This is a genomic window from Paraburkholderia sediminicola, from assembly GCF_046026675.1.
GTDB classification, from domain to species: Bacteria; Pseudomonadota; Gammaproteobacteria; order Burkholderiales; family Burkholderiaceae; genus Paraburkholderia; species Paraburkholderia sediminicola_F.
In genome coordinates this window covers 3,902,398-4,354,798 of sequence record NZ_JAQQEY010000001.1, presented here as the reverse complement: position 1 = coordinate 4,354,798, position 452,401 = coordinate 3,902,398, and the positions used below count along the sequence as shown (strand labels likewise).

Annotated in this window: 419 protein-coding genes, 11 tRNA genes, 6 rRNA genes, 2 pseudogenes and 5 riboswitches (2 of these 443 running past the window's edge); of the genes and pseudogenes, 281 read left to right on the top strand and 157 right to left on the bottom strand. The window is 61.8% G+C overall.

Annotated features, from left to right (window positions below; genetic code table 11):
* The 7 genes from PQQ86_RS19215 to PQQ86_RS19185 all read right to left on the bottom strand — a co-directional run.
* Nucleotides 1-208, bottom strand: partial view of an L-serine ammonia-lyase gene (locus PQQ86_RS19215; RefSeq protein ID WP_408269742.1) — the 5' end (the start) only. The gene continues 1,181 nt to the left of window position 1, outside the view; only the first 208 of its 1,389 coding nucleotides appear in the window; it begins with the start codon at nt 206-208; the stop codon falls past the left edge of the window.
* 28 nt (nt 209-236) lie between these two features.
* Nucleotides 237-1,367 carry an alginate lyase family protein gene (locus tag PQQ86_RS19210; RefSeq protein ID WP_408269739.1) on the bottom strand — a complete coding sequence of 377 codons (1,131 nt, stop codon included), beginning with the start codon at nt 1,365-1,367 and terminating at the stop codon, nt 237-239.
* A 117-nt stretch (nt 1,368-1,484) separates the two neighbouring features.
* Nucleotides 1,485-4,415, bottom strand: coding sequence for an aminomethyl-transferring glycine dehydrogenase (gene gcvP / locus PQQ86_RS19205; protein ID WP_408269737.1), 2,931 nt, complete (start codon nt 4,413-4,415; stop codon nt 1,485-1,487).
* A gap of 94 nt (nt 4,416-4,509) precedes the next feature.
* Nucleotides 4,510-4,890, bottom strand: coding sequence for a glycine cleavage system protein GcvH (gcvH, locus tag PQQ86_RS19200; protein WP_408269734.1), 381 nt, complete (start codon nt 4,888-4,890; stop codon nt 4,510-4,512).
* A gap of 63 nt (nt 4,891-4,953) precedes the next feature.
* Nucleotides 4,954-6,072: a glycine cleavage system aminomethyltransferase GcvT gene (gcvT, locus tag PQQ86_RS19195; RefSeq protein WP_408269731.1), complete on the bottom strand. Its 1,119-nt coding sequence runs from the start codon at nt 6,070-6,072 to the stop codon at nt 4,954-4,956.
* A gap of 80 nt (nt 6,073-6,152) precedes the next feature.
* Nucleotides 6,153-6,312: riboswitch (glycine riboswitch) on the bottom strand.
* Nucleotides 6,313-6,346: 34 nt separating this feature from the next.
* Nucleotides 6,347-6,447: riboswitch (glycine riboswitch) on the bottom strand.
* A 166-nt stretch (nt 6,448-6,613) separates the two neighbouring features.
* Complete coding sequence (locus PQQ86_RS19190) at nt 6,614-6,967, bottom strand: hypothetical protein (RefSeq protein WP_175054049.1); 354 nt, start codon at nt 6,965-6,967, stop codon at nt 6,614-6,616.
* Nucleotides 6,968-7,168: 201 nt separating this feature from the next.
* Nucleotides 7,169-8,218, bottom strand: a complete 1,050-nt coding sequence (locus PQQ86_RS19185; RefSeq protein ID WP_408269728.1) for an oxidoreductase — start codon at nt 8,216-8,218, stop codon at nt 7,169-7,171.
* Between the two features lie 420 nt (nt 8,219-8,638).
* Between PQQ86_RS19185 and PQQ86_RS19180 the strand changes: the two genes are divergently transcribed.
* Nucleotides 8,639-10,729 carry a UvrD-helicase domain-containing protein gene (locus PQQ86_RS19180; protein WP_408269725.1) on the top strand — a complete coding sequence of 697 codons (2,091 nt, stop codon included), beginning with the start codon at nt 8,639-8,641 and terminating at the stop codon, nt 10,727-10,729.
* Between the two features lie 124 nt (nt 10,730-10,853).
* Entirely contained in the window at nt 10,854-11,432 is a 579-nt protein-coding gene (locus tag PQQ86_RS19175; RefSeq protein ID WP_408269722.1) for a hypothetical protein, read from the top strand.
* 96 nt (nt 11,433-11,528) lie between these two features.
* Here PQQ86_RS19175 and PQQ86_RS19170 read toward each other — a convergent pair whose 3' ends face one another.
* Nucleotides 11,529-12,428, bottom strand: a complete 900-nt coding sequence (locus PQQ86_RS19170; RefSeq protein ID WP_408199788.1) for a c-type cytochrome — start codon at nt 12,426-12,428, stop codon at nt 11,529-11,531.
* A gap of 296 nt (nt 12,429-12,724) precedes the next feature.
* Here PQQ86_RS19170 and PQQ86_RS19165 point away from each other — a divergent pair.
* A tRNA-Arg gene (locus tag PQQ86_RS19165) sits at nt 12,725-12,800 on the top strand.
* Nucleotides 12,801-12,982: 182 nt separating this feature from the next.
* On the opposite strand, the gene PQQ86_RS19160 is transcribed toward PQQ86_RS19165, so the two are convergent.
* The gene (locus PQQ86_RS19160) at nt 12,983-13,258 is read right to left on the bottom strand and encodes a BrnA antitoxin family protein (RefSeq protein ID WP_408269718.1); all 276 of its coding nucleotides are present in this window, start codon (nt 13,256-13,258) and stop codon (nt 12,983-12,985) included.
* A pseudogene (locus tag PQQ86_RS19155) lies at nt 13,230-13,391 on the bottom strand (BrnT family toxin); the annotation flags it as partial. The pseudogene PQQ86_RS19155 and the gene PQQ86_RS19160, both read right to left, overlap by 29 nt.
* Nucleotides 13,392-13,873: 482 nt before the next feature.
* Here PQQ86_RS19155 and PQQ86_RS19150 point away from each other — a divergent pair.
* On the top strand, nt 13,874-14,230 hold the full coding sequence (locus tag PQQ86_RS19150) for a helix-turn-helix domain-containing protein (protein ID WP_408269715.1): 357 nt from the start codon (nt 13,874-13,876) through the stop codon (nt 14,228-14,230).
* A 95-nt stretch (nt 14,231-14,325) separates the two neighbouring features.
* On the top strand, nt 14,326-14,628 hold the full coding sequence (locus PQQ86_RS19145; RefSeq protein ID WP_408199806.1) for a hypothetical protein: 303 nt from the start codon (nt 14,326-14,328) through the stop codon (nt 14,626-14,628).
* Nucleotides 14,629-14,671: 43 nt separating this feature from the next.
* On the opposite strand, the gene PQQ86_RS19140 is transcribed toward PQQ86_RS19145, so the two are convergent.
* A complete protein-coding gene (locus tag PQQ86_RS19140; protein WP_408269712.1) occupies nt 14,672-15,691 on the bottom strand; it encodes an NADP-dependent oxidoreductase in 1,020 nt (339 codons plus the stop codon).
* A gap of 160 nt (nt 15,692-15,851) precedes the next feature.
* A riboswitch (yybP-ykoY riboswitch) is annotated at nt 15,852-16,023 on the top strand.
* Between the two features lie 100 nt (nt 16,024-16,123).
* Between PQQ86_RS19140 and PQQ86_RS19135 the strand changes: the two genes are divergently transcribed.
* The gene (locus PQQ86_RS19135) at nt 16,124-17,134 is read left to right on the top strand and encodes a sodium:calcium antiporter (RefSeq protein WP_408269709.1); all 1,011 of its coding nucleotides are present in this window, start codon (nt 16,124-16,126) and stop codon (nt 17,132-17,134) included.
* Between the two features lie 69 nt (nt 17,135-17,203).
* Here the strand turns inward: PQQ86_RS19135 and PQQ86_RS19130 are convergent, their stop codons facing one another.
* Nucleotides 17,204-18,262, bottom strand: coding sequence for an HAD family hydrolase (locus tag PQQ86_RS19130; RefSeq protein WP_408269706.1), 1,059 nt, complete (start codon nt 18,260-18,262; stop codon nt 17,204-17,206).
* A gap of 626 nt (nt 18,263-18,888) precedes the next feature.
* On the opposite strand from PQQ86_RS19130, the gene PQQ86_RS19125 reads away from it, so the two are divergent.
* From PQQ86_RS19125 to PQQ86_RS19090, 8 genes and pseudogenes are all read left to right on the top strand, one after another.
* A complete protein-coding gene (locus PQQ86_RS19125; protein WP_408269703.1) occupies nt 18,889-19,683 on the top strand; it encodes a hypothetical protein in 795 nt (264 codons plus the stop codon).
* 24 nt (nt 19,684-19,707) lie between these two features.
* Entirely contained in the window at nt 19,708-21,123 is a 1,416-nt protein-coding gene (locus PQQ86_RS19120; protein WP_408269698.1) for a DUF1254 domain-containing protein, read from the top strand.
* A gap of 28 nt (nt 21,124-21,151) precedes the next feature.
* Complete coding sequence (locus PQQ86_RS19115; RefSeq protein WP_408269694.1) at nt 21,152-22,639, top strand: DUF1254 domain-containing protein; 1,488 nt, start codon at nt 21,152-21,154, stop codon at nt 22,637-22,639.
* Between the two features lie 101 nt (nt 22,640-22,740).
* On the top strand, nt 22,741-23,712 hold the full coding sequence (locus PQQ86_RS19110) for a SphA family protein (protein WP_408269691.1): 972 nt from the start codon (nt 22,741-22,743) through the stop codon (nt 23,710-23,712).
* Between the two features lie 15 nt (nt 23,713-23,727).
* Entirely contained in the window at nt 23,728-24,909 is a 1,182-nt protein-coding gene (locus tag PQQ86_RS19105; protein WP_408269688.1) for a BamA/TamA family outer membrane protein, read from the top strand.
* 153 nt (nt 24,910-25,062) lie between these two features.
* Complete coding sequence (locus PQQ86_RS19100) at nt 25,063-27,045, top strand: alkyl/aryl-sulfatase (protein WP_408269684.1); 1,983 nt, start codon at nt 25,063-25,065, stop codon at nt 27,043-27,045.
* Nucleotides 27,046-27,272: 227 nt separating this feature from the next.
* Nucleotides 27,273-27,968 carry an LbetaH domain-containing protein gene (locus PQQ86_RS19095; RefSeq protein WP_408270362.1) on the top strand — a complete coding sequence of 232 codons (696 nt, stop codon included), beginning with the start codon at nt 27,273-27,275 and terminating at the stop codon, nt 27,966-27,968.
* A 205-nt stretch (nt 27,969-28,173) separates the two neighbouring features.
* Nucleotides 28,174-30,622: pseudogene (locus PQQ86_RS19090) on the top strand (carbohydrate-binding family V/XII).
* Here the strand turns inward: PQQ86_RS19090 and PQQ86_RS19085 are convergent.
* The 6 genes from PQQ86_RS19085 to PQQ86_RS19060 all read right to left on the bottom strand — a co-directional run bounded on the left by PQQ86_RS19085 (nt 30,557) and on the right by PQQ86_RS19060 (nt 38,235).
* Nucleotides 30,557-31,219, bottom strand: coding sequence for an acetyltransferase (locus PQQ86_RS19085; protein WP_408269682.1), 663 nt, complete (start codon nt 31,217-31,219; stop codon nt 30,557-30,559). The pseudogene PQQ86_RS19090 and the gene PQQ86_RS19085 sit on opposite strands and share 66 nt — an antisense overlap.
* A gap of 32 nt (nt 31,220-31,251) precedes the next feature.
* Nucleotides 31,252-32,400, bottom strand: a complete 1,149-nt coding sequence (vioA, locus tag PQQ86_RS19080) for a dTDP-4-amino-4,6-dideoxy-D-glucose aminotransferase VioA (RefSeq protein WP_408269679.1) — start codon at nt 32,398-32,400, stop codon at nt 31,252-31,254.
* Between the two features lie 30 nt (nt 32,401-32,430).
* Nucleotides 32,431-34,791 carry a tetratricopeptide repeat protein gene (locus PQQ86_RS19075; protein ID WP_408270359.1) on the bottom strand — a complete coding sequence of 787 codons (2,361 nt, stop codon included), beginning with the start codon at nt 34,789-34,791 and terminating at the stop codon, nt 32,431-32,433.
* Nucleotides 34,792-35,097: 306 nt separating this feature from the next.
* Nucleotides 35,098-35,412 (bottom strand): flagellar protein FliT, encoded by a 315-nt coding sequence (locus tag PQQ86_RS19070; RefSeq protein WP_408269676.1) that lies wholly within the window; start codon nt 35,410-35,412, stop codon nt 35,098-35,100.
* Nucleotides 35,413-35,415: 3 nt separating this feature from the next.
* Nucleotides 35,416-36,930 carry a flagellar filament capping protein FliD gene (gene fliD / locus PQQ86_RS19065; protein WP_408269674.1) on the bottom strand — a complete coding sequence of 505 codons (1,515 nt, stop codon included), beginning with the start codon at nt 36,928-36,930 and terminating at the stop codon, nt 35,416-35,418.
* 156 nt (nt 36,931-37,086) lie between these two features.
* Nucleotides 37,087-38,235, bottom strand: a complete 1,149-nt coding sequence (locus PQQ86_RS19060) for a flagellin (protein WP_408269671.1) — start codon at nt 38,233-38,235, stop codon at nt 37,087-37,089.
* A gap of 267 nt (nt 38,236-38,502) precedes the next feature.
* Between PQQ86_RS19060 and PQQ86_RS19055 the strand changes: the two genes are divergently transcribed.
* Both PQQ86_RS19055 and rpsU read left to right on the top strand, forming a co-directional pair.
* Nucleotides 38,503-39,444 (top strand): aldo/keto reductase, encoded by a 942-nt coding sequence (locus tag PQQ86_RS19055; RefSeq protein WP_408269668.1) that lies wholly within the window; start codon nt 38,503-38,505, stop codon nt 39,442-39,444.
* A gap of 362 nt (nt 39,445-39,806) precedes the next feature.
* Entirely contained in the window at nt 39,807-40,019 is a 213-nt protein-coding gene (rpsU, locus tag PQQ86_RS19050) for a 30S ribosomal protein S21 (RefSeq protein ID WP_006050883.1), read from the top strand.
* 131 nt (nt 40,020-40,150) lie between these two features.
* Here rpsU and PQQ86_RS19045 read toward each other — a convergent pair whose 3' ends face one another.
* Together PQQ86_RS19045 and PQQ86_RS19040 are read right to left on the bottom strand one after the other, a co-directional pair.
* Nucleotides 40,151-40,576 (bottom strand): hypothetical protein, encoded by a 426-nt coding sequence (locus PQQ86_RS19045; protein WP_408269665.1) that lies wholly within the window; start codon nt 40,574-40,576, stop codon nt 40,151-40,153.
* Between the two features lie 330 nt (nt 40,577-40,906).
* Nucleotides 40,907-41,503: a DNA-3-methyladenine glycosylase I gene (locus PQQ86_RS19040; RefSeq protein ID WP_408269662.1), complete on the bottom strand. Its 597-nt coding sequence runs from the start codon at nt 41,501-41,503 to the stop codon at nt 40,907-40,909.
* A gap of 140 nt (nt 41,504-41,643) precedes the next feature.
* On the opposite strand from PQQ86_RS19040, the gene PQQ86_RS19035 reads away from it, so the two are divergent.
* Together PQQ86_RS19035 and PQQ86_RS19030 are read left to right on the top strand one after the other, a co-directional pair.
* On the top strand, nt 41,644-42,525 hold the full coding sequence (locus PQQ86_RS19035) for a glucosamine kinase nucleotide-binding domain-containing protein (protein WP_408269659.1): 882 nt from the start codon (nt 41,644-41,646) through the stop codon (nt 42,523-42,525).
* 87 nt (nt 42,526-42,612) lie between these two features.
* Entirely contained in the window at nt 42,613-43,434 is an 822-nt protein-coding gene (locus PQQ86_RS19030) for a Cof-type HAD-IIB family hydrolase (RefSeq protein ID WP_408269656.1), read from the top strand.
* Nucleotides 43,435-43,516: 82 nt separating this feature from the next.
* Here the strand turns inward: PQQ86_RS19030 and PQQ86_RS19025 are convergent, their stop codons facing one another.
* The 3 genes from PQQ86_RS19025 to aqpZ all read right to left on the bottom strand — a co-directional run bounded on the left by PQQ86_RS19025 (nt 43,517) and on the right by aqpZ (nt 45,713).
* Complete coding sequence (locus tag PQQ86_RS19025) at nt 43,517-43,819, bottom strand: PXPV repeat protein (RefSeq protein ID WP_408269654.1); 303 nt, start codon at nt 43,817-43,819, stop codon at nt 43,517-43,519.
* Nucleotides 43,820-44,104: 285 nt separating this feature from the next.
* A complete protein-coding gene (locus PQQ86_RS19020; protein WP_408269651.1) occupies nt 44,105-44,800 on the bottom strand; it encodes a histidine phosphatase family protein in 696 nt (231 codons plus the stop codon).
* Nucleotides 44,801-44,972: 172 nt separating this feature from the next.
* Nucleotides 44,973-45,713 carry an aquaporin Z gene (gene aqpZ, locus PQQ86_RS19015; RefSeq protein WP_408199856.1) on the bottom strand — a complete coding sequence of 247 codons (741 nt, stop codon included), beginning with the start codon at nt 45,711-45,713 and terminating at the stop codon, nt 44,973-44,975.
* 290 nt (nt 45,714-46,003) lie between these two features.
* On the opposite strand from aqpZ, the gene PQQ86_RS19010 reads away from it, so the two are divergent.
* Entirely contained in the window at nt 46,004-46,306 is a 303-nt protein-coding gene (locus tag PQQ86_RS19010; protein WP_093640787.1) for an H-NS histone family protein, read from the top strand.
* Between the two features lie 290 nt (nt 46,307-46,596).
* Here the strand turns inward: PQQ86_RS19010 and PQQ86_RS19005 are convergent, their stop codons facing one another.
* The gene (locus PQQ86_RS19005) at nt 46,597-47,661 is read right to left on the bottom strand and encodes a glycosyltransferase family 4 protein (protein ID WP_408269647.1); all 1,065 of its coding nucleotides are present in this window, start codon (nt 47,659-47,661) and stop codon (nt 46,597-46,599) included.
* A 691-nt stretch (nt 47,662-48,352) separates the two neighbouring features.
* Here PQQ86_RS19005 and flhD point away from each other — a divergent pair.
* The 20 genes from flhD (at nt 48,353) to PQQ86_RS18905 (ending at nt 70,805) form a co-directional block, all read left to right on the top strand.
* Nucleotides 48,353-48,673, top strand: coding sequence for a flagellar transcriptional regulator FlhD (gene flhD, locus PQQ86_RS19000; protein WP_093640793.1), 321 nt, complete (start codon nt 48,353-48,355; stop codon nt 48,671-48,673).
* A gap of 51 nt (nt 48,674-48,724) precedes the next feature.
* Complete coding sequence (gene flhC, locus PQQ86_RS18995; RefSeq protein WP_408269643.1) at nt 48,725-49,285, top strand: flagellar transcriptional regulator FlhC; 561 nt, start codon at nt 48,725-48,727, stop codon at nt 49,283-49,285.
* A 239-nt stretch (nt 49,286-49,524) separates the two neighbouring features.
* Complete coding sequence (gene motA / locus PQQ86_RS18990) at nt 49,525-50,385, top strand: flagellar motor stator protein MotA (protein WP_006050895.1); 861 nt, start codon at nt 49,525-49,527, stop codon at nt 50,383-50,385.
* A 21-nt stretch (nt 50,386-50,406) separates the two neighbouring features.
* Nucleotides 50,407-51,414, top strand: a complete 1,008-nt coding sequence (gene motB / locus PQQ86_RS18985) for a flagellar motor protein MotB (RefSeq protein ID WP_408269641.1) — start codon at nt 50,407-50,409, stop codon at nt 51,412-51,414.
* A gap of 84 nt (nt 51,415-51,498) precedes the next feature.
* Nucleotides 51,499-51,876, top strand: a complete 378-nt coding sequence (locus PQQ86_RS18980; protein WP_097390706.1) for a response regulator — start codon at nt 51,499-51,501, stop codon at nt 51,874-51,876.
* 98 nt (nt 51,877-51,974) lie between these two features.
* Nucleotides 51,975-54,278, top strand: coding sequence for a chemotaxis protein CheA (gene cheA, locus PQQ86_RS18975; RefSeq protein ID WP_408269639.1), 2,304 nt, complete (start codon nt 51,975-51,977; stop codon nt 54,276-54,278).
* Nucleotides 54,279-54,329: 51 nt separating this feature from the next.
* Complete coding sequence (gene cheW / locus PQQ86_RS18970; protein ID WP_408199867.1) at nt 54,330-54,866, top strand: chemotaxis protein CheW; 537 nt, start codon at nt 54,330-54,332, stop codon at nt 54,864-54,866.
* Nucleotides 54,867-54,915: 49 nt separating this feature from the next.
* Nucleotides 54,916-56,820, top strand: coding sequence for a methyl-accepting chemotaxis protein (locus tag PQQ86_RS18965; RefSeq protein ID WP_408269636.1), 1,905 nt, complete (start codon nt 54,916-54,918; stop codon nt 56,818-56,820).
* 204 nt (nt 56,821-57,024) lie between these two features.
* Nucleotides 57,025-57,990 carry a CheR family methyltransferase gene (locus PQQ86_RS18960; RefSeq protein WP_408270357.1) on the top strand — a complete coding sequence of 322 codons (966 nt, stop codon included), beginning with the start codon at nt 57,025-57,027 and terminating at the stop codon, nt 57,988-57,990.
* Nucleotides 57,987-58,757 (top strand): chemoreceptor glutamine deamidase CheD, encoded by a 771-nt coding sequence (gene cheD, locus PQQ86_RS18955; RefSeq protein ID WP_408269633.1) that lies wholly within the window; start codon nt 57,987-57,989, stop codon nt 58,755-58,757. The genes PQQ86_RS18960 and cheD overlap by 4 nt, the downstream gene beginning before the upstream one ends.
* Nucleotides 58,758-58,762: 5 nt before the next feature.
* Complete coding sequence (locus PQQ86_RS18950; protein WP_408269630.1) at nt 58,763-59,851, top strand: protein-glutamate methylesterase/protein-glutamine glutaminase; 1,089 nt, start codon at nt 58,763-58,765, stop codon at nt 59,849-59,851.
* Between the two features lie 151 nt (nt 59,852-60,002).
* On the top strand, nt 60,003-60,398 hold the full coding sequence (cheY, locus tag PQQ86_RS18945; protein WP_054038493.1) for a chemotaxis response regulator CheY: 396 nt from the start codon (nt 60,003-60,005) through the stop codon (nt 60,396-60,398).
* A 1-nt stretch (nt 60,399) separates the two neighbouring features.
* Nucleotides 60,400-61,110, top strand: coding sequence for a protein phosphatase CheZ (cheZ, locus tag PQQ86_RS18940; RefSeq protein ID WP_097390699.1), 711 nt, complete (start codon nt 60,400-60,402; stop codon nt 61,108-61,110).
* Between the two features lie 284 nt (nt 61,111-61,394).
* Nucleotides 61,395-61,940, top strand: coding sequence for a DUF2844 domain-containing protein (locus PQQ86_RS18935; RefSeq protein ID WP_408269626.1), 546 nt, complete (start codon nt 61,395-61,397; stop codon nt 61,938-61,940).
* A gap of 15 nt (nt 61,941-61,955) precedes the next feature.
* A complete protein-coding gene (locus PQQ86_RS18930) occupies nt 61,956-63,266 on the top strand; it encodes a DUF3443 domain-containing protein (protein WP_408269624.1) in 1,311 nt (436 codons plus the stop codon).
* 342 nt (nt 63,267-63,608) lie between these two features.
* Nucleotides 63,609-64,820: a flagellar biosynthesis protein FlhB gene (gene flhB, locus PQQ86_RS18925; RefSeq protein ID WP_408269621.1), complete on the top strand. Its 1,212-nt coding sequence runs from the start codon at nt 63,609-63,611 to the stop codon at nt 64,818-64,820.
* Nucleotides 64,817-66,919 (top strand): flagellar biosynthesis protein FlhA, encoded by a 2,103-nt coding sequence (gene flhA / locus PQQ86_RS18920; RefSeq protein WP_408269618.1) that lies wholly within the window; start codon nt 64,817-64,819, stop codon nt 66,917-66,919. Before flhB ends, flhA begins: the two co-directional genes overlap by 4 nt.
* Nucleotides 66,920-67,269: 350 nt before the next feature.
* Complete coding sequence (flhF, locus tag PQQ86_RS18915) at nt 67,270-69,180, top strand: flagellar biosynthesis GTPase FlhF (RefSeq protein WP_408269615.1); 1,911 nt, start codon at nt 67,270-67,272, stop codon at nt 69,178-69,180.
* Complete coding sequence (locus PQQ86_RS18910) at nt 69,173-70,042, top strand: MinD/ParA family ATP-binding protein (protein WP_408269612.1); 870 nt, start codon at nt 69,173-69,175, stop codon at nt 70,040-70,042. Before flhF ends, PQQ86_RS18910 begins: the two co-directional genes overlap by 8 nt.
* A gap of 28 nt (nt 70,043-70,070) precedes the next feature.
* Nucleotides 70,071-70,805 carry an RNA polymerase sigma factor FliA gene (locus PQQ86_RS18905; RefSeq protein ID WP_408199886.1) on the top strand — a complete coding sequence of 245 codons (735 nt, stop codon included), beginning with the start codon at nt 70,071-70,073 and terminating at the stop codon, nt 70,803-70,805.
* A gap of 58 nt (nt 70,806-70,863) precedes the next feature.
* Here PQQ86_RS18905 and PQQ86_RS18900 read toward each other — a convergent pair whose 3' ends face one another.
* The 5 genes from PQQ86_RS18900 to flgA form a co-directional block, all read right to left on the bottom strand.
* On the bottom strand, nt 70,864-71,274 hold the full coding sequence (locus PQQ86_RS18900; RefSeq protein ID WP_408269609.1) for a type II toxin-antitoxin system HicB family antitoxin: 411 nt from the start codon (nt 71,272-71,274) through the stop codon (nt 70,864-70,866).
* Nucleotides 71,271-71,453: a type II toxin-antitoxin system HicA family toxin gene (locus PQQ86_RS18895; protein ID WP_408269607.1), complete on the bottom strand. Its 183-nt coding sequence runs from the start codon at nt 71,451-71,453 to the stop codon at nt 71,271-71,273. Before PQQ86_RS18895 ends, PQQ86_RS18900 begins: the two co-directional genes overlap by 4 nt.
* A gap of 308 nt (nt 71,454-71,761) precedes the next feature.
* Nucleotides 71,762-72,208, bottom strand: coding sequence for a flagella synthesis protein FlgN (locus PQQ86_RS18890; protein ID WP_408269604.1), 447 nt, complete (start codon nt 72,206-72,208; stop codon nt 71,762-71,764).
* Between the two features lie 94 nt (nt 72,209-72,302).
* Nucleotides 72,303-72,656 (bottom strand): flagellar biosynthesis anti-sigma factor FlgM, encoded by a 354-nt coding sequence (gene flgM / locus PQQ86_RS18885; protein ID WP_408269602.1) that lies wholly within the window; start codon nt 72,654-72,656, stop codon nt 72,303-72,305.
* 198 nt (nt 72,657-72,854) lie between these two features.
* Nucleotides 72,855-74,396 (bottom strand): flagellar basal body P-ring formation chaperone FlgA, encoded by a 1,542-nt coding sequence (gene flgA, locus PQQ86_RS18880; RefSeq protein ID WP_408269599.1) that lies wholly within the window; start codon nt 74,394-74,396, stop codon nt 72,855-72,857.
* A gap of 227 nt (nt 74,397-74,623) precedes the next feature.
* Here flgA and flgB point away from each other — a divergent pair, with 227 nt between their 5' ends.
* The 12 genes from flgB (at nt 74,624) to flgL (ending at nt 87,168) form a co-directional block, all read left to right on the top strand.
* A complete protein-coding gene (flgB, locus tag PQQ86_RS18875) occupies nt 74,624-75,118 on the top strand; it encodes a flagellar basal body rod protein FlgB (protein WP_097390687.1) in 495 nt (164 codons plus the stop codon).
* A gap of 162 nt (nt 75,119-75,280) precedes the next feature.
* Nucleotides 75,281-75,706, top strand: coding sequence for a flagellar basal body rod protein FlgC (gene flgC / locus PQQ86_RS18870; RefSeq protein WP_054038463.1), 426 nt, complete (start codon nt 75,281-75,283; stop codon nt 75,704-75,706).
* Nucleotides 75,707-75,716: 10 nt separating this feature from the next.
* The gene (gene flgD, locus PQQ86_RS18865) at nt 75,717-76,439 is read left to right on the top strand and encodes a flagellar hook assembly protein FlgD (protein ID WP_408269595.1); all 723 of its coding nucleotides are present in this window, start codon (nt 75,717-75,719) and stop codon (nt 76,437-76,439) included.
* A gap of 43 nt (nt 76,440-76,482) precedes the next feature.
* Complete coding sequence (locus PQQ86_RS18860) at nt 76,483-77,994, top strand: flagellar hook-basal body complex protein (protein ID WP_408269593.1); 1,512 nt, start codon at nt 76,483-76,485, stop codon at nt 77,992-77,994.
* 20 nt (nt 77,995-78,014) lie between these two features.
* Nucleotides 78,015-78,773, top strand: a complete 759-nt coding sequence (gene flgF, locus PQQ86_RS18855; RefSeq protein WP_408269590.1) for a flagellar basal-body rod protein FlgF — start codon at nt 78,015-78,017, stop codon at nt 78,771-78,773.
* A 108-nt stretch (nt 78,774-78,881) separates the two neighbouring features.
* Nucleotides 78,882-79,670, top strand: a complete 789-nt coding sequence (gene flgG, locus PQQ86_RS18850; RefSeq protein ID WP_408199899.1) for a flagellar basal-body rod protein FlgG — start codon at nt 78,882-78,884, stop codon at nt 79,668-79,670.
* Between the two features lie 35 nt (nt 79,671-79,705).
* Nucleotides 79,706-80,404 (top strand): flagellar basal body L-ring protein FlgH, encoded by a 699-nt coding sequence (gene flgH, locus PQQ86_RS18845; protein WP_408269587.1) that lies wholly within the window; start codon nt 79,706-79,708, stop codon nt 80,402-80,404.
* 2 nt (nt 80,405-80,406) lie between these two features.
* Nucleotides 80,407-81,603 carry a flagellar basal body P-ring protein FlgI gene (locus tag PQQ86_RS18840; RefSeq protein WP_408269585.1) on the top strand — a complete coding sequence of 399 codons (1,197 nt, stop codon included), beginning with the start codon at nt 80,407-80,409 and terminating at the stop codon, nt 81,601-81,603.
* A gap of 12 nt (nt 81,604-81,615) precedes the next feature.
* The gene (flgJ, locus tag PQQ86_RS18835) at nt 81,616-82,614 is read left to right on the top strand and encodes a flagellar assembly peptidoglycan hydrolase FlgJ (protein ID WP_408269582.1); all 999 of its coding nucleotides are present in this window, start codon (nt 81,616-81,618) and stop codon (nt 82,612-82,614) included.
* A 410-nt stretch (nt 82,615-83,024) separates the two neighbouring features.
* Nucleotides 83,025-83,798, top strand: coding sequence for a flagellar brake protein (locus PQQ86_RS18830; RefSeq protein WP_408269579.1), 774 nt, complete (start codon nt 83,025-83,027; stop codon nt 83,796-83,798).
* 156 nt (nt 83,799-83,954) lie between these two features.
* Entirely contained in the window at nt 83,955-85,937 is a 1,983-nt protein-coding gene (flgK, locus tag PQQ86_RS18825; RefSeq protein ID WP_408269576.1) for a flagellar hook-associated protein FlgK, read from the top strand.
* 10 nt (nt 85,938-85,947) lie between these two features.
* Nucleotides 85,948-87,168: a flagellar hook-associated protein FlgL gene (flgL, locus tag PQQ86_RS18820; protein WP_408269573.1), complete on the top strand. Its 1,221-nt coding sequence runs from the start codon at nt 85,948-85,950 to the stop codon at nt 87,166-87,168.
* 81 nt (nt 87,169-87,249) lie between these two features.
* Here the strand turns inward: flgL and fliR are convergent, their stop codons facing one another.
* The 7 genes from fliR to fliL form a co-directional block, all read right to left on the bottom strand.
* On the bottom strand, nt 87,250-88,032 hold the full coding sequence (fliR, locus tag PQQ86_RS18815; RefSeq protein WP_408269571.1) for a flagellar biosynthetic protein FliR: 783 nt from the start codon (nt 88,030-88,032) through the stop codon (nt 87,250-87,252).
* Nucleotides 88,033-88,072: 40 nt separating this feature from the next.
* The gene (fliQ, locus tag PQQ86_RS18810; protein ID WP_093640874.1) at nt 88,073-88,342 is read right to left on the bottom strand and encodes a flagellar biosynthesis protein FliQ; all 270 of its coding nucleotides are present in this window, start codon (nt 88,340-88,342) and stop codon (nt 88,073-88,075) included.
* A gap of 51 nt (nt 88,343-88,393) precedes the next feature.
* On the bottom strand, nt 88,394-89,236 hold the full coding sequence (fliP, locus tag PQQ86_RS18805) for a flagellar type III secretion system pore protein FliP (RefSeq protein WP_408269565.1): 843 nt from the start codon (nt 89,234-89,236) through the stop codon (nt 88,394-88,396).
* Entirely contained in the window at nt 89,236-89,871 is a 636-nt protein-coding gene (fliO, locus tag PQQ86_RS18800; protein ID WP_408269562.1) for a flagellar biosynthetic protein FliO, read from the bottom strand. Before fliO ends, fliP begins: the two co-directional genes overlap by 1 nt.
* Nucleotides 89,868-90,332, bottom strand: a complete 465-nt coding sequence (gene fliN, locus PQQ86_RS18795) for a flagellar motor switch protein FliN (RefSeq protein ID WP_097390673.1) — start codon at nt 90,330-90,332, stop codon at nt 89,868-89,870. Before fliN ends, fliO begins: the two co-directional genes overlap by 4 nt.
* On the bottom strand, nt 90,325-91,323 hold the full coding sequence (gene fliM, locus PQQ86_RS18790; protein WP_408269558.1) for a flagellar motor switch protein FliM: 999 nt from the start codon (nt 91,321-91,323) through the stop codon (nt 90,325-90,327). Before fliM ends, fliN begins: the two co-directional genes overlap by 8 nt.
* A gap of 65 nt (nt 91,324-91,388) precedes the next feature.
* Complete coding sequence (gene fliL, locus PQQ86_RS18785; RefSeq protein WP_408199920.1) at nt 91,389-91,895, bottom strand: flagellar basal body-associated protein FliL; 507 nt, start codon at nt 91,893-91,895, stop codon at nt 91,389-91,391.
* Between the two features lie 820 nt (nt 91,896-92,715).
* Here fliL and PQQ86_RS18780 point away from each other — a divergent pair.
* A protein-coding gene (locus PQQ86_RS18780; protein ID WP_408265283.1) for an IS3 family transposase occupies nt 92,716-94,265 on the top strand; the annotation gives its coding sequence in 2 pieces (ribosomal slippage) (nt 92,716-93,190 and nt 93,190-94,265; 1,551 coding nt in all).
* Between the two features lie 202 nt (nt 94,266-94,467).
* On the opposite strand, the gene PQQ86_RS18775 is transcribed toward PQQ86_RS18780, so the two are convergent.
* From PQQ86_RS18775 to fliF, 6 genes are all read right to left on the bottom strand, one after another.
* Nucleotides 94,468-96,012, bottom strand: coding sequence for a flagellar hook-length control protein FliK (locus PQQ86_RS18775; protein WP_408269554.1), 1,545 nt, complete (start codon nt 96,010-96,012; stop codon nt 94,468-94,470).
* Nucleotides 96,013-96,073: 61 nt separating this feature from the next.
* Entirely contained in the window at nt 96,074-96,523 is a 450-nt protein-coding gene (gene fliJ / locus PQQ86_RS18770) for a flagellar export protein FliJ (protein WP_097390669.1), read from the bottom strand.
* A 2-nt stretch (nt 96,524-96,525) separates the two neighbouring features.
* Nucleotides 96,526-98,214 (bottom strand): flagellar protein export ATPase FliI, encoded by a 1,689-nt coding sequence (gene fliI, locus PQQ86_RS18765; protein ID WP_408269551.1) that lies wholly within the window; start codon nt 98,212-98,214, stop codon nt 96,526-96,528.
* Nucleotides 98,208-98,891, bottom strand: a complete 684-nt coding sequence (gene fliH / locus PQQ86_RS18760; protein WP_408269547.1) for a flagellar assembly protein FliH — start codon at nt 98,889-98,891, stop codon at nt 98,208-98,210. Before fliH ends, fliI begins: the two co-directional genes overlap by 7 nt.
* The gene (gene fliG, locus PQQ86_RS18755; protein ID WP_097390666.1) at nt 98,878-99,873 is read right to left on the bottom strand and encodes a flagellar motor switch protein FliG; all 996 of its coding nucleotides are present in this window, start codon (nt 99,871-99,873) and stop codon (nt 98,878-98,880) included. The genes fliH and fliG overlap by 14 nt, the downstream gene beginning before the upstream one ends.
* A complete protein-coding gene (gene fliF, locus PQQ86_RS18750; RefSeq protein WP_408269545.1) occupies nt 99,863-101,662 on the bottom strand; it encodes a flagellar basal-body MS-ring/collar protein FliF in 1,800 nt (599 codons plus the stop codon). Before fliF ends, fliG begins: the two co-directional genes overlap by 11 nt.
* Nucleotides 101,663-101,899: 237 nt before the next feature.
* Between fliF and fliE the strand changes: the two genes are divergently transcribed.
* The 5 genes from fliE (at nt 101,900) to PQQ86_RS18725 (ending at nt 105,150) form a co-directional block, all read left to right on the top strand.
* Nucleotides 101,900-102,235, top strand: a complete 336-nt coding sequence (gene fliE, locus PQQ86_RS18745) for a flagellar hook-basal body complex protein FliE (protein ID WP_408203121.1) — start codon at nt 101,900-101,902, stop codon at nt 102,233-102,235.
* Between the two features lie 295 nt (nt 102,236-102,530).
* Nucleotides 102,531-102,965 (top strand): flagellar export chaperone FliS, encoded by a 435-nt coding sequence (gene fliS / locus PQQ86_RS18740; RefSeq protein WP_093640913.1) that lies wholly within the window; start codon nt 102,531-102,533, stop codon nt 102,963-102,965.
* Complete coding sequence (locus PQQ86_RS18735; RefSeq protein ID WP_408269542.1) at nt 102,962-103,288, top strand: flagellar protein FliT; 327 nt, start codon at nt 102,962-102,964, stop codon at nt 103,286-103,288. Before fliS ends, PQQ86_RS18735 begins: the two co-directional genes overlap by 4 nt.
* An 81-nt stretch (nt 103,289-103,369) precedes the next feature.
* Nucleotides 103,370-104,785: a flagellar hook-length control protein FliK gene (fliK, locus tag PQQ86_RS18730; protein WP_408269539.1), complete on the top strand. Its 1,416-nt coding sequence runs from the start codon at nt 103,370-103,372 to the stop codon at nt 104,783-104,785.
* Nucleotides 104,785-105,150 carry an EscU/YscU/HrcU family type III secretion system export apparatus switch protein gene (locus PQQ86_RS18725; RefSeq protein WP_408269536.1) on the top strand — a complete coding sequence of 122 codons (366 nt, stop codon included), beginning with the start codon at nt 104,785-104,787 and terminating at the stop codon, nt 105,148-105,150. The genes fliK and PQQ86_RS18725 overlap by 1 nt, the downstream gene beginning before the upstream one ends.
* A 102-nt stretch (nt 105,151-105,252) precedes the next feature.
* Here the strand turns inward: PQQ86_RS18725 and PQQ86_RS18720 are convergent, their stop codons facing one another.
* On the bottom strand, nt 105,253-106,671 hold the full coding sequence (locus PQQ86_RS18720; protein WP_408269534.1) for a coniferyl aldehyde dehydrogenase: 1,419 nt from the start codon (nt 106,669-106,671) through the stop codon (nt 105,253-105,255).
* A gap of 160 nt (nt 106,672-106,831) precedes the next feature.
* Nucleotides 106,832-108,517, bottom strand: a complete 1,686-nt coding sequence (locus PQQ86_RS18715; protein ID WP_408269531.1) for an isovaleryl-CoA dehydrogenase — start codon at nt 108,515-108,517, stop codon at nt 106,832-106,834.
* Between the two features lie 362 nt (nt 108,518-108,879).
* On the opposite strand from PQQ86_RS18715, the gene PQQ86_RS18710 reads away from it, so the two are divergent.
* Nucleotides 108,880-110,529 carry a GMC family oxidoreductase gene (locus PQQ86_RS18710; RefSeq protein WP_408269528.1) on the top strand — a complete coding sequence of 550 codons (1,650 nt, stop codon included), beginning with the start codon at nt 108,880-108,882 and terminating at the stop codon, nt 110,527-110,529.
* Nucleotides 110,530-110,701: 172 nt separating this feature from the next.
* The gene (locus PQQ86_RS18705; protein ID WP_408269525.1) at nt 110,702-112,420 is read left to right on the top strand and encodes an OmpA family protein; all 1,719 of its coding nucleotides are present in this window, start codon (nt 110,702-110,704) and stop codon (nt 112,418-112,420) included.
* A 139-nt stretch (nt 112,421-112,559) separates the two neighbouring features.
* Here the strand turns inward: PQQ86_RS18705 and PQQ86_RS18700 are convergent, their stop codons facing one another.
* Complete coding sequence (locus PQQ86_RS18700) at nt 112,560-113,537, bottom strand: LysR family transcriptional regulator (RefSeq protein ID WP_408269522.1); 978 nt, start codon at nt 113,535-113,537, stop codon at nt 112,560-112,562.
* 222 nt (nt 113,538-113,759) lie between these two features.
* On the opposite strand from PQQ86_RS18700, the gene PQQ86_RS18695 reads away from it, so the two are divergent.
* From PQQ86_RS18695 to PQQ86_RS18635, 13 genes are all read left to right on the top strand, one after another.
* On the top strand, nt 113,760-114,557 hold the full coding sequence (locus PQQ86_RS18695) for a glycosyltransferase family 2 protein (protein ID WP_408270354.1): 798 nt from the start codon (nt 113,760-113,762) through the stop codon (nt 114,555-114,557).
* 53 nt (nt 114,558-114,610) lie between these two features.
* A riboswitch (S-adenosyl-L-homocysteine riboswitch) is annotated at nt 114,611-114,745 on the top strand.
* Between the two features lie 33 nt (nt 114,746-114,778).
* Nucleotides 114,779-116,194 (top strand): adenosylhomocysteinase, encoded by a 1,416-nt coding sequence (ahcY, locus tag PQQ86_RS18690; RefSeq protein ID WP_093640940.1) that lies wholly within the window; start codon nt 114,779-114,781, stop codon nt 116,192-116,194.
* A gap of 151 nt (nt 116,195-116,345) precedes the next feature.
* Nucleotides 116,346-116,699, top strand: a complete 354-nt coding sequence (locus tag PQQ86_RS18685) for a phage holin family protein (RefSeq protein WP_408269518.1) — start codon at nt 116,346-116,348, stop codon at nt 116,697-116,699.
* Nucleotides 116,700-116,710: 11 nt separating this feature from the next.
* Entirely contained in the window at nt 116,711-117,541 is an 831-nt protein-coding gene (gene metF / locus PQQ86_RS18680; protein ID WP_408269515.1) for a methylenetetrahydrofolate reductase [NAD(P)H], read from the top strand.
* Nucleotides 117,542-117,857: 316 nt separating this feature from the next.
* Nucleotides 117,858-119,501 carry an ABC transporter substrate-binding protein gene (locus tag PQQ86_RS18675; protein WP_200653124.1) on the top strand — a complete coding sequence of 548 codons (1,644 nt, stop codon included), beginning with the start codon at nt 117,858-117,860 and terminating at the stop codon, nt 119,499-119,501.
* Nucleotides 119,502-119,705: 204 nt separating this feature from the next.
* Nucleotides 119,706-121,334, top strand: a complete 1,629-nt coding sequence (locus PQQ86_RS18670; RefSeq protein WP_408269511.1) for an ABC transporter substrate-binding protein — start codon at nt 119,706-119,708, stop codon at nt 121,332-121,334.
* Nucleotides 121,335-121,466: 132 nt separating this feature from the next.
* On the top strand, nt 121,467-122,477 hold the full coding sequence (locus PQQ86_RS18665) for an ABC transporter permease subunit (RefSeq protein ID WP_408269508.1): 1,011 nt from the start codon (nt 121,467-121,469) through the stop codon (nt 122,475-122,477).
* A gap of 8 nt (nt 122,478-122,485) precedes the next feature.
* A complete protein-coding gene (locus PQQ86_RS18660; RefSeq protein WP_408269505.1) occupies nt 122,486-123,403 on the top strand; it encodes an ABC transporter permease subunit in 918 nt (305 codons plus the stop codon).
* A gap of 1 nt (nt 123,404) precedes the next feature.
* On the top strand, nt 123,405-124,409 hold the full coding sequence (locus PQQ86_RS18655) for an ABC transporter ATP-binding protein (RefSeq protein WP_408269502.1): 1,005 nt from the start codon (nt 123,405-123,407) through the stop codon (nt 124,407-124,409).
* The gene (locus PQQ86_RS18650) at nt 124,406-125,425 is read left to right on the top strand and encodes a peptide ABC transporter ATP-binding protein (RefSeq protein WP_154559817.1); all 1,020 of its coding nucleotides are present in this window, start codon (nt 124,406-124,408) and stop codon (nt 125,423-125,425) included. The genes PQQ86_RS18655 and PQQ86_RS18650 overlap by 4 nt, the downstream gene beginning before the upstream one ends.
* Complete coding sequence (locus PQQ86_RS18645; RefSeq protein WP_408269498.1) at nt 125,418-126,569, top strand: TraB/GumN family protein; 1,152 nt, start codon at nt 125,418-125,420, stop codon at nt 126,567-126,569. Before PQQ86_RS18650 ends, PQQ86_RS18645 begins: the two co-directional genes overlap by 8 nt.
* A gap of 199 nt (nt 126,570-126,768) precedes the next feature.
* Nucleotides 126,769-127,047, top strand: a complete 279-nt coding sequence (locus tag PQQ86_RS18640) for a BrnT family toxin (protein WP_408269495.1) — start codon at nt 126,769-126,771, stop codon at nt 127,045-127,047.
* 51 nt (nt 127,048-127,098) lie between these two features.
* Nucleotides 127,099-127,356 (top strand): BrnA antitoxin family protein, encoded by a 258-nt coding sequence (locus PQQ86_RS18635; protein WP_408269492.1) that lies wholly within the window; start codon nt 127,099-127,101, stop codon nt 127,354-127,356.
* 98 nt (nt 127,357-127,454) lie between these two features.
* On the opposite strand, the gene PQQ86_RS18630 is transcribed toward PQQ86_RS18635, so the two are convergent.
* The 6 genes from PQQ86_RS18630 to pxpB form a co-directional block, all read right to left on the bottom strand.
* Nucleotides 127,455-129,260, bottom strand: a complete 1,806-nt coding sequence (locus PQQ86_RS18630; protein ID WP_408269489.1) for a tetratricopeptide repeat protein — start codon at nt 129,258-129,260, stop codon at nt 127,455-127,457.
* A gap of 218 nt (nt 129,261-129,478) precedes the next feature.
* Entirely contained in the window at nt 129,479-130,435 is a 957-nt protein-coding gene (locus tag PQQ86_RS18625; RefSeq protein ID WP_408269486.1) for a DUF979 domain-containing protein, read from the bottom strand.
* Complete coding sequence (locus PQQ86_RS18620; RefSeq protein ID WP_408269483.1) at nt 130,432-131,181, bottom strand: DUF969 domain-containing protein; 750 nt, start codon at nt 131,179-131,181, stop codon at nt 130,432-130,434. Before PQQ86_RS18620 ends, PQQ86_RS18625 begins: the two co-directional genes overlap by 4 nt.
* 285 nt (nt 131,182-131,466) lie before the next feature.
* Nucleotides 131,467-132,219, bottom strand: coding sequence for a 5-oxoprolinase subunit PxpA (gene pxpA, locus PQQ86_RS18615; protein WP_408269480.1), 753 nt, complete (start codon nt 132,217-132,219; stop codon nt 131,467-131,469).
* A gap of 19 nt (nt 132,220-132,238) precedes the next feature.
* Entirely contained in the window at nt 132,239-133,291 is a 1,053-nt protein-coding gene (locus tag PQQ86_RS18610; protein ID WP_408269477.1) for a 5-oxoprolinase subunit C family protein, read from the bottom strand.
* Complete coding sequence (gene pxpB, locus PQQ86_RS18605; protein WP_408269475.1) at nt 133,288-133,941, bottom strand: 5-oxoprolinase subunit PxpB; 654 nt, start codon at nt 133,939-133,941, stop codon at nt 133,288-133,290. The genes PQQ86_RS18610 and pxpB overlap by 4 nt, the downstream gene beginning before the upstream one ends.
* Nucleotides 133,942-134,148: 207 nt before the next feature.
* On the opposite strand from pxpB, the gene PQQ86_RS18600 reads away from it, so the two are divergent.
* A complete protein-coding gene (locus PQQ86_RS18600; RefSeq protein ID WP_408269472.1) occupies nt 134,149-134,661 on the top strand; it encodes a winged helix DNA-binding protein in 513 nt (170 codons plus the stop codon).
* Nucleotides 134,662-134,719: 58 nt separating this feature from the next.
* Here PQQ86_RS18600 and PQQ86_RS18595 read toward each other — a convergent pair whose 3' ends face one another.
* Nucleotides 134,720-135,262 (bottom strand): 5-formyltetrahydrofolate cyclo-ligase, encoded by a 543-nt coding sequence (locus PQQ86_RS18595; RefSeq protein ID WP_408269469.1) that lies wholly within the window; start codon nt 135,260-135,262, stop codon nt 134,720-134,722.
* A gap of 77 nt (nt 135,263-135,339) precedes the next feature.
* On the opposite strand from PQQ86_RS18595, the gene PQQ86_RS18590 reads away from it, so the two are divergent.
* The 4 genes from PQQ86_RS18590 (at nt 135,340) to PQQ86_RS18575 (ending at nt 140,259) form a co-directional block, all read left to right on the top strand.
* On the top strand, nt 135,340-137,307 hold the full coding sequence (locus PQQ86_RS18590) for a lytic transglycosylase domain-containing protein (protein WP_408269466.1): 1,968 nt from the start codon (nt 135,340-135,342) through the stop codon (nt 137,305-137,307).
* A gap of 85 nt (nt 137,308-137,392) precedes the next feature.
* A complete protein-coding gene (locus PQQ86_RS18585; RefSeq protein WP_408269463.1) occupies nt 137,393-138,346 on the top strand; it encodes a complex I NDUFA9 subunit family protein in 954 nt (317 codons plus the stop codon).
* Between the two features lie 30 nt (nt 138,347-138,376).
* Entirely contained in the window at nt 138,377-139,030 is a 654-nt protein-coding gene (locus PQQ86_RS18580) for a glutathione S-transferase family protein (protein ID WP_408269460.1), read from the top strand.
* Complete coding sequence (locus tag PQQ86_RS18575) at nt 139,027-140,259, top strand: multifunctional CCA addition/repair protein (protein ID WP_408269457.1); 1,233 nt, start codon at nt 139,027-139,029, stop codon at nt 140,257-140,259. Before PQQ86_RS18580 ends, PQQ86_RS18575 begins: the two co-directional genes overlap by 4 nt.
* Before the next feature lie 772 nt (nt 140,260-141,031).
* On the opposite strand, the gene PQQ86_RS18570 is transcribed toward PQQ86_RS18575, so the two are convergent.
* Together PQQ86_RS18570 and PQQ86_RS18565 are read right to left on the bottom strand one after the other, a co-directional pair.
* Nucleotides 141,032-141,226, bottom strand: coding sequence for a DUF2905 domain-containing protein (locus tag PQQ86_RS18570; RefSeq protein ID WP_097390635.1), 195 nt, complete (start codon nt 141,224-141,226; stop codon nt 141,032-141,034).
* Nucleotides 141,227-141,248: 22 nt separating this feature from the next.
* Nucleotides 141,249-142,439, bottom strand: coding sequence for a class I SAM-dependent methyltransferase (locus PQQ86_RS18565; protein WP_408269453.1), 1,191 nt, complete (start codon nt 142,437-142,439; stop codon nt 141,249-141,251).
* Nucleotides 142,440-142,452: 13 nt separating this feature from the next.
* On the opposite strand from PQQ86_RS18565, the gene PQQ86_RS18560 reads away from it, so the two are divergent.
* From PQQ86_RS18560 to glmS, 5 genes are all read left to right on the top strand, one after another.
* On the top strand, nt 142,453-143,271 hold the full coding sequence (locus tag PQQ86_RS18560) for an SDR family oxidoreductase (protein WP_408269450.1): 819 nt from the start codon (nt 142,453-142,455) through the stop codon (nt 143,269-143,271).
* Between the two features lie 97 nt (nt 143,272-143,368).
* Nucleotides 143,369-143,764 carry a dihydroneopterin aldolase gene (locus PQQ86_RS18555; RefSeq protein ID WP_063497570.1) on the top strand — a complete coding sequence of 132 codons (396 nt, stop codon included), beginning with the start codon at nt 143,369-143,371 and terminating at the stop codon, nt 143,762-143,764.
* A gap of 3 nt (nt 143,765-143,767) precedes the next feature.
* Nucleotides 143,768-144,757 carry a tRNA 2-thiocytidine(32) synthetase TtcA gene (gene ttcA / locus PQQ86_RS18550; RefSeq protein WP_408269447.1) on the top strand — a complete coding sequence of 330 codons (990 nt, stop codon included), beginning with the start codon at nt 143,768-143,770 and terminating at the stop codon, nt 144,755-144,757.
* A 134-nt stretch (nt 144,758-144,891) separates the two neighbouring features.
* Nucleotides 144,892-146,253 carry a bifunctional UDP-N-acetylglucosamine diphosphorylase/glucosamine-1-phosphate N-acetyltransferase GlmU gene (glmU, locus tag PQQ86_RS18545; protein WP_408269444.1) on the top strand — a complete coding sequence of 454 codons (1,362 nt, stop codon included), beginning with the start codon at nt 144,892-144,894 and terminating at the stop codon, nt 146,251-146,253.
* 60 nt (nt 146,254-146,313) lie between these two features.
* Nucleotides 146,314-148,131, top strand: a complete 1,818-nt coding sequence (gene glmS, locus PQQ86_RS18540) for a glutamine--fructose-6-phosphate transaminase (isomerizing) (RefSeq protein WP_408269441.1) — start codon at nt 146,314-146,316, stop codon at nt 148,129-148,131.
* Between the two features lie 35 nt (nt 148,132-148,166).
* Here the strand turns inward: glmS and PQQ86_RS18535 are convergent, their stop codons facing one another.
* From PQQ86_RS18535 to PQQ86_RS18510, 6 genes are all read right to left on the bottom strand, one after another.
* Nucleotides 148,167-148,877 carry a lysophospholipid acyltransferase family protein gene (locus PQQ86_RS18535; RefSeq protein ID WP_408269438.1) on the bottom strand — a complete coding sequence of 237 codons (711 nt, stop codon included), beginning with the start codon at nt 148,875-148,877 and terminating at the stop codon, nt 148,167-148,169.
* 307 nt (nt 148,878-149,184) lie between these two features.
* Nucleotides 149,185-149,523 (bottom strand): hypothetical protein, encoded by a 339-nt coding sequence (locus PQQ86_RS18530; RefSeq protein ID WP_408269435.1) that lies wholly within the window; start codon nt 149,521-149,523, stop codon nt 149,185-149,187.
* A gap of 271 nt (nt 149,524-149,794) precedes the next feature.
* Nucleotides 149,795-151,570 carry an SWIM zinc finger family protein gene (locus PQQ86_RS18525; RefSeq protein ID WP_408270349.1) on the bottom strand — a complete coding sequence of 592 codons (1,776 nt, stop codon included), beginning with the start codon at nt 151,568-151,570 and terminating at the stop codon, nt 149,795-149,797.
* Nucleotides 151,571-151,690: 120 nt separating this feature from the next.
* Complete coding sequence (locus tag PQQ86_RS18520) at nt 151,691-152,281, bottom strand: hypothetical protein (protein ID WP_408269432.1); 591 nt, start codon at nt 152,279-152,281, stop codon at nt 151,691-151,693.
* Between the two features lie 98 nt (nt 152,282-152,379).
* On the bottom strand, nt 152,380-152,640 hold the full coding sequence (locus PQQ86_RS18515; protein WP_408269429.1) for a DUF6723 family protein: 261 nt from the start codon (nt 152,638-152,640) through the stop codon (nt 152,380-152,382).
* A gap of 213 nt (nt 152,641-152,853) precedes the next feature.
* Nucleotides 152,854-153,501, bottom strand: a complete 648-nt coding sequence (locus PQQ86_RS18510; protein ID WP_408269427.1) for a glutathione S-transferase family protein — start codon at nt 153,499-153,501, stop codon at nt 152,854-152,856.
* Nucleotides 153,502-153,620: 119 nt separating this feature from the next.
* Between PQQ86_RS18510 and PQQ86_RS18505 the strand changes: the two genes are divergently transcribed.
* The 4 genes from PQQ86_RS18505 to PQQ86_RS18490 all read left to right on the top strand — a co-directional run bounded on the left by PQQ86_RS18505 (nt 153,621) and on the right by PQQ86_RS18490 (nt 157,295).
* A complete protein-coding gene (locus PQQ86_RS18505; RefSeq protein ID WP_408269424.1) occupies nt 153,621-154,586 on the top strand; it encodes a helix-turn-helix transcriptional regulator in 966 nt (321 codons plus the stop codon).
* A gap of 193 nt (nt 154,587-154,779) precedes the next feature.
* A complete protein-coding gene (locus PQQ86_RS18500) occupies nt 154,780-155,406 on the top strand; it encodes a lytic transglycosylase domain-containing protein (RefSeq protein WP_408269421.1) in 627 nt (208 codons plus the stop codon).
* A 173-nt stretch (nt 155,407-155,579) separates the two neighbouring features.
* The gene (locus PQQ86_RS18495; protein ID WP_408269418.1) at nt 155,580-156,266 is read left to right on the top strand and encodes a DUF2242 domain-containing protein; all 687 of its coding nucleotides are present in this window, start codon (nt 155,580-155,582) and stop codon (nt 156,264-156,266) included.
* Nucleotides 156,267-157,043: 777 nt separating this feature from the next.
* Entirely contained in the window at nt 157,044-157,295 is a 252-nt protein-coding gene (locus PQQ86_RS18490; RefSeq protein WP_408269415.1) for a hypothetical protein, read from the top strand.
* 36 nt (nt 157,296-157,331) lie between these two features.
* On the opposite strand, the gene PQQ86_RS18485 is transcribed toward PQQ86_RS18490, so the two are convergent.
* Entirely contained in the window at nt 157,332-158,267 is a 936-nt protein-coding gene (locus tag PQQ86_RS18485; RefSeq protein WP_408269412.1) for a DMT family transporter, read from the bottom strand.
* A gap of 256 nt (nt 158,268-158,523) precedes the next feature.
* Here PQQ86_RS18485 and PQQ86_RS18480 point away from each other — a divergent pair, with 256 nt between their 5' ends.
* The 4 genes from PQQ86_RS18480 (at nt 158,524) to PQQ86_RS18465 (ending at nt 161,802) form a co-directional block, all read left to right on the top strand.
* Complete coding sequence (locus PQQ86_RS18480) at nt 158,524-159,240, top strand: MipA/OmpV family protein (protein ID WP_408270346.1); 717 nt, start codon at nt 158,524-158,526, stop codon at nt 159,238-159,240.
* Between the two features lie 84 nt (nt 159,241-159,324).
* Nucleotides 159,325-160,503: an SDR family oxidoreductase gene (locus PQQ86_RS18475; protein ID WP_408269409.1), complete on the top strand. Its 1,179-nt coding sequence runs from the start codon at nt 159,325-159,327 to the stop codon at nt 160,501-160,503.
* A 107-nt stretch (nt 160,504-160,610) separates the two neighbouring features.
* A complete protein-coding gene (locus tag PQQ86_RS18470) occupies nt 160,611-161,363 on the top strand; it encodes an IclR family transcriptional regulator domain-containing protein (protein ID WP_097390619.1) in 753 nt (250 codons plus the stop codon).
* Between the two features lie 226 nt (nt 161,364-161,589).
* Nucleotides 161,590-161,802 (top strand): hypothetical protein, encoded by a 213-nt coding sequence (locus PQQ86_RS18465; protein WP_054040885.1) that lies wholly within the window; start codon nt 161,590-161,592, stop codon nt 161,800-161,802.
* Between the two features lie 153 nt (nt 161,803-161,955).
* Here PQQ86_RS18465 and PQQ86_RS18460 read toward each other — a convergent pair whose 3' ends face one another.
* A complete protein-coding gene (locus tag PQQ86_RS18460; protein WP_408269405.1) occupies nt 161,956-162,234 on the bottom strand; it encodes a hypothetical protein in 279 nt (92 codons plus the stop codon).
* Nucleotides 162,235-162,371: 137 nt separating this feature from the next.
* Nucleotides 162,372-163,127 carry a Mut7-C RNAse domain-containing protein gene (locus PQQ86_RS18455; protein ID WP_408269403.1) on the bottom strand — a complete coding sequence of 252 codons (756 nt, stop codon included), beginning with the start codon at nt 163,125-163,127 and terminating at the stop codon, nt 162,372-162,374.
* 94 nt (nt 163,128-163,221) lie between these two features.
* On the opposite strand from PQQ86_RS18455, the gene PQQ86_RS18450 reads away from it, so the two are divergent.
* Together PQQ86_RS18450 and PQQ86_RS18445 are read left to right on the top strand one after the other, a co-directional pair.
* Nucleotides 163,222-164,091 carry an NAD(P)-dependent oxidoreductase gene (locus PQQ86_RS18450; RefSeq protein WP_408269400.1) on the top strand — a complete coding sequence of 290 codons (870 nt, stop codon included), beginning with the start codon at nt 163,222-163,224 and terminating at the stop codon, nt 164,089-164,091.
* Between the two features lie 191 nt (nt 164,092-164,282).
* A complete protein-coding gene (locus PQQ86_RS18445) occupies nt 164,283-164,918 on the top strand; it encodes a LysE family translocator (RefSeq protein WP_408269397.1) in 636 nt (211 codons plus the stop codon).
* Between the two features lie 288 nt (nt 164,919-165,206).
* On the opposite strand, the gene PQQ86_RS18440 is transcribed toward PQQ86_RS18445, so the two are convergent.
* The 6 genes from PQQ86_RS18440 to PQQ86_RS18415 form a co-directional block, all read right to left on the bottom strand.
* Nucleotides 165,207-166,031 (bottom strand): OmpW/AlkL family protein, encoded by an 825-nt coding sequence (locus PQQ86_RS18440; RefSeq protein WP_093641061.1) that lies wholly within the window; start codon nt 166,029-166,031, stop codon nt 165,207-165,209.
* Between the two features lie 172 nt (nt 166,032-166,203).
* On the bottom strand, nt 166,204-167,454 hold the full coding sequence (locus tag PQQ86_RS18435; protein WP_408269393.1) for a DUF2957 domain-containing protein: 1,251 nt from the start codon (nt 167,452-167,454) through the stop codon (nt 166,204-166,206).
* 100 nt (nt 167,455-167,554) lie between these two features.
* A complete protein-coding gene (locus PQQ86_RS18430; RefSeq protein WP_408269390.1) occupies nt 167,555-168,979 on the bottom strand; it encodes a DUF2957 domain-containing protein in 1,425 nt (474 codons plus the stop codon).
* A 490-nt stretch (nt 168,980-169,469) separates the two neighbouring features.
* Nucleotides 169,470-170,417: an N-acetyl-gamma-glutamyl-phosphate reductase gene (gene argC / locus PQQ86_RS18425; protein WP_408269388.1), complete on the bottom strand. Its 948-nt coding sequence runs from the start codon at nt 170,415-170,417 to the stop codon at nt 169,470-169,472.
* Between the two features lie 280 nt (nt 170,418-170,697).
* A complete protein-coding gene (locus PQQ86_RS18420) occupies nt 170,698-171,270 on the bottom strand; it encodes a flavodoxin family protein (RefSeq protein WP_171928499.1) in 573 nt (190 codons plus the stop codon).
* 275 nt (nt 171,271-171,545) lie between these two features.
* Complete coding sequence (locus PQQ86_RS18415) at nt 171,546-172,148, bottom strand: YbhB/YbcL family Raf kinase inhibitor-like protein (protein WP_408269384.1); 603 nt, start codon at nt 172,146-172,148, stop codon at nt 171,546-171,548.
* 264 nt (nt 172,149-172,412) lie between these two features.
* On the opposite strand from PQQ86_RS18415, the gene PQQ86_RS18410 reads away from it, so the two are divergent.
* Entirely contained in the window at nt 172,413-173,102 is a 690-nt protein-coding gene (locus PQQ86_RS18410) for a response regulator (protein ID WP_408269381.1), read from the top strand.
* A gap of 103 nt (nt 173,103-173,205) precedes the next feature.
* Here the strand turns inward: PQQ86_RS18410 and PQQ86_RS18405 are convergent, their stop codons facing one another.
* Nucleotides 173,206-173,892: an orotate phosphoribosyltransferase gene (locus tag PQQ86_RS18405; RefSeq protein WP_408269378.1), complete on the bottom strand. Its 687-nt coding sequence runs from the start codon at nt 173,890-173,892 to the stop codon at nt 173,206-173,208.
* Nucleotides 173,893-174,306: 414 nt separating this feature from the next.
* On the opposite strand from PQQ86_RS18405, the gene PQQ86_RS18400 reads away from it, so the two are divergent.
* The 3 genes from PQQ86_RS18400 (at nt 174,307) to PQQ86_RS18390 (ending at nt 178,358) form a co-directional block, all read left to right on the top strand.
* Entirely contained in the window at nt 174,307-175,539 is a 1,233-nt protein-coding gene (locus PQQ86_RS18400; protein ID WP_408269375.1) for an MFS transporter, read from the top strand.
* Nucleotides 175,540-175,874: 335 nt separating this feature from the next.
* Complete coding sequence (locus tag PQQ86_RS18395; protein WP_175053929.1) at nt 175,875-178,145, top strand: NADP-dependent malic enzyme; 2,271 nt, start codon at nt 175,875-175,877, stop codon at nt 178,143-178,145.
* A 24-nt stretch (nt 178,146-178,169) separates the two neighbouring features.
* A complete protein-coding gene (locus PQQ86_RS18390) occupies nt 178,170-178,358 on the top strand; it encodes a hypothetical protein (RefSeq protein ID WP_408269371.1) in 189 nt (62 codons plus the stop codon).
* 457 nt (nt 178,359-178,815) lie between these two features.
* On the opposite strand, the gene PQQ86_RS18385 is transcribed toward PQQ86_RS18390, so the two are convergent.
* Nucleotides 178,816-182,415 carry an indolepyruvate ferredoxin oxidoreductase family protein gene (locus PQQ86_RS18385; protein WP_408269368.1) on the bottom strand — a complete coding sequence of 1,200 codons (3,600 nt, stop codon included), beginning with the start codon at nt 182,413-182,415 and terminating at the stop codon, nt 178,816-178,818.
* 349 nt (nt 182,416-182,764) lie between these two features.
* Between PQQ86_RS18385 and PQQ86_RS18380 the strand changes: the two genes are divergently transcribed.
* Nucleotides 182,765-182,971 carry a hypothetical protein gene (locus PQQ86_RS18380; protein WP_408202636.1) on the top strand — a complete coding sequence of 69 codons (207 nt, stop codon included), beginning with the start codon at nt 182,765-182,767 and terminating at the stop codon, nt 182,969-182,971.
* A 146-nt stretch (nt 182,972-183,117) separates the two neighbouring features.
* Here the strand turns inward: PQQ86_RS18380 and hppD are convergent, their stop codons facing one another.
* Nucleotides 183,118-184,215 (bottom strand): 4-hydroxyphenylpyruvate dioxygenase, encoded by a 1,098-nt coding sequence (gene hppD / locus PQQ86_RS18375; RefSeq protein WP_408202637.1) that lies wholly within the window; start codon nt 184,213-184,215, stop codon nt 183,118-183,120.
* A 158-nt stretch (nt 184,216-184,373) separates the two neighbouring features.
* Here hppD and PQQ86_RS18370 point away from each other — a divergent pair, with 158 nt between their 5' ends.
* A complete protein-coding gene (locus tag PQQ86_RS18370; RefSeq protein ID WP_408202638.1) occupies nt 184,374-184,871 on the top strand; it encodes an Lrp/AsnC family transcriptional regulator in 498 nt (165 codons plus the stop codon).
* Nucleotides 184,872-184,951: 80 nt separating this feature from the next.
* On the opposite strand, the gene PQQ86_RS18365 is transcribed toward PQQ86_RS18370, so the two are convergent.
* From PQQ86_RS18365 to paaA, 8 genes are all read right to left on the bottom strand, one after another.
* Complete coding sequence (locus PQQ86_RS18365; protein ID WP_211706195.1) at nt 184,952-185,620, bottom strand: GNAT family N-acetyltransferase; 669 nt, start codon at nt 185,618-185,620, stop codon at nt 184,952-184,954.
* 242 nt (nt 185,621-185,862) lie between these two features.
* On the bottom strand, nt 185,863-186,471 hold the full coding sequence (locus PQQ86_RS18360) for a TetR/AcrR family transcriptional regulator (protein ID WP_408269361.1): 609 nt from the start codon (nt 186,469-186,471) through the stop codon (nt 185,863-185,865).
* Between the two features lie 14 nt (nt 186,472-186,485).
* Entirely contained in the window at nt 186,486-187,295 is an 810-nt protein-coding gene (locus PQQ86_RS18355; protein WP_408269358.1) for a DUF1835 domain-containing protein, read from the bottom strand.
* Between the two features lie 153 nt (nt 187,296-187,448).
* Complete coding sequence (gene paaE / locus PQQ86_RS18350; RefSeq protein ID WP_408269355.1) at nt 187,449-188,537, bottom strand: 1,2-phenylacetyl-CoA epoxidase subunit PaaE; 1,089 nt, start codon at nt 188,535-188,537, stop codon at nt 187,449-187,451.
* A gap of 1 nt (nt 188,538) precedes the next feature.
* Nucleotides 188,539-189,081, bottom strand: a complete 543-nt coding sequence (gene paaD, locus PQQ86_RS18345; RefSeq protein ID WP_408269351.1) for a 1,2-phenylacetyl-CoA epoxidase subunit PaaD — start codon at nt 189,079-189,081, stop codon at nt 188,539-188,541.
* Nucleotides 189,082-189,112: 31 nt separating this feature from the next.
* Complete coding sequence (gene paaC, locus PQQ86_RS18340; protein ID WP_408269348.1) at nt 189,113-189,916, bottom strand: 1,2-phenylacetyl-CoA epoxidase subunit PaaC; 804 nt, start codon at nt 189,914-189,916, stop codon at nt 189,113-189,115.
* A gap of 8 nt (nt 189,917-189,924) precedes the next feature.
* Complete coding sequence (gene paaB / locus PQQ86_RS18335; RefSeq protein WP_007179854.1) at nt 189,925-190,209, bottom strand: 1,2-phenylacetyl-CoA epoxidase subunit PaaB; 285 nt, start codon at nt 190,207-190,209, stop codon at nt 189,925-189,927.
* A gap of 39 nt (nt 190,210-190,248) precedes the next feature.
* A complete protein-coding gene (gene paaA, locus PQQ86_RS18330; RefSeq protein ID WP_408269345.1) occupies nt 190,249-191,247 on the bottom strand; it encodes a 1,2-phenylacetyl-CoA epoxidase subunit PaaA in 999 nt (332 codons plus the stop codon).
* Between the two features lie 217 nt (nt 191,248-191,464).
* Between paaA and PQQ86_RS18325 the strand changes: the two genes are divergently transcribed.
* The 56 genes from PQQ86_RS18325 (at nt 191,465) to dsbD (ending at nt 238,629) form a co-directional block, all read left to right on the top strand.
* On the top strand, nt 191,465-193,090 hold the full coding sequence (locus PQQ86_RS18325; RefSeq protein WP_408269341.1) for an NAD(P)/FAD-dependent oxidoreductase: 1,626 nt from the start codon (nt 191,465-191,467) through the stop codon (nt 193,088-193,090).
* Between the two features lie 321 nt (nt 193,091-193,411).
* Entirely contained in the window at nt 193,412-194,680 is a 1,269-nt protein-coding gene (locus PQQ86_RS18320) for an SGNH/GDSL hydrolase family protein (protein WP_408269338.1), read from the top strand.
* Nucleotides 194,681-195,176: 496 nt separating this feature from the next.
* Nucleotides 195,177-196,707, top strand: a 16S ribosomal RNA gene (locus tag PQQ86_RS18315).
* A 63-nt stretch (nt 196,708-196,770) separates the two neighbouring features.
* Nucleotides 196,771-196,847, top strand: a tRNA-Ile gene (locus tag PQQ86_RS18310).
* 78 nt (nt 196,848-196,925) lie between these two features.
* Nucleotides 196,926-197,001, top strand: a tRNA-Ala gene (locus tag PQQ86_RS18305).
* Between the two features lie 342 nt (nt 197,002-197,343).
* A 23S ribosomal RNA gene (locus tag PQQ86_RS18300) occupies nt 197,344-200,224 on the top strand.
* Nucleotides 200,225-200,432: 208 nt separating this feature from the next.
* Nucleotides 200,433-200,545: ribosomal RNA gene (gene rrf, locus PQQ86_RS18295) — 5S ribosomal RNA — on the top strand.
* Together the 16S, 23S and 5S rRNA genes with 5 tRNA genes alongside form the textbook arrangement of a ribosomal RNA operon.
* Nucleotides 200,546-200,701: 156 nt before the next feature.
* A tRNA-Tyr gene (locus PQQ86_RS18290) sits at nt 200,702-200,787 on the top strand.
* A gap of 41 nt (nt 200,788-200,828) precedes the next feature.
* A tRNA-Gly gene (locus PQQ86_RS18285) sits at nt 200,829-200,902 on the top strand.
* 16 nt (nt 200,903-200,918) lie between these two features.
* Nucleotides 200,919-200,993 (top strand) — tRNA-Thr (locus PQQ86_RS18280).
* Between the two features lie 63 nt (nt 200,994-201,056).
* A complete protein-coding gene (gene tuf, locus PQQ86_RS18275) occupies nt 201,057-202,247 on the top strand; it encodes an elongation factor Tu (RefSeq protein ID WP_063497539.1) in 1,191 nt (396 codons plus the stop codon).
* Between the two features lie 65 nt (nt 202,248-202,312).
* Nucleotides 202,313-202,388: transfer RNA gene (locus PQQ86_RS18270), tRNA-Trp, on the top strand.
* A 36-nt stretch (nt 202,389-202,424) separates the two neighbouring features.
* A complete protein-coding gene (gene secE / locus PQQ86_RS18265) occupies nt 202,425-202,805 on the top strand; it encodes a preprotein translocase subunit SecE (RefSeq protein WP_046567533.1) in 381 nt (126 codons plus the stop codon).
* Between the two features lies 1 nt (nt 202,806).
* Complete coding sequence (nusG, locus tag PQQ86_RS18260; protein WP_007180147.1) at nt 202,807-203,364, top strand: transcription termination/antitermination protein NusG; 558 nt, start codon at nt 202,807-202,809, stop codon at nt 203,362-203,364.
* A gap of 165 nt (nt 203,365-203,529) precedes the next feature.
* Nucleotides 203,530-203,961 (top strand): 50S ribosomal protein L11, encoded by a 432-nt coding sequence (gene rplK, locus PQQ86_RS18255; RefSeq protein ID WP_025496715.1) that lies wholly within the window; start codon nt 203,530-203,532, stop codon nt 203,959-203,961.
* Nucleotides 203,962-204,660 carry a 50S ribosomal protein L1 gene (gene rplA, locus PQQ86_RS18250; RefSeq protein WP_408269334.1) on the top strand — a complete coding sequence of 233 codons (699 nt, stop codon included), beginning with the start codon at nt 203,962-203,964 and terminating at the stop codon, nt 204,658-204,660.
* A 302-nt stretch (nt 204,661-204,962) separates the two neighbouring features.
* Nucleotides 204,963-205,466, top strand: a complete 504-nt coding sequence (rplJ, locus tag PQQ86_RS18245; RefSeq protein ID WP_054043370.1) for a 50S ribosomal protein L10 — start codon at nt 204,963-204,965, stop codon at nt 205,464-205,466.
* 63 nt (nt 205,467-205,529) lie between these two features.
* Nucleotides 205,530-205,901 (top strand): 50S ribosomal protein L7/L12, encoded by a 372-nt coding sequence (gene rplL, locus PQQ86_RS18240; RefSeq protein WP_074281984.1) that lies wholly within the window; start codon nt 205,530-205,532, stop codon nt 205,899-205,901.
* Nucleotides 205,902-206,270: 369 nt separating this feature from the next.
* A complete protein-coding gene (gene rpoB / locus PQQ86_RS18235; RefSeq protein ID WP_054043374.1) occupies nt 206,271-210,377 on the top strand; it encodes a DNA-directed RNA polymerase subunit beta in 4,107 nt (1,368 codons plus the stop codon).
* 21 nt (nt 210,378-210,398) lie between these two features.
* Complete coding sequence (rpoC, locus tag PQQ86_RS18230; protein WP_408269328.1) at nt 210,399-214,637, top strand: DNA-directed RNA polymerase subunit beta'; 4,239 nt, start codon at nt 210,399-210,401, stop codon at nt 214,635-214,637.
* A 204-nt stretch (nt 214,638-214,841) separates the two neighbouring features.
* Complete coding sequence (recQ, locus tag PQQ86_RS18225; protein ID WP_408269325.1) at nt 214,842-216,689, top strand: DNA helicase RecQ; 1,848 nt, start codon at nt 214,842-214,844, stop codon at nt 216,687-216,689.
* A gap of 221 nt (nt 216,690-216,910) precedes the next feature.
* Nucleotides 216,911-217,291 carry a 30S ribosomal protein S12 gene (gene rpsL / locus PQQ86_RS18220; RefSeq protein ID WP_006998493.1) on the top strand — a complete coding sequence of 127 codons (381 nt, stop codon included), beginning with the start codon at nt 216,911-216,913 and terminating at the stop codon, nt 217,289-217,291.
* Between the two features lie 180 nt (nt 217,292-217,471).
* A complete protein-coding gene (gene rpsG / locus PQQ86_RS18215; RefSeq protein ID WP_006053291.1) occupies nt 217,472-217,942 on the top strand; it encodes a 30S ribosomal protein S7 in 471 nt (156 codons plus the stop codon).
* Nucleotides 217,943-218,076: 134 nt separating this feature from the next.
* The gene (gene fusA / locus PQQ86_RS18210) at nt 218,077-220,179 is read left to right on the top strand and encodes an elongation factor G (protein WP_408216899.1); all 2,103 of its coding nucleotides are present in this window, start codon (nt 218,077-218,079) and stop codon (nt 220,177-220,179) included.
* 47 nt (nt 220,180-220,226) lie between these two features.
* A complete protein-coding gene (gene tuf / locus PQQ86_RS18205; RefSeq protein WP_063497539.1) occupies nt 220,227-221,417 on the top strand; it encodes an elongation factor Tu in 1,191 nt (396 codons plus the stop codon).
* Between the two features lie 126 nt (nt 221,418-221,543).
* Nucleotides 221,544-221,855: a 30S ribosomal protein S10 gene (gene rpsJ, locus PQQ86_RS18200; protein ID WP_091019600.1), complete on the top strand. Its 312-nt coding sequence runs from the start codon at nt 221,544-221,546 to the stop codon at nt 221,853-221,855.
* 201 nt (nt 221,856-222,056) lie between these two features.
* Nucleotides 222,057-222,716, top strand: a complete 660-nt coding sequence (gene rplC, locus PQQ86_RS18195) for a 50S ribosomal protein L3 (protein WP_007180137.1) — start codon at nt 222,057-222,059, stop codon at nt 222,714-222,716.
* The gene (rplD, locus tag PQQ86_RS18190; RefSeq protein WP_007180136.1) at nt 222,716-223,336 is read left to right on the top strand and encodes a 50S ribosomal protein L4; all 621 of its coding nucleotides are present in this window, start codon (nt 222,716-222,718) and stop codon (nt 223,334-223,336) included. The genes rplC and rplD overlap by 1 nt, the downstream gene beginning before the upstream one ends.
* The gene (gene rplW / locus PQQ86_RS18185; RefSeq protein ID WP_007180135.1) at nt 223,333-223,647 is read left to right on the top strand and encodes a 50S ribosomal protein L23; all 315 of its coding nucleotides are present in this window, start codon (nt 223,333-223,335) and stop codon (nt 223,645-223,647) included. The genes rplD and rplW overlap by 4 nt, the downstream gene beginning before the upstream one ends.
* 2 nt (nt 223,648-223,649) lie before the next feature.
* Nucleotides 223,650-224,477: a 50S ribosomal protein L2 gene (gene rplB, locus PQQ86_RS18180; protein ID WP_063497538.1), complete on the top strand. Its 828-nt coding sequence runs from the start codon at nt 223,650-223,652 to the stop codon at nt 224,475-224,477.
* Between the two features lie 10 nt (nt 224,478-224,487).
* Complete coding sequence (rpsS, locus tag PQQ86_RS18175; protein ID WP_054036552.1) at nt 224,488-224,763, top strand: 30S ribosomal protein S19; 276 nt, start codon at nt 224,488-224,490, stop codon at nt 224,761-224,763.
* A gap of 7 nt (nt 224,764-224,770) precedes the next feature.
* Nucleotides 224,771-225,103 carry a 50S ribosomal protein L22 gene (rplV, locus tag PQQ86_RS18170; RefSeq protein ID WP_197070230.1) on the top strand — a complete coding sequence of 111 codons (333 nt, stop codon included), beginning with the start codon at nt 224,771-224,773 and terminating at the stop codon, nt 225,101-225,103.
* An 11-nt stretch (nt 225,104-225,114) separates the two neighbouring features.
* Nucleotides 225,115-225,921 (top strand): 30S ribosomal protein S3, encoded by an 807-nt coding sequence (rpsC, locus tag PQQ86_RS18165; RefSeq protein ID WP_011490053.1) that lies wholly within the window; start codon nt 225,115-225,117, stop codon nt 225,919-225,921.
* A gap of 2 nt (nt 225,922-225,923) precedes the next feature.
* On the top strand, nt 225,924-226,340 hold the full coding sequence (rplP, locus tag PQQ86_RS18160; RefSeq protein ID WP_007180131.1) for a 50S ribosomal protein L16: 417 nt from the start codon (nt 225,924-225,926) through the stop codon (nt 226,338-226,340).
* A gap of 10 nt (nt 226,341-226,350) precedes the next feature.
* Nucleotides 226,351-226,545, top strand: coding sequence for a 50S ribosomal protein L29 (gene rpmC / locus PQQ86_RS18155; protein ID WP_007180130.1), 195 nt, complete (start codon nt 226,351-226,353; stop codon nt 226,543-226,545).
* Nucleotides 226,542-226,814 (top strand): 30S ribosomal protein S17, encoded by a 273-nt coding sequence (gene rpsQ, locus PQQ86_RS18150; protein WP_007180129.1) that lies wholly within the window; start codon nt 226,542-226,544, stop codon nt 226,812-226,814. Before rpmC ends, rpsQ begins: the two co-directional genes overlap by 4 nt.
* Nucleotides 226,815-227,103: 289 nt before the next feature.
* On the top strand, nt 227,104-227,472 hold the full coding sequence (gene rplN, locus PQQ86_RS18145) for a 50S ribosomal protein L14 (protein WP_006052212.1): 369 nt from the start codon (nt 227,104-227,106) through the stop codon (nt 227,470-227,472).
* A gap of 9 nt (nt 227,473-227,481) precedes the next feature.
* A complete protein-coding gene (rplX, locus tag PQQ86_RS18140; RefSeq protein ID WP_028199569.1) occupies nt 227,482-227,790 on the top strand; it encodes a 50S ribosomal protein L24 in 309 nt (102 codons plus the stop codon).
* Nucleotides 227,791-227,807: 17 nt separating this feature from the next.
* Nucleotides 227,808-228,347 (top strand): 50S ribosomal protein L5, encoded by a 540-nt coding sequence (gene rplE, locus PQQ86_RS18135; RefSeq protein WP_006052214.1) that lies wholly within the window; start codon nt 227,808-227,810, stop codon nt 228,345-228,347.
* Nucleotides 228,348-228,354: 7 nt separating this feature from the next.
* On the top strand, nt 228,355-228,660 hold the full coding sequence (gene rpsN / locus PQQ86_RS18130; protein WP_097390586.1) for a 30S ribosomal protein S14: 306 nt from the start codon (nt 228,355-228,357) through the stop codon (nt 228,658-228,660).
* Nucleotides 228,661-228,674: 14 nt separating this feature from the next.
* Nucleotides 228,675-229,070, top strand: coding sequence for a 30S ribosomal protein S8 (gene rpsH / locus PQQ86_RS18125; RefSeq protein WP_006052216.1), 396 nt, complete (start codon nt 228,675-228,677; stop codon nt 229,068-229,070).
* A gap of 18 nt (nt 229,071-229,088) precedes the next feature.
* Nucleotides 229,089-229,619, top strand: coding sequence for a 50S ribosomal protein L6 (rplF, locus tag PQQ86_RS18120; protein ID WP_028199570.1), 531 nt, complete (start codon nt 229,089-229,091; stop codon nt 229,617-229,619).
* 12 nt (nt 229,620-229,631) lie between these two features.
* Nucleotides 229,632-229,997, top strand: a complete 366-nt coding sequence (rplR, locus tag PQQ86_RS18115; protein ID WP_006052218.1) for a 50S ribosomal protein L18 — start codon at nt 229,632-229,634, stop codon at nt 229,995-229,997.
* 13 nt (nt 229,998-230,010) lie between these two features.
* Nucleotides 230,011-230,529 carry a 30S ribosomal protein S5 gene (gene rpsE, locus PQQ86_RS18110; RefSeq protein WP_006052219.1) on the top strand — a complete coding sequence of 173 codons (519 nt, stop codon included), beginning with the start codon at nt 230,011-230,013 and terminating at the stop codon, nt 230,527-230,529.
* A gap of 10 nt (nt 230,530-230,539) precedes the next feature.
* Complete coding sequence (gene rpmD, locus PQQ86_RS18105; protein ID WP_007180126.1) at nt 230,540-230,722, top strand: 50S ribosomal protein L30; 183 nt, start codon at nt 230,540-230,542, stop codon at nt 230,720-230,722.
* Between the two features lie 29 nt (nt 230,723-230,751).
* Complete coding sequence (gene rplO / locus PQQ86_RS18100) at nt 230,752-231,186, top strand: 50S ribosomal protein L15 (RefSeq protein ID WP_408269314.1); 435 nt, start codon at nt 230,752-230,754, stop codon at nt 231,184-231,186.
* 46 nt (nt 231,187-231,232) lie between these two features.
* A complete protein-coding gene (gene secY / locus PQQ86_RS18095; protein ID WP_063497536.1) occupies nt 231,233-232,579 on the top strand; it encodes a preprotein translocase subunit SecY in 1,347 nt (448 codons plus the stop codon).
* 8 nt (nt 232,580-232,587) lie between these two features.
* The gene (gene infA / locus PQQ86_RS18090) at nt 232,588-232,806 is read left to right on the top strand and encodes a translation initiation factor IF-1 (protein WP_004521905.1); all 219 of its coding nucleotides are present in this window, start codon (nt 232,588-232,590) and stop codon (nt 232,804-232,806) included.
* 20 nt (nt 232,807-232,826) lie between these two features.
* Nucleotides 232,827-232,943, top strand: a complete 117-nt coding sequence (gene rpmJ / locus PQQ86_RS18085; protein ID WP_004199844.1) for a 50S ribosomal protein L36 — start codon at nt 232,827-232,829, stop codon at nt 232,941-232,943.
* Between the two features lie 41 nt (nt 232,944-232,984).
* The gene (gene rpsM / locus PQQ86_RS18080; RefSeq protein WP_012434566.1) at nt 232,985-233,350 is read left to right on the top strand and encodes a 30S ribosomal protein S13; all 366 of its coding nucleotides are present in this window, start codon (nt 232,985-232,987) and stop codon (nt 233,348-233,350) included.
* Nucleotides 233,351-233,378: 28 nt separating this feature from the next.
* Entirely contained in the window at nt 233,379-233,783 is a 405-nt protein-coding gene (rpsK, locus tag PQQ86_RS18075; protein ID WP_006052224.1) for a 30S ribosomal protein S11, read from the top strand.
* Between the two features lie 156 nt (nt 233,784-233,939).
* The gene (rpsD, locus tag PQQ86_RS18070) at nt 233,940-234,563 is read left to right on the top strand and encodes a 30S ribosomal protein S4 (protein ID WP_007180123.1); all 624 of its coding nucleotides are present in this window, start codon (nt 233,940-233,942) and stop codon (nt 234,561-234,563) included.
* A 124-nt stretch (nt 234,564-234,687) separates the two neighbouring features.
* Nucleotides 234,688-235,665, top strand: coding sequence for a DNA-directed RNA polymerase subunit alpha (locus PQQ86_RS18065; RefSeq protein WP_006052226.1), 978 nt, complete (start codon nt 234,688-234,690; stop codon nt 235,663-235,665).
* A gap of 181 nt (nt 235,666-235,846) precedes the next feature.
* A complete protein-coding gene (gene rplQ / locus PQQ86_RS18060; protein WP_006052227.1) occupies nt 235,847-236,239 on the top strand; it encodes a 50S ribosomal protein L17 in 393 nt (130 codons plus the stop codon).
* 190 nt (nt 236,240-236,429) lie between these two features.
* The gene (gene cutA / locus PQQ86_RS18055) at nt 236,430-236,762 is read left to right on the top strand and encodes a divalent-cation tolerance protein CutA (RefSeq protein WP_408270344.1); all 333 of its coding nucleotides are present in this window, start codon (nt 236,430-236,432) and stop codon (nt 236,760-236,762) included.
* Complete coding sequence (gene dsbD, locus PQQ86_RS18050; protein WP_408269310.1) at nt 236,755-238,629, top strand: protein-disulfide reductase DsbD; 1,875 nt, start codon at nt 236,755-236,757, stop codon at nt 238,627-238,629. The genes cutA and dsbD overlap by 8 nt, the downstream gene beginning before the upstream one ends.
* Nucleotides 238,630-238,801: 172 nt before the next feature.
* Here the strand turns inward: dsbD and hemB are convergent, their stop codons facing one another.
* Both hemB and yihA read right to left on the bottom strand, forming a co-directional pair.
* Nucleotides 238,802-239,800 carry a porphobilinogen synthase gene (hemB, locus tag PQQ86_RS18045; protein WP_408269307.1) on the bottom strand — a complete coding sequence of 333 codons (999 nt, stop codon included), beginning with the start codon at nt 239,798-239,800 and terminating at the stop codon, nt 238,802-238,804.
* 252 nt (nt 239,801-240,052) lie between these two features.
* Nucleotides 240,053-240,706, bottom strand: a complete 654-nt coding sequence (gene yihA / locus PQQ86_RS18040; protein ID WP_171926348.1) for a ribosome biogenesis GTP-binding protein YihA/YsxC — start codon at nt 240,704-240,706, stop codon at nt 240,053-240,055.
* A gap of 216 nt (nt 240,707-240,922) precedes the next feature.
* Here yihA and PQQ86_RS18035 point away from each other — a divergent pair, with 216 nt between their 5' ends.
* From PQQ86_RS18035 to msrQ, 5 genes are all read left to right on the top strand, one after another.
* On the top strand, nt 240,923-241,576 hold the full coding sequence (locus PQQ86_RS18035) for a c-type cytochrome (RefSeq protein WP_408269303.1): 654 nt from the start codon (nt 240,923-240,925) through the stop codon (nt 241,574-241,576).
* A gap of 114 nt (nt 241,577-241,690) precedes the next feature.
* A complete protein-coding gene (locus PQQ86_RS18030; protein WP_408269300.1) occupies nt 241,691-243,913 on the top strand; it encodes a cytochrome c biogenesis protein ResB in 2,223 nt (740 codons plus the stop codon).
* 4 nt (nt 243,914-243,917) lie between these two features.
* Nucleotides 243,918-245,129 (top strand): c-type cytochrome biogenesis protein CcsB, encoded by a 1,212-nt coding sequence (ccsB, locus tag PQQ86_RS18025; protein ID WP_054036565.1) that lies wholly within the window; start codon nt 243,918-243,920, stop codon nt 245,127-245,129.
* A gap of 200 nt (nt 245,130-245,329) precedes the next feature.
* Nucleotides 245,330-246,325 carry a protein-methionine-sulfoxide reductase catalytic subunit MsrP gene (gene msrP, locus PQQ86_RS18020; RefSeq protein ID WP_408269295.1) on the top strand — a complete coding sequence of 332 codons (996 nt, stop codon included), beginning with the start codon at nt 245,330-245,332 and terminating at the stop codon, nt 246,323-246,325.
* Nucleotides 246,326-246,336: 11 nt separating this feature from the next.
* Nucleotides 246,337-247,035, top strand: coding sequence for a protein-methionine-sulfoxide reductase heme-binding subunit MsrQ (gene msrQ, locus PQQ86_RS18015; RefSeq protein ID WP_408269292.1), 699 nt, complete (start codon nt 246,337-246,339; stop codon nt 247,033-247,035).
* Nucleotides 247,036-247,116: 81 nt separating this feature from the next.
* Here msrQ and lysA read toward each other — a convergent pair whose 3' ends face one another.
* Together lysA and lptM are read right to left on the bottom strand one after the other, a co-directional pair.
* Nucleotides 247,117-248,379 (bottom strand): diaminopimelate decarboxylase, encoded by a 1,263-nt coding sequence (gene lysA / locus PQQ86_RS18010; protein ID WP_408269289.1) that lies wholly within the window; start codon nt 248,377-248,379, stop codon nt 247,117-247,119.
* A 9-nt stretch (nt 248,380-248,388) separates the two neighbouring features.
* Nucleotides 248,389-248,733: an LPS translocon maturation chaperone LptM gene (lptM, locus tag PQQ86_RS18005; protein ID WP_408269286.1), complete on the bottom strand. Its 345-nt coding sequence runs from the start codon at nt 248,731-248,733 to the stop codon at nt 248,389-248,391.
* Between the two features lie 35 nt (nt 248,734-248,768).
* Between lptM and cyaY the strand changes: the two genes are divergently transcribed.
* A complete protein-coding gene (gene cyaY / locus PQQ86_RS18000) occupies nt 248,769-249,086 on the top strand; it encodes an iron donor protein CyaY (RefSeq protein WP_054036574.1) in 318 nt (105 codons plus the stop codon).
* A gap of 194 nt (nt 249,087-249,280) precedes the next feature.
* On the opposite strand, the gene PQQ86_RS17995 is transcribed toward cyaY, so the two are convergent.
* Nucleotides 249,281-251,680 (bottom strand): penicillin-binding protein 1A, encoded by a 2,400-nt coding sequence (locus PQQ86_RS17995; protein WP_408269282.1) that lies wholly within the window; start codon nt 251,678-251,680, stop codon nt 249,281-249,283.
* A 254-nt stretch (nt 251,681-251,934) separates the two neighbouring features.
* Here PQQ86_RS17995 and pilM point away from each other — a divergent pair, with 254 nt between their 5' ends.
* The 7 genes from pilM (at nt 251,935) to PQQ86_RS17960 (ending at nt 259,377) form a co-directional block, all read left to right on the top strand.
* Entirely contained in the window at nt 251,935-252,927 is a 993-nt protein-coding gene (gene pilM / locus PQQ86_RS17990; RefSeq protein WP_408269279.1) for a type IV pilus biogenesis protein PilM, read from the top strand.
* The gene (locus PQQ86_RS17985) at nt 252,924-253,652 is read left to right on the top strand and encodes a fimbrial assembly protein (protein WP_408269276.1); all 729 of its coding nucleotides are present in this window, start codon (nt 252,924-252,926) and stop codon (nt 253,650-253,652) included. Before pilM ends, PQQ86_RS17985 begins: the two co-directional genes overlap by 4 nt.
* Nucleotides 253,649-254,572: a hypothetical protein gene (locus tag PQQ86_RS17980; protein WP_408269273.1), complete on the top strand. Its 924-nt coding sequence runs from the start codon at nt 253,649-253,651 to the stop codon at nt 254,570-254,572. Before PQQ86_RS17985 ends, PQQ86_RS17980 begins: the two co-directional genes overlap by 4 nt.
* On the top strand, nt 254,572-256,353 hold the full coding sequence (locus PQQ86_RS17975; RefSeq protein WP_408269270.1) for a type IV pilus secretin PilQ: 1,782 nt from the start codon (nt 254,572-254,574) through the stop codon (nt 256,351-256,353). The genes PQQ86_RS17980 and PQQ86_RS17975 overlap by 1 nt, the downstream gene beginning before the upstream one ends.
* A 107-nt stretch (nt 256,354-256,460) precedes the next feature.
* A complete protein-coding gene (locus PQQ86_RS17970; RefSeq protein WP_370711609.1) occupies nt 256,461-257,012 on the top strand; it encodes a shikimate kinase in 552 nt (183 codons plus the stop codon).
* Nucleotides 257,013-257,020: 8 nt separating this feature from the next.
* Complete coding sequence (gene aroB / locus PQQ86_RS17965) at nt 257,021-258,097, top strand: 3-dehydroquinate synthase (protein ID WP_459252430.1); 1,077 nt, start codon at nt 257,021-257,023, stop codon at nt 258,095-258,097.
* A gap of 77 nt (nt 258,098-258,174) precedes the next feature.
* The gene (locus tag PQQ86_RS17960) at nt 258,175-259,377 is read left to right on the top strand and encodes a deoxyguanosinetriphosphate triphosphohydrolase (RefSeq protein WP_408269263.1); all 1,203 of its coding nucleotides are present in this window, start codon (nt 258,175-258,177) and stop codon (nt 259,375-259,377) included.
* 80 nt (nt 259,378-259,457) lie between these two features.
* Here PQQ86_RS17960 and PQQ86_RS17955 read toward each other — a convergent pair whose 3' ends face one another.
* Together PQQ86_RS17955 and PQQ86_RS17950 are read right to left on the bottom strand one after the other, a co-directional pair.
* Nucleotides 259,458-259,838 (bottom strand): ElaB/YgaM/YqjD family protein, encoded by a 381-nt coding sequence (locus PQQ86_RS17955; RefSeq protein ID WP_408269260.1) that lies wholly within the window; start codon nt 259,836-259,838, stop codon nt 259,458-259,460.
* Nucleotides 259,839-260,179: 341 nt separating this feature from the next.
* Entirely contained in the window at nt 260,180-260,905 is a 726-nt protein-coding gene (locus PQQ86_RS17950; RefSeq protein ID WP_408269257.1) for an OmpW/AlkL family protein, read from the bottom strand.
* 186 nt (nt 260,906-261,091) lie between these two features.
* Here PQQ86_RS17950 and PQQ86_RS17945 point away from each other — a divergent pair, with 186 nt between their 5' ends.
* From PQQ86_RS17945 to PQQ86_RS17935, 3 genes are all read left to right on the top strand, one after another.
* Complete coding sequence (locus PQQ86_RS17945) at nt 261,092-261,799, top strand: transposase (protein WP_054036587.1); 708 nt, start codon at nt 261,092-261,094, stop codon at nt 261,797-261,799.
* A gap of 298 nt (nt 261,800-262,097) precedes the next feature.
* Nucleotides 262,098-266,801 carry a glutamate synthase-related protein gene (locus tag PQQ86_RS17940; RefSeq protein WP_408269253.1) on the top strand — a complete coding sequence of 1,568 codons (4,704 nt, stop codon included), beginning with the start codon at nt 262,098-262,100 and terminating at the stop codon, nt 266,799-266,801.
* A 127-nt stretch (nt 266,802-266,928) separates the two neighbouring features.
* Complete coding sequence (locus PQQ86_RS17935; RefSeq protein WP_408269250.1) at nt 266,929-268,398, top strand: glutamate synthase subunit beta; 1,470 nt, start codon at nt 266,929-266,931, stop codon at nt 268,396-268,398.
* 123 nt (nt 268,399-268,521) lie between these two features.
* Here PQQ86_RS17935 and PQQ86_RS17930 read toward each other — a convergent pair whose 3' ends face one another.
* The gene (locus PQQ86_RS17930; protein ID WP_408269248.1) at nt 268,522-269,787 is read right to left on the bottom strand and encodes a D-amino acid dehydrogenase; all 1,266 of its coding nucleotides are present in this window, start codon (nt 269,785-269,787) and stop codon (nt 268,522-268,524) included.
* 17 nt (nt 269,788-269,804) lie between these two features.
* Nucleotides 269,805-271,064 (bottom strand): MFS transporter, encoded by a 1,260-nt coding sequence (locus PQQ86_RS17925; RefSeq protein WP_408269245.1) that lies wholly within the window; start codon nt 271,062-271,064, stop codon nt 269,805-269,807.
* A gap of 242 nt (nt 271,065-271,306) precedes the next feature.
* Here PQQ86_RS17925 and PQQ86_RS17920 point away from each other — a divergent pair, with 242 nt between their 5' ends.
* Entirely contained in the window at nt 271,307-272,233 is a 927-nt protein-coding gene (locus PQQ86_RS17920) for a tyrosine-protein phosphatase (RefSeq protein WP_408269242.1), read from the top strand.
* A 205-nt stretch (nt 272,234-272,438) separates the two neighbouring features.
* Here PQQ86_RS17920 and PQQ86_RS17915 read toward each other — a convergent pair whose 3' ends face one another.
* A complete protein-coding gene (locus PQQ86_RS17915) occupies nt 272,439-273,710 on the bottom strand; it encodes an ATP-binding protein (protein WP_408269240.1) in 1,272 nt (423 codons plus the stop codon).
* The gene (locus PQQ86_RS17910) at nt 273,707-274,447 is read right to left on the bottom strand and encodes a response regulator (RefSeq protein ID WP_093643412.1); all 741 of its coding nucleotides are present in this window, start codon (nt 274,445-274,447) and stop codon (nt 273,707-273,709) included. Before PQQ86_RS17910 ends, PQQ86_RS17915 begins: the two co-directional genes overlap by 4 nt.
* A gap of 440 nt (nt 274,448-274,887) precedes the next feature.
* Here PQQ86_RS17910 and PQQ86_RS17905 point away from each other — a divergent pair, with 440 nt between their 5' ends.
* The 4 genes from PQQ86_RS17905 (at nt 274,888) to PQQ86_RS17890 (ending at nt 276,803) form a co-directional block, all read left to right on the top strand.
* Complete coding sequence (locus tag PQQ86_RS17905; protein WP_408269237.1) at nt 274,888-275,070, top strand: hypothetical protein; 183 nt, start codon at nt 274,888-274,890, stop codon at nt 275,068-275,070.
* A 45-nt stretch (nt 275,071-275,115) separates the two neighbouring features.
* Complete coding sequence (locus PQQ86_RS17900; RefSeq protein WP_323135781.1) at nt 275,116-275,283, top strand: DUF6726 family protein; 168 nt, start codon at nt 275,116-275,118, stop codon at nt 275,281-275,283.
* Between the two features lie 3 nt (nt 275,284-275,286).
* The gene (locus PQQ86_RS17895; protein WP_408269235.1) at nt 275,287-276,000 is read left to right on the top strand and encodes a hypothetical protein; all 714 of its coding nucleotides are present in this window, start codon (nt 275,287-275,289) and stop codon (nt 275,998-276,000) included.
* Between the two features lie 131 nt (nt 276,001-276,131).
* Complete coding sequence (locus tag PQQ86_RS17890; RefSeq protein WP_097390556.1) at nt 276,132-276,803, top strand: flagellar basal body L-ring protein FlgH; 672 nt, start codon at nt 276,132-276,134, stop codon at nt 276,801-276,803.
* Between the two features lie 90 nt (nt 276,804-276,893).
* Here the strand turns inward: PQQ86_RS17890 and PQQ86_RS17885 are convergent, their stop codons facing one another.
* From PQQ86_RS17885 to PQQ86_RS17865, 5 genes are all read right to left on the bottom strand, one after another.
* Nucleotides 276,894-277,634 carry a response regulator gene (locus PQQ86_RS17885; protein ID WP_408270341.1) on the bottom strand — a complete coding sequence of 247 codons (741 nt, stop codon included), beginning with the start codon at nt 277,632-277,634 and terminating at the stop codon, nt 276,894-276,896.
* A 92-nt stretch (nt 277,635-277,726) separates the two neighbouring features.
* The gene (locus PQQ86_RS17880; protein ID WP_408269233.1) at nt 277,727-278,368 is read right to left on the bottom strand and encodes a hypothetical protein; all 642 of its coding nucleotides are present in this window, start codon (nt 278,366-278,368) and stop codon (nt 277,727-277,729) included.
* Nucleotides 278,369-278,460: 92 nt separating this feature from the next.
* Nucleotides 278,461-278,922 carry a hypothetical protein gene (locus PQQ86_RS17875; RefSeq protein WP_408269230.1) on the bottom strand — a complete coding sequence of 154 codons (462 nt, stop codon included), beginning with the start codon at nt 278,920-278,922 and terminating at the stop codon, nt 278,461-278,463.
* Nucleotides 278,923-279,088: 166 nt separating this feature from the next.
* Nucleotides 279,089-279,862: an SDR family NAD(P)-dependent oxidoreductase gene (locus PQQ86_RS17870; RefSeq protein ID WP_408270338.1), complete on the bottom strand. Its 774-nt coding sequence runs from the start codon at nt 279,860-279,862 to the stop codon at nt 279,089-279,091.
* 59 nt (nt 279,863-279,921) lie between these two features.
* Nucleotides 279,922-281,673, bottom strand: coding sequence for an ABC transporter ATP-binding protein/permease (locus PQQ86_RS17865; protein WP_408269228.1), 1,752 nt, complete (start codon nt 281,671-281,673; stop codon nt 279,922-279,924).
* 360 nt (nt 281,674-282,033) lie between these two features.
* A riboswitch (TPP riboswitch) is annotated at nt 282,034-282,157 on the top strand.
* Nucleotides 282,158-282,386: 229 nt separating this feature from the next.
* On the opposite strand from PQQ86_RS17865, the gene PQQ86_RS17860 reads away from it, so the two are divergent.
* From PQQ86_RS17860 to tatC, 29 genes are all read left to right on the top strand, one after another.
* Nucleotides 282,387-283,517, top strand: coding sequence for an FAD-dependent oxidoreductase (locus PQQ86_RS17860; RefSeq protein ID WP_408269225.1), 1,131 nt, complete (start codon nt 282,387-282,389; stop codon nt 283,515-283,517).
* An 84-nt stretch (nt 283,518-283,601) separates the two neighbouring features.
* Nucleotides 283,602-283,799 carry a sulfur carrier protein ThiS gene (thiS, locus tag PQQ86_RS17855; RefSeq protein ID WP_028199627.1) on the top strand — a complete coding sequence of 66 codons (198 nt, stop codon included), beginning with the start codon at nt 283,602-283,604 and terminating at the stop codon, nt 283,797-283,799.
* A 39-nt stretch (nt 283,800-283,838) separates the two neighbouring features.
* The gene (locus PQQ86_RS17850; RefSeq protein ID WP_408269221.1) at nt 283,839-284,654 is read left to right on the top strand and encodes a thiazole synthase; all 816 of its coding nucleotides are present in this window, start codon (nt 283,839-283,841) and stop codon (nt 284,652-284,654) included.
* Complete coding sequence (gene thiE, locus PQQ86_RS17845; RefSeq protein WP_408269218.1) at nt 284,651-285,754, top strand: thiamine phosphate synthase; 1,104 nt, start codon at nt 284,651-284,653, stop codon at nt 285,752-285,754. The genes PQQ86_RS17850 and thiE overlap by 4 nt, the downstream gene beginning before the upstream one ends.
* 94 nt (nt 285,755-285,848) lie before the next feature.
* Nucleotides 285,849-286,670, top strand: a complete 822-nt coding sequence (locus PQQ86_RS17840; RefSeq protein ID WP_408269215.1) for an ABC transporter ATP-binding protein — start codon at nt 285,849-285,851, stop codon at nt 286,668-286,670.
* Nucleotides 286,667-287,434: a lipid asymmetry maintenance ABC transporter permease subunit MlaE gene (gene mlaE, locus PQQ86_RS17835; protein ID WP_120289236.1), complete on the top strand. Its 768-nt coding sequence runs from the start codon at nt 286,667-286,669 to the stop codon at nt 287,432-287,434. The genes PQQ86_RS17840 and mlaE overlap by 4 nt, the downstream gene beginning before the upstream one ends.
* Nucleotides 287,435-287,525: 91 nt before the next feature.
* The gene (gene mlaD / locus PQQ86_RS17830; RefSeq protein WP_097393455.1) at nt 287,526-288,083 is read left to right on the top strand and encodes an outer membrane lipid asymmetry maintenance protein MlaD; all 558 of its coding nucleotides are present in this window, start codon (nt 287,526-287,528) and stop codon (nt 288,081-288,083) included.
* Between the two features lie 11 nt (nt 288,084-288,094).
* Complete coding sequence (locus tag PQQ86_RS17825; protein WP_408269210.1) at nt 288,095-289,132, top strand: MlaA family lipoprotein; 1,038 nt, start codon at nt 288,095-288,097, stop codon at nt 289,130-289,132.
* Between the two features lie 118 nt (nt 289,133-289,250).
* The gene (locus tag PQQ86_RS17820) at nt 289,251-289,883 is read left to right on the top strand and encodes an MlaC/ttg2D family ABC transporter substrate-binding protein (protein ID WP_408269207.1); all 633 of its coding nucleotides are present in this window, start codon (nt 289,251-289,253) and stop codon (nt 289,881-289,883) included.
* Nucleotides 289,880-290,173 (top strand): STAS domain-containing protein, encoded by a 294-nt coding sequence (locus PQQ86_RS17815; RefSeq protein ID WP_408269205.1) that lies wholly within the window; start codon nt 289,880-289,882, stop codon nt 290,171-290,173. Before PQQ86_RS17820 ends, PQQ86_RS17815 begins: the two co-directional genes overlap by 4 nt.
* Nucleotides 290,174-290,343: 170 nt before the next feature.
* Nucleotides 290,344-291,276 carry an ABC transporter ATP-binding protein gene (locus PQQ86_RS17810; protein ID WP_408269202.1) on the top strand — a complete coding sequence of 311 codons (933 nt, stop codon included), beginning with the start codon at nt 290,344-290,346 and terminating at the stop codon, nt 291,274-291,276.
* Nucleotides 291,273-292,028, top strand: coding sequence for an ABC transporter permease (locus tag PQQ86_RS17805; RefSeq protein ID WP_093643443.1), 756 nt, complete (start codon nt 291,273-291,275; stop codon nt 292,026-292,028). Before PQQ86_RS17810 ends, PQQ86_RS17805 begins: the two co-directional genes overlap by 4 nt.
* A gap of 15 nt (nt 292,029-292,043) precedes the next feature.
* Nucleotides 292,044-292,283 carry a BolA family protein gene (locus PQQ86_RS17800; RefSeq protein ID WP_054036615.1) on the top strand — a complete coding sequence of 80 codons (240 nt, stop codon included), beginning with the start codon at nt 292,044-292,046 and terminating at the stop codon, nt 292,281-292,283.
* 111 nt (nt 292,284-292,394) lie between these two features.
* Nucleotides 292,395-293,657: a UDP-N-acetylglucosamine 1-carboxyvinyltransferase gene (gene murA, locus PQQ86_RS17795; RefSeq protein ID WP_494478230.1), complete on the top strand. Its 1,263-nt coding sequence runs from the start codon at nt 292,395-292,397 to the stop codon at nt 293,655-293,657.
* Entirely contained in the window at nt 293,654-294,352 is a 699-nt protein-coding gene (hisG, locus tag PQQ86_RS17790) for an ATP phosphoribosyltransferase (protein ID WP_408269197.1), read from the top strand. Before murA ends, hisG begins: the two co-directional genes overlap by 4 nt.
* Before the next feature lie 59 nt (nt 294,353-294,411).
* Nucleotides 294,412-295,734, top strand: coding sequence for a histidinol dehydrogenase (gene hisD / locus PQQ86_RS17785; protein ID WP_408269193.1), 1,323 nt, complete (start codon nt 294,412-294,414; stop codon nt 295,732-295,734).
* A 182-nt stretch (nt 295,735-295,916) separates the two neighbouring features.
* Nucleotides 295,917-296,987 (top strand): histidinol-phosphate transaminase, encoded by a 1,071-nt coding sequence (gene hisC / locus PQQ86_RS17780; RefSeq protein WP_408269190.1) that lies wholly within the window; start codon nt 295,917-295,919, stop codon nt 296,985-296,987.
* 114 nt (nt 296,988-297,101) lie between these two features.
* Entirely contained in the window at nt 297,102-297,689 is a 588-nt protein-coding gene (gene hisB / locus PQQ86_RS17775; RefSeq protein WP_408269187.1) for an imidazoleglycerol-phosphate dehydratase HisB, read from the top strand.
* Between the two features lie 59 nt (nt 297,690-297,748).
* Nucleotides 297,749-298,369, top strand: coding sequence for a YchE family NAAT transporter (locus PQQ86_RS17770; protein WP_097390541.1), 621 nt, complete (start codon nt 297,749-297,751; stop codon nt 298,367-298,369).
* Nucleotides 298,366-299,007, top strand: coding sequence for an imidazole glycerol phosphate synthase subunit HisH (hisH, locus tag PQQ86_RS17765; protein WP_408269184.1), 642 nt, complete (start codon nt 298,366-298,368; stop codon nt 299,005-299,007). Before PQQ86_RS17770 ends, hisH begins: the two co-directional genes overlap by 4 nt.
* Before the next feature lie 223 nt (nt 299,008-299,230).
* On the top strand, nt 299,231-299,983 hold the full coding sequence (gene hisA / locus PQQ86_RS17760) for a 1-(5-phosphoribosyl)-5-[(5-phosphoribosylamino)methylideneamino]imidazole-4-carboxamide isomerase (RefSeq protein WP_408200025.1): 753 nt from the start codon (nt 299,231-299,233) through the stop codon (nt 299,981-299,983).
* A 232-nt stretch (nt 299,984-300,215) separates the two neighbouring features.
* Nucleotides 300,216-300,989, top strand: coding sequence for an imidazole glycerol phosphate synthase subunit HisF (gene hisF, locus PQQ86_RS17755; protein ID WP_054036627.1), 774 nt, complete (start codon nt 300,216-300,218; stop codon nt 300,987-300,989).
* A gap of 1 nt (nt 300,990) precedes the next feature.
* Entirely contained in the window at nt 300,991-301,401 is a 411-nt protein-coding gene (gene hisI / locus PQQ86_RS17750) for a phosphoribosyl-AMP cyclohydrolase (protein ID WP_408269179.1), read from the top strand.
* Nucleotides 301,398-301,790, top strand: a complete 393-nt coding sequence (locus PQQ86_RS17745; RefSeq protein WP_408269176.1) for a phosphoribosyl-ATP diphosphatase — start codon at nt 301,398-301,400, stop codon at nt 301,788-301,790. The genes hisI and PQQ86_RS17745 overlap by 4 nt, the downstream gene beginning before the upstream one ends.
* 94 nt (nt 301,791-301,884) lie before the next feature.
* Nucleotides 301,885-302,280 (top strand): DUF4870 family protein, encoded by a 396-nt coding sequence (locus PQQ86_RS17740; RefSeq protein ID WP_063497496.1) that lies wholly within the window; start codon nt 301,885-301,887, stop codon nt 302,278-302,280.
* Nucleotides 302,281-302,362: 82 nt separating this feature from the next.
* Nucleotides 302,363-302,728 carry a histidine triad nucleotide-binding protein gene (locus PQQ86_RS17735; RefSeq protein ID WP_408269173.1) on the top strand — a complete coding sequence of 122 codons (366 nt, stop codon included), beginning with the start codon at nt 302,363-302,365 and terminating at the stop codon, nt 302,726-302,728.
* 268 nt (nt 302,729-302,996) lie between these two features.
* Nucleotides 302,997-303,236 carry a Sec-independent protein translocase subunit TatA gene (gene tatA / locus PQQ86_RS17730; protein ID WP_093643459.1) on the top strand — a complete coding sequence of 80 codons (240 nt, stop codon included), beginning with the start codon at nt 302,997-302,999 and terminating at the stop codon, nt 303,234-303,236.
* A gap of 39 nt (nt 303,237-303,275) precedes the next feature.
* The gene (gene tatB, locus PQQ86_RS17725) at nt 303,276-303,794 is read left to right on the top strand and encodes a Sec-independent protein translocase protein TatB (RefSeq protein WP_408269169.1); all 519 of its coding nucleotides are present in this window, start codon (nt 303,276-303,278) and stop codon (nt 303,792-303,794) included.
* Nucleotides 303,795-303,828: 34 nt separating this feature from the next.
* Entirely contained in the window at nt 303,829-304,608 is a 780-nt protein-coding gene (gene tatC / locus PQQ86_RS17720) for a twin-arginine translocase subunit TatC (RefSeq protein ID WP_408200015.1), read from the top strand.
* 93 nt (nt 304,609-304,701) lie between these two features.
* Here tatC and PQQ86_RS17715 read toward each other — a convergent pair whose 3' ends face one another.
* Entirely contained in the window at nt 304,702-305,925 is a 1,224-nt protein-coding gene (locus tag PQQ86_RS17715) for a Do family serine endopeptidase (protein WP_054036636.1), read from the bottom strand.
* Between the two features lie 19 nt (nt 305,926-305,944).
* Here PQQ86_RS17715 and PQQ86_RS17710 point away from each other — a divergent pair, with 19 nt between their 5' ends.
* The 8 genes from PQQ86_RS17710 to PQQ86_RS17675 all read left to right on the top strand — a co-directional run bounded on the left by PQQ86_RS17710 (nt 305,945) and on the right by PQQ86_RS17675 (nt 312,562).
* Entirely contained in the window at nt 305,945-306,691 is a 747-nt protein-coding gene (locus PQQ86_RS17710) for a Nif3-like dinuclear metal center hexameric protein (RefSeq protein WP_054036638.1), read from the top strand.
* Nucleotides 306,692-306,912: 221 nt separating this feature from the next.
* A complete protein-coding gene (petA, locus tag PQQ86_RS17705) occupies nt 306,913-307,533 on the top strand; it encodes a ubiquinol-cytochrome c reductase iron-sulfur subunit (protein WP_408270333.1) in 621 nt (206 codons plus the stop codon).
* Nucleotides 307,533-308,912 carry a cytochrome b gene (locus tag PQQ86_RS17700; protein ID WP_408269164.1) on the top strand — a complete coding sequence of 460 codons (1,380 nt, stop codon included), beginning with the start codon at nt 307,533-307,535 and terminating at the stop codon, nt 308,910-308,912. Before petA ends, PQQ86_RS17700 begins: the two co-directional genes overlap by 1 nt.
* Before the next feature lie 22 nt (nt 308,913-308,934).
* On the top strand, nt 308,935-309,690 hold the full coding sequence (locus PQQ86_RS17695) for a cytochrome c1 (protein ID WP_408269161.1): 756 nt from the start codon (nt 308,935-308,937) through the stop codon (nt 309,688-309,690).
* A 95-nt stretch (nt 309,691-309,785) separates the two neighbouring features.
* Nucleotides 309,786-310,397: a glutathione S-transferase N-terminal domain-containing protein gene (locus PQQ86_RS17690; RefSeq protein WP_006052302.1), complete on the top strand. Its 612-nt coding sequence runs from the start codon at nt 309,786-309,788 to the stop codon at nt 310,395-310,397.
* A gap of 74 nt (nt 310,398-310,471) precedes the next feature.
* Nucleotides 310,472-310,996: a ClpXP protease specificity-enhancing factor gene (locus PQQ86_RS17685; RefSeq protein WP_408269157.1), complete on the top strand. Its 525-nt coding sequence runs from the start codon at nt 310,472-310,474 to the stop codon at nt 310,994-310,996.
* Nucleotides 310,997-311,015: 19 nt separating this feature from the next.
* Nucleotides 311,016-311,091: transfer RNA gene (locus PQQ86_RS17680), tRNA-Thr, on the top strand.
* A 346-nt stretch (nt 311,092-311,437) separates the two neighbouring features.
* Complete coding sequence (locus PQQ86_RS17675) at nt 311,438-312,562, top strand: methyltransferase (protein ID WP_408269154.1); 1,125 nt, start codon at nt 311,438-311,440, stop codon at nt 312,560-312,562.
* A gap of 60 nt (nt 312,563-312,622) precedes the next feature.
* On the opposite strand, the gene PQQ86_RS17670 is transcribed toward PQQ86_RS17675, so the two are convergent.
* The gene (locus tag PQQ86_RS17670) at nt 312,623-313,894 is read right to left on the bottom strand and encodes a TIGR03862 family flavoprotein (RefSeq protein ID WP_408269151.1); all 1,272 of its coding nucleotides are present in this window, start codon (nt 313,892-313,894) and stop codon (nt 312,623-312,625) included.
* Nucleotides 313,895-314,295: 401 nt separating this feature from the next.
* Between PQQ86_RS17670 and PQQ86_RS17665 the strand changes: the two genes are divergently transcribed.
* Nucleotides 314,296-314,505 carry a DUF1059 domain-containing protein gene (locus tag PQQ86_RS17665; protein ID WP_201079526.1) on the top strand — a complete coding sequence of 70 codons (210 nt, stop codon included), beginning with the start codon at nt 314,296-314,298 and terminating at the stop codon, nt 314,503-314,505.
* 91 nt (nt 314,506-314,596) lie between these two features.
* Here PQQ86_RS17665 and PQQ86_RS17660 read toward each other — a convergent pair whose 3' ends face one another.
* Nucleotides 314,597-314,917 (bottom strand): type II toxin-antitoxin system HicA family toxin, encoded by a 321-nt coding sequence (locus PQQ86_RS17660; protein WP_074282059.1) that lies wholly within the window; start codon nt 314,915-314,917, stop codon nt 314,597-314,599.
* Nucleotides 314,918-315,303: 386 nt separating this feature from the next.
* On the opposite strand from PQQ86_RS17660, the gene PQQ86_RS17655 reads away from it, so the two are divergent.
* A complete protein-coding gene (locus PQQ86_RS17655) occupies nt 315,304-316,146 on the top strand; it encodes a class I SAM-dependent methyltransferase (RefSeq protein ID WP_097390525.1) in 843 nt (280 codons plus the stop codon).
* Nucleotides 316,147-316,187: 41 nt separating this feature from the next.
* Here PQQ86_RS17655 and PQQ86_RS17650 read toward each other — a convergent pair whose 3' ends face one another.
* Both PQQ86_RS17650 and PQQ86_RS17645 read right to left on the bottom strand, forming a co-directional pair.
* Nucleotides 316,188-316,742, bottom strand: a complete 555-nt coding sequence (locus PQQ86_RS17650; RefSeq protein ID WP_408269145.1) for a DUF1415 domain-containing protein — start codon at nt 316,740-316,742, stop codon at nt 316,188-316,190.
* Nucleotides 316,743-316,827: 85 nt separating this feature from the next.
* Nucleotides 316,828-317,469, bottom strand: coding sequence for a TetR/AcrR family transcriptional regulator (locus PQQ86_RS17645; protein ID WP_408269142.1), 642 nt, complete (start codon nt 317,467-317,469; stop codon nt 316,828-316,830).
* Nucleotides 317,470-317,623: 154 nt separating this feature from the next.
* Between PQQ86_RS17645 and PQQ86_RS17640 the strand changes: the two genes are divergently transcribed.
* Nucleotides 317,624-318,907, top strand: a complete 1,284-nt coding sequence (locus PQQ86_RS17640; RefSeq protein ID WP_408269139.1) for an MFS transporter — start codon at nt 317,624-317,626, stop codon at nt 318,905-318,907.
* Between the two features lie 186 nt (nt 318,908-319,093).
* Complete coding sequence (locus PQQ86_RS17635; protein WP_408269136.1) at nt 319,094-319,687, top strand: nitroreductase family protein; 594 nt, start codon at nt 319,094-319,096, stop codon at nt 319,685-319,687.
* Between the two features lie 91 nt (nt 319,688-319,778).
* Here the strand turns inward: PQQ86_RS17635 and PQQ86_RS17630 are convergent, their stop codons facing one another.
* Nucleotides 319,779-321,254: an MFS transporter gene (locus PQQ86_RS17630; RefSeq protein WP_408269134.1), complete on the bottom strand. Its 1,476-nt coding sequence runs from the start codon at nt 321,252-321,254 to the stop codon at nt 319,779-319,781.
* Nucleotides 321,255-321,444: 190 nt separating this feature from the next.
* On the opposite strand from PQQ86_RS17630, the gene PQQ86_RS17625 reads away from it, so the two are divergent.
* Nucleotides 321,445-322,695, top strand: coding sequence for an Hsp70 family protein (locus PQQ86_RS17625; protein ID WP_408269131.1), 1,251 nt, complete (start codon nt 321,445-321,447; stop codon nt 322,693-322,695).
* A gap of 111 nt (nt 322,696-322,806) precedes the next feature.
* On the opposite strand, the gene PQQ86_RS17620 is transcribed toward PQQ86_RS17625, so the two are convergent.
* Complete coding sequence (locus PQQ86_RS17620; protein ID WP_060858913.1) at nt 322,807-323,010, bottom strand: cold-shock protein; 204 nt, start codon at nt 323,008-323,010, stop codon at nt 322,807-322,809.
* 579 nt (nt 323,011-323,589) lie between these two features.
* Here PQQ86_RS17620 and PQQ86_RS17615 point away from each other — a divergent pair.
* Nucleotides 323,590-325,185, top strand: a complete 1,596-nt coding sequence (locus PQQ86_RS17615; RefSeq protein ID WP_408269128.1) for an APC family permease — start codon at nt 323,590-323,592, stop codon at nt 325,183-325,185.
* 130 nt (nt 325,186-325,315) lie between these two features.
* Here PQQ86_RS17615 and PQQ86_RS17610 read toward each other — a convergent pair whose 3' ends face one another.
* The 7 genes from PQQ86_RS17610 to PQQ86_RS17580 form a co-directional block, all read right to left on the bottom strand.
* Entirely contained in the window at nt 325,316-326,101 is a 786-nt protein-coding gene (locus tag PQQ86_RS17610; RefSeq protein WP_408269125.1) for a DODA-type extradiol aromatic ring-opening family dioxygenase, read from the bottom strand.
* 213 nt (nt 326,102-326,314) lie between these two features.
* On the bottom strand, nt 326,315-326,914 hold the full coding sequence (locus tag PQQ86_RS17605) for a UbiX family flavin prenyltransferase (protein ID WP_408269122.1): 600 nt from the start codon (nt 326,912-326,914) through the stop codon (nt 326,315-326,317).
* 49 nt (nt 326,915-326,963) lie between these two features.
* Complete coding sequence (grxD, locus tag PQQ86_RS17600) at nt 326,964-327,275, bottom strand: Grx4 family monothiol glutaredoxin (RefSeq protein ID WP_012434475.1); 312 nt, start codon at nt 327,273-327,275, stop codon at nt 326,964-326,966.
* A 114-nt stretch (nt 327,276-327,389) separates the two neighbouring features.
* Complete coding sequence (gene prmC / locus PQQ86_RS17595; RefSeq protein ID WP_408269119.1) at nt 327,390-328,232, bottom strand: peptide chain release factor N(5)-glutamine methyltransferase; 843 nt, start codon at nt 328,230-328,232, stop codon at nt 327,390-327,392.
* Nucleotides 328,233-328,238: 6 nt separating this feature from the next.
* Nucleotides 328,239-329,321 carry a peptide chain release factor 1 gene (gene prfA / locus PQQ86_RS17590; RefSeq protein WP_408269117.1) on the bottom strand — a complete coding sequence of 361 codons (1,083 nt, stop codon included), beginning with the start codon at nt 329,319-329,321 and terminating at the stop codon, nt 328,239-328,241.
* Between the two features lie 122 nt (nt 329,322-329,443).
* Complete coding sequence (gene hemA / locus PQQ86_RS17585; protein WP_408269114.1) at nt 329,444-330,730, bottom strand: glutamyl-tRNA reductase; 1,287 nt, start codon at nt 330,728-330,730, stop codon at nt 329,444-329,446.
* Between the two features lie 62 nt (nt 330,731-330,792).
* Entirely contained in the window at nt 330,793-331,503 is a 711-nt protein-coding gene (locus tag PQQ86_RS17580) for a response regulator transcription factor (RefSeq protein WP_408199977.1), read from the bottom strand.
* A 203-nt stretch (nt 331,504-331,706) separates the two neighbouring features.
* Between PQQ86_RS17580 and PQQ86_RS17575 the strand changes: the two genes are divergently transcribed.
* The 3 genes from PQQ86_RS17575 to PQQ86_RS17565 are packed head-to-tail and all read left to right on the top strand — an operon-like array spanning nt 331,707 to nt 334,452.
* Nucleotides 331,707-331,961, top strand: a complete 255-nt coding sequence (locus PQQ86_RS17575; protein ID WP_408269111.1) for a hypothetical protein — start codon at nt 331,707-331,709, stop codon at nt 331,959-331,961.
* A 19-nt stretch (nt 331,962-331,980) separates the two neighbouring features.
* On the top strand, nt 331,981-333,795 hold the full coding sequence (locus PQQ86_RS17570; protein ID WP_408269109.1) for an aminopeptidase P family protein: 1,815 nt from the start codon (nt 331,981-331,983) through the stop codon (nt 333,793-333,795).
* A gap of 33 nt (nt 333,796-333,828) precedes the next feature.
* Nucleotides 333,829-334,452 carry an HAD family hydrolase gene (locus PQQ86_RS17565; protein WP_408269106.1) on the top strand — a complete coding sequence of 208 codons (624 nt, stop codon included), beginning with the start codon at nt 333,829-333,831 and terminating at the stop codon, nt 334,450-334,452.
* A 94-nt stretch (nt 334,453-334,546) separates the two neighbouring features.
* On the opposite strand, the gene PQQ86_RS17560 is transcribed toward PQQ86_RS17565, so the two are convergent.
* The 6 genes from PQQ86_RS17560 to ugpB all read right to left on the bottom strand — a co-directional run bounded on the left by PQQ86_RS17560 (nt 334,547) and on the right by ugpB (nt 342,205).
* Entirely contained in the window at nt 334,547-335,671 is a 1,125-nt protein-coding gene (locus PQQ86_RS17560) for a DUF748 domain-containing protein (protein ID WP_408269103.1), read from the bottom strand.
* A gap of 342 nt (nt 335,672-336,013) precedes the next feature.
* Nucleotides 336,014-337,678, bottom strand: a complete 1,665-nt coding sequence (gene ettA, locus PQQ86_RS17555) for an energy-dependent translational throttle protein EttA (protein ID WP_093643520.1) — start codon at nt 337,676-337,678, stop codon at nt 336,014-336,016.
* Nucleotides 337,679-337,896: 218 nt separating this feature from the next.
* Entirely contained in the window at nt 337,897-338,985 is a 1,089-nt protein-coding gene (locus tag PQQ86_RS17550) for a sn-glycerol-3-phosphate import ATP-binding protein UgpC (RefSeq protein ID WP_408269100.1), read from the bottom strand.
* A 97-nt stretch (nt 338,986-339,082) separates the two neighbouring features.
* Nucleotides 339,083-339,928, bottom strand: a complete 846-nt coding sequence (ugpE, locus tag PQQ86_RS17545; protein ID WP_408269098.1) for a sn-glycerol-3-phosphate ABC transporter permease UgpE — start codon at nt 339,926-339,928, stop codon at nt 339,083-339,085.
* A complete protein-coding gene (gene ugpA, locus PQQ86_RS17540) occupies nt 339,925-340,809 on the bottom strand; it encodes a sn-glycerol-3-phosphate ABC transporter permease UgpA (protein WP_097390505.1) in 885 nt (294 codons plus the stop codon). Before ugpA ends, ugpE begins: the two co-directional genes overlap by 4 nt.
* A 70-nt stretch (nt 340,810-340,879) precedes the next feature.
* Complete coding sequence (gene ugpB / locus PQQ86_RS17535) at nt 340,880-342,205, bottom strand: sn-glycerol-3-phosphate ABC transporter substrate-binding protein UgpB (RefSeq protein ID WP_408269096.1); 1,326 nt, start codon at nt 342,203-342,205, stop codon at nt 340,880-340,882.
* Between the two features lie 192 nt (nt 342,206-342,397).
* Between ugpB and PQQ86_RS17530 the strand changes: the two genes are divergently transcribed.
* A complete protein-coding gene (locus PQQ86_RS17530; RefSeq protein WP_408269093.1) occupies nt 342,398-343,378 on the top strand; it encodes a glycerophosphodiester phosphodiesterase family protein in 981 nt (326 codons plus the stop codon).
* An 86-nt stretch (nt 343,379-343,464) separates the two neighbouring features.
* Here the strand turns inward: PQQ86_RS17530 and ychF are convergent, their stop codons facing one another.
* Complete coding sequence (gene ychF, locus PQQ86_RS17525) at nt 343,465-344,559, bottom strand: redox-regulated ATPase YchF (RefSeq protein ID WP_408269090.1); 1,095 nt, start codon at nt 344,557-344,559, stop codon at nt 343,465-343,467.
* A gap of 262 nt (nt 344,560-344,821) precedes the next feature.
* Between ychF and PQQ86_RS17520 the strand changes: the two genes are divergently transcribed.
* The 4 genes from PQQ86_RS17520 (at nt 344,822) to PQQ86_RS17505 (ending at nt 349,480) form a co-directional block, all read left to right on the top strand.
* Nucleotides 344,822-345,994, top strand: a complete 1,173-nt coding sequence (locus PQQ86_RS17520) for a UbiH/UbiF family hydroxylase (protein WP_408269087.1) — start codon at nt 344,822-344,824, stop codon at nt 345,992-345,994.
* 124 nt (nt 345,995-346,118) lie between these two features.
* Nucleotides 346,119-346,844, top strand: a complete 726-nt coding sequence (locus PQQ86_RS17515; RefSeq protein ID WP_093643533.1) for a DsbC family protein — start codon at nt 346,119-346,121, stop codon at nt 346,842-346,844.
* A 94-nt stretch (nt 346,845-346,938) separates the two neighbouring features.
* Nucleotides 346,939-348,729 carry a M61 family metallopeptidase gene (locus PQQ86_RS17510; RefSeq protein ID WP_408269084.1) on the top strand — a complete coding sequence of 597 codons (1,791 nt, stop codon included), beginning with the start codon at nt 346,939-346,941 and terminating at the stop codon, nt 348,727-348,729.
* A 154-nt stretch (nt 348,730-348,883) separates the two neighbouring features.
* Nucleotides 348,884-349,480 (top strand): FMN-dependent NADH-azoreductase, encoded by a 597-nt coding sequence (locus PQQ86_RS17505; protein ID WP_097390498.1) that lies wholly within the window; start codon nt 348,884-348,886, stop codon nt 349,478-349,480.
* A 137-nt stretch (nt 349,481-349,617) separates the two neighbouring features.
* On the opposite strand, the gene PQQ86_RS17500 is transcribed toward PQQ86_RS17505, so the two are convergent.
* The 8 genes from PQQ86_RS17500 to rpe all read right to left on the bottom strand — a co-directional run bounded on the left by PQQ86_RS17500 (nt 349,618) and on the right by rpe (nt 356,893).
* A complete protein-coding gene (locus PQQ86_RS17500; RefSeq protein WP_408269081.1) occupies nt 349,618-350,460 on the bottom strand; it encodes a uracil-DNA glycosylase in 843 nt (280 codons plus the stop codon).
* A 33-nt stretch (nt 350,461-350,493) separates the two neighbouring features.
* Nucleotides 350,494-351,120, bottom strand: coding sequence for a CYTH domain-containing protein (locus PQQ86_RS17495; RefSeq protein WP_408269079.1), 627 nt, complete (start codon nt 351,118-351,120; stop codon nt 350,494-350,496).
* 39 nt (nt 351,121-351,159) lie between these two features.
* Nucleotides 351,160-351,945 (bottom strand): indole-3-glycerol phosphate synthase TrpC, encoded by a 786-nt coding sequence (gene trpC / locus PQQ86_RS17490; protein WP_408269076.1) that lies wholly within the window; start codon nt 351,943-351,945, stop codon nt 351,160-351,162.
* Nucleotides 351,946-351,963: 18 nt separating this feature from the next.
* A complete protein-coding gene (trpD, locus tag PQQ86_RS17485; RefSeq protein WP_408269073.1) occupies nt 351,964-352,995 on the bottom strand; it encodes an anthranilate phosphoribosyltransferase in 1,032 nt (343 codons plus the stop codon).
* A 17-nt stretch (nt 352,996-353,012) separates the two neighbouring features.
* Nucleotides 353,013-353,600, bottom strand: coding sequence for an aminodeoxychorismate/anthranilate synthase component II (locus tag PQQ86_RS17480; protein WP_054036698.1), 588 nt, complete (start codon nt 353,598-353,600; stop codon nt 353,013-353,015).
* 13 nt (nt 353,601-353,613) lie between these two features.
* On the bottom strand, nt 353,614-355,107 hold the full coding sequence (trpE, locus tag PQQ86_RS17475; protein ID WP_054036746.1) for an anthranilate synthase component I: 1,494 nt from the start codon (nt 355,105-355,107) through the stop codon (nt 353,614-353,616).
* 370 nt (nt 355,108-355,477) lie between these two features.
* Complete coding sequence (locus PQQ86_RS17470; RefSeq protein ID WP_408269068.1) at nt 355,478-356,194, bottom strand: phosphoglycolate phosphatase; 717 nt, start codon at nt 356,192-356,194, stop codon at nt 355,478-355,480.
* Nucleotides 356,195-356,209: 15 nt separating this feature from the next.
* A complete protein-coding gene (gene rpe, locus PQQ86_RS17465; RefSeq protein WP_028199698.1) occupies nt 356,210-356,893 on the bottom strand; it encodes a ribulose-phosphate 3-epimerase in 684 nt (227 codons plus the stop codon).
* A gap of 278 nt (nt 356,894-357,171) precedes the next feature.
* On the opposite strand from rpe, the gene apaG reads away from it, so the two are divergent.
* Entirely contained in the window at nt 357,172-357,546 is a 375-nt protein-coding gene (gene apaG / locus PQQ86_RS17460; RefSeq protein ID WP_054036748.1) for a Co2+/Mg2+ efflux facilitator ApaG/CorD, read from the top strand.
* A 54-nt stretch (nt 357,547-357,600) separates the two neighbouring features.
* Here apaG and PQQ86_RS17455 read toward each other — a convergent pair whose 3' ends face one another.
* The gene (locus PQQ86_RS17455) at nt 357,601-357,762 is read right to left on the bottom strand and encodes a hypothetical protein (RefSeq protein ID WP_408269066.1); all 162 of its coding nucleotides are present in this window, start codon (nt 357,760-357,762) and stop codon (nt 357,601-357,603) included.
* A 28-nt stretch (nt 357,763-357,790) separates the two neighbouring features.
* Between PQQ86_RS17455 and mltA the strand changes: the two genes are divergently transcribed.
* The gene (mltA, locus tag PQQ86_RS17450) at nt 357,791-358,915 is read left to right on the top strand and encodes a murein transglycosylase A (protein ID WP_408269064.1); all 1,125 of its coding nucleotides are present in this window, start codon (nt 357,791-357,793) and stop codon (nt 358,913-358,915) included.
* A gap of 110 nt (nt 358,916-359,025) precedes the next feature.
* On the opposite strand, the gene paaK is transcribed toward mltA, so the two are convergent.
* The 5 genes from paaK to paaN all read right to left on the bottom strand — a co-directional run bounded on the left by paaK (nt 359,026) and on the right by paaN (nt 364,817).
* Nucleotides 359,026-360,330, bottom strand: coding sequence for a phenylacetate--CoA ligase PaaK (paaK, locus tag PQQ86_RS17445; protein WP_408269061.1), 1,305 nt, complete (start codon nt 360,328-360,330; stop codon nt 359,026-359,028).
* 146 nt (nt 360,331-360,476) lie between these two features.
* Nucleotides 360,477-360,938 carry a hydroxyphenylacetyl-CoA thioesterase PaaI gene (gene paaI, locus PQQ86_RS17440; protein WP_408269058.1) on the bottom strand — a complete coding sequence of 154 codons (462 nt, stop codon included), beginning with the start codon at nt 360,936-360,938 and terminating at the stop codon, nt 360,477-360,479.
* Nucleotide 360,939: 1 nt separating this feature from the next.
* Nucleotides 360,940-361,731 carry a 2-(1,2-epoxy-1,2-dihydrophenyl)acetyl-CoA isomerase PaaG gene (gene paaG / locus PQQ86_RS17435; protein WP_093643555.1) on the bottom strand — a complete coding sequence of 264 codons (792 nt, stop codon included), beginning with the start codon at nt 361,729-361,731 and terminating at the stop codon, nt 360,940-360,942.
* A 56-nt stretch (nt 361,732-361,787) separates the two neighbouring features.
* Nucleotides 361,788-362,990, bottom strand: coding sequence for a 3-oxoadipyl-CoA thiolase (pcaF, locus tag PQQ86_RS17430; protein ID WP_408269055.1), 1,203 nt, complete (start codon nt 362,988-362,990; stop codon nt 361,788-361,790).
* Nucleotides 362,991-363,116: 126 nt separating this feature from the next.
* On the bottom strand, nt 363,117-364,817 hold the full coding sequence (gene paaN / locus PQQ86_RS17425) for a phenylacetic acid degradation protein PaaN (protein ID WP_408269053.1): 1,701 nt from the start codon (nt 364,815-364,817) through the stop codon (nt 363,117-363,119).
* 133 nt (nt 364,818-364,950) lie between these two features.
* On the opposite strand from paaN, the gene PQQ86_RS17420 reads away from it, so the two are divergent.
* From PQQ86_RS17420 to rrf (PQQ86_RS17395), 6 genes are all read left to right on the top strand, one after another.
* The gene (locus PQQ86_RS17420; RefSeq protein WP_408269050.1) at nt 364,951-365,727 is read left to right on the top strand and encodes an enoyl-CoA hydratase; all 777 of its coding nucleotides are present in this window, start codon (nt 364,951-364,953) and stop codon (nt 365,725-365,727) included.
* Between the two features lie 497 nt (nt 365,728-366,224).
* A 16S ribosomal RNA gene (locus PQQ86_RS17415) occupies nt 366,225-367,754 on the top strand.
* Between the two features lie 63 nt (nt 367,755-367,817).
* Nucleotides 367,818-367,894, top strand: a tRNA-Ile gene (locus tag PQQ86_RS17410).
* 78 nt (nt 367,895-367,972) lie between these two features.
* A tRNA-Ala gene (locus PQQ86_RS17405) sits at nt 367,973-368,048 on the top strand.
* Between the two features lie 342 nt (nt 368,049-368,390).
* A 23S ribosomal RNA gene (locus tag PQQ86_RS17400) occupies nt 368,391-371,268 on the top strand.
* 210 nt (nt 371,269-371,478) lie between these two features.
* Nucleotides 371,479-371,591: ribosomal RNA gene (gene rrf / locus PQQ86_RS17395) — 5S ribosomal RNA — on the top strand.
* 271 nt (nt 371,592-371,862) lie between these two features.
* Here the strand turns inward: rrf (PQQ86_RS17395) and PQQ86_RS17390 are convergent.
* Nucleotides 371,863-373,059 carry a M20 aminoacylase family protein gene (locus PQQ86_RS17390; RefSeq protein WP_408269048.1) on the bottom strand — a complete coding sequence of 399 codons (1,197 nt, stop codon included), beginning with the start codon at nt 373,057-373,059 and terminating at the stop codon, nt 371,863-371,865.
* 176 nt (nt 373,060-373,235) lie between these two features.
* On the opposite strand from PQQ86_RS17390, the gene PQQ86_RS17385 reads away from it, so the two are divergent.
* Both PQQ86_RS17385 and PQQ86_RS17380 read left to right on the top strand, forming a co-directional pair.
* Nucleotides 373,236-375,314, top strand: a complete 2,079-nt coding sequence (locus PQQ86_RS17385; RefSeq protein ID WP_408269046.1) for a molybdopterin-containing oxidoreductase family protein — start codon at nt 373,236-373,238, stop codon at nt 375,312-375,314.
* A gap of 147 nt (nt 375,315-375,461) precedes the next feature.
* Complete coding sequence (locus PQQ86_RS17380) at nt 375,462-377,135, top strand: long-chain fatty acid--CoA ligase (RefSeq protein WP_408269043.1); 1,674 nt, start codon at nt 375,462-375,464, stop codon at nt 377,133-377,135.
* A gap of 209 nt (nt 377,136-377,344) precedes the next feature.
* Here the strand turns inward: PQQ86_RS17380 and PQQ86_RS17375 are convergent, their stop codons facing one another.
* Nucleotides 377,345-378,529 (bottom strand): porin, encoded by a 1,185-nt coding sequence (locus PQQ86_RS17375; protein ID WP_408269040.1) that lies wholly within the window; start codon nt 378,527-378,529, stop codon nt 377,345-377,347.
* A 302-nt stretch (nt 378,530-378,831) separates the two neighbouring features.
* Between PQQ86_RS17375 and coq7 the strand changes: the two genes are divergently transcribed.
* From coq7 to lpxC, 18 genes are all read left to right on the top strand, one after another.
* Nucleotides 378,832-379,464 carry a 2-polyprenyl-3-methyl-6-methoxy-1,4-benzoquinone monooxygenase gene (coq7, locus tag PQQ86_RS17370; RefSeq protein WP_408269037.1) on the top strand — a complete coding sequence of 211 codons (633 nt, stop codon included), beginning with the start codon at nt 378,832-378,834 and terminating at the stop codon, nt 379,462-379,464.
* A gap of 512 nt (nt 379,465-379,976) precedes the next feature.
* Nucleotides 379,977-380,405 carry a division/cell wall cluster transcriptional repressor MraZ gene (gene mraZ, locus PQQ86_RS17365; RefSeq protein WP_408269034.1) on the top strand — a complete coding sequence of 143 codons (429 nt, stop codon included), beginning with the start codon at nt 379,977-379,979 and terminating at the stop codon, nt 380,403-380,405.
* 15 nt (nt 380,406-380,420) lie between these two features.
* The gene (gene rsmH, locus PQQ86_RS17360) at nt 380,421-381,374 is read left to right on the top strand and encodes a 16S rRNA (cytosine(1402)-N(4))-methyltransferase RsmH (protein WP_408269031.1); all 954 of its coding nucleotides are present in this window, start codon (nt 380,421-380,423) and stop codon (nt 381,372-381,374) included.
* Nucleotides 381,371-381,721, top strand: a complete 351-nt coding sequence (gene ftsL, locus PQQ86_RS17355) for a cell division protein FtsL (RefSeq protein WP_097390478.1) — start codon at nt 381,371-381,373, stop codon at nt 381,719-381,721. The genes rsmH and ftsL overlap by 4 nt, the downstream gene beginning before the upstream one ends.
* Nucleotides 381,718-383,583: a peptidoglycan D,D-transpeptidase FtsI family protein gene (locus PQQ86_RS17350; RefSeq protein ID WP_408269028.1), complete on the top strand. Its 1,866-nt coding sequence runs from the start codon at nt 381,718-381,720 to the stop codon at nt 383,581-383,583. Before ftsL ends, PQQ86_RS17350 begins: the two co-directional genes overlap by 4 nt.
* Nucleotides 383,580-385,127: a UDP-N-acetylmuramoyl-L-alanyl-D-glutamate--2,6-diaminopimelate ligase gene (locus tag PQQ86_RS17345; protein WP_408269025.1), complete on the top strand. Its 1,548-nt coding sequence runs from the start codon at nt 383,580-383,582 to the stop codon at nt 385,125-385,127. Before PQQ86_RS17350 ends, PQQ86_RS17345 begins: the two co-directional genes overlap by 4 nt.
* A complete protein-coding gene (locus PQQ86_RS17340; protein ID WP_408269022.1) occupies nt 385,124-386,536 on the top strand; it encodes a UDP-N-acetylmuramoyl-tripeptide--D-alanyl-D-alanine ligase in 1,413 nt (470 codons plus the stop codon). Before PQQ86_RS17345 ends, PQQ86_RS17340 begins: the two co-directional genes overlap by 4 nt.
* A gap of 17 nt (nt 386,537-386,553) precedes the next feature.
* Nucleotides 386,554-387,723 carry a phospho-N-acetylmuramoyl-pentapeptide-transferase gene (gene mraY / locus PQQ86_RS17335; RefSeq protein ID WP_097390474.1) on the top strand — a complete coding sequence of 390 codons (1,170 nt, stop codon included), beginning with the start codon at nt 386,554-386,556 and terminating at the stop codon, nt 387,721-387,723.
* 23 nt (nt 387,724-387,746) lie between these two features.
* The gene (gene murD, locus PQQ86_RS17330; protein ID WP_408203318.1) at nt 387,747-389,258 is read left to right on the top strand and encodes a UDP-N-acetylmuramoyl-L-alanine--D-glutamate ligase; all 1,512 of its coding nucleotides are present in this window, start codon (nt 387,747-387,749) and stop codon (nt 389,256-389,258) included.
* On the top strand, nt 389,255-390,535 hold the full coding sequence (gene ftsW / locus PQQ86_RS17325) for a putative lipid II flippase FtsW (protein WP_408269018.1): 1,281 nt from the start codon (nt 389,255-389,257) through the stop codon (nt 390,533-390,535). The genes murD and ftsW overlap by 4 nt, the downstream gene beginning before the upstream one ends.
* The gene (gene murG / locus PQQ86_RS17320; protein WP_408269015.1) at nt 390,532-391,662 is read left to right on the top strand and encodes an undecaprenyldiphospho-muramoylpentapeptide beta-N-acetylglucosaminyltransferase; all 1,131 of its coding nucleotides are present in this window, start codon (nt 390,532-390,534) and stop codon (nt 391,660-391,662) included. The genes ftsW and murG overlap by 4 nt, the downstream gene beginning before the upstream one ends.
* Complete coding sequence (gene murC, locus PQQ86_RS17315) at nt 391,659-393,062, top strand: UDP-N-acetylmuramate--L-alanine ligase (protein ID WP_408269012.1); 1,404 nt, start codon at nt 391,659-391,661, stop codon at nt 393,060-393,062. The genes murG and murC overlap by 4 nt, the downstream gene beginning before the upstream one ends.
* A gap of 5 nt (nt 393,063-393,067) precedes the next feature.
* Nucleotides 393,068-394,009, top strand: coding sequence for a D-alanine--D-alanine ligase (locus tag PQQ86_RS17310; RefSeq protein WP_408269009.1), 942 nt, complete (start codon nt 393,068-393,070; stop codon nt 394,007-394,009).
* Nucleotides 394,010-394,044: 35 nt separating this feature from the next.
* Nucleotides 394,045-394,797, top strand: coding sequence for a cell division protein FtsQ/DivIB (locus PQQ86_RS17305; protein ID WP_408269007.1), 753 nt, complete (start codon nt 394,045-394,047; stop codon nt 394,795-394,797).
* A gap of 27 nt (nt 394,798-394,824) precedes the next feature.
* Nucleotides 394,825-396,057: a cell division protein FtsA gene (ftsA, locus tag PQQ86_RS17300; protein ID WP_007180311.1), complete on the top strand. Its 1,233-nt coding sequence runs from the start codon at nt 394,825-394,827 to the stop codon at nt 396,055-396,057.
* A 132-nt stretch (nt 396,058-396,189) separates the two neighbouring features.
* Complete coding sequence (gene ftsZ / locus PQQ86_RS17295; protein WP_054040778.1) at nt 396,190-397,386, top strand: cell division protein FtsZ; 1,197 nt, start codon at nt 396,190-396,192, stop codon at nt 397,384-397,386.
* 250 nt (nt 397,387-397,636) lie between these two features.
* The gene (locus PQQ86_RS17290) at nt 397,637-398,140 is read left to right on the top strand and encodes a peroxiredoxin (RefSeq protein WP_171926746.1); all 504 of its coding nucleotides are present in this window, start codon (nt 397,637-397,639) and stop codon (nt 398,138-398,140) included.
* A gap of 290 nt (nt 398,141-398,430) precedes the next feature.
* Complete coding sequence (gene lpxC / locus PQQ86_RS17285; RefSeq protein ID WP_097390468.1) at nt 398,431-399,348, top strand: UDP-3-O-acyl-N-acetylglucosamine deacetylase; 918 nt, start codon at nt 398,431-398,433, stop codon at nt 399,346-399,348.
* 80 nt (nt 399,349-399,428) lie between these two features.
* Here lpxC and PQQ86_RS17280 read toward each other — a convergent pair whose 3' ends face one another.
* Nucleotides 399,429-399,914: a DciA family protein gene (locus PQQ86_RS17280; protein ID WP_054040773.1), complete on the bottom strand. Its 486-nt coding sequence runs from the start codon at nt 399,912-399,914 to the stop codon at nt 399,429-399,431.
* Nucleotides 399,915-400,204: 290 nt separating this feature from the next.
* Here PQQ86_RS17280 and secA point away from each other — a divergent pair, with 290 nt between their 5' ends.
* The 4 genes from secA (at nt 400,205) to PQQ86_RS17260 (ending at nt 405,749) form a co-directional block, all read left to right on the top strand.
* Entirely contained in the window at nt 400,205-403,015 is a 2,811-nt protein-coding gene (secA, locus tag PQQ86_RS17275; RefSeq protein ID WP_408269001.1) for a preprotein translocase subunit SecA, read from the top strand.
* Between the two features lie 151 nt (nt 403,016-403,166).
* Complete coding sequence (argJ, locus tag PQQ86_RS17270; RefSeq protein WP_408268999.1) at nt 403,167-404,408, top strand: bifunctional glutamate N-acetyltransferase/amino-acid acetyltransferase ArgJ; 1,242 nt, start codon at nt 403,167-403,169, stop codon at nt 404,406-404,408.
* A gap of 52 nt (nt 404,409-404,460) precedes the next feature.
* Entirely contained in the window at nt 404,461-405,330 is an 870-nt protein-coding gene (locus PQQ86_RS17265; protein WP_408268996.1) for an ATP-binding protein, read from the top strand.
* Complete coding sequence (locus PQQ86_RS17260) at nt 405,327-405,749, top strand: NUDIX domain-containing protein (RefSeq protein WP_054040765.1); 423 nt, start codon at nt 405,327-405,329, stop codon at nt 405,747-405,749. The genes PQQ86_RS17265 and PQQ86_RS17260 overlap by 4 nt, the downstream gene beginning before the upstream one ends.
* Before the next feature lie 99 nt (nt 405,750-405,848).
* Here PQQ86_RS17260 and PQQ86_RS17255 read toward each other — a convergent pair whose 3' ends face one another.
* From PQQ86_RS17255 to PQQ86_RS17215, 9 genes are all read right to left on the bottom strand, one after another.
* A complete protein-coding gene (locus tag PQQ86_RS17255; protein WP_093645243.1) occupies nt 405,849-406,046 on the bottom strand; it encodes a DNA gyrase inhibitor YacG in 198 nt (65 codons plus the stop codon).
* A gap of 102 nt (nt 406,047-406,148) precedes the next feature.
* Nucleotides 406,149-406,904: a cell division protein ZapD gene (gene zapD, locus PQQ86_RS17250; RefSeq protein WP_030100922.1), complete on the bottom strand. Its 756-nt coding sequence runs from the start codon at nt 406,902-406,904 to the stop codon at nt 406,149-406,151.
* 196 nt (nt 406,905-407,100) lie between these two features.
* Nucleotides 407,101-407,703 carry a dephospho-CoA kinase gene (gene coaE, locus PQQ86_RS17245; RefSeq protein WP_408268992.1) on the bottom strand — a complete coding sequence of 201 codons (603 nt, stop codon included), beginning with the start codon at nt 407,701-407,703 and terminating at the stop codon, nt 407,101-407,103.
* Nucleotides 407,704-407,706: 3 nt separating this feature from the next.
* Complete coding sequence (locus tag PQQ86_RS17240) at nt 407,707-408,648, bottom strand: prepilin peptidase (protein WP_408268990.1); 942 nt, start codon at nt 408,646-408,648, stop codon at nt 407,707-407,709.
* Nucleotides 408,649-408,674: 26 nt separating this feature from the next.
* Nucleotides 408,675-409,907, bottom strand: coding sequence for a type II secretion system F family protein (locus PQQ86_RS17235; protein ID WP_408268987.1), 1,233 nt, complete (start codon nt 409,905-409,907; stop codon nt 408,675-408,677).
* The gene (locus PQQ86_RS17230; RefSeq protein ID WP_408268984.1) at nt 409,904-411,217 is read right to left on the bottom strand and encodes a GspE/PulE family protein; all 1,314 of its coding nucleotides are present in this window, start codon (nt 411,215-411,217) and stop codon (nt 409,904-409,906) included. The genes PQQ86_RS17235 and PQQ86_RS17230 overlap by 4 nt, the downstream gene beginning before the upstream one ends.
* A gap of 132 nt (nt 411,218-411,349) precedes the next feature.
* Nucleotides 411,350-412,654, bottom strand: a complete 1,305-nt coding sequence (locus PQQ86_RS17225) for an HlyC/CorC family transporter (RefSeq protein WP_408268982.1) — start codon at nt 412,652-412,654, stop codon at nt 411,350-411,352.
* 201 nt (nt 412,655-412,855) lie between these two features.
* Nucleotides 412,856-412,932 (bottom strand) — tRNA-Pro (locus tag PQQ86_RS17220).
* A gap of 38 nt (nt 412,933-412,970) precedes the next feature.
* Nucleotides 412,971-413,963: a polyprenyl synthetase family protein gene (locus PQQ86_RS17215; RefSeq protein ID WP_054040757.1), complete on the bottom strand. Its 993-nt coding sequence runs from the start codon at nt 413,961-413,963 to the stop codon at nt 412,971-412,973.
* A gap of 239 nt (nt 413,964-414,202) precedes the next feature.
* Here PQQ86_RS17215 and rplU point away from each other — a divergent pair, with 239 nt between their 5' ends.
* The 4 genes from rplU to proB all read left to right on the top strand — a co-directional run bounded on the left by rplU (nt 414,203) and on the right by proB (nt 417,347).
* Nucleotides 414,203-414,514 (top strand): 50S ribosomal protein L21, encoded by a 312-nt coding sequence (rplU, locus tag PQQ86_RS17210; RefSeq protein WP_007180329.1) that lies wholly within the window; start codon nt 414,203-414,205, stop codon nt 414,512-414,514.
* A 25-nt stretch (nt 414,515-414,539) separates the two neighbouring features.
* Nucleotides 414,540-414,803 carry a 50S ribosomal protein L27 gene (rpmA, locus tag PQQ86_RS17205; RefSeq protein WP_007180330.1) on the top strand — a complete coding sequence of 88 codons (264 nt, stop codon included), beginning with the start codon at nt 414,540-414,542 and terminating at the stop codon, nt 414,801-414,803.
* Between the two features lie 230 nt (nt 414,804-415,033).
* Nucleotides 415,034-416,155: an Obg family GTPase CgtA gene (gene cgtA, locus PQQ86_RS17200; protein WP_054040755.1), complete on the top strand. Its 1,122-nt coding sequence runs from the start codon at nt 415,034-415,036 to the stop codon at nt 416,153-416,155.
* Between the two features lie 73 nt (nt 416,156-416,228).
* Nucleotides 416,229-417,347, top strand: coding sequence for a glutamate 5-kinase (proB, locus tag PQQ86_RS17195; protein ID WP_093645233.1), 1,119 nt, complete (start codon nt 416,229-416,231; stop codon nt 417,345-417,347).
* A gap of 115 nt (nt 417,348-417,462) precedes the next feature.
* On the opposite strand, the gene PQQ86_RS17190 is transcribed toward proB, so the two are convergent.
* Together PQQ86_RS17190 and PQQ86_RS17185 are read right to left on the bottom strand one after the other, a co-directional pair.
* Entirely contained in the window at nt 417,463-418,020 is a 558-nt protein-coding gene (locus tag PQQ86_RS17190) for a CNP1-like family protein (RefSeq protein ID WP_408268977.1), read from the bottom strand.
* Nucleotides 418,021-418,097: 77 nt separating this feature from the next.
* Nucleotides 418,098-418,841 carry an RNA pyrophosphohydrolase gene (locus PQQ86_RS17185; protein ID WP_408270330.1) on the bottom strand — a complete coding sequence of 248 codons (744 nt, stop codon included), beginning with the start codon at nt 418,839-418,841 and terminating at the stop codon, nt 418,098-418,100.
* Between the two features lie 371 nt (nt 418,842-419,212).
* Between PQQ86_RS17185 and PQQ86_RS17180 the strand changes: the two genes are divergently transcribed.
* Nucleotides 419,213-420,949, top strand: coding sequence for a proline--tRNA ligase (locus PQQ86_RS17180; protein ID WP_211706796.1), 1,737 nt, complete (start codon nt 419,213-419,215; stop codon nt 420,947-420,949).
* A gap of 12 nt (nt 420,950-420,961) precedes the next feature.
* Entirely contained in the window at nt 420,962-421,561 is a 600-nt protein-coding gene (locus PQQ86_RS17175; RefSeq protein ID WP_171926736.1) for a MarC family protein, read from the top strand.
* A 132-nt stretch (nt 421,562-421,693) separates the two neighbouring features.
* Here the strand turns inward: PQQ86_RS17175 and PQQ86_RS17170 are convergent, their stop codons facing one another.
* Together PQQ86_RS17170 and ffh are read right to left on the bottom strand one after the other, a co-directional pair.
* A complete protein-coding gene (locus PQQ86_RS17170; protein WP_012434394.1) occupies nt 421,694-422,245 on the bottom strand; it encodes a hypoxanthine-guanine phosphoribosyltransferase in 552 nt (183 codons plus the stop codon).
* Between the two features lie 143 nt (nt 422,246-422,388).
* A complete protein-coding gene (ffh, locus tag PQQ86_RS17165; protein ID WP_408268972.1) occupies nt 422,389-423,756 on the bottom strand; it encodes a signal recognition particle protein in 1,368 nt (455 codons plus the stop codon).
* An 81-nt stretch (nt 423,757-423,837) separates the two neighbouring features.
* Here ffh and PQQ86_RS17160 point away from each other — a divergent pair, with 81 nt between their 5' ends.
* From PQQ86_RS17160 to PQQ86_RS17130, 7 genes are all read left to right on the top strand, one after another.
* Nucleotides 423,838-424,764, top strand: coding sequence for a cytochrome C assembly family protein (locus tag PQQ86_RS17160; protein WP_175054469.1), 927 nt, complete (start codon nt 423,838-423,840; stop codon nt 424,762-424,764).
* A 10-nt stretch (nt 424,765-424,774) separates the two neighbouring features.
* A complete protein-coding gene (locus tag PQQ86_RS17155; protein WP_408268967.1) occupies nt 424,775-425,101 on the top strand; it encodes a PP0621 family protein in 327 nt (108 codons plus the stop codon).
* On the top strand, nt 425,098-425,694 hold the full coding sequence (gene ampD / locus PQQ86_RS17150; protein ID WP_408268965.1) for a 1,6-anhydro-N-acetylmuramyl-L-alanine amidase AmpD: 597 nt from the start codon (nt 425,098-425,100) through the stop codon (nt 425,692-425,694). Before PQQ86_RS17155 ends, ampD begins: the two co-directional genes overlap by 4 nt.
* A 528-nt stretch (nt 425,695-426,222) precedes the next feature.
* A complete protein-coding gene (locus tag PQQ86_RS17145) occupies nt 426,223-429,228 on the top strand; it encodes a ribonucleoside-diphosphate reductase subunit alpha (protein ID WP_408268962.1) in 3,006 nt (1,001 codons plus the stop codon).
* Nucleotides 429,229-429,922: 694 nt separating this feature from the next.
* Nucleotides 429,923-431,158: a ribonucleotide-diphosphate reductase subunit beta gene (locus PQQ86_RS17140; protein WP_408268959.1), complete on the top strand. Its 1,236-nt coding sequence runs from the start codon at nt 429,923-429,925 to the stop codon at nt 431,156-431,158.
* Between the two features lie 85 nt (nt 431,159-431,243).
* Nucleotides 431,244-431,570: a hypothetical protein gene (locus PQQ86_RS17135; protein WP_093645212.1), complete on the top strand. Its 327-nt coding sequence runs from the start codon at nt 431,244-431,246 to the stop codon at nt 431,568-431,570.
* Nucleotides 431,571-431,600: 30 nt separating this feature from the next.
* Nucleotides 431,601-432,245, top strand: a complete 645-nt coding sequence (locus tag PQQ86_RS17130) for a histone H1-like DNA-binding protein (protein WP_408268955.1) — start codon at nt 431,601-431,603, stop codon at nt 432,243-432,245.
* Between the two features lie 311 nt (nt 432,246-432,556).
* On the opposite strand, the gene PQQ86_RS17125 is transcribed toward PQQ86_RS17130, so the two are convergent.
* The 10 genes from PQQ86_RS17125 to PQQ86_RS17080 all read right to left on the bottom strand — a co-directional run bounded on the left by PQQ86_RS17125 (nt 432,557) and on the right by PQQ86_RS17080 (nt 440,872).
* Nucleotides 432,557-433,033, bottom strand: a complete 477-nt coding sequence (locus tag PQQ86_RS17125; RefSeq protein WP_054040737.1) for an outer membrane lipoprotein — start codon at nt 433,031-433,033, stop codon at nt 432,557-432,559.
* A gap of 25 nt (nt 433,034-433,058) precedes the next feature.
* Complete coding sequence (locus PQQ86_RS17120) at nt 433,059-433,997, bottom strand: carbohydrate kinase family protein (RefSeq protein ID WP_408268951.1); 939 nt, start codon at nt 433,995-433,997, stop codon at nt 433,059-433,061.
* A 96-nt stretch (nt 433,998-434,093) separates the two neighbouring features.
* Nucleotides 434,094-434,594 (bottom strand): thiol peroxidase, encoded by a 501-nt coding sequence (gene tpx, locus PQQ86_RS17115; RefSeq protein ID WP_408268948.1) that lies wholly within the window; start codon nt 434,592-434,594, stop codon nt 434,094-434,096.
* A gap of 73 nt (nt 434,595-434,667) precedes the next feature.
* The gene (locus PQQ86_RS17110; RefSeq protein WP_408268945.1) at nt 434,668-436,014 is read right to left on the bottom strand and encodes a zinc-ribbon and DUF3426 domain-containing protein; all 1,347 of its coding nucleotides are present in this window, start codon (nt 436,012-436,014) and stop codon (nt 434,668-434,670) included.
* 48 nt (nt 436,015-436,062) lie between these two features.
* Entirely contained in the window at nt 436,063-436,965 is a 903-nt protein-coding gene (gene prmA, locus PQQ86_RS17105) for a 50S ribosomal protein L11 methyltransferase (RefSeq protein ID WP_408268942.1), read from the bottom strand.
* Between the two features lie 3 nt (nt 436,966-436,968).
* On the bottom strand, nt 436,969-438,336 hold the full coding sequence (gene accC, locus PQQ86_RS17100; RefSeq protein ID WP_097390441.1) for an acetyl-CoA carboxylase biotin carboxylase subunit: 1,368 nt from the start codon (nt 438,334-438,336) through the stop codon (nt 436,969-436,971).
* A gap of 128 nt (nt 438,337-438,464) precedes the next feature.
* Complete coding sequence (gene accB / locus PQQ86_RS17095) at nt 438,465-438,932, bottom strand: acetyl-CoA carboxylase biotin carboxyl carrier protein (protein WP_408268938.1); 468 nt, start codon at nt 438,930-438,932, stop codon at nt 438,465-438,467.
* 76 nt (nt 438,933-439,008) lie between these two features.
* Nucleotides 439,009-439,464 carry a type II 3-dehydroquinate dehydratase gene (gene aroQ, locus PQQ86_RS17090; protein WP_063497372.1) on the bottom strand — a complete coding sequence of 152 codons (456 nt, stop codon included), beginning with the start codon at nt 439,462-439,464 and terminating at the stop codon, nt 439,009-439,011.
* A 194-nt stretch (nt 439,465-439,658) separates the two neighbouring features.
* Nucleotides 439,659-440,207, bottom strand: a complete 549-nt coding sequence (locus PQQ86_RS17085; RefSeq protein WP_200620043.1) for a TlpA family protein disulfide reductase — start codon at nt 440,205-440,207, stop codon at nt 439,659-439,661.
* Between the two features lie 11 nt (nt 440,208-440,218).
* Nucleotides 440,219-440,872: a hypothetical protein gene (locus PQQ86_RS17080; RefSeq protein ID WP_054040731.1), complete on the bottom strand. Its 654-nt coding sequence runs from the start codon at nt 440,870-440,872 to the stop codon at nt 440,219-440,221.
* 212 nt (nt 440,873-441,084) lie between these two features.
* Between PQQ86_RS17080 and mpl the strand changes: the two genes are divergently transcribed.
* The 10 genes from mpl to PQQ86_RS17030 form a co-directional block, all read left to right on the top strand.
* A complete protein-coding gene (gene mpl, locus PQQ86_RS17075) occupies nt 441,085-442,479 on the top strand; it encodes a UDP-N-acetylmuramate:L-alanyl-gamma-D-glutamyl-meso-diaminopimelate ligase (protein WP_408268934.1) in 1,395 nt (464 codons plus the stop codon).
* A complete protein-coding gene (locus PQQ86_RS17070) occupies nt 442,476-443,078 on the top strand; it encodes a YqiA/YcfP family alpha/beta fold hydrolase (protein ID WP_408268931.1) in 603 nt (200 codons plus the stop codon). Before mpl ends, PQQ86_RS17070 begins: the two co-directional genes overlap by 4 nt.
* 177 nt (nt 443,079-443,255) lie before the next feature.
* Nucleotides 443,256-445,370, top strand: a complete 2,115-nt coding sequence (locus tag PQQ86_RS17065; protein ID WP_408268928.1) for a ribonuclease catalytic domain-containing protein — start codon at nt 443,256-443,258, stop codon at nt 445,368-445,370.
* The gene (gene aroE / locus PQQ86_RS17060; RefSeq protein WP_408268925.1) at nt 445,367-446,230 is read left to right on the top strand and encodes a shikimate dehydrogenase; all 864 of its coding nucleotides are present in this window, start codon (nt 445,367-445,369) and stop codon (nt 446,228-446,230) included. The genes PQQ86_RS17065 and aroE overlap by 4 nt, the downstream gene beginning before the upstream one ends.
* Nucleotides 446,231-446,302: 72 nt before the next feature.
* Complete coding sequence (gene mtgA, locus PQQ86_RS17055) at nt 446,303-447,025, top strand: monofunctional biosynthetic peptidoglycan transglycosylase (protein ID WP_408268923.1); 723 nt, start codon at nt 446,303-446,305, stop codon at nt 447,023-447,025.
* 1,104 nt (nt 447,026-448,129) lie between these two features.
* Nucleotides 448,130-449,110 (top strand): IclR family transcriptional regulator, encoded by a 981-nt coding sequence (locus PQQ86_RS17050; protein ID WP_408268920.1) that lies wholly within the window; start codon nt 448,130-448,132, stop codon nt 449,108-449,110.
* Complete coding sequence (locus tag PQQ86_RS17045) at nt 449,107-450,165, top strand: 2-dehydro-3-deoxygalactonokinase (protein ID WP_408268918.1); 1,059 nt, start codon at nt 449,107-449,109, stop codon at nt 450,163-450,165. Before PQQ86_RS17050 ends, PQQ86_RS17045 begins: the two co-directional genes overlap by 4 nt.
* Before the next feature lie 36 nt (nt 450,166-450,201).
* Nucleotides 450,202-450,882, top strand: a complete 681-nt coding sequence (locus tag PQQ86_RS17040; protein WP_097390427.1) for a 2-dehydro-3-deoxy-6-phosphogalactonate aldolase — start codon at nt 450,202-450,204, stop codon at nt 450,880-450,882.
* Entirely contained in the window at nt 450,879-451,655 is a 777-nt protein-coding gene (locus PQQ86_RS17035) for an SDR family oxidoreductase (protein WP_408268916.1), read from the top strand. Before PQQ86_RS17040 ends, PQQ86_RS17035 begins: the two co-directional genes overlap by 4 nt.
* Before the next feature lie 212 nt (nt 451,656-451,867).
* On the top strand, nt 451,868-452,401 hold the 5' portion of the coding sequence (locus PQQ86_RS17030) for an arabinose ABC transporter substrate-binding protein (protein ID WP_408268914.1). The gene runs 465 nt beyond the window's last position; 534 of the gene's 999 nt are visible here — the first part of the coding sequence; the start codon lies at nt 451,868-451,870; its stop codon lies beyond the right edge, outside the window.

Below are 452,401 nucleotides of genomic sequence, written 5' to 3'. Positions count from 1 at the left end.
CGAGCATCACGCCGCGATCGGTGCCGTGACCCTTGCCGGTCGCGCCGAGCGAGCCGTACAGATCCACTTTCACCGATGCCGTCGCGCCAAGCAGCCCGTCGCGTTCGAGCCCTTGCGCGAACATCAGCGCCGCACGCATCGGCCCGACCGTATGCGAACTGGACGGACCAATGCCGATTTTGAAGAGGTCGAACACGCTGACTGCCATTTACTGCTCCCTGCTGATAAAAGTTAGTTTAGCGCGCCGGCAGCGGTAAGCACACGGCGAGCCATGCGGGCGGCGTCGGTGCAAGCTGCAGCGCGATCGGCGTATAGCGTCCGTCGAGACGCGCCGCCAGGTGAAACAGCTCCGTCGCGTTTTTCGGATCCCATTGACCCGAATAGCCCGGCAAACCGGCCTCGCGACGTTTAGCATCGAACGGAACGTTCGAATGCACGAATTCTTCATGCGTTTTGCTGCCGTCCGCATACGGCGTGAGCCAGTTCAGCGCGGCTTGCAGCGACGCGCCGTTCGCACCCTTCTCCGGCAACCAGTTGCGGTTGTGGCGGCGCGCGGCGAGCGCGGAGATCACGAGCGGCTGCAGGTCGTAGGTGACGTAATGCAGTGCGTCGCGCTCGCCGAAGTCGAACGTCGAGCCGTCCGGCGCAATGTTGTCGCCGATATGCTCGTCGAACAGGCGCTGCGCCGCGTTAATCATCTTGCGGTTATCCAGCGTGAACGCAGCCATCGAGATCAGCTTGATCCGGTGGCTTTGCCAGTTGTTCTTGAACGTACCCGTGAGCGGCCGCGGCTGCGCGTCGATCTGTGCGATATAGCCGCTCGCGAGCTTCGTCAGGAACGCCATTGATGCATTGCGCGTCTTCACCGGCAACGCGCTCGCGGTCATGTCGTAGGCGAGGATCAGGCCTTCGAAATGGGTTTCGTCGATTGGATTGAAACTGGGTTGATAGGTCGTGACCCACGCGTACAGTAAGCGGTCGACCAGTTTCAGATAACGGTCGTCACTGGTCGCGCGCCAGGCGAGCGCGGCGTCGCGCAGCAGATCGAGATCCTTCTCCGCCTCGACGCTTTGATCGTAAATGCCCTCGTGCGGCAGCGTGCCTTCGGTATGCAGTTTCGCCAGCGCATGCGGCGGGTCGTTCAGATGTGCCAGTACATTGCTCACCAGCGCCTTGACGCCTGGATCGGCATTCGTGCGCTCGCTGGTTTGCAGCGCGGGCGCCGCGCAAAAATTCATTGCGGCCTGCGCCTGTCGCAGCGGCAGCAGCACCGCTGCGCCAGCCAGCAATAGCGTGCAAGCCTGCTGCCATGTTTGGGTTCGCCTGATTTCGGTCCGGCTTTGCATCAATCGCACCTTTCGCGCCATGCGAAACTCCTCGTTAGGCTGATTCGGTGTGTGATGTTAGCCGTTTGCGGACACAAGCGACAGAACCGCGCAACGCCTGCTTACAACCTTCAGGCGATGCGCGATTTACGGCCTCGCTTACTCGTAGTCGGCGATCGGCACGCAGGAGCAGAACAGATTGCGGTCGCCATACACGTTGTCCGCACGGCCGACCGGCGGCCAGTACTTCCTGGCGATCAGCGTGGGCAGCGGATACGCTGCGGTTTCGCGCGCATACGCGTGCTTCCAGTCGTCCGCGATGACTACCGCCGCCGTATGCGGCGCGTGCCTGAGCGGATTGTCTTCGCGGTCCGAGCGGCCGTCTTCTACAGCCCGGATTTCCTCGCGGATCGCGATCATCGCTTCGATGAAGCGGTCGAGTTCTTCCTTCGATTCCGATTCGGTCGGCTCGACCATCAGCGTGCCCGGCACCGGGAAGCTCATGGTCGGTGCGTGGAAGCCGTAGTCAGCGAGGCGCTTGGCGACGTCGTCGACGGAGATGCCGCTGGTTTCCTTGAGCGGGCGCAGATCGAGAATGCATTCGTGCGCGACCAGTCCGCCCGGGCCCGAGTACAGCACCGGGTAATGCGGCGCGAGTTTGTTCGCGACGTAGTTCGCGTTGAGGATCGCGGTTTCGGTGGCAGCCGTGAGGTTCTTCGCGCCCATCATCGCGATGTACATCCACGAAATCGGCAGGATCGAAGCGGAACCGTACGGCGCGCCCGACACAGCGCCGATACCGTTCGGCGCACGCTCGTAGCCCGACGAAATCTGATTCGGCAGGAATTGCGCGAGATGCGCGCCGACCGCGACCGGACCGACGCCCGGTCCGCCGCCGCCGTGCGGAATACAGAAGGTCTTGTGCAAATTCAGGTGCGAGACGTCGCCGCCGAACTGACCCGGCGCACAGAGGCCGACCATGGCGTTCATGTTCGCGCCGTCCACATAAACCTGGCCGCCGTGCGCATGTACGATCTCGCAGATTTCGCGGACGTTTGATTCGAACACGCCGTGCGTCGACGGATACGTAATCATGATTGCCGCGAGCTTGTCGGCGTGCTGCTCGGCCTTCTTTTTCAGGTCTTCGATATCGACGTTGCCTTGCGCGTCGCAAGCCACGACGACCACCTGCATGCCGGCCATCTGCGCCGATGCCGGGTTCGTACCGTGCGCCGAAGCGGGAATCAGGCAGACATTGCGGTGGCCTTCGCCGCGCGATGCGTGGTACGCGTGAATGATCAGGAGACCCGCGTATTCACCTTGCGAGCCGGCATTCGGCTGCAGCGACACCGCTGCGTAGCCGGTGGCCGCGACCAGCATCTGTTCAAGCTGATCGATCATTTCGCGGTAGCCGACCGTTTGCTCAGCCGGTGCAAACGGGTGAATCTGACCGAATTCGGGCCACGTGACCGGCAGCATTTCAGAGGTCGCGTTCAGCTTCATCGTGCAGGAGCCGAGCGGGATCATCGAGCGGTCGAGTGCGAGGTCCTTGTCCGACAGGCTGCGCAGGTAGCGCAGCATCTCCGTTTCAGAATGGTGACGGTTGAACACATGGTGCGTGAGGTACGCGCTGGTGCGCTCGAGCGCGGCGGGTACCGTGTTCTCTGCGGGGAGTTCTGCGTCGAGGGTGTCGATTTGCGGGACTTCGTCGACAAATGCCGCTTGTGCGAAAGCTGCGAGCAGATCGGCCAGATCGCTGCGCGTGGTGGTTTCGTCGATCGAGATGCCGACGCGCGTGTCGCTCACGCGGCGCAGGTTGATGCGCCGCGCCGTCGCCGCGTCATGCAGCGCCTGCGTGCGTGCGCCGGTTTCGAACGTGAGTGTGTCGAAGAACGTGTCGTTGACGAGCGTGTAACCGAGCTTCTTCGCGCCGGCTGCGAGCAATGCAGCAATGCGGTTCACGCGCAGCGCGATCGTCTTCAGACCGTGCGGGCCGTGATAGACGGCGTACATGCTTGCCATGATCGCGAGCAGCGCTTGCGCGGTACACACGTTCGAGGTGGCCTTCTCGCGGCGGATATGTTGTTCGCGCGTTTGCAGCGCGAGACGCAGTGCCGGATTGCCTTGCGCATCGACAGTCACGCCGACGAGGCGGCCCGGCATCTGACGCTTGAATTCGTCGCGCACGGCGAGGTAGGCCGCGTGCGGGCCGCCGAAACCAACCGGCACGCCGAAACGCTGCGTGTTGCCGACGGCCACGTCCGCGCCCCATTCACCCGGCGGCGTCAAAACGGTCAGCGCGAGCAGATCGGCAGCGACCACCACGTGGCCGCCTGCTGCGTGGATGGCTTCAGCGAGTGCGCGGTAGTCGCGCACGTCGCCGTTCACGCCCGGGTATTGCAGCAGCACGCCGAACGCATTCGCGTTCGCGGCGTCCGCAGCCGGCCCCACTTTCACTTCGATGCCAACCGGCGTGGCGCGCGTCTTCACCACTTCGATGGTTTGCGGCAGCACGTCGTCGGCGACGTAAAACACGTTCGACTTCGGCTTGCCGACGCGTTGCAGCAGCGTCATCGCTTCGGCGGCGGCGGTGGCTTCGTCGAGCAGCGAGGCGTTCGAGATCGCCAGACCCGTCAGGTCGACGATCATTTGCTGGAAGTTCAGCAGCGCTTCCAGACGGCCCTGCGAGATTTCCGGCTGATACGGCGTGTATGCGGTGTACCACGCCGGATTTTCGAGCACGTTACGCAGGATCACCGTCGGTGTATGCGCGTTGTAATAGCCCTGCCCGATGTACGAGCGGAACACCTGGTTCTTGTCCGCCAGCTCACGCAGCGCGGCGAGCGCTTCGGCTTCGCTCTTCGGGTGGGCGAAGGGGCCGAGCGGCAGCGTTTCGGTGCGGCGGATCGTCTTCGGAATGACCGCGTCGATCAACGCGGCGCGCGACGCGAAGCCGAGGGCTTCGAGCATCGCTTGCTGGTCGGCCGAATCCGGGCCGATGTGCCGTTCGGCGAAGGCGTCATGCACTTCGAGCGCGGCGAGCGAGAGAGGAGTGCGGTTCATCAGACGATCCGGGTGTTCGAGCTTCATGAGGTGTTCCTGGCGGTGCGGGCGTCCGTTCGACTGTCGAATCGGACGCGCCGCGCCTGTCGGGTTTAAACGTAATGGTGCAACTTGCGGTGAATCAGGCGCCGACGGCCTTGGCGTACGCGTCCGCGTCGATCAGGCGATCCTGCGATGCGTCCGCGGCCGGCTTGATCTTGAAGAGCCAGTTCTCGTACGGCGCGCTGTTGACGCCATCCGGCGTGTCGGTGACGGCGGGGTTCGCTTCGATGATTTCGCCCGAGACCGGCGCATAGATATCGGAAGCGGCTTTCACCGACTCGATCACGGCGACGGTGTCGCCAGCGTTGACGCTCTTGCCCAGTTCCTGGACTTCGAAGAAGACGATGTCGCCGAGCGCTTCCTGCGCGTGGTCGGTGATGCCGACCGTCAGCGTGCCGTCCGCTTCGGTGCGGACCCACTCGTGCGATTCGGTATATTTCAGATCGGCCGGGATGCTCATCGGATGCTCCTATGCGGTGTTATTCGGTATGAACTTAAAAAGTGAGACGCACGCGACGGCTGCTTAAACTGCGAGCACTTTGCCGTTGCGTACGAACGGCAGTTTTACCACGCTTGCGGGTACGTTTTTGTCACGAATCTGGACATGAACGGTGTCGCCCGGCTGCACGCCTTTCGGCACGCGCGCGAAGGCGATCGATTCCTGCATCGTGGGTGAAAACGTGCCGCTGGTGATTTCGCCTTCGCCTTGCGGCGTGACGACTTTCTGGTGAGCACGCAGCACGCCTGCCGCCCTGCCGTTTTCCTTCAGCAGGATCAGACCGACGAACGCGGACTGTGACCCCTCGGCTTCAAGCTTGCCCTTGCCGATAAATTCGCGGGGCGAGGTCAGATCGACGGTCCAGGCGAGGCCGGCGTCCAGCGGCGAGACGTTGTCGTCCATATCCTGGCCGTACAGGTTCATGCCGGCTTCGAGACGCAGCGTGTCGCGCGCGCCGAGACCCGCGGGGCGCACGCCTTGGCGCACCAACGCGTCCCAGAATTCGCAGACGGAGGTTGCGGGCAGAACTATTTCGAAGCCGTCTTCGCCGGTGTACCCGGTGCGCGCAATCATCAATTCGCCAAACGGCGTGTTGTCGACGATCGCGGCGTTAAACGGCTTAAGGAGTTCGGTCGAGGTGCGGCTGGACGGCGCGACTTGCCAGACCTTATCGCGGGCGTTCGGGCCCTGCACGGCGACGATCGCCAGATCGCGGCGCGGCGTGATGGTCAGGCCGTAGCTGCCTTCGGTGTTGAGCTTGCTGAACCAGTCGACGTCTTTCTCCGCGGTGCCGGCGTTGACGACCAGGCGGAAGTGCGTCTCGCTGAAGTAATAGACGATCAGATCGTCGATCACGCCGCCGTTCGGGTTCAGCAAACAGGAGTAGAGCGCGCGGCCCGGCGTTTGCAGCTTGGCGACGTTATTGGCCAGCGCGTGTTCGAAGAAGGCGCGCACGCGCTCGCCGGTGAAATCGACGACGCACATATGCGAGACGTCGAACATGCCGGCGTCGGTGCGCACGGCGCGGTGTTCGTCGATCTGCGAGCCGTAGTTGACGGGCATGTCCCAGCCGCCGAAATCGACCATGCGGGCGTTGAGCGCACGATGGGTGGCGTTGAGCGGGGTGTGTTTGAGTTCGGTCATGGGGCCTCAGGCGTCTCGCGAAACAAAAAAGGCCATGCGGCGCTACGCCTCGCGGCTGATGCCTGCGAGCGATTGCGCTGCATGACCCCTCTGTCCTCGATACCTGAGAGATTGCGCTGCCGGGCGATCGTGAAGCCGTGATCGCTACGGTGAAACGCGCGCCCCTTCGGTGGGCAGCTTGCCAGAATCTGCTCGACTAAACGATGCAGACGGCTACTGCCGCTCTCCAGAGTGCGAAAAACCGGTGCCTTGATGTTGCCTGGGCGCGGGTTCTTCGACGCAGTCGGTCCTTTTGCCTGAGAGTTTGCGGGTGTGCCCCTTCGGCGGCGCGGCCTGCGATTTTCTGCGGCCAGCACGCTCTCCCGACGCGTGCGGCGAATGTACGCGAGGGCCGGGGGCTTGTCAAATAAAGGCCCGCAAGGGGTATGGGGGTTGGCGCTGCGGGTTCGCGAATGTCAAAAAAAGCGCGGGACGTGATGCCCGCGCTTCTTTGCTTCGGTGCCTGAAACGGCGCGATTGACCGACGCGCTTAAGCGCCGATTTATTCGCCGATGGCGTGTGCCGCGTTGTCCAGTTCCTGGTTCAGCACGCGCTGTTCGTCGCCGGACAGGCCGCCGCCGTGTTGCGCCGCCATGTCGTGCGCTTCCTGGCGGATCACGTCCAGACGGTGGTGCAACGCACCGCCTTGCGGGGGCGGGTAGTAGCCTTGGTTGACGCGAGCGTCGATGCGGCGGCTCAGGTTGTCGATACGGCCATTGACCTGGTTGAAGCGCTGATCCGCAATTTGTTGCGGGTTAGGGCGCGGCGCCGGCGCGGGTTGCTGAGGAGCCACCACGCAGGCGGCGAGGGAACTGAGTAATGCGCATGCTGCTAGTGCGCGGACGATACGGGGCATGGACACTCCGGGAAGTCGTTGTCGTTTTGTGGTGCTACTGGGGTAGCAACGGATTGCCGGGGATTCACGCTGACCGCGGAGGCGGGGTTATTTGTAACGTTATGTTCCTTTCGGGCTTGTCAGGCTTTCTGCCAATGGCGGCGGCATGGTTCGCATGCTGCCGCCAATGGCGCAGAAAGCGCCTCGTAGCGCAGAGGAAAGTTAGCGAATACGTTCAAACGGCAGCCGGACGCCTTCCTCCGAGCTCCGCGCCGCAAGCTCGATGATCGTCATGACGTCGACCGCGTCCTGAGCGCTGACGGGAAATTTCGCGCCGTTCTGAATGGTATCCGCCAAGGCGATATAAAAGCCGACGTATTCCCCGTTGCGCGTAGGTACCTGCCGCTCGACTTCCTGATCGCCTTCGAGCACACGCAACACGCCGGGCGCATTGCCGACGCCGAACCCGTCATCGCCAGGCCGCAAGCCGGCTTTCAACTGATCTTCCTGCGTATCGAGCCCGTATTTCACGTAGCTCCCCTTCGTGCCGTGAATCGTAAACCTCGGCGCGACGTGCGCAGTCAACGCGCTGGCATGCAACACCACTTCGAACTCACCGTACCCCAGCTGAATATGGACGTAGTCCGGTGCACTGGCTTGATCGCGATGCGTCCGAACCGTGGCGGACACAGTCTGCGGTGCCCCGAACAGCGCCAGCGCCTGATCGATCAGGTGCGGTCCAAGATCGAATAGCAAACCGCCGCCGCGCGAAGCGTCCTCGCGCCAACGCGGCCGAACCTCCGGCCGGAAACGGTCGAAATGCGATTCGTATTGCGTGATGCGCCCCAATTCTCTGCTGGCAAGCAGATCCCGCACGGTCAGAAAATCACCGTCCCAGCGGCGGTTATGAAAGGGGACGAACCGCTTGCTGCGAGCCAGTGCAATGTTGGCGAGCGTGTGGGCGTCGGCGGCGGTGAGCGTGACCGGTTTGTCGACCACCACGTGCTTGCCCGCTTCCAGCGCGCGGCGCGCCAGGTCGAAGTGCGTGTCGTTGGGCGTCGCGATGACGACGCAGTCGATTTCGTCGAGCGCCAGCAGGGCGTCGAGATCGGCCACCACCTTTGCGTGCGGGTAATCGGCCAGCGCGTGCTCGGGCTGGCTCGTCGCGATGGCTGCGATGCTGGCTCGCCCGCAGTGCTCGATCACCGGCGCATGAAAGGTCGCGCCAGCAAAACCGTAACCCATCAATCCAATCTTCAGCGATGCGGACATGCGTGTCTTCCTGCAAAAACGGCGCGCCGCTTTGCCACCGCGGCGACGGCGCGCAACAGCGTAATTGTGGCATGTCCCGAAGGCGGACTGTCAGCATCGTCGCAGGCGTTTGTCGGCGGCGCCTGTTTGGCGGCGCTCGGACGGCAGTTGCGGCCACGACCGGGGCAACCGCGTTTTTGTCGTCGGGCGAGCCGCCCTTGCGGCCCCCTTTCCTGGCCGTCCGACAGCGGCGTCTGTCACGGCATCCGCTTCGGGCATCCGTGTTAACATCGCTCCTCTCGCGCGGATCGTAGCGTGCCGGAACGCCCCTCAGACTGAGGCACGCGCGCCAGCCGCCCGCCCCGTGCAGCATGCCCCCGGGCCTTCGGTCTCGCGATTCCGCACCCAAGCGCCCTCAACCGCATTACCCATCCACTGACGATGTCCGCAGGCCTGAACCCCGCTCAAAATGAAGCGGTCCGTTATCTTGACGGTCCGTGTCTCGTGCTCGCCGGCGCAGGCAGCGGCAAGACGCGCGTGATCACGCAGAAAATCGCCCACCTGATCGAGGCCAAAGGCTTCGAGCCGCGCCACATCGCCGCCGTCACGTTCACGAACAAGGCCGCGTTGGAAATGCGCGAGCGCGTGGGCAAGCTGCTCGAAGGCAAGACGCTCACGACGCCCGGCAAGGAAGGCCGCAAAGTGCCCGTCAACCAGTTGACGGTCTGCACCTTCCACTCGCTCGGCGTGCAGATTCTGCGGCAGGAAGCGGAACACGTCGGTTTGAAGCCGCAGTTCTCGATCATGGATTCGGACGACTGCTTCGGCATGATCCAGGAGCAGGTCGGCTCGACGGACAAGGGCTTCATCCGCAAGATCCAGTCGATCATCTCGCTGTGGAAGAACGGCATGATCATGCCCGAGCAGGCGATCGCGATCGCCGCGACCGAGGACGAACATCAGGCCGCGATCGTCTACCGCAATTACGTGGCGACGCTGCATGCGTATCAGGCGGTTGATTTCGACGACCTGATCCGTCTGCCTGCCGAACTCTTCGAGAAGAACGAGCAGGTGCGCGACCGCTGGCAGAACAAGCTGCGCTATCTGCTGATCGACGAGTATCAGGACACCAATGCGTGCCAGTACGAACTGGTGAAACTGCTGGCCGGCAAGCGCGCGGCGTTCACGGCGGTCGGCGACGACGATCAGGCAATCTATGGCTGGCGCGGCGCGACGCTCGAAAATCTCGGGCAGCTCAGCAAGGATTTTCCGAAGCTGCATCTGATCAAACTCGAGCAGAACTATCGTTCGACGGTGCGCATTCTGACCGCCGCGAACAACGTGATCGCGAACAACCCGAAGCTGTTCGAAAAGAAGCTCTGGTCCGAACACGGCATGGGCGACACGATTACTGTCACACCTTGCAACGACGAAGAGCACGAGGCCGAATCCGTGGTGTTCCGCCTGTCCGCGCACAAGTTCGAGCGGCGCACGAATTTCCGCGACTACGCGATCCTGTACCGCGGCAACTTTCAGGCGCGTATCTTCGAACAGGTGCTGCGTCGTGAGCGGATCCCGTATGTGCTGTCGGGCGGCCAGTCCTTCTTCGACAAAGCCGAGATCAAGGATATCTGCGCGTATCTGCGCCTGATCGCCAACGCGAACGACGATCCGGCGTTCATCCGCGCGATCACTACGCCGCGCCGCGGCGTCGGCAATACGACGCTCGAAGCGCTCGGCTCGTTTGCGGGCCAGGCGAAGGTGTCGTTGTTCGAAGCGGTGTATATGGGCGGCATTGAGGCACGCCTGTCGCCGCGTCAGATCGAACCGATGCGCGTGTTCTGCGACTTCATGCAGCGTCTCACCGATCGCGCCGAGAAGGATGCCGCCGGGACCTTGCTCGACGAACTGATGGACGCGATTCACTACGAAGCCTATCTGTACGACGCGTTCGACGAACGTCAGGCGCAGTCCAAGTGGCAGAACGTCCTCGAGTTCATGGAATGGTTGAAGCGCAAGGGCACCAAGGCTGAACCCGAAGGTTCGGAGAAGAGCGAGGCAACCGGCTACGACACCGCCGACGGCTTCGGCGACACGGGTAAGAGTCTGCTCGGCCTGATCCAGACCGTCGCGCTGATGTCGATGCTCGAAGGTCGCGAGGAAGATCCTGACGCAGTGCGGCTTTCGACGGTGCATGCGTCGAAGGGGCTGGAGTATCCGCACGTGTTTCTGGTGGGCGTCGAAGAAGGCATCATGCCGCACCGTGGCGGCCCGGACGACGAGCCGATCGACGACGCGCGCATCGAGGAAGAGCGTCGTCTGATGTACGTCGCGATTACGCGGGCACAGCGCAGCCTGCATCTGAACTGGTGCAAGAAGCGCAAGCGTGCGCGCGAAACCGTGGTGTGCGAGCCGTCGCGCTTCATCCCCGAGATGCTGCTCGACGACGCCCCGCCGCCGACGGCCGAAGAAGCGCCGATGTCGCCGAAAGACCGGCTTGCGAGTTTGAAGGCGCTGTTGCAGAAGCCTTGAGCGTGGGAGTGAATGCAAGACCCCGTGCGCGGCAGGTGCATCGGTGGTTTTTCGACGTACGCGCGCTACAGTGACACGGCCCGTTAATCGGATATCGATCGGGCGTCAATCGGAGACCGCTTGCATGCCCACACTCCCGCTCGCGCACTATCGCCGCGCGCTCGAAACCTACATCGACGCGAAAGACAACACGCGCGCTAATCGCATCGCCGAGGCCTTCGCGCCGGACGCGGTCCTCACCATTTCGCTCGCTACGTCGAATATCGCGTTTCCGGCGCGCACAGTCGGTACGGGTGCGATCGCGAAAACGCTCGTCACCGACTTCGGCGCGCAGTACGCGCAGTGCCGTACGTACTACGTATGCGATTCGCTCGCGGTGGAGAACGATACGATCGAGGTGTTGCCCTGGCTGGTGGTGATGCGCGAACCGGCAACCGGCGCATTGCGCGTCGGCCACGGGGTGTATCGGTGGACTTTCGACGCGGCGCCGGCCGTCACGGGATTCCATATCCACATCGCACGCATGGACGTCGTGCCCGACGCCGACGGCAAATTGCTCGAAGCGTTACAAGATGGGCTGAGCTATCCGTGGCTCGTCCCTGCCGATTTGCACACGCATTTGACGTCGATGGCTCGTAGCACGCCGGCGTTGGCATTTGTCGAGGTGTTCAGCCGTCCCGCGGTTGCATCGGCAGGCGCCTGACCCGACAGCGCGTAAAGCGCATTTCGCATAAAAAATCCCTGCCCGTGTCGCCACGGTACAGGGATTTGTTGTTCTGCGACAACCGCCGGAATAGCCTTATTTCGCCGCGCTGACCATGTAGTCGACGGCTGCCTTCACGTCCGCGTCGGAGGCAGTCGAGCCACCCTTGGGCGGCATCGCGCCCTTGCCGTGCAGTGCGTAGTTGTAGACCGTGTCCATCGGTTCTTTCAGACGCGGCGCCCATGCGTCCTTGTCGCCGAACTTCGGTGCGTTCAGCACGCCGGCCGCGTGACAGGCCTGGCAAACCTGCTGATACAGCGCCTTACCGGCTTGCGAGGCGTCTGCGCTTTGTGCCCCGCCCGCTGCTGGCGCAGCCGCTTGCGGCACGCTTGCCATGGCCGCCATCGCGGCAGCGGCTTGTGCGGCGCCAGCGTCCGAAGCACCCGCCGGCGCGGCGGCGGCAGCGCCAGACGCGGCGGCTGCCGCACCCGCTGCTGGTTGCGCCGGTTCAGGGAAGCTCGCGCCGGAATTGTTCGCCATGTAAGCCACCGCACGGGCGATTTCGAAGTCGCTGTAGTCGTCCGGGCTGGTGCCGCCACGCGCGGGCATCGCGCCCTTGCCGGCGAGCGCCGTGTGCCACAGCGTGTCGAAGCCCTGCGCGATGCGTGGCGCCCAGTCGGCGGTATTGGTGAATTTCGGCGCACCTGCCGCACCCGACGCATGACACGCGGAGCAAACGGCCTTATAGACCTCTTCTCCGGTCTTGTAGACGCGCGGCGCATTGGCGTCGCGAATGTCGACTTGCGCGAGCGGCTTGATGCGCGCGCTGACCTCGGCGTCGGAAAGACTGTCTGTGCCGGCGCCGGTGCGCGTCGAATTATCGACGTAGATCACTAGCAGAACGATGATGACGATCGGTACCGCAAAACTGGCAATGATCGCGGCGATGAGCTGCCCGGGGGTTTTGATTGGGGCTCCGTGTGGTGCTTCGCTCATGCTTGTCTCGTCTCCGTGGGTATGTGAGCGGTACAGCGTGACGGCAACTTCTTGTTCTTTAATCAGGCACGGACGATTATAGACGCAACGTTTCGGCGGCGGCGAGAGCCGCGGCGAGGTGTTCAGCAGGCGTTTACCCGCATCGCGGGGTGCGGGTGGCGGCGCCTGGATGGCGGACAGGAGGCGTCCAATCCCGCCATATAGGCCGTCCGGTGGACGGTTTGGCCGAAACCGGGTATCCTTTCGGTCTCGCTTTGGCGTCGCTCCTGTTCAGGTTGCCGCGCTTTCGTGTTGAAGCGCCCGTAGCTCAATGGATAGAGTACTGCCCTCCGAAGGCAGGGGTTGCTGGTTCGATCCCAGCCGGGCGCACCAATAGCCGTAAGGCTTTCAGCGGTTTCTCTGCTTCGTCGTCTTCTCCCAGTACAGTGAAAATATAGTTAGCCGGCGGTCGTCCGTAGGTCGGCGACCCGTGTGTGCGGCTGAACCCAGCGTACCAGGTGATCGGCCGATAGGTGCGCGCCAGCGTTTCTCTTCCTCCCAACTCCTTTAGCACCTCATGCGTGGTGTGTCTTGAGCCAATCGCGCAGTGCGTCGTTCATGCGCGTTTGCCAGCCTTCGCCGCTTGCTCTGAAACGCTCGACTATCTCAGCGTCGTATCGAATCGTTACCGCGACTTTCGGGTGCGCGAGCTTTGGCCGGCCGCCGCGCGGCTTCAACAGTGCGAACTGTTCATCGGTCGGCTCGAACGTGTCAGGGTCGGCCGCGATGCCGCGAGCAATCGCAGCTTCTTCTTCGGGCGTGTTACGGATCGATTTGGGTTGCTTTTTCATAGCGGTCTATCTCCCGGTTGTTCGCCTTGCGCAGACTGATAACCCGAAAGGTTTCGCCGCGCTGCGTGAACACGACGCAATAGAGACGGGCGTCGATCACGGCATAGCCTATTTCGCGCAACTCGCAGTAATGCCTGCGGTCGTCGGGTGCGCATCATGTGGACGACCAATCGATCGCGACGATGGACAGAGATGCGCCGTGCTTCTGCTCGTTGGCGTTGCTCTTGGTTTGGTCGCGAGTCGTTTTCATATGGTTTTGTGGTTACAAAAACTAAGGGCTACAACAGGTTTTTGTAACCACGTTTACTTGCCTGACTTGCGAAAGTGGTTTCGGTGTCGGTCGCTCCTCGGGGCGTCGCGTGTTTCCAGTTCGAGCGCGGTCGTATACCTATTGGCCGACTTGCGGGTACTGATCCTGACAGGAGCCAACCGTAGCGTTTCCAGTTCGTCCTGCGGGATGTGCGGCATGAGTCCATCCTCCGGCTAAAAACCCATCAAGAGGGTTTTTATTAGAAATAACTCTATTTTAGAGTACTCCATTATGAGGTAAATCAACCTATTAAATAATAAATCAGAGTTATAATCATGACTGGACTTTCACCGCCGAACTTAGCCATGAACCCGAAGGACGAACAGTTTTTCAAGGCGCTGGGCGCGCGTATCGCCTGCGCTCGTAAGGCCCACGAGCTCACCCAGCAGCAACTCGCCGAGCGGCTTGGTATTGCCCAGCAGACCCTCGCTCACTACGAAGGTGGGCGGCTGCGGCTGCCTGCCTCACTGCTACCGGAGTTGACCAGAACGCTTGGACTTTCATCCGATGAACTGCTGGGGCAGAACGTCACCCCAGACGGCAAACGCGGTCCGTCCTCTAAGCTGCAACAGCAGATCGAGGCGATCAGCCGGCTACCGAAGGCGCGGCAACGCTTCGTGTCCGAGATGCTTGATACGGTGCTGGCACAGAGCCAGCAGTAAGGAAGGAGATTTGATGTAGTAGAAGAAGCGCGGGCCGCATGGGCGGCAACCCATACGGCCCGCTGACCACCACCAACTCACCGAAGGAGTTGACTATGGCTGATGCCAATCTTAAACCACGTCGCGCACGCGACGAACACGTCACGCGCATTTCCGTTGCGCTTGAAGCAGACCGCACGCACGAACACCACGGGCGTACTGCCTTTCCCTGGATGCAGGTTACCGATGCCATGCTCGAACACGCCGGCTTCCTGCCCGGACATCAGGTCCTGTTCACCATCGACTACCGACTCGGACAGATCACCATTACCCCGGACTATGACTACAGGGTCGCCGGCAGGTACATGACCGCGCCAGAGACCGGGGCGATGCTGCAAAGACGCAGCAAACGGAAATAAACAATCCACAAACGACAACCCCGGCCAGCGCCGGGGTTGTCGCTCACACTCTGACCAGCAGCTTCCCGAGGTTCTTGCCTTCGAACAGGCTATTCAACGCATTCGGCAACGCGTCAAACCCATCGACATACGTCTCCTGATAAACGATCTCCCCGTTCTTCACCCACGGCGCGACGGTCTGCAGCATCTCATCCATCCGATGCATAAAATCACGCGCCAGAATGCCCTGGATCGTCGCGCGCTGAAACAGCATGTGCTGCAGGAAGCGCGGCGCGAGGTCCGGCGTGTCGAGACCGCCGTCGTACTGAGCGATCGCGCCGCAGATCACGATTCGCGCGCGGCGCTTGATGAGCGGGATCACCGCATCGGTGACCATGCCGCCCACGTTGTCGAAATAGACGTCGACGCCGCCGGTCGCCGCCTGCAGCGCCGACTGCAAGCCTTCAAGTGTGGGATGCGCCCGGTAGTCGACCGCGCCGTCGAGCTTCAGCGTGTCGGTCAGAAACGCGCACTTGTCCGGGCCGCCGGCGATTCCGATGACGCGGCACCCGGCACGCTTGCCGAACTGCGCGACCAGCGAGCCGACCGCGCCCGCCGCACCGGACACGACCAGCGTGTCGCCCGGACGCGGCTTGCCCGCTTCCATCAAACCGAACCACGCCGTGCGTCCCGGCATGCCGAGCACGCCGAGCGCGGTTGAAACCGGCGCCGCGTCAGGGTTCAGTTTGGTCAGCTCGCTGTGATGGCACTTGGCGTACAACTGCCAGCCGCTATAGGCCGACACCCAGTCGCCCTGCTTGAAAAGCGGGCTCGCCGACGCCACGACTTCACCCACCACGCCCGCCCGCTGGACGATCCCGAGCGGATGCGGCACGTCGTAAGTATTGCGTTCATGCTGCTGGATCCGAATGTACGGATCGACACTGACGATACGCGCCCGGATCAACACTTCGTTCGATGACAAATTGTCGTCGAGCTCGCTTTCGCGCAACTCGTAATGCTCGTCGCCAACTCGTCCTTCCGGACGCTTGACGTAAAACCACTGGCGATTCTGGTAGTTCATGTGAGGCTCACTGCTGTCGTAGACGGTGAGTGATCTTACCAGTGGGGCGATCACGCGCTCGGCCGCCTGACGTCGCATCGCCTGACGGGCGCGGTGAAACCGGAAGGCGGCGCATGCGCCAGATCCCAAGCTTGTTGAAAGCCGCCCATCCCGTTAGAATCCCCCGGTCATTGGGGAGTAGCCTTCCTTCATCCTTTGAAGGAGAGCGCGTCAACATACTTGGCCTGCGGGCCATGGCGCGTTCGACCGGGTCGGTTTGGCGAGACCATTGGCGCACTGCTTCGTTCTGGTCGGACGGGTTGCGGTGCGTCATTGGTTCGTTGCTTACGTCCGACCGCGGAGTTGCCCTGTGAAACATCGTTGTGCCCTGCCAGTCTCCCCACTTACCCGTCCGTTGTGCCGCTTCCCTTTTGCATTTGCAGGGAGCCACGCATGACCGGTCTCCTGTTCGAACTCGCCGTCATGCTGGTCGTCATTCTGGTGGCGGCCGAGCTCTTTACCAACGCACTCGAACATCTCGGCGAGCGTCTGAAAATTTCCGAGGGCGTGACGGGTTCGCTATTCGCGGCGGTCGGTACCGCGTTGCCCGAAACCCTCGTTCCGCTGCTTGCGATTGCGGGCGGCACGACCGATAGCGCGGTCAATCAGGAGATCGGTGTCGGCGCGATTCTCGGCGCGCCGCTCATGCTCTCTACCCTCTCCACCTTCCTGATGACGCTGGCGATTCTCGGTTCGCGCGGCGCCGGCGGCTGGGTCACGCCGGAACTCACGGGTTTTACACGCGATCTGAACTACTTCCTGTGCGCTTTTGTGCTGGCGGCCGCAGCGATGTACGTGCCGCATGAACAGATGATCGTGCGGGGGCTGTTCAGCGCAGCGCTGGTCGGTGTGTACATCACATATGTGGTGATGACGTTCCGTGCGTCGAACAAACTGGTCGACGCTGGTCACGGCACCGAAGCGCCGGGCAGGATGCTGCTGTCGCGTCTTGGCTTGCCCACCAATCTCGCGACCATCGCGGCGCAACTGGTGCTAGCGGTTGTGTTGCTGGTGTGGGGCGCGGAAGGCTTCATCCACGGTGTGCGGGGCGTGTCGCAGGTGCTCGGCGTCTCGCCGCTGCTGCTGTCGCTGCTGATCATTCCGATCGCCACCGAGTTGCCGGAGAAGGTCAACAGCATCCTGTGGATTCGCCGAGGCAAGGACACACTGGCATTCGGCAACATCACCGGCGCGATGGTGTTCCAAGGCACGCTGCTGCCCGCTATCGGGATTCTGCTGACGCCGTGGACGCCGCGTATCGAAGTGGTGACCGGCATCGTGATCACGCTCGCAGCCGCCGCATGGTTGCGGATCAACGTGCGCGAGCGTGGCGTGTCGGTGTGGGCGCTGCTGGTGTGCGGCGTGCTCTACACCACTTATCTGGCGATCACGCTTAGCCGCTGAACGAGTGATGAAAGGCCGGGAAGGCCGCGGTAAAGGTCGTCGAAGCGCGGCCTTCCCGACAAACCGCCCTTAACTGGACGGTGCCGCAGCCGTTGCCGTGCTATCCGGCTTGAACACCGTCTTCCAGTCATCCTTCATATCGATGACGAGCCAGCCTTTCGTGCCGGCTTCGTCCAGACCCTTGTCGAGCTTGCCGTTTTTCGCCGTGCGGTCGTACGCATACTCTCGTTCACCGTCGGTGTGGTGCAGCAGCGCCGCGAGGCGCGGACCGTCGCCGGCCGAGGTCCATTCGAGCATCGGCACATCGCCGTCCGCATTGCCGAACGCGATCACCGGACGCCGGCCGATCACGCGGTCAATGGCGAGTGGTTTAGCCGCGCCGTCGACGAGCGTGTCGACTTGCGCAAGCCGGGTCAACGCGACGGCGCTGTTCGTCTGGCTGTACTTGTATTTGACGGTGCTACCGATCACCTGCTCGGGCGGAATGCCATAGACGCGCTGCGCGATGTCACGGACGAACTCGACATCGCTGCCGGTCACCAGATAGGTCCTGAAGCCGTTGGCGCGCAGATAGGCGAGCAACTCGAGCATCGGCTGATACGCGAGGTCAGAGTACGGGCGATTGAAGCGCGGGTCGCTCGCGGAGTCGAACCATTCGTGCACGAGCGCGGCGAATTGATCGCCGGTCATGCCGGCATGCGCCGCCGCTAGCAGCCTCATCGAGCCGGCGTCGCCGCTCGCCGCGATACTCTTCAGATTGCCTTTCAGAATCGAGCGGAACGGTTCCTGCCGTTTCCATTCCGGATGCCGCCCGGCCACCGTCTTCACCCGTTGCAGCGCGAACACCAGTTGCACCGAGGCGGGTTGCTCCGGCCACAACGTGCCGTCGTTGTCGAACACGGCGATCCGGTCGGCACGCGGGATGAAATCTTTCGACTCTGGCGTGGTGACCAGCGTGACGAAATCGACGATCGAGCGTTTGGTCGCAGAATCGTTCCACGATGCGAGGGTTGCGGCGGTCGACGCCTCGGCCGGCGAATCGCTCGCGTCGTGGTGCGGCGTAACGGTGCAAGCGGAAAGAGCCACAACGGTTAAAGCAATGCAGTACCGGTGCATCGTGCGAATCATGAAGGCCTCATCAAAAGCGGTGGATCGAATCTAAAGCGAGCGCCAGTCTAATGGGGCGCACTGAATGTTGCAGCCCATTCTGTTGCTTTTTTTGAGCGGTGGCGCCAATGACGGTAGTTTGTAATGGCATATGACGCTGTGTGATTTTTTATGAATCAGACGAACAAATGCTCTCAGCGATAGCAAAAAATATGCAATGCGAATGGCTATAAAAATCTAATTCGGGCGGAATTCGCCGACCTTTCGTTTGTGTTACAAATTTATCTCTGTAATCTGCTGAAACGTTTGCTACCATTCCGCCACGGTGTCCCCCGTTGTGAACTTTTTACCTCCCGCATGCTTCGTTTGGTGCAGCGTCTCTTTAATCTGAAAGGAGCGTCCATGCAAGCCCTATATCCGGCCATACAGCCTTTCCAGCTGGTTCGAGAGACTTAGCGCGACTTAATCGCGCGGCCTCATCTGCTTTGCATATTTCCCCGGCTGTGCGTGACTGCCGGGTGGGTAGACTCACGCCCGCGATTAGTTCGATTTAATTCGAAAATGCGTATGCTATTTCTTTTGCTTTATTTGCATTGAGCAAGGGAATGCGTTCGCCCATAAAAAATGCCCATAAACGAGGTGCAGGAATGGGTTGTAGATTTGTGGGTTGGTCGACAGCGTTTTACGCCGCCTCGGTGTTGTTGTCGCCGGCGTTCGCTCAGGCCTCGGCCGACGAAGCCAATAAAAGTAATAACCCGCTTAACCTGGCAGCTTCGTTCAACATCCAGAATTACTACACGCCAAGCGTGTTCGGCGCGAGCGCGCATACCAACGATCTGCTCTTGCGCCCCACCGTGCCGATCGGCCCGAACAGCCTGATCGGCGTGCCGGAAATTTTCCGGGCCACGCTACCGGTCAGCACGCGTCCCGATCCGAGCGGTGGCTACAACACCGGCCTCGGTGACCTGAATCTATTCGACATCTTCCTGCTCTCCCAAGGCGACGTGCAGGTCGGCGTCGGCCCGCTCGTGACGATGCCGACCGCCACTGACCCGAGCCTCGGCACCGGCAAGTGGCAGGCCGGTCTTGCCGCAGTCGCCGTTAGCGCGACGAAGGCGCGGCTCCTCGGCGCACTGGTGCAGTGGCAACACTCGTTCGCCGGGCAAAGCAGCCGGCCCACTACCCAATCGCTCACCGCGCAGCCGTTCGGCATCTTCAACCTGCCGGGTGGCTGGTATATCCGTTCGACCGGCACCTGGACTTTCGACCTGCAGCACGGCAGCTATTACATCCCGGTAGGCCTTGGCGCCGGCAAGGCGTGGAAAGGCGGCTCGACCATCTACAACGCGTTCATCGAACCGCAGTACTCCGTTGCCCATTCCGGCGCGGGGGTGCCGAAGTTCACGATCTTCGCGGGCTTGAATATGACGTTCGGCAAATAGACCAGAACCTGAGAGAAAACAGATATGACACTGCTCAAATGTCTGCAAATCGGCGCAGTCGTTGCCGGACTGTCGCTGACGATGTTGCCGGCCACGCAAGCCGCCGCCCAGGCCGCCGCTTCGTCTGCGACCGTCACGGCCTCCCCGGCCGAAGCACGCGCGATCGCCAAAGACGCGTTCCTCTACGCGTATCCGATGCTGTTCAACTACAAGACGCTCTATGAGCAGGCGATCGATTCCAGCTCGAAGTCTTACGTGGGCGGCTTCGGCAAGTTCCGCAACTACTCGCATCCGTACGGTCCAGAGAACAAGGACATCGTCACGCCGAACAACGACACGCCGTACTCGTGGGCATGGCTCGATCTGCGTCGCGAGCCGTGGGTGCTGACGGTGCCCGCAGTGCCGAAAGAGCGCTACTACGTCTTCCAGTGGATCGACCTGTACACCTACAACTTCGCGTACGTCGGTTCGCGCGCCACAGGCAACGGCGCGGGCCACTATCTGTTCGCCGGCCCGAACTGGCACGGCGATACGCCCAAGGGCATCGACAAGGTGTTCCGCTCCGAGACGGACCTGATCCTGACGCTCGGCCGCACGGCGCTCAACGGCGCGAGCGACGTCAAAAACGTCGAGGCGATCCAGAAGCAATACAAGCTCACACCGCTGTCCGCCTTCGAACATACGGCTGCCCCGCCACCCGTCGCGAAGCTTGATTTTCCGAAGTGGGATGAAGTGAAGGCGACCTCGGTCGACTTCATTGCCTATCTGAACTTCATGCTGCAGTTCACGCAGCCGCCGGCACCGTCCGAGCAGGAATTGATGACGCGCTTCGCGAAGATCGGCATTGCGCCAGGCGCGTCGTTCGATCCGGCCGCCTTGCCGCCGGAAACACGCGCCGCGCTTGAAGCAGGTGTCGCCGACGGCAAAGCCGCATTGGCCGATGCGGAAAAACACACCACCGGCTCGTTCAGCCTGTTCGGCAGCCGCGCGGATCTGAAGGACGACTACACCACCCGCGCAGTCGCGGCGGCGATGGGGATTTACGGCAACACCAAGGAAGAAGCGGTGTACGTCGGCACGCGCGTGAACGGCGAACACGCGCAACTGCTCGGCTCGCAGCCGTACGTGTTGCACTTCGACAAGAAGGACCTGCCGCCCGCCAAATTCTTCTGGTCGATGACGCTGTACGACTTGCCTGCGCGCCATCTGGTCGCGAATCCGATCAACCGTTACTCGATCGGCGATCGCACCAGGGGGCTGAAATACGGCGCCGACGGCTCGCTGGATATCTACGTGCAGAACACGTCGCCGGGTGCGGACAAGACATCGAACTGGCTGCCGGCGCCGGGCGGTGCGTACGACCTCGTCATGCGGATCTACGGGCCGGACCAGAGCGTGCTGGACGGCGCCTGGAAATTTCCTGAGCTGCAAAAGCGCTAAGCCGCGCATGGCCGAACCTGAGGACAATATGAACAAGAAAACCGCGACATGGGTCACGGCCGCCGTCCTGGCGTCGGTCGCCGCGCCCATTCTGGCGAAGACGCAGCAGGACCAGCCTGCCCATGCGACGGCCACGATGGCGTCCGTGCCGGGCCCGGTGGCCGGCTACGCGATCTCTGAAGAATACGCACGACTGGTGGCGCGCCAGACTTACTTCTGGGCGTGGCCGATGGCGAACGTCTACGGCCGCCTGCTGGCGATGAAGCAGGTCCCGCAGCCGGGTTTGAACGGCGGCATTGTGCCGGTCGCGCCGCCCAATCATCTGTCGATGCTGCGCGACTACATTCAGCCGCAGGAGCGATTTGTCGCGTGTCCGAATCAGGACGTGGTCTACGGCTCATCGATCCTTGATCTGAACCAGACGCCGGTGGTCGTGCAGGTGCCCGACTTCGGCAAACGCTTCTGGGTCTATCAGGCCGTCGATCTGCGTACCGACGGTTTCGCGAGTCTCGGCAAGATGTACGGCACACGTCCGGGCTTCTATCTCTTGGCGGGCCCTGACTGGCACGGCCAGGTGCCGAAAGGCATCCGCCAGGTGTTCCGCTCTTCTACCGGAGTCGGCAGTTTCATTCCGCGCGTTTTCATGGATGACACGCCTGAAGATCGCGCGGCCGTACAGTCGGTGCTTGCGAAGGTTGGCCTGTATCCGCTCGCCGACTACGACGGCAAGGTCAAGGAGACTGACTGGTCGAAGTTGCCGAGCTTCGGTCAGGCTGGTGGTGCGACGGGTGGCAACGCCGAAGAGATCAAGTGGGTCGATCCAAACCGTTTCTGGGACATGCTGCCCACCGTGCTCGACGAGACCCCGCCGCAACGCGGCGAAGAGGCGCTCTATGCGCAGGCGCGCGCACTGATCGCGGCGGCGCAGAAAAATCCGGCGATCAAAGCCGCGATTGTCGACGAAGGGGGCAAGGCCGAAGCGGATCTGGTCACGCCGCTGTTTAACTTCAACACCTTTGGCAGGCGGCTGCCGGCCAACTGGAACACCATCAGCAACGGCGCCGCGTTCGGCACGGACTACTTCACGCGCACGGCGGTGGCGAAGTCGAACATCTTCGTCAACAAGCCTAACGAGACCAAGTATTTCTACGCCGATGCCGACGCATCCGGTCAGCGTCTCGATGGCAACGCACGCTACACGGTGACGTTTGCCAAGGATCAGCTGCCGCCGGTCAAAGGGTTCTGGTCGCTCACGTTGTACAACTCGCATCACTTCTTCTCGCCGAATCCGCAGAACCGCTACTCGCTCGGCACCAAGAACAAGGACCTGAAGTTCAATGCAGACGGCTCGTTGACGCTCTACGTGCAGAACACGAGCCCCGGCGACGACAAGGTCTCCAACTGGCTGCCGGCTCCGGCCAATGAAGCGTTCTCGTTGTACGTACGCGCCTATTGGCCGCAGCAACCGGCGCTCGACGGCAGCTGGACGCCGCCGCCGGTTGTGCGTGAACCGTAAGAAAACACGCCGATGTGCACGCGTGCGGCCTGCCGCCGCGGTTTGTCAAAACCTTGTTCCGCAAACTGGAAGTGCGGAAAGTTAATTTCATGAGGATGACTATGAGCCGCACAAACCGTTTGTCCGCAAGCCGGTCACTCGCCAGGTTGTGCACGGGTGCGCTTCTTACCACTGCCGGCGTGGGTCTTTCGCAGCAAGCGTGGGCTACTGAAGGTGGCATCGGCAGGCCGATCACTGGCATGCAGGTCACGCCGTACGCAGGCGTCGTGCCGCCCACGGACGACTGGATCGTTTCGGCCGCCACGATCTATTACGAAGGCTCGCTCGGCGCAAGCAAGACGATTCCGATCGCCGGCCAGATCACGGCGGGCGTCGACGTCACGGCTGTGTACACCATCCTCAACGCGGTCAAGACGTGGGGCATTACGCTGGGCGGCTGGAACTTTGCGTCGTCGTTCGGGGTGCCGATCCAGTACACCAACATCTCGTCGTTTCACGGCCGTCTGCCGAATGATCACGGCACGCAGTTCGCCGATCTCTTCTTCACGCCAGTGGTGGCGGGCTATCACCTGACCAAGACCGATCACATCGCGTTCAGCGTGCAGATTTACGCGCCGACCGGCGCTTACAGCACGAGTCGGCTCGCCAATGCCGGACAGAACACGTGGACCTTCACGCCGACTGTCTCCTACACGAAGCTGTTCCCGAAAGAAGAGATCGAGCTTTCGCTGAACTACGGCGTCGGCTTCTACACGCCGAACAACGATACCCACTATCACAACGCACCGGTTAGCGTGCTCGACCTGCTCGCGCTCAAGCGCTTCGGCAGCGGCTGGGGCGTGGGTGTAGTGGGTGGCTATATCCAGCAGCTCGGTCATGACAGCGGTGGAATAGCCGATGTCACCGGCGGCAACCAAGGGCATTCGGTGGGTATCGGCCCGATGGTCACGTGGTCGGGCAAGGTCCAGAAAACGCCGGTGTCGGCATCGCTGCGTTGGGTCAATGAATTTAACGTCAGCAACCGGCCGAAGGGGAATGCGGTGGAACTGTCGATCAGCGCCACCTTCAAGTAACGGGGCATCCATCTGGTGATCCGCCGCTCTTCGTGTGTGCCGTTTCCCTTCGATGCCGCTCCGCTCACCGAGTTCGAGGCGCCCCGCAAACGGGCGCTGCGCGCCGCGGCGGTCGTCGCGGCGTTGCTGCTCGTGTCGGCCCACGGTCGCGCGGCGTCGAAATTCACCGATCCCGAAGACGGTGCTTTCGACTTGAGCAATCTGCTACTGACGCATAGTGGCGTCTTGCCTGTGCCGACGCTGATCACCGAGCCAGCGGTCGGCTACGGGCTGGGCCTCGGCCTGCTCTATTTCTCGCTGCCGAAGAAAAGCGCCGACGCGCCCGACGACTCCAAAGCGCCGCCGAACATCACCGGCGTTGCCGGCTTCGCGACCGGCACACATAGCTGGGGCGCGGGACTAATGCATTTCCACACATGGGACGACGACCACATCCGCTATCTCGGCGTGATCGGCAAGGTCGGGCTGCACCTGAACTACTACGGCATCCAGAATCAGCCGCGCGCCTATCAGCTCGATGGTATCGCGCTCGTGCAGCAGGTCTTGTTCAGGCTCGGCAATAGCCACTGGTATATCGGCCCGCGCTACACCTTCTTCGACGCGAGTACGCGCTTCGGTCCGATCATTCCGGAAGGGATTCGCCAGTTCGAGAAAGATCAGCGCGTCGCCAAGGGTGGCGTGGTGGTCGATTACGACACGCGCGACAACATCTTCTATCCATCGAGTGGCACCTATGCGGAGCTTGAAGCGGACCTCGCGCGCGGCGGCCTCGGCAGTTCCACCTCCTTTCAGGAGCAGACGGCACGCGGCTACCAGTGGATTCCGCTGTCGAAGAGCTGGGTGCTCGGCCTGCGTGCCGACACCGGCTTCTCGCAGGGAAACATTCCGTTTTTCGCGCAGCCGTATGTGTCGCTGCGCGGTGTGTCCGATGCGAAGTTCCAGGACAACAACCAGCTCACCGCGGAAGCCGAAATCCGCTGGAACGTCACGCCGCGCTGGTCGGTGCTCGGCTTCGGCGGTGTCGGCAAAGCCTATGGCCATCTGCATTCGTTTTCGGATGCGCCCACCGCGTTCGGCTTCGGCACAGGGTTTCGCTATCTGATTGCTCGCAAGCTCGGCGTGACGATGGGGATCGACGTCGCGCACGGGCCGGGGCAGAACGCGTTTTACGTGCAGGTGGGCAGCGCCTGGCGCTGACCCGAACGATCGGCGTTGCCCGATCGAGGTTCGCAAAGGAGACGGCTTATCGGTCCGGCATCCGTTGGTCCGCCGGGTTGAAACAGGCCGCAATTCAAAGCTGTTTGGTTCGGCATGTATTTGCCGATGTCTTGTTGATTCGAGGAAATGACGATGGAAAAACAAAAACGCTATCAGCGGCTCACCGCTGTCACAGTCGCTGTCGCTACGCTTTGCATGTCGCACGCAGCCTTCTCGCAAACCGCCGCGCCTAATAAGGACGCAACGGCCCTCACGAAGCAGGAGAACGCCGAGGTCTACAAGCAACTTCCGTTCGACGACAAGCAGGACTTCGAAGATGCGCAGCGCGGTTTCATCGCGACGATCCCGAACGGCGTCATCAAGACCGACGACGGCGGCACCAGCTGGGATCTGAACAAGTACAAATTCCTGCAAGGCCAGGCGCCCGATACGGTTAATCCGAGCTTGTGGCGCAACGCGCAGCTCAACATGTTCAACGGCCTCTTCAAGGTCACCGATCACGTCTACCAGGTGCGCGGCCTCGATCTGGCGAACATGACGATCGTCGAGGGCGACAACGGCATCATCATCATCGACGTGCTGGTCACCCGGGAAGCCGCGCGCGCCGCGCTCGACCTGTACTACCAGCATCGCCCGAAAAAGCCCGTGTTGGCCGTGATCTATACGCACAGCCACGCGGACCACTACGGTGGCGTGAAGGGCGTGGTCGATGAAGCGGACGTGAAGAGCGGCAAAGTGAAGATCATCGCGCCGGAAGGTTTCCTCGCCGAAGCCGTCAGTGAAAACGTGTTTGCCGGCAATGCCATGGGCCGCCGCACCCTCTATCAATATGGTGCGTTCCTGCCGCCCAGCCCGCGCGGCCAGGTCGATGCGGGCCTTGGCAAGACTACCTCGTTCGGTACGCTCGGTCTGATTGCGCCGACCGACACGATCAGCAAGACGGGGGAGACACGCACCATCGGTGGCGTGCAGTTCGAATTCCAGATGGCGCCGGGCACGGAAGCGCCGTCGGAAATGCTGATCTACATGCCGCAGTTCAAACTGCTCGATACCGCCGAAGACACCACGCACACGCTGCACAACCTGTACACGCTGCGCGGCGCGCAGGTGCGCGATGCGGCGAACTGGTGGAAGGTGCTGAACGAAGCAATCGTGCGTTACGGCGACAGGACCGACGTCGTGATCTCGCAGCATCAGTGGCCGACATGGGGGCAGGACCGGGCAGTCAGCTATATCGCCGGCACGCGCGACATGTTCAAGTACATCCACGATCAGTCGCTGCGCCTCGCGAACGAGGGCTACACGATGACCGAGATCGGCGAGCAGATCCAGGTGCCGGACTCCGTCGGCAAGAAGTGGTACAACCGCGGCTACTACGGCTCGGTGAATCACGATTCGAAGGCTGTGTACCAGCGTTATCTCGGCTGGTACGACTCGAATCCGGCGAACCTGCACCCGTTGCCGCCGGAAGAAGAGTCGAAGGAGTTCGTGCGCTATATGGGCGGCGCGGATGCGGTGATGGCGAAGGCGAAGCAGGACTTCGACAAGGGTAACTACCGCTGGGTCGCGACTGCGATGAACAAGGTGGTGTTCGCCGATCCGCAGAACAAGGCGGCGCGCAATCTCGAAGCGGACGCGCTGGAGCAGCTCGGCTACCAGACCGAAAACCCGACGTGGCGTAACGAATACCTGATGGGCGCATACGAACTGCGCAACGGCGTGCCGAAGGTACCGGGCGTGAACACCGTGACGCCGGATGCGGTGGCGGCGATGAACCCGTCCTTGCTGCTGGACTACATGGGCATCCGCCTGAACGGTCCGAAGGCGAACGGCAAGCATACGACGATCAACTGGGATCTCGGCAACGGCGAAAAGTACGCAATTGAGTTGCGCAATTCGGTGCTGATCTACACGCCGAACGCGACGCTGCCGAATGCGGACGCCACGCTGACCATGAGCAAGGACGAGTTCGCATCGTTGCTGATGGGCGGCCAGACGCTCGATAAGGAAACGCAGTCGGGTAAGGCCAAGGTGGCCGGCGATTCGCAGAAGGTGACTGAACTGTTCAGCATGCTTGACAGCTTCAACCCGATGTTCAACATTGTGACGCCGTAACAGGCATACGCGCGAGGGGGCGGTCAGCAGGCGACCGGGACCTCGCGCACGGCAGCGACCCGTAAATCGTGGTTATGCATCGAAGTGGTCGTTAAATGCGGCCCTAATCGACGAAGCGCGCTGTTGTGCTCGCCGATATGCTGTTCATGACCATCGTCGCCATTCGCGATCTTAATATTTTGAGGCGTGACCGGCGACGCGATGCGAACCACTTTTTGCTGACCATCATGAACGTAACGACATCAGACGACTTTATCGGAGTTCAGGCCCAACACCCCTTCTCGAAAGCTTTTATCGTGCTTGGATATCAGGATGGGTCGATCTCAACGATCCCGAATAACTTCTTTCGCGACTGGCTGGATGAAGAAGCGAAGGTCGGGACCTTCACGATTGGTAAGTGTTCGGGAATAGGTGTCGGCTCGATCGCCAAATACGACGCCGGGTTGCAGAAGCTTGTAGTCGGAAAATATGTCGCGGGCGGCCTGAGACTGAAGTTCTTGCTGAATGGCCAGCACGACATGCGGACGATTTCAATGTCGATGCTTAGCGCTTTCGCTAGTGGGCTCAGCAACGTGCCACCGCCCCAATACAGCGACACGGTAATCCGTAACGACGTGTGGATCGGCGACGAAGCGATGTTCCTTGGCGGTTCCACCATCGAAAACGGATGTGTTGTCGGGGCGAGAACCCTGGTCCCGCCTAATTTTAAAAGCGAGCCCTACGGCATCTATGTGGGCAGCCCTGCACGCCTGGTTCGGTTTCGTTTCTCCGAGCGTATCCGCGAGAAACTGCTCGAACTCGAATGGTGGGATATGCCGCTGCCGTGGATAAAGAAACATAACGACCTTTTCCTTGTTGACCTGACGGCAGACGAGGGGCGGTCAATGGAAATCCTGACCGAGTTGCTGCGCGCAAAAAAGTGAATCCATTGAGGCGATGGCCGCGACGAATACTTGATGCGTCGGCACAGAGCAGGATGGCATTGCTTGATATGGAGGTCACGCTGACGGCGAGCAGGAGCAAATTCGCATCCTTGCCGATCAGCGGGGCTCGGTTGACTTGCCGACCGAGCCCGCCGCGTCCGATGACCGGTCTATCCCGCCGTCAATGCTCATGGAGCGATGCACAATGAAAACTACGATGAAGCGGTCCTTGCTGTTGCTCGCGGGTGTCTGCACGTCGCTTGCGGTGACACTCGTCACACCCGGGCAGGCGCTCGCCGCTGCCGCCGTGCAGCCGCTGCCGACCGTCTGGCCGCGCGACTTCGATAGCGCACAGCAGCGCATCGAGCTGTATCAGCCTCAGGTGGAAGTGTGGCAGGGCAACCGGATCGAAGGCCGCGCGGCTTTCGCGGTCGGCACAAAGAGCGCCACTCCGAACTACGGCGTCGCGCATTTCACCGCGCGGGCCGAAGTCGATAAGACGAGTTCGACGGTGCAGCTGCTCGACGTCGAGTTCGACCAGGTCGACATGCCGTCCACGCCGTCCGCCGCCGCTGGTGTCAAAGCAGCCTTGCAGGCGCGCATACCTAAAGACGGACTCATCACTTCGCTCGAACAGCTGCAGGCCAGTTATGCCAGCACCCACGAAGGCAGCGAACCGGGCCTCGCGGTGCAGAACAACGTACCGAACATCATCTTTGCCGAACGTCCCACGCTGCTCGTGCTGGTCGATGGCGACGCGAACTGGCGAGCGCTCGGCGACACGCACTACCAACGCCTGATCAACACACGAGCGATGCTGCTCAAGGACGCAAGCGGCGCGCTGCATCTGAACGCCGCGGGCTATTGGTATGAGGCGAATTCGCTCGACGGTCCGTGGCATCTGAACGCGACGCCGCCGCATGAACTGGTCGCCGCGGCGAACAAAGCGCAAACGAATCTGAAGTCCGACGCGATGTTGCCCGCCGACGGCAAGAAGCCAGCGCAGGCGCCGGACCTTGTAGTCGCCGCACAGCCGGCCGAGCTGGTGGTGACGAACGGCAAGCCGGCGCTACAACCGGTAAAGGGCGTGAATCTGCTCTCTGTCGCCAATGCCGACCACGCGCTCTTCGTCGAACCGCGCGACAATCATTACTACCTGCTGCTGTCGGGCCGCTGGTTCACCGCAGCGAGCCTCGCTGGACCCTGGACTTTCGTCGACGGCAAGAGCCTGCCCGCTGATTTCGCAAAGATCGCTGCCGATGACCCGCACGCGAATGCGCTCGTCTCCGTGCCCGGCACGCCGCAGGCGAAGGAGGCGGCTATTGCCGCAACCATTCCGCAGACGGCGACTGTGTCGCGCAAGACCGCCACGCTGAAGGTCGTCTATGACGGCGCGCCGAAGTTCGTCGGCATTGCGGGCACGTCGCTCTCATACGCAGTGAATACCGCGACGCCGGTGATCCAGACCGCGCCTTCGCAATTCTTCGCGGTTGCCAACGGCATCTGGTTCACGGCGAGCGCGGCGAGTGGCCCGTGGCAGGTCGCCGATACCGTGCCGGCTGCGATCTATACGATTCCGGCGGCTTCGCCCGTGCATTACGTGACGTACGTTCACGTCTATTCGGCGACGCCCGATACGGTGGTGGTCGGCTATACGCCCGGCTACATGGGTGTGGTTGTCAATGCGGACGGCACCGTTGTGTACGGCACCGGCTATGTATACGCGCCGTATGTCGGCGACGTCTACTACGGCTACCCGGCCACCTATGGCTACGGTGCGGGCTTCGCGCTTGGCACGACGGTGGGCTTCGCCTTCGGCTTTGCGATCGGCGCCACGTGGGGCGCGCCGTCGCCGTACTGGGGGCCGTATTGGGGCGGCGGCCCGTGGAGCTGGCAATACGCCAACGTCAACCAGGCCAATATCTACGGCCGCTGGGGGCAGGCCACCGTCACTCACGCGAGCGGCTGGAACGGCTGGACCGGCAATAGCTGGGCGGGAACGGGAGCATCCGGTTTCAATCCGTATACCGGTGGTCATTTCCAGGCGAGCCGTGGCGCTGTGGAGAATGCATACAACGGCAACTTCGCGGCCGGGCGGCAAGGCTCGTTCAGCAATCCGTCAACCGGACGCAGCGGCGCGGCGCGCGGCGGCGTGGTCGGTAATGAAGGCACGGGCGACTATGCGGCGGGTAGGCAGCGCGCCGGCTACAACGCGCAGACCGGGCGCTACGGCGCGGCGGAAGCGGGCGTGACCGGCAACGCATATTCAGGCGATCACGAGGCGGGCACCAAAGGCATTGTGGGCAACAAGGACACTGGGCGGGCTGTTGCATGGAATAACGGCAACGTGTATGCGGGCAGCGACGGCAACGTCTACCGGCATGATCAGGGCGGTGGCTGGGAGCAGCACAGCGCCGACGGCTGGCAGCCGGTTCAGCCGAACGCCGGTCAGACCCAGCGGCTCGACTCGCTCAAGCAAGGGCACGATCTTGGGAATGCGCGAGCGAGTGGGCAGTTTCAGCCGCAGCGGCGGTTTGGCGGCGGGGGCGGGCGGTTCAGGCGGTGAAGCGAGGGGCGGCGGATTCAGACTAAAGATACTTGTCGCCCTTTTGGCGATTCCGGATTTTCTTTGCGGGGTTTCCGTACGTCACTGAAAAAGCATCGACTGCCTTCAGAACGATTGATCCGGCGCCCACTACGCTGTGCTCACCAATCGTGATTCCATGACGCAATACGGCGCCGATGCTCACGGCGGCGTGGCTGCCGATGCGGCAATTGCCGCCGGTGGTCACGCCCGGCGCGAGGCTCGAAAAATCCTCCATGACGCAGTCGTGATCGAGCGACGCCTTCGTGTTCACAATGCAGAACCGACCTACGCGGCAGTCGGCGTTGATAACAGCGCTCGCCATGACGACCGTGCCGGAGCCGATGCTCGTCCCCTTGCCAATGCTGGCTGCAGGGTGCACAGCACTCACGAACGGCAATTGCGGGCAGATATCAGCCACTTTGGCGGCCACGCTGGCGCGAACGCTGTTATCTCCGATCGCTACGATGACGCCCTCGAGATCGTGTTCTACCGCCAGGCCTGGCAGGTCAGCTTCGCCGCCGAGAACGCGGTAACCGAGGGTCTCTTCGCCAACCGTCCGAAAAGCATCGATGAGCCCGGCGATCCGGTAGCGCCCCTGCTTTTCAACGATGTCGATAATGACCTTGGCGTGGCCGGACGACCCGACAAGCACGATGTTTTGCATTGCCCATGTTCCGCTTTTTAGGCCGGCTCAACTCATTGAATGCCGGCGACGATGCTCACAATGCGTTCAACCTGCACGGGATTCAGATCGGGATAGATCGGCAGGCACAAGATTCTTTTCGACGCCGCGCTGGCGGCGCTCAGATTGTCCTTATGCGACGACGGCAGGCCGCGATACATCGGGAACTCGGAAATCAGCGGGTAGAAGTAGCGTCGCGCATAGATTTCGTGTTGCTTCAGGTGGTCATACAGTGCATCACGGCTGATCGGAAAATCGTCTTCGACCTGAACGGGAAAGTACGCGTAGTTCGCGACTTTTTCGCCCGCGTCCGCGAGGCAGCGAATTCCGGGCACGTCAGCCAGCAACTTGCGATACTGTGCGTCGATCGCCTTGCGTTTTGCCAGCGCATTATCGACATGCTGCAGTTGCAGAAGCCCGAAGGCTGCATTGATTTCGCTCATTTTGCCGTTGATGCCGGCTGCCACGACCGTCACCTCATCCACGAAACCGAAGTTCTTCAGATGGTCGATGCGTTGCTTGGTCTTCGCGTCCGGGCAGATGATCGCGCCGCCTTCGAACGTGTTGAAGACCTTGGTGGCGTGGAAACTGACGATCGACAGATCGCCGTGCTTGAGCACGCTGCCATCTTCGGTTTGCACACCGAACGCGTGCGCGGCGTCGTAAATGACCTTGAGGTTGTAGTTGTCGGCGATCTTCTGGATGGCTTTCACATCGCACGGATGGCCGTAGCAGTGCACCGGCATGATGGCCGTGGTTTGCGGCGTGATCGCCGCTTCGATCTTCTCCGGGTCCAGATTGAGCGTGTCCGGATGGACGTCCACGAAGACCGGCTTGATGCCATTCCAGAGGAGCGAATGCGCGGTCGCTGCGAACGAATAGGGCGTCGTAATCACTTCGCCATTGATGCGCAGCGCCTGCAGCGCCGTCACGAGCGCCAGCGTGCCGTTTGCGAACAATGCGAGGTGCTCGACACCCAGATATTCGCAAAGGGCCTTTTCGAGTTGCTGATGGAACGGTCCTCCATTGGTGAGGATCTTGCTGTTCCAGATCTTTTCGAGGTACGGCAGGAACTCGGCCAGCGGCGGCAGATGCGGCTGGGTCACATAGATGCGTTCGTCGTCCAGCGACGCGATCGCACGAAGAGGAGCGCTTGAGCCCATGGTTTCCTCGCTACTGTTTTTTAGTCCGGGTCACGGATGGCGGCCGTTATGCGGTGTGAACCGGGGCGCCGCTTGTTGCTTCGGATCATGCGCGCTGAAGGCGGCCGGTGCGAGATCGTTGCACCAGCGCTGCCACATCGTACGAAATGCGCGTGAAAGGCTTTCTGCGACAACTTCCGGCTGGAACGGGGGCGACTGTATGCAGCGCTCCCGCAACGCCGTGCGAATGCTGGCGAGTGCGGGGATGTCGGAGGCCAGCTTGACACCCTTTGCCACGAAGTCATCCGCGTCTTCGGCCGCGAACGCGTCGAGACCCGAATGGGCGAGCCAGGCCGTCGCTGCCCGGCTCGCCATGGTCTTGCCGGCTATCGTCAGCGTAGGCGCGCCCATCCACAACGAGTTCAGAACGGTCGTCGAACCGGTATAGGGGAAGGTGTCGAGGCAGATGTCGACCTGAAAGTGCTGTTGCAGGTAGACCTCTACGCGGGAACGCGGACGGAAAGTCAGGCGGTCTCGTGAAATGCCTTCGTTGACGAACCAGTTGATGAGGTTTTCGTCGCCTTCGTCGCCGTTCATCGAACCGAGCACCATCCGGGCAGTGGGCAGTTCGCGAAGCAATCTCGCCCACACGGCGATCACGTCGGGGCGCAACTTGTTCAATCGGTTGAAACTGCCGAACGTGATGTAGCCGTTATGCATGGCCGGCAGGATGTTGACCGGCGGGGCATTCCTGTCCGGCTGGAACGGCCCGATGGCTGCCAGATGCACGAGTTTCTCGGAGAACTGCTGCTCCATGTCGCCGAACGGCGTAAAGAAGCGGTCGCTGAGGTAGTAGTCCATCGCGTCGAGACCAGTCGTCGCCGGGTATCCGATCCAGCTGACCTGAATCGGCGCCGGCTTGCGAGCGAACGCCTGCAGTCGGTTACGGCCGGTATGCCCGCTCAGGTCGATCAGGATGTCGATTTTGTCGGCGCGAACCTTGGCGATGAACTGCTCGTCCGACATGCCTGTGACCAGGGTCCATTGATCGGCCTGGCCGCGCAACCACTGCGTGTAGTCATCCTCTTGCACATGGTTGTAGTAGACATGGAGTTGCAGGCTCTCGTCTTTCGCGAGCGGCTCCATGATCGGCATCAGGTAGGAGGCGACTGCGTGTCGGAACAAGTCGCCGGAGACGATGCCGATTTTCAACTGGCGATCGGGCGCGCGGCTATTCGTGTGACGCGGCTTCGGCAAGCGTAGCGATGCTTCATGAATCCGGGCAAATTCGCGATGTTCGGCGTAGATTTGCTCAGGGGCAATGTGAGGGTTGTGCGCGATTGTGAAGAGCAAATTGCTGCGCGTCGGTGCATTTTTGGGATCGAGCTCGAGCGCGCGGCGAAAGCATAGCTCGGCCTCGTCCGTAGCGCCGGCGTTAAGCAGCACGACACCCAGCGTGCTATGTGACTCCGAGTAGTCGGGCGCGAGTTCGGTTGCACGACGGCACTCGGCGATCCCTTCGCGGGTGCGGCCCAGACCGGCGAGCACCATGCCAAGGATACGATGACCTTCTGAATGATCCGGATGCAATTCGAGCAGTTTTCTGCACTCGGCTTCTGCATCGACATAGTGACCGAGCAAGCGCAGCAAGTCGGCCAGCGCCTTCCGAACATCGGAATCGTCGCTACCAAACTTTATGGCGTTTCTCAGGGGCTCGGCGGAATCGCTGTATTGGCCAGCCTTATGCAGAGCGATACCGAGGCAACGCCATGCGAGGCCGCTCGACGGAAATCGTTCCGTAAGGCTTTGTCCGAGCTTGATGGCATCCGGAACGTGACCCCTGGCGTAGAGCGTGTTGAAGCGGCCTATTTCTTGTGGAGAAGGGCGGCGCGTGTCGAGTGCTGCCGTTGCGGGCTCCGAGCCGTCCCGATTTGTCGAAATGACCACCGTCGCAGTGGATTCCGGTGATGCAACGACAGGTACGACGGCGGCGGTGGCGAACCCGGCACCGCCGCGCGCCATCCGCGTAATCAGTCCGTCGACTGCCGGCCCCTTCAATCCTCTTTGCTGCCCCATTTCAAGTGCCAGCCACGCCGCCTGGGTCTGGTCCGCGTCAATCAAGGCATTGATGTAAGCAACCCAGAATTGCCCGTTGTCCGGCGCGCCGCCGAGCGCGGCTTCCAGGTGCGGCAGGGCCTCGACAGGACGACTGAGCTGTACGTACAGCACGCCGAGGTTGTACTGCACGTCGGTGTGGCTGGGCGTTGCTTCGAGGATCGCCTTATACAGCGCCTCGGCGTCGTCGAACTCCCCCTTGTGGTGATGCGCTAGCGCGGTCTGCAAAACCAGAGCGATGTCATGCTCGAACTGCTGTTCGGGCGTCAAGGGTTCAGCGGTCGGCTGCTCGTGCAGGAGAGTCATGGTGTCAGCGCAGAATGGTCTATGACGGAAATTGTGCGACGGGGAGGGCGTTTCCGATGCGCGGAGATGACGGTAAAAAAGCCGCCTGTTTAGCGCATGGGGCGCGGCGGCGGAAGGCGGGACGCCAAGAAAAAAGCCCGCACGAGGCGGGCTGAAGGAACGAGCGCGCCCTTACTTCAGCGCGTAGTTCTTATTGTCTGGTACTGCAGTTCAATGCTGCGGCGCCTTTCTGCGGGTCGATCCCGCGGTTCGGCGGTTCGGTTTGGGCCAGGAGCGGCCGCCGGACCTTTAGCCCGCTTACAGTCGGGCCATTCGCTGATACTCGCCGGCGGCCTTGGTCCGCCCGATTGCCGCTTCAAACTCGATGTGCAGTTCGCTCTGCGTGGTTTCCGCATCGGCGAGCAGCGCTGCGTCGATGTCCTGAATCCGACGGATCATTTCAAGCGCGGTCGGTTCCTGATCTGCCGACAGCGACATTAGCAGCGGCGAACGCAGTTCGGTCAGGCGGGCCGCTTCCGGCCAATCGGCCAGTGAGGCCGCCTGTTCGATTTCCCGTGTGATCGACAGCAGACGTTCGACCAACTCCGACTGGTTCATTTCGATCGGGTCCATGGCTTAGCTCTTGTTGGTCGCCAGCGCGCCGGCGCTGTTCGTGCCGCCGAACAGGGCGGTCAGGTACTGCGAATTGTTGTTCATCGTCGCCATCAGCGTGTTCAGGGCAGTGAACTGCGCCTGATACTGACTCGTCAATTGCGCCGTGTAGTCGGCGAGCGCCGTTTGCTGCGTGGTGATGCTCTTCAAGTCGGCGTTCAGCGCGCTGTTGCGCGTATCGATGATGCCGCCGGTCTGCGTGAAGGTGGTGATGCTGCTGTTCAACTGTTCGGCGATGCCGTTGGTCGAGTTGAAGAGCGAGGCGACCGTTGCCGGATTGGCCGTTAGCGCGGTGCTCAGTGCCGTGTTGTCGACCACCATCGTGCCGTCTGCCGGGTCGTCTTTCAACGTGATGCCGATCGATGCCAGCGTGGTGCCGGTGCTGCCCGAGCCCACCGAGCCACCCACGATCGATGCCAGCGCGTTCTTGATCGTCTGCAGCGTCGAGTCGCCCAGCAGCGGGCCTTGCGATGAGGACGACGAGTTGAATGACGTGAGCGTCGACATCGTCGTGACGACGGTGTTGTAGAGGCTGACGAAGTTGTTGATCGCGGTGCTCTGTGACGTGGTATCCGTCGCAATGGTCAGCGTCTGCGTAGTGCCCGTGGATGCCGCCGTCAGGTTCATCGTGACACCGGAAATGGCGCTCGTCACAGAGTTGGTTGAGCTGCTGGCAGCGATCCCGCCCACCGTGAATTCCGCGTCCTGAGCAAACGCGCTTTGCGTCCAGGCACTGCTCGAATTCGCCGACGTGATCGACGATTGGCCGCCCGTGGTGCTGGCAGTCGAGGTCACACCGAGGCTCGACAGGCCGGTGTCGGACGTGACATTGCTGGTCGAGACGTTGATGACGTTGGAGGCACCCGTGTTCGCCGCGCGCAGCACGAGGTGGGCGCCGTCCGTTCCGGTCACGATGGTCGCCGTGACGCCGGGGTTGCTGCTGCTGGAGTTGATCGCGGAGGCGATGCCGGAGAGCGTGTTGTTAGTGCTGTCGACGCTGATGTCCATCGACTTGCCGCCGAGCGAAACCGTCAGCGTACCGGTGCCCAATTGCGTGGTGGCGCCGAACGCCGCCGAGGACAAAGCCTGCGAGCTGGCGATCTGCGTTACCGCGACCGAGTAGCTGCCGGCCACTGCGCCCGCACCGGCCGTTGCTGACAAGCCGGTGCCGCTCGCGGTTGCCGAGAAAGTCGACAGCGTGGTGCCGTCGGCGAGGTTCGTGATGCCCGACTGCAACGCGCTTAGCGCGGAGCTCAGGGCACCATATGCGGACAACGTGGTGCTATCCGTGGTTTGCTGTGCCGCCAAAGCCGCGGTTTGCCCTGCGGTCTTCGCGTTCACGAGTGCCGTAACGAGCGTCGACACATCCATCGACGAGTTGCCGGTCGAGCCGCTGATGATCGATTGAGCGGCCGACTGCAGCGCTGAGTTGGCGGCGGCGGTCGACGCAGCAGTGGACGTGGTTGAAATCGAGGACATGCAGAGGCTCCGGGCGTCTGGAAATCTGTATTGGGTGGTGCGCGATGCTACATCACTTCTTGAGCGGAATGCACAGCGGGAGGCATGCCTCCCGTTGCTTGAAACCCGGTGATGCGCCGCACTTGCGCGCGGCGCATCACCTTACTGCGTCAGCTCTTACTGCAGGAGCTTCAGAACTTGCTGCGGGTTCGAGTTAGCTTGCGCCAACACCGAGATACCAGCTTGTTGCAGCACTTGCGCCTTGCTCAGGTTCGCCGTTTCTTGTGCGAAGTTGGCGTCCGTGATTTGCGATTGTGCCGACGACAGGTCGGTCGACTCAGCTTGCTGCGACGTCGAGATTGCCGTGAAGCGGTTTTGTGCGGCACCCAGCGAAGCTTGCAGGTTGTTGACGGTTTGCAGCGCGTTGTCGATGGAGACCATCGCTTCGTTTGCGCCGGTGACCGTGCTGATGTCGAGGTTCGAAACCGTCGGCGGGCTGTTGATCGCGTTGATCTGTGCGACTGCCGATGCCTGAGCAGCGGAACCTGCACCTGCCGTCGTCGTTGCAGCGGCCTGGAGTGCCAGGGCCGTGCCTTGGGTACCGGTACCTGCTGTTGCGCCTGCGCCAAGAACTGCGGCTGCGACGGTCGCTGCAATGCCCTGGTTGTTTTGATCGGTGAAGGTGTAGCCGCCCTTGCCGTCCGACAGCACGTTGATTGCCGTGATTGCCGGCGCCGAAGCCGTCGTGTAGACACCCGCCGTGTCCACGCTGACCGAGACCGTGCCGACCGTTTGACCCGTTTGGACCAGGCCGCCACCGATCTTCGCTGCCGACATCGATTGGCTCAGGTTCAGGCTGATGGTCTGGCCAACGTTCGCGCCGACCTGGAACGTCAGGCTGCCTGCCGAGCCGTCCAGAATGTTCGTGCCGTTGTACGTCGTTTGCGACGCGATACGGTTCACTTCAGAGATCTGTGCTGCCACTTCCTTCTGTAGAGCTGCCTGGTCGCTCGACGACAGCGAACCGGTCGATGCTTGCACGGCCAACTGACGAATACGTTGCAGGCTCGACGTCAGCGAGGACAGTGCGCTCGATGCGGTTTGAACCATCGACACGCCGTCATTCGCATTCGACACGCCCTGGTTCAGGCCGTTGATCTGCGTTTGCATACGCGTCGAGATCGCCAGACCTGCTGCATCGTCAGCCGCGCTGTTGATGCGCTTGCCCGACGACAGACGGGTGATGGCTTGCGAAAGGGCGCTTTGCGAGCCATTAAGGTTTTGCTGTGCAACCAGCGAGTTGATGTTGCTATTGATTCCGAGCATGAAAATCTCCTAAATAAGCCTTGAGCCCAATACGCCACGTTGGCATCGGCGGAAGCACTCGTTCATTGCTGGCCGCCTCAGTGAAGGTTGACGGCGCATCTAAAAAAAACTTGAGGAACTTTGTGCAATAGCGACCCAATTGTTTTTCGAGCCGGTTGGGCTGCCACCCGTCTGTAAGCCGCTTGCAGCCTTGTTCGGGAGATCCACTGCAGGTATTGAAAAGACGGCGTATTCTCCTTTTCTCTTGTGACAAACCCTGGAAAAATCATGAAAAAACGCCGGATTGGACGTTCCGAATTAGAGGTCGCGCCGCTTATGTTCGGTGGCAATGTATTTGGCTGGACGGCCGATGAAGCGACCTCGTTTTCGATCCTGGATGCATTTGTCGATGCGGGGCTTAACTTTATCGATACCGCCGATGTCTATTCCGCGTGGGTGCCGGGTAACCAGGGTGGCGAATCGGAAACCATCATCGGCAAGTGGTTCAGGCAGAGCGGCAAGCGCGACAGGATTGTGCTCGCCACCAAGGTTTCCAAGCATCCGCAGCGCAAGGGCTTGTCGGCGGCGAATATTCAGGCGGCAGTCGAAGATTCGCTGCGCCGCTTGCAGACGGATTACATCGATGTCTATTTTTCGCATGATGACGACACCGAAACGCCTTTGGCCGAAACTCTCGGCGCGTATCAGAAGCTGATCGACGCAGGCAAGGTGCGGGTGATCGGTGCGTCGAACTACAGCGGCGCGCGTGTCGAGGAAGCGCTCGCCGTGTCCCGCCAGCAAGGGCTGCCCGAGTACCAGTTGTTGCAGCCGGAGTACAACCTGTACGACCGCGCGGAGTATGAGCGCGACATCGAGCCCGTGGCGCTCGCTAATCAGCTCAGCGTGGTGGTGTACTGGAGCCTTGCAAGCGGCTTTCTGTCCGGCAAGTACCGTTCGCAGGCCGATCTGGCCAATAAGGCGCGCGGCAGCCGGGTCGAGAAGTATCTGAACGAGCGTGGTTTGCGGATTCTGGACGCGCTCGACCGGGTCGCCGGGCGGCACGGCAGCACGCCGGCCACAGTCGCGCTGGCATGGCTGATCGCCCGCCCGAGTGTAGCGGCCCCAATTGCCAGCGCGACCTCGGTTGACCAGCTCAAAAGCCTGGCCGCCGCCGTCCATTTAATGCTGACGGGCGCCGATATCCGCGAGCTGGACGAGGCAAGCGCCTGACCCGTGCAGGAGACCTGGCGCGATCGCTAAACCCCTGGTAGGATGGGGAGTTTCCTGATATCATCGGGAGTGAATTGAGATCTTTGCCTGTTTCGTTAATGTTTTTTCATTGATGAAAGGTTGGCGAAACGGCAGCAGACGCGGCATATGCGTTACGTCTGTCCGCGTTCCGCGGTGAACTCCCCACCTCTCTTTTCCGGCCTCCGTGGCCGTTATGCCTCTCGTTTCATTCATGGTTTGGCCGGGATTTATCCCGCGTTTGCCTGTTACTGGCCATGAATCGGAACGACCGGAGGGCCGGCGCGTGAGCGGTATCCGCCACGCAATTTATACCCCTATCAAGTGATTGAGTTAGGAATTACATGACGACGATTCTTCTGAAAGAAAACGAGCCGTTCGAAGTGGCGATTCGCCGCTTTCGTCGCGCAATCGAAAAGAATGGCCTGATCGCTGAACTGCGTGAGCGCCAATCATACGAAAAGCCGACCACGGCACGTAAGCGCAAGAAGGCTGCTGCTGTGAAGCGCCTGCACAAGCGCCTGCGCAGCCAGATGCTGCCGAAAAAGCTGCACTAAGCACGCTTTTTCGCGCTGCATTTCGCGCACTGTACGCCGAACGGCGGTGTGAGCTTCGAAAGAAGCCACATCGCCGTTTTGCTTTTGGGGAGTCGATTTACGTTGGGCTTTTGCCGCCGCACTGATGTTCGTTACGCGGCGCTCTTCAGGCGCTCGGCGGACAGGCCGAATTGCCGGGCAATCGAGCTCAGACGCTCATGCCATTCCCACGTGCCGAATACGTCGTGCACGTTCTGCAGGCAACTAAGCAGAGCGATTGTGGCGGGGTCGTAGACATTGAGACGAGCGCGCAGGAGTGCCTTTTTGAGCGCAGAGATGCCGGCATCCATATAAGCAGGCACCTCGGTGGCAGCCTTGCCGATGTAGCGCACCGGAACGCCTTCCATCGCGGTCATGTAGTCGCGCGGCTTGATGAAGCTGCCGACCGGGCAGCCGCCGCAATAGCCGCGGTATGCGCCGCCGCCCCGCGGCAGCAAAGCGGCGCGTTTCTGGCCGAGCAGATGGTCCACGGCCTGATCGAAAATTTCCTGATGGGTCAGGAAGTTAAGGGTTTTCATGGTTGGTCTCCCATGCGTTACGCAGCGGTTATTCGTTGTTCGAGCGCATGAACGGCAGTATCGGACACGCGCCAATTAACGAAACCCGGACTAGCACGGCGAAAGGCCTTCAATTCCCGGGTTTGGTTCGTTTGCCCTTTGTGCCGCGTATGACGGTCTGGCGATACCGCCCGCCACCGTGGCGGCCAGCGCTCACCATCTCTATAACGACTGCCCGCGTGAAAAGCGTAGACAGGGCTTTACCGGATAACCGGCGTTTGCCTGGAACACGAGCGGCGCCTCAGGCGCGTTGCGCCAGGCGCTGGCAACCGCGGCTGCTACGCTGCCGTTTCAACCGGCCTTGCGATTGCGTCCCTTCTTGCCGAGCGCCGCGCATCGCGCGCGACACATGCAGCTCACCTCGTGGTCATTCACCATGCCGACCGCCTGCATGAACGCATAGCAGATCGTCGAGCCGACGAATTTGCAGCCGTAGCGCTTCAGCCCCTTGCTGAGCGCGTCCGAAATTTCAGTCGACGCAGGCGCCTGTTTATACGATGCCCAATCGTTCTGGATCGGCGTCTGATCGACGAACGACCATACGAAGTTGGCGAGCGAGCCATGCTCGGCCTGAATCTGCTGCACGGCGCGCGCGTTGGTAATGGCCGATTCGATCTTGCCGCGATGGCGCACGATACTTTCGTCCAGCACCAGCGCATCGACCTGTTTGGGCGTGAAGCGCGCAACCTTATCGATGTCGAAGTCGGCGAAGGCGCGGCGATAGCCGGTCCGTTTGTTGAGAATCGTCGACCATGACAAGCCTGCCTGGGCGCCTTCCAGTACCAACAGTTCGAACAAATGCTGGTCGTCGCGCGAGGGCACGCCCCACTCGGTGTCGTGGTAGTGTGCGAGCGCTTCGCTCGATACCCAGTTGCATCGCTGTGTCACTTTCGCGCTCCCGCGTTGTCATGTCGTCCGTCAGCATAGCGGAAGCCGTGCGCGCCGCAAGCTGGCCATTCGGCCGATTGCGGGATTGAAACTGACCTGCCACGCTATACGTCATTCACCACCTGAACTCACTCGATTCGATGAATAAAGACCTCTTTCTGATCGGCATTGACGGCGGCGGCAGCGGTACGCGGGTCGTACTCGGCGACGCGCAGGGCCGTGAACTGGCGCAGGCGGCGAGCGGGCCCTCGGGGCTGGGCCTCGGCGTGGAACGCGCGTGGCAGGCCATTGGGGCCGGCTGCGCCGACGCATTCGCGCGTACCGGCCTGCCGCTGGACTGGGCGCGCTGCATACTCGGTTGCGGGTTGGCAGGGGTCAATAATCGCGACTGGCTAGCCGCGTTTCGCGTGCAGGCTCCGGCGGTAGCCGGGCTCGCGGTGGAAAGCGATGTGTACACCACCTTGCTTGGTGCGCACGGCGGCGCGCACGGCGTGGTCGTCGCGCTTGGCACCGGCAGTCAAGCCGCTGTGCTTGACGGCAATGGCGACTGCCGAACTGCCGGCGGCTTCGGTTACCCGTCGGGTGACGAAGCGAGCGGCGCTTGGCTTGGGCTACGAGCCATCGTGTATGCCCAGCATGCGCTCGACGGGCGTGCGCCAAACGACGATTTGGCGCAGGCGCTGCTCGCCCACACCGGCGCACATGACTGCGACAGCCTCGTGGTCTGGCTGTGTGAAGCCAATCAGACCGCTTACGCAAGGCTCGCGCCGATCGTTATTGCGCATCGCACGCATCCGTTCGCAGCGCATTTGCTCGGCGAGGCTGGCGTGGAAGTGGGCAAGATGATTGCCGCGCTCGACCCTTCGGCGACCCTGCCGGTCGCGCTGTGTGGCGGTCTCGGCGCACCCTTGCGCGAGTACGTGCCGCAGATCTATCAAGCCCGCTTGCGCGAGCCGTTGGCAGACTCGGCGCACGGCGGTTTGCAATTGGCGCAGCGCGAAGCGGCTCGCATCGGCGGTTGAGAATCGTCTGGCGCGCCGGGTACGATCTCGCGGATGCGGCGCGCAACGGTAAAATGCGATCTTTGACGCTGCCCGGCTGCTCACACTATGTACAAAGTTATTGCCACGGATCTCGACGGCACGTTGCTCAACGCCGATCACCAGGTTGACCCGTTCACGATCGCCACCGTGCGTAAGCTGGAAAGCGATGGGCTGCATTTCGTGATTGCCACGGGGCGGCACTACTGCGACGTTGCGGGTATTCGCGACCTGCTGGGCATCAAGCCGTATCTGATCACGTCGAACGGCGCGCGCATTCACGCGCCGGACAACACGGTGATCCACGCCGATGACCTGCCGCCGGCCATCGTGCAGCAGCTGGTGCAGCCGGAAATCGTTGGCGCGCACGGACGTGTGATCGTCAACCTGTTCGCCGACCAGGCGTGGTTGATCGACCGCGATGCGCCAGACCTGCTGAAATTCCATCAGGATTCCGGCTTCACCTACCAGGTCACCGATCTGCCGAAGCACGACGGCGTCGACATTGCCAAGGTCCTCTACATCGGCGACCCGATCGATCTCGCGCAAATCTCGGCCAATCTGGCGCGCGAATTCGGCGACGCGCTGTACGTCACCTATTCACTGCCGGATTGCCTCGAGGTGATGACGTCGAACGTATCGAAGGGGCGTGCTTTGCAGATCGTGCTCGAGCGCCTCGGCGTCGATGCCTCGCAATGCGTGGCGTTCGGCGACAACATGAACGATATCGACCTGCTTGAGACAGCCGGCCATCCGTTCATGATGAACAACGCCAATCCCGATCTCATCACGCGTCTGCCGGACGTGCCACGCATCGGCAACAACTTCGAAGCGGGCGTTGCGCACCATCTGCGCAAACTTTTCTCGCTCGACGACGAACTGATGTCCTGAAAACGGACCGGCCCGCATCCTCTTTCGCAGATGCGGGCCGGTTGTTCGCCTCCCTGGGCGACCCTACGAGCCAACGCTACGATCAGCCGTGCCATCCGCCACGGCGATCGCCATGGTCATCGTGACCCCAGTGGCGGTCGTTGTGATTCCAGCCGCGGTTATCCCGGCGGTCGTCGCGATAGTAGCCGCCGCGGTCGTAGCGATGGTCCCAGCCGCCGTTGCCGTAGTACACCGGCTGCGGCGCTGCGTAGACGGGTGCAGGCTGCGCATAAACCGGTGCGCCGAGCGACAGGCCGATATTCAGATCCGTATGCGCTTGCGCGACACCGCATGCGCCCGCCGCGAGTCCGGCAGCAACCAGCAAGTGAGTGACGATGCGTTTCATGTTGTTCTCCTGTGAGGCGACGTATGTTTGTCGCACAGGACCAATCTACGCATTCCGGTCGCTGGTTAGTGAGACGAGATGTTACGGACTGCAAGCATCGTCGCAGGGTTTGAAAGGCAGTAGAAGGGACATTCGAACGCAATACGCCGTATGCGCTTTCCGCTCAAAGTCCCGTCAGATAAGGCATCTCGGCTTCCTGGCACCAGCCGGCATCCAGTCCCCATCGTCTATTGCAGCAATCGGACGGCCGCGCCCGTAATCACGGCTTACATCTGTATTACCCAATTAATCAGCTGAGCCAGCGGAAGCACCCGCCGCAGCCGCGGAAGGCGCTCCCGGCAGCGCCGCGCATGGGCAGTCCGCAGCGCGGCCATTCAATCCTTGGCGGTCAAGCTTGAACGTAGCGTGGGCCGTGCCGTTTTGCCAGTTGAGGCGAACGATATAAATACTGTCGAAGTCGTCGCTTTGCCAGTTGGGAACATCGGTGGCATTGCCGCCATGTGTGCTCATCATCTGGCGCAGCAACTTCACGATCAACTTGTGCTCCCACGCAACGACAATCAGCTTGTTGCGATTGGCCGGATTCACGAGCGCTGTGCCGAGTTGGTCGATCTGGGCGAAGCCGTACGGGGTTTGCACCGGCATCTGGAACTGGATGGCGGTTGGCTCGATGGTCGCGAGCGGCCGCACATAGTAATAGGGGTGGCCGCTGTCGTCCTTTTGCTGGCCGGGATCGGGCGCGTAGATCGCATCAGGTTTGCCGAACTTGGCGGCGATCACTGCCGGCAGGGCCAGTGCGCGGTTGAGCCCCTGACAATTGAGCTGGCCGTAACCCTTGGCGGGTTTTTCGCCGTGGCGCACGAATACGAGCGTTTCGGTATTGCTGTCCGCCGCATGGGCCGCGGGTAACGCCAGTACGCCTGCACACAAACCGCCGATGGAGAGTGCGACGCCATGCAGGAATCCGCGGAAACGGGTCATCGGTAGCACCTGTGCGAGCTTGGGAAGTCGCACGATTCTAGCAGCGGGTTATCGGCAGGCCGTGAGCCGCGCGGCATTGTGCACAAAAACGAAACGGGCGCCGTAGCGCCCGCTTTGACTGCCTGGGGTATGCACCCCCGGCACACCCCGTCACCCCCGGCGCACTCGTTGATCAGTCGAGAGCCAGTTCCTGCGAATTGCCGCGGCGGCTTTCGGCGACGAGCGGGTACAGCACGCCTGCGATCACCGCGCCGATAATCGGTGCGACCCAGAACATCCACAGCTGATCCACCGCTGCGCCACCGACGAACAGCGCCGGACCGGTGGAGCGCGCCGGGTTGACCGACGTATTGGTAACCGGAATCGAAATCAGGTGAATCAGCGTCAGGCACAGGCCAATGGCGATCGGCGCGAAACCGGCCGGCGCGCGCTTGTCGGTCGCGCCGAGGATGACGAACAGAAAGAAGCCTGTCATTACCACTTCGCAAATGAATGCGGCTGCGAGCGAGTAATGGCCCGGCGAGCGCTCACCGTAGCCGTTGCTGGCGAAACCGCTGGCGACGAGGTCGAAGCCCGGCTTGCCCGATGCGATCAACGACAGCACCAGTGCACCCAGCACCGCACCGATCACTTGCGCGACGATGTACGGCAGCAGGTCGCGGGCCGGAAAGCGGCCGGCGACGGTCAGGCCGACGCTCACCGCCGGATTCAGGTGGCAGCCGGAGATGTGGCCGATCGCATACGCCATTGTCAGGACAGTGAGCCCGAATGCGAGCGAGACGCCCACGAAACCGATGCCCAGGCCGTGGACCGGGCCGGCGAAGTTAGCGGCGAGGACGGCGCTGCCGCAGCCCCCGAGCACGAGCCAGAAGGTGCCGAACAGTTCGGCAGCAAGGCGCTTTGACAACTGCATGATTGGTAATCCTAAAATGTTTGACGCTTGGAGTGGCATGAATGCTAAGCGCAGGTGCATGCCATTGAGCGCGCAATTCTAGGGAAAGACAGCCGGATTAGGTGTCAAGAATTGTCAAAGTGGAGTCGCCTTTACCTATTATTACCCGATAAAGTTCTCGTTTTACAATTCATCGACGCTTAATAATTATCAGATGATTTCTTCCTAAATCGGTATTATTGTCCATTGCGAATTTTTATAATTGCAGCTAGTCTGCGAGCGAATGAGTTCTAGAAAAGGGGAGAACCGATATGTCTCAATATGCAGACCTCAAGGCGCAGATTGCCAAATTGCAGGCACAGGCAGACGAAGCCCGGCGTACTGAAGTTGACAATGTTGTCGCCGACATCCGCCAAAAGATCGCTGAATACGGTCTGACCGCGCAAGACCTCGGCTTTGCGGTGGCCGCCAAGCGTGGACGCCCGCCGAAGAAGGCACCGCTGCCGGCCAAGTACCAGGATCCGAAATCGGGCAATACCTGGAGTGGACGCGGCAAACCGCCAAAGTGGATTGTCGGCAAGAATCGCGAACGCTTTCTGATTGGCGCGGCCTGAATGCCTTGTGGTCCGGGTGAAAGCCAACTGAAGGTTGATCGTGCAGGGTTGTTTATTCGCGTCGCGCTAATCCGGGATGGAAGCGCATCCATGGTTGAATTAAAAAAGCCGCCCTTGAGAGGCGGCTTTTCCGTAGTAGAAGCGGGTTAACTCTAGCTAACCGCTCGCGCAAACGATTCACCAGGCAAATTTACTCATGATTGGCGTGCGAATCGGAAAACGGCGTAAGCGGCAGAAGCACGACTTAAGCGGCTGAGCGGATAAAAGCCTCAGTCGCTTAAGCACGTTGCTCAACCCACCGCCACCCGGCGCAACATTGGGCGACGCGTCGCTTCGATCAGTGCCGAATAGCCGTCAACGTAATTCTGAGCCATTGTTTTCGAGCTGAAGCGGCGCTCGAACTGCGCGCGAATCTCGGTGCGCGACAGTTCGTCCAGACGCTGCAGCGCGGCTACCGCGCCCTGAACGTCTTCGACAATGTAGCCGGTCACGCCATGGTCGATCACTTCCGGCACTGAACCGCGGTTGAAGGCGATCACCGGCGTGCCGCACGCCATTGATTCGATCATCACGAGACCGAACGGCTCCGACCAGTCGATCGGGAACAGCAGCGCCTTGGCGCCCGACAGGAACTCGGGCTTCTGCGCCTCGTTGATCTCGCCGACAAACTCCACGTGCGCCATGGAGAGCAGCGGTTCGATTTCTTTCTTGAAGTATTCCTGGTCGACCTTGTCCACCTTGGCGGCGATCTTCAGCGGCAAACCGCTTTGTGCAGCGATCTTGATAGCTGTATCGACGCGCTTCTCCGGACAGATACGGCCGAGGAACGCCAGATATTCCGGCTTCTTGTGCGCCTGCGGTGTGAGCAGTTGCTCCGGCAGACCGTGGTAAATCGTGTTCAGCCAGTTGGCCTGGGGCAGTGGCACGCGCTGCGAATCCGAGATCGAGACCACCGGCACATTCGAGAACGCGTCGAACACCGGTTGCAGCTCCGGCAAGTCCAGACGGCCGTGAAGCGTCGTCACGAACGGCGTGTCCATGGTGGTGAAGAGCGGGAACGGCATGTAGTCGAGGTGAAAGTGCAGCACGTCGAACTCATGCGCAACCTTGCGCACCTTTTCCATCATCAGGATGTGCGGAGCCAGCGCGTCGCGAATCGTCGGGTCGAGGCGCAGCGCACGCGGCCAGCACGCGTCGAGGTTCGCCGAGGTGACCGAGTCGCCGCTCGCAAACAGTGTGACGTCGTGGCCGAGATCGACCAGCGCTTCGGTCAGATACGAGACGACACGTTCGGTGCCGCCGTAAAGTTTCGGCGGGACAGCTTCATACAGCGGCGCAATTTGTGCGATTCGCATGCGTTTCTCCTGTTCAAAACGGCTTCGCACAACGGCGCTCGGGTCGAGCGAGGAGCGAATGCCTGACGGACGGTTGGGCGCGGTAAGCCGCCGCCCGGGGGTGTTCCGAACCTGCATCGGGTAATCCCTTAGCTTCATTATCGGGATCGGCCGCGCTAATTCGAGTTATTTTTCAAACGCTTAATGTTGTTACAGCGCGAAACATGATGCGTTACAGGTCGGCAGGAGGCCTGGCAAGCACGGCTGGATGGGCATTTAAACGCTGAAGAGCAGCAGCAAGGGACGGTCCCGGGCACTGCAACGCGCCCTACGCCACGCGCGTTGCACAGAAGTGAAAACGTCTTATAATTCTTCCTCACCGCTGCAAGGTGCGGATCGTGAGTCACTTAGGACTCACCATTTGATTCGCATTTCTGGTGAAGAATTAGCCAAAACGCATTGCCAGCCCCACGCTGAGCGCCACTTCGCCTCCTTCAGCCTTCTTTCTGACCCCTCCATGTAGGAAAAATTCCTACACGAATGACGGATTAATCCGGCAGACAGGCAGGGTGTCTGTCCGATTTTCGTCCGCTCCCCCTTTCGACACAATGCTCGCAAGACCAGAAACGAGCCGATTCGTGCGGTTTAAGTGCGCGCGTTCGAGCAAACGTTTCCGTAACGGCCTGACCAGCCAGATACACCCGGGGGAATCATGAGCGCGACAAGCGAAATGCTCAATGAGATCAGAGAAGTCAACCTTTCTTATCTCCTGCTCGCCCAGCGTCTGCTGCGCGAAGACAAGCCTATGGGCATGTTCCGCATGGGGATTTCGGACCAGTTGGCCGACGTGCTCGCCAATCTGTCATTGGCGCAGACCGTGAAGCTGGCGGCGTCCAATCAGGTGTTGTGCCGTTTCCGTTTCGATGACCATGCCGTGCTGTCCGCCCTTGCGGACAAAGGCAAATCGAGCGCCGTGGCCCAGGCGCATTCCGCGATCCTGATGGCAAGCCAGCCAGTCGAGCAACTCAGCTGATGGCAGCTTTTGGTTCAAGTAAAGCGATCAGGATGGGGGAAATGCAAGCGGATGGCATATAAGAGCGTCGTGCAGGAAGTCAGGGAAATTACCCTAGCCATCGAGCTGATCGAACTCGGTGCGCGTTTGCAATTGCTGGAAGCGGAAACCAGCCTGTCGCGCGACCGGCTGATCAAGCTGTACAAGGAACTGAAAGGGGTGTCGCCGCCCAAGGGTATGTTGCCGTTTTCGACCGACTGGTTCATGACCTGGCAGCCGAACTTTCACTCATCGCTGTTCTACAACATCTACTGTTTCATGGCCGGCCACGGCGGCTGTCTTACGATCCAGTCGATTGTGAAGAGCTACCGGCTCTATCTGGAACATGTCCAGTTGCACGACGACGAGCCCGTGCTCAGCCTCACGCGCGCCTGGACGCTGGTGCGCTTCTTCGACTCCGGAATGCTGCAAATGACCGCCTGCTGCCGGTGCGGCGGACATTTTGTCGCGCATGCCCACGATCCGCAGCACGCCTTCGTCTGCGGACTCTGCCAGCCGCCGTCGCGCGCAGGTAAGACAAAGAAATTTGCCGACGCCCGGGCCCGCGAAAGCCTCGCTGCGCTCGAAATTTGAGCCGCAGGGCGATGCCGGCCCATGGCCCGCAACCTGGCGCGCAGGCCGTTACATACGCCCACACCTCCATTCGGCGGGCCTTCCAGCGCGATCACCTGGCACCGGGCCTTGTCCGGCCGGTTTAACCCGCCTCTGGTTTACACCGGAGCGACGAGCCGCTTTTCCGTCAAAGTTTTCTGCTCCGTTGCCGTAAACCAGAATAACGACGGTCACCGTCGCTTCTTTGTGAGGGCTCGGCAGTGCTGATTTTCGTGGGAACACTCGTGACGCTTTTGTCCGTTTTCGGCGGTTACGCGCTGGAAGGCGGCCATCTTGGCGCGCTGCTGCAACCCGTCGAAGTGCTGATGATCGTCGGCGCCGGCGTCGGCGCGTTCATTCTCGGCAACGGGATGAAGACGATCAAGGCGACGCTGCGCGTCATTCCAACCCTGTTCAAGGGCGCAAAGTACAACAAGGACGTTTATATGGAGCTGATGGCGCTGCTCTACGTCCTGCTGGCCAAGGCGCGCAAGGAAGGCACGCTGACGCTGGAAGCCGACATCGACGATCCGTCGAAGAGCCCAATCTTCACGCAGTACCCGAAGATTCTCGCCGACCATCACATCATCGAATTCCTGACCGACTACCTGCGTCTGATGGTGGGCGGCAACATGAACGCGTTCGAGATCGAAAGCCTGATGGACGAGGAGATCGAGACGCATCACCAGGAAGGCGAGGCGCCTGCGCACGCCCTGAACAAGGTCGGCGACGCCATGCCGGCGTTCGGGATCGTGGCCGCGGTGATGGGCGTGGTGCACACCATGGCCTCCGCCGACAAGCCGCCCGCTGTGCTCGGCGAGATGATCGCCCAGGCGCTGGTCGGCACCTTCCTCGGGATTCTGCTTTCGTACGGGCTGATCGGACCGCTCGCGAGCGTCGCCGAACAGCGCGTGACCGAGTCGACCAAGATGTTCCAGTGCATCAAGGTGACGATTCTCGCCAGCCTGAATGGCTATGCGCCGGCAATTGCCGTCGAATTCGGCCGCAAGGTGCTCTTCTCGACTGAACGCCCGTCGTTCGCCGAGCTGGAAGAGCACGTGCGCCGCGTGAAAGCCAAGTAACGGGCGCCGGGAACCGATTCGATGAGCAAGGACAAAGACCGCGCCATTGTCGTCAAGCGCTCTGCTCCGGCCAAAAAAGGCCATCACGGCGGCGCGTGGAAGCTCGCGTATGCGGACTTCATGACCGCGATGATGGCGTTCTTCCTGCTGATGTGGCTGCTGAGCTCGGCTTCCACCGTGCAGTTGAAGGGCATCGCCGATTACTTCAACCAGCCGTTGAAGATCACGCTGTGGGGCGGCGATCGCAGCGCCGAGGACTCGAGCATTCTGAAGGGCGGCGGCCGCGACATTTCGACCGACGCGCAGGGCGTGACGCGCTCGACAGACGGTACGAACAATCGCGCCGAGCGCACGGTCTCCCATGCCAACGACGACTCGGACAAGCAGTCGCAGGGCGAGTTGGAACGCCGCGAGCAGGTCCGTCTGCACGATCTGCAGGTCAAGTTGATGGCCGCGATCGAAGCGAACCCGGTGCTGCGCCAGTTCAAACAGCAGATCCGCATCGACTCGACGCTGACCGGCCTGCGCATCGAAATCGTCGACTCGCAGAAGCGGCCGATGTTCGCGACCGCGAAAGACGTGGTTGAGCCGTACATGCGCGACATCCTGCGCGAAATCGGCCACACGCTGAACGACGTGCCGAACCGCATCATCGTGCAAGGGCACACCGACGCCGCGCAATATGCGGGCGGCGAGAAGGGTTATAGCAACTGGGAACTGTCCGCGGACCGCGCCAATGCGTCGCGCCGCGAGCTGATCGCCGGCGGCATGGACGAAGCGAAGGTGATGCGCGTACTCGGCCTCGCGTCGACGCAGAACCTGAACAAGGCGGACCCGATGGACCCGGAAAACCGCCGCATCAGCATCATCGTGCTGAACAAGAAGTCGGAGGAGGCGCTTGACCATGACGACTCCACCACGACCACCTTGTCGGACGACGCGGCCGGCTCCAAGCCGTTGCTGCAAAGACTTGCGCAACCGGTGACGGTTGCACCGAAGGTGCCGGCGGTAGCGCCGGCAGCCCAGTAACAGACAGCGATCGGCAGGCCGGTCCATGCGCCCAGGTGGCGCGGACGGCCAGCCGGTCCATAGCGTAAGTGCAGCGAGGTTTTCATGATCAGGCACATCCTGGCAATCGACGATTCGGCATCGATGCGGCAAATCCTCGCCGCAACGCTGACGACGGCCGGCTATGAAGTGACGCTCGCGGCGGACGGCATTGAAGGGCTCGAAAACGCGCTCGCCATGTCGTTCGACCTCGTGCTGACGGACCAGCACATGCCGGGCAAAACCGGCCTCGATCTGATCACGGAACTGCGCGGCAATCCGGCTTACCAGGCGACGCCCATCCTCGTCCTCACGACGGAATCGGGCGAGCCGTTCAAGGCGGCGGCGCGGGCCGCGGGGGCGACCGGCTGGATCGAAAAGCCGCTCGACCCCGACATGTTGACGGAACTGGTCGCGGCATTAGCCGAACCGGACAACGCATGAGCGCCCCATAAGCGCCACCTTTACACAAGTTATAGAAGCTCTCGACGCGGCGGCACGATAGCCCAAGCGTAGACAGGAACTCTCGCGGTGACCCAGGCATGACACTCGACATCACTCAGTTCTATCAGACCTTCTTCGACGAAGCGGACGAACTGCTCGCGCAGATGGAGCAGTTGCTGCTCAATCTGGACATCGCCCATCCGGACCCCGAAGACCTCGCGGCGATTTTTCGCGCGGCGCATTCGATCAAGGGCGGTGCGGCGACGTTCGGCTTTACCGCGCTGACGGAAACCACACACATTCTCGAATCACTGCTCGACCGCGCGCGCAATAACGAACTCGTGCTGCGCAAGGACATGATCGACACGTTCCTCGAAACCAAGGACGTGTTGTCGGGCCAGCTCGCCGACTACCGTGCGAGCGCCGAGCCGGATACAGCTGTGGCCAGGGCGATCTGCGCGAAGCTCGAACAGTTGCATGCGGAAAGCCGCCTGGGCGCCGAAGCGGCCGCGGCACCGGCAGCCGCCGTACCGGTGGCAGCCATAGCACCAGTAGAAGCACAAACAGCAGGTCAAGGCGGTACCCCGCCCGAGCACGTCGTTGAACAGGCGGTGCAGGCGGCGGGTGAATGGACTGACGGCGAACCGGCACAGACCGGGCAAGCCGCGGGTGCCGGCGATGCAGCCGGCCCCCATCTGAAAATTACGCTACGGGGCGTAGGTGAGAAGGACCAGGAACTGCTGGCCGAAGAGCTCGGCAACCTGGGCAATATTGTCGGGCGGGTCAAGAGCGGCGGCGATCTGACGCTGTGGCTCCAGACCGATGTGACCTCCGACGACATCATCGCCGTGTGCTGTTTCGTGATCGACGAAAGTCAGATCTCGATCGGCCGCGGCACCGCACCGGCGGACGAGACGCAGCAAGGCGAACCTGGAACGCCGCACGCTGCCGATTCGACCCCGGCGCAAGCAGCACAGACGGCACACGCAGTAGAGGCGGGGCAGGCAGCATCGTCGGCACCGGCGGCCCACACCGCTGCGCCCGCCCAAGCCGCCGTCACGCACGGACTGTTGGACGCACCGGCCGCGCAAGCGGCTGCGCCGGCGCCCGCCACGGCCGCACCCGCAGCAGCGAGCGGCGCACCGGCGGCGAACACCGCGGCACCGGCCGAACAGGGTGCAAAGGCACGACCGGCCGCGGCAGCAGGCGGCGCGGAAGGGAGTTCGATTCGCGTCGGCGTCGAAAAGGTCGATCAGCTGATCAACCTGGTCGGCGAACTGGTGATCACGCAGGCGATGTTGGCCGAGACCACCAGCACGTTCGATCCGGCGCTGCACGACCGGCTCTTCAACGGCATGGCGCAGCTCGAGCGCAACGCGCGCGATCTGCAGGAAGCGGTGATGTCGATCCGCATGATGCCGATGGACTACGTGTTCAGCCGCTTCCCGCGTCTCGTGCGCGATCTGGCGGCGAAACTCGGCAAGGAAGTGGAGCTCGTCACCTTCGGTCAGGCGACCGAACTCGACAAGAGCCTCATTGAACGGATCATCGATCCGTTGACCCATCTCGTGCGAAACAGTCTCGACCACGGTATTGAAACCGTCGAAGCGCGGCGTGCGGCGGGTAAGGATTCGACCGGCCAGCTGGTGCTGTCGGCGGCTCACCATGGCGGCAACATCGTCATCGAAGTGAGCGACGACGGCGCCGGTTTGCGCCGCGACAAGATTCTCGCGAAGGCTGCCAAGCAGGGTATGCAGGTCAGCGAAACGATGTCCGACGAAGAAGTCTGGAACCTGATCTTCCTGCCGGGCTTTTCGACGGCGGAGCAGGTTACGGACGTCTCGGGCCGTGGCGTCGGCATGGACGTGGTGAAGCGCAACATCCAGTCGATGGGTGGTCACGTGGAAATCACCTCGCATGCGGGCAAGGGCAGCACCACGCGCATCGTCCTGCCGCTCACGCTGGCGATTCTCGACGGCATGTCGGTCAAGGTCGGTAACGAGATCTTCATTCTGCCGCTGAACTTCGTGATGGAGTCGCTGCAACCGCGTGCCGAGGACATCTACACGGTGGCCAACGGCGAGCGCGTGGTACGCGTGCGCGGTGAATATCTGCCGCTCGTCGCGCTGCACGAAGTATTCACCGTCGACGACGCCAAGCAGGAACCGACGCAAGGCATCGTTACCATCATGCAAACCGAAGGGCGCCGCTTTGCGATGCTGATCGACGAACTGGTGGGGCAACAGCAGGTGGTCGTGAAGAATCTGGAAACGAATTACCGCAAGGTGCACGGCATTTCCGCCGCAACCATTCTCGGCGACGGCAGTGTCGCGCTGATCGTGGACGTGGCGGCGCTGAATCGCGAAACGCGCCATGCGCACGGCGCGATGAGCCTCGCATGACATCCGCAACACTCACTCAACTTATCTCATCCCAACCGTTTGGGGGCTAACGTGGCAGAAGTCCAATCCATCAATTCGAGCGTCGCGAACGCGAGCGGTACGAATGGCCGCCGCGACTCGCGGCAGGCGGACGCCGGCGGTCAGGAATTCCTCGTCTTCACGCTCGGCGCCGAAGAGTACGGCATCGACATTCTCAAGGTGCAGGAAATCCGCGGCTACGACAACGTGACGCGGATCGCCAATGCGCCGGAGTTCATCAAAGGCGTGATCAATCTGCGCGGCATCATCGTGCCGATCGTGGACATGCGCATCAAGTTTCATCTGGGCCGCGTCGAGTACGACCACCAGACCGTCGTGATCATCCTGAACGTCGCGCATCGCGTGGTCGGGATGGTGGTGGACGGCGTGTCGGACGTGCTGACGCTCGCCACCGACCAGATCATGCCGGCGCCGGAATTCGGCGCGACGCTGACGACCGAGTATCTGACGGGCCTTGGCACCGTCGACGGCCGTATGCTGATCCTGATGGACATCGAGAAGTTGATGACCAGCCGCGAAATGGCGTTGATCGAAACGCTCAGCGCGTAAGCATCGCTACGCGCCAGTACAAAATACAGATCGAACAGGGAGCATCAAGATGCTGAGCAGGTGGTCGATTCGCACATCGCTGACGATGGTGGGGATCATTCTGGTCGCGCTGACCGTCGTGGTCGGCGCGCTTGGTCTGACCGCGCTGAACGGCGCGAGCCAGTCGCTCGACCGTATCGCGCGCGGCGATCTGGTCGCCATTCACGCGCTCGACGACGCTTCTTCGTATCTGCTGCGTTCGCGCGTGTCGTTGGATCGCTTCAATGCGTTGAGCGCTGCCGGCGACACCGAACAGGCGAAGAAGGTCCTCGATCGCGCGCAGGAACTGTACGGCAAGGGTAACCAGAGCTGGCAGACCTATCTCGACACGCCGAAGAGCGGTGTCGACCAGGCGCAGCTGGACGAACTGGTGGCCCGTCGCACGAGCCTGATGCGCGACGGCATGGAGCCTGAATTCGCCGCACTGCGGGCGAACGATCTGGCCGCCTATCACGCCATCGCCGACACGAAAATCAGCCCGTGGTTCGTTTCCTACGACAACGCTGCGTCCGCCGTGATCAAGACGCTGCAGCAGCTTGCAACGGATCAGCAGGCGAGCGCGCAATCGAACATCTCGCTGATGACCACGCTGATTATCGGCGTCACCGTGATCGCGCTGCTGCTGGTGCTGGGTATCCGTTTTGCGCTGCGTGGCCTGATTGTGCAGCCGCTGAACGATGCCACGGCGTGCTTCGAACGGATCGCCTCGGGCGATCTGTCCGAACCGATCAATGTGTTCAGCCGTAACGAAATCGGGCGCCTGTTCGCCGGCATTAAGCGCATGCAGGAAAGCATGGCGACGATGGTGACGGCGGTTCACAGCAGCACCGAATCGATCGACACCGGCGCGCGCGAAATCGCCATGGGCAACACCGATCTCTCGCAACGCACCGAACAGCAGGCCGCGTCGTTGCAGGAGACCGCATCGAGCATGGAGCAGTTGACCGGCACGGTGCGCCAGAACGCCGAGAACGCGCGTCAGGCTAGCCAGCTGGCTGTCAATGCGTCGGATATCGCGACGCGCGGCGGCGAAGTGGTGAGCCAGGTCGTCACGACGATGCAGGGCATCGCGACCAGTTCCAACAAGGTCGTCGACATCATCGGCGTGATCGAGGGCATTGCCTTCCAGACCAACATTCTCGCGCTGAACGCGGCGGTCGAAGCCGCGCGGGCAGGCGAGCAGGGCCGCGGTTTTGCGGTGGTCGCAGGCGAAGTGCGCAGCCTCGCGCAGCGCAGCGCCAGCGCCGCGAAGGAAATCAAGGAACTGATCGGCGACTCGGTCGACAAGGTGCAAAGCGGCTCGGCGCTGGTCGGCCGCGCGGGCACCACGATGGAAGAGATCGTGCAGGCGGTGCGCCGCGTGACCGACATCATGGGCGAAATCAGCGCAGCTTCCGAAGAGCAATCGGGCGGCATCGAACAGGTGAATCGCGCGGTCGTGCAGATGGACGAAGTCACGCAGCAGAACGCCGCGCTGGTCGAACAGGCCGCGGCAGCGGCTGCGTCGCTCGAAGACCAGACACGTCAGTTGCAAGCGGTGGTGAACGGCTGGAAAGTAGCCGGTGGCCAGACGCGCAGCGCCACAACTACAACTGCAGCACGTCCGCAAGCGGCGGTACGTTCGAACGGCAGCAAGAGCGGCGACAAAAGCGCCAGCCAGCACGCGCAGCCCGCGAAGGCCGCGCCGCAAGCGACCGCACATGCAGCGGCGCATCCGGCGGCAGGCAAGGCGGCAAATGCGGCAAATGCGGCAACGCATGCAACGCCGGCTTCGTCCGCCAAGGGTGCCGACACCGCGCGTGTCGAACCGGCTCTCAAACCGAAGACGGCCCGCGCCGCATCCGACTCCGCAGTACGTCCGGCCGCAGCAGGCGCCGCGTCGGCAGGATCGGACGCGGACTGGGAAACGTTCTAGGAAGTGGTACAGAGACATGCGGTCATTCGGCATCTCGCTCCATGACGGGCGAATCATCGAAGCACGCTTACCAGGCGTGTCGCGGGCCGATCGCGTGTTGGCAGAACTCGCGGGCGGGCGCGACCCCGCGAACACAACCCCTTTCGCCAGAAGCAATTCTGTTGGGGAAAAGCGGGATGGCTCGTATTGCAGGCAGGGACTTTCATAATGGCAACGCGCGAACAGCAACCTCCGCAACCGGCGCGCCCCGCCCGGGCGGAACCGGCTAGAGCCGGCGAGCAAGGACGCGATTTCGAATTCACGTCGGCGGATTTCGCTCGCATCCGCGATCTGATTCATCGAAGCGCGGGCATTTCGCTGTCGGACCACAAGCGCGATATGGCGTACAGCCGTCTTGCGCGCCGGTTGCGTGCCCGTGGCCTCGAGACCTTCAAACAGTACCTCGATCTGCTCGAAGCGGAAAACGATCCGGCCGAGTGGGAAGCGTTCACCAATGCGCTGACCACCAACCTGACCGCGTTCTTCCGCGAAGCCCATCATTTTCCGATCCTGGCCGACTTCGTGCCGCGCCGCGCGCAACCGGTTTCGGTCTGGTGCTCGGCGGCCTCGACCGGCGAGGAACCGTATTCGATCGCGATGACGCTGATCGAAGCGCTCGGCGACAGCGGCGCGCGTCAGGCCAGCGTGCTCGCCACCGACATCGACACGCAAGTACTGGCGAAAGCCGAAGCCGGCATGTATCAGTTCGACCAGGTGAAGCACCTGTCGCCCGAGCGGCTCAAGCGCTTCTTCCTGAAGGGCACCGGCGCGCACGCCGGCATGGTCAAGGTGCGCCCGGAAGTGCGCGCGATGGTGCGCTTCGAACAACTGAATCTGACCGACCGCGATTACCAGTTGCGCTCGCAGTTCGACGCGATCTTCTGCCGCAACGTGATGATCTATTTCGACAAGCCGACGCAGGCGCAGGTGCTCGCGCGATTCGAGCCGTTGATGAAGTCGGGTGGCTTGCTGTTTGCCGGCCACTCGGAAAACTTCACCTATGTGACGCAGGCGTTCAAGCTGCGAGGTCAGACTGTCTATGAACTGACGCGTGACGCAGGCGCCACACGCACGCCGGCACGCGCCACGAGCCATGCCGGCAGCACAACGACGAGCGGGGTGGCCGCATGAGCAGCAGCTTGCCGATCGCCTCTAATCTGTACTTCGACAACCACTTCCAGCGCCCCGGCGTGAAGCTGTTGCCGAACGAGTTTTACACGACGAGCGAAGACATGGTGCTCGTCACCGTGCTCGGTTCGTGTGTCGCAGCCTGCATTCAGGACCGCACGGCCGGCATAGGCGGCATGAATCATTTCATGCTGCCCGACGACGGCGCGGACGCAGGCCAGCCCGCGTCGGATTCGATGCGCTATGGCGCGTACGCAATGGAAGTGCTGATCAACGAACTGATCAAGGCCGGTGGCCGGCGCGAGCGTTTCGAAGCCAAGGTGTTCGGCGGCGGCGCGGTGCTGGCCGGCATGACGACGATGAACATCGGCGATCGCAATTCGGAATTCGTGCGCCGCTATCTGGCGCTGGAAAAGATCCGCATCGTCGCAGAGGATTTGCAGGGCAATCATCCGCGCAAGGTCGCTTTCATGCCGCGCACCGGCCAGGTAATGGTGAAGAAGTTGCGCCTGCAGCAGGAAGCAGGCGTGGCCGAGCGCGAACAGGCGCTCATGCGGCAAAGTGCCGAAGCGCGTGCCGAGCGGCTCGCGGCGGCCCGCAAACGGGTCGAGTTGTTCTCGACGCCGGCCGCCACGCGGCCCAGGATCGAACTGTTCGGCGCGGCGGCCGGCAGTGCGGGCGCTGGCGCATCGAAACCGCGCATCGAACTGTTCGGCGCGAGCCCGCGCCCGATTAATTCAAACAACGCCAGAACTACAGAGGAGGCGTGAGCACTGTGGAAAAGATCAAAGTACTGTGCGTCGACGACTCGGCGCTGATCCGCAGCCTGATGACGGAAATCATCAACGGCCAGCCGGACATGACCGTCGTGGCGACCGCACCTGACCCGTTGGTCGCGCGTGATCTCATCAAGCAGCACAACCCGGACGTGCTGACGCTCGACGTCGAAATGCCGCGCATGGACGGTCTCGACTTCCTCGAGAAGCTGATGCGTCTGCGGCCGATGCCGGTCGTGATGGTGTCGTCGCTGACCGAGCGCGGCAATGAAATCACGCTGCGCGCGCTTGAACTGGGCGCGGTCGACTTCGTCACCAAGCCGAAGGTCGGGATTCGCGACGGCATGCTCGACTACTCGGAAAAGCTCGCCGACAAGATTCGCGCCGCGGCCCGCGCGCGCGTGCGCCAGGCCGCACCAGTGCAGCACGCGGCCACGCATGCGGCGCATGCGGCCGCCGCCGCCGCGCCGCTCTTCAACAATCCGCTGCTCAGTACCGAGAAGCTGATTATTGTCGGCGCGTCGACGGGCGGCACCGAAGCGATCCGCGAAGTGCTGGTTCCGCTGCCGCCGGATGCGCCTGCCGTGCTGATCGCGCAGCATATGCCGCCGGGTTTCACAAAATCTTTTGCGCAACGCCTTAATGGTTTGTGCAGGATTACCGTTAAAGAGGCAGAGCACGGCGAACGCGTACTGCCGGGACATGCGTATATCGCGCCCGGGCACGCTCACCTGTTGCTGGCCCGCAGCGGCGCGAACTATATTGCGCATCTGTCGGACGAACCGCCGGTCAACCGGCACCGTCCGTCGGTTGACGTGCTGTTCCGTTCGGCTGCGCAGCACGCGGGCAAGAATGCGGTAGGCGTGATCCTGACCGGAATGGGGCGCGATGGCGCGGCCGGACTACTGGACATGAAAAAAGCGGGGGCGTATACCCTTGCACAGGACGAAGCGAGCTGTATCGTATTCGGCATGCCGCGCGAAGCAATTGCGCTCGGCGCCGCGGACGAAATTGCTTCACTGCCGGAAATGAGCCGACGCGTGATGGCGCGTCTGTCGTCAATGGGCGACCGCGTACAGCGGGTATGATGCGCGGGCCTGACGGCGAGCGCCGGGCATGGGCCGGAGTAAGCGCTTTGCACGGGACCGGAGTAAGCGCTGAAACGCCAACTTCGGTCGACACGCATCGGAATGAACTGGCGGTCATGCGCCGCATCATGGATCAAGCAAAGGGAATGAAATGGATAAGGGAATGAAGATTCTGGTGGTTGACGACTTTCCGACGATGCGCCGGATTGTTCGCAACCTGCTCAAAGAGCTCGGCTACTCGAACGTCGACGAAGCGGAAGACGGTCAGGCCGGCCTCGCGCGTTTGCGCAGCGGTACGTATGACTTCGTAATCTCCGACTGGAACATGCCGAACCTCGACGGTCTGGCCATGCTCAAGGAAATCCGCGCCGACGCCCACCTGACGCATCTGCCGGTGCTGATGGTGACGGCCGAGTCGAAGAAGGAAAACATCATCGCGGCGGCTCAGGCCGGCGCGAGCGGTTATGTCGTCAAGCCGTTCACGGCTGCGACGCTCGACGAGAAGCTCAACAAGATTCTCGAGAAGATGGCGAAAGCCGGGAGCTGATGTGACTCTGCCGACCAACGCGCAAGGCGCCGAAGCGGCGACCGAGAGCGGCGACCTCGCGTCTGACCGCATCCTCGCCCGTATCGGACAACTGACGCGTACGCTGCGTGACTCGATGCGTGAGCTCGGGATCGACAAGCATGTCGAGCGTGCGGCGGAAGCCGTGCCCGATGCTCGCGACCGTCTTAAGTACATCGCGAACATGACCGAGCAGGCCGCCGAGCGCGTGCTGTCATCGATCGACGTCGCCAAGCCGATCCAGGAGCAACTGCAGAAAGACGCCGGCGAACTCGACGCGCGCTGGGAGCAGTGGTACGCGGCGCCGATCGAGCGCGAGGAAGTGCGCGCGCTGATGAACGACACGCGCACCTTTCTGCGCGGCGTGCCGGAGGCGACCACCGCGACCAACGCGCAGCTGATGGAGATCATGCTGGCGCAGGACTTCCAGGATCTGACCGGGCAGGTCATCAAGAAGATCACTGATGTCGTGTACCTGATCGAGCAGCAGCTGCTCGGCGTGCTGGTCGAGAACATCGCGCTCGAGCGTCGCGAGCAGTTCGCGGCGAATGCGGCGGCACTGGCGGCCGAGCCTTCGTCTACTGGCAGCCCCGAACATCTGCTGAACGGTCCGCAGATCAATCCGGAAGGCAAGACGGACGTGGTGCAGGACCAGTCGCAGGTCGACGATCTGCTGGCGAGCCTCGGCTTCTGACCTGCCGGCCACCGGCAAGGGCGCGAGGCAGGACCGCCGGACCCTGATCGGTGTGGGACGCAGGCTACGCTCCGGCGTGCGCCTGCTGTCTGCCGACACAAACCACAGGCATACTACGGACTCAAGCAGCGGCATGGCATTCCGGTGAGAGACAGTCACCGGTCGGTGGCACCGTGAGGCATCCCTCCAGAGTGCGATCGCAGCGGTGCCGTATGATCTGCATACATGCGGCCGGTTCGCACGAGGTGTGAGCCGAGCAGCAGCAGCTCGGGAGGAGCCTTGTCATGTGGAGTCGCGTACGCCGCGCCGGGTTCGTTATGGCGCTTGCATTACCCTGTTCACTATCAGCCGTGCAGTCCGCGTATGCGGGATTGGGCGGCACCCCGATGTCACCGCCTACGGATGCGTCAGTTTCTTCCCGCACCGTGCAGCCTGGCACCAGTTCGGCAACGGCGGCTCAAAGCGTGATGCGTTCTGCATCGAGCGCTGCTTCTTCCACCTCGGCTTCGGCGTCCTACACCGTGCGTGAAACTACGCTCGGCAACGGCACGGTGGTGCGCGAATACCTCGCCGCGGACGGTTCGGTCTTCGGCATCGCGTGGCATGGTCCGCAAATGCCGGATCTGAACGATCTGCTCGGCAGCTATTTCTCGCAGTACGTCGCTGGCGTGAAAGCCGCGCGCGAGGCGCGTGGAGGCGGTCGTGGCCCCGTTGCGGTCGACCAGAGCAGCCTCGTGGTCCGCTCCGGCGGCCACATGGGCGCGTTCAGCGGTCAGGCCTGGTTGCCGCCGGCGTTGCCGGCCGGCGTCAGCGGTTCCGACATCCAGTAAGGGCGAGGACGAACGATGCGAACCATGCAAAGTGCTGTGAAGCTCAGGGGCTGGGTGCAGGCCGTCGTGGCCGTGGCGTTGGTGTCGGTGATTGCCGCCTGCGGTGGCGGTGGCGGCGGCGACAGCTCCAGTTCCGGCAACAATTCGTCGACCACGCTGAACGGCGGCTCGTTGCCGGCCAGCCCAACCCAGCAACCGATCGCTGCGACGGCGGCGAACACCGTGCCGATTACGGTCGGGCGGGGTGTGAACGGCGTCATCAATATTCCGACGGTTAGCGTGACCGTATGCGCGCCAGGCTCGACGACTAACTGTCAGACCATCAGCAATATCCAGGTCGATACCGGTTCGTTCGGGCTGCGTCTGGTCAGTTCGGTACTCAATAGTTCGTTGCTCAATGGTGGGTTGCCGATCAGTACCCTGGCCAGCGGCGCGCAACTCGCCGAGTGCGCGACCTTCGCCGACGGCTACACGTGGGGTACGGTGCGCACCGCGACCGTACAGATCGGCGGCGAAACGACGGCCGCGGGCATCCCGATACAGATCATCGGCGACAAGGCGTCGAGCACGGTGCCCTCGCCCGGTTGCGGCAGCGGCTCCGCGGAAAACACCGTCAGCGATCTCGGCGCCAACGGCATTCTCGGCATCGGCACTGCGCCCAACGATTGCGGCGCGACCTGCCAGAACGCGGCAACCGCCGCCAACTACAGCAATTATTTCGCGTGTCCGGGCGGCACCTCCTGCGCCCGTACCGCGGTGCCGCTCAACCAGCAGGTTGCCAATCCGGTCGCCAACTTCACGGCTGACAACAACGGCGTGATCGTGCAGATGCCGCCGGTGTCGAATACCGGTGCTGCGTCGGCCACCGGCACGCTGGTGTTCGGGATCGGCACGCAGTCGAACAATGCGCTGGCGGCTACGCAGACCTTCACCACCGATGCCTTCGGCAACATGAACAACAGCGTCTTTAACGGTACGACCGTGCAGGCGTTCTTCGACTCGGGGTCGAATGCGTACTTCTTCGCCGACAACTCGCTCGCGCAGTGCGGCAGTAATTTCGCCGGGTTCTATTGCCCGTCGTCCGCGCAAACCCGGTCGATTACGCTGGGCGGCGTGAGCAGCACGAGGGCGAGCGTCAGCATCGGCATCTTGAGCGCGTCGACGCTGTTCAGCAACAGCAGCAACTATGCGTTCAACGATCTGGCCGGGCAGATCGGCGGCAGCAGCAGCTTCGATCTGGGTCTACCGTTCTTTTATGGCCGTCACGTTTACTACGGCATCGATCAGACGTTGAGCGGCGGTCAGACGCCTTACGTCGGCTTCTAAGGCGCACGTCCTGCGCATAAGGACTGGTTGGACACCCGCGCGAAACGGCTCGGGTGTCCGCTAGCCTTAGGCGGCGCCGCTTGCCACGGCTAGCCAATCGCCCCTCTGGCACCGCGCTGGATTGCAGCCGGTCGCCAGCCTCCCTTAGCCCGCGCGCCATCGCTCGGGCGGAGCCGACTGCGAGCCCAGCCAGCAAGCCCCGCCGCGCTGCTTGCCGGCCGCTCCATCCCTCGAAATACCCCCCTTTCTCCGCCCTTATCCGCCGATCGTCGCTTGCGTCGAGCGGGAATAATCGCTCTCACTGGAAAGAGGCGCCGTGCCTCAGCCGACTGGAGAGCATTTGTGGCAGAGGATAGCGACCTCGAAAAAACCGAATCAGCCACTCCCCGGCGCCTGCAGAAGGCGCGTGAGGAAGGGCAGATCGTGCGTTCGCGGGAGCTGTCGACGTTTGCGCTGCTGGCAGCGGGATTCTTCGGCGTCTGGGGCATGTCCGACAGCATCGGCGAGCATTTGCAGGGCATGCTGCGAGCGTCCTTCACGTTCGACCACGCCACCGTGTTCGAAACCCGCCGCATGCTGATCGGCGCGGGCGCAGCAGGCCGCGAGGGCCTTTATGCGCTGCTGCCGGTTCTGGCCTTCACCGGCGCTGCCGCCTTGCTCGCGCCGATGGCGCTGGGCGGCTGGCAGTTGTCGTCGAAAGGCCTCGAGCCTAAGTTCAACCGGCTCAATCCGATCGAAGGGCTCGGTAAAATATTCTCGATCAACGGACCGGTTCAGCTCGGCCTGTCGCTCGCCAAGACGCTGGTAGTCGGGTGCATCGGCGGCTCGGCGCTCTGGAATCGACGCGAGGAAGTTCTCGCGCTGGCAACCCAGCCGCTGCAACTGGCGCTTGCCAACACCGTGCATCTGATCGCGGTGTGCTGCGGCATGACCGTCGCGGGCATGTTCGTCGTGGCCGCGTTGGACGTGCCGTATCAACTCTGGCAGTTCCACAAAAAATTGCGCATGACGAAGGAAGAAGTGAAGCGCGAACACCGCGAAAGCGAAGGCGATCCGCACGTCAAAGGCCGGATTCGCCAGCAGCAGCGCGCCATTGCCCGCCGCCGGATGATGACCCACGTGCCCAAGGCTGATGTGGTGGTGACCAACCCGACGCACTTCGCGGTCGCGCTGCAGTACACCGACGGCGAGATGCGCGCGCCGAAGGTGGTCGCCAAGGGCGTGAACCTGGTGGCCGCGCGGATTCGAGAAATCGCCGCCGAGAACAATGTGCCGCTGCTGGAAGCACCGCCGCTCGCGCGTGCGCTGTATCACAACGTCGATCTGAACCGTGAGATTCCCGGCCCGCTCTATGGCGCGGTCGCCGAGGTGCTTGCCTGGGTGTATCAGTTGCGGCGTTTCAACACCGAAGGCGGCGTCGCGCCGGTCGCACCGACCGAGTTCGACGTGCCGGCGGACCTCGACAAGGGCGGCGTGCCGGACGATGAAGCCGAGCAGGAAGCCGCCGACGTGCTTAACCCCGATAACGACGACGCTTCAGGAGCCTCCGCATGAACGCTCGCGCCGGATTCCTGTCCCGACGGCCGGATGCCTTGAGCGGCGCCAATTTGCGCGCCCTCGCCGGGCCGGTGCTGATCTGCATGATCCTCGGCATGATGATTCTGCCGTTGCCGCCGTTTCTGCTGGATCTGCTGTTCACCTTCAATATCGCGCTTTCCGTGATGGTGCTGCTCGTCAGCATGTACACGATGAAGCCGCTCGACTTCGCCGCTTTCCCAAGCGTGCTGCTGTTCTCGACCTTGCTGCGCCTGTCGCTGAACGTGGCCTCCACCCGCGTCGTGCTGCTCGAAGGCCATACCGGCCCGGACGCGGCGGGCCAGGTGATCGAGTCGTTTGGCCACTTCCTCGTGGGCGGCAACTTCGCGGTCGGTATCGTCGTCTTCGTCATTTTGATGGTCATCAACTTCATGGTGATCACCAAGGGCGCGGGGCGGATCGCAGAAGTGTCCGCGCGCTTCACGCTCGATGCGATGCCCGGCAAGCAGATGGCGATCGACGCCGACCTGAACGCCGGCCTCATCAACGAAGATCAAGCCCGCAAGCGCCGTCTGGAAGTCTCCCAGGAAGCCGAGTTCTACGGTTCGATGGACGGCGCCAGCAAGTTCGTGCGCGGCGATGCGATCGCCGGTTTGCTGATCATGGTGATCAACATCTTCGGCGGGCTGATCGTCGGGATGGTGCAGCATGGCATGGACTTCGCGTCCGCGGGCAAGACCTACACGCTGCTGACGATCGGTGACGGCCTCGTCGCACAGATCCCGTCGCTGGTGATTTCAACGGCGGCCGGTGTGATCGTCTCACGCGTCGCGACCAACGAAGACATCGGCACGCAGCTGACCGGCCAGCTCTTCACGAACCCGCGCGTGCTGGTGATCACCGGCTGCATTCTGGTGTTGATGGGCCTGATTCCGGGCATGCCGCACTTCGCGTTTCTGATCCTCGGTGGTGGCCTGATCCAGCTCGGCCGTACGATGAAAAAGCGCAGCGAAGCCCGCAAGAACAGCGCAACACTGGTCGACGTCGCACCGGCTACGCTCGCGCCGGTCGAGAATACCGAAGCCAGCTGGGACGACGTGACGATGATCGACACGCTCGGTCTCGAAGTGGGCTACCGGCTGATTCCGCTCGTCGACAAGAACTCGGACGGCGAACTGCTCAAACGGATCAAGAGCATCCGCAAGAAGTTCGCGCAGGAAATCGGCTTCCTGCCGCCGGTGATCCATATTCGCGACAACCTCGAATTGCGGCCGAACGGCTACCGGATTGCGCTGAAGGGCGTCGAGGTGGGCGTCGGCGAAGCGTATCCGGGGCAGTGGCTGGCGATCAACCCGGGGCAGGTGTCCGCCGCGCTGCCGGGCACGCCGACGCAGGATCCGGCGTTCGGTCTGCCGGCCATCTGGATCGACACGAATCTGCGCGAACAGGCGCAGGTGTACGGCTACACGGTGGTCGATTCGAGCACGGTGGTGGCCACGCACCTGAATCACCTCGTGGTCATGCATGCGTCCGAACTGCTCGGCCGCCGCGAAGTGCAGGCGCTGCTGGAGCGGATGCAGAAGGACACGCCGTCGCTGGTCGACGATCTGGTGCCGAAGTCGCTGCCGCTCACCACGCTGCAAAAGGTGCTGCAAAACCTGCTGGAAGAAGGCGTGCCGATCCGCGACATGCGCACGATTCTCGAAGCCCTGTCCGAACACACGCCGAAGGTTACCGACGCGCACGATCTCACCGCCGCCGTGCGCCTCGCGCTCGGCCGTGCGATTACGCAGCAGTGGTTCCCGGGTGTGGGCGACATGCAGGTGATGGGCCTCGATTCGAATCTGGAGCGGGTGTTGTCGCAGGCGCTTTCCACGGGCGCCAATCCGGGCCTCGAACCTGGCCTCGCGCATACGCTGTTGAACGAAACGCAGAAGGCGATGACGCGTCAGCAGAACCTTGGGCTGTCGCCGGTGCTGCTGGTGCAGCATGCGTTACGGCCGATGCTCGCGCGCTTCCTGCGCCGCAGCCTGCCGCAGTTGAAGGTGCTGTCTTATGCCGAAGTGCCGGATACGCGCAATATCAAGGTGGTGAATCTGATCGGGGCGCATGGCTAAACCCCGTGCAGCTAAGCCTGCCAGGTAGCCGCAGCCGTTCCAGACCGATGGCTTCCGCCGGCGCTCCTCGAGCGCCGGTTTTCATTTCCGCGCCTAACTTTTCGCGCTGCAAGCGGCCGGCGGAGGTCATGCTGCGTCCGCGAAAGCGCCGCCATAGGCCGCCGGGGAGCCCGTTTCAAACCGCCGCGCGTGTCAATTGATGTGCGTTTCCATCGCCCGAATTGCCCGCCTTTAACGGTCTTTATCCATCGATCGTCACTCGACGGGTTTCGCAATAATGATCTCAATGGGAAGCGGTATGTTGCCGATCCGTTAGTCAGTAAGTCCGTATACCTCATCGGGGGTCCAGCTTGAACATTCGTAAATTTGTCGGTGCTACCAGTCGCGATGCTCTGCGTCTCGTGCGCGAAGCCTTGGGCCCGGATGCCGTCGTTTTGTCCAACCGCACGATGGAAGACGGCAGCGTCGAGATCGTCGCCCTGGCCGATAGCGACCTCGCCGCCATCACGCCGAAAGCGCCGCGCGGTAGCGCAGGCGCACCGCTGGCCGCGCCGATGAATGCCATGGCCGGACAACAGCCCGCGCTCGCCGCACCGCGCGCCAATCCGATGATGCAAGCGAATCCGTATGCGAGCGGCATGCCCGATGTGTTCTCGTCGGTGTTCGGCGCAAGCCCGGAAGCGGGCGCCGAGAACATGACGCCGAATGCCGTTAGCGCCGTTCACACCGCCATTGCTGCTTCAGGCTCAGCTGCGAAGTCCGCCGCCGCCCCTGCCGCACCGAAGGCCACGCTGCCGAACGCGCCCAGGGCGGCGCTGGCCGCACCCGCTGCAGCGTCGCTGCCGCAACCGGTCAGCACCGAGCAACCCAGCGCCCGCGCTGCGGCGACGCGTCTCACCGAAGACATCCGTGCCGATCTGCTCAAAGCCGCCGAAGCTCAAGCGCCGCGCACGATGGCCGAATCGAATCCCTGGCTGATCGACCACGCTCGCCGCATCGCCGCCGAACAGCAACAGCAAGGTGCGTACAGCGCGCGCCCCGCAGCGATGACACCCGCTGCCGCCATGGCCAAGGGCCTCGGCGCCGCAGTGGAAGCCGGCCAACGGGCCTCGCAACCGGCCGCACAGCAAGTCACCGATACGCCCGAGTGGGCCCGTGAAGGCGCGCAACTCGCCGCGCGCCGCGCCGCTCAGAAAGTGGCCGCATCGCTGCCGGCCGTCGACGACGCCCGCACGCCCGCTTCGGTCGCCGAAGCGATCAAGACGCGCATGGAGCAGGTCGTCAACGACACTGTGATGAGCGAGCTGTCGTCGATGCGCGGGATGATGGAAGAACACTTTGCCGGCCTCCTGTGGGGCGATCGCCAGCGCCGCAGCCCGACGCGCGCCGCGCTCACCAAGCATCTGTTCGCCGCCGGTTTCTCGGCGCAGCTCGTGCAGATGATCGTCGACAACCTGCCCGACGACGTCGACAACATGGAAGGCGGCATGGAGTGGGTGCGTTCGGTGCTCGAATCGAACCTGCCGGTGATGGAAGACGAAGACGCGCTGATGGAGCGCGGCGGCGTGTTCGCCCTGATGGGCCCGACGGGTGTCGGCAAGACCACGACCACCGCCAAGCTCGCCGCGCGCTGCGTGATGCGCTTCGGCGCCAGCAAGGTGGCGCTCCTCACGACCGACAGCTACCGGATCGGCGGCCACGAACAACTGCGCATCTTCGGCAAGATTCTCGGTGTCTCGGTTCACGCGGTGAAAGACGGCGGCGATCTGCAACTCGCGCTCTCCGAATTGCGCAACAAGCATATCGTGCTGATCGACACGATCGGCATGAGCCAGCGCGACCGTCTGGTCTCCGACCAGATCGCTATGCTGTGCCGTGCAGGTCAGCCGGTGCAGCGTCTCCTGCTGCTCAACGCGACGAGCCACGGCGACACGCTGAATGAAGTCGTGCAGGCCTATCAGCGCGCGCCGGATCAACAGCCGCTCGCCGGCTGCATTCTGACGAAGCTCGACGAAGCCACCAATCTGGGCGGCGTGCTCGATACGGTGATCCGCTACAAGCTGCCGGTGCACTACGTGTCGACCGGTCAGAAGGTGCCGGAAAACCTGTACGTCGCAACGAAGAAATTCCTGATCAAGAGTACGTTCTGCATCCCGCGTGACAACTCCCCATTCGTGCCGCACGACGACGACATTCCGGCGTTGCTGTCCGCGCTGTCGGCGCGTTCGACGGCCGAACTGCACGAGGTCCGCTTTGGATAAGTTCATGTCCGATCAGGCAGAAGGACTGCGGCGGCTGTTGGCTCGTAGCGGCTCGCGCGTGATTGCGGTGACCGGTGGCTCGGCCAGCGTCGGCTGTACGACGACGGTAGTGAACCTCGCCGCGGCGCTCGCGCAGCAAGGCAAGGACGTGCTGGTGATCGACGAGTGCCTCGGCGACAAATCGGTGAGCACGATGCTCGGCGGCGCGCGCGGCGCTGGTAATTTTGCGGCGGTGATGCGCGGCGAGATGACGCTTGACGATGCCGCCGCGCGCCACGCGCTGGGCTTCTCCGTGCTGGCTGCCTCGCGCAACAACCGCGAAGGCCGTACGGCCGCGCAATTCGACGTGCTGCTGCGTGGTTCCGCCGACATCGTGCTGATCGATGCGCAACTCGACGAACACGGCCACCTGTCGCCCCTCGCGATGCAGGCGCACGACCTGATGATCGTGACGAGAGTGGCCGCGCAAGCGATCACCGAGGCGTACGCGTGCATGAAGCGTCTGCACTACGCGCACGCCACTGCGCAGTTTCGCGTGCTGGTGAACCACGTACAGAGCGTGGAAGACGCGCACACCGCTTTTGTCAATCTGGCCGGCGTGGCTGGACGCTACCTGACGGTGGCGCTGGAAGACGCCGGTTGCATTGCCGCCGATGTGCGGATGGCGCGAGCCCTGGAGTTGTCGCGGTGTGTCGTTGATGCGTTCCCATCGACACCGGCCGCGCGCGACTTCCGGCATCTTGCCGCCGAATTGCAGTACTGGCCAATGCGGCCAGCGATGTCGTCGCAAACGCCCTGGATGGCGCCTGCGACAGTTACAGCGGCGCAACACGCCGACCAACCGTCTGCGCAGCACGCCTGAGAGGCGGCACAAGGACAAGGGGAGCACGATGTATAACGCTCAGGGAAAGATTTCCCAAGCCGAAGTTCTGACGAAGTACGCGCCTCTCGTGCGTCGCCTCGGCTTGCAGCTCGTTGCCAAGATGCCGGCAAGCGTCGATCTCGACGACCTGATCCAGGCCGGCATGATCGGACTGCTGGACGCGGCGAGCCGCTACAAGGAAGACCAGGGCGCGCAGTTCGAGACTTACGCCAGCCAGCGGATTCGCGGCGCGATGCTCGACGAGTTGCGCAGCAACGACTGGTTGCCGCGCAGCTTGCGGCGCACGTCGCGCGAAGTTGAGTCTGCCGTTCACAAGGTCGAACAGAATCTGGGCCGCTCGGCGAGCGAAACGGAGATCGCCGAGCATCTGCAAATGCCGCTCGACGAGTACCAGTCGATGCTTCAGGATCTGCATGGCAGCCAGCTGATCTATTACGAAGACTTCGACCGTTCCGCGGACGACGAACCGTTTCTCGACCGTTATTGCGTCGATCATTCGGACCCGCTGTCGGCGCTGATGGACGATAGCCTGCGCTCGGCGCTGGTCGAGGCGATCGATCGCCTGCCGGAGCGCGAGAAGCTGCTGATGTCGCTGTACTACGAACGCGGCATGAACCTGCGCGAAATCGGCGCGGTGATGGAAGTCAGCGAATCGCGGGTGTGCCAGTTGCACAGCCAGGCGGTGGCGCGCTTGCGCACGCGCCTGCGCGAAATGGCCTGGGCGAACGCCGAGGCGACTTGAACTGAGCTGAGATGGATGGCCGGCGGTGCGCGAAACGTCCGCCTGGTTTTCTCTCCTGTTACGCGTCCGCCATCTCATGCTCCGCGGCCAGCGCGAGAAATGCCGAACGCGACATGCCACGCGCCTCTACGTAAGCGTCGATATCCTGAACCAGCGCCTCAGGCAGTGAGATATTGATGCGCACCGCCTTCTTCAACGCCGGAATATTCCGCGTTGTCACGAAACCCCACGTGAAACCCGCATAGTCTGGATTACGCCGATGCTCGTCCAGCGTCAGCCGTTCGGGAATCGGCAACCCTTCGTCGAGCAGTGTATCCAGATGCGCCTCGATCGCCTCCTTCGCGTTCGCGTAGGCTTCTTCCAGCGAATCGCCCGCCGAATGACAACCCGGAATGTCGGGAATGACCACGCCGAACGCGTGATGCGTGTCACCAGGTTCGATCGCGATCGGGAAAATCAGGTTTTTCATTTCAGGCCCGCCTGTTTCAAGATGCTGTTCAGTGTGCCGGGCGGAAGATCTTTCTTCGGATGCGGGATGGTCACGAGACCGGCTTTTACCGCGTGCCGGAAATGGTGATGGCTGCCGGATATGCGGATCAGCCGCCAACCATCGGCTTGAATCACTTTGGCGACCTCGGCACTGTGCATACTGCACTCCTCGAATCATACACACGATTACACAACCTCGCGAGTGGGTAACGTTCTGCCTGGTTCGTCAAAGGCAGCCTTGAAAGCTGCACGTGACGGCGGATAGGCCCAGTGGGGAAGCCGTGATTTCAACGTGGTGGAGGATTTCGCGCTACCTGGCCGGATGGCTAACGCGCGTTGGAGGCGGGCGTGGGCGCCCTACGCGGGAAGGGGAAAACAAAAAGGGCTCGTCAAAGACGAGCCCTTTTTGTTCAAAGCAATCCACTCAATTGCGTCGGCGCGGGAAACGCGCCGCTCCAGCAAAATCGTCAGGCGGCGGGACGCGCAGGAATCCGGCCATCCGGTCCATAAAAACCGGCCTTCTGCGGCACGGCCACCTGTAGCGCCGTTAGCGCGCGCTGGTTGTAGTCCATTCGCACGCGGATCAGTTCACCGTTACTCGTATTGAAGCGTCGCGCCCGTTCGGCGGCCTTTTGCAGCAGCGCCCATTGGTCGGCCGCCCGCGCATCCGCGCTGGCGGCAAGCTCCATGCCGGGCCAGCCGGTCGGAAGGCCCATTTCCGCGAGCAGCGTGTCACGGGCGGTCTCGAGCCTGGCAAGCAGGCCGATCAGTTCGGTCTTCTTCTCGACGATCGGCGGCAGCAGTTCCAGCGGCGACAGGGCAGTCAGCGCCTTGGTCTCGAGCGTCAGAATCGAGGCGAACGCCTCGACGGCCGAATATTCTTCGATGAGGGTGGCAAGCAGGGCGTCTTTCATCTCAACAACTCGCTGAACACGACGACTCGCGCATGATTCGCGAGCCGGGTTTGTCGAATGCCGCCCGGCAATTCACCGTACTTCGATGCGTCGATTAGTTGCCGGTCGACGAGGTTTTGCTTTGCAACAGTTCGCGCGCGGTATTCAGCACGCCGTCGGCGATCTTGCTGGAATCGATCTTCAGCGAGCCATCCTTGATGGCTGTCTTGATCGACTCGACGTGCGCCGTGTCGATATCGGCCGAGCCGGACGCCGCGAGGCTGCGCAGATGCTGCGACAGACCCGACAGGCTGACGCTGGCGTCGCCCGAACCGCTGGTGGTGGTCTGCGGGGTCGTGCCCGCACTCTGCGCGTTGCTGTTCGCGGTCGTCGCGTCGCTTTGCTGTGAGCGCGACAGGGCGTCTTTCAACGTCGGCAGATTCGAATTGGTTGTGGAATCGACTTTCACGATGGGCTTCCTGAACGATTTGATCTTGATAACGGCAACCACTGATCAAAACTTTAGCGCAATCGCTCCAGGTTTTGCCTCGTCTTTCAAGACGATCCGGCCCCACGACGGGCCCGACATTCACTTCGCCAGCCGTACCGGCCGTCGCGTGTGAATCCACGCGGGCGGACGGCCTGCCGGGCTTGGTTCCGGACCGCTTCACAGCTGGATCTCCACCGTCGAACCATCCTTGACGATGCCGGAGATGATCTGGCCGTTGGCCGTCTTCACCCGTACCTGCTGGCCCGGTGATGCGTTGTTCATCGCGCTGCCTTCGGCCGAAATCGCGAAACCGTCGCCCGCCGCGACAACCCGCACCGTTTGCCCGATCGATACCGACGACGCGCTTTTCAGCATGTCGCGGCGCAGCGGCATGCCGCCGGCGATGCGCACGAGCGACACTGAGCCGACTGCCTGTGACGGGTCCGTGACGATCGCTTGCGGCAAACCGGTCAGGTCGCCGTCGCGCGCAACGAGGTCGGCGGCGGTGAACACTTCGCCTGGCGCCATTGCGCGGGCGGCCAGATAGTAGGTGGCGCGCAACGAAATGCGGGCTTGCAGATAGATGGTCCACGGCCGTTCGCCGGCGCAACGCACCCCGACGGTCATGCGGCCCCACAGGCGCGCGCCGCTGGGCATGAAGGGTTCGAGCATCGTGCAGGCCGCGAGCCCGCGCGGAAACGCCGGCGCGACGGTGATTTCGACCTTGCCGGGCAAGCCCGCCGATTGCTGCTGCAGGAAGGCGAGTGCCGCACTGCGAATCGCCTCGGAGTCTTGTTGGCCGGCCAGCGGGACGGGTTGCGCCACGGCTGCGGGTCGCAGATTCTGTTGCGCGACAGCCGGCGGCGCCTGGCGCATCGATAGCGTGCGGGCGATGGTGGCAGGCGGTGTCGGCAATGGCGCGGGTGTCGGCGCGGCTACCGCCGTGATCGCGACGGGTTTACCGTTCGCGCCCAATTGCGGCGGCTCGCCGCGCGAAGCAAGACTGTCGAAGCCACCGGACGCGGACGCTGGCGTGCCGGCGGCCACGCCGTTAGGCGCATTGGCAACGACCGACTGCACGCCTCCGGTTTGCCGCCCGGCATTGAGTGACGGCGCCGGCGTCACCACAACCGGCACGACCTGACGCGAGCCCGGCGCCACATTGACGCGTGCAATCCCGGCCGCCGGATTAGTTGCGGCCGCGGCCACATTGGCGCTTCCCGGCGCGGGAATCGTCACGACGCCGTTCGCGTCGGGCTTGAAACTGGTACGGATCATCTGCGGCGCAGCAGGCGGCTCGTCCGCGCCCGGAATGACGATCGAGCCGCTCGCATTGGCGGCGCGCGTGAATTGATCGGCGTCGCGCGCGAGTGGCCCCGGCGTCAGCGACTGCGCGGTAGCGGCGGCGAGCGTCGCAGCGGAGCCCGTGCGTTTCGCGGGCGTTGCCTGCATCTGCGCGGCCAGATCGTTGAGCGCGGCCGGATTCTTTTCGCCCGGACCGGGAATCACGATCGGGCCACCGGCGTCCTGAGCCTGCTGAGCCTGTGTCGTGGTCGGCAGCAGCACGATGCCGCCGGCGACCCATACCGCCAGGTTCACGATAAGGCGAGTCAGGAGACGGGATGCACCGCGCGAAGCGCGCCGCACCGCGCCCTTACCCACGCGATGCGCCGCCGCGCAGCTTGCGCGGTGCGTCAGATCGAAGGTGGGTTGGTCCATCGTGTTTCTCCATCGAATGCCTCGGTACGCCTTGCATTCTAGTGAGCGCCCCCATTGCGCAAACGTTGAATAGAAGCCCCCTTTCCCGGTTATTCGTTCGATTGCCACTTGCGTTCGGCCCATAAGATGCACTTCATACAAAAAGGTCTTCCCGGCCGACGCAGTCCTCATGCGAGGCACAGCGCGGCGCAAACGGGAAGCCTCGGGAACGTTCTCCGGAGATTTCTATGCTGGACAAACTCGATGCCGAATTCGCCTTTGGCCGCCAGGCGCTCGATGTGCGCGCTTACCGGCAGGAACTGCTGTCGTCGAATATCGCCAACGCCGATACCCCCGGGTACAAGGCGCGCGACGTCGACTTCGCTTCGTCGCTGGCCGGCGCGCTGAAGAAGACCGGCGGCGGTGCGGGCACCGGCGCCTCGAACAACTCGACGCTCGCCATGACGCAGCCCGCAGGGGTGACGAGCGGCATGTCGATGGCGTCGACCGCGCCGGGTCACATGTCCGGCAAGACGACGCTGACGCCGACCGGCGGCACGCCGGACGACTACGGCAATCTGCAGTACCGCATTCCGACGCAACCCGCGCTCGACGGCAACACGGTCGACATCGATACGGAACGGGTGCAGTTCGCGGACAACACGTTGCACTTCGAATCGGGCATGACGGTGCTGTCGGGCCAGATCAAGACGATGCTCGCGGCAATCCAGTCGGGCTCGTAAATAGCCGGCACCACGACCGGCGCAGTACCAGATACGCAGTACGCAGGAACAATCGCTACGGGATTTAACTTGAAGCCGGGTCGAACCGTGCAACTGCGTTGCATGGGATCGGAGTAAGCGCTAAAGCGCCAACTCCGATCGACATAGGAGAGGGAAGGAAACATGCCATCTTTGATGAACATTTTTGGTGTTGCAGGCTCCGCGATGTCAGCGCAGTCGCAGCGGCTCAACGTGACGGCGTCGAATCTCGCCAACGCGGACAGCACGACCGGTCCGGACGGCCAGCCGTACAAGGCCAAGCAGGTCGTGTTCGCGGTCAGCCCGATCGGCGGTGCGCGCACGGGCTCGGGCCAGCAGATCGGTGGCGTGCAGGTCACCGGCGTGGTCGACGACCCGACGCCGATGAAGACCGCCTACGACCCCGGCAACCCGGCGGCCAACCCGGACGGTTACGTCACGCTGCCCAACGTCGACCCGGTGCAGGAAATGGTCAACATGATCTCGGCCTCGCGTTCTTACCAGGCCAACGTCGAGACCCTGAACACCGCCAAGACACTGATGTTGAAAACGCTCACGATCGGAACCTGAGGAGAATTCCTTGACCACCAACACCACCATCGGCAGCAGCGGCACGAACGTGTCGCAAACGCTGCTCGATACGATGAACGGCACGAGCAGCGCCTCGAGCTCGACCAGTTCCACCGGCAGCACGTCGGGCACCTCGGCGACCGATCTGCAGAATACTTTCCTGCAGCTGCTCGTCGCGCAGCTGAAGAATCAGGATCCGACCAATCCGATGGACAGCTCGCAGATGACCTCGCAGCTGGCGCAGATCAACACGGTGTCGGGCATCAGCCAGCTGAACACGACGCTCACCTCGCTGGCCACGCAGATGTCGGCAGGCCAGCAGTCGCAAGCCGCGCTGCTGATCGGCTCGACCGTGCTCGCGCCGGGCAGCTCGGTGTCGGTTGCGAGCGGCAAGGCTGGCGCGTTCGGCGTGCAGCTCGCCAACTCGGTGAGCGATCTGCAGGTGGTCGTCAAGAACTCGGCGGGCACGATCGTCAACACGATCGACCTCGGCAAGCAGTCGGCGGGCACGATTCCGGTGGGCTGGACGCCGACCGATTCGGCCGGCAACACGCTGCCAGACGGCACCTACACGATCAGCGCGGTCGGCACAATCAACGGCCAGCAGGCGACAGCCACGACGCTCGCGGGCGCGACGGTGCAAAGCGTCGTCATGCAGAGCAGCGGTACGCCGGGCCTCGTGCTGTCGAACGGCACGACCGTGGGGCTGACCAGCGTCGCCGCCATCCTCTGATTCAGATTCAGTCAGTTACGACTTTCCAGATACGGAGACCGTCATGGGTTACCAACAAGGTTTGAGTGGTTTGTCCGCGTCGTCGAGCGACCTCGACGTGATCGGCAACAACATTGCCAACGCGAATACGGTTGGCTTCAAGAGCGGCGCGGCGCAATTCGCCGACATGTACGCCAATTCAGTGGCGACCGCGGTGGGCAACCAGGTCGGCATCGGCACCAAGCTCTCTGAAGTGCAGCAGCAGTTCTCGCAAGGCACGATCACCAGCACCAACCAGGCGCTCGACGTCGCGATCAACGGCAACGGCTTCTTCCAGCTGTCGAACAACGGTTCGCTGGTGTACTCGCGCAACGGCGTGTTCCAGCTCGACAAGAACGGCAACATCACCAATGCGCAAGGCCTGCAACTGATGGGCTACGCCGCGAACAGCGCGGGCGTCATCAACACCGCGCAGACCGTGCCGCTCAGCGTGCCGACCGCGAACATCGCACCGCAGGCGACCACCAAGATCGTCGCCGGTTTGAACCTGAACGCGCAGGACCCGCTGATGCTCGGCACGCCGGCCGTGACGCCCGGCGGCACCAACGCGGGTACGCTCACGACGACCGGTGCAACCATCACGAACACCGCGTCGGGCACGAACAACGACAACTACACCGTCAACTTCACAAGCCCGACGACCTATACGGTGACCGACAGCACGCTCGGCACCACGACCGCCGCCGCTACGTACACGGCAGGCACCGCGATCCAGCTCGGCAACGGCCAGACCATCACGTTCACCGGCACGCCGGCGAGCGGCGACAGCTACGCGGTCGCGCCGACCCCGGTGGCGTTCAACCAGAACAGCTCGTCGACGTACAACTACTCGACCAGCACGACGGTCTACGATTCGCTCGGTGGTTCGCAGACGGTCAACATGTACTTCGCCAAGACCTCGGCCGGTACGTGGAACGTATACGCGGGCACGTCGACCGGCACCGCGAGCCTGGTCGGTCACGCGAACTTCAATTCGTCGGGCACGCTGCTCGGCACGACCGACGCGGCTGGCGTCGCCACCACCACCCCGTTCGTCTTCAACTTCGGCATTCCGACCACCGACGGTTCGTCGACGCCGCAGAGCCTGACGTTGAACATCGCCGGCACGACGCAGTACGGCGGCAAGGATGGTGTGAACTCGCTGCAGCCCGACGGCTACGCAGCTGGCACGCTGACGAGCTTCACGATCGGCGCCGACGGCACGCTGACCGGCAACTACTCGAACCAGCAAACCGCGGCGCTTGGCCAGGTCGTGCTCGCGAACTTCTCGAACCAGAACGGCCTCGTGAATCTCGGCAACAACGAATTCCAGCAGACCTCGCAATCGGGTGTCGCGCAGATCTCCACACCGGGCTCGACCAACCACGGCGTGCTGCAGGGCGGCGCGGTGGAAAACTCGAACGTCGATCTGACGAGCGAACTGGTGAACCTGATCACCGCGCAACGCAACTATCAGGCGAACGCGCAGACGATCAAGACCCAGCAGACCGTCGACCAGACCCTGATCAACCTGTAAGCGACCGGGACTAACCTATCATGGATCGGCTGATCTACACCGCGATGTCGGGCAGCACGCAAGCGCTCGAACAGCAGGCTATCGTTGCCAACAACCTGGCGAACGCCTCGACCACCGGCTTTCGCGCGCAGCTTGCGACTTTCCGCGCCGTGCCGATGGCGTTCGGCGACGGCAGTTCGATCAACGACGACACCACGCGCACCTTCGTGCTGTCGTCGACGCCGGGCGCCGACTACACGCCGGGGCCGATCCAGCAGACGGGCAACCCGCTCGACGTGGCGATTCAGGGTCCGGGCTGGCTGGCGGTGCAAACCGCCGACGGCAACGAGGCTTATACGCGCGCCGGCAATCTGCACGTCGATGAGAACGGTCAACTGGTGAACGCCATGAACCAGACGGTGCTCGGCAACGGCGGTCCGGTATCGGTGCCGCCGGGCGCGGAAATCACCATCGGCAAGGACGGCACGGTGTCCGCGCTGACGCCGGGCGATCCGCCGACCGCGGTGGTGACGGTCGATCAGCTGAAGCTGGTGAATCCGGATCCGCAAACCATGACGCGCGGCGACGATGGCTTGTTTCGCACCGGCGACGGCAATGCCGCCGACGCCGATCCGACTGTCACGCTGGCGCCGGCATCGCTTGAAGGCAGCAACGTGAATCCGGTCAGTGCGATGGTCGCGATGATCACCAACGCCCGCCAGTTCCAGATGCAGACCAAGCTGCTGGAAAACGCGGACAAGAATGATCAGTCCGCCAACCAGCTGCTCAGCTTTAGTTAACGGGATGGGACCGGAGTAAGTGCTGAAGCACTAACTCCGATCGACAGCCTTGCATGGGACCGGAGTAAGTGCTGAAGCACTAACTCCGGTCGACACAGGAGAAGAATAGTGAATCGCTCGCTCTACATCGCCGCCACCGGCATGAATGCGCAACAGGCGCAGATGGACGTGATTTCGAACAACCTCGCGAACGTCAGCACCAACGGCTTCAAAGGCTCGCGCGCGGTGTTCGAGGATCTGCTGTATCAGACCATCCGTCAGCCGGGTGCGAACTCAACGCAAAACACCGAACTGCCGTCCGGTATCCAGCTCGGCACGGGTGTGCAACAGGTTGCGACCGAACGTCTCTACACGCAGGGCAACCTGCAGCAGACTGGCAACTCGAAAGACGTCGCCATCAACGGTCAGGGCTTTTTCCAGGTGCAGATGCCCGACGGCACGACTGCCTACACGCGTGACGGTTCGTTCCAGACCAACGCGCAAGGCCAGCTCGTCACGTCGAGCGGCTACCAGGTGATTCCGGCGATCACGATTCCGAACAACGCGACTTCGCTGACCATCGGCAGCGACGGCGTGGTGTCGATCACCGTCGCCGGCCAGACCAACAGCCAGCAACTCGGCTCGATGCAGATCGCCACCTTCATCAACCCGACCGGTCTGGATGCGAAGGGTGAAAACCTGTTCTCGGAAACGGCCTCGTCGGGTGCGCCGAACGTCGCGCAACCGGGCCTGAACGGCGCCGGCACGCTGAATCAGGGTTACGTGGAAGCATCGAACGTGAACGTGGTGCAGGAACTGGTGAACATGATCCAGACGCAGCGCGCTTACGAAATCAACAGCAAGGCCGTGACGACTTCCGACCAGATGCTGCAGACCCTCAGCCAGATGCAGGTTTAAGGCTAGGGACTGGGAATTAACAGGCGGTAGACAAGATGTCGCACTTCACTCGTAATCCGGTTCACTCGCGTACCGCTCAGGCGCTTGTGCAGCTCACGCTGCTCACCGCACTGGGTGGCTGCGGCCTCGTGCCGAAGCAGCCGATCACCCAGCAGCCGATGACGGCCGTCCCGCCGATGCCGCCGCAAGCTCAGTCGCCGGGCTCGATCTTCAACCCGGGTTACGCGGGCCGGCCGCTGTTCGAAGATCAGCGGCCGCGCAATGTGGGCGACATCCTGACGATTGTGATTCAGGAAAACGTCAACGCAACGAAGTCGTCGGGCGCCAACGCGAATCGCTCGGGCAACACCAACTTCAACGTGCCGACCGCGGGCTTCCTCGGCGGCCTGTTCGGCAAGACCAACCTGAGCGCGACCGGCGGCAACGTGTTCAACGGCACCGGCGGCGCGAACGCGTCGAACACCTTCAACGGCACCATCACCGTGACGGTGACGGGCGTGCTGCCGAACGGCAACCTGATGGTGAGCGGCGAAAAGCAGATGCTGATCAACCAGGGCGATGAATTCGTGCGCTTCTCCGGCGTGGTGAATCCGAACACGATCTCCAACCTGAACGCCGTCTACTCGACCCAGGTGGCCGACGCGAAGATCGAATACTCCGCAAAGGGCTATCTCAACGAAGCCGAGAACATGGGCTGGTTGCAGCGGTTCTTCCTCAACGTGTCGCCGTGGTGATCATGCGTACTGTCTTCTTTCGCTCCAGCCACCTCAGCCGCTTCGCGCGACTCGTTCAGCTCGGCCGTGCTGTGGCGTTTTTCGCGCTCGCCTGCGCCGCGCTGCCGGTGGCGACGCCTGCATACGCCGAACGCCTGAAGGACCTCGTGCAGATTCAGGGCGTGCGCGACAACCCGCTGATCGGCTACGGCCTCGTCGTTGGTCTCGACGGCACGGGCGACCAGACCACGCAGACGCCGTTCACCACGCAGACGCTCGCCAACATGCTGGCGAACCTCGGCATCTCGATCAACAACCAGGCGGCGGGCTCGACCAACCAGCAGTCGTCGCTATCGAACATCCAGTTGAAGAACGTCGCCGCGGTGATGGTGACGGCGGTGCTGCCGCCGTTCGCGCGCCCCGGCGAAGCGATCGACGTGACGGTTTCTTCGCTCGGTAACGCCAAGAGCCTGCGCGGCGGCACGCTGCTGCTTACGCCGCTCAAGGGCGCCGATGGCCAGGTGTATGCGCTCGGCCAGGGCAACCTGGCGGTGGGCGGCGCCGGCGCGAGCGCGAACGGCAGCAAGGTGCAGGTGAATACGCTGGCCGCGGGCCGCATCGCCGGCGGCGCGATCGTCGAACGCGCGGTGCCCACCTCGGTATCGCAAGCGGGCACGATGCAGCTCGACCTGAACGAAATGGACTACGACACCACGCAGCGCGTCGTGGCCGCGGTGAACAACGCGTTCGGCAGCGGCACCGCCATGGCGCTCGACGGCCGCACGATTCAACTGCGCGCGCCGTCCGATCCGGAGCAGCAGGTCGCCTTCATGGCGCAATTGCAGAACCTCGACGTCAAGCCGGCGCAAGCCGCCGCGAAGGTGATCCTGAACGCGCGCACCGGTTCGATCGTGATGAATCAGATGGTCACGCTGCAGAGCTGCGCGGTGGCGCACGGCAATCTCTCGGTGGTGATCAATACGCAGCCGGTGGTGAGTCAGCCGGGTGCATTCTCGAACGGCCAGACAGTAGTGGCCAAGCAGTCGCAGATTCAGATGAAGCAGGACAACGGCGCGCTGAAGATGGTGACCGCCGGCGCCAACCTCGCCGATGTGGTGAAGGCGCTCAACGCACTGGGTGCGACGCCCGCGGATCTGATGTCGATCCTGCAGGCCATGAAAGCGGCGGGCTCTTTGCGCGCCGACCTGGAAATCATCTAAGGAAGACAACAGATGAATTCGGATACGACCAACTCCGCCAATGCGGCGAACGACCTGACCCAGCGCTTCGCGCTCGACGTGCAGGGCTTCGGCAAGCTGAGCGCACAGGCCAAGGCTTCGCCGCAAGCCGGCATGAAAATGGCGGCGCAGCAGTTCGACGCGGTGTTCACCCAGATGATGCTGAAGAGCATGCGCGATGCGACGCCACAGGATGGCCCGTTCGATTCGCACGATAGCGCCACCTTCACGTCGATGATGGATCAGCAGTTGTCGCAACAGCTGTCGCAGAAGGGCATTGGTGTCGCCGACGCGATGCTCAAGCAGATGATGCGCAATCAGGGCATGCAGGTGGGCGGCGCGAGCGGCGCAGGTGGCGGTCTCACCGGCATGGCCAATGCGCTCGGTGGCGGCAGCGGCGGCAACGAAGGCCAGACCGCGGCGCTGAACGCGCTCGCGAAGGCCTACGGCAACGCGCAGGCCAATGGTCAGCTGGCGATGGGCAAGGGCTACTCGGCCAACAGCGCGCTGACGCCGCCAATCAAAGGTAACGGCACTTCGGCGAAGGTCGACGCCTTTGTCGACAAGCTCGCCGAGCCGGCGCAAGCCGCCAGCGCCGCAACCGGCATTCCGGCGCGCTTCATCATCGGCCAGGCCGCGCTCGAATCGGGTTGGGGCAAGAGCGAGATCAAGAAGTCGGACGGCTCGCCCAGCCACAACGTGTTCGGCATCAAGGCGACTAAAGACTGGACCGGCAAGACCGTCTCGACGGTCACGACCGAGTATGTGAACGGCAAGCCGCAGCGCACCGTCGAAAAATTCCGTGCATACGACTCGTACCAGGAAGCGATGACCGACTACGCGAGCATGCTCAAGGGCAACCCGCGTTATGCGCAGGTAATCAATTCAGCGCATGACGTGAATGGCTTTGCCAACGGCATGCAGCGCGCAGGTTACGCGACCGATCCGCATTACGCGAAAAAGCTGATGTCCATCATGCAGAAAATGGGCTGACCTGCCGTTAATGCAGGTGTGCAGTCGCACTCGACTGCACAGCCGATGAGTTTATGCAGTCTGATTTTCTCGAATAAAGTATGCACGCGACGGGGCCAGGTGCATAACAAGACGGACGAGGCCGGCCGCCTACGGGCGGCCGGTCCACCCGCATAACCGGCGTGATTGTTGCCGGTATTCAATGCACACGGATTCCACTGCCGGAATATCGGCGTTTAACGTTTGCGGCAAATATTTCATTACACGCCCCTAAATTTTGGCTGAATGCTGCCGCTAATCAGTTAGACCCGATACCGGAAAGCGTTTAACGTCCGGTTGAATGCGCGTGCTGCGGCTTCGATGAAGACCGCGCGAAAGCCCCGGCAGGAGCCCTGGCACGCGCCCGCAAGAACATGCATACCGGCAAGCCCATGGATACTACCCAGTCGCACGGCCAGACCGACGCACCCGGCCAGTCGCACGCCACGCTAGACGAAAGCGCTCCCGATTTCGGCCGTCGCAATCCGCTGGAGATTGGCGTTCAGTTACGCAACCTCGTCAATCGAGGCGATTTCCTCACCGTTGAATATGCGGGCGGTCAGCTCGTGACGCGCCTGCTCGATGTCGATGTGCGTGGGCGCACCTTCACTTTCGATTGGGGCGCGCTCTCCGAACAGAACAAAGGTTTATTGGGCGCGCCGCGTTGCCAGTTCCACGCGTCGCCTGATGGCGTGCGCGTCGAGTTTGCCACCGGCACGCCGCGCGAAACCCGCTACGAAGGACTGCCCGCATTCGAGTCCGATTTCCCCGAAGTGCTGTTCCACGTGCAGCGCCGCGAGTATTTCCGCGTCGATGCGCCGATTCTCGATCCGTATATGTGCAGCGGCCGTTTGCCCGAAGGCGATACGTTCCGCTTCGAAGTGCACGATCTGTCGCTCGGCGGTGTCGGCATGCGTACCGCGGACCAACGCGTGGCCGAATTGCCGATGGGCACGCGGCTGCAGGATTGCGAACTGTCGCTCGGCTCGCTCGGCCGGCTTTCGCTCGATCTGCAACTGGTGTCGCACCGCTCCACCGCGTTGCCGAACGGCACGCAGCGCTATCAACTCGGCTTCCGTTTTCTGACGCTGCCGGGCAGCGCCGAAAACACGCTGCAACGTCTGATTACGCAACTCGAAATGAAGCGCCGCTCACTGGTGCGCTGAACGGCGAAAGAACCTTGCTGCACTTGCCTCGCAAACGTTGAAACAAACGTCGGACAAGCATCGGAATGGCCCTCAATTTTTCCTCGCGGGGGCCGTTAAACAGGATGTTCAAGTAACGCGGCGGCAAGTGGTCGGTGTCGCCCTTCAGGATGACGCATGTCGAGCAACCTCATCAATCTCGGACTCAGTGGACTGAACGCAGCCCAGTGGGGACTTACGACGACCGGCCAGAACATCAGCAACGCGTCGACGCCGGGCTACACGATCGAAACGCCGGTCTATGCGGAAGCCGGTGGTCAATACACGGGTTCCGGCTTTTTGCCGCAGGGCGTCTCGACCGTCACCGTGACGCGCCAGTACAGCCAGTATCTGACCACTGAGCTGAACAATGCGCAGAGCTCGGGCAGCTCGCTGTCGGCGTACAACACGATGATCTCGCAGCTCAACAATCTGATCGGCAGCCCGACCGCCGGCATTGCGAGCGCGATCACCAGTTATTTCACCGGTCTGCAGAACGTCTCGAACAACGCCTCCAGTCTGGCCACCCGCCAGACCGCGATGAGCGGCGCGCAGACGCTCGCGAACCAGATCAATGCCGCGGGTCAGCAATACGACTCGCTGCGCCAGAGCGTCAACACGCAGCTCAGCAACACCGTTTCGCAGATCAACAGCTACACGCAGCAGATCGCCCAGCTGAACGGGCAGATCTCCGCCGCCAGCTCGCAAGGTCAGCCGCCGAACCAGCTGATGGATCAACGCGATCAGGCTGTGTCGAACCTGTCGCAACTGATCGGCGTGAACGTCGTGAACAGCAACGGCAGCTACAGCGTCTTCATGGGCAACGGCCAGCCGCTCGTGTCGTCCACCAACAGCTACAACCTGGGCACGGCGCCTTCGACGGGCGACACCAGCGAACTGTCGGTGCAGTATCTTGGCCTCGCCGGCGCGAACCCGGCCGCCGCGCCGCAAAATCTGCCGGACAGCAAAGTCTCGGGCGGCACACTCGGTGGCCTTCTCGCGTTCCGCAGCCAGACGCTGGATCCGGCCGAAGCGCAACTCGGCGCAATTGCGGTGAGCTTCGCTTCACAGGTCAACGCGCAGAACAGCCTCGGTATTACGCTTGCCGGCGCCCAAGGCGGCGCGCTGTTCTCGGTGGGCAGCCCGACCGTCTACGCGAATACGCAGAACACCGGCAACGCGTCGTTGAGCGTCTCGTTCGCGAATTCCGCGCAGCCGACCACCGGCGATTACACGCTGGCCTATAACGGCACCACCTACACACTGACCGACAATTCGAGCGGCGCGGTGGTGGGCTCGGCGACCAATCTGAGCCAGCCGATCAACGGCCTGAATTTCTCGACCACCGGCACGATGAACGCCGGCGATTCGTTCACGGTCGAACCGACCCGTGGCGCGCTGAACAGCTTCAACACCGCAACCACGGACCCGTCGGCGATCGCTGCTGCCGCACCGGTACTTGGTTCCGCAACGGCGAGCAATACCGGCACCGCTACGATCACGCAAGGCACGGTGACAGCCGGCTACACGATGCCGAATGCGACGACCACGCTGTCGTACAACGGCACCGGCCTGACCGGCTTCCCGGCGAACTCGACGGTGACGGTGACAGCCGGCACGCCGCCGACCACCACCACGTACGACACCACCACGACGCCCGTCATTCCGTATTCGGCGACCACCGGCGCGACGCTGACGATCAACAACGCGACAGCCGGCAGCATGAACGGCGTGACGGTGACGATCAGCGGCGCACCGGCTAGCGGCGACACGTTCACCATCGGCCCGAACACCGGCGCGAACAACGACGGCCGCAATGCGCTGGCGCTGTCGAACCTGTCCGCGGCGAAGGCATTGGCCGGCGGCACGGTCACGCTGACGGGCGCGTATGCGAACTACGTCAACGAGGTCGGCAACCAGACCAACCAGATTCAGACCTCGAGCACGGCGCAGACCTCGCTGGTGACGCAGATCACCACCGCGCAGCAGTCGGTCTCGGGCGTGAATATCAACGAAGAAGCAGCCAACCTGCTTCAGTATCAGCAGCTCTATCAGGCGAACAGCAAGGTCATCCAGACTGCGCAGACCCTGTTCCAGACGATACTCGGCATCTTCCAGTGAGGCGTTGAACATGCGCATCTCCAGTACGCAGTACTTCAATATGAACGTGGCGACGATGAGCGATCAGCAAGCTCAGTTGTCGCAGTTGTATCAAGAGATCTCGAGCGGCGTGAGCCTCTCCACGCCGTCGGACAATCCGCTCGGCGCGGCGCAGGCAGTGCTGCTGAGCTCGACGGCGACGAGCCTGTCGCAGTACACGACCAACCAGAGCACGGCGCTCGCGTCGCTGCAGCAGGAAGATTCGACGCTCGGCAGCGTCAACACCGTGTTGCAGAGCATTCACACACTGGTGCTACGTGCTGGCGACGGTTCGCTGAACGACGGCGATCGTGGCTCGATCGCGACGCAATTGCAGAGCTTGCGCAGTCAGCTGATGACGCTCGCCAATGCGACCGACCCGCAGGGCAATGCCCTGTTCGGCGGTTATCAAAGCACTGCGCAGCCGTACACCACCAACTCGGCCGGCGTCGTGACCTATTCGGGCGATACCGGCACGCCGAGCATGCAGATCACCTCCTCGCACACCATTCAGACGGGTGACAACGGGATCGCGATCTTCGGTAGCGTGGCGGCGATCGGCACCAGCTCCGTGCCGGCCGCGACGACCGGCAATACGGGCACCGGCGTGATCAGCACGGTGAGCCTGACGAACCCGACCAATCCGGCCAATGCGGATACGTACCAGATCGCCTTCTCGTCGGCGACCACCTACACGGTGACCCAGACCTCCCCGACCGGTACGGTGACCACGGGCACGCCGCAAGCGTTCACGGCCGGCTCGGCGATCACGCTCGGCGGCCAGACGGTGAACATCACCGGCGCGCCGAATGCAGGCGACAGCTTCACGGTGACGCCGGCCACGCAAGGCAGCACGGATGTGTTCGCCAACCTGAGCCAGTTGATCACCACGTTGCAAACGCCGGTATCGGGCGGCGCGTCGACGGCCAGCTACCAGAGCGCGCTGACCACCAGCATGACCCAGCTCGAAAACACGATGAACAACGTCGTGACCGCGCAGGCTGCGGTGGGTGGCCGCGAGCAGGAAGTGCAGGCATTGCAGACGGTCACGCAAACCAACACGTTGCAGACGTCGAGCAACCTCGCGGATCTGACGCAGACTGACATGGCCAAGACGATCGGCCAGTACACGATGACGCAAAACGCGCTGCAAGCGGCGCAGCAGGCGTTTGTGAAGATTCAGAGCGTCTCGCTGTTCCAGTACCTGAACTGAGCGGGCGCGTAGTCTGAAACAAAGAAGGGCGGAAGCCGGCGTGAGCCGGTTCCGCCCTTCTTTGTTTTGGGTGGGGCCGCGCTACTTCAACCCTGCCGCCACGCGCCCCATCTGATCGAGACCCACGTCGAACAGGCGCATGAAGAACGGAATCATGTTCGGGATCATCAGTTGCAGGAGCAGCATGCCGATCAGCATGGTCAGCGGAAAGCCGATCTGGAATACGCCGATTTGCGGCGCGGCGCGGTTCAGGATGCCGAGCGAGATATTGGTGATCAGGAGCGCGACGACCACCGGCAGCGACAGCAACAGCCCCGCCGAAAAAACCGTGCTGCCGAAATTCGCCAGCGTGCGCCAGCCGGGCGCGCCCAGAATGTTCGCCGACACCGGCACGGACTGGAACGTTGTCACCAGCGCGCTGATCATCTGCAGATGGCCATCGATCACCAGAAACACGAGCATTGCGATGGTGTTCATGTAGCTCGACAGCACCTGGCTCGAACTGCTTGCCTGCGCGTCGAAAAATGTCGCGAAACCGAGGCCCATGCCGAGGCCGACGAAATCGCCAGTGGCGCTGATCGCCTGGAACACGATCTGCATCGTCATGCCGAGCGCGATGCCGATCAGGAACTGGTTGACGATGATCCACACGCCTTCGGCGGAAAACACCGTGACCTGCGGCAGCGCGCCGAGCGTGGGCGCGACGATGATCGTGATGAAGGCTGCGAGACCGATCTTCACGCGCGTCGGCAGCGAGCGGTTGCCGAGCACCGGCGCGGTCGCCACCAGCGCGAGAATCCGCACGAACGGCCACAGGAACGCCGTGAGCCAGACGTTCAGTTGGGCGTAGGTGACGGAAAACATGATGGTGGGGAAGGGCGGACGCGCCGAGCTGAGGCCGCGCTCAGTTGACGAGCGATGGGATGTTGGTGAGCGTCTGGCGCAGGTAGTCGAGCATGGTCGTCAACATCCACGGACCGGCGATCACCATCGTGACGGCGATCGCGAGCAGCTTCGGAATGAACGACAGCGTGGTTTCGTTGATCTGCGTGGCGGCCTGGAACAGGCTCACCACCAGACCGACCACCAGTGCGACCAACAGCAATGGCGCGGCAAGCAGCAGGCCGACATACATGGCCTGGTGCGCGAGCGTCATGACGGATTCCTGATTCATGGCGTAGTACCGGAAGCGTGAAGAATTGAGTGGGCTGGTTAAATGAGCCGGTTAAACAAAGCTCTGCGCGAGCGAACCGAGCAGCAGTTGCCAACCGTCGACCAGCACGAACAGCATCAGCTTGAACGGCAGCGAGATGGTGGCGGGCGACACCATCATCATCCCCATCGACATCAGCACGCTCGCGACCACCATGTCGATGATGAGGAACGGGATGAAAATCGTGAAGCCGATCTGGAAGCCGGTTTTCAGTTCGCTCGTCACGAACGACGGCACCAGCAGCGACAGCGGCACGTCTTCCGGACCTTGCATCGGCGCGGCGTGCGAGATGCGGGCGAACAAGGCAAGATCGCTTTCGCGGGTCTGGCGCAGCATGAACGTCTTGAACGGCGCGAGGCCGCGGTTGACGGCGGTCTCCATCGGCATCGAGCCTTCGGAGAACGGTTTGTAGCCGTCGTTATAGGCCTTGTCGAGCACTGGAGACATCACGAACAGCGTGAGGAACAGCGCGAGACCGACCAGCACCTGGTTCGGCGGCGTGGTGGTGGTGCCGAGCGCCTGACGCAGCAGCGACAACACGATGATGATGCGCGTGAAGCTCGTCATCATCAGCACCATCGCCGGCAGGAACGACAGCATCGTGAGCAGCAGCATCGTCTGCACGCTCAGCGAGTAGGTCGTGCCGCCGTTCGGGCCCGGACTCGTATTGAAGGCCGGCAAGCCGGCGGTTTGCGCGAACGACAGCGTCGGCAGCGTGAGCATCAGCGCCGGCAACACGACTGGCGCGACCCGGCGCAGGACGGGGATCACTTTCGAGGCGGCGCAGGACATGCGAGTGGCGTGCGCTTGATGGTCTGATTGCACGGGGTGCGCTGATAGAAGACTGAACTGCATTACCGATCCCCGCTGCCTTGCCCATTGAAACGTTTGCCCACTTCGCCTTTTAAAGCATCGCGAAAGCGTTGGCCGAAGGTGCCAGGCAATGCGGCGCCTTTACTCGATGCATCCGATGCGCCTGGTTGCGTGCCTGCGACCGGATCGATTGCGGCCGAACCGGCGGGCATCGTATGCAGCAGACGCACATTGCCGGGGGCCGTGCCGAGCACGAGCCAGGTGTCGCCGATTTCCACCACCGCGACCCGCTCCTTGCCGCCGAGCGAGGCGCCGCCGATCGTCTTCACGAGGCCGCCGCGATTGGCCGGCTGCAAGCCGAAGCGGCGCGCGAGCCATGCACAGGCGAACACCAGACCGATCACCACGAGCAGGCCGACGATGGTTTGCAACACCGCGCCGACACCGAGCGCCGGAACGGCTGTGCCCGCACCCACACCTGACGCGATTTTCGCGGCGTTGTTGACCGCGTTCATGTCGGCCGCGTGCGCGGCTGGCGGGGCGAGTGCCGCCACGGAGGTCACTGCGAACATCAGCGCCGGGGTGGCCGCTGCCGTCGTTGCCATTGCTGCGAGCACAGCGCGATTGAGAACATTGCGCGACGCATGCAGCATGGCGCGACCGGCAACGCGTTTCATCGATTCAGCTTCCGGATACGTTCGGACGGCGTGATGATGTCGGTCAGACGGATACCGAACTTGTCGTTCACGACCACCACTTCGCCCTGGGCGATCAGGCAGCCGTTGACCAGCACGTCCATCGGTTCACCCGCCATGCCGTCCAGCTCCACGACCGAGCCCTGTGCGAGTTGCAGCAGGTTGCGGATCGCGATCTTGGTGCGGCCGAGTTCGACGGTCATCTGGACAGGAATGTCCAGGATCATGTCGATATCGTTGCGCGTCGAGGTCGGTTCGACCTTCGAGAGCGGCTGGAACACGCCGGCCGTGGTCGCGCTGACTTCCGTGTTGTCGTTCTGCTCGGCCAGCGCGCTGGCCCAGTCGGCCATCGCCGCGTCGTCTTCGGCGCTGGTTGCGTCGGCGGCCAGTTGCGGCTCGCCAGCGGCCAGTTCGGCCTCAGTCTTTGCGTTCAGGTCACTCATATCCACCATCCTTCATCGTGTCGGCTGCGCTGATCATTTTCTGGACCCGCAACGCGTACTGACCATTGAAAATTCCGTAGCCGCACTCCATCACCGGCACGCCATCGACTTTCGCCGTGATGTGTTCGGGGATGTTGATCGGCAGAACATCGCCCTTGCGCATGTTCAGGATCTGTTCGAACGTGACCGGCACCTGGGCTAAGTCGGCGGTCAGTTCCACTTCTGCTGCCTGCACCTGTTGCGACAGCACGCGGACCCAGCGGCGGTCGACTTCGAGCGCTTCGCCCTGGATCGGCGACGAGAGAATGTCGCGGATCGGCTCGATCATCGAATACGGCATGCAGATGTGCAGCGTGCCGCCCGTCGTGCCGAACTCGATCGAGAACTGCGTGACGATGACGATTTCGTTCGGCGTCGCCACGTTGGCGAACTGCGTGTGCATCTCCGAGCGCACGAATTCGAACTGCAACGGGCGCACGCTTTTCCACGACGCCGCATAGTGCTCGAACGTGAGGTTGAGCAGTTTCATGATGATGCGCTGCTCGGTTGCCGTGAAATCGCGGCCTTCGACGCGGGTATGGAAACGCCCATCGCCGCCGAACAGGTTGTCGACCACGAAGAACACCAGGTTCGGGTCGAACACGAACAGCGACGTGCCGCGCAACGGCTTCACATGGACCAGGTTCAGGTTGGTCGGGATCGGCAGGTTGCGGGTGAACTCGCTGTACTTCTGCACCTTCACCGGACCGACGGAAATTTCCGCCGAGCGCCGCATGAAGTTGAAGATGCCGACGCGCAACAGACGCGCGAAGCGGTCGTTGATGATTTCGAGGCCGGGCATCCGGCCGCGGACGATGCGTTCCTGCGTGGCGATGTTGTACGGGCGTACGCCCGAACGGTCGGTCTGCTCGGTTTCCGAGTCGGACTCGCCGGTGACGCCCTTGAGGAGGGCATCGACCTCCTCCTGGGACATGAACTCTTCGTGGCCCATTCCTTATTCCTCGTGCGTCCCGTGGCGGTTAATGATGGCAGCGCTAAATAACGTCACTGAGAACGTCACTGCACGACGAATTCGGTGAACAGCACGTCCTGGACGTGGATCGGCGCGGCGCCCTTATCGGTCGGCTGTTCGATCAGCGTCTGGAGCTCGGTGGCGAGCGCGCGTTTGCCTTCGAGCGGTGCGAGTTCTTCCGGGTGTTTGTTCGACAGTGCGAGGAGGATGCGGCTACGCACTTCCGGCATATGGTCGGAGAGTTCCTGCTGGGTTTTCGGGTCGTTGAGCTTGAGCGTCAGGCCGATCCGCAGGAAGTGTTGCTGGCCGTCGTCCGATTGCAGGTTGACCGTCATCGATTCGAGCGGGAAGAAGAGCGGCACGGCGAGCGGCGCCGGTGCGCTGGCGGTTGCCGCTGACGCGGGGGCCGGGCTGCGTTTGGACATGAAGAACCACACACCCGCGCCGGCAGCGCCTGCGGCGATGATCGCGATGAGGACGATCAGGATGATGCGCTTCAAGGGGCCCGGGGAAGCGGGCGCGGCTTGCTGGTTTGCGGTCGTGGTTGCCATGAGGTTTGCTTTGCTTGCCTTTAGTGCTGGTGATGGTGATTGTTGTTTATTTGCCTGCGGCGCGATGGGTCGAAAAGAAGGGTTATTGAGGGCTATCTCTGGTTTTTGGGTTTTAGGCCGCGGGGGAGTGGCTCGCGGCGCGGGATTGAGGTTTTGGTTTTGTTGGGCTTCGCGGCGCTTTTTGTCTGTGCGCTTAGGGCGTTGGCCTTTCCTTGAATTGTTAGTGGTCTATTAGTGTTGCCCCTGTGCGGGGCGGCACTTACTTTCTTTGCCGCCGCAAAGAAAGATAAGCAAAGAAAGCGGCTCAAACCGCTCATGCTAAGCGGGGCCCGTGGTCTGCTGCGGGTAGTGGTGCATCTGGAATCTGGGTTCGTGCCCCTGCATGCGCCAGTGACAAGGGCGTCATACTTCCGGCGACGCTGCGCGCGCCGAAGCGTACTTCTTAAAACCACCCGCTACGTTTTGACGCTCGCGCCTCGCCACCGGGTTTCCGGGGTGAGTGGAGGGGCGCCTCGCCGAGGTGAAGCCGACGGCCCCCGCTAGCCTCAACCGAAGCCCCTGGTTTCCCATGCAGACCCGTCCGCGACGCACGCAGTGCGGAGTGGGAGCTGATGACTCCTTTGTCACTAACGCCGAATGTGCGAGAACACGGATTCCAGATGCACCACTACCCGTTGCAGACCACGGGGCCCACTTAGTATTAGCGGTTTAAGCCGCTTTCTTTGCTTATCTTTCTTTGCGGCGGCCCTCCATGTCAGGCTAGTTGTCGCCTCATCCGAACCGATTGGTGTAAAGATGGGGGGCGGACAGCGAATGGAAGATGAAGCGCTACTCAGCGGAAACCCGGGAGTGGGTAATCAAACAGATGATGCCACCGTTCAATCGTGCGGTAATCGAGCTGGCTGGGGCGACGGGCATCACGACAGTGACGCTGCGCGCCTGGCGGCAAAGTGCAAGACAGGCAGGAGAATTCATGCCGGGCAATGGCAAAACGGGTGATCGGTGGTCGAGCGCCGACAAGTTCAGGGTGGTGCTGGAGACGGCGTCGCTGAACGAGATCGAGACCTCACAGTACTGCCGCAGCAAGGGCATTTACCCGGAGCAGATCCGGCAGTGGCGCGAGGCGTGCGAACAGGCCAACAGCGCGCCTGAAACGAAACCCACAGCTGCGCAGCGCAATGAAGCCAAGGTTGCCCACAAGCGCATCCGTGAACTGGAACGCCAGCTCAAGCGCAGCGACGCTGCGCGTGCGGAGGCGGCGGCGTTGCTGAACCTGCGAAAAAAAGCCGAAGCGATCTGGGGCAAGGAAGAGGACGACTGATCAGCAGCCCGGATCGCGATGAAGCCATGCAGTTGATCGATGAAGCGGTGCAGCAGGGAGCCCGCCGTGCGTGTGCGTGCGAGCAGTTGGGCATTAGCGTGCGCAGTGTCCAGCGCTGGCGCGAGGCGCCGCAGGACGGCCGTACGCTAGCCACCCGCCAGGCTCCGGCCAACAAACTGAGTCAGGCCGAGCGCCAGGCCGTGCTTGATGCGGCGAACCGGCCCGCATACGCCAGCCTGACGCCACACCAGATCGTGCCGAAACTGGCTGATGAGGGCGTGTATCTGGCCTCCGAATCGACGTTTTACCGGGTACTGAAAGCGGCAGGACAGGGCCAGCGTCGAGGACGCGCGAAGGCCCCGCAACGACGCACACTCACGACGCATTGTGCCGATGGTCCGAACCAGGTGTGGTGCTGGGATATTACGTGGATGCCGACCACGGTCAGGGGCCGGTACTTTTACTGGTACATGATGAAGGACATCTACAGCCGCAAGCTGGTGATGAACGAAGTGTGGGAGCAGGAGTCGGCCGAGCACGCGAGCGTGCTGCTAGCCAAGGGATGTCTGCGCGAAGGCATCGCCGGGCGTCCGCTGGTGCTGCATTCGGATAACGGCAGTGCGATGAAAGGCGCCACGATGCGCGCGGCCATGATTGATCTGGGTGTGCAGCCTTCGTTCAGCCGGCCGCGCGTCAGTAACGACAACGCCTTTGCCGAGTCGCTGTTCCGCACGGCGAAGTACTGTCCGTTATGGCCCGAGCAGCCGTTCGACACGCTGGAGGCAGCCCGGGAATGGGTGCAGCGCTTCGTGCAGTGGTACAACGAAGAGCACTGCCACAGCGGCCTGAAGTATGTCAGCCCGGCGCAACGGCATCGCGGCGAAGCCAGCGACCTGCTGGCCCGCCGGCGTGCGCTGTACCGGAGCGCACGCATGCAAAACCCGGCGCGCTGGTCAGGGGCCATCCGCAACTGGCATCTGGCAGACGCGGTCTATCTGAATCCGGAGCGGGCCTCGGCCTCAGCCCAAATGTATAAGCAGGCAGCGTGACGGTTCAGGCGACAACTACCTTGACACACACCGGCGGCAAAGAAAGTAAGTGCCGCCCCGCACAGGGGCAACGCTAATAGACCACTAACAAATCAAGGAAAGGCCAACACCCCAAGAACACAGACAAAAACCGCCGAGCAGGCAAAAAACCTAAAACCTGCGCCGTCAGGCAATCCCCAGCCCGAACAGGCAAAAACCCAGATTAAGCAAACGTATCGACCAACCCAACAGTCCGCCGAACGGCAACATTAGCCACACCAGAATCAGAATCCGAACCAGCGCCGCCGGCAAAACCCGCACCGTTACCGCCGCGCGCCCCAGAGCGCCCCGAATCTGCACTCTGCTGCTGCCCGCCCTGCCGGGCAAACCCATCGCTAACACTCGCGCTCCCGAGCCCAATGCCGTTGGACTCCATCGCCTCGCGAAGCTTCGGCAACGCCGCCTCGACAGCCTCCCGCACCTGCTGATGCTGCGAAACAAACAACGCATGTGCATGGTTATCGGCAACCTGCAACACAACCTGTAGCGGCCCCAGATCCTTCGGATTCAAAGTCAGCTCGGCACTCTGCGAATGCGCATTCGACAAAAACACCACCTTCTGACTCAACGCGTCTTCCCAGTCCGTCGTGCCCACCTGCGGTGACAACGTATTCGCCGCTTCGGCAGCACCGGCATTACCCGTCGTCTGCACAGCCGCCGTCGTACTCGCGGCGCTCGCCGCAGCCTGGCCGGCTGCCAGCGCCGCCGTCGCGGCATCGGCCGCACTCTTGAACGACGCCAGATCGTCAGCCTGCGCACCGCCGGCCGCAGCCGTCGCGGTCAGCGCATCAGCTGCAGCCTTCGCTGCCGTCGAGGGATCCGCCACCGTAGTCGCCGCCGCCGTCAACGCGGTCTTGCTCGCGTTCGATCCTTTGCCGTCACCGAATAAACCGGCCGCCAGCGTCTTGCCGTCCGCCGTTCCGTTGAGTCCGTTGCTCGCATCAGCACCCAAACCGTTCGCCGCTGTTGCCGCATTCGCCGCCGCGCCGCTCGCCAGTGCCTGCTGCGGAACCACGCCCTGGCCGCTCGCCAGCGCGGCCAGCGCCGCCTGCAAGGCGTCCTGCGCCGACTTCGAATCGGTCGCGCCAGTCTTTTTGCCCGTGATGCCGCCCGTCGTGGTGTCCGTGCCCGTACCGGGCAACGTGGTCGCGGCGTCAGTCAGCGCCGTGGCGGGATCAGCGGTCGCCGGGTCGGTGATGCTATTCGCATTGGCTTGCGCTTGAGCCTGCGCTTGGGCAGCGGCTGCCGCTGCTGCGGTGCCAGCGTCGGTCTGCGTGGTCGTGTTGCCGGACTTCGCCGGCGTCGTGTTGGTCTTGTCGGTCGAGGCTTGCTGCGTATTAGCAGCGGAAGCGGACGATGAGGCCGACGACGAGCTGGATGAGGAAGCGCTCGTCGAATTGCTGTTGTCCGTGTTGCTGCTCGCGGCATCCTGGCTCTTCGCCGACGGATCGGGCGGCGGCGGCGCGTCATGCACACTCGACGAGGCTGCCGAAGACGACGAATCGGACGCAGACGAAGAGGGCGGCGGAGAGAACGACGGAGCTGGCGGCTTGCTCGCGCTCTGCGCGGCCGCGCTGTTTTGCAGGTCGATGCTTTGCTGCAAAGTCTGCGAGAACGGCTTGGCGTTCGCCGCAGCGGCCATCGCCGCGTTGGTGGATGTGCTGCTGGCCGAGCCGAGCAGTGAGCCGATCTGTGAAAGAAGCGACATAGGGAATCCTGTCAATCCGTCAAACGGGGTGTTCGGTCAATCGAGGCGGTGCTTGGGCGCGTCAGACACCCTCGACACGCATCCTCAGAATGCGGGCGGCGTGCTCGTCGGCATCGCGCTGGTCGCGCCGCGCCATGGTTTTCGCTTCGGCGGCTTCGCCCCGCGCCTGCAGCACTTCATACGAGCCGAGCTTCTGCTTCTGGCGTTGCCAGTCGGGCTTGGCCGCCTCGACGCGCGCATTGGCCGTCACCAGCAGATTGCGCTGCTGTTCGATGGCGGCGTCGAGCGTGTCGATGAATGCCTGGAAATTGCGCATGTTGCCGGCGGGCATGCCAGTCTGAGCGGTCGCCGTGAAACGCGCGTGATATTCGTCGCGGTACTGCACCAGTGAGTCGAGCTGCGACTGCACGTCGTTGCGCTCGCGCTGCGCGCGGCCCAGACGTTGTGCGGCGGCGTCCACATCGTCCTGGGCCAGGCCGATGAGCGTCTTGATCGGAAAGTGTTTCGCCATCGTCAGCCTCCTTGGGCAAACAGAGCGTCCAGCATCTCGAGACTCGGTTCAAAGTTCGCGCATTCGCGAAAACCTTGCTGCAAAAACGCTTCCATCCGCGGATACAGCGCAATCGCCCGGTCGAGCAGCGCGTCGCGCCCGCTTGAATAGGCGCCGACGTTGATCAGGTCGCGGTTGCGCTGATAGCGCGACAGCATCTGCTTGAACATACGCGTCTTCTCGAGATGGTTATCGTCGATCAGCGCGGTCATTGCCCGGCTAATCGACGCTTCGATGTCGATCGCCGGATAGTGGCCGGCCTCGGCGAGCGAGCGCGACAGCACGATGTGGCCGTCGAGAATCGCGCGTGCGGAGTCGGCGATCGGGTCCTGCTGGTCGTCGCCTTCGGTCAGCACGGTGTAGAACGCGGTGATCGAACCGCCGCCCGCCGGGCCGTTGCCGGTCCGTTCGACGAGCGCCGGCAGCTTGGCGAACACCGAAGGCGGATACCCCTTGGTGGCGGGCGGCTCGCCCACGGCGAGCGCGATCTCGCGCTGCGCCATCGCGTAACGGGTTAGCGAATCCATCAGCAGCAGCACGTGCTTGCCCTGGTCGCGGAAGTATTCGGCGAGCGAGGTCGAATACGACGCGGCCTGCATCCGCAAGAGCGGCGAGACGTCGGCCGGTGCGGCGATCACCACCGAGCGTGCGAGGCCTTCCTCGCCGAGAATCTGTTCGATGAATTCCTTCACTTCGCGGCCGCGTTCGCCGATCAGGCCGATCACGATCACCTCGGCGCTGGTGTAGCGCGCCATCGTGCCGAGCAGCACCGATTTACCGACACCCGAACCGGCGAAGAGGCCCATGCGCTGGCCGCGGCCCACGGTCAGGAGCGCGTTGATCGCGCGCACGCCGACGTCGAGCACCTTGTGAATCGGCTCGCGGTTCAGCGGGTTGATGACCGGCGAGGACAGCGGCGCATCGGCATGCGCGCCGAGTGGGCCGAGGCCGTCGAGCGGGCGGCCGGACGCGTCCAGCACACGGCCGAGCAATTCCCAGCCGACCGGCAGGCGCTTCGCGCCTGCCATCGGATCGGCGATCGGCGCGCTTTCGAGCGGGTACACGCGTGCGCCAGGCAAGAGGCCGATCACTTCGGTGGTCGGCATCAGAAACAGTTTGTCGCCGGAGAAGCCGACAACTTCGGCTTCGGCCATCGCCAGCGAGCTGCCGAAAGGCAGTTCGATCATCACTTCGGCGCCCACCGACAGGCGCAGACCGACCGCTTCCAGCACCAGACCCGCGGCGCGCGTCAAACGTCCGCAGGCACGCATCGGCTTGGCGATCGCGTTGCGGGCGCGCAGCGCCTCGAGCCGGCCGCGCCAGGCTTGCATGTGCGGATTGCTGTCGAGTGCGGGATCGTACGGGGCAGGGGCGGGAGGGGGTGAAGCGGGACTCGAAGAAACGGCAGATTCACGGCTTGCAGCGGTGGATTCGCGGCTCGCCGTCGCACCCTTCGCCGGGTGCCCGGCGCCCGGATGCCTGTGAGACGGATCGCGCAGCGCGGCGTCGATGGCTGCGACGGCGGCAGCGGCGGGTGTTACCGCGGCCGGCACATCCGCCAGCGCCTCGGCGCCGAACGACGCCAGCGCCAGCTCGCGTTCGAGCGGCGTCAGATCGCTGGCGCGGATCTCTTCGAGTGTCGGCTTCACCATGTGCTCACCTTGCCGAGTGCGGCGGCGACGCGCTCCCAGCGCGTGTCGATGCCGGCGTCCACCTCACCGGTGCCGGCTTGCGCGCGGCAGCCGCCGCGCTCGACCGACGGATCGGTACGCACGGTCCAGCCGCGCGTTTGCAGTTCTTCCATCAGATAGGCTTCGACGACCGGCAGGTCGGCCGGGCTGACGATCAGCGCCGGCGCGCCGACCAGCGCCGGTTCGGTGGCCAGCACCTCGCGGGCCGCGGCAATCAGCGCGGTCGGATCGTGCTGCACGTGCTGGCGCACCACCTGTTGGGCGATGTCCAGCGCCAACGCGACCAGCGTCTCCGAGATCGCGCCTTGCGTGCCGTCGAGTGCGGCCTTGAAGGTTTCGGCCAGCGCGGCGAGGCGTGCCGCTTCTTCACGCGCTTCGCTCTGGCCCTGCTCGAAACCCTGTGCGTGGCCTTGCTCGTAACCGGCCTGATAACCCAGCGCCTGCCCGGCCACGTGACCCGTCGCGATGCCCTGTGCATGCGCGGTGTCGCGCAGACGTTCGAGTTCGGCTTCGAACGCGCCGTCGTCGACTTCGGGTTCGGGCGGCGCCGGCGGCACCGGATCGAACGAGGCCATCTCCCAGCGCTGGTAGGCCGAGAGGCGCTCCTTCGCTGCGGAGTTCTGATCAGACATATGCATCTTCCGCCTTGCCGCCTAGAACGATCTGGCCGCTTTCCGCCAGATTGCGCACGATCTGCAGGATGCGGCGTTGCTGCGTCTCGACTTCGGAGACGCGGACCGGGCCGCGCGCATCGAGGTCTTCGGCGAGCAGTTCGGCAGCACGCTGCGACATGTTCGACAGGAACTTCTGGCGCAGCGCGGGCGGCGCGCCCTTCAGCGAGATGATCAACGCCTCGGACTCGACTTCCTTCAGCAACAGCTGGATCGCGCGGTCTTCCAGATCGAGCAGGTTCTCGAACACAAACATCTGATCAATGATCTTCTGTGCGAGTTCCGCGTCGTATTGGCGAACATTCTCGATGACGCCTTCTTCATGGTTGCTCGACATGAAGTTGAGAATTTCGGCCGCCGTGCGGATGCCGCCCATCGGGCTGCGCTTCAGGTTGTCACTGCCGGACAGGAGGCCGGTCAGCACATCGTCGAGTTCGCGCAGCGCGGCCGGCTGGATGCCGTCAAGCGTGGCGATCCGCAGCAGCACGTCGTTACGCAGCCGCTCGGTGAAGCAGGCGACGATTTCCGAAGCCTGATCGCGGTCCAGGTGAACGAGGATGGTCGCGATGATCTGCGGGTGCTCGTTCTTGATGAGCTCGGCCACCGCCGCGGAGTCCATCCACTTGAGGCCTTCGATACCGCTGGTATCGCTGCCCTGCAGAATGCGGTCGATGATCGCGCCGGCCTTGTCGTCGCCGAGCGCCTTGGTCAGCACCGAGCGGATGTAGTCGCTCGAATCCAGTGAAAGCGCCGTGTGCTGTTCGGCTTCGCGCACGAACTCCTGCAAGACCTCGTCGACCTGCTCGCGCGTCACGTTCTTCAGCGCGGCCATCGCCACGCCGATCTTCTGCACCTCGCGCGGCCCGAGGAATTTGAACACCTGCGCGGCTTCTTCCTCGCCGATCGACATCAGCAGGAGCGCGCTCTTCATTACGCCTTCAGCGCTCATCGGACACCCAGTTTTTCACGACGGTTGCAACGATCTTCGGATCCTGGCGCGCGATGTTGCGCGCGAATTCCAGGTTCCGTTCGTATTTGTGTTTCGAGTTTTCCAGCGCGAGCAATTCGCTGTCGCTCTCCAGTTCGGCGACGGTAGGCGCACCCGCACGCTCGGCGGCGGGGATGCCATCCAGCAGGACCGGCTCGTCCGGCGACGGCAGCGCCGCGGCGGCGACCGGCTCCGGCGGCGGGAAAGCGCGGCGCAGCGCCGGCTTCACCATCACGAAGTAGAGGAACAGGGCGACTGCGCCGATGCCGAGGTAAGTCGCGATCTGCTTGGCGAGCGCGATCATGTCCGGCGTGCGCCACCACGGCAGGTCGGCATCCGGGTCGACGTCGGCGGTGAATGGGCTGTTGACTACGTTGACCGAGTCGCCGCGCGCCTGGTCGAAGCCCATTGCGTCCTTCACCAGTTGATTGACCTGCGCGAGCTTGTCGGCGGTGACCGGTTGCATCGTCGCGTGGCCCTTGGCGTCGACCACCCGCAGATAGTTGACCACTACCGCGACCGACAGACGCTTGATGCCGCCCATCGGCTGCTCCAGATGCTGCACGGTCTTGTTCAGTTCGTAGTTGGTGGTCGAATCCTTGCGGTCGCTGACCGGCGTGGTCGTCACGCCCGGCGTGCCGTTGCCGGCCGTAATCGGCGCGGAAGCGGGCTGCGGCGGCTGGTTAGACAGCGCGCCCGGTACGCCCGAGGCGCCGGCTTGCGACATTTCGGTGGCCGTGCTCGATTGCTGGCTGCGGATCGCCGCCTGCTGCGGGGTGCCGTTCGGACCGTAGTTTTCGGAGGTCTGCTCGGTGTGCGAAAAGTCGATGTCGGCGCTGACCTGCGAGTGCGCGTTGCCGGAGCCGAACAGGGGCGACAGGATCGCGTCGATGCGTTGCTGGGTGTTGCGCTCGATCTGCTGGCGGTATTTGAGTTGCGAGGCGTCGAGGCCGCTGCCGGTGGACGGCTGCGTCAGCAGGTTGCCGTCCTGGTCGAGGATGGTCACGCCCTTCACCGGCATATCCGGCACCGCCGAGGACACCATATGGGTGATCGCCAGCACCTGGCCTTCGTCGAGTGCGCGGCCCGGGTAGAGGTTGACCAGCACGGAAGCAGACGGCGCTTCCTTGTCGCGCACAAACACGGAAGGCTTCGGAATGGCCAGATGCACACGCGCCGACTTTACCGACGAAATCGACTCGATCGTGCGCTCCAATTCACCTTCCAGCGCGCGCTGGTAATTGATCTGCTCGGCGAACTGGCTGATGCCGAACTTCTGGTTGTCCATCAGTTCGAAGCCGACCGAGCCGCTTTTGGGCAGGCCTTGCGAGGCCAGACGCAGACGCATTTCATGCACCTGCTCGGCCGGCACGAGGATCGCGCCACCGGCGTCGGAAAACTTGTAGGGAATGTTAGCCGCCTGCAGCGCGGTGATGATGGCGCCGCCGTCGCGGTCCGACAGATTGCTGTAGAGCACCTTGTAGTCCGGTGCACGCGACCATAGGAACAGACCCGCGATGATAGCGACCAGCAGTGCGACCGCGAAAATCAGCGGGGCGCGCGGGTTGCCGCGCATTTGCGCGAGGCCTGACAGACGCTGGCCGAAGTTGCCGCCCAGGTTGCTCCCAAGGCCGCCGAGATCCGCGGCACCGCCGGCCTGGCCGGTGCCGGCAGCACCTGCGCCCGGCTGCGCGCCGGCGAGGCCCATGCGGGCGTCGGGGTTGATCAAAGAGTTGGCTGACGAATCCATGCGTCGGGTATCTCCGGGATGCCTTTGCGTTCTGCCGCTTGAGCGCACCGAGGGTCGGCGGGCGTACGGACAGAGACTTTCACCATTGAAATTATCCGCAGCGCGGCTCAACCCGATTGCTTGAATAGAGCCGGGTTTCCCCCCTAGTTTCGGGGCTTTCCCGGATGACCCGCTGCTATGCTTTCGTTCAGATCGGTGCGGTTTCTGGCATGCCGGTCGTCAATCCCTGGAGAGAACATGACTTTGCCCGTGAACGCGCTCTCGTCGGCGCTGCAACAGATGCAGTCGATGGCGGCGCAAGCGGCCGGCGGCAACACCCCGGTGGCCGGCCAGTCCGGCGCGGCGACGGCCGGCGGTTTCGCCTCGGCGCTGAAGGCCTCGCTGGACAAGATCAGCGGCGATCAGACCAAGGCGGCCGGCGAATCGCAGGCGTTCGAGCTCGGCGCGTCTAACGTCTCGCTGAACGACGTGATGGTCGACGGGCAGAAGGCCAACATCGGCTTCCAGTTCGGCTTGCAGGTGCGCAACAAACTGGTGTCGGCCTATAACGACATCATGCAGATGTCGGTGTAAGTGCGACTCGGGCGGCAACGCTGTTCCGCCCGCCCGGACGCATGCGCCCAGATGCAACGCTGTGTGATTTCACGGCAGGACAGTCCGCCCGGCGCGCCCTCGAGGCGCTTCGTGGCAGGCGGCTTTGCCACGCCCAGCGCGATATCGCCCCCATCGGCTCCTTAATCCTCCTTACAACGGCCTAAAGCTTTCCCGCTGCCTATCCGATAACCAGGTACAGGCAGAAATCCGGATGCGGCAACGTGCACGGATGGGGTGCCATGACCAACCGCAGTGCGAGAGAGGAGGAGCGCCGATGTTTTCCCCAGGACACTCTGGAGCCAATGCGTACGCGCGCGTCGGCGTCGAGACAGGGGTGATGGGCGCGAGTCCGCATCGTCTGATCGTGATGTTGTATCAGGGCGCCCGGCAGGCGATTGCGCAAGCACGCATGCATGTGCAGCAAGGCAATGTGTCGGCGCGTGGTGAGGCGATCGGCAAGGCGATTCAGATCGTCGAAAGCGGGCTGCAACTATCGCTGAATCTTGAGGTGGGCGGCGAGATTGCAGAGCGGTTGGACGCGCTATATAGCTATATGTCGCGCCGGCTGCTCGAAGCCAATATAAAACAGAGCGAGGCGATGCTGGTCGAAGTTGACGGCCTGCTGGCGACACTCGAAGAGGCATGGATCGGGATTGCCCCGGAGATCGCGCGGATGGCAGCCCAGCCGGCCGCGGAAAGCATGAGATGACATCGAACGCAGAATATTTCGCCCGTTACGAGGCGATTGCAGCGATTTCCCGCCGCATGCTGACGGCTGCCCGGCGAGCCCTGTGGAGCGATCTGGTCCACTTGCAGGAGGAGTATCGGAATCTGGTGGAGGCGTTGAAAGACGCGGAAGCCGGTGTCAGACTGGACGACGCAGAGCGCTTGCGCAAATACGCACTGATCCGTCAGATTCTGGCCGACGACGCTGCGATCCGCGATCTGGCGAATCCGCGCATGGCCAATCTGTCGGCGCTGTTTGCCGGACGGCCGACTCGCGTGCTCAAGGAACTGTACGGGGCGCGCTGAGTTTGCCCGCGAGCAAGGCGCTGCTTGAGTCCACCTGACTGGATTTGAGCGCGTTGCTGCCAATGTGACCAAGGAATCGGTATGAACGGAATCGACGCGGTCGTCACTTCGCTGCTCGCGAACCGGGTCGACAGTCTCCTCAATCTCGCGGCGGGTAGTGCGACCGCCTCGCAGACTGGCGCGGCAAGTGTCGATACCGAGATTCTCAATACCACCCCCGTCGCGCCTCCCGCGACACCGCCGGCTTCCGCGCAAACCGCGCTGTCCGCCGTGGCGTTGACGCTCAATGCGATCGTGAACTCCGGCGGCGAGGCGACCCCGGCGGTGCTCGGCCAGTTGCCGATCTGGCCGGCCGCGCCGGCGCTCGATGTCGAGGGCGGCGGCTTGCCGCTCTTCGATACGACTGCTACGCCTGCTGCTTCGTCTGCGAATCCTAATACTGCCGCTACCACTGGTACCGCGGCCACCGCCAATGTGGCGGCGGCGCAGGTGCCGGTCGCGGCGCTTGCGGCCGCACTTGAACAGACGGTCGGCGATAGTGGCCTGTTTTACGAATCCCATCTCGCGCAATGGCTGGCCGGGCAGCGGCCGCCCGCAGCCCTCGCCAGCGAAGCGCAAAACAAGCTGGTGGCTGCCGCCGCGCAACTGCCGCTCGACTGGGCGAGTGACGCCGATCAGGCCTCTTCCTCGAATGCGACAACCCGGCAGGGTACGGGCGCCGCGCCCAACGGTCCGGCCAACGGTGCGCCGGACGGCAACGCGGCAGCCCGCGCGATGCCGTCGATCCAGACCGCGCAGGCTGCGCGCTTCGTGGCCGGCGAGGTGCTGGCAAGTTCTCTGTCTGACCTGAACGGCCAGCCGGCGCACTCGAGCGTGCACAGCGCCGCGGCGCAACTGGCCGACGACGGGTCGTCGCAAAACTCGCAATCGATGGCAGCCGCGGTTCATCCCGCGACCATTCCTTTGGTGCGTCAGCAACTCGATCTGCTTGCTACCGGTCAGTTTCGCTGGACTGGTGAAGCCTGGCCGGGCGCCAAGCTCGACTGGACCATCGAGCAGGAAGGCGACGAATGGGACCGCAGCGGCGGCGGCACGGCGAGCGAGGACGGTCAGCCGTGGCGTACGCGGCTGACGCTATCGCTGCCCACGCTCGGTACTGTCGATGCGGACCTGACGCTGACCGGCATGCGGCTGGTTGCGCGCGTGCAGGCGAGTCCGGCCGGCGCGGCGCGGCTGGCGGCGCAGGGTGAGAACTTTCGGCAGCGGCTTGCGGCAGCGGGCATCGAACTGAACGGACTGACGATTCGCGAGATCGGCGGCGGCATACCGGCTACCGCGGCGGGTGCGGCAGCTGCGGCGGCCGGGCAGGCAGCGGCGTCTGCGTATGCGCGTTCGGCGTCGGCTGCTTCGGCTGATAACGCGCTGGCGGGGCGCCGCACGGCGCGTGCCGCCCGCCCGGGAGCCGCGCCGCTCGACGATTTCGACTGGGATATGTGATGAGCCGCAAACATCGCCGCAGCGCGGCAGCGCTCGTCTACGACGCACAAGGCAGCGATCCCGCACCACGCGTGATCGCCAAAGGCTACGGCATGCTGGCCGAAATGATCGTGCAGCGCGCCAAGGAAGCCGGCTTGTATGTGCACGAGGCGCCGGAAATGGTCTCGCTGCTGATGCAGGTCGACCTTGATACGCGGATTCCGCCGCAGCTTTACCAGGCCGTGGCCGAATTGCTCGCGTGGCTGCATCGGCTGGAAAGCGGCGCGGAGCATGCGCCCGAAAGCGGCGTGGGCGCCGCGCAGGACGTCACGGATGTGGTCGCTACAGATATTGCGGACGCTTCCGGTGGGACGCCTAGGCGCTGAGTGCCGAACGCGGGCTGCCTAGCCCGCGGCCGTCGTCGCAGTACGACGTCCTGCGTGAGTTTGCCCGCTCCACGGGTGGCCGCCCCCCGGATGGCCGCCCCGTCAAAACCTCATCATCAGCTTCAGCAGCGCATTCACCCGCTTGCCGTATGGCGGCGAGATCCATCCGCGCGCGTTCAGGCGCGCCTGCGTCAACACTGGTTTCATCTTCGAGAAGGTGACGAAACCTTCGTAGCCATGATACGCGCCCATCCCGCTCGCACCGACGCCGCCGAACGGCAGGCTTTCGCACGCCAGGTGCATCAGCGTTTCGTTGATCGCCATGCCGCCCGCGATGGTTTCGCGCGTGACGCGTTCGATGGTCGCACTGTCGTCGGCGTAGAGATATAGTGCGAGCGGCCGCGGACGCGTGTTGATCCATGCGATCGCATCGTCGAGCGTGTCGTAGGGGACGATCGGCAGTAGCGGGCCGAAGATTTCCTCCTGCATCAGCGCGCTTTCATCCGGCGCATTCGTGACCGCGATCAGTGGAAAGCGGCGGCTTGCTTCATCGGGCATGCTGTCAGTGAGCGTATGCAGTTGCGCGCCGGCGGCCTGCGCTTCGTCGGCGAGACGTTGCAGCCGCGCGAAGTGCCGCTCCGAGATGATCGATGTGTAGTCGAGGTTGCGCGCAAAGTCCGGGTACATCGTCGCCATCCGCGCGCGGGCCCGCTCGATGAACGCCTGCTCCTTGCCGCGCGGCACCAGCACATAGTCCGGCGCGACGCAGGTCTGGCCCGCGTTGAGCGTCTTGCCGGCGACGAGGTTATCCACCGCGTTGTCGAAGCGCGCGTGCTGGCCGATGATGGCCGGCGACTTGCCGCCCAGTTCGAGCGTGACCGGCGTCAGATGTTCGGCGGCGGCGCGCATCACTTCATGGCCGACCTTGGTCGAACCGGTGAACAGCAGATGGTCGAACGGTTGCGCGCTGAAAGCGGCAGCCAATCCGGCATCGCCGTTCACCACGGCGACGTGGTCGCGCGCGAAGGTCTGGCCGATCAGCTGCTCGAATAGCGCCGAGGTGAGCGGCGTCAACTCCGACATCTTGATGATGGCGCGGTTGCCGGCCGTCAGCGCGCTGATCAGCGGGCCGACTGCGAGCAGCACGGGATAATTCCACGGCACGATGATGCCGACCACGCCGAGCGGCTGCGGCACCACTTTCGCGCGCGCCGGCATCAGCCATTTGTTGGTGCTGCGGCGTTGCGCCTTCATCCAGCGTTTGCCGTGTCTGAGCGCGGCGTCGATCTCACCCTTGATCAGCAGGAATTCGGCGAGCAGCACTTCCTGTTTCGCGCGATTGCCGAAGTCGGCGCTCATCGCATCGGCGAGTGCATCGCGGTTGTCGAGCATGACTTTGCGCAGCGCTTTCAGGTGGCCGGCACGCGCTTCCCATGACGGATACGGCGCGCGCAAATACGCATGGCGTTGATCGCGCAGTAGCGCTTCGAGCGCGACGACTTCTGGCAAATCGTTCTTCATGTGTGTCCACTCCCTGATGGATAACGTGCGCGTTGAGTCGCGCTTATTCGTGTGTTGTGCTGTTGTGTGACGGTCTTGCGAAAAGCTTTGAAAAAATGCGGACGGGTTCGTCCGCTTCGAGCGGAAAACGCTGAATCCTCGTCGGTCCGTTCACTTCGCATCAAGCGGGAAATGCCCGCTCGATGATCGCGGCGTGGTCGAATGTCGCCGGTAACGTGCCGTACACGCGGCCACTCTCGCCGCAGCCGTCGGCGAGACGCGTCGCGATGAAGGCATCGGCGACTTCCGGCGGCGCGTGCTTCGCCAGCAAGGTGGCTTGCGCGATCAGCACGATCTGCTGCGCGATCCGTCGCGCAGAGGCTTCGCGATGTTCGGCGGGTCCGTTGAGCGTGGCGGCGAGCTTGCCGAGCGCGGCGCTCAACGCCGGGTGCCCTTGTGCATCCGCTTGCCAGGCGGCGAACAAGGCCTGCGCCGCTTCGGGCTCGCGCTCCATGGCGCGCAGCACGTCGAGGCACATCACGTTGCCCGAGCCTTCCCAGATCGAATTCACGGGCGCTTCACGATAGAAACGCGCCATCGGACCGGTTTCGACATAACCATTGCCGCCCCACACTTCCATCGCCTCGCCGGTGAATTCCAGCGCGCGCTTGCAGACCCAGTACTTCGCCGCCGGCGTGACGATCCGGCGCCACGCGCGCTCGGCGGGCGCGGCCGACGACGCATCCGCTGACGCTTCGAACGCGCGCGCGAGTCGCATGAAGAGCACCGTTGCGGCTTCCGATTCCAGCGCCAGGTCGGCGAGCACGTTGCGCATCAGCGGCTGATCAGCCAGTTGCCGACCGAAGGCGCTGCGGTGCCGTGCATGGTGGATCGCCTGCACCAGCGCCGCACGCATCAAGGCCGCGCTGCCGATCACGCAATCGAGCCGCGTGTAGTTCGCCATTTCGATGATGGTCGGCACGCCGCGGCCTTCGTCGCCGATCATGATGCCGAACGCGTCGAAGAATTCGACTTCACTGCTGGCGTTCGAACGGTTGCCGAGCTTGTCTTTCAGACGCTGGATTTGCACGGCGTTTTTACTGCCGTCCGGCGTGAAACGCGGCACGTAGAAGCACGACAGGCCTTCGTGATCGTCAGTTCGGCCGAGTACCAGATGCGCATCACATTGCGGCGCGGAGAAAAACCACTTGTGGCCGACAAGGCGGTATTCGGCACCACGGCCGCTGCCACGCGTGGCATAGGCTCGGGTCTGGTTGCTGCGCACGTCCGAGCCGCCTTGCTTCTCGGTCATGCCCATGCCGATCATCGCTGAGGTTTTCTGCGTGAGCGGCACGTCGCGTGGATCGTGTTCGCGGGCGTAGAGTTTGTCGCGCAGCGTCTCGAACAACGCCGGTTCGCGTTGCAATACCGGGATGCTCGCGAAGGTCATCGTCAGCGGGCAGAGGGAGCCGGATTCGAGTTGCGCGTGCAGAAAGTAGCCGGCGCAACGTGCGACCATCGCGCCGCGCTGCGGGTCCGAAAACGGCAACGCGTGCAGGCCTTCGCGGCGCAACAGTCCTAGCAGCGTATGCCATGAGGGATGAAACTCCAGCGCATCGATGCGTTCGCCGCGCGGGCTGTGCGTAACAAGTTCGGGGGTGTGGCGGTTTGCCAGTTCGGCAAGCGCGAGTGTCTCCGGCGTGGTGAGCGCCGCACCGTGCCGCAGCAGCGCCTCGCGATGCCACGCGGCCCCGTCGCGTTCGAGGGCGGCGGACAACGCCACGTCGCTCGCAAACAGGTTGTAGTCCGCAAGCGGCGGCGCCTGATTTGTCACGTCGTGAGTGTGGCCGAGGCTGTGCCGTTCCATCTGCTGTCTCCGTTCGCCGGCTGTACGCCGTCGCTGATCGACGGTGTGCTGTTTTATCGTGGCATGTCGTACCGCACGCCTTGAGGACGGCGCACCGGGCGCCGTGTTTGAATGCCGTGCGCGGCGGCCTGACGGGCGCACGCGCGTCTTTCATCATAGGGTCGCGGGAAGGCTTTCGTTTAGAGGGATCGCTCTGACACGAACCCGCCATCGCAACCGAACGCTCCCTACAATGCCGATAAAACACACGTAGACAAGTGTGTACCCATCGCTTGCATGGGGGTCGGAGTTACTGTCAAAGCGCTGACTCCGACCGACAGAGACAGGGTCCGCGAGCAACGCGGCCCCAATTGGAGGAGCGGATGCAATACGACTACATCATCGTCGGTGCGGGCTCGGGCGGCTGCTCGCTCGCGAGCCGTCTGGCGGATAGCTGCCCGGACGCAACGATTGCCCTGATCGAAGCCGGTCCGCATACGGACCGCAATCTGTTCGTGAACATGCCGGTGGGCGTGGCGGCCGTCGTGCCGCACAAACTCAAAACCAACTACGGCTATCTGACGACGCCGCAGCCAGGGCTCGCTGGACGCCAGGGCTATCAGCCGCGCGGGCGTGGCTTCGGCGGATCGAGCGCGATCAACGCGATGATCTACACGCGCGGCCATCCGCTCGATTATGACGAATGGGCGCAGCTTGGCTGCGAAGGCTGGTCGTGGGCCGACGTGCTGCCGTATTTCCGCCGCGCCGAAGGCAATGAGCGCGGCGCCGACGCATGGCATGGCGCGAACGGCCCGCTGACAGTGTCCGATCTGCGCTATCGCAATCCGTTCTCGAAGCGTTTCGTGCAGGCCGCGATCGAAGCCGGTTACAAATCGAACAGCGACTTCAACGGCGCGGACCAGGAAGGCATCGGCTTCTATCAGGTGACGCAGCGCGACGGACGGCGCTGCAGTGTCGCGCGCGCCTATATCTACGATCGCGAGCGCCCCAATCTCCATACGATCGCCGATGCGACGGTGCTGCGTGTGACCTTCGACGGCAAGCGCGCGAGCGGCGTCGAAATCGTGCGCGGCGGCCGTACTGAAACGCTGGAAGCGCGTGCCGAAGTGGTGCTGGCAGCAGGCGCGTTCAATTCACCGCAACTGCTGATGTGCTCGGGCATCGGGCCGGCGGCGCATCTGCAGTCGCTTGGCATTGCCGTGCTGCACGATGCGCCCGAGGTCGGCCAGAACCTGATCGACCACGTCGACTTCACGATCAATAAACGGGTGTCGTCGATCGAGCCGACCGGCTTTTCGATTCGCGGCATTGCGCGGATGCTGCCGCAGTTCGTGACCTTCATGCGGCATGGGAAGGGCATGCTGTCGAGCAACGTTGCCGAAGCGGGCGGCTTTCTGAAGAGCCGGCCGACACTCGAGCGTCCGGACCTGCAACTGCATTTCTGCGCGGCGATTGTCGACGACCACAACCGTCATATGCACTGGGGCCATGGTTATTCGCTGCACGTGTGCGTGCTGCGGCCGCATAGCCGCGGCACGGTGACGCTGGCGAGCGCCGACGCGCGCACCGCGCCGGTGATCGATCCGCGTTTTTTCAGCGACTCGCGCGATCTCGACCTGCTGGTGGAAGGCGCGCAGATGGCGCGGCGCATTCTCGGCGCGCCGTCGCTGGCGCTGCATGGCGGCAAGGAGCTGTACACGCATGTTGGCCAGACCGAGGAGGAATTGCGCCGGACCATCGCCGAGCATGCCGACACGATCTACCACCCGGTGGCAACGTGCCGGATGGGCGGTGATGCGCAATCGGTGGTCGATCCGCAATTGCGGGTGCGCGGTGTAACGGGGCTGCGGATCGTCGATGCCTCCGTGATGCCGACGCTGATCGGCGGCAACACGAATTCGCCGACGGTGATGATCGGCGAGCGCGCGGCCGAACTGATCGCGGCGAGCCGGCGTGAAGGGCAAACGGTGCCGGCGATGAAGTCGACTGGCGTCACTGGCGTGGCGGCTTGATCGGACATCAATCTTCTTAATTCAGGTCGCAAATGTAAGAACATTTAGGCGAACGTCGGTTAATTCGTCATAAATTGTGCCGTTCCGTTTATGAGATTTCCCCAAACCTATAATCGCGCCGCGAAAAAGAGCGCGTCAGGTGACGCGTTCGGGAAATCAAGGAAGCGAAGCGATGAGTATCAATGTGATTCAGCTGATTCAGTCCGCGTTGACGGACGGTGTCGTGCGACAGATGGCGGCCCGCTTCGGGCTGCCGCCGGATGCGACCCAGAAGGTGCTTGCAACAACCGGCCCGGCGCTGGTCGCCGGTCTGATGCAAAAGGGCGCGACACTCGACGGCGCGCGTTCGCTGTTCGCAACGATCCTCTCGCCTGAGGTGAACGGCCACATCGCCGAGCAGTTGCCGCAACTGCTCGGCAGCACCACCGGCGTGAGCCAGTTGGAAGGTGCGGGGCGCCAGTTGCTCGAGCGTGCATTCGATCGCCGAGTCGACACGCTCAGCGACGAGGTCGCCACTCAAACCGGCGTTCCGGCGCATGCGACGCACGCCATGACGGGCATCGTCGGCGCCACGCTGCTGGGCCTGCTGAAGCGGCATTTTCTCGAAGGTCAGGGCAACGTCGGCCAGTTGCCGACGCTGCTGGGCCATCAACTGCCGGCCATTGCGCCGTACCTGAACGACCGTCTGATGGCCGGCCTTGGCCTGAGCGGACTCGGTGCGTTCACCGGTAATATTCTGTCGCAACTGAAAGCGGTCTCGGCGCACATCGACCATCCGACGCCTGCCGCCAAGCCGGTGGCCGAGGCCACGTCGAGCATCCGCGTGCCGGCCGACGCGGTGGTGCGCGAAGAGCGCCGTTCGCATAAGTGGCTATGGTGGCTCCTCGCGGTGATTGCTGCGGTGCTGGCTTTCCTGTTCCTGCGCGGTTGCCATAGCGAGCAACGAGGGGAGCAAAGCAGCGGGCGCAGTAGCGCGGAAGCTGCGGCAACGGTGCAGCCCGCGTCCGGCTCGGCTGATGTCGCGGCTTCGACGCCCACCGCTGTAGCAGCAAGCGCCGCTAGCGAAGCGCAGCAACCCGCCGCCGCGCCCGCGCCGACCAAAGACAGTCAGCTCAGCTTCACAGTCGACTCCGCCGGCAAGCCGACCCTCACCGCTATGGTTGGCAGCGAAGCCGAAAAGACCCAGCTGATCGACGCGCTGACGAAGCGCTTCGGTGCTGACCATTTCGTCGCGAACGTCACCGTCGACCAGGACATCAAGCCGGCCGATTGGCTCGCTCGTCTGGATGGCCTACTGCCGCTGATGGCATTGCCGGGCGCCGAGGTGAAAGTGGACGGCGCGCACGTCGAACTGAGCGGCAGCGCGGCAAACGCGAAATTCGGCTGGCTCGATAAGCTTAAATCGCTGTTCGGCACCTCGTATCAGATCGGATCGTTCAACGTCGAACAGGCGGTCGCCAACGCAACTGAAAACTTCCGCGGCGCAATCAAGGGCCTCCTCACGCCAGACAGCTCGTGCGCGACAGCAGATGTAGTCAAGGTGCTGAACCTGCAGGTGATCAACTTCGCAAGCGCCGGTGCTCGCGTGCCGGCCTCGGCGCTGGAAGATCTTAACCAGTCGGCGCAAGTGTTGAATGCCTGCGCGCGTAACGGCAAGACGGCCAAGCTCGAAGTGGCCGGCTATTCGGACAACGTCGGCGGTGCGCAAGCCAATCTGCAACTGTCGAAGAAGCGCGCCGAAGCGGTTCGCGCGTATCTCGTGAAGGCGGGTGTGCCGGCGGATTCGCTCGTCGCGCAAGGGTATGGTGACGCGGATCCGGTTGCGAGCAACGACACGGCGAGCGGTCGCTTTGCCAATCGCCGCATCGAGTTTGTCGCGCAGCAGCAATGATGGCGCTTAGTGAGCCTTGAAGATAAGTCTCTGAGGTACGCCTTCGCGACAGGCTTCCGAGGTGGGCTTTTGAGCTAAACCGTCGAGGTCAGCTTAACCAGGAAGACATGCCGCCCGGTCTGCACCGGGCGGCATGTTGTCACTTGGCCGGCCGCGTTTGCGGCGGCGGTGTCTGAACGGGCGCTGTGATGCCGGTCATGCCGATGCCCGGCCACACCATGAACTCGTCGCCGGCCTGGCTCGGCAGCGTCTCGCGCGCCACTTCCAGCCACGCGCGCGCCGCGTGCGACAGATAGCCATTGCGGCGCCAGCCGATTGCCATTTCCCACGGAATCTCCGGTTCAACCACGGGGCGGCAGGTGAACTGCGCCGTGTCGAGGCGTCGGCAGTACGGTGCCGGCAGCAGCGCAATGCCGACGCCGGCCAGCACCAGCGCCGCCATGAAATCCCAGTGCCCGCTTCGCCCGACAATGGTCGGCGCAAAGCCGGCGGTGCGGCACGCGTTCAGCACGACGTCGTTGAGCGCGAGACTTTCGCCGTAGAACACGAATGGCTCGTTGGCGAGCTCGGCGAGCGGCACTTCGTGCAGGTCGTCCCAGCGCGAGCCGGTGCGCGCGACCAGCCATAGCAATTGCCGGGTCATCGGCAACACCTCGATGTTTTCCGGATCGACCGGTTGTAGCACGCCACCTAACTCCAGCTCGCCGTGGATCAGCGCGGTCTCGATCGCGCGCGAACCCTGCTCGAACAGCTTCAGTTCGATTTTTGGGTAGCGCTGGCGGAAGGCGGCGATGGCCGGCGTGAACAGCGAGCCGCCCATCGGCGGAATACCGATGGTCAGCTCGCCGCGGCCGAGCGTGTCGAGATCGTTCAGCTCGGCTTGCAACTGCGCGTGCGCGGCCAGCACGTCCTGACCACGCTGATAGACAATCCGGCCGGCATCGGTCAGCACCATCTGGCGCCCGTCGCGCAGCAGCAGCGGCGAGCCGATTTCGTCTTCCAGCGACTTGACCATCTTGCTGATGGTCGGCTGCGTGACGAACATCTGCTCGGCGGCGACGGTGAAGCTCTGTTGACGCACCACTTCGACGAAATACCGCAGCGCTCGTAGTTCCACGATCTCAGGCTCCAGAATTCCAATTTGGAATGACCCGAGCGATTGTAAGTCATCGTATTTATGTTGAGGGGCAAGCTAATGGCGCGCTTCGTGTCGGCGCCGTTTGCGCGCAGTGCGTTGGTCGGCGCTGTCGCGCGCGTCGCTTTCCAGGATGAAGCTGAAGGGAAGCGGGCTACCATCGACGGTTCTCTACCGTTTGGCCCGCAGCGCCTGTTTCAATCCATGACGCCCATTTCGATCATCATTCCCTGCTACAACGGCGCGGCGACGCTTGCCCGTGCGCTTCAGAGCTGTCTGATTCAACCCGAAGCCGCGCAGATCGTCGTGGTGGACGACGGCTCGGCAGATGCATCTGCCGACCTGGTCGCACACTACGGACGTCTCGACCCGCGCGTGTGCCTGCTGCAAATGCCGTACAACGGCGGCCCGGCTCGGGCGCGCAATTGGGGGGCGATGCATGCGGCTCACCCTTTGCTCGCTTTCCTCGATGCCGACGACGAATACCTGCCCGGCGCGCTGGCCGCCGCGAGCGTGTTTCTCACGCAGAATCCAAGGGAAGTGTCCGTGCGGCTCGACGTCGACTACGCGGACTTTCCGGCCGAGCTCACCCGTCATGGTGACTTCGCCCAGCACGCTGCAACGCTTAGCAATACGGTGCCGAGCAGTCTGATCATCCGCCGCGCGGTGTATGCAGCGCTCGGCGGTTTTCCGATGGACGATGCTTTCCGCCGCATCGGCGGCGAAGACGGGGCGTTTTCGTGGGCCCTGCGCGAGATTTTCGGCAACCGGCGTCTGGATGACGCGAAACGCGTGCGCATGCACTATCACGCGGGCATTCACGCCGAACGCTATTTCCGCATCGCGCTTGGCATGCAGACGCCGGATCCCGCCGATACGGCCGAAGCATTCCAGTTTTCGAGGCAGTTCCTCGAAACTGCACGCGCGGGTATCGAGCAATTGCGCACGGCAAGCGCCGCTGCCGTGCCAGCCGCCTCTGCCCTCCCGAATCGCGCCGCGTAATCACCAACCCGGCGCCACCCCGAAGCCATCTCGATTTGCTACAATCGCCGTTCGTCTTCGAGGAGCGTTGCGACGGGTACCGCGAATCAGCATATTCGCCGGCCGCCCGCCAGGCTCGGAGACTTCAATCGGAGGGCCAGGATGCGCATTGCGCTCCCATCCACCGCATCGAACCGCGCTCACGTCAAATTTCTAGTCAATTTTTTAGAAAGGAGGGCGTGATGAACGCCGCAGTTCTCGATTCAAAGCAAGATTTTCTCGTCGCCGATATGTCGCTTGCAGCCTGGGGCCGCAAGGAACTGAATATCGCTGAAACCGAAATGCCCGGCCTCATGCAGACGCGCGAGGAATACAAGAGCTCGCAGCCGCTGAAGGGCGCGCGTATCGCGGGTTCGCTGCACATGACGATTCAAACCGGCGTGCTGATCGAAACCTTGACGGCACTCGGCGCGGACGTTCGCTGGGCATCGTGCAATATCTTCTCGACGCAGGATCATGCAGCCGCCGCGATCGCGCAAGGCGGCGTGCCGGTGTTCGCATTCAAGGGCGAATCGCTCGATGAATACTGGGAATTCTCGCACCGCATTTTCGAATGGCCGAATGGCGAATTCGCCAACATGATCCTCGACGACGGCGGCGACGCCACGTTGCTGCTGATCCTCGGCTCGAAGGCTGAGAAAGACCGTTCGGTGATCTCGAAGCCGGAAAACGAAGAAGAAGTCGCGCTGTACAAGTCGATCGCCAAGCATCTCGACGCCGATCCGGTGTGGTACTCCACGCGTCTCGCGCACATCAAGGGCGTGACCGAAGAAACCACGACCGGCGTGCACCGTCTGTACCAGATGGAAAAGGAAGGGCGCCTGCCGTTCCCGGCCATCAACGTGAACGATTCGGTCACGAAGTCGAAATTCGACAACCTGTATGGCTGCCGCGAATCGCTGGTCGACGGTATCAAGCGCGCCACCGATGTGATGATCGCGGGCAAGATCGCGGTCGTGGCCGGCTACGGCGACGTGGGCAAGGGCTGCGCGCAATCGCTGCGCGGTCTGGGCGCGACGGTGTGGGTCACGGAAATCGATCCGATCTGTGCGTTGCAGGCAGCGATGGAAGGTTATCGCGTGGTGACGATGGAATATGCGGCAGACAAGGCCGACATCTTCGTGACGGCAACGGGCAACTTCCACGTGATCGGCCACGATCATATGGCTGCCATGCGCAACAACGCGATTGTCTGCAACATCGGTCACTTCGATTCGGAAATCGACGTTGCATCGACGCGCAAGTACCAGTGGGAAAACATCAAGCCGCAAGTCGACCACATCATTTTCCCGGACGGCAAGCGCGTGATCCTGCTGGCTGAAGGGCGTCTGGTGAATCTGGGTTGCGCAACGGGCCATCCGTCGTTCGTGATGTCGGCATCGTTTACGAACCAGACGATTGCGCAGATCGAACTGTTCGTGCACGGCGACAAGTACGAAAACAAGGTCTACGTGTTGCCTAAGCACCTTGATGAAAAGGTGGCGCGTCTGCATCTGGGCCGTATCGGCGCGGAATTGACGGTGCTGTCGGACTATCAGGCGAGCTATATCAGCGTCGACAAGAACGGTCCGTTCAAACCGAACCACTACCGCTACTAAGCAACCGCTTCCAAGTAGCATTAAGCGCGCGGGCGGTTTAAAGCGTGACAGTTTGACGACAAGGCGGCGCGTAAAGCGCCGCTTTGTTCACCATGCCCCGCCTCGTCTCGCGCTTTCCCCGTTATCGGACACCCTGCCAAAGGAGCTCTACATGACCGTGCTGCTGACCTGGCTGATCAATGCGCTTGCTCTCCTGATCATCACCTACCTCGTCCCGTCGATTCATATCCGCAGTTTCGGCACCGCCTTGATCGTCGCGGTGGTGCTCGGATTGATCAATACGATCCTGCGTCCGGTGCTGATCCTGTTGACGCTGCCCGTCACGATCGTCACGCTCGGACTCTTCATTCTGGTGGTCAATGCGCTGTGCTTCTGGCTGTGTGCGTCGCTGCTGAAGGGATTTGAGGTGTCGGGTTTCTGGTCGGCATTCTTCGGCTCGATTCTGTACAGCATCGTTTCGTGGCTGCTGTCCGCGCTTATTTTCGGCAACCGCAGTTTCGGTTGATCTACTGAATCATGAACCCGATCGAACTTTCATTCGAATTCTTCCCGCCGAAGACGCAGGAAGGCGTCGACAAGCTGCGCGCCACTCGCGGGCAGCTTGCGTCGCTCAAGCCCAAGTTCGTGTCCGTCACGTTCGGCGCCGGCGGCTCGACGCAACAGGGCACGCTCGACACCGTCGTCGATATGGCGAAGGAAGGGCTCGAAGCGGCGCCCCACGTCTCGTGCATCGGCTCCTCGAAAGAGAGCCTGCGCGCGATCCTCAACGAGTACCGCGCGCATGGCATCCGCCATATCGTCGCGCTGCGCGGCGATCTGCCGTCCGGCATGGGCGAAGTTGGCGAACTGCGTTACGCGTCGGAACTGGTGAGCTTTATCCGCGCCGAATTCGGCGACTGGTTCTGGATCGAGGTGGCCGGCTATCCGGAGTACCACCCGCAGTCGCGCTCGCCGCGTCACGATCTGGAAAACTTCGCCCACAAGGTGAAAGCCGGCGCCAATTCGGCGATCACGCAGTATTTCTTCAACGCGGACGCGTACTTCCGTTTTGTCGACGACGCGCGGAAGCTCGGCGTCGACGTGCCGATCGTGCCGGGCATCATGCCGATCACGAACTTCTCGCAGCTGATGCGTTTCTCGGAGATGTGCGGCGCGGAAGTGCCGCGTTGGGTCGCGCGCCGTCTGGAAAGCTTCGGCGATGACCGCGAGTCGATTCGCGCCTTTGGGCTGGACGTGGTGACGGACCTGTGCGGGCGTCTCATCGAGGCGAAGGTGCCGGGCCTGCACTTCTACACGCTCAATGGCGCCGCGGCGACCAAGGCGATCTGCGAACGGCTGGGCGCTTAAACTTTAGGCACCGTTGTCCAGAAACCGCGCGGCTTACCTGCCGCGCGGTTTTTTTATGGGTAAAATCCGACGCTGCCGCGCCTCGCGCCTGAAATGTGCCCGCGCATTCTGTGCCTTACGTTGCACCGGCGTGCAGTGCAGTGCAGCGCCAGCGGCGCGGGCAATCCAAGCTCCGCGTCAGGCATCACGTACTGCTGCGACGCAACAAACATGCCCATTTGGGCATTTCTTGCGAAGCGTAAGCCCGCATTGAACCCGATTTTTGCACTGTCTATGATCGAAGCGCAGCTGACTTGGCTGCTGTGCGGAGAACGTGATGACAGTATCCCGATTGCTGTTTGCAGTTCGCCATACCTGCTTGCCAGTCTTGAGCGCCTGTGCGGTGCTGGCTGCCGGCCTCGCGCCCGCCGTAGCCGACGCGGCGACGCTGCCCGACAAAACCCTCGTGTTTTGCTCCGAAGGCAGTCCGGCGGGTTTCGACACCGCCCAGTTCACCACCAGCGTGGAATTCACCGCCGGCTCGTACACGGTCTATAACCGGCTGATCGAGTTCGCGCACGGCAGTACCGATATCGAGCCTGGCCTTGCCGAGAAATGGGACGTGTCGCAGGACGGCCTGACCTACACTTTCCATCTGCGGCACGGCGTGAAGTTCCAGACCACCTCGTTCTTCAAACCCACTCGCGAATTCAACGCTGACGACGTCGTCTTTACTTATCAGCGGATGCTCGATCCGGAACAGCCGTTCCGCAAAGCCTACGCGGTGCCGTTTCCGTATTTCACCGACCTTGGCCTCGCGAAGAACATCACCAAGGTTGAGAAGCTCGATCCGTATACGGTGCGTTTCACGCTGAAGGAAGTCGATGCGCCGTTTTTGCAGCAGATCGCAATGCCGTTTGCGTCGATTTTGTCGGCTGAATACGCCGATCAGTTACTGAAAGCAGGTAAAGCGTCCGATATGAATCTATATCCGGTCGGTACCGGTCCATTCATTTTCCGCAGCTATACGAAGGACGATTCAATTCGGTTTGACGGCAATCCCGATTACTGGAAACCGGGCGTCGTCAGAATCAGCAAGCTGATATTCGCGATTACCGTCGACCCGGCCGTGCGGTTGCAAAAATTGAAGCGCGGCGAGTGCCAGGTGATGTCGTATCCGCGTCCCGGCGATATTCCAGCGGTTAAAGCCGATGCATCGCTCGCCATTCCGAGTCAGGTCGGTTTCAATCTCGGCTATATCGCGTACAACAACACCAAGAAGCCGCTCGACAACCTGATGGTGCGCCGCGCGCTTGATATGTCGATCAACAAGAAAGCGATTATCGAATCGGTGTATCAGGGCGCCGGCCAGGCCGCGACCAATCCGATGCCGCCGACGCAATGGGGTTACGACAAGAATCTGAAGGACGCCCCGTACGACGTCGACAAAGCGAAAGCGCTTCTCAAGGAGGCGGGCTACCCCGACGGCTTCGATCTGACGCTGTGGGCCATGCCGGTTCAGCGGCCTTACAACCCGAACGCGCGTCTGATGGCGGAAATGCTGCAGGCGGATTGGGCGAAGATCGGCGTCAAGGTGAAAATCGCTACTTACGAATGGGGTGAATATATTCGCCGCGGTCATTCGGGCGAGCATGAGGCAATGCTGATCGGCTGGACCGGCGACTATGGCGACCCGGATAACTGGTTGGGCGTATTGCTCGGCTGCGACGCGGTGAACGGCAGTAATTTTTCCAAATGGTGCTACAAGCCTTACGACGATCTGATCCGGAAGGGTCGCGGCACGACCGATCTTGCTGAGCGCACCAAGGCTTATACGGAAGCCCAGGAAATCTTCAAGGACCAGGTGCCGTTCACGCCAATCGCCCATTCCACGGTGTATCAGCCCATCAGCAAGAACGTCACGGGCTTCAAGATCGACCCGTTCGGCCCGACGCAATTCATGAACGTCGGCCTGAAATAAGAATAAGAGCAAGCGGGGCGGTTTTCCGGCTGGGGCCGCCCCGCGACAGCCGTACGCGCCGGCCAGCGCCGACGTGCGGCCGTCCTTATGCCTGATTGGTTTCCGATCGTCAACAGGGGTATTTTCCTCCGCTTGTTCCTGTGAGCCAAGCTCAAGTAAGATCGCGCTACGCCGGCGGAAGCCGGCCCCGAACCTGGAGGAAACATGAAGCAAAACAACCTGTTGCGCGCCGCGCGTGTTACGACGCTCGTCGCTGCTGCAGCGGCATCGCTGGTGGGCGCGAACAGCGCGCGCGCCGAGATCCCGAACAAAACACTCGTCTACTGCTCAGAAGGCAGCCCTGCGGGTTTCGATCCGGCCCAGTACACCACTGGTGTCGACTTCACAGCCAACACGTTCACCGTTTATAACCGCCTCGTCGAGTTCGAACGCGGCGGCACCAAAGTCGAGCCGGGCCTGGCAGAAAAGTGGGATGTCTCGCCGGACGGCAAGACCTACACGTTCCATCTGCGCCACGGTGTGAAGTTCCAGACCACCTCGTTCTTCAAGCCGACGCGCGAATTCAATGCGGACGACGTCGTGTTCACGTTCCAGCGCATGCTGGACACGAACCAGCCGTTCCGTAAGGCGTACCCGGTCCAGTTCCCGTACTTCACGGACATGGGCCTCGACAAGCTGATCACCAGCGTCGAAAAGGTCGACCCGTACACGGTCAAGTTCACGCTGAAGGAAGTCAACGCGCCGTTCATCCAGAATCTGGCGATGGAATACGCGTCGATCCTCTCGGGTGAATACGCAGACCAGCTGCTGAAGGCCGGCAAGGCTGCTGACATCAACCAGTACCCGGTCGGCACGGGCCCGTTCATCTTCCGCAGCTATACGAAGGACGCGACGATCCGTTTCGACGGCAATCCGGATTACTGGAAGCCGAACGCGGTGAAGATCTCGAAGCTGATCTTCTCGATCACGCCGGACGCCGGCGTGCGCGTGCAGAAGATCAAGCGCGACGAATGCCAGGTGATGAGCTATCCGCGTCCGGCCGACATTGCGCCGCTGAAGGCTGAAGCGAACATCGCGATGCCGTCGCAACCGGGCTTCAACCTCGGCTATCTCGCGTACAACGTGACGCACAAGCCGGTCGACAAGCTCGAAGTGCGTCAAGCGCTCGACATGGCGATCAACAAGAAGGCGATCATCGAGTCGGTGTATCAAGGCGCAGGCCAGGCCGCGACGAACCCGATGCCGCCGACCCAATGGTCGTACGACAAGAACCTCAAGAGCGCCGCGTACGATACGGATAAGGCCAAGGCATTGTTGGCGAAGGCCGGTTTTCCGAACGGCTTCGACATCACGCTGTGGGCGATGCCGGTGCAACGCGCGTACAACCCGAACGCCCGCCTGATGGCGGAAATGATCCAGGCCGATTGGGCCAAGATCGGCGTGAAGGCGAAGATCGTCACGTATGAATGGGGCGAGTACATCAAGCGCGCTCACGCAGGTGAAGACGACACGATGCTGATCGGCTGGACCGGCGACAACGGCGATCCGGACAACTGGCTCGGCACACTGCTCGGCTGCGAAGCGGTGAATGGCAACAACTTCTCGAAGTGGTGCTACAAGCCCTTCGAGGATCTGATCCAGAAGGGCCGTGAGTCGACCGATCAGGGCGCGCGCACGACGGCATACACGCAGGCGCAGCAGATTTTCGCGCAGCAACTGCCGTTCTCGCCGATCGCTCACTCGACCGTGTACCAGCCTGTCAGCAAGAAGGTGGTCGACATGCGTATCGAGCCGCTCGGCTATGCGCGCTTCGACGGCGTCAGCGTCAAGTAATAGTCATACAGTCAAGCTTACGCAGTAGCTTTTCGCACGGTTAGAAAACTGGTCGAAATGGTCCGGCGACCGGGGTCACAAGCCCTCGTCGCCGGTTGCGTTTTTTCTTCATCAAGACCATAGGGACGAACCATGTTCCGCTTTGTTTCGCGCCGCATCGGCATGGTGATACCGACGTTCATCGGCATCACGATCCTCGCGTTTGCGCTGATTCACCTGATACCGGGCGACCCCATCGAAGTGATGATGGGCGAGCGCGGCGTCGATCCCGCCATGCATGCCGCCGCGATGCACCGGCTCGGGCTCGACGAGTCCTTGCCGATGCAATACGTTCACTACATCGGCCGCGCCGCGCACGGCGACCTCGGCACTTCAATCATCACCAATACCAGCGTGATGGGCGAATTTCTCGCACGTTTCCCCGCTACCGTTGAACTGTCGATCTGCGCGATGCTGTTCGCGTTGATCGTCGGCTTGCCCGCGGGCGTGTTCGCGGCGCTCAGGCGCGGCACGGTGGTGGATCACGGCGTGATGGGCACGGCGCTCACCGGCTACTCGATGCCGATCTTCTGGTGGGGTTTGATCCTCATCATGTTTTTTTCCGTCGACCTCGGCTGGACGCCGGTGTCGGGCCGCATCGCGGTCGAGTACGACATTCCGCACGTGACCGGCTTCATGCTGATCGACGCGTTGATGTCCACCGACCAAGGCGCGTTCAAATCCGCGGTCAGTCATCTGATTTTGCCGGCCATTGTGCTCGGCACGATTCCGCTGGCGGTCGTCGCGCGGATGACGCGTTCGTCGATGCTCGAAGTGCTGCGCGAAGACTACATTCGCACTGCGCGTGCGAAGGGTTTGTCGCCTGGCCGCGTGATCGTCGTGCATGCATTGCGTAATGCGCTGATTCCGGTCGTGACCGTGATCGGCTTGCAGGTCGGCACCTTGCTCGCAGGCGCCGTGCTGACGGAGACGCTGTTTTCGTGGCCGGGTATCGGCAAGTGGCTGATCGACGCGATCGGCCGGCGCGACTATCCGGTGGTGCAGGGCGGTATTCTGATGATCGCTACGCTGGTGATCGTCGTGAACCTCGTCGTCGATCTGTTGTACGGCGTGTTGAACCCGCGCATTCGCCATACGAGGTAACACAGATCATGGCAGACATACAAAATACAGTCCCCCAATCGGTGACGCCACCCAGTGGCCGCGCCATCGCCGCCCGCGAATTCTGGGCGAATTTCTCGCGTAACCGTGGTGCCGTCGCCGCCGGCATCATCGTGCTGGCGTTGATCTTCATCGCGATTTTCGCGCCCTTGATCGCGCCGCATAGCCCGATCGAACAGTATCGCGATTCCGTGAAGATCCCGCCCGCCTGGCTCGACGGCGGCAACTGGAAGTTCGTTCTCGGCACTGACGAAGCAGGCCGCGACATCCTCTCGCGTCTGATGTACGGCGCGCGGCTGTCGTTCTGGATCGGCTTCGTCTCGGTGGTCCTCGCGCTGATTCCGGGCATCGTGCTCGGCTTGATCGCCGCGTTCTTCGAGAAATGGGCCGATACGCCGATCATGCGCATCATGGACGTGCTGCTCGCGTTGCCCTCGCTGCTGCTGGCAGTCGCGGTGGTCGCGATCATCGGTCCGGGTCTCGTCAATACGATGCTGGCCATCGCGATCGTCGCGCTGCCGGGCTATGTGCGTCTGACGCGTGCGTCTGCCCAAGGCGAATTGCAGAAAGAGTATGTGACGGCTTCGCGCGTTGCCGGCGCCGGCACCTTGCGCCTGATGTTCTCGCAAGTGCTGCCGAACTGCACCGCACCGCTGATCGTGCAGGCTACGCTGGGCTTTTCGTCGGCGATTCTCGATGCCGCGGCGCTCGGTTTCCTCGGTCTCGGCGTGCAACCGCCTTCGGCGGAGTGGGGTGCGATGCTGGCCTCGGCGCGCGACTATATCGACAGCGCCTGGTGGATCGTCACGATGCCGGGTCTTTCCATCCTGATCTCGGTGCTCGCGATCAATCTGCTCGGCGACGGGCTGCGCGACGCACTCGATCCCAAACTGAAACGGATGGCCTGACATGGACAAACTATTGACCATCCGCAACCTCGCGGTGAATTTCAACGGACTGCCCGCAGTCGATCGGATCAATCTCGATGTCGCGCCGGGCGAGGTGGTCGGCGTAGTCGGCGAATCGGGCTCGGGCAAGAGCGTGACGATGATGGCATTGATGGGCCTGATCGACGCGCCTGGCAAAGTCACCGCCGACGAAATCACCTTCAACGGCAAGAATCTGCTGAAGGCGTCGGCGAAGGAACGCCGCAAGATCATCGGCAAAGACATCGCGATGGTGTTCCAGGACGCGCTCACCAGTCTGAATCCGAGCTACACGGTCGGCTATCAGATCAAGGAAGTGCTGAAGCTGCACGAAGGCTTGCGCGGTAGCGCGTTGGACAAACGCGCGCTTGAGTTGCTCGACCAGGTCGGTATCCCAGACCCGAAAGGCCGCATCGGTTCATTTCCGCATCAGATGTCCGGCGGCATGAACCAGCGCGTGATGATCGCGATGGCGATTGCCTGCAACCCGAAACTGCTGATCGCCGACGAACCGACCACCGCGCTCGACGTGACGATCCAGGCGCAGATCATGGAGTTGCTGATCAAGCTGCAGAAGGATCGCGGCATGGCGCTCGTGTTGATCTCGCACGATCTGGCGGTGGTGTCCGAGGTCGCGCAGCGAGTCGCGGTCATGTACGCTGGCGAAGTGATCGAAACGAACCGCGTGCCGGACATCTTCGCCGCGCCGCATCATCCGTACACGGAAGCGTTGCTGGCGGCGATTCCCGAGCACAATGTCGGCGCGGTGCGGCTCGCCGCACTGCCGGGCATGGTGCCCGGGCGAGATGATCGTCCGAAAGGGTGTCTGTTCGCACCGCGCTGCAAGTATGTGGTCGACGACTGCATGAAGGCGCGACCGGCATTGACACCGATGCAAGGTCACGCCGAAGTGGCGCGCGTGCGCTGCATCAAACCCCTGAACCTGAGCGGCGACGCCAACGTTCACACCCATGGAGGCGCACGATGAACGCAGTACTCGAACCGCGGCGCCAGTCGGACCATGCGGGCGATCACGTACTGGTTGCCGACAAGCTTGCGCGTTACTACACGGTGAAGCGCAGCATGTTCAGCCAGGGCACGGTCAAGGCTTTGAACGGCGTGTCGTTTGCGCTCGACCGTGGCAAGACCCTGGCAGTGGTGGGTGAATCCGGTTGCGGAAAATCCACCCTCGCACGTCAACTGACCATGATCGAAAAGCCCAGCGCGGGCCGCCTGTTGATCGACGGTGAAGACGTGGCGGGCGCCGATCACGCGAAGATCGCGGCGCTGCGGCGGCGCGTGCAGATGGTGTTTCAGAATCCGTTTGCCTCGCTGAATCCGCGCAAGACAGTCGAGCAGACGCTCAGCGAACCGCTCGCGATCAACACGCAACTGAGCACGACCGAACGCGCCGAACGGATCGCGCAGATGATGCGTACGGTCGGCCTGCGTCCGGAGCATGCCAAGCGCTATCCGCATATGTTCTCGGGCGGTCAGCGGCAGCGCGTGGCCATTGCGCGCGCGATGATCCTCGATCCGCAAATCGTGGTCGCCGATGAGCCGGTGTCCGCGCTCGACGTGTCGATCCAGGCGCAGATTCTCAATCTGTTCATGGATCTGCAGGAGCAGTTCAAGACCAGCTACGTGTTCATCTCGCACAACCTGTCGGTGGTGGAGCATATCGCCGACGATGTGATGGTGATGTACTTCGGCGGCGTGGCGGAGCTTGGCGACAAGAAGCGGATTTTCTCGAATCCGCGTCATCCGTACACGCGTGCGTTGATGTCGGCCACGCCTTCGATCTTCGAAGCGGATCGCACCATCAAGATCAAGCTGCAAGGTGAAATGCCGTCGCCGCTGAATCCGCCGTCGGGCTGCACGTTCCATCAGCGCTGCCCGTATGCGATCGACCGTTGCCGTAGTGAAGAACCGAAGTTGCGTGAAGTGGATGGCCGTCAGGTGTCGTGTCACCGCGCCGAGGAGGTGGGGGACATGGATGCCTGATGCAGTGGCGGCGCGTCGTCTTGCGCGCCGCTCGCGTGATGGTGGCCGCCACGCTGCTTTCGCGCGGCGCTGGGGAGCGTTTGCACTGACCGGTGCCGCGCTCCTTGGCGTATGTTCTGCTTTTCACCTGAGCGCAGGGCCGATCGGCCTCGCGCATGCCGCTGGGGCGGCCGCCAATACGCCCGCCCAGGCGGGGCGGCCAGCGATGCCGGTGCCGAGTCTGCCGGCGCCGCCACGCGCTGCCTTGCCAGGTTTCAATCCGCGGCCCGCTACGCCTGGCACCACGGCGAGCGGTCCGGTGCGCGCGCAGCCGGCGCGCATGCCGTTCTATGTCGCGACACGCGGCACCACGACCATTTACGTGCTCGGCACGTTGCATGTCGGCGACCCCGCCGACTACCCACCCGGGCAACCGTTTCGCGCGCCGATCCTCGGTGCGCTGGCGGCCTCGCCGACGCTGGCGCTCGAACTCTCCCCCGACGAACTGCTGGTCTCGCAAGACGATGTGTCGAAGTACGGCGTATGCCGCCGCGACTGTCTGCCGGGTCTGCTACCCGAGCCTTTGTGGCGCAAGCTCGCCTTGCGCCTGCGCGGCAATCCCGCGGCTCAGGATGAAATCAAGAAGATGCGGCCGTGGCTCGCGTCCCTGGTGGTCGAAACCTACGATTCCTTGAGTGCCGGCTTGCAGACCGAGTACGGCACGGAAGCGCAATTGCAGAACGTCTATATCAGGACGCGCGGCAAGATCGTCGGCCTCGAGACCTTGCCACAGCAAATGCGTGCGTTCACCGGACTGACGCTTGCGCAGCAACGCGAAATGCTCGCGCAGGACCTGGTGCAGACGCCCGCGGAAAACGTCGACGATGTGAAGACGTTGCATCGGCTGTGGCGAGTGGGCGATGCCGATGCGATTGCGGCGTGGCAGGCCGCGAAGTCCGAAAAGCTGGCGCGCGACAAGCGGATTTCGGATTCGATCGACAACCGGATCGTGTACGAGCGCAACCGGCGCTTCGTATCGCGGATGCTGCTGATCGCCGGGCCGAACAAGCCGGTATTCGTGGCGATCGGTGCGTTGCATCTGGGTGGCCGCAAGGGCGTGTTGCAGCTTTTGCGGCAGCACGGGTTCGTGGTGGATGCGGGGTAATAGTCGTCCCAGCCTTACGCGAAATCCGCGGCGTGGCTGATCACAGTCCTAACTGAGGTAGGCCGTTCGGCCAGACCAGGAACCGGTATTTCCACAGCCAGTCCGACGCTGACGTGTGTCGCAAACTGCTCGCGGCTCACGCGGACATAGCTACGCGTGCGTGCTATGATGTATGTACAGACGTCAATACAGATGCTGTGTGCAGTTTGAATGGGACGAAATCAAGAATCAAATCAACATTCGTAAGCATGGCATCGATTTCCGGGATGCTGTCGATGTGTTCGATCATCCCGTGCTGACGGCGATAGACGAGCGGGAAGACTACGGTGAGGATCGCTGGATCGCGCTAGGCTGGATGGCCGCCATCGTAGGCGTGGTGGTGTACGTCGAACGCAGTGTGGATGTGATCCGTATCATTTCGGCCCGCAAGGCGACGAAGCACGAGGTCAAACGCTACAAGTACAGTGTCTGGAATTGACTGGCACGGTGGGCAGCGTGGGAATGGCTGAAAACGAGCAGAGGCGAAATTATGGGTAAAACTTCAAGAACTGACTGGAAGCGACTTGCAAAAGCAGGCGACGCGCAAATCGATACGAGCGACGTGCCCGAATTGGGCGACGACTTTTTTAACCGTGCCGAGTTGCACGTTCCGCCGAAACAGGCTGTGACCATGCGCCTGGACGCGGATGTACTGAGTTGGTTCAAAGAACAGGGGGCGGGCTATCAAACGCGCATCAACAAGTTGTTGCGCGCTTACATGCTGGCGCAGCAGCGTCGCCGTTCTTAAGGTGCGGTGTCGTGGCAATTTGTCTGCGTACGAAGATGCGTACGAAGGGATTGAGAAGGCGCTGCGCAGAAACGCCTGAAATCTGTGCAGCGCAGGTTTTATAGACTACCGTCGCGTAGTTCTTCCGATACGCGTTCGACCACCGGCGCCCAATCGCCCAATCTGGTCTGCCGGAACAACTTCATCGCCGGATACCACGGCGAATCGCTGCGCTCCTCCAGCCAGCGCCAGTCCGAGTTGGCGGGCAGTAACACCCACACCGGCTTGCCGAGCGCGGCAGCCAGGTGCGCCACGCCGGTGTCCACGGCGATCACAAGATCGAGATTCATGATGAGTGCGGCGGTGTCGTCGAAGCTCTTCAGATCCGCGGTGAAATCGTAGGCCCGGAAAGCTTCAGGTGCATCAGCCAACTGATCGTATGCTGCGCCCTTTTGCAGCGCGTACCACGCGACGTCTTTAAGCTCACTTAGCGGGCTCAGGGCGGCCAATGCCATCGAGCGATAACGATCGTTGCCGAACGTCGGGCTGCCGGACCACACCAGGCCCACTTTGCGTTTTGCTTTGCCGGCTGCGTCCGCCCGTTTGCGCCATGTCTTGATCTTTGCCTTGTCGGCGAACATATACGGCACATCCACGGGAATGGTCGACAGGTCGGTGCCGACGCACGACGGCACGCTCATCATCGGCACCCAGAAATCGTACTGACCGTGAGGCGAGCCACTGAATGCGCGTTGCACGCCCGGGATGCGTTCGACCAGCGGTAGAAGCGGCTCGCGCACACAGAGATCCACCGTGGCACCGAGTTTCTCGAGTACGCGTGCGTAGCGCAGAAACTGGAAGTGGTCGCCGAAACCCTGTTCGCCGACCAGCAACAGACGGCGTCCGTCGAGCGGCTCGCCTTGCCACTCGGCAACGCCCGGCAGGGCGATTGCCTCGTAGTCGCTCTTGCGCCAGCGCTTCGCAAACTCCGCCCAACCCTGCTTGTAATCGCCGCGCTTGAGCAACAGCCACGCGAGGTTCTGATGCGCGTCCGCGTAGTTGGGATCGAGCGCCAGTGCATGGCGGTAGAAGCCTTCTTCTTCATCCAGGCGGCCCTGCGCGCCGAGCGATCCGCCGAGGCAAACCAGATTCGTCGGGTTCGGCTTGAGTGCGACCGCACGCCGATACTGCGATTCGGCGCCGGCGTAGTCACCGAGTTTGCCGATCAGGCTGCCCAGGTTGATGTGGGCCTCGGCATAATCGCCGCGCAGTGCCAGTGCTCGTTCGAAACTGGCGATGGCGGCGGCGTGATCGCCTTGCGCGTTGTACGCATTGCCAGCATTGAAGTGCGCTTCCGCCGAGTGCGGATCGAGCGCCACAGCGTTTTGATAACAGGCCAGCGCCTCGTCGTAGCGTCCGAGCTTGTTCAGCGCCGTACCGAGGTTCAGATGTGCATCGACCAGCGCGGGATTTATTGCCAACGCCAGCTGATACTGCTCGATCGCTATTTCGAACGAGCCTTGCGCTTGTAGCACGACACCAAAGTTGTTGCGCGCATCGGCGAAATCCGGCTGCAACTGCAGCGCCTGGTCATAGCAGATCATCGCTTCTTCGCGATGGCCGAGCGCAGCGGCGACGAGGCCACGATTGCTCCAGCAGGCAGCGTCAGTGCGATCGAGTTTGAGCGCTTCGCTCATCAACTCGGCGGCGAAACCATGGTCGCCGCGCTGATGTTGCAGCACGCCGAAGTAATGCAGCGTTTTGGCATGCGTTGGGGCGAGTGCGAGGGCTTCGCGGTAAAAAGGCTCGGCGGCATCGAGGCGGCCGGCCTGGTGTGCTTCGAGCGCGGCCTCAATCAGAGAGATGAGGTAAGCGGAGGGCGGCGCGTCGGTGGGCGCGGTGTCGGGGTGGGATTGATGTTCCATGACGGACCTGCTGGAAAGCGCTGACGGCGCGCGTTGCGCGCGTCGCCAGCGCATGTGGATGGAGGAGCATCCACCAGCTTATGTTCAGGCCCCTTCCCTGGCGATCGGACGCCTCCGAATTCGGCGGCGTCCATTTGCCGCGGACTCACGCGCATGCATCGGCCAGAGCGAAAGTCCTACGCGATATCGCAGGCTGCCACGCGGCTCGGCCAACGGTCCTACAGGAACATCAGGAAATTCAACAGGAAGATGTTCACAACCAGCAAGGTCAGTGCGGTGGGCACCTGCACCTTGATCACGGCATTCTTATCCGGCAGCTCCAGCAGCGCGGCCGGCACCATATTGAAGTTCGCGGCCATCGGCGTCATCAGCGTGCCGCAGTAGCCCGAGAACATGCCGATCGCGACCATCACCGCCGGGTTGCCGTGAAACACGCCGACGAGGATCGGCACACCGACGCCACCTGTCATCACCGGGAACGCGGCGAAGCCGTTACCCATCACCATCGTGAAGAGTGCCATGCCGATGCAGTACACGGCCACCGCGATAAAGCGGTAGTCGAGGCTGATGTAGGCCGTGGTCACGTGAGCGACCGCTTTGCCGACGCCGGCGTCCGAGAACACGAGGCCGAGCATGCCGAGCATCTGCGGCAGCACCGCGGCCCATGACAACGCATCGACCAGGCGGCGCGCCTCTTTCATCGACTGGCCGACGGTATCGCGCGTCAGCACGCAGGCAATCGCGAGTGCAATCACGCAGCCGATGCCGAAGCCGATCAGCGTGACGTTGGCCTTCTCGATCAGCGGCATGCCGCCGAAGATCAGATGGCTGGCCGACAGCGTAATGATCACGGTGACAACCGGAATCGTCAGTGCGGGCACGAACAGCTTGTTGCCCAGACGCGCGGCGCTAGCCTTGCGCGCTTCGAGCGACAGTAATTTCGGCTTGGCCGCGGTCACGCCGCCGAAGCCCGCGGCCAGCGCCATCACGATCACCAGCACGCCGACCACCGAGGGTGGCAGCTTGTCGCCGATCAGGAAGATCAGCGCGTAAAGGATCCAGAAACCGCCGGCGGTGAAACGACGCGGATGCTCCTTATCCGTGATGATCATGCCGCCAATGACGAGCAGCACTACGCCGAGCAGCCAGAACAGATAGGTAATCGTGAAGGTCATGCTTTGTCTCCAGCGGCGGGTTGCGTCGGCGCAACGGAGGCGGTGTTCGCTGCGGCATTGCCGCGCAGTTCGCGTTCGAGCCTGCGGTCGAGCAGATAGAGGCGGAAGCCGTGAACGATGAACGCACAGATCGCGGTCGGGATGCCCCAGACGGCCACGTGAATCGGCTCGACGATGATGCCGGCTTCTTTCAGGAAGGTTGTCATCAGCACGATTGCGCCGAACGCGACGAAGATGTCTTCACCGAAGAACAGGCCGACGTTGTCGGTCGCCGCGGAGTAGGCGCGCAATTTGAAACGCACTGCGTCGCTGATCTTGCCGAAGCGCGTTTCAGTCGCGCCCTCGGCCATCGGTGCGATCAGCGGACGCACCATCTGCGGATGGCCGCCGAGACCGGTCAGACCGACAGCGGCGGTCAGTTCGCGCACCAGCAGATAGACGATCAGCAAGCGCCCTGCGGTCGCGGCCTTGATGCCGCCGATCCACGCTTGCGCGCGCTCGCGCAGGCCATGCCGTTCCAGCAGGCCGATCACGGCCAGCGGCAGCAGGATGATCAACGGGATATTGCGGGTCTTGATGAAGCCGGTGCCGATTTCAGCGAGGATCTTTTCAGGCGGGAAGTGCGCGGCCAGACCGGTGATGATCGCGGCCACCGCCACGATCAGCATCGGATTGAACCGTAGTAAAAAGCCGACGATGATGACGGCCACGCCAATGAGCGGCCATAGACTGACTGTTGTCTGCATCTGGATCTCCAAACAGGGATTCAACCTCGCCGCTTGTGGCGGCTAACGTGGGCCGGCGCCTGATGATCCACGCGCCGTCTTGCTGCCACGGCTCTTGATGGCCGCGTTGCTTCGACTACACCTGCATCTGCTGCTTGTTTGCCGCTTCGCTGTTGCTCATTTGCTGTTCCACGGTGGGTACTGCAAAGTGTCATACACCTGGCAAACGCCCCGCATGGAGCGGGGCGTTCGGGGTTTGGCAACGGTTGAATCGCGTTGTCTGGTTCACAATGATCGGCGCGCGGATCAGACGCTCGCGGCGCCAGCCGCGTGAACGTCAATGCCCGCGTCCTTTAGCGCGCCGCGGATACGCCGCGCGAACGCCAGCGCGTGCGGACCGTCGCCGTGCAGGCAGATGGTTTGGGCGTTGAGCGGCACCCAGTGTCCGTCGACGGCCTGCACGCGGCGCTCGCGCACCATGGCGAGCGTGCGCTCCAGCACCACGTCTTCGTCGTCGAGCAGCGCGCCCGGTTCCTTGCGCGGCACGAGCGAGCCGTCGGCGCGATAGCCGCGGTCGGCGAATACTTCTTCGACGGCAGTCAGGCCGGCTGCCCGGGCAGCCGTCACGAGCCCGCTGTTGGCGAGCGCGAACACCGCAACCGACGGGTCGAAATCGTGAACCGCCGAGACGATCGCATCGGCGATCTTCGCGTCGCGCGCGGCCTGGTTGTACAGCGCACCGTGCGGCTTGACGTGCGCGATCCGTCCGCCCTCGGCCTGCGCGATCGCCGACAAGGCGCCGAGTTGATACAGCACGCCTGCGTAGATATCGTTGGCCGGCAGATCCATTTCCTTGCGGCCAAAATTCTCGGGATCGTTAAAGCTCGGATGCGCGCCGATCGACACGCCTTTTTGCACCGCCCAGCGCACGCAGTCGCGCATGGCGTTGGCGCCGCCCGCGTGCCAGCCGCACGCGATGTTGGCCGAGCTGACGAGGTCGAGCAGCGCCTCGTCGGAACCGCAGCCTTCGCCGAGATCGGCGTTCAAATCAATTTCCATGGTGTTCCCCTACATAGTGTTACAGCGCTGCGACCGCCGACCGGCGCGCACAACGTTCTTCGTGCATGGCAATCGCGGCGTCGATCTGCCGCAAATACGTGCGTTCTTCCAGCAACGCCTGGCGTGCCTCATAGGGCGTCGTCGGGATGAAACGGATGGCGGCGTTCAGGCGAACCTGCGCGAGCTTCCATAGATCAGCCTGAATCACGGCGCCGATCTTCGGATAGCCGCCGGTGGTCTGCGCATCGCTCATCAACACGATCGGCTGGCCGTTCGGCGGGACCTGAATCGTGCCGGGCAGCACCGCGTGCGAGAGCAGATCGTTTTTCCGAGTGCGCTTCAGTTCCGTACCGGCGAGGCGGTAACCCATGCGGTTGCTGTTCGGCGTGACCAGCCATTCATCGGACCAGAACGATTCGCGCGCTTCTTCAGTGAAGCTATCGTATTCCGGGCCCTGCAGCACGCGGATCGGCACGGCCCAGGGCACGCCCGAGGGATGCCGGCCGCGCCGCAGCGGTTCGTGTACCAGCACGAACTTGCACCAGGCGGGCGCCTTCACACCGAACTCCGGCGCTTCGGGGGTAAAGCCAAGATGGCCGCGTTGCGGCGGCGCGCCGACCGGCAGACGGTCGCCGTCGCGCAACGCCCGGCCGCCGAGTCCGCCGAAATGGCCGGCGAGATCGGTGCTACGCGACCCGAGCATCGGCAACACGTCGACGCCGCCCGCGATGCAGACATAGCCGCGCATGCCGCGTTTGGCCGCTTGCAGAACCAGCTCCTGGCCGGCCTGCACCGGCAGGCTCCACCATGAATAGACCGGCTTGCCGTCGAGCGTCGCGCCGAATTCGGTGCCGGTGATGGCCACGCGCGTGGCGCGCAGAAAGCGCAGCGCGGTTGGTCCGAAGGTAATTTCCAGGCCGGCCGCATCGGGCCGGTTGCCCACCAACCGGTTGCCGACTTCAAGCGACAGACGGTCGAGCGCACCACCCATCGCGACACCGAGGTGCCGGTAGCCGTGACGACCGAGATCCTGAATCGTGGTCAGCAGACCCGCGCGAATCACATCGATCATGCGTGTATCCCCGCGACGGTAAAGCGCACCCGGTCGCCCGGTTGCAACAGCGTGGGCGGACGGCGAGATGGATCGAACAGCGGCAGTTCGGTGCGGCCGATCAACTGCCAGCCGCCGGGGGAGGTCGCCGGATAAATGCCGGTCTGTTCACCGCCGATACCGACCGAACCGGCGGGCACTTCCAACCGCGGCGATGAACGGCGCGGCGTGTGCAGCGCTGTGTCGAGCCCGCCCATATAGGCGAAGCCCGGCTGAAAACCGAGAAAAAACACCACGTACTCGCCGTCCGCGTGACGTTGCACGACCTCGCGCACGCTCAGGCCGGTGTGATTGGCGACCACTTGCAGGTCGGGGCCGAACTCGCCGCCGTATTGCACCGGGATTTCGACTTCACGGCCGGCCACCGGCACGTCGCTCACCGCGTTCCAGGCTGCTTGCAGAAGGCTCACCAGCGCTTCGCGATCGGCTTCGAGCGAATCGAATACGAGCGTCAGATTGTTCATACCCGGCACAACCTCGAGCACGTGCGGCCAGTCGCGCGCGGCCTCGGCGGCAGCCCACACCCGCCGCTGGCAGTCCAGCGTGGCAGGTGGCGGCGCCTCGCAGACAAGCGCGGCGTCGCCGAGCGGGAAGATTCTTGGTTGGCTCATTGCTTAATGGCCCAGGTTGAGTCGGAAATGTCGAGCATATCGGACCCTATACCTATTTATCGGCATCGGGTCCGCGATGTTTGAAGCGTACATTATCAATAAAATATCAACAATTTATCTATAAGCGTTTTCGCCAGGCTCCCCGGAATGGGTGGCTCGTCGTACACTCCCGACACCTTCCCATCCTGTTTCTCGAGAATCTTCACCATGTCGCGCCACCCCACCAAGATCGTTTCCTCGGAACATCTCGTGTCCGACACCAGCGCGGAGTTGTCCGAACTGGAGTACGCGCTCATCATGGCGGGCAATGCATTCAACCGATGGATGGTGCGCTGCATGTCGGCGGCTGGCGAAAAGGACATGACCGCGATCGAAGTCTCGCTGCTGCACCACGTCAGCCATCGCGAGCGGCGCAAGAAGCTGGCGGACATCTGCTTCGTGCTGAACATTGAAGACACGCACGTTGCCACTTACGCGTTGAAGAAGCTCGTAGCTAGAGGGTATGTAAAAAGCGAAAAGACCGGCAAGGAAGTGTTCTTCTCGGCGACCGACGTGGGCCGCGAGCTCTGCCTGAAATACCGCGAAGTGCGCGAGAGCTGTCTGATTTCGACGCTGAAGGAAAGCGGCCTGACCAACGAGCAGATTGGCGAGGCGGCGCAATTGATGCGCAATGCGTCCGGGCTGTACGACACGGCCGCACGGGCGGCGGCGTCTTTATGACGGGATTCAGCCTCGGCAATTATCGAAGGGTGCGCCTCGCACGGCGCGCTTCAAACGCTTAATCCGCCGGCTGTGGATAGAGACCGGCTTCTGTCACGATCAGATCGAGCGGGATGTCGTGAGCCTCACGCTGCAACGCGTCCGTGCGACACGCTTCATAGGCGATACCGACCGTGACCGGCTTCTTCGGCCCCGGCCATGCGGCCAGCGTGCGATCGTAGTAGCCACCGCCGTAGCCGAGCCGGAAGCCCTCGGCGTCGAAGCCCACGCACGGCACGAACAACAGATCGGGAACCACCATGCGCCCCGACGTGGGCTCGGCGATCTTGTGATGGCCGATCTTCATTGCCATATCCGGCGCCCATGCGTGAAATTCGAGCGGCGCGCCGCGTTCCTTGACGATCGGCAAACCCGCCTCGCGTTGCGATTCGGCCGCGAGCCAGATCGCAATCGCGGCGCGCGCGTCGAACTCGCCCGCCAGCGGCCAATAGAACCCCACGCTGCTCACGCCGTAGTGCTTCAACGCATCGAGAACGCGACGGTTGAGCGCGGCGTTGTGCGCCGGCTCGGAAGCCGCTTGTAGCCTTGCTTCCAATAGCATTCGACGCAGCGCCTTTTTCGATTCTGCGACAGGGTTGCATGCTATGCTTGGGTTCAATTCGCGCTCCAGAAACAACGATGTCAAAACGCCTCTATCGAGTATATCGCGCGGCCGGTCTGGCGCTTGCCGCTGCGGCACTCGTCGCGTGCAGCACGGCCTCCGCCGTCAAGCCCATTCCCCTTTCGCAACTCACGAACGACGACCAGACCTTCGTCCAGCTTCGCGAAGCCGCCCGCAATAATGACGCGGCGCGCGCAGCGCAACTGGCGAGCATGATCCCGAACTATCCAGCGCCTTCGTATCTGGAGTACTTCCAGATCAAGCCGCAATTGTTCGATTCCAGCGGCCATGCGCGTATCGACGCGCCGGATGCGCCGGTGCTGTCGTTCCTGCAGAAGTACGACGGCCAGGCGATCGCTGACCGCCTGCGCAACGACTACCTCACGGTACTCGGCGCACGTCACGACTGGCGTAACTTCGATCAGCAATACGCGCGTTTCGTGCTGAACGACGATACACAGGTGAAGTGCTATGCGCTCGAGTCGCGTGCCGCGCGTGGTGAAAACGTCGCCGACGCGGCGCGCGCGCTGCTGGTCGATCCGAAGTGGTACGGCGACGGATGCGTCGATCTGGTCACCGCGCTTGCGGTCAACCAGCAATTCAGTTCCGACGATGTGTGGCAACAAATCCGCCTCGCGTATGAACAGAACTACACGAGCACAGGCAGCAAGCTCGTCGATGCGCTCAGCAACCAGCCGCCCGATCCGGTGCTGTTCGGCCAGGCCACGAGTACGCCGCCGTTGTTGCTGGCGCGCGGCGTCGGTCCGGATACGCAATCGCACCAACTCGCGTTGCTCGCGATCACGCGCATGGCGCGCAACGATCCGGCCATGGCAGCGGCCACATTCGCCTCGGTGGCGCCGTCGTTGAGCTCGCCCGAGCGCGCAATCGGCTGGGGCACGATTGCCTATCAGGCCGCTGCCAAGCAGATGCCGAGCGCGGTCGACTGGTACCGCCTGTCAGTGAATGCGCCGCTGTCGAACCCGGCGTACGAATGGCGCACCCGCACCGCGCTGCTCGCGGGCGACTGGACGATGGTGCGGTGGTCGATCGAGCAGATGCCGGCGGCGCTGCGCAATCAGCCGTCGTGGGTGTACTGGCATGCCCGTGCGCTCAAGCAGGCCGGCGACACAACCACGGCCAACCAGGAATTCGAGTCGATCTCGCAGGGCTTCAACTTCTACGGCCAACTGGCTTCGGAAGAGCTTGGCCAGAAGATCACGGTGCCGCCGAAAACCACCGTGACCGACGCCGAAATCCAACAGGCCGGCAACACGCCGGGCTTCGATCTGGCGCAGCGTTTCTACGCGCTGAATCTGCGGCTCGAGGGCAATCGCGAATGGAACTGGCCGCTGCGCAACATGAGCGACCGGCAACTGATCGCCGTGGCCGAATACGCGCGCCGCATCGAGCTGTATGACCGTACCGTGAACACGGCGGACCGCACGAAGAGCGAGCACGATTTCTCTCTGCGCTATCTGTCGCCGTTCAAGGATATCGTCGAGCGCGATGCGCAGTCGAATGGGCTCGACGTCGAATGGGCATACGGGCTGATTCGCCAGGAATCGCGCTTCATCATGAACGCGCGCTCAGAAGTTGGCGCGAGCGGTCTGATGCAACTGATGCCGGGCACCGCGCAACTGGTGGCAAAGAAAATCGGCCTTGGCCCGATTTCGCGCGAGCAGATGAACGATATCAACACTAACATCCTGCTTGGCACGAACTACCTGTCCATGATCTACAATCAGTTCGACGGGTCCGCCGTGCTGGCCACCGCCGGTTATAACGCCGGTCCCGGCCGTCCGCGCAACTGGCGGCAATCGTTGCAGCATCCGGTTGAAGGCGCGATCTTTGCCGAGGCGATTCCGTTCCAGGAAACGCGCGACTACGTCAAGAATGTGTTGTCCAACACGGTCTACTACGCGGCATTGTTCGAAGGCCGTCCGCAATCGCTGAAGGCGCGTCTGGGTTATATCGCACCGTAAGCGCCGTGCCGCCGCTGCGTCAGGTCTTCTGATGCGGCGGTGCGCCACGCCAGCTGTTGCCACGGCTTCCACCAGGGAGTCGAAAATGCGACATCAAGCCGTTGCGGTCATCGGCGGTTCCGGTTTTATCGGCAGCCATCTCGTCAATGCCCTCGTTGAAATGGGCAAAGACGTGCGCATCGCCACCCGGCGGCGCTATAACGCCCGCCATCTCACCCTGCTCCCCATCGACGTGATCGAAGCCGACGTGTTCGATCCGGTGCAGCTCGCGCGTTTCGTCGAAGGCGCCGATTGCGTCATCAACCTCGTTGCCACGCTGCATGGCAAACGTGGCACGCCCTACGGCCCGGAGTTCGCCCGTGCTCACGTCGAATTGCCGACCAAAATAGTTGCGGCTTGCGAAGGCAAGGGCGTGCATCGGCTGATTCATATCAGCGCGCTCGGCGCCGACGCGAACGGGCCGAGCATGTATTCGCGCTCGAAGGGCGACGGGGAAAAGGCCGTGCATGCGGCGAATCTGGCGTGGACGATTTTCCGTCCGTCCGTGGTGTTCGGTCCTGAAGACCAGTTCCTCAACAAGTTCGCGTTCCTGCAGCGGATGTTCCCGGTGATTCCGCTTGCGATGCCGGACGCGAAATTCCAGCCGGTGTACGTCGGCGATGTGGCAAAAGCGATCTGCAACGTACTCGATCTCGACGCGGCCGGCGGCCATACCTACGACCTGGGCGGCCCGACCGTCTATACACTCGAAGACCTCGTCAAGTATTGCGGCGATGTGATCGGCCGGCATGCGCGAATCATTCGCCTGCCGGAGGCGTTGGCGCGCTTGCAAGCGTTGACGTTTGAAATGGCGCCGGGCGAACCGGTGATTTCGCGCGACAATCTCGACTCGATGAAAATCGACAACGTGTTGAGCGGACCGCTTGCGCCTGAGCTCGGCATCGAACCCGCCAGCATCGAAACGATCGCGCCCGTGTATCTGACCGGCGCGTCGTCGCGTTCGCGCTTCGACACGTTTCGCGCGAGCGCGGGGCGTTGAACGTTTTTATCTCTTCCTTTCATATCCGGCATGAAGCTGCTTATCGGTGACAAGAACTACTCGTCATGGTCAATGCGTCCGTGGCTGCTGCTCAAACAATTCGGCATCCCTTTTGAAGAGGTGCTGATTCATCTGAATGAATCCGGTACGAAGTCCGCGATTCTGGCTTACGGGCCGACGGGTCCGGGCAAGCTACCGTGCCTGATCGGCGAAGACGGATCGGCTATCTGGGATTCGCTGGCGATCGCCGAGACGCTGGCTGAGCGCTTCCCGCAGCATGCGCTGTGGCCGCGCGACCCGGCGGCGCGTAGCCACGCGCGCAGCATCAGCGCCGAGATGCATTCGGGCTTCAGCGAATTGCGCTCGAACATGTGGATGAACATTCGTGCGTCGTTTCCGGGTAAGAACGCTACACCGGGTGCACTGGCCGACATTGCGCGCATCGACGCGATCTGGAGCCGGTGTCTCGATACCTACGGCGGTCCCTTCCTGTTCGGTGAGTTCAGCATTGCCGACGCGATGTACGCACCCGTCGTGATGCGCTTCAACACGTGGCAACCGGTGCTCTCCGAAGCCGCCGCCGCTTATGTTCGTCGCGTGACGGCGTTGCCGGCGGTGAAGGCATGGATCGACGACGCGCTGCGCGAAACGCATGCCATTCCGTACCAAGACGTATGCCCATGAATATCTACGCAGTAGGCGGCGCGATCCGCGACGAGTTGCTGGGCGTACCCGTGCAGGACCGGGACTACGTCGTGGTTGGCGCGACGCCCGAGCAGATGGTGGCGCAGGGCTATCGTCCGGTGGGCAAGGATTTTCCGGTGTTTCTGCATCCGCGGACGCACGAGGAATACGCGCTTGCACGCACCGAGCGCAAGACGGCCGCGGGCTATCACGGCTTCCAGTTCTTCTACGCGCCGGACGTCACGCTCGAAGAAGATCTCGCTCGCCGCGACCTGACAATCAACGCGATGGCGCGCGAAATGCGCCCGGACGGCGAACTGACCGGCCCGGTGATCGACCCGTTCAACGGCCGGAGCGATTTGCAGGCGCGGCTGTTTCGTCACGTCAGCGATGCGTTTCTGGAAGACCCCGTGCGGATTTTGCGGATTGGGCGATTCGCGGCGCGCTTCGTCGATTTCACGGTGGCGCCGGAGACGATGGCGCTGATGCGCAAGATGGTGGCCGACGGCGAGGTCGATGCATTGGTCGCCGAGCGCGTGTGGCAGGAAGTCTCGCGCGGGTTGATGGAGAAGAAGCCGTCCCGCATGTTCGAGGTGCTGCGGGAGTGCGGCGCGCTGGCGCGGATTCTGCCGGAGATCGACGCGTTGTTCGGCGTGCCGCAGCGGGCTGACTATCATCCCGAAGTAGATACGGGCGTGCACGTGATGATGGTGGTCGACCATGCCGCGCAGCAGGGTTACGCGTTGCCGGTTCGGTTCGCGGCGCTTACGCATGATCTGGGCAAAGCGACGACGCCGGACGACGTATTGCCGCGGCATATCGGGCATGAGGGGCGCAGCGTGGATTTGCTGAAGCCTTTATGTGAGCGGCTGCGGGTGCCGAATGAATGCCGTGATCTGGCGCTGCTGGTCGCGCGGGAGCATGGGAATATTCATCGCGTGATGGAGATGGGGGCAGCCGCGTTGGTGAGGCTGCTTGAGCGCAGCGATGCGATTCGGAAACCGGCGCGGTTTGCTGAAGCCTTGCAGGCATGTGAGGCGGATGCGCGTGGGCGGCTTGGGTTTGAGATGCGGGAGTATCCGCAGGCTGAGCGGCTGCGGATTGCGCTTGTTGCTGCGCGGGGCGTGGATGCTGGTGCTGTGGCTAAGCGGCTCGCTGACTCGCCGGCGGGGATTAAGGATGCTGTGCATGCTGAGCGCGTTCGCGCTGTTGAAGGGGCTCTTGTTTGAGGTTTTTTTGCCTGCTCGGCGCTTTGTCTGTGCGCTTAGGGCGTTGGCCTTTCCTTGAATTGTTAGTGGTCTATTAGTGTTGCCCCTGTGCGGGGCGGCACTTACTTTCTTTGCCGCCGCAAAGAAAGATAAGCAAAGAAAGCGGCTCAAACCGCTCATGCTAAGTGGGGCCTGTGGTTTGCAGCGGGTAGTGGTGCATCTGGAATCTGGGTTCGTGCACCTGCATGCGCCAGTGACAAGGGCGTCATACTTCCGGCGGCGCTGCGCGCGCCGAAGCGTACTTCTTGAAACCACCCGCTACGTTTTAACGCTCGTGTCCTGCTACCGGATCGTGGCTCGTCATTGAACCGCCGCTACCGCAGCCGCGATCGTGATTGCGGGGTACCGACATATCACTTGGAGTGAGGGGTTCCCGGGTGGGTGCAAAGGCGCGTCGCCGAGGCGACGCCGATGCCCCACAGACCTCAACGAAGCCCGTGGTTTCCCATGCAGACCCGTCCGCGACGCACGTAGTGCGGAGTGGGTGCTGATGATACCCTAGTCACTAACGCGTGAAGGAGCACGAGCCCGGATTCCACGGAGCCACTACCATTTACCTGCCACGGCCCCTACTTAGCATGAGCGGTTTGAGCTGCTTTCTCTTGCCTACTTCTCTTTGCAGCCGGCAAAGAGAAGTAAGTGCCGCCCCGCACAGGGGCAACGCTAATAGACCACTAGCAAATCAAGGAAAGGCCAACACCCCAAGAACACTGACAAACAAGCGCCGCGAAGGCTACAAAACCCTCGCGATAAGCGACAAAACCATCGAAAGCACAAGCGTCGACATAAACGGAAACGGATACTCCCGCCCGAAGAGGCGCAAAGTGACATCACCAGGCATCCGCCCAATCCCAACCTTCCTGAGCCACGGCCAGCAGGCCGACAACACCGCCACCGCAACAAACGTAGTCAACAGCCAGCGGATCATCGCAAATCCCTAAGGCAAAAAGTCACAGCGTATGTGACCGGTCACCGCTCGAAAACGCCTGCAGCGTGTCATCCAGCCCGCGCGAAAACGCGATCACTTTGAAGAGCTCGCCCATCTCCGCCTCGGACAACAACTTCTGGACCGCATTCGCCGCAGGCAAAAACTTCGCCGTGTCCGATGGATCGAGCGCCGATAACGTCTCGGTAATCCCCGCGTTCAACAAGAACCGCGCTTGCGAGGTGAATCCCAACAAATCCGCGCCAGCCTCGACACCGGCTTCGGCGATGCCGGTAAATTCCACGTGCGCGGTAATGTCCTGCAAACCCGGATAAACAAACGGGTCACCATGCGCCCGGTGCCGGTAATGGCACATCAACGTGCCCTGCGCACGCTGCTCATGGTAGTACTCGTGGCGCGGAAAACCATAATCGATGAAAAACGCCGCGCCACGCGTAAGCATCGTGCAAATGGTCCGCGTGAATGCCCGAGCGGCGTCGTGCGTTTCGGTGACGTAGTCGTCGCCGATAGTTTCAATCTCAGCCAGAACCGCAATGTCCGCAGCTTCCGATACCAGACGGTCGTCAAACGCAAAGGCCTCGTCGCGCCACGTCACGCCGCGTTCGTGCCAGGCGCCACCGGTAAAGGCGAACAGCCGCACCGGCATCGCGTCCAATACCTCGTTGCCGATCACCACACCTTCGAATTGCTCCGGCAATGCGTCCAGCCAGCGCACCTTCGTGGCCAGCGCCGGTGCCGTGGCTTCGATCGTCTCCCGCTGGCGCTCGCGCAATTCACCGGACAAATCCACGATCGAGTAGCTGTCGAATCCGACGCCCAGCGCGTCGAGCGCATTCAGCAAGCCGGCGGCGAGTTTTCCCGTACCGGCGCCGAATTCCATCAGCTCGCGCGTGCCGCTCGCCTGCAAGGCCTCGGCGAGCGGGCGCGCTAGCGTCGCGGCGAAGAGGGGCGACATTTCCGGCGCCGTCACGAAGTCGCTGCCATCGTCGCCGCGCAGGCCGAATTTGCGGGCGCCGCCGCTGTAATAGCCGAGTCCCGGCGCGTAAAGCGCGCGCTCCATGTAGCGGTCGAATGGCAGCCAGCCGCCTGCCGCTTCGAGCTCCGCGCGGACCTGCGCGACCAGCGCTTCGGACTGCGCAAGCGCGCTCGGGCCGGGAGCAGGTAAACTATCGGGTTGGTGAGCTTTCGGATTCATCCCCGCATTGTAAATGACCGCCTCTCTGGACACCGCCGCCGCCCGCGCGGCTGAAACGCCGCGCATCGTGCTGATTACCGGCGCCGCCCGCCGTATCGGGCGCTCGCTCGCGCTTGGCTTCGCCGCGCGTGGCTGGGACGTGGCGGTCCACTACGGCGCGTCGCGGGAGGAGGCTGACGAAGTGGTCGCGGAAATCGTCGCCCTGGGCCGCCGCGCAGTGGCTTTGCACGCGGAATTGGGCGACGAGGGCCAGGTCGAGCAGCTTCTGCCCGCCTGTATGGCCGCGCTGGGCCGCCCGTCGTGTATTGTCAACAACGCCTCGCGCTTCGAGGAAGACACGGCGCAGAACGTCGGTTACGACCTTCTGCTGAAGCTGACCGCAATGAATCTCGGCGCACCGCTCGTGCTGGCGCGTATGCTGTTCGAGATCACGCCGGAAGCCGCGCGCACCGATGAAAGCCAGCGCGGCGTGGTCATCAATGTGCTGGACCAGAAGCTGTACAACATGAACCCGGACTATCTGTCATACACGCTGTCGAAAGCAGCGTTGCAGACAGCCACAGTTGCACTGGCGCAGGCCTTGGCGCCGAAAGTGCGCGTGGTCGGGCTTGCGCCCGGTCTGACGATGCAATCCGGCGATCAAACGCCGGCCGGTTTTGAAGAAGCTCACCGGGCTACGCCTTTGGGCCGCGCGTCGCGGCCGGAGGATATTGTCGCCGCCGCGCTGTATCTCGCCGATGCAGCGGGCGTCACCGGAACGACGCTGGTGGTCGACGGCGGGCAGCACCTGGTGCCGCTGCCGCGCGACATTATGTTTTTGACGGGCGGCTGAAGCGCGTGCGTGCAGGCTTGCCGGGTGAACCGGCGGCAGGCTGCGCGTTGAAGCGCCCACTTGAGTGCTCCGCACTCTTTTTTCGACTGGAACGAACATGTTTGCCGCTCTTTCGCATCCCCGGCTCGCCGATTGCCGCCGGCTTTTTCTGCGCAATTACGAAGTGCACATCAACATCGGCGTGCACGACTTCGAAAAGCGCGGCGAACAGCGCGTCGTGATCAACGTCGAACTGTTCGTGCCGCTCGCGCTGTCCACGCCGGTTCAGGACAAATTGAACGAAGTCGTCGATTACGACTTCATGCGCTCGACCATCGCGCGCCGCGTCGAGCAAGGTCATATTCACCTGCAGGAAACGCTCTGCGATGACCTCGTCAAGGCACTCCTCGATCATCCGCAGGTGCGCGCCGTGTGCGTGTCGACCGAAAAGCCGGACGTTTATCCTGACTGTGACGCCGTGGGCGTCGAAGTCTTCCGTATCAAAGAGGATTGAGCCATGAATGCTCAGGAAATCCTGAACGACACCGCGGCGCCAGGGGCTGCGCATGCCTCGGCGGTCAAAGCGCCCCTCACGCGCCGCGAGCAGAAAGAAGCCTACGAGAACAACAAGCTGTTCAAGCGGCTCGCGCGCCAGGTCGGTGAAGCGATCGGCGACTTCAACATGATCGAGGAAGGCGACAAGGTGATGGTGTGCTTGTCGGGCGGCAAGGACAGCTACGCGATGCTCGAAATCCTGATGCGGCTGCGCGAACGCGCGCCGATCAACTTCGACATCGTGGCGGTGAATCTCGACCAGAAGCAGCCGGGCTTCCCTGAGCACGTGCTGCCCGAGTACCTGAAGCAACTCGACATTCCGTTTCACATCGAGAACCAGGATACGTACAGCATCGTCAAGCGGCTGGTGCCGGAGGGCAAGACCACCTGCTCGCTGTGCTCGCGCTTGCGTCGCGGCATTCTATATCGCGTGGCGGGCGAGATCGGCGCGACCAAGATCGCGCTCGGCCATCATCGCGACGACATTCTGCAAACGCTGCTGCTGAACATGTTCTACGGCGGCAAGCTGAAGGGCATGCCGCCCAAGCTGCAATCGGACGACGGCAAAAATATCGTGATCCGTCCGCTCGCCTACGTGAAGGAAACCGATCTGGAAAAGTACGCGGAGCTGCGCGAATTTCCGATCATTCCGTGCAACCTGTGCGGCAGTCAGCCGAACCTGAAACGCGCGGAAATGAAGGCGCTGATCCGCGATTGGGAGAAGCGCTTCCCGGGCCGCATCGAGAACATGTTCAATGCGTTGTCGAACATCGTGCCGTCGCATCTGATGGATCACAAGCTGTTCCCGTTCGCCGGCCTGCGTGCAAGCGGCGAGGCCGATCCGCAAGGCGATATCGCCTTCGACGAAGAGCCGTGTTCGACCGATTCCGGCGAGGGCGCAACGCTCAACGGATCGAAGCCGATCTCGATCGTTCAGTTCGACGATATGTAACCAGGCCGTGAAGTGCCCTGAAATCAAAGGTTTCCGGGTGTTTCAGCAAGGTAATAAGGCCGCGTGAGCGGCCTTATTCGTTATAGCCTGCATGATAGAATCATCGGCTCCAAACTTGTCTGATTGCCGACGCCATGAACATCGTGATTTTGGCGGCAGGCACCGGTAAGCGCATGCGGTCCGCGCTTCCCAAGGTGCTCCATCCCCTGGCTGGCCGGCCGCTCCTCGCTCATGTCATCGACACCGCTCGTGCGCTCAAGCCCACGCGTCTGGTCGTGGTGGTCGGCTATGGCGCCGAAGCCGTGCGTCAAGCCGTAGCGGCGCCGGATGTCCAGTTCGCCGCGCAGGAGCAGCAACTCGGCACGGGTCACGCCGTGCAACAGGCGTTGCCGCTGCTCGATCCGTCCGAACCCACACTGGTGCTGTACGGCGATGTGCCGCTCACGCGCGCCAGCACGCTGCAGGCGCTGACCGATAGCGCGGGCCGAGGCGGCTACGGCGTTCTCACCGTCACGCTCGACGATCCCAGCGGCTACGGCCGCATCGTGCGCGATCAGCACGGCAAGGTGTCGCGCATCGTCGAACAGAAAGACGCAACGCCCGAGCAACTCAAGATCGCCGAGATCAACACCGGCATCATCGTCGCGCCGACCGAGCGACTGGGCGGCTGGCTTGCCGCGTTGAAGAATGACAACGCGCAAGGCGAGTTCTACCTGACCGACGCGGTCGAGATGGCGATCGAAGCCGGACTCGAAGTCGTCACCACACAGCCTGACGAAGAGTGGGAAACGCTCGGCGTGAATAGCAAGCAGCAGCTTGCCGAACTTGAACGGATTCATCAGCACAATGTCGCTGAGACGTTGCTGGTGGCCGGCGTAACGCTTGCCGATCCGGCTCGAATCGACGTGCGCGGCACGCTCGAATGCGGCCGCGACGTCTCGATCGACGTGAACTGCGTCTTCGAAGGCCGCGTCACGCTGGCTGACAACGTGACCGTTGGGCCGAACTGCGTGATCCGCAATGCGACGATCGGCGCCGGAACGCGCGTCGACGCGTTCACGCATATCGAAGGCGCCGAAGTCGGTGCAAACGTCGTGCTCGGCCCTTATGCACGGCTGCGTCCGGGCACGTCGTTGCAGGACGAGTCGCATGTCGGCAACTTCGTCGAGGTGAAGAACTCGGTGCTCGGTCATGGCTCGAAAGCGAACCATCTGACGTATATCGGCGATGCGGACGTCGGGGCGCGCGTGAATATCGGCGCGGGTACCATCACCTGTAACTATGACGGCGCGAACAAATTCCGTACGATCATTGAAGACGACGTGTTCGTCGGTTCGGACACGCAACTCGTTGCGCCTGTGCGCGTCAAGCGCGGCGTGACGATCGCGGCGGGCACCACGGTCTGGAAGGATGTCGAAGAAGACATGCTGGTCCTGAACGATAAGACTCAAACAAGCAAGTCGGGCTATGTACGCCCGACCAAGAAGAAAGGTTGATGGGCGTGACGCGCGCATGAAGCGCGCTCCCTGAAACCCAGCACTGAAAAGGAATAAGCCATGTGTGGCATTGTCGGCGCGGTTGCGCAACGAAACATCGTTCCCGTCCTGATCGAAGGACTGCGTCGCCTCGAGTATCGCGGCTACGATTCGTGCGGCGTGGCGGTACTCGGTAATGACGGACCGCGTCGTGCGCGCAGCGTCGCGCGCGTGGCGGATCTGGACGAGCAGGTGAAGGAGAGCCACCTCGAAGGCATCACGGGCATCGCGCATACGCGCTGGGCGACACATGGCGCGCCGGTGACCGACAACGCCCACCCGATCTTCTCGAAAGACACACTCGCGTTGGTACACAACGGCATCATCGAGAACTACGAGTCGCTGCGTGAAATGCTGCGGGGTAAGGGTTATGTGTTTGTATCGCAGACTGACACAGAGGTTATCGCTCACCTGATTCACAGCCTGTATCACGGCGATCTGTTTGGCGCGGTGCGCGAAGCGGTCGGGCAATTGCACGGCGCGTACGCGATCGCGGTGCTGCATAAGGATCAGCCGCATACGGTGGTCGGCGCGCGGCAGGGTTCGCCGCTGGTGGTGGGGCTCGGCAACGGTGAGAACTTCCTCGCGTCGGATGCGCTGGCGCTTGCCGGCAGCACCGAACGCTTCATCTTCCTCGAGGAAGGCGACGTCTGCGAACTGTCGCTCGAGGGCGTACGTATCACCGATCGTGACGGCTACGATGCGCAACGCGAAGTGCGCCAGGTGGCGGCGTATGGCGGCGCGGTCGAACTCGGTCCGTATCGCCACTTCATGCAGAAGGAAATTTTCGAGCAGCCGCGTGCGATTACCGACACGATCCCGCAAGGCGATTCGTTCGACGCGGCGCTATTCGGCGAGGGTGCCGGCAAGGTGTTCGCGAACATCGACAATCTGCTGATTCTCGCATGCGGCACGAGCTACTACTCGGGACTGACCGCGAAGTACTGGCTCGAGTCGGTCGCGAAGATTCCGACGCAGGTGGAAATTGCCAGCGAGTATCGCTATCGCGAGTCGGTGCCAAATCCGAAATCGCTGGTGGTGGTGATCTCGCAGTCGGGCGAAACGGCCGACACGCTGGCGGCGCTCAAGCATGCGCAGTCGCTGGGGCATAAACATACGCTGGCGGTGTGCAATGTCGGCACGAGCGCGATGGTGCGCCAGACGGAATTGTCGTTCCTCACCCATGCGGGTCGCGAGATCGGCGTGGCGTCGACCAAGGCGTTCACGACGCAACTGGTTGCGCTGTTCGTGCTCGCCGCGACGCTTGGGAAGCTGCGTGGGCAGGTGAGTGCGGAGCAGGAAGCCGAGTATCTGAAGCAGTTGCGCCACCTGCCGGCGGCGTTGAATAGCGTGCTGGCGCTGGAGCCGCAGATCATCGCGTGGTCGGAAGAGTTTTCGCGCAAGGAACATGCGTTGTTCCTCGGGCGCGGCCTGCATTACCCGATCGCGCTCGAGGGCGCGCTGAAGCTCAAGGAGATTTCCTATATCCACGCGGAAGCGTATCCGGCCGGCGAGCTGAAGCATGGACCGCTGGCGCTCGTGACTGAAGCGATGCCAGTGGTCACGGTGGCGCCGAACGACGCGCTGCTGGAGAAGTTGAAGTCGAATATCCAGGAAGTGCGTGCGCGGGGTGGTGAGCTTTATGTGTTCGCGGATGCGGATACGAAAATCGTCAATGACGAAGGTTTGCATGTGATCCGGATGCCGGAGCACTATGGCTTGCTGTCACCGATCCTGCATGTGGTGCCGCTGCAGTTGCTGGCTTATCACACGGCTTGTGCGCGAGGCACGGATGTGGATAAGCCGCGGAACCTGGCGAAGTCGGTCACGGTGGAGTGAGGGTGGTAAGGCGCAGGCTAATACATTTAAGCGTATCAAAGCCGCAGCAGTTCATCTTTCATCCACTCGTGGACGGCCCGACTTAGTTCCTGTTGTGACAGGTCCCGAGGGGAGAATGCCGGGCCGACGACCACACGAATTTGTCCACGGCCGCTGGGCCAGCCTTTCGCCGGCCAGACTTTGCCTGCGTTGAGAACCACCGGAACAGCAGGCACGCCAGTCGCGCAAGCCAATCGAACGCCTCCCGATGTCATCCTCAATGGGGCATCGTGCGGCACCCGGGTCCCCTCCGGGAAAATGACAACGACATCTCCCTTCGCCAGCCTCTCAGCGCTTTCCTGCGTCACAGCCTGATGAGCCTGTCGAGCGGAGCCGCGGTTCAGGCTAACCATATCGAGGCCACGCAGCACCCATCCAAAAAAAGGAATGCGAAGAAGCTCCTCCTTGAAAACAAAACTGATGCGCCGTGGAAAAAGTGCAAGAAATGCGAGTGTCTCCCAGGTCGATTCGTGACGGCACAATAGTATCGCTGGCCCGTCAGGAATATGTTCGAGCCCTTCTATCGAACATGAAACTCCCGGCAGCCAGCGCATCACAACCACCAGTGCACGACACCATTGTTTTGCTAACCAGTATCGCCCAGCCCTGCCGACGAAAGGAAACAGGAACAGTATGGCCATTGAATACAGCGTGCCGCTACCGAGAAGGTAGACAATGAACAGCCATTTAGTGAAAGTCGAGCGCATCGGGGCCTGATTCAGATTGGTTTGCGGCGGAACATCTACCGTTGACGAGTGAGACTATGCCGTGAGCGATGCGTTCGTTCCCCAGACCAGAGACAGCGAACTTCCATCGACCTTCTGCGGGCACAACGGGCCGTGGGTGGTTTAGCCGGAAGAGGGCGCGACGCCAGCATCTTGATTCATTGCAGCACTTCGAGCTCCTCCGGGCGCTGGCGTCAAGTGTTCAACACAACCCAAGGTCAACGTCCTGACTCACTGCTGATCACGGCAGATACCGCGGACGGCAAGTTCGAGTGCGAAATCCTACAAGCTACGCCGGAGCAAATATCACTGCTCCAACGTCAGCGATATGCGTGAAGCTTCGAACAAACCGGTACGTCTGGCCGCCGATCGTTATCCGGTTTACGCCGGCCTGCGTCAGTTCGAGTATCTCGTCTGCCACGTCCGCTGCGATGGTTCCGTGACCAGTCAACCCGTTGTCCTCGTCTGCTGGGTCACCGAGGTAGACAGCACAGACGTCTGCACCGTGGCGCATCATCACGACGCATTCCCCCGCATCCAGCGAGAGTTCGAGATATTCAACCAGCGTCAGCAATGGCTCTGGCGTCTGTCCCTGCGGGTCGTAAGGCAAACCAGAATCAGCGGTCATATTGCCGTCCTCTCAAATGCGTCGGTCCTGAACAGAAATCTCGCCCAAAGCGTGACGATGGCTCCACTATAGGCGCCCATGTTCGAATGCGGGACATATTGGAATGTCCACCGAAAAGCAGGTTCGAACATGTGCGCCGACGGCGCCCGACAGCTACGCGATTTGGCGTGAAGTTCGGAGATGTTTCCCATCGCAAGGGCGCGGTAGAACCCGTAATTACTTCGGCGCCTGCAGGGCTGACACCGCGGGAGGATTCGTACGCGTTGCCACATCATCCCAGCGCCGCCAACAATTTGACGAAGTTTCGTTTCGCACGATAGGTCTTCCGGATGTTCTCCAGTTCATCGCCAAACTCGGCGTGCTCGTTCAATTCAGCACGCAACTTCCCGATGGTTCGCACAATGCCGAAAGCCTCCTCATATCGAGCGTTTTGTGCGCCGTTCTCCACCGCGATTGGCAACAGGCGGCGGTACAACGCAATGGCGTCGTGCGGATGGGTCTTCGCGCGAACAGCCGCCATCTGTGACCACATGGATGTCGCCACCGGGCCGCCATTAAAAGCCTCCCACGCAGCATCATTGTCGCGCTCAACCAGAAAGACCTTGACCAGTTCGGTGCGCGTCGACGTCTGCCAGACGTAGCGGTTCGATTTTTCTGCCGACTCTTCACCCTTCACCAGCGCCCAGAGATAACTGAGTGCACGTTCCCGGGTTGCGTTGTGCTGCCCGGGAGCGGTCGCCGTCTGCATCAATCTTGCAAACGCTTCGGCCACCGGCCGCATCTCGAAGCGCTGCCACGCAAACGCGTCGGCCGCGGCGAGCTCGCCACGGCGCAGGCATTCCTCGATACAGAAGTCGAGTAGGCGCTGGTCCACGTTATTTCCGGATACCGCGAGACCGCGCTCAGCCCACGCCAGCCCTTCGTCGTGACGACCGTGCTTCACGCACAGTTCCGCCACTTGCAGAAACCGGTAGGGGCTCGACAGGTCCTTCGAGCGGATGCGAATGAGCGCGTCAACGTCGCCGTCGATTTCCGCCAACGTCCCCATCGCGTGCTCAAGGCGCATACGCAACGGTTCGAAGGATTCGCGAAATTCGTTGCTCGGAGGAAGCGCTGGCAGCTTGGCCCATCCGCTTCCGACCAGTTCGCGATACCGATGCAATCCCGTGTCGCCTAGCGGCCCGACGTAGGCCGGCAGCACGTTGTAAAACGTGTCCCACACGCCTTCCGTCTGATAGAGAAACAGGCGCTCGGCGAGTTTCACCGCGTCCGGTCGCGTCTGCCGGCACGCCTCGAGATGAGCAGATGCAAGTTCCATGATTGCCGGCAGGACGTCGCCACCGGAGTCGTCAATCTGCTCAAGGCTTGTCTGTGCTCCAGAGATGGCAAGCTCAGCGAGTTCGACCACCTGAGCGGCGTGCGGGCCGGAAAGGCGCTGACGCAGCATGTCCGCGAGTGATATCAGGGCGTCACCGTAGGCGCCAGCTTCCCGCCAGTCGAGCGGCCTGGAAATGCGTGTCGCCTGACGGACGGCGGTTTTCATGCTCGAAAGGTCGCTTGCATTCGCCGCGCGCGCTGCGAAAAGAAGCTTGTCGCGCAGCGTCATGTCGTGCTCGGCAGCTTCAAGCAGTAGGTCGCGCATGGTGTCTTCACCTAGTGTCGCGACATACTCGCTAATCAGCTCGTCATGGGTTTTGCGTTTCTTGCGAGGCTTCGCCGGTTCGGCCTCGTCTGGATGGAACACTTCCTCACCGGTATTCTCCAGCCAGGCCAATGCGACCGCGACGGCATGTTTGCAGAAGATGCCGTTCTCGCCCACCGGGCAGTCACATTCGTACGTCAATTCGCCGTCGTCACCTACGCCAAGTTCGACGCAGTACCGATGCGTGCCGCGCACATTGGCGCGAAGCACACCGTCGTGCTCCTCAAGGCGCGACACCAAGCTGTCGTGGAAATAGGTTTTGCCTCGAGCAAAGGTCTTCAGGTCTGCCAGCGACTGGACCTCGGCAAGGGTAATGACGTCTGAGAGGGAGGTTGGGCGAGGCATCAGTAAGCGTAAGCAATTTAGGAGTGGACGGAAAGCGTAGCGACAGCGACGCACGATATACGCGGCGAAATGACCAACGGCCGCGTCTTCGTCGGCCTCATGGTAAGCGTCGCACCCCTCTCACTTCCTTACCACCTCCACCGCAGCCGCCGAAACAAACTCCGCGCGTACACTGTCGCCGACTTTCAATTCATTGAGCGGAATGTCCGCCGCCGCCCTCAGTACCTGCTGATGCTTCGGCCCACGCAGCGTCACCATCCGACTTTTGCGGTCGATCTTCAATACCGTCGCGACAACCTGCACCCTATGCGCCGACGATGCGTATCCCGCTGAGGCCGGTATTGCCACCGTCGTCTCGATGCGTTCACGCACACCTTTGGCTGTCACCTTGTCGACCTGAAGCAGCAGCGCCTGCTGGTACGCAACGTTCAGCTTGTCGCCGACCCGCAGTTTCCTGACGTCGGCCAACTGGGGATTGACATCGACATCCGCCAGATTGCCGTGCGGACCACGCAGCGTGACGGTGTTGGTGGCCGGGTAGATCGCTACCACGTGAACCTGGGCGTGAACGACCTCGGCTTTGCCGAGTGCTGTCTGACCGGCATTGGCGTCCGACGTCTGAGCCAGGCCGGATTGACAGAAAGCGGCCATCATCAAGGCCACACCCCCCATGACAGGGGCCGATGAGCCCACTTTGCATAGACGAGGCATTCGTTGCTCCCGAAGTGATCACCTCGAATGATGATCCCGAGTGACTAGCCTAAGCAACCAGCCGGAGTAATCCCCAAACGCCGGCCATGATCCCGCGCTTACAACTCCGGACGTGCCAGGTCGCTCGTCACGATGTGCTCGCCATACACCTGTGCCGCCGCGACGGCTTCCAGCTTGGTCGCGTAAGGTCCGAGTTCCGGCGCGCCGTCGAACGGGAACAGCACGCGGCCATCGGTGGTTCGAACCACTTTCAACACGCCGAAAAAACGCCGGTAGCCGGCCAGTTTCGACGTCGCCGACACGTCGAAATCTTCCTCCGACGTCGCGGGGACGCTGGGAATGAATACGGTCTTGCTCATACCTGAAAACATCTCTTGTTCAATGGGCCGACGCCTGCTGAAAAGGCCACGGCGCGCCCGGTTGCGCCGGGAAGACATTCACCGGCGGCCTCCATTGTCTCAAATCCCGGCGCATCGAGCCGGATGCCGGGTCAACAGGCCGGTCAACTGGCCAAGCGGTCAGGCGCCTGCATCGCTGATCATCGCCGCATCTCCGGCAGCCGGCACGCAACGTCAAGCCCCTTTGACGGCTGCCTCATGCTCGGCCGCCAGCGCAACATCCCGCTCGCTCACCTTCACGAAGCTCGGCCGCGAGCAGACGCGCTGGGCATACTCGAGCACAACTGGCGTCTCAGGCACCAGCTTGAACATCATCCCCCAATGCAGCGCGATGCCCCACAAAATATCCGCGGCCGACATCTTGTCCCCGAGCAAATAGGGCGACGCCTGGAGCTGGCTCGTCACGGTCCCGAGCATCGAATCGAAATCGCCATAGGGCGACGTGGCGAGCGGCGCCTGTTCGCGCTTCATCGCCTTGTCGACCAGCGCGGGTTCGTAGCATGCCGCGTAGTACACCAGCCAGCGCAGATACGGCCCGCGCGGCGGATCGTCGAGTGCCGGCGCGAGACCCGCTTCAGGAAACAGGTCGGCCAGATAGATAAAGATGGCGACCTGTTCGGTGATCAGCGCGTCGCCGTGAAGAATCGCCGGCACTTTGCCGAGCGGATTGATCGCGAGATACGGTGCCTTGCGCTGCTCTCCGGCCTTCATGTTCAGCACCTTCAGCTGATACGGGGCACCGAGTTCCTCGAGCAGCGTAAGTGCGCTCACGGAGCGGCATTGCGGTGAGTGGAACAGAGTAATCGTGCGATCGGTGGTCATGGGGGAGCCTTCTGAGTGAGCGTCTCGTTGGAAAGGCCAGCGTCCATCTGGCGCCGGATGTTCCCATCCTAAGCGCCCATACCTGTCAGTTTATGTCAGGTATGACTACACTTGTCCGTATGAGAGCCAGCCGCCTCCTTTCCATCCTGATGACCTTGCAAGCGCGCGGACGCGTGACCGCGCAGTCGCTCGCCGACGAATGCGCAGTCTCCCTGCGCACGATCTATCGCGATATCGACGCCTTGAGCGCCGCGGGCGTCCCCGTCCAGAGCGAACGCGGTGCGGAAGGTGGGTATCGTCTGCTCGACGGATACCGTACGCGTCTGAACGGCCTGTCGTCGCAGGAAGCGGAGGCATTGTTTCTCGCCGGCTTGCCAGGGCCGGTGCAGGCACTCGGGCTCGGCGCCGTGATGGCCGGCGCGCAAACCAAGTTGCTCGCCGCGCTGCCGGTCGAATTGCGTTCGACCGCGGAGCGCATGCGCTCGCGTTTTCACCTCGACGCCCCGGCCTGGTTTTCCGACGCGGACCAGCCCGCGAATCTGCCGTTGATCGCCAGCGCGGTGTGGGAACAGCATCCGCTACAGATTCGCTACCAGAGCTGGAAGGCCGAAAAATTTCGCCGGATCGAACCGCTCGGCATCGTGCTGAAAAGCGGCGCGTGGTACGCGGTCGGGCGGGTCGGCGCGGACATCCGCATCTACCGCATTTCGCGCATTCTCGAATTGAGCATGCTGGACGAGACTTTCGAGCGGCCGCCCGCCTTCGATCTGGCGGCTTACTGGCAAGACAGCATTCAGCGTCTGTCCGAAGAGATGCATGCGAGCGAGGCAACGCTGCGCCTGTCGCCGTGGGGCATGCAGATGCTCGAAGCCTTCACGTCACCGTTCGCACGCTCAGCCGCGAAAATCGGCGAGCCGGATCCGTCCGACGGCTGGCGCACGGTCACGTTGCCGGTCGGTTCGATAAGGCAGGCATGCGCGGAGTTGCTGCGCTTTGGCACGGAGGCCGACGTGCTGGCGCCGCCGGAATTGCGTGCCCGTTTCGCGGAAGTGGCGGCAGCCTTGCATCGCCGCTACGCGCAATGAGCGCACCGGTTCACCGCCGGCGTAGTTTCGCCGAGTGCACTGCTGCGCAACTGGGTGGGCCCGACATGCACTCGCAAAGCACGCGTGCACGCACCGGCCGGCCACCTTTCCTCAGACGAATTTTGGCCGTTTGGTGCCTCTTTTGGGGGCAGAGCTATAATGCGCAAATCCCCTTTCTTTTCCGTCCTCCGTTATGAGCCGGTTACTTTGCCTGATCGTGCTTTCGCTCGGCCTGATGCAAACCGCAACGGCCGACGAAAACAATGACCGCATGTCCGCGTATCTGACGCAGAAATTCGGTCTGGCAAAGGAAAAGGCTCAAAAGATCTCGGACGCGGTGCAGTCTGCCGCTTCGAAATACTCGCTGCCGCCGGCACTGCTGCTGGCGATCATTTCGATCGAATCCCGCTTCAAGGAAAAGGCCAAGGGCGCCAACGGCGCGACCGGGCTCATGCAGGTGGTGCCGGGCGCTCACCGGGGGATGCTGAGGAACGTCAAGGACCTCACAGAGCCGACCACCAACATCGAAGTGGGCTCGGCGATTCTGTACGGCTACATGCGTTCGGCCAACGGCGACATGAACGCGGCGCTCAAGAGTTACGGCGGATCGCAGGCATACGCGAAGAAGGTGAGCTTGCGCGTCGAAGATTTCGCGGACGCTGCCGGAGCGCAGGACGTCGCGTCGCATCCGGGCGTACAAGCCAGCATGTGCGAAGCCGACCGTTGCCCGGCGCCGGACAACTGGGCCGACGCTTTTACGATACCGCCCGGCAACGCCGCAGCGGCGCTGCCGGGCGCATCGCCTGCCATGCCGCACTGAGCGTCGACTCAGTCGTATTTCTCCTCTTTGTCATATTCCCGCGCTTGAAGGCGTGGAATTGAGCCGTCACGCTGTGTAAGGCGGCGTAGCGCTGCGCGTTTTTTACGCACACCTGGCAACCGCTCTACAATGCATTCCCATTCGAACTCACGCTGCGCCTCCTCCGATCGATCATGTTCCCCTCGTTTTCCAAAGCCACTGCCATCGCGCTTTTCGGCCTGCTGACACTTGCCGCTTGCAGCAGCGCCCCGCAACCGAAATTCCAACAGGAATTGTTCGAAACGGGCGCGAGCCCTTACGCCCGAAATTTCAATTCGAGCGCCACGGATACCTGCGAAGCTGCACGCCGCGCGCTGTTGAGTCAGGGCTATCTGACGACGATGACGCGCACCGATACCGTCGACGGGACGAAAAATTTCCAGCCGACCGGCGATACGCATATCGTCGTCGAGTTTCATGTGGTGTGTACGCCGGGGGAAGAGGCGAACGATACGAGCATCGCTTACGTCAACGCTGTGCAGAATGGCTTTGCGCTGAAGAAAAGCGATACGTCAGCGAGCGTCGGGCTAAGCGTGCTGGGTTCGCTGTCGCTGCCGATCCGCTCGAACAGTGATGCGATGGTCAAAATTTCAAGTGAGACCATCCCGTCGGGCAAGTTTTACGATCGTTTCTTCGGCCTTGTCGATCACTATCTGCAAACGGTGGTGCGCACGCAGCCGGTTGTGAACAACCGCATCGAAACGCGCCTGTTGCCGGTGCCGGTCGAAGCGATGATTCCAGCGCCGCCTCCCGACATGCCTGATGCGATCGAAAAGGCTGCTGCCGTGCAACCTGCAAGCGGACCGGGCGTTGCGCCTTGATACACGTACCGTTGCAGCGGGGTTTTGGCTGATCAAGAGCTGATCAGCCTTTGATCTCATCACGCAGCGGTACTTATCCTATGTCTTTTACTTCATACGTATATGTATGTAGTAATAGTTAACAAGGGTTAACCCCGTCTGTGGATAACTATCAAATCCTCCGTCACATCAACGTCATGCGAAACCCATAACCCTGCGGAACACGACTGTAGAAAAACTACAAAGCTGGGATAACTTTGACAGGGCTTGCCTGGCGGCGCGTCTTATCAAGATTTCGCACACAGGCTGTCCGATGCGCTATCCCGAAGTTATTCATAGGCAATTGTGGATAACTTGCGCATCCGGCCTACGCAGCCGGGTGGCGGCCCGGCTTTTTCGTCGACGACATCCGCTCGCCACCGTACAGACCGCGGTTCCTCGAACGCGCACATTGAAGCTGGAAGGTACAAAGATTGCGTCTATGTTTTTGCAAGCGCAACTGTTGCTATTTAGTCAAAATCATTTCAGCAACGCCCTATCCAGGCATAGAGTTAAAGTGTTTTCTGAAGTTATTGGTGCAGTGCGGGGGTGTGTAATGAAACGCAGAACAGCACGACAATTAGTCCGTCTTCTCTCGGATATCAGACATGCCAGCCACTGCACGACGCTGCGGGCGGCGGCCACTAATCGGGCCATATCTCTCGCATCTTCCGAGCATGATGAGGAAGGCGCCGAAAACGACGAAAGCAACGACACCACACGCGAGGCGAGCCACGACAAGCCGGCCCGGAGCGAATCATGAGAGCCGCAAGCGAACAATCACTGCGTTTTCTGGTCGAGAAATGGCTGGCGCCGGGGCCTTCGGTTCCGGTTCACGTGACCGAATTCAGCCGCACCCGTCTGGGCGGCAGGCGTTATGTACGGGTCGAGACTTCTCAGGAAGGTGGATCGCGCAGTCTCTTTTTCTTTCGACACGACGACGGCTGCTGGTGTGTGTTTCCACCCACCGCTGATACACCTAAACTCTTCGCATTGCCGCGCGCTGCTTAGCGGCCGAAGCAACCACTCGCGCGCCTGGCTAAACCCTCACGCTTCGTGAGGCAATCGATCACGTTCACTCCCGCGTCGCGAGGCTGGCCCCACCTGACACACGATCAAACCCGCGAGCATCAGCGCGCATCCGAATAGCGCGCGCGCCGACAGCGTTTCGCCGAGCACGAGCCACCCGGCGAGCGCGGCGAACACGCCTTCCATACTGAAGATCACAGCAGCATGCGACGGCGCCGCGTACTTTTGTGCAACCACCTGAATCGTATAAGCGACGCCCACCGACAGCGCGCCGCCGTACAGAATCGTCGGCGCGGCGCGCTCGATCACAGCGAGACTGATCGGCTCGGTCACGAGACCGATGGCCAGACACACGAGCCCGCAAGTCACGAACTGCACGAGCGCCAGCATGAGGGTGTCGTGCCGCAGTGCGAAGCGGCCCACCAGCATCATCTGCACGGAAATCACCAACGCGCCGGCCAGCTGATACCAGTCGCCGTACAGGATCGAGAAGTGCTCGTTGACGCTCAGAAAGTACATGCCGATCGCAGCGAGCGTCGCACCGAGCCACGTGCCGAATCCCGTCCGATGACGAAACAGCACGCCGAGCAGGGGCACGAGCACCACATACAACGAACTGATGAAGCCGGCGTTGGCGACCTTCGTGTATTGCAGGCCGATCTGCTGAAACGAAATCGATGCCGACAGAACGACGCCAAGCAGTACACCGGCACCGAGGAGTTCGCGTGCGCCGCCGGGTTCGCGCTTCCATAGTTCAGCCAGTGCGGAGCGCCGCACGCAGACGATCATCGTCAACACGACCAACGCGCCGAGCAGGAAACGCAGTCCGGTAAACAGGAACGGTCCGATCGCATCGAGGCTCAGGCGTTGCGCGACGAATGCGGAGCCCCAGATCATCGCCGCGATCAGCATCAGCAGATTGGCGCGCAGGTGTTGGCGTGTGTCAGGTTTCAAAGGCGGTTCTTCGAATTCGGTTGTTCTAACAAGGCGTCGTGTCAGGCACCGATTCTATCCGCGCGCACGCATGCGGGATACGCCGCGAACATTCGCGAACACTTGAACACAATTGCGCACACATTCCCCCAACTTCAGGACAGACGCGGCGAGGCAGCGTCCCTAGACTGCGGCTTCCGTCCCAAAAAAAGTCCTGATCGTGCGCAAACGCTTCGCTTATCTGTGTGTTCCGCTGTTTGGCCTGAGCTGCTCGTCGATGGCCTATGCCGAGAATTTCTATATGTTCTCGCTGGCCGGCGGCGTGGCGCCGCGCTATCAGGGCAGCCGCGACTACCGTCCGTTCGTCGCGCCGCTGATCGCCGCAGAGTTTAGCAACGGCATATTTCTGAGCGCGACGGACGGCCTCGGCTACAAGCGCACCTTTGCTAACGGCATGTTCGCCTCGGCGGCGCTGAGCTACGACTTCGGTCGTACGGATCGCAATCGAGCCGACTTGCCCGGTTCCGACTACCTGAAGGGCATGGGCCGGATTCCCGGTTCGGTGATGCTGTCCGTGCAGGTCGGGGCGCATCTGTTCGGCCCGTCGACCATCAGCATCACGCTGGACCAGCCGGTGACGAACACGAGTCACGGGACGAGCGGGCACGTCGATCTGACCGTGCCGGTGCTGCAAAGCGTCGACAACGAAATCAGCATCAAAGGCAGCGTGCATGCCGGCAGCGGCCGCTACACGCAGACCTTCTTCGGGGTCACCGATGCGCAGGCGGCCGCGAGCCGTTTTCAGCCCTATGCGGTGAAAGGCGGATTCGACAGCGCGAAGGTGTCGGCCGGATGGACGTACATGTTTTCGCCGCGCTGGTCGGTGCATACCGAAGGCGGCGTGACGCGGCTGCTCGGTGCGTCGGCGAACAGTCCTATCGTGCAATCGAAGAACAACTACTTCGCGATCTCGGCGCTGACGTATCGGTATTGACGCGCGTGTGGATGTGCCTGTTGCTGTTGATTGGTTGTCCGGACCGATGTTTCGACGATCTGACGTCCCCGCAAGGAGCTAGCGATGTTTGTATGGCAAACCCCTTTGTCCAACGCCTGGCAGGACAGCCTGGTATCGTCGGCGCGCGCGCAGGCGATGGGCGTCGACAGTGTGCTGCTGACCGGTGCGACCGGCTTTGTCGGCGGCAATTTGTTGGTGACCCTGATCAACGCCGGCCTGGTCGAACGCATGGTGTGTCTGGTGCGCGGCGTCAGCGTGGCCGACGCGCTCGCGCGACTGCGTGCTTCGGCAGTGCGCTGCGGGCTGCCGCCTTCTCGCGCTCAGCGAATCACTAATGCGAACGTGATGGTCGGCGAGCTCGGTAGCGCGTTTTCGGAAATCGATCTGGCGCGGCTCGGCAAGGCATCGCACGTGATCAACTGTGCGGGGCTCGCATCGTTCTCGACGCATCCCCAGGTGGTCGATACAAATGTGCGCGATACGTTGCGCTTTGTGTCGCGTTTTGTCGGCAGCAAAACGCTACGGCGCTTTCTGCACGTGAGCACCGCGATGGCGTGCGGCACGCAATGTGGCGCGAACGTGCAGGAATCTCCATTCGGCTATGGCGAGACGCGACATCTCGTGCCGTACACGCAAAGCAAACGCGAAGTCGAACGCCTGTTGCGCAGCACGTATCCACGTTTGCCGTTGGTGGTGGTGCGCCCGTCGAGTGTGGTCGGTCACACGGTGCTTGGCACGTTGCCGTCTGCGAGCCTGTTCTGGGTGTTTCGCGTAGTGCACGGCGCTCGGCGCTTTACGGCGCGGGCGATGAACCGCATCGACGTGGTGTCCGCCGACGACTGCGCGCGTGCGCTCGCGCTGCTGGCGGTGAAGCCGTCGCTGGCTTTCGATACGTATCACGTGTCGGCGGGTTCGGAGGCGCCGACCATCGGTCAGATTATCAGCGCCATGGACGAAGCCACCGGCACCTCGGGCAGACGCTATTCGATATGCCGCGTGCGCGACTTCGGCAAGATCGCACGCGAGGTGGTGGGCCGCGACCGCTGCGGCAGCGGCCGCCTGATCGAGCACGCGCTGCGGTTGTACGCCGGTTTCGCGGAACTGGACTACGCGTTTGACAACCGCCGTCTGCGTGACGAGATCGGTTTCGAGCCGCTGCCCTTCACAGACTACGTGAGCGAATGTGTGCGGACCTCGCGCGGGGTGGGGATCGCCGAGCAGATGCGTTGGGACTTCAAATGAGCCTTTAGTCGCGTGCATCCCGAGCTACTCGCGCGATAATCGCGCAACGGCCAGGCGGCTCAAAACATCACTGACCTGCCGGGCAGGCCGACTTTCAGGCAGACGCAATGGACGAGAAAGACTGGATCGCCGGCGCCGCGAAGGCGCTGGCGATCATCGAAGCATTCGACGAAGAGCATGCGCGCATGACGCCGACTATGGTGGCCGCCCGAGCAGGGCTTTCGCGCACGGCGGCGCGCCGCTATCTGCTGACGCTGCGCGAACTGGGCTACGTGGATACCGACGGCAAGCTGTTCTGGCTCGCGCCACGCGTATTGCGGCTCGGTCAGTCGTATCTGGATTCAGCGCGCTTGCCGCGCACCGTGCAGCCGTTTCTTCAGCGCATCACCGCGACGGTGCAGGAAACCGCGCTGGTCGCGATTCTCGACGAACACGACGTGGTCTACGTTGCGCGCAACGGCGTCAACCGGGCGATGGCGGTCGGTTTCGTGCTCGGCTCGCGAGCGAGCGCGCCGCTCTCGTCGGCGGGTTTGATCCTGCTGGCCTTCCAGCCACCGGAAAGCATCGAACAGTGGCTAGCGTCCTATCCGATCAAGGTATTCACGCCACATACGTATTCGACCACGGAGCGCTTGCGCGAAGTCCTGGGCGAAATCCGCCGCGATGGTTATGTTGTTACCGATCAACAACTGGAGTTGGGCATGCGCGGTGTCGCGGTGCCATTGCGTGACCGGCATGGCTCGGTCGTGGCGGCGATCAGCGTGAGCATGCCGATCGGCCAGGAATCGGCGAATGCCGCGCTGCATCGGGTGCTGCCGACCCTTCAGGAAACCGCCAGTTTGCTGCGGAATCTGGTCTAGAAGCAGGCCTAGGTAATCTCCCTGATATGGCATGCTTAATGAGTGAAAGCATATCGAAAGCAAGCTGTCTCGTGGAAAATACATATCGAGTTTTGCGCATGACAAACCGCCTACGCTGCGTAATACTCTCCCGCGGGGAGCGGTAAGGCGCCTCAAGCCTTGTCTGCTTCACCGTTCTGCTATTTCATTCACATTGACTCAGTCGTCCAGGTTTGGGGAACAACACATGAAAAAATTCATCGTCTCGCTCGCAGCCGCATCGATCGCGCTGGTCTCCGTTCAAGCTTTCGCACAGGCATCGGACGCAGCAGCGCCGGCCGCTGCAGCTAGCGCGCCGAAGAAGCACCACATCAAGAAGCTGAAGACGCACGGCAAGCGCGCTCCGGTTTCGGCAGCAGCTTCGGCAGCCGGCACGAACGACAAGGGCGCGGCAAACTAAGCTCACGCTTGGTTTCGCTGGGCGAACCCTGCCGGCTCTCCTGTACGCGCCGCTAGTCGGCGAGTGCAGCGCAGTTCCGGTTAAATGTCGCCAGCAAAAAGGCCAGAGCTTCTGCTCTGGCCTTTTTGTATTGGACGGCGGTTTGGGCGGTGTTTAGCCCGCGAGGCCGCGCTTGATGACCTCGTTCAGCAGCCCGGACATGCCTTCCGGATGCGTGACGGCCCGCGCTTTCAGTTCTGTGACCAGGTCGCCATTCAGCTTGCAGGCGAACGCGACGAGGCCCTGCGCCTGATCGAGCTTGCGCTGTTCGCGGCGATCGAGCTTCGGGTCGGCGGCAGCAGGTTTGCCAAAGCGGTCGGCGGTCGAAAGTTTCATTGCGCTGTTCAGCTTGAGCGCCTTGTTCTTCTCAAGGTCGGTTTTTTTCATCGCCATACGGAAGGCCTCTGCCAGATAAGTAATCCCGCATTGTACGCATCGCGCCGCGCGTCGAGCGAGCGGCGGCGATTCCGGACCTGAGCGGCGTTGGCGCGGTGCTCAGGCCTCATGGAGTCCGAGCCGTTGAGTGGTGTTCAAATCGGCGGTTCCGGCGCGCCGGCCACACTGTCCATCAGCGCACGCATGCGTTGCCAGTGCGTGCCTTCCCAGAACACGCGTCGGCACACGTCGCAGGTGACGAACTGGTTATGCCGTTCCAGCACGCCATCTGGCGCCCGGTCGCCGACTTCATCTTTGGCGATACGCCGCAGCGGCGCATTGCACATCAGACACAAACGGAACGGCTGCGCGCTGCCGGCCAGATCGAGCCGTTCAAACACTTCTCGCAATTGCTCACGCGGCCGCAGTGTGCGTACGTAGCAGCCGTGCGTGATGGTGCGGCGTTTTAATAGCTCCCGATCGCGCGTCAGCACGATGCGCTGTTGTGCTGCTGCGAGCGCTTCGATATCGGCGTCGGGATAGTGGTTGTCGTACAGCGTGTCGAAGCCAGCGAGCCGCAGCAGTGGTGCGAGACCGCCCAGATGCGCATCGGCAATGAAGCGCACCACGCGCAGCGGATGTTCGCGTACGCGCAATAGCGGCTGGATGTCGAGCGCTTCAAACTTCGGATAAACGGCGATGCGATCGCCGTCGGCGAGCGGATGATTGAAACCGACCGACTCACCGTTCACCAGAATCAGTTCGACCTCGGTATGCGGCACGCCGAGCACTTCGATCATATGTTTCGCGGTCGCGCCGTGCACGCAGACATGACTGAACGCGCGCCGGCGCAAGGGCCGGGCGAGAAAATCGTTCAGCTCCTCATAGAAGCGGAATGTCGCGGTGACCATCGCATCAGTATCGCACCGTGTTTAATTGCGCGCTGTCCTGCACGTGTCGCATGGGTGTGCTTTACTTCCAGTTCTTTAGAAGACGGAGCGACAGATGGACATCGGTTTTATCGGTCTCGGCGAGATGGGTGCCGCGATGGTTGCAAACATTTTGAAAGCCGGACATCAGGTGCGCGTGTGGAACCGCTCGCCGGAACGCGCGCAGCCGCTCGCCGACGCGGGTGCGCGGATCGTCGCGACGCCGGCTGAAGCGTTTGCGGGCGACGCCGTGTTCTCGATGCTCGCCGACGATGCCGCGCTGCGCGAAGTCATCACCGCGTCGCTGCTGGAACACGCCCAGCGTGGCCTGATCCACGTGAACATGGCGACGATCTCAGTGGCGCTCGCTGAGGAGCTGGCGACGGCGCACGCATCGCGCGGCATCCATTACGTTGCTGCACCGGTGATGGGGCGCCCCGACGTCGCGGCAGCGGGCAAGCTGACGATCGTGGCAGGCGGCCCGGCCGAGTCGATCGACCGCGTGCAGCCGATTTTCGACGCGATCGGCCAGAAAACCTGGCGCATCGGTTCGCTGCCGCAACAGGCGAACGTGATGAAACTCGCGGCTAACTTCATGTTGGGCGCAGCTGTCGAGACGCTCGGCGAGGCGGCCACGCTCGTGACCGGCCACGGCCTTGCGATGCAGGATTTCCTCGACGTCATCACGAGCGGCCTGTTCCCGGGACCGGTCTATTCGGGCTACGGCAAACTGATCGCGGAGCAGCGCTACGAGCCGGCCCTGTTCAAGGCGCGCCTCGGACTGAAGGACCTGCGCCTCGCGCTGGCGGCCGCTGATGCGGTCAACACGCCGCTGCCGATTGCGAGTGTGGTGCGTGACAGCCTGATCGAAGCGGTAGCGCATGGCGACGGCGAGAAGGACTTCGCGGTGCTGGGGCAGGTGGCGGCGCGGCGGGCAGGGCGCTGAGCAGGTGCTTGGGCCGTCGCTCCTGAAGGCGCGCCCCGCATCCATTGTTGAGCCTGTGCTCGGCAGTTGGGCCGAGCGCGCTTCGCCGCAAGGAGCGGCGCCTGCGTGCCGGGATGCGCGCGATGGGGCGTCGCCACGGATTTGCACGGGCGGGCATAATAGCCGTCCGATTCCAATTCGCCTTGATCCCAATGAGTCTCCATACCTGGTGGCTGTTCGCCGTCACTGTTTTCGTCGTTTCCGCGATTCCCGGTCCGAACATGCTGCTGGTGATGACGCACGGCGCCCAGCACGGGCTGCGCCGTTCCAGCGCGACCATGGCTGGCTGCCTGTCGGCGCTGGTGCTGATGCTGGCGGTGTCGGCAGCCGGCCTCGGCGTCTTTCTCGCGGCGTGGCCGACGATGTTCAACGCATTGCGGATGATCGGCGCGGCCTACCTCGTTTATCTGGGCATCAAGGCGTGGCGGGCACCGGCTGACGAAGGCGCTGCCGGCGCGGTCGATGAACTTTCCGCCAAACCCGCGCGCTCGCGCCTCGTGCTGTTTCGCAACGGCTTCCTGGTGGCGAGCAGCAACCCGAAGGCCATCCTGTTCGCCGCCGCGCTGCTGCCCCAATTCATCGACGCTGCGCAGCCGAAGCTGCCGCAGTTCGGCGTGCTCGTCGCGACTTTTGCGGTCATCGAGGTGAGCTGGTACCTGGTGTACGCCGGTTTCGGCACGCGGATCGGCGCCAGGCTGAAGAGCCGCAGCGTCGCGAGGATGTTCAATCGTCTGACGGGCGGCGTGTTCGTCGGTTTCGGCGCGATGATGGCACTGGTGCGGCATTAGGCGAGCGATCGCGGCAGGTGCGCGGCACTCAGCGCCGCTCGCTCGCAAAACGTTGCAAGGATTGTTGTGCTTATACAACGCAGAGGGTCAACCCTAATTTGTATGTTGCGACGCACCAAACCATTTGCTATAGTTTGTCTTGTCTCCTCCATGTCTCCTCTGATATGGATTCAGCCCGCCGGCTTAGGCGGGCTTTTTTTTGCCCTGAATTTCCCGCGTCCTCCAGAAAAGACAAAGCCGGCTGACCCCTCTGCGGGGCCCGCCGGCTTTGTCATATCTACGTCGAACTCAGAACTTGTAGGACACGGCCAGGAACGAAATGATCGGATCGGCTTTCAGCTCCGCCTTCGAGACACCCAATTCCGTGCCGTCCGCCGCCTTGATGATGACCGACGAGGTGGTCTTCAGCGGAATGTACGTGACCGATGCCACGAGGCCCCAGTGGTCGGTGATGTTGTACGAGAGCCCCGCATTGAACACCGGCTGCCAGGACGAGGACGCCTTCGCCGACACCTGCGTCTGTCCGGGCTTGCCCGCGCCGGCTGCCAGCACCGAGCCGAGATTGTTCTGCGTCGCGGTCACGAAGTTCGGGCTCAGCTGAACGTCGGAGAACCAGTTATACGACACGCCGATACCCACGAACGGCCTGAAATGGGCCGTCGGCGCATTGAAGTAATACTGGAACAGCAGCGCCGGGCTCCACTGGCGCACACTCTTTACGATCGGATTGGCCTGCGGATCGCCCAGATCCTGCTGACCGAGTGCGCCTGCCGGTCCCGGCGGCTTGACGGTGCCGTGCCCGTAGAGCTTGAAAACCGGCGGCACGCCGGCCACCGTCGATACGGCGATGTGATCGGTGAGGTAGTGGCTGAACACGAGGCCGACGGTATTGGCACTGCTGGTCGACAACCCCGTGCCGGCAGACGTGAACGAGCTCGGCAGACGCAGCGGTGTATTGATCGGCGTCGGGGCGACGTTGGTGGTCAGCGGCGTGCTCGAATCCTGCGGCATGACGTGGAACCAGCCGAGCACGGCGACGTTATCGCCCGCGTGTTGCGCGTGCGCACTGGCCGACAGGCAGATGGCCAGTAGCGCGAAATAGATTTTTTTCATGTTGTTCCTCCTGAGGCGCGCGTTGCGTTCGTCGCGCGCGGCGAGCGACGGCGGCCTGGCGGCCCAACCGGTGCGCTGGATACTGGGTGGACGCCGGCTGCCGCGCTTTTGCTGTGCGCAGCAGCCGGGACGCGAACGCCTCGCTGCGTGTCGGCGGCGCGTGCTGCGTCCATTACTGGACGAAGGCGCCGATCGTGAAGTACGGCGAGGCCGCGTTGGTCAGATCGAGGTAGCCGAACACGCCACCCGTGAAGATCATCTTTCCGGTCGGCGTGGTACCCGTCGAGGCGCCCACTTGCGTCGTCGTGACAACACCCGGCACGGTCTGCGTGAAGGCCAGATTCAGCGCCGTCGCAAGCGATGCCTGCGATGCATTGAACGGATCGAGCAGCGTGGCCTCGGTGCCTTCGAGCGCCGTGGTGCGATAGTCGAACTGGCTATCCACACCGATGTACTCACCGTTTTGCGAGTTCACCGCGATCGAGGTTTGCGGCGACAGAATCGAGATGCCCGATTCGTCGTCCGCGTACGGACCGAGTTCGCCATTCACCGGCGTCGTCACTGACGAGTTCGCCGCGCCAGTTCGCACCAGGATCGGCACCACCTGATTGCGCAGCTTGCCGACGATCATGTAGCCGCGCGCCTTCGGCGTGGTGGCGAGCGTTGGTTTGGCCTGGCCTACGAACTTGTCGGTTTCGAATGCGCCGCTGCCGTCCGACGACTGCACGAAGTTCGTACCCGGCTGCTGGCACGAGCCCGCGTTGACACCGGAGTTGTCGCACTCGGTCCACGTGCCGTCCGCATTGATCGTGATCTTCGTATCGACCGCGACCGGCGCGAAGTTCTGCGAAGGAACCTGGTGATAGCCGAGCTGGTTGTAGGTGCCGACCACGTTCGCAAGGTTCGTTTCAATCGACGAGAAACCGATGAACGGGTAGTACGGGAACGTGGTGTCGGGTACCGCGCCTACGCCGAGAATCCCGCCGAACGAAATTTCGGCACCCGGGATCGTGCCGCCTGCCACGCCTTCGCCAACGAAAATACGCGCCGGACGATTCGGGTCGAGACTGGCGCCGTTCAGGCGGAAGGCGCACTGGTTGAGCTTCTGCGTCGGCAGCAGGGTTTCCTGGGTCAGCGTGCCGCTTGCGCTCTGGCCGGCGCGCGTCGGTGCGACGGTGCCGGTGGTCGCCGGGATCGGCGATTCGATGTAGTTGATCTGCCAGGTCATCTTGGTCGTGTCCAACTGCAGCTTGACCAGTTCGCCGTCACCGCCGCCGCCGGTGAACACCGTGCCGTAGTCGAGCGAAGAAGGACACAGGCGAACTTCCGTCACCGGTCCATCTCCGTTACCGCCGCCACCACCACTGCACGCCCCCAGCAACGGTGCTGCAAGAGCGAGCACCGAAAGGATTCTCCATTTCATACCGCCTCCAGAATTTTCTCGTTGTGTGTGGCCGGCTCCCAGTCCAGCCACCTATTGCTCTATTTATGTCTCGTGTTGCGAACTACCGGTCCTTCGTTCGTTACTTGCTGATCTGCGCTCCGATGCCGAAGTAGGGGGCGCTCGAAGCAGTGCCGCTGAGTTGCGAGGTCGGCGCCACGCCGCCGTTCACCGTGCCCTGAATCTCGATCGCGTACAGTCCGCCGGAGGCGATCGCGAAGCCGGTTCCGTTCGGGTGCTGGACACCGATCAGTCCGGGGCTCGACAGACCGTAGCTGAGGCCAAAGTGGTCTTCCGCTGCGGACGTCGACGGGTTGATGAAGGAGCCCACACCTCCCTGAATCAACGTAGCGGTCGATTTGAAGTTCGAATCCGCGCCAACGTAGCCGCCGTCGAAGCCTCCGGATGCGAGCGGCGTGGCTGCGGCGAGCATGGCGATGCCGGATTCGTCGTCGACCTTGGCATCGAGATGCAGCGGCGCCGTGCCGAGATTCACGAGACCCGTGCGGACAACGAGCGGCACCGTTGCGCCGTTGATCTGGCCGAGAATCATGTGCGCCGGAGCCACGGAACCGCTAGTCCCAGTAGGCAGCGTCAGTTGAGTCCCGATCTGCGGCGTATTTTGACTGTCGAAGTAGCCGCTGCTGTTGAGTGTCCAGGCGGTGCCGGTCGTCAGGCAGCCACTTGCACTCGGATGAAACGCTGCGTTGGCCGCATTGGAGCCGGTGCAGTTGCCGCTCGCGTCGAAAGTCTCAACCGTGTTGGTGGCTGTTGCCGCATAAGAGCCCGACGGCACGAGATGGTAGAGAAGGCCGTTGTAGGTGCCAGGCAACTTCGTGATGTCCGTCGTCGTGGCGGCAAACCCGAGGAACGGATAGAAATCGAAATGCCGCGCGGGAACGGCGCCGATGTTCTCGAGGCCGGGCAACGGGGCAATAGTCAGGCCGTCGTACTCGACGTTCGCGCCCGGGATTCCGCCGCCGGCCACGCCCAGACCGACGAGGATCATCGGCGGGTTGGGGTTGTTGGTGAAATCGGGTGTTGTGTAGGGCTGACCATCTCCGACGCCGGTGCCTGTGCCCGCGCCGAGGATGAAAGCGCAGCGTGTCTGTTCGGCGGTCGGCAGTGCGCCGGTCGGCGGGTGGATCACCGCGCCCGTGATCTGCGTGCCCGCGCGTGTCGGCGTGACCTGACCTGTGCGCAACGGAATCGGCGACTCGAGCCACTTCAGCGTGTACGTCATGGCCGTCGCATCGATGTTCACCTGCACCACCTCGCCGCTACCCGCGCCACCCAGGAACGTGGTCTTCACGATGTCAGCAGTGGCCGGACATAACGCGGTCGTACCAGCGTTCGAAGTCGGCGGACCTTGCACGCCGCAGCTCGATCCCGAGCATTGCGGTGCGCTGATCGTGCCGGGATTGTCCGCCTTGCCACCGCCGCAGGCGATGAGAAATGGGGCCGTGGCAATGGCCATCGCCAGGCCTCGAGTAATGGCGTGCGACATACTGCTGTCTCCCTTCCTGTAATTGTGCGAACTAATTTCGCTGCGCGATTAATGCCTGTCAATTGAATGAGCCGTCTAAAAAGACCGATTCAAACAGCGAAATGTTTGCCGGGTGCATGCCATGTGGGACCTGGCAGCCCTTTTAAACAAAAAACGATTTTTGGGTTCAGCAGCGACATCGTTGCTTCGCGGCACACCCTTACCAGGCAAGCGTTGCAGCAAAATGGCTCTATGATCTTCGAACGACCGTTCGACAAAAAATCCGGAGTTTCCCTATGCGGCAAACTATGCTGTGCGGGTCAATTCAGGGAATGAATTACCGGGAGTTGGTGAGCATTCCGATTTTTCTTTTTAAAGTAATGCGGGCTACTACTGATTAACTTTAAAAGAGGGATTCTGAGTGCAGGTTTTTAAAACAAAAAAAGCCGGTCTGTTAAGACCGGCTTTTTTGTGGATTGACGGCGAATTGCCGTCCGTATCGCGAACCTGTTTAGCGTTTTAAGCCAGCCTCTTCGTTGGCGCCGATCGCGAGGTTCATGCACTGGATTGCCGCGCCCGATGCACCCTTGCCCAGGTTATCGAGGCGCGCGACCGTCACGAAGCGCTCTTCATTGCCGAACACGAACAGGTCGACACGGTTGGTGTCGTTGTTCGCCTGTACGTCGAAGAAGCCGCTGTCGAGGTTTGCTTCCGCGTCGAACGGCGCGACGTTCACGAATGCCTCACCCGCGTAGTACTCGGCGAACAGCGCCTGTACGTCTTGCGGTGTGGCCTTCTTGGCCAACTGGCTCGGCGAGAAGAACGTGGTGACCGCGAGACCCTTGTAGAAGTCGCCGACGATCGGCGTGAACACCGGCGCCGACTTCAGGCCCGTATGCGCAGCCATTTCCGGCAGATGCTTGTGCGTGAGGCCGAGTGCGTAAGGGCGCGGGCTCTTGAGCTTGTCGTTACCGCCGGCTTCGTAGTCGGCGATCATCTTCTTGCCGCCACCGCTATAACCGGTGATCGAGTAAGCGTGCGCAGCGAACTCCGGCGCCACGACGCCTGCTTTGACGAGCGGACGCATGGCCAGCACGAAGGCCGATGCATGGCAGCCCGGCACGGCGATGCGTTTCGCCGTGCGCAGACGCTCGCGCTGCGAGTGGGCCAGTTCGGGCAGACCGTAGGCCCAGTCTGCCGAGGTGCGGAAGGCGGTGCTGGCATCGATCAGCACGGTGTGGTCGTTCTCGACCAGCGAGGCCGACTCGCGCGAGGCGACATCCGGCAGGCACAGGAACGTGACGTCCGATGCGTTGATGAGACGACGGCGTTCTTCGAGGTCTTTGCGCTTCGCTTCTTCGATACGCAGGACCTCTACGTCGGCGCGTTGCGACAGGTATTCGAAAATCTTCAGGCCGGTCGTGCCTTCCTGTCCGTCGACAAAAACTTTCGTGCTCATCTCGATCTCACTGGCTTGCTGGAAACGGGGCGCGACACCGCGCTGGAACGCTATTTTAAGACCTGATAGCGGTGGGTGTGCGAAACGGGGTGAAAAAACGACGATGCGCGCCGAAAGTGACATCGGCGTGACCGGTTACGTGACAGATGCAAGCCGATGCTGGTGGGTTCGAGGCAGATTGGCGGCGCTTGTTGGGCGCGGCACCTTGTCAAGCGCGACGCCTGCCTCGAGCGCGCGAGGCAGGGCCGAGGCTTCCCGGCGCGAGCCTTCGTACGCTGCGTTATCGAACCCCCGCGTTCCACCGCGCCGTCACGTCCGCGACGCGCTTGCCGAACATCCGGGCCGTTTCCAGATCTCCGGCAGGCGGCGCTTCTTCCGGTGACGCATCCGCCGGGGACTGCGCCAGCAGGCCGGTAAAGCCGCCCACGTAGTTCAGGTCGTTGCGGGTCGCCGCCTTGGTGTTCGACGGCATCATGCCGGTGCCCACCCAGATCATGCTGTGTTGCATTGCCAGCGTGACGAAGTACTGGATCGTCGAAAACTTGTCGCCGTTCATGGTCGCCGAGTTGGTGAAGCCGGCCGCGATCTTGTCCTTCCACGTCTGGCCGAACCACGGTTTCGAACTCGCGTCGGCGAATTTCTTGAAGTCGGCGGACGGGCCGCCCATGTAGGTCGGCGCGCCAAAGATGATGGCGTCGGCGGCGGCCAGCTCTGTCCAGGCCGCGTCGTCGATCTCGCCGACCGGCATGAGTTTCGCGTCCGCGCCAGCTTCGAGCGTGCCGGCCAGCACGGCTTCGGCGACTTTCTTCGTGTGGCCGTAGCCGCTGTGATAAACGATGACGATTTTCGACATAACACTCTCCGATAAGATGAAAAAGCAGAGGTAAGTACGGCAACTGTGCGCGCATGTAGCGACGCGACATCGACAAGCATCGTCTGCGCCGCCCTGTTGCACATTAGCGTGCGCGGATGACAGAAATTCCGCGGCGGCAGCAATGCGATGCGAGCCGTGCACCCATCGCTGTGTCGACCCAAGGCGCGACTTGTCCGAGCTTGGCACTCGGCTCCGTGTGAGTCGCGTTTCGGCCCGCAGGCGATGCAGTTCGAATCAGATGTAGACGGCTGCAGCTATCGCCCGTAGCTCACCACCATCCGCGCGCTGCCAAGCGTGGCGGTGCCGATCTCGTGATCGAACATGAGCGCCGGGCGTCCTTGAGCGAGGCGCAGGTCCGCGGTGCTCAGCGCATAGACGGTGACGATATAGCGATGAGGTTTGCCGGGTGGCGGGCAGGGGCCACCGTAGCCGTCGATATCGAAGTCGTTGCGTGCTTCGACCGCGCCGAGTTTCTTCAGGAAGCCCGACGAGCTGGCGTTTTCCGGCAAGCTGTCGACGGTGGACGGAATGGCCGCCACGGCCCAGTGCCACCAGCCGCGGCCGGGCGCATCCTGGTCGAACACCGTGACCGCGAAGCTGCGCGTACCGGCCGGCGCATCGTGCCATGTCAATTGCGGCGAGCGATTGCCGCCCTTGCAGTCGTCCTGATCGAAAACCTGAGCCGCGTCCACGGTACCGCCCGCGCGGAAGCTGGTGCTGGTCAGCGTGAACATACCCTCGGCGAATGCGTCAGGACCATGCGCCGCGAATAGCGCGAGCCCCAGCATCGCGCAGGTGAGGGACGGCATACGACGGAATGGCGAAGCAAGCGAAACAACCAGGCAACGCGAGCGCATGTGCCGGTTCTCCTGTCAGGGCGCGAGGCGGTTGTCCTCGCGAGGATTATTGTCCCTATTTTGTGCCCCAGGGTCGAATCAAGTCTAACATTCGCTTTGCGACGGATCATTGTTGCTGCCGGCGGGCTTGGAGGATGCGAAATCGGCTATAGTCGGAGGAATTATTCGCGCGAATATAGGCGCGTGCCCGATCAGTTCAAGTACCAAGAATAGAAAGGCATGTCAGAAGTTTTGGAGAGTGGTTTATCTGTCGAGGGGAGGGCAATGCAAGATCCAGTCAGGGTCGTGGTCGCCGACGACCATCCGGTGATTCTGTTCGGCGCCGAACAAGCTTTGCTCAAGTTTCCAGGCCTGCAGGTCGTCGCGCGCGCGCGACAGTCAACCGAACTGGTGAAGGTGCTGCAAACCGTTGCGTGCGATGTGCTCGTCACGGATCTGGCCATGCCAGGCGGCCAATATGGTGACGGTTTGCCGTTGATCGGCTATCTGCGCCGCAATTTTCCCGACCTTCCCATCGTTGTGCTGACGATGCTGGAAAACGCCGCGTTGCTCAAACGCTTGAGCGAGCTCGGCGTGACTTCGGTCGTCAATAAATCTGACGATCTGAGTCACATTGGGCTCGCGGTGCAGCACGTCAGCCGTAACCTGGAATACATGAGCCCGTCGGTCAAGGCGTCGCTCGATACGCTGCGCATGAATGCCGGCGGCAAGAACGAAGATGTAATGCTGTCGCGGCGCGAACTCGAGGTGGTGCGCCTGTTCGTGTCCGGCATGACGATCAAGGAGATTGCGGAGCAACTCAATCGCAGCATCAAGACGATCAGCACGCAGAAGAACACGGCGATGCGCAAGCTCGGCATCGATCGCGATTCGGAGTTGTTCCAGTACGCGCAGAGCAACGGCTTGCTGAATCTCTCGTCGCATTCGGTCGACAATACCGGGAACGCATCCTAATCGCGCTCAACCCTTCGCCCGGCTGGGCGAGATCAATGAAAAAAGGCCGCCTGTCTCATTCGACAGGCGGCCTTTTCATTCCATCCGGATCAAGCAGTTGCGCTTACTGCGGCGTCGCGTTGGCGCCGCCGTGTGCCGCGGACCATTCGGCCGGCGCGTGCAGGAATTTTTCCACTTCGTCGAGCGTTTTGGTGTCGAAGTAATTGTTGGCCTTGGCGATCCGCAGCACGTCCCACCACGTGGCAAGCGCGTGCAGATCGACGTCGATGTCTTTCAGCACCGACACGCTTTCCTTGAAAATGTTGTAGTGGAACAGCACGAAGCAATGGTTCACCGTCGCGCCAGCAGTGCGCAGCGCGTTGATAAAGTTGATCTTGCTGCGGCTGTCCGTGGTCAAGTCTTCGACCAGCAGGACGCGTTGACCCTCGGTCAGCAAACCTTCGATCTGCGCGTTGCGGCCGAAACCCTTCGGCTTCTTGCGCACGTATTGCATCGGCACCATCAGGCGGTCGGACAGCCATGCCGCGAACGGGATGCCGGCGGTTTCGCCACCGGCGACCGCGTCGATCTGCTCATAGCCGACGTCGCGCAGGATGGTGGCTTCGGCCATTTCCATCAGGCCACGACGCACGCGCGGATACGAGATCAGCTTGCGGCAGTCGATATAAACCGGGCTCGCCCAGCCGGACGTGAAAATGTACGGTTTCTCCGCGTTGAAGTGCACTGCTTGCACTTCCAGCAGCATCTTGGCGGTCGTGTCGGAGATCGTCTGGCGATCGAAGCCTGTCATGGGCGGATCCTTGGGTGTGAGCGAGGAGAAGCGGGCGCGAGGCCCGGTGGCGCAGCAAACTGGGTATACCGCGCCATGATGGGCGGTGCCTTGATAGGCAAATACGCAACTGGTCAGTGGAGTGCAGGCCAGTTTTTGCTGCGCGCGTAGCCCGACATTTTACCCGAAACGGGCCTTCCCTAGGAGGCCGTCGTGCGTGCCGGCAGCGAATGACGGTCATAACGGCCGCACTGAACAGGGCTTGCGTGGTTCGTCCAGAGCCGTATTGCTGCTGCTTTCCGGGCTGTTTTTCGGCCTGCTTTTTGGCCTGCTTTTTGGCCTCCTTGTGAGCGGCCTGGCGCGCCTTTACACTCACGCGAATTTGCTGAGCGGCCTCGCAGGGTTGCCGCCTCCATGTCCTACGGAATGCTTTCAATGACTGCCGCTTCTTCTGCCACCGAGACCCGTGAAACTGCCAGGAGCGGCTATGCCGGTCGGGCGCTGATCGCCTCGGTGCTCGGTTATGCAATGGACGGCTTCGATCTGCTGATCCTCGGTTTCATGTTGCCGGTGATTGCCGCAGATCTGCATCTGAGTTCCGCGCAAGCCGGTTCGCTCGTGACGTGGACGCTGATCGGCGCGGTGGCCGGCGGCCTGATTTTCGGCGTGTTGAGCGACTATTACGGCCGCGTGCGGATGTTGACGTGGACGATTCTGATCTTCGCCGTCTTCACCGGACTGTGCGCGCTGGCGCAGGGTTATACCGACCTGCTGGCTTATCGCACGATTGCAGGGATTGGTCTCGGCGGCGAGTTCGGCATCGGCATGACGCTGGTGGCCGAGGCGTGGCCGGCGTCGCAGCGGGCGCGTGTGTCCTCCTATGTCGGGCTGGGATGGCAACTCGGGGTGCTCGCGGCCGCGTTGTTGACGCCGCTCCTGCTGCCGGTGATCGGCTGGCGCGGCATGTTCGCGCTTGGATTGCTGCCTGCCGTGGTGTCGTTTTTCGTGCGGCGCCGCGTCGAGGAGCCGGCGCTGTTTACCGCGCGCGTCGCACGTGGAATGCGCAAGCTGCCGCTCAGATTGCTAGTGGCCGATGGACGCACCGCGCGCGCCAGCATCGGTGTCGCGATTCTCTGTTCGGTACAAAACTTCGGCTATTACGGTCTGATGATCTGGCTTCCGAGCTATTTGTCGAAGACGTTCGGCTATTCGCTGACCAGGTCCGGCGTGTGGACCGCCGTGACGGTTCTCGGCATGGCGTGCGGCATCTGGCTGTTCGGCATGGCCGCCGACCGTCTCGGCCGCAAGCCGACGTTCCTCTTCTACCAGGTGGGCGCGGTGGTGATGGTATTCGTGTACGCCCATCTGAGCACGCCGATGGCGCTGCTGATCGGCGGCGCGGCGATGGGCGTGTTCGTCAACGGGATGATCGGAGGCTATGGTGCGCTGATCTCCGAGCTTTATCCGACCGATGCACGCGCCACCGCGCAGAACGTGCTGTTCAACGTCGGCCGGGCGGTTGGAGGTTTTGGGCCAGTGGTCGTAGGCGCATTGGCCGCACGCTATTCGTTCAGCGCCGCGCTCGCTTTGCTCGCGTCGATCTATCTGCTCGACATCTTCGCAACCCTCTTTCTGATCCCCGAGCGACGCGGCGCCGAGCTCGAATGATATGTGCGTGACTCGCGTCTGATCCATGCTTGACCAGGACATGCGGCACGTGCGGCCATCCGTTCGATGACCACTGGATGCGGCGCTGCAGCATTGCTGGCCGGTGTTTCGCCGATGGCGAGCCATGTTAACCACTCAGTGTATCGACGCATTCGGGGTGTACACTAACCGACCCGCGTAGCACTCCGCACCGTCTTGCCCCCCGCCGAGGTTCGACGCCGCGCCCAACCGGCGCATGCGAAAACCGCCGCAGTCGATTATCCCTTCGATAGACGTACGCGACGCCAACGGTGCAGTGTGCCGGGCCCAATTACTTACGTCTCGCAGGCTAAAAAATGGACGAACAACTTAAGCAAAGCGCTCTCGCCTACCACCAGTTTCCGAAGCCCGGCAAGATTTCGGTCACGCCCACCAAGCCACTGTCGAATCAGCTCGACTTGTCGCTCGCGTACTCACCGGGCGTCGCCGCGGCCTGCATGGCGATCTACGAAGACCCGCTCGACGCGCAGAAGTACACCTCGCGCGGCAACCTCGTCGGCGTGATCACGAACGGTACGGCCGTGCTCGGTCTCGGCAATATCGGCCCGCTCGCCGCGAAGCCGGTGATGGAGGGCAAGGGTTGCCTGTTCAAGAAGTTCGCCGGCATCGACGTGTTCGACATCGAGCTTAGCGAGTCCGACCCGGACAAGCTGGTCGAAGCGATCGCGATGCTCGAGCCTACGTTGGGCGGTATCAATCTCGAAGACATCAAGGCGCCTGAGTGCTTCTACATCGAAAAGAAGCTGCGCGAGCGCATGAAGATTCCGGTCTTCCACGACGATCAGCACGGCACCGCGATCATCGCTTCGGCGGCAATCCTGAACGGCCTGAAAGTGGTCGGCAAGAAGCTCGACGAAGTGAAGCTGGTGTGTTCGGGCGCGGGCGCAGCGGCCATCGCGTGTCTGGATCTGCTGGTGAATCTGGGCTTGTCGAAAAAGAACGTGCTGGTCACGGACTCGAAGGGTGTGATCTACGAAGGCCGCGGCAATCTGGATCCGTCGAAGGAACGTTACGCGGCGAACACCGAAGCGCGCACATTGGCTGACGCGATTCGCGGCGCTGACGTGTTCCTCGGCTGCTCGAGCGCCGGCGTGCTGAAGCCGGAAATGGTCGTCGAAATGGGCACCCAGCCGTTGATTCTGGCGCTGGCGAATCCGGAACCGGAAATTCGCCCGGAAGAAGCAAAGAAGGTACGCCCGGACTGCATTATCGCAACGGGCCGTTCGGACTACCCGAACCAGGTCAACAACGTGCTGTGCTTCCCGTTCATCTTCCGCGGCGCGCTGGATGTCGGCGCAACCACGATCACGGAAGAAATGAAGCTCGCGTGCGTGCGCGCGATTGCGGAGCTGGCAGAAGAAACCGACCAGGGCGATGAAGTCGCCAAGGCGTACGAAGGCCACTCGCTCGAATTCGGCCCGGAATACCTGATTCCGAAGCCGTTCGATCCGCGCCTGATCATCAAGATTGCGCCGGCTGTCGCGCAAGCCGCGATGGATTCGGGCGTCGCGACCCGTCCGATCAAGGACATGGACGCGTACCGCGAAGAACTCGGCACCACCGTGTACCGCACCGGCATGGTGATGCGTCCGGTGTTCGCGGCAGCGAAGTCGGAGCCGGCTCGTATCGTGTTCGCCGAAGGTGAAGACGAGCGCGTGCTGCGCGCCGCGCAATTCGTGCTGCTGGAAAAGATTGCCAAGCCGATCCTGGTCGGCCGTCCGTCAGTGATCGAGATGCGTCTGAAGAAGATGGGCTCGAAGCTGAAGTGCGGCGAGGACTTCGAGGTTGTCGATCCGGAAGACGATCCGCGCTATCAGCAATGCTGGCAGGCGTATCACGAACTCGGCGCGCGCGAAGGCGTAACGCCGGACGTCGCGAAGGCCGCGATGCGTAAGTTCAACACGCTGATCGGCGCGATCCTCGTGCGCCTTGGCCAGGCCGACGGCATGATCTGCGGGATGATCGGCCAGTACCACGCGCATCTGAAGTTCATCGAACAGGTGCTGGGTAAGGCAGACAACGTGCAGAACTTCGCTGCAATGAACCTGCTGATGTTGCCGGGCCGCAATCTGTTCATCTGCGACACGTACGTGAACGAAACGCCGACCGCCGAACAGCTCGCCGACATGACGATGCTGGCCTCGCGCGAAATCGAAAAATTTGGCATCACGCCGAAGGTGGCGTTGCTGTCGAATTCGAACTTCGGTAGCGCACCGTCTTCGTCGTCGCAACGTATGGCCGCAGCTCGCAAGTTGATCGCTGAACGTGCGCCTTCGCTCGAGATCGACGGTGAGATGCACGGCGACGCGGCGCTGTCGGAAGCAGTCCGCAAGGCCGCGTTCCCGGGCACGACACTGACCGGCGAAGCGAACCTGCTGATCATGCCGAACGTGGAAGCGGCAAACATCACGTACAACCTGCTGAAGATGATCGGCGGCGAAGGCGTGACGGTCGGTCCGTTCCTGCTGGGCGCGGAAAAGCCGGTGCACATCCTGACGCCGGCCGCGACCGTGCGCCGGATCATCAACATGACGGCGGTGGCTTCGGCAAACGCACGCAAGGGGTGAGCGCGCAGTCATGCGGATAGGTTGATGGTTGAAGTGACGCCGCGCGTATTGCGGCGTTTGCGGCAAGCCTGTGAGAACGCCACGGAAGTCGATTCCGTGGCGTTTTTTTATGTGCGGATTCTTATGCTGATGGTCGTTGGTCTGAGAAATTCTTATGGCGCTAAGCGAGCATTTAAGAATGCTCCTATTCGATTCGCTGTGACACTTTTGTAAAGTTACTTCTGAAGCGCGGCACATCGCGATGGCAACGGAACAGTCGGCTGGTCAATCCTTTGCGTCTCGTCTGGCGCTGCGCTTCCTCTCGTGTTGAGAAGTTTGTAGTGGCATTAAAAGTAGTTCTGGTGATGAAGACAGAAGTACCAATGGGTTGCAGTACTGGTAGTAAGTGTGTGTTGTTGTTGTCGGTAGTAGCAGTAGCAGTTGGTTGTTGAAGTGGCAGTGGGTAGTTGCAGTAGTAGTTCGTAGTTGCAGTCTGGTAGTTGTTTGTTTTTGGTTGTTTGTTTTTGGTTGGTTGTTTTTGGTTGGTTGTTGTTGTGTTGTTGGAAGGAGCAGTACCGCTTGTTCTTGTACACACGCATCACGTGTCGAAACAGGCAAAAAAAGGCGACTGTCCGCGAGGACAGCCGCCTTTTCCATTTCAGGCCAATGTCAGCCGGTCATGCCGGCAAGATCACGCTGCGTGCTGCGACTTTCCCGTTTCCGGCGAACGCCAGCGCGTCAGCAAGTCGTTCCATTTGACTCGCACACCCTTCAGATTATTTTCCTTCACGTGCCCGTAGCCGCGGATGCCGTCCGGCAGATCCGCCAGTTCGACCGCCAGTTCACGCTTCTGCGCGGTCAGGGCGCCGATCAGCTCGCGCACCAGTGCCTCGTACTCGACGATCAACGCACGCTCCGTGCGACGCTCCTCCGTCTTGCCGAACACGTCGAACGCGGTCCCACGCAGGAACTTGAGTTTTGCGAGCACGTGCATGGCGCTGAACACCCAGGGTCCGTACTTCTTCTTCACCAGATGACCTTGTGCGTCTTTTTTCGAGAACGTCGGCGGCGCGAGGTGAATGTGCAGCTTCCAGTCGCCTTCGAAATTCGCCTTCAGTTTTTCGATGAACGCGGGGTCGCTGTAAAGCCGTGCGACTTCGTACTCGTCCTTGTAGGCCATCAGCTTGTGCAGATTCTTCGCGACCGCTTCGGTCAACGGCAACTGGCCGTCGATCGAATCGAGTGCCGATTCCGCCACGCGCACTTTCGACACCAAGGCGCGGTAACGGTCGGCATACGCCTCGTTCTGCCATGCCGCAAGGTAGGCGGCGCGCTTGTCGATCAGCGTGTCGAGCGCCTTCGGCGTGTGCAGCGAGATGATCTTGCTGCTCGTCGTTTCCGCTGCGGCACCGCGTCCTTGCGAGTGCGCGAACGTGCGCACCGAAGCCAGATCGTGCGCGGCACGACGGCCCCATTCGAATGCCGCACGGTTTTTCTCGATCTGCACGTTGTTCAGCTCGATTGCGCGCATCAGCGATTGATACGTCAGCGGTACCCAGCCGCGTTGCCACGCGTAGCCGAGCACGAACGGATTCGTGTAGATCGCATCGCCAAGCAGCGCGACCGCGAAGTGATTCGCATCGACCATATCGACGCCCTCGTCGCCTGCACCGGCACGCACGTCCGCTTCGGTGCTGCTGCCCGGGAAGCGCCAATTCGGGTTCTTGATGAGCTCAGCCGTCGGTGTGTGCGCGCTATTGAGCACGACACGGGTGCGGCCCACCTGCATCCGCGAAACACATTCGTCGCTGGCGGTTACGATCGCGTCGCAGCCGATCACGAGACTGGCTTCGCCCATTGCGATACGGGTCGCGTGAATGTCGCCCGGGTTCTGAGCGATCTGCACGTGGCTCATCACGGCACCGCCCTTTTGCGCGAGGCCGGTAACGTCGAGTACCGTGACGCCCTTGTTTTCCAGATGCGCGGCCATGCCGAGCAAGGCGCCGATCGTTACGACGCCCGTGCCGCCGACGCCTGTCACCAGCACCCCATAAGGGCGCGCGATCGACGGTAGTTCGGGTTCCGGCACTGGCGGCATCGCGTCACCGACAATGCCGGAAGCCGCCTTCGGCTTGCGCAACTGCCCCCCTTCGACGGATACGAAGCTCGGGCAGAACCCGTTCACGCATGAGAAGTCTTTGTTGCAGGTCGACTGATTGATCTGGCGCTTGGTGCCGTACTCGGTATCGAGCGGCTCGACAGACAGGCAATTCGACTTCACCGAGCAATCGCCGCAGCCTTCGCACACCGCTTCGTTGATCACGACACGGCGCGCCGGATCCGGATACGTGCCGCGTTTCCTGCGGCGGCGTTTCTCCGTCGCGCAGGTCTGGTCGTAGATCAGGATCGTTGTGCCGGAAATCTCGCGAAGCTGGCGCTGAACTTCATCGAGCTTGTCGCGATGGTGAATGTCGATGCCGGGTGCTAGACCGACGTTCGCGTTGTACTTCTCCGGTTCATCTGTGACGATCACGATCTTCGTCGCGCCTTCGGCGGCGAGTTGATGCGTAATCTGCGGCACGGTCAGCACGCCGTCGACCGGCTGGCCGCCGGTCATCGCGACCGCGTCGTTATAGAGAATCTTGTAGGTGATGTTCGCCTTCGAGGCGATCGCCGCGCGAATCGCAAGCAGGCCCGAGTGAAAGTAGGTGCCGTCACCGAGGTTGGCGAATACGTGCTTATCGTTGGTGAACGGCGCCTGGCCGATCCACGCGACGCCTTCGCCGCCCATCTGGCTGAAGGTGCTGGTGCTGCGGTCCATCCACACGGTCATGTAGTGGCAGCCGATGCCGGCCATCGCGCGCGAACCTTCCGGCACGTTCGTCGACGTGTTGTGTGGGCAGCCGGAACAGAACCACGGCTTGCGCTCGGCTTCGACGCGCGGACGCGCCAAGGCCTTTTCCTTCGCTTCGATTACCGCGATGCGCGTCGCAATGCGCGCGCGCACGTCGGACGGCAGATCAAACTTGTCGAGCCGCGTGGCGATCGCCTTGGCGATGATCGCCGGCGAGAGTTCGTAGTGCGCCGGCAGCAGCCAGTTGCCCATCGGCACGGACCATTCGCCACCCGCGCCGTCCTTTTCATCAAACTTGCCGAATACGCGCGGACGCTGCGCATCGGGCCAGTTGTACAGTTCTTCCTTGATCGCGTATTCGAGAATCTGGCGCTTTTCTTCAACCACCAGAATTTCATCGAGACCGCGTGCGAAGGCTTGCGCACCTTGCGCCTCGAGCGGCCATACACAGCCGACCTTGTACAGACGGATACCGATGCGTGAGCAGGTTTCGTCATCGAGACCGAGATCGGTCAGCGCCTGACGCACGTCGAGGTATGCCTTGCCGCCGGTCATGATGCCGAAGCGCGCATGCGGTGAATCGATTTCGACGCGGTCCAGTTTGTTCGCACGCACATATGCAAGCGCCGCGTACCACTTGTAGTCGAGTAGACGCGCTTCCTGCACCAGCGGCGGATCCGGCCAGCGGATGTTCAGGCCGCCTTCGGGCATCGCGAAGTCGTCCGGCAGAATGATTTTCGTGCGGTGCGGATCGATGTCGACCGAAGCCGACGATTCGACCACGTCGGTCACGCACTTCATCGCGACCCACAGGCCGGAATAACGGCTCATCGCCCAGCCGTGCAGGCCGAAGTCCAGATATTCCTGCACGTTCGACGGGAACAGCACCGGCAGGCCACAGGCCTTGAAGATGTGTTCCGACTGGTGCGCGAGTGTCGAGGATTTTGCGGCGTGGTCGTCGCCGGCGAGCACGAGAACGCCGCCGTGTTGCGCCGAGCCGGCCGAATTGCCGTGCTTGAAGACGTCACCGGAACGGTCGACGCCCGGGCCTTTGCCGTACCACATCGAGAACACGCCATCGTACTTGGCGCTGGGGTACAGATTGACCTGCTGTGAACCCCACACGGAGGTCGCCGCGAGGTCTTCGTTGACGCCGGGCTGGAATACGACCTGGTGCGCGGCGAGATGTTGCTTCGCTTTCCACAAGGATTGGTCGAGTCCGCCGAGTGGCGATCCGCGGTAACCGGAGATAAAGCCGGCGGTATTGAGCCCGGCCGCCCCGTCGCGTTCCTGCTGGAGCATCGGCAGACGAACCAGCGCCTGGATGCCGCTCATGTACGCGCGGCCGCGTTCGAGGGTGTATTTGTCGTCGAGCGTGACGGAAGATAGCGCGGCTTCGAGCGAGGCTCGCTGACCTGCGTCTAGCGGGGCATTCATTATGTGTACTCCTCCAACCAGTTTGGGATCACCAAAACTTTTTTTGGCCGCGGCATCTTGTGAACGCTTGGGGCCGGGGTCGCCATATTGACGTGTTTTAAGTGATGGTAGCACTGGTGAAAACCCGCCGCAGCGCGCCAGAAAGGCGACATTGCAGCGCTCGACTTGCGTTGAACGCGCCGAGCGGCTTCCTGTGGCGCAATCACCCTGTAACAAGCTGTAAAAACTACAAATCTGGGGAACCGCAGTTGAAATGTCTGTCTAACACCCCACCTGCGAGCGATGTCTGCGCAACGCTCCGCATTCGGTGGAGCTTCAGGACAGCAGGGCAGTTAGAAAAGGAGTACGCATGAACACTAGAAACATCCAGACCTTCCTGATGGTTTCGGCCGCATTTTTCGCCATGAGCGCACCGGTGCGCTCGAATACAGGCTCGAGCAGCGCAGGGGCGCTGTCGAATGCGATCACCAGCACGGCGCAGGTCGCGCCGGCACGCATTGCGGTGGAGCGCATTGCACGATCCACAAAGGCCGACGAGGAAGACCAGAATTCGTGATGCATCGCTGAAGCGGCGCATCGGTTGAAAATCGGCAGTTGTCCGGGCTTCGGACAGCGGCATAAACGACGAAGGGCGAGGATCGCAAGATCCTTCGCCCTTTTTAATATCTCTCAGATTCCGTGTGGACCGTTACCCGTTGGTCATTAGGCCTTGTCCTGAACCACGCCACGGCGGATCTGATCCAATTCGATCGATTCGAACAGCGCCTTGAAGTTGCCCTCGCCGAATCCTTGATTGCCCTTGCGCTGGATGATCTCGAAAAAGATCGGTCCGATCTGGTTTTCGGTGAATATCTGCAGCAGCAAGTCGTCCGGCGCGCCGTCGATCAGGATCTTGCGCTTACGCAATTCGTCGAGCGGCTCGCCGTGATTCGGCACACGCCGATCGACCAGTTCATAGTACGTGTCGATCGTATCGAGCAGCGAGATGTTCGCCGCGCGCAAACCGTCAACCGTGCGGTAGATGTCGTTGCTGCCCAGCGCGATATGCTGGATGCCTTCGCCGTGGTACTGGTCCAGATACTCCTGGATCTGACCGGCTACGTCTGACCCTTCCTCATTGATCGGAATGCGGATTTTGCCGCACGGCGAGGTCATCGCCTTCGATTTCACGCCGGTCACTTTGCCTTCGATGTCGAAGTAACGCACTTCCCGGAAATTGAACAGACGCTCATAGAACTCCGCCCATTCCTGCATGCGGCCGCGATGGACGTTGTGCGTCAGATGGTCGATGTAGGTCAGACCGTGGCCGACAGGGTTCGGGTTCGCGCCCGGGATCGGTTCGAAGTCGACGTCGTAAATATCGATGTTGCCGATAGTGCCCGACTCAGCACCGTTCTTGCCGCGCCAGCGGTCGACAAAATAGATCAGCGAGTCGCCGATGCCCTTGATCGCCGGGATGTTCAGTTCCATCGGGCCGGTCTTGTTATCGAAGCCCCAGGCGCCTTTTTCCAGGGCCTGCTGGTAAGCCTTCGCCGCGTCCTGCACACGGAACGCGATGGCGCAGATCGACGGGCCATGCAGGCGCGTGAAACGTTGCGCGAACGAATCCTGTTCCCCGTTGACGATGAAGTTGATTTCACCCTGGCGATACAGCGTCACGTCTTTGTGACGATGCCGGGCGACAGCGGTGAAGCCCATCTGTTCGAACAGCTTGCCGAGCGCCTTCGGATCCGGTGCGGTGTATTCGATGAATTCGAAGCCGTCCGTGCCGACCGGGTTTTCCCAAGTTGAAACCTGCATTGTCTGTCTCCCATGAGCGCCGGCGCGGGGTATGCGAGTTGGCGCGACTGAATGACGCAAGTGTAAAGGCCGGCTGGCGACGAAAACTTGCGAACTTAACCGCGCGCCGATACGCTTGGGCTATTTTATAGCTCAATTTATCGCATGGACGGCAGAAAATGGCCAAAATAGAGATAGACGCCATCGATAGACGCATTCTGGCAATCCTTCAGGAGAATGGCAGGCTGTCGAATCAGGAGATCGCCGAGCGCATCAACCTGTCACCGAGCCCGTGTCTACGGCGTATCCGTCGGTTGGAAGAGAGCGGGGTGATTCGCGGCTATGTCGCGTTACTCGATGCGCAAAAGCTTGGGCTCGATCTGCTCGCCTACGTCAACGTGCGACTGGAAAAGCGCAGCGGTCCAGGACTCAGTCCGCGCGGCGACGCTACGCATGCCGATCTGTTTCGCGCGGCAGTGCAGACGTGGCCGGAAGTGGTCGCATGTCACGCGATGACGGGCGACATGGATTACCTGCTGCGTGTGCAGGTCGAGGATATGGCGCACTTTTCACGCTTCGTCCAGGACCAGTTGCTGCACCATCCCTCAGTAATCGACGTGAAGACGAGCTTTTCGCTCGAGAAGTTCAAGGAGACGACGGCGCTACCGATTTTGTGAGCGCCAGGCGATGGTTAGGCGACGGGCAAACAAAAAGGGCAGCCGTGAGGCCGCCCTTTTTTGCCTGAAGCGCGGACCGGTTAAGCGGCCTCTGCTGCCGGCATGAACGATTCGAACAACTTCGACGCCTGACGTGCCTGGCGCTTGAGTGCGTAGTCGAACACGGCGGCTTGCTCCTGCAGCATTTCAGCGATGATGCTCGTTTGGTCCGCCGGCGACAGCGTCAGATAGGCGTCTGCTTCGCCGTACGCGTATTCGATCTTCATGCCGGCCTTCTTCGCGATGTGCATCATGGTCGAATTGCGCGACAGGCAATGCATGTAAAGCGTGGTGACATGCGTATTGCGGCTGCGGATGGCGGCGCGCTCGAAGAGCTTCGAGCCAATACCTTGCCCGCGAACGCTTTCCAGCACCGACACGCCGAATTCAGCGGTGCGCTTGTCGCCTTCGGCCGGCAGATACGCCAGATGGCCGACGCCGGTGAGTTGCAACTGACTGTCGAACACGCCGAAGACCGTGTCGCGCGTGAAATCGATCGCGCGGACGTAGTTTTCAATGACGTGGTTCGGCACGATCTGGCCGAAGCGCAGAAGGCGGTCGTCTTCGCCGAGCGCGAGGAAATGGGTCAGCAGCCGTTCGCGATCAATGGCGGTGAGCTCACGGACCAGAGCAGGCGCACGACCGCCTGGCTGCAACGGACGATCGTGCGCGACGATCGGCTCAGCGGCGCGGGGTGTAATCATGTTCATGGTCGGGTTCTCCTTTTAATCGAGCGGTATGGTGCACCGCAAAAACGATTTTAGCGGATATGCCGATCTCGTACTAGGGAAAACCCGTATCAAAAACTGAGGGCAATGTCTAGAAAGTTAGCGCCCTATTTTTAAAGCATTGATTATTAATCAGAAATAAATTGAACGGGCGTTCGCGACAAGATGTCGCGCCTAGGCAACTCGTGGCAATTATTTCCTCTGAACAATGCTGCCGTGCGCAATCAGCCTTCGGCAGAACTCAGTCCGTGATCCACCATATCGACTACCTGCTCGGCGAATTCCCGGTAGCCCATCCGGCCGTCCGGCTTGAGCCACGTGAACGTCCAGTTGATCATGCCGAACACCATCATCGTTAGCGCGGTCTGGTTTTCGCGAGTGGCGCGTTGCGGATAGGCGCGCGCCAGTTGCCGCGCAAATGCCGCGACAACGTCGCGTTGGCGGTTCAGGATGACCTCGCGCTGGGTATCGACCAGATACTTCACGTCGTTCAGGAGCGCGACGTGCCGGCTGTGCGACGTCTCGTACTCGGATAGAAACGCCCGGATCAGCTCGGCGAAGGTGTCCCGCTCGGACAGTCCGCGGCGTTGGCTCGCGCCTTCCACCTCCGCGATGATCAGCATCAGCCGCTTTGTGTAGCGGTCCAACAGATCGAACAGGATCGCTTCCTTGCTCGCGTAATAGTGGTACAGGCGCGCTTTCGAGGTGCCGCTCGCGGCCGCGAGATCGGCCATCGAGGTGCTCGGGTAGCTGGTCTGGGCGAATTTCTCCGCGGCGAGTTCGAGAATCTGGTCGCGTTGGGTTTCGTGGTCGGGGGCTCGGGTGCGGGCCATGGTTGTCTATTTTATTAGTGTGGACAGGGGGCAAACGCCGCAGATAGTTCCAGCGTGCGCCATGTGCTCGCGTCGCCACGCAGCTTGATGCGACGGATTGCGGCCAGTTCGCGGAAGCGCCACAGCACGATGCTGTCGCTCACCAGATAACTGAGTTCGGCGGTCATCAGTTCCGCAGCAACGCGTGCGGCGGGCTGCCAGTCACCCGTGACGTGATCGAGAATCAGTGCGTCCAGATCGGCGAAGTTGCCGCTCGTGAAAGTGTTGTCGCGCCAGCGGCGCGTCTCGCCGTTTGCGTGCTTGGCTTCCTGCCATTCGAGCGCGAGTCGGCTGATGCGCAGAACTGAAATCGGCGCCGCGTCGTGTAGACGCCCTTGCAGGACAGTCGGCGCGAACATGCCGACGGACGTCGCGCGATCTTTGCGGCTGTGCGCCCATGCGCCCGGATCGGTGAGGTCGCGAATCGACAGACGCACTTCATTCAGCCGTTGCGGGCTGTTGCGCAGGTAGTAGCAGACGCGGCGCAGCATCAATTGATCGGCAGCGCTTTCGCCGTGCCAGACCACCAGGTTCGCGTCGCCCCGCGCGATGTTCTCTAGCGCTGCGGCCTGCTCGCGGAACTCGCGAAGAAAATCGCGCCTCGTGTCCGCGCTGACACGGTCCCAGAACTCTGCTCGCACGTCGGGTCCGTCGTCGATGCCGCGCAGAGGACCAACCGCCAGATCGTCGCGCAGTGCGTGCACGCGATCGCGGCCCGCCTCGGCTAGCGCGGCGCGCAGTGATTCGGCGGCGACATCGCCGTTGGTGAGGTGGATGGTGCTCATCGGCAGTGGCTTGGGCTGGCAAAAACGCAAATAGCAAAAGGGGTCGCTCATCGATCGGGACAGATGTCCGATCGCAAGCGGCCCCTAGTGTAAGCGCATCGCGGACCTGCTGAAAGCGTTGCGGGCGTCGCATGGCCACCCGCCGCGCTCGACTCAACGCTCGTCGTAACTCACCACCACGCGATCGCTGATCGGATGGCATTGGCAGGTCAGCACGAAACCGTCGCGGATTTCGTGTTCTTCCAGGGTGTAGTTCTTTTCCATCTTCACCTCGCCTTCGAGCACCTTGGCGCGGCAGGTGCAGCAAACGCCGCCCTTGCACGCGTAAGGCAGTGCGAGGCCGGCACGCAAGCCAACGTCGAGCACGCTTACGCCCTGATACGGCAGGCGCAGCTTGCGCCTTTTCCCGTCGAGGACGATTTCGAGGTCGGCGGCCGGGGTGTCGTCGGTGATTTCGACCGGCGGCACGCCCGCTTGCGGCAGCGGCGAACCGAAGCGTTCCACATGCACTTTCGCCGAAGGCACGCCTGCGGCTTTCAGCGCGGCTTCGGCCGCATCCATCATCGGGCCAGGGCCGCAGATGAAGGCTTCGTCGATTGCATCGGCCGGAAGCAGGTTTTCGATGAAGGCGGCGCACTTCTCCTGGTCGAGCACGCCGTTGAACAACTCGACGTCCTGCAAGTCGTCCGACAGCACGTGATAGAGCACGAAGCGGTTCATGAAGCGGTTCTTCAGATCTTCGAGTTCTTCCGCGAACATGATCTGATCGACGCTGCGATTGCCGTACACCAGCGTGAAGGTGCTGCGCGGCTCGACTTCCAGCGTGGTCTTGATGATCGCGAGTACCGGCGTGATGCCCGAGCCGCCGGAAAACGCGATGTACTGCTGGCCCTGGTCGGCATTGAGGTGGGTGAAGAAGCGGCCGTCCGGCGTCATCACGTCGAGGGTGTGGCCGGGTTGCAGCGTGTCGAACGCGAAGTTCGAGAAACGCCCGCCGCGCACGCGCTTGATGCCGATGCGCAGTTCGCCGTCGCGATCGTAATCGGTGACGCCGACGCAGATCGAATACGAACGGCGCGTTTCCTCACCGTCGATGTGTGTTTTCAGCGTGACGAACTGGCCCTGCGTGAAGCGATAGTGGTCGCGCAGCTCGACAGGGACTTCGAAGGCGACCGAGACCGCGTCGGCGGTTTCCGGCCGCACTTCGCGGATACGCAGCGGATGAAATTGCGGGGTAGCCATATCAGTATGGTTTGAAGTAGTCGAAGGGTTCGCGGCAGTCGATGCAGCGGTACAGGGCCTTGCAGGCCGTCGAGCCGAATTGCGCGAGACGCTCGGTGTGGGCGGAGCCGCAACGGGGGCACGACGGCGCCGGCAGCGCGCGCGGCATGAAACGCAGCACTTTTTCCTGCACCGGCGCGGCTGAACCGCAATTGCCCGTGGGCGGCGCGATGCCATAGGCGCGCAATTTTTCGCGCGCGTCGGCGGTCATCCAGTCGGTGGTCCAGGCTGGCGCCAGCACAGTGGCGATCCGATACGGCTTCAGCTCAGCCACATCGAGCGCATGGGCGACGTCTTCGGCGATCTGCGACATCGCCGGGCAACCGGAATAGGTCGGCGTGATCACAACTTCGAGCGTGCCGTCGACGGCGCGGCGCACGTCGCGCAAAATGCCGAGTTCACGAATCGATACCACCGGGATCTCTGGATCTGGCACCGTTTCGAGCACGGCCCATGCGCGCTCGAGCGTGGCGTCGGCGGTAGGCATGGCAGTCGAGGTCGTCATCGTAAAGTTCCGTCGGGTTCCGGTTGAGCGCTTACCAGGTGGCGCCGGGATGCTGACGCGCGAGGCTTTGCATTTCGGCCAGCACGAAGCCCATGTGCTCCGAGTGCTCGCCATGCTTGCCGGCCGTGATGTGCTTGACCGCTTCGGGGAGCTTGAGTGTGGCTTGGTCGAGCGTGGCCTCTACGTCTTCGAGCCATGCTCCCTCGAGGTCCGAAGTCAGCGGCCCGATGCCGGCGGCGGCGATGGCTTCCTCCACGGCGTCCGCACTGAAAAACTCGCGCGTGTACGGCAGCAGATAGTCGAGTGCGGCTTGCGCGCGGCGATGCGACTCCTCCGTGCCGTCACCGAAACGGATCAGCCATTCGCTCGCGTGGTGCACGTGATAGCTAGTTTCCTTGATCGACTTTGAGGCGATCGCTGCAAGCTGTTCATCTTTCGACATAGTGAGGGCCGTCCACAGATGCGCCATCAGCGTCGAGTACAGGAAATTGCGCGCGATCGTGACCGCGTAGTCCTTCTCGGCTTGCGCGGTACCGGCGAGCGGGCCGTAGTGCGGCAACTCGGCCAGCGTGTAGTTGGCGAACTCGCGCTCGGCACGGAAGTAGGCGTAGTCGTCTTCCGTGCGGCTTTTGCCGGTGAGTTGCTGTTCCAGCGAGGCGGCGTGCGTGTACAGCAGGCGCGCCTGGCCGATCAGATCCAGACTCATGTTCGACAGCGCGATGTCCTCTTCGAGGATCGGGCCGTGACCACACCACTCGGCATTGCGCTGACCGAGGATCAGCGCGGTGTCCGCGAGGCGCAGCACGTACTGCAGATGTTGGGGCGTGATGGTCATGGCCGCGCTTACATGTGGTTGACTTCGTCGGGGAGCGTGTAGAACGTGGGGTGGCGATAAATCTTGTCGCCAGCCGGTTCGAACAGCTCAGCCTTGTCTTCCGGCGCGGACGCCGTGATCGCCGACGACGGCACCACCCAGATGCTCACGCCTTCCTGGCGGCGCGTGTAGACGTCGCGCGCCATGCGCAGCGCCATCGGCGCGTCGGCGGCATGCAGGCTGCCGCAGTGTTTATGGTCGAGTCCCTGCTTGCTGCGCACGAAGACTTCCCAAATCGGCCATTCCTTGTTCATTGCTGATCTCCTGATACTTTGTCTGGCTTGTTGCCGCGGTTAGGCAGCTTGCTGTTGCGCGCGCTGGCGCTGCTTTTCGGCATGAGCGAGGGCGGCTTCGCGCACCCAGGCGCCGTCGTCGTGTGCCTTCACGCGGGTCGCGAGACGTTCGCGGTTGCATGGGCCGTCGCCATTCACGACGCGCCAGAACTCTTCCCAGTCGATATTGCCGTAGTCGTGGTGGCCGCGCGCTTCGTTCCACTTCAGGTCTGGGTCCGGCAGCGTGACGCCGAGCACCTTGGCCTGGTCGACGGTTGCGTCGACGAATTTCTGGCGCAGATCGTCGTTCGAGATGCGCTTGATGCCCCATTTCGACGACTGGCTGCTGTGGATCGAGTCTTTGTCGCTCGGGCCGAACATCATCAGCACCGGCCACCACCAGCGGTTCACGGCTTGCTGGACCAACTCGCGTTGCGCTTCGGTGCCGCTCATCATCGACATCAGCGCGTCGAAGCCCTGGCGCTGGTGGAACGACTCTTCCTTGCAGATACGGATCATCGCGCGGGCATAAGGGCCGTAAGTGCAGCGGCACAGCGGAATCTGATTCATGATCGCCGCGCCGTCCACCAGCCAGCCGATCACGCCGACGTCCGCCCACGTAGGCGTCGGGTAATTGAAGATGCTCGAATATTTGGCTTTGCCCGAGTGCAACGCGGCGATCAACTGATCGCGCGACACGCCCAGCGTTTCGGCCGCGCTATATAGATAGAGGCCGTGGCCGGCTTCGTCCTGCACTTTGGCCAGCAGGATCGCCTTGCGCTTCAGGCTTGGCGCGCGTGAGATCCAGTTGCCTTCCGGCAGCATGCCGACGATTTCAGAATGCGCGTGCTGCGAGATTTGCCGCACCAGCGTCTTGCGGTAGGCCTCAGGCATCCAGTCCTGAGCTTCGATCTTGCCGTCGGCGGCCATGACCGCGTCGAATTGCGACTGCTCGGGTGAACTCGCTGCCGCGTCGAGCGGGGCGACATTGCCGGGGATATCCAGGGATTGCGTGTACATGGGGACGCTCTCAGCGGAAGTTGTCTGTGTGTGCGCAGTATAAACCAACCGACCGGTCGGTTAATAAATTTTTTGAGACGAATGGCTCTTTCCGATAGGGACACCTTGGGTTCGTCGCCAAGGTGTTTCGCGAGCGTTGCCGCCCCCGCACCGACACATAACCTATAAAATTGCGAATTGGCCGCGATTTGCGGCCTTCATGCATCCCCCGGTACTCATGTTACGTCTAAGCGAAATTAAACTCCCGCTCGATCACCCCGAAAGCGTTCTCGAAGCCGCCGTCCGCGCGCGCCTCGCTGAACTCGGCGTGGGCGAGGACGGGCTCATCCGATACACCGTGTTCCGCCGCGCGCACGACGCCCGCAAGCGCAGCGACATCAAACTCACTTACATCGTCGACGTCGAGGTGAAGGATGAGCCGGCCGCGCTCAAGCGGCTCGCCGACGTGCCCCACTGCGCTGTGACGCCGGACATGACGTACCGTTTTGTCGCCAAAGCACCGGCGCAGCTGACTTCCCCGCGCCCGGTCGTGATTGGCATGGGGCCGTGCGGTCTGTTTGCCGGGCTGATCCTCGCCCAGATGGGCTTTCGTCCGATCATTCTCGAGCGCGGCAAGGCCGTGCGCGAGCGCACCAAGGACACTTTCGGGCTGTGGCGCAAGTCGGTGCTCAATCCTGAATCGAATGTGCAGTTCGGTGAGGGCGGCGCGGGCACGTTCTCGGACGGTAAGCTTTACAGTCAGATCAAGGATCCGAAGCACTACGGCCGCAAGGTGCTCGATGAGTTCGTCCGTGCGGGAGCGCCGGAGGACATTCTCTTTCTGAGCCGGCCTCATATCGGCACGTTCCGCCTCGTCAGTATGGTCGAAAAGATGCGCGCGACCATTCATGAGCTGGGCGGCGAGGTGCGTTTCGAGACGCGGGTCGACGATATCGAAATCGATCAGGGCAAGGTCCGCGGGCTCAAGCTGTCGACGGGCGAGCATTTGCGCTGCGACCACGTGGTGCTGGCGGTTGGCCATAGCGCGCGCGATACCTTCCAGATGCTGAGCGACCGCGGCGTCTATCTCGAAGCGAAGCCGTTTTCGCTCGGTTTCCGGATTGAACATCCGCAAGGGTTGATCGATCGCAGCCGTTTCGGCAAGTTCGCGGGTCACAAGCAACTCGGCGCCGCCGACTATAAGGTTGTGCACCACTGCAGCAATGGGCGCGCGGTTTATAGCTTCTGTATGTGTCCTGGCGGCACGGTGGTCGCGGCGACTTCCGAGCCGGGCCGCGTGGTGACCAACGGCATGAGCCAGTACTCACGGGCCGAGCGCAATGCCAATGCTGGGATTGTCGTCGGCATTACGCCGGACGATTATCCAGGCGGCCCGCTCGCCGGCATTGCGTTCCAGCGCAAATGGGAAGAGCGGGCGTTCGAGTTGGGCGGCGGCAACTATATGGCGCCGGGCCAGCTGGTCGGCGACTTTATTGCCGGGCGGCCGTCTACGTCGCTGGGTTCGGTGGTGCCGTCCTACAAGCCGGGCGTGCATCCCACCGATCTCAGCACAGCGCTGCCGGATTACGTGATCGAAGCGATCCGCGAAGCGCTGCCCCAGATGGACAAGAAGATTGCAGGGTTTGCCATGCATGACGCGGTGTTGACGGGTGTTGAGACGAGAACGTCGTCGCCGATTCGCGTGCGGCGACGGGATGACTATCAGAGCATGAATGTCGAGGGTTTGTATCCGGCCGGCGAGGGCGCGGGGTATGCCGGCGGGATCTACTCGGCGGCCATCGACGGGATCGAAGTGGCCGAAGCGCTTGCGCTGAAGATGGTTGGAGTGCCTGCGGCGGCGTGATGAGTAGTGCGTCTGTGCGAGTGGCGAATGGCTGCGGGGCAGGCGGGTTCATGTGGGTGAAGCGCTATGCGTCGCCTGGCGGAACGACTGCTTCGCGGACATCGCGCCTGGAGTCCCGGTGAGGGCTCTCCAATGCCGGGCGAGCCGAATACGTCCTGTTGCGCGTGGTGCGCCCAATACCCATACCGCCACTTGCGGTACGTTCGACACCGCGACCCTGCGACCAGGCGCGGGTGATCGAACGATAGCGTTCGCGCGGTCAGCCGCGGCAGTGATGGCGATCGGGCACAATGCACGTTTCGCCTCGAACTGACCACCCGAATGACCATTCGCACTCTGGCTGCCGCATGTAGCGCGGCGCTGCTTTGCCAATTCGCCGTTTCCCCGACTGTTTTTGCCGCTGACGCCCCGACGCACTGGGTCACCGCATGGGCGACGGCGTTGCAACCCATTCCCCAACGGTCGGATTTGCCACCTCTATATCGCGCCCCCGAGGTAGCAGGGCGAACGGTTCGCCAGATCGTCTATCCGACGCTGTCCGGTAAAACCGCACGGGTCCATCTCAGTAACGAGTACGGCAAGACGGCACTCGTCATCGAGGAGTTGCGCATTGCGCGCTCGGCCGGTGGCGCCGCAGCGCTGGGCAACGGGGAGGCGCGCGTGACGTTTGGTGGCAAGAGTTCGGTGAGCGTACCGCCGGGCGCCGAGTTGGACAGCGACCCGGTTGCAATCGACATCGCTGAGGGCGCACCTTACGCGATCAGTGCGTTCATGGGGCCGGAACAGCGGATCGTGGCATGGCATCGCGTCTCGAATCAGCTGAATTACGTTTCCGTACCGGGTAATCACGCTGCCGATACCTCCGCCGACTCGTTTCGTGGCCGATTCACGCAATATATGTGGGTGACGGGTTTGTCGGTGGATGCGCCGTCATCGGCTGCCGTCGCCGCAATCGGCGACTCGATCACTGACGGTATGCGTTCGAGTCTGAATCAGAACCGGCGCTGGCCGGACGCGCTGGCTCGCCGATTCGTCAGCACTGGCGACCACTCGACGGCGATCGTTAATCTTGGCATCAGCGGCAATCGCTTGTTGAGCGACTCGCCCTGCTACGGGGATGCGCTTGTCCGACGGTTTGACCGGGACGTGCTGGAACGCCCGGGCGTCAAGACGGCGATTCTTCTGATCGGAATCAATGACATCAACTTCGCGGAGATGCCAGCGCGTAGCGGCCTCGACTGCGACTTTCCGCATACCTCGGTGACAGCCGCCGACCTGATTGCCGGCTACCAGCGCGTGATTGCGGACGCACGGCACCATGGCGTGAAGGTGTTCGGCGCAACGTTGACGCCGGCATCGCTACCCGCGCCGCGGGAGACTATCCGCTTGGCGGTCAACCTGTGGATTCGAAGCAGCCACGCTTTCGACGGCGTTGTCGATTTCGACGCTGCGCTACGCGACCCGACGCAACCGGATCGTCTGCAGCGCGCCTTTGACAGTGGCGACCATATCCATCCCAGTGACGCGGGGTACACCGCAATGGCCGAAGCGGTTCCGGTGGCCGCTTTAGTGAATTCAACCCGGAAGTGAGTCGCCAAAAAAGATTTTCGTCAAACCCTTGTCACATGGCTGATGTTCGCCTATAGTTCGCCTCCTCGTTTGCGAACGAGGGCCGCGGCGGAAACCAGCGGCTGTAGCGTCAACAACGTTTTAAGCGAAAGCAAAAAAATGTTGTTGACGAAACGAAAAAGAGCCTTCATAATCTCGTTTCTCTGCTGCTGATGCAGCGACGCAGAACGAAGCGGTGCCGGGTGGTTGATGATTGATGTCAATGCCTCGCGGTGCAGGTTCGGTGGTGAATGCGGACTCGATCTTTAAAAATTAACAGCCGATAAGTGTGGGCGCTTGATGCGCGACGCGAGCCGGACTCTTCGGGGTCTGGCGACAAGCGAAAGTATCAAGTCTCACACGAGTATTAAAGGAAGGTTTTCCTGCCGGGGTGGATTCACGCCGGCAGGAGGATCATTCGTCAGTACGTTGAGTGAGCGACCGGTCTCGGAAGAGACCGAAAAACAGTAACAGGTTTGAACTGAAGAGTTTGATCCTGGCTCAGATTGAACGCTGGCGGCATGCCTTACACATGCAAGTCGAACGGCAGCACGGGAGCAATCCTGGTGGCGAGTGGCGAACGGGTGAGTAATACATCGGAACGTGTCCTGTAGTGGGGGATAGCCCGGCGAAAGCCGGATTAATACCGCATACGCTCTACGGAGGAAAGGGGGGGATCTTAGGACCTCCCGCTACAGGGGCGGCCGATGGCAGATTAGCTAGTTGGTGGGGTAAAGGCCTACCAAGGCGACGATCTGTAGCTGGTCTGAGAGGACGACCAGCCACACTGGGACTGAGACACGGCCCAGACTCCTACGGGAGGCAGCAGTGGGGAATTTTGGACAATGGGGGAAACCCTGATCCAGCAATGCCGCGTGTGTGAAGAAGGCCTTCGGGTTGTAAAGCACTTTTGTCCGGAAAGAAAACCTCTGCCCTAATATGGTGGGGGGATGACGGTACCGGAAGAATAAGCACCGGCTAACTACGTGCCAGCAGCCGCGGTAATACGTAGGGTGCAAGCGTTAATCGGAATTACTGGGCGTAAAGCGTGCGCAGGCGGTCCGCTAAGACAGATGTGAAATCCCCGGGCTTAACCTGGGAACTGCATTTGTGACTGGCGGGCTAGAGTATGGCAGAGGGGGGTAGAATTCCACGTGTAGCAGTGAAATGCGTAGAGATGTGGAGGAATACCGATGGCGAAGGCAGCCCCCTGGGCCAATACTGACGCTCATGCACGAAAGCGTGGGGAGCAAACAGGATTAGATACCCTGGTAGTCCACGCCCTAAACGATGTCAACTAGTTGTTGGGGATTCATTTCCTTAGTAACGAAGCTAACGCGTGAAGTTGACCGCCTGGGGAGTACGGTCGCAAGATTAAAACTCAAAGGAATTGACGGGGACCCGCACAAGCGGTGGATGATGTGGATTAATTCGATGCAACGCGAAAAACCTTACCTACCCTTGACATGTATGGAACCTGGCTGAGAGGTCGGGGTGCCCGAAAGGGAGCCATAACACAGGTGCTGCATGGCTGTCGTCAGCTCGTGTCGTGAGATGTTGGGTTAAGTCCCGCAACGAGCGCAACCCTTGTCCCTAGTTGCTACGCAAGAGCACTCTAGGGAGACTGCCGGTGACAAACCGGAGGAAGGTGGGGATGACGTCAAGTCCTCATGGCCCTTATGGGTAGGGCTTCACACGTCATACAATGGTCGGAACAGAGGGTCGCCAACCCGCGAGGGGGAGCCAATCCCAGAAAACCGATCGTAGTCCGGATCGCACTCTGCAACTCGAGTGCGTGAAGCTGGAATCGCTAGTAATCGCGGATCAGCATGCCGCGGTGAATACGTTCCCGGGTCTTGTACACACCGCCCGTCACACCATGGGAGTGGGTTTTACCAGAAGTGGCTAGTCTAACCGCAAGGAGGACGGTCACCACGGTAGGATTCATGACTGGGGTGAAGTCGTAACAAGGTAGCCGTATCGGAAGGTGCGGCTGGATCACCTCCTTTCTCGAGCTAACGTGTCGAACGTTGAGCGCTCACGCTTATCGGCTGTGAACAGGACAGACTCAGGGGTCTGTAGCTCAGTTGGTTAGAGCACCGTCTTGATAAGGCGGGGGTCGATGGTTCGAATCCATCCAGACCCACCACTGTTTCTGCGGTGGCTGCGCTGATCACTGAACCCCCTGGGGCTATCAATATACGGATAGCAGTATCCGTGTATGACTGGGGGATTAGCTCAGCTGGGAGAGCACCTGCTTTGCAAGCAGGGGGTCGTCGGTTCGATCCCGTCATCCTCCACCAATCTTCAATGCCGGTTTTACTGCAGCGGCCCTGAAAGGGATTTGCGGTGTAGTGAAACAGGCATTGGCGATTGAGCCAGTCAGAGTGATACGCGGTTATAGCAACCGCGCTATCGGCTGTCGTTCTTTAACAATCAGGAAGAAGTAGTAAAGAGATTCACGAAAGGACATCTAGAGATGGGTGTGTGAGTAGGTGAATCAGGGTTGTGATTGTATCAATGTATGAAAAGGGGAATCGAAAGATTGCTCTTGGAATACGGCGCAACACGAATACTCAACCTGTAGCGACTGTGACGAAACACTTCATTCCCCGTGGATGCAGTGCGAGACACACCCGTTATAGGGTCAAGCGAACAAGTGCATGTGGTGGATGCCTTGGCGATCACAGGCGATGAAGGACGCGGTAGCCTGCGAAAAGCGGGGGGGAGCTGGCAAACGAGCTTTGATCCCCCGATGTCCGAATGGGGAAACCCACCTCTTTTGAGGTATCCGTAGCTGAATACATAGGCTACGTGAAGCGAACGCGGTGAACTGAAACATCTAAGTAACCGCAGGAAAAGAAATCAACCGAGATTCCCAGAGTAGTGGCGAGCGAAATGGGACCAGCCTGTACTCTTTATCTTCATTGTTAGTCGAAGGCTCTGGAAAGTGCCGCCATAGCAGGTGATAGCCCTGTAGACGAAAACAGCGAGGAAGAACTGGGTGTACGACAAGTAGGGCGGGACACGTGAAATCCTGTCTGAAGATGGGGGGACCATCCTCCAAGGCTAAATACTCGTGATCGACCGATAGTGAACCAGTACCGTGAGGGAAAGGCGAAAAGAACCCCGGGAGGGGAGTGAAATAGATCCTGAAACCGCATGCATACAAACAGTAGGAGCCTCCTTGTGGGGTGACTGCGTACCTTTTGTATAATGGGTCAGCGACTTACATTCAGTGGCAAGCTTAACCGATTAGGGCAGGCGTAGCGAAAGCGAGTCCGAACAGGGCGATTCAGTCGCTGGGTGTAGACCCGAAACCAGGTGATCTATCCATGGCCAGGATGAAGGTGCGGTAACACGTACTGGAGGTCCGAACCCACTAACGTTGAAAAGTTAGGGGATGAGCTGTGGATAGGGGTGAAAGGCTAAACAAACCTGGAAATAGCTGGTTCTCTCCGAAAACTATTTAGGTAGTGCCTCGTGTATCACCTTCGGGGGTAGAGCACTGTCATGGTTGTGGGGTCCATTGCGGATTACTACGCCATAGCAAACTCCGAATACCGAAGAGTGCAATCACGGGAGACAGACATCGGGTGCTAACGTCCGGTGTCAAGAGGGAAACAACCCAGACCGCCAGCTAAGGTCCCCAAATATTGCTAAGTGGGAAACGAAGTGGGAAGGCTAAAACAGTCAGGAGGTTGGCTTAGAAGCAGCCATCCTTTAAAGAAAGCGTAATAGCTCACTGATCGAGTCGTCCTGCGCGGAAGATGTAACGGGGCTAAGCAATATACCGAAGCTGCGGATGCACATTTATGTGCATGGTAGGAGAGCGTTCCGTAAGCCTGCGAAGGTGCATTGAAAAGTGCGCTGGAGGTATCGGAAGTGCGAATGCTGACATGAGTAGCGATAAAGGGGGTGAAAGGCCCCCTCGCCGTAAGCCCAAGGTTTCCTACGCAACGTTCATCGGCGTAGGGTGAGTCGGCCCCTAAGGCGAGGCAGAAATGCGTAGCTGATGGGAAGCAGGTTAATATTCCTGCACCATTGTTAAATGCGATGGGGGGACGGATCGCGGAAGGTTGTCCGGGTGTTGGAAGTCCCGGTCCTTGCATTGGAGAAGGCGCTTAGGCAAATCCGGGCGCGGAATTCAAGGGTGCGAGGCCATTCACTTCGGTGAAGAAGCAACTGGAAGTGGTTCCAAGAAAAGCCTCTAAGCTTCAGTTTAACAAGACCGTACCGCAAACCGACACAGGTGGGCGAGATGAGTATTCTAAGGCGCTTGAGAGAACTCGGGAGAAGGAACTCGGCAAATTGGTACCGTAACTTCGGGATAAGGTACGCCCCTGTAGCTTGATGCGCCTGCGCGCAAAGGGTGAAGGGGTTGCAATAAACTGGTGGCTGCGACTGTTTAATAAAAACACAGCACTCTGCAAACACGAAAGTGGACGTATAGGGTGTGACGCCTGCCCGGTGCCGGAAGATTAAATGATGGGGTGCAAGCTCTTGATTGAAGTCCCGGTAAACGGCGGCCGTAACTATAACGGTCCTAAGGTAGCGAAATTCCTTGTCGGGTAAGTTCCGACCTGCACGAATGGCGTAACGATGGCCACACTGTCTCCTCCCGAGACTCAGCGAAGTTGAAGTGTTTGTGATGATGCAATCTCCCCGCGGCTAGACGGAAAGACCCCATGAACCTTTACTGTAGCTTTGCATTGGACTTTGAACCGATCTGTGTAGGATAGGTGGGAGGCTATGAAGCGTGGACGCCAGTCTGCGTGGAGCCGCCCTTGAAATACCACCCTGGTTTGTTTGAGGTTCTAACCTTGGTCCGTTATCCGGACTGGGGACAGTGCATGGTAGGCAGTTTGACTGGGGCGGTCTCCTCCCAAAGTGTAACGGAGGAGTACGAAGGTACGCTAGGTACGGTCGGAAATCGTGCTGATAGTGCAATGGCATAAGCGTGCTTAACTGCGAGACCGACAAGTCGAGCAGGTGCGAAAGCAGGTCATAGTGATCCGGTGGTTCTGTATGGAAGGGCCATCGCTCAACGGATAAAAGGTACTCTGGGGATAACAGGCTGATACCGCCCAAGAGTTCATATCGACGGCGGTGTTTGGCACCTCGATGTCGGCTCATCTCATCCTGGGGCTGTAGCCGGTCCCAAGGGTATGGCTGTTCGCCATTTAAAGAGGTACGTGAGCTGGGTTTAAAACGTCGTGAGACAGTTTGGTCCCTATCTGCCGTGGGCGCTGGATATTTGAAGGGGGCTGCTCCTAGTACGAGAGGACCGGAGTGGACGAACCTCTGGTGTACCGGTTGTCACGCCAGTGGCATCGCCGGGTAGCTATGTTCGGAAGAGATAACCGCTGAAAGCATCTAAGCGGGAAACTCGCCTTAAGATGAGATATCCCCGGGGCTTCGAGCCCCTTGAAGGGTCGTTCAAGACCAGGACGTTGATAGGTCAGGTGTGGAAGCGCAGTAATGCGTTAAGCTAACTGATACTAATTGCCCGTAAGGCTTGATCCTATAACAGGTGTGTCTCGACCAGCGCTTACGCTGGTCCGATCCCCGAAGGGGATACGTGTGAACCCCCGGATGGGGGAGCAGAACACACAGGTTGAGATCGATGTTGTGCACGATACGCACAACCCAAAGTAATACCGAGAGGCATCCTCTCAGCTACTTCTTCCAGATTGGTTGTATTGCTCCACGAGCAGTACGGCAACAAGTCATGCCTGATGACCATAGCGAGTCGGTCCCACCCCTTCCCATCCCGAACAGGACCGTGAAACGACTCCACGCCGATGATAGTGCGGATTCCCGTGTGAAAGTAGGTAATCGTCAGGCTCCCCAGCAGCACCAGAAACCCCACCCCGCAACGGTGGGGTTTCTGCGTTTACGGTCGGAGTTGGAATCACTATATAAGTGAGAGCTATGAGTTTGGAACGGTCAAGCAAGCCTTGACAGAAAGCGGTTGTTCCCTCATAATCATCAGTTCTCTGCGGAGGGGTGCCCGAGCGGCTAAAGGGGGCAGACTGTAAATCTGTTGGCTTACGCCTACGTTGGTTCGAATCCAACCTCCTCCACCAGAATGCAAGCTGTAGCAGTAGTTGGGAATCCATGGATCCTTGCGGGTGTAGCTCAATGGTAGAGCAGAAGCCTTCCAAGCTTACGACGAGGGTTCGATTCCCTTCACCCGCTCCAGCAACAAAGAAGTAGCGCCCATGTGGCTCAGTGGTAGAGCACTCCCTTGGTAAGGGAGAGGTCGGCAGTTCGATCCTGCCCATGGGCACCAGAAGTACTCGGTGATTGTTTGCGCGCGGCGCAACGTACGGATAAATCCTCTTAGGAGTCGAAAATGGCCAAGGGTAAGTTTGAGCGGACCAAGCCGCACGTGAACGTCGGCACGATCGGTCACGTTGACCACGGCAAGACCACGCTGACGGCAGCGATCACGACGGTGCTGACCAAGAAGTTTGGCGGCGAAGCAAAGGCGTATGACCAGATCGACGCGGCGCCGGAAGAAAAGGCGCGTGGTATCACGATCAACACGGCACACGTCGAGTACGAAACGGCTAACCGCCACTACGCGCACGTCGATTGCCCGGGCCACGCTGACTATGTGAAGAACATGATCACGGGCGCAGCACAGATGGACGGCGCGATCCTGGTGTGCTCGGCCGCAGACGGCCCGATGCCGCAAACGCGTGAGCACATCCTGCTGGCGCGTCAGGTTGGCGTTCCGTACATCATCGTGTTCCTGAACAAGTGCGACATGGTGGACGACGCTGAGCTGCTGGAGCTGGTCGAGATGGAAGTTCGCGAACTTCTGTCGAAGTACGACTTCCCGGGCGACGACACGCCGATCATCAAGGGTTCGGCCAAGCTGGCGCTGGAAGGCGACACGGGCGAGCTGGGCGAAGTGGCGATCATGAACCTGGCCGACGCGCTGGACACGTACATCCCGACGCCGGAGCGCGCAGTTGACGGTGCGTTCCTGATGCCGGTGGAAGACGTGTTCTCGATCTCGGGTCGCGGTACGGTGGTGACGGGTCGCGTTGAGCGCGGCGTGGTGAAGGTCGGTGAAGAAATCGAAATCGTCGGTATCAAGCCGACGGTGAAGACGACCTGCACGGGCGTGGAAATGTTCCGCAAACTGCTCGACCAGGGTCAGGCAGGCGACAACGTTGGTATCCTGCTGCGCGGCACGAAGCGTGAAGACGTGGAGCGTGGCCAGGTTCTGGCGAAGCCGGGTTCGATCAACCCGCACACGCACTTCACGGCTGAAGTGTACGTGCTGAGCAAGGACGAAGGCGGCCGCCACACGCCGTTCTTCAACAACTATCGTCCGCAGTTCTACTTCCGTACGACGGACGTGACGGGCTCGATCGAGTTGCCGAAGGACAAGGAAATGGTCATGCCGGGCGACAACGTGTCGATCACGGTGAAGCTGATCAATCCGATCGCGATGGAAGAAGGTCTGCGTTTCGCAATCCGCGAAGGCGGCCGTACGGTCGGCGCAGGTGTGGTTGCCAAGATTCTCGAGTAACGCCAGAAAGTTCTCGTTGATCGGTAGTTTCGGGGTTGGCGGTGTCGTCAACCCCAAAATGGTTTAGGGGTATAGCTCAACTGGCAGAGCGTCGGTCTCCAAAACCGAAGGTTGGGGGTTCGATTCCCTCTGCCCCTGCCAACTCTCGCGTCATATATGGCGCTTCGTTAAGGTGTTATGGCGAATCCTTCCGTCGAAACTGTAAATACATCCGGCGACAAGCTGATGCTCGTCGCGGGCGTATTGTTGGTCTTGGCCGGGTTCGTGGGGTTCTTCTGGCTCAGCGGCCAGGAATGGTACGTCCGCGGAGCCGCCTTGGCTGTTGGCGCTATCGCGGGTGTTGCAGTCGGTCTTCTCTCCGCGCCTGGCAAGGGTTTCATCGCTTTCGCCAAAGACTCGTACAAAGAAGTTCGCAAGGTTGTCTGGCCGACTCGTAAAGAGGCTACCCAGACAACACTCGTAGTGTTCGGCTTCGTGTTTGTCATGGCGATCTTTCTTTGGATTAGCGATAAATCCATCGAATGGGCGATTTTCTCGGTGATTCTGGGTTGGAAATGATATGAGCGATACTCCGGCATCCCCGAGCGGCAAACGTTGGTACGTGGTGCACGCCTACTCCGGCATGGAGAAGAGCGTGCAACGTGCGCTTCAAGAGCGCATCGAACGTGCTGGCATGCAAGACCAGTTTGGTCAAATCCTCGTTCCGACTGAAGAAGTGGTCGAGGTGAAAGGCGGTCACAAATCGGTGACCGAGCGTCGTTTCTTTCCGGGCTATGTCCTTGTGGAAATGGAAATGACAGACGAAACGTGGCACCTCGTGAAGAACACGGCCAAGGTGACGGGTTTCGTAGGCGGTGCGCGTAATCGTCCGAGCCCGATTTCCCCGCGGGAAGTCGAGAAGATCATGTCGCAAATGCAGGAAGGCGTGGAAAAGCCACGTCCGAAGACCCTGTTCGAAGTAGGCGAGATGGTGCGGGTGAAGGACGGTCCGTTCACGGATTTCAACGGCAGCGTCGAAGAAGTGAACTACGAAAAGTCGCGCGTCCGTGTTTCCGTTACAATCTTCGGCCGCGCAACGCCGGTCGAGCTGGAATTCGGCCAGGTCGAAAAGTTGTAATCCAGAATTCTACGGGGCGCACCGGTCGGTGCGTTCCGTATTTCGCGCTTACGGTCCGCGTAATGGCCGTTGAGGAGCGTAAGTAGTCTGTTTTTCGGCGAACGCGCGCTACTACTCACTGAATGTCCGCTTGTACTAGGGCGGCGTTCCTAAGAGGTTTTCAAAATGGCAAAGAAAATCATCGGCTTTATCAAGCTGCAGATTCCTGCAGGTAAAGCCAACCCGTCGCCGCCGGTCGGTCCGGCACTGGGCCAACGCGGCCTGAACATCATGGAGTTCTGCAAGGCGTTCAACGCGCAGACTCAAGCTATGGAACCGGGTCTGCCGATTCCGGTCGTGATCACCGCGTTCGCGGACAAGAGCTTCACGTTCGTTCTGAAGACGCCGCCGGCTACGGTTCTGATCAAGAAGGCAGCGAAGATCGACAAGGGTTCGGCCAAGCCGCATACCGACAAGGTCGGCAAGATCACCCGCGCTCAAGCTGAAGACATCGCCAAGACCAAGATGCCCGATCTGACGGCAGCTGATCTGGACGCAGCGGTTCGTACGATCGCTGGTAGCGCCCGCTCGATGGGCATCACCGTGGAGGGCGTGTAAATGGCTAAGCTTTCAAAGCGTCTGCAAGCATTTGCAGCCAAGGTTGATCGTCAAAAACTGTACGCGATCGACGAAGCTCTGTCGCTCGTGAAGGAATGCGCAAGCGCGAAGTTCGATGAGTCGATCGACGTTGCAGTGCAGCTCGGCATCGACGCGAAGAAGTCGGACCAAGTGGTTCGCGGCTCGGTCGTGCTGCCGGCTGGTACCGGTAAGTCGGTTCGCGTGGCAGTGTTCGCGCAAGGCGAAAAGGCTGAGCAAGCTCGTGCGGCCGGCGCAGAAATCGTCGGTATGGAAGACTTGGCTGAACAGGTCAAGGCCGGCAAGTTGGACTTCGACATCGTGATCGCTTCGCCGGACACAATGCGCGTCGTCGGTACGCTCGGTCAGATCCTCGGCCCGCGCGGTCTGATGCCGAACCCGAAAGTTGGCACGGTCACGCCGGACGTTGCGACTGCAGTCAGGAACGCCAAGGCAGGTCAGGTGCAATTCCGTGTCGACAAGGCCGGTATCATCCACGCCACGATTGGCCGCGCATCGTTCGAGCCGACCGCTCTGCGTAGCAACCTGAATGCTCTGGTCGATGCGCTGCAAAAGGCGAAGCCGGCGACGAGCAAGGGTGTGTACCTGCGTAAGGTTGCGCTGTCGAGCACGATGGGTGTTGGCGTTCGCGTCGACCAGGCATCGATCGCAGCACAGTAATAAATTTCATCGCCTCGATGCAAGTCGAGGCGGTTTTATGGGCTTTGGGCGGTCGCAAGATGGCAGTCTGCATCGTGCGACCGGTTGTCAAAGACCGTTGGCGGGAACGCAGCAGGCAGGCGGTCCCTTAATGTAAAGCCAACGCAGATGGCGAACCCGAAAAGGTTTTGTAGTGATGAAGCCGTTGGATGTCCGCAGAAATGTGGATATCGGGCGGTCGAAATACTCCTGACTGGTCGGACGCCGTTATTGAACGCGGTACACAAGGCGCACGCTGCGTGTATCGAATCTGGAGGTTAACCGTGCCACTCAATAAAGAAAGCAAGCAGGCCGTCGTCGCTGAGGTTGCCGCGCAAGTCGCGAAAGCCCAGACCGTGGTTCTGGCTGAGTATCGTGGGATCACGGTTGGCGATCTGACCAAGCTGCGCGCGAAAGCGCGTGAGCAACAGGTTTACCTTCGTGTGTTGAAAAACACGCTGGCGCGTCGCGCCGTTGAAGGTACCCCGTTTGCTTCTTTGGCAGAGCAGATGACCGGTCCCCTGATCTACGGCATCTCGGAAGATGCCATTGCCGCTGCTAAGGTCGTCAACGACTTCGGCAAAAGCAATGACAAGTTGATCATCAAGGCTGGTTCCTACGAAGGCAAGGTGATGGACAAGGCTGGCGTGCAAGCGCTGGCAAACATCCCGAGCCGCGAAGAACTGCTCTCCAAGCTGTTGTACGTTATGCAAGCACCTGTTTCCGGCTTTGCGCGCGCTCTGGCCGCGCTGGCAGAAAAGAAACAAGGCGAAGAAGCTGCTGCGTAACGCACTTCAGTCGAGCGTGATTGATCGCTGGCTGTATCCGAATTCAATTTAGGAGTATTTCAAATGGCAATCGCAAAAGATGACATCCTCGAGGCAGTAAGCTCGATGTCGGTTCTGGAACTGAACGAGCTGGTTAAGGCGTTCGAAGAAAAGTTTGGCGTGTCGGCAGCTGCTGTTGCAGTGGCAGGCCCGGCAGGCGCAGCTGCAGCTGTCGCTGAAGAGCAAACCGAATTCACGGTCAACCTGACGGAAGTCGGCGCGAACAAAGTTTCGGTCATTAAGGCTGTTCGTGAACTGACGGGTCTCGGCCTGAAGGAAGCGAAGGACCTGGTTGACGGTGCACCGAAGCCTGTTAAGGAAGCGGTGCCGAAGGCTGCTGCTGAAGAAGCCAAGAAGAAGTTGGAAGAAGCCGGCGCGAAGGCTGAAATCAAGTAAGTTTCGGCGCGTTGTGCGAAGGCTGGCGGTTTTCCACCGCCGGCCTTTTTGTGCTTTGTGGGAACCATGTTTTTGTCAGCAAGTTTCGGCAAGAACAGGGTCCCAGAAGCCAAAGAAAATCGCCTATCGGCAATATTGACCGGCGCTTCTCTTTGTCTTCTGAAGCGACTGCAGAAGGCAAGTTTGGTCGGGTAGCGGGCAACATAGGCATCCGCTGCCGTCAGCCAGCGGTTGGTAGCGGCCAACCACCAAGCTTCTAGGCTCGTTCAAGCCATCGGACGGCCATCGGGTCTCAGTCGGTGAACACTCGGGTTGTCTCATCAAGGTATCCTGCCTCGACAACAATGCCCGCCGTGATTCGGAGATCGTATGCAATATTCCTTCACCGAGAAGAAGCGCATTCGCAAGAGTTTTGCGAAGCGCCCCATCGTTCACCAAGTACCTTTCCTGCTGGCTACCCAGCTTGAATCATTCAGCACGTTTCTGCAAGCAGACACGTCATCCACGCAGCGCAAGCCGGAAGGCCTGCAAGCTGCGTTCACGTCCGTTTTTCCGATTGTTTCGCATAACGGGTTCGCACGTCTAGAGTTCGTCAGCTACATGCTGTCGCCGCCGGCATTCAACATCAAGGAATGTCAGCAGCGCGGTTTGACGTACTGCTCAGCACTGCGCGCGAAAGTGCGCCTGGTGCTGCTCGACAAGGAATCGCCGAGCAAGCCGGTCGTCAAAGAAGTGAAGGAGCAGGAAGTGTACATGGGCGAAATTCCGCTCATGACGCCGACGGGTTCGTTCGTCATCAACGGCACGGAACGCGTGATCGTTTCGCAACTGCATCGTTCGCCGGGCGTGTTCTTCGAACACGACAAGGGCAAGACGCACAGCTCGGGCAAGCTCCTGTTCTCGGCACGTATCATTCCTTACCGCGGTTCGTGGCTCGACTTCGAATTCGATCCGAAGGACGTGCTGTATTTCCGCGTCGACCGCCGTCGCAAGATGCCGGTCACGATCCTGCTCAAGGCTATTGGCCTGACGCCGGAACAGATCCTCGCGAACTTCTTCGTGTTCGACAATTTCACGCTGATGCCGGAAGGCGCGCAGATGGAATTCGTGCCGGAGCGTCTGCGTGGTGAAGTCGCACGTTTCGACATTACGGATCGTGACGGCAACGTGATCGTCCAGAAGGACAAGCGGATCAACGCGAAGCACATTCGCGATCTCGACAACGCGAAGACGAAGTTTATCTCGGTGCCGGAAGACTATCTGCTTGGCCGCGTGCTCGCGAAGAACGTCGTCGACGGCGACACGGGTGAAGTCATCGCCAACGCGAACGACGAAATCACCGAAACCGTCCTCGAAAAACTCCGCGAATCGAAGATCAAAGACATCCAGACGCTCTACACGAACGACCTGGATCAAGGTCCGTACATCTCGTCGACGCTGCGTATCGACGAAACCGCGGACAAGATGGCTGCACGCATTGCGATCTATCGCATGATGCGTCCGGGCGAACCGCCGACCGAAGAAGCGGTCGAGGCGTTGTTCAACCGTCTGTTCTATAGCGAAGACGCATACGACCTCTCCAAGGTGGGTCGTATGAAGTTCAACCGCCGTGTCGGTCGCGACGAAATCGTCGGCCCGATGACGCTGCAAGACGACGACATTCTCGCAACGATCAAGATCCTGGTCGAGCTGCGCAACGGCAAGGGCGAAGTGGACGACATCGACCACTTGGGCAATCGTCGTGTGCGTTGCGTCGGCGAACTGGCGGAAAACCAGTTCCGCGCAGGTCTCGTGCGTGTCGAACGTGCTGTGAAGGAACGCCTCGGCCAGGCCGAAAGCGAAAACCTGATGCCGCACGACCTGATTAACTCGAAGCCGATTTCGTCGGCGATTCGTGAGTTCTTCGGTTCGTCGCAGCTGTCGCAGTTCATGGACCAAACGAACCCGCTGTCGGAAATCACCCACAAGCGCCGCGTTTCGGCACTTGGCCCGGGCGGTTTGACGCGTGAGCGTGCTGGCTTTGAAGTCCGCGACGTGCACCCGACCCACTATGGCCGTGTATGCCCGATTGAAACGCCAGAAGGTCCGAACATCGGCCTGATCAACTCGCTCGCACTGTACGCGCACCTGAACGAATACGGCTTCCTGGAAACGCCGTATCGCAAGGTCGTGGACAGCAAGGTGACCGATCAAATCGACTATCTGTCGGCGATCGAAGAAGGCCGTTACGTGATCGCACAGGCGAACGCGGCGGTTGCTGCTGATGGCTCGCTGACCGACGAACTGGTGTCGTCGCGTGAAGCGGGCGAAACGCTGATGGTTACGCCGGACCGCATCCAGTACATGGACGTGGCGCCGTCGCAGATCGTTTCGGTGGCAGCATCGCTGATCCCGTTCCTCGAGCACGATGACGCGAATCGCGCATTGATGGGTTCGAACATGCAACGTCAGGCTGTGCCGTGTCTGCGTCCTGAAAAGGCCGTGGTCGGTACGGGTATCGAACGCACGGTGGCAGTTGACTCGGGTACGACGGTTCAGGCATTCCGCGGTGGCGTGGTCGATTACGTCGACGCAGGCCGTATGGTGATCCGCGTGAACGACGATGAAGCCGTTGCTGGCGACGTCGGCGTGGACATCTACAACCTGATCAAGTACACGCGTTCGAATCAGAACACGAACATCAACCAGCGCCCGATCGTGAAGGTCGGCGATATCGTGTCGCGTGGCGACGTGCTGGCTGACGGTGCATCGACCGACCTCGGCGAACTGGCTCTCGGCCAGAACATGCTGGTCGCGTTCATGCCGTGGAACGGCTACAACTTCGAAGATTCGATCTTGATCTCGGAGAAGGTGGTTGCTGACGACCGTTACACGTCGATCCACATCGAAGAACTGAACGTCGTAGCTCGCGATACGAAGCTCGGACCGGAAGAAATCACGCGCGACATCTCGAACCTGGCTGAAGTGCAACTCGGCCGTCTCGACGAGTCGGGCATCGTCTACATCGGCGCTGAAGTCGAAGCAGGCGACGTGCTGGTCGGTAAGGTCACGCCGAAGGGCGAAACCCAACTGACGCCGGAAGAAAAGCTGCTGCGCGCGATCTTCGGTGAGAAGGCTTCGGACGTGAAGGATACGTCGCTGCGCGTGCCGTCGGGCATGAGCGGCACGGTCATCGACGTGCAAGTGTTCACGCGTGAAGGCATTCAGCGCGACAAGCGTGCGCAACAGATCATCGACGATGAACTGAAGCGTTATCGCCTCGACCTGAACGATCAGCTGCGTATCGTGGAAGGCGATGCATTCCAGCGTCTCGCACGTATGTTGACCGGCAAGGTCGCAAACGGCGGTCCGAAGAAGCTCGCGAAGGGTACGAAGATCGAACAGGCTTACCTGGAAGATCTCGACCATTACCACTGGTTCGACATCCGCCTCGCGGACGAAGAAGCAGCGGCACAGCTCGAAGCGATCAAGGACTCGATCGAACAGAAGCGTCACCAGTTCGATTTGGCGTTCGAAGAAAAGCGCAAGAAGCTGACGCAAGGCGACGAACTGCCGCCGGGCGTGCTGAAGATGGTCAAGGTGTATCTGGCTGTGAAGCGTCGCCTGCAGCCTGGCGACAAGATGGCCGGCCGTCACGGTAACAAGGGTGTGGTGTCGAAGATCGTTCCGATCGAAGACATGCCGTACATGGCCGATGGCCGTCCGGCTGACGTCGTGCTGAATCCGCTCGGCGTGCCGTCGCGGATGAACGTGGGTCAGGTTCTCGAAGTGCATCTGGGTTGGGCCGCGAAGGGTCTCGGCTGGCGTATTGCAGAAATGCTGCAGCGTCAGGCGAAGATCGCTGAACTGCGCGAATTCCTGACCAAGATTTACAACGAGTCGGGCCGCGCTGAAGAGCTGGACAGCTTCACGGACGACGAAATCGTCGAACTGGCGAAGAACCTGCGCGAAGGCGTTCCGTTTGCCACGCCGGTGTTCGACGGTGCGACGGAAGAAGAAATGTCGCGCGCGCTGGATCTGGCATTCCCGGACGACATCGCGAAGAACCTCGGCATGACGCCGTCGAAGAACCAGGTGCGTCTGTATGACGGCCGAACGGGTGAAATGTTCGAACGTACGGTGACAGTCGGCTACATGCACTACCTGAAACTGCACCACTTGGTCGACGACAAGATGCACGCGCGTTCCACGGGCCCATACTCGCTCGTGACGCAGCAGCCGTTGGGCGGTAAGGCGCAGTTCGGTGGCCAGCGTTTCGGTGAAATGGAAGTTTGGGCGCTCGAAGCGTACGGCGCATCGTACGTGTTGCAAGAAATGCTGACGGTGAAGTCGGATGACGTGGCGGGCCGGACCAAGGTGTATGAGAACCTGGTCAAGGGTGATCACGTGATCGACGCCGGCATGCCGGAATCCTTCAACGTGTTGGTGAAGGAAATCCGCTCGCTCGGTATCGATATCGACCTCGACCGCAACTAATCGGACTACGGAGAGAAAGCAATGAAAGCTCTGCTCGATCTATTCAAGCAAGTCCAACAGCCTGAAGTTTTTGACGCGATCAAGATCGGTCTGGCCTCGCCAGACAAGATCCGTTCGTGGTCGTTCGGTGAAGTCAAGAAGCCGGAAACCATCAACTACCGGACGTTCAAGCCGGAACGCGATGGTTTGTTCTGCGCGAAGATTTTCGGGCCGATCAAAGACTACGAATGCCTTTGCGGCAAGTACAAGCGCCTGAAGCATCGTGGCGTGATCTGTGAAAAGTGCGGCGTCGAAGTGACGCTCGCGAAGGTGCGTCGCGAACGGATGGGCCACATTGAGTTGGCCTCGCCGGTCGCTCACATCTGGTTCCTGAAGTCGCTGCCGTCGCGTCTGGGCATGGTGCTCGACATGACGCTGCGCGACATCGAACGCGTGCTGTACTTCGAAGCATACGTGGTGATCGATCCGGGCATGACGCCGTTGAAAGCGCGGCAGATCATGACGGAAGAGGATTACTACAACAAGGTCGAAGAGTACGGTGACGAATTCCGTGCCGAGATGGGCGCGGAAGGCGTTCGCGAACTGCTGCGCGCGATCAACATCGACGAACAGGTCGAGATGCTGCGCACCGAACTCAAGAACACGGGTTCGGAAGCGAAGATCAAGAAGTACGCGAAGCGCCTGAAGGTGCTCGAGGCTTTCCAACGTTCGGGCATCAAGCCTGACTGGATGGTGCTCGAAGTGCTGCCGGTGCTGCCGCCGGAACTGCGTCCGCTGGTGCCGCTGGATGGCGGCCGCTTCGCGACGTCGGACCTGAACGACCTGTATCGCCGAGTGATCAACCGTAACAACCGGTTGAAGCGTCTGCTCGAACTGAAGGCGCCTGAAATCATCGTCCGCAACGAAAAGCGGATGCTGCAGGAAGCCGTCGATTCGTTGCTCGACAATGGTCGTCGCGGTAAGGCAATGACCGGCGCGAACAAGCGTCCGCTGAAGTCGCTCGCTGACATGATCAAGGGTAAGGGCGGGCGTTTCCGTCAGAACTTGCTCGGTAAGCGCGTTGACTACTCGGGCCGTTCGGTGATCGTGGTCGGCCCGACGCTCAAGCTGCATCAGTGCGGTCTGCCGAAGCTGATGGCGCTCGAACTGTTCAAGCCGTTCATCTTCAACAAGCTCGAAGTGATGGGTGTTGCTACCACCATCAAGGCTGCGAAGAAGGAAGTCGAGAACCAGACGCCGGTGGTGTGGGACATCCTCGAAGAGGTGATCCGCGAACATCCGGTCATGCTGAACCGTGCGCCGACGCTGCACCGTCTTGGCATTCAGGCTTTCGAGCCGGTGCTGATCGAAGGTAAGGCTATCCAGCTGCACCCGCTCGTTTGCGCGGCGTTCAACGCCGACTTCGACGGTGACCAGATGGCTGTGCACGTGCCGCTGTCGCTCGAAGCGCAGATGGAAGCTCGTACGCTGATGCTGGCGTCGAACAACATCCTGTTCCCGGCTAACGGCGACCCGTCGATCGTGCCGTCGCAGGATATCGTGCTCGGCCTGTACTATGCGACGCGTGAAGCAGTGAACGCCAAGGGCGAAGGCCTGACGTTCACCGGCGTGTCGGAAGCACTGCGTGCGTACGAGAACAAGGAAGTCGAGCTGGCCTCGCGCGTCAACGTTCGGATCACAGAAATGGTCCACAACGAAGACACGTCGGAAGGCGCGCCGAAGTTCGTGCCGAAGATTACGCTGTATCCGACGACCGTTGGCCGTTCGATCCTGTCGGAAATTCTGCCGCCGGGTCTGCCGTTCTCGGTGCTGAACAAGCCGCTGAAGAAGAAGGAAATCTCGCGTCTGATCAACACCGCATTCCGAAAGTGCGGTCTGCGTGAGACGGTGATTTTTGCCGATCAGCTGATGCAGATGGGTTTCCGTCTGGCAACGCGCGCCGGTATTTCGATTTGCGTCGACGACATGCTCGTGCCGCCGCAGAAAGAACAGATCGTCGGCGACGCCGCGAAGAAGGTGAAGGAATACGACCGTCAGTACATGTCGGGTCTCGTCACGTCGCAAGAGCGCTACAACAACGTGGTCGACATCTGGTCGGCAACGTCGGAAGCGGTCGGCAAGGCGATGATGGAACAGCTGTCGACGGAACCTGTGGTCGATCGCGACGGCAACGCAACGCGTCAGGAATCGTTCAACTCCATCTACATGATGGCGGACTCGGGTGCTCGTGGTTCCGCGGTTCAGATTCGTCAGCTGGCCGGTATGCGTGGCCTGATGGCGAAGCCGGACGGCTCGATCATCGAGACGCCGATTACGGCGAACTTCCGCGAAGGCCTGAACGTGTTGCAGTACTTCATCTCGACCCACGGTGCACGTAAGGGTCTGGCTGATACGGCACTGAAGACGGCAAACTCGGGTTACCTGACGCGTCGTCTGGTCGACGTGACGCAGGATCTGGTGGTGGTCGAGGATGATTGCGGTACGTCCAACGGCGTCGCCATGAAGGCGTTGGTCGAAGGCGGTGAAGTCGTCGAAGCGCTGCGTGACCGTATCCTCGGTCGCGTGACGGTGGCTGACGTCGTCAATCCGGAAACGCAGGAAACGCTGTACGAAACGGGCACGTTGCTCGACGAAGACGCGGTCGAAGAAATCGAACGCCTCGGCATCGACGAAGTACGCGTGCGTACGCCGCTGACTTGCGAAACGCGTTACGGCCTGTGCGCAGCCTGCTACGGCCGCGACCTGGGTCGTGGCTCGTCGGTCAACGTTGGCGAAGCAGTTGGCGTGATCGCTGCCCAGTCGATCGGTGAACCGGGCACGCAGCTGACGATGCGTACGTTCCACATCGGTGGTGCGGCATCGCGTGCAGCAGTGGCTTCGTCGGTTGAAGCCAAGTCGAACGGTACGGTGCGTTTCACGGCGACGATGCGTTACGTTACCAATGCGAAGGGCGAGCAGATCGTCATTTCGCGTTCGGGCGAAGCGATGATCACCGACGACCACGGTCGCGAGCGCGAACGTCACAAGGTGCCGTACGGCGCGACGCTGTTGCAACTGGACGGCGCGCAGATCAAGGCCGGCACGCAACTGGCGACGTGGGATCCGATGACGCGTCCGATCATCACCGAGTACGGTGGTACGGTGAAGTTCGAAAACGTCGAAGAAGGCGTGACGGTTGCCAAGCAGATCGACGATGTGACGGGTCTCTCGACGCTGGTCGTGATCGACGTGAAGCGCCGCGGTTCGCAAGCGTCGAAGACGGTGCGTCCGCAGGTCAAGCTGCTCGACGCGAACGGCGAAGAAGTCAAGATCCCGAACACCGAGCACTCGGTGCAGATCGGCTTCCAGGTCGGCGCTCTGATCACCGTGAAGGACGGTCAGCAAGTGCAGGTCGGTGAAGTGCTGGCACGTATCCCGGTTGAATCGCAGAAAACGCGTGACATTACTGGTGGTCTGCCGCGTGTGGCCGAACTGTTCGAAGCGCGCTCGCCGAAGGACGCCGGTATTCTGGCGGAAGTCACGGGCACGACGTCGTTCGGTAAGGACACGAAGGGCAAGCAGCGTCTCGTTATCACGGACCTCGAAGGCAATCAGCACGAGTTCCTGATCGCGAAGGAAAAGCAGGTTCTGGTGCACGATGGTCAGGTCGTCAACAAGGGCGAAATGATTGTCGACGGTCCGGCTGATCCACACGACATTCTGCGTTTGCAGGGCGTCGAAGCGCTGGCTCGTTACATTGTTGACGAAGTGCAGGACGTGTATCGTCTGCAGGGCGTGAAGATCAATGACAAGCACATTGAAGTGATCGTCCGTCAGATGCTGCGCCGCGTGCAGATTGTCGATAACGGTGACACGCGCTTCATCATGGGCGAACAGGTCGAGCGCTCGGATATGCTCGATGAGAACGACCGGATGGCTGCGGAAGGCAAGATCCCGGCAACCTACGACAACGTGCTGCTCGGTATCACGAAGGCATCGCTGTCGACCGATTCGTTCATCTCCGCGGCGTCGTTCCAGGAAACGACTCGCGTGCTGACCGAAGCGGCGATCATGGGCAAGCGCGACGATCTGCGCGGGCTGAAGGAAAACGTGATCGTTGGGCGTCTGATCCCGGCTGGTACGGGTCTCGCGTTCCACAAGGCACGCAAGAGCAAGGAACTGTCCGACCGCGAGCGTTTCGACCAGATCGCTGCGGAAGAGTCGTTCGAATTCGGTACGCCGGAAACCCCGGCCGCCGAGCAGCAGCACTCAGGCGAGTAAGTCCCGGCGGCGCAAGCCGCTTGGGCTCACCAGCCAGCGAAGCCGCTCAGTTTCGACTGAGCGGCTTTTTTTATGCGCCGCTTTCTCACGCGCTTCCTGGTGGTTTCGTAGGCCGAACGGCTAACGTTGCATCAAAGCGCGGGCGCAGCACGAATGCGTTGGTAAAATTCGTGTCACCGGCATCACGCTGCTTCTCTCCAATTCATGTCCCGTTCGCTCGAAATCCTCAACGAAGTTTTTGGCTACCCCGCATTCCGAGGGCAGCAGGGCGAAATTGTCGAACACGTCGCCGACGGCGGCGATTGTCTCGTGCTAATGCCAACGGGCGGCGGCAAATCGTTGTGTTATCAGATCCCGTCACTGGTGCGACGCGAAGCGGGCTGCGGAGCGGGGATCGTCGTGTCCCCGCTGATCGCATTGATGCAAGACCAGGTCGCCGCGCTGAAGGAAGTGGGCGTGAGGGCCGCGTATCTGAATTCGACGCTGTCGAGCGCCGAAGCGATGGCCACTGAGCGCGCGTTGCGCGAAGGCGAAATCGATCTGCTGTACGTGGCGCCGGAACGGTTGATGACGCCCCGATTCCAGGAGTTGCTCGAGCGCACGCGCATCGGCCTGTTCGCCATCGACGAAGCGCATTGCGTGTCGCAATGGGGTCACGATTTCCGTCCTGAGTATATTCAGCTGTCGGTGCTGCATGAGCGCTTTCCGAACGTGCCGCGCATCGCGCTCACTGCGACCGCCGACGCGATCACGCGCGACGAAATCATCCATCGTCTCGCGCTCGATGACGCGCGCATTTTTGTATCCAGCTTCGATCGCCCGAACATCCGCTATCGCATCGTCGAAAAGGACAATGCGCGCGCGCAATTGCTCGACTTCATTCGCGCTGAACACTCGAAACCAGACGGTACGACCGATGCCGGCGTTGTCTATTGCCTCTCGCGTCGCAAGGTCGAAGAAACGGCCGAGTGGCTGAAAGAGAAGGGGATGCGCGCGTTGCCGTACCACGCCGGCATGGAGTTCGAAATCCGCCAGAAGCATCAGGAGATGTTCCAGCGCGAGGAGGGCATCGTGATGTGCGCGACGATCGCGTTCGGCATGGGCATCGACAAGCCGGACGTGCGCTTCGTGGCTCACCTTGATTTGCCGAAGAGTGTCGAAGGCTACTATCAGGAAACCGGCCGTGCCGGCCGCGACGGCATGCCGGCGAACGCCTGGATGGCGTACGGTCTGGGCGACGTCGTGCAGCAGCGCAAGATGATCGAAGAGTCCGACGCCGACGACGCGCATAAGCGCGTGCAGACAGGCAAGCTCGACGCGTTGCTCGGGCTGTGCGAAGCGGCGACCTGCCGACGGGTGCGGCTGCTCGCGTATTTCGGCGAGTCGAGCAAGCCGTGCGGCAACTGCGACAACTGCATCGAGCCGCCCGACACGTGGGACGCGACTCGCGAAGCGCAGATGGCGCTGTCATGTGTGTTCCGCGCGCAGCGGGCGAGTGGCTTTCACTTCGGCGCCGGACATCTGATCGATATTCTGCGTGGCAACCGCAGCGAGAAGATCCTGCAGCGCGGCCACGAGAAGCTCACCACCTTTGGGATCGGGGCGGCGCTCGGCGAGCCGGAGTGGCGCGCCATTTTTCGCCAACTCGTCGCTTTCGGCTACCTCGCCGTCGACCACGAAGGTTTCGGCTCGTTGGTGCTGACTGAGGCTGCCAAAGCGGTGTTGAAGAGCGAGCAGAACGTGACGATGCGCCGCTATGTGAAGCCGACGCGTACCCGCCAATCGTCCGGCCGCACTAGCGAGCGCGCCGACCCGACGATCGGCATGGGTCCGCGTGAGCGCGCCCGCTGGGAACGCTTGCGCGCTTGGCGCACGGAGACGGCAAAAAGCGACGGCGTGCCGGCCTACGTCATCTTCCACGACGCTACGCTGGCGGAAATTGCTCGCAACGGTCCCGATTCCATTGAGGATTTGCGCGGTATCCCGGGCATGGGCGCCCGCAAACTCGACCGTTTTGGCGACGAGTTGCTGGAAGTCGTTGCCGCCGACTGAGTGCCGGCGAGCGCAGTTTGCGGTCGACAGGCGTGCGAAACATTGCAACCTGTTGACTCGCTTAGCATTTTCGGAATATTATGCTAGGTTCCGGTTCTTGGAATGCCTGTGCGCGAAGTCAATTCGAGCGCTGGTCCCTCGGTCCGGAAGTTCGATGCGCAATCGTTTCTGCTTTGCCCGGAAACAGATGCGTCGATTTTGTTCAATTTCAGGAATAAACAATGCCAACCATCAATCAACTGGTTCGCAAAGGCCGCGCGTCGGAAACGACGAAGAGCAAGAGCCCGGCTTTGCAGGACTGTCCCCAGCGTCGCGGCGTGTGCACCCGTGTGTACACCACGACGCCTAAGAAGCCTAACTCGGCACTCCGTAAGGTTGCCAAGGTTCGTCTGACGAACGGCTTCGAAGTTATTTCGTACATCGGTGGTGAAGGCCACAACCTGCAGGAACACTCGGTCGTGCTGATTCGCGGCGGTCGTGTTAAGGACTTGCCGGGTGTGCGTTACCACATGGTTCGTGGCTCGCTGGATACCCAGGGCGTCAAGGATCGTAAGCAGGCTCGCTCGAAGTACGGTGCGAAGCGTGCCAAGGCTGGCAAGTAATTAGCCGGTCAGTGTAGTTTCAGGTCGCCTGTAAAGGCGGTAATAGCGGTGGTGCCGGAATCGCCGGTGCTGTCGAGTAAGTGGTCACCCGACCGGGCTGGTAAGTCGTTAGAGATGAATCGGGTTAGTTGGTGGCCGCGGGGCTAAAAATAGCTCCAACTGAAAAGTAAAGGAAGAAACATGCCGCGTCGTCGCGAAGTCCCCAAGCGGGAAGTGTTGCCGGATCCGAAGTTCGGTAACGTAGATGTAGCTAAGTTCATGAACGTGCTGATGCTCTCCGGCAAGAAGTCGGTTGCTGAGCGCATCGTGTACGGCGCTTTCGAACAGATCCAGACCAAGGGTGGCAAGGACCCGCTGGAAGTGTTCACGGTAGCGCTCAACAACGTTAAGCCGGTGGTCGAAGTTAAGAGCCGCCGCGTTGGTGGTGCGAACTATCAGGTTCCGGTCGAAGTGCGTCCGTCGCGTCGTATGGCATTGGCGATGCGTTGGTTGCGTGAAGCCGCGAAGAAGCGCAGCGAGAAGTCGATGGCCCTGCGTCTGGCAGGTGAACTCTCCGAAGCGGCCGAAGGCCGTGGCGGCGCGATGAAGAAGCGCGACGAAGTTCACCGGATGGCAGAAGCCAACAAGGCGTTCTCGCACTTCCGTTTCTAAGCTTCCCGAACCCGGGTTTAGCAGAAAAAGCGGAAAGAAATTCCGGGCGGGTGCGCTTGCAAGGCGCCTCGCCCGTTTGTGTTACAGCGCGATGGGTATTTTCTCGCATCGCGTCATCCCAATAGAGGATTAAAGTGGCTCGCAAGACACCTATCGAGCGCTACCGCAACATCGGTATTAGCGCTCACATCGACGCCGGCAAAACGACGACGACCGAGCGCATCCTGTTCTATACCGGCGTGAACCACAAGATTGGTGAAGTTCACGACGGCGCTGCCACTATGGACTGGATGGAGCAGGAGCAGGAACGCGGCATCACGATCACGTCCGCTGCTACCACGGCCTTCTGGAAAGGCATGGCAGGCGACCGCGCTGAGCATCGCATCAACATCATCGACACCCCGGGCCACGTTGACTTCACGATTGAAGTTGAACGCTCGATGCGCGTGCTCGACGGTGCATGCATGGTGTACTGCGCAGTGGGCGGCGTGCAGCCGCAGTCGGAAACCGTGTGGCGTCAAGCTAACAAGTACAAGGTTCCCCGTCTCGCGTTCATCAACAAGATGGACCGTACCGGCGCGAACTTCTTCAAGGTTTACGACCAGCTCAAGCTGCGTCTGAAGGCGAACCCGGTTCCGGTCGTTGTGCCTATCGGCGCAGAAGAAACGTTTACGGGCGTGGTCGATCTGCTGAAGATGAAGGCGATCATTTGGGACGAAGCGTCCCAAGGCACGAAGTTCTCGTACGAAGAAATCCCGGCTGAGCTCGTCGACACGTGCAATGAATGGCGCGAGAAGATGGTCGAAGCTGCGGCAGAGTCGAATGAAGACCTGATGAACAAGTACCTCGAGTCGGGCGAACTGACGGAAGCGGAAATCATCAAGGGTCTGCGCGACCGTACGATCGCGTGCGAAATCCAGCCGATGCTGTGCGGTACCGCGTTCAAGAACAAGGGCGTGCAACGGATGCTGGACGCCGTGCTCGACTTCCTGCCGTCGCCGATCGACATCCCGCCGGTTACGGGTGAACTCGAAAACGGTGAAAAGGCCGAGCGTCGCGCAGCTGACGACGAGAAGTTCTCGTCCCTCGCGTTCAAGATCATGACGGACCCGTTTGTCGGCCAGTTGATCTTCTTCCGTGTGTACTCCGGTACGACGAAGTCGGGTGACACGCTGCTGAATGCGACCAAAGACAAGAAGGAACGTCTCGGTCGTATTTTGTTGATGCACGCAAATCAGCGTGAAGAAATCAAGGAAGTGCATGCAGGCGACATCGCTGCTGCCGTTGGTCTGAAAGACGCGACCACGGGCGACACGCTGTGCGATCCGCTGCACCCGATCGTGCTTGAACGCATGATTTTCCCGGAACCGGTGATTTCCCAGGCTGTTGAACCGAAGACGAAGCCGGACCAGGAAAAGATGGGTCTGGCCCTGAACCGTCTGGCTCAGGAAGATCCGTCGTTCCGCGTTCAAACGGACGAAGAATCGGGTCAAACCATTATTTCGGGTATGGGCGAGCTCCACCTCGAAATTCTGGTCGACCGGATGAAGCGTGAATTCGGCGTCGAAGCAACCGTCGGCAAGCCGCAAGTGGCGTATCGTGAAACGATCCGCGGCAAGGCGGAAGACGTTGACGGTAAGTTCGTCAAGCAGTCGGGTGGTCGCGGCCAGTACGGTCACGCGGTCATCACGCTCGAGCCGAATGAGCAAGGCAAGGGCTACGAGTTCCTGGACGAGATCAAGGGTGGTGTGATTCCGCGTGAATACATCCCGGCAGTCGACAAGGGCATCCAGGAAACGCTGAAAGCTGGCGTGCTGGCAGGCTTCCCGGTCGTTGACGTGAAGGTTCACCTGACGTTCGGTTCGTACCACGACGTTGACTCGAACGAAAATGCATTCCGCATGGCCGGTTCGATGGCGTTCAAGGAAGCAATGCGCAAGGCGCAGCCGGTCATCCTCGAACCGATGATGGCTGTCGAAGTCGAAACGCCGGAAGACTACATGGGCAACGTGATGGGCGACCTGTCGGGCCGTCGCGGTATTGTTCAGGGCATGGAAGACATGATTGGCGGCGGCAAGATCGTTCGCGCCGAAGTCCCGCTGTCGGAAATGTTCGGCTACTCGACGTCGCTGCGTTCGCTGAGCCAAGGTCGTGCAACGTACACGATGGAGTTCAAGCACTACTCCGAAGCACCGCGCAACGTGTCTGAAGCGATCATCAACGCGAAGTCGAAGTAAGCGCGCGGCAAGTCATTCAACGATTAACTTTTTGAAAGAAGAGAAACATGGCTAAAGGTAAATTCGAACGGACCAAGCCGCACGTGAACGTCGGCACGATCGGTCACGTTGACCACGGCAAGACCACGCTGACGGCAGCGATCACGACGGTGCTGACCAAGAAGTTTGGCGGCGAAGCAAAGGCGTATGACCAGATCGACGCGGCGCCGGAAGAAAAGGCGCGTGGTATCACGATCAACACGGCACACGTCGAGTACGAAACGGCTAACCGCCACTACGCGCACGTCGATTGCCCGGGCCACGCTGACTATGTGAAGAACATGATCACGGGCGCAGCACAGATGGACGGCGCGATCCTGGTGTGCTCGGCCGCAGACGGCCCGATGCCGCAAACGCGTGAGCACATCCTGCTGGCGCGTCAGGTTGGCGTTCCGTACATCATCGTGTTCCTGAACAAGTGCGACATGGTGGACGACGCTGAGCTGCTGGAGCTGGTCGAGATGGAAGTTCGCGAACTTCTGTCGAAGTACGACTTCCCGGGCGACGACACGCCGATCATCAAGGGTTCGGCCAAGCTGGCGCTGGAAGGCGACACGGGCGAGCTGGGCGAAGTGGCGATCATGAACCTGGCCGACGCGCTGGACACGTACATCCCGACGCCGGAGCGCGCAGTTGACGGTGCGTTCCTGATGCCGGTGGAAGACGTGTTCTCGATCTCGGGTCGCGGTACGGTGGTGACGGGTCGCGTTGAGCGCGGCGTGGTGAAGGTCGGTGAAGAAATCGAAATCGTCGGTATCAAGCCGACGGTGAAGACGACCTGCACGGGCGTGGAAATGTTCCGCAAACTGCTCGACCAGGGTCAGGCAGGCGACAACGTTGGTATCCTGCTGCGCGGCACGAAGCGTGAAGACGTGGAGCGTGGCCAGGTTCTGGCGAAGCCGGGTTCGATCAACCCGCACACGCACTTCACGGCTGAAGTGTACGTGCTGAGCAAGGACGAAGGCGGCCGCCACACGCCGTTCTTCAACAACTATCGTCCGCAGTTCTACTTCCGTACGACGGACGTGACGGGCTCGATCGAGTTGCCGAAGGACAAGGAAATGGTCATGCCGGGCGACAACGTGTCGATCACGGTGAAGCTGATCAATCCGATCGCGATGGAAGAAGGTCTGCGTTTCGCAATCCGCGAAGGCGGCCGTACGGTCGGCGCAGGTGTGGTTGCCAAGATTCTCGAGTAAAATCGGGGGCCGAAGTTGCAATAAGTGGTGCTCGGAGCCGGGCGTCGCCCCATGGCGGGTGTCCGGCTCTACGTTCTTTTACTATCTGGCGGCGCAATACCGCCTCGCTCTTTCCAAGGAATTGTCATGCCGAATCAAAAAATCCGCATTCGCCTGAAGGCTTTCGACTATCGCTTGATCGATCAATCGGCAGCAGAAATCGTCGACACGGCAAAGCGGACAGGCGCAATCGTTCGTGGTCCGGTGCCCCTGCCGACCCGCATTCAACGTTTCGACATCCTGCGTTCGCCGCACGTCAACAAGACGTCGCGCGATCAGCTCGAAATCCGTACGCATCAACGCCTGATGGACATCGTCGATCCGACGGACAAGACCGTTGACGCACTGATGAAGCTGGACCTGCCGGCTGGCGTGGACGTGGAAATCAAGCTGCAATAAGGCTTCCAGAGGTTGTCCGGCGTGCTGGACAACGCTAAGTCATTGATTGCTTGCGGAAAACGAAAAGCCTCGCTATAATGCAAGGCTTTTCGCGCACTTGCGCAAAAAAGTCGGTGTGCTGCAGCATGAATTCATGCCCGAAACGGCACCGGCATTTTGTAAATTAGCCCCGACCAATCGCAGTCGGGAATGGAGAAAACGATGAGCCTTGGACTCGTAGGTCGCAAGGTTGGCATGACCCGTATCTTCACGGCAGAAGGGGATTCGATTCCCGTTACCGTGCTGGACGTGTCCGACAACCGCGTGACGCAGATCAAGACTGTTGAAACCGACGGCTACACAGCCGTGCAGGTTGCATTCGGTACGCGCCGTGCATCGCGTGTGACGAAGCCGTTGGCCGGTCATCTCGCCAAAGCCGGTGTTCAAGCCGGTGAAATCCTCAAAGAATTCCAGATCGATGCTGCCAAGGCTGCCGAGTTGTCGAACGGCACCGTGGTCGGTCCCGACCTGTTCGAAGTAGGCCAGAAGGTCGACGTGCAAGGCGTGTCGATCGGTAAGGGCTACGCCGGTACCATCAAGCGTTACAACTTCGCATCCGGCCGTGCATCGCACGGTAACTCGCGCTCGCACAACGTGCCGGGTTCGATCGGTATGGCGCAGGATCCGGGTCGTGTTTTCCCGGGTAAGCGCATGACCGGTCACATGGGTGACGATACGGTAACCGTGCAAAACCTCGAAATCGCTCGTATCGACGCTGACCGCAAGCTGTTGCTGGTCAAGGGCGCCGTTCCGGGTGCGAAGGGTGGCAAGGTATTCGTTACGCCGGCCGTGAAGACGCGTGCCGTGAAAGGAGCGAAATAATGGAACTTAAGCTCCTGAATGCCAATGGTCAGGAAGGTGCAGGCGTTAGCGCGTCGGACGTAGTGTTCGGCCGCGATTACAACGAAGCCCTGATTCACCAGGTAGTGGTGGCGTATCAAGCGAATGCCCGTAGCGGTAACCGCGCGCAGAAGGACCGTGAGCAAGTCAAGCACACGACCAAGAAGCCGTGGCGCCAGAAGGGTACGGGCCGTGCCCGTGCCGGTATGTCGTCGAGCCCGTTGTGGCGCGGCGGTGGCCGGATCTTCCCGAATTCGCCGGAAGAAAACTTTTCGCACAAGGTCAACAAGAAGATGCATCGCGCAGGTCTCTGCTCGATCTTCTCGCAGCTGGCCCGCGAAGGCCGCATCTCGGTGGTCGACGAGCTGACGCTCGAAGCGCCGAAGACGAAGCTGCTGGCCGAAAAATTCAAGGCGATGGGTCTCGACTCCGTGCTGGTGATTACCGACACGGTTGACGAAAACCTGTACCTCGCGTCGCGCAACCTCGCCCATGTGGCAGTTGTCGAGCCGCGTTACGCCGACCCGCTGTCGCTGATCTACTTCAAGAAGATCCTGATCACGAAGGCTGCGGTCGCCCAGATCGAGGAGTTGCTGTCATGAGCGAGATTCGCAAAAACGATCATCGTTTGATGCAGGTCCTGCTCGCGCCGGTGATCTCCGAAAAGGCGACGCTGGTGGCCGACAAGAACGAGCAAGTTGTGTTCGAAGTCGCGCCCGATGCCACGAAGCAGGAAGTGAAAGCCGCAGTCGAGCTGCTGTTCAAGGTAGAAGTCAATTCCGTCAACGTGCTGGTCTCGAAGGGCAAAGCCAAGCGCTTTGGCCGTTTCATGGGCAAGCGCAAGGACGTGAAGAAGGCGTACGTCTGCCTGAAGCCCGGCCAGGAAATCAACTTTGAAGCGGAGGCCAAGTAATCATGGCAATCGTTAAAGTTAAGCCGACTTCGCCGGGTCGCCGTGCGATGGTCAAGGTGGTCAACAAGGATCTGCATAAGGGCAAGCCGTTCGCACCGCTGCTCGATTCGCAATCCACGACTGCCGGCCGTAACAACAACGGTCACATCACCACGCGTCATAAGGGTGGTGGTCACAAGCATCACTATCGTGTCGTTGATTTCCGTCGCAACAAGGACGGCATTCCGGCAAAGGTCGAACGTCTTGAGTACGATCCGAACCGTAGCGCAAACATCGCTCTGGTTCTGTACGCAGACGGCGAGCGCAAGTACATCATCGCTCCGAAGGGTGTGACGGTTGGCCAGCAACTGATGTCTGGTTCGGAGGCTCCGATCCGCGCAGGTAACACGCTGCCGATCCGCAACATTCCGGTCGGTACGACGATCCACTGCATCGAAATGCTGCCGGGCAAGGGCGCGCAAATGGCGCGTTCGGCTGGTACGTCGGCGATGCTGCTGGCTCGTGAAGGCATCTACGCACAGGTCCGCCTGCGCTCTGGTGAAATCCGCCGCGTTCACGTTGAATGCCGCGCGACGATTGGTGAAGTTGGCAACGAAGAGCACAGCCTCCGTCAAATCGGTAAGGCTGGCGCGAACCGCTGGCGCGGTATCCGCCCGACGGTGCGTGGCGTTGCAATGAACCCGGTCGATCACCCGCACGGTGGTGGTGAAGGCAAGACGGCTGCAGGTCGCGATCCGGTGAGCCCGTGGGGCACGCCTGCTAAGGGTTATCGCACCCGCAGCAACAAGCGCACGACGAGCATGATCGTCCAGCGCCGTCACAAGCGTTAAGGAGTAGGCAATGGCACGTTCTGTAAAAAAAGGTCCGTTCTGCGACGCCCATTTGCTGAAGAAAGTTGAGTCGGCAGCCGCTGCGCGTGACAAGAAGCCGATCAAAACCTGGTCGCGTCGTTCGACGATTCTGCCGGATTTCATCGGTTTGACGATTGCCGTGCACAACGGCCGTCAACACGTTCCGGTGTATATCTCGGAAAACATGGTCGGCCACAAGCTTGGCGAGTTTGCATTGACCCGGACGTTCAAGGGTCACGCAGCCGACAAGAAGGCTAAGAAATAAGGGGCTCATGATGGAAGTGAAAGCAATTCATCGCGGTGCCCGCATCTCGGCGCAGAAAACGCGCCTTGTGGCTGACCAGATCCGCGGTTTGCCGGTCGACAAGGCGCTGAACGTTCTGACGTTCTCGCCGAAGAAGGCTGCGGGAATCGTGAAAAAGGTCGTGCTGTCGGCGATCGCGAATGCGGAGCATAACGAAGGCGCCGATATCGACGAGCTCAAGGTAACGAGCATCATGGTCGACAAGGCTGCATCGCTCAAGCGTTTTACTGCGCGCGCTAAAGGCCGCGGTAACCGCATCGAGAAGCAATCCTGTCACATCACTGTGACGGTCGGGAATTAAGGGGTCATACGATGGGACAGAAAATTCATCCGACTGGCTTCCGTTTGGCCGTCAGCCGCAATTGGGCATCGCGTTGGTACGCGAACAACAACAATTTCGCGGCGATGTTGCAGGAAGACATCGGTGTTCGTGAATACCTGAAGAAGAAGCTGAAAAACGCTTCGGTTGGTCGCGTCGTTATCGAGCGTCCGGCGAAAAACGCGCGCATCACGATTTATAGCTCGCGTCCGGGTGTCGTCATCGGTAAGAAGGGCGAGGATATCGAGCTGCTGAAGTCGGAACTGCAACGCCGCATGGGCGTTCCGGTCCACGTCAACATCGAAGAAATCCGTAAGCCGGAAACTGATGCGCAACTGATCGCGGATTCGATCACCCAACAACTCGAGCGCCGGATTATGTTCCGCCGCGCGATGAAGCGTGCGATGCAAAACGCAATGCGTCTGGGTGCTCAAGGCATCAAGATCATGAGCGCTGGCCGCCTGAACGGTATCGAAATCGCTCGTACGGAATGGTATCGCGAAGGTCGCGTGCCCCTTCATACGCTGCGTGCTGATATCGACTACGCAACTTCGGAAGCGAAGACGACGTACGGCATCATCGGCGTGAAGGTGTGGGTCTACAAGGGCGACACGCTCGGCCGCAACGACGCACCGGTGGTTGAAGAAGTCGCTGAAGAAAAGCGTCCGCGCCGCAACGCACGTCCGGGTGGCGATCGCCGTCCGCGTCGCGATGGTGAAGGTGGTGGCCCGGCAGGTGCACGCCGTGGCGCTCCCCGTCGTGCTGGCGGTGCCGGCGACGGCGGGAAGACTGGAGAATAACGATGCTGCAACCGAAACGCAGAAAGTATCGCAAAGAGCAGAAGGGTCGTAACACCGGTATCGCTACCCGCGGCAACGCGGTGTCGTTCGGTGAGTTCGGCCTGAAGGCTATCGGTCGTGGTCGTCTGACCGCGCGCCAGATTGAAGCGGCACGTCGTGCAATGACGCGTCACATCAAGCGTGGTGGCCGCATCTGGATCCGCATCTTCCCGGACAAGCCGATCTCGCACAAGCCGGCTGAAGTACGTATGGGTAACGGTAAAGGTAACCCTGAGTACTACGTCGCGGAGATTCAACCGGGCAAAATGCTGTACGAAATGGACGGCGTAACCGAAGAGCTGGCACGCGAAGCGTTCCGTCTGGCTGCAGCTAAGCTGCCGCTTAAGACAACGTTTATCGTGCGTCAGCTCGGCGCCTAAGGAGTAAATGATGAAGGCTTCCGAACTTCACCAGAAAGATCAGGCCGCGCTCAACAAGGAGCTGTCGGACCTGTTGAAGGCGCAATTCGGCCTGCGCATGCAACTCGCGACCCAGCAGCTCACGAACACGAGCCAGCTGAAGAAGGTTCGTCGCGACATCGCACGTGTGCGGACCGTCCTGACTGAGAAGGCGAACCAGAAATGAACGATAGCGTAAAAACCTCGCTCAAGCGGACGCTGGTCGGCAAGGTCGTCAGCAACAAGATGGACAAGACGGTCACCGTGCTGGTTGAGCACCGCGTGAAGCACCCGATCTACGGCAAGTACGTTGTGCGTTCGAAGAAGTACCATGCGCACGACGATGCGAACACGTATAACGAGGGTGACCTCGTTGAAATCCAGGAAACGCGTCCGATTTCGAAGACGAAAGCTTGGGTTGTGGCTCGCCTGGTCGAGGCTGCTCGCGTCATCTGACGCCGCAAGTTGTAGAAGTAGTTGAAATCGCAGTAAGTTTCGCTTGCAAGACCGAGATTATTTGTTATAATCTCGGTCTTCCCTCTTTTATGGGAGCCCCGTCGCGGGCGAAGTTGGTGGGGGAAGCGGTTCAGGCGCCAGTCTGTTCCGAAGGATTCACCGGATTGCGATGGCGGGTTTCGTTTGCCGTCGCTGCTGTTCATACCCAAGCAGCCGATTGGCTGACGGGACCAAGACTGACCGGGTACGCCATGGTGGTGTGACCGGATTAAGTTGGGATAGATAAACCATGATCCAGACCGAAACTCGGCTTGAAGTGGCCGACAACACCGGTGCGCGTGAAGTCATGTGCATCAAGGTTCTCGGCGGCTCGAAGCGTCGTTATGCCAGCATTGGCGACATCATCAAGGTGACCGTCAAAGAAGCAACGCCGCGCGGGCGCGTGAAGAAAGGCGAAATTTACAACGCCGTGGTGGTTCGCACCGCCAAGGGCGTGCGCCGTCAGGACGGCTCGCTGATCAAGTTCGATGGCAATGCTGCAGTGCTGTTGAATGCCAAGCTCGAACCTATTGGCACCCGTATTTTCGGGCCTGTTACGCGCGAGTTGCGCAGCGAACGATTCATGAAGATCGTTTCGTTGGCACCTGAAGTGCTGTAAGGAGTCGCGATGAACAAGATTCGCAAAGGTGACGAAGTTATCGTCATCACCGGCAAAGATAAAGGCAAGCGCGGCGTCGTGCTGTCCGTTGGCGAAGACAAAGTAATTGTCGAGGGCATCAATCTCGTCAAGAAGCACGTCAAGCCGAACCCGATGAAGGGTACGACGGGTGGCGTGGAAGCCAAGACGATGCCGCTGCAAATTTCGAACGTCGCATTGGTCGACGCGAATGGCAAGGCGTCGCGTGTGGGCATCAAGGTCGAAGGAGACAAGAAGGTCCGTTTCCTTAAGACGACCGGTGCCGTGCTGAGCGCCTGACGCTGCGGAGTAAAAAAATGGCTCGTTTGCAAGAGTTTTACAAAGAGAAGGTTGTACCCGGCCTCATCGAGAAGTTCGGTTACAAGTCCGTGATGGAAGTGCCGCGCATCACCAAGATCACCCTGAATATGGGCCTTGGCGAAGCGGTTGCTGACAAGAAGATCATCGAAAACGCCGTTGGCGACCTGACGAAGATCGCAGGCCAGAAGCCGGTGATCACGAAGGCACGCAAGGCAATCGCTGGCTTCAAGATCCGTCAGGGCTATCCGATCGGTGCCATGGTCACGTTGCGTGGTCAGGCAATGTACGAATTTCTGGACCGTTTCGTGACGGTTGCGCTCCCTCGTGTGCGTGACTTCCGTGGCGTGTCGGGTCGTGCGTTTGACGGTCGCGGCAACTACAACATCGGTGTGAAAGAGCAGATCATTTTCCCCGAAATCGACTACGACAAGATCGACGCACTGCGTGGGCTGAACATCAGCATCACGACAACTGCGAAGACCGACGACGAAGCAAAGGCTCTGCTCGCCAGCTTCAAGTTCCCGTTCAGAAACTGAGGTTACCGTGGCTAAACTGGCACTGATCGAACGTGAAAAGAAGCGTGCTCGCCTGGCCGCTAAGTACGCTCCCAAGCGTGCTGAGCTGAAGGCGGTCATTGGCGATATGAGCAAGTCGGACGAAGAGCATTACGCAGCACGTCTGGAACTGCAACAACTGCCGCGCAACTCTAACCCGACCCGTAAGCGCAATCGTTGCGCAATTACCGGTCGCCCACGTGGCACGTTCCGTAAATTCGGGCTGGCGCGTAACAAGATTCGCGAAATCGCGTTCCGCGGCGAGATCCCTGGCCTGACCAAGGCGAGCTGGTAATAGGAGAAACGTAAATGAGCATGAGTGATCCTATCGCCGATATGCTGACTCGCATCCGCAATGCGCAGATGGTTGAGAAAGTTTCGGTGACAATGCCCTCGTCGAAAGTCAAGGTTGCGATTGCGCAGGTCCTGAAGGACGAAGGCTATATCGATGATTTCGCAGTGAAGTCCGAAGGTGCGAAGTCTGAATTGAACATCGTGTTGAAGTACTACGCTGGCCGTCCGGTGATCGAGCGCATTGAACGCGTTTCGAAGCCTGGTCTGCGTGTGTACCGCGGCCGTAACGACATCCCCGTGGTCATGAATGGCCTCGGCGTGGCAATCGTGTCGACGCCGAAGGGCGTGATGACGGACCGCAAGGCGCGTGCAACGGGCGTTGGCGGCGAAGTCATCTGCTACGTCGCTTAAGGCCGAAAGGAGAGAAACATGTCTCGAGTAGGTAAAAGCCCGATCGCGCTGCAAGGCGCAGAAGTGGCCCTGAGCGACGAACGCATTACCGTCAAGGGCCCGCTGGGTACGATTTCGCAGGCTGCAAACAGCCTCGTGAAGGTGGTGAACGACAACGGCACGCTGAAGTTCGAGCCGGTGGACGAAAGCCGCGAAGCGAATGCGATGTCGGGCACGATGCGCGCACTGGTTGCGAACATGGTGAACGGCGTGACGAAGGGTTTCGAGCGCAAGCTGACGCTGGTTGGCGTCGGTTACCGCGCACAGGCGCAAGGCGACAAGCTGAACCTGTCGCTGGGTTTCTCGCACCCCGTGGTGCACCAGATGCCGGAAGGCGTCAAGGCTGAAACCCCGACGCAAACCGAAATCGTGATCAAGGGGATCAACAAGCAACAAGTTGGCCAAGTCGCTGCAGAAGTGCGCGGCTATCGCCCGCCGGAGCCCTACAAGGGCAAGGGTGTGCGTTACGCCAACGAGGTTGTGATCCTCAAAGAAACGAAGAAGAAGTAAGGGTGCGCAATCATGGATAAGACTCAATCTCGCCTGCGCCGCGCTCGTCAGACGCGTATCAAGATCGCTGAGCTGCAGGTCGCGCGTCTCGCCGTGCATCGCACGAACACGCACATCTATGCGCAAGTGTTCTCGCCGTGCGGCACCAAGGTGCTCGCCAGCGCGTCGACGCTCGAAGCCGAAGTGCGTGCGCAACTGGCTGATCAGACGGGCAAGGGCGGCAACGTCGCTGCTGCGACCCTGATCGGTAAGCGCATTGCAGAAAAGGCTAAGGCTGCCGGCATCGAATCCGTCGCCTTCGACCGTTCGGGTTTCCGTTACCACGGCCGCGTGAAAGCGCTGGCTGATGCGGCGCGCGAAGCCGGACTCAAGTTCTAAGGAAGAATTCGTCATGGCAAAGATGCAAGCGAAAGTTCAGGCTGACGAACGCGACGACGGCCTGCGCGAAAAGATGATTTCGGTCAACCGCGTGACCAAGGTTGTGAAGGGTGGCCGGATTCTCGGTTTCGCCGCACTGACCGTGGTTGGCGACGGTGATGGCCGCGTCGGTATGGGCAAGGGCAAGGCGAAGGAAGTGCCGGTCGCTGTTCAGAAGGCGATGGAACAGGCTCGCCGCAACATGTTCAAGGTGCCGCTTAAGAACGGTACCCTGCAACACGAAGTGCACGGTAAGCACGGCGCATCGATGGTCCTCCTCGCCCCGGCGAAGGACGGTACCGGTGTGATCGCTGGCGGCCCGATGCGCGCAGTGTTCGACGTGATGGGCGTGCAGAACGTTGTGGCCAAGAGCCACGGTTCGACGAACCCGTACAACCTCGTTCGTGCAACGCTCGACGGTCTGCGTAAGCAGTCGACGCCGGGTGATATCGCGGCGAAGCGCGGCAAGTCCGTCGAAGATATTCTGGGCTAAGGTGGACACCATGTCTGATAAAACTGTCAAGGTCCAGCTCGTCAAGAGCCTGATCGGCACCCGTGAAACGCACCGTGCAACGGTGCGTGGCTTGGGCCTGCGCCGACTCAACTCGGTTAGCGAGTTGCAGGACACGCCGGCTGTGCGCGGCATGATCAACAAGGTTTCGTACCTCGTTAAGGTCATCAGCTAAGCGGCTGACCAGGACTCAAGGAGTTGATAATGGAATTGAATAACCTGAAGCCGGCTGAAGGCTCGAAGCACGCTAAGCGTCGCGTCGGCCGTGGCATCGGCTCCGGTCTGGGCAAGACGGCTGGCCGCGGTCACAAGGGTCAGAAGTCGCGTTCGGGCGGCTTTCACAAGGTTGGCTTCGAAGGCGGTCAAATGCCGCTGCAACGTCGCCTGCCGAAGCGTGGCTTCACCTCGCTGACGAAAGAATTCGTCGGTGAAGTGCGTCTCTCTGATCTGGAAAAGCTGCCGGTCGACGAAATCGATCTGTTGGCTCTGAAACAAGCCGGCCTGCTCGGCGACCTGATCAAGAGCGCCAAGATCATCGCGACGGGCGAGCTTAAACGCAAGATCGTTGTGAAGGGTCTGGGTGCGACGAAGGGTGCGCGCGCTGCTATTGAAGCAGCCGGCGGCTCTTTTGCCGAGTAACGCGCAAGTTATTTGCCGTCACTAGCATTTGCATCGGAGAAGGTACTTGGCTAACAGTCCGAGTCTCGCAAAACCCGGTCGCAGCGCGGCGAAGTTTGGCGATCTGCGTCGGCGTGCAGTATTCCTGCTGCTGGCGTTGATCGTCTACCGTATCGGCGCGCACATTCCGGTGCCGGGTATTGACCCGGACCAGCTGGCAAAGTTGTTCCAAAGCCAGTCGGGCGGCATCCTTGGCATGTTCAACATGTTCTCGGGTGGTGCACTTTCGCGGTTCACGATTTTTGCGCTGGGGATCATGCCGTACATTTCGGCGTCGATCATCATGCAGTTGCTGGCGATTGTCTCGCCGCAACTGGAAGCGCTGAAAAAGGAAGGGCAGGCGGGTCAACGGAAGATTACGCAGTACACGCGTATCTTTACGGTCCTGCTGGCGACGTTCCAGGCGTTCGGCATCGCCGTCGCATTGGAAAATCAGCCGGGCCTAGTGATCGATCCGGGGATGGTATTTCGGCTGACGACGGTCGTGACGCTGGTGACCGGCACGATGTTCCTGATGTGGCTGGGTGAGCAGATCACGGAACGCGGGCTTGGTAACGGTATCTCGATCATCATTTTTGGCGGTATTGCGGCGGGTTTCCCGAACGCAATCGGTGGTCTTTTCGAACTGGTGCGAACCGGCTCGATGAGCATCATCTCGGCGATTATCGTGGTCGCGCTGATTGCCGGCGTGACGTATCTGGTGGTGTTCATCGAACGCGGCCAGCGCAAGATTCTTGTGAATTACGCCAAGCGGCAAGTCGGTAACAAGATTTACGGCGGACAGTCTTCACATCTGCCGTTGAAGTTGAATATGTCGGGCGTGATTCCGCCGATCTTTGCATCGTCGATCATTCTCTTCCCGGCAACCATCCTGAACTGGTTTAGTTCGGGGTCGCGTACCAGCTGGTTCGCAGACACGTTGCACAACGTGGCCGAAGCCCTTAAGCCCGGTCAGCCCGTGTACGTGTTGCTGTACGCGTTGGCGATCGTTTTCTTCTGCTTCTTTTACACCGCACTGGTGTTCAACAGCAGAGAAACGGCCGACAACCTGAAAAAGAGTGGCGCTTTCGTCCCAGGCATCCGCCCGGGCGATCAAACGGCGCGATACATAGACCGCATCCTGACGCGTCTGACGCTGGCTGGTGCGATCTACATCGTGTTTGTTTGTCTGCTGCCTGAATTTTTGGTACTGCGCTGGAACGTGCCGTTTTATTTTGGTGGAACGTCGCTGCTGATCATTGTCGTCGTCACAATGGATTTCATGGCGCAGGTGCAGTCGTACGTTATGTCGCAACAGTATGAATCGCTGCTGAAGAAAGCTAATTTCAAAGGCGGCGGCGTCCCGATGCGTTGAAAGGACTTATGGCCAAAGACGATGTTATCCAGATGCAGGGCGAAGTCATCGAAAACCTGCCTAACGCTACCTTTAGGGTGAAGCTGGAAAACGGCCATGTCGTATTGGGACACATATCCGGCAAGATGCGGATGCACTACATCCGAATCTTGCCGGGCGACAAGGTAACGGTTGAATTGACGCCTTACGATCTGTCGCGTGCGCGGATCGTGTTCCGGGCGAAGTGATTTGAAAAAAGGGTAATATCATGAAAGTGATGGCATCGGTTAAGCGCATTTGCCGCAATTGCAAGATCATCAAGCGCAAAGGCGTTGTGCGCGTGATTTGCAGCTCTGATCCGCGCCACAAACAGCGTCAAGGCTGAACGCCGCGCTTTTTGCTGCGCTTTTTGTTTGAGGAAAAACAATGGCTCGTATCGCAGGGGTTAACATCCCGAATCACCAGCATACCGAAATCGGCCTGACGGCTATTTACGGTGTCGGCCGCACGCGCTCGCGCGACATTTGCGTCGCTGCTGGTGTGGCATTTTCGAAGAAGGTCAAGGACCTGAACGACGCAGACCTCGAAAAGCTGCGTGAAGAAGTCGGCAAGTTCATCGTTGAAGGCGATCTGCGCCGTGAAACGACGATGAACATTAAGCGCCTGATGGATCTCGGCTGCTACCGTGGCGTGCGTCATCGCAAGGGCTTGCCCCTGCGTGGTCAACGCACGCGTACGAATGCCCGTACGCGCAAGGGTCCGCGTCGTGCAGCGCAATCGCTGAAGAAGTAAGCGGAACTGACAGTTACAGGAAAACGTAATGGCTAAGGCTTCGAACAACTCCGCGGCGCAACGCGTTCGCAAGAAGGTCAAGAAGAACGTCGCCGAGGGCGTGGTTCACGTTCACGCGTCGTTCAACAACACCATCATCACGATCACCGACCGTCAAGGCAATGCACTTGCTTGGGCAACGTCGGGTGGTCAGGGCTTCAAGGGTTCGCGTAAATCGACCCCGTTTGCAGCCCAGGTGGCAGCCGAATCGGCTGGCCGCGTGGCGATGGAATACGGCGTGAAGAACCTCGAAGTGCGTATCAAGGGCCCCGGTCCTGGCCGCGAATCGGCGGTGCGCGCGTTGCATGGTCTTGGCATCAAGATCACCGCGATCTCCGACGTGACGCCGGTCCCGCACAACGGCTGCCGTCCGCCGAAGCGTCGTCGTATCTAAGACGCTGTTTTCGCCAGCGCCTGTCGCCGCCGGGGTTCAAGCCGGCGACCACAGGCTGCTTGCGCTATTGAATCGACTAAGCCCACCGTTCGGCCCAAAGGGTTCGGACTAGCGCGAGTGCATGCATTCGTGTGATCAATCATAGAAGGAATCAACGTGGCACGTTATATCGGCCCTAAGGCCAAGCTGTCCCGCCGTGAAGGCACTGACCTCTTCCTGAAGAGCGCCCGTCGTTCGCTCGCTGACAAGTGCAAGCTTGACAGCAAGCCTGGCCAACACGGCCGCACGTCGGGTGCACGTACGTCCGACTACGGCACGCAGCTGCGCGAAAAGCAAAAAGTGAAGCGCATCTACGGTGTCCTCGAGCGTCAATTCCGCCGTTACTTCGCTGAAGCCGACCGCCTGAAGGGCAACACGGGTGAAAACCTGCTGCAATTGCTCGAGTCGCGTCTCGACAACGTCGTGTATCGCATGGGCTTCGGCTCGACGCGCGCTGAAGCGCGTCAGCTCGTGAGCCACAAGGCGATCACGGTGAACGGCGTGGTGTCGAACATCCCGTCGATGCAAGTGAAGGCAGGCGACGTCGTCGCAGTGCGCGAACAAAAGAAGAAGCAGGCGCGTATTCTCGAAGCGCTGTCGCTGGCTGAGCAAGGCGGTCTGCCGAGCTGGGTTGCTGTCGATTCGAAGAAATTCGAAGGCACGTTCAAGCAGAAGCCGGAACGTAGTGACATCGCTGGCGATATCAACGAAAGCCTGATCGTCGAATTGTATTCGCGGTAATCGGATTAACGGCCGGGGCACCCCGATTGCGTTGCGCAAGGGGGCGTCTCGGCTGTTTATTTTCAGGTTGTTACCGGTCAGCCTTATCGGTGTAACGAGCCGAGGGTATTGAAAAGGAAAACCTATGCAAACCAGTTTGTTGAAGCCCAAGATCATCGCAGTTGAATCGCTTGGTGAGAGCCACGCGAAAGTGGTCATGGAACCGTTTGAACGCGGTTACGGCCACACCTTGGGTAACGCGCTTCGGCGCGTGCTGCTGTCGTCAATGATCGGCTACGCGCCGACCGAAGTGACGATCGCAGGCGTCGTACATGAGTATTCGACGCTCGACGGTGTGCAAGAGGATGTGGTCAACCTGTTGTTGAACCTGAAGGGCGTAGTGTTCAAGCTGCATAACCGTGACGAAGTGACGGTTACGCTGCGCAAGGAAGGCGAAGGCGTTGTCACCGCTGGCGACATCGAACTCGCGCACGATTGCGAAGTGATCAATCCGGATCACGTGATTGCGCATTTGTCGAAGGGCGGTAAGCTCGACGTGCAGATCAAGGTCGAGAAGGGCCGTGGTTATGTGCCGGGTAATGTGCGTCGTTACGGCGAAGAGTCGGCCAAGATCATCGGCCGTATCGTGCTGGACGCGTCGTTCTCGCCGGTTCGCCGCGTGAGCTACGCCGTTGAAAGCGCGCGCGTCGAACAGCGTACCGACCTCGACAAGCTCGTGATGAACATCGAGACCAACGGTGTGATCTCGCCGGAAGAAGCGATCCGTCAATCGGCGCGTATTCTGGTTGATCAGCTGTCGGTGTTCGCTGCACTGGAAGGCACCGAAGCAACGGCGGAAGCACCGTCGCGTGCGCCGCAGATCGATCCGATCCTGCTGCGTCCGGTTGATGATCTCGAATTGACGGTTCGTTCCGCGAACTGCCTGAAGGCCGAGAACATTTACTACATCGGCGACCTGATCCAGCGCACGGAAAACGAGTTGCTCAAGACCCCGAATCTGGGTCGCAAGTCGTTGAACGAAATCAAGGAAGTACTGGCGTCGCGTGGTTTGACGCTCGGCATGAAACTCGAAAACTGGCCGCCGGCAGGTTTGGACAAGTAAGTCGAGAAGTAGTCTCGGGATAAGACCCGCCGCTGCACTGGCAAAGACGCGGATTTTCCTTTAAAATCCGCGTCTTGTCTTTTTTCACTACCGGCCCGTGCACTCGTCACCGTTGGGAAACCGAGGGTAGACCGAGAGCGATAGAAGAGCTGGACCAAAACTTTGAATCAAAGGAATTAACATGCGTCACCGTCATGGTTTGCGGAAACTGAACCGCACGAGCAGCCACCGTCTGGCAATGCTCCGTAACATGTCCAACTCGTTGATCGAGCACGAAGTCATCAAGACGACGCTGCCGAAGGCGAAAGAACTCCGTAAAGTCGTCGAGCCGCTGATCACGCTCGGCAAGAAGCCGTCGCTGGCAAATCGTCGTCTGGCGTTCAACCGTCTGCGCGATCGTGACTCGGTCACGAAGCTGTTCGAAGTTCTCGGCCCGCGTTACGCTACCCGTCCGGGCGGCTACCTGCGCGTCCTGAAGTTCGGCTTCCGCGTCGGCGACAACGCACCGATGGCGCTGGTCGAATTGCTGGACCGTCCGGAAGTCGAAGAAGTTGAAGTGCAAGAAGCTGAGTAAGCTTTTTAGCATCGAAGAAAAAGCCAGGCGCCAAGCCTGGCTTTTTTGTTTATAGCGGCGAATTTCACTGCGGCACGTCGATTGCGGCGGCCAAATGCCGCATGCTAGCTGCGTGGGCGTCTGCGGCACCGCAAGGCTAGGTGATACGATATTGGCACTTCAATTGTGCCTGCCTGGAGCCTTCGTGAGCGTGAGCTTGAATGTGACCTTGATTCTGACCACGGTACCGGATGCCGCCGTTGCTCAGAAGCTCGCCGCGGATGCGTTGGCCTCGCGGCTATGCGCCTGTGTCACGCAATTGGGCACCGTGCAGTCCAGCTATCACTGGCAGGGCGCGGTCGAAACGGCGCAAGAGATCCAGTTGCTGTTCAAGACCAGCGCGGCGCGCGCGCTCGAACTCGAGCAGTACATTCAGGCACACCATCCCTACGACACGCCGGAAATCCTCTCGTGGCAAGCCACGGCATCGGCCGCGTACGGCCAGTGGATCACTTCTGAAACCCAACGTCCTCTCCATGTTTAACGGTCTCAATCGACGTGCGCGCTACGCGCTGCGTGCAGTCTTCTTCCTGCTGGGCTGCCTGACCTTCACGCAGCTCGGCACGCCGGCCTACGCTGCGGAAGACTTCCTCGATCCCGCCGTCGCCTTCAAGTTCAGCGCGACCGAGAAACCGGGCGAAGTCGACGTCACGTACAAGATCGCGGACGGTTACTACATGTACCGTGAGCGTTTCGCGTTCGCGACCCGCAACGGCACGACGACGATTGGCGAGCCCCAATTGCCGGCGGGTCATGTCAAGTTCGATCAGACCTTCAACAAAAACGTCGAGACGTATCGCAATGAGTTGACGATCCGCATCCCGGTGAAACAGGCTCAAGGGCCGTTCGACCTGGCGGTCACGTCTCAGGGCTGTGCCGATGCAGGCATCTGCTATCCGCCGATGGAGCGCGTGTACCACGTGAGCGGCGAGGCTCTGCAGCCAGCTGGCAGTGCGGCGGCTGCCGCCTCTACGCAGCGATCCGTAGCAGCCGGGGCGCCGTGGTATGAGCGTGCCACCAGCGCCGATTACGCCCAGTCGCTGCTGCAAGGCGGCGGCTTCTTCGCGATCATCGGGCTCTATTTCGTCGCCGGCGCCGCGCTCAGCCTGCTGCCGTGCTCATATCCGATGATCCCGATTCTGTCGGCAATCATCATTGGCGAAGGCGCGCGGGTGACGCGCGCCCGCGGCTTTGCGTTGTCGCTGACATATGTGATCGGCATGGCGTTCGTGTACACGGCGCTTGGCATCGCGGCAGCCCTCGTCGGGCAGAGCCTTGGCGCGTGGCTGCAGAACCCGTGGGTGCTCGGTACGTTCGGCGTATTGCTGACAGTTTTCGCGTTAACGCTGATTGCGGGCTTCGACATCGCGTTGCCGCAGCGCTGGCAGGACGGCGTGTCGCGCGCGTCGACTGGGCGTTCCGGCGGCAAGTTTGCCGCTGTTGCTGTAATGGGCGCTTTATCCGCGCTGGTGGTCGGGGCCTGCATGACCGCGCCGCTTTTTGCCGTGCTGGCATTCATCGCGCATACGGGCGACGCGTTGCTCGGCGGTGCTGCGCTGTTCTCGATGGGGCTAGGGCTCGGCGTGCCCCTCCTGATCATCGGTCTTGGCGCCGGTACTTTGCTGCCGCGCGCCGGCGTATGGATGGACGGCGTCAAGGTATTTTTCGGCGTGGTGCTGCTTGCTGCGGCCCTGTGGATCGTCTGGCCGGTGCTTGGTGCGGTCGCGACCATGCTGTTGAGCGCGCTGTGGTTGCTGATCGCCGCAGCCGGGCTTGGTCTTTTCTCGGCCCCGGCGGCGGGCGTTTCGGTGTGGCGCCGGCTTGGCCGCGGTATCGGAGCGGCGCTGGCAATCTGGGCGGCGGTGCTGCTGGTCGGCCTGGCGGCGGGCTCGTCCGATCCTCTGCGTCCGCTAGCGGTTCTGGCCGCGCGTGGCGGCGGGGACGCCAATGTGGCAAGTGCCTCCAACAAGCCTAATACAGCGTCACAGAGCGATCTGACGTTCGTTTCGGTTCGTTCCTCGACCGAGCTCGACGAGGCCCTCAAAACGGCTGCGCAGCCCGCTATGCTCGATTTTTACGCAGACTGGTGCGTGAGCTGCAAAGAGATGGAGAAGTTCACGTTCAGCGATCCGCGCGTTCAGGTGAAGTTGAAGCAGATGAACCTGCTGCGTGCCGACGTCACCGCGAATAACGCCGACGACCAGATGCTGCTCAAGCGCTTCAGCCTGTTCGGGCCCCCCGGCATCATCTTTTTCGACCAGGGTGGCAAGGAAGTGCTGCGCGTCGTCGGCTACGAGTCCGCGGACAAGTTTTTGCGCACCCTCGATCGCGCGAGCGCGCCCGGGGCGTAACGCGGAGTAGCTCGCCTGCCTGAGCGCGCAAAGAAACCCGTGCCGACGCGCCCGTAAGAGGCGTACGCCAGAGCACGCGTAAAAAAACGGAGGCCGACTTTAAGTCGTGCCTCCGTTTTTTTGGGAGCTTCCCTCCAGAATACTAGTGTCGCCGGCAAAGCGACACGTCAAATCACTTCTGTGAGCGCAAAATCCGCGCGGCATCCAGCGCGAAGTAGGTCAGCACGCCATCTGCACCCGCCCGCTTGAACGCCAGCAGCGATTCCATCATCGCCTTGTCGTGATCGAGCCAGCCATTTTGCGCGGCCGCCTTCAGCATCGCGTATTCGCCGCTGACCTGATACACGTAGGTCGGGAATTTGAACTCGTCCTTCACACGGCGCACGATGTCCAGATACGGCATGCCGGGTTTGACCATCACCATATCCGCGCCTTCTTCGATGTCCGCTTGCACTTCGCGCAGCGCTTCGTCCGAATTGGCCGGGTCCATCTGGTAGGTCATCTTGTTGCCCTTGCCGAGGTTCGTCGCGGAACCGACGGCATCGCGGAACGGGCCGTAAAACGCCGACGCGAACTTGGCCGCATAAGCCATGATGCGCGTGTGGATATGTCCCTCGCTCTCGAGCATTTCGCGGATCGCGCCAATGCGGCCGTCCATCATGTCCGAGGGCGCAACGATATCGACGCCCGCTTCGGCTTGCACACGCGCCTGTTCCACGAGAATCTCGACGGTCTCGTCGTTGATCACGTAGCCCGCTTCGTCAAGCACGCCGTCCTGGCCGTGGCTTGTGTACGGATCGAGCGCGACGTCGGTCAGCACGCCGAGGTCGGGAAAGTTCTTCTTCAGTTCGCGAACCGCGCGCGGAATCAGGCCAGCCGGGTTGGTCGCTTCGCGGCCATCAGGCGTCTTCAAGGAAGGGTCGATTGCCGGAAAGAGTGCCAGTACCGGCACGCCCAGCTCGACGCATTGCTCGGCCACGCCCATCAGCAGATCCACCGACACGCGCTCGACGCCTGGCATCGACGGTACGGCTTGCCGCACGTCGGTGCCTTCGACGATAAACACGGGATAGATCAGATCGTTGGTGGTGAGGATGTTTTCTCGCATCAGGCGGCGCGAGAAGTCGTCACGGCGCATGCGGCGCGGACGGTAGCGCGGAAAGAAGCTCATAACCGAATCGAAGAAAACGTGGATGTGTGGAGTGGACGAGTAACGCGCGCCTCCGCTCTCGGAAACTTTTCGAGACAATGGTATATCATACCGATCGAGCAAGGCGCCCTGCGCTGACCTCCCCGCTTCTCCTCCCTGAGCGGGTGCCTGTCGTTTTTTCGATTAGGCTGTTTGACCCGCCGTTAAAGCGGCGGGTTTTTTTATGGGCAGCCGGAATGGCGTTTTTTGTCCGGGCTCGTACCCGCCGCGCGATTACTGCGGCGCGTCTGCTTCGCCCTTCGCCTCGGGGATCAGCCAGCTTTCGATCAGCTCGTGCGCTTCGTCGATGCCAACGCGTTTGAGCGCCGAGAACAACTGCGCAGTCAATTCGCCCTGGTAGCCGGCGGCACGATATTCAGCCAAACCTTTCTGCGTCGCACGCAAGGCGTTGACGCTTTCCTGGCGCGTCAATTTGTCGCACTTCGTCAGCAGCGTGTGAATCGGCTTGCCAGTCGGCGCGAACCATTCGATCATGCGCCGGTCCAGATCCGTCAACGGGCGGCGCGAGTCCATCATCAGGATCATGCCGCGCAGTTGCGAGCGCGATTGCAGGTAGGTGGAGAGCAGCGCTTCCCAGTGGGCCTTGGCCGCGCCCGGCACTTCCGCATAACCGTAGCCCGGCAGGTCGACCAGATGCGCAGTCGGCTCGTCTTCCTTGCCCACCGAGAAATAATTGATGTGCTGCGTGCGGCCAGGCGTCTTACTGGCGAACGCCAGACGCTTCTGATTGCACAGAATATTGATGGCCGTGGACTTGCCCGCATTCGAGCGTCCCGCAAAGCAGATCTCGGGTTGCGCGGTGGCCGGCAGATCACGCAAGTGATTGACGGTCGTGAAAAAGCGGGATTGGTGGAGCAGGAAGGACATGATCAGGCCGGTATTCGAGACGCCGGGGAACCCGGAGTGGGGACGGGTCAAGCCCGACTGGCGTCTTAGCGATTAGCGAGTTATTGTACAATACGATGGTTTACTGAAAACCTGAGGGGGCCAGCCCGCGTGCCTTGGCGGCTCTTTGTGGTCACTCAGTCGCTGTCGTATCTTGCAAAACCTCTAAAATCCCACAAGACGAGACAGGGTGTGCGAATGAATCGACTGTGCAAGACTCTGATGGTGCTTCAAGTAGCGGCAGGTCTTTCAGGTTTGGCAATTCAGGCACGAGCAGCAGATCCGGCAAAGCCGGACGTCAATCGGGGGCAGGCAATCGCAGTGCAGGTTTGCGCGACATGTCACGGTGCAGACGGCAACAGTGCTGGCGGTGCGTATCCAAAGCTGGCGGGTCAGCATCCCGACTATCTCGTCAAGCAACTGACGGATTTCAAAACGCAGCCGGGCGCCAAGCAGCCCGCGCGCAACAATGCGATCATGGCGGGCATGGCCGCGGCACTGTCCGATCAGGACGTGGTCAACGTGGCTGCTTATTTTTCGACGCAGACCCCGAAGCCAGGCTACGCGCATAACAAGGACACCGTCCCGCTCGGTCAGAAGATTTACCGCGGCGGTATTGCGGACAAGGGAGTACCGGCGTGCGCAAGCTGCCACGGGCCGACCGGACAGGGGATTCCGTCGCAGTATCCGCGTCTGTCGGGGCAGTGGGCCGAATACACGGTGGCGCAGTTGGCCGCGTTTACGCAGGGGCCGGGCGCACGTAACAACAATGAGGCGATGCACGCTATTGCATCGCGTCTGTCGGACAGCGAGATCAAGGCTGTAGCCGATTACATCGCGGGCTTGCACTAAGAAGTCCGCACGCAAGCAACCGGCCCGGCGAGGCCGGTACAAAACAAGAAAAGGGTGAGGGCGTCGTGTCCACGACGGCCCTTCACCCTTTTTTGCTGTTCAGTCGGAGTATGAATGAGCGTCACCACGTCGGGTTTGCAGTCGAAGTCGGGCAATCGCATCACGCGCAGCATCATCGAAGTATTGAGTTCGATGCGTTTCGCGATCTCGTTGCTCGTGATCCTGTCGATCGCCAGCATCATCGGCACCGTCCTTACGCAGGACGATCCGTATCCCAACTACGTCAATCAGTTCGGCCCGTTCTGGGCGGACATCTTCCGCTCGCTGAGCTTGTACACGGTGTACAGCTCGTGGTGGTTCATGCTGATTCTCGGTTTCCTGATGGTGTCGGTGTCGCTGTGCGTGATCCGCAATGCACCGAAGATGCTCGCGGATGCCAGGAGTTGGAAGGACAAGGTCCGCGAAGGCAGCCTGCGGGCGTTCCATCATAAGGGCGAGTTCGCGGTGCACGGCACGCGCGCGCAGACCTCCGCCGTGCTCGCCAGACTCTCGGCCAAGCTCGGCTACAAGTTCGTCACACGCGAGTCGGACGGCGCAACGCTGATCGCCGCGAAGCGCGGCGCACTGACCAAGTTCGGCTACATCTCCGCGCACATTGCGATTGTGGTGATCTGTCTGGGCGGCCTGCTCGACAGCAATCTGCCGATCAAGCTGCAAATGTGGCTGTTCGACAAGTCGCCGATCCGCGCCAACACGGTAATCAACGACATTCCGCCGGAACATCGTCTGTCGCAATCGAACCCGACTTTCCGCGGCTATGCATGGGTGCCGGAAGGGCAGCACGTGTCGACGGCGATCCTTAACCAGCCGGACGGCTCGCTGATCCAGGACCTGCCGTTTTCGATCGAGCTGAACAAGTTCATCGTCGATTACTACTCGACGGGCATGCCGAAGCTGTTCGCGAGCGACATCGTCGTGGTCGACCATAAGACGGGCGCGCGCGTGCCGGCTCGCGTCGAAGTGAACAAGCCGTTCACCTACGACGGCGTGTCGATCTATCAGTCGAGCTTCCAGGATGGCGGCTCGCAGATGCAGATGACCGCGTATCCGATGTCCGGCGCGAGCGCGAAAACCGCGCCGTTCGGCGGCACGATCGGCGGCAATGCGCCGTTGGGTACAGCTACGCCGCTGGCTGACGGCCAGACCGTCGAATTCACCGATTTCCGCGCGATCAACGTCGAAAACGTCTCCAATGGCAGCGGCCAGAACGATGCGCGTGGCGTCGCCGCGCACCGCACGCTGAAAGAAGCGTTCGATGAGCGCCTCGGCTCCGGCGCCAAGAGTTCGAAGCCGCTCGATCTGCATAACGTTGGTCCGTCGGTGCAGTACAAGGTGCGCGACAAGGACGGCCAGGCGCGCGAGTACAACAACTACATGCTGCCGGTGGACGTCGCGGGCGAAAAGATGTTCCTCGCCGGCATGCGCCTGAATCCGGACGACCCCTTCCGGTATCTGCGGATTCCCGCCGATACCGGTGGGACCGTCAAGGAATGGATGAACCTGCGCGCCACGCTTGAAAATCCGGGCATGCGCGCGGCGGCCGCTCACCGTTTCGCGCTGCGCTCGGTGCCGGGTTCGAATACCGAACTGCAACAGCACCTGGAAGAAAGCGCATTGCGTGTCCTGACCCTGTTTGCCGGCGCGGACAGCAGTATCAAGACGCCGAACGGCCAGACGGTTGGCGGCTTCCAGGCGGTCGCCGGATTCATCGACCATTCGGTGCCGAAGGGCGAGCAGGAAAAAGCCGCGGGCCTGCTGCTGCGCATGCTGGAAGGCGCGACGTGGGACCTGTGGCAACTGTCGCGTGAGCAGTTGGGCGAGCCGGATGCGCAGCCCAATGCGGATGCCAGCCGCTTCGTTCAAAGCTCGATCAATGCGATATCCGACAGCTTTTTGTATGGTTCGCCGGTCTATTTACAGCTTGACTCATTCAAGCAGGTGCAAGCCTCGGTATTTCAGTTGACGCGCGCGCCGGGCAAAAAAGTCGTGTATCTTGGCAGCCTGCTCCTCGTGTTGGGCATCTTTTCGATGTTCTACGTCCGCGAACGGCGCCTCTGGTTCTGGCTCAAAGATACCGATCACGGCACGAATGTCGTGATGGCGATGTCGAGCGCGCGCAAAACGCTCGATTTCGAAAAAGAGTTCGTTCAAACGCGCGATGCTGTCGGCGCCGCGTTGGGCGCCAAACTCACTGAAGCATCCGCCGCCGCCGGCGCCTCCGACAAACCCGGCCAAGCCGGCGCGCCGTCCGCACGCTCACAAGATTCGACCCGGTAAGATCATGGACTTGACTCAGGTTTCCTCATCCTCCTCTTCAGCCTCGCGGCCGCAGAAGTCGTTCGCGAACGAGGCACTCAACGTTGCCCAGTATGACGAGCGGCCGTTTCTGAAACGGCTCGGCGTTGTCGACTGGCTGTTCGCCGTCGTGATGGTCGCGGGCGCGGGGTTTGCGCTGTCGCGCTATCACCCGTTCATGAACTACTACGACAAACTGGTGCTGTGCCTCGCGGTGCCGGTGTTCGTCGTACTCGGCTGGCGCTGGAAGCCGGTGCGTCCGCTGATGGTGGGTATCGCCGCGCTGTCGCTGCTGGCGATCCAGATCTATCACGGCGATCTGACACGCGCGGATAACGCGTTCTTCCTCAAATATTTCCTGTCGAGCCAGTCCGCGATTCTGTGGATGAGCGCGCTCTTCGTCTTTGCCACCGTCTTCTACTGGATCGGCCTGCTGTCGCGTTCACCGACCGGCGCCGCGATCGGTTCGAAAATGACGTGGGCTGCGGTGGTGATGGGCTTCGTCGGTCTGATGGTGCGCTGGTACGAGTCGTACCTGATCGGCGCGGACGTCGGCCATATTCCAATCTCGAACCTGTACGAAGTGTTCGTGCTGTTCAGCCTGATCACCGCGCTGTTCTATCTGTACTACGAGCAGCACTACAACACGCGTGCGCTCGGCGCATTCGTGCTGCTGGTGATCAGCGCGGCGGTCGGCTTCCTGATGTGGTACTCGGTCGCGCGTGACGCCCAGCAGATCCAGCCGCTCGTACCGGCGCTGCAGAGCTGGTGGATGAAGATCCACGTGCCGGCTAACTTCATCGGTTATGGCAGCTTCGCGCTGTCGGCAATGGTCGGCGTCGCGTATCTGGCGAAGGAGCGCGGCGTGCTGGCAGACCGTCTGCCGCCGCTCGATGTGCTCGACGACCTGATGTACAAGTCGATCGCCGTCGGCTTCGCGTTCTTCACGATCGCGACGATTCTCGGCGCGCTGTGGGCCGCGGAAGCGTGGGGCGGTTACTGGAGCTGGGACCCGAAGGAAACGTGGGCGCTGATCGTGTGGCTGAACTACGCGGCCTGGCTGCATATGCGCCTGATGAAGGGCCTGCGCGGCGCCGTGGCGGCATGGTGGGCGCTGACCGGCCTGCTGGTGACGACCTTCGCGTTCCTCGGCGTCAACATGTTCCTGTCGGGGCTGCATAGCTACGGCAAGCTGTAAGATCTGCCGTTCTGAGCCGACTAAAAACCGCCGCGTGCTTTCGCACCGGCGGTTTTTTTACGTCCGGCGGAATATTCGCTGCATCCAGTGTGTTTGTTAGATCAGTACCCAAGGATGGCTGGGCGAGTGGCTAAACGAGCCGATTCATCAATATGGCCCCGTAAGATAGACAACCCGATGGGCCGGCAAGGAGCAGCACGATGTGGATCAAGCGAAGCGACAGAACTCAACTCGTCGGCGATGACATCGCACGCAGCGAAATCACGCCTCAGCATGTCTTCGAGAACCGGCGGCGCGTGTTGCAGGCTGCTGGCGCGTTGGCGCTCGGCAGTCTGATCGGCGTGAATGGCGAAGCGCTGGCCGCGTATTCGTCGCCGGATCCGAAGGCGCAGAAGCTCGCGGCGAAAACCAACCCGAAGTTCGTCGTGCTCGACAAGATCACGCCGTACAAGGACATCACCACGTACAACAACTACTACGAGTTCGGCACCGACAAGGCGGATCCCGCGCACAACGCCGGTACGTTGCGTCCGCACCCGTGGAAGGTAAGCGTCGAGGGCGAAATCAAGAATCCGAAGGTGTACGACATCGACGAATTGCTGAAGCTCGCGCCGCTCGAGGAGCGCGTGTACCGGTTACGTTGTGTCGAAGGCTGGTCGATGGTGATTCCGTGGATCGGCGTGCCGCTCGCGGAGCTGATCAAGCGCGTGCAACCGACCGGCAACGCGAAGTACGTGCAATTCATCACGCTCGCCGATCCGTCGCAAATGCCCGGGCTGTCGACGCCGGTACTCGACTGGCCGTACACCGAAGGTCTGCGAATGGACGAAGCGATGAACCCTTTGACGTTCCTGACGATGGGTCTCTACGGCCAGGTGTTGCCGAATCAGAACGGCGCGCCGATCCGTGTGGTGGTGCCGTGGAAGTACGGTTTCAAGAGTGCGAAGTCGCTGGTGAAAATCCGCTTCCTCGATAAGCAGCCGCCGACCAGCTGGAACACGTATGCTTCGAACGAATACGGTTTCTATTCGAACGTGAATCCGAACGTCGATCACCCGCGCTGGAGTCAGGCCACTGAGCGGCGCATCGGCGAAGATGGTTTCTTCACGCCCAAGCGCAAGACGTTGATGTTCAACGGCTACGGCGATCAGGTCGCGTCGTTGTATCAGGGCATGGACCTGAAGAAAAACTTTTGAGCGGCGTCACCATGGCTTCCGATACGCAATCCGTTACCGAGACCTCGCGCACAACGCCGCGTGCCAAAGCGCCCGCGTCAGCGACGACAAAGCGGCCCGCCACCGGTGCGCGCTGGGTCGTGCCCGCAAAAATCGTGGTGTTCATTGCGGCGTGGTATCCGCTCGCGCGTATCGTGCTGTTCGGCATGACCGATCGGCTAGGCGCGAATCCGATCGAGTTCATCACGCGCTCGACGGGCCTGTGGACGCTCGTCTTTCTTTGCATCACGCTGGCGGTGACGCCGTTGCGTCGATTGACCGGCATCACTGCACTGGCCAGGTTCCGCCGGATGCTAGGTCTCTATGCATTCTTCTACGCGACGCTGCACTTCACTACCTACCTGTGGTTCGACAAGTGGTTCGACGTTGCCGCGATTCTCAAGGACATCGGCAAACGGCCATTCATCACCGTGGGTTTCGCGGCATTCGTGCTGCTGATCGCATTGGCCGTTACATCGCCGCGCGCGATGGTGCGCAAACTTGGACGTCGCTGGCAGACATTGCATCGCGCGATCTATGCGATCGGCGGGCTCGCGATCCTGCACTTCTGGTGGATGAAGGCGGGCAAGCACGACCTGATCTTGCCGAAGATCTACGGGGCGATCATGGTCGCGTTGCTGGGGTGGCGTTTGCTCGTCTGGCTGCGCGAGCGGAGGGTAAAGACACGCTGATCACCAGGTACGGCGCGCAAATAAAAAGGCGATGCCGCAGTGGCATCGCCTTTTTTATCGAGGGGCTCCAGGCTCAGATGTTTACGCCGGCAAGATCGTCTCGCCCGCAAATAGCTGCTTCACCTCTTCACGTGCACGGACCACATGCACCTGTGTACCATCAACCATCACCTCGGCCGCACGCGGACGAGTGTTGTAGTTCGAGCTCATCACAAAGCCATATGCGCCAGCCGAGCGAATCGCCAGCAGATCGCCCGGCTCGACCGCCAGCAGACGCTCGCGACCCAGCCAATCGCCGCTTTCGCAAACCGGGCCGACCACGTCGTACACGTGCGCGGGCACGTCGCGCTTAACGACCGCCTCGATCGCGTGATACGCCTCGTACATCGCAGGGCGCGCGAGATCGGTCATCGCCGCATCGACGATGGCGAAGTTCTTTTCCGCGCCAGGCTTTAGAAACTCGACGCGCGTGAGCAGTACACCGGCATTGCCGACCAGCGAACGGCCCGGCTCGAAATACACTTCACGATGCCTATGACCGCGCGCTTCGATGCGATCCAGCACGGTGCGCACGAAGTCGCCGATTTCCGGCGGCGTTTCGTCGTCGTACGTGATGCCGAGACCGCCACCTACGTCGATGTGGCGAATCTTCACGCCGTCCTGTTCGATCTGTTCGACCAGTTCGAGAACCTTGTCGACCGCGTCCAGATACGGTGCGACTTCAGTGATCTGCGAGCCGATATGGCAGTCGATGCCGACCACGTCGAGATGCGTCATCGCCGCGGCGGCTCGATACGTAGCGCGTGCATCTTCGAACGCGACGCCGAATTTGTTCGACTTCAAGCCGGTGGAAATATACGGATGCGTTTTCGCGTCGACATCCGGATTCACGCGCAGCGAGACGGGCGCCTTTTTGCCCATTTCCGCCGCCACCGTGTTCAGGCGGTCGAGTTCGGGAATCGATTCGACGTTGAAGCATTTCACGCCGGCCGCAAGTGCCTGACGCATCTCGTCCGCATGCTTGCCGACGCCGGAAAACACGGTGTTCTCCGCTTTGCCGCCGGCGGCCAGCACGCGCGCCAGCTCACCGCCCGACACGATGTCGAAGCCCGCGCCGAGGCGCGCGAATACGTTCAGCACCGCGAGATTGCTATTGGCCTTCACGGCGACGTGCACGGTCGCATGGCGGCCGGCGCAAGCGCCTGCGTAGGCATTCCACGCTTCAGTGAGCGCGGCGCGCGAATAGACGTACAGCGGCGTGCCGAACTGTTCGGCGAGTGAGGCGGCGGACACGCCCTCGGCGTGCAACACGCCGTCGACGTAGTCAAATGCGGATCGAGTCATGCGAAAGTCTTATTGAGCGGGAGTGACGGCGGAGGCAGGTTGCGCAGGCGTAGCAGCAGATGCGGCGGACGCGGGCGGCGCGGCGAGTTCGCTTTCCGGCGACAACGAGAGCGGCGCGCCGGAAGTATCCGGCACCTCACCCATCGGGGAGGGGGGGGGCGTGCCCGATTTCACTGCATCCGGCGACGGTAGTTGCGTGCGATCGATCGGCTTGGCCGGTAGCGGCGGCACGGTGGGCAAATAGAGCGAACCGCGTTGCCCGCAGCCGGCAAGTGCACAACCTGCGAGAATGGCTAAACCCGCTACAATCGCGCGGCCGGGCGCCGCCGCGCGCATCCGAGATACGACTCGCATGACTGTCCCTGAATAAATAATCGATGGAGTTTAGCATGTCCGATAGTGATTACCTGACCCGCGCGGAAGCCGCGCTAGCCGCCATCGAACGCGCGCTCGACGACACGGAAGCCGACATCGAACTCGAGCGCAGCGGCAATGTCCTGACCCTCGAATTCGAGAATCGCACGAAGATCATCGTCAACCTGCAGCCGCCGATGAGCGAGATCTGGATCGCCGCGAAAGCGGGTGGTTTCCACTTCCGTTTCATCGACGGTGAATGGCGCGATACGCGCAGCGGCACGGAGTTTTTCGCCGCGCTGTCGGAGTACGCGACGCAGCAGGCCGGCGAGCCGGTTCACTTCGAAGCGTAAAGCGCTTGCTTCTGAGCGGGATCGAGGAAGGGCCGCTCGGGGGTATCGCTGAGGCGGCCCATGACGTGGTCGCCGGATGGGTTGCTTGATCGACTGCTCAGGCGACTACAGAAGCAACCGCCCCAAAAAACCGCCGCACTGGATGCGCGACGGTTTTTTTCTGGCGGACTTTGCCGCCTTTTTTGAGCGCGTTTCTAGTGCCCCTTGAACAGATTCATGATGTCCTGCTTTTCCTGTTCGCCGACTTGTTCGGGCGCGGCAGCGGACGCGCCGCTCGCCTCGGCATCCAGCGCTGCCTGACTGATACCGACCGTCGAGACGAAACCGTGGCCCGGCGTGAAGTCGTCGAAATACAGTTCTGAGCCGAGCTCGGCCACACCGTCGGGCATCGGCATCTTGTAGTCCGGCACACCCTTGAGCGCGCGCGCCATGTATTCGATCCACACCGGCAACGCGAGGCCGCCGCCCGTTTCCTTATCGCCGAGGCTGCGCGGATTGTCGTAACCGATCCATGCAATCGCCGTGAGTGTGTGCTGATAGCCGGCGAACCACGCATCACGCGAATCGTTGGTCGTGCCGGTCTTGCCGCCGAGATCGGTACGCTTCAGCACGTTGGTCTTGGCGCCCGTGCCCCGTTGCGCGACGCTTTGAAGCAGGCTGTTCATCACGTACGCATTGCGCGGTTCGATCGCGTGTGGCGCGCTCTGCTCGGCGACCAGCGGTTGCGCGTGCGCTACGACGATGCCGCGCTGATCGGTGACTTCAGCGATCAGATACGGGTTGATGCGATAGCCGCCGTTAGCAAACACCGAGAACGCGCCTGCCATCTGCAAGGGCGTAACGAGTCCCGCGCCGAGCGCCATCGGCAGATAAGCCGGGTGACGATCCGCGTCGAAGCCGAAACGCGTGATGTATTGCTGCGCGTACTTGGTGCCGATGTGGTTCAGGATGCGAATCGACACGAGGTTCTTCGACTTCTGCAGCGCGGTGCGCATGGTCATCGGACCGTCGAAACCGCCGCCGTAGTTTTTCGGCTCCCACGCCTGGCCGCCCGTCTCCGCAGCGCTGAAAAAGAGCGGCGCATCGTTGATCACCGTGGCCGGTCCGAGCCCCTTTTCGAGCGAGGCCGAATAGATGAACGGCTTGAAGCTCGAACCCGGTTGACGCCACGCCTGGGTCACGTGGTTGAACTTGTTCTTGTTGAAGTCGAAACCGCCGACCAGCGCGCGAATCGCACCATCCTGCGGCACCACCGAAACGAATGCGCCTTCCACTTGCGGCAGCTGCGTGATCGACCAGTTGCCGTCATCATCCTTCACGACGCGAATGATCGCGCCGGGCCGCACGCGTTGATTCGGCTGCGCGCGCGTGCCGAGCGCGAACTGCGCGAAGCGCAGGCCGTCGCCCTGAATGGTTGCGACGTTGCCGTCGATGAAGGTGGCCTGCACCTGCTTCGGGCTCGCCGCCGTGACCACTGCGGCGATGATTTCACCGTTGTCGGGATGTTCGAGCAGCGCATCGTCGATGGCCTGTTCGCGGTCGTCCGCTTCGGACGGCAAATCGACGAACGCTTCCGGGCCGCGATAGCCATGGCGCCGTTCGTAGTCCATCAGACCTTTGCGCAGCGCCCGGTAAGCGACGTCCTGATCCGCCGAGTCGATGGTGGTCACGACGTTCAGGCCACGCGTGTACGCCTCTTCACGATACTGCGCGTACATCATCTGCCGCACCATTTCCGCGACGTACTCCGCGTGCACGCTGAATTCCTTGCCCGCGCCCTTGACGATCAGCGGCTGCCTGCTTGCCTCGTCGTATTGTTCCCGAGTGATGTAGTGCAGTTCGTACATGCGCTGCAGGATGTACTCCTGGCGGATCTTCGCGCGCTTCGGATTGACCACTGGGTTATACGCGGACGGCGCCTTCGGCAAACCCGCCAGCATGGCCGATTCCGCCAGGGTCAGGTCCTTCAGATCTTTCCCGAAGTACACCCGCGCCGCGCTCGCGAAGCCATACGCGCGCTGACCGAGATAGATCTGATTCATGTACACCTCAAGAATCTGATCTTTCGACAGCTTCGACTCAATCTTGTACGCGAGCAGCATCTCGTAGATCTTGCGCGTGTAGGTCTTTTCACTCGACAGGAAGAAGTTGCGCGCCACCTGCATGGTGATCGTGCTGGCGCCTTGCGTGGCGTGGCCGTTGGTCAGTGCGACGAAGCCGGCGCGCGCGATGCCTGTGAGGTCGACGCCGCCGTGATCGTAGAAGCGCGCGTCTTCGATCGCCAGCACGGCTTTCTTCAGGCTGTCGGGCACGTCCTGGATATGGACGATGTCACGCCGCTCTTCACCGAATTCGCCGATCAGCACGTGGTCGGCCGTATAGATGCGCAATGGCACCTTCGGCCGGTAGTCGGTCAGCGCATCGAGCGACGGCAGGTTCGGTGTTGCTACCACCAGCGCATAACCGAGCACCAGCAGCACGCACAGGATGCCTGCGACGATCAGACCCACAAAGCCGATGATGAGCTTGAGCCACAAGGGGCGTTTGCGCTTCTGCGGCGCGGGCGGCGGGGACGTAGGAGACGTGGATTGCATATGGGCACCAAAAAACAGTCCCGCGATTATAGCCGCCTCGCTTTTCAGCTTTCGGCATGCTTACTGACAGTTCTTGACAAGTCTGCACGCCGCGCGGGAATGACTTCACTGTAGACGCTTTGATGGCGGAGAGGGGCGCGCGTCGCGCAACGTTAGCCATTCGGCTGAGTGTCGCGCGGCGGCGCGGCTAAGCACAATCCTCCCTCGTTACTCGCGTTCGAATGGTTCGTCGCGTGAGTCTGAGGGAGGGCGTGATGACGTTCAAAAGTTCGTGGCTTCAAGGTGTGCAACTCGGCGCGCAGCGTTTTGCTGCGGGAATCGATGTGAGTTCGCAGGCGGTGCGGCTGGTCGTGGTGAGTCAGCATTCGCGCGCACGTGCCGCGCTGCATATCGAACATGCCAGCACCGTGCCGCTCGGCGCAGGCGCAATGGCCGGCACGGAGATCGCCGACCGGCATGCAGTGGCGCGTGCGTTGCGCGACGCATTCGCCGGGCTGCCGCGCGTGTGTGCGACGCACGCATTGCGCTGCGCGATGGCGCTGCCCGCCTCGGCCACGCTGACCACTACCGTGCCGCTCACACGGCTAGCCGCGCTCGCCGGTTGCGCGGGAGACGGAGGGCATGAACTCGCCGAACTCGAGCCGGCGGTGATGAGCGAAGTCGAGCGCATCGCAGGCCTTGAGCGGCACGCGTTGGCTGTCGACTGGTTCGTCGACGAAACGCGTTCGCCAATCCGTTCGGTGACGATCGCCGCAACCGCACGCCAGCATCTCGAAGCGCGTATCGAATGCGCTGCGACCGCCGGCATCTCGCTCACTGCGATCGATGGCGAGCCGCATGCGGCTTTGCGTGCCATGCGCTACGCGGCGAGTCACGAACTCGATCCGCACGAGCCCTATGTTGCGCTCTGGATCGGCACGGACGGTGTGTATGGCTGGCGCATCGTCGACGACTGCCTGGTCGGCGAAATGCGCTACCCGGCGCCCGAGCATGCCGATCTCGCCGACGCGTTGCGTGATCTTGTCCACGGCCCCGTACTCGACTGTGCGTTGGTAAGCGGCGAGGTCGATCTGCTCGACGGCGTGGGTTTCTCGATCGCGGATATCGCCGACGTGTTGGGCTGCACTGTGCTGCCGTTCGAGTGTGCGGCGCTTGGTGGGCGCGCACGTCAACTGCACGATCCGCTGTTGCACGAGCCTGCCGCCGCGGTCGCATTCGGACTTGCGTTGCGCGGAGTATTCGAATGATGCGCGGTCTGCAGCCCCGTTTGGTTCCGGCGGACGCGAACAAGCGAGCTTCTACACATGGCGCGCGCTTCGCACAGCCGTCGCTCGGCGGCTTCAATCTGCTGCCGTACAGGCAACGCAACGCTCGGCTTGCGCGCCAGCGGCGTGTGCTCGAATGGTTTGCCGCTGCGCTCGCTGGTTTTGCGGCCGTGTTCGCGTTAGTCGGATGGCAGGCATTCGAAAGGGCGCGGCTCGATGCGCGCCGTGCGTCGATCGAACAATCGCTCGCGCAACTGGCCATGCCGCTCGCGGAGCACGCCAGATTGCTGCGGGTGCAGGACGAACAACGCAAAGGCGTGGCGCGTGCGATGACCCTGTCCGAACCGCTTACGCATTTGCGCGATCTGCTGGATGCATTGAGTTTTGAACCCGGTGACGGCGTGGTGTTGCAGCAGATGCGGCAGCGCGAGCATGAGACGGAGTTGCTCGCGACCTCGCGCGGACATATCGCATCGGCTGAGTGGCTCAAACGCTTGAGCGCGATTCGCGGCGTGAAGGGTGCGGAGGTGAGCGACCTGCATCGCTCGACGCCCCGCAGCGGTTCGGTGGCGGCGGCCAGCGCGACCGGCCCGATCGAATTCGGAGCGCATCTGCGCTGGGGCGACCCGCCGAAGAAAACGGCCCACACGTCAGGCCTGGCCGCGCAACGTCACATGAAATCTGAACAATCAGGAGGTACGAAATGAGTACGACTTTTGTCAGGTTCGGGGGCGCGGCAAGCGCGCGGCCCGCTTTTTCCCAGTGGATGAAGCGCGTGCGCGTGCCGCTCGCTGCCTGGAGTCGCCGGCGCCGTTGGGCGGTCGCATTGCTGATCGCTGTTGTGGTGTTCGGACTTGGCACGCATGGTTGGGTTGTGGCCGATCTCGGCGGGGTCGAGGCGAGCCGTACGGCATTGGCGGCGGCCACGCGGCATCTCACGGATGCGCACCGTGCGCTGACGCAATTGCCCGCGCTGCGTCGTGAAGTTGCCGCCATATCGGGCGCACAGTTGCCTGGGTCATGGACCTCCGCGGACGACGTGCGGATCGTATCCGAACTCGCGGCGCAGAATAGCGTCTCGTTGCTCTCGGTGGAACCGGGCGCCGCCAGCGGCTCAGGTGCCGAAAGCATGCGTCCTGTACAGCTCACCGCACACACCGATTTCGTCCACCTGATGGCATTTATGCGCGGCCTGTCGGATCTGCCGGTGCTGATCGTGCCCGTCGACGTGACGGTCAAGCGCGATACTGATTCGTTAGCGGTGAGGGCAACGCTGCACGTATTCAGCGCGCTGAGGCCGCTGCCTTCAACTGCGACCGCGGACGCGTTTGCCGACGAAAGCCTCGATTCGGATGACGAAGAAAACATCGTGTTCTTCGATCCGTTCTCGCTTCCACAGATGCTTGCGTCCGGTGAGCAGCAGCCTGACGTTTCGCAGCTACGCCTCGTCGGCTTGCTGCACGATCGCACACGCGGACTTGCCTTGCTCGATACGCCGGATGGCGCGACCACGGTCGTGTCCGGGCAGCAACTCGGTACCGAGCGCGTCACGCGGCTCGACGCGCTCAGCATCACGCTGGCCAATGGTGGCGCGACGCGCACGCTGGCACTGACGGAGACGTCCTGATGAGGCTGATGAAGCCGTTCGGTCTTGCGGAGTCGCGTGTCGGCGTTCGCATGCGCTTTGATTCTGGCGTATGTCGCGGCTTGTCGGGAAGGACGCGTGGGAGCCGGGTTCGCAACCCGGTTCGCAGTTCGATTCACAATCCGCTTCGCAGCCTGGTCGCATGCCTGGCGATAAGCGTCGGCATCGCGCACGCTTCGACACCACCCCTCCCGCCGCTGCCCGCATACATGCCGCTCGACGACGCGATCGCGCCGTCCGATGCTCGATACGACGTACCACCTTTACCACGCGGCATCGCTGCCGAAGTACCCAACCCGTTCCGCGACAATTCCGTAGACGACTCCGTCGCCGACTCTGGCGTTTCGCGAGCGGCGGCAACCGCTGACATCGGACGCGCCGACGACCTGGCCGGCGACGCAGACGGTTCAGTGCCGCTACGGCGGCAATCCGCGGTGTCGGCACATAACGACATCGCTGGAACCTCGGCGCTCGAAGGGCCGCCGGTGCCGCTGCCTCCGCTTGCGCGACTGAGCAACGCACCGAAAACGCCTGACGACGCCAAACTCGCCGCCGACGACAAACCGATCTCGCTTAACTTCCAGCGCGCGGAACTCGGCGCGGTGCTCAACGCGTTCGCCCAGTTCACCGGCCTGAACATCGTCGCGAGCGAGAGAGTGCGCGGCGCAGTCTCACTACGACTCGACAAGGTGCCTTGGCGCACCGCGTTCGATACCTTGCTCGACGTCAACGGGCTCGCCATGGAGCGTCACGGCAACGTGATCTGGGTCGCGCCGATCGCGGATCTGGCCGCGCGTGAACGGCAGCGCTTCGAGGCGCACGCGAGAGCCGCCGACCTTGAACCGCTCGCAAGCCGCACGTTCGAGCTGCACTACGCGCGGGCCGAGGACGTGCGGCGCCTGCTGACCGGTGCCGGCAACCAGCGTGTGCTGTCCAAACGCGGCGCCGCGACTGCCGATCCGCGCACCAACCTGCTGTTCGTCACCGATCTCGAAGGACGGCTCGCGCAAATCACAGCGTTGCTTGCCTCCGTCGACCGGCCGACCCGTCAGGTATTGATCGAAGCACGTATCGTCGAGGGCGAGCATGGGTTTTCGCGCAATCTCGGCGTGCGGCTCTCCATGGCGGCCGCCAACGGCGACGGCACCGCCCGGGGCTTGACGGGCGGCGCGGACGGCGCCGTGTACGATCTGTCGGCGCGGCCGATTTCCGGTTTCGACGCCGCCACCGCCGGGCTGACCTTGTTTGCAGCCGGGGCAACGCGGCTCCTGAACATCGAGCTGAGCGCGCTGGAGGCCGAAGGGCGCGGCGAAATCGTCTCGAGCCCCCGGGTCGTGACGGCGGACCGGATGAAAGCGGTCGTCGAGCAAGGCACTGAGCTGCCCTATCAGGCGAAAGTGGGGCAGGGCGTGTCGGGTGTGCAGTTTCGCCGCGCTACGCTCAAACTGGAGGTCGAGCCGCAAATCATGCCGGACGGCAGAGTGGTGTTGGACCTGGACGTCGCCAAGGACAGCGTCGGCGAGCAGACCGACGCCGGGCCCGCGATCAACACCAAACACGTGCAAACGCGCGTCGAAGTCGAGGATGGTGGTACGGTGTCGATCGGCGGAATTTACGCGACCGACAACCGGGACGATGTGACGCGAGTGCCTGTCCTGGGCAAAATACCGGTTTTAGGCGCACTTTTTCGCCATCGGGCCCATCGGGACCAGCGCAGTGAACTGGCTGTTTTCATCACGCCGCGTGTCGTTCAGACAAATTAGGGGCATGCTGCTTCCGCTATCCAGCGGCGGCCTGCAGGCTCGACAAGGCAGCCGCTTTGCCAGTAAGCTGCGGCACGAACCATACCGGATTAGCCAGAGGGACACCGTTGCAAGCGCGGGACGCACACGCCAATGTATTTTTTGTAGGGCTCATGGGGGCAGGCAAAACCACCGTGGGCCGGGCCATTGCGCGCCGTCTCGATCGCCCGTTCTTCGATTCCGACCATGAAATCGAGGCGCGTACGGGCGCGCGCATCCCGGTGATCTTCGAGCTGGAAGGCGAAGCGGGCTTTCGCGATCGTGAAGCGCATGTGATTTCCGACCTGACCGGGCGCGACAATATCGTGCTGGCCACAGGCGGCGGCGCGGTGCTGCGGCCGGAGAACCGCGAAGCGCTGCAAAGTCGGGGCGTGGTGATCTATTTGCGCGCCAATCCGCACGATCTGTGGCTGCGCACCCGGCGCGACAAGAATCGCCCGCTTTTGCAGACAGAAGACCCCAAAGCGCGCCTCGAGGCGCTCTACGAAGTACGCGATCCGCTATACCGGGAATGCGCGCACTTTGTGATCGAAACTGGCCGGCCTTCGGTCAACGGACTCGTCAACATGGTTCTGATGCAGCTCGAGATGGCCGGCGTTGCCAAACATCCTGCGTCATAATGGACCGTATGATTACCGTCAATGTCGAACTGGGCGAGCGCGCCTACCCCATCCATATCGGTGCCGATCTGATCGGCCAGACCGCGTTGTTCGCGCCGCATATCGCCGGCAGTTCGGTCACGATCGTCACGAATACCACCGTCGACCCGCTTTACGGCGACAAGCTGCGCGCGGCGCTTGCGCCGCTCGGCAAGCAGGTGTCCACGGTCGTTTTGCCGGACGGCGAAGCGTACAAGAACCTCGAAACCCTGAACCTGATTTTCGACGCGCTGCTGGGCTCGCGCGCCGATCGCAAGACCACGCTAATTGCCTTGGGCGGCGGCGTGATCGGCGACATGACGGGGTTTGCCGCGGCCTGCTACATGCGCGGCGTGCCGTTCATCCAGGTGCCGACTACCTTGCTGTCGCAGGTGGATTCGTCGGTGGGCGGCAAGACAGGCATCAACCACCCGCTCGGCAAGAACATGATCGGTGCGTTCTACCAGCCGCAGGCCGTGATTGCCGACATCGGCGCGCTGCGCACGCTGCCGGCGCGCGAACTGGCGGCGGGCGTCGCTGAAGTGATCAAGACTGGCGCGATTGCCGACGCCGGTTTCTTCAGCTGGATCGAGGCGAACACCGAGGCGCTCAACCGCTGCGAGCCCGAAGCGCTGGCCGAGGCGGTCAAGCGCTCGTGTGAGATCAAGGCCTCGGTCGTGGCGCAGGACGAGCGCGAAGGCGGGCTGCGCGCGATCCTCAATTTCGGCCACACCTTCGGTCACGCAATCGAAGCCGGACTCGGCTACGGCGAATGGCTGCACGGCGAAGCGGTCGGCTGCGGGATGGTGATGGCGGCGGACCTGTCCGTGCGCATGGGTTATCTCGACGAAGCCGCGCGCAAGCGTCTGGTCGACGTAATCGTTGCCGCGCATCTGCCCACCCGGGCGCCCGCGCTCGGCGAGTCGCGTTATATCGATCTTATGCGGGTCGACAAGAAGGCTGAAGCCGGCGCGATCAAATTCATTCTGCTGAAGCGTTTCGGTGAGACGCTGATCACCCAGGCGCCCGACGCCGAGGTGCACGCCACGCTGGCTGCAGCCGTCTAAACCGACTCGGCAGAGGCTTCACAGTAAGGCAGCACGCACGAGCGTCACGAGGCGCCGCCCATGTTTCGGAGAATCCGGTGACTGACAGGCGCAGCGACGATGTAAAGCATGACCCGGTAGGCACGCCCGTGAGCGGCGTGCCGTCGCAGGAAGCGCTCGAAGCGCATCTCGCGCCGTATGCGGCACGTTCCGCTCAATCGCGCGGCCGCCGCTATCCGGAAGCCGCGCCCAGCGCGCGCACTGAATTCCAACGTGACCGCGACCGCATTGTCCATTCAACGGCGTTCCGCCGACTCGAATACAAAACGCAGGTATTCGTGAATCACGAAGGCGATCTGTTTCGCACGCGACTCACGCATAGCCTGGAAGTCGCGCAGATCGCCCGTTCGGTGGCTCGCAACTTGCGCGTCAACGAAGACCTCGTCGAAGCCATTTCACTTGCGCACGATCTCGGTCATACGCCGTTCGGCCATGCGGGCCAGGATGCGCTGAACGAATGTATGCGCGAGCATGGCGGCTTCGAGCACAACCTGCAAAGCCTCGCGGTGGTCGACGATCTGGAGGAGCACTACGGCGCGTTCAACGGCCTGAATCTCTGCTTCGAAACGCGGGAGGGCATTCTCAAGCACTGCTCGCGGGAGAACGCGCGGCGGCTCGGCGCGCTCGGCGAACGTTTTCTAGAGGGGCGGCAGCCTTCCATCGAGGCGCAGATCGCCAATGTCGCCGATGAGATTGCGTACAACAATCACGATGTCGACGACGGCTTGCGCTCTGGCTTGCTCACGGTGGAGCAGCTTGCCGAAGTCGAGCTATGGCAGACGCACTACGTGGCGGCGCGCGGCGACTTTCCGCAGATCGAAGGGCGCCGGCTGATTCACGAGACGGTGCGCCGCATCATCAACACGTTGATCGTCGATCTGATCGATACAACCTCGCTCAATCTTGCAAGGCACGCGCCGGTCTCGCTGGACGCAGTGCGCGCCGCACCGCCGCTGGTCGCGCATAGCGAAGCAATCGCCGCGCAGGCGGCAGCGCTCAAGCGGTTTCTGTTCAAAAACCTGTACCGCCACTATCGGGTGATGCGCATGGCCAACAAGGCACGCCGCGTGGTGGCCGGTTTGTTCGATGCGTTCACCGAAGACTCGCGGCTATTGCCACCCGGTTATCAATCGACGGACGCGTCGCAGCAACCGCGCCTGATCGCCCATTACATTGCGGGGATGACGGATCGATACGCGGTGAAGGAGTATCAGCGGCTGTTCGTGATCGACGATAACTGAACGGGCCTGCGCCGACGGGTGTCGGCGCAAAAAGGCCGCCGAGGCGGCAGCCTGCCTTGCCGCCTGGAGCAACAACCCGCCTAGCGCAACCGCGACGCGAACAGCGCGCCCGCGATCAGCGCAACGCCGCCGACGATCGCAATCGTCTGCCAAGGGTTTTCGTGCACGTAGTCGTCAGCGTCGGCGATCGCCACTTCAGCTCGTTCGCGCATGGCTTCACGGGTGTCGTTCAGGCGCTCGCGAGCGGTGTCGAGCTGCTTGCGCAGTTTGCTGCGCAGCGCCACTGCATCCGCCTGGGTGCCGTCCGCCAGGGTGGATTCGAGTTCCGACATCAGCGTGCGCAGTTCACCTGCGATATCTTCGGCCGCGTGGCGGCTATGGCGAGCGATACGCCGCGCACGGCGGCTGGTGCTGGTCCAGGATTCGCCGAGGGCGTCTCGCGTGTTCGGAAGTGTTGTCATGGTCGCTCCGTCGATGAGGATGAAAAAGGTCCCACGCTGGCATGCAGACACACGTTGCCACGCAGGAAACACTTCGAGAACGCAACTTCGGTGCCAAACCCAAAACCCCTATGCACCGTGGCGCGGCCCGCCATTCCTCAGCAGATATTGCACGAGCTGGCCCGCTTGCTGGTCAAATTTACAAACGTACGCTCGCGCCTGCCCGCCGGATGATCTCCGCACATCACGAACGGCCCTTCGACGCGCGCAAAATGAAAAACGCCGTCATTGGATCATGACAGCGTTGTCCAAGCCGCGAAAATTCGACTACCCTAACTAAACGGCCCCAATTTCGTGGCGCGTTAGAAACGGTAACCGATATTGACGTAGGTAACGATCGGGTTCAGCTTGATCTTGGTTTGCGATTGCACATTCAGCGTGCCGACCGGCGTGTTTGCGGCGGTGCTCAGCTTGGCGGTCGTGCTGAGCGGCAGGTACGAGACTGAGACGCCCGCGAACCAGTGCTGGTTGAACGCATAGGTGAAACCCGCATTAAACACCGGCTCCCACGAACTATCCGTAGTGACGCTGGTCGGACCATGCAGAACGTTTGCCTCGAATACGCCATTGGTGATCTTTTCGTCGGTGAACCAGATGCGGCTCACACCAACGCCGAGATACGGGCGGAACGTGGCGGTCGGGGCGTTGAAGTAGTACTTGAACAGCAGAGTCGGGCTCCACTGTTTCGCCTGACCGAGCTTGCCGAATTGGGAGAGGCTGCCCGAGCCTTCCAGGTCGAACGAAGGCGGATAGCCGATCACGAATTCGGTGGCGATGTGATCGGTGATGAAGTAGCCGGCGGTCAGGCCGATGGTATCGGCTGAACTCAGTGATGCGCCGGTGTTGGCTTCGGTGATATTGGTCGGGCTGCCGCCAATGCTTGTCACTTTCAATGGGTCGCTGCTCGATTGAGGTGCAAGATGGAACCAGCCTGTCGTGACGTAAAAGCTTCCGGCCGATTGCGCGTGCGCTGCCGTTGTCATGCAGGCTAGTGCGGCGATCCCCGTTACGGCCTGTTTTAATTTCATATGTGCTCCTCCAAAAAGGCCCGCTCATTATGACTACAACGTTTGAAACAAACCATACGCGGCAGTTAGAGCTTTCTCCCTAGGCTCCGCGCGGTTTCTGGCTTAGCCGTGCTGCGCCGAACCCCGGGCGCGCGCGGTTCTTCGGACCTTCGGGTATGTACCAACGCGACTATTGGATACTCCAGCATGGCACGGCTTGCACGTCTCTATGTCCCTGACCAGCCGCAGCACGTCATCCTCCGTGGACTCGATCAGCAGCCCGCATTCGTCGACGACCAGGACTACGAGCTTTTCATCGACTGTTTAAAAGCGGCTTCACGCGACCATCACTTGTCCATCCACGCGTATGCGTTGATGCCGGGCTCAGTCCAACTGCTCGTCACGCCCACTGAGGAGTCGAGCCTGCCGAAGGCAATGCAGGCGGTGGGGCGCCGCTACGTTGCACACTTCAACCGGCGTTATGCGCGCCGCGGCACACTGTGGGAGGGTCGCTACCGTGCCACGGTAATCGAAGGCGAGCGGTATTTCCTGCTGGCGAGCCGCGTTGTCGAGATGTCGCCGGTGCGTGCCGGGCTTGTGAGCGCGCCCGAGGACTACCGCTGGTCGAGCTACCGCCATCACATTGGACTCACGCTCGACAGCCTGATTACCGACCACCCGTTGTACTGGTCGCTCGGCAATACGCCATTCGAACGACAGCGCGCCTACCGGGAATTGTGCGAGCAACCGCTCGACGAACGCGAAGCCAGTCAGCTTCAGCAGGCCACCTTGAAAGGCTGGGTTTTGGGCAGCGACACCTACCGCGAATGGGCGGCGCGGGCCGCCAACCGGCGCGTTTCACCGTTGCCGCGCGGGCGGCCGCGCAAGGTGCGCGAAACGCCGCAGACGCAATAAAGCGTTCCATATCAAAAGGCTACACCCAGAACGGCATCTTCGCATGCCGTTTTCTTTTGCACCTTTTCGATGTGGCACCAATAAAAAACAGCCGCAATGCACCAACTTGATAATAGGGGTTCGATCATCACGTTTTATTTGCTATTCCATTGATTCGTCGCGTATATTCCGAATTCCGGTACTTTTTGGCACGCGTAGCATTCGAGCGTACTGAGTCACCGACGCGGTTGCGGTGCGAACTGCGGCAATAGAAAAACGGTTTTAACGGCCTGTCCGGCCCCTCACAGACGGTGTCCCCATGAACGACCACCAGCAACCGACTCATCCGGTTCCCGCCGCGCAAGGTCTGTACGACCCGCAAAACGAACATGACGCCTGCGGCGTCGGCTTCGTTGCTCACATCAAGGGCAAGAAAAGCCACGAGATCATCGAGCAAGGCCTGAAGATTCTCGAGAACCTCGACCACCGGGGCGCCGTCGGCGCCGATCCGCTGATGGGCGACGGCGCGGGCATCCTGATCCAGATTCCGGACGGTTTCTATCGTGAGGAAATGGCCAAGCAGGGCGTCGTGCTGCCGCCGAACGGCGAGTACGGCGTGGGCATGGTCTTCCTGCCGAAGGAACATGCATCGCGTCTCGCCTGTGAACAGGAGCTGGAGCGCACGGTGAAGGCCGAAGGTCAGGTCGTGCTGGGCTGGCGCGACGTGCCGGTCGACCACACCATGCCGATTTCGCCCACCGTCAAGGCGAGCGAGCCGCTGATCCGCCAGATCTTCATCGGCCGCGGTAAGGACATCATGGTGACCGACGCGCTCGAGCGGAAGCTGTACGTGATCCGAAAGACTGCGAGCCACCGCATCCAGGCGCTCAAGCTCAAGCACGGCAAGGAATACTTCGTGCCGTCGTGCTCGGCGCGCACGGTCGTCTACAAGGGGCTGCTGCTGGCGGGCCAGGTCGGCGTGTACTACCGCGACCTGCAGGACGAGCGCACGGTGTCGGCGCTGGCGCTGGTGCACCAACGCTTCTCGACCAACACCTTCCCGGCGTGGGAACTGGCTCACCCGTACCGCATGATCGCCCACAACGGCGAAATCAACACGGTGAAGGGCAACGTCAACTGGCTGAACGCCCGTACCGGCGCGATCGCGTCGCACGTGCTCGGCGACGATCTGCCCAAGCTGTGGCCGCTGATCTACCCGGGTCAATCCGACACGGCATCGTTCGACAACTGTCTCGAACTGCTGGTGATGGCCGGCTACCCGCTCGTCCACGCCGTGATGATGATGATCCCGGAAGCGTGGGAACAGCACACGCTGATGGACGACAACCGCCGCGCGTTCTACGAATACCACGCCGCGATGATGGAGCCGTGGGACGGCCCCGCTGCGATCGCCTTCACCGACGGCCGTCAGATCGGCGCCACGCTCGACCGTAACGGTCTGCGCCCGGCGCGCTACATCGTCACCGACGACGACCTGGTCATCATGGCGTCGGAAGCGGGCACGCTGCCTATCCCCGAGTCGAAGATCGTCAAGAAGTGGCGTCTGCAGCCGGGCAAGATGTTCCTGATCGACATGGAACACGGCCGCATCATCGACGACAAGGAACTGAAGGACAACCTCGCGAACGCCAAGCCGTACAAGAGCTGGATCGACGCGGTCCGGATCAAGCTCGACGAAATCGAGCCGAAGGCTGAAGACGTCGTCACGGAACGCCGCGAAGCGGCTGCCTTGCTGGATCGCCAGCAGGCGTTCGGCTACACGCAGGAAGACCTCAAGTTCCTGATGGCGCCGATGGCGCAAGCCGGTGAAGAAGCCGTCGGTTCGATGGGCAACGACTCGCCGCTCGCCGTCATGTCCAACAAGAACAAGACGCTCTATCACTACTTCAAGCAGCTGTTCGCGCAAGTCACGAACCCGCCGATCGACCCGATCCGTGAAAACATGGTGATGTCGCTGGTGTCGTTCGTCGGTCCGAAGCCGAACCTGCTCGACACGAACAACATCAACCCGCCGATGCGTCTCGAAGTGTCGCAGCCGGTGCTCGACTTCAAGGACATCGCCAAGATCCGCGCGATCGATCAGTACACGGGCGGCAAGTTCAGTTCGTACGAACTGAACATCTGCTATCCGGTGGCCTGGGGCAAGGAAGGCATTGAAGCGCGTCTGGCTTCGCTGTGCGCGGAAGCCGTGGATGCGGTCAAGTCCGGCTACAACATGCTGATCGTGTCGGACCGCAAGACCGACCGCGACAATGTCGCGATCCCGGCATTGCTGGCCACCGCCGCGATCCATACGCACCTCGTCCAGCACGGTCTGCGCACGAGCGCGGGCCTCGTCGTGGAAACCGGCTCGGCGCGTGAAACGCACCACTTCGCGTTGCTCGCGGGCTACGGCGCGGAAGCCGTGCACCCGTACCTCGCAATGGAAACGCTCGGCCAGCTCGCAGCGGGCCTGAAGGGTGACCTGTCGGCGGAAAAGGCGGTCTACAACTTCACCAAGGCAGTCGGCAAGGGCCTGCAGAAGGTCATGTCGAAGATGGGCATTTCGACCTACATGTCGTACACCGGCGCGCAGATTTTCGAAGCAGTCGGTCTGGCTGAAGGCTTGGTGTCGAAGTACTTCAACGGCACCTCGTCGAAGGTCGGCGGGATCGGCCTGTTCGACGTCGCGGAAGAAGCGATCCGTCTGCATCGCGACGCGTTCGGTGACAACCCGGTGCTCGCGAACATGCTCGACGCGGGCGGCGAGTACGCCTATCGCGTGCGCGGCGAAGAACACATGTGGACGCCGGATGCGATCGCCAAGCTGCAACACTCGGCGCGCAGCAACTCGTACCAGACGTACAAGGAATACGCGCATCTGATCAACGATCAGACCAAGCGTCACATGACGTTCCGCGGCCTGTTCGAATTCAAGTTCGATCCGACCAAGGCGATCCCGCTCGACGAAGTGGAGTCGGCGAAGGACATCGTCAAGCGTTTCGCCACCGGCGCCATGTCGCTGGGCTCGATTTCGACCGAAGCCCATGCCACGCTGGCGGTCGCGATGAATCGCATTGGCGGCAAGTCGAACACCGGCGAAGGCGGCGAGGACGTGAACCGTTATCGCAACGAACTGCGCGGCATTCCGATCAAGAACGGCGACACCATGAAGTCGCTGATCGGTGACGAGGTCGTTGTCGACATTCCGCTGAAGGACGGCGATTCGCTGCGCTCGAAGATCAAGCAGGTGGCGTCGGGCCGTTTCGGCGTGACGGCGGAATACCTCGCGTCGGCTGATCAGATCCAGATCAAGATGGCGCAAGGTGCGAAGCCGGGCGAAGGCGGTCAGTTGCCGGGTCACAAGGTGTCGGAATACATCGGCAAGTTGCGTTACTCGGTGCCGGGCGTTGGCCTGATTTCGCCGCCGCCGCACCACGACATCTACTCGATCGAAGATCTGGCGCAGCTGATTCACGACCTGAAGAACGCCAACTCGGCCGCCAGCGTGTCGGTGAAGCTGGTGTCGGAATCAGGCGTCGGTACGGTGGCGGCGGGTGTCGCCAAGGCGAAGGCCGATCACGTCGTGATCGCCGGCCATGACGGCGGCACGGGTGCATCGCCGCTGTCGTCGGTGAAGCATGCCGGTACGCCGTGGGAACTGGGTCTGGCGGAAACGCAGCAAACGCTGGTGCTGAACCAGCTGCGCGGCCGTATCCGCGTGCAGGCCGACGGTCAGATGAAGACCGGCCGCGACGTCGTGATCGGCGCGCTGCTGGGCGCGGACGAGTTCGGCTTCGCGACGGCGCCGCTCGTCGTCGAAGGCTGCATCATGATGCGCAAGTGCCACCTGAACACCTGCCCGGTCGGCGTTGCGACGCAAGATCCGGTGCTGCGTGCGAAGTTCCAGGGTCAGCCGGAACACGTCGTCAACTTCTTCTTCTTCGTTGCGGAAGAAGCGCGCGAAATCATGGCGCAACTGGGCGTCCGCAAGTTCGAGGACCTGATCGGTCACGCAGAACTGCTCGACATGAAGAAGGGCGTCGAACACTGGAAGGCGAAGGGTCTCGACTTCTCGCGCGTGTTCTATCAGCCGCAGGTTTCGGCTGAAGTCGCACGCAAGCACGTCGACGTGCAGGACCACGGTCTCGAGAAGGCGCTGGATCACGTGCTGATCGAGAAGTCGAAGGCCGCGATCGAGAAGGGCGAGCACGTCTCGTTCATCCAGCCGGTGCGCAACGTGAACCGTACGGTCGGTGCGATGCTGTCCGGCACGATCGCGAAGAAGTACGGCCACGACGGCCTGCCTGACGACACGATCCACATCCAGTTGAAGGGCACCGCGGGTCAGAGCTTCGGCGCGTTCCTCGCGCGAGGCGTCACGCTGGATCTGGTCGGCGACGGTAACGACTACGTCGGCAAGGGTCTCTCCGGCGGCCGCATCATCATCCGTCCGACCAACGATTTCCGCGGCAAGTCCGAAGAAAACATCATCTGTGGCAACACGGTGATGTACGGTGCGATCGAAGGTGAAGCGTTCTTCCGCGGCGTCGCGGGCGAGCGTTTCTGCGTGCGTAACTCTGGCGCGACGGCGGTTGTCGAAGGCACGGGCGACCACGGTTGCGAATACATGACGGGCGGCACGGTGATCGTGCTCGGCGAGACGGGCCGTAACTTCGCGGCCGGTATGTCGGGCGGTATCGCCTACGTGTACGACCCGGATAGCACGTTCGCGGGCAAGTGCAACAAGTCGATGGTCGCGCTCGATCCGGTCCTGCAACAGGCCGAACAGGAACGCACGGTCGACAAGGGCTTGTGGCACAGCGGCGCAACCGACGAAGCCCTCCTCAAGGGTCTCATCGAACGTCACTTCCAGTTCACGGGTTCGCCGCGTGCGAAAGCGTTGCTGGAAAACTGGGATGCATCGCGCCGTCAGTTCGTGAAGGTGTTCCCGACCGAATACAAGCGTGCACTGGGCGAAATGGCAGCGAAGAAGGCGAACAAGGAAGTACTCGCCGCTTAACTGACCCGCCCGCGGCTCGACCCGCAGACGTCAAACTTAGCCGTACCCGCCGCGCTCGACTATTCGATTGTTCGAAGCGCGGCGGGTGTAGATCACCTCACCTGATACAGATAGAGAAGAGAACCACATGGGCAAGGCAACCGGTTTTCTCGAGTTCGAGCGCCGCCACGAGGCGTACGAAGCTCCGCTCACGCGTGTGAAGCACTACAAGGAATTCGTCGCGGCATTGACTGACGACGAAGCCAAGATTCAAGGCGCACGTTGCATGGACTGCGGCATTCCGTTCTGCAACAACGGCTGCCCGGTGAACAACATCATCCCGGACTTCAACGACCTGGTGTTTCATCAGGACTGGAAGACTGCGATCGAAGTGCTGCACTCCACGAACAACTTCCCCGAGTTCACGGGCCGCATCTGCCCCGCGCCGTGCGAAGCGGCGTGCACGCTTGGCATCAATGACGACGCGGTCGGCATCAAGTCGATCGAACACGCAATCATCGACAAAGCGTGGGCCGAAGGTTGGGTCGCACCGCTGCCGCCGAAGCACAAGACGGGAAAGAAGGTCGCCGTGGTCGGATCAGGCCCCGCCGGGTTGGCCGTCGCGCAGCAACTCGCGCGCGCGGGGCACGATGTCACCGTGTTCGAAAAGAACGACCGGATCGGCGGATTGCTGCGTTACGGCATTCCTGACTTCAAGCTGGAGAAGTGGCTGATCGACCGCCGCATGCGCCAGATGGAGGCCGAAGGCGTGACGTTCCGCGCCAATGTGTTCGTTGGCAAGGCGGATTCGCTGCCGGAACACATCGGCAACACCGCGAAGGAAACCATCACGCCGGCCGAGCTGAAAGAACAGTTCGACGCGGTCGTGATCGCCGGCGGTTCGGAAACGCCGCGCGATCTGCCGGTGCCGGGCCGCGAGCTGGAGGGCATTCACTACGCGATGGAATTCCTGCCGCAGCAGAACAAGGTCAACGCCGGCGACAAAGTCGCGAACCAGTTGCTCGCCAAGGGCAAGCATGTGGTCGTGATCGGTGGCGGCGATACGGGTTCGGACTGCGTCGGTACGTCGAACCGTCATGGCGCGAAGAGCGTCACGCAATTCGAACTGCTGCCGCAACCGCCGGAAGAAGAGAACAAACCGCTCGTGTGGCCGTACTGGCCGATCAAGCTGCGCACGTCGTCGTCGCATGACGAGGGCTGCTCGCGCGATTGGGCGGTGGCTACCAAGCGCCTCGAAGGCAAGAACGGCAAGGTCGAGAAGCTGATCGCCGCGCGCGTCGAATGGAAGGACGGCAAGATGCAGGAAGTGCCGAACTCGGAATTCGAGATGAAGGCCGATCTGGTGCTGCTGGCCATGGGCTTCACGCAACCGGTGTCGCCGGTGCTCGAAGCGTTCGGCGTCGACAAGGACAATCGTGGCAATGTGCGTGCGTCGACTGAAGGCGACAAGGCGTATTACACGTCGGTGGACAAGGTCTTCACCGCAGGCGATATGCGCCGTGGCCAGTCGCTGGTGGTGTGGGCGATCCGCGAAGGCCGTCAGTGCGCACGTTCGGTCGATACGTTCCTGATGGGGCATTCGGAACTGCCGCGCTAACGTCTCTGGTTGGTTTTCGCTCTGCAGCGCGGAAACCAGCTGCTGCTTGCAGGACGTGGTGGAGACGACACAGCGGTAAAAACAAAGCCGGGCACCTGAGAGGGTGACCCGGCTTTTTAATTGTTACTTCCGATAGCGCGCCAACGTCAGTCCTTCCAGATCGATCTCCGGCGTACGCTGCGTAATCAAATCCGCGACCACCCGGCCCGAGCCCATCGACATCGCCCAGCCCGTCGAGCCGTGCCCGAGATTCAGCCAGAGATTGTCCACGCCGGACGGGCCGAGCAACGGCGCGCCATCGGGCGTCATCGGCCGGCGGCCCACCCAAAAGTGTGCGGAGGTCGGATTGGCCGCGTGCGGGAACCAGTCCTTGAGCACTTTCATCAGCGTCTGCAAGGCCTGCTCACGCAAGGTCGTCTGGCGATTGCCAAGTTCTGCGGTGCCAGCCACGCGCAGGTTGTTGCCGAAGCGCGTGATCGCCGTCTTCAGCGACTCGTCCATCAGTGCCGCATGTGGGGCCTTTTCATCGTCGGTGACCGGCAGTGTCGCCGAATAGCCTTTGACCGGATAGAGCGGCACCTTCACACCGAGCGGCGCGAGCAGCGCTGCACTGTCGACGCCCAGCGCCACCACTACCGCATCCGCTTGCAATGTCTCGCTACCGCGTTCGCTCTCGACATGCACCGCGCGAACCGTGCCGCCTCGCACGTCGAGCGAACTTACCCGCGTGTCGAAGCGAAACCGCACACCGTTGCGCTCGCAAATCGCCCGCAATTCGCGCGTGAAGCGGGCGCAATCGCCGGCTTCGTCGTCGGGGAGATAGAGACCCGAGAGCGGAGTCTGACGCGCCCAGCGCAAACCCGGTTCGATCTCGACGCACTGCGCCGCGCTGACCTCGCGGTGCGCGATGCCCGCGTCGCGTAGGACCGCCAACGCCGGTTGCGCGAGCTCGACGTCATACTCGCTGCGGAACAATTGCAGATAGCCCTGGCTGCGGCCATAGTCGAACGGATGACGGCCACGGAATTCGTGCAGGCACTCGCGGCTGTAATAAGCGATGCGTTGCATGCGCTGCTTGTTGACGCGAAAACTTTCGAGGTCGCATTCACGCAGCCAGCGCGCGATCCAACGCCATTGAGCCGGATCCAGGGTGGGGCGGAAAATCAGCGGTGAGGCCGGCTCGAACAGATACTTGAGAATCTTCGCCGGCATGCCGGGCGCGGCCCACGGCGTCACATAGCCCGGCGCGATCACGCCGGCGTTGCCGAAGCTGGTGGAGAGCGCAACGCCCGGCTCGCGCTCGATCAGGGTGACGTCGCAGCCTTGCTGGCGCAGATAAAACGCGGTGGCGACGCCAATGACGCCGCCGCCCAGAACAATCGTTTTCATGTATATGTACAGCGATTTCAGGCGGTAGGGCTGGTCGCGCCGAGCACTTTACCCTTGGTTTCCGGCAGACACACTGCGGCGACGATCACTAGCAGATAGCCCGAACCGGCGACGATACCCATCGCCTTAACAAGCGTCATGGTTTGCGACAGTGTACCCACCAGGATCGGAAAGAACGAGCCGAGACCGCGGCCCAGGTTGTAGCAGAAGCCCTGTCCCGAGCCACGGATCGCATTCGGATAGAGCTCCGACAAATACGCGCCGACGCCCGCGAAAATCCCTTGCACGACGATGCCGAGCGGGAAGCCGAGCGCGAGCATCATGCCATCGGTGATCGGCAGCATCGTGTAGACCATGCCGAGCACGAACGAGCCGATCGCAAATAGCACGAACGACGCGCGCCGGCCGATCTTGTCGCACAGAATCGCCCCGACGATATAGCCGGTGAACGAGCCGACGATCAGCACGATCAGATAGCCGCTGGTGTTGAAGACCGACAGATGGCGCACGGTTTTCAGATAGGTCGGCAGCCAGGTGGTGATCGCGTAGTAGCCCCCGAGCATGCCGGTGCACAGCACGCTGCCCAGCAGGGTGGTTTTGAGGTGAGGGAAGGAGAAGATCTGCAGGAAATGCGAGGTATCGAAACCGCTTTCGCGTGCGCGGCGCGTTTCGAGAAATATTTCAGGATCGCTGACATTGCGGCGAATGTAGAAGATCCACAGCGCGGGCAGCAGGCCGATCCAGAAGCAGGCGCGCCATGCGACCTGTTCCGGCAGCAGCGCGAAGAACGCCCAATAGATGATGGCCGCCGCGGCCCAGCCGACGGACCAGCTGCTTTGCACGGTACCGACGGCTTTCGCTCGATGTTGAGGTGAACGGATGGTTTCGGCCATCATGATCGTCACGACCGACCATTCGCCGCCGAAGCCGATGCCTTGCAGCGTGCGGGTGGTGAGCAACTGCCAGAACGAGTGGGTGAAGCCTGACAGGCAGGTGAAGATCGCGAAGGTGGCGATGGTCCATTGGAGCACACGAACTCTTCCGTAGCGATCAGCCAGAATGCCGGCGAGCCAGCCGCCGATCGCCGACGAAATCAGCGAACTGGTCGCGATCATGCCGGCTTCGCTTTTGGTCATGCCCCACGTTGCGATCAGCGTCGGGATAAGGAATGAGTAGATCATGAAGTCGAACGCGTCGACTGCGTAGCCGCCGAAGCCAGCGTAGAGGGTGCGGCGTTCGCGCTGGGTCAGTTCGGTGAACCATTGGAGAGAGGGCATGTTTTTTTGTGGTCTCCAGGCAGTTTTTGCCTTCCGGCGGCTTGATCGTGGGTTTTTGTATTCTAAGGGGACGAGGTGTTGTGCGGCCAGTCGTAGTCAAAAATGGCGACGGAGTAAGAAATTTCATTCCGGTTCATTACCAACTACTACGAAGTAACCCGAAAAAAATTATTCGCCGCTAAACTGCGCCGGCAGCACTCAAGCTGCGAAAGTCCTATCCACGTCCGCACCCGTCACCCTTAATGCACGCAACCGCAAAAACCTGCTCGCCATCCCGCCGCTCCGCGAGCACGCCTTTGCGGGCTTATCAATCGCGCCGCGCATTCCTGAAATCCTCGGCAAGCGTGTTGCTGCTCTCCGGCATGGGCAGTTCGCTGCTGTCGGCTTGCGGTGGCGGAAATCTGGACGCCGATCAGCCGGAAACGCCACGCCTCGCCTCGGTGAGTAACTTTCGCGATGTGGCGGGCGCGGCCGCCGGCTATCCAACGGTTGACGGCAAACAGATGCGCCGCGGGGCCTTTTATCGCGCGAACGCGCTGACCCTGAGCGCTGGCGACACGGCAGCGCTCGACAAACTCGGCATCGCCTCGGTCTACGATCTGCGCACGCCCGGCGAAATTGCACGTACCGCGGACATCCTGCCGGCCGGCGCGACATCGCAAGCGCTCGACGTGCTCGGTGTCAGCGACTTCGTCGCGCCAACGTTCGATACGGCAGCTGCCGCCGTCGCGTTCATGGAGGCCCAGGCACGCGCCTATGTCACCGGCGCCGCCCAGCGCGTCGGCTATGGCGAGCTCCTTACGCGACTCGCCAATGGCGCCGGCGCGCAACTGTTCCATTCCAATGCGGGTAAGGATCGCACCGGTTGGGTCGCGGCTCTGCTGCTCAGCATTGCCAACGTGCCGCTCGACGTCATCACGCAGGACTATCTGCTGAGCAACGTCTATCTGGCTCAGTCGATAGCGGCGCAGACCGAGTCGGTACGCGCGCAAAACGGCGACGCGGTCGCCGCGATCGAGTCGTCCCTGTTCACTGTCCAGGACAATTATCTGCAGGCGGGGTTCGATCAGGTGCAGGCGAGCTACGGCACGATGGCGAGCTATCTGACACAAGGCCTGGGCCTGTCTCAAGCGACCATCGACGCGCTGCACGACCGCCTGGTCGTCTGACTCGCGCTTCCTGCGCCCGGTGTTGCGCGGACTACACCGGAAGGCACAGACGAAAAAAAGTCCGCCCCAAATAAACGGGCGGACAGAGAAGGGCGGCATCGAGGTTGCCGGGGGCGACTATAAGGCCATAACCATCACAAAAGGCCTTCCAGTAAGGGCGTGTAAGTGGCCGTGGTCAATGCCGCTTCATCCTTCTCGATCATCCTTACGCGTGTGCCGGCCCAACCGGCAATTCGATCCGTACTTCCAGCCCGCCTTGCGCGTGATTGCGCACATGGCAGCGTCCGCCGCGATCATGCGCGAGCCGCGCGACAATCGCGAGACCCAGGCCGCAATGACCTTCGCCCCCCCGGGCGGCGTCGAGCCGGACGAACGGCTTCATCGCCGCCGCGATGCGGTCGTCGGGAATGCCTTGGCCGTGGTCGCGCACGCTGACGACCCAATGCTGGTCATCGCACGCCGTGGCGATATCCACCGGCGGTGAGCCGTGCTCGAGCGCGTTGTCGACAAGGTTCGTGACCAGGCGGTCGAGCAAGGTGCGCGGCAGCGTGAACGACGAACCGGCGCGCAGATCGAGCGTGAACAGCGGCGTCTCGGTGCTGTCGCCGGCGGAAAACTGTTCCTGCAGGAATTCGTCGACCTCGACCGGCGGCCCCGCGTCGGCGGACTGACCCGCAAACTCCAGAAACTGCTGGACGATGTTGGTCAGCGAATCGACGTCGCGGATCAGGCCGGCCCGCTCGCTTTCCGCAACCAGTACGCTCGCACGCAACTTGAGCCGCGTGAGCGGCGCTTTCAGGTCGTGCGCGACCCCGGCCAGCATCACCGCCTGGTCGTCACCGGCCTCGTTCAGGCGCCGCATCATGTCGTTGAAGGAGCCTATCAGATCGCGCAGTTCGCGCGGGCCCTGCACGGTCACGGGTTCCGGCCGGCCGCCTGAACCGAACGCGCGGGCGGCATCCGCCACGCGCGACAGCGGCCGCTGCATCTGCCAGACCGCGAACAGCGACAGAAGCAGCGCGGCCACAAGCATCGAGATGGATTCGATCACGAAGCGCGGGCGCGGCGGCACGTCCACCGGCACGACAACCCAGTTCGATTTGCCGGGGAACAGCACCCATAGCTGCGGCGGGCGCAGGTCGTCGACGGCGATTTGAGTGCCGGGCGGCAGATTCTCGCGCAAGTGCCGGCTCAATTCGACCAGCGGACGCTGATCCGGCGTGCGCAGATGGACGCTCGACGGCATGTTCCACGTGGGCACAAGGTGCACGCGCATGGCGGGCGCGAGCGCGGCGCCCTTCATCGGCTCGCCGTTGATGGCCTGCAGCACGAGCAGAATGCCGCGTGCGAAGCCGTCGATTTCGTGGCGCGGCGGCTGCATCACCACCAGCACGAACCACCCGGCCTGAATCGCGAACAACACCGCTGTCGACAATAACGCCATTCTGCCGAACAGCGTGTTCAGCGGGTTTCTCATGCGCTTGAGGCAGCCTCGTCGGCGAACGGTGTGCCGTCGGCGTCGGGCACGAATACGTAGCCTTTGCCGCGCACTGTCTGCACGTAGCAGGGATTGGACGGGTCGTCTTCGATCACGCGGCGCAGGCGCCAGATCGGCACGTCGAGGCTGCGATCGCGGAAAGCGAGATTGTCGCGATGCACGAGATCGTGGATCAGCACGCGCGACAGCACCTTGTACGGATTGTTGACGAAAATCTTTAGCAGGGCGAACTCACTGTCGCGCAGCGGAAGCTTCGAGTCGTCGCGCGACAGCGCGCGCGTGGCGAAGTCGAGTTCGAACGGCCCGAAGCGATACGGCTTGCGGGCTTCCGGCGCGCTCGTGGTGGATGGTCCACGGCGGCGCAGCACCGTATGGATCCGCGCGAGCAGTTCGCGTGGGTCGAACGGCTTGGTCAGGTAGTCGTCCGCACCGAGCGAAAGCCCGACGATGCGGTCGGCCACCGTACCGCGCGCCGTCACGAAAATCACTGGAATGTCGTCGCCGGCGGCACGCAGCGCGGTGAGCGCGCGTAAGCCGTCGGTGTTCGGCATCATGATGTCGAGCACGACGACCGACGGCCGTTCACGTTCGAGCCGGCGTTGCAAATGGGTGCCGTCGTGCAGCACTGACGCGTCGAAGCCGTTCGTCTGCAGAAACTTGCAAAGCAGATCGCGCACTACCGGGTCGTCGTCGACGATAAGGACCTGTGGATTCATGACGAAATTTTAGACTGGCACGCGCGGCGCGCGACCGACTGTTTTCTTACCAATGCTTACCCAGGTTCGCGCCGTGCCCTCCGGTCCGGACGTAAGGCCCGCCACCAAAGGCTCACGGCATATTTCACGGCCGCCATATCCGGCAACGCATTGGTAATGCGTTGGCCAATTTGCCCGCGCGCAGCGCGGCGTGGAAGTCATTCTGCACCGCTTGAATTTCTTCGGGGAAAGAATCTGTGCGCAATTGCTACTGATGGCAAGGGGTCGCAACGGATCGTAAGAACCGTGGAAAAGCGCGCGTTCCTTCGCGCATCGCCACTACGTGCGCGGCGAGATGATTCGTCGTGCAGTACGTTGCGCCGCATGCCGAAAACAGCCTAACGCCTTGGGCCCACGGCAGGCGGCGTGAAATCGAAACCTAGCGCCACGCGAGGCTCATCATGACCGTTCATAGCAATCTCAGCTCAACCCGCTTTTCTTCGCTCGCGCCCACGCCGCCAGCGGAAAAACCTGCAGCCGCAAACAACCCGCTGGCCACGCCGCAGACCAAGGAGCCCGCTAGCGAGGCTCCCTCGTCGCTGCCGACGGGGCTGGTCGGGCATCACGTCAACACGACTGCCTGACGCACCGAGGCCCGTGTGTCGACCTCGAGTATTCCTGAGCGTTTCATCCGTGTCGCTGCGTGGTTGACGCTGGGCGCGGCGTTGCTGCCGCTTGGCGGCTGCGCCGTCGCCGCGCTGCCGTGCCGGCTGACAGCGGCCACACTGAAAATCGTCCCGGTCGTCGGCCATGCCGCGGCCACCCCGTTCGACATGTGTTCATCCGCGATCGACTGAATCATGACACTCAAACGGTTTGCCTGCGTGCTGGCGCTGCTGGGCGGCGCGTTCTCGATGTTCGCTGCGGCGCAGCCCGTCGTGCGCGAAGCGAACGCGGCTAACGCCGCGTCGAAGGCCGCTTCCGCCGATGCGCGTCGACGCTCGCAGGACATGCCGTTTGCATTTCGCGGCATTGCGCTCGGCATCACGCTCGACGAGTTCCGCGCGGGTTCGACCGTGCGCGCTACGCCGATTGGCAGCGTGCCCGTCTGCGAGACGGACGTGCAGGCAGGCTCGCTCGGCATGCGGCTGAAATCGCGCGAGAGTCTGACGGTGGCCTGCCGCTGGGCGCATCGCGCGGACGATGGCTGGGCGGTGTCGCAAGCCGTCGTCGACGGCGCGCCGGCACTGGAGCATGTGCTGCGCTTTGCGCGTGTCGACGGCCAGAGCGCGCTGCGTCTGTACGAGATTTCCTTCGTGATCGACGAGATCACCGCCGAAGACTTGCGCGAGGCGCTCGCGGACCGTTATGGCACGCCGCGTCTGGTGACGCAAAGCGTGTCGTCATCGGGCGCGCTGCCGGTCTACGTGTGGGAAAACGCGGTGAGTTCGATCACGTTGTGCTTTCTGCCGGGCACCCGCAACGGCACGCTCACCTATCTGCTGAAAGGCTCGGACGCATGGGTGAAATCGGTCGTGCGGCAATGGCAGGCGAGCGGTGCCGAGGCGGGGTGATGTGCCGCGTCATCCGTCGCGCTGTTTGCGGGCCCATGCGTGGCTCAGATTGCGTCGTTGAACTCAGCGTCGGCACCAGGCACGACCGCAAAGTCCGTTTTTTATCCGGCCGATCCGGCCAGGGAGCATGCATGACTGCGCTACGTCTCACTGTCGCGCTAGGCGCGGCGGCCTGCCTCGCGGCTTGCGGGAGCGGCCAACAGCCGTCGATCGTCGAAACGCCGATGTCGCCGCCGCTCGCGTCGGCGCCGCTGAACGTCAACACGCAGGGCGCGATCTATCAGGCCGGCGCGCCCTTGCTGCTCTACGAAACGCCGCGTGCGCAGCATATCGGCGACGTGCTGACGATCCGCCTGTCGGAATCGTACAGCGGCAACAATAGCGCGACCGCCGCCGCGAGCCGTTCGAGCAGCATCACCGCGACCGCCGCCGATCAGTCGACCAACGCAGCCGCGCGGCTCGCGAGGCTGTTCAACATCGGCTCGGCCAGCACCGACTACAAGGGGCAGGGCAGTCTCACCGACGTCAGCGGCATGACCGGCACGTTGGCCGTGACCGTGATAGGGACGATGTCGACTGGCAATCTGGTGGTGTCGGGCGAAAAGATGATCGCGATGAGCGGCAACCGCGACCGCTTGCGGCTGTCGGGCATCGTCAATCCGAAGGATATTGAAGCAGGCAACTATGTGGCGTCGAGCAAGGTCGCGAATGCGCGCATCGAGCAGGCCGGCGTGGGGATGGTGTCCGACTCCACCACGATGGGCTGGCTGCAGAGAATGTTTCTGAGCGTGCTGACGTTCTAGCGCCGATGCGGTGCGCGCGCGAGATGCGCGACACGCCGCGCAGGTTTTCTCAAGTCCGAGGCTTGGTGCCGGGCGCTCGCCGGTCAAGCGTCATGCAAGCGGCGCCGCGTCGCGTTCCGCTGCGCCGATTTCACCGTCCGGCACGAACACGTAGCCGCGTCCCCAGACGGTCTGCACATAGCGAGGCTCGGACGGATCCACTTCGATCAGCCGCCGCAAACGCCAGATCGAGACGTCAAGGCTGCGATTGCGATGCACCTCGCTATTGCCGTGCAGTTTCTCCAGCAACTGGGCGCGCGTGAGTACGCTCATCGCGTGCGTGACGAACACCTTGAGCATCGCGAATTCGCTCGACCGCAGCGGAATCCGCTCACCGTCGCGGCGCAATTCGCGCGCCGGAAAATTCACCTCGAAACGACCGAAGCGATAGGGCGCGCGTTGCTCTGGCGCGCTCGGCGCAATCGTGCCGCGACGGCGCAGGACCGTGCGAATCCGCGCGACCAGCTCGCTCGGTTCGAATGGTTTGCCGAGATAGTCGTCGGCGCCGAGTTCGAGGCCGATCACGCGGTCGATCGGATCGGCGCGCGCGGTCAGCAGAATCACGGGAATATCGTCGCCGGCGACGCGCAATGCGCGCAACGCGCTAATGCCGTCGAGCTCCGGCATCATGATGTCGAGCACGATCAGCGCGGGACGCTCGTCCTGCAAGCTGCGCTGCAGCGCCATGCCGTGTTCGAGCGTGGACACCTTGAAGCCACGCCCCACCAGATATTCGCTGACGAGCTCACGTACGACGGGGTCGTCGTCGACGACCAGAATGGATTGGTTCATCCAGGTCATCTTAGTGATCCACGCGAGCGGCGCAAAGCGCGAAACACTTTCGAATCCTTTCTCGTGTAAGAGAAAGCAAGCAGGCCGTGCGCCTAGTTTGCCAGCGACGTCTGGATGGTCTGCATCGGCTGCCGGGCCAGATCGGTCTGATCGACCACCATCTTGTCGATCAGACCATTGAGCTTGGTCGAGGCGGTAGAGAAGCGGTCGGCGTTGAGGCCGCCGGTCTGGTAACGCGCGGTGACGAGAATGCGCCCGTGCTGGATCAGCGTCAGATCGATGATCGACAGATACTGGATCGTTTCGTCGCTGAACGAACGGCGGCCGTAATCGATCGCGGCGTTGTAGACGAGACGCGCCTCGCACCCGGCGGGCGAAGTGCCCGGATTGTAGACGTCCGAACGAATGCCGTGCCGGTCGAGCGCAAGCTGCAGCGCCGGCACGAAATCACCGACCGTCACCGTCTGATTCACTTCAATGCAGACGTTGTGCACGTCCGCCGGCCGGCCATTGACGAAGGTCGGCGATGAGTAATTCGCCGCGATCGCGTAGCCCGCCTGAATCACGGAGCCGGTGGCGTCGGCCGCCGAGATCAGCGTCCACGCGCAGCCGTTCAGGCCGAAGGCGAGGGTGGCCGAGGCGGCGAGCCACGTACAAGGCCGCCGCAACATGACCCACGCGGCCATTGGGGCCCGCGTGAAAGCGTAAGCGCGCAAGCTTGGCAGAGAGGTCATGATGCGGTGCCTGGTGGCGGTGAGGAAGTGCGGCGAATGACAACGGGTTGCAGCAGATTTCAGCGGCGCGTGGTGACAAAAACGACGCACGCTTAGCGCGTGATGCGCAGGCGCAGTTCGTTTTGCCCTTGCACGCTGGCCGTCACGTTCACGCGCCGGTCTTCCGTGGTCACGATGAAATGCTGGCGCGTCGGCGTGTTGACGTCGTGCACGACGTTCGGAAAGCAGGCGGCGATATCGGCGCCGAATTCTTCGAGCGGATCGTTGACGACACCGTCGGCTTGCCAGTGCGCGCGCCAGTGGCAATCGTAGGCGTGATTGTTGGCGCGGCAGTCGTCCACGGCCGATACACCCGGAAGTTGCGCGGCAGGCTGCGCGTGCAGCTGCTTGAAGTCGGGTGCGTCGACGATGTGTTTGAGCGCGGGGCAAACATCCGCCGGCTCATTGGGCTGGGTGGCTTGCGCAGCGTACGCGGCGCTCGTGAGCAGCAGGGCTGCGCCAAAAGCAAGCGCTGCGCGCTGGGTCAAAGGATAGAAGCGGCGATCGAATGACATGTGCGGAGAGTCCAGTAGCAGTGAGGGGCGGGGCGGGCGGCGCGTGGTACGGCCCGCACGACTATCGTCGCTGCTACAGGGGATTTTCAAAGCGCGGAACAGCTTGCCCGCTTCGCAAATGCTTTCGAACTGTTCTCGCGTGTTTCCGGATGTTGCGGCGTGCTGCCTAACCGAGCGTGAGGCCGCCGTCGATATGAATCACCTGGCCGGTGATGTGACGCGCTTCGTCGGAAAGCAGGAACGCGATCAGCGCGGCGATATCCGCGGGCTCGGCGACGTGACCGAGCGGCGTCGCTTCGGCGGCACGGGTCCACACCGATGCATTATCGGCACTTGGGCCGCGATCTTTACGGGTATAGCCGGGCGCTACGCAATTGACCGTCACGCCATGCGGCGCAAGTTCGGCGGCTGCGGTTTTAGCCAGCGACTCGATCGCCGCTTTCGCTGCAGCCGTTGCGGCGAACGGCGCATCCACGCGATAGCGATGCGCGACGAACGAACTGAGCGCGACCACGCGACCCCGCTTCGAGGTTTCCAGGGCGGGCGTCGCACGCTTGACGAGCGCGGCGAACGCGGCCGGCATGGCGGCGAAGGCGGCGCTGAACACGTCCGCGTCGAGTGCGTTGAGCGTTTGCCGTTGCGCGTGGCCGGCGTTCGCTACCAGTTGATCAAGCGCGCCGAAGCTCGCGAGCGTTTGATGAATCACGTGTTCGGCGCCGCCGCGTTCGGCGAGATCGCCGAACACCGTCGCGCAGCGCGCGCCGTTCGCGCTGCAATCGGCGGCGACTTGTGCAAGACGCTGGCGCGCTTCGTCGTCGGCGCCGCGTGCGTGCAGCATCAACGCGGTTCGCGGCGCGGCGATGCACCGGGCCAATGCCGCGCCGATGCCGGCGCCCGCGCCGGTGATCAGAACGACCCGATCGAGTTCGGCGCCACTCATGCCCGTCATGCTGCTCGCGTCACCGGTCTTGCTCATGTCGCTCACGTTGCTCATGCTATTCAGGCAGCAATCGGTTCGCCCGAGCGCTCGACGTCGAGCGTTTCGCCATGGAACGCCGCCAGTGATTCGCGATGCGCGACGCTGACGATCGCCGCCTGCGGCAGCCGCTCGGTGAACAGGTGATAGAGGCGTGCTTCGTTTTCCGAATCGAGCGCGCTGGTTGCTTCGTCGAGGAACAGGTAGTCCGGTTTGTGCAGCAGCACGCGCGCGCCGGCGAGGCGCTGTTGTTCACCCGGCGAGAGAATGCGCGTCCAGTGCCCCGATTCCTGCAGGCGGTCGGCGTATTCCGACAGGTGGCAGGTGATGAGCGCTTCGCGGCATTCGTCGTCGGTGTAGGTGTCTGCGGAGGACGGATAGGTGAGCGCGGCTTTCAGCGTGCCGATCGGCATGTAGCTGACTTGTGGGACGAACATCATCCGCGCGTTGACCGGTGCGTCGATCGAGCCGTCGCCGAACGGCCACAAGCCGGCGAGCGCACGCATCAGCGTGCTCTTGCCGGAGCCGGACGGACCCCGCACCAGCCAGCGTGAGCCCGGCTTGATCGAGACATCGCGGATGCGCGACAACGGGTTGCCGTTCGGCAATGCAAGCTGAAGGCCTTCGGTTGTGAGCTTGTCTTCGTCGACGAAATGCAGATTGATGCCGCCATGCGCGGTAGCAGGCGACACCGATTCCTTCAGACGTGGCGCACGCACGATGCGCTTGAATTCACGCAACCGGTTCACCGTAGCGCGCCATTCAACGAGGCTGCCGTAACTATTGATGAACCACGAAAACGAATCGCTGACGGTGCCGAACGCGCTCGAAATCTGCATCAGCACGCCGAAAGTGAACGCCCCAGCAAAGTAGCGGGGTGCGGCGACCACCAGCGGAAAGATGATTGCAATCTGGCCGTAGAAGGCTGTCACGAAGGTTAGCCGCTTCGTGTACTTCATCACCTGCCACCAGTTGTCGCGAATGCGGCCGAACAGGGAGTGCGTGTTCTTCTTCTCAGTCTCCATACCGTTATAGAAGGCGATCTGCTCGGCGTTTTCACGCAGGCGGATCAGGCCGAAACGGAAATCCGCCTCGACTTTTTGTGCCTGGTAATTGATCGATACGAGCGGATGGCCAACCTTCTGGATAATCACTGAGCCGACTACCGCGTAAAGCGCCGCGGCCCACACCATATAACCCGGAATCTGTATCGGCATGCCGCCGAGCGAAACGGTCAGCGCACCGGCCAGCGACCACAGGATCGTCATGAACGAGACCAGCGTGACGACCGTTGACAGCAGATCGAGGGTCAGCGAGAGCGTGCTGGTGGCGAGCGATTGCAGGTCGTCGCTGATCCGCTGGTCGGGGTTGTCGGCGAGCCGGTCGCGTTCGATCCGGTAGAAGGCGCTGTCGTGCAGCCATTCGTTGAGATAACGCGTGGTCAGCCACTGGCGCCAGCGGAAGCCGAGCATCTGGCGCAGATAGCGGCCGTACACGGCAAGGATGATGAAGCCGAACGCAAGCCCCGAGAACACCATCAGCAGGTGCGGGAAATCATGCACGTTCTTGGTTTGCAGCGCGTTGTAGAAGTCTGCGCTCCAGCGGTTCAGGCGCACGTTGATCCACACGATGAGCAGATTCATCACGATGATCGCGATGAGCAGCCCCCACGCCGTTTTTCGTTCTTCGGAAACCCAGTAGGGTTTGATCAGGCTCCATGCGGAGACTTTTTCGTCCGGCGGCAGCGCGGGGCTGGAAGCGGTATTCGGTGTCATGAGCATCCTGGTGAAGTGCTGGCCCGTGTCGGGCGGGCCCCAGTCGGGCCGGCCCACGGCGGGTTTGCGGTGCGTGCCCCGGGCGTCGTGCTCGACGAACGCACGTCCGGGTGAGCGTCCGATTCTGGCGCGAAGCCCTTAAGTGAAAATTAATTTCCGCTCAGAGGTCTTGCCTCGATGCCGCTGGCGAGCGGGCGGCGACGCATGTCACCCGCGCGCCAGCGGCATCCGGTCCTGGCATTGTGCCAGAGCGCTGCATTCGGCCGTATTGATGAATCGAAAGATAGTGACGGATCAACGGCGTGTGACGGCAGAGGCCGTTGGTTTGCGGGTGCCGCGCCTTTTATGGTCTAATGACCTTCGACGAAACAGGGGTGCTTTGCCCACAGGCAGCGTGATTTTCACGCAGCGGCGGCGAGGCTGAGAGAGACCCTTTGCACCCGATCCGGGTAATACCGGCGCGGGAAGTTTCCGGAAGCAGCCAGTCTTCCATTCCCCGCCGGGCGGCGTCCGTCATTGGACGTGCTTATTGCCCGGCCGGCCTCACCCGCCGGTTTCGTCCTGGGTACGCGCGTTTTTTTGCCGTACGGAAAGGACTCGATGACCGCCTATTCTTCAGACATGTGTTTTGCTCTTCACCGCGCTTTCGCCGGTTGTGTCGGCGCGCCGTGCTGTTTTAGTGTTGCTTGCCGCTGTGACCCGGAGTGCGCGCGATGAATCGTTCTGCTCAACCCGATTTCGCCGTGCTCGGCGGTGGGCTGTGCGGGCGTCTGGTCGCATGGCGTCTCGCCGGTGAAGGGTATCGCGTGGCGCTCTATGAGCGCGGCGATGCCGCGGGTACGCAAGCCGCGGCCTGGGTCGCCGCCGCCATGCTGGCGCCGCTGGCCGAAGCTGCCAGTGCTGAACTGCTGATCACCCGTCTAGGCGCAAGTTCGCTCGACATCTGGCCGCGCGTGCTAGCCGAATTGCCCGAACCAGTGTTCTTCCAGCGCAATGGCACGCTGGTCGTATGGCATCACGCCGACCGCACCGAAGCGCCACTGTTCGAACGCCGGGTGCGCTCGAATGCGCCTGCCGAATTGCTCGACGGTGGCTTCGTGACGCTGGCGGGGGCTCAGGTCGGCGCTGCCGAGCCCGCATTGGCGGGCCGCTTCAATCAGGGCTGGCTGCTGCCGCGCGAAGGCCAACTGGATAATCGTCAGGTGTTGACCGCGCTCGCCGCTGGTCTCGCCCAGCGCGGTGTCGAAACGCACTGGAACACGCCGGTCGACGATCATGCGCTGCCGTCCGCACGCATCACGATCGACTGCCGGGGTTTGGGCGCGAAGCCGGTGCTGCCTACGTTGCGGGGCATCCGCGGTGAAGTCGCACGCGTGCATGCGCCCGGCATCAAGCTGACGCGGCCAGTGCGCCTGCTGCATCCGCGCTACCCGCTGTATATCGCGCCGAAGCAGGACGATCTCTACGTGATCGGCGCGACCGAAGTGGAAGGCGAGGACATGTCGCCGGTCAGCGTGCGCTCGGCGCTCGAGTTGCTGAGCGCGGCGTTTTCCGTGCATCCCGGCTTCGGCGAGGCACGCATCCTCGAACTGAATTCGCAGTGCCGCCCGACTTTGCCGGACCACCGTCCGGCCTTGCTGTGGGATGGCGCGCAGACATTGCGCGTGAACGGCCTGTACCGGCACGGCTACATGATCGTGCCCGAAGTCGCCGACGAAGCCGTGCGCTTCGCCGCGGCGCTGCTCGACGGACGCATCGGCGACGCCGATGCTTTCGCCGACTGGCAAAGTGCCGCGCGCTGGAGCGAGCTGTTTCAACTGGACTCCACGCGGGAGCCGGCATGAGCGTTGCGCGCCTGCTGGCGAAACAACCGCGGGCAAAACAGGCGCGCGCCGCTGCCCCAATCGATTGAACCGTATTCGAACACCATGGACATTCATATCAATCAGAAGCCGTTGTCGTTGCCCGAAGGCGCGACTGTCGCCGATGCGCTCGCCGCGTTCGGCGCGCGTCCGCCGTTCGCGGTCGCGCTGAACGGCGATTTTGTCGCACGCACCCAGCATGCGGCGCGCGCGCTGCAGCCGGGCGACAAGCTCGATGTCGTGCAACCCGTGGCCGGCGGTTAAGCCCCGCGCCATGCATTGCCGGAGACCAGGATTATGCAAATGACTGCCCCCCAAACCGCCGACGCGCTCACGCTCTACGGCGAGACCTTCGCAAGCCGCGTGCTGCTCGGCACCTCGCGCTATCCGTCGCTGCAATCGCTGTCCGATTCGATCGACGCCGCGCGGCCCGGCATGGTGACCGTCGCGCTGCGCAGGCAGATGAACGAAGGCAGCGCCGAAGCCGGTTTCTTCGACCTGCTCAAGCGCCACGGTGTGCCGCTGTTGCCCAATACCGCCGGTTGCCTGACCGTCGGCGAGGCCGTGACGACCGCGCACATGGCGCGTGAAATCTTCGAAACCGAGTGGATCAAGCTCGAACTGATCGGCGACGACTACACGCTGCAGCCCGACCCGGTCGGTTTGATCGAAGCGGCCGCGCAGCTGATCAAGGACGGCTTCAAGGTGCTGCCGTATTGCACCGAAGATCTGGTGATCGGCCGTCGCCTGCTCGATGCGGGCTGCGAGGCGCTGATGCCGTGGGGCGCGCCGATCGGCACCGGCAAGGGCGTGATCAACCCGTACGGCCTGCGGGTCTTGCGCGAGCGCTTGCCCGACGTGCCGCTGATCGTCGACGCTGGCCTCGGCGTGCCGTCGCATGCGGCGCAGGTCATGGAGTGGGGCTTCGATGGCGTGCTGCTGAACACCGCCGTTTCGCAGGCGACGCACCCTGACGCGATGGCGCGCGCCTTCGCGCTGGGCGTCGAAGCGGGCCGCCAGGCTTTTCTGGCGGGGCCGATGGCCGAGCGCGAAAGCGCGCACGCGAGCACGCCGGTGATCGGCATGCCGTTCTGGCATCAAGACGGGAGCGCCGCATGACGCAAACTTTGCCTTTGACCGGTCGCGACCTCTTCTGGCCGCCCGCTGACGAACTCACCGAAGCCGCCGAGCGGATCCGCGCCCGCCTGGGCGAGTGGCCGCCGACGCATGCGCCGTGGCGCATCTGCCTGACCGCGCCGGACGAGCCGAACGGCGGGGACCTGATCGTCGTCGCCGACGCGCAGCAGCATGGCGAGCAGGTCGCGCGCTGGCAGGTGCAGGGCGCAGGCGTGATCGTCGCCGCCGAGAACGCGGCGACGCTGCATCTGGGCGGCGAGAAATACAATCTGGAAGGTCATCTGGCCGAAGACTGGATTCCAGCGCTGGCGGCGTTCCTGGACTGCGGCTTCGATCCGCACGACGCGCTGGTTTTGGCGCTGGCGTGGCGCGACGGCGACGAAACCAAAGCGGACGACGCATTTCCGGCCGATATCGCGCACTTCCCACGCCTCGCCGGCCTGCCGGTCGCACCGGCGCAAGCGTTCGCGCGTTGCCCAGACCGGCTCGGTCTGTACCCGGTGCTGCCGACCGCGGAGTGGGTCGAACGGGTGGTGAGTTTGGGCGTGAAAACGGTCCAGTTGCGCCGCAAATCGGCCGAACCCGCCGACGAACTGAAGCGCGAAATCACCCGCTGTGTCGCCGCGGGCCGTGAGCACGATGCCCAGGTTTTCATCAACGATCACTGGCAAGCCGCGCTGGAAGCGGGCGCCTACGGCGTCCACCTCGGTCAGGAAGACGTGCATACCGCCGATCTGCCGGCAATTGCCGCCGCCGGCATCCGCCTCGGTCTGTCAACGCACGGTTTCTACGAGATTCTGAAGGCACTGCATTTCCGGCCAAGCTACATTGCATTGGGCGCGGTGTTCCCGACCACCACCAAGGTCATGCCGACCGCGCCGCAAGGCCTCAAGCGTCTGGCGCGGTATGTGCGCCTGCTCGACGGCGTCGTGCCGCTGGTGGCGATCGGGGGGATCGATCTGCGGGTGCTGCCGGACGTGCTGGCGACGGGTGTGGGTTGCGCGGCCGTGGTGCGCGCCGTGACCGAGGCCGCCGACCCGGCTGCTGCGGTTTCTGCGCTGCAACATACGTTTACGCAATAATCGTCAAGTTCAGTAAAGGGACAGGGCACCTCACGGCAGCATTTCCATGATGGCCCTATAATTCGGCCTTCCGTGTAAAAGGACTGTCAGTTTCGTGTCTTCTTCCCCCGAGACCTTACTCGAGCTGCGCGACGTCGACTTCGGTTATGGCGACCGGCTCGTCCTGTCGAACCTGAATCTGCGCTTCAAGCGCGGCCAGGTCGTCGCGGTTATGGGCGGCTCGGGTTGCGGCAAAACCACGGTGCTGCGCCTGATCGGTGGTCTGGTGCTCGCGCAGCGCGGCCAGATCCTGTTTCATGGCCAGGACATCGGCGCGCAAACGCGCGACGGCCTTTACGCGCTGCGCCGCAAGATGGGCATGCTGTTCCAGTTCGGCGCGCTGTTCACCGATATGTCGGTGTTCGAAAACGTCGCTTTTGCGCTGCGCGAGCACACCGACCTCCCGGAAGAACTGATCCGCGACCTCGTGTTGATGAAGCTCAACGCGGTCGGGTTGCGCGGCGCGCGCGATTTGGCGCCGTCGGAGATTTCGGGCGGTATGGCGCGGCGTGTGGCGCTCGCCAGGGCGATTGCGCTTGACCCCGAGCTGATGATGTACGACGAGCCGTTCGCCGGCCTCGATCCGATCTCGCTCGGCATCACCGCGAACCTGATTCGCGCTCTGAATCAGGCACTTGGCGCAACGTCGATCCTGGTCACGCACGATGTCCCGGAATCGTTCGCGATTGCCGATTACGTCTATTTCCTCGCCAATGGCGGGGTGCATGCCGAAGGCACGCCGGCGGAGCTGCGCGCGTCGACCGATCCGACGGTGCGCCAGTTCATCGACGGCGCGCCGGACGGCCCGTTCAAATTCCACTATCCCAGCAAGACGCCGCTCGCGGCGGACTTCGGCATCGGCGGAGGTCAGTCATGATCAGTTCGATCGGCCGCTCAGTGCTCGACGGACTGGGCACGGCCGGCTACGCGACGCGGTTCTTCTTCCGGCTGCTGCTCGAGTTTTTCCCGCTGTTGCGCCGGCCGCGCCTTGTCACGAAGCAGATCCACTTCGTGGGTAATTATTCGCTGGTGATCATCGCTGTGTCGGGGCTGTTCGTCGGCTTCGTGCTCGGCCTGCAGGGCTATTACACGTTGAACCGTTACGGTTCCGAACAGGCGTTGGGTCTCCTGGTCGCGCTTTCGCTGGTGCGTGAACTCGGGCCTGTGGTCACGGCGCTCCTGTTTGCGGGCCGCGCCGGCACGTCGCTCACGGCCGAAATCGGTTTGATGAAGGCGGGTGAGCAATTGACCGCGATGGAAATGATGGCGGTGGACCCGGTCAAGGTCGTCGTCGCGCCGCGCCTGTGGGCGGGCATTATTTCCATGCCGATTCTGGCCGCGATTTTCAGCGCGGTCGGCGTATTCGGCGGTTATGTGGTGGGTGTGCTGCTGATCGGCGTCGACGCCGGCGCATTCTGGTCGCAGATGCAAGGCGGCGTCGATGTCTGGCGCGACGTGGGCGCCGGGGTCATCAAGAGCGTGGTGTTCGGCCTCGCGGTGACCTTTGTAGCGCTGTTTCAGGGCTACGAAGCCAAGCCGACGCCGGAAGGCGTGTCACGCGCCACGACCAAGACGGTCGTGTACGCGTCGCTTGCGGTGCTCGGCCTCGATTTTCTGCTGACCGCACTGATGTTCAGCTAAAACTGCGCTGCACGTTTCGGCTCGGCGGGCGCGCCTCGGTTTGCGCGCGACGGGAGCGGGAGCAGCGTGGCGGATTCACTTTGGGATGACGATGAAAAAGACTGCTCTCGACTTCTGGGTCGGCCTGTTCGTGGTGTTGGGTTTCGTGGCGTTGCTGTTTCTTGCGCTGAAGGCCGGCAATATGAGCTCGTTGTCGTTTCAGGCAACGTACCCGGTCAAGCTCAAGTTCGACAATATCGGCGGACTGAAGGCGCGCGCACCGGTGAAGAGCGCGGGCGTGACGGTCGGCCGGGTTGCCTCGATCGGCTTTGACAGCAATGCGTATCAGGCTGTCGTCACGATCGATATCGACAAGCAATACCCGTTTCCGAAAGACACCTCGGCGAAGATCCTGACCTCGGGTCTGCTCGGCGAGCAATACATCGGGCTCGAGCCCGGCGGTGACAGCGAGATGCTTAAAGCGGGTGACACAATCTCGATGACACAATCGGCGATCGTGCTGGAAAACCTGATCGGACAATTCCTGTATAGCAAGGCCGCGGATTCGGGCGCATCCAAGCCGGGCGCGAGTTCGGCTGCACCTGCGGCTGCCCCCGCCACGGCGCCCGCGGCGCCGACTCTGCCCGCCTCTGGCGCGGCCGGTCAATAAGGAGAATAAAAATGCAGACCCTACGCAAACGAGGCGTGCGCACCGTCCAGATAGCGACGTTCGCGCTCGCGGCCGCTACGCTCGTCGGCTGCTCGACCGTGCAGACGCCGACCAAGGGCGATCCGCTCGAGGGCTTGAACCGCACCATCTTCACCGTCAACGACAAGCTCGACCAGTACGCGCTGAAGCCGGTCGCGAAGGGCTACGTCTTCATCACGCCGCAACCGGTGCGCGACAGCGTCACTAACTTTTTCTCGAATATCGGCGACGTCTACATCGCGGCGAACAATCTGCTGCAGTTGAAGATCACCGATGGCGTCGAAGACATCATGCGGATCGTGATCAACACGGTGTTCGGCGTCGGCGGTCTGTTCGACGTGGCGACGCTCGCCAAGCTGCCCAAACACGACAACGACCTCGGCCTGACGCTCGGCCACTACGGCGTGCCGGCGGGTCCGTACCTCGTGCTGCCGCTGTTCGGGCCGAGCACGGTGCGCGACGCGGTCGGCTCGATCGGCAATTACTATGTGAATCCGCTCAGCTACATTCATCCGGATGGTCTGAGTTGGGCGCTGTACGGCCTGAACGTGGTCAACACGCGCGCGAATCTGCTGAACGCGGGCGACGTGCTGGAAGGCGCCGCGCTGGATAAGTATTCGTTCGTGCGTAGTGCGTATCTGCAACGCCGCGAGTATTTGCTGTCGGACGGTAAGCAGTCGCAGTCGCTGCCGAACTACGGCGATGAAGCACCGCTGCCGAAGTACGACGACGTCGATAGCGGCGCTGCTGCTGCGCCTGCAGGCACGCAGGGTGCTGCCGCGAAAGGATCGGCTGCGTCCGGTGCGGCCGCCGCAACGCCGCCGCAAGCTGCTTCGGCGGCTGGCGCAACCACGGGCGCAACCGGCACGGCGGCTGCACCTGAAGCCGCCTCGGGCAGCTCCGAAACGCCGCCGCTCGACCTGAACGGCGGTCCGGAAACGACGCAGATTCCGGCCGGCCAACTGGTTCCGCCGACGCGTTTCAGCTTCCCGTCATTCAAATTGCGTTGATCGTGCTGCCGTAACACCTCGATACGACTCTCGCAGTTTGCGCATGGATTGCTGCTGAACTCGCGTGTTAATGTCGGCTCAAACGGTTGCACTATTTTTAAGGCAAGCAAGGTTCGATATGAAAAAACTATTCCTGATTCCGTTGTTCGCAGCGCTGTTCTCGTTCGCCAGTACCGGTGCATCGGCGCAAACGGTGGACTCCAATTCGCCGGACGGCCTGATCAAGACCGTCACGCAGCAGGTGATCGATGCGGTGCGCAGCGACAAGTCGATCCAGCAAGGTGACATCTCGCATATCACCCAGCTCGTCAACGAAAAGATCCTGCCGTACACGGATTTCCGCCGCACCACGCAACTGGCGATGGGCCGCAACTGGCGCACCGCGACGCCGGAGCAGCAAAACGCCGTGGTCGAGCAGTTCAAGATGCTGTTGATCCGCACGTATTCGGGCGCGTTGGCACAAGTGCGCGACCAGCAGATCCAGTACAAGCCGTTCCGTATGAACCCGGACGACACCGACACGGTGGTGCGCTCGGTGGTGATGAACAACGGCTCGCCGATCGAACTCGATTACCGTCTGTACAAGACGCCGAACGGCTGGCGCGTGTATGACATCAACGTGCTTGGCGCGTGGCTGATCCAGGCGTATCAGCAACAGTTCAACGAGCAGATCCAGCAGAAGGGCGTGGACGGACTGATCCAGTTCCTCACGCAGCGTAACCAGCAACTCGCCTCGGGCAAGCAGTCGTGAGCGAAGTGCTGAACGCCGTCGCAAGCCGCTTCGAAAGCGGCGCGACGCTGACCCACGAGAGCGCGAAAGCCGCGTTCGAGGCGGGTTTGCAGCGCATCGCTGCGGGCGCGACCGGCGTGGATTGCGCGCCGCTCGCGCAATTCGACTCGTCCGCGCTGGCCGTCCTGCTCGCGTGGGAGCGTGCCGCCGAGGCGCGCGGCACCGCGTTCGAGATCGTCAACCTGCCGGCTGGTCTCGCCAGCCTCGCACAAGCCTACGGCGTGGACACCCTTCTTTCCGCGCGACATTGACGCTCCCCTAGCGTCACTTCCAATCGTCCCGGCCGAGCCGGGGCCGCCGATTTTTGCCCTATAATCAAACGTTTTTCGGGGCATATAACCGGCCCCAATTTCGTCCCTTCCAGCACTTTTGCGCCCCCTCGGGGCTCCTTTAGGCGCCGCGACGCACGCGGCCCATAGTCATGTCAGCCATAGAAATTCGTAACGTCAAGAAGCGCTACAAGGATTTGCAGGCGCTCAAGGGCGTCAGCCTCACGGTGGAAGAAGGCGAGTTCTTCGGACTGCTCGGTCCGAACGGCGCGGGCAAGACAACGCTCATCAGCATACTCGCTGGTCTCGCGCGCGCCGATGAAGGCAGCATCGCGGTACGTGGCCATGACGTAGTCAGCGATTTCCGCGACGCACGCCGCGCGCTCGGCGTGGTGCCGCAGGAGCTCGTGTTCGATCCCTTCTTCACCGTGCGTGAAACCTTGCGCATCCAGTCCGGCTACTACGGGCTGCGCAACAACGACGCGTGGATCGACGAGATCATGGCCAATCTCGACCTCACCGAGAAAGCCGACGCCAATATGCGCGCGCTGTCGGGCGGCATGAAGCGCCGCGTGCTCGTGGCGCAGGCGCTGGTGCACCGGCCGCCGGTGATCGTGCTGGATGAGCCGACCGCGGGCGTCGACGTCGAGTTGCGTCAAACCTTGTGGAAATTCATCTCGCGCCTGAATCGTGAAGGCCACACGATCGTGCTGACCACGCACTATCTGGAAGAAGCCGAGTCGCTGTGCGACCGCATCGCGATGTTGCGGCGGGGCGAGGTCGTCGCGCTTGAGCGCACCAGCACGCTGCTGCAGCGCTTTGCCGGCATGCAGCTGTTCCTGCGTTTTACGCAAGGTGCGTTGCCGGCCGAGTTGCGTCCGCTCGAAGTGGAAAGCGGCGCGGGCAACGGCAACGGCCGGCAGCATCTGCTGCGGCTCGCGAGCTATGACGACGTCGAGCGGATTCTCGCGCAGTGCCGCGCAGCGGGCTGCGCATTCGAAGAAATCGAGGTCCGCAAAGCCGACCTCGAAGATGTGTTCGTTCAGGTGATGAACGGTCCGGAAGTGATCGAGGGGCTGGCATGAGCGGCTTTCGCACGCTGTTTTACAAGGAAATCCTGCGTTTCTGGAAGGTGTCGTTCCAGACCGTGCTGGCGCCGGTCATCACCGCGCTGCTGTATCTGACGATTTTCGGCCACGCGCTGCGCGGTCACGTTCAGGTCTATCCGGGTGTCGAGTACACGAGCTTTCTGATTCCCGGTCTCGTGATGATGAGCGTGCTGCAGAACGCATTTGCGAATAGCTCGTCCTCGCTGATCCAGTCGAAGATCACGGGCAACCTGGTGTTTGTGCTGCTGCCGCCGTTGTCGCACTACGAGATGTTCGGCGCGTACGTGCTCGCTGCCGTGGCACGTGGTCTTGCGGTCGGCTTCGGCGTGTTTATCGTGACGATCTGGTTCGTACCGGTCAGCTTCAGCGCGCCGCTTTACATCATCGCGTTCGCGATTTTCGGCGCGGCGATCCTGGGCACACTCGGTTTGATCGCCGGCATCTGGGCCGAAAAGTTCGATCAGCTTGCCGCATTTCAAAACTTTCTGATTATGCCGCTCACGTTCCTCTCGGGCGTGTTCTACTCGACGCATACGCTGCCACCGGTGTGGCGCGAAGTGTCGCGGCTCAATCCCTTTTTCTACATGATCGACGGCTTTCGCTACGGTTTCTTCGGGATGTCGGATATCAATCCGCTCGTGAGCCTTGCGATCGTTGCCGGTTTCTTTGTGGTGCTGGCCGTGGTGGCGATGCGCATGCTCGCCTCCGGCTACAAACTGCGCCACTGATCAGGAGCATCTCTCATGTTGCCGACTCCCGAACAGGTCAAGCAATACATCGCGGCTGGGCTCGCTTGCCAGCATCTCGAAGTCGAAGGCGACGGTCAGCATTTCTTTGCGACCATCGTTGCCGAGAGCTTCGAAGGCAAGCGTCTGATCCAGCGCCATCAACTCGTGTATGCGGCGCTCGGCGACCGCATGCGCGAAGAAATCCACGCGCTCAGCATGAAGACGCTGACGCCCGCCGAATGGCAGAACGCGTAATCTGGAAATTTAGTGCGAATTACTCAAGAAGGGCGCGACGCCGGTAGCGGCGCGTCGAACACAGTCAAAGCGGGCCCGGCTGAAGTCCGGGTTAATCAGGAACTGACAGGCATGGATAAACTCGTCATTGAAGGTGGCTACCCGCTGTCGGGTGAAGTCGTCGTCTCAGGTGCCAAGAACGCGGCGTTGCCGATCCTGTGCGCGAGTCTGCTTAGCGCGGAGCCGGTGCATCTGGACAACGTGCCCGACCTGCAGGACGTGCGCACGATGCTCAAGCTGCTCGGCCAGATGGGCGTGCAGATCGAGAGCGGCGAGGGCTGCGTGTCGCTGGATGCGTCGAAGGTCGATAACCTCGTCGCGCCGTACGAAATGGTGAAGACCATGCGTGCGTCGATCCTCGTGCTCGGCCCGCTGGTCGCGCGCTTTGGTCACGCTCGCGTGTCGCTGCCGGGCGGCTGCGCAATCGGCGCGCGTCCGGTGGACCAGCACATCAAGGGTCTGCAGGCCATGGGCGCCGAGATCACGATCGAGCACGGCTTCATCGAAGCGCGTGCGAAGCGTCTGAAGGGCGCGCGCATCGTGACCGACATGATCACCGTGACAGGCACCGAAAACCTGCTGATGGCAGCGGTGCTGGCTGAGGGCGAAACGGTCATCGAGAACGCCGCGCGTGAGCCGGAAGTGGGCGACCTCGCGCATCTGCTGGTCGAGATGGGCGCACAGATCGAAGGTATCGGCACTGACCGTCTGGTGATCCAGGGCGTCGACAAGCTGCATGGTGCAAAGCACACGGTGATTCCGGATCGTATCGAAGCCGGCACGTTCCTGTGCGCGGTCGCGGCTGCCGGTGGCGATGTCACATTGCGCAAGGTACGCCCGCTGATCCTTGAAGCCGTCACCGAAAAGCTGCGCGAAGCCGGCGTCACGATCGAAGAGGGCGACGGCTGGATGCGCGTGCGCATGGACAAGCGTCCGAGCGCGGTGAGCTTCCGCACGTCCGAATATCCGGCGTTCCCGACCGACATGCAGGCGCAGTTCATGGCGCTCAATACGCTCGCGGATGGCACCTCGCAAGTCGTCGAGACGATCTTCGAGAACCGCTACATGCACGTGCAGGAGTTGAACCGCCTCGGCGCGAACATCACGATCGACGGCAACACCGCGCTCGTGACCGGCGTCGAGAAGCTGTCCGGCGCGAAGGTGATGGCGACCGACCTGCGTGCGTCGGCAAGCCTCGTGATCGCCGCGCTGCGTGCCGAAGGTGAAACGCTGATCGACCGTATCTATCACCTGGATCGTGGTTACGACCGGATGGAAACCAAGCTCAACGCCATCGGCGCCAGGGTGCGCCGTATCTCGGGGAGCCAGGCATGAGTTCGATGCCGCAAACGTCGTCGTCGTCGCCGGCTGTGAGCGCACCGCTTACGCTGGCTTTGTCGAAAGGGCGTATCTTCGAAGAGACGCTGCCGCTGCTCGCCGCAGCCGGCATTGAAGTCGCCGAAGATCCGGAAACCTCGCGCAAGCTGATTCTGCCCACGACAGACGCGAACGTGCGCGTGATCATCGTGCGCGCCACGGACGTGCCGACCTATGTCGAATACGGCGCAGCCGATTTCGGCGTGGCCGGCAAAGACGTTTTGCTCGAGCACGGCGGCAGCGGTTTGTATCAGCCGGTCGATCTGGATATCGCGCGTTGCCGGATGTCGGTCGCGGTGGCGGCCGGTTTCGATTACGCGAACGCGGTGCGCCAGGGCGCGCGTCTGCGCGTGGCGACCAAGTATGTGGAAACGGCACGTGAGCATTTTGCCGCCAAGGGCGTGCACGTCGACCTGATCAAGCTGTACGGTTCGATGGAACTGGCGCCGCTGGTCGGTCTCGCCGACGCGATCGTCGACCTGGTGAGTTCGGGTAATACCTTGCGCGCCAACAATCTTGTCGAGGTGGAAGAGATCATGCAGATTTCGTCGCGCCTCGTTGTGAACCAAGCCGCGCTGAAGCTTAAGCGCGCGGCGCTGCGGCCGATCCTCGATGCGTTCGAACGCGCGTCGAAGGCCGGCGCTGCAGCCTGAAAGTTTGACCACGCTCGTTTGATCACGCTTTAGCGCGCCTTACCGAAACGGATACCCGTATGTCTATCAAGATTCGCAAACTCGATTCCAGCGCTCCCGACTTCCAGAAGTCGCTGCACGCGGTGCTCGCGTTCGAGGCGAGCGAAGACGAAGCAATCGAGCGCTCGGTCGCGCAGATCCTGAACGACGTGAAGGCACGCGGCGACGCCGCGGTGCTCGAGTACACGAACCGCTTCGACCGAGTCGAGGCGAAGAGCGTCGCGGCGCTCGAGTTGCCGATGTCCGAACTGGAAGCGGCGCTCGAAGGCTTGGAGCCGAAGCGCCGCGCAGCGCTCGAAGCGGCGGCGGCGCGCGTGCGCGGTTACCACGAGAAGCAGAAGATCGAGTGCGGCAGCCATAGCTGGCAGTACACGGAAGCCGACGGCACCGTGCTCGGCCAGAAGGTCACGCCGCTGGATCGCGCGGGTATTTACGTGCCGGGCGGCAAGGCGGCGTATCCGTCGTCGGTGCTGATGAACGCGATTCCGGCTCGCGTGGCCGGCGTGCGCGAAATCGTCATGGTCGTGCCCACGCCGGATGGCGTGAAGAATCCGCTGGTGCTGGCGGCGGCCTTGCTGGGCGGCGTAGATCGCGTGTTCACGATCGGTGGCGCGCAGGCGGTGGGCGCACTGGCGTACGGCACGGAAACAGTGCCCGCGGTCGACAAGATCTGCGGCCCCGGTAACGCGTATGTCGCGTCGGCCAAGCGCCGGGTGTTCGGCACGGTCGGTATCGACATGATCGCCGGGCCGTCGGAAATTCTCGTGCTGTGCGACGGTACGACGGACCCGCGCTGGATCGCGATGGACCTGTTCTCGCAAGCCGAGCACGATGAGCTCGCGCAATCCATCCTGCTGTGCCCGGACGATGCCTTCATCGCCCGCGTTCGCGATGCGATCAACGAACTGCTGCCGACCATGCCGCGCCAAGACGTGATCCGCGCGTCGCTCGAAGGTCGCGGCGCGTTGATCAAGGTGCGTGATATGGCCGAAGCCTGCGCGATCGCCAACGACATCGCACCGGAACACCTCGAAATCTCCGCGCTGGAACCGCATCAATGGGGTCAGCTGATCCGCCATGCCGGCGCGATCTTCCTCGGCCGTTACACCAGTGAAAGCCTCGGCGACTACTGCGCGGGGCCGAATCACGTGCTGCCTACGTCCCGTACCGCACGGTTCTCGTCACCGCTGGGCGTCTACGATTTCTTCAAGCGTTCGAGCGTGATCGAGGTCAGTGCGGAAGGCGCGCAGACGCTTGGTGAGATCGCCGCCGAACTCGCTCACGGCGAAGGCCTGCAGGCGCATGCCCGCAGCGCCGAATACCGGATGCGGCAGAACGGCTAAGCGCGGCTGACCGCAACGAGCCGGAGTACGGAGCAGGCGGGCATCGAGCCGATGTCCGCAAACTCTGGCGACGGATTACGCGCGGTTTCCCGTTAAATAACGACAATACAGACCAACCTGGGGCAGTCCGCAAGCCGCCGATTCCCGGCCGGCGTCTCCCGTGCGGCCCGGTCCACTGACTTATGACGACACCTCAAGACATCATCCGCCGCGACGTGCTCGCGATGACGAGCTATCCGGTTCCGGACGCCACGGGCTACATCAAGCTCGATGCGATGGAAAATCCGTTTCCGCTGCCGCCGGTGCTCGCCGCCCATCTGGGCGAGCATCTGGCCGGCGTTGCGTTGAACCGTTACCCGGCGCCGCGCCCGGAAGCGCTGATCGAAAAGATCAAGCGCGTGATGGGTGTGCCCGCGGGTTGCGACGTGCTGCTCGGCAACGGCTCGGATGAAATCATCAGCATGGTGTCGGTGGCGTGCGCGAAGCCGGGCGCCAAGGTGCTTGCGCCGATGCCGGGTTTCGTCATGTATCAGATGTCAGCGAAGCTGGCGAATCTGGAATTTATCGGCGTGCCGCTGAAGCCCGATTTCACGCTCGACACCGAAGCGATGCTGGCGGCGATCGCCGAGCATGAACCGGCGGTCGTCTATCTGGCCTATCCGAACAACCCGACCGGCACGCTGTACGACGACGCGGATATGGAGCGCATCATCGCTGCGGCGAACAAGAGCCTGGTGGTGATCGACGAGGCGTACCAGCCGTTCGCGCAGCAAAGCTGGCTGCCGCGCGCCGACGCGTTCGACAACGTCGTCGTCATGCGTACGGTGTCCAAGCTCGGGCTGGCCGGCATCCGCCTGGGTTATCTGGTCGGTAAGCCCGCCTGGCTCACCGAATTCGACAAGGTGCGCCCGCCCTACAACACCAATGTGCTGACGCAAGCCGCCGCCGATTTCCTGCTCGACCACGTCGACGTGCTCGACGCCCAGGCCGAGCAACTGCGCGAAGAACGCACGAAACTCGCGCAGGCTGTGGCCCAATTGCCGGGCGCCGAAGTGTTCCCGAGCGCCGGCAACTTCCTGCTGGTGCGGGTGCCTGACGCATCCGTTATGTTCGAAACGCTGCTGGCAGCACGGGTTTTGATCAAAAACGTGAGTAAAATGCATCCATTGCTGGTCAATTGCGTGCGTTTGACCGTCGGTTCGCCCGAAGAAAACGCCCAATTGATCGCCGGACTGAAACTCGTGCTGCACTGAACGGCGAGCTGAATGGCCGCGTGAGTGCTTTTCCCTACTGGAGAAAGCGCGCGCGGTCCGCCGTGTTCCCATCCCACACTACTATCGCTTTCTAGCTAGATTCGAGGAATTACCATGCGCCTTGCGGAAGTCGTTCGCAACACAAGCGAAACGCAGATCCGTGTGAAGATCAATCTGGACGGCACCGGTCAGCAGAAGCTGGCCACCGGTGTGTCGTTTCTTGATCACATGCTCGACCAGATCGCACGACACGGCTTGTTCGATCTCGACATCGAAGCGCATGGCGACCTCGAAATCGACGACCACCACACGGTCGAAGACGTCGGCATCACGCTCGGCCAGGCCGTCGCGAAGGCAATTGGCGACCGCAAGGGCATTCGCCGCTACGGTCATTCTTACGTGCCGCTCGACGAAGCGCTGTCGCGCGTTGTGATCGATTTTTCCGGACGTCCGGGTCTCGAATTCCATGTGCCGTTCACGCGCGCGCGCATCGGCACGTTCGACGTCGATCTCTCCATCGAATTTTTCCGCGGCTTCGTCAATCACGCCGGCGTCACGCTGCACATCGACAACCTGCGCGGCCTGAACGCCCATCATCAGATGGAAACGGTGTTCAAGGCTTTCGGGCGTGCATTGCGCATGGCCGTCGAGATGGACGAACGCGCGGCGGGGCAGATTCCGTCGACCAAGGGCAGCCTTTAAGCGCTCATTTACCAGCCTCGTGACCAGGACCGGCTGCGCTTGCCCGCACCCGGTGTGCGATGGATATTCTGAAGTCGTTTATTTCGCTGCTGGCGTTGATCAACCCGGTCGGCGCCATCCCGTTCTTCATGAGCCTGACAGCGCATCAGAGCGACGCCGAGCGGCGCAGAACGATCCGCATCGCGGCAATTTCGGTGTTCTGCGTGATTGCGGTGACCACGCTGCTCGGACAGCAGATCATCAGCTTCTTCGGCATTTCGGTCGGCTCGCTCGAAGTGGGCGGCGGGATCATCATGCTGCTGATGGCCATCAACATGCTGAACGCGCAGATCGGCAACAGCCGTTCGACGGCGGAAGAGCGCGATGAGGCCGAGCAGAAGGACAACATCGCGGTTGTACCACTGGCGATTCCGCTGTTGACCGGCCCGGGCGCGATCAGCACCACGATCATTTATGCGGCCGGCTCGGCGCACTGGTACGACCGGTTGAGCCTCGTGGCGATCGGCGCGGTATTGGCGGCGATCTGCTTTTTTTCGCTGCGCCTCGCCGAACCGATTGCCCGCTGGGTAGGTCGCACGGGTATTAACATCGGCACACGGCTCATGGGTTTGATGTTATCGGCGCTGGCGGTGGAATTCATCGTCGATGGATTGAAGGCATTGCTGCCTAACTTGAAATGAAAACTTCGATAGCGATTGTGGATTACGGAATGGGCAACCTGCGCTCGGTTGCCCAGGCATTGCGCAAAGCCGCGCCGGAGGCGGACGTGGCGATCGTCGATCAGCCCGAAGCGATCCGCTCGGCCGACCGCGTGGTGCTGCCCGGCCAGGGTGCCATGCCTGACTGCATGCGCAGTCTGGCCGAATCCGGCCTGCAGGAGGCGGTCGTCGAAGCCTCGCGCACCAAGCCGCTGATGGGCGTGTGCGTCGGCGAGCAGATGCTGTTCGACTGGAGCGCCGAGGGCGATACGCCTGGCCTCGGTCTGTTGCCCGGCAAGGTGTTGCGCTTCGATCTGGAAGGCCAGGTACAGGACGACGGGTCGCGCTTCAAGGTCCCGCAAATGGGCTGGAACCGCGTGCGCCAGGCGCAGCCGCATCCGTTGTGGGACGGCGTCGCCGATAACGCGTTCTTCTACTTCGTGCATAGCTATTACGTCGTGCCGGACAACGCCGCCCATACCTCGGGCGAAACGGTGTACGGTGTGCCCTTTACCTCGGCGGTGGCGCGGGATAACATCTTTGCGACCCAATTCCACCCGGAAAAGAGCGCCGAAGCGGGGCTGCGCGTGTATCGCAACTTCGTGCACTGGAACCCGTGAGCCCCTTTCTTCATCCTGTTGCCCTACGCCGTTCCGCCACACGCGGAGCGTCGGCCGTGCGCCACAACCGCAGCAAGACGATTTCGCTCCATGCGTTCCAATATGGCGCTCCGCAAGGGCGTCGAAAGAGTTGTACTAAACTAGCGAAACGGCGTTATGGCGGGCTGGCTTGTCAGCCGCTGCCGCCGACCTTCAACCACCTCCCAGACAACACCCGATTGCTATGCTGCTGATTCCCGCCATCGACCTGAAAGATGGTCACTGTGTACGCCTCAAACAGGGCGATATGGACCAGGCGACGATATTTTCCGAGGAACCGGCGGCGATGGCCCGGCATTGGGTCGATCGCGGCGCCCGCCGTCTACACCTCGTCGACCTGAATGGCGCGTTCGCCGGCAAGCCGAAAAATGAAGACGCGATCCGCGCGATCATCGAGGAAGTGGGTGGCCAGATTCCCGTCCAGCTGGGCGGCGGCATTCGCGACCTGAACACGATCGAGCGCTATCTCGACGACGGTTTGTCGTACGTCATCATCGGCACGGCTGCGGTGAAGAATCCGGGCTTCCTGCAGGATGCGTGCACGGCTTTCGGCGGCCATATCATCGTCGGTCTGGATGCGAAAGACGGCAAGGTTGCCACCGACGGCTGGAGCAAGCTGACCGGCCATGAAGTGGTCGATCTGGCGCGCAAGTTCGAGGATTACGGCTGCGAGTCGATCATCTACACGGACATCGGCCGCGACGGCATGCTTCAGGGCATCAACATCGAAGCAACGGTGCGTCTCGCCCGCGCGGTGAAGATTCCGGTGATCGCGAGCGGCGGTTTGTCGAACCTCGCGGACATCGAGTCGCTGTGCGAAGTCGAGGACGAAGGCATCGAAGGCGTGATCTGCGGCCGGGCGATCTACTCGGGCGATCTGGACTTCGCGGCTGCGCAGACCCTCGCGGACCGGCTGCGCGAATCGGACGACGCTTAAGGCTCAAAGCTCGAGGCGCCGCGGTCAACTCGGAATCGACGCAGCAGCGGACTTGGACGGACTAGAAGCGGCGGAAGCAACGGCGCGTCACGAAAGCGCGTCAAGCCGCTTGCTGGCGTCTTCGGCACATTTCCGGCTTCCGGCCTGACGCGCCGAGCAGCGCCGGCACAGTGCCGCTCGTGAAGATTCAGGCGAGCGGCCTCATCAGCGGTATTGGCAGAATTGCACGATTATGGCTCTAGCTAAACGCATCATCCCCTGTCTCGACGTCACGGCTGGCCGCGTGGTCAAGGGCGTCAACTTCGTCGAATTGCGCGATGCGGGCGACCCGGTCGAAATCGCGCGCCGCTACGACGATCAGGGCGCCGACGAACTGACCTTCCTCGACATCACCGCCACCTCAGACCAGCGCGATCTGATTCTGCCGATCATCGAGGCGGTCGCCTCCCAAGTGTTCATTCCGCTGACGGTCGGCGGCGGCGTGCGCGCTGTCGAAGACGTGCGGCGGCTGTTGAACGCGGGCGCGGACAAGATCAGCATGAACTCGTCGGCGGTCGCGAATCCGCAACTCGTGCGCGATGCGACGGACAAATACGGCTCGCAATGCATCGTCGTCGCCATCGACGCGAAGCGCGTCTCCGCAGACGGCGAACCGCCGCGCTGGGAGGTCTTCACGCACGGAGGGCGCAAGGCCACCGGCCTCGAAGCCGTCGAATGGGCGCGTAAGATGGCCGAACTAGGCGCGGGCGAAATCCTGCTGACCAGCATGGACCGCGACGGCACCAAGAGCGGCTTCGATCTCGCGCTCACGCGGGCAGTGTCCGATGCGGTATCGATTCCGGTGATCGCCTCGGGCGGCGTCGGCTCGCTGCAGCATCTGGCCGACGGCATCAAGAGCGGCCACGCGGACGCAGTGCTCGCCGCCAGCATCTTCCACTACGGCGAACACACCGTGGGCGAGGCCAAGCGCTTCATGGCCGATCAAGGCATTTCGGTGAGGTTGTGACGTGGTGAATTCCTCGGCAGTAGAGTGGCTCGACAAGGTCAGGTGGGACGCGAACGGCCTCGTGCCGGTGATCGCGCAGGAAGCGTCGACCAACGACGTGCTGATGTTCGCGTGGATGAACCGCGAAGCCTTGGCTAAAACCGTCGAAACCGGCCGCGCGGTGTATTTCTCGCGCTCGCGCCAACGCCTGTGGTTCAAGGGCGAAGAATCCGGCCACGTACAGCATGTGCGCGAAGTGCGGCTCGATTGCGACGAAGACGTCGTGCTGCTGAAGGTCGAGCAGGTGTCGGGCATCGCGTGCCACACCGGCCGTCACTCGTGCTTTTTCCAGAAATTCGAAGGCACGGTTGAAGATGGCGACTGGGTCGCCGTCGATCCCGTGTTGAAAGATCCCGAACACATCTACAAATGACGCAATCCACGCAATCCACGGAATCGGCTTCGTCCACTAAAGACACGCTGCTGCGCCTCGCGGCCATCATCGACAGCCGCAAGGGCGGCGATCCGGACATCTCATACGTGTCGCGCCTGTTCCACAAAGGCGATGACGCGATTCTCAAGAAGATCGGCGAAGAGGCCACCGAAGTCGTGCTGGCCGCCAAAGACACGCGCCACGGCAGCGCGCCGAAAGCGCTGGTCGGCGAAGTGGCGGACCTCTGGTTCCACTGCCTCGTGATGCTGTCGCATTTCGACCTCAGCCCGGCTGACGTGCTTGCCGAACTCGAGCGCCGTGAAGGCCTGTCGGGCATCGAGGAAAAGGCGCTGCGCAAGAGCCGCGAGCGCGAAGAGAACGGCGACTGATTGTCGTCACCTTGTCGCCGCGGCTTGAAGTGGCGAACGTCGGCACCCACATTGCACTGAACGCATAGGATCGCATCCTCGGGAGGACGCAAGCATGGAACAGTCGCAAGGAAATTATCCGCCGCCGGTCTACCGCAACGCGATCGAGCCAGAGCGCGAACGCAGCCTGCGCACGCTCACGCATGTGCTGTATGCGCTGTATGCGGTTCATTGGCTGACGGGGGGTCTGACGATTCTGATCGCGATCATCATCAACTACGTGAAGCGGCCCGATGTGGTGGGCACGCCTTACGAAGCGCACTTCGAGTGGCAGATCCGCTCGTTCTGGATGGCCTTGCTGGGTTATGCGATCGGCGGTGTGCTGCTGTTCGTGGTGATCGGCATTCCGGTCCTGTGGGCCGTCAGCATCTGGATGTTGTACCGTATTATCAAAGGCTGGCTGTATCTGTACGATAACAAGCCGCTCGCGAATCCGCGTGGCTGGTTCTGAGTTGGGTCCGGCTGCGGCCGGCCAGGATCTGAGCCGTGCCGCACGATGCTTCGCGCTCTAGCCATACTGTGTCAGGAATACGATGAGCCACGACCCGAACTGCCTTTTCTGCAAGATCGCCGCCGGCGAGATTCCGTCGACCAAAGTCCATGAAGACGACGAATTCGTTGCCTTCCGCGACATCCGTCCGGCCGCTGAAACGCACGTGCTGGTGATTCCCCGCAAACACATCGCCACGCTGTCGAATTGCACCGAAAGCGACGCACCGCTGCTTGGTAGAATGCTTGTTCTGGTGGCGCGTCTGGCCGACCAGCTGGGCGTGGCGTACACCGGCGGCGAAACCGGCTTTCGTACGGTCATCAATACGGGTCCGGGCGGCGGGCAAGAGGTGTATCACGTGCACGCGCACATTCTCGCCGGCCCGCGTCCGTGGCAGCGCATGGGCTGATAGAACAGGCTGACTGAGCGGGCTCGTAAATAACCGCAGGCTGCGAGGCGCGCGGCGAGTTTTGGCCGCCGACAATAGCAGGGCCGTTTTCTTGCTGCACTGTAACGACGCCGACGCGATCGTCAGGTCACAATGGCACACCGTGTCGTGGGTTGAATCGAAACAGCTCGCGGCAACGTATAGATGGAGCGTACGCGCTTCGATTCACGCCGTAAGGCGCACGAGTTTTGCCGCATCACGTGCGGTGTCGGGGTTAAGGAGAGTAGTCATGGGTTCGTTGAGCATTTGGCATTGGCTGATCGTGTTGCTGATCGTGGCGCTCGTGTTCGGCACGAAGAAGCTGCGCAATATCGGTACCGATCTGGGTGGCGCGGTGAAGGGCTTCAAGGAAGGCATGAAGGAAGCCGAAACGCCCGCAGGTGAAGCGCAGCAGCGCGAACTGCCGCGCAATGGCGCGGTAGATGTGGATGCGAAGGAAAAGACGCCGCGTTCCGGCGATTACCGCTAAGCCGCGGCCCAACCGCGTTACTGACGGACACTCCACTTCATGCTGGACCTCGGTCTAACCAAGATGGCGCTGATCGGCGTCGTCGCGCTGGTCGTACTCGGGCCTGAGCGCCTGCCTCGCGTCGCCCGCACGGCAGGCGCGCTATTCGGCCGCGCGCAGCGGTATATCAACGACGTGAAAGCCGAAGTCACCCGCGAAATCGAACTCGACGAATTGCGTCGCATGAAAACCGAGTTCGAAGCGGCGGCGAGCAATGTCGAAACCAACGTTCAGGACAATCTGCGCAAGCATGAGACAGAACTGAACGACGCGTGGAACAGCGGCACGTCGGTGTCGCCGAGCATTGCCGGCGGCGCACTTGAAGATGTCAGCACTTCGCCGTGGCAGACAAGCACGCCCCCAGCAGGCTCCAAACGCAAGAACTGGCGCGTCAAGCAGACCGCCATGCCCACCTGGTACAAGCGCGCCACCACGCGCCGCACGCGTGTGCAGTCGGGCGCGGCGCGCGTAGCGCGGCATACGCCGGCTACCATGCGTCGTCCGACGCGGTTCTTCTGATGATCAGAACGACAATCTCTAACCGAGGGCCGGTGTGAGCGACCCCCAGCAAACCCAGGACGAAGGCACTGAAGAGACCTTCATTTCCCACCTCGTTGAATTGCGCGACCGTATCATCCGCGCCGGCCTTGCCGTCATCGTGGTGTTTGTCGGGCTCGTGTATTGGGCGCCGGATATCTTCCGGCTGCTGGCGCGGCCCTTGATGCAGAATCTGCCGAAGGACGGCAAGATGATCGTCACCGACGTCACCGGCTCGTTCTTCGTGCCGATGAAGGTGACCATGCTCGTCGCCTTCGTAATCGCGCTGCCGATCGTGCTGTACCAGATCTGGGCGTTTGTCGCGCCGGGTTTGTATCAGCATGAGAAGAAGCTGGTCGGGCCGCTGGTGGGCAGCAGCTACACGCTGTTCCTGTGCGGCATGGCGTTCGCGTACTTCGTGGTGTTCCCGACGATCTTTCGCGTGATGGCGCACTACAACGCGCCGCTCGGCGCGGAGATGACCACCGATATCGACAACTACCTGAGCTTCGTGCTCACCATGTTCCTTGCGTTTGGCGTGACGTTCGAAGTGCCGATTGTCGTGGTGCTGCTGGTCCGCATGAACGTGCTGACCATCAAGAAGCTCAAGGAAATCCGTCCGTATGTGATCGTGGGCGCGTTCGTGATTTCGGCGGTGGTGACGCCGCCGGACGTGTTCTCGCAGCTGATTCTGGCGATTCCGCTGATCGTGCTGTACGAGGCAGGCATCATCGCGGCGCGGTTGATTGTCGGCAAGCAGAAGCCTGTGATTGCGGACGACAGTCCGCCGGGTTGAACGGCAGCGGAGAGACAAACAAAAAGGGCAGTCCATCACGGACTGCCCTTTTTGTTTGCGGTGCCCTCACCACTGGCCGCTATCTATCTCTTCTCAACCGCCGTCGTCGTCCTGCTGATCGCCGCCGCCGTTGTCCTCGGCCGGTTGCTTCGGCGGAGGCGGGCGCTTGCCGATCGTCACCTCCAGATCCATCTCGTGGCTCTTGCGTACCAGATGAACCTTCGCCGCCGTGCCCGGCTTGATCTGCGCGATGACATTCAACAGACGCGTGGTGTCGGTGATCTCCTGGCCGTTCACGCTTACCAGGATGTCACCCGGCTTGATGCCCGCGCGGTCGGCCGGGCCGTTCTTCAGCACGCCCGCGACAATCGCGCCCGACTTCTGCTCGAGCCCGAACGATTCGGCGATTTCCGGCGTCACGTCCTGCGGCTCCACGCCGATCCAGCCGCGCGTGACCGAGCCCGTCGTGATGATGCTCTCCAGCACGCTACGCGCGGTCGAGACAGGGATCGCAAAGCCGATGCCGAGCGAGCCGCCCGAGCGCGAATAGATGGCGGTATTGATGCCGAGCAGATTGCCGTTCACGTCGACCAGCGCACCGCCCGAGTTGCCCGGGTTGATGGCGGCGTCGGTCTGAATGAAGTTTTCGAACGTGTTGATGCCGAGGTGATTGCGCCCGAGCGCGCTGACAATACCCATGGTCACCGTCTGGCCGACGCCGAACGGATTGCCGATCGCCAGCACCACGTCGCCCACGCGCGTCTGGTCCATGCGGCCGAGCGTGATGGTGGGCAAGTTGGTCATGTTGACCTTCAGCACGGCCAGATCGGTCTCTGGATCGACACCGATCACCTTCGCGTTGGTGGTGCGACCATCGGCCAGAGCGATTTCGATCTGATCGGCGCCGTCCACGACGTGCTGGTTCGTTAGAATGTAACCTTCCGAACTCACTATCACCCCCGAGCCGAGATTCGACGCGGGTTGCTCCTGCTGCTTGCCTTTGTTCTTATCGCCGAAGAAGTAGCGGAACAGCGGATCTTTCGCGCGCGGATCGGGCGGCAGTGAGCCATCCTTGCTGGAGAACACATTGACGACCGCGGGCATGGCTTTTTGCGCGGCGTCAGCATAGGACGCCTGTGCAGGACCCGTGCCGATGCCTGGCGCCACTTCCCGAAGGGCGACGATCGGTTCGGCGAGTTGCTTGCCGAATTGCCCTTGACGCTGGAGCCACTGCGGTTTGAGGGTCGCAATGATGAACATCAGCGCCAACAGCACAGTCACCGCTTGGGCAAAGAACAGCCAAAAGCGTCTAAGCATCTGAAGACTAGAGGTTTATATGGATCGGATCGAACTTGAATTGTACTTGAACAATCTCCTTGAAACCGCGCGCTTCAAGGACTATTGCCCCAATGGATTGCAGGTAGAAGGGCGCCGCAGGATCAATAAGCTCGCGACCGGTGTGACGGCTTCAGTGGCCTTCCTCGAGGCCGCGCTCGACTGGGGTGCGGACGCGGTGCTGGTCCATCACGGCTACTTCTGGCGCAACGAGGCGCCGCAGATCACCGGCCGCAAACACGCTCGGCTGAAGCTGCTGATCGCCAACGACCTGAACCTGTTCGCTTATCACCTGCCGCTCGACGACCATCCTGAATTCGGCAACAACGCGCAGATCGGCGCGAAGATGGGCTGGATCAGCGATGCGCGTTTCGGCGAGAACGATCTCGGCTGGCTCGCCACGTTTCCGATGCCGATCACGCTCGCGCACTTCACCGCGCAAGTCGAGCAGACGCTCGGCCGCACGCCGCTCGTGTTCGGCGACCCGGATCGCGAATTGCGCCGCGTGGGCTGGTGCACCGGCGCCGCGCAAGGCATGTTCGACGCCGCCATCAATGCCGGCGCCGACGTCTACCTGACCGGTGAAGTGTCGGAGTCGGTGATGCACACTTCGGCGGAAAGCGGCGTGGCGTTCCTCGCGGCCGGCCATCACGCCACCGAACGTTTCGGCGTCCAGGCGGTGGGCAAGCATCTGTCCGAGCAGTTCGATATCGAACACGTATTTATCGATATCCCCAATCCCGTCTGAATTGAAAATCGGCATTAGATAAGAAAAAGGCACGAATAACGTAGAGGGTGCTTAAAAGGAGGTGTGAAAAAGGTTGCGATCCGTACGGAGAAACCCTGACTTATCAAGGGCTTCGCACGGTTTTTGGCAATGGGGCCTTGTAAATGCCGACTCCATTCGCGCAAACTAGCGGCGGTAGAAGCGACGTGAAGGAAAAATCCAACTCAGAAGTGGGGCGTGTAATGCGAGACAAGGAAGATGAACGCGTCGACGGCGGCCGCCGTACCTGGCTGATAGCGACGACCGTAGCAGGTGGCATAGGAGGCGTTGCCACTGTCGTACCCTTTGTTAGTTCGTTTGCACCATCTGAAAAGGCCAAGGCGGCAGGCGCCCCGGTCGAAGTCGATATCGGTAATCTCAAGCCTGGCGACATGATGACCGTTGCCTGGCGCGGTAAGCCGGTATGGATCATCAATCGCACCGACAGAATGCTGGCCGATGTCCAGAAAGCCGATAACGAAGTAGCGGATCCCCACACCAAGAATCCTTTTTCGATGCCGTTGCCGGAGTACTGCAACAACGAATTCCGTTCGCGCACCGATCATAAGAATCTTTTCGTCGCCGTCGCCGTGTGCACCCATCTGGGCTGCACGCCGACGCCGCGCTTCCAGGAGGGCGCGCAGCCCAATCTTCCCGACGACTGGCCAGGCGGCTTCCTGTGCCCGTGCCACGGCTCGACCTATGACATGGCCGGCCGCGTCTTCAAGAACAAACCTGCGCCGCAGAACCTCGACATCCCGCCTTACATGTTCACGTCGGCCACCGGCCTCGTGATCGGCAAGGACGAGAAAGGAGAAGCGTAATGGCGATCGAACATGAAGTAGAGACGACCGGGCTGGTCGGCTGGATCGACCGGCGCTTTCCGCTGACTTCCACGTGGAAGAAGCACGTTTCCGAGTACTACGCGCCGAAGAACTTCAACTTCTGGTACTTCTTCGGTTCGCTCGCGCTGCTGGTGCTGGTCAATCAGATCGTCACCGGCATCTTCCTCACGATGAACTACAAGCCCGACGCGACGCTCGCGTTCTCGTCGGTCGAGTACATCATGCGCGAGGTGCCGTGGGGCTGGCTGATCCGCTATATGCACTCCACCGGCGCGTCGATGTTCTTCGTCGTCGTGTATCTGCACATGTTCCGCGGGCTGATGTACGGCTCGTACCGCAAGCCGCGCGAACTGGTGTGGATCTTCGGCTGCGCGATTTTTCTGTGCCTGATGGCCGAGGCGTTCTTCGGCTACCTGCTGCCGTGGGGCCAGATGTCGTTCTGGGGCGCTCAGGTGATCGTGAACCTGTTCTCGGCGATTCCGTTCATCGGACCGGATCTGTCACTGTGGATCCGTGGCGACTACGTCGTCTCGGACGTCACGCTGAACCGCTTCTTCGCGTTCCATGTGATCGCGATTCCGCTGGTACTGATCGGGCTGGTGGTCGCGCACCTTGTGGCGCTGCACGAAGTGGGGTCGAACAACCCAGACGGCATCGAGATCAAGGCGAAAAAGGACCCGGACGGCATTCCGCTCGACGGCATCCCGTTCCACCCGTACTACTCGGTGCACGACTTCATGGGCGTGACGGTGTTCCTGATCATCTTCGCGGCAATCATCTTCTTCGCACCGGAGATGGGTGGGTACTTCCTTGAAGCGAACAACTTCATTCCCGCCAATCCGCTGCAAACGCCGCAGGAAATTGCGCCAGTGTGGTACTTCACGGCGTTCTATGCGATGTTGCGCGCCACCACCGATCCATTCAAGATCGTGCTGATGATCATTGTCGCGCTGCTCGGTCTGTTCGCGCTGGTGCGCGCACGCGGCAAATGGAAGCTCGGTTTGCCGGTGCTCGCCGTGCTGGTGGTTCTGGCGATGGCGTTCACCGAATCGAAGTTCTGGGGCGTGGTGGTGATGGGCGGCGCGGTGATCTCACTGTTCTTCCTGCCGTGGCTCGATCGCTCGCCGGTGAAATCGATTCGTTACCGGCCGTTTTTTCACAAGGTGTTCTACGGGATCTTCGTGCTGGCGTTCCTGACGTTGGGCTTCCTCGGCACCAAACCGCCGTCGCCTGCCTCGACGTTGATTGCCCAGATATGCGCGCTGATCTACTTCGCGTTTTTCCTCGGTATGCCCGTCTGGACGCGGCTTGGCACGTTCAAGCAGCCGCCCGAGCGGGTGCGGTTCAAGCCCCACTAATCGCGAGCCCGGAGAACACGAAATGAAAAAACTGCTTTCGACGTGCGCGCTGATCGGCGCGACACTGCTCGCGGTGCTGGCCGGACCGGCGCACGCGGACGAGAATTTCCCTCTCGACCGCGCGCCCGATAACGCGGAGAATTTTGCTTCGTTGCAGCACGGCGCCCAATTGTTTGTAAACTATTGCCTGAATTGCCATAGCGCGAGTCTGATGCGCTACAGCCGGCTGACCGACCTCGGCATTAAGCCGACCGAAATCCAGTCGAACCTGTTGTTCACCACGGATAAGGTAGGCAACACCATGACCGTGGCGATGCGCCCGGACGACGCGAAAGCGTGGTTCGGCGCGAGTCCGCCGGATTTGTCGGTGGAAGCGCGGGCGCGCGGCAAGGACTGGCTATACACGTATCTGCGCAGCTTCTATCGCGACAATACGCGGCCAACCGGCTGGAACAATCTGGTGTATGAAAACGTGAGCATGCCTCACGTGCTGTGGCAGCTTCAGGGGCAACGTACCGCGAAATTCGGTGACGAAGTCGACGAAAAAACAGGCGAAACGGTGCACAAATTTGTCGGCTACCAACAGGTCACGCCGGGGACGATGTCGCCGGTAGATTATGATTCTGCTGTGGCCGACCTCGTGTCGTACCTGTCATGGATGTCCGAACCGACGCAGAAAACCCGCAAACAGCTTGGCGTGTGGGTGCTGCTGTTCCTCGGCGTCCTGAGCTTTTTCGCCTGGCGACTGAACGCCGCGTACTGGAAACATATCAAATAATCACGCCGTCACCCGGCGTGGGGCCGGCGCCAGGAAAAACCTGTTGAACGGTTTTTCCGCGCGCTGGCCTTTCAGCTTTTTGAGGAAACGTAAACATGATGGTTCTGTATTCCGGCACAACTTGCCCGTTCTCCCAGCGCTGCCGGCTGGTGTTGTTCGAAAAGGGCATGGACTTCGAGATCCGCGACGTCGACCTGTTTAACAAGCCGGAAGACATCGCTGTGATGAATCCGTATGGTCAGGTGCCGATTCTCGTCGAACGGGACCTGATTCTGTACGAATCGAACATCATCAACGAATACATCGACGAGCGCTTCCCGCACCCGCAACTGATGCCGGCCGATCCGGTTCAGCGCGCCCGCGCCCGTCTGTTCCTGCTGAACTTCGAAAAGGAACTGTTCGTTCACGTCGGCACGCTCGAAAACGAAAAGGGCAAGGCCGCTGAGAAGAATCACGAGAAGGCACGTCTCGCGATTCGCGATCGCCTGACGCAGCTCGCACCGATCTTTCTGAAGAACAAGTACATGCTGGGCGAAGAGTTCTCGATGCTGGACGTCGCGATCGCGCCGTTGCTGTGGCGTCTGGACCACTACGGCATCGAGCTGTCGAAGAATGCTGCACCGCTGATGAAGTACGCCGAGCGCATTTTCAGCCGCCCGGCTTATATCGAAGCGCTGACACCTTCGGAAAAGGTGATGCGTCGTTGAGTTTGGCTTTGGGGTGAGGGCGCCGCGTCTCGATTGTTTTCCGTGCGCGCCCCAACCCGGTAAGAGGACTGTTGATGCAAGAGATTTCCACCAAGCCTTATCTGCTGCGCGCGCTGTACGAGTGGTGCACGGATAACGGCTACACGCCGCATATTGCGGTCCGGGTCGACAATCAGACGCGCGTGCCGAGGCAGTTCGTGCGCGATAACGAGATCGTGTTGAACATCAGCTTCGAGGCGACCAGCCAGTTGCAGATGGGCAATGAATGGATCGAGTTCAGCGCGCGCTTCTCTGGCAAGTCGCACAAGATCGAAGTGCCGATCGCCAATATTCTCGCGATCTACGCGCGGGAAAACGGGCAGGGTATGGCGTTCCCGGTCGAGTCGGCGGGCGGCGAAGCGCAGGACTCAGGCGCCGATGCGGAACTGGCGGACGAGACCGAGTCACCGGCCGCCCCCGTGAGCGTGGCGCCGCGTGCGGTCGAAACGTCGTCTTCTGCCGCTGATGCCGCCAAAGCGCAAACCGCGACGGACGGCCCGCAGCCTGACGATGATGGATCAAAAGGTGGCGGAAGGGCTCGCCTCAAGATCGTGAAATGAAGTAGAATCACGGCCTCATGCCGGCTTAGCTCATCAGGTAGAGCGCTTGACTTGTAATCATGAGGTGGCGGGTTCGAGTCCTGCAGCCGGCACCAGTAGTGCGAAAGCGGGTTTCTGAATAATTTCAGAAACCCGCTTTTTTATTTGGGGCGGGAGTTTCGCGGGCTGGACGAGAGGCGGAAACGGCTCATTTTTGCCGGATCTCATTCACCTTGTCGATTGTGGACACTTTAGTCTACGAACTGCCCGCAGACCACAGCAAAGGGCGGTGGCATCAGGCTTGTCGGGGCAGCCGCCCACAGATACCGCCCCGCGAACCCGACTGGGAGAGGTACTATTCGGGCGTCAGTCGGCATCACGATCAGTCACTCCGGCGGGCAACGCCCCCCGAGACGCGAGTTTTCACCGCGTCACTCCCGCAACACAGATCCCACCTTCATCATGACCAGCCCCGCAATCATCACCTGGCCCGAAGCCGACGGCCCCCGCACTGCGCGTTGGCGCTCCGAAGCCGCGGTGCCGCCGCCCAAGCGCGTTGTCGTCGCCGATGACCGCACCACCGCCGACTCTGCCTACCGCCTCGCGTGCGAAGGCACCGCGCTGCTCTGGAACGGCGACTTTCAGAACGCTCGCCAATTGCTGCAGGCGGTCACGCGCCGGCTGGAGCGCAAACCGCGCAAGCACGGCGAAACGCCGATCGACGCGTTCAACCTGCATCGTCAGGCACAGTCGCAACGTGCCCGCACGCTCGGCATGATCCTGATTCCGCTCGACGCTGCGTACGCAATTCCGCTGCGCCGCTCGCCGGAAGTACAGCAGGCCTGCATCGAAACCTATGGACCGTCTACCGACGAGCCCTCGGTCGTGTCGCTGCGCGAATTGCTCGGTCTGATCGGCGCGCATGAGTGGCGTAAGAAGGGCGTGGAAATTCCTGCGCTGGGTGAGCGCATCCATCCGCACTACGGCGTGTTTTCGCCGGTGCGCGGTGAATATGTGGATCTGGTCGCGCGCACGCCGTTGCCGTCGTTGAACAAGGCGTTCGATATCGGCACCGGTACGGGCGTGCTGGCTGCGCTGCTCGCCAAACGCGGTGTGAAAAAAATCGTCGCGACCGATCAGGACCCGCGAGCGCTGGCCTGCGCGCGCGAAAATCTCACGCGTCTTGGCTACGATCAGCAAGTCGAGATCGTGCAAGCCGATCTGTTTCCGGAAGGCCGTGCGCCGCTGGTGATCTGCAATCCGCCGTGGCTGCCTGCGCGGCCCGCCTCACCGATTGAATACGCGATCTACGATTCGGAAAGCCGCATGCTGATCGGTTTTCTGGACGGGCTGGCGGAACATTTGTCGCCGGGCGGGGAAGGCTGGCTGATCATGTCGGACTTCGCTGAGCATCTCGGATTGCGTACGCGCGAGTGGCTGCTTGCCGCCATTGAAAAGGCTGGGCTGACCGTTGTGGGTCGCGAGGATATTCGTCCGCGGCACCCGAAGTCGACCGATGAGACCGACGCGTTACATACGGCGCGCAAGGCTGAAGTGACGTCGCTCTGGCGTTTGAAGGCACGCTAAACGGTGGCGCGCAGGGGGAGTGCGATGACGCTTATAAAGGCGCAACTGAAGAACGGCGAGTCAGACCGGCACGCCGCGTGCCTCGAGATACGCTAATGCGCCGCGCCCGGCCGCCAGCCCGCTGGCGAAGCAGGCGGTGAGCAGATAACCGCCGGTCGGCGCTTCCCAGTCGAGCATTTCACCCGCGCAGAACGCGCCGGGCAGATGCTCGATCATCAAATGTTGATCAAGCGCTTCGAAGGGGACGCCGCCCGCGGTGCTGATCGCTTCCGCGATAGGCCGGGCGCGCGTGAGTCGCACCGGCAGCGCTTTGATCGCGTGCGCTAGGCCATTCGCATCGGCGAAGGCTTCCTTCGACAGAATCTCGTGCAATAAGGCTAGTTTTACGCCCCCAATGCCGACTCTGCCATGCAGGTGAGTCGACATGGAACGCGAACCGCGCGGTCGCGTGACCTCGGCCACGACACGTTCCAACGTCAAGCCTGGCGCCAGGTCCAGCGCGATCGTGACGTCGCCCTCGGCGAGAATCCGCTCGCGGATGGCTGCCGACAGCGCGTAGATCAGGCTGCCTTCGAGGCCGGTTTCGGTCAGAAGTATTTCACCTTGTCGATTGTGGACTTTATTGTCTACATCGGTGAGCATGATGGCCACGGATTTCACCGGCTGACCTGCGAAACGCTCGCGAAGATAGGGACTCCAGTCCGCGTCGAAGCCGCAGTTCGCGGGCCGCAACGGTGTCACCGGCACCTCGCGTGCGCTCAGCAGCGGCACCCAGGCGGCGTCCGATCCGAGCCTCGGCCAGCTTGCGCCACCGAGTGCGAACACCACGGCATCGCAGGTCACGCGTTGCTCGCCATCGGGCGTTTCGAAGCGCAACGTGTGCGCCGCGGTGGCGCCGCCATCGTTGTCCCAACCGGTCCACTTGTGGCGCATGTGAAAGCGAACGCCCGCTTCTCTCAACCGATGCAACCACGCACGCAGCATCGGTGCCGCTTTCATATCGGTCGGAAAAACCCGCCCCGAACTGCCGACGAACGTTTCGATGCCAAGCCCATGCAGCCAGGCCCGCAAGGCGTCGGGACCGAATAGGTCGAGTAGTGGCGCGATCTGTTCGCGGCGTGCGCCGTAGCGGCCAAGAAACGGCTCGAGCGCTTCCGAATGCGTGATGTTCATGCCGCCTTTGCCCGCCATCAGGAATTTGCGGCCAACGGATGGCATCGCGTCGTAGACGTCGACTTGTACGCCGTGCAGGGCCAGCGCCTCGGCGGCCATCAAGCCGGCGGGGCCGCCGCCGATCACGGCGACGCGGGCGGAATCGAAGGAGGATGACATGCGGTCCTGCGGATGAGCGGGGGCGGCGCGTTGGCCTGATCTGACGACCTGCAGATCGGGCGGCGCGAAGGGCGCTATTTTCACACCGCCGGCAACGCAGGGCAAACGGCGCGCGGCGAACGACCGATGAGCTAACGCCAGCGCGAGCTAGCGGCTGAAAAAAGCTGGGTTCGGGCGTGTCGCAAACGTCTGCGCTCACGTTCGCTCCTTTGCTATTCACTCACGCGAACTATACTTTTCAAACACCTTCCACCGGACGCAGTCCGCTTCTTCCCCGCATCACACTACCCCACCGCTCTCATTTCGCCCGACACGGCCAATGCAGCCGCGTCGCGGCTGGCGATGTGGTTTGCGCACCCGCTGTTTGTCTGGATATTTCGATGTTTAATCAGGAGATTGCCATGACTCGAAAATACATCGACTGCCGCGAGTTCCCGAGCGAAATGAATTGCACCGTTGCCCTATCCGCCGACAGCGAGAGCGAATTGCTCGACGCGGCCGTGCAGCATGCGGTCACGGTGCACAAACATACGGACTCGCCGGAACTGCGCTCGCAGCTCAAGACGCTCTTTCATGAAGGCACGCCGCCGGTCGAGGCGCCGCGGGCGTGATTCGTTGTTCTTTTCCTTGAGGATGAAGGCCGGCTGACCAGCACGGACGGCGGCGCGCCGTTCGCGCTGGTCGCGGCGTTGTCTGAGCGTCCTAGCCGGGATATGCCTCATCCACCTTCAGTCCGGCCAGCTTGAAAATGACCCGCAGCGTTTGCGGTTTGATGTCGCGACGCGAAGCGAGCGTCGTCATCACGAAGTCGAGCACTTTCGCGTACTTCAGCATCGTCAGGCACGTCTCCATGTCGACGCTGCCGTCGCGCATGACCTCGGCCAGCCGCAGCATTTCGGTGGAGATGTCGCGTGCCATTTCCAGTTCGAGCTGCTGCTTTTCCGACCACGCAGGGGCGGCAGTGAGCTTCGCCAGCATTTCCTGAAACTTCTGTTCGACGTTTCCGTTGGGTACCGTGTCCATTGCTGCCTCTTCTATTTTCCAGGCGCGCGTCCGTTTGAGATCGCGGCGCGCTGCTGGTTACGTAACGTTCGGTCCGTGTTCCGGGACCGTCCTCCCCACATGCATTCGGTTCGCGTGATCGAAGCCACGGCCGGCAGCTTGTTGTTATGCGCGACACGGCTTACGCCATCGAGTGAGCCGGCCCGCAAGATGCTTTCAAGCCACGTCGGAATACGTCCCGCATATTGCGTTTTGAGCAGGAAGTGTTCCAGGTTTGTGGCATTTCTCGCATGGTCGACACGGCTCCTTAGGTGAGCGGCCCGCGCTTTGGGTAAACTGGCAGCAACTTTTCCTTTTTTCCGTCATCTGTCGCACGTTCGCGTTGCAATCGATGGCGGTCTCCCACGATGTCCAGCAAAACCCACGAAATCCGTCCGAACCAGTCCGTCGAGTTGTTGAAGGAGCTTCATATCCTCACGCGCGACGGCAAGATGAACCAGGACAGCCGCCGCAAGCTGAAGCAGGTCTACCACCTGTTCCAGTTCATCGAGCCGCTGCTGAAAGACCTCAAGGAGCAGCAGGGCGCGGTGACGCTCGTCGACCATGGCGCGGGCAAGTCATACCTAGGTTTTATCCTGTATGACCTTTTCTTCAAGGAATTTCAGGACGCCGCTGGTGGGGCGTCGCACATTTACGGCATCGAAACGCGCGAGGATCTCGTGACGAAATCCGAGGAGCTGGCTGGGCGGCTGGGCTTCAAGGGGATGTCGTTCCTGAATTTGTCGGTGGCGGAATCGATTACGTCAGACCGTTTGCCCGCGCAGATCGATATCGTGACGGCGCTGCATGCGTGCAATACCGCGACTGACGACGCGCTCCGGTTTGCTCTGGAAAAGCGTGCGAAATACATCGTGGTGGTGCCGTGTTGCCAGGCCGAGGTGGCGGGGGTTTTACGGCAGAACAAGGGTAAATCGCTGGGGAACGCGTTGACCGAGATCTGGCGGCATCCGCTGCATACCCGGGAATTTGGCAGCCAGATTACCAATGTGCTGCGCTGCCTGCAGCTGGAAGCGCATGGATATCAGGTGAGTGTGACCGAGCTGGTCGGGTGGGAACATTCCATGAAGAATGAACTGATTATTGCGCAGTTCAAGGATCTGCCGAGACGGCGGCCAACCGAGAGACTGAATGAAGTGATGGAGACGCTCGGGATCGAGGAGCTGAAAGAAAGGTTCTTTGTCTCGGCCTGATCCGTCCCGCGGCGGTGGCTGTTTCATAGCCACCGCGCGAATTACTTTCTTATCAATTCATTCCAGCCTTTAAGACCAATTCGCCGAAGCGTCTCCTGATTCCGTTCATAAATAGCTTCTGCATCGGGAAAAGCCTGAACCGCGCGTTCAATACTATCTTCGCGAAGCAGATGCAAAATCGGATAGGGCGCGCGATTCGTATAGTTCTCGATATCGTCGGGCCCACTATCTTCAAATTGATAATGCGGGTGAAAGCTGGCAATCTGAATAATGCCTTCCAGCCGAAGTTGTTTAATCATTATCTCGGCAAAAAACAGGCAATCGTTATAGTCGAGAAAATCGCTGAGTGCATTCGGTATAACCAGAAGCGTGGTATCCACCGCATCAGGATTCGCCGCGACGAGCGCCTGAATCTCGGTTTCGAGATCGGCTAACACCCCTTCCATATTCACGGCGTCGCTCACGGCATAGCGAATCTGCTCCTTAACATGCACGGCTTTGGCAAAGGGGCACAAATTGAGCCCGATCACGGCCTGCGTCAGCCAATGACGAGTGGCGGCGATAACAGCATCATGAGATTCGGCGGGCGACGACATGGCAAGCAGCAAAAGAGGAAAGTGCCATTCTAACGGCGCGCAACGGCACCGATCCGCACGCGGCCCCAACAGGACGACCCGAACCTCACCCCGCTTGCGTCCTGCTGCACGCCGCGGCGATCAACTGCGCCGCTACCTTCGGTGCGGCCAGAATCGGCCCGCAGCCCGCGCCGTAGGTCTGGCTGGCCGCGTACACGCCTTCGATCATCAAACCCAGCCCGTTGGCCAACGCCACCGGATCATCGGCGCCTGCCGCGGTTGTCAGGTCCAGAAGCCGCGCCATGAGCCGTTCCTTATTGCGAAACACGAATTGCCGCGCCGGATGCGTCGTGTCGGAAAACTCCACCGACACGTTCACGAAAGGACAGCCGCGGTAATCGTCGACCGATGCACGCACCGCCAGGTCGTCGAAATATTGCTGAAGCTGCCTCGCCGGTTCGCCTGGATGCTTCGCAAAGCTCTTCTCCACATAGCCGAAAAACTGCTCGTCCTTGCGCGCCAGATACGCCATCACCAATTCATCCTTCGACGAGAACTGGCGGTACAAGCTCATCTTGTTCACCCCTGCACGCTCGACCACCGCGTCGACGCCGACTGTCCGCACACCCTCGCGATAGAACAGTTCGTCCGCGGCGCGCAGCAGTTGCTGCTGTGCCTCCGGGCCGGCCGTCTGCGTGCCGCGCGCTCGCCGTGCGCTGGTTGGCTTGAGGGTTTCACTATCGGACATGGATGCCACCTGAATTGAATTGATGCCTTGACATGTTACCGACCGGTAACTAACATCGCAAACACTATTGTGACAGATCTGTCACAAGTCCTTTACCGAAGTCGTAACAATGCGAGCGGCGCGGCCTGCGGGGCAGGCGTCGATTGGAGAATTGATGAGCTGGGCAGCGAGACTGATTGGCGGACGTTTCCACTACGGCTGGTTGACCGTTGCAGTGGTGTTTCTGGTGCTGCTGGCGGCGGCCGGCACGCGCGCCACGCCGAGCGTGATGATGGTGCCGCTGGAGCATCAATTCGGCTGGAGCCGTGCGACGATTTCGCTCGCCATCTCCGTGAACATCGCGCTCTACGGCCTGATGGGGCCGTTCGCGGCCGCGGCGATGCAGCGCTTTGGCGTGCGTCCTACTCTGCTGATCGCGCTCGGGACGATGGCGGCGGGTGTGGCGTTGTCCTCACTGATGACGCACCCGTGGCAGATGGTTCTGATCTGGGGCGTGATGGTTGGCGGCTCGACCGGGGTGGCGGCGTTGTCATTGTCCGCGACGGTGGTGACACGCTGGTTCACCACGCATCGTGGTCTCGTGATGGGGATTCTCACGGCCAGTTCGGCGACCGGCCAACTGGTGTTCCTGCCGATGCTCGCGGCCATCGCCGAGCATTACGGCTGGCGTCAGGTGGTGTGGGTTGTCGCGGGCGCGGCGGCGGTTGTCTTGCCGCTCGTCGCGTTCCTGTTGCCGGAGCGGCCCACGGATATGAAGTTGCGCCCGTTCGGCGAACCGGCCGACTCGCCGATCTCTACCTCCGTGACCAGGCAGAATCCGCTGGCCATCGCCTTCGGCACGCTCGCCATGGCGAGCAAGACGCGTGATTTCTGGCTGCTGTTCTTCAGCTTCTTTATCTGCGGCGCGAGTACCAACGGTTACGTCGGCACACACCTGATCGCAATGTGCGGCGACTACGGCATGACCGAAGTGCAGGGCGCCTCCCTGCTCGCCGCGATGGGCATCTTCGATCTGTTCGGCACGACGCTGTCGGGCTGGCTGTCGGACCGCTTCAATAGCCGCGTGCTGCTGTTCTGGTATTACGGTCTGCGCGGTTTGTCGCTGATGTATCTGCCGCACGCTTTCGGCATCGATTTCTTCGGGCTGCCGTTGTTTGCGGTGTTCTACGGACTCGACTGGATCGCCACCGTGCCGCCCACCGTGCGTCTCGCAACCGATGTCTACGGCAAGGAAGCGGCGCCGGTCGTGTTCGGTTGGGTGGTCGCCGGCCACCAGCTCGGTGCGGCCTTCGCGGCGCTCGGCGCGGGCATGCTGCGCGCGAGCCTCGGCACGTACACGGTGGCGTCGATGATTTCCGGCGGACTGTGCCTGGTTGCCGCCGTGATCGTGCTGCGGATCAACCGGCCGGCCAAGGTGCCGGAGCCGCAAGCGGCGTAGAGCTGCGGCCCGGCGCGCGGCGAACAACGCGCACTTGAGCAAACGGCCTCATACGAGGCCGTTTGCCATTGCAGCTGAGGTGAAAACTAAGTGTGTACTTGTTGGAGCGCGAGTGGCTCAGCCCGGTTATGCTATGAAGCCCCGGGCAGCCGCCCGTCGTTCATGAATTTCGACCGAGAGAAGCGCATGACCAACAAACCCGCCCCTACCGCAGTTGCCATTCACGAGCTGATTGCAGGTCGCTGGAGCCCGCGCGCGTATTCGAGCGAGCCGGTGAGCCGCGAGGATCTGCATTCGGTGCTCGAAGCGGCACGCTGGGCGCCGTCTTCGTATAACGCGCAACCGTGGCGTTTCCTCGTATTCGACCGTAGCGTCGATGAAGTCTCGTTCAAGCAGGCTTTCGCCACGCTGGTGCCGTTCAACCAGGGCTGGAATGCGGCGGCGCCGGTGCTGATCGCGGTGACCACGCATACGCTCACCAACAAGGGCGAAGTGAACCGTTGCGCGCCGTACGACGCGGGCGCCGCGGCGATGGCGCTGGTGCTGCAGGCACATGCGCTCGGTCTCGCTGCGCATCAGATGAGCGGCTTCGACCCGAACGCGTTCCGTACGGCGTTCAAACTGCCGAACGATGTCGACGTGATCGCCATCATTTCGCTCGGCCATTACGGCGATGTCGATAAACTCGATCCGGTGCTGCGTGAACGCGAGAAGTCGGTGCGTCAGCGTTTGCCGCTTGCTGAAATCGCTTATGGCGGTGGCTGGAAGAAGGCGTTCTGAGCCCCTTGCGGCCTTGGTGGTGACAAAAACGCGCGGCACTGATCGCGCGTTTTTTATTCTGCAATGTTCGCGACGCTTTAAGGCGCGTGCTTCATTCCTCATCGTCCGCAACGCTCGAAAGCGGTGTGGCGACATTCTCAAGCGACTTGCGCTCCGCATCCACGCCCCAGATCGCAGCAATCACCGCGGCGGCGAGCATCAGCCCCGAGCCGACCAGATAGCCCAAAAACACTTCGCTACGCTGATGGGTATCGATCAACCGACCGAAGAACGCCGGACCGATGATGCCGCCCAGCGCGGTGCCGAACGCATAGAACACCGCGATCGCCAATGCACGAATTTCCAGTGGAAATGATTCGCTGACTGTCAGATACGCCGAACTCGCGGCCGCCGAGGCGAAGAAGAAAACTACCATCCACGCGATCGTCTGCGTGACGACGGTAAGCATCTGCTGCTCGAACAGATAGCCGCTTAGCGTCAGCAAGACGCCGGACAGCGCGTAAGTCGTGGCGATCATCTTGCGTCGCCCGATGACGTCGAAGAGCCGGCCGAGCACCAGCGGTCCAAGAAAGTTGCCGAGCGCGAATGGCAACAGATACCAGCCGATGTGGTCGCCCGGCACCTGATAGAAATCGGTCAGCACCAGCGCATAGGTGAAAAAGATTGCGTTGTAGAAGAACGCCTGTGCGGTCATCAACGACAAGCCGACCAGCGCGCGCCGTCGGTGCACGTTGAAGAGCGTGTGAAACACCTCGCGCAGCGGCGTATGCCCACGTGCGCGCAGTCTTAGCCGCGTGAGGTCGTCGTCGGCGAGTGCATGGCCTTCGCTGCGAAAGCGCGTTTCGATGCCGTCGACGATCGAACGTGCATCGTGTTCGCCGCCGTGCGTCAGCAGCCAGCGCGGACTTTCGGGCACCCAGATGCGCATCGGCAGAATCCCCAGCGCCAGTACCGAGCCGATGAAGAAACAGGCGCGCCAGCCCCAGTCGCCCGGCAGCAGATTCGGGTCGAGCAGGATCAAGGAGCCCGCCGCGCCGAGCCCCGCGCCGACCCAGAAGGTGCCGTTGATGCCGAGATCGGTCCAGCCGCGCACCCGCGCGGGCGTGAATTCCTGGATCGTCGAATTGATTGCCGTATATTCGCCGCCGATGCCCGCGCCGGTGAGAAAGCGAAACAGCAGAAAACTGGCAAGATTCCACGAAAAAGCAGTCGCCGCGGTAGCGGCCAGATACAGCGCGAGCGTGATGAAAAACAGCTTGCGACGGCCGAGCCGGTCGGTCAGCCAGCCGAAGCCGAGCGCGCCGAGTACGGCGCCTGCGATGTAAGCGCTGCCGGCGAGGCCCACGTCGGCGTTGGTAAAGCGCAACGATGGGCTAGACTTCAACGCACTCGCGACAGCGCCTGCGAGTGTCACTTCAAGACCGTCGAGCAACCACGTCACGCCCAGCGCGACGACGATCAGCGAGTGAAAGCGTCCCCACGGCAAGCGGTCGAGCCGCGAGGGCAGGTCGGTTTCAATGACGGCGGCGTTTTTCTCGTGGACAGCGGCGGTAGGCGGCGCGCTCATTGCTACAAGTCTCCTGATTACCGAAAATTGGCGGCGTATCCTGTCGAATTCAGCAATTTTTGTTCCGTCGAGCGGACCTTGGTCAGTATTGCGGACGTTCCGGAAAGCGTCAGTTGATGCTGATTGGGCTTTCGTGATACAAAGCCGCTCCCCTTTCTGTCCGCGCCAGCCGTGAGCGGCGATTCCTGCCATGAACTATTGCGCGATTGACTTCGGTACTTCCAATTCGGCCGTAGCCGTCCCAGACGGCGCTGCGCTTAGGCTTGCGCCGGTCGAGGGCGCCTATACGACGCTGCCGACCTCCGTCTTTTTCAACACCGACGAGAACACCCGCGAATTCGGGCGCGCAGCGTTAGCGGCGTACATCGACGGTTTCGACGGCCGTCTGATGCGCTCGATGAAAAGTATTCTCGGCTCGCCGCTCGCTGAGAACTCGACCGATCTCGGCGACGGTTCGGCGATCAAGTACACGGACATCATCGCGATTTTCGTCGACCATCTGAAGCGCTCGGCGGAGAAGAGTGTCGGCGGCCCGATCAGCCGCGCGGTGCTGGGCCGTCCCGTGTTCTTCGTCGACGACGATCCGCGCGCGGACCAGATGGCGCAGCAGCAGCTCGAATCGGCGGCGCGTTCAGTCGGTTTGCGGGAGATTCACTTTCAGTATGAGCCGATCGCAGCCGCGTTCGACTACGAATCGCATCTGACGGAAGAGGGGCTCGTGCTGGTGGCCGACATCGGCGGCGGTACGTCGGACTTTTCGCTGGTGCGGGTGGGGCCGGAGCGGGTGAAGCGCGTCGAACGTAAAGACGACGTGCTGGCCCACCACGGTGTGCACGTTGCGGGCACAGATTTCGACCGTCGCGTCGAACTGGTGACGATCCTGCGCGAACTCGGCTATCAGACGCTCGACCCCGAGGGCCGTGAGATTCCGAATCGCGTCTATTTCGATCTGGCCACCTGGCACCTGATCAATACCGTCTACGCCCCGAAGCGCGTCAGCGAACTCGCGCTCATGCGGCATTTGTTCCTCCAGACCAAACATCACGACCGCCTGATGCGCGTTGTGGACCGCCGCTTGGGACATGCGCTGGCGGCTCACGCGGAAGAAGCAAAGATCGGCGTGGCGGCGGGTGGAGAGACCGTGATCGACCTCGACGAGGTGGAAGACGACCTGCGCCTGGCATTCGACGAAGCGCAGCTTATCAAGGCCGGTCAGGACGAGACGCAGCGCATCGTGCAGGCGGCGCGCGATACGGTGCAGGCGGCCGGTGTGGCCCCGCGCGACGTCAACGCGATTTACTTCACGGGTGGCTCAACCGGATTGGCGTTTCTATCGGGCGCATTGGCCGCGGCATTTCCGGATGCCAAAGCGGTATTCGGCGACCGTCTCGCCAGCGTCGCGACAGGTCTCGGTATTCACGCGCGGCGTTTGTTCGGATAACCAGATTGATCAAACGCATACTGCGAAGATAATCGCCGAATGCAGTTACGGCGAATATAAAAAAACCCCGCCGAGGCGGGGTTTTTTGCGTCCAGAAGGAAGCGTGCTTGCTTACGCCGGCTTGATGTTAGCAGCTTGCTTGCCCTTCGGGCCCGTCTTCACTTCAAACGTAACCTTTTGGTTTTCTTGCAGCGTCTTGAAGCCTTCCGTGCGGATTTCCGAGAAATGCGCGAACAGATCTTCGCCGCCGCCGTCCGGCGTGATGAAGCCAAAGCCCTTTGCGTCATTGAACCACTTGACGGTACCGGTTTCCATATTACTTGTTCCTAAAGATGGTAAATAAGGCCGAAGCCCAATGGGTGCGCATGAAAATCAAGGAAGGGGGTAATGGGACCAACCGGAGTACCGTTGATGGGCGAACTACGAAAGACCAATTCACTCGCCGCTTGAAATCCTGCCCGAACGTTATACGGCGATTTCGGGCGAAGGTCAACACTCTCATCCCAACTTTACAAGATTTTGATGGGTTGGCGTAAAAATTGCTTACAAAGCTTGCTATTCGTCTGAGAATTTTGCTAGGGAGAACCCTTGGTTTTGCTGCAACGTGCGGGTGCAACCGTTAAACTACGCGCCGCGCGTCGGTTGCACCTGCTTCGGGACCGCCGCGCATGCATGCGCGTCACCCCGTCCCCAGCGCCACAAGCGATGTCACGCGGTGCCGACATGGTTCTGATGCAATCTGCAAGGGGCGGAGTAAGTGCTAAAGCACCGGCTCCGGCCGTCATACGGTGTATGGGGCCAGAGTAAGTGCTCTGCATGGGACCACAGTAAGCGTTAAAGCGCTAACTCTGGCCGACAGCTAAAGCGCTAACTCTGGTCGACACAGGAGAAGACGTGAAAAGTTCTATACAACGGAACATCGGACCGGTCGCGCTGTTGCTGACCGGCTTGGGTTCGATCATCGGATCGGGCTGGCTGTTCGGCGCGTGGAAGGCTGCAAAAATTGCCGGGCCGGCTGCCATTTGTGCATGGGTCATCGGCGCGGTGGTGATTCTCGCGATTGCCTTGACCTACGCAGAACTCGGCGCGATGTTCCCGGAGTCCGGCGGCATGGTGCGTTACGCGCGCTATTCGCACGGCGCGCTGGTTGGGTTCATCAGTGCATGGGCCAACTGGATTGCCATTGTCTCGGTGATTCCAATCGAGGCAGAAGCATCCATTCAATATATGAGCACCTGGCCGTATCCATGGGCGCATGCGCTATTCGTGGATGGGTCATTAACCACTAATGGGCTATTGCTGTCCGCGGCCCTCGTGATCATTTACTTCCTGCTGAACTACTGGGGCGTGAAGTTGTTCGCGCGCGCCAATTCGGCGATCACGGTCTTCAAGTTCCTGATTCCGGGCGCGACGATCCTCGGCTTGATGCTGACGGGCTTCCACAAGGAAAACTTCGGCGAAGTCAGCACCTTTGCGCCGTACGGCTGGTCGGCTGTGCTGACAGCAGTGTCGACGAGCGGCATCGTGTTCGCCTTCAACGGCTTTCAGAGCCCGATCAACCTCGCGGGTGAAGCGCGCAATCCAGCCAAAAGCGTGCCGTTCGCGGTGATCGGCTCGATCCTGCTGGCGCTGGTGATCTATGTGCTGCTGCAGATTGCGTATATCGGCGCGGTGAGCCCGGGCGACGTGATGAAGGGCTGGAGCCACTTCAACTTCGCTTCGCCGTTTGCTGAGCTGGCGATCGCGCTGAACCTGAACTGGCTGGCTATCCTGCTGTACGTCGACGCGTTCGTCAGCCCGAGCGGTACCGGCACGACGTACATGGCGACTACCACCCGCATGATCTACGCGATGGAGCGTAACAACACGATGCCGAAGATGTTCGGCAACGTGCACCCGTTCTACGGCGTGCCGCGTCAGGCGATGTGGTTCAACCTGCTGGTGTCGTTCATTTTCCTGTTCTTCTTCCGTGGCTGGAGCTCGTTGGCGGCGGTGATCTCGGTCGCGACCGTGATCTCGTACCTCACTGGCCCGATCAGCCTGATGGCGCTGCGCCGCGCGGCGACGGATCTGGAGCGCCCGCTGCACATTCCGGGCATGAAATTCATTGCGCCGTTCGCTTTCGTGTGCGCGTCGCTGATCCTGTATTGGGCTAAGTGGCCGCTAACCGGCGAAATCATTCTATTGATGGTCGTCGCGCTGCCGGTCTACTTCTATTTCCAGGCGAAGTCGGGTTTTGGCGGCTGGGGGCGTGACCTGAAGGCTGCATGGTGGCTCGTGGCCTATCTGCCGGTGATGGCGATCCTGTCGCTGATCGGTAGCAAGGAGTTTGGCGGCCACGGCCTCCTGCCGTACGGCTGGGACATGCTGGTCGTGGCCGTGTTCTCGCTGGTGTTCTACTACTGGGGCGTGCATAGCGGCTATCGTTCGGAATACCTCGAAGAACGTCAGACGCACGACGAAGTGCTTGAGGGCATGGGAGCACATTAAGTTGCTGTGCTGAGCCCTTCGCCGAATCGGCATGATCCGGCACAGTACGAAAAAAGCCCCCCTGAGTTGCTCAGGCGGGCTTTTTGTTGGCGGCGCTTTGGCCTTGGTTCGGCGTTGTGCAGGCGTTGAATCAGGCAGTGCCGAACACGTAATTCGTCATGGCGAGCGCGCGCTGATAGGTTCCGAGCGACTGAATCGCTAGCGAATAGTCGTCGTCCGCCGCACCCAGTGCCGCGAACACGGGCAGCAGATGCTCGTCGGTCGGATGCATCAGCACCGCGTGCGGCGCCTGACGGCGGTAGTCGAGCAACGCATCGATGTCGTGCGCGGCGAGCTTGGCCTCGAACCAGTCGGTGAATTCGGCCACACGCGGATCGGCATCTCCCGGGCGCGCGGAAAAATCCGCAGCGCGCAGGTTGTGCGTGATCTGGCCCGAGCCGATCACCATCACACCGTCATCTTTCAGCGAGCGTAGCGCGCGACCCACCCGGAAATGATGGGCGGCGTCCATGTGCGGCTGGATCGACAGTTGCGCGACCGGAATGTCGGCTTCCGGGAACATCAGCAGCATCGGCACCCACGCGCCGTGGTCGAGCCCGTGCGGCTGGGCGCCGGTGAGGATGCCGTGTTCGTCGAGCAGCACCGCGGCACGGCGTGCCACATCGGGGGCGCCGGGAGCCGGGTACTGAATCTCATACAACTGGCGCGGGAAGCCGTAGAAATCGTGGATGGTCTCAGGCGCCGTGGACGTGCTCACCACCGGTTGCGCCGTGCCCCAATGGGCCGACAGCATCAGCACGCTTTCAGGGCGCGGCAATTGCGCCGACAGTGCGCCGAATTCGGCGGACGGCAGGGAAGGGTCAATCGGCAGCGTAGGTGCGCCGTGGGAGAGGTAGAGCGACGGTAAGCGATTCATGGCAGCAACGCCGCCGCGGGAGCGCGGCGCGGAAGTAGGGTTGCTATCAATATAGGTTCGTACCGTCGTTTGATAAACGGGTGAAAGCGGAATTGATTGTATCGCCAGTGTTGTTAATGGCGATCGAGTGATTATGAGGCGCTGCTCGTCAGGCCCTGGCAATGCATGGCGCTTGCCTTCGCGCCCCGCACGGTGGCGGTCGTTGCCTGCGAATTATTCCTGCGCGCCGCGCAAACCTTGCCACGCTGGCGACATCGTCGGTCCCAACGCGAATAGATCCAACACGCGTGCCACCGTGTGATCGACCATTTCGTCGATCGTCGTGGGCTGGTTATAGAAAGCAGGCAAGGGCGGAAAGATCACGCCACCCATTTCGGTGACGGCCGTCATATTGCGCAGATGCGCGAGGTTTAACGGCGTTTCGCGTACCAGAAGCACGAGCCGGCGGCGCTCTTTGAGCGTGACATCGGCGGCGCGGGTGATCAGGTTGTCCGAAAAACCGTGTGCGACGCTTGCCAGCGTCTTCATCGAGCAGGGAGCGACCACCATGCCATCGGTCGCAAACGAACCGGACGCGATACTCGCGCCGACATCGCGCACCGAATGGACGACATCCGCGAGCGGATGCACGTCTTCTTTGCTCAACTGGAGTTCGTGCTGGATATTGAGCCACCCAGCGCTCGAAATCAGCAGATGGCTCTCGACGCCGCCCAACCGGCGCAACGTCTCAAGCAACCGGATGCCGTAGATGGCGCCGGTCGCGCCGGTAATCGCAACGATCAGCCGACGTGGCGCCGCAGCACGTGTTTCCATGGCTCGCGGCGCCTTATCGGAGGACAACAAAGGTTCGGACAGCGGCCGCTTAAGCCGCGGCGAACAGTTGCTGCAGTTCGCCCGATTCGTACATTTCCATCATGATGTCCGAGCCGCCGACGAATTCGCCCTTGACGTAGAGCTGCGGAATGGTCGGCCAGTTCGAGAACTGCTTGATGCCCTGGCGGACTTCGTCGTCTTCGAGCACGTTGACGGTTTTGATTTCGCCGACGCCGCATGCTTTCAGGATCTGGATGGCGCGGCCGGAAAAGCCGCACATCGGGAACTGGGCGGTGCCCTTCATGAAGAGCACGACGTTGTTTTCGTCGACGATTTGCTTGATGCGTTGTTGCGTATCCATGACTGACCTTGCGGTTCCGTTATGTGTAGGGAATAGGCTGAAATGATAGCGGATTTCGGTAAGACCGGCCGAGAGCCGCTTTGCCACCTCGGCGATTAGGGCCATCCATCGACGTTAGCCGGGCCAGCGTCCGCCGCTGATTCGCTCGATGCCGGCGAGATCCTGCTCCGAGCGGACGTCTGTAAAACCCTGTGCTGTTAGCAGGCCGCGCACGGCTTCAGCTTGATCGTATCCGTGTTCGAGCCACAATACGCCGTTGGCGGTCAAACGTGTGGGCGCGCCCACGACAATCTTGCGGATCGCGCTGAGTCCGTCGGCTTCGTCGGTGAGCGCGCCGCGCGGCTCGAAGCGCAGATCGCCTGCCGACAGATGCGGATCGCCGCTTGCTATATACGGCGGATTGCTGACGATCACATCAAAGCGCAATGCTGCGTCGAGCGAGCCGTACCAGTCGCTTTGCTGCAGGCCCACGGCGCCGCCGGGGCGTTTGGCATCCAGCAGACGCGTGGCGTTACGCGTGGCCACCGCCAGTGCTTCGGCGGAACGGTCCAGCGCCCAGACCTGCGCGTCGGGCCGCATCGACGCAATGGCCACGGCAATTGCGCCGGTGCCGGTGCCCAGATCGAGTACGCGCGGCCGCGAGATGTTTTCCATTGCAGCCAACGCCGTTTCGACCAGCAGTTCGGTTTCGGGACGCGGAATCAGCACGTCCGGCGTCACTTCGAAGTCAAGCCCGAAAAACTCGCGCGCGCCGACCAGTTGCGCCACCGGCTCACCGGCGACACGCCGCGCTTCCAGGGCCCGGTATCGGTCGACTATCGGGCCGTCGAGCGCTTCATCGCTGCGCGTAATCAACTGCGTATGCCGCCAGCCGAGCACGTGCGTGAGCAGAATCCGCGCTTCGAGCGGCGGCAGCGGCGAGGCAAACAACAACGCGGCGGGCGTGACCGGATCCATTCGCGCTTAGTCCGCGTCGCCCAGCGATGCCAACAACTCGGCCTGATGCTCACTGACGAGCGCCGCGATCAATTCGTCGAGATCGCCGTCCATGATTGCGTCGAGGCGATACAGCGTCAGGTTGATCCGGTGATCCGTCAGACGCCCCTGCGGGAAGTTGTAGGTGCGAATCCGCTCCGAGCGATCGCCCGAGCCGATCAGGCTCTTGCGCGTTGCGGCTTCCTTCTGCTGCTGCTCGTGCGACTGCTTGTCCTTGATGCGCGCTGCCAACACCTTCAGCGCGCGATCCTTGTTCTTGTGCTGCGACCGGTCGTCCTGACATTCGACGACGATGCCGGTCGGCAAGTGCGTCACCCGCACGGCCGAGTCTGTCTTGTTGATGTGCTGCCCGCCCGCGCCGGACGCGCGGAACGTATCGATGCGCAGATCGGCCGGATTGATTTCGACTTCGCCGATTTCGTCCGCTTCCGGCATCACCGCGACTGTGCACGCCGAAGTATGGATGCGCCCCTGCGTCTCGGTGGCCGGCACGCGCTGCACGCGATGGCCGCCCGACTCGAACTTGAGCTTGGAATAGGCTGCTTCGCCGGCAATCCGCACTATCACTTCCTTGTAGCCGCCGAGGTCCGATTCGCTTGCCGACATCATCTCCACTTGCCAGCGATTACGCTCGGCATAGCGCAGGTACATGCGCAGCAAGTCGCCCGCGAACAGCGCCGATTCGTCGCCGCCGGTACCGGCACGGATTTCAAGGAAGATGTTGCGATCGTCGTTCGGGTCTTTCGGCAGCAGCATTTTCTGCAATTCGGCGCCGAGTTTTTCCATCCGCTCGCGCGCCGCGCGAATTTCTTCTTCCGCGAAGTCGCGCATCGACGTGTCCGCCAGCAGTTCCTGCGCGGTCGCCGCGTCGTTCATCGCCTGGCGCCACAGCGCGTAATGCTCCACAACCGGCCCGAGCTCGGCGTGTTCACGCGTGAGCTTGCGGTATTGGTCGAGATTCGAGGTGATGTCCTCGCGGCTCAACAGGTCGTTCAGTTCGGCCAGCCGGGTAGTGAGCTGGTCGAGCTTGCGTTGCATGCTCGTTTTCATCGGACGGGTATCGGAGCGGACTCCGGCAAAGACGACGACTAGGGGAGTGGGCAGATGCCCTGGTCAGAAGCATGTCGCGGGCCACTCAGTGTGGCGCGGACGGTGCGGCGGTGGCTGCGCCGCTAACGCTCCGTAGAACCGGAGTGTTTGTAGAAACCGCCCATCAATTCGATGAGCGTGTCACGGTTCTCGCTGCTCGCGCGATTGAGCGCGTGCGTGGGGCCGTGGATCAGTTTGTTGGTGAGCGATTGCGACAACGCTTCGAGCACCGCTGCCGGGTCCTCGCCGCGTGCGAGCATTTTCTGCGCGCGTTCGACTTCGGCGCGACGCAGCACGTCGGCCTGTGTATGCATGTGGCGGATCACCGGCACGATGCTGCGTGCGTCGAGCCATTGCATGAAGTTCTGAACACGCGTTTCGATGATAGCCTCGGCCTGCGCGACCGCGGCCTGCCGCGACGCATTGCCTTCGCGCACGATCGCGCCGAGATCGTCGACGGTGTACAGGAACACGTCTTCGAGCTTGCCGACTTCGGGTTCGATATCGCGCGGCACGGCCAGATCGACCATGAAAATCGGCCGGTGACGGCGCGCTTTCACGGCCCGCTCGACGGCGCCCAGACCGATGATTGGCAGGGTGGACGCGGTGCACGACACGATGATGTCGAACTCATGCATGCGGGTGGGCAGTTCCGAGAGCGGAATGGCCCGGCCGTTGAAGCGTTCAGCGAGGCGGGTGCCGCGCTCGACCGTGCGATTCGCCACGACGAGTTCGCGTGGCTGCTGCGCCGCGAAGTGCGTAGCGCACAACTCGATCATTTCGCCCGCGCCGATGAACAGCACGCGCTGGTTTGAAATCTTGTCGAAAATCCGCTGTGCGAGCCGCACGGCAGCTGCCGCCATGGAAACCGACTGCGCGCCGATTTCGGTCGTGCTGCGCACTTCTTTCGCGACGGCGAAGGTACGCTGGAACAACTGGTTCAGATAGGTGCCGAGCGCGCCGGCCTCAGATGCCGTGCGTACTGCGTCCTTCATTTGTCCGACGATTTGCGTCTCGCCCAGCACCATCGAATCGAGCCCCGAGGCGACGCGGAACGCGTGGCGCACGGCTTCCGACTGCGGCAGCGCGTAGACATGCGGCGCGAGTTCGTCGACGGGCAGGTTGTGGTACTTCGAGAACCACTGGATCGCGGCTTCACGCGCGGCCTGGTCGTCGGTCGCGCAGTAGAGTTCGGTGCGGTTACAGGTGGACAGAATCGCCGCTTCCGGCGCTGTGCGGGCGGTGCGGCCGAGCCAAACGCTCTTGAAGGTGTCCAGTGCGGGCTTGATCTGTTCGAGCGGAAACGCCACGCGTTCGCGCAAGGCGACAGGCGCAGTGTGGTGATTGATTCCGATCGTTAGAAGCTGCATATGGGGAGCTATGGTTTAGCTCAATATTATAGCGTTTCCACGATTCTTACATTGTGAATGCGTCACCCGGCCTCCACAATGGCGTCCGGCGGGATGGCGTCGAGTTGGTAGCCATAGCCGTAAAGCGGCGTCAGGCAGTACCCGTGCTCCGGCCGCAACTGCAACTTGGTCCGCACGCGCGATGCATGGGTGTCGACGGTGCGCGACTGTACGTCGCGGCGGCGTGTCCAGACCGTTTCGAGAATATGCGCGCGCGACACCGGCCGTGACAGATTGGAAAACAGCAGCAGCGCAAAGCGGAATTCCTTCGGCGTCAGGGCGACCGTCTGATTACGGAAGGTGACGGCGAACTGCGCCGCGTCGAACGCATAGCCGCCGATCGTATCGCGCCGACGGTTGGGCGGCCGCCGCAAGCCCGCGCGCCGCAGCAGCGCATCCACCCGGGCCAGCATTTCCGGGCCGCGGACCGGTTTGGTCAGACAGTCGTCGGCGCCGGCATGGAGCGCTGCGACAATCTGGCTCTCGCGTGGCTCCGACAGCAGCACGATCACCGGCAAGTTCGGCAGAATCGAGCGGGCGCGCGGAATCAGGTCTTCAGCGCAATGGTCGCCGGCCCAGTTTTCAGTGATGAGAAGATCGAAGAATTCGTCGGCGGCACGATGCAGAAACGGTGTGCTCGCTGTGAAGTGCTGGCACGCATGGCCGCCGGCAAAGATCAGCCGGCCGACCAGGGTGGCGTGCCGTAAGTCCGGCTCGATAAGGGCGATTCGCATGGCACGCTTTCAGCTTGGCAATTACCCGGGCTAGGTTTCTCCGTAAGGCTTACAGCTTGCCTAACATCACCCCGACCCCTAAACTCAACCGCTATGCGGAAAGCGCCGTGCTGAACCTCTATAGTTAATGAGACAAAAATGCTATCTGTGTTGGCTCCTTGCGCCCATGAGACGAATCTGAAACTGCGCGAGACCGGCCGCTAATGGGGTGGCCCGGAATCCTGGTGCTGGGCGCGGTGATTGGCCTGGCGGGGTGGTGGCTGCATCCGCTGCGCCGTTCGAGCCGTGCCCCGTGGTGGGTGGCGCTCCTGGCCGGCCTGCTGGGCGCGGGTGTCGCGCGCATGGCCGGCAACGTGGTGGGTCTTTTTCATGATGGCGATACGCTCGAATGGCCGGTATGTACCGCCATCGCGCTGGTCGCCGTTGCCGTGACGGTCGGCTTGCTTTCCCGTCGATGAATACTTGCAGGTGACTCCGATGAATGCCCGACTCCCCGAAACTTCCTCCATTCCCGAACGGCTCGCGACATTGCGCAATGCGATGGCGCACGAAGGTGTAGCCGCCTATCTGGTGCCGTCCGCCGATCCCCATCTTTCCGAATATCTACCTGGGCGCTGGCAAGGCCGGCAGTGGTTGTCGGGCTTCACCGGCTCGGCCGGCACGCTCGTCGTAACAGCCGATTTCGCCGGCGTGTGGACCGATAGCCGCTATTGGGAACAAGCCAACGCGCAACTGGCCGGCACCGGCGTTCAGTTGATGAAGATGACCGGCGGCCAGCAGACCGCGCCGCATTTTGAATGGCTTGCGCAGAACGTCGCGACCGGCGGCACGGTCGGTGTGGACGGCGCCGTGCTGGGTGTCTCGGCGGCGCGCGCATTGAGCCAGGCGCTTTCCGCGCACGGCGTGAAACTGCGCACCGACGTCGATCTGTTCGACACGATCTGGCCGCAGCGCCCGTCGCTGCCCGTCGCGGCCGTGTTCGAGCATGCCGCGCCGCACGCGAGCGTCGCCCGTTCCGAAAAGCTCGCGCAGATTCGCCGCGCGATGGCGGAGAAGGGCGCGCAGTGGCACTTCATTTCCACGCTCGACGACCTCGCATGGCTTTTGAATCTGCGCGGCGCCGACGTCAGCTATAACCCGGTGTTTGTGGCGCACGCGCTGATCGGTCCCGAAAGCGCGTCGCTCTTCGTCGCCGACGGCAAGGTGCCGCAGGCGCTGGCCGATGCGCTCGCGCGTGACGGCATCAGCGTCGAGCCCTACGCGAATGCGGCCGATGCGCTGGCCGCGCTGCCGGCCGGCAGCACGCTGCTGATCGACCCGCGCCGCATTACCTATGGCTCGCTGCAATCGGTGCCGTCTACAGTGAACGTCGTCGAGGCGGTCAATCCGTCCACGTTCTTCAAGTCGCGCAAGACCGAGGCGGAAGCGGAGCATGTACGCGAGACGATGGAACAGGACGGTGCGGCGCTCGCCGAATTCTTCGCGTGGTTCGAAGGCGCGCTGGGCCGCGAAACGATTACCGAACTGACGATCGACGAGCGCCTGACGGCAGCCCGCGCGCGCCGTCCGGGCTTCGTGTCACTGAGCTTTGCGACGATCGCCGGCTTCAACGCGAACGGCGCGATGCCGCACTACCGCGCAACCGATGAAGCGCATTCGGTGATCGAGGGCAATGGCCTGTTGCTGATCGATTCGGGCGCGCAGTATCTGAGCGGTACGACCGACATCACCCGCGTTGTGCCGGTCGGCACCATCAGCGAGGCACAGCGGCGCGATTTCACGATCGTGCTGAAAGGCACCATGGCGCTGTCGCGCGCCAAATTCCCGCGCGGCATCCGTTCGCCGATGCTCGACGCGATTGCCCGCGCACCGATCTGGGAAGCCGGCGCCGATTACGGTCATGGCACCGGTCACGGCGTGGGCTATTTCCTGAACGTGCACGAAGGCCCGCAGGTGATTTCGCACTACGCACCGGCCGAGCCGTGGACCGCGATGGAAGAAGGCATGATCACCTCGGTCGAGCCGGGCATCTACCGGCCGGGCAAGTGGGGCGTGCGGATCGAGAACCTGGTGCTGAACGTGCCGGCGGAGAAAACCGAGTTCGGTGATTTCCTCAAGTTCGAAACGCTGACGCTGTGCCCGATCGACACACGCTGCCTCGACCTCTCGCTGTTACGTGACGACGAGCGCGCCTGGCTCAACGCGTATCACGAGATGGTGCGCACGCGTCTGTCGCCTCATGTGTCGGGCGAGGCCAAGGCGTGGCTCGAGTTGCGTACGCAGGCTATCTGATCTCATCGCCACGACCTTACTGACGGAGCGTGCATGGCCATCAAGGCAGTCGTGTTCGATTTCGGCGGCGTGCTGATCGACTGGAGCCCCGAGTATCTGTATCGCCAGTTGATTCCTGACGAAACGGAGCGTCGCTGGTTTCTGACGCACGTTTGTTCGATGGAATGGGTGATCCGTCAGGACGGTGGTCAGCCGATCGTCGAGGGGACAAACGAGCTGATCGCGAAGTTTCCCGATCACGCGCCACTGATCCGCGCGTTCTATGAACGCTGGCACGAGATGGTGCCCGGCATGCTGGAAGAGGGCGTGGCGCTTATGGAAAAGCTCGAAGCGGCCAATGTGCCGCTCTTCGGGCTGACGAACTGGTCGGCGGAGACGTTTCCGTATGCGTGGGAGCATTTCCCCGTGCTGCGGCGTTTCCGCGACATCGTCGTGTCGGGCAGGGTGAAGCTGGTGAAGCCCGATCCGGCGATCTTCGCGGAAATGCGTCAGCGGATCGAAGCGCAACTGCCGGGTATCCAGCCGGGCGAACTCGTCTTCATTGACGACAATCTGAAAAACGCCGAGGCCGCGACGGCACTCGGCTGGCACGGCGTGCATCACACGAACGCCGCAAAAACGGAAGCAAGACTGCGCGAATTGGGCCTGCCTGTCTAAGCGCGAGATGCCGCGTTACCGGGATGCCGGTTGAAGCGGTGACGTGTGGCGCTTCTTCGCTTCAACGGCGCCGCCTGCTTCGACCCAGGTCCGCCTACTGACCGAGCAGATTTTTCAACGCGTCACCTAATCCTTTCACTGTCTCCCCGGCGCCCTTCGCCACCCCTTCGACGCTCACGCCCATCGCTTTCGCAAAACCGGCGCCCAGGCGCGTCATCAGACTTTCCTGCACCGAAAACTTCGGGTCGTGCAAATTCCCATCCAGTACGAAATGTAGTGTGATGTCGCCGTTGTGCGTCTTGAGCGCAGCGATGGCGGCTTTCGTCGGAATCGACATGAAGGTGTCGAGCGGGTTGTCGCTTTCGGCGAGTTGCAGATGGTGGATCGTCACCGTGCCGGGTGCATGCAGCTGATAGTTGCGCACCGTCGAGTCGACCGTCAGGTCGACCGTGCCGCCCGTCACTGGCGCCTTCGCACCGGTTTTTTTCAGCAAGTACGGATCCAGCATGACGACATCGACGCCGCGCAGTGTGCTGGTGGTCTGCGAATCCTTGCTGGCAATCTTGATCCACCCACCGAACGAAACGGTGCCCGTATGCGTCGGGCCCTTGATCGAACCGGTGACGCTGACGTTGGTCGGTTCGGTGAGCGCGGGCAGATGCAGGTTTTCGACAGTCGCGTTGGCGTTGCTGACCGTGACTTTGAATGCTGGTGGGCCGACCGTCATGTCGTAGAAATGGAAGTTGCCTTGCTCGAAGCTAATGCGATCGACCAGCTTTTCGCGGGAGATGGGGATTGCCGCGCTGGTGGCTTCGTCGTCGTTGGAGCCGTTGATCGTTTGCCGCAGATTCGGCATCAGACGGATCGCACCGTCCTTGGTTCGCAGCACGGCGATGTCGAAGCCGCGCACCACCACGCTATGAATATGCATGCGCCGCGCGAGCAGATCGCGGATATCGGGCGTGATGGTGATTTCGTCGGCGCGTAGCGGATCGCCGGCGGGCCAGCCGGGCGGCGCCTTGAGCAGAACGTTGGTGAGATGGACTGTAGTAAGGCCGACCCGGATGCTTTCTGCGCTGCCTAGTGGCCCGAGCGCTGCAACGACGCGCTCCTTGACTTCGCGCTGCGCGAACTGCAGCGCACCGACCGCGACGACGATCAGCACCAGCAGCACGCCACCTGCGGCAATGGCCCAGCGCTTGGCTTTCGACATCGCCATGCTTGCCTCCTCGTCGCCGCGCTGGGCGCGGTGTGGGTGTGATTGGCCGGTGTGTGCGCCCGCTGGACGCACAATTTTTGATACGGCGGGATTCCTGCATCTCGCCGGAACGACGTGTATCACGCCGAGGCACGCAAAGCGTGTGCCCTACCGGTTAGCCGGCAAACGCACGGCGAATGCACGGCAGTTGTGGCGTGCGACGGTGAGCATAATGACCGGACAATCGGCCCTAAAACGCGCCGACCGAGCGGTCAGCAAAGCGGCCCACAAAAGCGTCAGCAATAAAAAGACCCTCAAAACAGCCCGCTCATCGAGCAACGAGCGGGCCGCCAGGCCAGCGATTTATCGCGCGATCGGCTTGTAACGCAGGCGCTTCGGACGTGCAGCTTCTTCACCGAGGCGGGCACGCTTGTCCGCTTCGTATTCCTGGTAGTTGCCGTCGAAGAACGTGATTTGTGAATCGCCTTCGAACGCCAGGATGTGTGTCGCGATCCGGTCGAGGAACCAGCGATCGTGCGAGATAACCATGACGGAGCCGGCGAATTCGAGCAGTGCGTCTTCGAGCGCGCGCAGCGTTTCGACGTCCAGGTCGTTCGACGGTTCGTCCAGCAGCAGCACATTGCCGCCCGCGATCAGCGTTTTTGCCAGATGCAGCCGGCCACGCTCACCGCCCGACAGATTGCCCACGGTCTTCTGCTGATCGCCGCCCTTGAAGTTGAAGCGGCCGATGTACGCACGCGAAGGCGTTTCGTACTTGCCGACCGTCAGCACGTCCGCACCACCGGAGATTTCTTCGAACACGGTCTTCGAGCCGTCGAGCGCGTCGCGGCTTTGATCCACGTACGCGAGCTTGACCGTCGGGCCTTGCACGATCTCGCCCGAATCCGGCTGTTCACGGCCGGTGAGCATGCGGAACAGCGTCGACTTACCGGCGCCGTTCGGCCCGATGATGCCGACGATCGCGCCCGCCGGAATCTTGAAGCTGACGTCGTCCAGCAGCAGACGGTCGCCGTACGATTTGCTGACGTTCTTGAACTCGATGACTTCATTACCCAGGCGGTCGCCGACCGGGATGAAGATTTCCGAGGTCTCGTTGCGCTTCTGATAGTCCTGACTGTTCAGTTCCTCGAAGCGGGCGATACGCGCCTTCGACTTCGCCTGACGGCCCTTCGGGTTCTGGCGCACCCACTCCAGTTCCTTCTTGATCGCCTTCTGACGCGCCGATTCCGACGACTCTTCCTGCTTCAGGCGCTCTTCCTTCTGGTCGAGCCAGCTGCTGTAGTTGCCCTTCCAGGGAATGCCGTGGCCGCGGTCGAGCTCGAGAATCCACTCGGCGGCGTTATCGAGGAAGTAGCGATCGTGGGTCACGGCGACGACTGTGCCCGGGAAGCGCGTGAGGAACTGTTCGAGCCAGTCGACCGATTCCGCATCCAGGTGGTTGGTCGGTTCGTCGAGCAGCAGCATGTCCGGCTTTTCGAGCAGCAGCTTGCACAGCGCGACGCGGCGTTTTTCGCCGCCCGACAGATGCTCGATTTTGGCGTCCCACGCCGGCAGACGCAGCGCGTCGGCGGCGATTTCGATCTGCTGTTCGGCGCTGCCGTCGGTGGTGGCCAGAATCGCTTCGTACTTGGCCTGCTCGGCGGCGAGCGCGTCGAAGTCGGCGTCCGGTTCCGCGTAAGCTGCGTAGATTTCGTCGAGCTTCTTTTGCGCGCCGAAGACGTCGCCGAGACCTTCCTCGACCGCTTCACGCACTGTCTTGTTCGGATCGAGTTGCGGTTCCTGCGGCAGATAGCCGATGTTCAGGTTCGGCATCGGCGTGGCTTCGCCCTCGATGTCCTTGTCCACACCGGCCATGATGCGGATCAGCGTCGACTTGCCCGAGCCGTTCAGGCCGAGCAGGCCGATCTTCGCGCCGGGGAAGAACGATAGCGAGATGTCTTTCAGGATTTGACGCTTGGGCGGCACGATTTTGCCGACCCGGTTCATGGTGAAGACGTATTGGGCCATTTGCTTGCAATAGACGTTGACGACGCCGGCCGCGTGGGGGCAGGCGGTCGTGGGTGGATGGGTAATCGGTGTGTTGGCCGGGCAGTGTGCCCGGCGCCGGCCGGCGCGGCGTCGAGCCCGGCGTCGAACTTCGCGACGCCCCCGCGCGCGGGCGGGTTGTGCAGATGGCATTGTACTTCGGGGCGGGGGTGGGGCGGCAGAGGGCGCCCCTGGCGACCTCAGTTCGCGCGCCGTCCACTCGCTGGATCGAAGAAATGCAGATGCTGCGCGGGCAGCGAGACTTGCAGCGCTTCGCCAGCAGCGGGTCGGTGCGTGTGCGGCAGCCGCACGGTCACGTCGTGCTTGCCCCAGCGGCCGTGCGCCAGGTTGTCCGCGCCGAGCAGTTCGCAGGAATCGACGGTCAACGTGGCGTGAGATGCGTCCGCTTGACCCGGCGTCATGTGCTCGGGGCGAATGCCGAGCGTCCACTCGCGGCCCTTCGCAACTTCCCGGCCGATCGACGCCACGCCCGTAAGCGGCAGCTTCGGACCGTTACCGGCCACGTCAAACGTCAAGCCGTCATCCGACACCCGGCCTTCCAGCAGATTCATCCCCGGCGAGCCGATGAAACTCGCGACGAACACCGTCGCCGGCCGCTCGTAGACCTCGGTCGGCGCGCCGATCTGCTCCGCGTGGCCCTTGTTCATCACGATCACGCGTTGCGCCAGCGTCATCGCTTCGATCTGATCGTGGGTGACGTACAGGCTGGTTGTGGCGAGCCGTGCATGCAGGCGCTGGATTTCGAGGCGCATTTGCACGCGCAGGCGTGCATCGAGATTCGACAGCGGCTCATCGAACAGAAATACCGCCGGCTCGCGCACGATCGCGCGGCCCATGGCGACACGTTGTCGTTGCCCACCGGACAACTCGCGCGGCTTGCGTGCGAGCAGCGGTCCAAGCTCGAGAATCTGCGCCGCAGCGTCCACGCGCTTCGCAATCTGCGCGCGGTCGACACCCGCGATCTTCAGCGCGTAGCCCATGTTCTCGGCGACGCTCATATGCGGATACAGCGCGTAGTTCTGGAACACCATCGCAATGTTGCGATCCTTCGGCTCCAGCCGATTGACCACTTTGCCGGAGATCGAGACGGTGCCGTCGGAGATGCCTTCGAGCCCGGCCACCATCCGCAGCAAGGTCGATTTGCCGCAACCGGACGGGCCGACCATCACGACGAACTCGCCGTCTGAGACGTCCACGTCGATGCCGTGCAACACGAACTGTTTGCCGTCGTAGGTCTTTTTAACGCCTTGCAGAGTCAATGCAGCCATGCTGTTTTAGCCTTTTCGTTGCTTGCCGCGCGTGCCACGCTTTGCGCGGTGTTCTTTTTTCCGTGTCCAACGCCGAAGCTCGCCCACGCTGCGCGAGTTACTTCTCCGAGTCCACCAATCCGCGCACGAACCAGCGCTGCATCGTCAGCACGACGGCGAGCGGCGGCAGCATTGCGAGCAGCGTCGCGGTCATCACGAGGTGCCATTCGGTTGCGGTGTCGCCCGACGCGATCATGCTTTTGATGCCGACCACGGCGGTGGTCAGCGATTGCTGACTCGTAATCAGGATTGGCCACAGATACTGATTCCAGCCGTAGATGAACGTGATGACAAACAGCGCCGCCATGTTCGTTTTCGACAGCGGCAGCACCACGTCCCAGAAGAAACGCATTGCGCCCGCGCCGTCGATACGCGCCGCTTCCATCAGCTCATCCGGCAGCGTCATGAAGAACTGGCGGAACAAGAAGGTGGCGGTGGCCGACGCGATCAGCGGCAAGGTCAAACCGCTGTACGTATTGCTCATGTGCATCGACGACACGACCTGCACGGTCGGAAAGATCCGTACTTCGACCGGCAGCATCAGCGTGATGAAGATCAGCCAGAACGACAGATTGCGAAACGGAAAGCGGAAAAACACGATCGCGTACGCGGAGATCATCGAGATGGCGATCTTGCCGATCGAAATCACCAGCGCCATCACGAGGCTGTTGAACAGCATGCGGCCGAACGGCGCCGCCGCATTGCCGCTGCCTTGCGACCAGACCGTCGCGATGTTCTCGAACAGATGCGTACTCGGCACCAGCGATAGGGGCACGCTGAACACCTCATGCTCGCTCATCGTTGCCGCGCAAAACGCGACGTACACCGGAAACACCACCAGCACGACGCCGAGAATCAGCACCGCATGGCAAAAGAGGTCGAAACCGCGGCGGTTCTCGATCATGAGTATTGAACCCTGCGTTCGATGAAGCGGAATTGCACGACCGTCAACGCGACGACGATCACCATCAGGATCACTGACTGCGCGCCCGAGCTGCCGATGTCCAGCCCCTGAAAGCCTTCGGCGAAAATCTTGTAGATCAGCGTGCGGGTGGATTGCGCCGGGCCACCGCCGGTGGCGGCGTCGATCACAGGGAAGGTGTCGAAGAACGCGTAGGTGATATTGATTACCAGCAGGAAGAAGCTGGTCGGCGAGAGCAGCGGCAGGGCGATGCCGAAGAAGCGCCTTACCGGACCGGCGCCGTCGATGGCCGCTGCTTCGATCAGCGAACGCGGAATCGCCTGCAAGCCGGCATAAAAGAACAGAAAGTTATAGCTGACCTGTTTCCACACCGAAGCCAGCACGACCAGAAACATCGCCTGGCCCGCATTCAACGCGTGATTCCACACGATGCCGTACTTGGCGAGCGTATAGGTGACGAGGCCGATGCTCGGATTGAACAGGAACGACCACAACACGGCGGCGATCGCGGGCGCGACCGCATACGGCCAGATCAGCAGTGTCTGATAAGCCTTGGCGCCGCGTGTCACGCGATCCGCGCAGACCGCCAGCAGAAGCGAAATCACCAATCCGAACACGGTGACGAGCGCACAGAAAATCAGCGTCGTATTGAACGACGACAGGTAAAGCGGATCGGCGAACAACTGCTTGAAATTGGCGAGCCCGACAAACTCGCTCGACGTGCCGAACGCGTCCTGACTCTGCGTGGATTGCCACAGCGCCTCGCCTGCCGGCCACAGAAAGAACAGCAGCGTGATCAGGAGTTGCGGCGCGACGAGCAGGTAGGGCAGCACGCTGGTGCCGAAGCTGGAGCGCTTTTCCATCGAAGTTTCCTAGGTTCTTCTGCAACAACAGGTTTCGGTGCGGGCGCACCGAAACCTTGCCGGCGGGTGCTTAGTTACCGGCTTTTTCGAAGCGGCGCAGCAACTCGTCGCCACGCGACACCGACGAATCGAGTGCCTGTTGCGGCGTCTTCTTGTCAGCCCACACCTGTTCGAGTTCTTCGTCAATCACGGTGCGGATCTGCGGCATGTTGCCCAGACGCAAGCCCTTCGTGTACGGCAGGGGCGGCTTGTTGAGCATCTGCTTGATCGCGGTATCGCTGCCCGGATTTTTCTCGTAGAAGCCTTGCTGCTGGGTCAATTGATACGCGGCCGTCGTGACCGGCAGATAGCCGGTGTCCTGGTGCCACTTCGCGGCAACCGGCGCCGACGACAGATAAGACATGAATTTCGCCACGCCCTTGTATACCGCCGGATCTTTACCCGACAGCACCCACAGGCTCGCCCCGCCGATGATCGCGTTCTGCGGCGCACCCTTCACGCTGGCGTCGTACGGCATCATGCCGGTGCCAAAATTAAACTTCGCGTACTTCTTGATCGTGGCAAGCGAGCCCGACGAGTTCGTGATGATCCCGCAGTCACCGCTATAGAACTTCGATATCGGTTCGTCCTTGCGGCCAACGTACGTGAAGGTACCTTCCTTCTGCATGTTCTGCAGGAACTGGATGTGCGCGACCTGCAGCGGCTTGTTGAATTCGAGCTGCGCGTCGGCGCCGTCGAATCCGTTGTTCTTCGACGCGAACGGCGCGCCATGCCAGGCGCTATAATTTTCGAGCTGAATCCAGCTCTGCCAGCCCGACGAATAGCCGCACACCATGCCCGATGCCTTCAGCTTCTGCGCGTCCACTTGCAATTCGGCCCAGGTTTTCGGCGGTTGATTCGGATCGAGCCCGGCTTTCTTGAACGCGTCCTTGTTGTAGTACAACACCGGTGTCGAGCTATTGAACGGCATCGAGATCAGTTCGCCGGTCCTGGCGTCGCTGTAATAGCTGGCGATGGTCGGCACGAAGGCCTTTTCGTCGAGCGGTACGCCGGCTTGCTTGAATACTTCCGAGACCGGGATCACGGCTTTCTTCGCCTGCATCATTGTCGCGGTGCCGACTTCGTAGACCTGCAGAATGGCCGGCGCGTTGCCGCTTCGATAAGCCGCGATGCCGGCGGCGAGGGTCTGGTCGTAGCTGCCCTTGAACACCGGTACGATCTTGTAGTCGCTTTGCGACGCGTTGAACGCGTTGGCGATGTCGTTCAGACGCTCGCCGAGGGCGGCTTCCATGGCGTGCCAGAACTGGATTTCAGTGGCGGCATGGGCTGCCTGGCTAATGCCGAGGCTCAACACCGCGGCAACGGAAAGCGAACGGAATAACGGCTTGCAACGCATCGATTGATCTCCTAGTCGGAACGGGCGCAGATGGGAATCGCGCGATTCTATTTGTGTTCGATGACAGTCCGGCGTCAGTCGGCTGGCGGAAGCCCGCTTTCGAGAGGCGCCAACTGCCGCAATTTAACATCGGCTGTCACGAAACGGAAACAATGCACGGTTGATCAGCGTGCTTATTAATCAGGATTCCAGATGCAGAGTTCAGTACGATTGGCGGCTTTCGGCTCGATAGCGAGTCTCATCTTGCTCGCGGGATGTGCGCTGACGCCCGCCACGACGAATGACGGGCAGTCGACGGTGAGTTCGTTGCCGAAGATCATCGCCCATCGTGGCGGTACGGGCGACGCGCCCGAAAACACGCTCGAAGCGATTCATCAGTCGATCACGCATCATGCCGACGCAATGTGGCTCACGGTTCAGTTGAGCAAAGACGGCGTGCCGGTGTTGTACCGGCCGGCCGATCTGTCGGCGTTGACCGCTGCGAAGGGGCCGGTGTCCGCATTTACGGCAGCAGAACTCGCGCGTGTGAACGCGGGCTGGAATTACCGCCGCGGCGCCACGTATCCCTATCGCGACCGCCCAGTCGGCATTCCGACGCTGCGTGAAGCGTTGCGCACCGTCCCGACGGCCATGCCGATCATCCTGGATATGAAAGCATTGCCGGCTGCGCCTCAGGTTCAGGCGGTGGCGCGAGTGCTTAACGAAGAAAGCGCGTGGTCACGCGTGACGATTTATTCGACCGAAGCTGACTACCAACAGAGTTTCGCCACCTATTCGCAGGCCAGGCTGTTTGAGTCGCGCGATGCGACACGGGCGCGGCTCGTGCGCGTGCTGCTCAACCAGGGCTGTGTGGACGCGCCGGCTGAACACACCGCCACGGCGTTCGAATTGCACCGGCAGATGACGGTGGTGGAAAAATTCACGCTCGGCGAGGGACGCTCGGATGTGCAGGCAAGTTTGTGGACGCCCGCGACGGTCGCGTGCTTCCGGCAGAAGCCTGATGTGCGGATCGTCGCGATCGCGGTGAACGATTCGGACGACTATCGGGCGGCGGCGTGTCTGGGGATCGATGCGGTGCTGGTCGATTCGCCGCTGCAGATGGCGGCCGTCAAGGCAAGTATGGCTATGCCGCTGCGGTGTGGGACGCGGAAGGGCGCGCAGAGCGGGCAATAAAAAAGCCCGCATTTCGCGGGCCTTCTTCTTCCAGTATGGCGGCGCTCAGCCTTTCGCTGATCGCCGCTTGACGCCGAGGCGAAGCCTCAAACGTTGAACAGGAAGTTCATCACGTCGCCGTCGTGGACGACGTATTCCTTACCTTCCGCGCGCATCTTGCCGGCTTCCTTCGCGCCTTGTTCACCCTTGTAGGTGATGAAGTCGTTGAAGGCGATCGTCTGCGCGCGAATGAAGCCGCGCTCGAAGTCGGTGTGAATCGCACCGGCTGCCTGCGGTGCGGTATCGCCGATATGGATCGTCCACGCGCGCACTTCCTTCACGCCGGCCGTGAAGTAGGTTTGAAGGCCTAGCAACTTGAAAGCCGCACGAGCCACGCGGTTCAGGCCCGGCTCTTCCATGCCCATGTCGGCGAGGAACACTTCCATGTCCGCTTGTTCGAGGTCGGCGATTTCTGCTTCGATCGCCGCGCACACGGCGACGACCGGTGCGCCTTCGGCTGCCGCGAACTTCGTGACTGCGTCGAGGTGCGGGTTGTTCTCGAAACCGTCGTCCTTCACATTGGCGACGTACATGGTCGGCTTGGCGGTGATCAGGCAGAACGGCTTGAGAGTGGCCTTTTCCTCATCCGACAGGTCGAGCGCGCGGACCGGCTTGGCCTGATCGAGCTGCGCGCGCACTTTTTCCAGCACCGCGGCGTTCTTGATGGCTTCCTTGTCGTTACCCGACTTGGCAGCCTTCGAATAGCGCGACAGCGCCTTTTCGACGGTCGCGAGGTCGGCCAGTGCCAGTTCGGTGTTGATCACTTCGATATCGGACAGCGGATCGATCTTGTTCGCGACGTGAATCACGTTCTCGTCTTCGAAGCAGCGCACCACGTGCGTGATCGCGTCGGTTTCGCGGATGTTCGCGAGGAACTGGTTGCCCAGACCTTCGCCCTTGCTCGCACCGGCCACGAGACCGGCGATGTCGACGAATTCCACCACCGCCGGCAGGATGCGCTCCGGCTTGACGATTTCGGCGAGTGCATTCAGACGCGCGTCCGGTACTTCGACGATACCGACGTTCGGCTCGATCGTGCAGAACGGATAGTTTTCGGCGGCAATGCCCGCCTTGGTCAGCGCATTGAACAGGGTGGACTTGCCGACGTTAGGCAGGCCGACGATGCCGCATTTGAGGCTCATGGAAATCCTTCAGTGAATCAGTAAGTTGCGTGATGCGCTCGACGCTGTGTGCAGGATTCGGAAAGCCTTCGCGTTTGGCGTGGCGGAGGAAGCGCAGCGGAGCGGGACAAGACACCAGATCGGGGCGTTGCCTCGACGATTCTGGGCGAGTTTTGTCACGGAAAGCGCAATTGTAACCCGTTCGGATGGGGTTCTTGATCTGCCTCCGGTAAAGCGGGGCGCTCGATCCGTCCCCCGCAACCCCCGCGGCTATAATGCGCGGATGAACGCACACCACCAGACCTTTGATGCCGCCGTGATCGGTGGCGGGCTCGTCGGCAAGACCGCGGCGCTGGCGCTGACGCAAGGCGGACTGCGCGTGGCGCTGCTTGCGCAACCCTGTGCGGCGTTGCCCGCCAGCGCCACCTTCGACTCGCGGGTCTACGCGCTGTCGTCGAGTTCGCAGGCTCTGCTGGAGCGGTTGCGGGTCTGGCAAGCGCTCGATCTGTCGAAGCTCGGGCCCGTCTACGACATGCGCGTCTACGGCGATGCACATGCCGAACTCCATTTTTCCGCGTTTCAGGCCTCCGTGCCGCAATTGGCGTGGATCGTCGAGTCGTCGGTGATCGAGCGCGCGCTGGATGCCGCGCTGCGGTTCCAGCCGAATCTCACCTGGATCCACACGCGCGCGCAGGCGCTGGACTTTACCGCCGAGGGGGCGAGTGTCGGTCTCGCCAACGGCAATGTGCTCGAGGCCGATCTCGTGGTCGGCGCAGACGGGGCGCATTCGTGGGTACGTGCGCAGATCGGCTCGAAGATGGATCGGCGCGACTATAAGCAAACCGGCGTGGTCGCGAATTTCAAGGCCGAAAAGCCGCACAGCGAAACCGCCTATCAATGGTTCAAGGACGGCGAAATCATCGCGCTGCTGCCGATGCCGGACGGCCACGTGTCGCTGGTCTGGTCGGCGCGCACCGAGCACGCCGAGCAACTGCTCGCGCTCGATCCGGCGCAACTCGCGGCTGAAGTCGAGCGCGTGACGGGCGAGCAGTTCGGCGCTCTGGAATGCGTGACGCCCGCGCAAGGCTTCCCGCTCGCGCTGCAAACCGTCGATAAGCTCGTGGCGCCGCATGTCGCGCTGGTTGGCGATGCCGCACATCTGATTCACCCGTTGGCGGGCCAGGGCATGAACCTCGGTTTGCGCGATGTCGCGGCGCTTGCCGAGACGGTCGCCGGCAAGGAAGCGTTCCGCGATCTCGGTGACATGGTGCTGTTGCGCCGCTACGAACGCGCCCGCCGCGAAGACATCCGTGCGCTGATGATCGCCACCGACGGCCTGCAAAAGCTCTTCTCGGTACCCGGTCCGTTTGCCAAGGTGCTGCGCAATACCGGCATGGCGTTTGTCGGCGCGCAGCCGTTCATCAAGCGCTGGCTGGTGTCGGCCGCGCTCGGGTAATGCGCCCGAGCCGGCATATCCGGCCGGCGAGACGGGTATCATGAACGGATGGACGCCATTCTGGTCAGACCAGAAACGTCCCAAAAAACGCGCCTCACGCGCGATTGAACTCCAGGAATTCAGCATGAAAAAATCCTTTCGCATCGCGGCCGCCGTGCTCGCGATCGCTGCCGTAGCAATCGGCTGCTCCGCACAGGCCGATCAAGCCACCGACAAGCTCAAAGCCACACTGCAAACGCGTCTGACGGACGTGACGATCAAGAGCGTGACGAAGTCGCCGATTGCCGGCATCTACGAAGTGAATCTCGGTACGCAGATCATCTATAGCGATGCGAACGGCGATTACCTCATGCTCGGCGACCTGGTCGACGCGAAGACCCGCAAGAATCTGACGGAAGCGCGTCTGGCGGAAACCAACCGGATCGATTTCGCGAGCCTGCCGTTCGCGAACGCGGTGAAGGTCGTAAAGGGCAACGGCGCGCGCAAGATCGCCGTGTTCTCCGATCCGAACTGCCCATACTGCAAGCAGCTCGAGACCTCGCTCAAGTCAATCGATAACGTCACGGTCTACACCTTCCTGTACCCGGTGCTGTCGCCGGATTCGACCGCCAAGTCGAAGTCGATCTGGTGCTCGACCGACCGCGCGAAGGCATGGGAATCGTGGATGCAGGATCATCAGGCACCCACGGCAGCCGGCACCTGCGACACCGCCGCGATCGACAAGAACCTCGCGCTCGGCCGCGCGATGAACGTCGACGGTACGCCCACTGTGTTCCTCGCTGACGGCCGCCGCCTGCCCGGCGCCGTGCCGGCCGACCGGCTGGACAAGGAAATGTCCGCCGTGCACTGAGCACGTAGCACCCGTCGAAGAAAGGAGGCGCGCAGTGCGCCTCCTTTCACATCAAGCCCGAACCTCCCCGCCAGAACACTTCTAGTCGCCGCCGATGAAGCCGATCCGCTACACCATCGTTCCGAAGCAACCCGCCGCCCACCTGTTCGAAGTCACCGTGACCGTCGCCGATCCCGATCCGGCCGGCCAGTGTTTCATGCTGCCGGTATGGATTCCGGGCAGCTATATGATGCGCGAGTTCGCGCGCAATATCGTCACGTTGCGGGCGACTAATGAAGCGGGCCGCAAGGTGCGCGTCGAAAAGACCGACAAGCACACGTGGCAGGCCGCGCCGGTCAAAGGCGCGCTGACGCTGCGCTACGAGGTATATGCATGGGATCTGTCGGTGCGGGCCGCGCATCTTGACGACACGACGGGCTTTTTCAACGGCACCAGCGTATTTCTGTCGCCGCTCGGTCACGAGGACGCACAGTGCGTGGTCGATATTCAGAAGCCGGAAGGCGCGGCATATCGGGACTGGCGCGTCGCCACCGCGTTGCCGGAGGCACGCGGCACGAAACGCTATGGCTTCGGCGAGTATCGCGCGCAGAACTACGACGAGTTGATCGATCATCCGGTGACATTGGGCGAATTCGCGCTTGCAACCTTCAAGGCACACGGTGTGCCGCACGACATCGTGATCGCGGGTCGCGTGATCGGGCTCGATATGGCCCGCCTGTCCATCGATCTGAAGCGTATCTGCGAAACGCAGATCGCGCTGTTCGAGCCGAAGTCGAAGAAAGCGCCGATGGATCGCTACGTGTTCATGACGCAGGCTGTCACTGATGGCTATGGCGGACTGGAGCATCGCGCCTCGACGGCGCTGATCTGCAACCGCGGCGATCTCCCAGTGGAAGGCCGCGACGCGCCCACCGAGGGCTACCGAACCTACCTCGGTCTGTGCAGCCACGAATACTTCCACACCTGGAATGTGAAGCGCATCAAGCCGGCCGTGTTCGCGCCGTACGACCTGAGCGTCGAAAACTACACGTCGCTGCTGTGGCTGTTCGAAGGCTTCACCTCTTACTACGACGATCTGATCCTCGTGCGCAGCGGCCTGATTTCGCAAGATGACTATTTCGGCCTGCTCGGCAAGGTAGTCGGTGGCGTGCAGCGCGGCAGCGGCCGTCTGAAGCAGACGGTGGCCGAAAGCTCGTTTGACGCGTGGGTCAAATACTATCGGCAGGATGAAAATGCGCCAAACGCGATCGTCAGCTATTACACCAAGGGTTCGCTCGTCGCGCTGGCATTCGATCTGACGATTCGTGCGCAGACTGGCAACCGCAAATCGCTCGATGACGTGATGCGCCTTCTGTGGCAGCGCTTTGGGCACGACTTCTACCGCGGCAAGCCCCTCGGTGTCGAAGAAAGCGAGATCGAGGCGATCTTTGCCGAAGCGACCGGTGTGCAACTGGGCGAGTTGTTCGCCGAGGCCGTCCACGGTACACACGATCTGCCCCTCGACACGCTGCTCGCGCCTTTTGGCGTCACGCTCGCGCCCGAGCTCGAGAAGAATGGCAAGCCGTCGCTCGGCGCGCGCGTGCGCGGCGGCGCGGATTGCACGCTGGCGGCCGTTCACGACGGCAGCGCGGCACAGAAAGCCGGCCTCTCGGCGGGCGATGTGCTGATCGCGCTCGACGGTCTTCGTGTAACCGGCTCGAATCTTGATTCGTTACTGTTGCGCTATCTGCCGGGCGCGAAGGTCGAAGTCCACGCCTTCCGCCGCGACGAGCTGCGCACGGTGCAAGTCAAGCTGGACGGGCCTGACGTGGCGCGCTACAAACTGACCGTCAGCGATAAACGGCCCGCCGCGCGCAAGGCGCGGGAGCGTTGGCTGGCGAGCTGATCGTAATCCACGCTGTCGTTAATCGATGATTCAGGGCGGGGGATTGTTCTACCAGTGCAACAATCCTTCGCTGCGGGATGGCTTTTTCCCGGGCGGGTAAAAAATCACAATGGCTCCACTCGCGCAAAACTGCGCGCCCCTACTGGAGTCAACCATGACCACGATCCTGCAAATTAACTCGGCAGCCCGCTCGCAAGGCGCGAACTCGACGCTTCTCGTCAACGAGCTGACCGCAAAGCTGCAACAATCGAATTCGGGCGCGCAAGTCGTCGTCCGCAACCTGCAAGCTGAACCGCTGCCGCACCTGGACGATGCCGTCCTCGGCGCGTTCTTCACGCCGGCTGACCAGCGCACGCCGGAACAAGTTGCGATCGCTGCACGCAGCGAAGCGCTGATCGCCGAACTGCAAGCTGCCGACATCATCGTGATCGGTGCCCCGATGTACAACTTCGGCATCTCGTCGCAGCTGAAGACGTACTTCGACTTCATCGCACGCGCCGGCATCACGTTCCAGTACACGGCGAACGGTCCGGAAGGTCTCGTGAAGGGTAAGAAGGTCCACGTGGTTTCGGCACGCGGCGGCAAGTATCTTGGCACCCCGAACGACAGCCAAACGCCGTACCTGAAGGCCTTCCTTGGCTTCCTCGGCATGACCGATGTGAACTTCATCTACGCTGAAGGTCTGAACATGGGCCCGGATGCTGCGAGCGCAGCGTTGGCTGGCGCACGTGAAGCAATCGCTGCTGCGTAAGGTGTGAGGTTTGTCTCGCGCTGCGTGATCGCAGCGCGGTGGAATGAAAAAACGCCTCGGAGTGTGAATTCCGTGGCGTTTTCGTTTTTGCGGCGGTGATCTTGTAGCCGGTGTCGGTGCGCTTCGCGCGACGGGCGTTATGCCAGCATCTGCGCTTCGTCAGGCAAGCGCCAGTCGATCGGTTCGCGTCCGTGCTTCACGAGATATTCGTTGGCCGACGCAAAGTGCCCGCAGCCGAGAAAGCCGCGATGCGCCGACAGCGGCGACGGATGCGGCGCTTCCAGCACGTAATGCGACTTGCCGCCGAGCAGCGCGCGCTTGGCTTGCGCATGCGCGCCCCACAGCATGAACACGAGGCCGTCATGGCGCATGGCCAGTTCGTGGATCAGCGTATCCGTGCATTTCTCCCAGCCGCGTTTCGCGTGACTCGCAGCGGAGTCGCGCTCGACGGTCAGCACCGTGTTCAACAGCAGCACGCCCTGTTTGGCCCATGTGTCGAGGCAGCCATGACGCGGCGGCTCGTGGCCGAGGCTCGCGGCGATTTCCTTGAAGATGTTGCGCAGCGACGGCGGCGTGCGTACGTTCGGCGCGACTGAAAACGCCAGTCCGTGCGCTTGCGGCGTGCCGCGGTCTTCGCCGTGATACGGGTCCTGCCCGAGGATCACGACTTTGACTTCGTCGGGACTGGTGAGACGCAGGGCACGGAAGACGTCGGCGGGATAGACGGTTTTGCCGGCCACGCGCTCACCGTCGACGAAACGGCACAAGGGCGCGTAGGCGTCGCTTTCGATGAACGGTTTGAGGTGTGCGCGCCAAGCCGGGGGCAGGGCGGCGAATTGGGTCTCGAGCGTCGGCGGTGGGGAATCGGCGTCTGTGGGTGTCGGCTGCGGCTGCGCGCTTGCGCCGGCCGGCGTGGCAGAGGCGTCGCCGAATAACGAGGCTTGCGACGAATTGGAGCGAGTGCGGGAAGCTGAGGTCATGGCGGGGAAGTGTCGCAGCAAACGTGCTGTTGCTCAAGATACCCGCAACTGATACCCGCGTTGTGCCTTGCTAATGTTGTCCGGTGCAAGGCCGGCGACCTGTTTGCCGAGTTCGCTCGCGAGCGTGTTGAGTGCGGCTTCGTCGCCGCATTTCAGTTCGAGTTCGACTTCGGAGATCGGCGCGCGGCGGGTTTCGCCGTTCACTTCGGCGAGCACGTCGCCTTGGTCGATGGCGGCTTCGACTTTCGAGCCGTCCAGTTCGACATTCCACAGTGTGCGGGTGAAATTCGTGCGGAACAGTTCGATCAACTCCGGCGCCGCCTGGCGCAAGGCCTCAGCGGCGGTGGGTTCGTCGCATGCGTGCAGCAAGGCGTCGATTTCGAGTTTCTCGCCCGCCACCGGCATTTCCCACTCGTGCCGGCTATGCAGCCCGTCCTTCGCGTTGCCCACTGTCTTGAACGTTTGCAGCCAGCCGTCCGGCGTAAGCCGCAGCCGCAGCGCGCTTTTCGACGTAGCCAGCGCAAGCCTCGGCGTATCGAAGTAGATATTCGCCAACTCGATCGGGCGACCTTCGTCGCCGGTGCGTGCGACGAACCATTGCGTCGCCGCTTCCACCTGGCTCACCGGCAGAGCCAGCTTGATTTCACGTTCCATGCCCATCGTGTGCTCCGCAGCGTCCGCTGAATATTGAAATCGCGCTTAGAAAAACATCCGCGCAAGTTCCACACCCGGCTCTTCCGCGCGCATGAACGCTTCGCCGACGAGGAACGTATGCACGTCCATCGCCCGCAGACGTTCGACATCCTGACGCGACAGAATGCCCGACTCCGTGACGACGATACGGTCGTCCGGAATCGATTCGAGCATGCCGATGGTCGTCTCAATCGATGTTTCGAAGGTGCGCAGATTGCGGTTGTTGACACCGATTAGCGGCGTCTTCAACTTCAGCGATTCCATCAGTTCATTGTGGTCATGCACTTCGACCAGCACCGCGAGGCCCAGCGAATGCGCGAGCGCTTCGAGGTCCTGCATCTGCGAGGTTTCCAGAGCGGCAGCAATCAGCAGGATCGCGTCGGCACCCATCGCGCGGGCTTCGACGATCTGGTACGGATCCACGATGAAGTCCTTGCGCAGCACCGGCAGATTGCAGGCGGCGCGCGCCTCTTCGAGATACGCAACGCTGCCCTGGAAGAACTGGACGTCGGTGAGCACGGACAAGCAGGCTGCGCCGTGTTTTTCATACGAACGCGCGATCTCGGCCGGGACGAAGTTTTCACGCAGCACGCCTTTTGACGGGCTCGCTTTCTTCACTTCGGAAATCACCGCGGCCAGACCGGCCGCGTGTTTCGCGCGCAATGCACCGACGAAATCGCGGATATCGCGCGACGATGCTTCGAGCCGCAGCTCTTCGAGCGGCGCGCTCTGTTCAGCCGCGCGGACTTCTTCGCGTTTGACCGCGATGATGCGGTCGAGGATGTCGCTCATGAGTATCTCGCTACGTAATTACTGCTTGAATTGCTGGGTGAAGCGGATCAGGTCGTCGACCTTCGCCCGAGCCTTGCCGCTCGCGATCGCTTCGCGCGCCAACTGGATGCCGTCCGCAATCGACGCCGCCACGTTCGCCGAATACAGCGCCGTGCCCGCGTTCAGCGTGACGATCTCACGCGCGACGCCCGGCTTGTTGTCGAGCGCTTCCAGCAGCATCGCTTTGGATTCGGCCGCGTCGGCCACTTTCAGCGTACGGTTCGACACCATCTGCATGCCGAAGTCTTCCGGGTGAATTTCGTACTCGTGGATCTGGCCGTCGCGCAACTCGCCGACTTGCGTCGCCGCGCCGAGCGAGACCTCGTCCATGCCGTCCATACCGTACACCACCAGCACGTGCTTCGCGCCGAGGCGCTGCATCACACGCACCTGAATGCCGACGAGGTCCCCGTGGAACACGCCCATCAGTTGATTAGGCGCGCCGGCCGGATTGGTCAGTGGCCCAAGAATATTGAAGATGGTCCGCACGCCGAGTTCGCGGCGCACCGGCGCGATGTTCTTCATGGCCGGATGATGGTTCGGCGCGAACATGAAGCCCATGCCGGTTTCTGCAATCGACGCCGCCACCTGTTCCGGTTGCAGATCGATGTTCACGCCGAGCGCTTCGAGTACGTCTGCGCTGCCCGACTTGCTCGACACGCCGCGGCCACCGTGCTTCGCGACCTTGGCGCCCGCCGCAGCTGAGACGAACATCGTCGCGGTGGAAATATTGAAGGTGTGCGAGCCGTCACCGCCGGTGCCGACGATATCGACGAAGTTCGAGTTGTCCTGCACCTCGACGTGCCGGGCAAATTCACGCATCACCGTGGCGGCGGCGGTGATTTCGCCGATGGTCTCTTTTTTGACGCGCAAGCCGGTGATGATCGCCGCCGACATCACGGGCGACAGTTCACCGCGCATGATGAGCCGCATCAGGTGCAGCATTTCGTCGTGGAAAATCTCGCGGTGCTCGATCGTGCGTTGCAGCGCTTCCTGGGGCGTAATCGACATGATTTCGTCTCTCTTTATCAAGCGGTGCGGTGGGCTGTCTTCGACTGTTTCACGAAGTTTTCGAGCAACGCGTGGCCGTGTTCGGACAGGATCGATTCCGGGTGGAATTGCACGCCTTCAACGGCTAGTTCCTTGTGACGCACGCCCATGATTTCGCCGTCTTCGGTCCAGGCGGACACTTCGAGGCAGTCCGGCAGCGATTCGCGTTCGATCGCGAGCGAGTGATAGCGCGTCACGACGAAATGCTTCGGCAGGTCGGCGAATACGCCTTTGCAATCGGTTTCGATCGTGCTTACCTTGCCGTGCATGATGGTTTGCGCGCGCACTACGCGGCCGCCGAATGCTTCGCCGATCGCCTGATGGCCGAGGCATACGCCCAGAATCGGCGTCTTGCCGGCGAATTCGCGCAGTACGTCGAGGGTGATGCCGGCGTGTTGCGGGTTGCTCGGACCGGGCGACAGGCAAATGCGCTCCGGGTTGAGCTTCGCAATCTCGTCCAGCGTGATTTCGTCGTTCCGATAGGTGCGCACGTCTTCGCCGAGTTCGCCGAAGTACTGCACCAGGTTGTAGGTGAACGAGTCGTAGTTGTCGATCATAAGCAGCATGGTGTGTCTCCGGTCAGAAGTCGCTATCGAGGCCGTCTTGAACCTGCTCGGCGGCGCGCAGCACAGCGCGCGCCTTGTTCTCGGTCTCTTGCCATTCGGATTCCGGCACCGAATCCGCGACTACACCTGCTGCCGCCTGCACATACAGATTGCCGTTTGCGATCACGCCGGTGCGGATCGTGATGGCCAGATCCATTTCGCCAGTGAACGACAGATAGCCGACCGCACCGCCGTACAGGCCGCGCTTCACCGGTTCCAGTTCGTCGATCAGTTCCATCGCGCGAACCTTCGGCGCGCCGGACAACGTGCCGGCCGGGAAGGTGGCGCGCAGCACGTCGAAGTTGGTGGTGCCGGGCTTCAGCTTGCCTTCGACCGAACTCACGATGTGCTGCACGTGCGAGTATTTCTCGATCACCATCTGATCGGTGACGACCACCGAACCGATCTGCGAAATACGGCCCACGTCGTTACGCGCGAGATCGATCAGCATCACGTGTTCGGCGATTTCCTTCGGATCGTTCAGCAGTTCGGTGGCGAGCTCGGCGTCGCGCTCCGGCGTGTTGCCGCGCGGACGGGTGCCGGCGAGCGGTCGGATTGTCACGATGCGATCTTCGCCGCGCTTTTCCTGGCGGACCAGAATTTCCGGTGACGCGCCGACCACGTGGAAGTCGCCGAAGTTGTAGAAGTACATATAGGGTGACGGATTCAGCGAGCGCAGCGCGCGATACAGCGACAGCGGATTGTCGCGGTACGGCTTGATCAGACGCTGGCCAACCTGCACCTGCATCAACTCGCCGGCGGCGATGTATTCCTTCGCCTGGCGCACGGCGGCCAGGTAATCGTCTTTGGCGAACTCGCGGTAGGTTTCGGTGCGCACGCTGGCCGACGTGACCGGCGGCTGCACGGTCGTGCGCAAACGCTGACGCAATTCACGTAGACGCTGTTTGGCTTTGGTGTATGCCTCGGGTTGCGTCGGATCGGAGTAAACCACCAGGTAGAGCTTGCCCGCGAGGTTGTCGATCACCGCGACTTCTTCGGTGAGCAGCAACTGAATGTCCGGCAGGTTCAGATCGTCTTTCGGTGCGGTATGCGCGAGTTTTTTCTCGATGTAGCGTACTGCGTCATAGCCGAAGTAGCCTGCCAGCCCGCCCGCGAAACGCGGCAAACCGGGGCGCTGCGCCACTTTGAAGCGGCCCTGGAATTGCTGGATGAACTCGAGCGGATCGCCCTCGTGCGTTTCGACGACTTTGCCGTCCCGGACGACTTCCGATACGCCGTTACGGGTGCGCAGCAGCGTGCGCGCCGGCAGTCCGATGAATGAATAGCGGCCAAAACGCTCACCACCCACCACCGATTCCAGCAGGAACGAGTTGGCGCCGTTGCGTTCGCTCTGCGCAAGCTTCAGGTACAGCGAGAGCGGCGTTTCGAGGTCGGCGAGCGCTTCGGCGATCAGCGGAATGCGGTTGAAACCCTCGTTGGCGAGGGACTGGAATTCGAGTTCGGTCATGTTCCGATCCTGTACGTACGTCAGACGGCACTATGCGTCGGACAAAGCGGGGCGTTACGCAGCCGGTCAGGCGTTCGTTCGACGTTTCGACACGATGATACCGACCGGCGCGAGTTTCCCATCGACGCATGCAAGGGATTTCAGCGCACAGATGTACTTTGCGGGTACACGAACGCCAAATCAACCGATGCAGCGAAACTAGGTGATGGAAAAAACGCGTGAGCGCAGCGAAGTAAAAAACGGTTGCCGAAGACGAGCTTCAGCGTACCTCAGGCGAGGTTAGCGCGACCAGCGACGCCAGGGCCAGGCTCCCCGGTCGATGCTAATCAGACTCCGTTTTTTATTCAGAAACATGAGGATGAGGGACTTTTCAGGTCGTGGAATGGTGCGCTGCGATAGCCTTGGCGGCGTCGAGCAGCGAGGCAACTATACCATCGGATTTTATTTCTTGTATAGATCGACCGTGGTTGTAGCCGTACGGCAGCGTCAGCGTTGCCATGCCTGCCGCGCGGCCTGCCAGCGCATCGTTTTCCGAATCGCCGATGGCGACCGTGGTTTCCGGTGTGACGCCTAGCTGCGCCGCAGCGGTGATCATCGGCAGCGGATCCGGCTTCTTTTTCGGCAGACTGTCGCCGCCGAGCACGACGCTGAAATACTGGCGGAGCCCGTATTGCTCCAGCAATTCGACTGCGAACCGGTGCGGCTTGTTGGTGACGCAGGCGAGTTTGAGGCCGGCATCTCGCATGGCGCTGAGGCCGGCTTCGACCTCGGGGTACAGCCGCGTGTGCACGCCGTTGATCTTGGCGTACTCCTCTTGATAGATCGCGAGCGCTTCGTCGAAACGGTCTTGTGCGTGGTCCGTTTCGAAGCGCCCGGCCAGCACACGGCGAATCAGATTCTCCGAACCCTTGCCGATGTAGCCGACCACTTCCTCGCGCGAGGTTTCCGTCGCGTCGAGTTGCGCAAGCATGCCGTTCAGGCCGGCGGTGAAATCGTCTGCGGTATCGATCATCGTGCCGTCGAGGTCGATGATCGCGGCTTGCAGGCGCGGGCTAGTGAAGGTCGGGGCAGGGAACGGAGTCGTCATCTTTAGTGCGGGATATCAGTGCTCGATGTTGGCGAGTGCGGCGCGCATCTTGTCGATTACCGCTTTGTGATCCGGCGCACCGAAGATCGCCGAGCCTGCCACGAACGTGTCCGCGCCAGCCGCCGCGATTTCGGCGATGTTGTCGACCTTCACGCCGCCGTCTACTTCGAGATGAATCTCGCGGCCGGTTTTTTCCTTGTAAGCATCGATCCGCTTGCGCGCTTCGCGCAGTTTGACGAGCGCCTCAGGAATGAACGATTGACCGCCGAAGCCGGGATTCACCGACATGATCAGCACCAGATCGACCTTGTCCATCACGTAGTCCAGATGATTCAGCGATGTCGCCGGGTTGAACACGAGTCCGGCCTTGCAACCGTGGTCGCGAATCAGCGACAGCGTGCGGTCGATATGGTCCGAGCCTTCCGGGTGAAAGCTGATCAGGTTCGCGCCGGCTTTGGCGAAGTCCGGCACGATGCGGTCGACCGGGCGCACCATCAGATGCACGTCGATCGGCACGTCCACGTGCGGGCGGATCGCTTCGCAGACGAGCGGGCCGATTGTCAGGTTCGGCACGTAATGGTTGTCCATCACGTCGAAGTGAATCCAGTCGGCGCCGGCGGCGACAACGTTGCGGACTTCTTCGCCGAGGCGGGCGAAATCGGCGGACAGAATGCTGGGGGCAATGCGGAATTGCGTCATGGCGGGGGGCGGATGCAAGCGGGAAAACGCCATTTTACCGTTTTGTACGCTTCTGAACCGGCTTGGGGGCGAGTTGAGGCTGGCACCGAATACACGCGGCAAAAGTGACAAAACGTCTTAGCGGCCCTTGGCCAGAGGGATTTGTCCGGTTGCGGGCATGCCGCGCATCAAGCAGAATGCCAAACCATAGGCGCCGCTTCGCCAATGTGCCCGCAAACCATTGGCGTTCGGGGCTTCCCGCGATTTTTCACACTCCGTTTCACCAGACCGGAATCAGGATGAGCCAGTACGAATTCAGCGTCTCGGCGCAGGTGCAGTTTCTGCCCGAAGAGTCGGACCCGGAGCGCCGCCAGTATGCGTTTGCATACACGCTGACCATCCGTAACAGCGGTCAAGTGCCCGCGCAGTTGATTGCGCGCCACTGGGTGATCACCGACAGCGAAAACAATGTGCAGGAAGTGAAAGGCCTAGGCGTGGTCGGGCATCAGCCGCTGCTCAAACCGGGCGAGCACTTCGAATATACGAGTTGGGCCGTGATCGCCACACCCGTCGGCACAATGCGTGGCGACTATTTCTGCGTGGCGGAGGACGGCGAGCGCTTCGACGCACCCGTGCCCGAGTTCATTCTGCGGATGCCGCGTACTTTGCATTGAACCGAGGGCGTGGCTCGCGGTCTTTAAAAGGCTTTACAGCGCAGCTTTGCAGCTTTACTGGGATTTTTGCTGCTTTTGCTGTCCATCGGTGGCGGCGCGGGCGGCCTTCTTCTTGCCGGACGACGTCCAGACAACGATAAAGACGAGCAGGAAGAGTGCGAGGAGCGATTCCAACGCGAAGATGAGCATCGGGTATTCGTCGAACAGATCAGACATGGCGGTTTCCATCAAGAACGAACATTGTATGCGTTTTGTCCGCACGGCCGGAGCATGGCTCGGCGTGCTTTCGGTAGCGGTAATGCTGGCTTCCTGCGGTGGCGGCGGCGCAGTCCGGCCTTCGGTTTCGCCGCCCACGGGTGCCGCGATCATACCCGGGCAGATCGCCGCGACGCGGCTGACGGCCGTGGCCTGGCAACAGGTGCCGGGGTGGCAGGACGATTCGCTGATCGGCGCAACGGCTGCGTTGCGGCAAAACTGCCTGAGGCTTGCGCGTCAACCGAACTGGGCCCGCGCATGCGCGGCGGCCTCGCAGATCGACGATCTGGACGTCACCAGCGCGCGGGCATTTTTCGAGGCGTATTTCACGCCGTTCCAATTGGCCAATAACGACGGCACGCTCGATGGTCTCGTGACCGGCTACTACGAACCGTTGCTGCGCGGTTCGCGCACGCGGCATGGCGTGTATCAGACGGCGCTGTACCGCTGGCCACCCGGTTATCGCGCGGGTGCACCGCTGCCAGCGCGTGCGCAACTCGAGCGTGCGGGCGTGCTCAACGGCAATGAACTCGTGTGGGTCGACGATCCGATCGAAGCGTTCTTCCTGCAAGTGCAAGGCTCCGGGCGCGTCGTGATGGAAGACGGCAGCGTGATGCGGGTCGGATTTGGCGGCACGAACAATCAGCCGTACAAGTCGATTGGACGGTGGCTGCTCGATCGCGGTGAACTGACGCCGGCGCAGGCGACCATGCAGGGCATCAAGGCATGGGCGCGCGCGAATCCGACGCGGGTCGACGCGCTGCTCGATACCAATCCGCGCTTCGTGTTCTTCCGCGAGATGCCGTCCGGCGAGAGTGCGCCGAGCGGTGGCGCGGACGGTCCAATCGGTGCGTTGGGCGTGCCGTTGACGCCGGAGCGATCGATCGCGGTGGATCCGACTTCGATTCCGCTGGGTACGCCGGTTTTCTTGCAGACGACGCGACCTTTGACGAACTCGCCGATGAATCGCCTCGTCTTTGCGCAGGACACGGGGTCCGCGATCAAAGGCGGCGTGCGCGCAGACTACTTCTGGGGGCTCGGCGACGATGCCGGCGATCTGGCCGGCAAGATGAAGCAGGGCGGCCGGATGTGGTTGTTGTTGCCGAATTCGTGAGAGTTTGGGGGCGGGCGGCGGCGGGGTTTTCCTGATCGCTGGTTTCTGGTTTGATGACGGCGCTGACACCGGTCAGCTTCGTCATCAAACGTCGACCTTCGGCGCTTCGCTTAAAGCCCCGACTTCCGTTTGTCCACCACACGCCGTGCCTTGCCTACCGAACGCTCGATGCCGTTCACGCCCAGCACATTTACGATCGCGCTGACGCCGATCAGCGCCTTGATGTCGTAGGTCAGCGCCTGTTTTGCCGTGGTCAACGCCGCTGTATCCGGCGCTGATTCCGGGCAGGGCTCGACGTTCAACGTCAATACATCGAGCGGGCCTTCCTTCGTCAGCACGATTTGATAGTGCGGCGCGAGGGCGTGTTGCTTGAGTAGCAATTCTTCGATCTGCGTCGGGAACACGTTGACGCCGCGCACGATCATCATGTCGTCAGAGCGGCCCGTGATCTTTTCCATCCGGCGCATGGTGCGTGCGCTGCCCGGCAGGAGGCGAGTCAGATCGCGCGTTCGGTATCGGACGATCGGCAGCGCTTCCTTGGTCAACGACGTGAATACGAGCTCGCCGAGCTCGCCGTCCGGCAGCACTTCGCCGGTCTCGGGATCGATGATCTCGGGGTAGAAATGGTCTTCCCAGATGGTCGGGCCATCTTTGGTCTCGACGCATTCCGAAGCGACGCCAGGTCCCATCACTTCAGACAGGCCGTAGATATCCACAGCGTCGATGCCCATGCGCTTCTCGATCGCCTGGCGCATGTCATTGGTCCATGGTTCTGCACCGAAGATGCCGAGGCGCAGCGAGCAATTCGCCGGATCGATGCCTTGCCGTTCGAGTTCGTCGGCGATGGACAGCATATAGCTCGGCGTCACCATGATGATGTCGGGCCGGAAGTCCTGAATCAGTTGCACCTGCTTTTCAGTCTGACCGCCGCCGAACGGGATCACCGTCAGCCCAGCGCGTTCGGCGCCGTAGTGCGCGCCCAGGCCGCCTGTGAACAGACCGTAGCCGTAGCTCACGTGAACCTTGTCGCCGCGCTTCGCGCCAGCCGCACGGATCGAACGCGCGACGAGATTCGCCCACGTATCGATATCGCGCGCCGTGTAGCCAACGACTGTCGGCTTGCCCGTTGTCCCGGACGACGCGTGGATCCGCGAGATCTGTTCCTGCGGCACCGCGAACATGCCAAACGGGTAGCTGTCGCGCAGATCCTTCTTGGTGGTGAACGGGAAGCGCGCCAGGTCCGCGAGAGTCTTCACTTCGCTCGGGTGAACGCCGGCTTCGTCGAATTTGTGCCGATACACAGGCGAATTCTCATAAGCGTGATTCAGCGACCATTTGAGCCGTTCGAGTTGGAGCGCGGCGAGTTCGTCGCGGCTGGCTGTCTCGATGGGATCGAGCGGAAGGGCGGTGGTCATCGAATGTCTCCTTGCTGCCTCAATGCTTGGGTCTGGGGTGCGGTGCGCTTGCGCGCAAAAACCGGGGACTCGCTGCTATCTACTATCTATATACGTGTTGGCAGTAGGTCGCGATCGTGTCGCGACTCTGCCGTTCAATCTGCTGTTCAATCGCCGGTAGGAAGCAGGTTGCCTTTGATCTGTGCCGATTTGCCGCGAAACATCGCCACGGTCTCCTCTGCGCGATTCGTGACGCGAATATCGTAAATGCCGGTGCGGCCGCTCAGGGTTTGCTCGACCGCTTCGGCAGTCAACACGTCGCCGCCTTTTACCGGCCGCAGGAACTCGATCGAGCAGCCCGCTGCGACGGTGTTGATGTTGTACGTGTTGCAAGCGAAAGCGAATGTCGAATCAGCGAGCGTGAAAATCAGGCCGCCGTGGCAAATCTGATGGCCGTTCAGGAAGTCGTCGCGCACAGCCATGCGCAGGCGCGCATATCCTGGACGCACTTCAACGATTTCGAGGCCGAGCGCCCGGCTGCACGCGTCGTTTTCGTACATGGCGGCCGCGGTTGCGCGAGCGAGTTCGTCGGGTGTCATTTGGGCGGGGTGGTTCGGTTGCTCGGACATATCAGCGACCCTCGAAGCGCGGCGCGCGTTTTTCCACGAACGCCTGCACGCCTTCCGCGTAATCGTGCGAAGCACCGAGTTCGCGTTGCAGATCGCGTTCGAGATCGAGCTGCTGATCCAGCGTTTGCGTCGCGCCGGCGCGCATTGCCTGTTTGATCGCCGCGATAGCGCGCGTGGGCTGCTGCGCCAGTTGGGCTGCGAGCTTGCTTGCCGTGGCGGCTAGCTCTGTGTCGTCAACTGCTTGCCAGATTAGCCCCCAGCTTTCGGCTTTCTCCGCGCTCAGTTTGTCGCCAGTGATGGCGAGACCCAGGGCGCGGGCCATGCCGACGCGTTGCGGCAGGAACCACGTGCCGCCCGAATCCGGCACGAGACCGATCTTCACGAATGCCTGAATGAAGTTGGCCGAACGAGCGGCAAGCACGAGATCGCAAGCCAGCGCGAGATTGGCGCCGGCACCGGCGGCCGTGCCGTTGACCGCGGCAATCACGGGCAACGGCAGTGCTTGCAGGCGGCGAATCAACGGATTGAAATGCGCATTGATCAGTTCGCCCAGATCGGTCATTGCGCCTGGCGTGAAATCGAGATCCGCGAGATCCTGTCCTGCACAGAAGCCGCGGCCTGCGCCGGTCAGCACGAGCGCGCGCGCGCCGGATGCTTCGACCTGGCCGAGTGCGTCGCTCAATTCCTGGTGCATCGCGCGGGTAAAGCTGTTGAGCTTGTCCGGGCGGTTCAGTGTGATGGTCGCTACGCGGCTCGATGTATCGATGTCGAGGCGAATCGCTTCATATGACATTGGGTGTCTCCTCAAAGTCTCTTTGATCGGCGGCGCAATGGGCGGCGGCGTTAGTGTCAGAGCCGTTCGATTACCAGTGCAATGCCTTGGCCTACGCCGATACACATCGTGCAAAGCGCAAAGCGGCCGTTGATTCGTTCCAACTGATAAAGCGCGGTAGTGATCAAACGCGCGCCGGAAGCGCCGAGCGGGTGGCCGAGCGCAATCGCTCCGCCGTTCGGATTGACTCGCGGATCGTCGTCGCGCAGGCCGAGCGTGCGCAAGACTGCCAGTCCCTGCGACGCGAAGGCTTCGTTCAACTCGATCACGTCGAATTGCTTGAGCGTCATGTTCAACTGCTTCAACAGCTTTTGTGTGGCCGGTGCCGGGCCAATGCCCATAATGCGCGGCTCCACGCCCGCCGTTGCCATGCCCACCACGCGTGCGCGGCGACGCAAGCCATATTGATCGGCAGCTTCCTGATTCGCGAGCAACAGCGCACACGCGCCGTCGTTCACACCCGATGCATTGCCGGCGGTCACGCTGCCGTCGGGACGGACCACGCCCTTGAGCTTGCCCAGGCTTTCGAGCGACGTTTCGCGCGGATGCTCGTCGAGCGTCACGCGTACGGGGTCGCCTTTCTTCTGCGCAATTTCAACGCCGACGATTTCCTGAGCGAGCGTGCCGTCACGCTGCGCGCGAGATGCTTTTTGCTGACTCGCCAGAGCAAAGGCGTCCTGATCCGCGCGGCTTATGCCGAACTCGACGGCCACGTTTTCCGCGGTCTCCGGCATCGAATCGACGCCGTATTGACGCTTCATCAACGGATTGATGAAACGCCAGCCGATAGTCGTGTCGTAAATATCGGCCTGCCGTGAAAATGCACTGGCGGCCTTGCCCATCACGAACGGCGCGCGCGTCATGCTTTCGACGCCTCCTGCAATCATCAATCGCGCTTCGCCGGCCTTGATGGCGCGCGCCGCGGTGCCAACCGCGTCCATACCCGAGCCGCACAGACGGTTGATGGTTGTGCCGGACGCAGCCGTGGGCAAGCCGGCCAGCAAAGCCGCCATGCGAGCCACGTTACGGTTGTCGTCACCGGCCTGATTGGCACAGCCATAGATCACGTCGTCGAGTGCCTGCCAGTCGACACTGCCATTGCGCTCGATCAACGCCCTGATCGGTACTGCGCCGAGGTCGTCGGCGCGAACATCCTTCAGGGCGCCGCCGTAGCGGCCGATTGGGGTGCGAATCGCGTCGCAAATGAAGGCGTCGTTCATGTGGGTTCCTGCTGGGACGGATCGGCGGGACTTGCCAATCCGATGTCTCATGTTAGTTGGGGTGCACGGCTCGGTCCATTCGGCCAAACGGCATAGGGCGAAAGCCGTGCTTTTGTCTTATGCCATTCAGCCAGCTACCGCCGGTGCCACTTTCGGTTCAACATGAACGCGACTTTGAACGACGCGGAAGCGGTTCGCGACGAAGGCTGCGTCGGCCAGCGCGGCATTTGCGGCCGGGTTTGCGCCCGTGCCGTGGAAGTCGGAGAAAGCCGCCGATTGATTGACGAATACGCCGCCCGTCAAATTGATCGAGAGTGCTACGCCGCCGCGGATCGATGCTTCGTGCGCTTCGTCGAGCACGGCTTCGTCCGTGCTGTAGACCGACAGCGTCAGTGCACCGTGTTCTGCAGCGATTGCGCCGGCAAGGTCGAGCGACTGCGCTGTCGAGTCCGTTGCGATCACGAATGAGATCGGGCCGAACCATTCTTTGGTGAACTGCGCGTGGTCGGTGGCGGCGTCCAGTTGGAGCACGAGCGGCGTGCGCACACGAGCGCCGGCAAAAGCCGGATGTTCCAGCGATTGGCTTTCTACTAAAACGCGGCCGAGCTTGCTGGCTTCCTCGATGCGCTGGGAGACACCTTCGTTCTGGATCGCGCCAAGCAGTTCAACGGCGCGAGCCGGGTCGACGACCAGTTTTCGCACGGCGCCGGCGATAGCCTGAGCGACATCGTCGAAGCCGAGCGTGCCTTCAGCGGTGCGGATGCCGTTGCGCGGCACATAGACGTTTTGCGGCGCGGTGCACATTTGTCCCGAGTACAGCGCGAGCGAGAAGGCGATATTGCGAGCGGCGGCTTTGATGTCGTCGACCGAGTCGATCACGATCTGGTTGACACCGGCTTTTTCGGTGTAGACCTGAGCCTGGTGTGCATTGCGCTCGAGCCAGGTGCCGTTTTGAGTGCTGCCCGTGAAATCGATCAATTTGATTTCGGGGCGAAGAGCCAGGTCCTGAACCAGCGCGCCATCGTTCGGTTCGGTGGCCAGCAGCGTAACGACGTTCGGATCGAATCCGGCTTCGCGCAGCACATTGCGTGCGATGCGCACGGTTAGCGCGAGCGGCAGAATCGCGCCCGGGTGTGGCTTGACGATGGCAGTGTTGCCGGTGGCCAGATCAGCGAAGAGGCCCGGATAGCCGTTCCATGTCGGGAAGGTGCAGCAGCCGAGCACGAGGCCGGTGCCGCGCGGCACGACGGTGTAACGCTTGTGCATCGCAAGCGGCGGATTTTTGCCTTGCGGCTTTTCCCAGTGGGCGTTGGCGGGAATACGGCGCAGCTGGTCCCACGCGTACACGACCGCTTCGAGCGCACGGTCTTGCGCATGCGGGCCGCCGGCCTGGAAGGCCATCATGAATGCCTGGCCGGTCGTGTGCATCACGCTGTAGCCGATTTCGAAGCTGGCGCGATTCACGCGCGCGAGAATTTCGAGGCACACGCCGATCCACGCCTGCGGGCCGGCTGCGCGCCAATCGGGCTGTGCCGCAGCGGCTGCGGAGATCAACGCGTCAGGATCGGCCTTCGGATAGCGCACGCCGAGAGGGAACCCGAACGGCGAGACTTCAGCGCCGACGGTTTCTCCGGTCGACGGCTGGTCCAGTTCGAACGTCTTGTTCAGAAGCGCTTTGAATGCGGCTTCGCCGTCTGCGCTAGCTGTTTCCCCGTACACTTTCGGACTGGGCATCTCGACGAACGGACTCCAATAGCCGCGCGTTTCAACCGCGGTGAGTGCCTTTTGCAGCGTGTCTTCGTGCTTGGTGAATAGCGGATGTGTCATGGCAGAGGGGCTTGGCTGTACGTTGGGGAAAGCCTGTCGAATAATTGACCGACCGGTTGGTTGGTGAATGGTAGCATTACTGAGACGGCTGCGCGAAGCGTTTTTTGCGCGCCATTAACCATTAGGAGGCGGCATGGCTTACGAGAACATTCTGGTTGAGACGCGCGGGCGGGTGGGTTTGGTCACGTTGAATCGCCCGAAGGCGTTGAACGCACTGAACGACGCGTTGATGGACGAACTGGGCGCAGCGCTGCGGGAGTTCGATGCCGACGCCGCGATTGGGGCGATCGTGGTGACGGGCAGCGAGAAGGCGTTCGCCGCTGGAGCCGACATCGGCATGATGGCGACCTATACCTATATGGACGTCTACAAAGGCGACTACATCACCCGCAACTGGGAAACCGTGCGCTCCATCCGCAAGCCGATTATTGCTGCTGTGGCGGGCTTTGCGCTCGGCGGCGGTTGCGAGCTGGCGATGATGTGCGACATCATTCTCGCCGCCGATACCGCAAAGTTCGGCCAGCCAGAAATCAAGCTGGGCATCATGCCGGGGGCTGGCGGCACGCAACGGCTTCCGCGCGCAGTCTCCAAGGCGAAGGCAATGGATCTCTGCCTGACCGCCCGCTTCATGGACGCTGCCGAGGCTGAGCGTGCCGGATTGGTCTCGCGGGTGATTCCCGCGGCTTCGCTGCTTGACGAGGCGGTGGCTGCGGCCGCGACCATCGCTGAATTCCCGTTGCCGGCGGTGATGATGATCAAGGAATCGGTCAACCGCGCATACGAAACGACGCTCGCAGAGGGTGTGCATTTCGAGCGCCGCCTCTTCCATTCGCTCTTCGCTACGGAAGATCAGAAGGAAGGGATGGCCGCGTTCGTTGAGAAGCGCAAACCGGTTTTCAAGCATCGTTAATACGCTTGTCAAAATAACGCTTGCAAGGGGCGGTGCGGCTCGCTAGAATCTCGCTCTTTCGTGCTCCGGACAGCGGGGCGCGGGAAGCGGGAGAGCCAGCAGTGGCAAGGCTTTGCGCGAAGTGGGCGGGTTCAGGAAGTTGGAAAAACCTGTTGACGGCGTAGCGAAAGTTCTTCATAATCTCGTTTCTCTGCTGCTGATGCAGCGACGCAGAACGAAGCGGTGCCGGGTGGTTGGGGTTGATGCCTCGCGGTGCTGGTTCGGTGGTGAATGCGGACTCGATCTTTAAAAATTAACAGCCGATAAGTGTGGGCGCTTGATGCGCGACGCGAGCCGGACTCTTCGGGGTCTGGCGACAAGCGAAAGTATCAAGTCTCACACGAGTATTAAAGGAAGGTTTTCCTGTCGGGGTGGATTCACGCCGGCAGGAGGATCATTCGTCAGTACGTTGAGTGAGCGACCGGTCTCGGAAGAGACCGAAAAACAGTAACAGGTTTGAACTGAAGAGTTTGATCCTGGCTCAGATTGAACGCTGGCGGCATGCCTTACACATGCAAGTCGAACGGCAGCACGGGAGCAATCCTGGTGGCGAGTGGCGAACGGGTGAGTAATACATCGGAACGTGTCCTGTAGTGGGGGATAGCCCGGCGAAAGCCGGATTAATACCGCATACGCTCTACGGAGGAAAGGGGGGGATCTTAGGACCTCCCGCTACAGGAGCGGCCGATGGCAGATTAGCTAGTTGGTGGGGTAAAGGCCTACCAAGGCGACGATCTGTAGCTGGTCTGAGAGGACGACCAGCCACACTGGGACTGAGACACGGCCCAGACTCCTACGGGAGGCAGCAGTGGGGAATTTTGGACAATGGGGGAAACCCTGATCCAGCAATGCCGCGTGTGTGAAGAAGGCCTTCGGGTTGTAAAGCACTTTTGTCCGGAAAGAAAACCTCTGCCCTAATATGGTGGGGGGATGACGGTACCGGAAGAATAAGCACCGGCTAACTACGTGCCAGCAGCCGCGGTAATACGTAGGGTGCAAGCGTTAATCGGAATTACTGGGCGTAAAGCGTGCGCAGGCGGTCCGCTAAGACAGATGTGAAATCCCCGGGCTTAACCTGGGAACTGCATTTGTGACTGGCGGGCTAGAGTATGGCAGAGGGGGTAGAATTCCACGTGTAGCAGTGAAATGCGTAGAGATGTGGAGGAATACCGATGGCGAAGGCAGCCCCCTGGGCCAATACTGACGCTCATGCACGAAAGCGTGGGGAGCAAACAGGATTAGATACCCTGGTAGTCCACGCCCTAAACGATGTCAACTAGTTGTTGGGGATTCATTTCCTTAGTAACGAAGCTAACGCGTGAAGTTGACCGCCTGGGGAGTACGGTCGCAAGATTAAAACTCAAAGGAATTGACGGGGACCCGCACAAGCGGTGGATGATGTGGATTAATTCGATGCAACGCGAAAAACCTTACCTACCCTTGACATGTATGGAACCTGGCTGAGAGGTCGGGGTGCCCGAAAGGGAGCCATAACACAGGTGCTGCATGGCTGTCGTCAGCTCGTGTCGTGAGATGTTGGGTTAAGTCCCGCAACGAGCGCAACCCTTGTCCCTAGTTGCTACGCAAGAGCACTCTAGGGAGACTGCCGGTGACAAACCGGAGGAAGGTGGGGATGACGTCAAGTCCTCATGGCCCTTATGGGTAGGGCTTCACACGTCATACAATGGTCGGAACAGAGGGTCGCCAACCCGCGAGGGGGAGCCAATCCCAGAAAACCGATCGTAGTCCGGATCGCACTCTGCAACTCGAGTGCGTGAAGCTGGAATCGCTAGTAATCGCGGATCAGCATGCCGCGGTGAATACGTTCCCGGGTCTTGTACACACCGCCCGTCACACCATGGGAGTGGGTTTTACCAGAAGTGGCTAGTCTAACCGCAAGGAGGACGGTCACCACGGTAGGATTCATGACTGGGGTGAAGTCGTAACAAGGTAGCCGTATCGGAAGGTGCGGCTGGATCACCTCCTTTCTCGAGCTAACGTGTCGAACGTTGAGCGCTCACGCTTATCGGCTGTGAACAGGACAGACTCAGGGGTCTGTAGCTCAGTTGGTTAGAGCACCGTCTTGATAAGGCGGGGGTCGATGGTTCGAATCCATCCAGACCCACCACTGTTTCTGCGGTGGCTGCGCTGATCACTGAACCCCCTGGGGCTATCAATATACGGATAGCAGTATCCGTGTATGACTGGGGGATTAGCTCAGCTGGGAGAGCACCTGCTTTGCAAGCAGGGGGTCGTCGGTTCGATCCCGTCATCCTCCACCAATCTTCAATGCCGGTTTTACTGCAGCGGCCCTGAAAGGGATTTGCGGTGTAGTGAAACAGGCATTGGCGATTGAGCCAGTCAGAGTGATACGCGGTTATAGCAACCGCGCTATCGGCTGTCGTTCTTTAACAATCAGGAAGAAGTAGTAAAGAGATTCACGAAAGGACATCTAGAGATGGGTGTGTGAGTAGGTGAATCAGGGTTGTGATTGTATCAATGTATGAAAAGGGGAATCGAAAGATTGCTCTTGGAATACGGCGCAACACGAATACTCAACCTGTAGCGACTGTGACGAAACACTTCATTCCCCGTGGATGCAGTGCGAGACACACCCGTTATAGGGTCAAGCGAACAAGTGCATGTGGTGGATGCCTTGGCGATCACAGGCGATGAAGGACGCGGTAGCCTGCGAAAAGCGGGGGAGCTGGCAAACGAGCTTTGATCCCCCGATGTCCGAATGGGGAAACCCACCTCTTTTGAGGTATCCGTAGCTGAATACATAGGCTACGTGAAGCGAACGCGGTGAACTGAAACATCTAAGTAACCGCAGGAAAAGAAATCAACCGAGATTCCCAGAGTAGTGGCGAGCGAAATGGGACCAGCCTGTACTCTTTATCTTCATTGTTAGTCGAAGGCTCTGGAAAGTGCCGCCATAGCAGGTGATAGCCCTGTAGACGAAAACAGCGAGGAAGAACTGGGTGTACGACAAGTAGGGCGGGACACGTGAAATCCTGTCTGAAGATGGGGGGACCATCCTCCAAGGCTAAATACTCGTGATCGACCGATAGTGAACCAGTACCGTGAGGGAAAGGCGAAAAGAACCCCGGGAGGGGAGTGAAATAGATCCTGAAACCGCATGCATACAAACAGTAGGAGCCTCCTTGTGGGGTGACTGCGTACCTTTTGTATAATGGGTCAGCGACTTACATTCAGTGGCAAGCTTAACCGATTAGGGCAGGCGTAGCGAAAGCGAGTCCGAACAGGGCGATTCAGTCGCTGGGTGTAGACCCGAAACCAGGTGATCTATCCATGGCCAGGATGAAGGTGCGGTAACACGTACTGGAGGTCCGAACCCACTAACGTTGAAAAGTTAGGGGATGAGCTGTGGATAGGGGTGAAAGGCTAAACAAACCTGGAAATAGCTGGTTCTCTCCGAAAACTATTTAGGTAGTGCCTCGTGTATCACCTTCGGGGGTAGAGCACTGTCATGGTTGTGGGGTCCATTGCGGATTACTACGCCATAGCAAACTCCGAATACCGAAGAGTGCAATCACGGGAGACAGACATCGGGTGCTAACGTCCGGTGTCAAGAGGGAAACAACCCAGACCGCCAGCTAAGGTCCCCAAATATTGCTAAGTGGGAAACGAAGTGGGAAGGCTAAAACAGTCAGGAGGTTGGCTTAGAAGCAGCCATCCTTTAAAGAAAGCGTAATAGCTCACTGATCGAGTCGTCCTGCGCGGAAGATGTAACGGGGCTAAGCAATATACCGAAGCTGCGGATGCACATTTATGTGCATGGTAGGAGAGCGTTCCGTAAGCCTGCGAAGGTGCATTGAAAAGTGCGCTGGAGGTATCGGAAGTGCGAATGCTGACATGAGTAGCGATAAAGGGGGTGAAAGGCCCCCTCGCCGTAAGCCCAAGGTTTCCTACGCAACGTTCATCGGCGTAGGGTGAGTCGGCCCCTAAGGCGAGGCAGAAATGCGTAGCTGATGGGAAGCAGGTTAATATTCCTGCACCATTGTTAAATGCGATGGGGGGACGGATCGCGGAAGGTTGTCCGGGTGTTGGAAGTCCCGGTCCTTGCATTGGAGAAGGCGCTTAGGCAAATCCGGGCGCGGAATTCAAGGGTGCGAGGCCATTCACTTCGGTGAAGAAGCAACTGGAAGTGGTTCCAAGAAAAGCCTCTAAGCTTCAGTTTAACAAGACCGTACCGCAAACCGACACAGGTGGGCGAGATGAGTATTCTAAGGCGCTTGAGAGAACTCGGGAGAAGGAACTCGGCAAATTGGTACCGTAACTTCGGGATAAGGTACGCCCCTGTAGCTTGATGCGCCTGCGCGCAAAGGGTGAAGGGGTTGCAATAAACTGGTGGCTGCGACTGTTTAATAAAAACACAGCACTCTGCAAACACGAAAGTGGACGTATAGGGTGTGACGCCTGCCCGGTGCCGGAAGATTAAATGATGGGGTGCAAGCTCTTGATTGAAGTCCCGGTAAACGGCGGCCGTAACTATAACGGTCCTAAGGTAGCGAAATTCCTTGTCGGGTAAGTTCCGACCTGCACGAATGGCGTAACGATGGCCACACTGTCTCCTCCCGAGACTCAGCGAAGTTGAAGTGTTTGTGATGATGCAATCTCCCCGCGGCTAGACGGAAAGACCCCATGAACCTTTACTGTAGCTTTGCATTGGACTTTGAACCGATCTGTGTAGGATAGGTGGGAGGCTATGAAGCGTGGACGCCAGTCTGCGTGGAGCCGCCCTTGAAATACCACCCTGGTTTGTTTGAGGTTCTAACCTTGGTCCGTTATCCGGACTGGGGACAGTGCATGGTAGGCAGTTTGACTGGGGCGGTCTCCTCCCAAAGTGTAACGGAGGAGTACGAAGGTACGCTAGGTACGGTCGGAAATCGTGCTGATAGTGCAATGGCATAAGCGTGCTTAACTGCGAGACCGACAAGTCGAGCAGGTGCGAAAGCAGGTCATAGTGATCCGGTGGTTCTGTATGGAAGGGCCATCGCTCAACGGATAAAAGGTACTCTGGGGATAACAGGCTGATACCGCCCAAGAGTTCATATCGACGGCGGTGTTTGGCACCTCGATGTCGGCTCATCTCATCCTGGGGCTGTAGCCGGTCCCAAGGGTATGGCTGTTCGCCATTTAAAGAGGTACGTGAGCTGGGTTTAAAACGTCGTGAGACAGTTTGGTCCCTATCTGCCGTGGGCGCTGGATATTTGAAGGGGGCTGCTCCTAGTACGAGAGGACCGGAGTGGACGAACCTCTGGTGTACCGGTTGTCACGCCAGTGGCATCGCCGGGTAGCTATGTTCGGAAGAGATAACCGCTGAAAGCATCTAAGCGGGAAACTCGCCTTAAGATGAGATATCCCCGGGCTTCGAGCCCCTTGAAGGGTCGTTCAAGACCAGGACGTTGATAGGTCAGGTGTGGAAGCGCAGTAATGCGTTAAGCTAACTGATACTAATTGCCCGTAAGGCTTGATCCTATAACAGGTGTGTGTCTCGACCAGCGCTTACGCTGGTCCGATCCCCGAAGGGGATACGTGTGAACCCCCGGATGGGGGAGCAGAACACACAGGTTGAGATCGATGTTGTGCACGATACGCACAACCCAAAGTAATACCGAGAGGCATCCTCTCAGCTACTTCTTCCAGATTGGTTGTATTGCTCCACGAGCAGTACGGCAACAAGTCATGCCTGATGACCATAGCGAGTCGGTCCCACCCCTTCCCATCCCGAACAGGACCGTGAAACGACTCCACGCCGATGATAGTGCGGATTCCCGTGTGAAAGTAGGTAATCGTCAGGCTCCCCAGCAGCACCAGAAACCCCACCCCGCAACGGTGGGGTTTCTGCGTTTACCGGCGCAAAAAGCGGGCATCCGAAAACATCGCCACCGCAAGACTTTGACCGAAGCGCTCCGGGGCTGCCGGTGTCACTCCTTCCCGACCCGCAGTGCGTTCGCGTAACCCGTCAGATCCAGACAAGCACGTCCGACGTCAGTACCACCGCGTGTTGACATACGCGCGGCTGCAGCGACGGCCGAAGCATAAACCGTCGACCGGATCCATTAAGCCGCCTTAATTCTCCTGTGCCAGAAATCGTTGTGCTAGCCGGACCCAATACGTCGAGCCGATTGGCAATAGCTCGTCGTTGAAGTCATAGCTCGCGTTGTGCAGCATGCAAGGCCCGGCACCATGTCCTGAGTCCCGGTGGCCACCGTCGCCATTACCGAGAAATGCGTAGCAGCCCGGCTTCGCCAGCAGCATGAACGAAAAATCCTCGGCGCCCATTGTCGGTTCGACCGCGTCGTCGACATTCTCCGCGCCGACAATTTCCTTCATGACCGCCGCCGCGAAGCGGGTTTCTTCACTACTGTTGATGGTCGGCGGATAGTTTCGATGGAAGTGGATATCGACCGAGCAATCGTAAGCCTCGGCCGTGCTCTGGGCGATCTTGCGCATGCGCGTTTCGATCAGATCGAGCGTTTCGGTGGTAAACGTCCGTACGGTGCCTGCGATCCACGCATCGTCCGGGACGACATTGAGGGCGTCGCCGGCATGAATCTGGGTGATCGACAACACGGCGGTATCGAGCGGTTTCTTGTTTCGCGTGATGATGCTCTGCAGCCCGCTCGCAATCTGAACCGCAGTGAACACGGGGTCGCGACCATTGTGCGGCAGTGCCGCGTGTGAACCCACGCCTTTAATTTCAATGCGAAATTCGTTGCTGGACGCCATGATCGGGCCTTCGGTCACGCCGAAGTGGCCCGACGGCATGCCCGGCCAGTTGTGAATGCCGAAGACCGCATCGACCGGAAACTTCGTGAACAGGCCATCGTCGATCATTGCCTGTGCGCCGGCGCCGCCTTCTTCTGCCGGCTGAAAGATGAATACGATCGTGCCGTCAAATTCTCCGTATTTGACCAGATGCCGCGCTGCGCCGAGCAGCATCGCGGTATGTCCGTCATGGCCGCACGCGTGCATTTTGCCGTCGTTCTGCGAGCGATGGTCGAAGCTGTTTAGCTCCTGAATCGGCAGCGCGTCCATGTCGGCGCGCAGTCCGATCGAGCGCGATCCGTTGCCGCGCTTCAGTACGCCGACTACGCCCGTTTTGCCCAATCCGCGATGAGTTTCGATTCCCCAGGACTCAAGTGTCCTGGCAACCAGATCCGCTGTTGCTGTTTCTTCGTAACGCAACTCGGGGTGGGCATGAATTGTTCGTCGGAGGGTTTGAATTTCGCCGTGGGCGGCCTGGATTTCTGGGATCAGTTTCATGATGGTGCACTTGTGCTTTGCTTTGCGTGGAATCGCTCGGGGCCATATTGCCCGGGCACGTTGATAACCGATTCTACGCCGAAGGCGTTTTTGGCGGCACCATGCAGGTCAACGGGCCACGGAAGTAATAAAATTCGGGATTGCTCACCGCTTAACGCTCTCCTGACGGATCGCCGATGAATGCTCCGACTGAATTCGCCCGCGCCGTGTGTCCGCACGATTGCCCGGATACCTGCGCGATGCGCGTGACCGTCGAAGGCGGACGGGTGATCAAGGTCGTCGGCGACCCCGATCACCCGCCGACTCAAGGCGCGCTATGTACCAAGGTCAGCCGCTACGCCGAACGGGTGCACCACCCGCATCGGTTGACGACACCGATGAAGCGCGTCGGCCGCAAAGGCGAAGGCCGTTTTGAGCCGATCAGTTGGGATGAGGCGTTTGAGTTGGCCGCAACACGCTTGTCGGAGATCGCGAACCGCGCGTCCGAAGCCATCATGCCCTACAGCTACGCCGGCACAATGGGCCTGGTTCAGGGCGATAGCATTGCGCAGCGGTTCTTTCACAAACTTGGCGCATCGCAGTTAGACCGCACGATTTGTGCAGCCGCCGGTGCGGCGGGATTGAAGTACACCTACGGCGCCGGCATAGGCATGCTCACCGAGTTTTTCGGCGAAAGCGAGGTCATCCTGATCTGGGGCTCGAATCCCATCGCGTCGAACCTCCACTTCTGGACACTCGCTCAGGAAGCCAAGCGCCGCGGTGCAAGGCTGATCGCGATCGATCCGTACCGGTCGCTGACGGCGGAAAAATGCCACCAGCACATTGCACTGAAACCCGGAACTGACGGCGCTTTGGCGCTCGGCATGATGAACGTGTTGATCACGGAAGATCTGCTCGACCACGCCTACATCGCGGCCCATACGCTGGGCTTTGCTGAACTGAAGGCCCGCGCGCTCAGTTATCCGCCGTCACGGGCTGCTGAAATCTGCGATGTCGACGAGCAGATGATCGTCGATCTTGCGCGCCTTTACGGCAGCACGAAAAAGGCCGCGATCCGGATGAACTATGGCCTGCAGCGGGTGCGTGGCGGCGGTAACGCTGTGCGCGCAATTGCCTGCTTGCCTTCGCTGACAGGGGCATGGCGCGAGCGGGCAGGCGGTGTGTTGCTGTCTTCCGGCGGATGGGCGCCGGTGGATTCGCACGCGTTGCAGCGCCCGGACCTGATGCCGGGCTGGCCTGCCAAGACTTCGCGCGTCATCAATATGAACGCAATCGGCGATGCGTTGTTGCATCCGGGCGATGCCACATTCGGTCCGAAAGTCGAGGCGATCATCGTCTATAACTCGAATCCGGTGGCGGTCGCGCCGGACTCGGAACGGGTCGCCGCAGGTTTTGCACGCGAGGACCTGTTCACGATCGTCCTGGAGCACTTTCAGACCGACACCGCGGACTACGCTGATCTACTTCTGCCTGCCACGACGCAGTTGGAGCATCTCGACGTACACAAGTCGTACGGACACACACACGTGATGGTCAATTTGCCGGCGATCGCGCCGGTTGGCGATGCACGCCCGAACACGGAGATCTTCCGCGGCCTCGCGCGCCACATGGGCTTGCAGGAGCCGGCGCTTTACGAGAGCGACGACGCTATCGCGCAGTCTGCTTTCCGCTGGAACGACAAAACGCTGGAAGGAGTGAACTGGGAGTCGCTAAAGAAAACCGGCTGGGCCGCGCTGAACCTGCCTGAAGCGCCATTCGCCGAGGGCGGCTTTCGCACGCCGTCGGGTAAATGCGAGTTCTTCAGCGAGCGCCTCGCGCAGCAAGGGCTCGATCCGTTGCCCGACTACCTTCCGCCTTACGAATCCGAAGACGGTGCGCCTGAGCTCGCCGCCCGTTACCCGCTCGCGATGATCTCGCCGCCTGCTCGCAACTTCCTGAACAGCACTTTCGTGAACATCGAAAGCCTGCGTTCGACGGAAGGCGAGCCGCACCTGGACATCCATCCGTCCGACGCGCAGCAGCGAAACATCGCCGACGGTGACCAGGTGCGCATATTCAACGATCGCGGCGCGATGCGGGCGCGCGCCCGTGTCACCGACAAGACACGTAAAGGGCTCGTGGTCGGCCTGTCGATATGGTGGAAGAAGCTCGCGCCCGACGGCTGCAACGCCAATCAGGTCACCAGTCAGGCCCTCACCGATCTGGGCGGATCGGCAACGTTCTACGATTGTCTCGTCGAAGTCGAACGCGCCTGAAAACACGTTCAAAAATCTCGCGGCAACGGCACTCAACGGGTTCGAGGTTGCAGTCTAACCTAGCCGCTTTTCGCGAATAGCACAGGGATGCCCATGCTACGATGCATTTTTAGCACGACCATTCGAAAATAAAGGAGGAGACGCTGCATGGACAAAATCTGGCTGAAATCTTATCCACCCGGCGTTCCCGCAGAGATTGACCCGACTCGCTATTCGTCCGTCGCCGAACTGCTCGAAGAAGCCTTCCGCGACCATCACGCCAAACCGGCGTTCGTCTGCATGGGCAAGGAGATCAGCTATGGCGAGCTCGACGAGCTCTCGCGCAAGCTGGCCGCGTGGTTTCAGTCGAAAGGCCTCGCCCGCGGCGCGCGCATCGCGATCATGATGCCGAACGTGCTGCAATATCCTGTCGCGATTGCGGCGATCTTGCGCGCGGGGTACGTGGTGGTGAATGTGAACCCGCTCTACACCCCGCGGGAGCTCGAGCATCAACTCAAGGACAGCGGCGCGGAAGCGATCATCCTGCTCGAAAACTTTGCTGTCACGCTGCAGGCGATTGTGCGCAATACGTCGATCAAGCACGTCGTCGTCGCCGCAATGGGCGATCTGATGGGCATGAAGGGCACGCTGGTGAACTTTGTCGTGCGGCGCGTGAAGAAGATGGTGCCGGCGTGGAGTCTGCCGGGCCACGTTAAATTCAACACCGCGATTGCCGAGGGCGGCCGTCAGAATTTCAAGCCGGTCCAGCAAGGTCCGGACGACGTCGCGTTTCTGCAGTACACGGGCGGCACGACCGGCGTGGCCAAGGGCGCGACGCTTTTGCATCGGAACCTGATCGCCAACGTGCTGCAGTCGGAAATCTGGCTCGATCCGGTTCGCGCTAACCGCAAGGACATTGATCAGTTCGTCACGGTTGTTGCGTTGCCGCTTTATCACGTCTTTGCGCTGACGGTCTGCGGGCTGCTAACGATCCGTACCGGTGGCCTCGGCGTGCTGATTCCAAATCCGCGTGACATCCCCGGCATGATCAAGGCGCTGGAAGGCTATCCGATCACGACGATTCCCGCCGTCAACACGCTGTACAACGCGATGTTGAACAGCCCGGACTTCCACAAACTCGACTTTTCGAAGCTGATCGCAGCAAATGGTGGCGGTATGGCGGTGCAGGAAGCGGTCGCCAAGCGCTGGTTCGAGCACACGCATACGCCGATCATCGAGGGCTACGGTCTGTCGGAGACCTCGCCGTGCGTCACCTGCAATCCGGTCACCGTCACGGAATATAGCGGCACGATCGGTTTGCCGCTGCCGTCGACGGAAATCTCGATTCGCGACGATGACGGCAACGAGGTGCCGCTCGGCCAGCCGGGAGAAATCTGCATCCGAGGCCCGCAGGTGATGGCGGGTTACTGGAACCGCCCGGACGAAACCGCCAAGGTCATGACGCCGGATGGCTTCTTCAAATCGGGCGATGTCGGCTTGATGAACGAAAATGGCTTCGTCAAGATCGTCGATCGGAAGAAGGACATGATTCTGGTCTCCGGCTTTAACGTCTACCCGAACGAGATCGAAGATGTGGTCGCCAAGATGCCGGGGGTATTCGAAGTCGCCGCGGTCGGTGTGCCGGATCAGCATTCGGGAGAAGCGGTAAAGCTGTTCGTCGTGAAAAAGGACCCGGCGCTCACTGATGCGGACATCTTCACCTACTGCAAAACGCAGTTGACCGGCTACAAGCGGCCGAAGATCGTCGAGTTCCGGACTGAACTGCCCAAGAGCAATGTCGGCAAGATTCTGCGTCGCGAGTTGCGCGACGGTCGGGCGTAAGCGCATCAGGCTCATCGGCCCGGCCAAAGCCGACACGAAGTAACGCATTGCGTGAAAGAAAGAGAAAGGCCCGGCAGACGAAAGTCTGCCGGGCCTTTCTCTTTGAGTCGTCGTATTCCCGTAAAAGAGCGGACCGCGCCACGCGGCGCGCAACCATAAAAAAAGGCGCCCGAAGGCGCCTTTGAGGCAAACTGCTTTATTACGACTTATTAGAACTTGTGGCGGATACCAACGCGAGCTGCGAGTTGGTTCTGGTTCGACGAACCCGACAGGCCGTTGATGCCAGCCGTTGCGTTGACCGTAGCACCCGTTGCGCTCAGCGTTTCGCCCAGAGCGTGTTGGTACACACCGATCACGTACACGTCGGTACGCTTGGACAGGAAGTAGTCCACGCCGAGCGAGCCTTGGTGGTACTGAGCACGCGATGCGCCGTTGATTTCCGCGCCGCGCGTGTAGTCATACGCTGCGCCGACCAGCAACGCCGGGGTCAACTGATACTTGAAGTTGAGTTCTGCGTTGTTGAACGTAGCCGATTGGCCCTTAAACGGCGATGCGAATGCCACGCCCAAGTTGGCGAAGCGGATGTTCGAGTACGTCGCACCGATCGTTGCTGCGCCGAACGTGTATGCACCGCCTGCGCCGATCACCTGGTACGTGTTAGCCGAAGCGAAGCCAGCGTAGACCGGCGACTGCACGGCGAAGTTCGACAGAGCACCCGTATTCGTCGATGCCGTGCCGCCGTTGTTGAACAGGCCGCCCGAAGCTGCCGGAGTGCGCGCGTTCAAGTAGCCAACGCCCAAGACCAACGGACCGTTGTTGTAGCCAGCGCCCAACGACCAGATTTGGTTGCCGGTAATGTTGCCAGCCTGGCCGCCGAAGCTGTACGTGCCGCCGAACGTCAAGCCGCCGTAGTTTGCGCTCGTGTACTTGACCGTGTTGTTCGTGCGGTACGCGTTGTTGAAGTTATCGATGTCACCCGGGTGAGCAGCGATGTAGCCGCCCCACTGGTCACCGGCTTCCAGCGGGCCAACGTAGTCAACCACGGAGTCGTATTGACGACCCAGCGTGACCGTGCCGAACTGGCTCGACAGGCCGACGTAAGCTTGACGACCGAACATCAGGCCGCCTTGACCCAGCTTGCCGTTGTTCACGTCAAAGCCGTTTTCCAACACGAAGATTGCCTTCAGACCGCCGCCCAGATCTTCCGTGCCGCGCAGGCCGAAACGCGAGCCTTGCATGACGCCGCTGGACAGGTTGTACAGGTGCTTGCCAGCTGAGTTGGTGTTGATGTTGAAGCCTTCATCAATAATGCCGTACAGGGTCACGCTGCTCTGAGCATGTGCGACGCCTGCGAATGCGCCCAGTGCTGCGAGAGCGAGAAGCGACTTTTTCATCGAATGATCTCCAAGGATTACGAATCTTTTGTACAAGGCGAATATTTGTCTAGCGTTGAGGCCTTGCTTGTCCAACTTCGCGAGAAGTTGCACGTAATGTAACAAAAGGCATACATGGCACAAAGAAAAAGGAGACGGCCAGGACCGGTCCTGTTTCGTTTACGCAACATGGTCTAAAATCTGAAATTGGCCGTCGGAATCGTTTGAATTCAAGGTCTTCGCGAAGCCGGGTTTACCCAGCAAAGCCTTATCGCGTGGACCTGTCAGCGCGGCGCGGCGGTTGTCGAATCAGGGAGTGCTGAATGTTTCTGGACGAGTTGATTAGCGAGTTTGATCGGGGTTTACGCTCAATGACCGGCGTGTCGAGGATGAGTCGTCCGTTGCCTGTTCCGCAAGAATCGGCGGCTGAGCCTGCCGAACTCTCCCCGGCGGAACGCGCGCATGCGGCCGGTTTGATGCGTGTGAACCACGTCGGTGAGGTGTGCGCCCAGGCGCTTTACCAGGCTCAGAAACTCGCGACCAGGTCGCCGTCCTTGCGAGCTGTGTTTAATCACGCTGCCATAGAAGAAGAGGATCATCTGGCGTGGACCGCCAAACGCCTCGAAGCGCTCGATTCGCGTCCAAGTCTGTTGAACCCGCTCTGGTATACAGGCGCGCTGGCAATCGGCCTCGCTGCGGGCCGCCTCGGTGATCGGGTGAGTCTCGGCTTCATGGCCGAAACCGAGCGCCAGGTCGAGCAGCATCTGGATAGCCATCTGGATCAGTTGCCCGCGGCCGACCGCGAGTCGCGCGCGATCGTCGAACAAATGCGCGTAGATGAAGCGGGGCACGGTAAATCCGCTATGGACGCAGGTGGCGTCGAGTTGCCGTTCCCTGCGCGTGCGCTGATGCGGGCGGTATCGAAAGTCATGACCCGCACTGCCTATTACCTATAAGTTCGCGACCTCTGCTCACGCACCGCCTGAGAGTGGGACGGCGCCTCGCGCGCCGTCCGCCCGAAATACCCGGAACGCCAGCAAACACCTCCCGATCCCGCTTCACGATCTCTTACATTCCGCGCCTTTCCCTCGCGCTTTTCACGTATCACCTTCACAAGTTTCACTAGCTCATTCATTTATAACGGTTTTCCGTTTTATGCCTGACGTGAAGGAGTCGCGCTAAGTCCTTGTTCTAACAAACAAAATTCGCTCGAAAAGCGTCTATCTCCCTTGACCCCTGTTTAGCGTTACTCTAAAGTGGGAGACAGTGTGAGAAAGTGTATTTTTGTGTGATCTCACGGGCGGTTTCGGGTAGATTTTCACGAATCGGACAGTCGGCGAAAAAACGCCGACCGCAACTAGGTTGCATGGGACCAGAGTAAATGCTCTGCATGGGGCCCGGGTAAGCGCTAAAGCGCTAACTCGGGCGACAGCTGAAGCGCTAACTCTGGCCGACATGGGAGAGCGAAGTGTTCCAAGGGGCGTCGGCGCTGACGCTCGATGCGAAAGGGCGGATGTCGATTCCCTCTCGTTATCGGGATGCGCTGCAAACACAGGCAGAGGGCCGGGTGACGATCACCAAGCACCCGGACGGCTGCCTGTTGCTCTTTCCGCGTCCGGAGTGGGAGATCTTCCGCGACAAGATCGACAAGCTGCCTATGAACGCGGCCTGGTGGAAGCGCATTTTTCTCGGCAATGCCATGGACGTCGATATGGACGGCGCGGGCCGCGTGCTCGTGTCGCCGGAATTGCGCGCGGCCGGCTCGCTGGAAAAGGAAGTGAACCTGCTCGGCATGGGTCGTCACTTCGAGCTGTGGGACGCACAAATTTACGCAGCAAAGGAACAGGCAGCGATCGCCGAGGGCATGCCCGAAGCGTTAAAGAATTTCACGTTCTGATCGCGGACTACATATATGGCACCTGCGATGGGAAACGAATTGCAGCATCGTACGGTGCTGCTGGAAGAGGCGGTCGAAGCGCTGGTCACACGCGCGGACGGCGTTTATGTGGACGGTACGTTTGGGCGCGGCGGTCATAGCCGCCTGGTGCTGGAGAAGCTGGGTGAAGCGGGACGCCTGATCGCGTTCGACAAAGACCCGCTCGCCATTGCCACGGCTCAGCAGATTACGGATCCGCGCTTTGGCATCGTGCACGAGAGTTTTGCTTCACTGCGTGACGCGATTGCGGAGCGCGGAGTAGGGCGGGTGTCGGGTGTTTTGCTGGATCTGGGCGTGTCGTCGCCGCAAGTCGACGACCCGGAGCGGGGTTTCAGTTTCCGCGCCGACGGCCCGCTCGACATGCGGATGGACCCGACGCGCGGCGAGTCTGCTGCTGACTGGCTGGCGCGGGCCACGGTGCAGGAACTGACGGAGGTGATACGAGATTATGGGGAAGAACGGTTTGCTTTTCAGATTGCAAAGGCGCTTGTTGCTCGCCGGGCAGAGTCCGACCGTCTTGGGCCTCTCGTCAGCACGGGCGAGCTTGCCCAAATCGTGGCTAACGTCGTCAAAACCCGTGAGAAGGGCAAGGATCCGGCAACCCGCACCTTTCAAGCTATACGGATTCACATCAATCAAGAGCTTGCGGAGCTGCAAGTCGTTTTAGAAGCAGCGTTGTCGCTGTTGGAGCAAGGGGGGCGGCTGGTGGTCATCAGCTTTCATTCGCTCGAGGACCGGATCGTCAAGCGATTCATGCAGGCGCACGCCAGTACGCCCACGGTGGACCGCCGTCTGCCGATTCGTGCAGTCGATCTGCCGAGCCCTCCGCTCAAAATCATTGGCCGCGTGTTCGCCAGCGACGCTGAAGTCGCCGCGAACCCGCGCGCCCGTTCTGCCGTGATGCGTGTGGCGGAGCGGATCGCGCCATGAGCCGCCTCAATATCTTCCTGCTGATGATCGTGATGGGCTGCGCTTTGTCGGTCGTTAACGCCACCAATCAGCAGCGTCAGATCTTTATCCAGTTGCAGCGCGCGCAATCGCAGGAGCGCCAACTGCAGCAGGATTATTCACAGCTTCAATATCAGCAGAGTGCATTGTCGAAGACGTCGCGCATCGAGCAGATCGCCACTGATTCGCTGAAGATGCAATCGGTCACGACCGGGCGCACCCAGTACCTGACGCTCGACCCGGGTGCCGCCAAGGCTGAGGACGCACCGATCCCGACCTCCGGCCCGGCGTCGGCGCCGGTCGCGACCCGTCGCGGAGGCGTGCGATGAAAAAATCGTCGACTCGCAAAAGCGTCGCCTTTTCGGCGAACCCGATCCTGTCTGTGCGTCTGCCCATGTGGCGCTCGAAACTCGTCGTGTTCATGCTGTTCATGGCGTTTGTCGCGCTGACCGCGCGCGCCTTCTGGATTCAGGGGCCGGGCAATGCCTTCTATCAGAAGCAGGGTGAAATCCGCTATCAGCGCCGGCTCGAGCTGCCGGCCACGCGCGGCAAGATTCTCGACCGCAACGGCCTCGTGCTCGCCACGAGTCTGCCGGTGCGCGCGATCTGGGCGATCCCCGACTCGGTGCCGGACGACCTCGGCGCCGACAAGCTAAACCAGCTCGGCAAGCTGCTCGGTATGACGAACAAGGAGTTGCGCGCCAAGCTGTCCGAGGACAAGAACTTCGTCTATGTGAAGCGGCAGGTGCCGGTCGACGTCGCCGAGAAAGTCACCACGCTGGACATCCCCGGCATTTATGCGCGCGACGAGTACAAGCGCTTCTATCCGGAAGGCGAGATCACGGCTCACCTGATCGGCTTCACCAATGTGGAAGACGAAGGCCAGGAAGGTGTCGAACTCGGCGACCAGAAGTTGCTGGCCGGCATGTCGGGCAGCCGCCGCGTCATTAAAGACCGCATGGGCCACATCATCGAGGACGTGGACGAACAGGTCGTGCCGCATAACGGCCAGGACGTCGATCTCTCGATCGACAGCAAGATCCAGTACATCGCCTATACGAACCTGAAAGCGGCCGTCGAGAAGTTCAAGGCGAAGGCCGGCGCGGCAATGGTGATCGACGTGCGGACCGGCGAAGTGCTCGCACTGGTTAACTACCCGACGTACAACCCGAACGACCGTTCGCACCTCACGGGCGACCAGCTGCGCAACCGCATTCTCACGGACACCTTCGAGCCGGGTTCGATCATGAAGCCGTTCACGGTGTCGCTCGCGCTCGACCTGCACCGCGTGACGCCGACTACACTGGTAGATACGGGGCCGGGCCGCTTTGTGCTCGACGGTGCGCCGATTACCGACGACAGCGCGTTCGGCGTGCTGACGGTAGGCGGCGTGATCCAGAAGTCGAGCAACATCGGCGCGACGAAGATCGCCATGCAGCTCAAGCCCGAAGAGATGTGGAACATGTACACCAGCATCGGTCTCGGCCAGGCGCCGAAGGTCGGCTTCCCGGGCGCGGCGGCGGGCCGTCTGCGTCCGTGGAAGAGCTGGCGCCGCATCGAACAGGCGACCATGTCGTACGGCTACGGCTTGTCGGTGTCGCTGTTCCAGTTGGGCCGTGCGTATACCGCGATCGCGCATGACGGCGAGATCATGCCGGTGTCGATTTTCCGCACGCCTGGCGATCAGCCTGCAACGGGGCCGCAAATTTTCGCGCCCACCACCGCTCGCGAAGTGCGCGCGATGCTCGAAACCGTCACGGCGCCGGGCGGCACGTCGCCGGATGCGGCCGTGCCGGGCTATCGCGTCGGCGGCAAGAGCGGCACTGCGTACAAGCATGGCGCTCACGGCTACGATCACTCCAAGTACCGCGCTTCGTTCGTCGGCATGGCGCCGATGCCGAATCCGCGCATCGTCGTCGCCGTGTCGGTCGACGAACCGACGGCGGGTAGCCACTTCGGCGGTCAGGTGTCCGGTCCGGTGTTCTCGACGATTGTCGGCGACACGCTGCGTTCGCTGAATGTGCCGCCGGATATGCCGGTCAAACAGATGGTCGTGTCGGACGACTCCGCGCCTGCCGCGCCGAGCGCACCGCCCTCGCCCGCAACGGTCAAGAAACTTTCCACCAGCGCCGGCGCGAAGAAAATGACGATTTCCGCCAACGCGAAAAGCCATCCCGGAGTTGTGCGATGAGCGCGCTGCGTAAGAAGCACCCAGCGCACCGGCAAATTGCCGACGCACTCAACTGGCTGCACGCTCGCGTGCAGCCAGGCGCGCATCTGCACGCCGACACGCGTTCGCTTGCTGCTGGCGACGCGTTTTTCGCCTATGCGGTCGACGGCGCGGACAACCGCCCGTTCATCGAGGGCGCGATCGAGCGTGGCGCGGCAGCCGTGCTGGTTCAGCCCGAAGGCTTTAGCGGTGCGATCGACTCGTCCATGACGCTGGCCGTGCCGGCGTTGAACGAACTCGCCGGTTCGATTGCGAGCGCCTGGTATAACGATCCGAGCGACGGCATGCTGGCGGTCGGCATCACCGGCACGAATGGCAAGACCTCCTGCAGCCAATGGATTTCGGCGGCCTTGACCGCGCTCGGCAAGCGTTGCGCGATCATCGGCACGCTTGGCACCGGCCTGCCGGGTCAACTCGTACACACCGGCTTCACGACGCCCGACGCGCCGCAACTGCAACGCAGTCTTGCGCAATTGCGCGACGCCGGCGCCCAGGCGGTGGCGATGGAAGTGTCGTCGCACGCGCTGCATCAAGGCCGCGTGAACGGCACGGCGTTCGACATCGCTGTTTTGACGAATCTCACGCAAGACCACCTCGACTATCACGGTACGTTCGAAGCCTACGAAACCGCCAAGACGCGCCTGTTCGCATGGCCGGAACTGCGCGCGGCGGTGATCAACCGTGACGACGCCGCCGGTCGCCGTCTGCTCGCGAGCACGAAGGGTCATGCTCGCACGATCGCCTACGGTCTCGACGAAGCCCTCAAGGACGCGCCGCAAGCCGACGCGTTGCTGCTCGCCTCGAACGTACGTGCCACCGCGACCGGCACCGCGTTCCATCTGAGCACATCCGACTGGGGCAACGCCGACGTCGAAGTGCAAACGCTCGGCGCTTTCAACGTCAGCAATCTGCTCGGCGTACTCGGCGCATTGCTTGCAGCCGATGTGCCGTTCGACGCCGCGCTTGCCGAACTGGCGAAGCTCGAACCGGTAAATGGCCGCATGCAACGTCTCGGCGGCCGCCTGCAGAACGACGAGCCCCTCGTCGTGATCGATTACGCGCACACGCCGGACGCGCTGGAAAAGACCCTGGAGGCACTGCGCCCGATGGCGGGCTCACGCGGTGGCGAACTGATCTGCATGTTCGGCTGCGGTGGCGACCGGGACGCGACCAAACGTCCACTGATGGGCGCAATCGCCGAGAAACTCGCCGACGGCGTGGTCGTGACCAGCGACAACCCGCGCAGCGAAGACCCGCAATCGATCATCGAGCAGATCACCGCAGGCATGAAAGACGCGTCGAAAGCGCGCCGCATCGAGGACCGCGCGAGCGCGATCCTGCAGGCGATCCGCAGCGCCGCGCGCGAAGACGTCATCGTGCTGGCCGGCAAGGGGCATGAAGCAACACAGGAAATCATGGGTAAGAAGCGCGCTTTCTCCGATCAGGACCACGCTCGCCTTGCGCTCGCCGCACGGGCGACGCACGCACGCGGAGGTGGGGAGTGACCATGTTCTCGCTGCGTGAAGCTGCTGCGCTGATCCCCGGCGCCACGGTGCTGGGTGACGACAACGTCACGTTCGAACGCGTTTCGACCGATAGCCGCAGCGCCGGTCCGGGTGATCTGTTCGTCGCGATCAAGGGTGAGCGTTTTGACGCGCACGACTTCCTGCCGGACGTGGCGTCGCGCAACGTCACGGCGGCGCTGGTGACGCGCACGCCTCAAGACTGGCACGTTCCCGCCTTGCGCGTAGCCGATACGCGTGTCGCGCTCGGCGCACTTGCGCGTGGCTGGCGGCGCACATTCAGCATGCCGCTGGTTGCCGTGACGGGCAGCAATGGCAAGACGACAGTCAAGGAAATGATCGCGTCGATCTTCGCCGCTGCGGTTGGCGCGGACGCACGCCTCGCAACTGCCGGCAACTTCAACAACGATATCGGCTTGCCGCTTACGCTGTTCCGCCTGCACGCCGCGCATCAACTGGCGGTGGTCGAACTCGGTATGAACCATCCGGGCGAAACCTCGCTGCTCGCGAAGATCGCCGAGCCAACGGTCGCGGTGGTGAACAACGCACAGCGCGAGCACCAGGAATTCATGGCGACGGTCGAAGCCGTCGCGCTCGAACACGCCAGCGTGATTCACGCGCTCACGCCTGAAGGCGTCGCCGTGTTCCCGGCCGATGATGCCTACGCGAGCATCTGGCGCGTCGCGGCAACCGGCAACCGCATCATCGACTTCGCCTTGAACACCGCCGAGCGTGTGACCGAAGCCGCCGTAATCGGCACGTTCGCCGGCAATGTTCTGAGCATCGACACGCCGGAAGGCCACGTCGACGTCACGCTGCAGGTGCTCGGCAACCACAACGCACACAACGCGTTGGCCGCGACTTCCGCCGCGCTCGCCGCAGGCGTGTCGCTCGACGCGATCAAGCGCGGCCTCGAATCGTTCGGTGCCGTGAAAGGCCGTTTGCAGGTGAAGCGCGCCGTGCTCGGCACGCTCGCCGGCGCAACCGTGATCGACGACACCTACAACGCGAACCCCGATTCGATGCGTGCGGCGATCGACGTGCTCGCGTCGCGCGAATCGCCGCGCGTGCTCGTGATGGGCGACATGGGTGAAGTCGGCGACAACGGCCCGGCGTTTCACCGTGAAATCGGTGCCTACGCCAAAGAACGCGGTATCGACGTGCTGTACGCCATGGGCGACGCCTCGCGCGACGCCTGCACCGCGTATGGCACGGGCGCGCATCACGTGGCCGATGTCGGCACGCTGGTCGCGCAATTGCAGCAGGCGGGTTTTGGCGCCGCTGCAACGCTTCTCGTGAAAGGCTCGCGCTTCATGCAAATGGAACGCGTGGTGGACGCCGTAACGAGTCCACAACCCAACGCAGCGGGCAATACGTCCGCTGCACATTGAAATAGAAGGACCGAAGCATGCTACTGGCGCTGGCGCAATGGCTGCAGAATGACGCAAGCTTCTTGCGCGTGTTCAGTTATCTGACTTTCCGTGCGGTGATGGCCACCATCACCGCACTGCTGATCGGGCTCGTCTGTGGCCCGGCTGTGATCCGTAAGCTGACCGCGATGAAAGTCGGTCAGGCCGTTCGCAAAGACGGTCCGCAATCGCACCTCGTCAAATCCGGTACGCCGACGATGGGCGGCGTGTTGATTCTGCTCGGCATCGCCGTGGCAACGTTGCTGTGGGCCGATCTGACCAACCGTTTCATCTGGATCGTGATTCTCGTCACGTTCGGCTTCGGCGTGATCGGCTGGGTCGACGATTACCGCAAGGTGGTCTACAAGGACCCGCGCGGGATGTCGTCGCGCGAAAAGTATTTCTGGCAGTCGGTGATCGGCCTGTTCGCAGCGGTGTATCTCGCGTTCAGCGTGTCTGAAGCGAGCAACGTGCGCGTGTTCGATCTGTTCATGGCGTGGGTGCGCAGCGGCCTGTCGATGGGCTTGCCGGCGCGCGCCGACCTGATGCTGCCGTTCGTCAAATCGATCAGCTATCCGCTCGGCGTGTGGGGCTTCATCGTGTTGACGTATCTGGTGATCGTCGGCGCGAGTAACGCGGTCAATCTCACCGACGGTCTCGACGGCCTCGTGATCATGCCGGTGGTGCTGGTCGGCGCATCGCTCGGTGTGTTCGCTTATGTGATGGGTAGCTCGGTCTATTCGAAGTACCTGCTGTTTCCGCACATTGCCGGTGCCGGCGAGTTGCTGATTTTCTGTTCGGCGATGGGTGGAGCGGGGCTCGCGTTCCTCTGGTTCAACACGCACCCGGCGCAGATGTTCATGGGTGACGTTGGGGCGCTCGCGCTCGGCGGCGCGCTTGGTACGGTCGCCGTGATCGTGCGTCAGGAAATCGTGCTCTTCATCATGGGCGGCATTTTCGTCGCGGAGACACTCTCCGTGATGTTGCAGGTGACGTGGTTCAAGTTCACCAAGCGCCGTTACGGCGAAGGCCGACGTCTCTTCAAGATGGCGCCGCTGCATCACCATTTTGAATTGTCGGGTTGGAAGGAAACGCAGGTGGTGGTGCGCTTCTGGATCATTACCCTGATGTTGTGTCTGTTCGGTTTGTCCACGCTCAAGTTGCGTTAAGTCGTATTTAGGGGAAGCAGGCGATGTTTGGCGAGAAGTTTCGGGATCGGCAAAAGCCGATGGTGCTCGTGCTGGGACTCGGTGAATCCGGTCTCGCGATGGCGCGCTGGTGCGCGCGGCACGGCTGTCGGCTGCGTGTGGCCGATACGCGCGAGGTGCCGCCGAACCTGTCCGCGCTGGAAGCGCACAGCGTCGATGCCGAGTTCGTCGGCGGCCCGTTCTCGCTCTCGTTGCTCGAAGGCGTCGAACTCGTGGCGATCAGCCCGGGTTTGTCGCCGCTCGCCGCTGATTTACTGCCGCTCATCACTGCGGCGCGTGAGCGGGACATCCCTGTCTGGGGCGAACTCGAATTTTTCGCGCAAGCATTGAAGACGCTCGGCGAAAGCGGTTATGCGCCGAAGGTGATCGCGATCACCGGCACCAACGGCAAGACCACGACGACGAGCCTCACGGGCCTGCTGTGTGAACGCGCGGGCAAGAAGGTCGCGGTGGCGGGCAACATCAGCCCGGCCGCGCTGGACAAGCTCAGCGAAGCGATCGACAACACCGCGTTGCCCGACGTGTGGGTGCTGGAACTGTCGAGCTTCCAGTTGGAAACCGCGCATACGTTTACTCCGGATGCGGCGGTTGTTCTGAACATCACGCAAGATCATCTGGACTGGCACGGCGGCCTCGATGCGTACGCTGCCGCAAAGGGTCGCATCTTCGGTACACAGACCGTGCGCGTGCTGAATCGCGATGACGCCCGCGTGATGGCGCTCGCACCTTCGGACGGTGATGTCGCAATGGTCACGTTCGGCGTCACCGAGCCGAAGAACGACGGCGACTACGGCCTGCTGCGCGACAACGGCATGATCTGGCTGGTCGAAGCGCACGATCGCGACGTCAGCGACGAACCTGCGCCGACGCGCCGTCGCAAGAACGAAGTGGCGGCACCGAAGAACATCGCCCTCAAGCGTCTGATGCCGGCGGACGCGCTGCGTATTCGCGGACTGCACAACGCCGCCAACGCATTGGCCGCGTACGCATTGGCGCGCGCGATCGGCCTGCCTGGCGCGCCGCTCCTGCACGGCCTGCGCGAATACCGTGGCGAGCCGCATCGGGTGGAATTGATCGCGTCGATCGAAGGCGTCGATTACGTCGACGACAGCAAGGGCACCAATGTCGGCGCGACGGTTGCCGCGCTCGACGGCCTCGCACAGCGCGCGGTCCTGATCGCCGGCGGCGACGGCAAGGGCCAGGATTTCGAGCCGCTCGCCGAGCCGGTGATGCGCTGGTGCCGCGCCGTGATGCTGATCGGCCGCGACGCGCCGCAGATCCGCGCGGCGCTGGCAGACACCGGCATCGCGATGACCGACCACGTGACGCTCGAAGACGCGACGCGGGCCGCCACCGCATTGGCGCAACCAGGGGACGCCGTGTTGCTGTCGCCGGCTTGCGCGAGCTTTGACATGTTCAAGGGTTACGCCCATCGCGCGGCGGTGTTCCGCAGCACGGTGGAAGACATCGCGGCTGAACGGGGGACGATGATATGAGCTGGTCGGAACGCTTCGGTTCGCACCTGGCCGGCTCCCGTGCCGGCAACGGCGATACGGGTAGCACGGCCCGCGCCTCCGGCCGCACCGGCGGCAGTGGTCTCGCGAGCGCCGTGAACGGTGTGCGTCCGCTGCGCTCGCGGATGCTCGACTACGATCACTCGCTGCTGTGGGTGGTCGTCGCGTTGCTGGGGCTCGGCGTCGTGATGGTGTATTCGGCGTCAATCGCGATGCCCGATTCGCCGAAGTACGCGTCGTACCGCGATTACGCGTTCCTCGTGCGCCAGCTCATTTTCGTGGTGATGGGTTCGGTGATCGGCGTCGTGTCGTTCCGCATCCCGATCTCGACGTGGGATAAATACGCACCGAAACTCTTCCTGATTTCGCTGGTCGCGCTAGTGATCGTACTGATCCCGCACGTCGGTAAGGGCGTGAACGGCGCGCGTCGCTGGATTCCGCTGGGCATTACCAATATGCAGCCGTCGGAAATCATGAAGCTCGCCGTGACGATTTACGCGGCGAACTACACGGTGCGCAAACAGGAATACATGCACAGCTTCGCCAAGGGCTTTCTGCCAATGGCGGTTGCAGTGGGTCTCGTCGGCGCATTGCTGCTGCTCGAGCCGGACATGGGCGCATTCATGGTGATCGCCGCGATCGCGATGGGCGTGCTGTTCCTCGGCGGCGTGAACGGCAAGCTGTTCGGCGGCCTGGTGGCGACTGCGGTCGGCACGTTCAGCTTGCTGGTGTGGGCATCGCCATGGCGTCGTGAGCGGATTTTTGCTTATCTCGATCCGTGGGACGACCGTTACGCGCAAGGCAAGGCTTATCAATTGACGCACTCGCTGATCGCTTTCGGGCGCGGCGAATGGTTTGGCGTGGGCCTGGGCGGCAGTGTCGAGAAGCTTAACTACCTGCCGGAAGCGCATACCGACTTCATTCTCGCGGTGATCGGCGAGGAACTCGGTTTTGTCGGCGTGCTGGTCGTGATCCTGATGTTCTACTGGATCGTGCGCCGTTCGTTCGAGATTGGCCGTCAGGCGCTCGCACTTGACCGCACGTTTGCCGGGCTGGTGGCGAAGGGTATCGGCATCTGGTTCGGCGCGCAGACCTTTATCAATATGGGTGTGAACCTCGGTCTATTGCCGACTAAAGGTCTCACGTTGCCGCTCGTTAGCTACGGCGGCTCGGGCATCGTGCTGAACTGCGTGGCTGTGGCCGTATTGATGCGTGTCGATTACGAGAACCGGGTGCTCATGCGCGGAGGGAAGGTATGACCGCTCTCCCGCAACGCACGCTGATGGTGATGGCCGGTGGCACCGGGGGACACGTGTTCCCCGGGCTCGCGGTCGCGCATCTGATGCAAGCGTGGGGCTGGAAGGTCGTATGGCTCGGCAATCCCGCGGGTATGGAAGCCACGCTGGTGCCGAAACACGGCATCCCGATGGAATACGTACGCTTCGGCGGACTGCGCGGTAAAGGCCTGAAAACCAAGCTGATGTTGCCGCTGAATCTGCTGCGTGCGTGCTCGCAAAGTTTGAGCGTGCTGCGTCGCGTGAAGCCGGACGTCGTGCTCGGCATGGGCGGCTACATCACGTTCCCGGCGGGTTTGATGACGGCGTTGAGCGGCCGTCCGCTGGTGCTGCATGAACAGAATTCGATTGCGGGCCTCGCCAACAAGGTGCTCGCGAAAGTCGCGAAACGCGTGCTGGTTGCATTTCCAAACGCACTGCCGCACGGCGAATGGACCGGAAACCCGATTCGTGCGGAACTTGCGCGCGCAATTGCACCCAAAGCACGCTACGCAGAGCGCAGCGGCCCGTTGAATGTGCTGGTGGTGGGCGGCAGTCTGGGCGCGGCGGCGTTGAACGAAGTGGTGCCGCGCGCGGTTGCGCTGCTGGCGCCGAATGAACGTCCGCGCATCGTGCATCAGGCGGGCGCGAAGCATATTGAAGCGCTGCGTGAGAACTATGCGGCAGCGGGCCTGCAGGCCGCTGCGGGTGACCAACCCGATGTAGAACTCGTGCCGTTCATCGACGACATGGCGAGCGCGTACTCAAACGCGGATCTGGTGATCTGCCGTTCGGGCGCGATGACCGTGTCGGAGATTTCAGCAGTAGGGGTGGCGGCGTTCTTCGTGCCGTTCCCGTTTGCAGTAGACGATCACCAAACCACTAATGCAGCGTTCCTCGCCGATAACGGCGCGGCGCTGGTCGTGCAGCAACGCGATCTGTCGGCGGAAATGCTCGCCAACTGGTTGCGCAGCCAGACGCGAGAGACCCTCGCTGAGATGGCAGAGCGTTCGCGCTCGCTCGCGAAACCCGACGCCACGGAACAGGTCGCGCAGATTTGCGCGACTGTGGCGGGTTCGATTTCGGGCGCGAGCCCAGAAGGAAAGCAATGAAACACATCGTCAAACATATCCACTTTGTCGGCATCGGCGGTGTCGGCATGAGCGGCATCGCGGAGGTGCTGGTCAACCTCGGCTATCAGGTGAGCGGCTCGGATCTGTCGAGCAACGGGATCACCGATCGCCTCGCCGCACTCGGCGCGCGGATCGCGATCGGTCATGCGGCGGAGAACATCGAAGGCGCGAACGCTGTGGTCGTTTCCACCGCGGTGCGTAGCGACAACCCGGAAGTGCTGGCCGCGCGTCATCGCCGCATTCCGATCGTGCCGCGCGCGGTGATGCTGGCGGAACTGATGCGCCTGAAGCAGGGCATCGCGATTGCCGGCACACACGGCAAGACCACAACCACTTCGCTGGTGGCGAGCGTGCTGGCGGCGGGCGGGCTCGATCCGACGTTCGTGATCGGCGGCCGCCTGATCAGCGCGGGCGCGAATGCGCGTCTGGGTACGGGCGACTTCATCGTCGCCGAGGCGGACGAGTCCGATGCGTCGTTCCTGAATCTGTTCCCGGTGATCGAGGTCATCACGAACATCGACGCGGATCACATGGACACGTACGGCCACGACTTCGCGCGGCTCAAGCAGGCGTTCATCGAATTCACGCATCGTTTGCCGTTCTATGGGATCGCGGTGCTGTGCGTCGACGATCCGAACGTGAAGGAGATCCTGCCGTTCGTGTCGAAGCCGATCATCCGTTACGGTTTTGCGCCGGACGCGCAGGTGCGCGCCGTCAATGTCGAAGCGCGCGGCGGCAAGATGCATTTCACGGCAATGCGTGAAGACGCGGCGCCGATCGACATCGTTTTGAACCTGCCGGGCGAGCACAACGTACAGAACGCTTTGGCCGCAATTGCAATTGCGACTGAACTTGAAGTGAAAGATGCCGATATCCAGCGAGCGCTGGCGGATTTCAACGGCGTGGGTCGACGCTTCCAGCGCTACGGCGAAGTGCCGGTCGTGTCGGAAGGCAAACCGGCCGGCACGTACACGCTGGTTGACGATTACGGCCATCACCCGGTTGAAATGGCGGCAACGGTGGCAGCGGCGCGTGGCGCGTTTCCGGGGCGGCGTCTGGTGCTGGCATTCCAGCCGCACCGCTTCACGCGCACGCGCGATTGCTTCGAAGATTTTGTGAAGGTGTTGTCGACCGTCGACGCGCTCGTGCTGACCGAAGTTTATTCGGCCGGCGAAGCGCCGATCGTCGCCGCGGACGGCCGCGCTCTTGCGCGCGCGTTGCGCGTGGCGGGCAAGGTGGAACCGGTGTTTGTCGATACGGTGGATGAAGTGCCGGACGCGCTCTCAGCAGTGGTGCGCGACGGCGATGTGGTGATCACGATGGGCGCGGGTTCGATCGGCGGTGTGCCGGGTCGCCTGGCGCAAGAAACGAAGGTGTGAGTGAAATGAGCAGCATCGACCCTAAACAGTTCGGCAAAGTAGCAGTGCTGCTCGGTGGGGATTCCGCCGAGCGCGAGGTGTCGCTCAATTCCGGCCGTCTCGTGCTGCAAGGTCTGCGCGACGCCGGTATCGACGCCCATCCGTTCGATCCGGCCGAGCGTCCACTCGCCGCGTTGAAGGACGAAGGCTTCGTGCGCGCGTTCAACGCGTTGCACGGCGGTTATGGCGAGAACGGCCAGATTCAGGGTGCGCTGGATTTTTACGGCATTCGTTACACGGGTAGCGGCGTGCTCGGCTCGGCGCTCGGTCTGGACAAGTTCCGCACCAAGCTCGTGTGGCAGCAACTCGGCATTCCGACGCCACCGTTCGAGGCTGTGCTGCGCGGCGACGACTACGAAGCACGCGCGAAAGACATCGTCGCGAAGCTCGGCTTGCCGCTGTTCGTGAAGCCGGCGAGCGAAGGCTCGAGCGTCGCGGTGATCAAGGTGAAAAGCGCCGACGCATTGCCGGCAGCGCTGCTTGAAGCGGTCAAGTACGACAAGATCGTTGTGGTGGAAAAGAGCATCGAGGGCGGCGGCGAATATACGGCCTGTATCGCCGGCGATCTGGATCTGCCGGTGATCCGCATCGTGCCGGCCGGCGAGTTTTACGACTACCACGCGAAGTACATCGCGAACGACACGCAGTATCTGATTCCGTGCGGTCTGGCGGCTGACGAAGAGTCACGCCTGAAAGTGCTGGCGCGCCGCGCGTTCGATGTACTCGGCTGCACCGATTGGGGTCGCGCCGATTTCATGCTCGACGCTGACGGCAACCCGTACTTCCTCGAAGTGAACACGGCGCCTGGGATGACCGATCACTCGTTGCCGCCGAAAGCGGCGCGTGCGGTGGGCATCAGCTATCAGGAACTTGTTGTCGGCGTGTTGGCGCTGACGCTCAAGGATTAACAAAGGACTAACCGGGGCAACCCGAAAGCAACTCCATGTGGAACAACGTTCGCCAGCTCAATCTCGCCGCCAACGCATTGCATGCGTTGCTGGTGCTCGTGCTGCTGGCGGCAGGCGGTTACTGGCTCATCCAGCGTCCGAATTTCGCGTTGCGCGAAATCCAGATCGACGGCGAAACCGAGCACATCAATTCGCCGACGGTGCGCGCCGGCGTAGTTGGACGCTTGAAAGGCAACTTTTTTACGGTGGATCTCGACGTCGCGCGTCAGGCGTTCGAGCAGATGCCATGGGTGCGTCACGCGAGTGTGCGGCGGGTTTGGCCGAACGCACTGGCTGTCACGCTTGAAGAGTACAAACCGCTAGGAACGTGGGGCAGCGATCAACTGGTGAGCGTGGACGGCGAACTGTTCACCGCGAACCAGGGCGAGCTTGAAGAAGAGTTGCCCGCATTCGACGGTCCGGACGGAACGGCAAAAGAAGTCGTTGCGCGTTATAGCGATTTCAAGAAGTGGTTTGCGCCGCTGGGCGCGACGCCCGAAGAAGTCACGCTGTCACCGCGTTACGCGTGGACGGTGAAGCTGTCGAACGGCATGCAGGTGGAACTTGGGCGCGAACGCAATCAGGACACATTGCTCGATCGGAGCAAGCGCCTGACCGCGGCGTGGAACGCGGTGACGCAACGTTGGGGAAAGGATATCGAGTATGCGGACTTGCGCTATCCGAACGGTTTCGCGATTCGTGCCGCTGGCATGCGCTTCATCAGCGAACCCGACAAGGGCAAGAAGTAAACGGACATCACACGCAATGAGCACGCTATGAGTAAAGACTATAAAGATCTGCTGGTCGCCCTCGACATTGGGACGTCGAAGGTAGTGGCTATCGTCGCCGAGTTGAAGGGCGAGGGCCACTACGAGGTGATCGGCCTCGGCCAGAGCGAATCGAAGGGGCTCAAGAAGGGCGTGGTGGTGAACATCGAAGCCACCGTGCAGTCCATTCAGCGCGCGCTCGAGGAAGCCGAGCTGATGGCCGATTGCAAGATCACGAACGTATTTACCGGGATCGCCGGCAGCCATATCCGCAGCTTCAATTCGAGCGGCATGGTGGCGATCAAGGAAAAGGAAGTCACGCAGACGGACGTCGCGCGCGTGATCGAGACGGCGAAGGCGATCAACATCCCGACCGATCAGCAGGTGCTGCACATCCTGACGCAGGAATTCATCATCGACGGTCAGGAAGATGTGCGCGAGCCGATCGGCATGAGCGGCATCCGCCTGGAAGTGAAGGTGCATATCGTCACAGGCGCAGTGAGTGCGGCGCAGAACATTGTGAAGTGCGTGCGCCGCTGCGGGCTCGAAGTGAACGATCTGATCCTGCAGCCGCTCGCTTCGTCGCTGGCGGTCCTGACGGAAGACGAAAAGGAACTTGGCGTGGTGCTGGTCGATATCGGCGGCGGCACGACTGATATTGCGATTTTCAGCGAAGGCGCGATTCGTCACACGGCGGTGATTCCGATCGCCGGCGACCAGATCACGAGTGACATCGCGATGGCGCTGCGTACGCCGACGCCGGACGCAGAAGACATCAAGGTCGACTACGGCATTGCGAAGCAGGCCTTGGCCGATCCAGACGAAATGATCGAAGTGCCGGGTCTCGGTGAGCGCGGTCCGCGCACGCTGTCGCGCCAGGCATTGGCGGCGGTGGTCGAGCCGCGTGTCGAAGAACTGTTTTCGCTCGTGCAGCAGGTGGTGCGCGAGTCGGGTTACGAAGAACTGCTGAGCTCCGGCGTGGTGCTGACCGGCGGCGCGTCGATGATGCTCGGCATGGTCGAACTAGGCGAGGATATTTTCCTGAAGCCGGTGCGCATTGGCGTGCCGGAATACGCGGGCGGTCTCGCTGATGTCGTGCGTAACCCGCGTTATTCGACGGCGATGGGTCTGCTCGTCGAAGGACGCTCGCAACGGATGCGCGGCCGCAAGGTCGCGGTGCAGTCGGGGTCGATGGGCCAGGTCTTCACGCGAATGAAAGACTGGTTCCTCGGCAACTTCTAACGAATTCGCTTTTCGAACGGTTTTACGTAAATACGCGCTGGTGCCGGCGGCTGGCGCGCGACAGGAGGTTGCCCGATCTCCTGCCGAATAACGGCCGAAGTGGCTGCAATTTTTTATCTTGACGGAGGCAACATGGAATTCCAGATGCTGGAAACCGAAACGAACGGCACCATCATCAAGGTGATCGGAGTAGGTGGCGCTGGCGGCAATGCCGTTCAGCACATGATCAACAAAGGCGTGCAAGGCGTCGACTTCATCGTGATGAACACGGACGCGCAGGCTCTGTCGCGTTCGCGCGCTTCCGCGGTGATCCAGCTCGGCAACACGGGTCTGGGCGCTGGCGCCAAGCCGGAAATGGGCCGCGCCGCAGCAGAAGAAGCACGTGAGCGTATCGCCGACGCATTGCGTGGCGCGCACATGGTGTTCATCACCGCCGGTATGGGCGGCGGCACGGGCACGGGCGCAGCACCGGTGGTCGCGCAGATCGCCAAGGAAATGGGTATCTTGACTGTTGGCGTGGTCAGCAAGCCGTTCGAATTCGAAGGCGGCAAGCGCATGCGTGTAGCAGAAGCTGGTTCGCAGCAACTGGAGGATCACGTCGACTCGCTGATCGTCGTTCTGAACGACAAGCTGTTCGAGGTGATGGGCGATGACGCCGAGATGGACAAGTGCTTCCAGTGCGCAGACGACGTTCTCAACAACGCAGTTGCCGGCATCGCCGAAATAATCAATGTCGACGGTCTGGTGAACGTCGACTTCGAAGACGTGAAGACGGTGATGGGCGAGCAGGGCAAGGCGATGATGGGCACGGCGACGGTTGCCGGCGTCGATCGCGCGCGTCTGGCTGCCGAGCAGGCTGTGGCCAGCCCGCTGCTGGAAGGTGTGGATCTGTCGGGCGCGCGTGGCGTACTGGTCAACATCACGTCGAGCCGTTCGCTGCGTCTGTCGGAAACGCGCGAAGTGATGAACACCATCAAGAGCTATGCTGCAGAAGACGCAACCGTGATTTTCGGCGCGGTGTACGACGATGCAATGGGCGACGCGCTGCGCGTGACGGTCGTGGCAACGGGTCTGGGCCGTGCGGCGAAGAAGCAGCAATCGGCACCGATGACGCTGCTGCGCACCGGCACGGACAATCAGCCGATCAGCGCGCACGCTGCTTACGCACCGTCGCAGTCGCATGCAAGCACGGCGGATTACGGCGCACTGGATACGCCGGCTGTGTGGCGCACGTCGCGCGATACGGCGGCTTCGCACGTGCAGGCGCTGCAGGAAAAGGGCGTCGACACGTACGACATTCCGGCATTCCTGCGCAAGCAGGCGGACTGAGCGCACGAGCAGGCTTTCGTTGCGGTGCTGCTTGCGTAGCACTGGCGGACGAATGCATGAGCGTGGCGGGTGAACGGCGAACAAGCCGCGTATCGTCTGATTCGCGGCAAGGACAAGTGCCCTCTTCGGATTCGCGAAGCGGATGGGGCAACTGTCGCCGGCTGGCGGAGCCTGCAGTTAGGCAGACGCTGAAATTCACTGCGACACGATGGCGTGCGAGTGTGCTTCGCATCGATGCAAAGGACTGAGCATGATTCAAGCAGGTGAAAAGCTGCCCGACGCGACGCTCTTCGAGTTTGTCGAAGACACGCGGGCGGGTTGCACGCTGGGGCCCAACAGCTTCGACGTGCGCGAGCAGACGGCGGGTAAGCGCGTGGTGATCTTCGGGTTGCCCGGTGCGTTCACGCCGACCTGTTCAGCCAAACATGTACCGGGTTACGTCGAGCACGCCGAGCAGTTGCGCGCGCTTGGCATCGACGAGATCTGGTGCGTGTCCGTCAACGACGCGTTCGTAATGGGCGCGTGGGGACGCGATCAGCACGCCTCGGGCAAGGTGCGCATGATGGCGGATGGCAGTGCGGCTTTCACGCGGGCGCTCGGTCTTGAGCAGGATTTGTCGGCGCGCGGCATGGGAATCCGTTCCCAGCGCTACGCGATGGTTGTCGACGACGGCGTGGTCAAGACGTTGAACGTCGAGGCTGCCGGCAAATTCGAAGTCAGCGATGCAGGGAGTATCCTCGCTACGTTGAGCTAGGCACGATTGCGTTCGATGCCTTTGCCTCGAGTCTGCGCGGTTACCGCGTTGTATCAGGGCAACGGCGCATAAGACGCTTTTGTGACAGGCCGTTACTCGGGCCGATGACCGGAAACGCCTCCGTTCCGGACATCGGCCCGTCACGCTTTCCCTGACGGGCGCGCTTTGGGTAATGCAGCGAAACAGATTGATACGTTCCGTGTAACGACGCTCCTTAGGGTATTGGAGTATACTTCGCGCTATGGAATAAAAAGTCCCGATTGGGATTTTCAATCGAATAGAAGATCACCATGTTGAAGCAGCGCACTATCAAATCAATCGTCAAGACAGTCGGCATCGGCCTGCACTCCGGCCGCAAGGTCGAACTGACGCTCCGCCCGGCGGCGGCGAACACCGGCATTGTGTTTTCGCGGGTGGATTTGCCCACGCCGGTGGATATCCCTGCGTCGGCGATGGCGATTGGCGATACGCGTCTGGCTTCCGTACTGCAGAAAGACGGCGCGCGCGTGTCGACCATCGAGCATTTGATGTCCGCATGCGCAGGCCTCGGCATCGACAATCTTTATATCGACGTCACGGCTGAAGAAATTCCGATCATGGACGGTAGCGCGGGTTCGTTCGTGTTTCTGATTCAGTCGGCCGGTATTGAAGAACAGAACGCGCCGAAGAAATTCATCAAGGTCACCAAGCCGGTTGAAATTCGTGACGGCGATAAATTCGCGCGCCTCGATCCGTATTTCGGTTTCAAGCTCAAATTCACCATCGATTTCCGTCACCCGGCTGTGGATAAAACCGGCCAGGCGCTGGAAGTGGATTTTGCCAATACGTCGTATGTGCGGGAAATCGCGCGTGCGCGTACGTTCGGCTTTGCGCATGAAGTGGAAATGATGCGTGAACTCGGTTTGGCGCGCGGCGGCAGCATGGATAACGCCATCGTGCTGGACGAATACCGCATTCTGAACAACGACGGCCTGCGTTACGACGACGAATTTGTGAAGCACAAGATGCTCGACGCGATCGGCGATCTGTACGTGGTCGGCCATCCGTTGCTGGCTTCGTACACAGCGTACAAGTCGGGGCACGGGCTGAACAACGCTTTGCTGCGCGAGTTGCTGGCGCATGAAGATGCGTACGAAATCGTCACGTTCGACGATACGCAGAAGGCGCCGCGCGGCTTCGCGTACGAAACGCAAACGGCGTTTGCCTGATCGGCATGGCGCCTTCGGATGAAATGTCCGAAACGAATGGATGAAAAATAAGCGGCCCATCTGGGCCGCTTATTTTTTGTTCAGCGATTTCTCCGATGCCGCGCTGCCATTTTCGCCAAAGCTTCCTGCAGCGGCGAGGGCGCGAGCGATTGGGAGAGTGCGTGCAGCGCGTCTGCGCCGACCGGCGTCATGCGTGCCTGTTTGACGGGCGGCGGTTCCTTCAAAGGCTGCGGCCGCACGCGAATCCTCAGCGCATTGACCGGCCAGCCGCGCTGCTGAAGATCCGACAGCAACCTCGGTTCGATCTGGCGCAGGCGGGCGGCCAGCGCATTGTGCGCGGCAAATAGGGCCAGCACGCCTTCCTTGATGAAGCTGGGTTCCACGCTCGTGGCCAGATAATCCGGCAGCAGCTCGCGCAGATCCTTTTCCAGCGCCGCAATCTGCTCGACGCCCGCGCGCAGGGCCACGAACGCGTCGGTGCGATTCAGCACTTCGGCGACAGGCTGCGGGCGGCGCGCTTTGAACTGCTTGGGCGGCGGCCTTGAAAAGGACGGAATACGGCTCATGTTCGATAGTGACGGCGCGTTCGCACCCTATGTGCGTTCACGTCGCGATTGTACCGCGCGGGATGCATGTGGACCCGCCTCAATGCGTACCGTCGGACGTCGCTGCGGCGGGCTTTCTGTGCCCTGCCAGCGTCGCACGGCTGACACAGGCGTGGCCGGGGGCGCGTGCTAAAATGCCCGATTCGAATTCACTCTTGGACTAAGCCGCCGAGGCCCTTCCGACCCCGGGGCGCACGTGCATGAACTGCACGCCGCGACCCAGCCGAAGCCGCGACGCAGACACCGATCCGATGACCACCGGTTTTCTACAGAAGATTTTTGGCAGCCGCAACCAGCGGCTAGTCAAGCAATATCAAAAGACCGTCACGGCGATCAATGCGCTCGAGCCGCAGATCGAGCAATTGACGGACGACGAACTGCGCGCCAAGACGGGTGAATTCCGCCAGCGCGTCGCGAGTGGCGAGTCGCTCGACAAGCTCCTGCCGGAGGCTTTCGCGGTATGCCGCGAGGCCAGCAAGCGGGTGCTGAAAATGCGCCACTTCGACGTGCAGCTGATCGGCGGCATGGTCCTGCATTACGGCAAGATCGGCGAAATGCGCACCGGCGAAGGCAAGACGCTCGTCGCCACGCTGCCGGTGTACCTGAATGCGCTGTCCGGCCGCGGCGTGCACGTCGTCACGGTCAACGACTACCTCGCGCAGCGCGACGCCGAATGGATGGCGCGTCTGTACAACTTCCTGGGTCTGTCGGTCGGCATCAATCTGTCGCAGATGGATCATGGCGCGAAGCAGGAAGCGTACGCCGCCGACATTACCTACGGCACCAACAACGAATTCGGCTTCGACTACCTGCGCGACAACATGGTCTACGAGACCGACGCGCGCGTGCAGCGAGCCCTGAATTTCGCGGTGGTCGACGAGGTCGACTCGATCCTGATCGACGAAGCCCGCACGCCGCTGATCATCTCCGGTCAGGCCGAAGATCACACCGAACTCTACGTGCGCATGAATGCGCTGCCGCCGCTGCTCGAACGCCAGATCGGCGAAGAGAAGGCAGACGGCACCGGCGTCGAAAAGCCGGGCGACTACACGCTGGACGAGAAAGGCCGCCAGGTCTTCCTGACGGAATCGGGCCACGAAAAGGCTGAGCGTCTGCTCGGCGAATGGGGCCTGATCGGCGAGGGCGAAAGCCTGTACGCGCCGCAGAACATCACGCTGATGCACCATGTGTACGCGGCACTGCGCGCGCACACGCTGTTCTTCAAGGATCAGCACTACGTCGTGCAGAACGGCGAAGTCGTGATCGTCGACGAATTCACCGGCCGTCTTATGTCGGGCCGCCGCTGGTCGGATGGCTTGCATCAGGCTGTCGAGGCGAAGGAACACGTCAAGATCCAGAGCGAGAATCAGACGCTCGCGTCGATCACGTTCCAGAACTACTTCCGTATGTACGCGAAGCTGTCCGGCATGACCGGCACCGCCGATACCGAAGCGTACGAATTCAACGAGATCTACGGTCTCGAAACGGTCGTGATCCCGACCAACCGTCCGCCGAAGCGGATCGACAAGCAGGATCAGATCTACAAGACTGCCAAGGAGCGTTATGACGCGGTGATCCGCGACATCCGCGATTGCTATGAGCGTGGTCAGCCGGTGCTGGTCGGTACGACGTCGATCGAAAACTCGGAACTGCTGTCGCATTTGCTGAAGCAGGCCGGGTTACCGCACGAAGTGCTGAACGCCAAGCAGCACGCGCGTGAAGCCGAGATCGTCGCCGAAGCGGGCCGTCCGAAGCGGGTCACGATCGCCACGAACATGGCCGGTCGCGGTACCGACATCGTGCTCGGCGGCAATGCCGAAAAGCAGGCGTCCTTCATCGAGAAGGACGAAACGCTTTCGGAAGAAGAGAAGCAACGCCGTATCCAGAAGCTGCACGACGAATGGCAAGCGCTGCACGATCAGGTAAAGGCCGCGGGCGGTCTGCACATCATCGGTACCGAACGTCACGAATCGCGCCGGATCGACAACCAGTTGCGCGGCCGTGCCGGCCGTCAGGGCGACCCGGGTTCGTCGCGCTTCTATCTGTCGCTGGAAGATCCGCTGCTGCGCATTTTCGCGGGCGATCGCGTGCGCGCGATCATGGACCGTCTGAAGATGCCGGAAGGCGAGGCGATCGAGGCGGGCATCGTGTCGCGCTCGATCGAGTCGGCGCAGCGCAAGGTTGAAGCGCGTAACTTCGACGTTCGCAAGCAATTGCTCGAATACGACGATGTGTCGAACGATCAGCGCAAGGTGATCTACCAGCAGCGCAATGAATTGCTCGAAGCGAATGACATCACCGAAACGATCGGCGCGATGCGCGGCGGCGTGATCGCCGATATCGTTCACCAGTTTGTGCCGGCCGGCAGCATCGAAGAGCAGTGGGACGTGCCTGGGCTGGAGGAAGTGCTGCGCAACGAGTGGCAACTCGACCTCGCGATTCAGGAAATGATCAACGAGTCGAACTCGATCAGTGCGGACGAGATTCTCGAAGCTGTCGAAGCCGCTGCGGACGAAGCGTACGAATCGAAGGTCGAACAGGTCGGCCGCGAATCGTTCAGCGCGTTCGAGCGCTCGATCATGTTGCAAACGCTGGACCGTAGCTGGCGCGAACATCTGGCCGCGCTCGATCACCTGCGCCAGGGTATCCATCTGCGCGGTTACGCGCAGAAGAATCCGAAGCAGGAATACAAGCGCGAGGCGTTCGAACTGTTCGCCGCGATGCTCGACGCCGTGAAGCTCGAAGTCACCCGTGTGGTGATGAACGTGCAGATCCAGTCGCCGGAACAGCTGGAACAGGCCGCCGAGCAGTACGAAGAGCAAGGCAGCCACCTCGAGAACGTCGAGTTCCGTCACGCCGAATTCGCCGAAGCGGCGGCAGCAGCGCCTGCCGCTGCGGAAGCGGCGACAGCCGCCATGATCGGCGACGCGATGAGCCACGGTTCGTCGCATGCCATTGGGTCGGACGTGAGCGTGGACAACGTGCCGAAGGTCGGCCGTAACGACCCGTGCCCGTGCGGCAGCGGCAAGAAGTACAAGCAGTGTCACGGCAAGATCGCATAATGCCGAAAGCGGCGCGCTTTAAGCGCGCCGCTTCGTTTTACACGATGTTTTGCTGGTGAATTCGCGGTGGTTCGGCTACAGGCTCGAGCCATCAGTTACCGATCCCTCGATGCCGGCGCCACGCCGGCATTTTCTTCGACAGGTCGCGACCATGGCTGTCAATTTCCCCTCGATCGATCCCGCTCAACTTCACCCTGTCGCCGGCGTCACGCTGGGCTGGGCGGAGGCGAATATCCGCAAGCCGAACCGCAAGGACGTGCTGGTCATTTCTGTTGGCGAAGGCGCGACGGTAGGCGGCGTGTTCACGCAGAACCGTTTTTGCGCCGCACCCGTCACGGTGTGCCGTGAGAATCTGGAGCGCGTGCGCGCGGGCGGCAAGCCGATTCGTGCGCTCGTGATCAACACGGGCAACGCGAACGCGGGCACGGGTGAGCCGGGCCTCGTGGCTGCGCGCGAAACCTGCGTCGAGCTCGCGCGCCTCGTTGACATCGCGCCGGAACAGGTGCTGCCGTTTTCGACGGGCGTGATTCTGGAACCGCTACCGGTCGGCCGTCTGAAGGCGGGTCTGCCCGCGGCGCTGGCGAGCCGCAAGGAAGCCAACTGGTACGACGCCGCCCAGGCAATCATGACCACGGATACCTTGCCGAAAGCCACGTCGCGCCAGGTTACGATCGACGGCCATACGGTCACGCTCACCGGCATCAGCAAGGGCGCCGGCATGATCAAGCCGAACATGGCGACCATGCTCGGTTTCCTCGCGTTCGACGCCGCCGTCGCGCAGCCGGTGCTCGACGCACTGGTCAAGCACGTCGCGGGCCGCTCGTTCAACTGCATCACGATCGACGGCGATACGTCGACCAACGATTCATTCATCCTGATCGCCTCGGGCAAATCGAGCCTGCCTGCGATCACGTCCACCGATTCGCCCGCTTATGCAGCGCTGCGCGACGCGGTGACCGAAGTCGCCCAGACCCTCGCCCAACTGATCGTGCGCGACGGCGAAGGCGCGACCAAATTCATGACCGTGCATGTCGAAGGCGGTTCGAGCGTCGGCGAATGCCGCCAGATCGCGTACGCGATCGGCCACTCGCCGCTCGTGAAGACGGCCTTTTATGCATCGGATCCGAATCTCGGCCGCATTCTCGCGGCCATCGGCTATGCCGGCGTGGACGATCTCGACGTCGGCAAGATCGATCTGTATCTGGACGACGTGCTGGTTGCCACCGCCGGTGGCCGCAATCCGGCCTACCGTGAGGAAGATGGCCAGCGCGTCATGAAAAAGAGCGAGATCGGCATTCGTGTCGTACTCGGCCGCGGTAATGCGCAAGCCACGATCTGGACTTGCGATCTGTCGCACGATTACGTGAGCATCAACGCCGACTATCGTTCGTAACCTGGTTCATTACGCGGCGCTTGGGCCGCTTAAGGCCGCTTATCTCACAGCCATGGACAAACTCGAACAGTTTCTGACCCGGGCCGAAGCCGTGCTCGTTCGCCTCGAAGCAATGCTTCCGCCCGCTGCACCGCAGATCGACTGGTCGGCGGCGGTCGCTTTTCGCTGGCGCAAGCGCCAGGGGCGCGGCTATCTGCAGCCGGTTCCCGCCATTTCGTCGATCACGCTCGGCGACCTGCAAAACATCGATCGCCAGAAAGGGTTGATCGAGCAGAACACGCTTCAGTTCGTGCGCAAGCAGCCGGCCAACAACGTGCTGCTGACGGGCGCGCGCGGCACCGGCAAGTCGTCGCTGATCAAGGCTTGCTTGAACGCCTATGCGAAAGACGGCTTGCGCCTGATCGAAGTGGACAAAGACGATCTGCACGATCTCGGCGACATCGTCGATCTGATCGCGCAGCGGCCGGAGCGCTTCGTGGTGTTCTGCGACGACCTGTCGTTCGAAGATGGCGAGTCGGGTTACAAGGCGCTGAAGGTCGCACTCGACGGCTCGATCGCTGCGCAGTCGGACAACGTGTTGATCTACGCAACGTCCAATCGCCGCCATCTGTTGCCCGAGTACATGAGCGACAACGAGACCTACAAGCACACGTCCGATGGCGAGATTCATCCGGGCGAACTGGTCGAAGAAAAGATCTCGCTGTCCGAGCGCTTCGGGCTATGGGTTAGCTTCTATCCGTTCAAACAGGACGACTACCTGTCGATCATCGGCCACTGGCTGCGCCATTTCGGCTGCGACGACGCGGAAGTCGAAGCGGCGCGCGGCGATGCGCTGGTGTGGGCGCTGGAGCGTGGTTCGCGCTCCGGGCGCGTCGCATGGCAATTCGCTCGCGACTGGTCTGGACGGAAGGCCCCGGCATGAGCGACGCGCAGAAGAACGTGGCTGGCCGCCCGGTGACTGAAGTCGCAGTCGGCGTGCTGATTCAGCCGGACGGACGCTATCTGCTGGCGCAGCGCCCGGCAGGCAAGCCGTACGAGGGGTACTGGGAGTTTCCGGGTGGCAAGCTGGAAGCGGGCGAGTCGGTCGAGGCCGCGCTAGCCCGCGAGTTGCACGAGGAACTGGGTATCGACGTCAAGGCGAGCCATCTTTGGCACACGCTCGAACACGATTACCCGCACGCCTACGTGCGGCTGTTCTTCTGCAAGGTGACCCAGTGGTCCGGCGAACCACACGGCCGTGAAGGCCAGGCATTTGTGTGGCAGGCGCTGCCGGCGGATGTCTCTCCACTATTGCCGGCGACGATTCCCGTGCTGGAATGGCTCGCGGCCGAGAAAAACTAGAGAAATGATCAGCGGTTTTAAACGGCGCTGCGTGAGCAGCGCCGTTCTGCGTAACTGCAGCACACCGCACAAGCGGTGTGCGTCTGCAGCCTGCAGCGCTTAATGCGGGTTGTAGTCCCCGCCGGGCGATTCATCTGACGGCGTTTCTTCCTCTGTGCCGCCTATCTTGTACTTCTCAGCGGCCCAGGCGCCGAGGTCGGTCTGCTTGCAGCGGTCAGAGCAGAACGGGCGGAAGCGGCTTTCTGGAGTCCAGCGGACATCCTTGCCGCAGGTGGGGCATTTGACGACAGTAGGCATACGGTCAGGCAGTCAATCGGAAACGGAACAAGTTACGAATATAGGGGCATTTTTCGCCGCTTTAAAGGCGCGGCCCCGCGATTGAGTTCTACAGGCCAAGCGTTACAGGCTGCAAAGCGTGAGCTGGAACGGCACGTCGACATCCACCGCGCGCGGACGCAAATCGCCGTCCTGCACCGTGAATCGCACCCAGAGCATGTACTTGTTGGCGCTAGCCTCCGGAATCACCCGCAATTCCGGTGCCACCCGTACTTGCATCAACTGGTACGAACGGCCTGACAGCATTTGCTGATAGCTGCCCTGCATCGCCATGACCTTGGACGCCTGACCCGATTCGCGCGCGAGGCGCAGCACGATTGTTGCCGCATCGCGCAACGGCAGGAGTGGCGTGACCCATTTGGCGATATCCTGCCGACGCTGATCAGGATGGATCTGCTGCCACGCGTAGTACGAAGGCAAATCGAACTTGCAGGTGCCGCCCGGGATGATCGCGCGGCTACGGATGCTGGCGAGCCACTCGTTGTCGGCCAGATGCTGGCCGGTCTTGCCCTGCATCTGTGAAAGCCCCGACAAGGTCTGCTCGATTTCCCCTAGCACTGCCTCCAGCGCGTTCTGCTCGATCCCCGGATTGCCCCGGAACGGCGCCAGAGTTTGCCGTTGGCGCTCGAGCTCCTTCATCAGATCGGACTTCAGATCCGCGCGACCCGCAACCTCTGAGATTTCGAACAACGTTGTCAGTGCGACGTGATGTTCCCTGGCGTCTTCCTGAGTCAGAAAGAACGTGAAGCGCTCGAACAGATCTTCGAGGCGCAATAGCGTCCGGATTCGCTCGTTGAAGGGATACTCGTAAAGGATCAAGCGGGCTCGCCTCGGGCGTGGTCGGTGACGGGAATGCAGAACATTCTAATGCCGTGAGACTACCCTAGCAATCACGCACTTTTTCAGCGCGCTTTCGCAACTTTTTTCACATGTTTCAAGCGGTTTGCCGCGTGCTTTGCGTGCGTGCCGCTGCACGGCTGAGCAAATCACGCAGCAAGCCGCGGTCAGCGTATTCTCATGCGCCCGCTAGGGACAGATAGACGCGATGCTGCGCATCGACCTGCGCCGTGAGTGCGTCGAGTGGCGCGCTGTCGTTGTCGATGACGTCGTCGGCTGCGGCGAGGCGTGCTTCGCGTGTCGCCTGGCGGGCGATGATCGCCAGCACCTGCTCACGGCTAAAGCCGTTGCGGCTCATCACGCGCGAAATTTGCGTCTCGACGCTGCAATCGACCGTCAGCACACGATTCACGCGAGTCTTCCAGCTGCCCGACTCCACCAGCAACGGCACCACTACGATCACATACGGCCCTTGCGCCTCGCGCTGCTCGCGTTCGGTCTCCGCACGAATTAATGGATGTGTGATGCCTTCGAGGCGTTTGCGCGCACCGTCGTCGCTGAATACCAGCGTGCGCATGCGGGCGCGGTCGAGCGAGCCGTCCGCCGCGACGAACGAATCGCCGAACTCCGCGGCAATCTGCGGCATCGCAATGCCTTGCGGCGCCGTGATGCGGTGCGCAATCAGGTCTGTGTCGACAAGCGGCACGCCGTGCGCGGCGAACAGGTCAGCTACGGTCGATTTGCCGCTGCCGATGCCGCCGGTCAGTCCCACAGCAAACATGCTTTAGCCTCCCAACGCCAGATAAAGCGGTGTGCCGAGAAATAGCGTAACAGCACCGCCCGCTGCGAGAAACGGCCCGAACGGCAGTGGTTCTTCGAAACGCATACGGCCGCGCCACGTCGCCGCGAGGCCGACCACTGCGCCAGCGACCGCCGCGATCAGCACGACCTGCGGTAGCGCCGCCCAGCCAAGCCACGCGCCGAGCGCAGCCAGCAGTTTGAAATCGCCATAACCCATGCCTTCGATGCCGCGCACCAGACGGAACAACCAATGCACGACCCATAGCACCAGATAGCCGAAGATTGCGCCCAGCACGGCATCGTGCAGGCTCGCGAACATGCCGTTGAAGTTCACGATCAAGCCAGCCCACAGGAGCGGCAGTGTCATGGAGTCAGGGAGTAGATGCGTGTCGATGTCGATCGCGCTCATCGCGAGCAGCGCGGCGCATAGTCCGAAAGCGGCGAGTGCCATGCCGGTCGGCCCATACAGCGCGAGCGCCCCGGCCGCGAAGGCGGCGCTGGCGATTTCGAGCAGCGGGTAGCGCAGGCTTATGTGTGTCTTGCATGCGGAGCAGCGTCCGCGCAACAGCAAATAGCTCAACACCGGCACGTTCTCCCACGCGTTGAGCACATGGCCGCAATGGGGGCACGCGCTGCGCGGCACCCACAGGTTGTAGCGGGCGGGCAAGCCGTCGTTTTCGAGCGCTTGTTCGGTGGCCTCGCTGACTTCCTCGCGCCATGCACGCTCAAGCATGATCGGCACCCGATGCGCGACCACGTTCAGGAAACTGCCGATCACCAGACCGAACACGACCGCAAACGCGATCTGCAGGTCGCTGGGCAAGCTGCCGAACGCGAGACCGAGACCGGTTGTGGCTTGGCCGGACAGCAGGCCCGAAAACAGGCTGGAAGAAGTATTTGACACGAGCGGAAGGGTAGCCTGCATATAAAGGGTGGGATTCGGCTGCGATGCTACACCACGTTGCCGAGTTGAATAATGGGAAGATACATCGCGATCACCAGGCCGCCGACCAGCGTGCCCAGCACGATGATGACAAGCGGTTCGCACAGGCTCGAGAGCGTGCCGATCTTTTCGTCTACCTGACGATCGGCGAGCGACGCCACATCGAGCAGCATGGTATCGAGCGCCCCGGACTCCTCGGCAACCGCAACCGGCTGCGTGACCTCCGGTGGGAAGCAGTGTGACGCGCGCATTGCGGCGGCGAGCCGTTCGCCGCGCCGCAGCCGGGCAGCAATCTCCACAGTGGCGCGATCGAAGAAAGCGTTGCCGGTGGCGTGAGTCAGCGAATCGAACGCGTCTGCGAGCGGTGTGCCGGCCGACAGCAAGGTACCGAGTGCACGGCTCCAGCGCGCTGCGCACAAGGTGCGCAGCAATGGACCGGCGACCGGCATTGTCAGCGATATGCGCGCGAAACGGATGCGTGCCGCTTCGGAACGTCGTAGCAGAAAGGTCACAGCCGAGCCTGCGGCGAAAACCATGACGACCAGAGGAATGCTCCACCGTGCTGCACCCGCCGACAAGGCCAGCACGAACTGCGTGGGCGCGGGCAGTTTCGCGCCGAAGCCGTCGAAGATCTGCTTGAAAGTCGGCACGACCCACACCAGCAGCGCGGCGGTAATTGCAATCGCAAGCAACAGGATCGCGACCGGATAGGTGAGCGCCGCGCGCACCTTGGCACGCTGCGCCGCGGCGCGTTCGCGGTCGTCCGCGATCCGGGCGAGGACGGCAGGCAGCGCGCCGGCTGCTTCGCCGACTTCGACTAGTTGACAGTACAGCGCGCTGAACTGCGCAGAATGCCGCTGCAACGCTGCGGAGAAGCGTAGGCCACCGGTGATGTCGCGTGCCAGCGCGCCGACGATCCGCGGCATACCTTGCCGGCGCGAACCATCCGCTTGCGCCAGCAGTTCCAGCGAAGGCGCGAGTGGCAAGCCGGCGCGCAGCAGACTGGCGAGCTGGCGGGTGAACACCGTGACGTCGGTGGTGCGGGTCTGAGGGCGTGGCGCCGGCCCGTATGCCGCGAGTTCGACGATGAACAGCTTTTTTTCGCGTTTGAGTATGGCTCGTGCGGTGCTAACGTCCGGCGCAATGAGCGCACCGGTTTTCTGTACTCCGTCGGCATCGACGCCGCGCCATCTGAAGCGCATCTCGGCCGCTGGCGGTGGGTGAGTCGTCGCTGTGCTCATGCGCGCTCGGTGGCGGCCAGCGCTTCGGCCAGGCTTGTCGTGCCGTCGCGTACACGCGCCAGCGCTGCGTCACGCAAGGTGGCAACCTGTTCGGTTTGCGCGAGCCGGGCCAGTTCATGGGTGCCTGCGCGTGCCACGATAAGCTCACGCATCGCATCAGAGACAGACATCACCTGGTGCACTCCGACGCGGCCGCGATAGCCGATGCCGTGGCAGGCTGTGCAACCGGTGGCAGCGAATGGTTGCCAACTGTCGAGGTGATCGTCAGAGAAGCCCGCTGCTCGCAGCGCCGCTGCCGATTGCTGCGCCGGCGCGCGGCATGCTATGCAGAGTCGCCGCACCAGCCGCTGTGCCGTCACCATCCTTAGCGCGGCCGCCAGGTTGTACGGCTCGACGCCGATGTCGATCAGGCGCGCGACGGCCGCGGGTGCGTCGTTCGTATGCAAGGTGGACAACACCAGGTGACCGGTTTGCGCTGCCTTCACGGCAACATCGGCGGTTTCGTCGTCACGGATTTCGCCGACCATGATTACGTCGGGGTCCTGACGGAGAAACGCACGCAGCGCCACCGCGAACGTCAGGCCGGCCTTTTCGCGCACGCTCACCTGATTGATACCCGCCAGTTGAATCTCCGCCGGATCCTCCACCGAGCACAGATTGCGCGCCTCGTCGTTGAGCATGTGCAGGAAGCAATACAGCGACAGCGTCTTGCCGCTACCGGTGGGCCCAGTGACGAGCACGAGGCCGTGCGGCGCGCGGATTGCAGCATCGACTGCTTCACGTTGTTGTGGATCGAGGCCAAGCGAGTCGAGCGATAGATCGGTAGGCAGTGCGTCGAGCCTGCGTAACACCAGCTTTTCGCCGAACAACGTAGGCAGCGAGTTCACGCGATAGTCTTCGACGCGGCTGGGCGACGTGGCAATCCGCAGGCGGCCGTCCTGAGGCACGCGCCGCTCGGCGATATCCATGCGTGCCAGCACCTTCACGCGCGTGATAAACGCGTCGCGCAGATGCGCAGGGGGCTGAGGGATTTCATGCAGTACGCCGTCGATACGCAAACGCACGCGCCAGCCATGCTCCGCCGGTTCAATGTGCAGGTCCGACGCGTTGCGGCGGGTTGCCTCCTGCAACGTGTCGGTTAGTAGGCGTACGGCAGGCGCGTTGTCAGAGTCGGCGGGATTCGCGCTGGGGTTGGTACTGACACTGGCATTGGCGTTTGCCGCAAAGGCGTTATGCCTCGGTTTGACTGGGCTTTCGCCATCGACGACGACAGGCCGCAACGACGCCGCGCGTTGAAAAGAATCTTGCATGAGAGACCGGTGATGAGCCGCCTGTAGAACACGACGACTTCATCATCCGGCAAGGCCGCAGGCACCACCATTCAGCCAATCGGCTAATGGCGTGCGTCGCGCCGATGTGCGACGCTGTGAGGCGTGCAGGGCTTAACCGCGCGCCGCCTTCATAGCTTTCGCGCCCGCGCGAACGGGCGGTTTGAACAGCTTGACGGTGCGGATCGCCTGGTCGTCGCTGCGCATCACTTCGAGTTTCACCTCGCCGATCTGCACGCAGACGTCGCCGTCCGGAATCTCTTCGAGAATCTCGAGGATCAGGCCGTTGAGCGTTTTCGGTCCGTCGGTCGGCAGCGTGAGATGCAGCCAGCGGTTCAGTTCGCGCAGCGGCATGCTGCCCGCCACGATACATTCGCCGTTCTCGTTCCAGCCGCCGCGAGAATTTGCGCTACGCGGAATCGAGGTAGTGAATTCGCCGATCAGCTCTTCGATGATGTCTTCCGGCGTGACCAGTCCTTGCAACTCGCCGTATTCGTTCACGACCAGCGCCGTGCGGTGGCGGCTTTCCTGGAAGTACTGTAGTTGCTGGAATACCGGCGTGCCGCTCGGCACGAAATACGGCTCGGCCAGCAACTCGCGCAGCGTCTCGCGCTCCAGTTCCTGGTTGTGCAGCGCAGCCAGTGTCTTGCGCACGTGGAGCACGCCGAGCACCCGGTCGATGTCGCCTTGATAGACGATCAGCTTGTTGTGATAACAGGTTTCCAGCTGATGCAGGATCTGTTCGAACGGCGCGTCGAAGTCGAGCGCTTCGATGCGGCGGCGCGGGATCATCACGTCGTCGACGGAAATGTTCTCGAGGTCGAACAGGTTCAACAGAATGCTGCGGTGCTTGGTCGGCATGAAGCTGCCTGATTCGAGCACGATGGTGCGCAGCTCTTCGGTGGAAAGCCGCTGATCGTGCGCGCCTTTGGTATTGATATGCAGCACGCGCAAGATCGTGTTCGCGAACAGATTGACGAACCAGACGAGCGGTTTGCCGACGCGCATCATCGGTGCGATCAGCAGGCTGGCCGGCAGGGCGATCTTCTCGGGGAACGTCGCGCCGACGATTTTCGGCGTGATTTCCGCGAACACGATAATCAGAAACGCGACGATGCCGGTCGCGATCGACAGCACCACATTGTTACGGCCGAAGGTATGCAGCGCGATCGAGGTGGTGAGCACCGGGATGATCGTGTTGAACAGATTGTTGCCGATCAGGACCACGCTCAACAGCTGGTCGGTGTGCGCGAGCAGACCTTGAGTGGTCTTTGCGCCGAGCGCATTCTGGTTGGCAAGGTGTTTCAGGCGATGGCGGTTGATCGCCATCATCGCCGTTTCGGAAATCGAAAAGAAGCTGGAGCAGATAAGCAGCAGAAAGACGGCGCCGATCTGCGCCCATAAGGGAAGTTGTTCCACGCGTAGTGAAGGATAGGGGACGGGATGGAGAGAATATAGCAGAGGGGCTGGGCGAGCCGCCTCCGCGGATGGTCTATGGCGCCTGGGACAAATCGTACGTGATGGCAACGCGTCGGCGGGGCACAAAAAATCGCGACCCAAAACAAAAAACCGCCAAGCAAGCTGGGCGGTTTTTCGAGCCTTGAACTAACAAGGCAAATCTGGTCGGGGTGAGAGGATTCGAACCTCCGGCCTCTACGTCCCGAACGTAGCGCTCTACCAGGCTAAGCTACACCCCGATTTGTACTGCTGGACTCCTACGGTGTTTCAGTCTCGTTTAAGACTGTCTTGCCGTCGAGTAAGAACATAATTCTAGCAGGCTATCTTTGAAAATGGAATCCGGAAATGAAGAAATTGCTGCAGCTGCGGCCATCGCTTCCTGCTTCGCGCACTCGAGTGTGTGATCCAGTGCGCCGGAACGCGTGATCGCCTCGAAAATGGTGTCGAAACGATCCGTGCCGCCTTGCTCGATGGCTTCCCGCGCGAGCGCCGACTGCTCGGGCGTACCGCGCTCGATCAGATAAATCAGCGGGAGCGTGGGTTTACCTTCGCGCAGATCGTCGCCGGCGTTCTTGCCCATAGATTCAGCCGTGCCCGTGTAGTCGAGCCAGTCGTCCATGATCTGGAACGCGGTGCCGATACGACGGCCGAATTCCGCGGCAGCGGCTTCGGTTTTCGCATCCGAACCAGCCAGCACGGCGCCGAGTTGGGCGGCAGCCTCGAACAGCTTGGCGGTTTTGTAGCGGATCACCTGCATGTAGCGCGCTTCGTCCACGTCGGCGTCGTGCATGTTCAGCAACTGCAGCACTTCGCCCTCGGAGATGATGTTGGTCGCCTCCGAGAGGATTTCCATCACACGCATCTTGCCCACGCCGACCATCATCTGGAACGAGCGGGAGTAGAGAAAATCGCCGACCAGCACGCTCGCAGCGTTGCCGAACAGCGCGTTGGCTGTCTGGCGGCCGCGCCGCAGGTCGGATTCGTCGACCACGTCGTCGTGCAGCAGCGTGGCCGTGTGGATGAATTCCACCACCGCGGCGAGTTCGTGCCGATGCCCGGTGGTTTCGCCCAGCGCGCCCGCCACCAGCAGCAGCAGCGCGGGCCGCAGCCGCTTGCCCCCGGCGCTGATGATGTACTCGGAGATCTGATTGATCAGCATCACGTCGGACGCCAGACGGTGCCGTATGACGCGATTGACCTGCTGCATGTCTTCGGCGATCGGAGCGAGCAGGCTGGCGGCGTTGGAGGAGGGGGTGGCAGTCGACGACATGATGGCTGAATTGGGTAGTGCCGCGAATTATAAGGCGAATCGCGACAGTTCCGGGTCGCAGGCTGCGGCACGGCGCGACGAAGGCAACGGCCAGGCCGTGTGCCGGGGCTGGACGGCAAGGCGCCGGGCGGTGCGCGCGGCGACTCTCAATGAGTTTTGACCGAGCAGCTAACTCTATGTATAATCACGGGTTTCCGCGCGCGGTGCGTGGGAAAAATGAACACAGAGTGAGGTTCTCAATGTACGCGGTCATAAAAACCGGTGGCAAGCAGTATAAAGTTGCCGTCGGCGAAAAACTTAAAGTAGAACAGATACCGGCAGACATTGACGCTGAAATCACGCTCGACCAGGTTCTCGCAGTGGGCGAAGGCGAATCGATTAAGTTCGGTACGCCGCTGGTCAGTGGGGCTTCCGTCAAGGCTACCGTCGTGTCGCAAGGTCGTCACGCAAAAGTGACCATCTTCAAGATGCGTCGCCGGAAGCACTACCAGAAGCATGGCGGCCACCGCCAGAACTATACCGAACTGCGCATCGACGCGATCAACGCGTAAGCGCAACGGTTAAGGAGCAAATCAAATGGCACACAAAAAGGCAGGCGGATCATCCCGCAACGGCCGCGACTCTGAATCGAAGCGTCTCGGCGTCAAGGTTTACGGCGGTCAGGCCATCAACGCTGGCGGCATCATCGTTCGCCAACGTGGCACGCGTATGCACCCGGGCGAAAACGTCGGTATCGGCAAGGATCACACCTTGTTCGCGCTGACGGACGGCCACGTCAATTTCTCGACGAAGGGCGCAGCGAAGAAGCACATGGTCAACGTCGTCCCGGCAGCAGTCTGAGTTTAATCAGGCACGGGCTTCAGGACCGGAAAAAGGCCCCGCGAAGTTCGCGGGGCCTTTTTTTATTGCGGCGCTTTTTGTCCGAAAAATTGGCGGATTGCACGGCCAAATCGGCACGGTTAGCCGATCGGCTGATTGCTCACCGCACGGCGCACGCGGCAAAATAGCAGCATCTGAAAGCATCAACCCAGCAGCACCATCTAGCAGTACACCACGGGACGGAGTTACGCATGAAGTTCATTGACGAAGCGAGGATTGAAGTCATCGCCGGCGACGGAGGGGATGGCAGCGCGTCGATGCGCCGCGAGAAATTCGTTCCGTTCGGCGGCCCGGATGGCGGCGACGGCGGCCGGGGCGGCAGCGTGATCGCGGTCGCAGACCGCAACATCAACACACTGATCGACTACCGCTACGCGAAAAAACATTTGGCGCGCAACGGCGAAAACGGCCGCGGCGCGGACTGCTACGGCAAGGGCGGCGACGACATCACGCTGCGCATGCCGGTCGGCACGACTATCACCGATATGGAAACCGGCGAGCTGATCGCCGATCTGACCGAGCACAACCAGAGCGTGCAAATCGCACAGGGCGGTGCGGGCGGTCTCGGTAACCTGCATTTCAAATCCAGTACGAACCGCGCGCCACGTCAGAAAACCGACGGCAAGCCCGGCGAGCGCCGCATGGTGCGCCTCGAATTGAAGGTGCTGGCCGACGTCGGTCTGCTCGGCATGCCGAACGCCGGCAAGTCGACCTTTATTTCGTCAGTGTCGAACGCACGGCCGAAGATCGCCGATTACCCGTTCACGACGCTCGCGCCGAATCTCGGCGTGGTGCGTGTCGGGCCGAGCCGCAGCTTCGTGATTGCCGATATTCCTGGCCTGATCGAAGGCGCGGCGGAAGGCGCCGGGTTGGGTCACCAGTTCCTGCGCCACTTGCAGCGCACCGGCTTGCTGTTGCATATCGTCGACCTCGCACCGTTCGACGAAGCCGTCGATCCCGTCGCGGAAGCCAAGGCGATCGTCAACGAGCTGCGCAAGTACGACGAGCTGCTCTATGAGAAGCCCCGCTGGCTCGTGCTCAACAAGCTCGATATGGTGCCCGAAGACGAGCGCGAAGCGCGAGTGTCGGCCTTCCTTGAGGGCTACGGTTGGGAGGGTCCGGTGTTCGAAATCTCAGCGCTGACCGGCCAGGGCTGCGAAAGTCTTTGCTACGCGGTGTATGACCACATCGCCGCGCATTCGGACGCGCAGCGCGCGGCGGAAGCCGAAGATCTCGCTGCTGACGTGCGTTTCCGCGCAAAACCGGAAGCACCGGCCGCTGCGTCGGACGACTCGAGCGTCGACCCGCAGTAATAACAAGCTTGAGCGCCGGCGCCTGCACGGGCCGCCGGCATGCATCACGCGTCATCTTGGGAGATCGCGCACAATGCGTTCCGTCATCGCAGATTCACGGCGATTGGTAGTGAAAGTCGGCTCGAGCCTCGTTACGAATGACGGGCGCGGCCTCGATCATGCTGCAATCGGCCGCTGGGCCGCGCAGATTGCCGCCCTGCGCGCGCAGGGCAAGGAAGTGGTGCTGGTCAGTTCGGGCGCCATTGCCGAAGGGATGCAGCGGCTCGGCTGGACCAAGCGGCCACGCGAAATTGACGAATTGCAGGCGGCCGCGGCTGTCGGTCAAATGGGTCTCGCGCAAGTCTACGAAAGCCGCTTTGCCGAGCATTCGATCCAGACCGCGCAGATTCTGCTGACCCACGCTGATCTGGCCGACCGCGAACGCTATCTGAATGCGCGCTCCACGTTGCTGACTCTGCTGCGTCTGGGTGTCGTGCCGATCATCAACGAGAACGACACAGTCGTTACCGACGAAATCAAGTTCGGCGACAACGACACGCTAGGCGCCCTGGTCGCCAATCTGATTGAAGGCGATGCGCTCATTATCCTCACCGATCAGCAGGGGCTTTTCACTGCCGACCCGCGCAAAGATCCGAACGCGACACTCGTTCAGCAGGCCGACGCCGGTGCGCCGGAGCTCGAAGCAATGGCGGGCGGCGCGGGTTCGAGCCTGGGCCGCGGCGGCATGCTGACCAAGATTCTTGCCGCTAAACGCGCGGCGCACAGTGGCGCCAATACGGTGATCGCGAGCGGGCGTGAAGCAGACGTGTTGTCACGGCTCGCCTCGGGTGAGGCGATCGGCACCCAGTTGATCGCGCGCACGGCACGCATGGCGGCGCGCAAGCAATGGATGGCCGATCACTTGCAGGTGCGCGGCCACGTGGTGATCGACGACGGCGCAGTCGAAAAGTTGACGGAAGGCGGCAAGAGTTTGCTGCCGATCGGCATCGTCGGTGTGCAGGGCGCGTTTGCGCGCGGCGAAGTGATCGCTTGCCTGAGTGCGGCAGGGCGTGAAGTCGCGCGCGGCCTGACGAACTACAGCAGCGCGGAAACCAAGCTGATCCAGCGGCGTCCGAGCGGCGACATTGAATCGGTACTCGGCTATATGCTGGAGCCTGAGGTGATTCACCGCGACAATCTCGTGCTGGTCTGACTCCCGGGCACGGTTCGCACGACAGAAAAAAAGCCGTTCCAGCGTGAGCTGGAACGGCTTTTTTTTTGTTCGCGGCGGCATCCACATTCGAAGAAGTACGCCCGCGAAAACTGCTTTAGTGAACCAACGAGGTCTGCGTGCGCTTGTAGCGGATGTTCTCGACAATCTGCTTGGCGTTGCCCGTGGGCATCTTGTTCGCACACAGGTAATCCTGATACAGCGCTGCCTGATAGGCGTTCAGCGCGCCATTCTCAATGCGCCTGAAGTCGTTGGCGACGGTCTGGTCCCAGCCGTCGTGATCGGCGTTCAGCCCCGCGTACTGGCGCCATTCATACGTATCGCAGCGAATCCCTTCGTAGTTCACGTTGCGCGCGCCGCTCGAGCTCGTTACGACGACGGTGTAGCGCACCACGCCGTCGGTGCCGACGGTAAGTGAATTTCTATCGATCGCGAACTGCAGCGGTGTGTTGCCTGAAACCTCGAAGGGCAGCAGATTCGAGTCTTGCGGTAGCGGCGGCAGGGCGTCGACCTTGTTTTCCACCCAGTTGCTCGGCCGGTCCAGCAGGTAGGCAAACTCGCTGTCGTCTTTATTGGTGGGTTTGCCGGCGCTCGAACATCCAGCCAGCAGGGCGCCGGTGGCGACGCACGCCACGACGAGAGCAAATGCTTTCAATATGGTTTCCTCGAAACACTGGCGCGGCTCATTGAGCCGCGCCAGCAGAGGCGGCGTGGACAGCCCGCACAGAGTTGTTAATTGCGTACGCCAGGGCGGAACAGCGAGCCGGCGGTTTCGCGATCCGATTCGTCTTCGTGTTCCGAAGCGGAGCCAACTTCGGCTACCGACCCGGAGCCCGGACCGCAATCAGAAACGATCGTCGTGTGTATCGACGTTTCGATGCTGAGTGTGGTCACCGAGGTGGTGACCGTCATCATCGTCGAATCCGGCGGACTTTCCATTGACGACGCTATCCGGGGATAACGCGGCCCATGGTGCCCGCCAGGTTTTTCCGCACGCGGCGCAGCCCGGCGCATGAAACGGGATAGCTCCGTCAGCGCCAACTGATACACATCCCGCTTGAACTCGATCACACAGTCGAGCGGCACCCAGTACTCGTTCCAGCGCCACGCATCGAACTCAGGGTGGTCGGTGGCGCGCAAGCAAATGTCGCAATCGCGTCCAACCATCCGAAGCAAAAACCAGATTTGTTTCTGGCCGCGGTAATGACCGCGTACTTCGCGCTTGATGAACTTGTCAGGCACCTCGTAACGCAACCAGTCGCGCGTGCGACCGATCACCTTGACGTGCTCAGGAAGCAGCCCGGTTTCTTCGTGTAACTCCCGATACATCGCTTGCACGGGGGTCTCTCCGTACTTGATGCCCCCTTGCGGAAACTGCCAGGAATGTTCACGGAGCCGTTTGCCCCAAAACACCTCGTTGTGCGCGTTCAAGAGGATGATGCCGACGTTCGGGCGAAAGCCTTCACGATCCAGCATACAACCACCTTCGAATCCTTTAAAATTGCTTTGATTATAAACAGATAACGGACCCGACGCACCGATTCGCACCAGATTGGAACGATTCGCCGCAAAAGGCCTGCGTTTGCGGTAGCCTGTCAGTCTTTCCGTGCCTTATCCCTTGCTGCAAAGGCTTTGCGCGGCGGCTTCGGCGCCGCGATCGGACCGGTTTTGCCGGGTTTTGCCTGGTATACGCAGGCCGTTTGCCGGGTCTGAGCCGGATTCCTGGTCAGACTTTGGCCCGGTCTGCGGCGCGTCCGTGCCGGCGCGAGGCCGGGTCTGTGTCGGTTTCCCCACCGTTTTCACCTTTCGGGCGGTCCCTCCGGAGCCGCCGCTTTTGGAAAATCTGAATGAAAGCTTCCCGTTTCTTTATCGGCACACTGAAAGAAGCGCCCGCCGACGCCGAGATCGTCAGCCACAAGCTCATGGTGCGCGCCGGCATGATCCGCCGCGTTGCCGGTGGCATCTATAACTACCTGCCCATTGGCCTACGTTCGATCCGCAAGGTGGAAGCCATCGTGCGTGAAGAAATGAACCGGGCAGGTGCGATCGAACTGTTGATGCCTTCGGTGCAGCCGGCTGAACTGTGGCAGGAATCGGGCCGCTGGGAAAAATACGGCCCCGAGCTGCTGCGCTTCAAGGATCGCAAGCAATCCGATTTCGTGCTCGGACCGACCCATGAAGAAGTGGTCACGGATATTGCGCGCGGCCAGATCAAGAGCTATCGCCAGTTGCCGGTGAACTTCTATCAGGTCCAGACGAAGTTTCGCGACGAGATCCGTCCGCGTTTCGGCGTGATGCGTGGCCGCGAGTTCATCATGAAAGACGCGTACTCGTTCGATAAGGACGCGGAAGGCCTGCGCGAGTCGTATCGCAAGATGTACGACGCGTACGTCCGAATCTTCACGCGCCTCGGTCTGGATTTCCGCGCAGTGGCAGCAGACAACGGTTCGATCGGCGGTAGCGGTTCGCATGAATTTCACGTGATCGCCGACACCGGTGAAGACGCGATCGCGTATTGCCCGACGTCGGAGTTCGCTGCGAACGTTGAAGCGGCCGAAGCGTTGCCACTGTACGCTGAACGCGCAGCGCCGACCGAAGAGATGAAGAAGACCGCGACGCCGGGCAAAGCAAAGTGCGAGGCCGTGGCCGAACTGCTGAACATCCCGCTCGAGCGCACGATCAAGTCGATCATTCTCGCCACGGAAAACGAAGGCGCCGAACCGACCATCTGGTTGCTGATGCTGCGCGGCGATCACGAGCTGAACGAGATCAAGGCGAGCAAGTTGCCGGGTCTGGCGGACTTCCGCATGGCGACCGAAGCCGAGATCATCGAGACGTTCGGCACGCCGCCGGGTTACCTCGGCCCGATCAACACGAAGAAGCCGATCAAGGTCATCGCGGATCGCACGGTCGCCAACATGAGCGACTTCGTGGTTGGCACGAACGAAGTGGATTACCACACCACCGGCGTGAACTGGGGCCGCGATCTGCCGGAGCCGGTCGTCGCCGATATTCGCAATGTGAAGAAGGGCGATCCGTCGCCGGACGGCAAGGGCGTGATCGACATCTGCCGTGGCATCGAAGTCGGCCACGTGTTCCAGCTCGGCAAGAAATACTCGGAAGCGATGAACGCGACCTGTCTCGACGAGAACGGCAAGCCGCAGCCAATGGAAATGGGCTGCTACGGCATCGGCATCACGCGTATTCTGGGCGCGGCGATCGAACAGAATTTCGACGACAAGGGCATCATCTGGCCGGAGTCGATCGCCCCGTTCGAGGTTGTGCTGTGCCCGATGGGTTACGACCGCAGCGAAGCCGTGCGTGAGCAGGCCGACAAGCTGTACGCGGAGCTGGTCGAAGCCGGTGTCGACGTGATCCTCGACGATCGCGGCGAACGTCCGGGCGTGATGTTCGCCGACTGGGAACTGATCGGCGTGCCGCATCGTCTGGTGATCGGCGACCGTGGTCTCAAGGACGGCAAGCTCGAGTATCAAGGCCGCCGCGACGCTGAAGCGACGCTACTGCCGGTCGAAGACGCCGCCCAAACGGTGATCGGCAAGGTTCGCGCCGCGTTGGCGCAGTAAGCGGAGCGGACGGTGGAGTACACCTTCGTATCTGCGACCGTCCTGCTGATTCTGATCACCGATCCGCTCGGCAATATTCCGCTCTTTATCAGTTGCCTGCGGAGCGTATCGCCCAAGCGACGCACGATCGTCATTCTCCGTGAGGTGGCGATCGCCTTCGCGATCCTGCTGGTCTTCATGGTGGTCGGCGACCGCTTCCTGCGCATGATGAGTCTGACCGACCAGTCTTTGCGCATCGGTGGCGGGATTGTGCTGTTTCTGATTGCGCTCAGGATGGTGTTTCCGCATCCTGACGGTCCGTTCGGCGGTGACACGCGCGGCGGCGAGCCGCTCATCGTGCCGCTCGCCATTCCGGCACTGGCGGGCCCGTCGGCGCTGGCGACAGTGATGCTGCTGACGTCGCAGGCGCCGGGCAAGATGTTCGAGTGGATCGGTGCGCTGACCGTCACGATGGTCGTCTGCGCGATCGTGCTGATGCTGGCGGAGCGCATTCAGGCGTGGCTCGGCGAGCGCGCGATGATGGCCTTCGAACGGCTGATGGGATTGGTGCTGGTGGCGATCTCAGTCGAAATGATGCTCGGGGGGATCCGCTCTTTCGTGCATCAACTTTGAGTGAGGTCTGGTGCGGCGTTCAGCAAGGTAGCGCAGCAGTGCTATCGCCAGCCTGACAAACAAAAAGCGGCCCGTGGGCCGCTTTTTTACGCCGGTGCGCGCCGTAAATGGCGCCGCCAGAACGACTTGGCTTTAAGCCCCCTCGGTCAGCGCCCGAATGGTCGGCAGATTGCGCCAGTAACCCTTGGCGTCCATCCCGCAACCGAACACGTAGCGGTCCGGCACTTCGAAACCACAGTAGTCAGGGCGCAGCGGCTTGGCCTTCGGAATGATCTTCTCGCACAGCACCGCGCTCAGGAAGCGCTTCGCGCCCATCGCGAGGATGCGATCGCGGATCGCGGCCATCGTCTCGCCTTCGTCAAGGATGTCGTCGAGCACCAGTACGACGCGATCCTTCACCGACTCAGCCGGCGCCACGCGCCACTGCATCTCATTGCCACCCTTGGTGGTGTTGCGGTAGCGGGTCAGGTGGATGTAGTCGAACTCGAGCGGGAAATCGAGGTGCGGCAGCAGCATGCCGGTAAACACCGCCGCGCCGCCCATCACCGACAGCACGAGCGGGAAGTCCTCGCTCATCTCGTTGCGGATGGCGGCAGCCATGCCGCTGATCGACGCGTTGACGTCGTCGGCCGAAACGATTTCTTCGGAATGGCTAAAAATATGGAGAGCTTCTTCGCGGTTCATAACGTCTGACGAGCGGTAACTGTATACATAGTGTGGGTGAGAACGGCGGCGTGCGGTACAGAATAAACCCGCACAAATCCGGAGTCAGCCGCGCGTGCCGTTGTTTATGCACGGAAGCACGCGCGCCGCCGTCTTGCTAAAGCTTAGCGCATGCCGGGCATCATGCCCTTCATGCCGCGCATCATCTTTTGCAGATTGCCGCCCTTCAGCTTTTTCATCATCGTGCGCATCTGGTCGTACTGATTCAGCATGCGGTTGACTTCCTGCACCTGCACGCCCGCGCCGGCGGCAATGCGGCGCTTGCGGGTGGCCTTGATCAGATCGGGCTTGGCGCGCTCCAGCGGCGTCATCGAATTGATGATGCCTTCCATGCGGCGCATCTGCTTTTCAGCCTGGCCCATGTTGGCACCGGCGGCGGCTTGCTGGAACTGGGCCGGCAGTTTGTCCATCAGCGACGACAGGCCGCCCATGCCCTTCATTTGGGTCAGCTGCGCGCGGAAATCGTTGAGGTCGAAGTCACCGCCTTTCTTGACCTTGTCGGCGAGCTTCTGCGCGGCGTGTACGTCCACACCGCGTTGTGCTTCTTCGACGAGGGCGAGAATGTCGCCCATGCCGAGAATCCGGTTCGCCATGCGATCCGGATAGAAAATTTCGAGGCCATCGAGCTTTTCGGCGACACCGACGAACTTGATTGGCTTGCCCGTCACGTGACGCACGGAGAGCGCCGCGCCACCGCGTGAATCGCCGTCGAGCTTGGTGAGGACGACGCCGGTGAGCGGCAATGCGTCGCTAAAGGCCTTCGCGGTGTTGACCGCATCCTGACCGAGCATCGCATCGACGACAAACAGCGTTTCCGCCGGATTCAGCGTGCTGTGCAGCGCGGTGATTTCGGCCATCATTGCTTCGTCGATACCCAGACGGCCAGCCGTGTCGACCAGCAGCACGTCGTGGTAGTGGCGCTTGGCCCAATCCACCGCGGCGATCGCGATATCCACCGGCTTCTGATCCGGTTCCGACGGGAAGAAATCCGCGCCGACCTGCTCGGTCACCGTCTTCAACTGCGCAATAGCAGCCGGGCGGTAGACGTCGCACGAAACGGTGAGGACCTTCTTCTTGTACTTCTCGCGCAGGAGCTTGGCGAGCTTGCCGACCGTGGTCGTCTTACCGGCGCCTTGCAGACCCGCCATCAGGATAACGGCCGGCGGCGTGACGGCGAGATTCAGCTCGACCGCCTTGCCTTCATAGTCGCCGCCGATGATCGCGGTCAGCTCACGCTGCACCACGCCGACCAGCGCCTGACCTGGCGACAGGCTGCTGAGCACCTCCTCGCCGAGCGCTTTTTCCTTCACCTTGGCGATGAACTCGCGCACGACGGGCAACGCCACGTCTGCCTCGAGAAGCGCGAGGCGCACTTCGCGCAGCATTTCCTGGGTGTTCGCCTCGGTGAGCCGGGCTTCGCCGCGCAGCGTCTTGACGACGCGCGCCATCCGTTGAGTCAGATTGTCGAGCATGGGGAGCGATGAACTGTGCGGCCGGAGCGGGGCGCGATGCGGGAGACGTCGCGGAGCAGGGGCCTAGTGTAAACTTCGAATATGGATATTGTACTGTATGCCCTCACTGCGCTCCTCTACGGCGGTCTCGCCGTGGCCGGCTGGCGTTCGCACCGGCACGCCGCCTTGCGCCCCATGCTCGAGAGCGTGCCGCCAGTGCCCGTCTCCGCGGGCATCCCGGCCTCATCGGCCGCTTCGGGCATGAGCACCTCGGGCCGCGCGCTGCTGTTTGTCGCGCTGCTGGCCCACGGCGTGCTGCTGCACACCACCATCTTTCCCCAAAACGCGATGGTGTTCGGTTTCGCGTTCGCGCTGTCGGCGATGTTCTGGCTCGGCGCCGGCATCTACTGGATCGAGAGCTTTTTCTTTCCGCTCGACGGCTTGCGCCTGCTGGTGTTGCCGCTCGCTTGCGTCGCTTCTTTATTGCCGCTGGCGTTCAATGGCGTACGCGTGCTGCCGTATTCAGCCGCGCCGATGTTCAAGCTGCACTTCCTGATCGCTAATATCGCGTACGGTTTGTTCGCGATCGCGGCGCTGCACGCGGTTCTGATGCTGCTGGTCGAGCGGCGTCTGCATGCCATGCGCGGCGGCATGTCGCAACGCAATGCGGCTGCGGCGGGCAACGGCTGGCTGTCGAGCTGGCTTGACACCTTGCCGCCGCTGCTGACACTTGAAAAGCTGCTGTTCCGTCTGATCGGCGCCGGCTTCGTGCTGCTCACGCTGACCTTGGTGTCGGGCATCCTGTTCAGCGAGCAATTAGTCGATCGCGCCTTGCGGCTCGATCACAAGACGGTGTTCGCGATTCTTTCCTGGGTGATGTTCGGCGCGCTGCTGACCGCGCGCAAGGTTTCCGGCTGGCGCGGCCGTGCGGCATTGCGCTGGGTGCTGGCGTCGTTCGTCGCGCTGTTGCTGGCGTACGTCGGCAGCCGTTTCGTATTCGAGGTGCTGTTGCACCGTGCTGTAGTGTGAGTGTCCTGCTATGCGACAAATTTTTCTGCTGATCCTGTTGTTCATCGTTGGCCAGTGGTTGGTCAAGGCACTGCGCCGTCATGACGCGCAAGCGTCGCAACGCACTGGCGCCGCGGGTGCCGGCGGGGCAAGAGGCCAGAGCGGTCCGAACGGCGGCGCGCGTGGGCCCAACGCGCCGCAAGCGCAGCCCCAGCTCGCCGAGCCGATGATCCGCTGCGCCGAGTGCGGCGTGCACGCGCCGAAGAGCGACTCCGTGGTGATGGCGGGGCAGCCTTTCTGCAGTGCCGCGCACGCGCAGCGTCACGGCGCGCGTCCCACGGGCCGCGACGCTCGATGAGCGTCGAGTTCACCGTTGACGCAGACGGTTGGGTCGCCGCCGCACGCAAGCTGCCATCGCCGAATTTCGAAACACGGCCCGAAGGGGCCGTGCCGACGCTGATCGTCGTCCACAACATCAGCCTGCCGCCCAATGAGTTCGGCGGCACGGCGATCGCCGAACTGTTCCTGAACACGCTCGACTGCGACGCTCACCCGTACTACGACACGCATCTGCGCGGCGTGCGGGTGTCGGCGCATTTCCTAATTCATCGCGACGGCGCGCTCGAGCAATTTGTGTCCTGCAACGAGCGGGCATGGCACGCCGGGCCGTCGAATTTTTTCGGTCGCGAGCGCTGCAACGATTTCTCAATCGGCATTGAGCTCGAGGGTAGTGATACGACTGCTTTCGAAGCGGCGCAATACCGCACGCTTGGTGCACTTGTGACGGCGCTCAAGGCTTGCTATCCGGTCGAGGGACTTGCCGGTCACTCGGACATTGCCCCCGGCCGCAAGACCGATCCGGGGCCGCATTTCGAATGGCAGCGTCTGCAGCGCGACACCGCGTTAGCGGATCAGTACTTCCCCTATCTCAAGTTTTCCAAAACGCTGTAACGACCCTTCGCGCAATCTCGCGTGATGCGAGGAGAGCAAGGCGCTGCCTTGTTCTCCGGGGAGTCGGCTTCGCGTCGCGCTATGCAAAAGTCAAGCCTTTGAAAGCAAATAAAACGATTTGACCTGTCTTGAAACTACACTATACTTGGTGCCAGAAATTCAGTTTCGCACTATATCTTGTGTCCGGTGTGTATAACTCTGTGCATAACTGAGTGCATAAGTCTGCGGCGCCCCGCTTCCCGAGCACGGCGCCGCAAGCATTCCGGGCAGCGATAAATATTCCTGCGGCGTGGCCGGTCGAGAGAGCCGGCAGCGTCCAGAAGCATTCAGGAAAGGGCATAGCAAGTGATCGCGACACACATGATGAAGACCGTTTTCAATTCGAATCAGGCTTCACCGCTGTCGCATCCCGCCACCCGGCTCGGCCGGCCTTTTTCCTGCACCCCATCGCTTGCGCACGCGGCGGCGCAGCGTTCGTTTTAATCCGCGGTTATCTCCGCAACATTTCCAAGACCAGGAGCTTTGCACATGCAAACCACCGACAACGCGACGACCCGGTACGAGGGTTCACCGGCTGGCCAGACCTTCGGCCAGACACAAGGCGCCCAGGCGCTCGCGCCGCAAGTGACCTACGCCGACTACAAGGTGATTCGTCGTAACGGCAGCGTGGTGTCGTTCGAACCGTCGAAAATCGCCATCGCCGTGACGAAGGCATTTCTGGCCGTCAACGGTGGTCAAGGCGCGGCGTCGGCTCGCGTGCGCGAACTGGTCGAGCAACTCACGCAGAACGTGGTGCGCGCACTCGTGCGCAGCCGTCCGAACGGCGGCACGTTCCATATCGAAGACATCCAGGATCAGGTCGAACTCGCGCTGATGCGCGGCGGCGAACACAACGTCGCGCGTGCGTACGTGCTGTATCGCGAGAAGCGCACCCAGGCGCGCGGTCATGACGACCAGATCGTCGCCAGCACGCCGGGTCTGAACGTCACCGACAACGGCGTGACGCGTCCGCTCGACATGGCTGCGCTGCGCGGCATCATCGAACTGGCCTGCTCGAACCTGGGCGACGCTGTGAGCGCCGATCCGATCATCGCGGAAACGGTCAAGAACCTGTACGACGGCGTGCCGATGAGCCAGGTCTACGACTCGGCGATCCTGGCTGCCCGCACGATGATCGAAAAAGACCCGGCTTATAGCCAGGTCACGGCCCGCATCCTGCTGCACACGATCCGCCGCGAAATCCTCGAAGAGGAAGTCACGCAAACGGAAATGGGCGAGCGCTACGCCGAATACTTCCCGCAATTCATCAAGCGCGGCGTGCAAGCCGAACTGCTCGACGACAAGCTGCTGCAGTTCGACTTGAAGCGCCTCGGCGCCGCACTCGACAACAACCGCGACCTGCAGTTCGGCTACCTCGGCCTGCAAACGCTGTACGACCGCTACTTCCTGCATCATGACGGCGTGCGCATCGAAATGCCCCAGGCATTCTTTATGCGTGTCGCGATGGGTCTGTCGCTGAACGAGATCGACCGCGAAGCGCGCGCGATCGAGTTTTACAACGTGCTGTCGAGCTTCGACTTCATGTCGTCCACGCCCACGCTGTTCAACTCGGGCACCCGCCGCTCGCAGCTGTCGTCGTGCTACCTGACCACGGTCGACGACGACCTCGACGGCATCTACGAAGCGCTGAAGGAAAACGCACTGCTATCGAAGTTCGCCGGCGGTCTGGGCAACGACTGGACGCGCGTGCGTGCTCTGGGTTCGCACATCAAGGGCACCAATGGCAAGTCGCAAGGCGTCGTGCCGTTCCTGAAGGTCGTCAACGACACGGCTGTCGCTGTGAACCAGGGTGGCAAGCGCAAGGGCGCGGTCTGCGCGTACCTGGAAACGTGGCACCTGGACATCGAGGAATTCCTCGAACTGCGTAAGAACACGGGTGACGACCGTCGCCGCACCCACGACATGAACACGGCGAACTGGATTCCCGATCTGTTCATGAAGCGCGTGCACGAAGGCGGCGACTGGACGCTGTTCTCGCCGTCCACCTGTCCGGACCTGCACGACAAGTTCGGCGCGGAATTCGAAACGGCTTACACGGCTTACGAAGACAAGGTCGCGCGCGGCGAGATCAAGCTGTTCAAGAAGATCCCGGCGGCGCAACTGTGGCGCAAGATGTTGGGCATGCTGTTCGAAACCGGCCACCCGTGGATCACGTTCAAGGATCCGTGCAATGTGCGTTCGCCGCAACAGCACGTCGGTGTCGTCCACTCGTCGAACCTGTGCACGGAAATCACACTGAACACCAGCGACGCCGAAATCGCCGTCTGTAATCTGGGCTCGGTGAACCTCGTCGCTCACCTCAAGGAACAGGCCGACGGCACCCTGGCGCTCGACCACGACAAGCTGAAGCGCACCGTCAGCGTTGCGATGCGCATGCTCGACAACGTGATCGACATCAACTACTACGCGGTTGCCAAGGCGCGTAACTCGAACCTGAAGCACCGTCCGGTCGGCATGGGCATCATGGGCTTCCAGGATTGCCTGCACCTGCTGCGCACGCCGTACGCGTCGCAAGAGGCGGTGGCGTTCGCCGATACGTCGATGGAAGCGGTTTGCTACTACGCTTACTACGCGTCGACCGAACTGGCCCAGGAACGTGGCCGTTACTCCAGCTACCGCGGCTCGCTGTGGGACCGCGGCATCCTCCCGCAAGATTCGGTGAAGCTGCTGGCCGAAGCGCGCGGCGGCTATGTCGAAGTCGATTCGAGCGAATCGATGGACTGGACCGAACTGCGTTCGCGCATCGCCACCTACGGCATGCGCAACTCGAACTGCGTCGCCATCGCACCGACGGCGACCATCTCGAACATCATCGGCGTGTCGGCCTGTATCGAACCGACGTACCAGAACCTGTATGTGAAGTCGAATCTGTCGGGCGAATTCACGGTGGTCAACGACTACCTGGTGCGCGACCTGAAGGAACGCGGTCTGTGGGACGAAGTCATGGTTGCCGACCTGAAGTACTTCGACGGCACGCTCTCTCGCATCGACCGCATCCCGGCCGACCTGCGCGCGATCTACGCGACCGCGTTCGAACTCGATCCGGTGTGGCTGGTCGAGGCGGCTTCGCGTCGCCAGAAGTGGATCGACCAGGCGCAGTCGCTGAACATCTACATGGGCGGCGCGTCGGGTAAGAAGCTCGACGAGGTCTACAAGCTCGCATGGGTGCGCGGTCTGAAGACGACCTATTACCTCCGCACGATGGCGGCGACGCACGTCGAAAAGTCGACTGTGGCGCACGGCGCGCTGAACGCGGTGAGCTCGGGTGGTGGCGAAGGGTCGGGCGGTGCGGGTGGTGTCGGCGGCGGCGCGGCCGGCGGCTTCGGCGTGAGCGGCGGTGCAGCTTCGGGCGGCATCCAGGTCGCGGCGGCGGCGCCGGCAGTTGCGGTCGAAGCAGCGCCTGAAGCGGATGGTCCGGTGTGCATGATGCGTCCGGGCGATCCTGGATTCGACGAGTGCGAAGCTTGCCAATAAGAAGTCTGGCGATCGCGAGGCAAGCACGAAGCGAGCGGCAGGATCGCTGCTTGCTAAACGGGTTGTAGGTAAAGACCCGCATGCAGCGATCAGCAAGCTTGATAGAAGTGGTGCATAAGCGAAGTAGATGAGCGGCGCAGCGAAACAAAATCGACGTTGCGCCGCTCGTCGAAAATTAGCGAAGCACGGCAAGCAACTGAAGTCGTGAAACAGCAGGCAAGCGGTAAGCAAGTAGCAGATGAAGCAGTCAGCAGTCGGCAGCACAGACGAAGCGCTCGACATGAAGCGCTCAGCAAACGCTCCGGTCGAAGGTCGATCGACACAGCCGGTCAGATGCATCGCTCGACATTGCATTGAACTTCACCTCGCCAGCACTGACGAACAGGCAACCACGGGGGCAGCCGAAACGTCAGCACGAGGCAGCAGGAAGCAATCGCAAAACGCTGCAAGCACGCTCCGCAATACAGATAGATAGAGCAGCGAAACGTCGCTTTAACACGTTGCTCTTCGAGTTCGCGAAGCACCTCGACGACACGCGTTCAACACGCTTCACATGAGGCGACACACACAGTCTGTTGAACAAAGTGTTGTATGAACGTAGCAACGCGAATCGAAAACAGGATTTTTCATCAGCGAACTCTTTTATCGCTCGTGAAAAGATGGTACAAACCGTTCTAAATTGATGGTGACATTTATGCTCAACTGGGATGACGAGATCACTGCCGTAACTCCCTCGAGCGCTACGCAACAGAATGTGTTGCGCAACGCTGCGGGATCGGCTGTCGGTTCGCAAGTCGGAACGCGTTCCGCTCCTCACGCTCCCTCGGCTCAAGACATCTTCGCGAACGACATCGCTGTCGCTCCCGTCGCTCATGTGACCCACGCTGCTACCGGAACGGCTGCCGCCTCCGAAGCGCGAGTCAATGTCGCCGACAAGCGCATCATCAACGGCCAGACCGACGTCAATCAGTTGGTGCCGTTCAAATACAAGTGGGCCTGGGAAAAGTATCTGGCTGGTTGCGCCAACCACTGGATGCCGCAAGAAGTGAACATGTCGCGCGACATCGCCCTCTGGAAAGACCCGAACGGTCTGACCGAAGACGAGCGCCGCGTCGTCAAGCGCAACCTGGGCTTCTTCGTGACGGCCGACTCGCTGGCCGCCAACAACATCGTGCTGGGCACCTACCGCCACATCACGGCGCCCGAATGCCGCCAGTTCCTGCTGCGCCAGGCATTCGAAGAGGCGATCCACACGCACGCTTACCAGTACATCGTCGAGTCCCTGGGTCTCGACGAAGGCGAAATCTTCAACGCGTATCACGAGGTTTCCTCGATTCGCGCGAAAGACGAATTCCTGATTCCGTTCATCCATACGCTGACCGACCCGGCTTTCAAGACCGGCACGCTCGAGGCAGACCAGACCCTGCTGCGCTCGCTGATCGTGTTCGCCTGTGTGATGGAAGGCCTGTTCTTCTACGTCGGCTTTACGCAAATCCTGGCGCTGGGTCGCCAGAACAAGATGACCGGCGCGGCGGAACAGTACCAATACATCCTGCGCGACGAGTCGATGCACTGCAATTTCGGCATCGACCTGATCAACCAGATCAAACTCGAAAACCCGCAACTCTGGACGGCTGAGTTCCGCGCGGAAATCCGCGAGATCTTCCAGCAAGCGGTCGAACTTGAATATCGTTACGCAGAAGATACGATGCCGCGCGGGGTGCTCGGCCTCAATGCGTCGATGTTCAAGAGCTATCTGCGCTTCATCTGCAACCGCCGTTGCCAGCAGATCGGTCTCGATCCGCTGTACCCGAACGAGGAAAACCCGTTCCCGTGGATGAGCGAGATGATCGACCTGAAGAAGGAACGCAACTTCTTCGAGACGCGAGTGATCGAATATCAGACTGGCGGCGCGCTGACCTGGGAGTGATCCGGGTCCGAGTCGCAGATGCATTCATTTTGGGGATGCCGGCAGGCTTCGGCCGCGGCAATTTAGTTAGGAGCAGAACCGCCTGATGCAAATTGTGCCCAGTGCGCCGCGTGCCTTCGCGGCCCACAAACATGACTGGCACTTTGCGAACCCTTCAGTGGGATGGGCAAACTTCCCCCCGGAAAAAGCCGCTGGCGTCGCCGCCAGCGGCCCGATCAAGCAATTGCCGGCGTTGAGATCCAGCGCCGACCAGATCTGGCGCGCGGTGCCCAAGGGCACGGCGCGCCTTACCGCATTCATTAGCGTAAGCGCGCAGCACCTGCGTACGCCGATGAATAGCCCGCTTCGTAGCGCGCGCCCTGAGAAGCGTCCGCGGGAAGCGGGTTTTGACGAAGGGTGTAGTTTGAACTGACTCTCATCTGAAAACCTGAAGGAGAAAATGATGGCAACTATCAAGAAAGCCGCAGCTAAGAAACCCGCAGCTAAGAAAGCTGCTCCGGCAAAGAAGGCCGCTCCGGCGAAAAAAGTCGCTGCCAAGAAAGTCGCAGTGAAGAAGGTTGCAGTGAAGAAGGTTGCAGCGAAGAAGGCTGCGCCGGCGAAGAAAGTCGCTGCCAAGAAAGTCGCAGTGAAGAAGGTTGCAGCGAAGAAGGTTGCAGCGAAGAAGGCACCGGCAAAGAAGGCAGCGCCGGCTAAGAAAGCAGCAGTGAAGAAGGTTGCAGCAAAGAAGGCAGCACCGGCGAAGAAGGCCGCAGCAAAGAAGGCGCCGGCTAAGAAGGCTGCTGCCAAGAAGGCTGCGCCTGCTAAGAAGGCTGCTGCCAAGAAAGCTGCGCCTGCGAAGAAGGCTGCCGCCAAGAAAGCTGCGCCTGCGAAAAAGGCTGCCGCTAAAAAGGCTGCGCCTGCCAAGAAGGCTGCCGCGAAGAAGGCCGCTGCTCCTGCCAAGAAGGCTGCCCCTGCGAAGAAGGCTGTTGCCAAGAAGGCTGCTCCTGCTCCCGCTGCGACTTCTGTCTCGAGCGCACCGGCGGCGACGGTGAAGACCGCGCTGAACCCGGCAGCTGCATGGCCGTTCCCGACGGGCAGCCGTCCGTAAGCAGTAGAAGTACTTCGACACGTCGTACTGTGTGTCGATGATCGAGTAGCGCTTGAAGCAGCATCACCGAGCGCTACTCGGTCAGGGTCCCGTTGCCGGGTTTCTGGCGACGGGATTTTTTTTTGCTCTGGCGAAGGCGGCGGCTCTGAGAAACGAGTTCGAAACCCGCAGGCGAAAAAAAACGCATGCACCGCCACTGTGTTGCATGGGACCGAAGTAACCGCTAAAGCGCTAACTCAGGTCGACAGGGAGGGCATGCGTTTGATGTCGTCGCGGAGGCGCATGAAGCGAGACCGCACGAGAGGGGAAACTTAGTGTGTGACGCGCGTGACGCCGCCACTGGAAAGCAGACGGACGCGCTCGCCGGCGCGGAAGATTTCGCCGGTGGCGCTTTGGGTGATCGCACGCATGTCGCCGTTGTCGAGTCGCACAGTGATCTCGAGGCCGTCGTGCACCGCGACGCCGTTCTCGACAGCATTGCCTGCCACTGCGCCAGCCAGACCGCCGATGATGCCCGTCACGATCGAGCCGCGACCGCCGCCGATCGCGCTGCCGGCCACCGCGCCCAACGCACCGCCGCCGATCGCACCCAGGCCGCTCGGCTGGCCGTTATTCGAACTGATCTTCACGGCCCGAACGCTGTCTACCGTGCCCATGCGGACCGTCTCTTCGCGCTGTGCCTGCGACGCCGTGTAGACGTCGGCAGAACTGCTGTTGTACGCACACCCCGACATGGCCAGCGAACCGGCAATCAAGGCGGCCACTACCAGGCGACTCGTTGTTCTCATTCCCTAACTCCAATAGCTTGCGGCATTACTGCAGGTCGTATCCGAACGCCTGCTTGAACCGTTCGTTGATCTCCGCCCGGTTGGGCGCGTAGTTTTGCGGGCCCTGGTGTTCGATCTTCAGCGCGCCCATCAGGCTCGCCAGGCGCCCCGTGGTCGCCCAGCCCAGCTTGTTCTCGATGCCGTACAGCAGGCCGCCGCGGAACGCGTCGCCACAGCCTGTAGGGTCGAGCACCTGCTGTGCCTTGACCGCCGGAATCTCTTCGATGCCGCCGGCGTGGTGGATCTGAGCGCCTTGTTCGCCGAAAGTGACAATCAGCGCTTCGACCTTGCCGGCGATCTCTTCGATCGACCACCCCGTTTTGTTGCTCACCAGTTTGGCTTCGTAATCGTTGACAGCTACGTAAGTAGCAAGTTCAATCATGCGGCGCAGCGACTCACCGTTGAACAGCGGCAAACCTTGGCCCGGATCGAAAATAAACGGCACGCCGGCCGCTGCCAGGTGCTCGGAATGCTGGATCATGGCGTCGTAACCATCCGGCCCAACGATGCCGAGCGTGATGCCCTTCGCTTCGTCGGCGCGGTTCAGATGCGCCTGCATCATCGCACCCGGGTGGAACGCGGTGATCTGGTTGTTTTCGAGGTCGGTGGTGATCATCGCCTGGGCCGAGTACGTGTCCGGCACCACCAGCACGTTTTCCGTGGAGAGGCCGAGCTGCTTGAAGCGGTCCATGTAGAGCTGCGCGTCGATCGCGCCAAGCGCGCCCATGATGCGTGCGTTGCCACCCAGCAGATGCAGCGAGTAGGCGATATTGCCTGCGCAGCCGCCGAACTCACGGCGCATCGTCGGCACGAGGAAGCTCACGTTCAGGATGTGGACCTGCTCCGGCAGGATGTGCTCCCGAAAGCGGCCTTCGAAGGTCATGATGTTGTCGTAGGCGAGCGAACCGCAAATCAGCGTAGCCAAGGCGAGCGTTCCTGTAAAAATCGATAAAGAGAATGGGCACGACGATGTGACAGCGCCGCGCATGAAGCGCGGCGCCGGGGTTCGTGCGCGAAGGTTTTACTTCAGCGCGGCAAGCGCTGCGTCGTAGTTCGGTTCGTTCTTGATTTCGCCGACCAGCTCAGCATGCACGACCTTGTCGTTCTCGTCGACGACCACCACGGCGCGTGCCGTCAGACCCGTCAGCGGGCCGCTCGTGACGTCGACGCCATAGGCTTGCGCGAACTCATGGCCGCGGAACGTGGACGCCGTCACGACGTTCTCGATGCCTTCGGTCGTGCAGAAACGCGATGCGGCGAACGGCAGGTCGCCCGACACGACGATCACAGCCGTGTTGCTCAGCTTGGCTGCTGCCTCGTTGAACTTGCGGGTCGACGTGGCGCAGGTCGGCGTGTCGAGGCTCGGGACGATGTTCAGCACCTTGCGCTTGCCGGCGAAGTCGGCCAGCGACAGCGGCTTCAGATCCTTGCCGACCAGCGAGAAGGCGGGGGCATTCTGGCCCACGCTCGGGAACGTGCCGGATACTTCGATCGGGTTGCCACCCAGCGTAACTTGACTCATGTTGTCGTGCTCCGAAAATTCGTCAGTAATGACGGTGAACACGCCCGGTCAGTGCCGGGCGCGCGAGGATGCGTTACGGATAAAAAATCTGTACGCGGAAATTGGACGCGACCGCATTGCCCGTGTCGAGGTGCACGATCATGGTCTGGGTCGTGTGCGCCGGCAATCCCGCCGCGATCGGAGTGCCGGGTGCGACGTAGTCTTGTGGCCACAGCACGCGGCGCACGGCGACATTGTTCTGGTCGTCGAGCAGCGTGAGTTCGATGGCCGGATAGGCCAGCGCAACATTGGCGCGGTTGCGCAGCGGCATCTTCAGTTCGAGCTTGTGCGGGCCGTCAATCTGCCGCAGATCGGACGGTTCGACCTGCAAACCGTCGATGTCGTGCGGCGGCGTGATCTGGCAGCCGAGCTGCGCGCAGGCTTTTACGTAGAGCGTCTGCGAACGTGGGAAGTAGACCTGCACGGTTTCACGCTGCCACCAGGCGAGTTGCGCGAGCAGGGCGATAACCAGCAGCGCGGCGATCACCGAGCCGAAGATGATCCAGCCGAGGCGGCGCGGTTCGGCCGGGCGCGTTTCGCGTACCACCGGGAAGGGATCGACGCCGTCATGCACCGGCTGGACCGCGAAGGGTTCGCCGCTCGATCCAAAGGTGGCTGGGCCTGGACCTGAACCACCGCCCGGGGTGGCCGCACCCAATCCGGCCGCCGCCGCTACGCCTGCGGCGCCTAAGCCGGCCCCGCCTAATCCGGCCGCACTTGCGGCGGCCCCACCGAAATGCGGCTCATTGTCAGGAATGCCATGCAAGCTGGCCGGCTCGTGCAAAACCGGCTCGTCAGCATCAGCAAGATGTTCAGAAGGACGCTCGGTCTTGTGCCAGACTCGCGGCGCTGCCTCCGCAGACGGATTGGCCTCGCGAGCGAAAGGCTCACTCGGCACGTCCGCGGGCGCGTTGGCGTCGTGGGCAACGGGTTCGAGCGGGGCGTTCGCGAGACTGGGTTCGTGGTCGGCAGGAATCGGCGTGGTAAAGGCGCTCGCCGGCAGTTCCGGCTCGGTAGCGTGGCGCGGCGTGACGGCGACGCCTGCGCCGGTGGAGATCGGCGTAAGCGGCAGATTGCTGGCGTTGTGAAGCAGGCGGTTGTCGATCGCGGCGTCGGGCGCCGGCGCCCACGGATCCCAGGCTTCAGCGCTGAAATCGGGGCCCTTGGCGCGTACGCCGGACAAAGCCTCGATCGCCGCAGCCGCGGCAATCGGCTTGGCGGAGGAGAAGTCGCCGGCCTCGTTCAGTTCGAACAGGCTGCTCGACGCGTCGAATACTTCATGGCAATGCCCGCAACGCACGAGGCCGCGGCGCAGCGCGAGCTGCGCCGGTTGCAGGCGGAATACGGTTTCGCAGAAGGGGCAACGCGTCGCCAGGAGCATATTGAGCCGATAAGCCGAAAGGCCGTTGGTTGGACAATACGCCTTATTCTAATGGCTTTCGCGGCGCGTTCCCGTCAGGCATACCCAACCTTCGTGTTCGCGCCATACGCCGATGTCGATCCATCGCGAATAGACCTGCGCCACTTCGTCCGCCTGGCGCGCCAGAATGCCTGACAGCGCGATCCGGCCACCCGGCTTGACCTTGGACGACAGCATCGACGCCATCAGCTTGAGCGGGTTGGACAGGATGTTGGCGACCACGATATCGAACTCGCCGATGGGGCATTCGTCGGGCAAGCCGTACGTGACTTCCGCCCGGTTGCGCTCGCTGTTGTGACGCGCCGATTCGACCGCCTGCGGGTCGATATCGATGCCGTACACCGGGTTGGCGCCGCACTTCTTCGCGAGGATGGCAAGGATGCCCGAGCCGCAGCCGTAGTCGAGCACGGATTGCTCCGCCTTCACCGACTGCTCCAGCCATTCCATACACAGACGCGTAGTGGGATGGCTGCCGGTGCCGAATGCGAGGCCCGGATCGAGTTCCAGCACGAGTGCGTCAGGGTCCGGTGCGTCGTGCCACGAGGGCACCACCCAGATGCGCTCGCCGATCGAAATCGGATCGAATTGAGACTGTGTGAGACGCACCCAATCCTGCTCTTCGACTTCACGCACGGTAAACGATGGTGCGGTTTCGAGCCCCACCTCATTGGCCGCCGCCGTGAGCAGCACCGCTGGCTCCTGTTCCGGCGCGAGCAGTGCGATCACGCGCGAACGCTGCCACGCCGTGCGATCCGGCGTGAGACCGGGCTCGCCGAACAGCGGCTGCTCGTCGGGTGTGTCGGCGTCCGCATCTTCAACCGATACGGACAGCGCACCCAACTCGAGCAGTGCGTCGGAGAACTCCTCCGCGTGCTCGCGTGCCAGCTCGGCGATCAGTTCCCGGTAGCTCATGACTTACGCTTCTTCCGGTGCGGCCTGCTGCTTCGCGGCCAACCGGTTTTCGAGGTAGTGAATGCTGGTGCCGCCTTCGACGAACTTCGCGTCCAGCATCAGCTCGCGGTGCAGCGGGATGTTGGTCGAAATGCCTTCCACCACCATTTCCGACAAGGCAATGCGCATCCGCTTGATCGCCTGTTCGCGCGTCGCGCCGTAAGCGATCAGCTTGCCGATCATCGAATCATAGTTCGGCGGCACGAAATAGCCATTGTAGGCGTGCGAATCGACGCGGATGCCTGGGCCGCCCGGCATATGCCACGACGTCAAACGTCCCGGTGACGGCGTGAACTTGAACGGATCTTCCGCGTTGATCCGGCATTCGATCGCATGACCCTTGAACACGATGTCGCGCTGACGGAACGCGAGCTTCTCACCCGCCGCGATGCGAATCTGTTCCTGCACGATGTCGACGCCCGTGATCAGCTCGGTCACCGGATGCTCGACCTGCACGCGCGTGTTCATTTCGATGAAGTAGAACTCGCCGTTTTCATACAGGAATTCGAACGTACCCGCGCCAAGATAGCCCATCTTCTTGCAGGCGTCCGCGCAGCGATCGCCGATGCGGTCGATCAGGCGGCGCGCGATGCCCGGAGCCGGCGCTTCTTCGATCACTTTCTGGTGACGGCGCTGCATCGAGCAATCGCGCTCGCCCAGCCAGACTGCGTTCTTGAACGAGTCGGACAGGATCTGAATTTCGATGTGCCGCGGGTTCTCCAGGAATTTCTCCATGTAGACCTGCGGGTTGCCGAACGCACGGCCGGCTTCCTCGCGCGTCATGTTGACCGCGTTGACCAGCGCTGCTTCGGTGTGGACCACGCGCATGCCGCGGCCACCGCCGCCGCCGGCGGCCTTGATGATCACCGGGTAGCCGACCTGGCGGGCAATTTTCACGATCTCTTTCGGATCGTCCGGCAACGCGCCTTCAGAACCCGGCACGCAGGGCACGCCGGTCTTGATCATGGTTTGCTTGGCGGTCACCTTGTCGCCCATCATCCGGATCGTTTCCGGGCGCGGGCCGATAAAGGTGAAGCCGGACTGCTCGACGCGTTCGGCGAAATCGGCGTTTTCCGACAGGAAGCCGTAGCCGGGGTGGATCGCTTCGGCGTCCGTCACTTCTGCCGCGCTGATCAGTGCCGGCATGTTCAGGTAGCTCAGATTCGAAGGCGCCGGGCCGATACAGACCGCCTCGTCGGCGAGCTTCACGTACTTGGCTTCCTTGTCGGCTTCTGAATAGACGACGACCGTCTTGACGCCGAGTTCGCGGCAGGCGCGCTGGATACGAAGCGCGATCTCGCCACGATTGGCAATGAGAATTTTTTCAAACATAGCGGATTTTCGACTCATCAATAGGCGCCCGGTTGATCACAACACAGGCTGCCTCAGAGGATCGGTCGCGCGCCTCGGGAGGGCAGGCGCGCGGGCGGCAAGCGCAAAAAAGCGCAAAGCGTGCCGCGTTAGCCGACCAGGAATAGCGGTTGGCCGTATTCGACCGCCTGGCCGTTTTCGACGAGGATTTCCTTCACCACGCCGGACTTGTCCGACTCGATTTCGTTGAGCAACTTCATCGCTTCGATGATGCAGATCGTCTGGCCTTCCTTAACTGTGTCGCCGACCTGGACAAACGGTTCGGCGCCCGGGGACGGCGCACGGTAGAAGGTGCCGACCATCGGCGAGGTCACCACGTGGCCCTGCGGTGCGACGGGGGCCGGCGTCGCGGGAGCGCCTGCAGCAGCCGGCGCTTCGCCGCCTACCATCGGTGCCGGCTGCGCATATTGCGGAGCATACGAAGCGGACGGTTGCACGTAAACCGGCGGCGCATTCTTGACGATGCGGACCTTGCCTTCGCCTTCGGTCACTTCGAGTTCGGAAATGCCGGACTCCGAGACGAGGTCGATCAGAGTTTTAAGTTTACGTAGATCCATCAGGAAGCCCCTTTCAATGCGTAAAGTGCCGGCGCGTGCAATCGCAATACCCGGCTTAAATTGGACGTGTTTGGAATCAGCCGCGCGACGAGCCGGCGGACAGCCGGTCGAGCGCGAATTCGAGCGCGTACAGATATCCCTTCCAGCCGAGGCCACAAATCACGCCTTCAGCCTGGTCAGAGAAATACGAGTGATGCCGGAACGGTTCGCGGCGATGTACGTTCGACAGATGAATCTCGACGAACGGGATGCCGACCCCCGCCAGTGCGTCCCGAATGGCCACGCTGGTGTGCGTGTACGCGGCGGGATTGATCAGTATGAAATCGGTTTTTTCAGTCCGGGCGGATTGGATGCGATCGACGAGAGCGCCTTCATGATTGCTCTGGAACGACGCGAGCTCGACGCCGGCGTCCGCTGCGCGGTCCGCAAGTGCCTGATCGATCTGCGGCAGCGTTACTCGGCCATAAACCTCCGGTTCCCGGGTGCCGAGAAGGTTGAGGTTGGGGCCGTGCAGTACCAGCAGTCGCGTCATGGTCGCTTCTTTTTCCGTGGAATTGGGCGCACTTTAGCGCTGATTAGAGAAACTTGTCTAGTTTCCTGCGCGTTGGAAACGATCCCGGCGACCTTTCGCCGCCTCTCCGGGCGCCCATCTTCTCTCAAATTTGAGCGATTTGCGCGTAATTTCGCGCCTTTTGCCCCGATCTGATCGTCAAAAGAATGTGAAATTTAGAGCGCGTCGAGCGTCTGTTTCAGCGCTTGCGGGTCGATTTGCCCTAATTTTGTCGAGCGGATGTTGCCTTTTGCGTCGATTACGACGGTAAAGGGCAGGCCGCCGGCAGTATTGCCGAACGCGCGTGCGAGATCGGCGCCGCCGAATCCGGTCACGTAGACCGGGTAGGCCACTTTCACCTTCTGCAGGAACGCCTGGACGTTTTTATCCGAATCGACGCCAAGTCCTACGAACTGGATTCCTTTCTTCGCATATTCGCGTTGAAGTTGCGAAAGGGCGGGCATTTCTTCGACGCACGGTCCGCACCACGACGCCCAGAAGTTGACGACGATTGGGTGGCCTTTAAGCAAACTTAGCGATTGCGGCTTGCCGTCGACGTTCGTGACGGGCGCGGTCCAAAGTTGCTCGACGGCGCTTTGCGTGGAGCCGGGCTGTGCCGCGTGGGCGACTTCCGGGTCGCCGTTCAGCAAGTGATTGGCCAGCACCCCGCCACCCGCAGCGGCGATCGCGACAAGCGCGCCTGCCAGAATCCGTGTCGTATTCATTCCAGGTCTGTCTAATTAGTTGAAGAGGTGACGTTGCTGCTGTCGAGCAGTGCCTGAACGGCCTGCTGATTCGCCCGGGCCGTGCGGCCGCGCGCGTCGGCCCGAACCGCGCCGCGCAAGTCGTCCGTTTCGTACAGGGCGACGTGGATGCCGGCCGGCTCTGCATCGCGCCCTTCATTCGTGGGGCGCCAGAGGAAGCTTAGCGTCTCGACATAGCCGCGACCGGCAAAATGCCGCGTCTCCGAAACGTCGTACTGGATGTTGGCGTTCAGAAAGTAGATCGCCACTTCTTTCGGGTTGTCGCAGAACACCTGAAGGTGAATATCGGAGTGTTCGCCGGCTGTGCCGCCGAGCACCGCGCCGGTCAGATACGGATTGAACGGCGCGAGCCGCTCCATCCAGTCGATCGCGATACGGCGCAGCCGCCGCAACAGCGCTGGCTGGCTGTCACCCTGGAAAAGCGACTGATATTCACGGATTTCTTCTTCAATCTGGTCGTTATCCGGCAGCCATTCGCCGGCAACACGGCTCTCGCCGACTACCTGCCGTGCCGCTTTACGCTTGGCCGTTGCGTAGTCCAGACCGTCTTCAGCGATCATCCGGGCAGCTGCAATGGCGATTTCCTCGCGCACGCGCTGCGGATCGAAATGTGATTTGCGAACCATCTCTCAATCATACTAGAGATTGATGACAGCCCTTTCTGGGCGGTTCACGCCGGGCGTTTTGAGGGGGCGGGGCGGGCGGCCATCCTGGCGGCCCCGTTCGTAGGGCGATTCGGAGGCGTCGGTTACAATAGCGTCCTTTGCGGACGGTCGTTTCGACCGCTCTTCTGCACTCCCATCCCTCGCAAAATACGCCCGCGCGGCACGACAGGCTTATGCACATCCACATCCTCGGTATCTGCGGCACGTTCATGGGCGGACTCGCGGTCCTCGCGCGCGGCGCGGGCCACACCGTGACGGGCTGTGACGCCGGCGTCTATCCGCCGATGAGCACGCAGCTCGAGGCCCAAGGCATTCGTCTGATTGAAGGTTATGACGCCGAGCAGTTGAACGGCCTCAACGCCGACCTGTTCGTGATCGGCAATGTGGTCTCGCGCGGCAATCCGCTGATGGAAGCGATCCTCGATCGCGGGCTGCCTTATGTCTCCGGTCCGCAGTGGCTCGGCGAGCACGTGCTGAACGGCAAGTGGGTGCTGGCGGTGGCCGGCACGCACGGCAAGACCACCACCAGTTCGATGCTGACCTGGCTGCTCGAGGACGCGGGTCTCAATCCGGGCTTCCTGATCGGCGGCGTGCCGCTGAACTTCGGCGTGTCGGCGCGGCTGACCGATTCGAGCTTTTTCGTGATCGAAGCCGACGAATACGACACGGCCTTCTTCGACAAGCGCTCGAAGTTCGTCCACTACCGGCCTAAAACCGCGGTCCTGAACAACCTCGAGTTCGACCACGCCGACATTTTCCCGGATCTGGCGGCGATCGAAACGCAGTTCCATCACCTGATCCGCACAGTGCCGGGCATTGGCCGTATTGTCACGAACGGTCGTGAAGATGCGCTTGAGCGCGTGTTGACGCGCGGTTGCTGGAGCGAAGTCGAGCGGTTCGGCGTGCAAGGCGGCTGGGAAACCTTGCCGGCGGAAGACGGCGTGCCGGTCGATGAGCGTTTTGCCGTGTATCACAGCAGTGAGCGTGTCGGTGTAGTCGAGTGGCAGGTTCAGGGCGAACACAACCGCATGAACGCGCTTGCTGCGATCGCCGCTGCGCGCCATGTCGGCGTGCCGCCGGCGCAAGCCGCGAAGTCGCTGGCGAGCTTCCGGAATGTGAAGCGCCGTATGGAAGTGCGCGGCAGCGTCGACGGCGTGACCGTCTACGACGATTTCGCCCACCACCCCACGGCGATCGAAACCACGGTGGCCGGCCTGCGCGCACGCGTCGGCCACGAAAACACGCGAATCCTGGCCGTGCTGGAGCCGCGCTCGAACACCATGAAGCTCGGCGTGATGAAAGCGCAGCTGCCGGCGAGTCTGGCCGATGCCGACCTCGTGTTCGGCTACGGCGCGCCGGCCGGCCGCGACGCACTCGGCTGGGATCTCGGCGAGGCGCTCGCGCCGCTCGGCGGCAAAGCGCAGGCTTTCGACAATCTCGACGCGCTGGTCAAGGCGGTGGTTCACGCAGCGCGCCCCGGCGATCAGATTCTGGTGATGAGCAACGGCGGCTTCGGCGGCGTGCATCAGAAGCTGCTCGACGCACTTTCCGCGCGAGGCGCTTCGTGATCCTTTACCTGCACGGCTTTCGGTCGTCACCCAATTCGTTCAAGGCGCGCGTGCTGGCGGCGCGCCTCGTCGAACTCGGCCGCAACGGCGAATGGTGCTGTCCGATGCTGCCGGTCTCGCCGTTCGAGACCGTGGCGCTCGCCGAATCGCTGGTGGCGGCTGCGAAGCCGAAAGACGTCACCGTGATCGGCAGTTCGCTCGGCGGCTACTTCGCCACGTATCTTGCCGAGAAGCACGGCTGGCCGGCGGTGCTGCTGAACCCGGCGGTCGTGCCGCAGCGCGACCTGAGCGCCTATCTCGGCGAGCAGCCGCTGTGGCACGGCGGCGGCAGCATCACCGTCGAGCCGCATCATCTGGACGAGCTGCGCGCGCTCGGCGTCGCGTCGATCACGCGGCCCGAACGCTATTATTTGATGGCCGCTACCGGCGACGAAGTGCTCGATTACCGCGAAATGCTCGCGCACTATCCGGGCGCGCGAACTACGCTGATCGAAGGGAGTGACCACGCGATCAGCGAATTCGCGCAATACGTCGACGAGGTGCTGGCCTTCTGCGATGCCGAAGACGTCGAGCCGCCGGCGCCGCGCGAAGCCGCCTGAGTGTGCCGACGATCCCGCAGCGAGGCCGTTGCGGATCGCCAGAATCATGCCGCCGGCGCGCGCGTATCGCGCCGCGGATCCACTACCACGAACACGTTGCCGTGCCGCGCGCGCAGTGACCGATAGTTGAACCCAATCGGGCGCGCCGGCAGATGCAAGACAGAACGAGAGTATTGAGTGAACGTTTTCTTTGAGGAATCGGGCAGTTTCAAGGCGGGCAGCGTGCTGTCGCGCCAGGGCGATGCTTTTCAGGTCGAGCTGCCGGGCGGCCGGCGCGCCAAGGTGCGCGCGAAAGACGTGCTGATCGAATTCGAAAAGCCGAGCGCGGGCGAATTGATGCAACAGGCTGACGCCGCCGCGCAGGACATCGATCTGGACTTCCTGTGGGAATGCGCGCCGGAAGACGAATTCCCGTTTGCCACGCTGGGCGCCGAGTACTTCGGTGATGGGTTCGGCGCCATCGAGCGTGCGGCGCTGGTGCTGCGCCTGCACGGCTCGCCGGTGTACTTTCGCCGCAAGGGCCGCGGCATGTACCAGCGCGCGCCGCAGGAGCAACTCAAGATGGCGCTTGCCGGGCTGGAGCGCAAGCGCCAGCAGGCGCTGGTGCAGGCCGGTTACGAAGACGAACTGAAGGCAGGCCGTCTGCCGGAAGGCTTCAGCGGCAGCAAGGCGCTGGCTTTGCTCACGAGGCCCGACAAGAACACGATCGAATACAAGGCGCTCGAAGGCGCGGCAGCAGCGCGCGGTATTTCGCAGGCGCGGCTGATGCTCGAATGCGGCGGTATTCTGTCGGCTCGCGCGTTGCATGAGGCGAAATTCCTCTCCGAGTTTTTCCCGCACGGCACCGGTTTTCCACCGGTCACGGTCGGCACGTTGCCTGAAGATCTGCCGGAAGCCGACGTACAGGCGTTCTCGATCGACGACATCACCACCACTGAAATCGACGATGCGTTCTCCGTCGAGCATCTGGCCGACGGCCGCGTGCGGATTGGCGTACACATCGCCGCGCCGGCGCTCGGCATTGAGCGCGGCGACGAGGTCGATGCGATCGCACGTACGCGTTTGTCGACCGTCTATATGCCGGGCGACAAGATCACGATGCTGCCCGATAGCGTCGTGGAAGCGTTCACGCTGGCTGAAGGCGGCTTGCGGCCGGCTCTGTCGCTCTATGTGATCATCAATCGCGAGACGCAGGAAATCGTGGCGAGCGAAACGCGCGCCGAGCGCGTGTTCGTGAAGAACAATCTGCGCCACAACACGCTCGATGAGCTGGTCACCGAAGAGGCGCTCGCCGCGGGTACCGGCGACTATCCGCACAAGGAAGACATTGCTGTCCTGTGGCCGTTCGCGCAGGCGCTGTTCGAAAAGCGTCAGACCGCGCGCGCCGGTTATGGCCTGCGCCGCGAAGTGCAGCGCAACACCGATTTCAACTTCTATGTGGAAGGCGAGCACATCACGATCACGCCGCGCCGGCGTGGTTCGCCGCTCGACACGATCGTCGCGGAGCTCGCGATTCTCGCCAACTCGTCGTGGGGCGCGTTCCTGCACGATCACGGCGTGCCGGGCATCTATCGTTCGCAGCGCGCGTTCGGCGCGCCGACCGGTCCGAAGCGCACTCGCATGCAGACCAATGCGGCGCCGCACGAAGGCCTGGGCGTTACGCAATACGCGTGGAGCACGTCGCCGCTGCGCCGCTACGTCGACCTCGTGAACCAGTGGCAGTTGCTCGCCTGCGTGCAGCATGGCGTGACCGCGAAACTGGCTGCGCCGTTCAAGCCTAAGGACGCCGATCTGTTCGCCGTCGTGCAAGGTTTCGACGATACCTACACGGCGTATGCCGATCATCAGCGCCGCATGGAGTACTTCTGGTGCCTGCGGTGGCTGAAGCAGGAGAACCGGAAGCAGGTAGTGGCCTCGGTGGTGAAGGGCGATCTCGTGCGCCTCGAAGAGATTCCGCTACTGCTGCATGTGCCGGGTCTCGGCGTCCACGCACGCGGGACGCGATTGCAGATGGAAGTGATGTCGATCGACGAACTGACCGTCGAAGCGTCCGTGCGCCTGTTGCATGTGCTCGATGCGCCGACGGTGACGAGCGGCAGCGAAGCTGAAGAAGCCGACGAGGGTGAAGAGGAAATCATCGACGCGGCGGAAGAAAGCGCCGAAGGCGAAGCCGAGGCTCAGGCGGAAGCCGACCTCGACGGCGGCGCGGCTGAACCGGGTGACGCCGAAAACGCCGCCGGCACCAGCAATGCGGCAGCCGACCAGCAGCACGTAGCGGAGCCGGGACGATGAGCGTCAGCGATTCACGCGACCGCTACGCGGTCATCGGCAACCCGGTCGGCCATAGCAAATCGCCGTTCATTCATGGTCGCTTTGCCGCGCAAACCGGCGAGCCGATCGAGTACGGCCACTTGCTCGCGCCGGTCGATGCTTTCGTGCCGCATGTGCGCGCTTTTATCGAAGCTGGCGGTCGCGGCATGAACGTGACGGTGCCATTCAAGCTCGACGCGCATGCGTTCGCTAGCACCCTGTCGCCGCGGGCGGCAGCAGCGGGCGCGGTGAATACACTGCGGTTCGACGCAACCGGTGTCTACGGCGACAACACGGACGGCTTCGGCCTCGTTCGAGACATCGAGGTGAATCTCGGCGTTTCATTGAAGGGTGCACGGATTTTGCTGCTCGGTGCGGGTGGTGCCGCGCGCGGCGTGGTGCTGCCGATGCTGGACCGCTCGCCGCATACGCTGACGATCGTCAACCGTACGGCAGCGAAGGCTGAAGTGTTAGTGGACCAGTTCGCGCAGGCTGCGCGCGATGCCGCTTGCCGTCTGACCGGTGGCAGCGCGCGAGCGATCGAATCAGGCACATACGACGTGATCGTCAACGCGACGGCGGGCAGTCTGGATGCTTCGTTGCCGGAATGCGACGACCGCGCGTTCGGCGCCGGCACGCTCGCCTACGACATGATGTACGGCGCGCATCCGACGGTGTTCATGGAGCACGCGCGGAAACTGGGTGCACGCGGCGCCGACGGCCTCGGCATGCTGGTCGAGCAGGCGGCCGAATCGTTTTACGTGTGGCGAGGCGTGCGGCCCGACGGCGCGCCGGTGCTGGCTGAATTGCGAGCGTTATTGACGGCGCCGCCGCTCGCGTAGACCACCGGTTTAATTTCCGGACTACGCAACTCACCAACCCACACGTTCACCGACTCGAGGACTCCAGGCACGATGAAAACAACGCGGCGCGCGAGCCGGCCAGGTCCGGTGCGATGGATCGTTTATCTCGGCGCCGTGGTGGCGATTGCGTGGCTGGCGACGCAGGCGTTTTACTTCGCGCAGATCGCGGCGTGGAATTACACGAATCCCCAGTCGACTGCTTTTATGCGGTCGGACGCGTGGCGCTTGTCGCAGGATCGGCCTGATCTGTCGGTGCAACGTACGTGGGTGCCGTACGAACAGATTTCACACAATCTGAAGCGCGCGATTATCGCTTCCGAAGACGCAAACTTCGTCAATAACAACGGCTACGAGACCGACGCCATTTTGCAGGCGTGGGAGAAGAACAAGGCCAAGGGCAAGATCGTTCGTGGTGGCTCGACGATTACCCAGCAGTTGGCGAGGAATCTGTTTTTGTCGCGGGAAAAGAGTTATATCCGCAAGGGCCAGGAACTGATCATCACGTGGATGCTCGAGACTCTGATGGACAAGCAGCGGATCTTTGAGATTTATCTCAACTCTGTTGAATGGGGCAATGGGGTTTATGGCGCGGAGGCGGCCGCGCATTATTACTACAAGACTTCCGCTGCCAAATTGACTGCCGGGCAGTCGGCGCGCCTCGCTGTGATGCTGCCGCAGCCTAAGTATTTTGATGAGCACAGAGGCTCAGGGTATCTCGCTCAACGTTCGCGCGTGATTGCGCGGCGGATGGGGGCGGCGGAATTGCCAGATTAAGGTTTGGTTTGCCTGTTCGGCGCTTTTTTGTGCTTCTGGGTTTGGTGCCTTTCCTTGAATTGCTAGTGGTCTATTAGCGTTGCCCCTGTGCGGGGCGGCACTTACTTTCTTTGCCGCCGCAAAGAAAGATAAGCAAAGAAAGCGGCTCAAACCGCTCATGCTAAGGGGGGGCCGTGGTCTGCTGCGGGTAGTGGTGCATCTGGAATCTGGGTTCGTGCCCCTGCATGCGCCAGTGACAAGGGCGTCATACTTCCGGCGGCGTTGCGCGCGCCGAAGCGTACTTCTTAAAACCACCCGCTACGTTTTGACGCTCGCGCCTCGCCACCGGGTTTCCGGGGTGAGTGGAGGGGCGCCTCGCCGAGGCGAAGCCGACGGCCCCCACAGACCAGACCCGAAGCCCCTGGTTTCCCATGCAGACCCGTCCGCGACGCACGCAGTGCGGAGTGGGAGCTGATGACACCTTTGTCACTCACGCGGAATGTGCGAGAACACGGATTCCAGATGCGCCACTACCCGCAGCAGACCACGGGCCCCCCTTAGCATGAGCGGTTTGAGCCGCTTTCTTTGCTTATCTTTCTTTGCGGCGGCAAAGAAAGTAAGTGCCGCCCCGCACAGGGGCAACGCTAATAGACCACTAACAATTCAAGGACGGGCACCAAAGCCAGATCAAGGAAAGGCCAAAGCCCTAAGAACACTGACAAACAAGCGCCACGCAGACAACAAGATCAAGAAAAGCCCACTGCCGCAGGCAGCCCAACGAACGAACCCTGCGAAGGCTAAGAGGGCAAACAAACAAAAAACCGCCCTCAGGGCAATCAACCAGTCCCCGGCAGGACAAAATCCCATTATATGAATCAAACATTCACATATTGGAGATTTCCAAAAAACCGCCCTACAATCCAACCCATCACGCACCGTGAGCCAAAAAAGCCACGACCAGCGACAGCAAGAAAAAAACCGGAGACAAGCCAAACCATGCCAAAGCCCCAAAGGCAGCAACCGCATGCCCGCGCCAGTGGCAACACGCACTGCGCCGCGAGCAAAACAGGCCTCCTCTCCGGCCCCGCGCTGTAAGCGCAAAAAACTACCTGAAAGCGAATCGCCATGAACAAAGCGATGCCCACTCACGCCGTAAGCGAACCTGACGCCGATCTGGCGCCGCAGGGCGGTCACGCTTCCAGCGCCGCGCCGCGGCAGGCTGCCAACGCTGCGAAGATTTCACGCGCGGCCGTCCAGCATCCGTCCGTGGTCGACGAAATCGCCTTGCCGAGCACGTTGCTCGACATCACGCCGCAACAGGCTGGCACGCAAACACTACTGCGCGGTCTCGCGATTCTGGAAGCAGCTGCCGCCGGCGTGCGCGATCTGCGCACCTTCGGCGCCGCGCTCGGCACAACCCGCAGCACTACGCATCGGCTGGTGAGCAGCCTCGTGCAGGCGCGCTATCTGCGGCAAGTGCAAGGCGGCTATCTGCTCGGCCCGAAGCTGATCGAACTCGGCACCATCGCGCTCGAACAGATGCCGCTCACGACCGTCGCTCGGCAGCATCTCGAATCGCTCGCCGAGCAAACGCTCGACACGATCCACCTCGGCGTGCGCGATGGCGACGACGTGCTGTACATCGACAAGATCCCCGGCACCCGTGGCCTCGAAATGCGCTCGCGCGTCGGTCACCGGATGCCGCTGGCGTCGACGGGGATCGGCAAAGCCATGATGCTCGACCTCACGCCGGACGTCTGGCAGTCGCTCTTCGAAGCATCGCGGCGTGCGCTCGCCGGCGTGAGTTTCAAGCCGGATAACCGCCCCGATGCGCAGACCTTCATGCAACGCATGACCAACTACGCTGCCGGCGGCTACACCTTCGACCTCGAAGAAAACGAAGCGTCGATCCGTTGCGTCGCGGCGCCGGTGCGCGATGCATCGGGCGCAGTCGTGGCGGCGCTGTCGGTGGCGAGCACGATTCCGTATATGTCGCTCGAACGCATGGATGAACTGATTCCGGTCGTGCAGCGCGAAGCGCGTGCGATTTCGGAAGAACTCGGCTGGCGTGCCCCGCAACCGGCAACCCGCAGGATCAAACGATGAAGCGAGCGGGTTCTCACACGCAAGCGGCCAATCCGGTGCACGCCGCCGCGGTTGCTGACGCTAACCTCCAGCACGCAGCGCTCATTGCGCTCGACTGGGGCACGACGTCGCTGCGCGCGTATCTGTACGACGCGGCCGGCGAGGTACTGGCGACGCGGGCATCGACAGCCGGCATCATGAATTTGCCGCGCAGCGCCGAGCAAGGCGGCTTCGACGCCGCCTTCGAGGACGCGTGCGGCGCCTGGCTCGAGCAGGCGCCCGCCGTGTCGGTGATCGCAGCCGGTATGGTCGGCAGCGCGCAAGGCTGGCTCGAAGCGCCGTACGTCGACGCGCCGGCGAACGCGGATGCGCTGGTGGCCGGCATCGTCCGTGTGAAAGCCGCATGCGGCGTGACGCTGCACATCGTGCCGGGCGTCCTGCAGCGCGGCGAGTTGCCCAACGTCATGCGCGGCGAAGAAACACAGATTTTCGGCGCGCTGGGGCAGGACACGGGTGCAGCGGACAGCGGTAAGCGCGCACTGATCGGCTTGCCTGGCACGCACGCGAAATGGGCCGTCGTGCAGGCGGGCCGCATCGAACGTTTTCATACCTTTATGACCGGTGAAGTGTTCGCGGCTTTGCGCGAGCACACCATCCTCGGCCGCACGATGGTCACGCCGGATCGTCCGGATACCGCTTCGTTTTTGCATGGCGTGAACATCGCTCGCGATAAAGGTCAGGCGGGCATGCTGGCCACCGTATTCAGCTCCCGCACGCTCGGGCTCACCGGACAACTTTCGCGCGAACAGCAGCCGGACTATCTATCGGGTTTGCTGATCGGGCACGAACTGGCCGGTCTCGAAGCCGCGCTGACGCAACAGCAAAGTTCGCTCGCCGGGCAGCATCTGCGTCTGATCGGCAATGAAGCGCTGTGCGAGCGCTATCGCGTGGCACTGGCGCAATTCGGTTGCACTCACGCGGAGCTGGTGAAGCACGCCACCGAGCGCGGCTTGTGGCGCGTCGCCACCCAGGCGGGGCTCGTCAAGCCCACGCCACAAGCGGCGCACGTCGGCTAACCGGCTGCGCCGCCGCTCACGAAACAAGGAACCGACATGCAACCTCACATCAATCTGCCCGCCCCGTACATGCCGCACGCGGGGTTGATCGCGGCGTTCGAGGTCTGTCCGCTGATCGCGATCATGCGCGGTGTGACGCCCGCGGATGCTGCCGAGCACGGTCAGGCGCTGTACGAAGCCGGCTTTCGCATCGTCGAAGTGCCGTTGAATTCGCCGCGGCCGTTCGACAGCATCGCGGCGATCCGCAAGGTGTTGCCGGCCGATGCGATCGTCGGTGCTGGCACGGTGCTGCACCCGAGTTTCGTCAACGACGTGAAGTCGGCGGGCGGCGAACTGATCGTGATGCCGCATAGCGACCCGGAGGTCGTCGGCGCGGCGAAAGCGCAAGGCATGGCGTGCGCGCCGGGTGTGGCGACACCGAACGAAGCCTTCATCGCGCTGAAAAACGGCGCGGATGTACTAAAGATGTTCCCGGCCGAACAACTCGGCTGCCAGGTCGTGAAGGCGTGGCGCGCAGTGATCGCGGCGGAAGTGCCGCTCGTGCCGGTTGGTGGGATCACGCCGGACAACATGGGTCCGTTCCTTAGCGTCGGAGCGAATGGCTTCGGCCTCGGCTCGGCGCTGTACAAGCCAGGACAGAGCGCGGCGGTGACCGCCTCGCACGCGAAGGCCTTCATCAACGGGTTGCGCATCGCCCGTGCAGGCGCGAAGAAATGAAGCGGCTCGCCGACAAAGTCACATTGGTCACCGGCGCCGGTCGCGGCATCGGTGCGGCGATCGCGTTTGCGTTTGCGCGCGAGGGTGCGGCGGTTGTACTGGCTGAACTCGATATCGAAACCGCGCAGCAGACGGCGGAACAGATCAAGGCACAAACGGGCGGACGCGTGCTGGCGGTACAAACGGATGTCACGCAATCGGCCTCGGTTCAGCACGCGGTGAGCGAGGCCGAGCAGGCGTTCGGCGCGCTCGACGTACTGGTCAACAACGCCGGCATCAACGTGTTCTGCGATCCGCTGACCATGACGGACGACGACTGGCGCCGTTGCTTCGCGGTCGATCTCGACGGCGTCTGGAATGGGTGTCGCGCGGTGTTGCCGGGCATGGTCGAACGCGGCGCGGGCAGCATCGTGAATATCGCGTCAACGCATGCATTCAAGATCATTCCGGGATGTTTTCCGTACCCGGTCGCGAAGCATGGCGTGATCGGATTGACGCGCGCGCTCGGCATCGAATACGCGCCGCGCAACGTGCGGGTCAACGCGATCGCGCCGGGCTACATCGAAACGCAATTGACGCACGACTGGTGGAACGAACAAGCCGATCCGGCTGCCGCGAAACAGGTGACGCTCGCTCTGCAACCGATGAAGCGCATCGGCCGCCCGGAAGAAGTGGCGATGACGGCGGTGTTTCTCGCCTCGGATGAAGCGCCCTTCATCAACGCCACCTGCATCACCGTGGATGGCGGCCGCTCGGCGGTGTATCACGACTGAACGTAGTGGGGCAGCACGCAGCAGGAAGCGGGAAACGCAGCAGGAAGAGAAGTAAGAAGCGAAGTAAGAAGCGAAGCAAACGGGCAGCAAGAACAGGCAAGAACAAAGCAGCAAGGTTTCACCGGACGACGCGCTGGCCGCGTGTGTCACACCCGGTACAAGAAGACGCGGCCGATACCTTCTCGTTATCAATTAGTCAGGAGACACGCATTATGAAACGAAGAATTTTCCTCACGCTGGCAGCAGCGGCGACGGGTGTGCTCTTCAACGCACCGGTGGCGCAAGCCGCGGATCCGGTCAAGATCGGCTTCCTCGTGAAGCAGCCGGAAGAACCGTGGTTCCAGGACGAATGGAAGTTCGCCGAAATTGCCGCCAAGGAGAAGGGTTTTACGCTGGTGAAGATCGGCGCGCCGTCGGGCGAGAAGGTGATGAGCGCTATCGACAACCTGTCGGCACAGAAGGCACAAGGCTTTGTGATCTGCACGCCTGACGTCAAGCTCGGACCGGGCATCGTTGCCAAGGCGAAGGCCGACGGCCTGAAGATGATGACGGTGGACGACCGTCTCGTCGACGGCGCGGGCAAGCCGATCGCATCGGTGCCGCATATGGGCATTTCGGCGTACAACATCGGCAAGCAGGTGGGCGATGGCCTGGCCGCGGAAATCAAGAAGCGCGGCTGGGACATGAAAGATGTGGGCGCGATCGACGTGACCTACAACCAGTTGCCTACCGCAGTTGACCGTACC

What these genes read in the sequence shown, in the direction of transcription:
- rpmC (WP_007180130.1), top strand. Translation starts at nt 226,351, where the DNA reads ATGAAGGCTTCCGAACTTCACCAGAAAGATCAGGCCGCGCTCAACAAG.
- PQQ86_RS17420 (WP_408269050.1), top strand. Translation starts at nt 364,951, where the DNA reads ATGGCTTACGAGAACATTCTGGTTGAGACGCGCGGGCGGGTGGGTTTG.
- PQQ86_RS18370 (WP_408202638.1), top strand. Translation starts at nt 184,374, where the DNA reads ATGGCCAAAATAGAGATAGACGCCATCGATAGACGCATTCTGGCAATC.
- tuf (WP_063497539.1), top strand. Translation starts at nt 201,057, where the DNA reads ATGGCCAAGGGTAAGTTTGAGCGGACCAAGCCGCACGTGAACGTCGGC.
- dsbD (WP_408269310.1), top strand. Translation starts at nt 236,755, where the DNA reads ATGTTTAACGGTCTCAATCGACGTGCGCGCTACGCGCTGCGTGCAGTC.
- PQQ86_RS18535 (WP_408269438.1), bottom strand. Translation starts at nt 148,877, where the DNA reads ATGCGCTCGACTTTCACTAAATGGCTGTTCATTGTCTACCTTCTCGGT.
- PQQ86_RS18460 (WP_408269405.1), bottom strand. Translation starts at nt 162,234, where the DNA reads ATGGCGATGAAAAAAACCGACCTTGAGAAGAACAAGGCGCTCAAGCTG.
- hppD (WP_408202637.1), bottom strand. Translation starts at nt 184,215, where the DNA reads ATGCAGGTTTCAACTTGGGAAAACCCGGTCGGCACGGACGGCTTCGAA.
- PQQ86_RS17385 (WP_408269046.1), top strand. Translation starts at nt 373,236, where the DNA reads ATGAATGCTCCGACTGAATTCGCCCGCGCCGTGTGTCCGCACGATTGC.
- flgJ (WP_408269582.1), top strand. Translation starts at nt 81,616, where the DNA reads ATGAATTCGGATACGACCAACTCCGCCAATGCGGCGAACGACCTGACC.
- PQQ86_RS17955 (WP_408269260.1), bottom strand. Translation starts at nt 259,838, where the DNA reads ATGACAACACTTCCGAACACGCGAGACGCCCTCGGCGAATCCTGGACC.
- PQQ86_RS19210 (WP_408269739.1), bottom strand. Translation starts at nt 1,367, where the DNA reads ATGGCGCGAAAGGTGCGATTGATGCAAAGCCGGACCGAAATCAGGCGA.
- yihA (WP_171926348.1), bottom strand. Translation starts at nt 240,706, where the DNA reads ATGTCCTTCCTGCTCCACCAATCCCGCTTTTTCACGACCGTCAATCAC.
- rpsM (WP_012434566.1), top strand. Translation starts at nt 232,985, where the DNA reads ATGGCTCGTATCGCAGGGGTTAACATCCCGAATCACCAGCATACCGAA.
- proB (WP_093645233.1), top strand. Translation starts at nt 416,229, where the DNA reads ATGCGTTCCGTCATCGCAGATTCACGGCGATTGGTAGTGAAAGTCGGC.
- flhA (WP_408269618.1), top strand. Translation starts at nt 64,817, where the DNA reads ATGAACGCTCGCGCCGGATTCCTGTCCCGACGGCCGGATGCCTTGAGC.
- PQQ86_RS17935 (WP_408269250.1), top strand. Translation starts at nt 266,929, where the DNA reads ATGGGCAAGGCAACCGGTTTTCTCGAGTTCGAGCGCCGCCACGAGGCG.
- PQQ86_RS17605 (WP_408269122.1), bottom strand. Translation starts at nt 326,914, where the DNA reads ATGGAAACACGTGCTGCGGCGCCACGTCGGCTGATCGTTGCGATTACC.
- flgF (WP_408269590.1), top strand. Translation starts at nt 78,015, where the DNA reads ATGGATCGGCTGATCTACACCGCGATGTCGGGCAGCACGCAAGCGCTC.
- PQQ86_RS17530 (WP_408269093.1), top strand. Translation starts at nt 342,398, where the DNA reads ATGCAGAGTTCAGTACGATTGGCGGCTTTCGGCTCGATAGCGAGTCTC.
- PQQ86_RS18600 (WP_408269472.1), top strand. Translation starts at nt 134,149, where the DNA reads ATGTCGCGCCACCCCACCAAGATCGTTTCCTCGGAACATCTCGTGTCC.
- PQQ86_RS17920 (WP_408269242.1), top strand. Translation starts at nt 271,307, where the DNA reads ATGCACGCAACCGCAAAAACCTGCTCGCCATCCCGCCGCTCCGCGAGC.
- PQQ86_RS17950 (WP_408269257.1), bottom strand. Translation starts at nt 260,905, where the DNA reads ATGAAATTAAAACAGGCCGTAACGGGGATCGCCGCACTAGCCTGCATG.
- murG (WP_408269015.1), top strand. Translation starts at nt 390,532, where the DNA reads ATGACCGCTCTCCCGCAACGCACGCTGATGGTGATGGCCGGTGGCACC.
- PQQ86_RS19055 (WP_408269668.1), top strand. Translation starts at nt 38,503, where the DNA reads ATGAAAAAACGCCGGATTGGACGTTCCGAATTAGAGGTCGCGCCGCTT.
- PQQ86_RS18610 (WP_408269477.1), bottom strand. Translation starts at nt 133,291, where the DNA reads ATGATCGATGTGATTCGCGCGGGTCTGCTGACCACGATTCAGGATCTC.
- grxD (WP_012434475.1), bottom strand. Translation starts at nt 327,275, where the DNA reads ATGGATACGCAACAACGCATCAAGCAAATCGTCGACGAAAACAACGTC.
- thiE (WP_408269218.1), top strand. Translation starts at nt 284,651, where the DNA reads ATGACGCAAACTTTGCCTTTGACCGGTCGCGACCTCTTCTGGCCGCCC.
- recQ (WP_408269325.1), top strand. Translation starts at nt 214,842, where the DNA reads ATGTCCCGTTCGCTCGAAATCCTCAACGAAGTTTTTGGCTACCCCGCA.
- PQQ86_RS18595 (WP_408269469.1), bottom strand. Translation starts at nt 135,262, where the DNA reads ATGCTATTGGAAGCAAGGCTACAAGCGGCTTCCGAGCCGGCGCACAAC.
- ampD (WP_408268965.1), top strand. Translation starts at nt 425,098, where the DNA reads ATGAGCGTCGAGTTCACCGTTGACGCAGACGGTTGGGTCGCCGCCGCA.
- pxpA (WP_408269480.1), bottom strand. Translation starts at nt 132,219, where the DNA reads ATGGAAATTGATTTGAACGCCGATCTCGGCGAAGGCTGCGGTTCCGAC.
- glmU (WP_408269444.1), top strand. Translation starts at nt 144,892, where the DNA reads ATGAACATCGTGATTTTGGCGGCAGGCACCGGTAAGCGCATGCGGTCC.
- cyaY (WP_054036574.1), top strand. Translation starts at nt 248,769, where the DNA reads ATGTCCGATAGTGATTACCTGACCCGCGCGGAAGCCGCGCTAGCCGCC.
- PQQ86_RS18385 (WP_408269368.1), bottom strand. Translation starts at nt 182,415, where the DNA reads ATGAATGCCCCGCTAGACGCAGGTCAGCGAGCCTCGCTCGAAGCCGCG.
- PQQ86_RS18555 (WP_063497570.1), top strand. Translation starts at nt 143,369, where the DNA reads ATGTTTGCCGCTCTTTCGCATCCCCGGCTCGCCGATTGCCGCCGGCTT.
- PQQ86_RS18645 (WP_408269498.1), top strand. Translation starts at nt 125,418, where the DNA reads ATGCCTGATGCAGTGGCGGCGCGTCGTCTTGCGCGCCGCTCGCGTGAT.
- PQQ86_RS18420 (WP_171928499.1), bottom strand. Translation starts at nt 171,270, where the DNA reads ATGTCGAAAATCGTCATCGTTTATCACAGCGGCTACGGCCACACGAAG.
- PQQ86_RS17655 (WP_097390525.1), top strand. Translation starts at nt 315,304, where the DNA reads ATGTCCAGCAAAACCCACGAAATCCGTCCGAACCAGTCCGTCGAGTTG.
- PQQ86_RS17630 (WP_408269134.1), bottom strand. Translation starts at nt 321,254, where the DNA reads ATGAGCGCGCCGCCTACCGCCGCTGTCCACGAGAAAAACGCCGCCGTC.
- PQQ86_RS17240 (WP_408268990.1), bottom strand. Translation starts at nt 408,648, where the DNA reads ATGCAGGCTACCCTTCCGCTCGTGTCAAATACTTCTTCCAGCCTGTTT.
- rpoC (WP_408269328.1), top strand. Translation starts at nt 210,399, where the DNA reads ATGAAAGCTCTGCTCGATCTATTCAAGCAAGTCCAACAGCCTGAAGTT.
- argJ (WP_408268999.1), top strand. Translation starts at nt 403,167, where the DNA reads ATGGCTGTCAATTTCCCCTCGATCGATCCCGCTCAACTTCACCCTGTC.
- PQQ86_RS17700 (WP_408269164.1), top strand. Translation starts at nt 307,533, where the DNA reads ATGGCGATCGAACATGAAGTAGAGACGACCGGGCTGGTCGGCTGGATC.
- PQQ86_RS18510 (WP_408269427.1), bottom strand. Translation starts at nt 153,501, where the DNA reads ATGACCACCGATCGCACGATTACTCTGTTCCACTCACCGCAATGCCGC.
- PQQ86_RS17625 (WP_408269131.1), top strand. Translation starts at nt 321,445, where the DNA reads ATGAACTATTGCGCGATTGACTTCGGTACTTCCAATTCGGCCGTAGCC.
- PQQ86_RS17880 (WP_408269233.1), bottom strand. Translation starts at nt 278,368, where the DNA reads ATGACCTCTCTGCCAAGCTTGCGCGCTTACGCTTTCACGCGGGCCCCA.
- PQQ86_RS18585 (WP_408269463.1), top strand. Translation starts at nt 137,393, where the DNA reads ATGCGACATCAAGCCGTTGCGGTCATCGGCGGTTCCGGTTTTATCGGC.
- murA (WP_494478230.1), top strand. Translation starts at nt 292,395, where the DNA reads ATGGATAAACTCGTCATTGAAGGTGGCTACCCGCTGTCGGGTGAAGTC.
- PQQ86_RS19005 (WP_408269647.1), bottom strand. Translation starts at nt 47,661, where the DNA reads ATGCGAATCGCACAAATTGCGCCGCTGTATGAAGCTGTCCCGCCGAAA.
- PQQ86_RS18575 (WP_408269457.1), top strand. Translation starts at nt 139,027, where the DNA reads ATGAATATCTACGCAGTAGGCGGCGCGATCCGCGACGAGTTGCTGGGC.
- PQQ86_RS18415 (WP_408269384.1), bottom strand. Translation starts at nt 172,148, where the DNA reads ATGCGCTCGCGTTGCCTGGTTGTTTCGCTTGCTTCGCCATTCCGTCGT.
- PQQ86_RS18715 (WP_408269531.1), bottom strand. Translation starts at nt 108,517, where the DNA reads ATGGAACGGCACAGCCTCGGCCACACTCACGACGTGACAAATCAGGCG.
- PQQ86_RS18450 (WP_408269400.1), top strand. Translation starts at nt 163,222, where the DNA reads ATGGACATCGGTTTTATCGGTCTCGGCGAGATGGGTGCCGCGATGGTT.
- PQQ86_RS18675 (WP_200653124.1), top strand. Translation starts at nt 117,858, where the DNA reads ATGACAGTATCCCGATTGCTGTTTGCAGTTCGCCATACCTGCTTGCCA.
- PQQ86_RS18360 (WP_408269361.1), bottom strand. Translation starts at nt 186,471, where the DNA reads ATGGCCCGCACCCGAGCCCCCGACCACGAAACCCAACGCGACCAGATT.
- secA (WP_408269001.1), top strand. Translation starts at nt 400,205, where the DNA reads ATGACCACCGGTTTTCTACAGAAGATTTTTGGCAGCCGCAACCAGCGG.
- PQQ86_RS17925 (WP_408269245.1), bottom strand. Translation starts at nt 271,064, where the DNA reads ATGCCCTCTCTCCAATGGTTCACCGAACTGACCCAGCGCGAACGCCGC.
- PQQ86_RS17155 (WP_408268967.1), top strand. Translation starts at nt 424,775, where the DNA reads ATGCGACAAATTTTTCTGCTGATCCTGTTGTTCATCGTTGGCCAGTGG.
- PQQ86_RS18890 (WP_408269604.1), bottom strand. Translation starts at nt 72,208, where the DNA reads ATGAAAGACGCCCTGCTTGCCACCCTCATCGAAGAATATTCGGCCGTC.
- hisB (WP_408269187.1), top strand. Translation starts at nt 297,102, where the DNA reads ATGCGCCTTGCGGAAGTCGTTCGCAACACAAGCGAAACGCAGATCCGT.
- paaG (WP_093643555.1), bottom strand. Translation starts at nt 361,731, where the DNA reads ATGTCATATGAAGCGATTCGCCTCGACATCGATACATCGAGCCGCGTA.
- PQQ86_RS17500 (WP_408269081.1), bottom strand. Translation starts at nt 350,460, where the DNA reads ATGACCTCAGCTTCCCGCACTCGCTCCAATTCGTCGCAAGCCTCGTTA.
- PQQ86_RS18395 (WP_175053929.1), top strand. Translation starts at nt 175,875, where the DNA reads ATGGACGAACAACTTAAGCAAAGCGCTCTCGCCTACCACCAGTTTCCG.
- PQQ86_RS17305 (WP_408269007.1), top strand. Translation starts at nt 394,045, where the DNA reads ATGTGGAACAACGTTCGCCAGCTCAATCTCGCCGCCAACGCATTGCAT.
- hisC (WP_408269190.1), top strand. Translation starts at nt 295,917, where the DNA reads ATGACGACACCTCAAGACATCATCCGCCGCGACGTGCTCGCGATGACG.
- paaD (WP_408269351.1), bottom strand. Translation starts at nt 189,081, where the DNA reads ATGACGACCTCGACTGCCATGCCTACCGCCGACGCCACGCTCGAGCGC.
- PQQ86_RS18505 (WP_408269424.1), top strand. Translation starts at nt 153,621, where the DNA reads ATGAGAGCCAGCCGCCTCCTTTCCATCCTGATGACCTTGCAAGCGCGC.
- rpsL (WP_006998493.1), top strand. Translation starts at nt 216,911, where the DNA reads ATGCCAACCATCAATCAACTGGTTCGCAAAGGCCGCGCGTCGGAAACG.
- PQQ86_RS17375 (WP_408269040.1), bottom strand. Translation starts at nt 378,529, where the DNA reads ATGAAAAAGTCGCTTCTCGCTCTCGCAGCACTGGGCGCATTCGCAGGC.
- metF (WP_408269515.1), top strand. Translation starts at nt 116,711, where the DNA reads ATGAACCCGATCGAACTTTCATTCGAATTCTTCCCGCCGAAGACGCAG.
- PQQ86_RS18720 (WP_408269534.1), bottom strand. Translation starts at nt 106,671, where the DNA reads ATGAAGAACGATTTGCCAGAAGTCGTCGCGCTCGAAGCGCTACTGCGC.
- ftsA (WP_007180311.1), top strand. Translation starts at nt 394,825, where the DNA reads ATGAGTAAAGACTATAAAGATCTGCTGGTCGCCCTCGACATTGGGACG.
- PQQ86_RS17565 (WP_408269106.1), top strand. Translation starts at nt 333,829, where the DNA reads ATGGCCATCAAGGCAGTCGTGTTCGATTTCGGCGGCGTGCTGATCGAC.
- PQQ86_RS18660 (WP_408269505.1), top strand. Translation starts at nt 122,486, where the DNA reads ATGGCAGACATACAAAATACAGTCCCCCAATCGGTGACGCCACCCAGT.
- ftsL (WP_097390478.1), top strand. Translation starts at nt 381,371, where the DNA reads ATGAGCCGCCTCAATATCTTCCTGCTGATGATCGTGATGGGCTGCGCT.
- ugpE (WP_408269098.1), bottom strand. Translation starts at nt 339,928, where the DNA reads ATGATCGAGAACCGCCGCGGTTTCGACCTCTTTTGCCATGCGGTGCTG.
- PQQ86_RS18355 (WP_408269358.1), bottom strand. Translation starts at nt 187,295, where the DNA reads ATGAGCACCATCCACCTCACCAACGGCGATGTCGCCGCCGAATCACTG.
- PQQ86_RS18590 (WP_408269466.1), top strand. Translation starts at nt 135,340, where the DNA reads ATGTCAAAACGCCTCTATCGAGTATATCGCGCGGCCGGTCTGGCGCTT.
- paaI (WP_408269058.1), bottom strand. Translation starts at nt 360,938, where the DNA reads ATGTCCGAGCAACCGAACCACCCCGCCCAAATGACACCCGACGAACTC.
- rpsG (WP_006053291.1), top strand. Translation starts at nt 217,472, where the DNA reads ATGCCGCGTCGTCGCGAAGTCCCCAAGCGGGAAGTGTTGCCGGATCCG.
- PQQ86_RS17940 (WP_408269253.1), top strand. Translation starts at nt 262,098, where the DNA reads ATGAACGACCACCAGCAACCGACTCATCCGGTTCCCGCCGCGCAAGGT.
- PQQ86_RS18935 (WP_408269626.1), top strand. Translation starts at nt 61,395, where the DNA reads ATGTGGAGTCGCGTACGCCGCGCCGGGTTCGTTATGGCGCTTGCATTA.
- ccsB (WP_054036565.1), top strand. Translation starts at nt 243,918, where the DNA reads ATGGACTTGACTCAGGTTTCCTCATCCTCCTCTTCAGCCTCGCGGCCG.
- PQQ86_RS19130 (WP_408269706.1), bottom strand. Translation starts at nt 18,262, where the DNA reads ATGATTCGCACGATGCACCGGTACTGCATTGCTTTAACCGTTGTGGCT.
- rplK (WP_025496715.1), top strand. Translation starts at nt 203,530, where the DNA reads ATGGCAAAGAAAATCATCGGCTTTATCAAGCTGCAGATTCCTGCAGGT.
- PQQ86_RS17930 (WP_408269248.1), bottom strand. Translation starts at nt 269,787, where the DNA reads ATGAAAACGATTGTTCTGGGCGGCGGCGTCATTGGCGTCGCCACCGCG.
- rplR (WP_006052218.1), top strand. Translation starts at nt 229,632, where the DNA reads ATGGATAAGACTCAATCTCGCCTGCGCCGCGCTCGTCAGACGCGTATC.
- PQQ86_RS17480 (WP_054036698.1), bottom strand. Translation starts at nt 353,600, where the DNA reads ATGCTGCTTATGATCGACAACTACGACTCGTTCACCTACAACCTGGTG.
- PQQ86_RS19140 (WP_408269712.1), bottom strand. Translation starts at nt 15,691, where the DNA reads ATGAACTACCAGAATCGCCAGTGGTTTTACGTCAAGCGTCCGGAAGGA.
- ettA (WP_093643520.1), bottom strand. Translation starts at nt 337,678, where the DNA reads ATGGCCCAATACGTCTTCACCATGAACCGGGTCGGCAAAATCGTGCCG.
- rpoB (WP_054043374.1), top strand. Translation starts at nt 206,271, where the DNA reads ATGCAATATTCCTTCACCGAGAAGAAGCGCATTCGCAAGAGTTTTGCG.
- fliQ (WP_093640874.1), bottom strand. Translation starts at nt 88,342, where the DNA reads ATGAATCAGGAATCCGTCATGACGCTCGCGCACCAGGCCATGTATGTC.
- PQQ86_RS17495 (WP_408269079.1), bottom strand. Translation starts at nt 351,120, where the DNA reads ATGGGCATGGAACGTGAAATCAAGCTGGCTCTGCCGGTGAGCCAGGTG.
- PQQ86_RS17810 (WP_408269202.1), top strand. Translation starts at nt 290,344, where the DNA reads ATGTCAGCCATAGAAATTCGTAACGTCAAGAAGCGCTACAAGGATTTG.
- PQQ86_RS19185 (WP_408269728.1), bottom strand. Translation starts at nt 8,218, where the DNA reads ATGTCCGCATCGCTGAAGATTGGATTGATGGGTTACGGTTTTGCTGGC.
- cgtA (WP_054040755.1), top strand. Translation starts at nt 415,034, where the DNA reads ATGAAGTTCATTGACGAAGCGAGGATTGAAGTCATCGCCGGCGACGGA.
- PQQ86_RS17380 (WP_408269043.1), top strand. Translation starts at nt 375,462, where the DNA reads ATGGACAAAATCTGGCTGAAATCTTATCCACCCGGCGTTCCCGCAGAG.
- trpE (WP_054036746.1), bottom strand. Translation starts at nt 355,107, where the DNA reads ATGACCGAACTCGAATTCCAGTCCCTCGCCAACGAGGGTTTCAACCGC.
- PQQ86_RS17895 (WP_408269235.1), top strand. Translation starts at nt 275,287, where the DNA reads ATGACACTCAAACGGTTTGCCTGCGTGCTGGCGCTGCTGGGCGGCGCG.
- rplV (WP_197070230.1), top strand. Translation starts at nt 224,771, where the DNA reads ATGATGGAAGTGAAAGCAATTCATCGCGGTGCCCGCATCTCGGCGCAG.
- paaB (WP_007179854.1), bottom strand. Translation starts at nt 190,209, where the DNA reads ATGAACAAGGAATGGCCGATTTGGGAAGTCTTCGTGCGCAGCAAGCAG.
- fliN (WP_097390673.1), bottom strand. Translation starts at nt 90,332, where the DNA reads ATGAGTGACCTGAACGCAAAGACTGAGGCCGAACTGGCCGCTGGCGAG.
- PQQ86_RS18565 (WP_408269453.1), bottom strand. Translation starts at nt 142,439, where the DNA reads ATGAATCCGAAAGCTCACCAACCCGATAGTTTACCTGCTCCCGGCCCG.
- flgB (WP_097390687.1), top strand. Translation starts at nt 74,624, where the DNA reads ATGCTGGACAAACTCGATGCCGAATTCGCCTTTGGCCGCCAGGCGCTC.
- fliM (WP_408269558.1), bottom strand. Translation starts at nt 91,323, where the DNA reads ATGGGCCACGAAGAGTTCATGTCCCAGGAGGAGGTCGATGCCCTCCTC.
- PQQ86_RS17635 (WP_408269136.1), top strand. Translation starts at nt 319,094, where the DNA reads ATGACCAACAAACCCGCCCCTACCGCAGTTGCCATTCACGAGCTGATT.
- trpD (WP_408269073.1), bottom strand. Translation starts at nt 352,995, where the DNA reads ATGTCGATTACGCCCCAGGAAGCGCTGCAACGCACGATCGAGCACCGC.
- PQQ86_RS19030 (WP_408269656.1), top strand. Translation starts at nt 42,613, where the DNA reads ATGTACAAAGTTATTGCCACGGATCTCGACGGCACGTTGCTCAACGCC.
- thiS (WP_028199627.1), top strand. Translation starts at nt 283,602, where the DNA reads ATGGACATTCATATCAATCAGAAGCCGTTGTCGTTGCCCGAAGGCGCG.
- PQQ86_RS17170 (WP_012434394.1), bottom strand. Translation starts at nt 422,245, where the DNA reads ATGAACCGCGAAGAAGCTCTCCATATTTTTAGCCATTCCGAAGAAATC.
- hisD (WP_408269193.1), top strand. Translation starts at nt 294,412, where the DNA reads ATGTCTATCAAGATTCGCAAACTCGATTCCAGCGCTCCCGACTTCCAG.
- PQQ86_RS17125 (WP_054040737.1), bottom strand. Translation starts at nt 433,033, where the DNA reads ATGAGAACAACGAGTCGCCTGGTAGTGGCCGCCTTGATTGCCGGTTCG.
- paaN (WP_408269053.1), bottom strand. Translation starts at nt 364,817, where the DNA reads ATGACACATCCGCTATTCACCAAGCACGAAGACACGCTGCAAAAGGCA.
- PQQ86_RS17875 (WP_408269230.1), bottom strand. Translation starts at nt 278,922, where the DNA reads ATGTCATTCGATCGCCGCTTCTATCCTTTGACCCAGCGCGCAGCGCTT.
- PQQ86_RS18430 (WP_408269390.1), bottom strand. Translation starts at nt 168,979, where the DNA reads ATGTCGCACGCCATTACTCGAGGCCTGGCGATGGCCATTGCCACGGCC.
- PQQ86_RS18670 (WP_408269511.1), top strand. Translation starts at nt 119,706, where the DNA reads ATGAAGCAAAACAACCTGTTGCGCGCCGCGCGTGTTACGACGCTCGTC.
- PQQ86_RS18775 (WP_408269554.1), bottom strand. Translation starts at nt 96,012, where the DNA reads ATGTCGCTTCTTTCACAGATCGGCTCACTGCTCGGCTCGGCCAGCAGC.
- PQQ86_RS17980 (WP_408269273.1), top strand. Translation starts at nt 253,649, where the DNA reads ATGAGTACGACTTTTGTCAGGTTCGGGGGCGCGGCAAGCGCGCGGCCC.
- PQQ86_RS17910 (WP_093643412.1), bottom strand. Translation starts at nt 274,447, where the DNA reads ATGAATCCACAGGTCCTTATCGTCGACGACGACCCGGTAGTGCGCGAT.
- rpsC (WP_011490053.1), top strand. Translation starts at nt 225,115, where the DNA reads ATGGGACAGAAAATTCATCCGACTGGCTTCCGTTTGGCCGTCAGCCGC.
- PQQ86_RS18705 (WP_408269525.1), top strand. Translation starts at nt 110,702, where the DNA reads ATGAGTATCAATGTGATTCAGCTGATTCAGTCCGCGTTGACGGACGGT.
- cheY (WP_054038493.1), top strand. Translation starts at nt 60,003, where the DNA reads ATGGATAAGGGAATGAAGATTCTGGTGGTTGACGACTTTCCGACGATG.
- rpmD (WP_007180126.1), top strand. Translation starts at nt 230,540, where the DNA reads ATGTCTGATAAAACTGTCAAGGTCCAGCTCGTCAAGAGCCTGATCGGC.
- hisH (WP_408269184.1), top strand. Translation starts at nt 298,366, where the DNA reads ATGAAAACTTCGATAGCGATTGTGGATTACGGAATGGGCAACCTGCGC.
- rpmA (WP_007180330.1), top strand. Translation starts at nt 414,540, where the DNA reads ATGGCACACAAAAAGGCAGGCGGATCATCCCGCAACGGCCGCGACTCT.
- hisF (WP_054036627.1), top strand. Translation starts at nt 300,216, where the DNA reads ATGGCTCTAGCTAAACGCATCATCCCCTGTCTCGACGTCACGGCTGGC.
- cheD (WP_408269633.1), top strand. Translation starts at nt 57,987, where the DNA reads ATGAGCAGCAGCTTGCCGATCGCCTCTAATCTGTACTTCGACAACCAC.
- PQQ86_RS18515 (WP_408269429.1), bottom strand. Translation starts at nt 152,640, where the DNA reads ATGAGCAAGACCGTATTCATTCCCAGCGTCCCCGCGACGTCGGAGGAA.
- aqpZ (WP_408199856.1), bottom strand. Translation starts at nt 45,713, where the DNA reads ATGCAGTTGTCAAAGCGCCTTGCTGCCGAACTGTTCGGCACCTTCTGG.
- flhD (WP_093640793.1), top strand. Translation starts at nt 48,353, where the DNA reads ATGAGCGCGACAAGCGAAATGCTCAATGAGATCAGAGAAGTCAACCTT.
- rplA (WP_408269334.1), top strand. Translation starts at nt 203,962, where the DNA reads ATGGCTAAGCTTTCAAAGCGTCTGCAAGCATTTGCAGCCAAGGTTGAT.
- PQQ86_RS17915 (WP_408269240.1), bottom strand. Translation starts at nt 273,710, where the DNA reads ATGAGAAACCCGCTGAACACGCTGTTCGGCAGAATGGCGTTATTGTCG.
- PQQ86_RS17825 (WP_408269210.1), top strand. Translation starts at nt 288,095, where the DNA reads ATGCAGACCCTACGCAAACGAGGCGTGCGCACCGTCCAGATAGCGACG.
- ugpB (WP_408269096.1), bottom strand. Translation starts at nt 342,205, where the DNA reads ATGCGTTGCAAGCCGTTATTCCGTTCGCTTTCCGTTGCCGCGGTGTTG.
- PQQ86_RS17695 (WP_408269161.1), top strand. Translation starts at nt 308,935, where the DNA reads ATGAAAAAACTGCTTTCGACGTGCGCGCTGATCGGCGCGACACTGCTC.
- mpl (WP_408268934.1), top strand. Translation starts at nt 441,085, where the DNA reads ATGCACATCCACATCCTCGGTATCTGCGGCACGTTCATGGGCGGACTC.
- fliH (WP_408269547.1), bottom strand. Translation starts at nt 98,891, where the DNA reads ATGCATATGTCTGATCAGAACTCCGCAGCGAAGGAGCGCCTCTCGGCC.
- PQQ86_RS18735 (WP_408269542.1), top strand. Translation starts at nt 102,962, where the DNA reads ATGACATCGAACGCAGAATATTTCGCCCGTTACGAGGCGATTGCAGCG.
- PQQ86_RS19125 (WP_408269703.1), top strand. Translation starts at nt 18,889, where the DNA reads ATGGGTTGTAGATTTGTGGGTTGGTCGACAGCGTTTTACGCCGCCTCG.
- PQQ86_RS17520 (WP_408269087.1), top strand. Translation starts at nt 344,822, where the DNA reads ATGAACGCACACCACCAGACCTTTGATGCCGCCGTGATCGGTGGCGGG.
- ffh (WP_408268972.1), bottom strand. Translation starts at nt 423,756, where the DNA reads ATGCTCGACAATCTGACTCAACGGATGGCGCGCGTCGTCAAGACGCTG.
- tpx (WP_408268948.1), bottom strand. Translation starts at nt 434,594, where the DNA reads ATGAGTCAAGTTACGCTGGGTGGCAACCCGATCGAAGTATCCGGCACG.
- PQQ86_RS19145 (WP_408199806.1), top strand. Translation starts at nt 14,326, where the DNA reads ATGGCTGATGCCAATCTTAAACCACGTCGCGCACGCGACGAACACGTC.
- hisA (WP_408200025.1), top strand. Translation starts at nt 299,231, where the DNA reads ATGCTGCTGATTCCCGCCATCGACCTGAAAGATGGTCACTGTGTACGC.
- PQQ86_RS17280 (WP_054040773.1), bottom strand. Translation starts at nt 399,914, where the DNA reads ATGAGCCGTATTCCGTCCTTTTCAAGGCCGCCGCCCAAGCAGTTCAAA.
- flgL (WP_408269573.1), top strand. Translation starts at nt 85,948, where the DNA reads ATGCGCATCTCCAGTACGCAGTACTTCAATATGAACGTGGCGACGATG.
- fliL (WP_408199920.1), bottom strand. Translation starts at nt 91,895, where the DNA reads ATGGCAACCACGACCGCAAACCAGCAAGCCGCGCCCGCTTCCCCGGGC.
- PQQ86_RS18030 (WP_408269300.1), top strand. Translation starts at nt 241,691, where the DNA reads ATGAGCGTCACCACGTCGGGTTTGCAGTCGAAGTCGGGCAATCGCATC.
- PQQ86_RS18860 (WP_408269593.1), top strand. Translation starts at nt 76,483, where the DNA reads ATGGGTTACCAACAAGGTTTGAGTGGTTTGTCCGCGTCGTCGAGCGAC.
- PQQ86_RS18325 (WP_408269341.1), top strand. Translation starts at nt 191,465, where the DNA reads ATGTTACGTCTAAGCGAAATTAAACTCCCGCTCGATCACCCCGAAAGC.
- prmC (WP_408269119.1), bottom strand. Translation starts at nt 328,232, where the DNA reads ATGGATCCGGTCACGCCCGCCGCGTTGTTGTTTGCCTCGCCGCTGCCG.
- aroQ (WP_063497372.1), bottom strand. Translation starts at nt 439,464, where the DNA reads ATGACGCGACTGCTGGTACTGCACGGCCCCAACCTCAACCTTCTCGGC.
- PQQ86_RS17865 (WP_408269228.1), bottom strand. Translation starts at nt 281,673, where the DNA reads ATGACACCGAATACCGCTTCCAGCCCCGCGCTGCCGCCGGACGAAAAA.
- PQQ86_RS19035 (WP_408269659.1), top strand. Translation starts at nt 41,644, where the DNA reads ATGAATAAAGACCTCTTTCTGATCGGCATTGACGGCGGCGGCAGCGGT.
- fliJ (WP_097390669.1), bottom strand. Translation starts at nt 96,523, where the DNA reads ATGGCGAAACACTTTCCGATCAAGACGCTCATCGGCCTGGCCCAGGAC.
- PQQ86_RS18490 (WP_408269415.1), top strand. Translation starts at nt 157,044, where the DNA reads ATGAGAGCCGCAAGCGAACAATCACTGCGTTTTCTGGTCGAGAAATGG.
- gcvT (WP_408269731.1), bottom strand. Translation starts at nt 6,072, where the DNA reads ATGACCGAACTCAAACACACCCCGCTCAACGCCACCCATCGTGCGCTC.
- aroE (WP_408268925.1), top strand. Translation starts at nt 445,367, where the DNA reads ATGAGCGTCAGCGATTCACGCGACCGCTACGCGGTCATCGGCAACCCG.
- fliD (WP_408269674.1), bottom strand. Translation starts at nt 36,930, where the DNA reads ATGTCCTCGATTTCAACCACGTCCACTGCTGCGTCGACCGCCGCCGCC.
- PQQ86_RS18980 (WP_097390706.1), top strand. Translation starts at nt 51,499, where the DNA reads ATGATCAGGCACATCCTGGCAATCGACGATTCGGCATCGATGCGGCAA.
- PQQ86_RS17505 (WP_097390498.1), top strand. Translation starts at nt 348,884, where the DNA reads ATGACCACGATCCTGCAAATTAACTCGGCAGCCCGCTCGCAAGGCGCG.
- PQQ86_RS18620 (WP_408269483.1), bottom strand. Translation starts at nt 131,181, where the DNA reads ATGCAGACAACAGTCAGTCTATGGCCGCTCATTGGCGTGGCCGTCATC.
- PQQ86_RS19060 (WP_408269671.1), bottom strand. Translation starts at nt 38,235, where the DNA reads ATGCTCGGAATCAATAGCAACATCAACTCGCTGGTTGCACAGCAAAAC.
- pxpB (WP_408269475.1), bottom strand. Translation starts at nt 133,941, where the DNA reads ATGAGCCAACCAAGAATCTTCCCGCTCGGCGACGCCGCGCTTGTCTGC.
- PQQ86_RS18320 (WP_408269338.1), top strand. Translation starts at nt 193,412, where the DNA reads ATGACCATTCGCACTCTGGCTGCCGCATGTAGCGCGGCGCTGCTTTGC.
- PQQ86_RS19085 (WP_408269682.1), bottom strand. Translation starts at nt 31,219, where the DNA reads ATGCAAAACATCGTGCTTGTCGGGTCGTCCGGCCACGCCAAGGTCATT.
- PQQ86_RS17675 (WP_408269154.1), top strand. Translation starts at nt 311,438, where the DNA reads ATGACCAGCCCCGCAATCATCACCTGGCCCGAAGCCGACGGCCCCCGC.
- PQQ86_RS17550 (WP_408269100.1), bottom strand. Translation starts at nt 338,985, where the DNA reads ATGGCTGCATTGACTCTGCAAGGCGTTAAAAAGACCTACGACGGCAAA.
- msrP (WP_408269295.1), top strand. Translation starts at nt 245,330, where the DNA reads ATGTGGATCAAGCGAAGCGACAGAACTCAACTCGTCGGCGATGACATC.
- PQQ86_RS17640 (WP_408269139.1), top strand. Translation starts at nt 317,624, where the DNA reads ATGAGCTGGGCAGCGAGACTGATTGGCGGACGTTTCCACTACGGCTGG.
- PQQ86_RS18035 (WP_408269303.1), top strand. Translation starts at nt 240,923, where the DNA reads ATGAATCGACTGTGCAAGACTCTGATGGTGCTTCAAGTAGCGGCAGGT.
- fliG (WP_097390666.1), bottom strand. Translation starts at nt 99,873, where the DNA reads ATGAGCGCTGAAGGCGTAATGAAGAGCGCGCTCCTGCTGATGTCGATC.
- PQQ86_RS17620 (WP_060858913.1), bottom strand. Translation starts at nt 323,010, where the DNA reads ATGGAAACCGGTACCGTCAAGTGGTTCAATGACGCAAAGGGCTTTGGC.
- rplW (WP_007180135.1), top strand. Translation starts at nt 223,333, where the DNA reads ATGAGCGAGATTCGCAAAAACGATCATCGTTTGATGCAGGTCCTGCTC.
- PQQ86_RS17470 (WP_408269068.1), bottom strand. Translation starts at nt 356,194, where the DNA reads ATGACGACTCCGTTCCCTGCCCCGACCTTCACTAGCCCGCGCCTGCAA.
- PQQ86_RS18965 (WP_408269636.1), top strand. Translation starts at nt 54,916, where the DNA reads ATGCTGAGCAGGTGGTCGATTCGCACATCGCTGACGATGGTGGGGATC.
- prfA (WP_408269117.1), bottom strand. Translation starts at nt 329,321, where the DNA reads ATGAAAACGAGCATGCAACGCAAGCTCGACCAGCTCACTACCCGGCTG.
- fliK (WP_408269539.1), top strand. Translation starts at nt 103,370, where the DNA reads ATGAACGGAATCGACGCGGTCGTCACTTCGCTGCTCGCGAACCGGGTC.
- PQQ86_RS17085 (WP_200620043.1), bottom strand. Translation starts at nt 440,207, where the DNA reads ATGAATACGACACGGATTCTGGCAGGCGCGCTTGTCGCGATCGCCGCT.
- PQQ86_RS18465 (WP_054040885.1), top strand. Translation starts at nt 161,590, where the DNA reads ATGAAAAAATTCATCGTCTCGCTCGCAGCCGCATCGATCGCGCTGGTC.
- PQQ86_RS18380 (WP_408202636.1), top strand. Translation starts at nt 182,765, where the DNA reads ATGAACACTAGAAACATCCAGACCTTCCTGATGGTTTCGGCCGCATTT.
- PQQ86_RS17770 (WP_097390541.1), top strand. Translation starts at nt 297,749, where the DNA reads ATGGATATTCTGAAGTCGTTTATTTCGCTGCTGGCGTTGATCAACCCG.
- PQQ86_RS18630 (WP_408269489.1), bottom strand. Translation starts at nt 129,260, where the DNA reads ATGGAACATCAATCCCACCCCGACACCGCGCCCACCGACGCGCCGCCC.
- PQQ86_RS17890 (WP_097390556.1), top strand. Translation starts at nt 276,132, where the DNA reads ATGACTGCGCTACGTCTCACTGTCGCGCTAGGCGCGGCGGCCTGCCTC.
- PQQ86_RS18570 (WP_097390635.1), bottom strand. Translation starts at nt 141,226, where the DNA reads ATGATCCGCTGGCTGTTGACTACGTTTGTTGCGGTGGCGGTGTTGTCG.
- PQQ86_RS17710 (WP_054036638.1), top strand. Translation starts at nt 305,945, where the DNA reads ATGGATCGGATCGAACTTGAATTGTACTTGAACAATCTCCTTGAAACC.
- rpmJ (WP_004199844.1), top strand. Translation starts at nt 232,827, where the DNA reads ATGAAAGTGATGGCATCGGTTAAGCGCATTTGCCGCAATTGCAAGATC.
- PQQ86_RS17035 (WP_408268916.1), top strand. Translation starts at nt 450,879, where the DNA reads ATGAAGCGGCTCGCCGACAAAGTCACATTGGTCACCGGCGCCGGTCGC.
- PQQ86_RS17580 (WP_408199977.1), bottom strand. Translation starts at nt 331,503, where the DNA reads ATGCGAATCGCCCTTATCGAGCCGGACTTACGGCACGCCACCCTGGTC.
- motB (WP_408269641.1), top strand. Translation starts at nt 50,407, where the DNA reads ATGAGCAAGGACAAAGACCGCGCCATTGTCGTCAAGCGCTCTGCTCCG.
- PQQ86_RS17345 (WP_408269025.1), top strand. Translation starts at nt 383,580, where the DNA reads ATGAGCGCGCTGCGTAAGAAGCACCCAGCGCACCGGCAAATTGCCGAC.
- PQQ86_RS17645 (WP_408269142.1), bottom strand. Translation starts at nt 317,469, where the DNA reads ATGTCCGATAGTGAAACCCTCAAGCCAACCAGCGCACGGCGAGCGCGC.
- rpsE (WP_006052219.1), top strand. Translation starts at nt 230,011, where the DNA reads ATGGCAAAGATGCAAGCGAAAGTTCAGGCTGACGAACGCGACGACGGC.
- gcvP (WP_408269737.1), bottom strand. Translation starts at nt 4,415, where the DNA reads ATGAAGCTCGAACACCCGGATCGTCTGATGAACCGCACTCCTCTCTCG.
- PQQ86_RS19120 (WP_408269698.1), top strand. Translation starts at nt 19,708, where the DNA reads ATGACACTGCTCAAATGTCTGCAAATCGGCGCAGTCGTTGCCGGACTG.
- coaE (WP_408268992.1), bottom strand. Translation starts at nt 407,703, where the DNA reads ATGTTTGCTGTGGGACTGACCGGCGGCATCGGCAGCGGCAAATCGACC.
- fliS (WP_093640913.1), top strand. Translation starts at nt 102,531, where the DNA reads ATGTTTTCCCCAGGACACTCTGGAGCCAATGCGTACGCGCGCGTCGGC.
- PQQ86_RS19110 (WP_408269691.1), top strand. Translation starts at nt 22,741, where the DNA reads ATGAGCCGCACAAACCGTTTGTCCGCAAGCCGGTCACTCGCCAGGTTG.
- PQQ86_RS17510 (WP_408269084.1), top strand. Translation starts at nt 346,939, where the DNA reads ATGAAGCCGATCCGCTACACCATCGTTCCGAAGCAACCCGCCGCCCAC.
- PQQ86_RS17290 (WP_171926746.1), top strand. Translation starts at nt 397,637, where the DNA reads ATGATTCAAGCAGGTGAAAAGCTGCCCGACGCGACGCTCTTCGAGTTT.
- hemB (WP_408269307.1), bottom strand. Translation starts at nt 239,800, where the DNA reads ATGAGCTTCTTTCCGCGCTACCGTCCGCGCCGCATGCGCCGTGACGAC.
- rplC (WP_007180137.1), top strand. Translation starts at nt 222,057, where the DNA reads ATGAGCCTTGGACTCGTAGGTCGCAAGGTTGGCATGACCCGTATCTTC.
- gcvH (WP_408269734.1), bottom strand. Translation starts at nt 4,890, where the DNA reads ATGAGCATCCCGGCCGATCTGAAATATACCGAATCGCACGAGTGGGTC.
- PQQ86_RS19170 (WP_408199788.1), bottom strand. Translation starts at nt 12,428, where the DNA reads ATGAGCGAAGCACCACACGGAGCCCCAATCAAAACCCCCGGGCAGCTC.
- PQQ86_RS18480 (WP_408270346.1), top strand. Translation starts at nt 158,524, where the DNA reads ATGGCCTATGCCGAGAATTTCTATATGTTCTCGCTGGCCGGCGGCGTG.
- prmA (WP_408268942.1), bottom strand. Translation starts at nt 436,965, where the DNA reads ATGAGCTACCGGGAACTGATCGCCGAGCTGGCACGCGAGCACGCGGAG.
- rpsJ (WP_091019600.1), top strand. Translation starts at nt 221,544, where the DNA reads ATGCCGAATCAAAAAATCCGCATTCGCCTGAAGGCTTTCGACTATCGC.
- PQQ86_RS17260 (WP_054040765.1), top strand. Translation starts at nt 405,327, where the DNA reads ATGAGCGACGCGCAGAAGAACGTGGCTGGCCGCCCGGTGACTGAAGTC.
- PQQ86_RS18530 (WP_408269435.1), bottom strand. Translation starts at nt 149,523, where the DNA reads ATGACCGCTGATTCTGGTTTGCCTTACGACCCGCAGGGACAGACGCCA.
- PQQ86_RS17905 (WP_408269237.1), top strand. Translation starts at nt 274,888, where the DNA reads ATGACCGTTCATAGCAATCTCAGCTCAACCCGCTTTTCTTCGCTCGCG.
- PQQ86_RS17670 (WP_408269151.1), bottom strand. Translation starts at nt 313,894, where the DNA reads ATGTCATCCTCCTTCGATTCCGCCCGCGTCGCCGTGATCGGCGGCGGC.
- rplL (WP_074281984.1), top strand. Translation starts at nt 205,530, where the DNA reads ATGGCAATCGCAAAAGATGACATCCTCGAGGCAGTAAGCTCGATGTCG.
- petA (WP_408270333.1), top strand. Translation starts at nt 306,913, where the DNA reads ATGCGAGACAAGGAAGATGAACGCGTCGACGGCGGCCGCCGTACCTGG.
- tatB (WP_408269169.1), top strand. Translation starts at nt 303,276, where the DNA reads ATGCTGGACCTCGGTCTAACCAAGATGGCGCTGATCGGCGTCGTCGCG.
- ttcA (WP_408269447.1), top strand. Translation starts at nt 143,768, where the DNA reads ATGAATGCTCAGGAAATCCTGAACGACACCGCGGCGCCAGGGGCTGCG.
- PQQ86_RS17975 (WP_408269270.1), top strand. Translation starts at nt 254,572, where the DNA reads ATGAGGCTGATGAAGCCGTTCGGTCTTGCGGAGTCGCGTGTCGGCGTT.
- flgA (WP_408269599.1), bottom strand. Translation starts at nt 74,396, where the DNA reads ATGGACCAACCCACCTTCGATCTGACGCACCGCGCAAGCTGCGCGGCG.
- fliR (WP_408269571.1), bottom strand. Translation starts at nt 88,032, where the DNA reads ATGTTTTCCGTCACCTACGCCCAACTGAACGTCTGGCTCACGGCGTTC.
- mraY (WP_097390474.1), top strand. Translation starts at nt 386,554, where the DNA reads ATGCTACTGGCGCTGGCGCAATGGCTGCAGAATGACGCAAGCTTCTTG.
- mtgA (WP_408268923.1), top strand. Translation starts at nt 446,303, where the DNA reads ATGAAAACAACGCGGCGCGCGAGCCGGCCAGGTCCGGTGCGATGGATC.
- PQQ86_RS19010 (WP_093640787.1), top strand. Translation starts at nt 46,004, where the DNA reads ATGTCTCAATATGCAGACCTCAAGGCGCAGATTGCCAAATTGCAGGCA.
- rpsU (WP_006050883.1), top strand. Translation starts at nt 39,807, where the DNA reads ATGACGACGATTCTTCTGAAAGAAAACGAGCCGTTCGAAGTGGCGATT.
- PQQ86_RS17080 (WP_054040731.1), bottom strand. Translation starts at nt 440,872, where the DNA reads ATGGTTCGCAAATCACATTTCGATCCGCAGCGCGTGCGCGAGGAAATC.
- PQQ86_RS18410 (WP_408269381.1), top strand. Translation starts at nt 172,413, where the DNA reads ATGCAAGATCCAGTCAGGGTCGTGGTCGCCGACGACCATCCGGTGATT.
- PQQ86_RS17045 (WP_408268918.1), top strand. Translation starts at nt 449,107, where the DNA reads ATGAAGCGAGCGGGTTCTCACACGCAAGCGGCCAATCCGGTGCACGCC.
- PQQ86_RS18520 (WP_408269432.1), bottom strand. Translation starts at nt 152,281, where the DNA reads ATGCCTCGTCTATGCAAAGTGGGCTCATCGGCCCCTGTCATGGGGGGT.
- PQQ86_RS18930 (WP_408269624.1), top strand. Translation starts at nt 61,956, where the DNA reads ATGCGAACCATGCAAAGTGCTGTGAAGCTCAGGGGCTGGGTGCAGGCC.
- rpsK (WP_006052224.1), top strand. Translation starts at nt 233,379, where the DNA reads ATGGCTAAGGCTTCGAACAACTCCGCGGCGCAACGCGTTCGCAAGAAG.
- PQQ86_RS17110 (WP_408268945.1), bottom strand. Translation starts at nt 436,014, where the DNA reads ATGCTCCTGGCGACGCGTTGCCCCTTCTGCGAAACCGTATTCCGCCTG.
- PQQ86_RS17820 (WP_408269207.1), top strand. Translation starts at nt 289,251, where the DNA reads ATGAAAAAACTATTCCTGATTCCGTTGTTCGCAGCGCTGTTCTCGTTC.
- PQQ86_RS17185 (WP_408270330.1), bottom strand. Translation starts at nt 418,841, where the DNA reads ATGCTGGATCGTGAAGGCTTTCGCCCGAACGTCGGCATCATCCTCTTG.
- PQQ86_RS19115 (WP_408269694.1), top strand. Translation starts at nt 21,152, where the DNA reads ATGAACAAGAAAACCGCGACATGGGTCACGGCCGCCGTCCTGGCGTCG.
- PQQ86_RS17390 (WP_408269048.1), bottom strand. Translation starts at nt 373,059, where the DNA reads ATGAAACTGATCCCAGAAATCCAGGCCGCCCACGGCGAAATTCAAACC.
- rplD (WP_007180136.1), top strand. Translation starts at nt 222,716, where the DNA reads ATGGAACTTAAGCTCCTGAATGCCAATGGTCAGGAAGGTGCAGGCGTT.
- PQQ86_RS18650 (WP_154559817.1), top strand. Translation starts at nt 124,406, where the DNA reads ATGAACGCAGTACTCGAACCGCGGCGCCAGTCGGACCATGCGGGCGAT.
- PQQ86_RS17215 (WP_054040757.1), bottom strand. Translation starts at nt 413,963, where the DNA reads ATGTCGTCGACTGCCACCCCCTCCTCCAACGCCGCCAGCCTGCTCGCT.
- PQQ86_RS17515 (WP_093643533.1), top strand. Translation starts at nt 346,119, where the DNA reads ATGAAAAAATCCTTTCGCATCGCGGCCGCCGTGCTCGCGATCGCTGCC.
- cheA (WP_408269639.1), top strand. Translation starts at nt 51,975, where the DNA reads ATGACACTCGACATCACTCAGTTCTATCAGACCTTCTTCGACGAAGCG.
- PQQ86_RS18470 (WP_097390619.1), top strand. Translation starts at nt 160,611, where the DNA reads ATGGACGAGAAAGACTGGATCGCCGGCGCCGCGAAGGCGCTGGCGATC.
- mltA (WP_408269064.1), top strand. Translation starts at nt 357,791, where the DNA reads ATGCGTTTTGTCCGCACGGCCGGAGCATGGCTCGGCGTGCTTTCGGTA.
- PQQ86_RS19175 (WP_408269722.1), top strand. Translation starts at nt 10,854, where the DNA reads ATGCCCACACTCCCGCTCGCGCACTATCGCCGCGCGCTCGAAACCTAC.
- mlaE (WP_120289236.1), top strand. Translation starts at nt 286,667, where the DNA reads ATGATCAGTTCGATCGGCCGCTCAGTGCTCGACGGACTGGGCACGGCC.
- rpe (WP_028199698.1), bottom strand. Translation starts at nt 356,893, where the DNA reads ATGACGCAATTCCGCATTGCCCCCAGCATTCTGTCCGCCGATTTCGCC.
- PQQ86_RS18840 (WP_408269585.1), top strand. Translation starts at nt 80,407, where the DNA reads ATGCGTACTGTCTTCTTTCGCTCCAGCCACCTCAGCCGCTTCGCGCGA.
- lpxC (WP_097390468.1), top strand. Translation starts at nt 398,431, where the DNA reads ATGTTGAAGCAGCGCACTATCAAATCAATCGTCAAGACAGTCGGCATC.
- PQQ86_RS17255 (WP_093645243.1), bottom strand. Translation starts at nt 406,046, where the DNA reads ATGCCTACTGTCGTCAAATGCCCCACCTGCGGCAAGGATGTCCGCTGG.
- PQQ86_RS19045 (WP_408269665.1), bottom strand. Translation starts at nt 40,576, where the DNA reads ATGAAAACCCTTAACTTCCTGACCCATCAGGAAATTTTCGATCAGGCC.
- PQQ86_RS17040 (WP_097390427.1), top strand. Translation starts at nt 450,202, where the DNA reads ATGCAACCTCACATCAATCTGCCCGCCCCGTACATGCCGCACGCGGGG.
- paaA (WP_408269345.1), bottom strand. Translation starts at nt 191,247, where the DNA reads ATGTACACGCAATCCCTGGATATCCCCGGCAATGTCGCCCCGCTCGAC.
- paaC (WP_408269348.1), bottom strand. Translation starts at nt 189,916, where the DNA reads ATGACCATCACGCCCCAACATCTGCAGTACGTGCTGCGCCTCGCGGAC.
- rplO (WP_408269314.1), top strand. Translation starts at nt 230,752, where the DNA reads ATGGAATTGAATAACCTGAAGCCGGCTGAAGGCTCGAAGCACGCTAAG.
- PQQ86_RS17685 (WP_408269157.1), top strand. Translation starts at nt 310,472, where the DNA reads ATGCAAGAGATTTCCACCAAGCCTTATCTGCTGCGCGCGCTGTACGAG.
- PQQ86_RS17870 (WP_408270338.1), bottom strand. Translation starts at nt 279,862, where the DNA reads ATGAGTGGCGCCGAACTCGATCGGGTCGTTCTGATCACCGGCGCGGGC.
- infA (WP_004521905.1), top strand. Translation starts at nt 232,588, where the DNA reads ATGGCCAAAGACGATGTTATCCAGATGCAGGGCGAAGTCATCGAAAAC.
- fliE (WP_408203121.1), top strand. Translation starts at nt 101,900, where the DNA reads ATGACTTTGCCCGTGAACGCGCTCTCGTCGGCGCTGCAACAGATGCAG.
- PQQ86_RS17945 (WP_054036587.1), top strand. Translation starts at nt 261,092, where the DNA reads ATGGCACGGCTTGCACGTCTCTATGTCCCTGACCAGCCGCAGCACGTC.
- PQQ86_RS17180 (WP_211706796.1), top strand. Translation starts at nt 419,213, where the DNA reads ATGAAAGCTTCCCGTTTCTTTATCGGCACACTGAAAGAAGCGCCCGCC.
- PQQ86_RS19180 (WP_408269725.1), top strand. Translation starts at nt 8,639, where the DNA reads ATGTCCGCAGGCCTGAACCCCGCTCAAAATGAAGCGGTCCGTTATCTT.
- PQQ86_RS18710 (WP_408269528.1), top strand. Translation starts at nt 108,880, where the DNA reads ATGCAATACGACTACATCATCGTCGGTGCGGGCTCGGGCGGCTGCTCG.
- PQQ86_RS17690 (WP_006052302.1), top strand. Translation starts at nt 309,786, where the DNA reads ATGATGGTTCTGTATTCCGGCACAACTTGCCCGTTCTCCCAGCGCTGC.
- flgH (WP_408269587.1), top strand. Translation starts at nt 79,706, where the DNA reads ATGTCGCACTTCACTCGTAATCCGGTTCACTCGCGTACCGCTCAGGCG.
- flhC (WP_408269643.1), top strand. Translation starts at nt 48,725, where the DNA reads ATGGCATATAAGAGCGTCGTGCAGGAAGTCAGGGAAATTACCCTAGCC.
- tatA (WP_093643459.1), top strand. Translation starts at nt 302,997, where the DNA reads ATGGGTTCGTTGAGCATTTGGCATTGGCTGATCGTGTTGCTGATCGTG.
- trpC (WP_408269076.1), bottom strand. Translation starts at nt 351,945, where the DNA reads ATGAGCGACATCCTCGACCGCATCATCGCGGTCAAACGCGAAGAAGTC.
- PQQ86_RS19095 (WP_408270362.1), top strand. Translation starts at nt 27,273, where the DNA reads ATGAACGTAACGACATCAGACGACTTTATCGGAGTTCAGGCCCAACAC.
- ahcY (WP_093640940.1), top strand. Translation starts at nt 114,779, where the DNA reads ATGAACGCCGCAGTTCTCGATTCAAAGCAAGATTTTCTCGTCGCCGAT.
- PQQ86_RS17235 (WP_408268987.1), bottom strand. Translation starts at nt 409,907, where the DNA reads ATGAGCACAGCGACGACTCACCCACCGCCAGCGGCCGAGATGCGCTTC.
- tuf (WP_063497539.1), top strand. Translation starts at nt 220,227, where the DNA reads ATGGCTAAAGGTAAATTCGAACGGACCAAGCCGCACGTGAACGTCGGC.
- rplQ (WP_006052227.1), top strand. Translation starts at nt 235,847, where the DNA reads ATGCGTCACCGTCATGGTTTGCGGAAACTGAACCGCACGAGCAGCCAC.
- PQQ86_RS18390 (WP_408269371.1), top strand. Translation starts at nt 178,170, where the DNA reads ATGGTTGAAGTGACGCCGCGCGTATTGCGGCGTTTGCGGCAAGCCTGT.
- PQQ86_RS18065 (WP_006052226.1), top strand. Translation starts at nt 234,688, where the DNA reads ATGCAAACCAGTTTGTTGAAGCCCAAGATCATCGCAGTTGAATCGCTT.
- PQQ86_RS19135 (WP_408269709.1), top strand. Translation starts at nt 16,124, where the DNA reads ATGACCGGTCTCCTGTTCGAACTCGCCGTCATGCTGGTCGTCATTCTG.
- vioA (WP_408269679.1), bottom strand. Translation starts at nt 32,400, where the DNA reads ATGGGCTCAAGCGCTCCTCTTCGTGCGATCGCGTCGCTGGACGACGAA.
- pilM (WP_408269279.1), top strand. Translation starts at nt 251,935, where the DNA reads ATGACGTTCAAAAGTTCGTGGCTTCAAGGTGTGCAACTCGGCGCGCAG.
- PQQ86_RS17860 (WP_408269225.1), top strand. Translation starts at nt 282,387, where the DNA reads ATGAATCGTTCTGCTCAACCCGATTTCGCCGTGCTCGGCGGTGGGCTG.
- hisG (WP_408269197.1), top strand. Translation starts at nt 293,654, where the DNA reads ATGAGTTCGATGCCGCAAACGTCGTCGTCGTCGCCGGCTGTGAGCGCA.
- PQQ86_RS18440 (WP_093641061.1), bottom strand. Translation starts at nt 166,031, where the DNA reads ATGAAAAAAATCTATTTCGCGCTACTGGCCATCTGCCTGTCGGCCAGT.
- pcaF (WP_408269055.1), bottom strand. Translation starts at nt 362,990, where the DNA reads ATGAACGACGCCTTCATTTGCGACGCGATTCGCACCCCAATCGGCCGC.
- PQQ86_RS17740 (WP_063497496.1), top strand. Translation starts at nt 301,885, where the DNA reads ATGGAACAGTCGCAAGGAAATTATCCGCCGCCGGTCTACCGCAACGCG.
- PQQ86_RS19100 (WP_408269684.1), top strand. Translation starts at nt 25,063, where the DNA reads ATGGAAAAACAAAAACGCTATCAGCGGCTCACCGCTGTCACAGTCGCT.
- PQQ86_RS19150 (WP_408269715.1), top strand. Translation starts at nt 13,874, where the DNA reads ATGAACCCGAAGGACGAACAGTTTTTCAAGGCGCTGGGCGCGCGTATC.
- paaK (WP_408269061.1), bottom strand. Translation starts at nt 360,330, where the DNA reads ATGACCACCGCCCTTCCGCTCGATCCCATCGAGACAGCCAGCCGCGAC.
- ugpA (WP_097390505.1), bottom strand. Translation starts at nt 340,809, where the DNA reads ATGGAAAAGCGCTCCAGCTTCGGCACCAGCGTGCTGCCCTACCTGCTC.
- PQQ86_RS17800 (WP_054036615.1), top strand. Translation starts at nt 292,044, where the DNA reads ATGTTGCCGACTCCCGAACAGGTCAAGCAATACATCGCGGCTGGGCTC.
- PQQ86_RS18405 (WP_408269378.1), bottom strand. Translation starts at nt 173,892, where the DNA reads ATGACAGGCTTCGATCGCCAGACGATCTCCGACACGACCGCCAAGATG.
- PQQ86_RS17140 (WP_408268959.1), top strand. Translation starts at nt 429,923, where the DNA reads ATGCTCAACTGGGATGACGAGATCACTGCCGTAACTCCCTCGAGCGCT.
- PQQ86_RS17575 (WP_408269111.1), top strand. Translation starts at nt 331,707, where the DNA reads ATGGGGTGGCCCGGAATCCTGGTGCTGGGCGCGGTGATTGGCCTGGCG.
- lysA (WP_408269289.1), bottom strand. Translation starts at nt 248,379, where the DNA reads ATGACTCGATCCGCATTTGACTACGTCGACGGCGTGTTGCACGCCGAG.
- PQQ86_RS17130 (WP_408268955.1), top strand. Translation starts at nt 431,601, where the DNA reads ATGGCAACTATCAAGAAAGCCGCAGCTAAGAAACCCGCAGCTAAGAAA.
- PQQ86_RS18580 (WP_408269460.1), top strand. Translation starts at nt 138,377, where the DNA reads ATGAAGCTGCTTATCGGTGACAAGAACTACTCGTCATGGTCAATGCGT.
- PQQ86_RS18365 (WP_211706195.1), bottom strand. Translation starts at nt 185,620, where the DNA reads ATGAACATGATTACACCCCGCGCCGCTGAGCCGATCGTCGCGCACGAT.
- PQQ86_RS18625 (WP_408269486.1), bottom strand. Translation starts at nt 130,435, where the DNA reads ATGACCTTCACGATTACCTATCTGTTCTGGCTGCTCGGCGTAGTGCTG.
- PQQ86_RS17650 (WP_408269145.1), bottom strand. Translation starts at nt 316,742, where the DNA reads ATGTCGTCGCCCGCCGAATCTCATGATGCTGTTATCGCCGCCACTCGT.
- PQQ86_RS18635 (WP_408269492.1), top strand. Translation starts at nt 127,099, where the DNA reads ATGGGTAAAACTTCAAGAACTGACTGGAAGCGACTTGCAAAAGCAGGC.
- flgK (WP_408269576.1), top strand. Translation starts at nt 83,955, where the DNA reads ATGTCGAGCAACCTCATCAATCTCGGACTCAGTGGACTGAACGCAGCC.
- rplU (WP_007180329.1), top strand. Translation starts at nt 414,203, where the DNA reads ATGTACGCGGTCATAAAAACCGGTGGCAAGCAGTATAAAGTTGCCGTC.
- PQQ86_RS18560 (WP_408269450.1), top strand. Translation starts at nt 142,453, where the DNA reads ATGACCGCCTCTCTGGACACCGCCGCCGCCCGCGCGGCTGAAACGCCG.
- PQQ86_RS18900 (WP_408269609.1), bottom strand. Translation starts at nt 71,274, where the DNA reads ATGAAAAACCTGATTTTCCCGATCGCGATCGAACCTGGTGACACGCAT.
- PQQ86_RS17665 (WP_201079526.1), top strand. Translation starts at nt 314,296, where the DNA reads ATGACTCGAAAATACATCGACTGCCGCGAGTTCCCGAGCGAAATGAAT.
- rplB (WP_063497538.1), top strand. Translation starts at nt 223,650, where the DNA reads ATGGCAATCGTTAAAGTTAAGCCGACTTCGCCGGGTCGCCGTGCGATG.
- PQQ86_RS18445 (WP_408269397.1), top strand. Translation starts at nt 164,283, where the DNA reads ATGAGTCTCCATACCTGGTGGCTGTTCGCCGTCACTGTTTTCGTCGTT.
- PQQ86_RS17995 (WP_408269282.1), bottom strand. Translation starts at nt 251,680, where the DNA reads ATGCAATCCACGTCTCCTACGTCCCCGCCGCCCGCGCCGCAGAAGCGC.
- PQQ86_RS17735 (WP_408269173.1), top strand. Translation starts at nt 302,363, where the DNA reads ATGAGCCACGACCCGAACTGCCTTTTCTGCAAGATCGCCGCCGGCGAG.
- PQQ86_RS17715 (WP_054036636.1), bottom strand. Translation starts at nt 305,925, where the DNA reads ATGCTTAGACGCTTTTGGCTGTTCTTTGCCCAAGCGGTGACTGTGCTG.
- PQQ86_RS18455 (WP_408269403.1), bottom strand. Translation starts at nt 163,127, where the DNA reads ATGGTCACCGCGACATTCCGCTTCTATGAGGAGCTGAACGATTTTCTC.
- PQQ86_RS19160 (WP_408269718.1), bottom strand. Translation starts at nt 13,258, where the DNA reads ATGAAAAAGCAACCCAAATCGATCCGTAACACGCCCGAAGAAGAAGCT.
- PQQ86_RS17660 (WP_074282059.1), bottom strand. Translation starts at nt 314,917, where the DNA reads ATGGACACGGTACCCAACGGAAACGTCGAACAGAAGTTTCAGGAAATG.
- PQQ86_RS17050 (WP_408268920.1), top strand. Translation starts at nt 448,130, where the DNA reads ATGAACAAAGCGATGCCCACTCACGCCGTAAGCGAACCTGACGCCGAT.
- rplN (WP_006052212.1), top strand. Translation starts at nt 227,104, where the DNA reads ATGATCCAGACCGAAACTCGGCTTGAAGTGGCCGACAACACCGGTGCG.
- fliP (WP_408269565.1), bottom strand. Translation starts at nt 89,236, where the DNA reads ATGCAGTTCAGTCTTCTATCAGCGCACCCCGTGCAATCAGACCATCAA.
- PQQ86_RS18400 (WP_408269375.1), top strand. Translation starts at nt 174,307, where the DNA reads ATGACTGCCGCTTCTTCTGCCACCGAGACCCGTGAAACTGCCAGGAGC.
- rplP (WP_007180131.1), top strand. Translation starts at nt 225,924, where the DNA reads ATGCTGCAACCGAAACGCAGAAAGTATCGCAAAGAGCAGAAGGGTCGT.
- PQQ86_RS17805 (WP_093643443.1), top strand. Translation starts at nt 291,273, where the DNA reads ATGAGCGGCTTTCGCACGCTGTTTTACAAGGAAATCCTGCGTTTCTGG.
- PQQ86_RS18495 (WP_408269418.1), top strand. Translation starts at nt 155,580, where the DNA reads ATGTTCCCCTCGTTTTCCAAAGCCACTGCCATCGCGCTTTTCGGCCTG.
- PQQ86_RS18830 (WP_408269579.1), top strand. Translation starts at nt 83,025, where the DNA reads ATGGATACTACCCAGTCGCACGGCCAGACCGACGCACCCGGCCAGTCG.
- PQQ86_RS17745 (WP_408269176.1), top strand. Translation starts at nt 301,398, where the DNA reads ATGACGCAATCCACGCAATCCACGGAATCGGCTTCGTCCACTAAAGAC.
- ychF (WP_408269090.1), bottom strand. Translation starts at nt 344,559, where the DNA reads ATGAGCCTCAAATGCGGCATCGTCGGCCTGCCTAACGTCGGCAAGTCC.
- PQQ86_RS17850 (WP_408269221.1), top strand. Translation starts at nt 283,839, where the DNA reads ATGACTGCCCCCCAAACCGCCGACGCGCTCACGCTCTACGGCGAGACC.
- PQQ86_RS18695 (WP_408270354.1), top strand. Translation starts at nt 113,760, where the DNA reads ATGACGCCCATTTCGATCATCATTCCCTGCTACAACGGCGCGGCGACG.
- PQQ86_RS17135 (WP_093645212.1), top strand. Translation starts at nt 431,244, where the DNA reads ATGCAAATTGTGCCCAGTGCGCCGCGTGCCTTCGCGGCCCACAAACAT.
- ftsW (WP_408269018.1), top strand. Translation starts at nt 389,255, where the DNA reads ATGAGCTGGTCGGAACGCTTCGGTTCGCACCTGGCCGGCTCCCGTGCC.
- nusG (WP_007180147.1), top strand. Translation starts at nt 202,807, where the DNA reads ATGAGCGATACTCCGGCATCCCCGAGCGGCAAACGTTGGTACGTGGTG.
- coq7 (WP_408269037.1), top strand. Translation starts at nt 378,832, where the DNA reads ATGTTTCTGGACGAGTTGATTAGCGAGTTTGATCGGGGTTTACGCTCA.
- secE (WP_046567533.1), top strand. Translation starts at nt 202,425, where the DNA reads ATGGCGAATCCTTCCGTCGAAACTGTAAATACATCCGGCGACAAGCTG.
- flgC (WP_054038463.1), top strand. Translation starts at nt 75,281, where the DNA reads ATGCCATCTTTGATGAACATTTTTGGTGTTGCAGGCTCCGCGATGTCA.
- PQQ86_RS18525 (WP_408270349.1), bottom strand. Translation starts at nt 151,570, where the DNA reads ATGCCTCGCCCAACCTCCCTCTCAGACGTCATTACCCTTGCCGAGGTC.
- PQQ86_RS19070 (WP_408269676.1), bottom strand. Translation starts at nt 35,412, where the DNA reads ATGGACCCGATCGAAATGAACCAGTCGGAGTTGGTCGAACGTCTGCTG.
- rpsQ (WP_007180129.1), top strand. Translation starts at nt 226,542, where the DNA reads ATGAACGATAGCGTAAAAACCTCGCTCAAGCGGACGCTGGTCGGCAAG.
- rpsS (WP_054036552.1), top strand. Translation starts at nt 224,488, where the DNA reads ATGGCACGTTCTGTAAAAAAAGGTCCGTTCTGCGACGCCCATTTGCTG.
- PQQ86_RS19025 (WP_408269654.1), bottom strand. Translation starts at nt 43,819, where the DNA reads ATGAAACGCATCGTCACTCACTTGCTGGTTGCTGCCGGACTCGCGGCG.
- PQQ86_RS18895 (WP_408269607.1), bottom strand. Translation starts at nt 71,453, where the DNA reads ATGCACAGTGCCGAGGTCGCCAAAGTGATTCAAGCCGATGGTTGGCGG.
- PQQ86_RS17455 (WP_408269066.1), bottom strand. Translation starts at nt 357,762, where the DNA reads ATGTCTGATCTGTTCGACGAATACCCGATGCTCATCTTCGCGTTGGAA.
- accB (WP_408268938.1), bottom strand. Translation starts at nt 438,932, where the DNA reads ATGGATCTACGTAAACTTAAAACTCTGATCGACCTCGTCTCGGAGTCC.
- PQQ86_RS18655 (WP_408269502.1), top strand. Translation starts at nt 123,405, where the DNA reads ATGGACAAACTATTGACCATCCGCAACCTCGCGGTGAATTTCAACGGA.
- PQQ86_RS18500 (WP_408269421.1), top strand. Translation starts at nt 154,780, where the DNA reads ATGAGCCGGTTACTTTGCCTGATCGTGCTTTCGCTCGGCCTGATGCAA.
- hemA (WP_408269114.1), bottom strand. Translation starts at nt 330,730, where the DNA reads ATGCAGCTTCTAACGATCGGAATCAATCACCACACTGCGCCTGTCGCC.
- apaG (WP_054036748.1), top strand. Translation starts at nt 357,172, where the DNA reads ATGAGCCAGTACGAATTCAGCGTCTCGGCGCAGGTGCAGTTTCTGCCC.
- fliF (WP_408269545.1), bottom strand. Translation starts at nt 101,662, where the DNA reads ATGGATTCGTCAGCCAACTCTTTGATCAACCCCGACGCCCGCATGGGC.
- PQQ86_RS17985 (WP_408269276.1), top strand. Translation starts at nt 252,924, where the DNA reads ATGATGCGCGGTCTGCAGCCCCGTTTGGTTCCGGCGGACGCGAACAAG.
- fliI (WP_408269551.1), bottom strand. Translation starts at nt 98,214, where the DNA reads ATGGTGAAGCCGACACTCGAAGAGATCCGCGCCAGCGATCTGACGCCG.
- aroB (WP_459252430.1), top strand. Translation starts at nt 257,021, where the DNA reads ATGATTACCGTCAATGTCGAACTGGGCGAGCGCGCCTACCCCATCCAT.
- mlaD (WP_097393455.1), top strand. Translation starts at nt 287,526, where the DNA reads ATGAAAAAGACTGCTCTCGACTTCTGGGTCGGCCTGTTCGTGGTGTTG.
- PQQ86_RS17610 (WP_408269125.1), bottom strand. Translation starts at nt 326,101, where the DNA reads ATGAATCGCTTACCGTCGCTCTACCTCTCCCACGGCGCACCTACGCTG.
- rplE (WP_006052214.1), top strand. Translation starts at nt 227,808, where the DNA reads ATGGCTCGTTTGCAAGAGTTTTACAAAGAGAAGGTTGTACCCGGCCTC.
- PQQ86_RS17160 (WP_175054469.1), top strand. Translation starts at nt 423,838, where the DNA reads ATGGATATTGTACTGTATGCCCTCACTGCGCTCCTCTACGGCGGTCTC.
- argC (WP_408269388.1), bottom strand. Translation starts at nt 170,417, where the DNA reads ATGAGCACGAAAGTTTTTGTCGACGGACAGGAAGGCACGACCGGCCTG.
- PQQ86_RS18665 (WP_408269508.1), top strand. Translation starts at nt 121,467, where the DNA reads ATGTTCCGCTTTGTTTCGCGCCGCATCGGCATGGTGATACCGACGTTC.
- PQQ86_RS18905 (WP_408199886.1), top strand. Translation starts at nt 70,071, where the DNA reads ATGTATAACGCTCAGGGAAAGATTTCCCAAGCCGAAGTTCTGACGAAG.
- PQQ86_RS18685 (WP_408269518.1), top strand. Translation starts at nt 116,346, where the DNA reads ATGACCGTGCTGCTGACCTGGCTGATCAATGCGCTTGCTCTCCTGATC.
- fliO (WP_408269562.1), bottom strand. Translation starts at nt 89,871, where the DNA reads ATGAAACGCGTTGCCGGTCGCGCCATGCTGCATGCGTCGCGCAATGTT.
- murC (WP_408269012.1), top strand. Translation starts at nt 391,659, where the DNA reads ATGAAACACATCGTCAAACATATCCACTTTGTCGGCATCGGCGGTGTC.
- PQQ86_RS17145 (WP_408268962.1), top strand. Translation starts at nt 426,223, where the DNA reads ATGCAAACCACCGACAACGCGACGACCCGGTACGAGGGTTCACCGGCT.
- PQQ86_RS19190 (WP_175054049.1), bottom strand. Translation starts at nt 6,967, where the DNA reads ATGCCCCGTATCGTCCGCGCACTAGCAGCATGCGCATTACTCAGTTCC.
- paaE (WP_408269355.1), bottom strand. Translation starts at nt 188,537, where the DNA reads ATGGCTACCCCGCAATTTCATCCGCTGCGTATCCGCGAAGTGCGGCCG.
- PQQ86_RS17350 (WP_408269028.1), top strand. Translation starts at nt 381,718, where the DNA reads ATGAAAAAATCGTCGACTCGCAAAAGCGTCGCCTTTTCGGCGAACCCG.
- rsmH (WP_408269031.1), top strand. Translation starts at nt 380,421, where the DNA reads ATGGCACCTGCGATGGGAAACGAATTGCAGCATCGTACGGTGCTGCTG.
- PQQ86_RS17310 (WP_408269009.1), top strand. Translation starts at nt 393,068, where the DNA reads ATGAGCAGCATCGACCCTAAACAGTTCGGCAAAGTAGCAGTGCTGCTC.
- msrQ (WP_408269292.1), top strand. Translation starts at nt 246,337, where the DNA reads ATGGCTTCCGATACGCAATCCGTTACCGAGACCTCGCGCACAACGCCG.
- ftsZ (WP_054040778.1), top strand. Translation starts at nt 396,190, where the DNA reads ATGGAATTCCAGATGCTGGAAACCGAAACGAACGGCACCATCATCAAG.
- PQQ86_RS18475 (WP_408269409.1), top strand. Translation starts at nt 159,325, where the DNA reads ATGTTTGTATGGCAAACCCCTTTGTCCAACGCCTGGCAGGACAGCCTG.
- murD (WP_408203318.1), top strand. Translation starts at nt 387,747, where the DNA reads ATGTTTGGCGAGAAGTTTCGGGATCGGCAAAAGCCGATGGTGCTCGTG.
- PQQ86_RS17570 (WP_408269109.1), top strand. Translation starts at nt 331,981, where the DNA reads ATGAATGCCCGACTCCCCGAAACTTCCTCCATTCCCGAACGGCTCGCG.
- rplX (WP_028199569.1), top strand. Translation starts at nt 227,482, where the DNA reads ATGAACAAGATTCGCAAAGGTGACGAAGTTATCGTCATCACCGGCAAA.
- rplF (WP_028199570.1), top strand. Translation starts at nt 229,089, where the DNA reads ATGTCTCGAGTAGGTAAAAGCCCGATCGCGCTGCAAGGCGCAGAAGTG.
- PQQ86_RS17230 (WP_408268984.1), bottom strand. Translation starts at nt 411,217, where the DNA reads ATGCAAGATTCTTTTCAACGCGCGGCGTCGTTGCGGCCTGTCGTCGTC.
- glmS (WP_408269441.1), top strand. Translation starts at nt 146,314, where the DNA reads ATGTGTGGCATTGTCGGCGCGGTTGCGCAACGAAACATCGTTCCCGTC.
- PQQ86_RS17885 (WP_408270341.1), bottom strand. Translation starts at nt 277,634, where the DNA reads ATGAACCAATCCATTCTGGTCGTCGACGACGACCCCGTCGTACGTGAG.
- PQQ86_RS18725 (WP_408269536.1), top strand. Translation starts at nt 104,785, where the DNA reads ATGAGCCGCAAACATCGCCGCAGCGCGGCAGCGCTCGTCTACGACGCA.
- PQQ86_RS18435 (WP_408269393.1), bottom strand. Translation starts at nt 167,454, where the DNA reads ATGAAATGGAGAATCCTTTCGGTGCTCGCTCTTGCAGCACCGTTGCTG.
- PQQ86_RS17265 (WP_408268996.1), top strand. Translation starts at nt 404,461, where the DNA reads ATGGACAAACTCGAACAGTTTCTGACCCGGGCCGAAGCCGTGCTCGTT.
- rpsH (WP_006052216.1), top strand. Translation starts at nt 228,675, where the DNA reads ATGAGCATGAGTGATCCTATCGCCGATATGCTGACTCGCATCCGCAAT.
- PQQ86_RS17560 (WP_408269103.1), bottom strand. Translation starts at nt 335,671, where the DNA reads ATGGCGATGTCGAAAGCCAAGCGCTGGGCCATTGCCGCAGGTGGCGTG.
- accC (WP_097390441.1), bottom strand. Translation starts at nt 438,336, where the DNA reads ATGTTTGAAAAAATTCTCATTGCCAATCGTGGCGAGATCGCGCTTCGT.
- PQQ86_RS19020 (WP_408269651.1), bottom strand. Translation starts at nt 44,800, where the DNA reads ATGACCCGTTTCCGCGGATTCCTGCATGGCGTCGCACTCTCCATCGGC.
- lptM (WP_408269286.1), bottom strand. Translation starts at nt 248,733, where the DNA reads ATGCGAGTCGTATCTCGGATGCGCGCGGCGGCGCCCGGCCGCGCGATT.